The organism is Brevibacillus thermoruber 423 (assembly GCF_000454065.1).
Classification (GTDB): Bacteria; Bacillota; Bacilli; order Brevibacillales; family Brevibacillaceae; genus Brevibacillus; species Brevibacillus thermoruber.
This window is the reverse complement of record NZ_KE695649.1, coordinates 60624-521996: the sequence shown is the minus strand read 5'-3', so window position 1 is coordinate 521996 and position 461373 is coordinate 60624. Positions and strand designations below refer to the sequence as shown.

The window sequence follows — 461373 nt, the reverse complement described above, 5'->3', positions numbered from 1 at the left end:
CTCGTGGTCCAGTGCCTGCTCCAGCCGGGCGACGCCGTGGCGATCGAAGACCCGTCGTACTGCTACTCGCTGCCGCTGTTCCGGTCGGCGGGCGTGCGGCTTTTTCCGCTCCCTGTGGACAGCGAAGGCATCGATCCGGACGAACTGCTGGCGCTGCACGGCAAGCATCGGATCAAAATGGTCTTTCTCAACCCCAACTTTCAGAATCCGACGGGAACGTTCCTCTCCCTGCCCCGGCGGAAACGGCTGTTGGAGATTTCGGCTGAACACGGAATCCCCATCGTGGAGGACGACCCGTACAGCCTGACCGCCTTTTCGGGCGAACATGTTCCTACGTTGAAGTCCCTGGATCGACACGGCACCGTGCTGTACATCAGCTCGCTGACCAAGATTGTCGCCTCCGGGTTGAGGATCGGATGGGTTGTCGGGCCCCGAACGGTCATTGAGCGGCTGGCCGACGCCAAGCAGCAGATCGATTTTGGGCACAGCATTTTTCCCCAGTGGTTGGCGAACCGCTTTTTGTCCTCGGAGTGGTTTCCCGCCCATCTGGACATGCTGCGCAGGGAGCTGGCCGGCCGCAGCGAGCGGCTTGTTTGTTCGCTGCGCGAGTCGTTTGGCGGCAGCGCAGAGTTTGTGCCGCCCGCAGGAGGAATCCATTTATGGTGCCGGTTGACGGGCGAGTGGAGCGAGAACCGGATGCTGGCCGAATCGGTCAAGCGCGGCGTCATCTTTGTCCCGGGCATGGTCTTCGGATCAAAAAAAGGGTTCGTCCGCTTCACCTTCGGACGCCCCCCAAAAGAGCGGATTCAGGACGCGATCAGCCGCCTGGCGGAGGCGTATCACTCTGTTTGTCGCCAATGACCGCCCGCCGCTTTCTTCCCCCAGGGTCACGGCACCCGCGGAACGACGGTCGTTCAAGTGGATGGGCAAAAAAGTGGGCAAGTGGATGGTCCATTTCGGCGAACAACGGGATATGATCGTGTGGGACAAGCATGTGGCCCCATGTGTTCAGCTCCTCGCTGACGCATGGCAAAGACCGAAAGGAGTGTACCGATGTGAGCGTTTATCCCTTTATCATAGCCGTCTTCGTTCTATCCCTTGTCGGACTTGTCTGCACCATCCTGATCGGCCGCAACCCGGAAGAAAAGACGAACAGAAGTTTTGCGAAGCGGTCGAAAAACCTGCTCTCGATCTATCTGTTCCTCACGATTGTTTTGTTGATCGCCTTTTTCGTATTTTTGTCCCGTCAGTAAGACATGCGCAAAAAGACGCCGGCTGCTCCTGCGGGAGCAACGGCGTCTTGAACGTCTGCAGGACTGTTTGTCGAGGGGCATCCGGCTGGCGTCTGCTGCTCCGCCGGGCTGCCGGGCTGCCGGCTGGGTAAGCTGTCAGCCGTCGCTGTTCTTGCGGACCACGTTTGCCGCCTGCAGGCCGCGCTGGCCGTTGACGATGTCAAACGTGACCGGTTCTCCTTCCTCCAGATTGCGGTATCCCGTTCCGGTGATGGCCGAATAGTGGACAAACACGTCGGGGCCGCCCTCCCGTTCAATAAAGCCGTACCCTTTTTCCTTGCTGAACCATTTCACTTTCCCTTGAATCATTGCCCTTCCTCCCTGTCGTCAGTGCAGCTCGCTGGCTTATCACATCATATGCGGCTGCGGAGAAAGTGGAAACGCATCACAAAAGAATGTCGTACGCCGGCAGCGCGGCCGCGAACGCGTTTTGTCCGCTGCTGACGCAGTCGCCGTCCCCGCTCGTATGGTACAATACAGGGAGGCGTATTTCTCCATGCAGACAGAAGGGATAACCTGCGCCGAGAACCGTAACCGGGAGAAAGGAGAGAATCGATCATGCGCCAGGTACTTGTGATCGGCTGCGCGCTGCTCCTGGCTGCCTGCTCCGACGTGTCGGAAGGCGTGCAGACGGCGCAGCAGGCCGTGGAAGCGGGCAAGCAGGCGATCGAAACCGGAAAACAAGTGGTGGAAACGGGCAAACAGATCGCCGAATCGGAAATCGCCCAGCAGTTGAAAACCTACCTGCAGCAAAAATACGAGTCTTCGGAGCCGCTGCGCAAGGCGATGTTCAGCGGTGACGGCCAGTTGTTGACGGCGGAACTGCAGAAGACCGAGCTGGCCAACTTCAGCTTCTACAAATCCGACCTGTTGGGCGTCGAATTTACCGGCCAACTGACCGGGGACGGCACGTTCCGCGTGATGCGGCACAATCTGAACAACCCCGGGGAAGAGCCGACCGTCGTCAAGGAATTCAAGGTAACCCTCGACAGCAGCGGACAGATCCAGGTGCAGTAGGAGGCGCGGATGTACGGCCCGATCGCGCCCTCCGCACTGCAGCGGCATGTCCGTGCCAGCGTTTTTCCGGCCCTGTGGATCAACCGGAAAAAGTACCGCACGCAAGCCTGCACAGCCCGTGCAGGCTTTGAGTGTGTAGACAAAGTGACTGCTGGGGGGAGAAGCACGTTTCCGGCTTCCGCTCCATGCTCGCCCAGCAGGGAAGCACAGGCTGCACGCTCCGCACCGATTTGCGGGGGATCGCCAAAGCCGTATCGCTCCGCAGACCATTCAAAGGTGGCGCTCCTTTTTCCCGCAAATCGCTGCTCCGCTCGGTAGGGCTTCACAAGTCGCTCTGCCTGGAAACATGCTTCTCCTTCGATACAATTGGTTTGTCTTCAGTCTGAAGCCTGCACAGCCCGTGCAGGCTTTTTCGCTTGTTGTGCCGGACGTCTTTCCGGCATGCAACCCCTTACATGTTTTATTGTTCTGATTTTACCAGTAGATTTTAAAGCGCTTTCATGGTAGACTAGTTATCGTCACAATATGTTCAATATTGATAAAATTGTAAAGGAGAATAAAACGCTCATGGATATGCAACTGGCTGCTTCCATCACCGCCTATATGGTCGGCATGCTGCTGATCGGGTACTTCGCGTACAAGCGCACTTCCAATCTCTCTGACTACATGCTGGGCGGTCGGACGCTCGGGCCGGCTGTGACGGCGCTCAGCGCAGGGGCCTCCGACATGAGCGGCTGGCTCATGATGGGACTGCCCGGCGCGATGTTTGCCCAAGGGCTCAGCGCCTCGTGGATTGCCATCGGCCTGACGCTCGGGGCGTACGCCAACTGGTTGTACGTGGCGCCGCGTTTGCGCACCTATACGGAAGTGGCCGACAACTCCATCACCATTCCCGCGTTTCTGGAAAACCGCTTCGGCGACACCAGCCGCTTGCTGCGCCTGGTTTCCGGCCTTGTCATCATGATCTTTTTTACGTTCTACGTCTCCTCCGGGATGGTGTCCGGCGGCGTGCTGTTCGAAAACACGTTTGGCCTCGACTACCACACCGGGCTGTGGATCGTGGCCGGAGTCACCATCGCTTACACGCTGTTCGGCGGTTTTCTCGCCGTGAGCTGGACCGACTTTGTGCAGGGGCTGATCATGTTCATCGCGCTGGTGATGGTGCCGCTGGTCACCATCCTGACCGTCGGCGGAATCGGGCCGACCTTCACGGAAATCCGTGCCGTCGATCCCGCCCTGCTCGACATTTTCAAAGGCACCAGCCTGTTGGGCATCGTCTCGCTGTTTGCTTGGGGGCTCGGCTACTTCGGCCAGCCGCACATCATCGTTCGCTTCATGGCCATCTCCTCCGTCAAGGAGATGAAAAAGGCACGCCGCATCGGCATGGGCTGGATGATCTTCTCCGTCGTCGGCGCAATGCTGACCGGCCTGATCGGCATCGCCTTGTACTCCAAACAGGGCTGGTCGATTGCCGATCCGGAGACGATCTTTATCGAACTGGGCAAAATTCTGTTCCACCCGCTGATCACCGGTTTCCTCCTGGCAGCCATCCTGGCGGCGATCATGAGCACCATTTCTTCCCAACTGCTCGTCACTTCCAGCTCGCTGACCGAAGACGTCTACAAGACGTTCTTCCGCCGCTCGGCCACGGACAAGGAGCTGATCCTGATCGGCCGGCTGTCCGTCCTGCTGGTGTCGCTGATCGCCGTGGTGCTCGCCTACAGCAAGAACGACACGATCCTGAGTCTGGTCGGTTATGCCTGGGCCGGGTTTGGCGCATCGTTTGGCCCGGTGGTGCTGCTGAGCCTCTACTGGAAACGGATGAACAAATGGGGCGCCCTCGCCGGGATGGTCGCCGGCGCCGCCACCGTCATCATCTGGACCCAGTTCGACGTGCTCAAGAATTTCCTCTACGAAATGGTGCCGGGCTTTGCCGCCAGCCTGCTGGCCATCGTGATCGTCAGCCTGCTGACGCAAAAGCCGTCGCAGCAGCTGCAGGAGCAATTTGACCGATACGAGCGATTGAGCAAGCAGTAAGCATTTGTGCCGCTCTTCCTGCTCCACGCATACACCCTGGCGCCCAATCGCCAGCCTGCTTCTGCAGTTACAGGGCAGACCGCCAATGCATAGGCGTTGGCGGTCTGCCCTTTTCACGCATGAGGGATGCCCGAACCCCCGCAAAAATCACCGCACGGTTCCGTTCTCGCGGGGCCCTCCTCACGACGCGTTCTGCTCTCATCAATCGACAAAACGCCCCCTATCACCGGCAATCAGATGTCCGGCCGCCGTTACCAGCGCCCCCAGCCAAGAGATTCGACGAGGGATTTTGTGCGCCAGCACGTCCCCTTTCAAGCGGGTGACCTTCGTCCCTCTGCACGACAGAACCAGACAAAACGCTCAGCATCGCCCAAACCACGCGTCGGCCAGCAGGCGTATGCCCTCCGGAATGTCTTCTTCCCACACGCCGCCAAAGCCGACGATGATGCGCGGCCGCTCCTGTCCGCTGCGCGGCTCCAGGCAGTTGCGGCCGACCGGGTAGACACGCACCCCCGCCTCTGCGGCCGTACGGATCAGCTCTTCTTCGCTGCGGTCGGTATTCACTTCCAACAGGATGTGCAGTCCCACAGAATGGCCCAGCACGGTCACGCACGGCGGCATGTGGTCGGCGATCGCCTGCAGCAGGATCGCATGCTTTTTCTGGTAGATCGTCCGCATCTTGCGGACGTGCTTTTCCCAGTACCCTTTTTGCATAAAGAGCTGCATCGCCCGCTGCTCAAGGCGCGGAACGGGCGACGGATACGCCTGGAAGCCCTCCAGGTAGCGGCGCAATAGGACCGGCGGCAGCACCGTGTAATCCATCCGCAGCGCGGGGGAAAAGGCCTTGGAGAAATTGCCGATGTACACAACCGTTCCCGCCTGGTCCATGCCCTGCAGGGAGGGCGTCGGTTTGACGTTGTAGCGGAACTCGCCGTCGTAGTCGTTTTCGATGATGATCCCTCCGCACGCCTTGGCCCACTGCAGCAGGCGGAGCCGTTTGGCCACCGGCATGACCATGCCGTGCGGGTACTGGTGGGCGGGCGTCACGTAGACAACGGTGGCGCCGCTCTGCTCCAGCGCGTCCACGGACAGGCCGTCCTCCTCCAGCGGCACCGGCACGACGCGAAAGCCGTGATGTTCAAACACGACGCGGGCATCGGCGTAGCCCGGTTCCTCCATCGCCACGACCCGGTGATCGTCCCGCAGCATCAGGCAGAGAAAACTGAGCGCCTGCTGCAGCCCCGTGCCGATGACGATCTGCTCCGGCTCGCACACCAGCGTCCGCGCCCGTCTGAGGTAGCGGGCCAGCTCCACCCGCAGTTCCCACTCCCCCTGGTCGTCCCCGTAAAAGGCAAAATCGGCGGCGTACCGGTCCATCGCCTCCGTCAGACAGGCACGCCACAGCGCATACGGGAAGTGACGGGTGTCCACCACCGAGCCGTGAAAGTTGTACCGGCAGGAGAGATGCTCTCCCTTCCGCTTTTTCCATTCGGTGGGCAGCGGAGGCCGCTCGTCCGTGCGGCTGTCCGCCCAGGCCTCGATGTCGGCGGCAAAATACCCGCTGCGCTCCCGGCTGACGATGTAGCCTTCCGCCAGAAGCTGCTGATAGGCCGCTTCCACCGTGATCTTGCCCACCCCGGCGGACCGGGCGAGCTGGCGGATCGACGGAAGCCGGCTTCCCGCCGGTATGCGTCCGGCGGCAATCTCCCGGCTGATGGCGTGATACAGCTGAACGTACAGCGGTTCATCGCTGTCGGCGTGCAAGATCGGCGTCAGGTCCATTGGTCTCCCCTCTCTGTCCTTGTCAAATCTTTGCAAACTGTCACTGTCGACAGGTGCAGATGCCATGTAGACTAAGTGTAACAGAAAAGCTCGAACCGCGATACGCGCGTACAAAGCCGGCCGGCCGCCAGCGGGAGCTTTTCCTGTCACCTGCCATGATCACAACATATCGACGCATAACCGGGAGGAACACGCATGAACATCTGTCTCAAAGGGGAAAAAGTGGTACTGCGCGACATCCGTCCGGAGGATCTGGACACGCTCTACTATTGGCATTACGAGGCGGAGGACCGGGAGCATCTCAACTGGAACGGCCCCTACAAGCCGTTGGAGCCGATGATGCTGGAAGAGTACCGGCAGCTTCCCAAACACCGGGAGGCGCTGGCCCTCGCAGGCACGGACAAGCCCCGCACGGAGCTGATCATCGAAATCGACGGAGAGCTGAAAGGAAGTGTGGGGCGCTACTGGGTGTCGGAGGTGACCAACTGGTTTGAGATCGGCATCGTCATCTACGATTCGCGCTACTGGTCCAACGGTTACGGCAGCGAAGCGTTTCAGATGTGGATCGACTATCTGTTTACCCACATGGACACAGTCCGGCTGGGAATCGGTACCTGGTCCGGCAACGAGCGGATGATCCGGCTGGCCGCCCGCTGCGGCATGATCGAAGAAGCGCGGGTGCGCAAGGCGCGCATCGTGCGCGGCGAATACTACGACGCGATCAAGATGGGCATTCTGCGCGAAGAGTGGGAGGCGCGCCGGGCCGTCAAACAAGGGGGATGACTCCCCCTTGCGTTCCTTGCGGCCAGTGGCGCCGGCAAACGCAGAAAAGCGGCCCCGTGACGGGGCCGCTTTGTTCGTTTTGCTGCGCCGGTTCTCGTCTCGCCCGGTGTCGCTCAAGCCAGTTCGGCAGCCACGCGCTGCAGCTTGCCGGCCAGTTCGTCCAGATCCAGATTCATGTCCAGCGCGGCAAACACGCCGGTAAAGTACGATTCCACCTGCTCCGCCGCACGGTTCCGCTCATCCGCCGCCACGGCCGCAAACAGGGCGGAAAACTGCTCGCCCAACTGCTCGCTGCCTGCCGCGACGTAAGCGGCGACAGGTTCCTGCAGCAGCTTTTCCAGTTGGTCGCGCAGTTTTGCCTTGCCGTCCTGTTCAAAAAAGTCCTTCGTGTTTTTGAACAGGGAGAGCGCCGGCTGCAGGGCTGACGCTTCCACCGGAAGCTCTTCGGCAAACGGAAGCGTCTCCGTCTGGCGCGGCTGGTACGGAGCCAGCGTCAGCCCGGCGGCGTGCCGCTGCACGTCCCGCTGCCACTGCTCCACCAACGAGGCCCCCAGTTTGTTGACGAACTTTTCCAGCCGCAGCGTCGTGGCCCTCATCTCCTGCGCCAGGTCGTAGCTGATCGACCGCAGCAGGTCGGCCAGACAGCCCTGCAGCGCCTGCTTCATGTTCCGCCCGTCTTCTTTCAGCACGGCCGGGTTGAACGCGGCGTTGAACAGCTCGTTGAACCGGAAGAAGAGGCGCTGTTTCACATAGTACAGCAGTTCCTCCCGCTCCTTGGCCAGATCCCGTTCGGCCGATGCGGTCGACAGCTCGGCCACCGCCGCCAGCGCCGCCCGTTTCGCCTCTTCGGCGGCCTGGCGCCGCGCGAGCCGCTCGCTTTCGTCCGCCTGCGCCATCCGGATGAACTCGGCCAGCGTGTCGTGCGCCCGGCGGATTTCCCCCATCGCCGCATTGACGGCAATGGTCGTCAGCTCTTCCAGGGTAAAGCGGAGGAAATCCCGCTCAAACCCGGCCATGCCGGACAGTTGAAATGCCTGTTCCGCCGAAGGCAGCGGTTCGCCCTCCGCCGTGCCGGTGCGCTGGCGGTACACTTTTTCCGCCGAGGCGGTCAGCTTGCCCGCCTCGTGCATCCGGGCCAGCAGCGCCGTCTGGCTGGAGACGGGATAGATCCGCGGATGGCGGATGCCGCAAGCGAGCAGGTTTTTCTCCACGTGCGCCACCACGCCGTCCAGTTCTTCCCGGGAGGAGGCGAGGTCGGCGGCGTTGACGATGAAGAACATTTTGTCCATCTCGAAGGTGTCCTTCACGCGGCCCATCTGCAGCAAAAACTCCCGGTCCGCCTGGGAAAAGGCGTGGTTGTAGTAGGTGACGAACAGCACCGCGTCGGCGTTTTTCATGTATTCGAAGGCGACGCCCGTATGGCGGGCGTTGATCGAGTCCGCTCCCGGCGTATCGACCAGCACGATGCCCTGCTCGGTCAAGGGACACGCGTAAAAGAGCTCGATGTACTCGGCAAAGCAGGCTTTCTCCTCTTTGGCCACAAAGCCTTTGAACGCCTGCATGTCGACGATCAGCTCGCCCCCCAAATGGGGAGCCATGTCGCCCAGCCCCTTGGTCACCGCTTTCAAAAAGGTGAAATGCGGTTTGGCCGTCGGCGGAATGTGCGCCACATCGATCTTGTCCAGTTCGGCCAAGGCCTGCTCCAGCCCGTCGGCCGACAGGCCAAAGACGGCCAGCGAGCGCAGCACGTCCTGCTCCACCGCTTCCCGGCTCTTCAGGACCACCCGCACCGTCCCGTGCGGACGGCGGTCGGTCGGCGGCATGATTTTGTTGATCGCCGCCGTCGTCGGATTGGGGGACACCGGCAGAACCAGATCCCCCATCAGCGCGTTGGCAAACGACGACTTGCCGGCGCTGAACGCCCCGAACAAGGCGACCGTAAAGCGGTTGGCGGTCAGCCGGTCGGCACGCTCCCGCATTGCCTCGGCCTGCGCCTGCATCCCCGGCACCGCCGCAATTTCATGGCTTGCCCGCCGCAAGCGCTCCGCCGCGGCGAACAGTTTCTCCCTCAGTTGGTTCATTGTCTCCGTTACGCTCCTTCACGCAAAATCGCTCGCAGCCGCTCTTTGGCCGTCCGCTCGCTCTCTGCCAGCGCGGCCAGCCCGGCGTGGATCTCCACCAGTTCGCGCAGTGCACCCAGCCGCGCTTGCAGCGCTTCGGCCTCCGCCTCCGCCTGCTGCCGCAGCCGCGCCGTCACCTGCTCGATGAACGCCAGTCCTGCGCGGTGGTACTCCGCCTTGATCGCGTTGGAAATGTCGGAACAGTAGTTCATCACGTATTCGCGCGTGCCCGCTCCGTCCTTCACAAGGGCGGCGAGGAACTCGGCCGTCACCTCGATCCGCGTGGCGTGCACAGTGGCGTGGTAGTCTTCGTCGCGGATGCCGTACGCCTCCGGCAGCTTGCTCATCAGGTCCTTGAAGTGGAAGTCGAGATTGCCGGCCACCTTTTCGCGGACATCAGCCAAGAGGGCGTCCAGCCGCTTGGCCCGCTCCTCCTCCGTTTTTCTGGCGGCAAAGAACAGGCCCACCTTGAATCCCGGCTTGCGGCTTTCCAGATAGCGCTCCGCCGCTTCGTTGGTGCTGTAGTACGTCAGCCGCGCGTTGTCGAGCAGGGCGGTCAGCTCTTTTTCCATCTGCTTGCGCGCCTCCTCCGCCCGGCTGGCCAGCGCGGACTGTGCCGCTTCCGCCTCCCGGAGCGCCGCTTCCGCCTGGGCGGCGTCGCTCTTGTCCACGCCGTCCACCGCCAGTGCCTCCAGCCTATTTTCCAGCGCTTCGCGGGCCGCCGCGCTGCGCTGCGCGATCCCTTTCACGTGCTCTTCGATCAGGTGTTCCGCCGAGTGGACGACGCTCTCTCCGATCAGCCTCTCCCGCTCGCCGATCAGCGCCAGCAGCTTCTCCCGAAACGCCTCGTACTGGTTTTCCGGGTGGTCCGGCTCCGCCAGCGACGTGTAGAAAATGCCGTCCGGCCGGATGTTCCACGTGGCGAACGCCTCTTCCACGCTCTCCTTGTAGCTGTCGAAATCAAGCTCGAAGTCGATGTGCTTGTCGATCATGTTGACGACCAGGTAGACCGGTTTTCCGCGGTCTTTCAGCGCTTTGGTAAAATTGAAGTTTTCCTCCGCCTGCACGTGGTTGTAGTCCATCATGTAGACGACCACGTCCGCCAGGTGCAGCGCCGATTCGGTCGCGATCTTGTGGGCGGCGTCGGTGGAATCGATCCCCGGCGTATCCAGAAGACTGGAGCGCTCGTCCAGGAACGTCCCCGGATAGGAGACTTCCACCCATTCCACGGTGTCCCCGTCCACGGCAAACTGCTTCAGCTTTTCCATTTCGGTGTCAGGGTCAAAGGTCAGAACGCCGCTGCTGCGCGTATAGACGCGGGCCGCCTTTTCCCCGCCGCGGATTTTGACCACGTTGGCGCTGGTGGGAATCGGGTTGGACGGCAGCAGATTGACGCCCAATAGCGTGTTGATCATTGTCGATTTGCCGGCGGAAAAGTGGCCGCAAAACGCGATGTTCAGCTCTGCCCGCCGCGTCTTCTCGGCAAGCTGCGCCATTTTCCCCGGCGTCGTGCCGTCTCCCGTCTCTTCCATCATCGATCCGATCCGTTCCAATGTATCTGCAAGGCGGGCAAAATCCGTATCCCGCTCCATTACCTGTGTGTCAGGCACCCCTACCATCCTCTCGTCTTTCTTCCTCTCCATTCTCCTATTCTACCATGCCGAATGTACCACACCTCCTCCGGTTGTTCAATTCTTTTGCGCGAAAGCGGACATGGAACTTCCATGCAGGGGCGGACAGGCACCGCCGAATCCGCCGGGTTCGCATAATTCCGCTCGTTTCTGGAAAAAATCGCACTAACAGGCTTGCGCTTCCATGACGGGAGGGACCTCCAGGTGTTTCGCAAATACATGAGGCCGACGAAAACGATGGCTTCGCAGTTGAAGCGACGCCCGCAGCAGACGCCCGCCCTGTCCACCCCGCTCTTCGCCCGTCTTGAGGAAAACCTGTCGGCCATCAAGCAGACGTTGGGCAACCCGCAGGATCTGATCGTCAGGCCATTCACGATCGACAATGCCTCGCAGGCGTGCGCCGTGGTCTGCATTGACGGACTGGTGGACTCTGATCTCATCAATGACAAGGTCGTCAAGCACATCCAGTTGATGCTGCCGGCATCGGGAAAGACGCTCCCTCCCCCGGGGGAGGAGATGCTGACGTTCCTCTTGAACGAAGTGCTGTCCACCATCGAGGTAAAACGGGAAACGACGTTTGAAGCCATGTATGACCGGGTTCTCGCGGGAGACACCGCCCTGTTTGTCGACGGCGCGGCCCAAACCATCCTGATCGACAGCCGGGGCTGGGAGACCCGCAGCATCGACGAGCCGGTGTCGGAAGGACTGGTGCGGGGACCGCGGGAAGGGTTTACCGAGAACATCCGCGACAATACGATGCTCGTCCGGCGGCGGGTCAGGGACTGCCAGCTCCGCTTTGACACCATGACCGTGGGACGGCGCAGCAAGACCGATCTGATCATCGCCTACATGCAGGACATCGCCCATCCCGCGATCGTGCAGGAGGTGAAGCGGAGACTGGCCACCATCGACGTCGATGAAGTGGAAGAATCGGGCTTTATCGAGCAGTGGATCGAAGACGACTTTCTTTCGCCGTTTCCGCAGTGCCAGGTGACGGAGCGGCCGGACAAGGTGGCCTCCGCCCTGTTTCAGGGCAGGGTGGCCATTTTGCTGGACGGCAGCCCGATGGGCCTGATCGTGCCGGTTACCCTAAGCGTGATGCTTCATTCGCCGGAAGACTTTTACGAGCGCTGGATCGTCGGAACGCTGGCCCGGATGCTTCGCTACATCGCCGCGTTTCTGGCGGTCTTTTCTCCGGCGTTGTACGTCGCGCTCGTCACCTATCATCCCGGACTGATTCCGTCCGATCTGGCCTTTTCCATCGCGGCGACGAGAGAAGGCGTTCCGTTTCCGGCGTTTGTCGAAGCGCTGCTGATGGTGGCGACGATGGAACTGCTCCAGGAGGCGGGTCTGCGCCTGCCCAAACCGATCGGTCAGACGGTGGGGATCGTCGGCGGGTTGGTGATCGGCGAATCGGCCGTATCGGCCGGCCTCGTCAGCCCGGTCATGGTCATCGTCGTCGCCCTGACGGCGATCGCCTCGTTTGCCATCCCCGCGTACAACCTGGCGCTGACGTTTCGCATGATCCGCTTCGGCGTGATGTTCGCCGCCGCTGTCTTTGGCCTTTACGGGGTGGTGCTCACGTTTATCGCCATCTTTATTCACCTGGCCAATCTGACGAGCCTGGGTGTTCCGTACCTGACGCCGTTTGCGCCCCAACTGCTGCACGACTGGAAGGACCTGGTCCTGCGCGCTCCCGTGACGTTTATGCGAAAACGGCCGGAGACCGCGCAGCCAACGGACGACACTCGCATGAAGACAGGGGATGCGCCATGAACAACGTTTCCTATGCGGATCAAAAAATCGGCAGCAGGGAGATGGTGATCATCATCGCCAACGCCGTGATCGGTGTAGGCATCCTCACCTTTCCCCGCTCGATTGCAGATGAGACCGACGCGTTTGACGGATGGATTTCCGTCCTCATCGCCGGCGCCGCCGCCTGTCTCATCGGCTGGCTGTTGGGCAGGCTGGCCAGCCGGTTTCCTAACCACACCTTTTTCGAGTACGTGGCGCTGATCGCCGGACGGCCGTTCGCGTATCTGCTCACCCTGCTCTTCGGCGTGTACAGCACATTGCTGGCCTCCTTTGAAATCCGGGCGGTCGGCAATATCGCCAAGCAGTATCTGTTCACGACCACGCCGGTGGAGATGATCACGCTGGCCTTTTTGCTGATCGTCCAGTACGCCGCGGCAGGATCGCGCATTGCGCTTTTGCGCCTCAACCTGCTGTTTCTGCCGATCGTGCTGCTGGTCATTTTCATGGTCCAGGTGTACACGCTGCGCTTTTTGGAATGGGAAAACGTCCGGCCGTTCTTCTCTTCCGACTGGATGAGCCTGCTCAAAGGCGCGAAAGGAGTGGGCCTGTCCTTGTCCGGCTCGGAAATCGTGCTCTTTTACACGGTCCTGATGAGACGTCCGCAGGATGCCCCCAAATCGGTCATCGCGGGGCTGGCGATTCCCATCCTGCTGTACATGACGATTTACATGCTGGTCATCGGCGTCTTTTCACCGGCGGTTGCCAAAAACCTGACCTATCCCACCATCGAGCTGGCCAAAGGCGTCGAGGTGCCGGGTGGGTTTATCGAGCGGGTCGAATCCCTTTTTTTCACCATCTGGATCATGACCATCTTTAACACCTGCACCATCTGGTTTGATCTGGCCCTTTCCACGCTGCGGTCCATGTTTACCCGGCTTTCGAAATTTGCGTGGATCCTGATTCTCTCGCCGATCGTCTACCTGATTGCGATGACGCCGCAAAACCTGATCCAGTTTTTTGCCTTTGGCGACCGGCTCAGCTACTTCGGAGCGGTGATCGCCTATGTCATCCCGGTCCTGCTGCTCGCGATCGCCAAACTGCGGGGGGTGAAGGACAGTGGCTGACCGCCGCTTCGTTCGCACCGCTCTGATCGGGCTGTGCGCCTTCCTGACAGCCGGCTGCTGGGACCAGGTGCAGATCGAGGAACGCGGTTTTGTCATCGGCGTGGCCATCGACTTCCCCCGATCCACGGCGGCGGAGGAAAAGGCAGACAGGGAAGCGCCCGACAAGCCGGAAGGACGGCGGCGGTTTTTGGTCACCCACCAGTTCGTGGTTCCCGGCGGGCTGGTTTCCGGCGCGCAGGAAAGAGGCATCCAGAACAGCGCCAACCAGGCGTTTTTGAACCTCGCGTCGGAGGGGGATTCCCTGCTGGAAATCTCCAGTGAGCTGGCGACCCGGAGCAGCCGGATTCCGTTTTACCAGCACCTGAAAGTGGTGATCATCTCCGAAGCGGTGGCCAGGTCCAATTACGCCTTTGCCGACGCGCTCGACTTTTTCCTGCGCGATCCGGAACTGCGCCGGAGCAGCAAGGTGATGATCGCCAAGGGGGACGCCCGGCCTGTCCTGGAAATTTCCCCCCGCAACGAGAAACTGCCGGCCATGTACATCAACTCCGTGGCCGAAAACATCCGCAAAACCGCGCGGATGGTGCCGGAAGTACGGCTCGGCGAAGTCCACGAGAATCTGGTGAACGAGCTCAGCTTTGCGCTCCCCCGCATTACGTCGAACGAAAATGAAGTGAAAGTGGCCGGTGCGGCCGTGTTCCATGGACAATCCAACCGCTTGGTCGGTTTTTTGGGCGAAGAAGAAACGGAAGGCTTGAATTTCCTCACCGACCGCGTGAAGGGGGGCATGCTGAAAACAGCGGTCGGCCGCGACCTGGTGACGTTTAACGTCCAGACGGCCAGCCGGGACATCCGGGCGGATATCCGTCACAAGGAGCGGATGCGATTCGTCTACACCATCACGTGCGAAGGCGTGATCGACGAGTCGTTCAAGCGGTTGAATTACCTGAACGAGAACGCGACAAAAACGCTGCAGGACAACGTGGCCAAAGAAATCGAGCGGCTGGCCCGCGACACGATCAGGAAGGTGCACAAACAGATGAAAACGGACGTTCTCGGGTTGGGCAGCCACTTGAAACAGAAGCATCCCCACCTGTGGAAGCAGATCAAATACGACTGGGACCACGGCAGAAATTACTTTGCGTCGAGCGACATCGACGTCAAGGCAAACGTGTTCATCCGCAACGTGGGCGAAGTAAACATGACTGAAACCCGCGACAGGCTCGAGGTACGTTAGGACGGTGTCGCCATGTGGCAGAAGCTTTTCGGAATGCTCCCCCCGTTCATGACATTCGCCGGGGCGGTCCTGTCCGTACTGATTCCGTGGACCGTCCGCAGCATGTTTCGCAAGCTGCGCTTATACGGCAATCCGCCGTGGAAAAACGAAAAGCGGGAATGACCGCAAAAAAATAGACCATCCTCTGCAGCATCTGCAGCAGAGGACAGTCTCTGACGCCACTCTCTCCTCGGTGTCAGCGATTGGCCAACAGATCGGCAAACGCCTTGGCATAGGCGGGCAGATCGGGCGGACGGCGGGAACCGACGATGTGCCCGTCCACGACCACCTCTTCATCCACCCAGATCGCGCCGGCGTTCTCCAGGTCGTCCTTGATGCCGGGCGTGGAGGTGGTGGTGACGCCCTGCAAGATTTTCGCCGACGCCAGCACCCAGCCCGCGTGGCAGATGTGGCCGATCGGCTTTTTCGCCTCGTGCATCGCCCGGACAAAGGAGAGCACTTCCGGATAGCGGCGCAGCTTGTCGGGGGCCCAGCCTCCCGGCACCAGTACGCCGTCGTACTCGGCCGGATTCAGCTCGGACAGGGATTTGTCCGTCTGGCAGGGCACGCCGTATTTGCCCAGGTACGTCTGGTTCGCCTGCGGGCCGGCCAGGTGCACCACGGCCCCTTCCTCCCGCAAGCGCATCACCGGGTACCACAGTTCCAAATCCTCGAATTCCTGTTCCACAAAACACACGACCCGTTTTCCTCTCAGTCGCACGGCGATCAGCCTCCTTTTGCTCGTCTCCCCTTCATTCTACCAAGTTCCCGCGGAAAAAGGCAGCAGCGGGCTGCCGCCTAGCCCGCCGCCTGCCCGGCGCGGACCGGGAGCGGACGGGAGCGGTCGGCGGACCGCAGCAGCCGCATGCCGTTGGCGATCACGATCAGGGAGCTTCCCGTGTCGGCCAGCACGGCCATCCACAGCGTGGACCAGCCGAACACGATCATCAGCAGGAAGACCGCCTTCACCAGCAGCGAAAACGCGATGTTCTGCTTGATAATGCGCAGCGTCCGCCGGCTGAGGCTGACGGCGTAGGGCAGTTTGGACAGATCGTCCGCCATCAGGGTGATGTCGGCCGTTTCCAGCGCCGTATCCGATCCGGCACCGCCCATGGCGATGCCCACGGTCGCCGCAGCCAGCGCCGGCGCGTCATTGACGCCGTCTCCCACCATCGCCACGCCGGCGCCAGCGGCCTGCCACTCCCGGATGAGAGCGAGCTTATCTCCCGGCAGCAGTTCGGCATGGTAGTCGATCTCCCCCAACTCGTTGGAGACAGCGCAGGCCGTGCCCCGGTGATCCCCGGTCAGCATGACCACCCGCTCGATCCCCAGGGAGCGCAGTTCCCGGATTGCCGTCCTGCTGGCCGGACGGACCGCGTCGGCCAGCGTGATCAGCGCCACCACCTGCTGTTCCGTGCCCAGCACCATCAAGGTGTGGCCGGTCTCGTGAAGCTGCTCAATCCGCTGCTCGACCCGCTCCAGCGAGAGCCCCACATCGCTGGAGATCCACCGCGGGTTTCCGAGCACATACGTGACGCCGTCCACCCGGGCTTTCACCCCGCCGCCGGGGACGGAGACAAACTGATCGCTTTCGGGGATGGCCACGCCCTCCTGCTTCGCCTTGCGGACGATGGCGGCCGCCAAGGGGTGTTCCGACCGGGCTTCCACGGCGGCGGCGATGGCGAGAATCTCCGCCTCCGTCAGAGCGGACACGGGAATGATCCCGGTCACTTCGGGATGCCCCTGGGTGAGCGTCCCCGTCTTGTCAAAGGCCATCACCGACACGGCACCGAGCCGTTCCAGATGGACGCCCCCTTTGATCAAAATCCCGCTGCGGGCGGCATTGCCGATGGCGGAGACGATGGAGACGGGGGTGGAAATGACCAGCGCGCAGGGGCACGAGACGACAAGCATCATCAGCGCGCGGTAAAACCAGTCCGCAAACGGCTGCTGGAACAGAAGCGGCGGAACGACGGCAATCGCGACCGCTACGGCGATCACCGCCGGCGTGTAGTAGGCGGCGAAGGCGTCGACAAAGCGCTGCGACGGCGCTTTTTGCGCCTGCGCTTCTTCCACGAGATGAACGATCCGGGACAAGGTGTTGTCCTCGGCCCGTCTGGTCACCCTGACCGTCAGCGCCCCCTGCTGGTTGATCGTGCCGGCGAACACCTCGTCTCCGGCCCCCTTTTCCACCGGAACGGACTCGCCGGTGATGGGCGCCTGGTTGACGGACGACCGCCCGTCGGTCACGACGCCGTCCATCGCGATCTTTTCCCCCGGTTTGACCAGAATCGTATCGCCGACGCGGATCTGTTCCACCGGAAGCGTCAGCTCCCGACCGTCGCGCAGGACGAGCGCTTCAGCCGGCGCCAGTTCCATCAGGCTGCGCAGCGATCGTCTCGTCCGGTCCATGGTATAGGCTTCCAGCGTTTCCCCCAGCGAAAACAGGCAGACCACCGCCGCTCCCTCCGCCCACTCGCCAATCGCCACCGCCCCGATGACGGCGATCGTCATCAGGAAGTCGATGCCGACCGTGCGCGACTTGAGGCCGTACAGGCCGCTTTTGGCGATGCGAACGCCGCCGGCCAGGATGGACAGCGAGTAGAGCAGCGTGATTAGCGGCTCCGGTGCCGCCGGCGCGAATCCCAGGCCCCAGGCGGCGAGAAACAAGAGGGAGGCGGTCACGGTCGACCAAGCTTTTTTGTTCTGCCGCCAAAAGCCCCGCTCCTCCTCCCGCCTGTTCGCCTCCTGCTCCCGGACGGCTTCGTAGCCCGCCTGGCGGACGGTGTCGATCACGCGGTCAACCGCCGTCCCGTCGTGCTCGACGGTCATGATCGCCGCGCCGAAATTGACCTGGACGCGATGCACGGCGGGCAGGGCTCCCACCTTTTTCTCCAGCTTTTGCGCGCAATCGGCGCAGTCCATCCCGCGGATGCGGAAGCGAGCCGTGGCCGTCCCCCGCTGCTGCGGGACGACGTCGTAGCCCAGTTTCCGGATCGTGCCGACAATCTCCTCATGCGTCGTCCGATGCGGATCGTAGCTGACGCTTGCCTTGGCGACGGCGGCGTTCACTTCCGCCCGCGCCATCCCGGGCAGCCGGGCCAGGCTTTTCTCCAGACTTGCCGCGCAGTCGGCACAGTGCAGACCGGTCAGGGACAGCGTTTCGCTGACGGTCTCAACGGCTGTACCGTTCCCGCAGCATCCCGTTTCCGCGTGGGAGGCCGCTTTGCAGCACTCGTCCGTTTTGGCCATTCGTTCCACCCCACTCAAACATATGATTAATTGTTCATGTATTTCATCCTCAAGATCATCTTATTTTTTCCGGCTGCAAAACGTCAACACCATTTTCCCCGGGAGGCCAGCCGCGCATGCAGGCCGCAGCGCAAACAAAAAACCCGCCTGCCAAGCAAGCGGGCCTCGGACGATCAGCCGTGTTTCATGTGCTGAAGCGTCTGCACAAATATCTGTTCAATATGATCGTCGTCCAGCGAGTAGAAGACGGTTTTTCCCGCCTTTCGCCGTTTGACGATGCGCAGATTTCGCAGATAACGGAGCTGGTGCGACACCGCCGACTGCCCCATGTCCAGGGCCGTGGAGATGTCGTGGACGCACAGCTCCCTGTGCAGCAGGGCGTAAATGATCTTGACCCGGGTAGGATCGCTCAGCGCGCGAAACAGATCGGCGAGCGCCCCGGCCGTGTCGTCGTCCATCATGGCTTCCTTTATTTCAGCGGCCGTCGGTTCCGACCCCTGACACGTCTCGTCACAGGCATCCTGCATCTCGTTTGATACCATCCAGTCACCACCCCAAAAGAGAACCGTTACGATTTCCATTATAGCAGACAAATGAGCCAAAGTCGTGCCGGAGCCTTGCGCTCTCCCCCGGCAGACAGGACTGTTGCCCGAAGGACGAAATGTTGCACTGGAGAAACTTTTTGTTTCTAAGAAAAAATAATTGTACTATACTAACAGTAAGAACCTGATCCAACATTGGCACATATTTTGTAAGCAAAAATTTGCCCTCGGCAAACATTTTGTCCCATGCGAAAAGCACAGGGGGTGGCATCACATGGCTTCGACCACAATCCCGCTTTCCGAGGCAAAAACCGGAATGCGGCTTGTTTTAACCGGAATCAACGTGCAGGGGGTCCTGCGGCGAAGACTGCTCGACCTCGGGTTCGTCCCGGGAAACGTCATCGAGGTCCTGCAGAAAAGTCCGCTCGGCGATCCGGTCGCGTTTCGCGTGAACAATACGACGATCGCCCTGCGCAGGGAAGAGAGTTCGCAGATATTCGGAAACATCTTGGGAGGTGAATGAACGTGCGCATGTACACAATCGCCCTGGCCGGCAACCCCAACACCGGAAAGAGCACGCTGTTCAACACGCTGACCGGCCTCCGCCAGCACACCGGAAACTGGGCGGGAAAAACGGTGCTGACGGCCGCCGGCGAGTTTGTCCACCACGACGTCACCTACCGGGTGATCGACCTGCCCGGCACCTACTCGCTGTATTCCAATTCCGCCGATGAGGAAGTGGCGCGCGATTACATCATTTTTGAACAGCCCGACGTAACCGTCGTCGTCGTGGACGCCACGTCGCTGGAGCGCAACCTGAACCTGGCGCTGCAGGTGCTGGAGATGACCAACCGCGTCGTCCTCTGCGTCAACCTGATGGATGAGGCGAAGCGGTTGGGCGTTCATGTCGACGTAACCAGGATCAGACAAAAGCTGGGCGTGCCGACGGTCGCCATCTCGGCCCGCAACCGGACGGGGATCGACGAGCTTTTGGAACAGGTGGAAAAAGTGGCGTCCGGCAAAATCATCCCGCAGCCCGTGACGATTTCCTACAGCGCGGAAATCGAGCAGAAAATCAAGGAGCTGGAGCCGCATATCCTGCGCCTGTTGGGCACGCGTTTTCCGCCCAGATGGATTGCGCTTCGGCTGCTGGACGGCGACGAGAAGCTGCTCGCCTCCCTCAAGGCGCACCTCGACACCGTCGCAGCACCCGGCTTGAAGGAGGTTGTCCCCCATGAACAGATCTCTTGCCACTGAGAGACCGGACTCGCTCGATTCGCTGTTTGCCCTGGCCCAGAGCATGGCCGGCGGAGACGCGATCCGCGACGGAATCGTCCGCGACATCTACCAGACGTCCCGGAACATCTGCCGGGAGGCCGTCCGCTACGAAGACCCCAAGAAGCTGGAAAGCACGTATCGGCTGGATAAAATCGTCACCTCGCCCATCTGGGGCTTCCCGATCATGCTGGCGATTCTCGGCGTCGTGTTCTGGATCACCATCGCCGGCGCCAACGTCCCGTCCGGGATGCTGGCCGACATGTTCGGCGTTATCGAAGGGTACCTGACGGCCGCGTTTCAGGCCGTTCACGCGCCTGACTGGCTGCACGGCCTGCTCGTGCTCGGGCTGTTCCGCGGGACGGCCTGGGTCGTCAGCGTCATGCTGCCGCCGATGGCGATCTTCTTCCCGATCTTTGCGCTGCTGGAAAACTTCGGCTATCTGCCGCGGGTCGCGTTCAACATGGACCGGTTGTTTAAAAAGGCGGGCGGGCACGGGAAGCAGGCGTTGACCATGTCGATGGGCTTCGGCTGCAACGCGGCGGCGATCATCTCCACCCGGATCATTGAATCGCCGCGGGAGCGGATGATTGCGATCCTGACCAACAACTTCGTCCCCTGCAACGGGCGCTGGCCGACGCTGATCCTGCTGGCCTCGCTGTTCGTGGCTGCCGGTGTCGCCAGCCAGTACCACACGCTCGTCACGGCGCTCATCGTCATGGGCATGGTGCTGATCGGCATCGTCGTCACGCTGTCCGTCTCCTGGATTCTGTCCAAAACGGCGCTGCGCGGCGTCCCCACCCACTACACGCTGGAGCTGCCGCCGTACCGGAAGCCGCAGATGCTCAAAACCGTGCTGCTCGCTTCCAAGGACAAATCCCTGAGCGTGTTGACCCGGGCGGTCGTCGTCGCCGCTCCGGCCGGCGTGATTACCTGGATCCTGGGCAACGTGACCGTGGGCGGCGACAGCATTTTGAATCATCTGGCTTCCGTTTTCCAGCCGTTCGCCCACACGCTCGGACTTGACGGGTACATCCTCATGGCCTTTCTGCTCGGGCTGCCGGCCAACGAGATCGTCCTGCCGATTCTCCTGATGGGGTATCTGTCCTCCGGCGCGATGGTGGACACGGACGGCATGGACAATATCAAGGACATCTTTTTGGCACACGGCTGGACATGGCTGACCGCGCTGAACATGATGCTGTTCTCGCTCCTGCACTATCCCTGCGGCACGACCCTGATCAACATTTACAAAGAGACCAAAAGCGTCAAATGGACCGTGCTGTCCGCCCTGATCCCGCTGTCCATCGCGGTTGCCGTGACGTTTGTCATCGCGCAGACGGCGCGGGCATTGGGCTGGGTGGCTTGATTACAGACAGACCGCCGGAGATCACATCCTGGCGGTCTGTTTTGCTGCCTGAAAGCCACTTTCCCTTCACCATACCGGCGTTACGCTTGAATGCCGCATGGATATTCAGCTCAGCGTCTCGCTGCGACGACCGTAGCACAAACGTTTCCGTTTCAAAATGAAGCGTCTGTCCAGATAAAAGGCGACCAGAACCGATACGGCTAAGGTTAGCAGCAGTTCTCCATACGTTTCAAGAGGAAACGGTTTGCCTACAAGCTGGAAATCGTTAGCCCGAAATTCGAGTCGTTTCACCGCATGTTTCGCTGTAAGAAGGTCCTCTTGCTTGGCTAAATCTTCAAGCTGAACTTCGAATATAAACCGATCCGGGGAATCGGCATGAACGAACTGAAGCTCGATGGTATTCCCCTTTTCGTTCCAGCTTTTCAATTCCTCCGTTGCCAATGATCTTGCCTCGATGCCGGGAACGATCATTTTATCCAGTTTTGGGAGATTGGACATCGAATGTCTGGCAATCACATTCAGTCCGTGTTTTGTCACGATGGGCTGCTCCGAACTTGAGACGGATAGGACCCGTGTTGTTCCGGTGTCGGCATAGATATCAAATACGGAAGCCAGTGCCATTTCCTCCACACCGTCATACAGCAGTACACCCGCCTTATTTTTGCTCCACTGAAAAGCGTTGTTCAATACATAGGTTGCATAGCGCAGATCGACGTAAAATGGTTCTACCTTCGGATTTTGAACGAAGTGATAGGAAGGATACTTCAATTCATTCGCTATTTTTGCTGCCATCGGTTCGCCAAGTTGTTGCGAGATAACATAGAGGACGGCATCGATTCCTGACGATATACCTGCTGAGGATATGAGGTTCGGGCCATTAGACACAAAACGTTGATCATTTATCCAGTTCACTTCAGGATATTTCTTGGTAAGGACCGGCATCGTTTGCCAGTGCGTTGCTGCTGATTTGCCATCCAATAACCCGGTAGCGGCAAGATTGTCCGCGCCGGCGCAAATGCTTATTAAAGTGGTTTCCTTGTGCTGCAGTATCCATTTACGGACAGGTTCATAGCTCTTCGGGTCCCTCATCGTCATGTAGGGGATCGCGATAATGTCGGCACTTTTTCCCAACAGTTCATCCATTTCTTTAAAAGAGTAGTGCGGCACCACATCCAAACCGCCTGTCAGTGACCTCACCTGATTGTCCTCGGCAACGGCATATACATTGTATGCGCCGGTCATCGAAAACAATTGGTACGGAATCATGAAATCTAATCCTTCCGTATTTTCATTTCCCAACAAAACAACAACCGTAGGTTTATTGGGATCATGCTGGGGTTTCTGCACTCCTTGCAAAGAAGGAACGGGTTCTTGGCGAACCGAGCCCCAAAACGCTTTCTGAGAACTCAGATATCCGCTGGCTATGACTCCTCCCATCAACACAACGACAACACTTAGATAAACGGCGATTCGTAACAAAAACCTCAACATCCGGATCAATCTCCTTCATATCCAATATTAATTGGATGATTGACTCTTCGATGACTTCTCGTTCCCCCGCCTGGATCCGCTTCACTGCACAGTCGCTTCCGCCCGCCTTAGGGGACATTCACGACGTATGCGACTGTAAACACATGATTGTCTTTTTGAAACTGTCCCCAAATCTTATAGATACCGCTCTTCGGAAACTGCGTCATGAACACGGCATCCGGTCCCGTTCCCTGCCCTTTTACGGCGTGAACGTGCACATACTGTTCTCCATCCTCCGATAGAATGACCACATGGCCGATCGCTCCCAAATAAGGCTGGAGGTCCGTAGCGGGTTGGCCGGTTTTCTCATCCGTGACGGAAAAGGTAAGAGTCGTTTCTTCATTTGCCCCCATCCGGTCGATCGAAAGTCGTACCCGGTTGCCTTCAACGGTTTTGACCCAATTCGCATCGGGTACAATCGGGACCGGAGTTGCAGGTTCACCTCCGAGCTTCACCCATGCCATCTTCGTCATGAAGTCTCCGCCGGTCGGCTTGAAATCGGCAATGAGTCGATATTCACCGCCTGCGGGGAAGACGTTCACTGTCTCAAATACGCCGTTTCCTTTGTATTCGGGATGAATGTGGTTGAAATAGGATAAATCTTTGCTTATCACGATCAAGTGCAGCAGCTTTTCATGGATGGTATCGAACTCCTCGATCGGTTTTCCGTCGTCCCTTTGAATGTCCAGCCGGATGAGTGTCCCCCGCCCGGTTTCGGACGTCTGTCCGTCTTTAATCGTCCATCGCATTTCCACGTTGTCCGCCACAAGCCAATCGCTTGCCACTGCCACCTCCACGTTCTCCCTGGATGGCTGCGAACTGCATGCCGTCAGCAATAAGGACATGAACAGCATGAAGATCATCCGTTTATTCACAACGAAGCGCCTCCCTTTATTCATGATTGGTCTTGCCTCATAAAAGCTCATTCGTTTGTGGCCCTCCTCCTGTTTTGTTAGCGAAATCCTTGTTTGGTACGGAATCATCATAATTCAGGAAGAGACAGGTGAACGCGCAAACAATGCATATCCCCCCGCAAATATTTGCGTCCGCCGCGCAATTTATCATCACGTATTCGTTTCACAAAACGAAAGAGCCGGTATGTCCCGGCTCTTGTAAACAATCCCTAATATAAATCCTCTGTGGGGAGAATCCCCAAACGCTTGGCTTTTTTGATGGCCTCGACCCTCGAATTGACATGAAGCTTTTGGAAGAGCTCCGTCAGGCTATATTCCAGGGAACGTTGGCTAATCATTAACGTTTTTGATATGTCTTTATTGCTTTTTCCTTTCGCCAATTCACGTAGCAGCCTGTCTTCTTCTTGGGTGATCGTTGTTTCTTCGCGCCCCGGTTCCCCTTGCACAACAATTTCTTGACGCCTTAGCTGCTTGAGCAGATGCATGGGAACAATCGCCTCTTTCCTCGAAGCACAGCGTATGGCTTGAATGAGCTGCTCACGGGTGGAGGTTTTGGCAATAAAGCCGGAAACGCCCGATTCCATTAATAAATTGAAATGAGGCGCGATCTCGAACCCTGAATAGATCAGAATTACGGCATCGGGGACAACCTCGAGCACTTTGCGCGCCAAATCGGCGCCGTTTATTTTCGGCATGTATAAATCAAATAAAATGACGTCAAATTTTTTGAGGCGTACCAAGTCGCTGACACAATAAACATCCGTCTCAATCGTAACATTCATGTCCGGCTCGGATTCAATCAGCATTTTCGTTCCCTCAACGACCGAGCGATGATCGTCAACCAATAAGATTTCCATACCGTTCACCTTGCCATCATAGTTTTGGGAAATTGAATCATGACGTGAAACCCTTGCCCGGGAGCGGAATGGAATTGCACGTTTCCTTCGAGGCTGAGCACTCTTTTTTCGATTCCTGCAATCCCCATATGCTGAAATGAGCCTTCCAGTGCGGCTATATCCATTCCAATCCCGTCGTCAGAATAAGAAAAAGTAATGTGATCTTCCGTGCCGGTTAGTGCTATCGTCACTTTCGAGGCCTTGGAGTGTTTGGTCGCATTGTGTAACAGCTCCTGAACAATCCGATACACGCCCAGAATCTGCTCTTCGTTTAAAGACGCGCCCAACTGTTCGGCGAAAAATTCAATTTCATAATTGGAGAACATTCGCGTGTACGAAAAGAGACTTTTCAACGATTCCACCAAACCCATCTTGAGAAGAAACGGCGGACGCAGCTCGTTGCATGTGATTCGGATCTGATGAATGGCATCCAGCAGTCCTTCTTCGATCTGGAGTAATTCCCGCGCCGTATTGTCCTCGAAGACTTTCGAAGATCGTAGCGATTCCAACTTGCGATACCAGATAATCAGATCCTGCAGCACCGAATCGTGCAAGTCACTGGACAGCGCGGCCCTCTCTTTCTCGGACAGTCTAAACAGCAGCCTCAGCATCCATTTGGGCGTTTCATTGTTCGACACCAATTCTTCAAGCCGCTTCATCAGATCTTCGAGAAGGTGAAGGTTATCGTATAGAATCGTAACGTAATGAACAGCCGTTTCAAGCCACTCTTTCTCGATTTTACGAAATGATTGATCCGTTTCGATTCGGAGGTAGACCGGCTGCCGCTTTTCGCCGATTTTGACCCAGATATCCTGCTCGTTTCTCAGGGCATGCTCCTGCCCCCTCGGCACTTCCTCAATCGATACGTTTGTGACATGAAGTACGGACTTCACTTCGTCGATCAGCCGGTTCTCCAAATCCGATACCTTCATAACGTTTGCAAGGTCTGTAGAGAAACGATTTAAACTCTGCTGGAGCGCTTTGTACCTTTCTTCGCTTTTGATGAGCTCTCTTTCATCATGTTTCCTTTTCGTAATGTCTTTTACAATTCCATGGATGCCGTTTAACTTCCCCGAGAGGAAGATCGGCACGAACGTGATGCTTACAATTTTCTCACCCTGCCTCATGTTTGCAAGGCGGCATTCAATATCCCTCGGTTCACCCTGTTGCATCACTTGGAGAAGCGTTTCATATACGGAAGCATGCTCCTCATCGTAAATTAACCCCAGAAAGCAGCGATCCGATAGTTGATGTAATTGAATCCCGGTGATCGTTTCAAAGGAACGATTGGCATTTACGAAATAGAAACCGTTTAATTCGATCGAAAATACCCCGTCCAAGTTATTTTCAAATAAAGACTTATACCTTTGTTCGCTTTCTTCCAATGCCAGCTCTGAACGTTTTTTTTCCGTGATATCCAAAATAATGCCGTCAAGTCGTTCGATTACGCCGGCATGATCTACATACGGATGGACAATGAGTCTGCCCCACCTGGTTTCTCCCTCGACGTGGATAAAACGAAATTCCTGGCTGACCGGGATTCCCAAATCAAGCTTCGCCTTTACTTCTCCCATGAGAATCGCGTTGTCTTCAGGGTGAATATGATCGTGTAATCGAATCGGATTAAACAGGATTTCCTCCCTCGGTATTCCCGAAATCTTTTCCATACTCTCCGAACAAAACGTGTATTGGTTAAAATCTTTGTCCGTCGACCAAACCGCCGCGTTGACATTATCCAATATATTTTCCAACAGTTCCTCCGTCTTTTTCCGTTTCGTCACGTCTCTCGCTACCGCCACGACATACTTTACATTCCCATCGCAGTCCAGCACAGGTTTTACACGGGCTTCTATGTGAATCACATGGCCTTGGGCGTGATAGACACGATACTCGATGTCCACAGACTCCTTTGTTTGGACCGCCTGATCATGTGCGAAACGGACTCGTTCCCTGTCATCAGGATGGATGATGTCAAAGGCATCCATTCCTTCATACTCTTCGGTACGATAACCCGTGATGAGCTGCAGGGAGGGTGACACATAGCGAACAATTGCTTGATGATCAACCAAAACAATCGTATCAGAAGTATTTTCGGCGATTATTTTGTACCTTTCGTCATGCGCAACCGTAATGTTTTCCTCCGTCGTCTGTGACAAGCGATCTTTCACAATAACCGTGAAGGCAATGGTTTGGCCGTCATCGTTGCGGATGGGAATGGCATGATGATGCGAGCGACGGGCCTCTCTTTCGCGATTTCTGTGATCCACCGCTTGAAATCGCTTTCGAAACGCTTCATTCTCCCAAAGAATTTGTCCATGAAGGTCAATGATACACATGGGGTCTGGCATGTCTTGCAATAACTGCCTAGCGCTTCTGATCAAATCGCGACATGTTTGCATTCTTGTGTTCTCCTTGTTTACGTTCTATCTGGACTAGGTATCATACCAATCTCATGTAAGGTAATTATAGATGTATCTTCTGCCTTTCGCCGCGCAAAAATATAGGGGATGCCCGCAATTTATGTGAAGCTGCCAAACCAGGCTGCATGATTCAAGAGAATAAACAGTGAACCTGCTGTCATTCAGTTTGATAATTCAGTTAATTTTTGCGTTGCCACATCAGCTTCCCCTTTGTTCACACCTTGCGACCATTGCCTGAAGACAGCTTATAGGCCGAGTGTGCTGATTCTGTACCTTTTACCAGCCCCATGTGGGTTGGAAAAAATAAAAAAGCCCATTTGGGCTGGGGTATGCAAGAGATGTATTGGTGCCGGCAGAGGGACTTGAACCCCCACGGTTTCCCTCACGATTTTGAGTCGCGCGCGTCTGCCAATTCCGCCATACCGGCATCCGTCACGTCCGGAAAAATAAAAATGGTCGGGAAGACAGGATTTGAACCTGCGACCTCTTGGTCCCGAACCAAGCGCTCTACCAAGCTGAGCCACTTCCCGACTGGAGGCGAGATGGGCTCTCGCCTCTACCATATGGCGTGCCCTGAGAGATTCGAACTCCCGACCTTTTGATTCGTAGTCAAACGCTCTATCCGGCTGAGCTAAGGGCACGTATCTTTTATTTGTTTCGCACCGTGGCGACAATTCAATACTATACAGGGGAGACAAGAAAAAATCAACCAGAATTTTTTTCCATTCGCTAGTTTTTTTTCGCAAGCTCCCGGGAAAGGTACACGAGCAGCATCCCCGCCAGGTTGACGTACGTGCTGGGGACATCCGCTTCGTCCGCCAATCCGCCGTTTGGCTGCTGCACGGAAAACAAGTAACGCTCCCCGTCCCGCATTCGCTCGGGCCGAACCGGCACGGCCTGGCTGCCCAAGAGAAACGCGAGCGTGGACAGGGTAAACGTCCCTTCCCACTGGCGATACGCGCCGCTGTCATCCATGTGGTCAGCCATCACGGAGAGCGGTTGGGCAAACAGCGAGCGTTCCCGCAAAAGCCAGGCGGACCAGCCGGTGGCAAACCAGCGGGCGTAGGCGGGGCGCATGGCCGTCTCTCCGCGCTCGTCCAGCATGACGGCGATCACGCCTTTTTTCCGGTCGATAAAGCGGGAAAACTGCCGCTTCAGGAACTCCGCGATCGCATCCGCACGCGGATCTCCCAGCAGATCGGCGGCCGCCCGCAGCCCGAGATAGGTTTCGGCGTTGTCGGCGGCGTATTTCACCTTGTACAGCCGGTAGCCGGACAAGGGCGTGTCCGCGTTCCCCTCGCGAAGCTGATACGAGCTCCAAAACAGGCCGTCCGTTTCATCCAGATTGTGCCGGACGAGGAAACGGTACGCCCGCTCCGCCGACTGCCGCAGTTTTGCCTTCAGCTCGCGGTTCTTCGTCCGCTTGTCCGCTTCGCCGGCCACGTACAGAAACAGCGCCATGGTGGTGTCGACGCCCCGGATGGCCGCAAACCGGCGGTAGCTGCCCGGCAGCGCAGGCACATAGGCGTCCCCTTCGCGACGGTACGAGAGGTGCCAGTCCCCTTCGGCCGTCTGCACGCTCATCAGCCACCACAGACCGCGTTCCACCGCCCGCCAGTAGGCGGACTCCCGGGTCAGGTCGTAGGCCTGGATCAGGCCCATCAAGGCGTAGAGCATGTTGGAATCCGTATTGATGTAGCCCGATTCGTTCATCGCCCCGTGCTCGTCCTGCCGCTCCAGGATAAAGCGGGCGGCCCGCTCCAGGCGCTGAAGCCGCTCGGATCGGATCGCCCGGCGGTTCGCCTCCTCTGCGGCATCGGCTTTCCGTACCAACGCTTCCCCCGCCCTGCTCCATTCCCCGGCCAGCGCGGCCGTCCCTTGTCCTGACAGCAGCATTCCGCACAGCACCAGCGAAATCAGCCTGCGTGTCTTCACGTCCGTCCCTCCTTCGCACGCCTTAGCGTCCCCCAAAAGGCGCCGATCCAGCCGGACCGTGGGAAACAAATACAGGATCGTCCTCATCCGCTCGGGCAGCTGCCGCATGATCCTCTCCACGGTTTGCGCCGCTTCCTTTTGTTCGTACGCCGTTTCCGGATCGCCCCCGGCATACCCTCGCCCAACAAGTCGACAGATGCTGTCTACCATTTTCCTTTCCGCCGTCTGTCGGCGCAGCCAGTCAATGTAGAGGTGGCGCGCCACCTTGTACAGCCAGGCCCGGACTGCCTTGGGATCGCGCAGCGTGAAAGAGAGCATGGCCCGGTAGAACGTCTCCTGCAGCAGTTCTTCCGCCACCTCCCGCGAGCCGCACATGCGGTACAGGTACCGGTACAGGGGATTTTGGTACGCGGCGAACAGATCCGCCCATGTCTCCCGTTTCATCATCCACCTCCGCTCCATTCAAACGAAACAGACGGGAAAATGTTACAACAACCAGAAAAAAAGCCATTCTTTTCCCGCCGCATCCGCGGAAAAAGAACGGCTTCCCTGACAGCAGCGGCCCGCCAGCCGCCCGCCTATTTTTTCAGCCTGGGCAGATAGGTAAGCGTCAGCGCTCCCGCCAGCACCAGGCCCTTGACGATGTCCTGGGCGTAATACGGCACGTTCATCATCGTCAGCCCGTTCATCAATACCCCCATCAGGATGGCGCCGCAAAAGGTGCCGAACGCGTTGGGCTTGCCCTGCCCGAAGATGGAAAACCCGATAAACGCAGCGGCCACGGCGTCCATTAACAGCGGCGATCCCGCCATCACCTGGCCGGTGCCGATCCGCGCCGTCAGCACGATTCCCCCGATGGAGGCGAACAGCGCCGACAGCATGTAGGCCAGCGTGCGGTACTTGTTGACCGGGACGCCGGAGAGGCGGGCCGCTTCCAGATTGCCGCCGGTGACGTACAGCATCCGTCCGAAACGGGTGTAGTTGAGAAACACGTGCACGCCGGCGACGGCCAGCGCCATCAGGATGACAGGGACGGGGATGCCCCACATTTCCCCCTGGCCGATGAAGAGAAACGACGGGATGATGATGCCGGGAGCGGACGTGCCGTCGGCCATCGGCATGTTGTTGTAGATGGAAAAGCCCTGCGTGTAGCTGAGGTGAATGCCTTGAAAGACGTACAGCGACACGAGCGTCGCCAGAATGTCCGGAATCCGCACCTTGACCACCAAAAGCGCGTTGATCAGCCCGATCACCAGACCGGCCAGGAGCGGAACGGCCACCGCCACCAGCAGTTCCTGCCGGTACCACACCATGAGCGAGGCGGAGAGCACCGTCGCCACGCTGACCGTCGAACCGACGGACAGGTCAAAGCCGCCCACGATCAGGGAAAAGGTAACCCCGATCGCCACCAGCGTCACGATGGAAATGGAGCGCAGGATGTCCACCAGATTGGCGTAGCTGAGAAAGTTTTCGTTGACGATGCTGAAAAACGCGATCACGGCCAGAATGGCCAGGAGCGCACCGTACCGCTGTGCCAGCGACCCCCGCGTCTGTTTTGTTTTTTCACCCTGCAGCACTGCTTCCATGATGATTCCCTCCAATCATGTAAAACATCACCGTCTCGGCCGTGATCCGTCCTTCCGTCCATTCGCTCCGGCTCCACTCCGCGGCGGTCCGGCCGTTTTCCAGCACGATCAGGCGATCGGCCAGCGCCAGCGCTTCGTCAATCTCGCTGGAAAAGTACAAAATGCCCCTGCCCTCGTCCGCGAGTTCCCTGATCAAGCGGAAAATCTCCTGCTTGGCACCGATGTCCACGCCCTTGGTCGGCTCGTCGAAGAGGAAAACGCTGGCCGTGGTCAACAGCCACTTGCCGATCGCCACTTTCTGCTGGTTGCCGCCGGACAGGCTGCCCGTCCGCTGGTCCAGCCCGGCCGTCTTGATGCCCAACCGCTCCACGAGGGACTGGGCCGCCTCGCGCTCCGCCCTGTCCGAAAGAAAGCCTCCCCGCGCAAACGCCCGCAGGTGGGCCAGCGTCAGGTTGTGCTTCACCGGCTCCTCCACCAAAATGCCCTGCAGCCGCCGCTCTTCGGGAATCAGCGCGATGCCGTTCTGGATCGCTTCGCCCGGATGGCGGAGGCGCAGGGTCCGCCCTCGCAGCCGGATCTCGCCGCCGTCCAGCCGGTCGGCGCCGAACAGGGCGCGGGACACCTCCGTCTTGCCGGCGCCCACCAGTCCCACCACGGCGACGATCTCTCCCTGCCGCACCTGGACGTCAAACCGCTTCACCTTGTGGCCGATCCGCAGTTCTCTCACTTCCAGCAGCACCTCGCCCGCGCGTCCCGCCCGGTCGTCCGCCCGATTGGCTTCGCGCCGTCCCAGCATCGCCGACACCGCTTCTTCCGGACTGGTCTGGTCCGTCCGCTTTTCCCACACCCGACTGCCGTCCCGCAGCACGGTGATGCGGTCGGCGATGGCGAACACCTCCGGCAGCCGGTGGGAGATGTAGACGATCCCCAACCCGGCCGCCTTCAGGCTGGCGATCAGCTCGAACAGCGCCGCCGCTTCCGTCAGGCTGAGCGGCGCGGTCGGCTCGTCAAAGATGACGAAGCGGACGTCCTGGGCCACGGCGCGGGCCAGCAGCACCAACTGCTTTTCCGCCAGCGTCAGCTCCTCCGCCTTTGCCTTCAGCGGCAGGGAAAAACCGCACCGGTTGAGAATCTGTTGGGCCCGCTCCACCGTCCGTTTCGGCGAATGCCACCAGCCGCCGACGGAGACGGATTGGTCCAGGAGAATGTTTTCCGCGACGCTCAGGGAGGGAATCAGCCCCGTGTCCACTTCCTGCTGCACGAGGTGGATGCCGGCCCGCTTGGCATCCCGCGGTTCGGCGACCGCAAGCTCGCGGCCGTCGATCAGAATGCTGCCGGCAGTCGCCTGCTCCGCGCCGGAGAGAATTTTCACCAGCGTGCTTTTTCCTGCCCCGTTGGCCCCGAGGATGGCGTGCACCTCCCCGCCGCGCACGGTGAAATCCACCCCGCGCAGGGCGTACACCCCGCCGTACTGCTTGACGATCCCCTTCATTTCCAAAACAGAGGCCGTCATCTCGCATCCCTCCCTGATCTGTCCGTTCCTGTCACTTGTGCTTAGCCTCCAGCGCGGCCATCCACGGCGAAACGGCGGCGTCGCTACGTCCCCACCCGCTCACGTATTGAGCCAGTTCGGACATGTTGACCGGTTTGTCCGGCAGTTTGTCCTGGCTGACCAGATGCGGATCGAGCGAGAAGTACTTGGGCGTGTGTTCGCCGGCGATCTTTTGGTAGAGGAAGCGGCTCTGCACCCGTCCGATGTCGGCCGGATCGGTCGCCGCCGACGCTTTCCATGGACTGTCCTTCTCCTGGATGAGCTGCAGGTCTTCGTCGGACAAGTCGATGCCGAACACCTTGATCTCCGTCCGTCCCGCCGCCTTGATCGCCCGCGTAGCCCCTTTGGCGAATTCGTCCCACGGCGCCCACACGGCGGCGATGTCGCCTTTGTTCGGGTACTTTTTCAGGATCGCATCCATCTGCGCCTGGGTGTCCAGCGCCGTGTTCGGGGTGGCCGAACCGAAGCGGGCGATCTCCTTGATGTTGGGGTAGCGCTTGAGAAAAATCTCGTAGACGCGGTTGCGCTTTTCCATCGGCGCAAAACCGCCCACCCAGATGTAGACGATGCTGCCTTTCCCGTCGATGGATTGGGCCAGGTTTTTCAGCCCCTGCCAGGCCAGGCTGTAGTCGTCCTGGTCAATCACGGTGACGCCGTCCACCTGGTCCAGGTCGTTGTCGAACGCGACGACGGGAATCCCCGCCTTGACCGCCCGCTCCACGCCCGGCTGCAGCGCTTCCGCACGGCCGTGGTTGATCAGGATCCCGTCCACTTTTTGGTTGACCGCGGTGTCGAGGTGGGCCGCCATTTTGCCCAGGTCGCCGTCCGCGTTGTAGACGACCAGCTCGCCGCCGAATTTGCTCACCTGCTCTTTGACTCCCTGCAGGTACTGGGCGGAAAACGTCCCGATGGAGAACTCGCTGACCAGAGCGATTTTCAACGGTTTGTCCACTGCCGCCGGAATGGCCGCCGAGGCCGATGCCGTCGGTGATGCGGCTCCCGGTGCTGCGGCTGTCGGCTGCTGCGGCGCGGCCGCCGGCTGGGACGACTGTGACGTGGCGGACTGGGCAGAAGGCGCCGGCGGCTGTTCACTGGTGCAGCCCGCAAGCAAAAGGGCCGCGACGAGACTGGCTGTCATCCATTTTTTCATCGTTTTCATCTGGTACATCCCCCCGTATGAGTGCGTGAAAAATGATGGCATGGACGAAAAACCGGAAAAAACAAACGCCTCTTTCCCTGAGGAAAGAGGCGCGGTTCGCTCGCTCACCTCTCATCTCTCAGGAAACATTCCTGCAGGAGTTAGCACCGTGCCGCAAGAGCCGCATGCTCTTGACAGTCGGTTGCCGGGCGTCATCGGGCCAGTCCCTCAGCCTGCTCTGGATAAGAAGGCATGTGCAATTCCAAGTTTTCCACTATGCTTTTGATGATGAGGACATCATACATCGAAGCCGGCGGCTCCGTCAATCCCGTTTTTGGAAGTTTTTCAGAAATATTCGCGACTGTAAGCAACTTCCAAAAACGGATGGAACGGCATGTGCTCCTTTCATCGAGAATGAAAATCTTTATTGACGCGTACGAGATGCCCCTTTATTATCAGGAGAGGAGATCGTTTTGATAATGATTATCATTATATTAATGATAGAAAGGAGGAGGCTCCGTGCCGCTGCGCCTCTTGCTCGCCCTGTTTCTGGCGCTGCTTCTGCCCGCATCCGCCTTCGCCTATTCCTACGGCGACCCGAACAAGGAAGACCTCGCGGAGAGCTTCAAGGAGATCGCGGCCAAGCTGGAACAGACTCCGGAAGACTGGAACGGCGCCCACCAGGCGTTTCTCAGCCGCAAAAACGAGATCGCCCTGGAGTTTGGCCAACAGACCGCCCAGACACTGGAAGCGAACTTTTCTCAACAAAACAAGGATCTCGTCCTGCACAACTACAAAGCGCTGCTGGTGAAGAACATCGACCGCCGGTTGACAAACGCCGAGCAGCAGTTTGACGACTACGCCAAGGCAAAGCTGCTTTTGGCAAAAGGCAGAGGGACCCTCAACGTGCTCGCCCCGCACATCAGTGACAGCGCTTCCAAAACGGCGTTCGCCGCTTTCGACAAAGCGCTGGCCGCGCTGGGCAATCCCGGCCTGTTCGGCGTGGGGACCGTGCCTTCCGACAAGAACGAGTTCCTGAAGCAGACCAAACTGATTCGCTCCACGCTCCAGCCGCTGTTTCCGTGGAAAGGGGAAACGGCCTCTCCGGCCGGCACGAAAACGACGGCAGGCGGTTCGTCCCCTGCCGGCCAACAAACGCCGACGTCCGGCAGCCTTCCTGGGCAGTCGGCCGTTTCCCCCGCCGCACAGGCCCCGGAACAATCTCCCGGACAGGGAGAACCGGCCGCACAGTCGTCTGCCCATTCCGCCGGCGGACAGACAGACGGCCCGACCGCGAACCCGGCGCCCGCCGGAGAAGGCGCCAAACCGGCTCCGTCCAAGGTAAATCCGGTGGTCACCGCTTCTCTCATGGGCGGCCTGATCATCGTTTTCGGCAGCTTGTTCTGGCTCGCCAAACGAAAGAAATGGATCTAACCGTCCATATCGAAAAAACGGGAGCGACCTCTTCCGCGCGGGGAGGTCTCTCTCCGTCGTAGAAGGGGGAGGTACCCATGGACATACAGGCGTTTCTCATCACCCTGCGGGAAGCTTTCGAAGCCCTGCTGATCATCGGCATTATCGTCACCTATCTCACCCGCGTCGGCGCCCGCCAGTGGAACAAATGGGTGTGGGCCGGCGCCGGTTTGGCTCTTTTCGCCAGTTTTCTCGTCGCTCTCCTGTTTCAAATCGTGCTTACCGACTTCCGCATGATGGCGAGCGAAAACTACATGCGCATCGGCATGCTGTTCGCTTCCTCCCTGCTGTTGACGCACATGGCGGTGTGGATGTCCGGCCAGCAAAAAGACATGCGAAGCGACATGCACAGCAGGCTGGACAAGATTTTGACGGCGGGCAGCGTAGCCAACCTGATCGTCCACTCCTTTCTCGTGACGCTGAGGGAAGGCGTGGAGACCGTCTTCTTCTTTGCGGCAATCAGCGGCGGGGACATCCAAAAGGCGCTGACAAGCTGGGGAGCGCTGGCCGGATTGGGGCTGGCCTGTGTGCTGTCGTATCTCTTTTTCAACAGCAGCAAAAAATTGCCGCTGCGCACCTTTTTTACCGTCACCAAGGTGATCATCCTGATCATCGCCGCCGGCCTGTTCGCCCAGGGCGTCGGCGTCATGCAGGACCTGGGGCTGATCGGCAGCGTCTACCGCACGCCGGCCGGAGACATCGGGGAAGTGTACAACATCGTCTCCATCCTGCCGGAGCATCCGGTCGACGAACAGCACTACATCCGCGATTACGGAACCGCTCCGCTGCTGAGCGGACAGGTGGGCATTTTCCTCAAAGCGCTGCTCGGCTATACGCACAATCCGTCGGTGGAGGAGTTCGCCGCGTACTGGCTGTACTACCTCGTCATCGTTTTCCTCATCCGCTGGCGGTCGGTCCGGCAGCAGCGGCAAAAGGAGGACGCAGCCCATCAGCCGCCGGCGGCGTGAGTGGCGGCAGCGATCCGTCGGGACAGCACCCGGCAGCATGCCGCGGATCAAAGCCGCGGCATGTGGCGTTCCGCCACTGAGCAGTACCGAGACCCCAGGCAGAAGGAGGGGGTGTCCGACATGCCGTTTTTTCGAAATGCCATCATCCTGACTTTCTTGACAGCGGCCGTCTGGGCCCTCCGCCTCCCGTTTGCCGGGGTGTACGCGGAAAGCTGGGACGCCGTTGATTTTGCCCTCGCGCTCCAGCGGTACGACATCTTCAACATGCAGCCCCACTTTCCCGGCTATCCGCTGTACATCCTCGCCGGCCATCTGTTCCTGCCGTTCGCGGAAGAGCCGGTTCGCGCGCTGACGCTCTTGTCCGTCTGGTGCGGAGCGCTCTCCCTGATTCCGTTTTACCTGTTGGCCCAAAAGCTGCTGCCCGACGCCCGATCCAGATGGACAGCGGTGCTCCTGTTCGCGGCCAGTCCGCTGCTGGGGCTCACCGCCGTGCAGCCCATGTCGGACGCGTTTGGCCTGCTGGCGGTCCTGGTGCTGTTGGCCGTCATCGCCGCTACCCTGCACCTGAGCGGACGGCCGCTGTTTCTGCTCACCTGCCTGGCCGCCATCTGGTTTGCGCTGCTGTTGGGCATTCGCCTGTCTTCTTTTCCGTTCGGCTTTTTGCTCCTTCACCCGCTGTTCCGGCTGTTTCGGGAACGCCGCAGTCTCGGGGGCTTTATCGCCCGTACGGCCGTGGTCGTGCTGCTGTTCTTGGCTGCGCTGGCCGGCTGGCTGCTGCCCACCGCCGCGACCGAAGGCGGGCTTGTCCCGTTTTGGCAGTTGGGGCAGGCGTTTGCCGTCGGTCACTTCACCGATTGGGGCGGCACGTCCTTTTCCTCCGGCGCCTCCTGGGGGGAGCGCCTGTACGGTTTTCTCTGGGAACGCTTGACGCTGAACGGCCTGATTGGCACATCGGAGGAGGCATTTGCTCAAGGGCTGACGGGATGGCTCAACGTCCCGGTTCTCGCCGTCTTGATCGGCGGCGCGGCGGCAGGGGCCGCCAACCTGCTGCGCCGGCGCCCCCACCCCGCCGTGGTCTGGTTCCTGGCGCTGGCCGCCGGACCTTACGCGCTGTGGGCGTTTTTCGGCCAAAACAGCGAAAAGGCCCGGCACATCCTGCCGCTGCTGCCGCTGCTCCTGCTGCTCGTCGCGCACGGTTTTTCCGTGCTGGGAAACCGGCCCCGCCGGTTTGCGGGAAAAGCGGCGGTCTGTATGTTGTTTGCGGGCGTCCTGGCCGTCCTGACCGTCCGCCAGGCAGCCGTGCTTCAGCGTCATCTGGATCCTCCGCCCGCGCTGCAGTTGGTGCGGTTCGTGGAATCCCGGTATCCCCCGGAGGGCACCCTGCTGTACACCTGGGAGGAAGAGCGTCTGTTTGACTATTACGCCCCCGCCTACGAGACGGAACGCGTCAGACGGTTCGCCTATTTCGCCCAGTCCCTTACGCTTCACGCCTCCACCGTCTCCCGGGTGCTGGTCACCAACGCGGTCCTGGACGGATTTCCGCCGGAGCTGCGGCCGGCGGCGAAGGAAGTGGCGCGCTTTTCAGCCGATCCCTTCCTCTACCCCACGTACCATACGGTGATCCTCTACGAACTGCCGACGCAGGGCGCACAGCAGCCGACAGACGGTTCGCGCCGACGGCCGCCGGCCCTGCCGAACGGATAGTCCAGCGGGTGACGTCCAAAGACGATCCAGCGGCCGTCTGCCTTCCGCCGCAGTTGGTAGACGCGGAAAAACCGGTCGTCCCTGTCAAAGGCAAACCAGACGGCCACGGTCGCGGTCCGCCCGGCTGCCGCCAGCACCCGCGCCTTGACGATCGGCGGCGCGCCGATTCCGTCTCCGACCGGGATCGCCAGACGACCGCGGATTCGCCGCAAATCCAGGCTGCCGATTACCCGTTTGGCCAGACAGGGCGTCATGGTTTTCCGCAGGAACCGTTCGATTTTCGCTTTGCTGGCAAACCGCTTCGGCAGCAGGACGCCCCGCTCGCCCGCCTGTTTCCGTGCGGAGAACACGATTGTCCAGAACGCCTGCTCGACCCGTTCGACCGTCCGAGTCAGCCGTGTTTTCATCCGGCACACCTCCCTCCTGCATGGTATGCCGGTGATCCGGCGAGGGATGGGCTGCCCTGCATACATAATTGCCGCTGCTGCGAGAGATGCTACGAGGTGTGAACCCGATCTTGACGCAGAGGAGGAAGGCACATGCCGGCACAAGTCAACACCGACCAGTTAAAAAAGGCGGAAGCGTGCACAACTCTTGCGAAGAACATGATTACGCAGGCGATCGAACAGTCCGCAGCCAACCCGCAATTGGCGGAAGAAGCGCTGAAGCAGGCGTCCCAGGAGATCGCCCAGGCGCAAACCATGATCTCGCAAGTCCAATCGGCCCTGCAAATGCAGTCCCAACAGCAGCAGGGGCAGGCGTAATCGCCAAGGAAAAAGGCGGACCCCATGATTCGGGTCCGCCTTTTTGCGTGTCCATCAGCCGGCCCGGCAGCGCCGCCGGTTCCCGTCCCGCTCGACGACGGGGAAGCCGGTGAGGCAAGTGACGGCATGGACTGCGGAAAACGGCTCTGTCGCAAGCAACGCGAACAGAGCCGTTTTCGTTACTGTTGTTTACCCTCCGTGTTAATTTGGAAGGTCACGCCAAACTTGTCCGTTACAATCCCGTACGCCGGGCTGAAAAACGTCTCTTGCAGCGGCATGTTCACCTGACCGCCCTGCTTTAAGGCTTCATAGATTCGTTTCGATTTTTCCTTGTCGTTTGTTGAGATACAGATGGTGACCTGACTGCCGCTCTGATGGGGTTGGCCTGGAAACGTATCGGAAAACATGAGGTCCGATTCGCCGACCCTTACCATGGCGTGCGACACGCGGTCCTTTGCCTCTTCCGGCAGGGGAAATTCAGGGTTTTCCGGCATCTCGCCGAACGTTTGGTAAAACAGGATTTTGGCATCCAGTGCTTTTTCGTAAAATTGAATGGCTTCCTTTGCGTTTCCGTCCATGACCAGATAGGGGATCAATCGCAGTGTCATCACGAATCAACTCCTTGGGTCCTCGTTATTTTTTCGTTTTTCCAGTCTCAAAACTCGTACGGGCCACAGTTTGACACGTATCAAAACCAACCACACTCTCCATTATGACCCATCATCCGATTAGAAAACAATTCCGGTATGTAAATAATCGTGTGGTTCCCAGGAAGGAAAAATGAAGCATGGCTTGAAACAAGATGGATTCTGCTAGATCCCCCAGTCTTTTTTCAGCCACTGAATCAGTTCCGTTTCCCGCTCGTCGTTCATCTTTTGTGAAAATTCCGGTGTCCATTGATAAAAACCGTGGCCGTTTTTCTGGCCGTATTTGCCTTCGTCCACCAAACGCCGCATCGTTGTGAGCGAGGCCTGGTCGGTACTCAGGTCGGGAAACAAATAGGCAGAGATGGCATCAAACACATCCAAGCCGCCCATGTCCGCACTCATGAACGGGCCGGTTACCGTGAGACGGCGTCCGATGCTGTAGCGAACGGCATCGTCAATCTCCTTGATGCTCGCAACCCCCTGCTCCAACAGATACTGAGCTTCGCGAAACAGGGCGTACTGCAGGCGATTGCCGATAAACCCTAGCGTTTCCTTCTGCACCAGAATCGGCTTTTTTCTCAACGTCCGCAGCAATTCCAGGGAACGGCGCACCGTGTCGTCCGACGTTTTTTCTCCTCGCACCACTTCCACCAGGGGAATCAGGTGGGCGGGATTCCAGAAATGAGTCACGACCGTCCGTTCCGGATGCGTCGTGAGCGCCGCGATCGCCGTCGGCCTCAGCCCCGAGGTGTTGCTGGCAAACACAACGTCCGGCCCGCAGAGCGTTTCCAATTTTTGGAACATCTCCTGTTTCAGCACGAGGATTTCCGGAATCGCCTCGATGATGAACGTTGCTTCCGACACACATGTCTCCAACGAACCGTCAAACGAAATCCGGGACCGAATGTCGGCTGCCCCCTGCGTGTCAATCACTTCATGGCGTTGCAGCACACGCAGCTTTTCCTCGATGCCGGTTTGTCCGCGGCGGATATCCGCTTCATCGGTTCCCCACACGTTTACCGGACATCCCGCCAACGCCGCCGCCAGCGCGATGGAATGTCCCATGGTGCCTGTTCCCAGAACAGCCAATCGTTCTCTCGTTACGGTCATATCGCAGTCCAGCCTCCATCTACCCGAATGGTCTCCCCGGTGACAAATCGCGCCAAGTCAGACGCCAGGAAAAGTACCGCGCCCGTCACATCCCGTGGGGAAGCCAATCTGCCCAGCGGAATGCGCCGGATGACATCCTCATAAAACTGCCGGTCCTCGAACATTTTGGACGTGAGTTCGGTTTCGATAAACGTGGGAGCGACCGCGTTCACCTTGATATTGTATTCCGCCCACTCCACCGCCAATGCCTTGGTGAGCTGGACCATTCCCCCCTTGCTGGAGCAATAGGCCGCCCGTTTGTAATACCCGACGAACGCCATCTGGGAAGCGATATTGATGATTCTTCCTCCCTTCCCTTCCGCCATGTATTTCGCAGCCCGCTGCGAACAGAAAAACGCTCCTTTCAGATTGGTATCCAGCACCCGGTCCCAATCGTCTTCCGTTACATCCCATGCCGGTTTGGCAATGTTGGTTCCCGCATTGTTCACCAAAATGTCAATGCCTCCCATTTTATCCGCGGCGTCCTCCACCATGGCCAGAACCTCTTTGGTTTGCTGCATGTCCGCTTGGGCAATGAAACACTCGGGTTGATACGTTTGCAATGCCTGTAACGTCTCGCGGAGTGCCTCTTCTCCTCTTCCTGTAATCGTCACGACAGAACCGGCTTGTGCAAATGCCAGCACGATGTCTTTCCCGATGCCTTTGCTTCCGCCCGTGACCAACACTCGTTTTCCCTTGAGATCGGCAAACTCGTTCAAACGGTCCCCCTCCTCCCCTAATGAAGCCAGTATGGCTGGATGTTCGCAATTATTCCTGAAACAGTTTGCCGCCGAACGATTCACGGTAAATGGTTTCGATGTCAGCAACCGTCAACCAGCGTGGATTATTGTTCAGCAGTCTGTCGATTTTGCTTGCTTCCGCTGCCAAGGCCGGAATGTCTTCTTCTTTCACGCCAACGTCCCTGATGCTGGCGGGAATCCCCACGTCTTGAGACAGTTTGGCGATGGCGTGGACCGCCCGATATGCTGCATCGCGAAGCGACAACCCGTCTACGTTTTCTCCCATCGCCCTGGCCACTTCCGCAAATTTGGGAATATTCGCAACCACGTTGTACTTCATGACGTAGGGGAGCAGCAAGGAGTTTGCCACCCCGTGGGGCACTTTGAATTTGCCTCCCAGCGGATAGGCCAGCGCATGGACGGCTCCTACCCCGGCGTTGCCCAGCGAAATGCCGGCAAGCAGACTTCCCATCGCCATGTCTTCGCGCGCTTTGAGATGATGTCCCTGATACACGGCTTGGCGAAGGGAACGGGAAACCAGTTTGATCGCGTGCAGGGCAATGGCGTCCGTCAGTTCATTCGCCCGAATCGCCGTATAGGACTCCACCGCATGTACAAACGCGTCCATCCCCGTCGCAGCCGTGACGGATGGAGGCACCGTCACCGTTAGTTCCGGATCGACAATGGCCACATCCGGAAGCAGGAACGGCGAGACGATTCCCTTTTTTACCTGGTCGCGCGTGTCCGTAAAAATGGCGTTGCAGGTAACTTCCGACCCGGTTCCGGAAGTGGTCGGCACGAGGATGAAAGGCACGCCCTTGTTCGCCACCTTGTCAATGCCCACCAGGTCGCGCACATCGTCCGTGTTGGTCATCATGATGGACAAGGCCTTGGTCACATCCAGCACGCTCCCGCCACCGATCCCGACGAACACGTCATATCCCTGATCCCTGACCTGGGAGGCAAGATGCTCCAGATTTTCAAACGGAGGCTCCGGTATTACTTCATCAATCACGTGAACCGGCAGGCCTGCTTGCGCCAGCGGGGTTACGACCTTGTCGACCAGACCCGTTTGATTCAACACCTTGTCGGTCACCACCAAAACCTTTGTTGCCCCCAGCTTCCTGGCCTTCTCCCCAATGTGTGCAATCGAGCCGATTCCCGTCACGAGTTCATTCGGTGTTCGAAACACGCTAATGCTCATCTTTCATTCCTCTCCCATCCTGTACGTATTTTTCGTCTACAGCAGCTTCACACCGATAAATTTCACTTCGGTCATGTCCTCAACGGCATATTTCACGCCTTCTTTTCCGATCCCGCTACGTTTTACGCCACCGTAAGGATAGTTGTCCTGGCGAACGGTTGACACGTCGTTAATCCAGACCCCGCCTGTTTCCAGCTTGTCGGCCAGGCGAAACGCGCGATTGATATCCGACGTGAAAACGCCCGCCTGCAGGCCATAATCGGAATCGTTCGCGAGTGATACCGCTTCTTCTTCCGTGTCAAACGGGATGACGACAACGAGAGGGCCAAATACTTCCTGACAAACGACTTTCATGTCCGGCTTGACATCCACAAGAACGGTGGGATGGTAAATGGCTCCTTCCCGTTTGCCGCCCGTGAGCACTTTCGCGCCGTTTTCTACCGCTTCCTGCACCCATTGTTCCACGCGTACGGCCACCTCCTCCGTAATCAGCGGACCTACATCCGTTGTTTCCTCGGCTGGATTCCCTACCCGCAGGCTCGCCACCCGCGGCACAAACCGATCGAGGAACGTCTGGTACAGCGTCTTTTGCACATAGATGCGCTGCACCGAGATGCACGCTTGACCGGCATAGGCAAAACCGCCCGTCACGATGCTGGAAATCGCTGCGTCCAGGTTGGCATCCTCGAAGATAAGATTGGGCGCATTCGAGCCCAGCTCCAGGGTTACTTTTTTGCTGCCCGCCAGTTGCTTGATTTTGTAGCCGACCGGCCCGCTTCCCGTGAAGGTCACCTTCTTTACCAGCGGGTGGGTGACAAGCGGTTCCCCCAGATCCGGACCGGTGCCCATCACGACATGCAAAGCCCCTTTCGGCAGCCCCGCCTGAAGCAGCAGCTTGGCGAGTTTCAACGCGGACAGCGGCGTTTTTTCGGCCGGCTTTACGACCACTGTGCAGCCTGCCGCAATGGCCGAGGCCACCTTGTGCAAAACGAGATTCAGCGGGAAATTGAACGGCGTTATGGCGGCGACCACTCCAACCGGATACCGGCGGGCAAATCCGATTCGGTTTTCTCCGCCGACCGCACTGTCCATTTTGATGGTTCGCCGTCGTTTGCCTTCGCCACGTCGGCAGCGAAACGCAAAACCTGCACCGCACGTCCCACTTCTCCCCGCGCATCGCGGATCGGCTTGCCCGCTTCACGAGACAGGAGGTGAGCAAAGTCCTCCCTTTGAGCCTCGAGGGCATCGGCCGCTTTCCGCAAAATCTCGGACCGCTGGTATGCGGGCATTTTTTTCATGGTTTGCTGAAAGACCCGGTGGGCGGTTTGGATGGCATGTTCCAGATCTTCTTTCGTCGCAAAGTCCACAAGACCGACCAGTTCGCCATTGTACGGACTGCGAACCTCGTGTCGAATCCGGCCGCCCCCGGTAACCTCGTTTCCGTCGATGAGGGAGCCGACGTGCATGACGGTGATCTCACTTTGATTCATCTCCACCACTCCTCCTATGGGTCGTTACATCCATAAAAAACGCTTTTTTGACATGTGCGTTGGCAAGCAGTTCCTTCCCCGTTCCTTCCAGTGCGATTGCTCCATTCTCCAGAACTTCAAGCGCATGTAAAAACCTCTTGATCAGATGCTTATTCTTGAATGCGCTTCCAAATGAATACGTATTCAAAAAACATCCAAAAGCAGGTGTCCTGGCCATGTTTACTTGCGGCGGGCAGTCGTCTTTCGAACAATAAGCTCGGGCTGCAGCACAATCTGTCGTGGCTGTTTCGGGCGGCCCCCTTGCTGAATCATCTCCATCAGGTTTTCGGCTGCAATCTCCCCCATCTTGAACTTGTGATGACCGATACTTGTCAATTGGATGGCGCGATGGGAGGAAATCTTGATGTCATCAATCCCGACCAGACTTACGTCATCCGGGATGGACAGGCCCATCGACATGATGGTATCCATGCAGGCCAACGCCATGGTGTCAGTCGCGCAGATGATCGCCGTGGGCGGTTCATCCAGGTTCATCAGCTTCCAGGTGATTTTTTCCACCTCGGCCACCGTCGTTTTCGTAATAAACACCAGGTGCGGATCGATTTCGATGCCGGCTTCTCTCATCGCTTTTTCAAACCCCGTTTTCCGTTCAAGAAAGGTGGAGATAGTGGGGTCGCCCGTAATGTAGGCGATCCGTTCATGTCCCAGGTCCAACAGGTGTTTGGTAATCATTTCGCCTGCCATCGTGTTGTCCAGGACAACGTAATTCCCCCCGTTCCTCGGGCGGCGGTTGAAAAACATGTACGGGATGCCGGACTGCTCGATTTCGTGAAACAGGGGATCGTCCAGCAGGATGGATGACATCAGGATGCCGTCAACCTTGTTTCCCATCACGGTGTCAACAATGTCTTTCAGCTTTGCCTCGCCCTCAAAGTACACCATGGTTTTGTAGCCGTGTTTGGTAGCCAGGTTGATAATGGAGTCGGTGGTTTCCACGAAAAATCCGTTTTTGAGCGTACCGGAAATCAAGGCGATGGTTTTCGTACTGTTCGTCACTAGGCTCCTGGCAATGAGATTGGGCTGATAGCGCAGGATTTCCATCGCCTGCAGCACCTTTTTTCGCGTCTCGGGCTTCACGCTTTTCGCGTTGTTCAGTACGCGGGAAACGGTGGCTTGGGACACACCCGCCAATTTTGCAACATCTTTGGAGGAGATCATGGAACGTTACCTCGAATGTATACGTATTCATTGGCAGAAATTAGTATACTGGCTGTTTTGTGATTTGTCTATATTTTTTTATATTTAAGAATTTTGGTCTTGCTTTCTCGTCCACTTCCTGTGGAAACAACGAATCATAAAAGAACGGTTATACAGTGAAGGTAAATTCGCACCTAAGGCACATCAAAACGCGATCAGCCAAAAAATTAGAGACACTCTGGCAATCCTTTTATCATAACAAAAGCCGAAAGGGGACTGTTTGCACAGTCCCCTTTTAACATATGGACACCGGTAGCGCTGTCGATGCGCTACGAAACTGAGGTAATTCAGTATATGCGGTGTATCTGTAATATTTCCTGAAATCATCCAAAACATGACGGAAAAGACTGGAGACAGGCACAGATTTTAGTCCGTACCTGTCTCTAAAATAAGGTGTCCGACAGCATTTCTGCTGTTAAAGTAAGGTTACCTCTAACCTATACCAAGGCGTTGACTAGAGTCAACGGGTTATTGCAACTACGAATACGCTGGTAAAAGGTCCATGGACAGGCGGAGGAAGATTCCTTTTTTCCCTACGCCTCTGTAACGGTGCCCGTATGGACCGGCGTAGAGCGTTTTTGTGTTTGCCTGCCGTGCACGAGCAGCATGTTCAACACGACGGCGGTGATGGAACCGGTGACGATGCCGTTTTGCAGGATCATTTTCGCCATCGTCGGCAGTTGATCAAACATCTGCGGGACGGCAGCGGATCCAAGCCCGACGGCGATGCTGCAGGCGGCAATCAGCAGGTTCTCGTTCTGGCGCAAATCGACTTGCGACAAAATGTTGATCCCGGATGCCACCACCATGCCGAACATGGCGATCATCGCGCCTCCCAGCACCGGATTGGGAATGACGGTGGTCAGCGCGGCCAGCTTCGGGAGCAGGCCGAGCACCACGAGAATGCCGCCGGCGGCAACCATTACGTCACGGGTCTTGATTTGCGTCAGGGACACCAGGCCGACGTTCTGCGAAAAGGCGGTGTAGGGGAAGGCGTTGAAAATCCCGCCAAGCATGATCGCGATCCCTTCGCCGCGCAATCCTTTGACGACGTCCTGGCTGCTGACGTCCTTGTCCGTCACTCTGCCGAGAGCAAAATAGACGCCGGTCGACTCCACCATGCTGATGATGTTCACGAGAATCATGGTGAGAATCGCAACGATGTGAAACTCGGGCACCCCGAAATAGAACGGCTGTACGATGCTGACCCAGGATGCCTCTGTCACGGCGTCAAAATGGACCATGCCCATCGCGTACGCCGCTGCCGTTCCGATCACCAGGCCGAGCAGCACCGAGATGGCGCGAATAAAACCGGTAAAAAGGCGATTGATAAGCAAAATGATGACCAATGTTCCGAATGCCAGCAGCAGGTTGCGGGGTTGGCCGAAGTCCGGGCTGCCTGCACCGCCGGCGGCGTTGTTCATGGCGACGGGAATCAACGACAGCCCGATGATCGTAACCACGGAGCCCTGGACGACGGTCGGGAAAAAGCGCAGCAGTTTGCCGAAGAGCGGCGCGGCCAGCACGACAAACAGACCGGAGACGATGATCGCTCCGTAGGCGGTGGCCAGGTTGCTGCCGGAGGCGATGGCGATAATCGGCCCCACCGCGGTAAACGTACAGCCGAGCACGACCGGCAGTCTGATCCCGGTGTAGCGCGTGCCGATCACCTGCAGCAGGGTGGCCAGTCCGCAGGTGAACAGGTCGGCCGCGATCAGGTAGGCGATCTGGGTGGGCGCCAGGTTCAGCGCGCCGCCGATAATCAGCGGCACGATTACCGCCCCCGCGTACATGGCCAATACGTGCTGCATGCCCAGCGTCAGCAGTTTTTGTTTGGACAGCATGAGTGTTCTCCTCCCTGTGAATGGGATTCCCCGCGTACCCGACTAGACGCGAGCGGACACAGGCTCGATAAACTGGATGGCGCCCGGCTGCATCGATTTGATGCGGGCCAGCGACTCGACGCGGACGCCCATCTGCTCCAACAGACCGCGCCCTTCCTGGAAGCTTTTTTCGATCACCGTGCCGACGCCGACGAGGTGCGCCCCCGCTTCCTTTACGATTGTAGCCAACCCCACCAGCGCCGCCCCGGTGGCGAGAAAGTCGTCGACGATCAGGACCCGGTCATGGGACGACAGGTACGGTTTGGCGATGCTGATTTGGTACGTCTCCTGGCGGGTAAAGGAGTGGACGGGTACCGAATACACCTCATCGCTCAAGGTGACGGCTTTTTTCTTTTTCGCGTAGACAAACGGCACGCCCAGCGCGTACGCGGTCGCCATCGCGAAGTGAATGCCGCTCGCTTCCACCGTCAGCACCCTGCTGACCCGCTCTCCGCGGAAGATCTCGGCGAACGCTTGGCCGATCTTCATCGTCAACTGCGGGTCTACCTGATGATTCAAAAACGCGTCCACCTTCAACACCGTGTCGGACAGCACCTTGCCGTCCCGGACGATTCGCTCCTTCAACTCTTTCACGTTGTTCTCCTCCTCCTATCGGCTGCACGGCCACAAAACAAGAAAACCCAGAGCGGACAGTTCACCGGCTGGCAGGCAGACCAACTCCAAGTGAAACCTGTCCCTCTGGGCTTTTTTCCCTCAGGTGTAGCACGAATGACGTGCCAGCGCCGCTCGGACCGGACTTTTGTCGGACGGCCGCGACACGGACCGGCAGGCAAAACGGAACCCTAGGCGCTCTTTCACTCGTAGTCAGGCGATTTACGGTCACCTGGTAGAAACTTATGGGCCATATTCCCAAAATTATACGAGCTTGCGTCGATGTTCGGTTGATACTGACAAATCTACCACACTACCTGTCGGCGGGGCAAGCGTAATTTTGCGGCAGCCGGCCAAAAAAAGCGCGAACCCTCGCACTGCGCGAGGGTTCGTCAGGCTGGGATGACGGGCCGCCTACCGCTTGGGCTTGGCGTGGCGCATCGCCATCGTGATTTTCTTCCACTTTGTTTTTTCGGCCGCCTGCAGTCTGGCGTCATCCTTGCGGGCCAGATGGGCCAGTTCCCGCTGCAGCTTCCGATAGCTGTCAAAGCGGGCCCGCTCCAGCGAACCGTCGGCCAGCGCCGCCTGAACCGCACAGCCGGGCTCCCGTCCGTGGCGGCAGTCGCGAAAGCGGCAGGCTTCCGCCAGTGTTTCAATGTCGTCAAAGGCGTCGCGGAACCCGTCGTCCGCCTCCCACAACTGCAGTTCCCGCATGCCCGGCGTGTCGATCATCAGGCCGCCGGCGGGCAGCCGGAACAGCTCGCGGTGCGTCGTGGTGTGCCGGCCGCGGTCGTCTTTCCTGCGCACGTCGTTGACCCGCTGAAGGTCCATGCCGGCCAGCCGGTTGATCAGCGTGGATTTGCCCACCCCGGAGGAGCCCAGCAGCGCGACGGTCTGCCCCTCCCGCAGGTACGGGGCCAGGCTGTCCAGCCCCTCGCCCCGTTCGGCGCTGATCACGTGGATCGGCACCCCGACGGCGACCGACTCCACTTCGGCCACCTTGCGCTCCACATCCTCGCACAAATCGGCCTTGCTCAACACGATGACCGGGTTGGCCCCGCTTTCCCACGCCAAGATTAGATAGCGCTCCATCCGGCGCAGGTTAAAATCGTTGTTCAACGCGTTGACAAGAAACACGGTATCCACGTTGGAGGCGACGATCTGCTCCTCCACCGTCTCGCCCGCCGCCCTGCGGGAAAACTTGCTCATGCGCGGGAGCACGGCGTGGATGGACGCCCGTTTCTCCTCGACGCGGGGGCTGATGACCACCCAATCCCCCACCGCCGGATAGTCCTCCCGTCCGGTGGCCGCATAGCGGAACCTGCCTGTCACTTCCCCCAAGAGCTCGCCGTGTTCCGTTACCACGCGGTACAATCGTTTGTGTTCCAGGACAATGCGCCCCACACTTACATCCTGCTCCGCAAACGGAGCGAAGTGGGCTGCGAAATGGTCGTTCCAGCCCCATGCCTGCAAATCGTTGTTCACGTACGGATTCCTCCTGCAAAAGGTTTTGTCTGGTCCAAACAAACAGGCCCACAACCCGTCACAGGGAATCCTCTGGCAAGAAGAACGGTTACCTTCCGGCTGAAAGGAGGATTCCCGTGACCCCAACAGCTTGAACAATCTCAACAATCGGCGTTTTTACCATATGGACATCTCTCCTTTCAGACCGGCGAACCGGGTCTGGTGATGTGATTACCGCTTATTGTACCACGGTTGAATGGGGAGCAACAGTACGGGATGCCCGTTTTTTGAGCCGGGCTTTCCGCCGCACGCGACGGCGTCAATCGCCGCCACCGCCGCCTCCACCGTCGCTTCCTCCTCCGCTGTCTCCGTCTCCCCAGATGCCGTCGGAATCGCGGTCTTTGCCGTCGCTATCGACGTAGAACGGCCCGGGCGACGCACCGTCACCGCCGGACGCGGAGGATCGTCGGATGCCCGCCTTTTTGGCGGTCGACACGAGCACCAACAGCAGGAAGATCAACAATACGGCAACTATGATGATTGCTTCCATCTTTCTCCACCCCAGGATTTGCAATTTTTGTCTGCTGTTTCATTATACCATGCATCGGCGGCCGGACGGACAGGCCTGCGGCGTCATCTGCTCCTGGCGATGCACGACGAATCCCACTTGTTCCGTCCAGAACCGCAGGGCGGCCTGCTGGTCTTCCACGTAAACGGCTACAGTTGCAATGCGTGTGATCATCGGTATGTACCTCCTTCAGGGGCTGTCCCCGCTGTTTGCCGGGATGATTCTATGGTACGCTTACCTTACATGCTGTGCAGCGGGAGGGGTTTCTCATACATGGATACAGTCACACATGCGCTCATCGGCGCGGTTCTCTACAGGTCCATTCGCACCGAACACCTGTCCAAAGCGGAAAAACGGGCGCTCTTGTTTACCTCGCTGGCCGGCAGCGAACTGCCCGACATCGACGTCGTCTCCCAATTGTGGGACACAGGCGGCCAGTATCTGATGTGGCATCGCGGCATTACCCACTCCGTCTTTCTCGTGCCGGTGTGGGCGGCGCTCTTGACCGCCGCCGCCCGATTGTGGTGGCGGGTCGCAGACAAGCGCATCTTCCCGCTCGCCATGCTCGCCGTCTTTGTCCACATCACCACCGACATTTTCAACCCGTGGGGCACCGGCTACTGGGAGCCGTTTTCCCGGGAGCGCGTCGCCATCGGCACCGTCCCGATCATCGACCTGGTCATGTGGGCGATCATTCTCGCCGGCTATCTCTTCAGCCGGTTCGGCAGATGGCCGCGCCATCTCGTCTTCCGCGCCGCCGCCTGCCTGCTGGTGCTGGAAATCGCCAGCCAGACGGTGCAGGGACTGATCGTCAAGCATTCGTTCGCGGACCGGTACGATCAGGTCGTGCTGGCCGCCGACTTTTTGCCCGGTTCGTACAAGGTGATCGGCAAACAGGGAACCACCGTGGACATTCACCGCGCCTCCGTCTGGTCCCAGCCGGTGCTGCTTCATCGCCTCACCTCCGCCGAACAGGCCGACCTGACGCCGCTGTTTGCGCAAAATCCGGCCGCCCGCACGCTCTATCAGTGGGCGCCGATGGTGGTCGTCGTCGACACGCCCGAGCGGCTGGCCGTCTACGATCCGCGCTTTTGGGACCGGGGCGGGTCGTTTTTGTACGAGTCCATCGACAAGTAGCTGGGACACGATCACGGCTATCAGCCCGCCGCGTCAGCGAATCGGCGGCCAGAATGTTGGCTGTCCGAAACATCCGAAACGCGCGGCGGGCGAAGCAGTACGCCTGATCTGCATCCCTTTCCCCTATTCCCGTCCGGTATCGTGAAGAGGGATAAAGATCGACTTCTCTTCGTCATAGTGATAGACGTGGGTGAGCTGTTTGGTCGAACTTGTTCGAGAGATGTCCTCGTTATAGATGTAGGTAGTCTGCTGATAATAAAGCTTTCTCGTATTATCCTCGGTATAAATTGTGCCGATCGTCTGATGAAACGGAGGAGGGCCGTTCGCCAACAGATCATATGCCAAGCCGCTCCACACTTCCTTGTACCCCTGCTTCGTGTATGAGAGCAGCTGGTAATTGTTCTTCTGCACACCCGAACCGCCAACGCCGAAACGAAATCATTTGATCACCGGCACCGTGAACCTGTACCCCATACACAGGCTCTTGTTTGCCATACACTTCCTTGTACACACCGTTTTCTTCGGCGTACAGCACAAACCAGCCTTCCAAATGGCTCGTAGTCAGAAAGGCGGCGATTTCGGGGGACTTTCTCGTTCGATTCATGCGCAGCGTAACCAGCGTAACATCCTCTTTGTCGATAAGATGCGGTTGACTAAACTTCTGTTTAAATGAATCGAACGGCCATTCGGGGATGGCGGATGAACGCTCGACCGCTGCATCGGATGGCTGCTGTTCCGCCTGCTGGCCGGACGGTTGTACACAGCCCACCGCCATCACCGCAATCACGGCGATGATCAGCCATTTTCCTGCTCGCATCATTGCTTTTCGTTCCTTTCTCGCTTTGCAATGATTGGTGCACTCCATGTTGGACGGTCTGCCTTCCCCCGTGTCTTCGCAGCGGTTTCCCTTTACTTCCGCCCCAGGAAGTCGAGCACCAGCCGGTTGAACGCCTCCGGCTGATCCATCGGCGGAATGTGGGCCGACGCCTCCAGCACCGCTTTTTCCGCGCCGGGTATGCGTGCCGCCAGCTCGTCGGCAATCTGCAAAAAGTCCTCGTAGTCTCTGCCGCCGGCAATCACCAGCGTCGGCGCCTGGATCTCTTCCAGCCAGTCTTTCGGCAGCGGTGACAGCCACGCGGGCATTTGCGTCACCGGCGGCAGCGAGTACGCATGCGCGGTCATCTGCCGGAAGCCCTCCCTCGCTTCCCCCGCCTCCGAGTTGACCGGATGATCCGGCCCGTCAAACCACATCCGCGCCGTCAACTCCACCGCCTCTTCCCGGGTGCCTGATTCGAACAGCTCCGCCAAGCGGCCGGCGTCCCGCTGCCGCCGTTCCGATCGCGGATGGCCGAGCAGACCGGAAGAGACGAGTACGAGCCGCTTCACCATCTCCGGCCAGGCCAGGGCAAACTCCTGGGCCACCGTCCCGCCGAATGACAGGCCGACGACATGGGCCCGTTTCACGCCCAATCCCTCCAGCACGGCGCGGGCATCCCCGTACAGCGTATAGGGGCCCTCCCCGATGGGCGTCCGGCCCATGCCGCGCAGATCAAAGCGGATGACGCGATAGGTTTGGGCAAACACCGCCGCCTGTCTCTCCCACATGCGCGTGTCCAGATTAATTCCGTGAATCAGCAGCAGCGGCTCTCCCGTTCCCTGTGCTTCGTAGTAGAAGCGGGTGCCGTTGGCTTCGATCCATCCGGATTGCGTTACGAGATCGATTTCCATTTTTTATCACCCTGCCACCACTATTGCACACATCACTCGGATGTGTCCAGACAATTCACACAACACGCGCACCTCCCCGGAGATTCCGGATGTCACGAGCGGATTGCGATATGCGCCGAAAAAAAAAAAAAAAAACACCGGCCCGGCACACGGGAGATGTCCCCGCTGCCGGGCCGGATGCACGCGTCCTGCCGCCGCCATGCGTGCGGTGGAACGGGACTGCGCTTATTCGCGGCCGCTCTTCAGTTCGGTCCAGTATCGGTCGTACTCCTGCAGCGTGTCGCCCACGTCGACGAGCCATTCGGCCCGGTCGATGTCCGCTTTGTCCAGGAAGATCATCTTGTTGGAGCGGTACGCTTCGCTGTGCAGCGGGTACGCCTTTTCGTTCGGGTTGCTGTAGCCGATAAACTCGTAGTTTTTCACGCTGACTTCCGGGTCCATCAGGTAGTTGATGAACTTCTCCGCCAGTTCCTTGTGCTTGGCTCCTTTGGGAATGGCCAGCGTGTCCGCCCAGATCGTGGCGCCCTCTTTCGGGATGACGTACGCGACGTCCTTGTTTTGGGCGTTGATAAACGACGCGTCGCCGGACCAGACGGTGCCGATCCACGCTTCTTCGGCGATCATCTTCTGCTTGATGTTGTCCGTGTCAAACGCGATCACGCTGGGCAAAAGGCCCTTCAGATCCTTGAACGCCTTCTCCAGTTCCCCCTTGTCTTTGGTGCTGTTGGAGAAGCCGTTTTTGATCAGCGCCATGCCCAGGACTTCGCGCGGGTCGTTCAGCAGGATGACGCGCCCCTTGTACGCGGGGTTCCACAGGTCCTGCCAGCTCGTGATCGGCTCTTTCACGTACTTCTTGTTGTAGGCGATCCCCGTGATGCCCCAGGTGTACACGATGGAATACTTGCTGCCCGGGTCAAACGGCGGCGTCTGGAACGTGGAGACGATGTTCTTCAGGTTGGGAATGTTCTCCTTGTTCAGCTCTTCCAGCAGGCCGAGCTGGATCATCGTTCCCACCATGTAGTCGGACGGCTGGATCAGGTCGTAGCCGGAAGCGCCCGCCTGGATCTTGGCCAGCATCTCCTCGTTGCTGCCGTACACGTCGTAGTTTACCTTGACGTTGTACTTCTGCTCAAACTCTTTGATCACATCCGGGTTAAAATTGTCGGCCCAACTGTAGATGTTCAGCACCTGCTCCTCCTGCTGCGAAGAGGAGCAGCCGACGGCGGAAAAAGCGAGGATGGCGGACATCGCGCCGATCAACAGGGACTTCAGCACTTTCATGTGACGATTTCAACCTCCCGTAAACGGATGTTTGGGTCCTGGTTACAACGTAATGGATTTGGAGTCCTTGCGCCGAAGCAGCTCGGCGACGACCACCAGCAGCACCGTGCAGGCGATCAGCAGCGTGGAGAGCGCGTTTACCTCCGGCGACACGCCCCGTTTGACCAGGCCGTAGATGTACAGCGGCAGCGTCGTCGAGTTGGGGCCCGCGACAAAGAACGAAATGATGAAGTCGTCCAGCGAAAGCGTAAAGGACATGAGAAACCCGGCGAGAATGCTGGGCGAGATCAGCGGCAGGGTCACATGGCGCAGCGTCTCCCAGGGCGTGGCGCCCAAATCCTGCGCCGCCTCTTCCAGTTCGCTGCCCATGTCGGCCAGCCGCGCCGCGATGATCACCATCACAAACGGCATGCTGAAGGTGACATGCGCCATCACCAGCGTCGCTTTGCCCAGCTCGACGTGCAGTTGGCTGAACAGCACCAGCAGCGACAGCCCCATCATGATTTCCGGGATGACGATCGGCAGGTAGATCAGGGCATGGACGATGCTGCGCCAGCGGAGCGAGAAGTGCTTCATCGCCAGCGCCGCCGCCGTGCCCAGGAGCGTTGCCAGCACGCTGCTGATCAGCGCGATGGTCACGCTGTTGCCCAGCGCCTCCATCACCTGCCGGTTTTCAAACAAAGAGACGTACCACTTCCACGTGAACCCGCTCCAGACGGCGTTGATGCGCGACTGGTTGAACGAATACAGCATCAGGATGGCGATCGGCAGGTACAAAAATACCAGCATCGCCCAGGAATAACCGGAAAGCGCTCGGCGCCGCCAGGTGTTCATGCCGCTCCCTCCTTCGCCCCGGCCGCGTTGGCGGCCCGGTAGTAGAGGAAGATCAAAAGCATCGACAAAAGCATCAGGACGATCGAGAGCGCCGAGCCAAACGGCCAGTCGCGGGCGGAGAGGAACTGGTTCTGGATGACGTTGCCGATCAGGGCCGATTTCGCTCCGCCCATCACGTCAGGCACGACGAACATCCCGATGGACGACACGAAGACCAGAATGGAACCGGTGACCACGCCCGACTTGGTCATCGGCAGGGTGACGTGCCAAAAGGCTTTCCACGGCGTCGCGCCCAGGTCGTACGCCGCCTCCAGCTTGCGCCGGTCCATCTGCTCCAGCGAGACGTAGATCGGCAGCACCATGAACGGCAGCAGGGTGTAGACCATCCCCAGCAGCACCGAGCCGGAGTTGTACAAGAGCGGCAGCGGTTCGTCGATCAGGCCGAGCGACTGCAGCACAGTGTTGACCACGCCCTGCGAGCGCAGGATGATCACCCAGGCGTACGAGCGAACGAGAAAATTGATCCAAAACGGAATCATGACCAAGAGCAGCCAGACCTGCTGGGCCGACCGCCGCAAGCGCGAGATGTGGTACGCCAGCGGGTAGCCGCAGACGAGCGAGATGAACGTCGTCAGCACGGAAACGGCCAGCGTGTCCAGGAAGATGTCTCCGTACAGCGGATCGATGATGCGCGCGTAGTTGTCCAGCGTCCCCTGATACACGATCTGGCCGTAAGTGCCGCGCTTCAAAAAGGAAAGGGCGGCGATCATCAGCAGCGGCAGGACGAAGAGCGCCCCCAGCCACATGAGGGCCGGCAGCGCCAAGAGCTTGAGCCGTTTGGTGGTCAGCACCGGAGCGTCACCTCGTCCTCGGGCGCCCATCCGATCGCCACTTGATCGCCCGCTCGCCAGCCGCGGCTGTCGCCGGCGTATTCGTGGGCCAGCACGGTCATGTCCTCATCGTACAGCCGAATGTACAGCTTGCGCAGGTTGCCGAGAAACACCATGTCCGTGATCTGGCCGGTCATGCGGTGCTTATCCGGCTCCACTTCAAGCGGATACAGCCTGATTTTCTCCGGCCGGACGGCAATGCTGGCGTCGCCGCTGCGGAAGATGTTGTTTTCGCCGATAAACGTGGCGACAAACAGGGTGCGCGGATGGTTGTAAATCTCAGCCGGCGAGGCGATCTGCTCGATCCGCCCCTTGTTCATGACCGCGATCCGGTCGGACATGGCCATCGCCTCTTCCTGGTCGTGCGTCACGTAGACAAAGGTAATGCCTAAATTTTTCTGCAAATTTTTCAATTCCAACTGCAGGCTTTTGCGCAGTTGATAGTCCAGCGCCCCCAACGGCTCGTCCAAAAGCAGCACCTTCGGGTTGTTGACGATCGCCCGGGCGATGGCCACCCGCTGCTGCTGCCCGCCGGACAACTGCTTCGGCGTCCGCTTGCGCAGCTCGGCGAGATGCGTGTACTGCAGGACTTCTTCCAGCCGCCGCTGCTGTTCGGCCGCAGGCACTTTCTTCATTTTCAAGCCGAACAGGATGTTCTCTTCCACCGTCATGTGCGGAAACAGGGCGTACTGCTGGAACACCATGTTCATGTCGCGCCTGTAGGGGGGAACGTTGGTCAACGGCTTCCCGTCCAGAAAGATCTCCCCGGCCGTCGGCTCCTCAAAACCGGCGATCATGCGCAGCAGTGTTGTTTTGCCGCAGCCGCTCGGCCCCAGCAGCGTCAGAAATTCCCCTTCTGCGATGGAAAGGGACAGGGGAGGAATCACCACGGAACCGGAAAAGTGCTTTTCAATTGACTCCAGGGCAATGATCGTTTTCATCTGGTCATCTTCTCACCATATGTCAAAATACTCATAACCAATCTAGGTAAATATATCGTGGATGACACGTTTTGTAAACAGGTGGAGACTCCTGTCGATCAAATTTTTCCGAGCGGGTTATGCGGGTTTTGGCGCGATGGCGGCCGGGGCCGGGCGAGGAGCCGTGTGCCGCGCGTCCGGCCGCTTCTGCCGGCGCTGTCGACCAAACAGGCTTGGACAACCGTGCGGCGCTGCCTGTATGCTACAAGAAGAATCCAGACCAATGATCAGGGGGGCTTTTATACATGTTGGAAGCGTTCAAGCTGTTCGTCACCGTCTACGAACAAAAAAGCTTTTCCCGCGCAGCCGCGCTGCTTCACCTCTCACAGCCCGGCGTCAGCGTGCACGTGCAGCACATCGAAGCGGAGCTGGGCGCGAAGCTGTTTCACCGCACCCCCAAACAGGTAAAGCCCACCCAGGCGGGTGAGCTGTTTTACCGCAAGGCCAAGCAGATTCTCTCGCTCTACCAGGAGGCGCAGCAGGAGATCCAGCAGCTTCAGGGGACCGTCAGCGGCCTGTTGAAGATCGGCGCCAGCTTTACCATCGGCGAATACCTGCTGCCCAAGCTGCTGGCGGAATACGCCGCCCGCTATCCGTCGGTGGCGGCGGAAGTGACCATCGCCAACACGGAGCAGATCAACCAGGCGGTCCGCGCCAACGAACTGGACGTGGGGCTGGTGGAAGGGGACGTGCCGCCATCCGATCTGCACGTGGAGCCGTTTTACAAGGACGAACTGGTGCTGGTCGCCGCCGTCGATCACCCGCTGACCCGGCTGAGAAGCGTGTCCGTCGACCACCTGCACGATCAGGTGTGGATCTTCCGGGAGAGCGGTTCCGGGACGCGCGCCTACAGCGACAGGCTGATCCGGCAGTGGGAGCTGCGGGTCGCCCATTCGTACGTGTTCAGCAGCAGCCAGGGTGTAAAGGAGGCGGTGGCGGCCGGACTGGGGATCGCCCTGCTCTCCCGGCTGATCGTCGACAAGGAGCTGGCCAGCGGCGAACTGGCCGTGATTCCCATGGCCAAACAGCGTTTTTCTCGTGACTTCTGCGTGCTGAAGCCAGCCGGCGAACCGGCCAGCAGGGCGCTGCAGGTGTTTCTCGACAGGGTAAAAACGCTGTAGCCCGATTCTACTGAATGTATGCCAACAGCCGGACCAGCCCGTAACCGAACAGGGAGAGCAGCACGGAGCCGGCCAGTCCGGCGGTCAGGGCCCTGGTCCCGTGACGGCGGAAGGCGCCCGGATCCGCATTCAGTCCCAGTCCGGCCATGGCCATTGCCATCAACAGGTACGCCAGCCGCACGAGCCGATCCGCCCAGTCGGCGGGCACGATGCCCAGCGAATGGACGCCGCTTGCCGCCAGGAACCCAAAGAGAAACCAGGGCAGCGTCACCTTTTTCCACCCTTCGCCCTGTTCCTCCCGCTCCTGCCGGGCGGCCCACCAGCCGATCAACAGCGCGACGGGAACGAGCAGCGCCACCCGCGTCAGCTTGGCGACCACGGCCACATCGAGCGCAGCGCTGCCCGCCGGGGCTGCCGCCGCCAGCACGTGCGCGATTTCATGCAGCGTCGCACCGGAAAACAGCCCGTACAATTCGCTGCTCAAGCCCAAAAACGGGTAGACCAGCGTGTAGACGACCGTAAAGCCCGTTCCCAGCAGGGCGACAATCCCCGTACTGACGGCCACTTCTTCCTGCCTGGCGTTGATCTGCGAACCGACTGCCCCGACAGCGGCCGCCCCGCAGATGGCCGTGCCGCAGGCGGTCAGCATGCCGATCCGCGTCTCCACTCCCAACCAGCGGCACAAGCCGTAGACGACCAGCAGTCCGAAGACGATGTCGGCCAGCGCAATGGCCACACTGCCGGCGCCCGCCTGGACGACGTCCCCCAGGTGGAGGCGCATCCCCAAGAGCACAATCCCCGTCCGCAGCAGGATCCTGCCGGAAAAATCGATGCCCGGGACGGCGCCCGCTGTTACTCCCCGCGCCGCGCGCCACGCCATGCCCAACAGGATGGCGATCACCAGCGGGCCGACGATGGAGAGAACGGGCACGCGGGCCAGCACCTGCGCCGTCAGGGCAAGCCCCAGCGTGAGCAGCAGCCCGTGTACGTACTTCCTCATGATGATCGGTCCTCTCTCGGTATGATCTCCTTCTCTACTCTACCGTCGGATGCCGGAAAGGAAAAATACGAATGGTTGATGGCCGCGATTACGTTCGGTTATGGCGGCGGGCGACCGGGTCGAGTTGAAACCGCTTCCATCTCTACCTATAATAGTCTCAAGCTCAACGATGACAGGAGGCAACGACGTGAATACGCTTGCGTACGGACTGCTCGGGCTGGTGGCGCGCACGCCCAGCTCCGGTTATGACTTGATGCTGCAGCTTCAACCGTTTTGGCAGGCCAAGCACAGCCAGATCTACCCCCTGCTGGCCAAAATGGAGCAGGAGGGGTATGTGGAATTTACCCGCGTGCACCAGACGGACCGGCCGGACAAAAAAGTGTATTCGATTACCGAAAAGGGACGCACGGCTCTGCGGGAGTGGCTGGCGGAACCGACTTCGGAGCCGGTGTTTCGCGACGAGCTGTTTCTCAAGTCGTACTGCCTGTGGCTGACAGACGCGGAGTCGGCCCGGCACCTGTTTGCCGAGCGGGAAGCGCACTGCCGGGAGCAGCTGCAAATGTTTGAGACCTTTTTACGAGAGCTGGAGAAGGCCTGCGACGGCCTGCCGCAAGACCCCCGCACTCCCTCCTTTGGCGAATACATTTTGATCCGCCGCGGCATCAGCAGCATGCGCGAGGAAATGGAGTGGTGCCGCTGGGTGATGGACCTTTTGGACAAACCCCGGACCTAACCCACATATGCGCAAAAAACCTCCCGCCGCACAGGCAGGAGGCTCATTCTTGGGTGTTACTTTTTCGTCACCAGTTCCAGATCGACCGGGATGAAGCTGTCCACGTTTTCCCCTTTGGCCACTTTGATCGCCGTTTGCACGGCCGTCTCCCCGATGGCAGCCGGTTTTTGCGCCACGGTTGCCGCCATTTTGCCCTCGTTGACCGCTTTGACAGCATCGTCGGTAGCGTCAAAGCCGACCACCAGGATCTGTTTGCCCGCCGCTTCAATCGCCTGCAGCGCGCCCAGCGCCATTTCGTCGTTGTGGGCGAAGACGGCCTGGATGTTCTTGTTGCCCTGCAGGATGTTTTCCATGACGCTCAACCCTTTGGCGCGGTCGAAGTCAGCCGGCTGCTGGGCCACTACCTTTACGCCGTCCTTGTTGTCGACGGCTTCGTGGAACCCTTTGCCGCGGTCGCGGGCCGCGGAGGTGCCGGCGATGCCCTGCAGCTCGACGATGTTGCCCTTGCCGCCCAGCTTCTCCAGAATGAACTCGCCCGCCATTCTGCCCCCTTTTTCGTTGTCGGAGGCGATGTGGGACACGACCTTTCCGCCTTCCGCCGCGCGGTCGACGGTGATCACCGGAATGTTGGCCTTGTTGGCCGCTTCCACTGCTGTTGTGATGGCGGCGCTGTCCGTCGGGTTGATCAGGATGACGTCCACTTTTTTCTGGATCAGGTCTTCCACGCCGCTGATCTGCTTGGCGGTGTCATCCTGCGCGTCGACGACGATCAGTTGGGCGCCTGCCTCGTCTGCCGCCTTTTCCGCCCCTTCCTTGAGCGTGACAAAGAACGGGTTGTTCAGCGTGGACACGGCCAGACCGATGGTGACCTTGCCGTCTGCCGCAGCGCCGGAGCCGCCTTGGGACGACTGTTCCGGCGCCTTGTTTTCCAGACTGGACGACGTGGAGCAGCCGGCCAGCGCCGCCAGCACGAGGGACGAAGCCAACGCCATCTTCAGAAACGTTTTCATGGGTACCTTCCTCCTAAACGGTAGTTATTTATGGGATTTAGACCGGTCGAGCAATACCGCCACGAGAATGACCGCCCCTTTGACCACCGACTGGTAGAAAGAGGAGACATTGAGCAGATTGAGACCGTTGTCCAACACACCGATGATCATCGCCCCGATCAGGGTGCCGACGATCCAGCCGCGGCCGCCGGCCAGACTGGTTCCGCCCAGCACAACGGCGGCAATCGCATCCAGTTCGTACGCGGTCCCCGCCGTCGGCTGCGCCGAGTTGAGGCGGGAGGCCAGGATGATTCCGCTCAGGGCGGCAAACAGGCCGCTGATCGTGTAGACCCATACCTTCACCCGGGTCGTGCTGATGCCGGACAGCCTTGTCGCTTCCTCGTTGCTGCCGAGCGCGTAGACGTGACGCCCGAACGTCGTGTGGCGCAGGATGAAGTACAGCACGGCAAAGGAGATCAGCATCCAGATGACCGGCATCGGAATCTCCAGGAAAAAGCCTTTCCCCAGCATGGCAAAATCGGGATGCAGGCCGGTGATCGGCTTTCCTTCCGTATAGACCAGCGTCAGCCCGCGAAACACGGTCATCGTCGCCAGCGTGGCGATAAACGGGGCGACTCTTCCCTTGGCGATGATGAGGCCGTTGACGGCTCCCATCGCCATGCCGGCCAGCAGGCCGATCAGGACCGCCAGCGTCGTGTCCATCCCGCCGGCCATCAAGCCGGCCGTAATGGCGCTGGAGAGCGCCAGAATGGAGCCAACGGACAGGTCGATGCCGCCCGTCAGGATGACAAAGGTCATCCCGAACGCGATCAGGGCGTTGATGGAGATCTGCCGCAGCACGTTGAAGATGTTGCTGACGGTCAAAAAGTCGTCGCTGATCACGGACAGTACGATGACAATCAAGGCCAGCCCGAGGAGCGGGCCCATTCGCTGCAATAGGTTAAACCGCATGGGTGTTCGTCCCTCCCGTCGCCGCATGCATGATCAATTCCTGTGTCGCTTCCGCCCGCGAAAACGATCCGGTGATGCGCCCCTCGTGCATGACCAGCACCCGGTCGCTCATTCCCAGCACCTCCGGCAGTTCGGAGGAAATCATCAGGATGGCCACGCCTTCCTGGGCCAGGCGGTTCATGATGTCGTAAATCTCTTTTTTCGCCCCGATGTCGACGCCGCGGGTCGGTTCGTCCAGGATCAAAATCTTCGGCTGGGTGGCCAGCCATTTGCCGATCACCACTTTTTGCTGGTTGCCGCCGGAGAGCGAGCCGGCCGCCTGTTCCCCGCCGGCTGTCTTGATCAGCAGACGTCGAATCGTCTCGTCGCTCAACGCCTGCTCCGCCCGCCGGTTCATCACGCCCAGCGACGCGAGCTTCGCCAGATTGGGCAGCGCGATGTTTTCCCGCACCGAGAGCGGCAGTACCAGCCCCTCTTCTTTGCGGTCCTCCGTCACCAGCGCGATCCCCGCCCGGATGGCGTCGATCGGCTGGCTGATGCGGACCGGCTTGCCGTCGACGAAAATTGCGCCGCCGTCGATCCGTTCCGCGCCGAACAGCGCCTTGGCCATCTCGGTGCGCCCTGCGCCCATCAAGCCGGCCACGCCGACAATCTCGCCGCTTCGCACGGAAAAGGAGATGCCGGACAGCTTGCCGCGGACGGTGAGGTTCTCCACGCGGAGCCGTTCCTCGCCCGGCTTCACTTCCACCTTCGGGAAGCGATCCGTGATTTCCCGGCCGACCATCATTTTCACCAGCTCATCCAGGCTGGTCTCGGCCGTCCTCACCGTTCCCACGTACCTGCCGTCCCGCAGCACCGTGATCCGGTCGCTGATCTGGAAAATCTCCTCCATGCGGTGGGAAATGTAGATCATGCCCACACCTTTCCGTTTGAGGGCGGCAATCACGTCAAAGAGGGCGGCGATCTCCCGGTTGGTCAGCGCCGCCGTCGGTTCGTCCAGCACCAGGATGTCCGCCTGCATCGACAGCGCTTTGGCGATTTCGATCATCTGCTGCTGCCCGACGGACAGTTCGCCCACCGGCGTCGCCGGGTCCAGGTCGATCGCCAACTGCTCCAGCCAGCGCTTCGCTTCCGTCCGCATCCGGGACCAGTTGACGAACCCGCTTTTGCCGTAGGTAAACTCGCGGCCGAGAAAGATGTTTTCCATGATGGACAGGTGCGGGATCAGGTTCAGCTCCTGGTGGATGATGGCGATGCCCCGTTTGGCGGCGATGTCGGGGGTCATGTTCTCCTGCGTCTGCCCCTTGACGACAATCGTGCCGCCGTCCCGCTGGTAGATGCCGCCGAGAATTTTCATCAGGGTGGATTTGCCCGCCCCGTTTTCGCCCATCAGCGCCAGCACTTCGCCGCGTTTCAGGTTGAGCTGAACGCCGTCCAGCACCTTTACCCCGGGGAACGACTTGCTGATCTCCTTCATCTCCAACAAGTAGTCACTCATGCGCTCTCCCTCCCTTCGCCTCGCGCTTTAGAAGATGACGCCTGCCTGCAGGATCACGTTGGCGTACGGCGTGCACTCGCCCGTACGGATCACCGCCCTGGCTTCCCTGGTCAACTGCTTGAACGCTTCGTGGCTGACGATGTCCCGTTCGGCGCCGGGCAGTTCCGCTTCCAGCCGCTGGACGGCCTGCGGGTTGACCCGCTGCCATTCCTCCGCGTAGATCACCCGCTCCACCTGCATTTCGAGCAGGACCGCCTTCAGCACGTCAAAGAACGATGGCAGTCCCGGCACCACGGCCAGATCAATGCGCGGAACGAAGTCCGAGATCGGCAGGCCGGCGTCGCAGATGACGATCCGGTCCGTGTGTCCCAGCCTGCTGATCAGCGCCGATAGTTCACTGTTGAGAATCCCCTGTTTTTTCATCGCGTCCTCCTACTCTGCGGCAAATTCCCGCACCTGCGCGAGCGTCGGCATGCCTGCGTGCGCCCCCAGCCTGGTGACGGCCAACGCCCCCACCTTGACGGCAAACGCCACCGCCGCGGGCACCGTCTCTCCCGTTGCCAGCGCATAGGCAAAACCGGCGTTGAACGCGTCTCCCGCTCCTGTCGTATCGACCACGTCCACCTTGTGGCCGGCAACGAGGCCGAACGCCCCGTCTTCCGTCAGATACGCGGCACCCTGGGCGCCGAGCGTGGTGACGATGGTCCGCACCCCTTTGTCCTGCAGGCGGCGCATCGCATCGGCCAGCTCGGTGCGTTCGTCCGCTTCGGCCAAGAGGTACAGCTCCGTCTCGTTCGGAATCATCACGTCCACATGCCGGAGCAGGTCGTCGGGCAGCGGCCGGGCCGGAGCCGGGTTGAGCACGACCGCCTTGCCGAGCCGTTTGGCCGTCTGCGCCGCGTACTGGACCGTCTCCAGCGGAATTTCCAACTGCAGGAGAACCGCGTCCGCCTGCCCGATCCGTTCCAGGTGCCGGTCAATGTCGGCCGGAGTGCAGTGTCCGTTTGCCCCGGCGACGACGATGATCTGGTTGTCTCCCTGGGACAGCAGGATCGAGGCGACGCCGGTGTGGGTGCCGCTCACGGTTTTGACCGCGCTTGTCTCGATGCCTTCCCGCCGCAGGGATTGCAGCAGTTCCGCGCCAAACGGATCGCCGCCGACGGCCCCGATCATCGTCGTCCGCGCTCCCAGCCGGGCAGCGGCCACCGCCTGGTTGGATCCTTTGCCGCCGGGGATGAAATGCACCTGGCTGCCGGACACCGTTTCGCCCATCTGGGGCGGTCGGTCCGCTTCCACCACGATGTCGATGTTCAAACTGCCGATCACGACAATCGAAGGGGTCTTGTTCATGCTTCCGCTCTCCTTTTCGTGGATTCCCGCGCGACGAGGGTGACCTCCAGTTCGTACAGCTTTGCCTCCATCACGCCGGTCTCAATGGTTTCCATCAGGACTTTGGCCGCAAGCGATCCCATCTCGTAAATGGGCTGGGCCACCGTGGACAGCTCCGGCTGGGTCAGCTCGGTCAGGCCGATGCCGTCAAAGCCGATCAGCGCCACGTCCTCCGGCACTCGTACGCCCAGTTGGTACAGCGCTTTCAACGCGCCGACCGCCATCAGGTCGTTGCCGCAGAAAATGCCGTCCACGTCCGGATGCCGCTTCCACAGCTCCTTGACGGCGGCAAATCCGCCATCCACGCGGAAGTGGCCGGGCACCATCAGGCTGGGCGTGTACCAGGGAAAGTGCATCACCGTTTCTTCGTAGCCGAGCAGCCGTTTTTTCGCCGTGATCAGCTCCTGCGGGCCGTAGATGTGGGCGATTTTCCGGCACCCCACGTCCAGCAGGTGGCGGACCGCCAGTTTGGCCCCCTCGTAGTTTTGCGAGCGGATCACGCTGCACAACTGCCGGGTGGGCGCCCGGTCGAGAACGACCAGCGGAATGTTGCTGCTCCGCATCTGCTCCACGTCTTCCTGCCCCAGGGTGTTGGAGGCGAAAATGATGCCGTCGACGTACTTTTTGCGGAGCATCTCGATGTAAGACTTTTCCTTCTGCCCCTGGTCGTCGGAGTTGCACAGAATCACCGTGTACCCCTGCGCCTGTGCCGCGTCCTCCACGCCGCGGGCCATCTCGGGAAAAAACGGGTTGGTGATGTCGGGCAGAATCAGGGCGATCGTGCCCGTCTGTTTGCCGGCCAATCCCCGCGCCACCGCATTCGGCTCGTACCTGAGCTGCTCGATGGCTTTGCGCACTTTTTGTTCCGTTTCCTTGTTCACGTAGCCGTTTTGGTTGAGCACCCGGGACACCGTCGCCACGGAGACGCCCGCCAGTCTGGCTACATCGCGAATCGTCGCCATCCATGCTTCACCGTCGTCCTTCGGTATGTAACCGGTTACACATGTTTGAAAAAAAATGAATGATCGGAATCTCCAATCATATGTAACCGGTTTCATGTATTCGCTTACACTATACGCCCGTGCATCGGCGGATGTCAATACTTTTCTGCCGCGCCCGAAACGGACTGGACGACCCTGCCGTCGTTCAAGCAGGGCGACGACGCGGACCGCAGCTTGTCCGCTCCCTGCCGCGCGAAATAACGGTTCCGACACTTCGTCCAACCTGCTGTTCGGACATTTTCAGAAAGTGACCGCCACGCAGTTGGGAATCGATCCCGTTCTGGCGATCGCTGCCAACACCAGCGGCGGCGTCACCGGCAAGATGATCTCGCCGCAATCGATCGCGGTCGCCTGTGCCGCCGTCGGGTTGGCCGGAAAAGAGGCCGATCTCGTCCGCTTTACGCTGAAGCACAGCCTCATCCTGGTGGTGCTGGTCGGCGTGATCACTTTCCTGCAGTCCAATGTCCTGTCGTGGATGATTCCGTGACGCGATCCCGTCGCCGATGGGCTGGGCATTTGGCATGAAAAAAGAGCGAAGCAGACCGCGCTGCTTCGCTCTCTTGTGTTCCGATGACCGCTCGCGAAAGGCTGACGGCCGTCATCCGTACAGGAAAATGGCCGTCACCACAAAAGGGAGGCCGATCAGAAAAAAGCGTCCCGCCCATTTCAGCCGCTGCTTGCGATCCTCCGCCGTTTCCGTCGCGTGGTTGGCGCGGATCCGGTCGCCGCTCAGCAGCGCTCCCGAACAGACCGCACCGAACAGCCACGCCGCTCCGCCGACGACGGCAAAGGCGTTCCAATAGCCGAAATACAGTCCGGCCGCCAAACAGGCCAGCCAAAGCCCGGCACATACGACCGCGTACTTCACGAGACCACCCTCCCCCTTTTTGCGTACCATTCCCTTTCTTTCGCTCGTCGGGTCTGCTGCGACGATGCAGCAGCACATGCCGCTCATGCTGCGTCAGACGGCATCTTGTCCCCCGCTGACGGTGCCATGCCCCACGGGACAGTGCCATTGATCAAGCCTGTGCCCGGTACACCCGCCTGCCCGCCACATAGGTGGCCTCCACGCCGTACGACGGGTTCAGCACCGTAATGTCCGCGTCGTACCCCGCCTCCAGGCGCCCTTTTTGTCCGCCCAGGCCTACAATCTCCGCCGGCGTCTGCGACGCCATGGCGACCGCTTCTGGCAGCGGCACGCAGCACAGGGTCACCATGTTCTGCACCGCCCGGTTAAGCGTCAAAATGCTGCCGGCCAGCGTGCCGTTCGCCAGTTTGGCCTGCGTACCGCGCACGTGCACTTCCTGGCCGCCCAGGTCGTACACGCCGTCGCCGAGCGCCGCCGCCCGCATCGAATCGCTGATCAGGGCCAGGCGGCCGGCCGATTTCAGCCGATACAAAATGCGCATCACGGCCGGGTGCACATGCTCCCCGTCGGCGATCAGCTCCGTGCTCAACTGTTCGTGCACCATCGCCGCTCCGACCACCCCCGGCTCGCGGTGGTGCAGCCCCGTCATGGCGTTGAAGCAGTGGGTAAAGTGCTGCACGCCGCACTCCACCGCATGCTGCGCCTGGGCAAACGTGGCCCCGGTATGCCCGGCGGAGACGATGACCCCCTGCTCCTTCAGCCAGCGGATCGCCTCCAGCGCTTCCGGCTGCTCCGGCGCGATCGTCACCACTTTCAGCAGTCCTCCCGCCAGCTCGTACAGCCGGCGCACCTCCGCCAGTTTGGGCGCGACGATGTGGGCCTCGTTTTGCGCCCCTTTGTAGCGCGGATTAATCCACGGCCCTTCCAGGTGAATGCCCGCGACGGCCGCTCCTTCCGTTCCGGCGCGGCTGACCTCGGCGATGTTGCGGATCGCCTTTTCCAGCTCCGCGTAGGAGGCCGTCATGGTGGTCGCCAAAAACGAAGTGACGCCGAATCGGGCCAGCGCCCGGGAGATCGTCTGCAGCGACTCCGGCGTGCCGTCCATTGTGTCGCAGCCGGCGATGCCGTGCATGTGTATGTCGACAAACCCCGGACAAATCCAGCCGTCCTTCACCATCTCCACCCGTTCCGGCAGCGGTCCGGCGTACCCGGCTGCCGCTCCCGCGTAGGCGATTGTGCCGCCGTCCACGACGACCAGGCCGTCCGCCACGCACGTCCCGCCTGTGACCACCGTTCCCCGCAGGGCAAATGCTTGATTCATCCTCGATCCCTCCATCTGCTGCCTTTCCTGTGACAAGTCTCGTGCTGCCGCCCGGTCGGACGATGGCCGTGAGGATCTGCCGGCTGTCTCGGACGGACTGCCGCGCGGCTACGGCGAAAGCCGCTTCTCCAGCTCAATCTCGTCGCGCAGCGGAATGCCGTCGCTGCCAACGGCCGGGATTTGCGGCTTGATCCGGCGCGCCTGCTCCACGGCGTTGCGGTGGACGGCGACCAGTTCGTACCCCCGCTTTTGGTAAAATCGCAGGGCGTTCAGGTTGTCGTTGGTCGTCAACAGCCATACGCGATCCATTCCGCTGTCGCGCGCCACCCGTTCCACCGCCAGCATCAGGGAGGTACCGACGCCGATGCCTTCCCGCACGCTGTCCAGCGAGACCACCTGCAGCTGGCCGTCGGCGACAGAGTAGGTCACCAGCCCGACAGGCTCCTCGCCGCAGAAGGCGACAAATCCGGGCAGCTCGTCACAGCTAAACACCTGCAGACCGTGGCCGTACACCATGTGCGGGCTGCCCCAGTGTTCGCGGAGAAAGCCGCCCAGCCACAGCCGGTCCGACTCGACCAGGGCTCTGACACGAATCTCGTTCATGCTCGTTCCTCCTCTATTGTACCGCAATCACCCCGCCAGCCGAACACATATTGCGCCGACAGGGAAACGGGCAAGGTTCCCAACGGGGTCCCGTCAGCACGCGGGCGAACGGCATCGAAATCCTCTATTCTTCATCCACGGCCGACAGCTTGACAACCAAGGCCCACTTTGCCTGTTTCAGCCGCTCGGGGGAGAAATCCATCACGTACATGACGTTTTCATCCGTCGCCTGCATGCCCCAGACGGCCGCTTCTTCCTGTTCGGAGACCTGTACGCTTTTGTGGAGCTGAATGAGCCCACTGCCCATATGTTTTTGGTCGGCGGCCAGTTCCGTCCGGTAGCTGGAGTGCCCCTTGTCGTCGACAAAAGCGGCCGTGACCACGTACTGCGAGCTGCCCGCCCGGTTCCCGTCCGGCTCCGCTACGGAGATGAGAAACTGGCCGTCGTAATACCTGCTGCGGTTGGACGCGCGGGTCAATTCGCCAAACGTTTTCCCTGTCTTCGTGTTGACGCCGTTTTCCCACACCTCGAACACGGCCCGGATCGCCTCTTTCTTCCCTTCGTAGGACACCTTGACCGCCCCCGACATGACTCCCAGGAACGGTTTGAATTTTTTGTCTTCTCCGGCGAACAAATCGACGGGTTCGATGCGCAGCATGCCCGGCTGCGTCCGCACGGAAGTGGAGCATGCCAGGAGCATGAGCGACGACAACACAAACAGGACGATGCGCAGCGGAATGCCCACGGTTCGCCATCCCTCCCTTCGCCCGAATGCGAATGATCCCGTCCGACCGTATGCTGCTCGCCGCCGCGCGGGGGGACGCCCGGGAGACTCCGACAGCAGCGCCCCCGACCGTAATGCCGTTCTACGACCGGCCGGCAAAACGGGCCATCGCCTGTTCCGTTTCCTCAACCAGCCGGCGCATCAGCGCGGACGCGTCCATCTGGCGGGAGAGGCCGACCCCCTGGCCCGCCCAAATCGACAGATAGTCGCGCTCGCGCTGTTTCGCCGCCGCCTGCCGGATGTCGCGGGTCAAGGCGTTTTGCACCGGATAGGGCGGCACTTCGTCCCTGTACGGGGCCATCTCCCGCATGAATCGGTTGCAGACGCCCCGCGCCGGCTTGCCGGAAAAAGCGGTTGTCAGCGCCGTCTGGTCGTCGCCTGCCTCCAGGATCGCCTGCTTGTGCAGCGGATGGGCGCCGCTCTCCGTGCAGACCAGAAACGCCGTTCCCACCTGGACGGCCTCCGCTCCCAGCGCCAGCGCGGCGGCGATCCCCCGCCCGTCCATAATGCCGCCGGCGGCGATGACCGGGACGCTCAGCCTGTCCGCCAACTGCGGCACCAGGGCCATCAAGCCGACCAGGTTGTCGGGGGAATCGGGCAAAAACGAGCCGCGATGCCCGCCCGCTTCGCTGCCCTGGGCGACCACCATGTCCACGCCGCTCGCCTCCAGGGCCACGCCTTCGCGTACCGTGGTGGCGGTGCCGATCACCGTGACGCCCCGCCGTTTCAGCTCTGTCATCCAGCGCTCCTCCAGGATGCCGAACGTGAAGCTGAACACAGGCACTTCCTCCTCCAGCACCGCCGCCATCTGCTCTTCAAACGGTTCGGCAAACCGGCCGACGTCCGGGTCTTCGGGGATGCCCAGCCGCCGCCGCGCTTCGTTCATCAGCCGCCGGACGTTTTCGCCCGGACGCGTGTCACCGGTGATCTCCTCCGGGATGAACAGGTTGACCGCAAACGGTTTGTCGGTCAATTGACGGATGGCGCGAACCGCGCTGCGGATCTGCTCGCCGCTCATGTACCCCGCCCCGAGCGAGCCCAGCCCGCCCGCATTCGAAACGGCGGCGACCAGCTCGGGTGTCGTCACTCCGCCCGCCATCGGGGCCTGGACTATCGGCCACTGCACGTGCAGTCGTTTGGTTGCCTCGTTTGTTGGCCACATGAATGATACGCTCCTTTTCCAATCAGAATCAGCGTGTTCCGGATTGACCTTCGCCTTCCGGGCCCACGAGTTCCAGAAAATGTTCCAGAATCCGCGCGGTCAGTCCCCAGATCACGCGTCCCTCCACCCGGTAAAACAAGTGGTGGACGGTGCCGGTCCGCCACGGATACCGCTTGCCGCCCGGTATCAGATGATAGGGGTAATCCTCTCCCGGCTCCACCTTCATCTTCACCGGGTACACCTCGGGCCGGGTGGCGGCAAGCGTTTGCAGCGGCACGCAAAACACCTCTTCCACTTCGGCCGGATTGGGCGACATGCCCGCAAGCGAGTCGATCTGCCCGACGAACGGGTAGATGCAGGCAAACGGCGTCACCACCGTATCCAGCGTCCCGACCCGGCGGATGCGTTCGGCGGACAGCCCCAGTTCTTCGCTCGTCTCGCGCCGGGCCGTCTCCCACGGAGAGGCGTCTCCCTCTTCGGCCCGCCCTCCCGGAAAACAGATTTCGCCGGCCTGCCGCCGCATCGTGCGCGCCCGCTTTTCAAACAGCACGGCCAACGTTCCGTCCTCCCGCTCCACCAGCGGCACCAGCACGCTGAAGCGGCCCAGGCTGTTCTCTCCCATGATGCCGGGCTGGCGCTGCCGCAGCGCGTCGGCAATTTCGGCAACGGACAGAGAATGGTGATGCGTCGGTTCTTTCTGGTTCACTCGCCGCCCTCCTTTTCATGATGGCGCTTCCATGGGGAGAGAGCCGCTCCCCCCTGTACCGCCAGCCGGGAACGAACGGACGCCGAGGCGTTCTCCCCCTCGGCTCCGCCAGTTCCGCCGCATCGTTTCGGTCATGTCGTTCCTGACGTTCAACTCCCTATGTAGTTGGACACCTCCAGCAGATTTTGGCCGGGATCGCTGGGGCAGCACCGGATGATCCAGCCTGTCGCTTCCACCTCCCGACAGAGGCGCTCTCTTTAGGCGCAGCATGGGCATCGCTTACCAAAAAGACGCAGTCCCTTTTCATCAGGGTACCACGTCTTTTGACAGGCTGAAACTGGTATTTGATTTTCACTGGGGCCATTTTTATGTTACCGCAAGCTGTCCAGGGCATAGTCCCGCTCCACTTTGCAGATGCGGGTGACGTAGTGTTCGTACCAGACGGTTTTTCCTTTCTCTTGGGCGGCCCGATGCTCCTCATGACGCTTCCACTCGCGGATCGCCTCCAGAGACGACCAGTAGGAGACGGTCACGCCGAAGCCGGACGCGTCACGCACGCTCTCGACGCCGAGAAAGCCCGGCTGCCCGGACGCAAGCCGCACCATGCGCTCGGCCATTTCGCCGTAGCCGTTTTCTCCCTCCGTTCGCTGCGACGTGAAAATGACGGCGTAATAGGGCGGTTCCGGTGTCTGGGCAAAGCGGTCCATCATGGGGGTGTCCTCCTGTCCGATCAACAGCCCGATCCTCCGTACAGCCAAGAATGACTCTTTCCGCTCTCGACCAGCCGGTTACAGACCGCTGAACGTGTGATTTTTTGTTTAGGCTTTTGGTTTACTCTACTTTATCCAGCACGAACAAATTAGATGTTTTCTCTTCTCGATAACCGATAAGTTGTTCGCCGAAAGAGAACGGCAAAAACCATCGGAAAACGTTGTAACTGTTCTCCATCATCTCCTTCACATTGTCTGCATAGGTGATGGTTGTCTCAACGCCAACACCGCCCATCACAAAATCTTTGTGTTCTACCAGACTGCCAATTTCTCTGGAAAGTCTTTCATAAAACCGGCGATTTCTCTCCGACACATGATCTGCATCCAATTCCGGATATCGGTCCAGATCGAACCATGCAGAAAGCTCGTAGATGCCGTTGTTCTTTTGTACGTAGCACCCTCCATGTGACGATTGGTTTACCATGCAGCGAACAAGGCAAATCTTTCCCTGCTCGATATGTTCATGCAGCAGGGCAAGGTCGGTATCTGGAGACAAGAATTGTTGATGATGATAGTTCCAATCCTCGATGATTTCGATCTCGACAATGTCGCAGATAACATTGTTTTTGCGAAGCATCTTGTCGCATTCTGAAAATTCGATTCCTTTCCTTGTATAGAGGGTTACGTTAAGTTGGGCCCCCATTCGATCACCTCCGTCTGGTACGCGCAGCACCCTATCCGAAAAGGATGCGAAAAGGCACCACGCATCGTCTGCCAAATGGTTCGTCCTTCAACGCTTTTGCATGTCGAGACGGGTGACGGAGCAGACCTGTCATTCGCGGCCCCAAAGACCTCGTCCGTCCTCATCGGACTCCGATCACATCAAATTGATCGGATACGTTCCCTCCACCCTTCCCGAAAATGCTACCACTCCATCACCGGAATCCCGTTCTCCGGCGCGACCGGCTTCACGGGGCGGCCGCCGGAACGGACCAGCGTGTAATACTCGTAGCAGCCGATCACCCCGTAGTCTCCCTCCATGACGCCGGGGTAGGCGCGGTTGACGGAGTAGACCTGGCTTTGGTGGGCCCGGAGCGCCTCCCCTTTGCGGTCGCGGTAGCGGGTGATGTCCACCTTGCCGGTGATTGGCACGGCGGGCGCCGGTCCTTTGTCCGGGCAATGGTCGTAGTAGTGCGGGATGGAGACGAAGTACAGATCGGGCCAATCGTCCGGCGGCAGTACCTGCTCCGCCTGCTCCACCGCCATGCCGGTCGCGCGGCAGACGGCGATGTGGTCGGGATGGCCCGTCACTCCGTCGGGGGGAAACGTGACCACCACGTGCGGCTTCCACTCCACGATGGCGGACGCCAGCCGTCCGGCCAGTTCGCGGGGATCGACTTCGGCCAGACCGCCGTCGGGATAGCGGTACAGCTCCAGCCGCGTAATGCCGAGGATGTGCGCCGCTTTGGCCAGCTCCTGTTCGCGGTGGCGGGCCAGTGATTCCCGGCTGTCGAGCGCAAACGGGCCGGAACGCCCCCTGCAGCCGGACGTGACGCAGATGAGGTAGGTCTCCTGTCCGGCCTCGCTGCATTTGGCCAGCGTCCCGCCGCAGGCAAACGATTCGTCGTCGGGATGGGGAAAGACAAACATCAGTCGTTTCATGACTACACCTCCTCGCTCTCGCCGGCCCGTTTCTCCAGATAGGCCAACCCTTTGGCAATCACGCCGAAGATCGGATCGTTCTGCGCCTTGTCGATGGTCACCTGCGGCGTGTAGCGGCGGGCGTGCTCGATGACGATGCGGCGGACGCGCTCGTCGTTTTGCAGCACGCCTCCCTGCAGGATCATCTTGAACGGCTGCTCTTTCATCCGCAGCCGTTCGATGACGGCGCGGGCGGCGAGAAACAGCTCTTCGCCGGCGGCCTCCAGGATCGACGCGGCCACCCGATCCTGCGAGTCGGCCGCCTGGCTGACGAACGGCGACAGTTCGCCCACTTTTTCCACGGAATAGTCCGGACCGTACGTCCAGTTGAACAGTTGGTCCACCCGGTCGAGCCCCAGGTGCGGCAGCAGCAGGCTCTCCAGCAGCGTCGGCTCGCCGCGGCCGTCCGCCGCTTTCAGCACGGCCATGATCGCCTGTTTGCCGATCCAGTACCCGCTGCCCTCGTCCCCGACGCGGTGGCCCCATCCGCCCGCCCGCGCCGTCTCGCCCGCCCGGTTCACCCCGAAGGCGATCGAGCCGGTCCCGGCGATCACGAGAATGCCCGGCTCCCCGTTGGTCGCTCCCAGCAGGGCGGCAAAGCCGTCGTTCTCCACGATCAGGTGGCGAACGCGAATCCGCAGCAACTCCAGGACGTCGCGGACCATGCCCGTGATCACCTGCCGGTCGTGCTCCGTATCCAATCCGGCCAGGCCGAACACGGCGCACTCGACCTCCCACGCCGGGCCGCTTCCGCTGTCGTCGGGAACGGCTGCCGGCAGTCGCCCCGCCGCCTCCGCCAACGCCTGGCTGATCGCGGCCGCCAATTCCCGCGCGGCCGCTTCCCTGCCAATCCCCTGGTAGTTGCAGGAACCCGCCCGGCCCGCGCCGAGCGTCCGCTTTGACCGGTCGGTCAGGACGGCGAGGCATTTCGTGCCGCCGCCGTCCACGGCCAGCAGGGGGATGTGTACCGCCGTCATTTCTGTTCACTCCATTCGGCCATGACCTGATCCAAATGGCGCATCGCCTGGTCGCACGCCTCCCGGGCCTGCTTCAGCCAGGCCATTTCCGCCTGCAGCGACTGCCTCCGTTCGCCGATCATCCGCTTCATCTCCTCCGCGTTGGGCCCGCCGGGCAGCTTGCGAACGGCGACGAAATGAACCGGATCGAGCGCCTGGCGAAGCTGCTCGGCCGTGATCGCCAGCGTCCGTCCGATGACCTCCCGGGCCGCCCGATTGACCAGATCGAGGCTGATCTCGTCCGCCCGCAGCCCTTGGGCCGCCGCCTCCTTCACCACGCGGCTGACGATGTGGTGCGCCGTGCGGAAGGACAGCCGGTCGATGCGCACCAGCGTGTCGGCCAGCTCCGTCACCGTGGCGAAGCTGCCTTTGGCCCGCGCCAGCAGCCCCTCCTTGTTTACCTCCATCGTGCCGACCACGCAGGCCATCAGGCGGTACATCTGCTCCAGCACGGCCAGGCTGCGCCAGGCGTACGGCTGCATGTCGTCCTCCGTGTCGACGATGTCGCCGAACGGCGTGTTGTGCATCATCGTCAAGACGACGGCGGCGCTGCCCGCGCTGGACGAGAGCAGGGAGCGCATGTGCTCGAACGAGACGGGATTGCGCTTCTGCGGCATGATCGAGCTGATCTGTACGTACGGATCGGCCACTTTCAGCACGTCAAACTCCTGCGTGCACCACTGCAGCATGTCCTGCACCGTCCGCCCCAGGTTGATCGCCGCCACCTGCACGGCGGCCGCCGTTTCACCCAGGTAGTCTGCCCCGCCGATCGCGTCGTAGGAATTCTCCACCAATTCGTCAAAGGCGAGAAGCTGCCGCATCCGCTCACGGCTGATGGGAAAGCCTGAGGTGGTCAGCGCCGCCGCTCCCATCGGACTGCGGTTGCAGGTGCGGTAGGCGCTGATCAGGCGGCGGATGTCCCGCGACAGCGAGTCGGCCGCGGCCGTGACGTAGTGGGCCATCGTCGTCGGCTGCGCCTGCTGGGTGTGGGTGTAGCCGATCATCACCGTCTCTGTGTGTTCTTCCGCAAACAGGAGCAAATGCTCTTTCAGAGAGAGCGCCGAAGCCAGCGTGACCAGCAGCTTTTCGCGCAGCACCATGCGGTAGATGGTGACGCCCATGTCGTTGCGGCTGCGGGCCAGGTGCAGATTGCCGGCCACGTCCCCGGCCAGCTCCAGGAGACGGCTCTCTACCTGAAAGAACAAATCTTCAAACTGTCCCGTATAGGCTGAGCGGCGCAGCTCGTCCAAGTCGATGGCGGTGAGGGCGCGGGCAATCGCCTTCGCCTCGTCCTCCGCGATCAGCTCCTGCTCGCGCAGCATGATCAGGTGCGCCTTGTTGATCGCCATCATCGGCGTCAGCAGATGGGTTTTCGCTTCCGCAAAAGCCGGTTCCAGCACGGCCTCCGCGTACGTCTTTCCGGGGAACCGGGCTCCCTCCCGTTGAAAAATCCGCTCTCTGTAGTCCATTGTCGTATCTCCTTCCCTGCCGTTTCCTTGCTACTGCTTTTTCCGCGGTCCTCCAGCCTGCCAGGGAGCCGGGAAAAGCGGGGAAGACGGCCGGCTGCGGCCGTCTCTCCCGTCCCGTTTTCCTGCCTTATGGCTTCAAGCTGACCATGTTGACGAACAAGCGAATGGCTCCCGGCACCAGGGCGGGGATTTCACGGTACCAGACGAGCGAGCTGTAGGTGTACGTCCCTTTGCCGTATTTCGCGGTGAGGAACGTGCCGGTAAACTCCTTCTCGCCCGGATCGCCGTTTGCGATCAGCTCCACGTACTCCTTGCCCCACTGCGACGGGTTGTAGGCGGAACGGTCCTGAATCCAGCCGTTCCAGTCTTCCTCCGTGATCTTGTTGGGCGCGGTGAAAATGGGATGCTCCGGCGCAAGCATGGTGACTTTCGACTGTTCATCGGTGACGCGCCATTCAATCAGCGGCGTGCCGATCGTGATCGGGTACGGCGCCAGCTCCGGCTTCCACTTGTCTTCCGGCTTGTGGTACTGCAACACCAGGTTGCCGCCGTTTTCCACGTACTTCAACAGGCGGGCGTTGCTCGAAATCAGTTCGGGACGGAACCCGTACGCCCGGATGCCCAGCACGATCGTGTCGTACTGGCTGAGGTCGCCAGACTCGATGTCCTTGGCGCTGAGGAGGGTGACGTTGACGCCGACCTGTTTCAGGTACTGGTCGATGTTGTCAAAACCGCTGGAGACGTACCCCACTTTCAACCCTTCCGGCACTTTCAGGTCAAACGCCTGAATCATCAGCTCAGCCGGTTGGACGTAATACGTGGTGCCGATGTGCGGATAGTGGATCACCTGGGCGCCATGGCGGCTTTCCTTTGCCCCCGCGCGCGCCACGGCCGTCACCGTGTACGTGCCCGATTTGACGGCGGCGGACGGCTTTACCGTAAACGCGACCGACTTGGTCTCCCCTTTGGAGGCAAACGCCAGCGGACTGGCCTTCGGTTCTACCGACCAGCCTGCCGGGACGTCCAGCGAGATGTCCGCTTCCGCCGCACCCGGCTGGTAGTTCTTTACCGTCACCTTCACCGAAATCGGCTCTTGCGGCTTCAACGTGTTCAGAACAGCTGCGCCCGGATCGAGCGACAGCGAGAACGGCGGCAGGACGGCGACGGCATCAGACGGAACGACGCGGCTGACCGCGGTGGAGCCGAACGCCTTGTACGATACGTCCGCAGTGATGGACGGCGGCAGATACGGCTGGAACAGCGGCGCGTCTTTCGGCACCTCCACCTCGTACGCGGCTGTGACGGTCTGGTTGTACCCCACCTGGTCGAAGCTGGTCGCCCCCAACGGCTTGGCCCGCCATCCTTCCGGCACATTCAGCTTCAGGCTGACGTCTTTCAGCGGCACCTGTCCGCCGTTGTACGCCGTCACCTTCACGGTGGTGGTCTGACCGGCGACCAGTTCGCCTGTCTCCGGTCTTACTTTGGCCACCAGCGACAGCGCTTCCGCACTCGCCGTGTACAACTGCCGTTCCTTTACCTTCAGACGGTGGGTCAGGTCCGCCCTGGTCTCTTCGTCCAGTTTGGCTTCCTGCACGACGGTCAGCGCCCGCTGCACGTCCGACAGCATGTCGTGCACTTCCCTGGCCACGTCGGCAAAGCCCGGGTAGGCGGCGATCACGTCGTCAGCGTCTTTTTGCAGGGTGCGAAGCTCCCTGGCCAGCTTTTCTCCGCCCGGCTTGCCGGCCACTTCCCGAGCCAGGTCGTCAAAGGTGTAGGCGATGCCCTCGAAAAAGTCCGTTTCCCGGGCTTTAGACGGAACCGTTGACTGCTCCAGTTTGTAGTAGTTGAAGCTGGGCCCTTCGTCGTAGTGGCGCCCCATCCCCTGGCTCTTGTGCATGAAGCGGGATTCCTCGCCCAACTGCTGGTAAGACGCGCCGTACACCTCGTCGTACTCGCCGATCGGCACGCGAACCGTGTAGTCTTTTTCATCCGCCGGGACGTACAGCTTTTTGGGCTGCCAGGGGCGCAGCCCGTTTTTCAGATGCTCCGGAAACACGGACGGATCGGCGGCGTCCTTGAACGCTTTTACCGTGATTACGTTGATGGCGCGGTGATGTCCGTGCGTGGAGGGTTCGTTCAAAAACGCGGGGATGACCACGTCCGGCCGCAGTTCGCGAATCTTGCGGATCAGCCGTTCGTAGACGACCTGTTCTCCCCATTTGGCCAGTGTCTCGTCCGGGCTCTTGGAAAAGCCGAAGTCGTAGATGGGATCGTTGATCGCTTCGCTGAGGATGCCCAGCGTGACGTTGGTGACCTTGGACGCTTCCTGCAGTTCGCGCGTGCGGATGATCCCCAGCGCGTTGCCCAGCTCGCTGCCGATTTCGTTTTGGCCCCCTTCGCCGCGGTTGGCGATGATGCTGAACGTGTCCACGCCTTTGCCGAGCGACAGGTACGCGAGCATCGCGCTGTGCTCGTCATCCGGGTGAGCCCCCGTGTTCATGGCGCTGGCAATGGTGGTCAGCGGCTTGATCGCTTTCCACAAGTCGACCACGCCCCGGTCGGCATGGGCGGTTCGGGGCGCCAGCGGCCATACCAGAGTGCCGGCCAGGGCCACGGCTGATGCGACGGAAAACAGCTTGGCAAATGTCCCCTTTCTCAATGAACGCTCCTCCCTTTCCTGTTTGGGATTGATGTATGCATCAATCATGGCCTCCCAAGAAGCTGCATCCTGCTGTCGCCATGGATTGACCCGCGGAAGCTGAAACGGACATGCACGGACGCTGCCGTCTTTCGGGACGGGAAAGCGCACGGCACCCGCCTACACCGCCGTGCCCGCCTTGTCGCCGGCCAGTTTTCTGGAGATGAACAGGACGATGATGATGACCGTAATTTGCAGTACGCCGTATGCGCACGCGGTGCCGAATTCGAACGTGTACATGCGCTGGAAAATGGCGACCGACAGCGGCATTGTCCGCGGCGTGAAGATCAGGATCGAGGCGACGAACTCGCCGATGCACTGAACGAACGCCAACAGCGTGCCGGCCAAAATCCCGCCGAACGCCATCGGAAAGACGACGCGGCGGAAGCTGTACCACCACGACGCCCCAAGGTTGCGCGCTGCTTCCTCCACCGACGGGTCCATCTGCATCAGCGTGGCCGACGTGGAGCGGAACACCAGCGGCAGATGGCGGACGAAATAGGCGAGCGGGATGATCCAGAACGTGCCGATCAGTACCTGGCCAAAGCTGAAAACGGTCGGCTCGCTGAACGCGGCGATCAGGTTGACGGCGACGACAGTGCCGGGCAGAGCCCACGGCAGCATGATCAGCACGTCGAGCAGCGTTTTGCCGCGAAAGCGCAGCCGCACCATCGCGTACGCCGCCGCCACCCCGAACAGGACGATGCCGACGGTGGCGATCGCGCTCAGTTCCAGGCTGTTGGCAATCGGCCGCCAGGTCTTGCTGTCCGTAAACAGGTCGATGTAGTGGTCCAGCGTATACTGCGGCGGAAGAATCTGCACCGTCCAGGTGCCGTCCACCGAAAACGAGATCAACACCAGCACGAGGATCGGCAGCATCAGGATGACGATGCCGATGAAGGCCAGTACCATGCAGACATAGCGGCCCGCTTTGCTTTTCACCTCGGTCCGGTGCACGCTGATCCCCTTGCTCAGGTTCTGGTAGCTGCGCGCTCCCTGGTACCAGCGCATCAGCAGCAAAAAGGCGATGGAGACGACGGACAGGACCGTCGACTGGGCGGCCGCCATGTCCAGGTCGCCGTTGGTCCGGGACAGGTAGATCTGCATCGTCATCGTCCGGTCGATGCCGAAGATCAGCGGCGCCGTGTAGGATGCCATGGAGATCATGAACACCAGGAGCGACGACGCCACCATGGCCGGCGTCAGCATCGGCAGGATCACCCGCCGCCAGACGGTAAAGCGGTTGGCGCCCAGGCTTGCCGCCGCCTCTTCCAGCGACGGGTCAAGACCTTTGATCGCCGCCGACGCCGTCATGAAAAAATAGGTGTACATGGTAAAGGTGTGGACCACGACGACGCCCGGTATTCCTTTCAGCGCAAACGGCACCTGCTCCAGACCGAACAGTTCCTTGAACAATCGAGGGAATATGCCGCTTTCCCCGTACAAAAACGTAAACGACAGCACACCGATGAGCGGCGGCAGCGCCATCGGCACCAGGGCGAGCACGGAGAGGATTTTCCGCCCCGGAAACTCGTAGCGTTCCAGCAAAAAGGCCATCGTCACGCCGACGATGCCGCAGGTGATGACGCTCAACACGGATATGTAGACGCTGGTCCAGAGCGCTTCCAGGTTGGCCGTGTGCTCCAGGCTGAAGAAGCGGGCGTAGTTTTTCCACGTGAGCTGCCCGTCCACGCTGACGCTGGCGACGAACGTTTCAAACAGCGGATAGATGACGTAGGCCAAAAGGATCAGGAACAGCGGCGAAACCAGCACGTAGACAAAGGACGGCGAAGCGGTGAAGGACATCCGTTTGGACGGTGTCGCGGCTGGCTGCAGTTCTGCTTTCACAAGCTCCTCCTCCTTATCCCGCAAAGTAGATGCTTGCTTTCGGTATGTGCAGGGAGATGGTCTCTCCGCGCTGTTTCAGCGGCCGTCCCTGGCTGATGGACATGCTGCGGAGCTGATGAGGGCCGACGCTGGTCACGTAGTTGACGCACGCACCCGTAAACTCGGCAAGCACGACAGTGCCCGCCACCACGTTCTCACCGTCCGCTCCCGCGCTTTCCTGCACCGTTTCCGGCCGAATCGACAGGGCCACTTTTTCGCCCGGCGCCAGCCGTACCTGCGGCGACGCGTTGTGCGTATATCCGGTAAGCACGAGGTCAGGAGCCACCCGCACCCGCACTTCGCTGCCGTCGATGCCCGCCACGATCCCCTCCCACAGGTTGGTTTCGCCGATGAACGACGCGACGAAACGGTTCACCGGGCGGTGGTAAATCTCGTACGGCGTACCCACCTGCTGCACTTCGCCGCCCTGCATCACCATCACCCGGTCCGACATGGACATCGCCTCCGCCTGGTCGTGCGTGACGTAAATGGTGGTAATGCCCAGTTCCATCTGCAATCGTTTGATTTCGTACCGGGTTTCTTCGCGCAGCTTGGCGTCCAGGTTGGACAGCGGTTCATCCAGGAGCAGAATCTGCGGCTCGATGACGAGCGCGCGGGCCAGCGCCACCCGCTGCTGCTGCCCGCCGGAGAGCTGGTCGATCCGGCGTTCGCCGTATCCTTCCAGGCGGACGAGCTTCATCATCCGCTCCACCCGTTCCTTCACTTCCGCTTTCGGAATGTTGCGAACCTGCAGTCCGAAGGCGATGTTCTCAAATACGGTCATGTGCGGAAACAGGGCGTAGTTTTGGAACACCATGCCCGTGTTGCGCTTGTGGGGCGGCAGCGACGTGACGTCCCGGCTGCCGAAGCAGATCCGCCCCCTGGTGGGATAGTAAAAGCCGGCGATCATCCGCAGGGTGGTCGTCTTGCCGCAGCCGCTGGGCCCCAAAAACGTGAAGAATTCCCCTGATTCGATGTGAATGTGAACGTCTTCGACCCCTTTTGCGTTGCCAAACCGTTTGCTGACGTGATCAAGTGTTACGCTGCTCATCAGGTGTCCTCCCTCTCGAGATTGGCAGGGTGCCGCCCGGCGCACGCGACAGCCGGAGCCGGGCGGGAACCGAACACGGCCAGACGGAAAGGAGTCCCCTTCCCGCCTGGTCCGGCTGCCCTCAACCACTTACTTTTTGCTTTTTCCCTTGATGTTTTCGTCCCAGTACTGCATCCATTCCTTTTCTTTCGACGCCATCACGTTCCAGTCGAGCTCCAGCGGTTTCAGCTCCAGGTTTTTCATGAAGTCGGGCAGTTCGTCCTTGCTGATGTCGGTGCGGGACGGGAACTGGTAGCGCTCTTTCGCCAACTGCGCGGCGATTTCCGGGCTGAACAGGAACTCGTAGAACTTCTTGGCCGCATCGATGTTCTTGGCCCCTTTAACGATCCCGACACCGTCGACGAGGATCGGCGCGCCGCTCTTCGGATAGACGAAGTCGTACGGATGGTTGTTCTGCTTGCTTTGAATCATGATGTCCTGCAGGTTCCACAGGGAAATGACGCCCTCCTGGCGGTCCAGCTTCAGGTAGAGCTGGGTCGGGTCCTGGGTGTACTCCTTCGTGTTGGCGTCCAGTTTTTTCAGCCATTCATACCCTTTTTCCGGCGTGTCCGGCCCCTGGCGGTAGATCATCGCCGCGTAGATGGTCCGCATCGTGCCGGACGGCAGGACGTTGCGAATTACGATTTTGTCCTTGTACTTGGGATCGAGCAGGTCGTCCCAGTCCTGCGGCGCTTCTTCCTTCTTCAGCGCCTGCGAATTGAACATGATCACCTCGGGCAGCAGCATTTCGCCGTACCAGCGATCCTGCGGGTCCTTGTACAGATCGGGGATCTTGTCCGCGAACGTCGGTTTGTACGGCTCCAGGAGTCCCTCCTCCGCCGCCGTGCTCAGCGCGGACTGCGTGCCGCCCCACCAGAAATCCGCCTGCGGATTGGCCTTTTCGGCACGCACGCGCTCCAGGATTTGCTGCGCCCCCATCTCATACGTTTCCACTTCAATATCGGGATATTTTTCCTTAAACTTGGGCAGGACGATTTCAAAAATATTTTTGTCCCGGGCGGTGTAGATGACCAATTTTTGCGGTTCGCCGGATGCTGCCGGCTGCGCCTGTTCACCGGACTGGCCGCCTGTACCGCTGTCCGCCTGTCCTCCGCCGGAACAAGCGGCGACGGTCAGGGCCAGCGAGCCGGCAAACACGCCGCGAAGCCATTTTTTCCATGTGCTGTTGGACGTTTTCACAACCAAATCCCCCTTTTTTTCACCCTATTTGTCCAGCAATTTCCTGGACGGAAACGCTTCCAAGACACTGTGAACGGCCCCAATCAGCCCCGCCTCTTCGCCGAGACTCGCTTTTTCCAGACGGGGCACGACAGGCACCCATTCCGTCAGCCAATCGTGAATCTGCTTCACCCCTTTTTCGTCGATATGGACCATCTCTCCGCTCAGGATCAAAAGCTCCGGGTTCAACACGCTGACGATGTTGGCCATCGCGTACGCCCAGTGGCGGTACACGTCGTCCAGCAGCCGCGCGGCCTCCCGGTTGTCCTGCCGGGCATGACCGATCAGCGCCTCTATGATACTCGACCCTTCCTGAAGGTCGGAGAGAAAGGCCTTCGCCTGCTCTTCGATACCGGGGACGGAGTAATGCGTCTCAAACACGCCGTACGCTCCGTCCCGCCGGCTGTGTACGGGGCCGATCAGCATGTAGCCGATCTCGCCGGCCGCGTCCCGGCTTCCCCGGTAAAACTGGCCGTCCAGGATGATGCCGGAGCCGATCCCCGTGCCGACGTAGATGTAGACAACGTTGGAACAGCCAACGCCGACACCGCGGACGCACTCGCCCAGGGTCATCATGTTGACGTCGTTGTCGATGATGACCGGCACACCCAGCCGCTCCTCGATGGTCTGCCTGATCGGCGATCCCATCCAGCCCGTGCTGGGAGCGAAGCTGACCGTGCCACTGCCCCGCTGGGTGACCCCGGGCAGGCCGACGCCGATGCCCAGCAGCCTGTCACGCGGCAAACCGCTCTCGGCCAGCAGACGGTCCAGTCCCGCCGCCAGGTCCTCGATCACCCGCTCCCCGTCGGCCGGCTGAGCCAGCCGCTTGCGGTAACGAGCCAAAAACTCGCCTTTCAGGTCGGCCACCGCCATCTCCAGCGCGGAGCCTTCAAACACCGCTCCGGCGATGGCGTACGCCTGGTAGTTGTATTCCAGCAGGATCGGCTTTCGTCCGCCGCGCGAGTCGCCCATCCCCACCTCTTGGAGCAGCCCCTCCTGAATCATCTCCTCCACCAGGGCGGAGACGCAGGGGCGGCTGAGCTGCGTCTGTTTGGCGATGTCGGCGCGGGAGATCTGACCGTGCTGAATCACCTGCTGCAAGATCTCTTCCTTGTTCCACTTTTTCACCAGCTTGCTGCTGCCCGTCTTTCTGGAAGAACGCACGCCTCTTCACTCACCACCAAACAGTTAGTTAACCTTACTAACAAAGTTATCCAAATTATACCGCCCAATCGCAGAATAGTCAAACTATTTTGATACATATGGCTTGCGGCAAAAAAATAAACAGGATATTCTTTCCTGCCGACTGCCGGTGTGTACCATCATCCTTTTGGAACCGCGTCCCCTCATTTTTTCTTGCCGAACTTCCGCACCCGCTCAGCGTTCTTCGCCCCGCCGCTGAATACACATGAAGTACGTCTCGGACGTTTTCCCTTCTTGTATCACACCTATCCCATCGGCGAAGGAAGTGAACCATCGTGAAGCCAACCGGGAAATCCGGCATCTCCATCATCACCTGCACCAAGCGCCCCGGCATGATGCGCAACCTGTTTCACAATTATCTGCGGCAGCGCGGGGTCAACAAGGAATTGATCGTGGTGCTGAACAACGATGTGATGAGCGAAGCGCTCTACAAAAAATACGCCCGTTCGTTTCCCAACGTGTCCGTCTACAAACTGCCCGGACGGATGTCACTCGGCGCCTGCCTGAACTTTGCCGCAAACAGGGCCCGCTTTCCCTACCTCGCCAAATTTGACGACGACGACTACTACTCCCCCCGCTACGCGGCTGACACGCTGCGCGCGTTTGCCCGATCGAAGGCGGCAGTCGTCGGAAAACGATCTTTTTTTATGTACTTTCAGGGATTGCGGCTGCTGATTCTGCGCTTTCCGGGGAACGAACACCGGCGGACGCGGCTGCTCGCGGGCGGGACCCTCGCGTTTCGACGGAGCGTGTGGAACCGGGTCCGTTTTGCCAACCGCTCTCTGGGAGAGGATGTCACGTTCCTGCGGAGCTGCCGCCGACGGGGCTTTCGCATCTACTCCGGCAGCCGTTTTCACTACTGTGCGATTCGCCGGAAAAACGTCCGCAGCCACACCTGGAAAGCGGGCTACCGTTACCTGCTCTCCCAGCCGCACAAGCGGATTGCCCGCACGGCCAACTTTCGCAAGTTCGTCGGCGGATAAGGGCTGCCTTGACGTATATCCGAGGCCAGGGGCTCCGGGCTCATTGCCGCTGATTGCCGCGCAGGAATCCATCCCTGACACCGTCTTCGCCCGCGCCGGCCCCGACCGTTTTACTGGAACCGGTGGCGAAGCAAAAAAAGAGAAGCCTCCTAGCGAGGAGGCTTCTCTCTCATGGCGAACGGGCGCGCAGCGTTCAAAAGGGCCCGTATCCGATCAACTGCGCAACGACGACGGCGACCACGGCAATGGCGTATTGGGCGACAATCAGGGGAAGGATCCACTTCATCCAGCGCGACCAGGGAATGCCGGCCAAGGCCAGTCCGGCCATAAAGTACCCGGAGGTGGGAATGAAGATGTTGGATATCCCGTCGCCAAACTGGAACGCCAGCACGGCCGTCTGCCTGGTGACGCCGACGAGGTCCGCCAGCGGCGTCATGATCGGCATGGTCAGCGCCGCTTCACCGCTGCCGGAGGGGACGATGAAGCTCATCACCGTCTGCAGCACGAGCATGCCCACGGCGGTGAAAGCGGGCGGAATCGCCTGGATCGCGGCGGAGGCGTAGTACAGGATCGTGTCGAGGACGTGCCCCTCGTTGAGCACGACGACGACCGCGCGCGCCACGCCAATCACCAGCGCTCCGGCGATCAGCCCGGCCGCCCCCTTCATGAAGGAGTCGACGATCGTGTTGGCGGAGAGCCTGCCGATCAGTCCGATGACAATGCCCAAGAGCAGGAACAGGCCGGCAATCTCCGTGATGTACCAGCCGTATCGGATCACGCCGAACGCCAGCACGAGGAAATTGATCAGAAAGCAGATCAAAATCCACTTGTGCCGCGTGGTCAGCACGACGTCCGAACGCAGCAGCTCGTCCGCGTTTGTTCCCTCGAAGCCGCCGAAGAAGCCGAGCGAACGGTCTCGTTTTACCTTCATCGCATAGCGGTAGACAAACCCGACGGAGACCAGGTACATGACGGCAAACACCCCGATGCGGAAGCCCGCGCCGGAAAACGTGGGCAGCTCGGCAATGCCCTGGGCCACTCCGACCGTAAAGGGATTCATGATCGCCGACGTGAAGCCGACCGAAGCGCCCACCAGCACGATCGCCGCTCCCGTGATCACGTCAAAGCCCAAGGCGACCGCCAGCGGAATCATGACCGCGATGTAGGGAATCGTCTCCTCCGCCATCCCCATCAGCGATCCTCCCATGGCAAAGAAAAACATCATGATCGGGATCAGCCACTTCTCCTGGTTTTTCAGCTTGCGGGAAAGGGTGACGATCAGCGCTTCGATCGCTCCCGTGGTCGTCAAGATGCCGAACGTCCCTCCAATGATGAGGACAAAAAAGATAATGCCGGCCGCTTCCTCCATCCCGGTATGAATGCTGTTGACAAGTCCCAACGGCTTCACCGGCGAGGAGTCGACAAACTGAAAGGACTGCGGATCGACGACGCTTCTGCCGTTTACCTCCACTCGCGAATACTCACCCGCCGGCAGCACGTAGGTCAGCGCGACGGCGATCGCCAGCACGGCAAACAGCAAGACGAATACGTTGATTTCCTTCCCTTTGGAAACAGCGGGAGTGGAAACCGGTTGTGGTTGACTCATAAGCATCCCCCCTTTGTTTTCCTAGTTTTCATCGTAGCATCATTATATTTATGCAATCAACTGTATTTTTATAAAATTTTACCGGTAACCGCCTCCGCTCAGCCGCGGGACCGCAAAAACTCCGACACCTTGGCCAGTCCGGCGCGCAGCACTTCGGTATCGCAGGCGTACCCGATCCGCACATGCCCTTCCAGATCAAAACAGCTTCCGGGAGTCAGGAAGACGCCTGTCGCCTGAAACAGGTCGAGGCAGAAGGTCTCGGAGGGAACGGGCAGGTCGTATTGGAGCAATGCCGTGGTCCCCGCCTGCGGCTTCACGTACGAGACAAGCGGCTCGCGCTGCACCCACTCATCCAGGATGTGCAGGTTGCGCCGGACGATTTTCCCGTTCCGCTCCATGATCTTGTCGCAGTTTTTCAGCGCGTGGACGGCCAGCGCATCGTCCAGCAGGCCGCAGCTTATCGTGGTGTAATCCCGATGCTTGAGGCACTCCCGAATCACTTCCAGCGGAGCGGCGATCCAGCCCAGGCGCAGCCCGGCCAGCGAAAACGCCTTGGACATGCTGCCCGTGCTGATGCCTTTCTCGTACAGGTCGACGATGGACGGAACCTGGGCGTCCGGGTCCTGGTACAGGCCGCGATACACTTCGTCGCACAGGACGAAGGCGTTCACGGAGCGGGCGATGCCCACGATGTCCGCAAGCTCCGCTTCGCCCATCAGCGCTCCGGACGGGTTGTTCGGGTTGTTGATGACGATCAGTTTGGTCTGGCTGCTGACGAGGGAACGGAGCTCGTCCGGGTCGGGACGAAACCCGTTTTCCGGCCGCAGCCGCAGCAGTTTCACCTCCGCGCCGAATGATTCCGGCACCGAGTAGAGCTGCTGGTAGGTGGGATGGACCACGATCACAATGAAAAAATAAAAATGCGCACGGATGACAATGGCACAACCGCAGGGGCGCAAACAAAACGGCTGCCCGGGAGGGGGGTGATCCTTCCCCCTCCCGGGCAGCCTGAATACGCACGGACCGTGCCTGCACCCGCACGGTTACACGTTGAACCTGCCCACCATCTCCTGCAGGTCTTCTGCCATCTTCGCCAGCGCCGCGGCCGACGCGTTGATCTCTTCCATGGAAGCCAACTGCTGCTGAGCTGCGGCCGAAACGTTCTGCGTGCCCAATGCCGCTTCCTCCGCCACTTCCCGGATCGTGTACGTCGTCTCCACCACGCGCTTCGTGCCTTCGGTCAACTGCTGCACCGCGCCGGACACCTCCCGGATCCGGCCGGCCAGCTCTTCCACTGCCGAGCGAATCTCTTCGAAGGAAGCGCCTGCCGCATGCACCACGTCAATTCCTTCCGCCACCTCATGGGTAACGGTGTGCATGGAGCGAACCGCGTCGTTCGTCTCCTGGCGGATCATCGCGATCAGTTCGGCAATCTTTTGCGTGGATTGCGTCGTCTGCTCCGCCAGCTTCCGCACTTCGTCCGCCACCACGGCAAATCCCCGCCCGTGCTCACCGGCCCGCGCTGCTTCGATGGCGGCGTTGAGCGCCAGCAGGTTGGTTTGATCGGCAATCTCGGAGATGACGTCGACGATGCTGCCGATCTCCTGCGAGCGCTTGCCCAGTCCGTCCACGGTATGCGCCAATTCCTTGACGGTGGCGTTCATTTCCGTCATCTGGTTGATCGCCGTTTGCACGGTCTGGCTGCCGGAAGCCGCTTTGCCCGCTGCTTCGGAAGCCAGCCCGGCCACCTGCTGCGTGCTGCCGTTGATCTGTTCCGCGGCGCTTGCCATCATGTTGACCACCTGGTACGCCTCTTCCACGCTGGCTACCTGCTTGTCCGCCCCGACGGCCACTTCCTGAATCGCGGAAGAGATTTGTTCGCTCGCCTTGCTGCTCTGGTCCGCGCTCGCCATCAGCTCCTCCGCCGACGCCGCCACCTGGACGGCTCCCTGGTTCACCTCGGCCAGGACAGACTGCAGCGACAGGCGCATGCCCTCGAAGCTCTCCGCCAACCGGCCGATCTCGTCCCTGGCGTTTACCTTGACCGGTTCGGACAGGTCGCCCTCGCTGATTTTGGCGGCGGCAGCCATCAACACGCCGAGCGGACGCGTGATCGAGCGGACGATCCACAGCACAATCGCGGCGCCGCCTATCACAGAGCCGGCCACAATCGTCAGAATGGCGGGCAGCACGCGTGCGGCATCCGCATCCGCTTCGCTGACGTAATAGGTGCCCGCCAGCTTCCAGCCGGTCAGCCCGTTGGTGACATATGCCATTTTCTTGCTCAGTCCGTCCTGGTTGACGTACTCAAACGTGCCCGCTTCTGTCGTATAGAGGTGGTCTATGTAATCCGCCTTCTCCGCTTCCGTCCCCGGTTTCTGCTCGGGATGGACGATGAACTTCCGGTGTTGGTCCATCAGTACAACGTAACCTGATTTGCCGATTTTGACCCGGCTGGTGATCTTGGCCAGTTCCTCCAGGTTGAGGTCGAGCCCGACCACCCCGTGCCCGTCCTTGGTAGTCCGGGCAATGGTGATGACGACGCGGCCCGTGGACGCGGCGACGTACGGGTCGGTGATGACCGTTTTTCCCTTGTTCTCCATGGCCAGTTGGTACCAAGGTCTGGTACGCGGGTCATACCCGGCCTTGTTGACCGGCACCGTACTGACGAACGCGCCCGTCTCCGTTCCGATGAACAGATTTTCCCACTCCTTGTGGAGGGTGTAGGTTTCCTGCAAATACGCATGCGCTCCAGGGTCGTTTTTCTTGAGCCCCTGTCCAGCCAGATGGGAAGCGATCCGCTCCGCCTCCTTTACCTGCAGGCCCAGGTAGGAATCAATCGTTCCGTCCAGGGTCTTCACCTGCTCGTCAGCCCGCTGCAGCAGTTGGTTCTCAATTTCCTTCTTGGCGCTGTAGAAAGAGACCCAACCGATCAGCAGACTCGGCAATAGCAGAATCACGGCAAAGGTCAGCAGCAGTTTTCCTTTCATCTGCAGCGAAAGGATTCGTTTTCGCGCGGTACGCCCATTCATGTCGATTCCTCCTGTTGTTGATCGAGCTGAAAGAAAAATAAAAAAAACAGGCCATTCCGAAAAAAATGAACAGCCGTCCATCATTATACAAATGTTTCCCGAAAATTACAAGGCATGCATATCCTTTTTCTCCATATTTTTACTCGGACTATTTTTCCCCAGCTCATGCTTGATGAACAGATAGCGCTCGATCTCCCGCAGCAGGTAAAACAGGGCCGCGCGGGTTTCAAACTCCTCCCGCGTCTTGGGCAGGGCCGTCTGCTGGATCTCTTCCCGCATCACCCGCAGCTTGTCCAAAAAGCGGTACGCCGTGTTGCCGGGGTGGATGGCGCGGCTCAGCCGCTCGAGAAAATCGGCGATCTGATGCCCCTGCGGCACCTGCACGTCAAGCGTCGAGACGATCGGCAGCATCCGCTCCAGCAGTTCAAACTGCTTTTCCCGCATGACGAAATACTGGTAGTAGGTGTCGTCCCGGCGGCCGATGCGGTTTTCCACTTCGCGCCAGGCCAGCTCTTTCGCCTGCTGCAGCAGCCTCTCCGTCTCGATCATCTCCCGGCCGTCCCAGTCGCTCTGGCCGTGGCGCAGATAGTAGCAGAACTCCTGCAAAATGACGGCAAAGTTGTTCTCCACCGCCGCCTGCATCGCTTTCAGCTCTTTTTCCATGCTGGGCATGTACAGGTTGGCGAGCAGCGCCACCCCCACCCCGATGGTGAGCAGGGCGAGCTCGTTTGCAATCGTGGCCGCGTCCATCCGCTCGGCGGAGTAGAGATGCAGCAGCACGACCATGCTGCTCACGAATCCTTCCTGAATGCCGAAGCGGACAGCCAGCGGCAAAAAGACCAGAATCAATAGCGTCAGCGCGGCGGGATGATAGCCGAACAGCGCGAACACGCCGATCCCGACCACCAGCGCCAACAGGCAGGCGAGGATGCGGTTGACGGCCGCGCGTATCGACTGTCTTCGCGTCACCTGGATGCAGAGGATGGTAATGATGCCCGCCGATGCGTAAAACGCCAGACCCAACTGCTGCGCGATAAAAATAGCCAGGCCTGCGCCGATCGCGGTTTTGATCGTTCGGTATCCAATCTTCATGGCCATAACGTCCCCATCCTTCTCTTCCGGGGTTGTCTCGGGCCGTTTCGGGCCGTGCCGGCGAACAGCCGGCTTCGCCGAAGCGAAACGGCGGAGGCTCCTTTTACGATAGCAAAAACCGGCGGCAAAACAAAGAGAGCCTCTACGATCTCCTGCGCGAGAGCGAAAACAAAAAAGCGGAAGACGTCCTCCGCTCCAGACTGATGACAAACCGAATTGTATCGAAGGAGAAGCATGTTTCCAGCAGAGCGACTTGTGAGCCCTACCGAGCGGAGCAGCGATTTGCGGGAAAAAAGAGCGCCACCTTTGAATGGGCTGCGCAGCAATGCGGCTTTGGCGATCCCCCGCAAATCGCTGCGGAGCGTGCAGTCTGCGCTTCCTTGCTGGGCGTTAACTGGGCCCCGCCGAACGCGAGCGTTAGCTTGTGTTCGGTGGGTAAAGACGGAGCGGATGCCGGAAACGTGCTTCTCCCCCCAGCAGTCACGTTGTCTACACACTGAAGCGGAGGACGTCCTCCGCTCTGATCGCAGCAGCCCGCTGCCGGAAGCGGCGCGGAACCGCACGTCACTTCAGTTCTCTCGCATCCAGCAGCGTTTTCATCAGTTTCGCCGCCTCCGCCCGGGTCAGCGTCTTGTCCGGCTGGAACGCGTCGGCTGACGGGGAGGGAAGCAGTCCGTAGGCATGGACCAGGGCGACGGCGGGCACCAGCCGCTTCTCCACATCCCGATACGGCGACGCGAACAGCCCCGGTTTTTCCAGCAGTTCGCCATACCCCAGCAGGCGGGCGGCCATTTCCGCCGCTTCCCCGCGGGTCGCCGGGCGATCCGGCTCAAACCTTGTCCCCTCCTCGGGGATCAGTCCGTATTGAATGGCTTTTTGGATGACGCCGTACAGCGGGTGTTTCTCGTCGACGTCGGCAAACCGGTACGGCTTGCGGGCTTCGTCGTCTTCGAACGAGGTGCTCCGCCGATAAATCCCGATGCGGTTGACCATGCGCGACAGCATCTGCACCATGTCTCCGCGCGTCACCGCCTTGTCCGGTTCCACCTTGCCGTCGGTGACCGCCAGCAAGCCCTCCCGGATGGCGAACTGCAGCGCTTCCTTCTCCGGATGACCGTCAATGTCCTGCGGGATTTCTTTTTGGCGCAAGTCGGCAAAACTGAGCCACTCCCCGGTCACGGCGTCCACGACCCCCTGATCGCCGACGTAGCGGTAGACGAGCAGCGGCTTGGAAGTGCCGGCCGGCATCCCGTTACGCGGCAGCTCCGGCAGGAAATAGGTGAGCCTCAGCTTCTTCCGCTCCCGCTCCGCTTTGGCCGCCGCCTTTCGGTCGATCTTGGCCGCCGTCTCCTCCGCTCTGACAGGTCCTTCTTCGAACAGGAGCAGCTCTTCCGCTTCCCCGGTTTCGGGATTGACCGTCACGCGGAACTCCCTGTCCTCGATCGGGACGCCGTCCTTCAGCCAGCCGAACGTAATCGCGAAATTCCGCCCCCGCTCCAGCATTTCCTCCACGTTCACGCGGGACGGCTCGCGGTCAATGAGATAGATGTCCCCCAGCCGGTCGGACAGCAGCGTTTTTACCAGCTTGACCGCGCTCTCCTGCGCCGCTTTCCACGACACCGCCTTCTCGATTTTCCGTCCTCGTTCGCCGGGATATCCCGGTTCCCCGACGCGGTATTCGACCAATTCCCCGCGGTCGCTGACGCTGATCGCGACCGGCTCCACGTTTTTGCCCTGGACGTGCAGCGGGGTAAATTCAAAACGCCAGTGTCTCGTTTCCACGCCGTCCGGTCCCGAGCTGGAACCGCCGCCCCTGCTGCCCTCGGAACGATAGCTGCCGGGGAGCCGCTTGACCAGCTCTTCCGCGATCTTCTGCGCCTCTTCCTTGCCGATCAGCCTGTCCGCTTCGCGGCTGTTGACCGTGCTCCCCAACGGCTTGATCCCGCCTTCCTCGGCCGGCTCGCCGAGTGCGTTCAGCACCGTTCCGGTCGCCGCGTCCACAAACTGCGGATCGGACCGCCCGTAGCGGTAGACCAGGCGGTACCGGTTCCCGTCCGCCTGGTAACGTCCCGTCAGCTCGTTCGCCCGCATGTAGACCAGCGACGGCGCGGCTTTTTCCGCCAGGAGCCGCTCCGCCTCGTCGCCCCCGATCGCTGCTTTGGCTTCAGGCAGTTCTCCCTGGTACCACATCCGTAGAAACGAAACCACTTCGCCGTTTCGGCCGACGATCACCTGAAAGCCGTTTTCCAAAAAAGGCGTGTCGCCTTCCATGCGCGTAAAGGAAAAGACGCGCTCTCCCCACGGATCAAGCGAAATAGGGAGCAGGCCGGGGTATTCGTTGGGCTTGGACAGCTTCTCCCGCTCCGCTTTGGGGACGGCCCGCTCGAGAAACTGCTCCGCCGCCCGCAGCGCTTGTTCCTCGCTGACCGCCGGCGACGAATCGCTTTCCCGCTTTTCGCTGTAGTGTGAATACTGCATCAATTGTCCCGTCACCGCGTCGACGACGGCAGACACATATCCCTCCCTGTCTTTTCCCCAGGACAGGCTCCACAGCGGCCGATCGTATGGCGAATTCCGGCTTTCATTGAGGTACGACGTCCGTCCCAGCTTGTAATCCGCCGGTATGTTCAAAAGCTGCCGCACCTGTTGAACCGCTTGCTCCTGCGTCAAGCCGCCCGCCTGCTGCTCGGCGGCGTAGGCTTTCGGCAGGCTGTTCTCCCACACGCCGGCAAACGGGACGGGAACGGCGGTCAGCAGCACGGCTGCCGAAAGTCCCGCCGCCACCTGCAGCGTCTTTTTTTTGGTTGTCACGCAAACACCTCTCCCCTCTTCGCTTTGGATATCGATACCATTTTACCATTTGGTATGTACAAGAAACAAATTATTCCATTAAAGGAATGAAAACGAAATCAGCAAGCTCTTTTCATGATTTTCATGCAAAAAAAATCTACCCCGGCTGCACCGCGGGTAGATTGTGGTTGATGGGTTACACCTGCAGCATCTGCGTGAGCGACTCGGGCGTGACGATGTTGCCCACCAGGAAGTTGCCGAACTCCCCGTAGCGTGCGCTCACTTCGTCAAAACGCATTTCGTAGACGATGTGCTTGAACTCGAGCGGGTCGTTGGCAAACAGGGTCACGCCCCACTCCCAATCGTCGAAGCCGACGGAGCCGCCGATGATCTGCTTCACTTTGCCGGCGTACTTGCGGCCGATCATCCCGTGCGAGCGCATCATCTCGGCACGCTGCTCCATCGTCAGCATGTACCAGTTGTCCTGCAGGTTGCGTTTTTTGTTCATCGGGTAGAAGCAGATGTGCTCCCACTTCGGCAGAATCGGGTAGAGACGCTCCCGGATGTGCGGATTGGACTTCGGGTCTTCACCGGGATTATGTACGTAGTTGCTCAGCTCCACCACGGAGATGTAGGAGTACGGCGCTTGGGTGTATGCGGCGAAGCGGGTCTTGTTGAACGCCGTCTTGATCGCGTCCAGCTCCTGCATCGTCGGGCGCAGGAACAGGAAGACCAGATCCGCCTTGTGCCCCAGGATGCTGTAGATGGCGGTGCTGCCTTCCTTCTCCTGTTCGTTTGCCTCCCACTCGCGGATCAGGCCGAGCAGCTCGTCCAGCGCGGCCTGGCGCTCTTCGGCCGAAGCGGCTTTCCACTTCTCCCAATTGATCGTGCGGAAATTATGATAGGTATACCAGCCTTCCAGCGTAAGCAACGCCTCGTTCGTGCTCATCAGGATCAACTCCTTACGGTAATCTGGTGCATTCTCCTTGGACACTCCCAGTATAGCATAACGAACGAGGCGTTATTCGAAACGAATTGGTGAACAAGCGCAGCAAAACGGGCCGCTCACACCAGGCGGCCTCTGCCTCTCGTCTCGGCTGCCAGCAGCGCGGCCGCGTCCTTGTCCACGATGACGGTCACGTCCGGATGAAGCTGCAGCAGCGAGGCGGGCACGTCGGGCGTCCTTTCCCCTTCCAGCATGCGGCACACCGCTTCCGCCTTGGCCTCGCCGCTCGCGAGCAGGAGGATCCGCTTCGCCGCCAGAATCGTTTTGATCCCCATCGATACGGCTTTCGTCGGCACTTCGTCGATCGAGTCAAAAAAGCGCGCGTTCGCCTTGATCGTACTTTGCGCCAGCTTCACGACCCGCGTGGTCGTCTCCGCGTCGGACCCCGGCTCATTGAAGCCGATGTGGCCGTTTCTGCCGATGCCCAGCACCTGTATGTCGATGCCTCCCGCCGCCGCGATCGCCTCTTCATACCGCCGGCACTCCGCCTGCAGGTCGGGTGCATCCCCGCGCGGGATGTTGGTCTGTTCCAGCGGGATGTTCACGTGGCGGAAAAAGTGCTCCTGCATGAACGTGCGGTAGCTTTGCGGATGACGCGGCGGCAGACCGACGTATTCATCCAGGTTGAACGTCGTCACCCGGGAGAAGTCAACCCCCTCCTCGCGGTGCAGCCGCGCCAGTTCCCGGTACATGCCGATCGGCGTGCTGCCCGTAGCCAGTCCCAAAACGGCCGTGGGCTTGGCTGCCACCACCTGCGCCACGACGCGCGCCGCCTCTTTGCTCAACGCCTCGTAATTCTCCGCAATCAACAGCTTCATGCTCTCTCCCCCATCCAGCCGTTTCAGTATTTTTTGTCCAGCACCGCTTTTGCCGTTTTTTCCTTGTAGGTCAGCGCTTTCTCCTTGATGCGCATGGCGAGTGCCGTGCACAGGATGTCGATGACGTGAAGCTGGGCGATTTTGGCCGCGAGCGACCCGCCCTGCAGCGGCCCTTCCTTGGCTGCCGTCAGAAGCGTGATGTCAGCCACGTTCGTGATCGGCGAGCGGCGGTAGTGGGTGATGCACAGCACCGTCGCCCCCGCTTCCTTCGCCACTTTCAGCGAGTCAATCGTATCCTTGGTGCTGCCCGACACGGAGATGCCCACGGCCACGTCACCGGGGCCCAGCGTGGCGGCGGCCATGGCCTGCAGGTGCGCCTCGTAAAAGGCGTCCACTTTCAGGCCGAGGCGCAGGCACGTGTATTTGGCATCCTGGGCGGTCACCCCGGATGTCCCCACGCCGTAAAAGTGGATCGTGTTGGCGGCTTGCAGCAGGTCGACACACCGTTCCAGCTCGATCGGGTCGATGAGCGAGCTGGTGTCGCCGACTGCCTGCACGTTGGTGGCCGTCACCTTTTGCGCGATGGTCGCGAGCGAATCCTCCTCCGTTACCTCGCCGTGCAGGTTTTTGACCGGATGGACCAGCTCCTGGGCCAGCGCCAGCTTGAACTCCTGGTAGCTGCGAAAGCCGATCTTGCGGCAGAACCGCAGCACGGTGGTTTCGCCCACGTCCGCTTTTTCCGCCAGGTCGATGACGGAGGAGTAAATCACGCTCTCCGTCTGGCTCAATACGATCTCCGCCACTTTTTGCTCAGATTTGGTAAACGACGGCCGCAAACTCTGAATGCCCAGCAGGGTGGTATTGGTTTTGGCCGCGCCGCCGGACGCTCCGGCCGTCCGCTCTTCCTGATATGCCGTCATCGGTTTCCTCCCCCGTCCATCGCCAAAAGAAAACGGCTGTATTCCTACAGCCATTATACGCAAAAGTGGAGCGTTCCGCCATATTAGACGAGAAAAGTGGAGAAGTTCTCCGATTCATACCCGACCGCCCCGTTCGTTGGGCAATCCCGTTTCCACGAGCATCCGCCGGTCTTGGGGGCACTTGTCCGGCCGCAAAAAAAGTTCCCGTAAAAAAAGGCCTCCGCCCGGATCCTTTCGATCCGAACGAAAGCCTTCCGACTTGAACCCCGCGCCTGCCGCCTACATGATGACGCGGTACCCGATCAGGATGACGACCACCATCAGCGCGAGGGCACCGACGAAAAATCCGGTGCTGGCTTCCTGGCGGCGTGCCCGTCCCAGCGCCATTTCCATCAGCCCGAAGACGACAAGCCCCAGCACTCCCTTTACATAGTACAGGACATCTCCCGCGTGGAACTTAAATAACATCCAAGCGCCCGTCACGACGACGATCACCATCATCACGCGCAGAAACATGTGAACGATGTTGCCCACTTTCTCCTTGCCGATACGGAAGAGGATGTACCCGACGATCAGCAGGATGAATGCCACTTCCCAACTGCCCACGTGGGCTTCAAGAAACGCATTGCTCACCATTTGTTCACTCCTTGCCCAGTGCAATCTTCATACTCGTCTCATTATAACAGATCGGCAAGGGAAAAGCAGGGCACGCAATGCTTGGCGGTTTTGTGACAGCGAGTGACACTTCCGCGGACAAACAGTACTCCTTGTTTCACCACCCTGCGGTAGAAAAGGGCTGATCGAGCCGTTACGAAGATTGGCTCAGTCGAAAGGCTGGGATTCCTCCAGCTTTTCCACGATGGCCAACAAGTCCTGCTTGGTAATTTCCGGCGACGACGTCCATACATGATAAAGCAATTTCGCTTCGTCTTTGAAATATTCGATGGACTGTTCCATCGATTCTGTTTTTCCATCCGCTCCCTTTATTTTCCTCAGATGATACAGCGCCTCTCTTTTGTCCACCTTTACTTTTTCCACAGTGTCGTCCGGACCTGCTTCGGTGCTCACATACTTTACTTTCTCAAAATTCTCGATGCGTATCCGTACTTCACCCTTGTGATTCGCGTAGGTGGCGCCCAATTGCTCAATCGTCGGTTCTACTTTCAGCTCCTTCACGATCACGTCTTTCTTTGTCTCTTCCGCTTGCTTATAAAAATCTTCCTTCTTGTAATCGTGGATGATCATATGCTGGACAAACCCTTCTTTAAACGTGTACCCGCCAGTCAGTTCGGCCGGGAAGGCAAACATGTTTCCCGCTTCCGCCTGAATCACCCTACGGTCTGTAGACGTAATCGGCTTTTGGAAGAAAGCAACGATTTTCTGAGGATTATCCGGCACAATGTACACAGCGACAGCGGTGCCCGGTTTGACCGATTCGCGAACCTCCTTCAACATCTGGCCATACGTTTTGTGTTGGCTCGTAACCGGATCCTTGGCTGTCTGGTTGATCTGTACCACTACTTCTCCTTTTTCATTCTTCAGCTCATACACTTTCATGGCCGCGTATGCAGACGTTACCCCAAAAACCAGACACGCCGCTACAATCAATCCGATTTTCTTTTTCACTCGAACCGCCTCCCTTTGATTTTTCCGCTCCCGCAGTTTCTCGAGCACCCGATCCTTGACGTCAATTTTCGGAACGGGTGTATCCATGATCAGATGCTCCACATCACCGAATGGCTTTGTAGGCTTCATTCACTTCCCCTCCTTTCTGCAATTGCAAATAGTGTTTACATTTTCGTAAAGCCCGCTCATATTGTTTTCGCAGGGTTGCTGGTTTTTTGTTTAGCAGTACAGAGAGTTCTTCGTACCCTTTTTCTTCAATCACGCGCAGGATGATCAAATTTCGATCCTCCGCAGACAGACGGGACATCGCCTGATGGAGCGGATAGCTTACCTGCTCGTGATCCACCCGGATCTCTCCTTCGTTTTGACTGACGGCCGCCATTCCTCTTTTCAAGAATGGGACCATTCGGTATAGCTTTCTCCGATTGATGAGATTCAAGCAGTGATGATAGGCAATCTTGTACACCCACGCTGAAAAGGAAACGGACTTTGTGTACTTGTCGATATGTTCGTATGCTTTGATAAAAACCTCTTGCACGGCATCCTCTGCTTCCTGCCTGTGTCCGAGCATATGATAGCAGTAGGTAAAAATCGGCTGCTGCAAAGCTTCAATGATGTCTCCAAACATCTCCAATGAACCGGAAGACTTGATCTCCTCAATCACCCGCTCGATTTGATCTTTGTCCAAACCGTTCACCTCCTTTGCCAGATATAACAAATCATCCTCCCGTTTTGTGACATTTTGAGAAAGATATTTGCAGAAAAAAAGCGTTCGAGTACCGACGAGCAACGCTCCATTCATTGTGTTGTTCCTGGAGAATCGATTCCCATGACCGACTCACCTTTCGGGAAGACTTTACCTGAACGAGACAATCACAATACTTTGTTTAAAAAACAACCTAAATTTTCTAAACTCGATCAGATCTGGCAGGGAACATCACTGGCATGGAAAGAGCCAAAGTTGGGGACTGCCAAACGGAAGAAGGGGGAAAACGCCGCGCCTATTCGTCGCGAACGCGCTGCTTTGCTCCCGGAAGGACTGCGCGGCGCAAAGGATTTTCTCGATTCGTCCCGAACATATTAGGAAACGACGAACGTGAATCGAGTGATGCCGATGCCCAAGGAAGACCTGTCAACCGAACACTTCGAGCAGTGGCGCTCGTGGTACTTCACCCATGTGGGGCCGCGGGAGCTGCCGCAGGTATGCGCTCGCTACGACCTCTGCCCCCCGGGCTTTCGCAGCGTCAAACATGTTCCCTATCCCACGCTGAACGCGTTCTTTCGCAAACACCTGTTTTGCGGCGGAGAACCCGTGCTGCCGCGCTACCATGCCGCCGCACGCCTGTATGAAACGTACCCTGACCTGGAGAAAAAGATCGCCTCGCTGCCCATCCCCTGTACCCTGGCGGACGCGCTGGCGCTTGAAGCCAGAATCGATCTCGGCGATGTGGTCCTGGGCCTGATCCTCTCGGGTCGCGACGACCTGACGCAGTTGGCGCTGTCCTGCATGAACGAGATGCGTCCATTTGAACCGGCCACGGCCCGCCGCGCGCTGCCGGCCGCCGGCGAGACGCTAGAAAAGGAGAACCGCCGTTTGAAGCGTTTGCTCGACAACGTGAAAAAAACGACCGCCCGAAAACAGAAGAAATGGGACCGCGAAACGGCTGCACTTCGTGACGAAATCGCCGCGCTGCGGAAAGCGGCCAAGGAAATCGACAGGCTGCGGATGGAACAGGACGCCCGCCTGCAGGCGCAGCTTCAGGAAGAGCGGACCATGCGCCAGGCGGCGGAACGGCACTTGGCCCTCATGGAGCGAAACTGGCAGCGGGCGCTGGAGCAGAATCGAAAGCTGGAAGCGGAGGTCGCAGCATTGACGCAGCGGCTGAAGGAGCAGCAGGAGACCGTCTGTCGGCTGCAGGCGGAGTCAGCGAGCCTGCACGCATTGCTGGCTCCTCCGCCCGCGCCGCCCATCCGCCTTCCCGCCGCGAGCCCCGAACCGGAAGCACTGACCGCTATTGGGCCAGCCGTTTCCCCAAACAGTGACGAGGCCGGCGGCGACGATCCCGGCACCGCACAAGCGGCCCCTAATCCGGAGTTCGAAGCTCCCTCCTATCCGCCGGTGGTCCGGGGGATTCTGCGCATTCCCGTACGCGCTTCGTTCGGTCTCTTGTCCACGGAAGCGGGCACGGATGTGTACGTCTCGGAAAAGATCCTCCTCGCCATCAAGGCAGAAGACGGCGACGAACTGGAAGGGATGCTGGTCGGAGAGTATTCGCCCGGATTTCCGCAGTACCGGTACCGCGTGCTGCGAAAAGGGGCTGAGCCCTCCCATCACCGAGAACTGCTGGGGATTGTGGACGAGCGCGCCGGCTGGATCGGCGTCCGCGACCTGTACGATGACGATCTGTTTATCCCCCTTCACGCCTACGAACTGGAGAAGGTAGCCCCCGGCGATGTCGTCACGCTGTTGTTTGACGCGGCCCATCCGCACAACAACCGCATCCTGACCGTCCACGAGCATCTGCCGCCGGACGAATCCGGACCGGAGCGCCTCTCCCGCCGCAAAGGGGGACGGACCGAGCATTCCCAAGACGGCGAAGCGGCGGAAGCGGAAGCGAATCCGGCGCTCCAGGATGTTCATGTCTTGATCTGCGGAGCCCAGTCCAACATGGTGGCACACTACGAGGAAGCGATACGGGCCAGGGGAGGCTCCGTCATCGTTCTGGAAAGCCAGCCGCAGACGCTGCAGCCCTATGTGGCCAAAGCGGATCTCGTCATCTGCAACACGCATCAGATCAAGCATTCGTTCTACTGGGCGGTAAAAGAAGAAGCCTCGCGCCAGCAGAAGCCCGTCCGTTACCCGTTCTCGGGCGGCGTTTCCTCCATGCTGCGCGAGGTCACCATGTTTGTGGCGGAAAACGCGTTTCGCTCCGCGTAGTCCAAAGGCGGCCCCCAACGGGAGCCGCCTCCTTTTTGCCCGTCCTGGTCCGATTTACGCAGGACGGAAGCCTTCGCCCAGCACCTCCTGGGCGGGGCAGAGAATGATAAACGCGTCCGGATCGACGGAGCGCACGAGCATTTTCAGCTTGCTCACTTCGCTTTGGCTGACCACGGCCATCAGCACCTTGCGTTCGTCCCCGGTGTAACCGCCGGCGCCGTCCAGCAGCGTCAAGCCCCGGTCCAGATCAAACAGGATCGCTTCGCGCAGCCGTTCCGTCTGCTCGGAGATGATGTAGGCCACCTTGGAGGTGTTCCAGCCCATCTGCACGATGTCGATCGTTTTGCTGGTGACAAACAGCGCGAGCAGGGCGTACAGCGCCTTTTCCGGATGGAAGACGACGCCCGCCAGCAGGATGACCAGCCCGTCAAAGACGGCGACCGACGCGCCCAGGCTGATCCCCGTGTACTTGTGCAGGATTTGCGACGCGATGGAAAACCCGCCGGTCGACCCTCGGCCGCGAAAGACAATCCCGATGCCAAGCCCGACGCCCATGCCGCCGTAAATGGCAGCCAACAGCGGATTGTCGGTCAGCGGCGGCAGATGGCTGGTCAGCGCCACAAACAGCGGCAGAATGAGGGAGCCGACCGCCGCCTTTACACTGTACTGCCGGTCCAACAGCCACAGGCCGAGCAGAAACAGCGGGATGTTAAACGCCCACTGCACGACAGAGGGGGGAAAGCCAAACAGATGGTAACAGATCGTAGACAGGCCGGAAACGCCGCCCGACGCGAGCTGGTTGGGGTTGAGAAACAGGTTGAAGCTGGCGGCCAGCACCAGCGATCCCAGCGCCAGCATGCCGTATTCAACCGCTTTCCGCTGCGGGCTGTTCAAACTTACGGCCGCCCGTCGTTTTCGTGCCACAGCTCTCACTCCTGCCATGTTTTCACGGATACGAAACTGTTCCATACAGTACCATGTTTTTTTCCAAAAAGAAACCCCCCGCCAGCTTGGCCGTATCACGCCAGCTTGCCGCGTCACCAGCGGAACCAACCGCCGCGCAATACCGCTCAATACGCAATAACCGGCCCAAAGGCATACGCCCGGCATCCGCCAGACGGAAAGCCAACAGGAGGCACGTTTTGGACGTTATAATATAGAATATTCAGAAAAAAATATTGACAGCTGCTTCCATCCAATGACATAATAGAAACGGTTCACGGGCAGAGAGCCGACTTTTCGCCCCTCCCTGCCGCTCTGAACCGGTTTCCTTCCCTCCCCCGTTTGAATCGGTTCACCATTGGGATTCGCGCTCACAGCTTGATATGAAATTTCTGCCTTCATTCGTCCGATCTTCCTCGCCGGAAGACACACGCGAACGACAGCCAGGAAAATGGCAACGGAATCACCTGTTGCGGTTTGCCTGGCTGTTTTTATTTTCATGACGAAAAAGGAGGGATTTCCTTGGACGGCGCACTGCAGGGCATCACGGTTCTCGATTTGACGCGCGTGCTGGCGGGGCCGTTTTGCACGATGATTCTCGGCGATCTGGGCGCCGACGTGATCAAGGTGGAGGCAGTCGGATCGAAAGACGACACCCGCGCCTGGGGCCCCCCGTTTGCTGGCGGGGAAAGCGCCTACTACCTCTGCGCCAACCGCAACAAACGGGCCATCACCCTCAACCTGAAGTCGGCCAAGGGGCAGGACGCGTTCAAAAAGCTGGCCGCCGGGGCGGACGTGGTCGTGCAAAATTTCAAAACCGGCACGCTGGAGCGGCTGGGGCTGGGGTACGACACCCTCAAGCGGATCAACCCGCAGATCATCCTCGCCTCGATCACCGGCTTTGGACAGACCGGCCCATACAAAAACGAACCGGGGTACGACTACATCATCCAGGCGATGGCCGGTCTGATGAGCATCTCCGGTGACGAACGCTCCGGACCGCTGAAAGTGGGTGTCGCCATCGCCGATGTGCTCACCGGCTTGTACGCGGCGATCGGAATTCTCGCGGCGCTGCACGAGCGCAGCTATTCGGGCGAGGGGCAGCAGCTCGACGTCTCCCTGTTTGACGCGCAGCTCTCGGCACTGGTCAACGTCGCCAGCAGCTACCTGACCACCGGCGCCGTGCCCCGCCGGCTGGGCAATCAGCATCCCCACATTGTCCCCTATCAGGTCTTTCCCACACGGGACGGCGAAATGGTGGTCGCGGTCGGAAACGACGCCCAATTCCGCAAACTGGCGGAGGCCCTGGGCATGCCGGAACTGGCGGCCGACGAACGCTACCGAACCAACGCCGACCGGCTCCGGCACAGAGACGGGCTGGTCGCGGTCATCTCTGCGGTGATGAAAGCCAAACCCACCACTCACTGGAGAGCGCGGCTACAGGCGGCGGGCATCCCCCACGGACCAATCAACGACCTGCAGGCCGTCTTCGCCGATCCCCAGGTGCAGGCTCGAAACATGGTGGTGGAGATGGCGCATCCGACGGCGGGCAGCGTGAAGCTGGTGGGCAGCCCGCTGAAGCTGTCGCGCACCCCGGTGGAGATGAAACGGCACCCGCCGCTGTACGGCGAACACACCACGCAGGTGCTGTCCCGCCTCGGCTATTCGCCGGACGAGCTGGACGAGATGAGACGAAATGGCGACATTTAGGAGACATCTAACCCCAAAAAAAGGAGGCACCCGACGATGATGAACTTTGCCTTGACAGAAGAGCAGGAAGCGGTGCGCAGGATGGTGCGCAGTTTTGTGGACAAGGAAATTATCCCGCACATTCGCGAGTGGGACGCCAACGGCCATTTTGAACCGTCCATCATGAAGCGGCTGGCCGAACTGGAGCTGATGGGCGTCTGCATCCCCGAGCGCTACGGCGGCGCCGGTATGGACTACAACACGCTGGCCATCGTTTGCGAGGAATTGGAGCGGGGCGATACGGCGTTCCGCACCGCCGTCTCCGTGCACACCGGGCTGAACAGCATGACCCTGCTGCAGTGGGGCGACGACTTCCACAAGGAGCGCTACCTGATTCCCCAGGCGCGCGGGCAAAAAATCGGTGCCTTTGGCCTGACCGAGCCCAACGCCGGATCAGACGTGGCCGCCATGGTGACCACGGCGCGGCGCGACGGCGACGACTACATCCTGAACGGGGCGAAAACCTGGATCTCTCTCTGCGACATCGCCGACCACTTCCTGATCTTCGCCAAAACGGACAAGGACAAGGGGCACCACGGCATAAGCTGCTTCATCGTCGAACGCACCTTCCCCGGCGTCACCACCCGGGCGATCAAGGGCAAGCTGGGCATCCGCGCGGGCAACACCGGCGAAGTGATTCTGGACGAGGTGCGCGTGCCCAAGGAAAACCGGCTGGGCGAAGAAGGGGAAGGCTTCAAGATCGCCATGTCCGCCCTGGACAACGGCCGCTTCACCGTCGCCGCCGGGGCCTGCGGCCTGATCAACGCCAGCCTGGAAGCCAGCCTCGCTTACTGCCGCGAGCGGAAGACCTTCGGCAAGGAGATCGGCAGACACCAGTTGGTCCAGCAGATGATCGCCAGGATGGCGGCCAACCTGGAGATTTCCCGGCTGCTGGTCTACCGCGCCGGCTGGCTGAAAAACCTGGGCAAGCGCAATACTCGGGAAACCTCGCTCGCCAAGTGGTTCGCCTGCGACGCGGCGTTTGAGGCGGCCAACGACGCCGTGCAGATCCACGGCGCCTACGGCTACTCCAACGAATATCCGGTGGAGCGCTACCTCCGCAACGCCAAGGCGCCGGTCATCTACGAAGGGACGCGGGAAATCCACACGATCATGCAGGCCGAATACGCGCTGGGCTACCGGCGGGACAAACCGCTGCGCCGCATGCTGCCGGCCTGGCCGTTTGCCCAAGAGGGAGAGGCCGAGAGGTGAAGGAGACCTTTCTGGCCGTTTGAACGGAAAATGATTCGACAAAAAGAAAGAATCGACGCGGCAAAAAAGACCGTATCCCCCGGCAGGGATATGGTCTTTGCGCTGCGAACCAGTCATCAAAACGTAAAGTGGTTGATCATTAACAGAAAGGTGGCGCAGTCATGCCGTTGCCCAACACGTACTTTATTGCCGGCCACGCCAGGCTCCCGCAGGGGATGGCAGCCAAAAGCGTGTTTGACTCCCTGACGATTACCGCCGAGGTGGACAAGCGATACGGCGTGATCGTGGAGGCTTCCTGCACACTGGCGACCGAACACGGCCGCGATTTTGTCGGCCGGCTGCTCAGGGGGTTCAGCCTGAAAGACGGGGTGGACGAACCGATTCAGCACCTCCTGACCCACTACCGGGGAAAGGCGGCCAACGCCCTGGTGGCGGCGCTGAAGGACCTGCACGCGCAATACGAACTGCTGCACGCCGCCAAGGGAAAAGACTAGAGGGGAGCGTCTGCCCTTCCCTCTAGTCTCCCGTCTGTCGGATGGTCGCCAAAATCATACCGGCGATCACCCGGTCCCCCCGCTCCACTTCCAGCGAATCGGCATACCCCGTCACCGGCGACAAGATGTCAAACGACAAGCCGTCTTGGACCAGTGAGAAGAAGACCTCTCCTTCTTCCACCTTGTCGCCCTTACGGAACCGGATGCGTTCCACCGTGCCGGCAAAGGGGGAAATTACGTCATATGTTACGCCCAATCTGCTCACCCCGACTCATCTTCTCTTGGATTTCCTGAAACTTTCGGCTGACGGTGGATTGGCTCACTCCCAGCACCTTGGCCGCCATCGAGGTCGTTTTGTACTCGTCCATGGCCATTTTGATCAACTGCTCCTCCACCGCCCTGGTTGCTTTCTTGAGCGGAATGATCTTGTGAATACGCTGCTGCATGTACTGCCGTTTTCCTTTTTTCAGAAGGGGCGTGATGTGGCACGCCTCGATCAGGTCGTCGTCGGCCGTGACCACGATGCGCTCGATGATATTTTGCAGCTCCCGCACGTTGCCCGGCCAGGCGTACGATTCCAGCACGTCCAGGGCGTCCTGGGAGAGCTGGGTACTGCGCCCGTATTTTTCGTTAAAGGTGTGCAGAAAGTGCAGGGCGAGCAGCGGAATGTCCTCCGGCCGCTCCCGCAGCGGGGGAATCGCCACCGGAATGACGTTGAGCCGGTAGTAGAGGTCTTCGCGAAACGTCCCCTCCTCCACCATTTTCTCCAGGTTCTTGTTCGTCGCGGCGATGATCTGCACGTCCACCTCCACCACTTCCGATCCGCCGATCGGGATAATCTCCCGCTCCTGCAGGACGCGAAGCAGCTTCACCTGCAGGTTGAGCGGCAATTCGGCGATCTCGTCGAGGAAGATGATGCCCTTGTTGGCCATCCGGAAATACCCCGGCTTGCCGTTGGAATGGGCCCCAGTAAACGCCCCTCTTTCGTAGCCGAACAGCTCGCTCTCCAAAAGCGTCTCCGGGATGGCGCCGCAGTTTACCTTGACGAACGGCTTGCTGCTGCGCGGACCCAGCTCGTAGATGGTGCGGGCAAACACCTCCTTGCCCACGCCGGACTCGCCGGTGAGCAGCACCGTGGACGAGGTGTTGGCGATCTTCTGGATGTACTTCATCACCTTTTCGATCTTGTCGCTGGCGTAGATGAGCTGCCGGCTCTTGGCGTACCGCTTTTGGTCGCGCAGGTGCTCCAGCTCTTTTTTGTACTTTTCCGACATCTTCTTCGCCTGGAGCAGTTCCTCCTTCAGCATCACCGTCTCCGTGATGTCGCGCAGGGCGATGACGATCCGCTCCAGCCTGCCCGCCTCGTCAAAGATCGGGTTGCCGACCGCCAGCACGTTTTTTCCGGAGCGGCTTTCCTGGGTGACGGACACCTTTTTTCGCCGCTCGATGACCATTTTCACGATGGCGGAGAAAAAGGTCCCTTCATGCTCCAGCTCCATCAGGTTGAGCCCGATCAACTGCTCCTTGTCGATCTCCCAGAAATCCTTAATCAGATTGCCGCTGTAGCGCAGCAGGACGCCTTTGGCGTCGAGGACGAGAATCTCGTCGTAGATGGAAGAGAGGATCCCCTGCAGGTCCTTGTTGAGATTTTTCACATACTCCATCTCCATCGCCATCTTCTCGATGTAGGGCAGATCCTGCAGGACGATGATGGCGCCGGTCACGTTTCCATGCCGGTTGCGAATCGGCCCGAAGTCGGCAAGCACGCCGATCCGTTCATTGACGATGATGTGGTTGAGAATCGTTTCGCCGTTCTCCACGACCTTCTGAAACACCTCGGGGTCGAGCAGTTCCCCCACCCGCATTCATACCCACATGTGCTACTGCGAGTTCCAGGACTTCATGGGGGTCATCAGTGAACTGGACGCCGACGTGATCTCCGTGGAATCTTCCCGCAGCCACGGGGAACTGATCGCTTCGTTTGAACGCGAGTCGTACGACAAGCAAATCGGGCTGGGCGTCTACGATATTCACAGTCCGCGCATTCCTTCCGTGGAAGAAATGGCGACGACGATCGAACGCGCCATTCGGGTCATCGATCCGGCCCGGTTCTGGATCAACCCCGATTGCGGACTGAAGACCAGACAGCCGGCGGAAACGATCGCGCCGCTCAAACACATGGTGGAAGCAGCCCATCGCGTCAGAGCACGCCTGTCCCGTTTCCAGCAGGCGTCAAAGGAGTGAACCCTTCCCATGCCAGGCATACCCGTCTCACAATCCCGAACATCGCTGACCGATCTGGTGCTGCCTCCCGACACCAACCACCATCACACCATCTTTGGGGGCAGGGTCATGGCCTATGTGGATAAAATCGCGTGCATTGCCGCCATGCGCCACTGCCGGAAGCCCGTCGTTACCGTATCGAGCGACAGCTTTGATTTTCTCGCTCCCATCAAAACCGGGGAAGCGATCAACCTGGAAGCCTATGTCACGTCCACCTACCGCACCTCGATAGAGGTCTTTGTGAAGGTAGAGTCCGAGAACCTGCTGACCGGGGAACGAAAGGTGACCGCCCGGGCGTATTTGACGTTTATCGCCCTCGATGAACAGGGGCGGCCCACGTCCGTGCCGGAGGTGATCCCGGAGACGGACGAGGAATGCAAACAGTTTCAGCAGGCCCAGCATCGCTATCTGTTGAGGAAAAAACGAAGAGAAGAATCGTGAGAACTGGCGGGCGTTGACGCAAACGCCCCCGCTTTTTTGGAAGCTGCCAGCCAACATCACGCTTTCATTTCACAACATATTGTGTTATAGTACCATCATAAAACCATATATAGTGTACTTTGTGGTGCGCTTGCCCAGGATTCCGGCAAGCGCTTAAAAGGGAAGACCGGTGAAAGTCCGGCGCGGTCCCGCCACTGTGAATGGGGAGCGACTCTGTCAGATGCCACTGTCGATCGCATCGACGGGAAGGTTCAGAGAAGCGACGATCCATGAGCCAGGAGACCTGCCACAAAGAAAACACCGTTGGAACCACGAGGATGGGGAGGTGTGGAATCGGTCACCGGAGGCGTGCCGCTCTTTCTGGCGCACGTTCCGCTTTGGCACAGGCATGTCTTTTTCCACGTTGTCATCATCAGCATCCTCTACCTGACGGGAGAGGATGCTTTTTTCATGAACCGCAAAGGAGAGGGAGAGATTGCAAACGGTTGTTTCTGACATCGACAGACGGATTACGTCGCTGATTGGCGACATGTTGGCCGATTTTCCCCGGCTGCGCGCGGATGCCGTCATCCAGGGTGCGGCCACGAAAGCCAAACACAAGGAACTCACGGAACAGGAAGTGGCAAAAATCGTTTCCATGTCGGCCGCTGAACTGATTTCCAAAGAGGAACCGGAATGGACCTACGTCGCAGCCAGGGCGTACCTCGCTGCCCTGTATCACGAATCGGCCCGCAGCCGGGCATATTCCTTCAGTCCTTCGCGTCCCTACGGTTCGTTCCTGAACCTGTTGGAGCAGTTGGTTGAAAAGGGCATTTACAAACAGGAACTGCTGGCCGCCTACCATCCGGAAGACATTGCGGAGCTGGAACGGGAGATCGATCCCGAAAAGGACAAGCTGTTTACCTATCTGGGGATTGTGACTCTCGCCGAGCGGTATCTGGCCAGGGATTACACCGGCAGCCTGTTTGAACTGCCCCAGGAGCGGTTTATGGTCATCGCCATGCACCTCATGATGCAGGAACCCCGCGAAAAAAGACTGGCGCTGGTGAAAGAAGCCTACTGGGCGCTGAGCCATCAGTACATGACGGTGGCAACGCCCACCATGGCGAATGCGGGCAAAGCACGGGGCGGACAGCTCTCGAGCTGCTTCGTGGACACGGTCGACGACTCTCTGCAGGGCATCTACGATTCCAACACCGACATCGCCCGGCTGTCCAAAATGGGGGGCGGCATCGGCGTATACATGGGAAAAGTGCGGGCTCGCGGCTCTTCCATCCGCGGCTATGAAAACAAATCCAGCGGGGTCATTCCGTGGATTCGCCAACTGAACAACACGGCGGTCAGCGTCGACCAGCTCGGAACGCGAAACGGCAGCGTTGCCGTTTATCTCGACGTGTGGCACAAGGATATCCTGGCGTTTCTGGATCTGAAAATGAACAACGGTGACGAACGCCTGCGGGCGCATGACATCTTTACGGGTGTGTGCATCCCGGATCTTTTCATGGAAGCGGTGGAAAACCGGGCCGAGTTTCACTTGTTTGATCCGCATGAAGTGCGCACCGTCATGGGCTTTTCGCTGGAGGATTTCTATGATGAGGAGCCGGGGCGGGGCAGCTTCCGCGAACGGTACGAAGCGTGCGTGCAGCATCCCCGCTTGAGCCGCGTGACGGTACCGGCCATCGAGATCATGAAGCGGATCATGATCTCCCAGTTGGAGACGGGCACTCCGTTCATGTTCTACCGGGATACCGTCAACCGCGCGAACCCCAACAAACATGCGGGAATGATTTACTCCAGCAATTTGTGCACGGAAATTCTGCAGAACATGTCTCCCACAACGGTGCGCGAAGAAGTGCTGCAGGACGGAGAGATCGTGATTCGGAAAACGCCGGGTGATTTCGTCGTCTGCAATCTCTCCAGCATCAACCTGGGGCGTGCCGTACCTGCAAACGTGTTGGAGCGGCTGATTCCCATCCAGGTGCGCATGCTGGACAACGTGATCGATGTGAATCAGATCGACGTCCTGCAGGCCCACCAAACCAACAAAAGGTACCGGGGCATCGGGCTGGGGGCCTTTGGCCTGCATCATCTTCTGGCCCTCCATGAAATCAAATGGGAAAGCGAAGAGGCGGTCGCCTTCAACGACCGGTTGTTCGAACGGATCCATTACTTGACCATTCGCGCGTCCCTGGAACTGGCGAAGGAAAAAGGCGCCTATCCGCTCTTTTCGGGCAGCGAGTGGGAAAGCGGCAAATATTTTGTCCGCAGGGGCTACGATTCTCCCGAGTGGAAGGCGCTCGCGGAAGAAGTGGCTGCGTACGGCATTCGCAACGGTTATGTGATGGCCATCGCCCCCACCGGCTCCACGTCGCTGATCGCCGGCTCCACCGCTTCCGTCGATCCGGTGTTCGAACCGGTCGCCTACGAGGAGAAGACGACGTACAAAATCGCCAATCCCGCTCCCGATCTGTCTCCTCGCACGATGTGGTACTACAAGGGAGCATATCACCTGGATCAGCACTGGTCGATCAAACAGGCGGCCGCCCGCCAGCGCCACCTCGATCAGGGGCAGAGCATCAATTTGTATGTGCGCCCCGACATCCATGCCAGAGAGCTGCTGCAGCTCCATCTGGAGGCATGGAAGCAGGGACTGAAGACGACCTACTACGTCCGCAGCCGGGCGGTGGAGATCGATGAATGCGAAGCCTGCACCTGATAGCGGAAAGGAGAACGGACATGCTGCAGAAGCAGAAAGTGTTTCAGACAAACGCTCCCAACAAGTCAACCAAAATCATCAACGGCGAGTGTTCCGGGGTGTTGAACTGGGATGATATCCGCCACCCGGCGATGTACAAGCTGTACAAGGTGCTGATTGCCAATCACTGGATTCCGTCCGAGATTCCGATGAACAAGGACAGGCAGCAGTTTTCCGAACTGACGCCGACCGAACAGGACGCCTTCAAGAAGATTATCGGGCTGCTGGCTGTGCTGGACAGCATGCAGACCAACTTTGTGACCGATGTCGGCCAATACTTTACCGATTCCTCCCTGGTGGCCATTGCCGCCATTATCAACCAGCAGGAGGTGATTCACAACCAGTCGTACTCCTATGTGCTCTCCAGTCTGGTCGATTACCAGACCCAAAAGGACGTGTTTGAATACTGGAAACACGACCAAGTGCTCCTGGAGCGCAATCTGTTCATCGCGGACATGTACCAGCGCTTCCGAGACGAAAAAAGCCCCCAGACATTCCTGGAGGCGCTTGTCGCCGACATGATTCTGGAAGGGGTCTTCTTCTACACCGGGTTCGCGTTCTTCTACAATCTGGCCCGTCATCAAAAGATGCTGGGAACCAGCCAGATGATCAGCTACATTCAGCGGGACGAGGCGCAGCACACGTTCTTTTTCGGGGAAGTGTTCCAGCTCCTGCTGGCCGATTTTCCCGAACTGGATACGGAACGGAACCGCTCCTTTGTGTATGAAAAGATGAACCAGGCGGTTGAATTGGAGATGAAGTGGGCCCGCCATGTGCTGACAGGCGTCGACGGCATTGACTTTGACGAATTTGACCGCTACATCCGTTATATTGTCAACAAGCGGTTGACCATGATGGGACTGGAAAAAGCGTATGAGGGCGTGGATAACTGCATGCCGTGGATTCGGCCGTTTTCCGACGAAGCCCTGAATCAAACCAAAACGGACTTCTTTGAGGGCAAATCCCGCACCTATGCCAAGGTGACGAAAGAGAACGGATTTGACGAGCTGTAATGGCTGTAAGGGAAGAAGCGGCGGTGGACATCCATCGCTGCTTTTTTTCATCCCTGGCGCTCTGTGTGAGCAGGGATTGACCGAACGGCCGCCCGCCCGCAGACGAGGGGGCTCCCGATTTGCTCTTTGATTCGTTGGCTATTTCCTGTTGCCAGGTACTATTTCTTCTTGCAAATTCTCTTGCTTCTTCGTGCATACATCCCGAAGTGCCGAATCATTTTAGATTGTTCATCGGGAATATGACAAATGCACCGGGCAATGAATTGCTCCACCGTCAATGTTTCCTGTTTTCCTTGGCCACTCGTTTTACGTGATAGCAAAATGTTACGGTCTGTCCGTCGTACTCTTCTCTTCGACGCAAGGCAATCGCTGGTCAGGGTTTTACCGATTTGTTTTCAGATGTTCGAGATAACCTTTCGCTACGGAATCTGTGGTATGAAGCATCTTGATCTCCGATTGGAGAAAAAGGTCGAGATCAGGAATGCCTCGTGATTCATTTCCCGGAACGAACCCTTTAAAATTCTCTCCGAGGTAAGGCTGAATCTCTTGTATAAAACGTTGATCGTTATCGTAGATATAGATAATCTCTATATGTTTTACTGCATTCTCGGCTAGTTCCCTTATCTTGCCAAGATTCTTTCTATGGTAGATATATAAACTCTGCAGCCAGCGATAATGAGCGGGGTAACCCGGAAAATGGCGAATCGCCTGCAGCAGATACTGTTCACAAGTTGGGAAGTCCTTAGAGAAGTAGTACCAAGCAATAGCCAAGTTCAGCAATGAGCGTTTTTCAGGATTCTTCTCCTTGTCAATAAGGTTGACAAGGGAATCTTTTACGTCCTCGTGCAATTCCTCATGGGTTTCTTGTATATAGGCAAGAAGGATCCAGGCAATCGTATGGTTTGGATCATAACCGAGTATGTTTCTGATATACTCCAAGCTCCTTATGTAATCCACAACGGGAACTTCCAATGCCAACAAGGCCCGCAGGATCCAAAGCTGCGTGTTGGTAGGATCTTGTTTTAATGCTCCTGCCAATATGGAATCGCCCTTTTCTATCTTTTCACTATCATCCAGTTTGTCTGAGATAAAAATCTTTTGTATTTCCGCGATAACAGTGTCCATGCTGCCTCCCCCTTTTGTTGAAAACGATATAAATGGACGAGAAAGGCTTACTTTCTCGTCCTCTATCATTCTAGTCATCATAATCTGGTACAAGATACACGATATTACCGAAATTAGTATTCGGCCATTCACCTGTTACCAGAAAAGCGTTCAGGTTCTTTAATTCTCCGTCTTTCACATAAGCTCTTACTTCCACTTTATAGCCATTAATGATTGTTCGTATCTGGTTGTTTGTATTATCTTTCAGCACTCCATATTCATCGGCGTTTTCAATCATATCCCTGAACTTTTTAAGAATTGCTTTTTCATTTTTCCCCAATTTCATTATGCCTTTGTCTTTGTGATCTTTGGAAAAAATATGTTCAGTTTTTACTTTAAAGTCTGCCTTTTTGATTATACTACCTTTTTTACTAAGCTTAATAAAGTACTCTGTGCCTTCTTCAATCAATTTTAAAATGAGTCTTCGAATGAACCGAGGCTCTACTTGATCATCAGAGTGTGATTGATCAGTACCAATGGATTGACTCGTCGCATTACTCTGAACAATAGAGTTATCGTTATGTACGATATTCTTCTGTGCGAATGTCGGAACACAAAAAGAAAGCGTAAAGATTACAGATAGTAATAACGCTGTAATAACAGTCTTTTTCATGGTTCCCCCTCCAGAATTTTAGTTACTTATCCTTCCGAACTGTTGTACGCAAAAAACAACCTCCTTCTATGAATGTAATTTACAGTTTTTATAATATCGGATAACATTTTCCATATAAAGAGGGATATAATCGAATTTTTATGTCATTTTTCCGCATTTTTCGACAATGCTTGCAAAAATGTAATCCAGCAGCATTCCCACTCATACTTCCCAGCTCCCAGCGCTTGGAAACGCCATACCGTTTCCGCCCGCCGACTTTTTCGCTTGGCATCCTGTTTGCAGAGATAACAGGCCAGCAGCCCACATTTCATAACGCGAAGTAAGGAGCAGATGCCTATTGATTACCTGTACGACGAATCGGAGCAGCTGCTGTCCCGATACGGATCCTTTGCCACCACCCACAACCGGTACGATTTCGGCCTGAACAGACGCCCGCCCATTAGCAGTTCCGGGATTGGCAATGAATGAGCAATAAAACCAGCGGGCGGCCGTGCTCCCGCTGGTTTTGCATATGCGCCGGTTACCGGGTATCCGTTTGCGCCGTGAAATGATGCCGGAATTGTTCCCGCAAGGCCCGTTTCAGGAACTTTCCCACGGTTGTCTTGGGAATCTCGCTCATGAAGACGATGTCATCCGGCAGCCACCATTTGGGAAACTGGGGAGCCAGGTACGCGAGCAGCTCTTCTTTGGTCACCTTGTCCTTGCTGGCCTCCTTTGGCACCACGCAGGCCACGGGCCGCTCGTCCCACTGCGGATGGGGAACCCCGATGCAGGCCGCTTCCAGCACGGCCTCGTGTGCCATGAGAGCGTTTTCAAGATCGACGGAAGAAATCCATTCGCCGCCGCTCTTGATCAAATCCTTCGTCCGGTCGACCAGCTTGATGGTCCCTTCTTCGTCAATCGTCGCCACGTCCCCTGTATGCAGCCAACCATCCTGAAACGCCTCTCGGGTTCGTTCATCCCGGTAATATTCGTCGGCAATCCACGGTCCGCGGACGAGCAGTTCCCCCATTTCCTTTCCATCCCATTTCACTTCGCCATGGGGTCCGACCACCTTGACTTCCAGCCCGGGTACCACCATGCCCTGTTTGGCGTACAGATCCAGTTTGGTTTCGAACGGCAGCTCCTGCTGGTAGCTTTTCAAGCGGGAAACGGTAACAAGGGGGCTGGTTTCGGTCATGCCATACGCATGCAGAACGGGGATATTGAACTGCTCCGCAAACGCCTTGATCAACCCTCTAGGCGCAGCGGAACCGCCGCAGACGATGCCGCGCAGGCTGCTGGTGTTGTAGCGCCCCTTTTCAAGCTGCTGGTACAGCCCCAGCCAGATCGTCGGAACGCCTGCGGCAACGGTTACCCTTTCGGACTCGATCAATTCGGCCAGGATCTGCGGGGTGAATCTCGGGCCGGGCAACACTTGTGTCGTCCCAAACCACGCAGCGGCAAACGGAAGTCCCCAGGCGTTTACATGAAACATGGGAACGACCGGCATGCAGACATCGGACTCGGACAGCGCAAGGGAATCTGCCAGCCCAATTCCCATGCAGTGCAGGACAATGCCGCGGTGCGTGTACACAACTCCTTTCGGCTTCCCCGTTGTGGCTGACGTGTAGCACATACCAGCAGGATCGTTCTCCTGAATATCGGTGGGGTATTGATAGTGGGGATCGCCCTCCTGCAGCAACGCTTCATACGAATAAAGAGGCTCGAGGCTGGAGGCGGGCAGTTCGTCGTGATCCGTCATGAGGATGTAAGCCTTCACCGTATGGAGGTGATCCTTGCAGCGCTCGATGAGCGGCAGCAGGTCATCGTCGATCAGAAGCACCTGATCTTCTGCATGGTTGATGATGTACGTGATGTGTTCGGGGGAAAGACGAATGTTGATCGTATGCAGCACAGCTCCCATCCCCGGGATGGCGAAATACGCCTCGAGATGTCGATGGTGATTCCACGCCAGTGTCCCCACGCGATCGCCGCGTTTGACGCCCAGTTTTTCCAGGGCACTCGCCAGCCGGCGCGTTCGTTTGCCGATCTCTTCATACGTAAACCGATACATCCCGGTCGCCGTTCGGGAGATCACCTGTTTCCTGGAAAAGTATTGTTCCGCCCTCTCCATCAACGGCGCGATGGTCAACTGGACATTCATCATGCGCCAACACCCCCTGCACAAATATTCGTTTGTATGTTTTGAATATATATACTATTCTATACTCTTTCCCCAACCATAATCCTTCTGGAAACGGCGGAAATGGACAATCGAAAAAAATAGTGGAGATCATCATATGATTGGACGGAATAGTTTAACTAAAATGAAATTTCATCTACTTTTGTGAAATGATAAATGGTATAATTTGAATAGACGAAATGTTTCGAGTGTTGACGAGGCCCATACAAGTACGTCCAACACCGGCACTTTACGAGGAGGATGCAGCAATGTCTCAACCCATTGATCGCGCACAGAGACGACGTATCACGAGCAACATCTTCAAGGGGTCGGTCGGAAACCTGATCGAATGGTACGACTGGTACGTGTATTCCGCTTTCGCCGTGTATTTCTCGGCGGAGTTTTTTCCCAAGGGAGACCCGACCATCCAACTGCTCAACACGGCGGCCATCTTCGCCGTCGGCTTCCTGATGCGCCCGATCGGAAGCCTGCTGATGGGCCGCTACGCCGACCGCCATGGCCGCCGTGCCGCGCTGACGCTTTCCATCACCATCATGGCCAGCGGTTCGCTGATTATTGCCTGTACCCCCGGCTACAGTACCATTGGCGTGCTGGCTCCCATCATTCTGATTTTTGCACGTCTGCTCCAGGGATTGTCACTGGGCGGCGAGTACGGAACTTCGGCGACGTACCTGTCCGAGATGGCCAGCAGCGGCCGCCGCGGCTTCTACTCGAGCTTCCAGTACGTCACGCTTGTTGCCGGACAGTTGGTGGCACTGGGGGTTCAGATCATCCTCCAGCAGGTGCTCAGCGAACCCGATATGAAGTCCTGGGGCTGGCGCATTCCCTTTGTGATCGGCGCCATCGGAGCATTGGCCGTATTGTGGCTGCGCCGCACGATGGACGAATCGGAGCAGTTCTCCAAAATGGGCTCGGAAAGCCGGGCGAGCGCCGGGACCATTCGGGCTCTGATGAAACACCCCAAGGCGGTACTGACCGTGGTCGGACTGACGCTCGGCGGAACCGTCGCCTTCTACACCTACACGACGTATTTGCAGAAATTCATGGTGAATACCGTGGGCCTCGACAAAGAGGTCGTCAGTTGGATCAACTTTTTTGCCCTGCTGGTATTCGTCGTGCTTCAACCGATCGCCGGCCTGCTGTCTGACAAGATCGGACGTCGCCCGCTGCTGATTGGTTTCGGCATCCTGGGAACGCTGCTGACGGTGCCGCTGTTCCTGCTCATGGAGCAGACGACGAACCCGGTCGCCGCTTTCCTGCTGATGATGACAGGTCTCATCATTGTAACCGGTTACACATCCATCAATGCGATCGTGAAAGCCGAGCTCTTCCCGACAGAAGTCCGTGCTCTTGGCGTGGGCTTCCCCTACGGCGTCACCGTAGCGGTGTTCGGCGGGACGGCGGAGTTCCTCGCGTTGTGGCTGAAGAGCATCGGAACAGAGTCGCTCTTCTACTTCTACGTCTCCGCCTGCATCGCCGTGAGCTTTATCGTCTACTGGCGCATGGACGAGTCTTCGAAAATCTCCCGCATCGAAGCCGAACTGAATCATAACCGGAAAAAATAGCGGACAGGGAACCATCGGTACACGGCAGTTCACGCTGCTCCATCACGTCGTGCAATCAGCGTAGTGAGCCCTCGGTTTTGCCGGCAGGCAAGGCCAAGGGCTCACCTTCGTTTGGGGCGTGCGCGCCCGTCTCCCCTGTCACATCGGCGTTGCATAATCAGGTGCGAACAGTTTTTTCAGCACCAGCGTGACGGCGCCGATCGCCGTGGCGTGATCGCCCAGCCCGGAGAGCGTGATGGACGCGGCTTCCGCGGGCGTCTGCAGCGCCCGGGTGCGCACCGTCTCGTTGATCGCCTCCAGCAGAAAATCTCCCGCTTTGGCCACTCCTCCGCCGATGATCACCCGCGCCGGATTGAGGAAGTTGATCACGGCGGCGATCCCGATGCCCAGGTAACGGCCCGCAGCCTGCAGCACCTCGATGGCCAGCGCGTCCCCCTGCAGCGCGGCCGCATGGACGGTTTCGCCCGTGATCGCATCCGCGTCTCCGCCCGCCAGTTCGGCGATGATGCTTGTTCGGCCCCGCTGCATCTCCGCCTTGGCCCGGCTGGCGATCGCCGGACCGGAGACGAGGGCTTGCAGGCAGCCGTAGTTGCCGCAGCTGCACTTCGGCCCTTCGGGATCGACGGTGATGTGCCCCAGCTCGCCGGCCGTGTGGGTGGTTCCGTCAAACAGTTTCCGGTCGATAATAATCCCGGCCCCGACACCGCGCCCCACATTGACGCAGACGAAGTGATCGATTCCCCGGCCGCTGCCGAACCAGCTTTCGCCCAGCGCCATGGCCCGCACGTCATTTTCCACTTCGACGGGTAGCGCAAACGCTGTCTGCAGCCAATCGCGAATCGGAATGTTCCGCAGGTTCAGGTTGGGGGCGTAGATCGACACCCCTTCGGCCGGGTTGACCAACCCGTGCATCCCCACGCCAATGCCGATCACGGACGATTTGTTCAGCCGATTCCGGTCCATGATGCCGCGGACGGCCTCTGCCAACAGCGCAAGCAGCCGTTCGTTGGACAGGTCGGCGGGCATGCTGACCCGGAGCGAGTCGAGAATCTCCGCGTCCAAATTGGTCAGCACCAGCTTGATGTCGCGCGCTCCCACGTCGATGCCGATGACCTGAAACGCCTGGGAATGGATGCGCAGCAAAATGGGTTTGCGGCCGCCGCTTGAGGCGCCCAGATCGCTTTCGATCACCAGGCCGGATTCCAGCAGTTCGCCGACAATGTTCGTGACCGTCGGAGCGGTCAACTGCGTCCGTTTCGCAATGTCGGCGCGGGAAATGGGTCCTTCGGTGCGGATGACGTTCAAGATCAGCGACTTGTTCAGCGATTTCATCAACTGAAAGCTTCCTGCCATGCCTCGGACCATGCGTTTCCCTCCTTTCCGTCAGCGTGCCCGATGTGCGCAACCCACACACCAGTGATACCACATGCCGCTGTCCGGCGCCAGTCCGGTCGTTTGTTCCGCCGCTTCCCGGCCTAGCGGATCAGGATGTCCGGCCGCAGGTAGGTCCGGCCCTCGCTTGCCGCCTCCATGTACACCCATTCGCCCGTGTGCGTGATGAATTCAATGTCCGCTTCGTGAACGAGGAAGGTATCTTCCATCTTGATGCCGCGGATGGCCGGATTCCAGGCGAAGGCCTGCTGCGCCTGGACAACGCCTTCTCCTCCCGGCACCACGAGCAATTCACGGGAAGCGTAGCCGCTCGGCCCTCCCTGGTGCAGCAGCCGCCAGTCGTCCGGGTACCCTACCCGTTCGTACGCTTCGATCCCCCGCTGCAGGATGTCGGCCATCTTCGCTCCCGGCCTTGTCGCCGCAATCATCGCGATCTCGATCTCCGCCAGCTTCCGCTTGTTTTCTTCCAAGGCGGGCGGCAGGTCACCGAAATGGACAAAACGGGTGGCGTTCGCCACCAGTCCCCCCTTTTCCGCGCACAACACGAGCATGGCGTAGCGGTCCAGCCTCTTGTCCGTAGGAATCGGGTGCCGATAGCGGTAAATCCGCTCGTCCGTGGCGACCAACAGCACCTGCGGGTTGATTCCTTCTCTCATCACCTTGGCCGCGAGATGGGCGGCGATTTCGTGCTCCGTCCACCCCCGCTGCAGCTCCCGGCAGGCGGCCTCGAGCGCTTTTGCCGCCGTTCGCCCCAGCCGGCGGTAGCGCTCCATCTCCTCCTCCGTCAGCGTGTACCGGACCTGCGCCAGTTCGTTCGCCACATTGGGCAGGTGGTGGAACCACACGTCGGCACCCACCGCTTTTCCCGCGCACAACTGCAGGATGGCGGCATCGTTCCCCTCGTACCATTCAGGCGTGACGAACTCGCAGCCGAAATCGGCCATCTCCTCGTCACGGATGCGGGCGGCTTCCATCCGCGACGTGATGCAGTAGATGTTGTCGGCAAGGATCAGCAGGTCCGCCACGCCCAACGCCGTCGTGTTGACGATGTGGTTGTCCCCTCCCCCGGTCGCCCAGGCGAAATTGGACCGTGTGCGGAGCAGCACCCCGTCCAGCTTTCGCGCTTTCAGAAACGCCCGTATTTTCGCTACCGCCGCGTCAGAGGGCATGACATCGGTCACTTCCTTCCGCCTTTTGGATGAACTGCAGGACGTCCGTTTTCAAGCGGTTGAGCCGTTCGCTCGCGTCTGCCGGGTCCGTTCCCTTTACGCCGAAGTAAAACTTGATCTTCGGCTCCGTGCCGGAAGGACGGGCCGCAAACCACGAACCGTCCGCGAGCAGGATTTTGATCACGTCGGCCGGAGGAAGCCCCTCGATTCCGGTCAGGTAATCCTTGCGTACGGCTACCGGAACATCGCCCACCCGTTCCGGAGGCTGCTTGCGCAGACGCTCCATCAGCCGATGGATTCGTTCCGCCCCCTCCCTGCCGTTCCACGTGAACGAAACCAGATCTTCCTGATAGAACCCAACCTGTTCATACAGCTCCAGCAGCACCTGATGCAGGCTCCACCCCTGTTTGTCATAGTAGGCCGCCATCTCCGCCGTCAGCATGCACGCCTGGACCGCGTCCTTGTCTCGGCAGAAGTCGCCGATCAGATAGCCGCAGCTCTCCTCGTAGCCAAAGAGGAACGTCTTTTCCCCCGTCTCTTCCCACCGCCGGACGGCTTCCGCGATATGCTTGAAGCCGGTCAGCGTCTCCACCGTTTCCACGCCGTACCGGGCGGCAATCGCGGTCCCCATCTCCGACGTGACGATCGTTTTCACGATCACGCCGTTGTCGGGTAGCGCATTTCGACTCGCTCGCTGGGACAGGATGTAGGCGAGCAGCAGCGCTCCCAACTGGTTGCCGGTCAGGCAGACGAATGAGCCGCTGCCGTCCCGCACCGCGACGCCAACGCGGTCGGCATCGGGGTCGGTGGCCATGACCAGGTCGGCTCCCGCCTTTTCGGCCGTCTCGATCGCCAAGGCGAACACCGCCGGGTCTTCCGGATTGGGAGCGGCCACCGTCGGAAAATCGGCATCGGGCCATTCCTGCTGCAGCACGACGGTCACATGCCGGAAGCCGATGTCGCGCAGGACCCTTTGCACCGGCACGCTGCCCGTTCCATGCAGCGGCGTGTAGACGACGCGGTAGTCCGCGTTGTTCTCCCGGGATTGGAACGCCAACGTGCGCAGCCGGGCGGCATACGCCTCGTCCACCGCCGCGCCGACCTCTTCCATCAGCCCCTGTGACAGCGCCGCCTCCGCGTCCGCCAGCGGTACCGCCAGTTCGTCCACGTCCGCCATTTCGTTTGCGATGGCCTCCGCCACGCCGGCGGTGATCTGGGCACCGTCGGCTCCGTACAGCTTGCAGCCGTTGTATTCGGGGGGATTGTGGCTCGCCGTGATCATGATCCCGGCGGCCGCCCTCAGATGGCGGACGGCAAAAGACAGTTCGGGCGTGGGGCGCACTCCCTCAAACAGGTACGCCTTTACCCGGTTGGCCGCCAGAACCAGCGCCGCCTCCCGGGCAAATGCGGGAGACTGTCGGCGGGAGTCGTACGCGATGACGACTCCCCGCCGCATCGCGGTTTCCCCCTGCCTGACGAGGAAGCGGGCCAGTGCCTGCGTCACCTTGCGGACCGTGTAGCGGTTCATCCGATTGGTGCCGGCCCCCAGAACGCCGCGCAGCCCGCCGGTGCCGAATGTCAGCGACCGGTAAAACCGATCTTCGATTTCACGCTCGTCTCCTTCGATCAGGAGCAGTTCCCGTCTCAAGTCGGGATCCAGCTCTTCATGCCGGAGCCAGCGTCCGTATTCTGCCTTCGCGTTCATTTCACATCTGCCCCTCCTCTCCCCCGGATTTACCGGTCCACACCGGCGTAGCCGCGCGGATGGCGGCGATGCCAGTTCCACGCGCTCTCGATGATCGTCTCCAGCTCGGGGCAGCGCGGATGCCAGTTCAGCAGCCGTTTCGCCTTGTCGGCGGAAGCGACCAGCACGGCCGGGTCTCCCGCCCGCCGGGGGCTTACTTTGGCGGGAATCGGATGGCCGGTCACTTTCCGCGCGGTGTCGATCACCTGTTTCACGGAAAAGCCCGTGCCGTTCCCCAGGTTGAACACATCGCTCTGGTTGTACGTGCGGAGATAGTCCAGCGCGAGCCGGTGGGCGTTCGCCAGGTCCATGACGTGCACGTAATCGCGAATGCACGTCCCGTCTTCGGTCGGGTAGTCGTCGCCAAACATCTCGATCTGCTCCCGCTGTCCCAGCGCCACCTGCAGGACGAGCGGAATCAGGTGGCTCTCCGGCTCGTGGTCTTCCCCGATGATCGCGTCCGGGTGGGCGCCGGCCGCGTTGAAGTACCGCAGCGAGATCGACTTCAGTCCGTACGCCTGGTCGCACCAGCGGAACATCTTTTCCATGGCCAGTTTGGTTTCGCCGTACGGATTGGCGGGAACGGTCGGGTCTTCTTCCCGGATCGGGATGCGCTCGGGTTCGCCGTAGACGGCCGCCGTCGACGAAAAGACCGCCTTCCGGACGCCGTGCTCCACCATCGCCGACACCAGGGTATGGGTTCCGATCACGTTGTTGTCGTAATAGGCGAGCGGATCGCGGACGCTCTCCCCGACGAGCGATTTGGCCGCGAAGTGGATCACCGCTTCGATCTCATGGGCGCGGAACACCTCGTCCAGAAACTGCCGGTCCCGGATGTCTCCGCGGTACAACGTGCCGCCGAGCACGGCCCGCTCGTGTCCCGTGCGGAGGTTGTCCACCACGATCACCTCTTCGCCGTGGGCGAGAAGCTCCGCCACGGTGTGACTGCCGATGTACCCCGTTCCGCCCGTCACCAGAATCGCCATCACGCGCCTCCTCCCTCTGGCAGGCGCCCTTCTTTTTGCAAAAACCGCCGGTACGCTTCCCGCAGTCGGGGAGCCGTCTCTTCTACCGACTGGGGATTGGTCGCCGCCCACGCCCCCATCTCCGAGGACGCGTAGTACTTGATTTTGTCTCTTTCCCTCAGCGGTGTGTAAAACTCGATGTGGAAATGGTAGTAGTCCTCCACGTTTTCGCCGTTGACGGGGCGTTGGTGCATGACCATCATGTACGGGAACAGCTTCTCGAACAGTTGATCCATCGCCCCGGTGGTGTCGCGGAGGATCGCGGCCAGGCTTCGTTTCTCGTCCGCGGTGAAATCCGTAATCGCCGTCTTGTGCTGTTTGCTGACGACAAACACGCCGTACGGGTAATCCGTGAAGAAGGGCAGATAGGCGAGAAAGTGGTCGTTCTCGACGATGACCCGCTGTTCGAAGTTTTTCTCCTCGTCATTCATCTGGCAGAGCAGGCACTTGCCTGTCTCTTGACGGTGAAGCCTGCAGCTTTCCAGCTCCTGCTTGATTTTCAGCGGCATTTTCGAGTAGGCGTAAATCTGTCCGTGCGGATGGGGCATGGTGACCCCGCATTCTTCGCCCCGGTTTTCAAAAATCAACACGTACTGGTGGCGAGGGTCTTTTTCCAGTTCGGCAAAACGCTCCGCCCACAGGTCGACCAGCTTGACGATATGATCGACGGAAAGTTCCGGCAATGTTTTCGTGTGGTCGGGCGAGTACAGAATCACCTCGCACTTTCCGTACGACTTCGCCGTTCGGTACAGGGAGGTCTGCACCGGGTCCGGTTCCGGCGGATCGGGCGTCAACACGGGAAAATCGTTGTCGTACTTGTACACGTCGTAGTGGTCCGGAACCCTGCCCGAGCCCGGGCAAAACGGGCAGGTATCCTTGGGCATGTGCGGACGGTGCTGCCTGTTGGACGCCACCATCGTCCAGTCGCGCAAAAGGGGATTGTAGCGCAGTTCAGCCATTGACCAGATTCCTCCTTGCTCTCGTTTCTCTTCCGGCATGATGTGCTGACGTTACACGGAGGAGGGCAAAACGACTTCGCCCACTCCGTCTCCGAGCTCGCACACGTAAAAGTCGGGCACCAGCCCGGTCGCTCGCGTATAATGTTCGGCTGCCTGACGCTTGAACGCGTCTACGGCGTCCGCCTTCACCAGACTGACCGTGCAGCCGCCGAACCCCGCCCCCGTCATGCGGGTGCCGATGCAGCCGTCGGCCTGTGCCGCCGCTTCGAACAGTGCATCCAGTTCGAACCCGGTCACTTCGTACAGGTCGCGCAGCGATTCATGCGAGGCTTTCATCAGGCGGCCGAACGCGTGCAAATCGCCGGCCGCCAGGCATTGCGCCGCCTGGATGACCCGTTCGTTTTCAGCGACAACATGCTCCACCCGCCTGCGAATCACGCCGTTGGGGAGTGCCGTGCAAACCTGCCGCCACTCGTCGCCGGAAAGATCGCCCAGCGAGCGGAGATGCGGCAGACGCTTCTGCAGTTCGCGCAGTCCTTCCTCGCACTCCCGGCGGCGTTCGTTGTACGTGGAATCGGTCAAGGCCCGCCGCTTGTTGGAGTTGGCGATCACCAGCTTGTATCCGTCGATGCGAAAAGGCACGTATTCGTAAGCCAGCGTGTCGCATTTCAGCATGATGGCATGGTCCTTTTTCCCCATCCCGACCGCGAATTGATCCATGATCCCGCAGCGCACCCCGACGAAGCGGTTTTCCGCCCGCTGCGCCAGTTTGACCAGCTCCACCATCGGCACGTCGATCCCGGCCAGGGCGGTCACGGCCGCAGCGGACGCCAATTCGACGGAGGCCGAAGACGACAGTCCCGCGCCGTTGGGAATGTTCCCGAAAAACAGCAGATCCGCCCCCTTTAGCAGCGGGGAGCATTCCGGCAGCGCCGCCAGTTCATGCAGAACGCCCTTCGGATAATTGGCCCATCCGTCTTCCGCCCTGTAGACGATGCGGGCCGCTTCGCACGAGGTTTTCCCGGGAAAATTGACGGAGGCAAACCGGTACACGCCGTCCTGCCGGGGAGCGGCCAGCGCCCAGGTACCGTACGTGAGGGCGGCGGGAAACACATAGCCCCCGTTGTAATCGGTATGCTCCCCGATCAAATTGACCCGCCCCGGCGCAAAGAAGATGCGGACGTCTTCCCGTACGCCAAACTCCTCGCGAAATCTCGCCTGCAGCCGCTCGTAGATCTCCACGAACACCACCCTTTCCTTTCCCCTCTCGCCGGCAATATGCCGGCGGCAGCCCTTGCGTTTCCAGATGCGTGCCAACGTCAACCCTTGCTTTTCCGGCTGCCAACCGGCAGGGCCGTGGAGAGCGGAAAACATACTTTATTAAATTAATTAAATAATACTACGCACAAAGCTGATTCTCAATCATTGATTTTTCGGAATTTTTTTGTTAGTGACATGCCGTGAATCGGTCTTCAATCACGTTCAGATAACTGTCCTTTTCTGGGGGGGGCTTTCACACCTGAGGAATCACTCGTTTTCGGCGAGGGGGTTCATGCGCCTATCTCAGTACCTTTTGTCTTTTGTGTAGATAAGCTGCGGACTCATGAAAGACGTAATCATTACTTTTGATTTGTCATTCTTCACTTCATAAATCCGTTCGCCATGTTGTGTCTGCCCAATCAGTTTTCCAAACGTAAAGGCGGCTGGATCAGCGGATATCCGAGTAGTAAACATCACCATTGATCGTTACCTTACTGATGGAATATTCAGTGCCATGTAAAACTACCACTTTTACGTCGTGTTCTAACGAATACGTGGGGACGTTGACCACCTTGTAAACATAAAGGCTTACGTACAATAGGATGATGAACACTCCACAAAGGATAAAGACTCTTTTCTTCATATATCCTCATCAGCTCCTTGGCTGCCATAAACGTTTTGCCTGCGGGCAACTCCGGCTGATGGAGTCGCACCGCTTTCTTTTCGTGATCAATCATTACGCTTCTGCCGCTGCTGTCGTCATTCGCTCCCGGCTCAATGGCCGGGCCGTTCCATCACCAGCGTTTTCAGCGCCGCTTTCACCGCCGCCACCTTCGCCTCGTCCACAGGCTTCAGCGCCTGGCCGTCTTCGCGCACGCCGGTGCCGAAATGGACTTCGGCCACGCCGGTGGAGCGGATCACATCGGCCATCGTCGTCAGCGTCAGGCCGCTGCCCGCCATGATGGACAGATGCGTTCCCGCGGTCATCCGCACCAGTTCGGCGATCCGCTCCGCCCCGTCCAGCGCGCTTTGCTGCCCCCCGGATGTGAGAATCCGCCGCACCTGCGGATAGTGAAGCAGCACGCGGGCCGCTCCCAGTTGGTCGGCCGCCTCGTCAAAGGCGCGGTGGAACGTGACGTCCAGCCCTTCCGCTTCGGCCAGCAGCTCCTCCAGCGCTGCCGTATCCACCCTTCCCTGCGGCGTCAGGATGCCGAGGACGATGCCCGCCGCGCCGCTCTCGCGGATGACGCGGATGTCTTCGCGCATCACCCGCAGATCGTCGGCCGTGTAGCAAAACGACTGGCTGTGCGGTCTCACCATGACGTTGACCGGAATGGAGACGGCCTTGACCACCGCGTCGATCAGACCCCAACTGGGCGTCACGCCCCCTTCCAGGATGCCGCTGATCAGCTCGATCCGATCCGCTCCTCCCCGCTCCGCCCGTTTGGCGTCCTCCACCGTTGTCGCAATAATTTCCAACACCATCGCGCTTCCTCCGTTCTCTCGTGTTCTCCATGGTAAACCGGCCGCAGCTTGTCGGACTGATGTGGGCCACCAAATAACGGCAGTCCGCGCTGGCGGCAAAAATAGTGTATAATCAGAATAGCCATGCCCATACCGCCTGACAACTGCATACTGGAAAATCCATGCGTACGCATGGGAGAGGTTCGCGAACTCCCTCTATAAAAAACTAAGGTGAAAAACAGTACCCTTGGTATTGTTTTGTTTTTTTTGCAGGATTCAGTTCAAGAACTCTCTTTCTTCCACCACAACGTAAAGGAGATGGAGAGCATGAAACAGGAAAAAGCCGTCGTCGTCTTCAGCGGCGGCCAGGACAGCACGACCTGCCTGTTCTGGGCGCGCAAGCAGTTTGGCGACGTGGCCGCGATTACGTTTGACTATCAGCAACGGCACAACCTGGAGATCGATTGCGCCCGGCAAATCGCCGAGGAATTGGGTGTGGAACACACGGTATTGGACATGAGCTTGCTTAATCAACTGGCACCCAACGCGCTGACCCGAACCGACATTCCGATCGCCCAGGAAGACGGCCAGCTTCCCTCTACATTCGTGGACGGCCGCAATCTGCTGTTCTTGTCGTTTGCCGCCGTCTTCGCGAAACAGCGGGGAGCCCGCCACCTGGTCACCGGCGTGTGCGAAACGGACTTCAGCGGGTATCCCGACTGCCGCGACGCGTTTATCAAGTCGCTGAACGTCACGCTCAACCTGGCGATGGATTATCCCTTCGTCATCCACACGCCGCTCATGTGGCTGAATAAGGCGGAGACCTGGAAACTGGCCGACGAATTGGGCGCGTTTGACTTTATCCGCGAAAAAACGCTCACCTGCTACAACGGCATCAAAGGAGACGGCTGCGGCGAATGCCCCGCCTGCACCTTGCGGAAAGCCGGCCTGGAGGCCTACCTGCGGGAACGCGGGGAGGTGAAGGCCTGATGAGCGGTTTTTTTGACTTCCGCATTGTCGACCGCCTGCAAACGTTGGGCAAAGAGATTCAGAAAGAACAGCTTCGCTACCACCGCAAGCGGGTGCTGGTCAGCAAGGAGTTCACCTTTGACGCCGCTCACCACCTGCACGCCTACGAAGGAAAGTGCAAAAACCTGCACGGCCACACCTACAAGGTGGTCTTCGGCATCAGCGGCTATCCGAATGAGATCGGCATCGTCATCGATTTCGGCGACATCAAGGAGATCTGGAAGCGGCACATCGAGGTGTACCTGGACCACCGCTACCTGAACGAGATGCTTCCCCCGATGAACACCACGGCGGAAAACATGGTGGTCTGGCTGTTCGAGCAGATGGAGGCGCAGCTTTGCTCGGAAGCGTACCGCGACCGGTACGACGGCGCCCGCGTGGAGTTTGTCCGCCTGTACGAGACGCCGACCAGCTACGCCGAGGCGAGACGGGAGTGGATGTACGAGTGAACACCATTCCGGTGCTGGAAATTTTCGGCCCCACCATTCAGGGAGAAGGCATGGTGATCGGCCAGAAAACGATGTTTGTGCGCACCGCCGGCTGCGACTACCGCTGCCGCTGGTGCGACTCCGCCTTTACCTGGGACGGCTCGGCCGCAGGCGAAATCCGGCAGATGACGCCGGAGGAAATCTGGCAGGAGCTGCGCCGGATCGGGCAGGACCGCTTTGCCCACGTCACCATCTCGGGCGGCAATCCGGCGCTGATCGCCAACGTCGGGCAGCTCGTCCGGCTGCTGCGGGAGCAAAACATCCGGACGGCCGTCGAGACGCAGGGCAGCCGGTGGCAGGATTGGCTGCTGCTGGTCGACGACGTGACGATTTCGCCCAAACCGCCCAGTTCCGGGATGACCACCGACTTCGCCGCGCTGGATGCGATGGTGCACGCGCTGTCCGGCCGAACCGGCGATGTGCGCACCAGTCTGAAGGTCGTCGTGTTTGACGAAGCCGATTTTGACTACGCCCGCCAGGTGCATCAGCGGTACCCGCGCGTTCCCTTTTTTCTGCAGGCGGGGAACGACGACGTGGCGCAGGCCGATCTCGCCGGTCTGCGGGACCGCCTGCTGGCGGCCTACGAATGGCTGATCGAGCGGACGATGGCCGCAGACGACATGAACGACGTCAAAGTGCTGCCCCAGCTTCACGCGCTGGTGTGGGGCAACAAGCGGGGCGTCTGACTGATTGGCACGTTTTTGCATAAGAAACGGGGGAATGTTGCATGGATAACCGTCAGGAACGAGATCTTTCTTCGCTCACGCTGCTGGGCAACCAGCAGACGAAATACAGCTACACCTACGATCCCGGTGTGCTGGAGACGTTTGACAACAAGCATCCGTACCGCGACTACTTTGTCAAATTCAACTGTCCGGAGTTCACCAGCCTGTGTCCGATTACCGGACAGCCCGACTTTGCCACCATCTACATCAGCTACATCCCGGACAAGAAAATGGTGGAGAGCAAGTCGCTGAAGCTGTACCTGTTCAGCTTCCGCAACCACGGCGACTTCCACGAGGACTGCGTCAACATCATCATGAACGACCTGATCAAGCTGATGGACCCGAAATACATCGAGGTGTGGGGCAAGTTCACCCCGCGCGGCGGAATCTCCATCGATCCGTACTGCAACTACGGCAGACCGGGCACCAAGTACGAGAAGATGGCGGAGTACCGCCTGATGAACCACGACATGTATCCGGAAAAGGTGGACAACCGCTAACGGAGCGGACAGGCGAAGCCGGGGCGCATTCACGACGCCACCGGCACACCTCGTCCCGCCAAAAAAAGATGCCAGACGAGCCGATCGTCTGGCATTTTGTTTGTCGAAACGCGACCGTGCCTGCCGGGGACTGCTCCCGGGGTGGGCCGGTCCTGCTTCCATGTGCCGATACACCGCGTCGGCCCTCGCTTTGTCACACGGACGCCGCGAACTCCTTGTCAAACCATTTGATCAGCGCCTGGGTGCCGCTGTTCTCCTCGCCCTGCGCGGCCAGTTCCTCGTACAGCGATTTGGAAAGCTCCAAACCGGGGGTCATCAGCCCCATCTCCTTGGCCGCTTCCAGCGCGATGGTCATGTCTTTGATGAAGTGCTTCACGTAAAAGCCGGGGGCGAAATTGCCGGCGATCATCCGCGGCGCCAGGTTGCTGAGCGACCAGCTTCCCGCCGCTCCCGCCTCGATGCTCTGCAGCACGCGGGACGGGTCCAGTCCCGCTTTTTTCGCGTACGCGATCGCTTCGCAGACGCCGATCATGTTGGTGGCGATGGCGATCTGGTTGCACATTTTGGTGTGCTGGCCGGCGCCGGGTCCGCCCTGCCGGATCACGTTGGTGCCCATCACCCGCAAGATCGGCTCCACTGCTGCGTAGGCGTCCTCGTCGCCGCCCACCATGATGGTCAGACGCGCTTCCCGCGCCCCCACGTCACCGCCGGAGACCGGCGCGTCCAAGGCAAAGAGCGAGCGCTTTTTCGCCTCTTCGTAAATCGTCCGGGCGAGGGACGGCTTGGACGTGGTCATGTCAATCAGGTAGGCGCCGGGCTTGGCATGGTGAACGATGCCGTCCGTCCCCAGATAGATCTCTTCCACGTCTTTCGGATAGCCGACCATGGTGATGATCACCCGCGCCGCCGCAGCCAGATCGGACACCCGGTCCATCCACGTCGCCCCCTGCGCGATCAACTCCTCCGCCTTTGCTTTGGTCCGGTTGTACACGAGCACGCGGTAACCCGCCTTCATCAAATGGGACGCCATGCTTTTCCCCATGACGCCGGTGCCGACAAACCCGATCACCACGTCTTCCTTCTGCACTGTCATCGTTTCCGCTCCCTTCCACTGATGGCTGCTTGTTTCACACAGAGGGAACTTCTCCTGCCGCCATCCAAAATCCTGCACGCCGTTGATTCAAAACCGCAGCGCCCGGTGCGGGTATCCGTGCAACAGAAAAGGGCCCGCAAGCTGCCGGAGAGTGATCACGGCAGGAGGCCAATCCGATAAAAACGGGGCAGACTGGAAAGCCTAACGGGTATGGCAAGGTTGACCATGACAGGAGGAATCCATCCAATGAACCAGTTCATCGCCGGTTCCATGATTTCGGGCGAAGCGGACCCGGACGCTCACGAGTTTACCGTCACCGAAATAAAAAGCATCCCAACGCATTCCGTATGGGACACCCGGCAGGTGGAAGACGTGTACGAGCTGCTGACAAGGGTGATCAACAGCGGCCAGAATTCGCTGATCATCTCCACAGGCATGCTGCCACTCCTGTTGAACCGCACGGAGATTGAAAAGCTGCAGGCGGAGCTGTCTTCCATCCTGGCGCTCATCCGGTAAAAACAGCGTCCCTTCCGGCGAAAGGACGCTGTTTTTTCGCTATTCGCTCCTGCTTTCATCGTACGGCTTCCGCAGAGGTGTTGTGGTGGTCGTGGATGTCAAAGCCGGTCATGTGGCACGCACCTTATTGTGCAGCGGGTCACAGCCGGGCAGCCGATCATTGGCACCCGGTCAGCGCCCCAGGTAGTTCAGCGCCAGCGCCGACAGCATGGCAATGCCGACCGGCAGCGCGTCCTCGTCAATGTCAAACAGCGGGTGGTGCAGCGGATACGGCGTCAGTTTCTCCGGATTGCCCACGCCGAGGCGGAAAAAGACACCGGGCACGTGATGCGTGTAATACGAAAAGTCCTCTCCGCCCATCGACGGTTTCACCAGTCGGCACCGGCCCGGACCGAGTACCTGCTCCGCCGTCTCCAGCACCAGATCCACCATCCTGTCGTCGTTGATGATGGAGGGATAGCCGAACTCGTAGTCAAACGCGTACGCAGCTCCCATCGCCGAGGTCACGCCGCTCACCACCTGTTCGATTCGCGCCGGCATCTGTTCCCGCAAAGCGGGATTCAGGGTGCGCACCGTCCCCAGGAGTTCCACCTGGGGCGCAATCACGTTGCTGGCAGTGCCCCCCTGGATTTTGCCGATGGTGATGACGATCGGATCGAGCGGGTCCACCTGCCGGCTGGCGATCTGCTGCAGGGCGGAGATCACCTCCGCCGCGACTGCCACCGAGTCGACGGCCAGATGGGGATGGGCGGCGTGTCCGCCCCGGCCGATGATCGTGATGCGGATGGTGTCGGCAGCGGCACAGCCCACCCCGCGCACCGCCGTCACCTCCCCGACGGGCACGCCGGGAAAGACGTGCAGCCCGGCCATCGCCTCGATACCGTAGTCGCGCAGCAGCCCGTCCTCGATCATCACGTTGGCCCCACCGCCATCTTCTTCGGCCGGCTGGAAGACAAAAACGACCGTACCTCTCGGCGGCCGCTCCACCTGGGAAAGAAACTGGGCCGCCCCCATCAGCATGCTGGTGTGGGCATCGTGTCCGCAGGCGTGCATCTTGCCCGGCACCGTCGATCGATACGCCGCTTCCTTTTGGTCCTGGATCGGCAGGGCATCCATGTCGGCGCGCAGTCCGATGACCGGCCCGGGCTGTTCGACCCTGAGCACGCCCACCACGCCGGTGCGCCCCACTCCGCGCCTCACCTCCAATCCCAACTGCTGCAGGTGGCGGGCGACGATCTCCGACGTGCGCACTTCCTCGAAGCTCAGCTCCGGATGCCGATGGAAGTCGCGCCGCCAGGCAGCCGCCTGCTCTCTCAGCGCGCCGGCTTTGGCGAGAATGTCCGAACGTTGATACAAGACGGGAATCTGTTCCATGAAGTGGACGCCTCCTTTGTTACGCCTCGTGGGCGAATGCCTCCAGTATGGCGGCAATGTGCTTGATCCCCTGGACGTAGTCGTCGAGGATGATGTTTTCATTCGGCGCGTGGTTGTTGGACGCTACCCCAAGACTATAGAATATTATGAATATCGTGTCAATTTGGAAATGATTGATGATGGAGAAGGAACTGGCCGAAAAAAAGCGAACAGCAAATAATTATTGGCATAATTCTTACATTATTCCCAAAAGAAACGGATCATGACCCGGATTGAAGGAGAAGAATCATGGAGAAACGTGTGCACTCGATTGTGGAAGAACTGTCCCCCACGCTGCTGAAGTGGCGCCGCGATTTTCACCGCTACGCCGAATCGGGGTGGGTGGAGTTTCGCACCGCCAGCATCGTCGCCAGCACCCTGCAGGAATGGGGATTCGAGGTGAAGGCGGGACGCGAGGTCATCAAGCCGGAAGCGCGCATGGGCGTGCCTTCGGAGGCGTTTTTGCGGCAGCAGGAACAGCGGGCGCTGTCGCAAGGGGCCGTCGCCGAGTGGCTTCCCCGTTTGTCCGGGGGATTTACGGGCGTTGTCGGGATTCTCGATTCGGGCCGTCCCGGTCCCACCGTCGCGTTTCGCGTGGACATGGACGCGCTCGACCTGCAGGAGTCAGCCGATCCCGACCACCTGCCCGCGGCGGAAGGGTTTGCCTCCGTCAACGCAAACATGATGCACGCCTGCGGCCATGACGCCCACACGGCGATCGGGCTTGGCCTGGCCTATGTGCTGAGCCGGATGAAAGACGACCTGCGCGGCCGGGTGAAGCTGATCTTTCAACCCGCGGAGGAAGGCGTGCGCGGAGCCAGGTCCATGGTGGAAGCGGGCGTCGTCGATGACGTCGATCTCTTCTTCGCCTGCCACGTCGGCACCGGCGTTCCGCTGGGGGAAGTGGTCTGCGGCGCTGACGGCTACCTCGCCACGACCAAGATCGACGTCACCTACAGAGGCGTCGCCTCCCATGCGGGCGGGCATCCCGAAGACGGCAAAAACGCACTGTTGGCCGCCGCTTCCGCCGTGCTTAATCTCCATGCCATCTCCCGCCACAGCGGCGGCAACTCGCGGATCAACGTCGGTGTGCTGCATGCCGGCAGCGGGCGAAACATCATTCCCAACCACGCCGCGTTCAAACTGGAGACGCGCGGCGACACGAGCGAAGTAAACGAGTACATCCTGTCCAGGGCCATGGACGTGATTCACGGCGCCGCCGCGATGTACGGCGTACAGGCGGAGATCGACATCGTCGGAAAAGCGGACAGCAGTTCCCCCAGTCCGGAGCTGCTCCCCTACATCCGCGCCCAGGCTTCCAAGGTGGCCGGCGTCACCAGCATCGTCGACACCCGGAACGCGTCCGGCTCCGAGGACGCCACGTACATGATGGAGCGGGTCAAACAGCGCGGCGGTCTCGCTTCCTACCTGGTTTTCGGCACGACGCTGGCGGCCGGCCACCACAACGAAAAGTTCGACATCGACGAACGGGTGCTGGGCATCGGCGTACAAACGCTTGCCCTCTGCGCCCTGTGCGCCGGGGATCGGTGATTACGCGGAAGGGAGTGGTTGGGTCCGTATGACTCCGTCCGGATCATCTGCGACGTGGGCCTGGAGTTTCAGGACCGCATGACCATCCGGAACATGCTGCAACTGGCCTGCCGCAAAGAAGAAGCGCTCCATTTCAAAAGCCGCAGATTGCAGGTGATCGAAGTGGAGGGGCAGGCCCCCGTTTGCCCCAAAAAGCAAAAAACGGACGTCCCCCACCCCCAAGGAAGGGTTCGGCCAAGCGACAACCGCTGCCGAACCCTTTCTTTCAGGGGAGGGGAAGCCCGCCTTTTCACCGTTCTCTTTCCTGTCTGCCGTCAAGGGGCTTACCTGCTCTTCACCAGCAGCCGGACGGCCTCCTCCACGATCTGGTCCGTTTCCCTGCCCTCGGCCAGCTCGTGTTTGATGCATTCCGCCAGATTTTCCGCGACGATGACGGCGATCGCCTTGTCCACGGCGGAGCGGATGGCGGTGAGCTGCCCCACCACTTCCTTGCAGTCCTTGTCCGCTTCGATCATGCCGAGGACGCCCCTGACCTGACCCTCGACGCGCTTCAAGCGGTTTTTCACGTGATCTCCGTACTTCATGGCCATGCCTCCTCTTCCTCTGCCGATCGGCGGACGGACGGATCACCCCGTTCACGTACCCCGATGGGTATATAGTAGACAGGAAGGAAGGGGGCTGTCAAATCCGCGAGCGCCCTTTGTCCGCTTCCGTGCCCAGCCGGATGCCGTAGCCTTTGATCTTTCGGTACAGCGTGTTGCGGCCGATGTGCAGCAGCCGGGCCGCCTGGGAGATGTTGCCGCGGGTCGCCAGCAGCGCCTCCTCGATCGCTTTTCGCTCGTGCCGCCGCAGCGAAGACGGCGTGTCCTCCCTCTCGCCGGGATCGTCAAGCATCACGTGCTCCGGCCTGATGACGGCGCCCTCCGCCAGAAACGACGCCTGCTGCAGCACGGCCAACAGTTCCCGGATATTGCCGGGCCAGGTATGCCTGCACAGCTTGTCCAGCGCTTCCGGGGAGAGCTCCGCCGGAGTGTCCGCATGCTTGCGCAGAAGGTGGCCGGCCAGTTGTCGGAGATCGCTGCGCTCTCGCAGGGCGGGCAGATGCAGGGTAATGCCCTTTAGCCGGTAGTACAGATCGGCCCGAAAACGGCCGGCCTGCACCTCAGCCGGCAGGTTCCGGTGCGTGGCGGCGATGACGCGGACGTCCACCTGTTTGGCGACGGCACTGCCCACGGGCGTGACCGTTTTTTCCTGCAGCACCCGGAGCAGCGCCGCCTGTGCGCGGAGGGACATGTCCCCGATCTCGTCGAGAAAGATCGTTCCCCCGTTGGCCGCAAGAAACTTGCCCGGACTCCCTTCTTTCTGCGCCCCGGTAAACGCCCCTTTCTCGTATCCGAACAGTTCGCTCTCGATCAGGGTGTCGGGGATGGCGCTGCAGTTGACCGCCACAAACGGCCCCCGTCCGCTGGCCGCGTGGATCGCCTGGGCGAACAACTCCTTGCCGGTCCCGCTCTCTCCGGTGATCAGGACGGCCAGCGGGCTACCCGCCGCCTTTCGGGCAAGTTCCTTGGCCCGGAGGATGGCCGGACACTCCCCGTAGATGTCGGCAAAGGTATACAGGCCCTGCTCCTGCCGGACGGTCTTTTCCCTGGCCGGGCTTGTCCCGATCGCGACGGAGCGGTAGACCCGCTGTGTCTCGTCCTTGATCGGAATCACCTGGAAGTGGGGCGGGGGCGAAAACGCTTGGCCGAGGCAATCTTCTCCCAGGAGGCGGAGAGCCGCCCGGTTGGCTCCGGTCACGCGCCGGTCGGCGTCCAGCGTGAGCAGCGGCAGCGGATGGCGGTCAGAGACCGCCTCCAGATGCCGCAGCGTGATCAACTGCTCCTTTTCCATCTCCTCGATCATGAAGCGGTTTTGCAGCAGTTCGGCGGCAAGCGGCGCAAAGGTCGCAAACACCGGTTGAAACCGGTCGTGCAGACCGCTGATGTTGATGACGCCGAGAAAGTCCCCACTCTTGCCGTACAAGGGGGCCGAAGCGCAGGTGAGAAAGCGGTTTTCCACAAAATAATGCTCGCTTCCCCGGACGAGCGCCGGCCTCTTCTCCTCGATGGCCACCCCGATGGCGTTCGTTCCTTTTCTCGATTCGTGCCAGTTGGCGCCCACCTGAAGCTGCACTTGGGCGGCGCGGCTGGCAAAATCGGCATCGCCGCTGGCATACAGGATCGTCCCTTCCCGGTCGGTCAAAAAGACGACGCAGCCGAACTGCCGGATGACCGGATACAGCCTGGAAAAGACCGTTTCGGCATGGTTGACCAGGGAGCGGTGCCGGTCGATCAATTCCTTGATCAGCGTGCCGGTAATGATTTGGTCATCCGCTTTGTCATCCGGTTTGAGACCGCGTTCATGAGAGCGCTTCCACGAAAGGGCAACATCAGGCGGACAGTCTGACAGAGAAACCTGAAAGGACATGAAGAGGCCTCCTTTCCGATCGTTTCGTACCTCTATCGTACCACAACCGTCCGAATCTCATAAATGTTCCGTTTTGGAGCACCGCTGTTCCATCCCGGCACAGGCGGATGAAGCATGGTTCCGCATTTCACCCGAAAACGACGCCGGTTATGGGGTTGGCATCTTCCTTGCACATGGAAAGAGGCAGCAGCCATTAAAAAAATCAATGAGGAGGCGTTTTCCATGATCTATGCGCAACCCGGACAGGACGGCGCGAAGGTGACGTTCAAGAAACGCTATGGAAACTACATTGGCGGCCAATGGGTCCCGCCTGTAAAAGGGGAGTACTTTGACAACGTTTCCCCCGTCAACGGCCAGGTCTTTTGCGAAGTGCCCCGCTCCACCGCCGAGGACATCGAACTGGCGCTGGATGCCGCCCATGCCGCCAAGGAGGCGTGGGGCCGGACGTCAGCAGCGGAGCGCGCCCGCGTGCTCAACCGGATCGCCGACCGGATGGAGGCCAACCTGGAGATGCTGGCGGTGGCGGAGACCTGGGACAACGGCAAGCCCATCCGCGAAACCCTGGCCGCCGACATACCGCTGGCGATCGACCATTACCGCTACTTCGCCGGCTGCATCCGCGCGCAGGAGGGAACGCTGTCGGAGATCGACGCCCACACCGTCGCCTACCATTTCCACGAACCGCTCGGCGTCGTCGGCCAGATCATTCCGTGGAACTTCCCGCTGCTGATGGCCGCCTGGAAGCTGGCGCCGGCGCTGGCCGCGGGCAACTGCGTCGTGCTGAAGCCGGCCGAACAGACGCCCGCTTCCATCCTGGTCCTCCTGGAGCTGATCGGCGATCTCCTGCCCCCGGGCGTGCTGAACGTCGTCAACGGCTTCGGGCTGGAAGCCGGGAAGCCGCTCGCCTCCAACAGCCGGATCGCCAAGATCGCCTTTACCGGGGAGACGACGACAGGCCGCCTGATCATGCAGTACGCGTCCCAGAACATCATCCCCGTCACGCTGGAGCTGGGCGGCAAGTCGCCCAACATCTTCTTCCCCGACGTCTTTGCCAGGGACGACGCGTTTTTGAACAAGGCGATCGAAGGGTTCGTGCTGTTTGCGCTCAACCAGGGGGAAGTGTGCACGTGCCCGTCCCGCGCCCTGATCCATGAATCGATCTACGAGCCGTTCATGGAAAAAGCGCTGGCCCGCGTCAAGGCGATCAAACAGGGAAATCCGCTGGACACGGAGACGATGATCGGCGCGCAGGCCTCTACCGAACAGGTGGAGAAAATCCTCTCCTACATCGAAATCGGCAAGCAGGAAGGCGCGGAACTCCTGATCGGCGGAGAGCGGCAGACGCTCGGCGGCGGCCTGGAAAACGGCTACTACATCCAGCCGACCGTCTTCAAGGGGAACAACAAGATGCGCATTTTCCAGGAGGAAATCTTCGGCCCGGTGGTGGCCGTGACCACGTTTGCCAGCGAAGAAGAGGCGCTGTCCATCGCCAATGACACGCTGTACGGGCTCGGCGCCGGCGTCTGGTCGCGGGACATCAACACGGCTTTCCGCATGGGCCGGGGCATTCAGGCCGGGCGCGTCTGGACCAACTGCTACCACACCTACCCCGCCCACGCCGCGTTCGGCGGGTACAAGCTGTCCGGCATCGGCCGGGAAACGCACAAGATGATGCTGGATCACTACCAGCAGACGAAAAACCTGCTCGTCAGCTACAGTCCCGACGCGCTGGGCTTCTTTTGAAAAGGCAATGGCCGACGTGCAGAAGGTGCTGGCTACCGACGCCGCGCTGGCGCTGATCGAACGGCTCAAAGCCAAGTACGGCCCGCTGATGTTTCACCAATCGGGCGGCTGCTGCGACGGCAGTTCGCCGATGTGCTATCCGGCGGGGGAATTTCTGATTGGAGACAGCGACGTCCTGTTGGGCGAAATCGGCGGATGTCCGTTCTACATGAGCCGGGCCCAGTACGAATACTGGAAGCACACCCGGCTCGTCATCGACGTCGTGGAAGGGCGCGGCGGCATGTTTTCGCTGGAAGGGCCGGAAGGGGTGCGCTTTCTCACCCGCTCCAGCCTGTTTACCCCCGAGGAGTATCAGCAGCTTCAAGACGAATGGAACCGCTGAGCACGCAGCCCGGATCACCGCGATCCGGGCTGTTCGCCTTCCTCCGGGAGCAGGGAGCCGCCCCGGGCAGGAAAAAAGCCGATGTTCCGCTGAACATCGGCCGCTCTCCTTGTTACTCGATCTTGCCCAGGAAGGTCGTCTTGTCTTTCTCGTACTTGTAAATGAACACGTCGGCGTATTGGTTGTCCCCTTTGGCGTCAAACGAGACTTTGACGAACTGCCCTTGAAAATCCTTCGTCTTGTGGACCGCCTCCAGCACCTGCTCGCGGGTCGGCTTTTGCCCGCCGTTGGCCTTGATCGCCTGCTTGATGCCGTTGAGGATCACGTTCATGGAGTCAAAGGCGTAGACGGAGTAGGTTTCCGGCTTTTTCCCCATCGTCTTTTCGTACTCCTCCGCCCATTTCCGTCCCTCTTCCGTCTGCTTCACGTCCCCTGCCAGCGAGGTGAACACCACGCCCTCTGCCGCCTCGGGTCCCGCAATCTTGATCAGGTCGGGGGAGTCGATGCCGTCGCCGCCCATGAATACCCCCTTGAAGCCTTTTTCCCGCGCCTGCTTGACGAGAATCCCGGCCTCCGGGTAGATGCCGCCGAAATAGATCAGGTCAGGGTTTTTCGCCACCACCTGGTTGATCACGAAGTTGTAGTCCTTCTCCCCCTGATTGACGCCTTCATAGCCCAACACCTGCACGCCGTCCTTTTCGAACTGGGCTTTCACCTGGTCGACGAGCCCCTGCCCGTACGCCGTTTTGTCGTGAAGCAGGAAGACGGATTTGACCCCGAGCGTTTCCTTGGCGTACTTGGCTCCTTTGGGCCCCTGCGCGTCGTCGCGGGCACAGATCCGGTGCACGGTCTTTTTGCCTTCCTCCGTCAACTGCACGCCGCTGTTGGCCGGCGAGACCATCACCAGGCTGCCCGTCTCGTACTTCACGGAGGCGGGAATGGCCACGCCGGTGTTGAAATGGCCGACCACGCCGAGGACATCGGGGTTGGAGACCAGCATCTCTGCGTTGGTCACGCCGATTTTCGGATCGGCCTGGTCGTCCTGCGGAAACAACTGCAGGTCAAATCCCATCTGTTTGAACTCGTCCTGCTGCAATCGCAAGGCGTACTCCGCCCCTGTCTTGATCGAGTCGCCGATCGCCGACTGGGAGCCGGACAGGGGGCTTTGGGTCGCAATCAAAATCTTGGCGGTAGCGGACGAACCGCTCCCCGCGCTGGCGGCCTCCCCGGCTTGTCCGGCTTGTCCTGTTTGTCCGGACGGTGAGCCTTGCGAGTTACAGCCGGCGATGGAGACGGCAGCGAGAAGCAGCGGCATGAGGATGGACGCGCGTTTTTTGAGTCTCACGATTCTTGCCCCCTTGTTTTATATGTCGAATAATTCTATGAATTTAAATATATGAGAAAATATAAGGTTCATGTTCTGACAACATGTCCAATCATTTATGCGAAAAATCTGACAAAGTATCTCTTGAAATGAAAAAACGGCGTTGGGTAGACGCCGAAGGTTCCTGTTTATCTACGTGACGAGCACACGTGTCGGCAGCGCCGCACATGGCGGTTCTACCCGAGCAGCCCGATCACGCCTCCTCTTGGATCAGCCGCTTGATATCCGCCGCGATGCGTTCCGGCCTGGTCACGGGGGCGTAGCGCCTGACCACGCTGCCGTTTCGGTCGATCAAAAACTTGGTGAAGTTCCATTTGATTCCGTCCGTCAGCAATCCCGGAGCCTGCTTCGTCAGGTAGACGAACAGCGGATGGGCGTTCGGCCCCTTTACGTCCACTTTCGCAAACAGCGGAAACGTCACCCCGTAGTTCACCTGGCAAAAGTCCCGGATCTCTTCGTCCGAGCCGGGCTCCTGATTGTGAAACTGATTGCAGGGAAACGCCAGCACTTCAAACCCCGATGCGTGAAACTCATCGTACAGCTTCTGCAGCCCCTGGTACTGCGGGGTAAACCCGCACCGGCTGGCCGTGTTGACGATCAACAGCACCTTTCCCCTGTAATCGGCCAGCGGCTTCAGCTCGCCGCGGTTTGTTTTGGCCGAAAAATCGTAAACGCTCATGACGCCCACTCCCCATCGGTATCTGTTTTGCAAGGAGACTTCCTGCCGCTTCATGCACCGCTGCCTGGCTACACCAAACAGGTACGAAAGAACATGTGACTGGGAACCCCTGTAAAAAACGGATAGCCCTCTGCCGCCAACAACCCGATGGGCATTGCGGCACAAAACGCTGCAATCCATCCGTTTCCTCTGCCAAACCACGCCAGATAGGCTGCGATTGGCGACGCTGCCGCTATTATACCCCAACGGATAAAGACATGGGTGGGGAAAAAACCAAATACCCACGCCGAATAGACGTAATAACTCAGCAGCATGCCGGCGAAGAAGGCAAACACCTTGACGGCTCCCATTCCTGGATGACTGCTCCATGCAGCAATCATTGCAGCCAACAGAACCCATATCCCCAATCGGGAGGTGATGTCACTGACAATCCCCCACAGGTTCCCGACGAACCCGTTGGACGGCAAATGCTTTGGTCCCGGTACGGAACAGATGAACGCAAACCTGTCCGTCTCCCCCGTGATCCGCAGTCACGTTGTCAACACAATGAAGGCTGTCTCCCCCTGCAGGAGAAGGAGACAGCCCGGTTCGCGTTTCACAGACAGGAAAAGCGGCTTCCGGCACAAGCGCCGCCGTTTCAGCCGCGGGTGGCGATGTAGTCCGGGCGCGGCTTTTGTCCGGAGTACGGGGACGTCAATCGGTTTTCCGTGCTGTTGTAGACGAAAAACACGTTGCTTCGCGGCAGCGGGGTGATGTTGCTGTTGGACCCGTGCATGATGTTGCAGTCGAAGAAAACGACCGTCCCGGCGGGGCCAACCGCCGCTTCGATGCCGTGCCGTTCCGTCAGCAGGCGCAGGCTTTCCTGATCCGGCACGCCGTATTCCTGCCGGCGCAGCGACTGTTCGTAATGGGCTTCGGGCGTTCGCCCCACGCAGGAGACAAACGTCTTGTGCGAGCCGGGGATCAACAGCAGCGGACCGTTGCAGTGATGGTTGTCTTCCAGCGTGATCGAGCAGCTGAGCGCCCTCATGCGCGGCATGCCGTCTTCCACGTGCCAGGTTTCAAAGTCGGAGTGCCAGTAGAACTCTTTGCCGGTAAAGCCTTTTTTGTAGTTGATGCGGGATTGGTGGATGTACACGTCGCTGCCCAGGATCTGCCGGGCGATGCCGACGATCCGGGGATCGCGCGACAGCCGCCGGAACGCGTCGTGATCGCGGTGGACGGCAAAGATGGAGCGGATGTCCCGGCTGTCCGGTTCGCGGATCACCTCGTTTCTGTCCGCGTCCCGGCTTTGTTCCCACAGCCGCTTCAGTTCGCCGCGCAGTGTCTGCACGTCGCTCGCGGAAAAAAAGCCCGGCAGGCACAAATAGCCGTTTCGCTCATACCGGGCCAGGGCCTCGGCGTCCAGCGGCCCTGCGCCGGCAGCGACGTCTCCGTAGACGACGGGGTCTTTTCGCTCCAGCATGGCCGGTCGGTCGCTGACGCGGGACGGGTACACATCCTCGGCGGCAAGGTGCGGATGGGTCATGCGATCCTCTCCTCTCGTTCCGATACTTTCCGGGCTGCTGCGTCTACGCGTTCGCCAGGGGGTAGGTTCCTTCTTCGTCGTGCACTTCCCGGCCGGTCAGCGGCGGGTTGAAGACGCAGACCATGCGCATCGCCGTTTTGGCCCGCAGGTAGTGCTTTTCGTGACCGTTCAAGGCGTACATCATGCCCGGCTGGATCGGGTAGGTTTCCCCTCCGACCACCTCGATTTCTCCCTCGCCTTCGATGCAGTACACTGCCTCCAGATGGTTTCGGTACCAGATCAGCGTCTCCGTCCCCGCCTTGATGATCGTGTCGTGCAGGGAAAACCCCATGTTGTCCCTTTTCAAGAGAAACCGCCTGCTGTTCCACGTGGGGGTGTCAATGTCGTCGGCCGTGCCGACAATCTCTTCCAGGTGTTTGACGATCATGAAACGCTCTCTCCTTTCACCGGCAGTCTTTTACGCTTTCCTCCAGGATCGACAGCCCTTGTTCCAGTTCCTTCTCCCCGATGGTCAGCGGCGGCATCACCTTCACCACTTCGCTGTCGGGTCCGGACGTCTCCATGATCAGGCCCCGGGCAAAGGCGCGCGCGCAGATCCTCTCCGCCAGTCCGTCCGCTTTGACGGCGATCCCCTGCATCAGACCTTTGCCCCGCACCTCGCCCTGGAGAAACGGGTACGCGCCGACGAGATGCTCCAGAAAGGCGCGGACCGCGGCCGCTTTGGCTTCCACCGCGCGGCGCAGGCCATCGTCCTCCCAGTACCGCAGCGCTTCGGCGGCCGCCACAAATCCCAGGTTGTTGCCGCGGAAGGTGCCGTTGTGTTCGCCCGGCCCCCAGATGTCCAGTTCCGGCTTGAACAGGGTCAGGGCGAGCGGCAGCCCGTATCCGCCGATCGACTTGGACAAGCAGACGATGTCCGGGCGGATGCCGGCCGTCTCGAAGCTGAAGAACGGTCCGGTACGTCCGCATCCCGCCTGCACGTCGTCCACGATCAAGAGAATGTTGTGCGTGCGGCAGAGCGCTTCGATCCGGCGCAGCCAGGACTCGCTCGCCGCGTGCAGTCCGCCCTCTCCTTGAACGGTTTCGAGAATCATCGCCGCAGGGAGGGAAACGCCGCTGCCCTCGTCTTCGAGCAGCCGTTCGAGATAACGCGCCGTGTCGGTGTCCGGCCCCATGTATCCGTCGTACGGCATGGAAACGGCATGGGGCAGGGGCATCCCGGCGCCGTTCCGTTTCCGCCGGTTGCCGGTGACGGACAGCGATCCGATCGTCATCCCGTGAAAGCCGTTGGTAAAGCTCCACACGCTCGTCCGGCCGGTCACCTTGCGCGCCAGTTTCAAGGCGCTTTCCACCGCGTTGGTGCCGGTCGGACCGGGAAACATCACCTTGTAATCGATCCCCCTCGGCGCCAGGATGACGTCGCGGAAACGGGTCAGCAGGGTTTCCTTCGCGTCCGTCGCCATATCCAGGCTGTGCGTGATCCCGTCCTGCCGGAGATACTCGATCAGCTTTTCCTTGATTCCGGGGGGATTGTGTCCGTAGTTGAGCGCCCCCGCTCCCGCGAAAAAGTCGAGGTACGCCTTTCCCTGCCGGTCCCAGAGCGTATGGCCGCTCGCTTTGGTGAAGACGGCAGGGAAATGGCGGCAGTAACTGCGCACTTCCGATTCCAGTTGGTCAAAGACGGTCAAGGGTGTTCGCGACTTGGCAGCAGCTTTCATGCACAACCTCCTATCGTTTGGTTGGGATGGGCCCGATGCAAAACGTCCACTCCGGTTCGTGTACGCTCCCCGGAAACAGGCGGGCAGGGAAGCACTCCCGCACCTCGCAGCCCGTCTTCAGCTCCTCGGCCGCCTTGCGGAAAAGGGCGGCGGATGCCGCGTTTGACGGCGAGACGGTCGCTTCCAGATACCGCGTGTTCCGGCATGCGTCGCGCTTCAGCAGTTCCCGGATCATCCGGCTGCCGATCCCCTGTCCCCGCTGCGACTGGCTGACCGCGATCTGCCAGACAAACACGGTGTCGGGCCTGGCGGGGGGACGGAACGCCGTGACGAATCCGACCGCCTCCCCTTCCGCTTCCGCAATCACGCACGTGTCGGCGAAGAACTTGCCGCACATCAGATAGGCGTAGGCGGAGTTCAGCTCCAGCACGCCGGAGTCGCGCGCCAGCTTCCACATGGCGGCGCCGTCCGCTTCGCTCGGCTTTCGCATGGCGATGCGCCGGCCGGTTGTCGATTTCACCTCATCACCTCCTTTCCCGATCCGGCCCGAAAGCGGCTCAAAAAGGCCTGCAGCCGGGGGCTTTGCGGATCGTGGAAGATTTGTTCGGGAGACCCTTCCTCGACGATCGTGCCCCCGTCCGTGAAGATGACGCGGTCGGCCACGTCGCGGGCGAAGTCCATCTCATGCGTGATCAGCATCATCGCCATCTCCCCTTCCCGCGCAATCTCCTTGATCACCGCGAGCACTTCCCCGACCAGTTCGGGGTCGAGGGCGGACGTCACTTCGTCGAACAGCATCACGCTGGGCCGCATCACCAGCGCCCGGGCGATCGCCACCCGCTGCTTCTGCCCGCCGGACAGGTGGGAGGGATACGCCTCCAGCTTGTCGCCCAGTCCCACTTTTTCCAGCATCGTCACCGCCCGCTCCACCGCTTCCTCCCGGGGCAGCCCGAGGACGTGGATGGGGGCCTCCGTCACGTTGCGCAGGATGTTCATGTGCGGAAACAGGTTGAAGTGCTGAAACACCATCCCGATGTTTCCGCGCATCTTGTGCAGATGCCGCTCATCCGCCCGCACGAGCCGGCCGTTCACCCGCTTGTGCCACAAGAGCTCACCGTTCACCTCGATCGTCCCGGAAGTGGGTTCTTCCAGCGTCATCAGCAGGCGGGCCAGCGTCGTCTTGCCGGAACCGCTCGGACCGATCACGGCCACCTTTTCTGCGGGCGCGATGTCCAGGTCAATCTCGTGCAGAATCGTCAGGTCGCCAAACGTCTTGCTTATGCTGCGGTACCGGACGATGGGATCGGCGGTCTGCCGGGTGTTGTTCATGCCACTCCCCTCCTTTTACCGCTGTGTCAGTTTGCTCTCCAGCCTGCGAATCAGCAGGGAGGAGGCGTAGCTGAGCAGGAAAAACAGCATCCCTGCCAGCGTAAAGGCCTCCAGGTAGCGAAACGAGGCCGAACCGATCATCTTGGCGGTCATCAGCATTTCCACCAGAGTGATGGCCGACAGCACCGGCGTTTCCTTGAACATGACGATCAGGTAGTTGCCCAGCACCGGTATGATCGGGCGGATCGCCTGGGGAAGGATGATGCGCGTCCACGTCTGTCGTCTGGAAAAGTTCAGCGCTGTCGCCGCCTCCCACTGTCCCCGGGGAACGGACTCAATTCCCGAACGGTACACTTCAGCCAGGTAGGCGCTGTAGTGAATGCCCAATCCCAGGACGCCTGCCGCAAACGGCGGCAGGGAAATGCCTGCCGAGGGGAGACCGTAGAAGAGCACGTACAGTTGGACCAGGAGCGGCGTGCTGCGAACGAACTCGATGACGCCCGCCGCGGCGAGAGACACGCCCCTCGGCTTCGCCCGCCGCGCGAACGCCAGCAGCAGTCCGCCGACAAGCGCGAGGGCAAAGCCGGCCAGGGTAGCGGCAATGGTCGTCTGTACGGCTCTCAACAGCTCAGGCGCAATCTGCCACGCAAACGGCCAGCTCCACACGGCTTACACCCTCCCCGCCGTCAGACGCCGCTCCAGCCCGCGCATGCCCAGCGTCAGCGGGTACGCCAGGGCAAAGTAGACGACCAGAACGAGCGCGAATATTTCGAAGGTTCGGGACGCGTCAAACGTGCGCAGCACCATCCCCTGAAAGGTGAGATCGGCCAGTGTGATCAGCGAGATCAGGGAGGTTCCCTTCAACAGCTCGATCAGCAGATTGCCGAAGGACGGAATCATCATGACAAACGCCTGCGGCAGGATCACCCGCCGCATCCGCTGCCACGGCGTCATGTTCAGGGCGATGGCCGCTTCCGTCTGCCCTCTGGGGACGGCCAGGACGGCGCTTCTCACCACTTCCGAGCCGTAGGCGCCGTGGTTGAGTCCCAAGGCGATCACCCCCGCCGCCAGCGGAGGCAGCTCCACTCCCAACAGCGGCAGCGCGTAATACAGCCAGAACAACTGAACCAAGAGCGAGGTGCCGCGAAACACCTCCACGTAGACGGCGGTCAGCGCACGAACGCTTTTCCGCCTGGAGAGGCGCCCGAATCCGGCCAGAAACGATGCCGCGAAAGCGACGAGCGCGGACAGGACGGTGACTTCCACGGTCAGGGCGGCTCCTTTTGCAAGCGAGGGAAATAGATCAAACAGGGACACGTTCCATCACATCCTTTCGTTTGAACGAAATCGGCTCAGGGCCGCGACAGCTCCGCCGCCGTTTCCTCCCCCGGCAGCTCCTGCTCCGTGAAGCCAAACGGCTCCAGGATGTGCAGCAGCTCGCCCGACTCCTTCAGCTTTTGCAGCTCGCGGTTGTACGCGTCGACGAAATCCTGGTCCTCTTTGCGGAAGGCGGCCGCGCCGTACCCGCGGACGCTTTTGCCGTCGATGACCGGCTGCACGAAATCCATGACCCTCTCCAGTTCGGGGTCCTTGGCGCTGTCCAGCACGGCCTGCAGAGAGGGACCCGTCATCGTGATCGCGTCCGCCCGCCCCGCCTGCAGTGCCGCAACGGCGGACGGCTGATCGGGCACCACCACCATCTGCGAAGGCTTCACGCCCGACTGCTGCAGGTACTCCATCTCAATCGCTCCGCTCATCACGGCCACCCTCGCTTGCGGTTGGGCCGCGATGTCCGGGTAGCTGCGCAGGTTGAGCGGGTTCCCCTTCTTGACCGCCAGCGCCTCCCCGATGCCGTACTCCGGGTTGGCGAAGGCCACTTCCTGCGCCCGCTGCGGCGTGATGTACATGCCCGCGGTGATGACGTCAAAACGCTTTGCCTTCAGACCGGGAATCAGCGACCCGAACTCGGTAAGCACCCCGTTGATCTCAGGGATGCCCAGCCGCTTCAGGATCACCCGCGCCACTTCCACCGCTTCCCCGGTCAGTTTGCCGTCAGGCGTGGCGTAGGCGTACGGCTTCTCGTTGGCGAACCCGACCGTGACAAAACCTTGACGCTTCGCCTTTTCCAGCGTGGTTTCCGCCGCTTCCCCCGCGCGGGGCGAGGCGGCCTGCTGCTGGGCGCATCCCGCCGCCAGCAGTGCGGCAGACAACAGCGCCGTCCAAGCGGCTGCCCACGTTCTTCTCCTGTTCATTCGCACCTCTCCTTTCTTCGTCAACGGATAGAAAAAAATCGGCGCACTGCTTCCGCAACTGGAGGGCCGTTCCAGACGGAAAGCGAATGCGCCGACTGTTTTCCTGCAAACAAAACGGAAAACCTGACGTGGGTACAGGGGGACTGCCCGAACGGGTGCCGGACAGCCCTCTGCATGCAACACAAGCGGATGTCGTGTACGAGTAAAATCGATCTGCTTTAGCCGACGAGGTTAGCTGACGGGTAGGATGGCAGAAGCATCCCTTCTGTTTGGAACAGAATTAACCCCAGAAGATGGTTCCCCCGTTTCCGTCATCAACGGAACTAGGCCCGTATGTGGTTGGATGATGATACGGCACGCTCCTTTTGCCATTTTGGCGTTCTCGAACATGGGGTTCATGTTACCATACTCCCGCCCCTGCCTCATCCCCGGTAATCCCGGATATTCACGCATCAGGCCCGCTCAGCCGCCGTTACCTGGAATTACCAGTCTCATCCAAAAAGATCCTTCCATATCCTACTGTGTTCATTCCTGGTAAAAACGTTGACTCCTGTCCTCCCTGCTGCGCCGGGTGGGGCTTGGCTGGTCGCATCGACCGGGAACCCGCGTTGAAACCGCCGTCACGCAGCGGCGTATAAACTAGTGGAAATCAAACCAAAAGGTGGGAAAAGACAGTGGCCTGGACAAAACGATCGCTCAAGATTGGCCTGCCGCTCTCCCTGTTGGGCATCTTGCTGCTCCCCGTGTTCATGGCGGTGTTGAAATGGCTGTTCGTCTACCCGGAACAGACGTGGCTGATGTCCCACATGTCGCTGCTGCTCGCCTGTCTGGCGGGCCTCTTCATTCTGCCCGCCTTTGTCGTAAAAAAGGGCGTCAAACTGATCCTGGGCGGGGTGACGATCCTCTTTCTCTGGCTGACCATGAACACCTATGCGTATGTGGATCGCGAGGGTGTCCATCTGAACCCGTTCTTCGGCAGGGAAACGCTCTACGCCTGGAACCAGGTCCAAAAGACCGAAATCGGGGTCGGCCTCACGGGAAAAAAAGCGGATACGGCAGAAGTGTATATGCGGTTTACGTTCAAGGATGGCACACAAAAGCAGATCGGCTGCTGGTTCGTCTCCGATGCGGTGTTTGCCAAGGAAATGATGGAACAGTACGGCCTGCCGGTCACTCTGCTGCCGATCAGCGAGCAGGCGTACGAGCGCATCGGACAGTGGCCTGTTGCCGATCAGCTTGAGCTGCAGCAACTCTACACGGGAACCTCTACCTGACACGACAAAACGCATCAGGCGGACAGCGCGCCAGCCGTCCTGCCGGATGCGTTTTCTCGCAAAACCTCGTTTCCCCTCCCAAAGGACGGGAACGGTGCGGCTGCATAGGATGAAAACAACGCAGCACCACCGGCCGAGGAGGTGAAGATCATCCCGTACCACATCCGCATTTCCATCTCCAGGCTGCGGCTGAATCTGTACGACGGTCAGCGCCTGGTCCGCTCGTTTCCCGTCGGGTTGGGCAAAATCGCCACAGCCACGCCGCGCGGCGACTTTACCATCATCAACAAAGTCCCGTACCCGAACTCCTACCCGGGCGGCCCGCTCAGCGTGTTCGGCACCTACTGGCTGGGGCTGAGCAGGCCTCATTACGGCATACACGGCACCAACAATCCGGCCTCGATCGGCAAGTACGTCTCTCACGGCTGCATCCGCATGCACAACCGGGACGTGGAGTACCTGGCCAAACGGGTGCCCATCGGAACGCCGGTGAGGATTCGCCCGTAGCAGCACGCAGGACAGACAAAAGGCACAGCGTTCCCGCTGCTGGGACGCTGTGCCAGTCTGTTTTCCACCGGCTGTATCTGAATTCAAATGCTTTTGAGTCCGAAAAACAGCAATAGGTAAAAGCAGCGCATCATCGTTGGATGCGCTGCTTTTGCATTGACATGTCCGGTGCTCCTTCGCATGCAGCCGGGGTTGCAGCTAATGATCTCTCCTACGTTGTTGAGATCGGAACGTCGAATAGACAGCGGACGATCCCTCGACCGAACACAATGTAAATTGCTCGTGCGGCCATTCACATCTCCTGGTTCAACCTTTGTTGTTCCCGAAAAGCAGATGAACCAAAAGGATCGCTGACAGTAACGCCAATAGACCCGAAATCGGGTCATTCTTCACATATGACACGGTGTGTGCGAGAACGCAGATAATGATTGTGAACATCACCACTAAAAACAGATGGAGTATCTTCTTGGCCAATACAGCCCCTCCTTTCCCAAAACCGACTAGAAGGGAGAATACCTTCCTTCGCTCTCCAGTACAGTCATAAAGGCATTCGGAACATGACGAATGGTAGCTGCTTCGATTCCATCGAGCGTTTTTTTGAGAGCTGTACCCAGGGAGCAGTGGGACAAACGATCATTCTCCTTTGTCAACCGTTCTGCGATGGCTCCAAGAAAATCTTGGTGGGACCCCCGCAACATGGCATTGTCTACAAATTTCTCTATTAGGGTTTTGTTCTCCTTGTAAAAAGGAGATTAAGAAGGGGCAAAGACCTCTTCGTCTCATGCGGATTTTCCGTTTACGGTTCCCCGCTGACGAATTTTCCATTTTTTACATCCCTGAACATCGGCAGAAAAAAGCAGATCACCCTTGAGCCTGGCAGCTTGGTGATCTACTCTCTTCTGCAGTAGAGCCGCCCCCTTGTGGGGAACGTCTATTGTGCAGGGCCGGAGCGCGGCAACGCTCTTGGCCCTTTAGCCGTTTACGCAAATACATGTACCCTACATACACTTTTCTGGTATCACAAACGAAACCAGATTGACATGAAAAAACCGGCCTTCCTGGCGAAAGCCGGCTTTTCGCATCCGGTTCCGGCCATGCGTACAGGATCCATGCTCAGATCGAGTAGGAATGCGCTTGTTTTTTGGCGACAAACGGCTCCTCTTCCCGCGTGCCCAGGATTCTGTCCAGAATCACCCGCTCATAGTGGGCAAAACCGTTGTCCTTCACCCGGGGCCTGGCCAGGTTGATCTTGATGTCCATCGCCACTTTTCCCTCTTCCAGGAGAACCACGCGGTCGGCCAGGGCGACCGCTTCGCTCACGTCGTGCGTCACCAAAATGGCGGAGAATCCCTGTTCCAGCCACAGCTTTTCGATCAGCCGCTGCATCTCGATCCGGGTCAGCGCATCCAGCGCCCCCAACGGCTCATCCAGCAGGAGCAGCCGGGGCTCTCCCGCCAAGGCGCGGGCCAGCGCGACACGCTGCCGCTGTCCGCCCGACAGGACGCGGGGCCACTCACCGGCGCGTTCGGACAGACCGACGAGCCGCAGCGCTTCCTCCGCCGTCCGCCTCGCTCCCGCTCTGATCCCGACCGCCACGTTGTCGATGACCTTCTTCCAGGGGAGCAGCCTCGCGTCCTGAAACATGATGCGAACCTCTGCGTGAATGCCGTGGAGGGGCTGGCGATCCACGTAAATCTGCCCTTCCGTCGGCTGGTCCAGACCGGCAATCATCCGCAGCAGCGTGCTTTTCCCGCATCCGCTCCGCCCGACGACGGCGACAAATTCGCCGGGCTGCATCGCCAGCCGCACCTGCTGCAGCACCCGGGTGGCGCCAAAGGCTTTGCCCACCTCCTGCACATCGAGAGACATGCCGCAGCCCGCATTCATACCATCACCCCCACGCCGGATCACTGCTTGCTGTAGCTCGGATGCCACTGCAGCCACCTTCTTTCGATCGCCTTTGCGATGCCGTCGGACAATTTGCCCAACAGCGCGTACAAGAGTATGCTCAGCACGACGACGTCCATCTGCATGAACTCACGGGCATTGGTGGCCATATAGCCGATGCCGGAATCGGAAGCGATCGTCTCCGCCACGATGAGCGACATCCACATGACCCCGAGCGCGTAGCGGACCCCTACCAGGATGGAGGGAAGCGCCCCCGGAAGAATGATGTTCCAGAACAGCGCGAATCCTCTCAGCCCGTATACCCTGCCCATTTCGATCAGACCGTGATCCACCGTCCGGATGCCGTGAAAGGTGTTGACGTAAATGGGAAACAAGACACCCAGCGCGACGAGAAACAGTTTCGCTTCCTCTCCGATCCCGAACCACAGGATCACCAGCGGGATCAAGGCCAAATGAGGAATCGTGCGAACCATCTGCACCGATGTGTCCAGCAGCTTTTCGGCAGGGGGAAACACCCCGTTGATCAGCCCCAGGAAAAAGCCGAGGCTGCCGCCGATCAAAAAGCCGATCAAAGCCCGCTTGGCACTGGCCGCCGTATAGTCAAACAGTTCCCCGTCCTGAACCAGCTGCACCGCCGCCTCCAGCACATGGACGGGTGTCGGCAGAACGCGCGTGGAGATGATCCCCCAGTCGCCGAGCACCTGCCACACGAGAATGACCAGAATCGGAATGCTCCAGGGAATTGCGTGCGCCAGGCCGCGGCTCTTCAACGGAAATCGCATGGCGAGTCTCCTCCCGAACCAAAGACGATGTCAGCCATTGCCTATCCCGCTCTCGGACAAGGCTTTTTTCGCGGGAAAGCGGTAATTGCCGATGACTTCACCGGCGGGGGCGTTCGGCGCCTCCGTTCGGTTCGCCAGGGGCAGACGCGGGAATAGCAGTTCGGCCACCCGATATGCCTCTTCCAGGTGGGGATAGCCGGAAAAGATAAACGTCTCGATGCCGAGTTCGGCGTACTCCAGCATGCGGGCGGCGACGGTCTGCGGGTCGCCCACGAGCGCGGTCCCCGCCCCGCCTCTGACCAGACCGATGCCGGCCCACAGGTTGGGGCTGATCTCCAGATCGCTGCGGTTGCCGTTGTGCAGCCGAATCATCCGCTTTTGGCCTTCGGAGTCGTAGTTGGCGAGCGCTTGCTGCGCCGTGCGGATCGTCTCCTCATCCAGGTGCTTGATCAACTGCTCGGCGGCGTCCCACGCTTCCCGTTCCGTTTCCCGGACGATCACGTGCAGGCGGATGCCAAATCGGACGGTACGCCCGTGCGCTTCCGCCAGCGCGCGCACCTTCCTGATTTTTTCCGCCACCTGCTGCGGCGGTTCTCCCCATGTGAGATACACATCCACATGTTCGGCCGCCACTTTGATCGCCTTATCGGACGAACCGCCAAAGTAAAGCGGCGGATACGGTTTTTGGAACGGGGGAAACAGCAGTCGCCCCTCTTTCACATGCAGGTACTGGCCTTGAAAATTGACCTGTTCCCCTCTTACCAGCGAGCGCCAAATGGTGAGAAATTCATGCGTCAATGCGTAGCGGTCATCATGGGGCAGGTGGAGACCGTCCCCGGCCAGCTCGACCGGGTCGCCGCCCGTCACGACGTTGATTAACAGGCGGCCGTTGGAAAAGCGGTCAAAGGTGGCCGCCATGCGGGCTGCCGCCGCAGGAGAAACAATCCCGGGCCGAACCGCCACGAGAAACTTCATCTGCCGGGTGGCCGCGAGCAGGGAAGAAGCCACCACCCACGCGTCCTCGCATGACCGTCCCGTGGGCAGCAAGGCACCGCTGAACCCCAGTTCATCCACCGCCTGGGCGATTTGACGCAAATAGTTGTACGTGATGGGACGTCCTCCGACGGATGTTCCCAGATAACGGCCATCCCCGTGTGTCGGCAAAAACCACAAGACTTCCATAGTCCTCTCCCTTTCTCTTACCGTGATGGTCGATAGATCGCCTCTTGGACGGAAATGTTTTGCGGAATCAGCTTCAGGGCGTAAAACGTATCGGCGATTTCCTGCTGCCCTTTCACGATGGCGTCATCGATCGGCTGCAGCCCGTACTCTCTTCGTTCCGCCGCCTTCTCCAGCGCGGCCACGTCGATTTTCAAAAGCGGCGCAAGCAGTTGGGCCACTTCCTTGGGATGTTCGTTTGCCCACGCGCTCGCGTGCTCCACTTCTTCGAGCAGGACTTGGACAATGTCGTAATGCTCCTCGGCAAAGCGTTGGGAAGCGAGGTAGAAATCGCGGTCCTCCGCCAGACCTTCGCCGTTGACCAGCACCCGGACCCCGCCGGCGTTCTCGATGTCGGCGTAATAGGGGTCCCACACCACCCACGCGTCGATCTTCCCCTGCTCAAACGCGATGCGGGCATCAGCAGGGGACAAAAACGACAGGGTCACGTCGCCGTACTGCAGGTTTGCTTTTTCCAACGCCTTCACCAGCAGGTAATGAGCGCTGGAGCCCTTCGCCAGGCCGATGTTCTTCCCTTTCAAGTCGGCCAGCGTGCGTATGCTGGAGTCGTTTTTGACGAGGATCGCCGAGCCGGCGGACTTTGCCTTGCCCGCGGCCACGTACACCAGGGAAGAGCCTGCCGCCTGGGCAAACACGGGAGGGGAATCGCCTGTTCGGCCCACGTCAAGATTTCCCGAGCTCAGCGCTTCCAGCAGCGGAGGACCGGCCGGAAACACGTTCCAGGTCACGTCGTATCCCAGTTCCTTCAATCGTTTTTCCAGGGTGCCGCGCTCTTTTACGATGTTCAGCGGATCCCCCTTCTGGTAGCCAATGCGCAGGACCTTCGCCGTTTCTTCCTTTTTGGCGGCGGCCTGCCCCACGCTTCCGCCGCTGTCCCCGGAGCAGCCTGTCAAAAAGGCAGCCACCAGGAACAGGCCTGCGAGAAAAACGGCGGCAGCACGGGTTCCTGCCCGCAGGTTTTCCCGTGAATCTGTGTGTGTCAGCACGGTTTTCCTCCTCTCGCCGATGTGGGTATCAAAAAAAGCCCCCACATGCTTGCATCAGAGCAAACAGGCAGGAGCCTTCAGTTGACTGATCGGCTGCGCGATGTTCGGTTTTCTTGTGCCCGGCATCGGTTGCTTACGGTACAGTTTATTCCAATTATTCCTACCTGTCAAGTATGAATTTAGCTCATGACGTTTCCCTTCTGCGCCCGCATCACTTCCTCGAAAAAAGGCCCCAGTTCATCCAGGGGATGGCGAAACGCGGTCAATATCATGTCAATCCCCGCCCGGTGCAGCTCGTCGATTTTCTCCCGCACCTGCTGATACGAACCCACCAGTCCGGTGCGAAACCCTTCGTTGTTGGCGACAAAATCGCTGATTGCCGCGGCGCGGGACCACATTCCCGCAGCCCCCCGGGCATGGTTCTTGAATTTGTTGATCGCCGTCAGATCGGCGCGCTCCACGATGTATTGAAATTCCTCAAGCGCTTCCCGCTCCGTCTCGCGCGCGATCACAAAGGCGTTGACGGCAAACCGGACCTGCCGGTTGTGAAGAGCGGCGACCTCTCGTACCCGGTTCATTTGCCGCTGCAGTTCATCGAGCGGCGCGCCGTTCATAAAATACCAGTCAGACAGCTTCCCCGCCATGATCTGCGCCTCTTCCGAATTGCCGCCCTGGAAAATGGCCGGATACGGCTTTTGCACGGGAAACGGCCGGATTCTTCCCGCGTGAATCTGATAGTAGTCGCCGCGAAAGGAAAACTCTTCGTGCTGCCACAGCCCTTTTACCACCTGGAGGTATTCTTCCGACCGCCGATACCGCTCGCTGTGACTCATCCAGGGAACGCCGAACATCTCCTGCTCCCCCTGGAACCAGCCGCTGACGAGATTGACGTGCCAGCGGCCGGACGTGATCACATCCAGCGTCGCCCCCATTTTCGCCAGCGTCACGGGAGGAACGAAACCGGGCAGAACGGCGGAAATAAAGTGAATGCGTTCGGTATGGGCGGCCAGAGCCCCCACGATCGACAGCGAGTCCAACTGCCCATCCGACCCGTCTTCGCCACCCAGTCCTCCCAGATAGCGGGTCGGGAACAGGATCGCGTCCACTCCCAGCGCGTCGGCAAACTGCGTCAGCCGGAGATTGTATGCAAAGCTGCCGTCTTTTTCCTGCTCGGCCTCCGAGCGCAGAAACCCGCCGGAAATATTGGCTCCCCATATCGCCACCTGCACACTCATACGCTTCCTTCGCCCCTCCCGTTTGCTTTTGCCAATGCCCACACGGCATCCGTCAGCGCCTGTTTTTCGTACCCCAGATACTGGCTGGCATAGGTGCGGACGGGATCGCCGGAGTAAAAGCGCTCGTACAGCTCATGTCGGGAAGCAAGCGGACTGCCGATCAGGTCCCAGGCCAGCTTGAACAGTTTCACGCGGGTGTCGGCGTCCGCCTCCGCGCCGCGATAGTACTTTTCCAGAAACGGTCCGAGCGGCCCGTTTCGTTCCGCAAGCGATGACGGCACCTGCATAAAGCCGCCCGCTCCGATCTGCTGGAGGATTTCAATTGCGCGCGGGTAAAAGCGGGACCCGAGGTTTCTCGCGGTCGTCAACGGCTCGACGGCCGGGAGCCACACCCCGGACGGATTCGGCTTCGCCTGTTCGTGAGCGGCCAGCAGCAGCGCTCTCACGGTTTCCACCTGGACAATCAGCTCCCCCAGCTTTTCCTGCACGTGCAAATAGTGTTGGGCGCCGATGGTTGCGGCCATCTCGTGACCGATGGCGGCGACGAATTCGAGCTTGTGCAAAAGCCGCACCACCGTCGGCTGTTGGCTCAGCGCGACGGCGACCGGATCTTGTCGGACGGCCCAGATCGCGTCCGGATCGTCTTTGATAAAGACCCGCTCCCACGGAATCAGCGCATCGTCGAAGACCACCACCGCATCCATCTCGTCAAACCGGGAGCTGAGCGGATGATCCTCTCTTTCCGCGGACGCAAACGACTCCCGGCAGACAATATGCACCCCCGGCGTCGCTGCCGGGATCGCAAACATGGTCGCGTACCGCTCCTCCGACTGCGGGCGCCGGTGATACGGATACACCAGCAGTTCGTCCACGTAGGGAGCGCCGGTGGCGATCATCTTGGCCCCGCGCACGACGATGCCGTCTTCGGTCTCCCGCACAATGCGCAGATGGGTGTACGGATCGTCGAACTGGGAAGAGCGTTTCGACCGGTCTACCTGCGGATCGTGCAGCGCGGTGGTGGAGAACCACTCCTGATCGCGGCTCTCCCGGTAATACCGCTCGATTTTCTCGGCAAACTGCCCATCCCCTCCCCCCAACACATGCCGGCTGGCGTACCACCCGGTCAGCAGGGAGCGGGAATAGTCGGACAGCCTGCTCATCATGCCAAATGTCCGTTCCGACCAGATGTCGTACGCCGTCTGCTTTTGCAGCAGCTCCTCCCTGCTTCGCGGGACCAGATACGCCAGGTTGACCGGCTGCCCGGTGTCCGGAGACCGAAACGTCAGCGACGGCCCCACGTGCGGGTCATCCTGCAGATCCAACAGCTTCCCTATCGTGTCGATCGTTCCCGCAAACGCCGGGTGGCCTATATCAGATCGTGTACGACCTGGCCGTTCAGCCAGACGCTTCTCCCGTCGTTTCGCCTAGACAGATACCGTTGACGCGCTCCCATCCTGCTTCCCCTCCTCGGCCGCAATCAGATTCCAGAAATCCCGCAGATGGGATTGAAACCGTTCCTTGTCGTAACGCAGATACTGCGCGGCGTACGTCCTGACGGGATCGCCGAGGTAAAAGCGCTCGTACAGCTCGTGCCGCGATCCCAGCGGGCTTCCGATCAGGTCCCAGGCCAGCCGGAACAGCCGGATCCGGTCCTGGGCGTCGACGTTTGCGCCGCGGTAGTATTTTTGGATCAGGCCGCCCAGTTCCCCGGCGAGCCGCTCCGCCTGGGACGGCACCTGCATGAACCCTCCCGCTCCGATTTGCTGCAGAATTTCAATCGCCCGCGGATAGTACCGGGGCCCCAGGTTTCTCGCCGTTTCGATCGGCGTCAGGTCCGGCACGAACGTCCCGTACCGATCCGCCTTGCCCCGGGTTTCCGAAGCAGCCAGCAGCGCCTTGACCGTCTCCAGTTGAATCGTCAGTTCTCCCAGCTTTTCCTGCACGTGCAGATGGTGGTTGGCACCGATCGCTTCGGCAATCGCAAACGCGACGCCCGCCACAAATTCCAGCTTGACCAGAAGCCGCACCACGGTGGAGTGGTAGGCCAGCCCGTTTGCCGTCTCATCCAGTCTGAGCTCCCAGACCGCCTGGGGATTGTCGTGCAAAAAGACGCGCTCCCAGGGAACGAACGCATCGTCAAACAGCAGAACGGCGTCCATCTCGTCATAGCGGGCGCTGAGCGGCTGGGCGTCCCGCTGGCTGGAAGCAAACGACTCGCGGCAGACGATGTGCAGCCCCGGCGTGTTGGCCGGAACGATCATCATGTGCGCATGGGCGAGATCGCCGTCATGCAGGCGGTGGAACGGATAGACGAGAAAGTCGTGCGTATACGGAGCGGCGGTCGCAATCATTTTCGCCCCCCGCAAAAACACCCCGTCTTCCGTTTTTTTCACGATGCGCAGAACCGCATCCGGGTCTTTCTGTTCGGACGGTCCCTTGGAGCGGTCGATCTGCGGGTCCAACAGCGCCGTCGTCACAAACCGGTGATGGTCGCGGGCTTGTTCGTAATAGCGGGTGATTTTTTCGGAAAAATGCGCGTCAAACTTCTGATAGGTGTCCCGGGCCGCGTACCACCCGGTGACCAGGGAACGGGCGTATTCGGAAAGGCGGCTCATCACCCCGTGCGTTTGTCGGTCCCAGCGGGCAAACGCCGCCGTGCGCTTCTGCAGGTCGGCCAGCGTGTGCGGCACGAGAAAGGCGGCGTGAACGTACTCCCCCGTCCGCGGACTGCGAAATCCGACCTGCTCGCGAGTCCCGTCGTCTTCCAGCGTCTGAAAAAGGGATGTCAAGGTGTGCAGGGTGCCTTGAAAGGCGGGATGGGTCGAGACGTTCTCCACCTTTTCGCCGTCCAGCCAGACGGTCCGCCCGTCCTGCAGGCTGTCGAGAAACCGCTGCCCCAGCGTGCTCATTGGCCTACCTCCTTTGCGTACTCGGGCTTGATGAACCCTTGGAACTCTCTGTCGATCAATTCGTCAAACGATGGGGACCGATACGCCTCGACGAGGTCTTTTACAAACGGCTTGTCTTTGTCTGCCGTGCGAACGGTCAGCACGATGATGTACGGTTTCGGCGTTTGCTCCAGCTTGAGCGCATCGCTCAACTTCCACCCGGAGGCCAGGGCAAAGTTTCCGTTGACGACGGCGTAATCCACATCGTCCAGGGAACGGGGAAGCTGGGCGGCCTCCAGCGGCACGATCTGGATCTGCTTGGGGTTTTCCACGATGTCCTTTTCGGAGACGTGCAGCGCGTCCGCATCGGGCCGAAGTTTGAGCAGGCCCAGCGTTTGCAGCACGCCCAGCGCGCGCGCCTGGTTCGTCGGGTCGTTGGGCAGCGAGATGCGCGTGCCTTCCCGGATGTCATCCAGCGAGCGGTGCTTTTTGGAATACACCCCCATGGGCACCGTGGGAATGGGGATGATCCCGGTGAGATCGGCCTGCTGCTCCTTGATGTAATTGTCCAGATACGCCGTGTTTTGGAACACGTTGGCGTCGATCGAGCCGCTCAACAGCGCCGTGTTCGGTTGAACGTAATCCTGAAACTCGACGATCGTCACCCGATACCCCTTTTCCTCCAGCAGGGGCTTGATGCCTTTTCGCAGTTGATCGCTGTACGGACCGGCGGTGGCGCCGATTTTCAAATCCTTCTGACCGCCCGCGGATGAGCCGCAGCCCGCCAGCAGAGCGGAAAGCAGACTGGTGACAAGCGTCAGAAGCAGCGTGATTTTCTTCATGGAAGACCCCCTTATTTCTTATCCAGCCGCTGCGCGATCCGGTTGCCCGCAAACTGGATGAGCTGTACGAGCAGAATCAACAGGACGACGGTGGCCGCCATCACTTCCGTCTGAAAGCGGTAGTAGCCAAAGCGGATCGCCAAATCGCCGATCCCTCCGCCGCCAACGGTTCCGGCCATCGCGGAGTAGGACAGCAGGCTGATGGACGTGACGGTCAGCGCCGAGACGATGCTGCCGCGCGCTTCGTTGAGCAGCACCTTCCAGACGAGCTGCACCGGCGAAGCGCCCATCGCGACCGCCGCCTCGATCACGCCTTTGGGAAGCTCCCGCAGGGATTGTTCCACCAGGCGCGCAAAAAAGGGAATGGCCGCCAGGGAGAGGGGAACCGACGCGGCGATGGGGCCGATCGTCGTCCCGACGATCAGGCGCGTCAGCGGGATGATCGCGACGAGCAGGATGACAAACGGCAGGGAGCGGACGGTGTTGACCAGGTAGTTGATGGCACGGTGCAGCGTGATCCGCTCCAGGATTTGCCCCCGGTCCGTGAGAAACAGCAGGACGCCCAACGGCGTTCCGAACAGGAAGGCGGCCCCGACGGAGATGCCGACCATGGTAAACGTCTGTCCGAGCGCCAGCCAAAATTCCGGCGCCAGTTCGAGCAGATTGTCAGCCATTCAGCACCTCCGTTGGATACAGCCGTTCCGGTGCTTCCTGAAACAGCAGTTTGCCCAGCGCGGACGCTGGCGCCGTCCGGGCGTGCCGAATCGGCAGTTCTTCGACGAGGTGTCCGTTTTCCAGCACGGCTGCCTTATGGCACAGCTGCTTGACCACGTCCATCTCGTGGGTGACGATGACGACGGTCACCTTCCATGTCTGATTGATGTCCCTGATCAGGGAGAGAATCGACTGCGTCGTCCGGGGATCGAGGGCGGACGTGGGCTCGTCGCACAGCAGGATGCGGGGACGGTTGGCCAGGGCCCGGGCGATGGCGACGCGCTGTTTCTGGCCTCCGCTCAACTGGGACGGGTAGCTGTCCGCCTTGTCCTCAAGCCCCACCCATTCCAGCAGCTCGCGGACCCGCTTCTCGCGGTCCCCCTTTTCCGCCTTGGCGATTTCCAGGGCAAACTCCACGTTTTCGGCTACCGTTCGATTGCTGAACAGGTGAAAGTGCTGAAAAATCATTCCGATCGCGTGTCTGGCCTCCCGCAGCGCCCGGGGGGAAAGGGCGGTCAAATCCTTCCCTTCCACAAACACGCGCCCGGCTGTAGGCCTCTCCAGCAGATTCATGATCCTGAGCAGGGTCGACTTTCCGGCACCGCTGTAGCCGATAATGCCGTACACATCCCCCTCCCGCACTTCCAGGCTGACGGGTGCCAGCGCCTGGTACGGGCCGGCAGGGGTTTGATACGTCTTCGCGACATTCTCCAGACGAATCACCGTGCTTCCTCCTCTCCTTGTCTGATAAAAAAGAGGCCTCCTTCAACGTGCCGCAGAGGGCAGACGAGGAAGCCTCCGGTCGTCCGGTCGGACCTGATGGGATGGGAAATGCAAAAGGCTCCCGCCGCCTGCCGCCGGGCAAGCAGAAAGAGCCTTCAGTTGACTGATCAGCGATTTATTTGGTTTCACTCGGGTGGGGGATGTATGATAAAGATTAATCCAACAATTCATACCTGTCAAGTATGAATTGATTTTCGGGGAAAGGGACTGGGCAAATGGCTGATGCAGTATCTGCTCGAACACCCGGCCGTCCGCCATACCAACATGGCGCTGGGTACCCGGGATGCCCACGGCCTCTACGAGCGGTACGGTTTTGAACGAAGAGAACTAATGCGCAGGCCGGCCCGACAGCAAGGGGATTGAATCACCATGTCACGCATCTTCACAAACAAAGCCGCCGTTTCCTAGGAAACAGCAGCTTTTTCGTACATCGTCATTTTCGCATGCTGCGCTTTTCGGCCAGCTCGACGTAATACCCGGTTTCCTTCTGCACATCCTGCGTAAACCGGGCCGAGTCGGCATAGTCCGGCTCCACCTGCATGTCGTGCAGCTTTTTCACAAATGCGGGGTCGTTCACCATTTTCGCCACGGCTTCTTCCCACTTGTTGATCACGTAGACGGGCGTCCCTTTCGGAAAGGAGACGCCGGTCCACCAGAAAACGGTCAGCCCCTTCACTCCCTGCTCTTCCGCGGTGGGTACGTCGGGCAGAAACGGGCTTCGCTCGTCGCCGGACACCGCGAGGATTTTCACTTTCTTCGCCTGGAGCATGGGATTGATCTCTCCGACGGTGTGGACGGCGAGGATCGCGTGTCCTCCCGCCACCTTCGGGAGCGAGTCGGACGCGCCCTTCGTCACGATCATCCGGGTCTTGGAAAAATCGGCCCCGATGGCGTCCATCCATTCCGCCACGCCGAATGCGGAAAAGCCGGCAGGTCCGACGGAGGTCCAGGTCAACTGTTCCGGGTGCTGTTTTACCCATTGCGAGAACTCGGCGAAGTCCTTCCACGGCGCATCCGCCTTGACGGCGAACGCCAGCGTCCCTTTTCCGATCCGGGCGGCGTAAATCTGGTCCGCGTTGGTGATCAGGGGCTGTTTCATCCCCGCCGACAGCATGGACGTGTTGGAAACGTTGACGGCGAGCGCCGTGTAGCCGTCGTTTTTCGCCTGTTTCAAGGCGTACTGCGCCCCGACCGTGCCGCCGCCCCCCGGTTTGTTGACGACGACGACCGGCTGACCCCACTCTTTGCTCAAATAATCCGCCGCGGCCCGGGCAACCAGATCCACCCCGCCCCCGGCGGAATAGGGAACCACGTACTCGATCTGTCTGTCGGGATAGGCGGGAGCCGCCTGGCTGGCGGAGGCCTGCGTTTCAGAGCCCGCGGCCGGTTGGGCGACGCCCACCCCGCAGGCCGTCACCGCCGCGGCCGCCAGGCAGGAGACGATCCCGCCGATCCATTTCACATACGCTTTCAAAAACACTCCTCCTGTACATGCTGATCTCCGTGATGCTAGGCCACGTCCGCGCCGCGCTGCCGCTCTTCCCGCACCCGCTTTTGCGTCCGCCTGTTGAGCGCGAGGGACACCAGCATCAGGGCGGCCGCCGCCAACAGGATGACCAGCGAGATGGGTCGCTGCAGCACGATCGCCACATCGCCGGAAGACATGACCATCGTCTGGATGAACGACTCCTCCAGCAGCGGTCCGAGAATAAAACACAGAACCAGCGGCACGACCGGCCAGCGGTAGGTATAAAACAGGTAGCCCAGCCCGCCGAACGCGAAGGCCACCGCCACGTCAAACAGGCTGTTTCGCACGCTGTAAGCCCCGATGGTGCAAAACATCAGGATGACGGGCGCCATGATGCCGTACGGGACCTTCGTCAGTTTGACCCACACCCAGACCAGCGGCAGATTGAGCACCAGCAGCATCGCATTGCCGACGAACATGGACGCGATGACCGTCCAGACAAATGCCGGGTGCTGCTCAAACAGCACGGGACCGGGCGTCAAGCCGTAGATCATGAACCCGGCCAGCAGGATGGCCAGCGGCGGGGAAGAGGGAATGCCCAGGGAAAACAGGGGAATGAATCCGGCGCTGCTGGTGGCGTTGTTGGCCGCTTCCGGCGCGGCCACGCCCTCGATCGCTCCCTTGCCGAACTGTTCCGGATGCTTCGACACCTTTTTCTCCAGATCGTAGGCGAGAAACGAGGTGATCGCGGCGGAACAGCCCGGCAGCAGCCCGAGAAAAAACCCGACCAGCCCCCCTCTGATCGTGGGCGCGGCGCTCTTTTTCCAATCGCTTTTCGACGGGTAGACGTTTCCCGGTGCGCCGATGACGGTGGCGAGCCGCTTTTCCCCGATCCCCTTCAGCACTTCGGCAATGGCAAACAGGCCGATGATGATGCTGATCATGTCAAACCCGCCGTCCAGCAGGGGGATGCCGTAATCAAACCGGGGCATCCCGGAAGACGGCCCCAGTCCCACCAGCGACAGCGTATACCCGAAGGCCCCCATCAAAAACGCCTTGATCAGGGAACCGCCCGACAAGCTGACCATCAGCGTCAGCGCCAGGATCATCAGGGCAAAGTATTCGGGAGGACCAAACTTCAGCGCCTGGTCCGCCAGGATGGGCGCAAAACAGACCAATCCGACAACGCCCAGGATGCCGGCCGCAAAGGAGGCGATGGCCGATATGCCGAGGGCCGGCCCCCCTTTTCCTTTCTTCGCCAGCGGATAGCCGTCCAAACACGTGGGGACCGACGAAATCTCCCCGGGGATGTTCAGGAGGATCGCCGTGGTCGATCCGCCGTACATGGCGCCGTAGTAGATGCCGGCCAGCATGATGATCCCCTGCGTCGGTTCCAGCACGGCGGTGACGGGAAGCAGGATGGAGATGGCCGACGTGGGCCCCAACCCGGGCAGCACACCCACAAAGGTGCCGACCAGTGCGCCGAGTGCGGCCATCAGCAGGTTTTCCGGCGTGATGGCCTGCGCGAAGCCTGCCAACAGAAGGTGTAAGGTGTCCATGATACCGCGTCCCTTTCACAGAAAGAATCCGGTTGGAAACGAAATCTGCAGCCACATGATGAAAACCACGTACAGACATCCTGTCAGGACGGCGGCCAACACGATGGCCGTCCCCCATCCGTACCTTCCGACGACGCGGAAAAGAAACGCCGACACGATCAGCGTCGCCGTCAGGTAGCCGACGATGTCAATCAAGAGGCAGTACGCCCCCAATAGAGCCAGGCAGAGGAGCAGGCTCGTTCGGTGCGGCGACGGCGGTGCCTTGGCCCGCTCCTCATTCCGGAACGAGTGAACCAGCAGGGCCGCCCCCAACAGCACAAACACAAGCCCCAGAATGGCTGGCAGCGTATGATCGCCTACATATCGGGACAGGGAATAGGCCCGCAGCCGATACGCCTCCAGACTGACCAAAACGCCCGCCGCGATGGACAAAACGGCCCCCAGGAAGTCAGGTACGTTGTGCGGAAGTCTCACGTCATCACCTCGCCATGCGGAAGCCCTTCTTGCCGCGCGTCTCTGCACCGCGTGTCAGCGACGCCCGCAAGTCATACCACAGCCTATGGCACAGGTGCCCATTGTGTGCCGGAGCACAACAAAATCCGAGGTGGCCGTACCCCCCGGATTTCTTGCCATCCCGATTCGTTTCCACCAGCGGCATCACGCTGACACGCTCATTCGGCAGCCAGAAACGAGCGCAAATCTTCCAACGCCTCTTCGGCATCCGCTCCCGCCGCGCTGATCACGATGGTTTCCCCTTGTTTCGCCCCAAAAAAACCAAACGTGCTCAACCGGCTTTTCGCATTGATCTGCACATTTTGATGCTCAATCAAGATGTAACTCGCCACGATGTTTCTCATGCGCTCAGGCTCCAGAGCCCGCCGCAAGGTAATCGACAATCGCTTTTTCATATGCATCCCCCACTCTCCCCCAAACAGTCAGTCCAACACCCACAACAGCTCCGGCGCCAGGACAGCCATGAACACCGCGGAAAGCGTCATCCCCAACACGCCCATGGCTCCCTCCGGCTCTCCCCACTGGGCGGCCCGGGCTGCTCCCACCATCGAGGCGGCGGTTCCCATCGCCAACCCTTTCACCAGGTTGTTGGTAATGCCCGCCCAGCGAAGGATCACAGGGCCGATCAGTATCCCCGACAGCCCGGTCATGGTGACAAACAAGGCGGTCAGCTCCGGCAATCCGCCCAGCAGATGAGAAACGGAAACCGCCATCGGGGTGGTAATGGATTTGGGCGCCAGGGAAACGATGGTCGGGTGGCTTAGCTGAAAGAGATAGGCGATCCCGATGACAGAGGCCACGCCGGCACAGGAGCCGACAGAGACGCCTGTCAGGATCGGGCGGAGATGGCGGAGGAACACGTCGGCATGTTTGTAGAGCGGGATGACCATGGCCATCTGGGCCGGCCCCAGCAAAAAGGTGAGGAGATGCGTAGACGTTTGGTACGCGGCATAGTCCGTGCGGGTGGCCGACAAGACCGCGATGATCAGCAGCGGACTCATCAAAATGGGGCTGCTCCACACGCGGCCGACCTTCTGATTCACCCGACACCCGATGACATACGCGCCCACCGTCAGAATCAACAACCACACCATTCCGCTATCCGCCGTCATTTTGCTTCCCTCCCTGTTTGCACAGCATGGCGACCCATGCCGTCGTGATCAGAACGAAAATCGTACTGACGACAATGATCAAAAACAACGCCCACCCCTGCTGTCTCAAGATGCCCCAGTACTTCATGACGCCGACGATCGACGGAACCAGAAACAGCGCCATGTGGCGGTAAAACAAGCCGCTGGAATGTTCGAAGTGCGCCGGTTTCAGGACGCCGGTCACAAGCAGGAGAAAAAACAGCACCATTCCCGTCAGCACCGGAGGCACGGGAAGAGCGAAGAAATCGGTGACGAGGACGGCAATCCCGTACAGCATGCAGAGGACCAGGACTTCAAGCAGCAGTTTCAGGCTCCATCCCCCCCATCATTCCGGTGTTGTATCTCACTATAAAGAAAACAGCCGGAGAAACTCAACAACAATGTCAGTTTATCTAACACAAACTAAGCGGTTACATCTCGATTTTGCACGCATTCTCTCCGTTTATCCCCAAATATCTCCAGATACTCACGATCATACATTCTTTTCTGTTAGCTTTTATTACATGAATGTGACAAAACATTCATCCGGACCCTTTAATGGTAAGTTGACACATCGGATTTATCGGTCTTATAATGATAAAAAAATTTAACTTGCATCTTTGGAGAGGATGGACATGTTTGCAAAAATAGGCTTGGGGCTGCTCTGCGGAATCGTTCTCGGATTTGTCCTGCAGCGGGGACGATTTTGTGTGGTCAGCGCCTATCGCGATGTCATTCTGGTGAAAGACAACCGCATGTTCATCGCCGTCTTGATCGCCATTGCCGTGCAAAGCATCGGCGTTTACGCCCTTGCCGGTCTCGGGCTGATTCAACTGACCGACGTCCCGTTCACCTGGCTCGGCGCCATTGTCGGCGGATTTGTTTTCGGCTGGGGGATCGTGCTCGCCGGCGGGTGCGCGACAGGCACCTGGTACCGCGCGGGCGAAGGGCTGCTGGGTAGCTGGATCGCGCTGTTCGCGTACATGCTGGGAACCGTGGCGACGAAATCGGGCGTCCTGAAACCGGCCCACGATGCCCTGACCCGGCACAAGGGCGGCGATGCGTTCATCTATACGACCCTGGGGATCTCCCCCTGGGTGTTGATTCTCCTGTTTGCCGCTCTGGTCTCCCTGATCGTGTGGCGGCATTTGCGCCAGCCTGCGCTGGTCGTCCCGACGCTGAAGCCGCGAAAATCGGGGCTTGCCCACCTGTTGTTTGAAAAGCGCTGGCACCCGTTTGTCACCGCGCTGCTCGTCGGGATCATCGCGATCGCGGCTTGGCCCATGAGCGAGGCGACCGGACGGATGTTTGGCCTGGGCATCACGACGCCCAGCGGCAATCTGCTGCGCTACATCACGACCGGGGACGCCACCTACCTGGACTGGGCGGTCTTTCTCGTACTCGGCATCGCGCTGGGTTCTTACATCGCGGCCAAAGGGAGCGGCGAATTCCGCTGGCGCCTGCCTGATGTCAAGACGATTCGCCACAATTTCGTCGGCGGTCTGCTGATGGGATTCGGCGCCAGCATCGCCGGCGGCTGCACGATCGGCAACGGCCTGGTCAACACCTCGCTGTTCACCTGGCAGGGGTGGGTCGCCACCTTGTTCATCATCGCGGGCACCTGGTCCGCGACCTACGTCGTCATTATGCGGGGACGGCGAAAAGAAACCGCGGGGGCTGCCCCCGGCCAAACCGCACCCCTGTCCATGTAACCAACGCTGAAAGGAAGAATCCGGATGAAAAAACACTTGCAGGTCATCGGCATGGTTTGTCCCTTCCCGCTGGTGGAGGCGGAACAAGCGATGCGGGAGTTGTCGCCGGGACAAGAGCTGGTTATTGATTTCGACTGCACGCAGGCGACAGAAAGCCTGCCCCGGTGGGCAGTCAAGCATGGGCATCAGGTGGTTTCCTTTGAACAGACGGGCGATGCCCAATGGCAAATTACCATTCGCAAAGGGGCGGCAGGGTGAACCTGCCGCCCCTCTTCTTTTCTCCCTCGCTCCCCGGCCCGCCGGCCAACGCATACTTTTTCCACCGATTACCAAACTAAGGAAAATGACGTGAGAAGGAGGACCTGTACACGTGTCATCAATCCCCCAGAAACAGACGTTACCCCCGCAGCATCAGGATCAACAGCCTGGGATCGAGAGCGAAATGACGCCGCGTCCCGTAACCGTCGCCCCTCATTATAAAGCGAGCGGAAAATTGAAGGGGAAACCTTTCCGCCAACCTGGCCGAGCGGGGCATCCGTGTCAATGGTGTAGCGCCGGGGCCGATCTGGACACCGCTCATACCGTCCACGTTTCGCGCCGATCAGGTCGCTGTTTTCGGAGGCAACACGCCCATGAAGCGGCCCGGTCAGCCGGCGGAAGTGGGACCGGCCTACGTCTTTTTGGCTTCCGACGACGCCTCCTACATCACCGGCCAGTTCATCCATGTGAACGGGGGAGAAATGGTAAACGGCTGACCGGTTTCGGCAGCCGTTTTTTCTTGGTTCGCTCCCCCGGGACCGCCATGAAGCGGAATCAGCCCGCGTCCTTGCCCCGGGCGGGCAGCGTGACGGTAAAGCTGGACCCCACGCCCTCCTCGCTTTCCACGCGAATCCGGCCGCCGTGGGCATCCACAATCCACTTCGCGATGGACAGGCCCAAGCCGGTTCCTTCCATCTCCCGGGAACGCATTTTGTCCCCGCGGTAAAACCGGTCGAAGATGAAGGGCAGGTCCTCCTTGGAAATGCCGATGCCGGTATCGGCCACGACCATCGTAACCCAATGACTGTCCCGTCTGCACGTGACCTTGATCGTCCCTATTTCTTTCGTGTATTTCAAGGCGTTGTCCAGGAGAATCACCAGCAGTTGGTACAGCCGCTCCTCATCTCCCCAGATTTCCAGCGGCTGCTCGATGTCCGCCTGCACGTCAATCTCCTTCAGCTCCGCAAGCTGCTGAAAGGACTGCACCGCTTTCCCCGCCAGCTCATCCAGCCGTACGCGCCGCTTCATAATCTGCAGCTCGTTGGAATCGGAGCGGGCCAGGGTCAGCAAATCGGAGACCAGCTTGTTTAACCGCTTCGTCTCCTGAATGCTCACCCAAATGTTTTCGCTTTCCTGCTCGATCGTATGGTCGGGATTGCGGAACAGCCGTTCGAGGTGAAGGAGAATGACCGACAGCGGCGTGCGCAGCTCATGGGAGGCGTCCGCGATGAATCGCTGCTGCTTCTCCCAGGACAGTTGAATGGGAATCAGCGCCCTTTTCGCGAGGAACAGTCCCGCAAAGACAGCGATCACGATGCTGACCACACCGCCGATCCCCAACACGTACAGGAGGGTGTTCAGCATTTTTTCTTCCGGTTCCAGGTTGACCACCATCTGGATCTGTTTCACTTTCCACACCCGACCGTCCGCGAACACCCGCTTATCGATGGACAAGGTGTAGACGCGATAGGTCTGCCCGTCCACCGTCAAGGTTTCGATGCCGTCCGCCCCTCCTCTCGGCCGGAATGTGAGCAGTTCTTCCGCGTCGATGGAGTCGCCGTATTCCTTGCGAATGAGCTCTCCCCGATCGTCCCAGAGCAGGAAGACCATCCGCCTGTCCACGTCGAGCATCCGCTTTTTCTCGGGCCGAAAAAACGGGAACGGATCGAACAGCAGGCGTTTTCCGATCTGCCGCAATTCTGCATCCACCTGGGCATACAGCCGATACTGCATGGAGACGTACAGCGCGCTCCCCAGGCCGTTCAGCAGCAGGACGAACACGATCACGTTCAGCGTGACCAGGCGGATCCGCGTCTTTCTAAACATGTTCCTTGTTCCCCTTCAGGATGTAGCCGACGTTTCGAATCGTGCGGATATAGTGGTCGCACCCGTGATCGGCCAGTTTTTTGCGCAGGTAATGGACATACAGGTCCACAATGCCGTAGTTGACCTCGGATTCGATCCCCCAGACCCGGTCGAAAATCTGGTCGCGGGACAAAATCTGTTCCCGGTTGTAGAGAAAATACTTGAGCAGATCGTACTCCTTGCTGGTTAACCGCAGCGGATGGGGACCCACATACCCGTCGTGCTCGTACTCCTTCAGACAAATCGGGCCGTAGCTCAGTTCGCCTTCCTTGGCGAACTTGCCGTTTCGCCGCAGCAGCGCTCTCGTTCTCGCCAACAGTTCTTCCACCGCGAACGGTTTGACCAGGTAGTCGTCGGCTCCGGCGTCCAATCCTTCGACCCGGGCTTCCACGCTGTCTTTGGCGGTCAGGAACAAAACCGGCGTCAGATTACCTTTTGACCGCAGCTTTCTGACGATCGACAAGCCGTCCAATCCGGGCATCATGATATCCAGCACCAGCAGGTCGTAAATGCCTCGTTCCGCCAGCAGCAGACCTTCATCTCCCCTGTCGGCACAGTCAACCTGGTACCCTTCTTCCGTGAACACGGCGGAAATCGCCTGAAGCAAATGACGCTCATCCTCTACTGCGAGAATTCGCATACCCATCCCTCTTTCCTGCTCCAATCCCCCTCCCGTCTGCCTCCGGGAGACGCCGGGAGGGAGCGCATTTCCTTTTTCATCTATACTACACCAATTGTGCTTGTGACCGTACTCTCCCATTCTATTAGTAAACCATCCGTTTTTTTGAAACAGATTTGAAAAAGGCAGGTGATCGCTCACCTGCCCTCTTTTCTCCCGTTTCAGAAATTACGGTTCTACCACGGTCTTTTCGGCGTGACCGGCGGGAAAGGTCCGCTCGATCAGCTTTTTCACCACGTTCTCGATCTCTTCTTTTCGCTTGTCCGCCTGCTCCTGCGTCAGCTTGCCTTCTTTCACCGCCGCTGCCAGGCGTTCTTCCTGCTGCTTGGTCAAGAGGCTGACCAGCTCATCCGTGGAAACGCCCTGGGCCTTGGCGATTTCAGCCAGCGACTTGCCGGCTTTCAGCTCGCTTTGCAGCTTTTCTTCATCCAGCTTCAGCAGCGCCAGCAGTTCTTCATTGCTGCCGAAACCCGGGAACTTTACGATGAACTTCCCGAAGCCTTTTCCCGGATGGGTGTCTTCCACAAGATGCTGCACCCGCTCGGAAATGGTCTCCTTCAGCTTGTCAGCCTGCTCCTGCGTCAGCTTGCCTTCTTTCACCGCCGCTGCCAGGTGTTCTTCCTCCTGCTTGGTCAAGAGGCTGACCAGCTCATCCGTAGAAACGCCCTGCGCCTTGGCGATTTCAGCCAGCGACTTGCCGGCTTTCAGCTCGCTTTGCAGCTTTTCTTCATCCAGCTTCAGCAGCGCCAGCAGTTCTTCATTGCTGCCGAATCCCGGGAACTTTACGAAGAACTTCCCAAAGCCTTTTCCCGGATGGGTGTCTTCCACAATGTGCTGCACCCGCTCGGAAATGGTCTCCTTCAGCTTGTCCGCCTGCTCCTGCGTCAGCTTGCCTTCTTTCACCGCCGCTGCCAGGTGTTCTTCCTCCTGCTTGGTCAAGAGGCTGACCAGCTCATCCGTGGAAACGCCCTGGGCCTTGGCGATTTCAGCCAGCGACTTGCCGGCTTTCAGCTCGCTTTGCAGCTTTTCTTCATCCAGCTTCAGCAGCGCCAGCAGTTCTTCATTGCTGCCGAATCCCGGGAACTTTACGAAGAACTTCCCTAAGCCTTTTCCCAGATGGGTGTCTTCCACAATGTGCTGCACCCGCTCGGAAATGGTCTCCTTCAGCTTGTCCGCCTGCTCCTGCGTCAGCTTGCCTTCTTTCACCGCCGCTGCCAGGTGTTCTTCCTCCTGCTTGGTCAAGAGGCTGACCAGCTCATCCGTGGAAACGCCCTGGGCCTTGGCGATTTCAGCCAGCGACTTGCCGGCTTTCAGCTCGCTTTGCAGCTTTTCTTCATCCAGCTTCAGCAGCGCCAGCAGTTCTTCATTGCTGCCGAATCCCGGGAACTTTACGAAGAACTTCCCGAAGCCTTTTCCCAGATGGGTGTCTTCCACAATGTGCTGCACCCGCTCGGAAATGGTCTCCTTCAGCTTGTCAGCCTGCTCCTGCGTCAGCTTGCCTTCTTTCACCGCCGCTGCCAGGTGTTCTTCCTCCTGCTTGGTCAGGAGGCTGACCAGCTCATCCGTGGAAACGCCCTGCTCCTCGGCCACGTCGGCCAGGGACTTGCCGGCTTTCAGTTCGCTTTGCAGTTTCTCTTCATCCAGCTTCAGCAGCGCCAGCAGATCGGCGTTTTCCCAGAGGGACGGCCCTTTCACAATCACTTTTCCTTCTCCGGGTTTCCCCACTTTGAACCAGCCCTGCCGTTCGATCTTGACGCTTTGTTCCGCAGACGGCTGATTGTCGGCCGCGGCGTAGACGCTTCCGATACTGCCGACGCTCAACGCCGTAGCCATTGCTCCCAAGAGCATCCCGATTTTTGCTTTGCTGAACATGCTGCTTCACCCTTTCCATCATTTTGGACTTGTACCTAGGTACAGCTTTAGTGTAGAGTCTCAATTTTTGATTCGCCTTTGAGAACTGTGGAAAACTGTAGGAATGATCGTGGAAGAGTTGTGTGTCGGGGGAACGCATGCAAAAAGAGAACCCGCTGCTTTTCAGCGGGTTCCCTGTCGTAAGTGTCCTCCGGGGTTTCTCCCCCCGGGGTTGTTCATTCAGATCTCTTCTCCGTCCAATTCAATGTCGCCGCTGTCGGCATCGCCGAAGAAGTCGTGCAGTTCATAATCGTCGTCAGAGATGTCAATAATGACCCCATCGATGTCCGCATCCTCGAATTCATCCCAGATATCGCTGCAGATATTTTCCACCAGATCCTCGATGTCGCTGGTAGAGAGATCGTCGTATTCATCCTGGTACTCGTCGAGGTCGACTTCGATCTCCACGTCAATGTCGTCCTCGTCACCGCTCAGGTAAATCGACCATTCCAGATCCTCATAATCCCCGTAGTCGTCGTTCAAGTTATCCTCGAGCTCGTCGATCCGGTCATCGACGTCATCGTCATCGGCGCTCGCCAGTTCGTCCTCCGCATCCTGCAATTTCTTCTCCAGCTCGGCAATCCGGGCATCCTTTTGCGCAATTTCCGCCTGCAGGGAGGCAATCCGCGGGTCCTCCTTGTCCGTGACGCTCACGGTATACGTTTTCCCGTCCCACGCCACGTTCTTGTTAAACACACCGGCCATCATCCGCAGAGGAATGTAGGTCGTGCCGTTGATCAAAAACGGTTCGATGTCGGTGGGAACAAGCTGGCCGTTATACGTCACTTTCACATTGTTGTATTTGACCTGCACGTTCTTGGTCGCGACCGCGGCATCGGAACTGGACGCCAGGACGCCTGCCAGCAGCACGGAGGACAGGACAACGGCCGACGTTTTTTTCCACATGCCAGATCCCTCCCCCTTGGTTTTTTTCAACACCATGTCTCACCCCTTCAGCCATTCCTGATTTTGGTACCGTTCCGGTACAAGCCCAGTGTACCGTTTCTTTTTTTGAATTCTCTTTGAAATCGGACATTCTTTGCGCAGACCATCACCCGCTCAACTGGCGCATTTTTCGCGTCATGCTTTCCACGGTGTGCATGATCCGGGCCAGTCCCCACGACAGGAACACGGTGCCCGCGTAGATCACCAGCAGGTAGAGCAGCGTAAACCCGATGTTGGCGAAAATCCACGACAGGTCCCCCGTCAGCTTGATCAGCGCGAGGTTGCAGCAGATCATGACGGCCGAATGGGACAAATAGATGAACAGCGTGAGCCCTTTCCGGAACCGGACGGGAATGGAATCGGCCCAGCGCTCCAGGACCATCAGCAGCACGATCAGGGAAACAAACGCAACCAACACGAATCGCAGGTGAACCGCCACATAGATGGTGTCGGACAGGACAAACAGGACCGTGCTCACGACGGACAGCAGCGTACAGGCGAGCAGCAGCCCCCGATGCTTTCGCAGGAATTGCATCGTCTCATGCCGGTACCAATACAGCAGATTGCCCAGGTAAAAGGTGAAGATCCAGGCGGGAAAGAAATGGCGCGTCGTCAACCCCAGCCATCCGTGATGAAGGTAGTGAATGTACACGAATTGGAGCGCCATGAACAGCCAGATCAGGACCGTGATGTTTTGTTTGGTGATGATGTTTCGAAACAGGTAGGCAAAGACGTAGTACTGGCACAGCATGAACAGAAAGTAGAGCTGGTCGCCCGTCTTTCCCAGCAGAATATGGACAAACGCTTCTTTCGTATGCGGCCATTCGGCAAAGAGCAAATAGTGGTAAACCACTCCGGCGCACAGGAAGGGCACGACGATATACAGCAGCTTCCCGGAAAAGTACTGCCGCGCTGTGGGCTGTTTGGTCTCAAAGGTATGGGCCGTAAAAAACCCGCTGATCATGGCCAGCAGAACGGTGCCGTACCGACTCAACTGATTCAGGGCCGTGACCCAGAAAGCACTGTCGTACTGAAGCACCAAAGCCGTGTAATGCCCCGAAGACACGAGAAAGGACGACAACAACTGCGTAAGGAAAAGCGATTTGAACAATCGCGACTCTCTTCCCATCTCCACGCTCCTTTGTATAGGGATTGCCGGTCGTGTCCCAAGCTGCCCGAGCCCTCTGCTTTTGGAAAACGGTGTTAGTATAAACTAACAAATTTTGATTCAGATTTGAAAACGGCTATCGCTGCCCGGTCTGCTCTCTGGACCAGGCAGCGATAGCCGTTTTCCCTTGTTGTGACCTTTTCACGCGCCGTACAACAGACAGCCGGCACGGATACCAGGATACCGAAACGGAATGACCCGCGCCAGTCATCGACGCGGGTGGAGATGTGTGCCGGAAGCCAATTGGCTTACGCGGTTTTCTTCAGCTTTTTGGCCGCCCAGTTGCCGAGCGATTGGATTGCCTGCACCAGGCAGATCAGAATGATGACCGTCATGATCATCACTTCGATATCCCACTGCTGATAGCCGTAGCGCAGCGCCAAATCACCCAGACCGCCCGCGCCGACCGCTCCCGCCATCGCCGTCGCCCCGATCAGGCCGATGGTCGCGATGGTCAGACACAAGACAATGCCCGGTCTGGCTTCGCGAATCATGATGCGGAAAATGATTTGCGAGCGGGAAGCGCCCATTGCCTGATACGCCTCAATCACGCCCCGGTCCACTTCGAGCAGCGCCGTTTCCATCAGGCGGGCGATATACGGCGTGGTATACACGATAAGCGGCACGATCGCGCCCTCGACCCCGATGGAGGTGCCGACGACAAACTCTGTGAACGGGATGATCGCCACCATCAAAATGATGAAGGGAAGCGAGCGAATCACGTTGATGATGACGTTGAGACTGTGATAGACCCACTTGTTGGGGGCAAGGTGATCCGGACGGGTAATGACCAGCAGCACCCCCAGCGGAATGCCCAGCAGCGTGGAGATGAACAAGGAGATCCCGACCATGATCACCGTTTCTTCAAAAGATTGATAAAACAGCGGCAGCAGTTCCACCAGTCGATCCATTATCTCCCCACCTCCTCTTGCGATACGACATCCACCCGGTACACGGACTCGCGCAGATAAGCGATTCCCTCCTGCACCGCTTTTTCTTCACCGGAAATATGCAGCAGCAGGATGCCGAGCGCGGTTCCTTTTATCGAGCTGATCGACCCGTACAGCAGGTTTGTCCTGACCGGATAGCGGGAGGCAAGCGTTCCCAGAACGGGATCGAGGGCCGCATCCCCGCGGAACGCGACGCGCAGGATGTACGCGCTGGGACCGGCGTTCTTGATTTTGGCCAGCATCTCTTTCGGGACCTGGTCATCAAAGACCGTCTTGATAAAGTTGCGCGTCGTCGGCTGCTGCGGATTGCTGAAGACATCCAATACCGTTCCCTGCTCGATGATGACCCCGTTTTCCATAATGGCCACGCGGTCGCAGATTTTTTTGATCACCTGCATCTCGTGGGTGATCAGCACAATCGTCAGGTTAAACTTTTGGTTGATGTCCAAAAGCAGGTCAAGAATCGACTCCGTGGTTTGCGGGTCAAGCGCCGAGGTCGCCTCGTCGCACAGCAGGATTTCCGGATCCATGGCAAGCGCCCGGGCTATCCCCACCCGCTGTTTCTGCCCGCCCGACAATTGGGAGGGGTAGGCGCTCGCTTTGTCTTCCAACCCTACCAGGCGCAGCAGTTCCTCCACTTTTTTTCGAATCTGCTCTTTCGGCACCCGATTCATCCTGAGAATTTCGGCGACGTTGTCAAAAACGTTGTACGACGACAGCAGGTTAAAGTGCTGAAAAATGACGCCGATCTTTTTGCGGGCGTGGCGCAGTTCCTTCTCGGACAGCTTCAGCAAGTCCTGCCCGTTGACCACGACCGATCCGCTTGTCGGCTTTTCCAGCAGGTTGATTGTTCGGAGCAGGGTGCTTTTCCCTGCTCCGCTGAACCCGATCACGCCGAAAATTTCGCCTTTGTTGACGTGGAGCGTTACGCCTTTCAGTGCTTCCACCTGTTTGCTGCCAACCTTGTACGTCTTGTGAATATTCGTTAGCTGTATCATCTGCCCAAGCTCCTCCCTGTTGGGACGTTTCCCTCCTTACCAAGAAGGGAGCACCGATCCGGAAAACTCTTCCTCGATGAACTTCTTGACTTCCTCCGAGCGGTAGATCTTGACCAGTTTTTGATAGACAGGGTTGTCCTTGTCCTTCTCGTTTACGGCGAGAATGTTGACGTACGGGGAGTCCGGCCCTTCGGCAAAAATCGCGTCTTTTTTCGGGTTGTACCCCGCTTCCATCGCAAAGTTGGTGTTGATGCTTGCCGCGTCCAGGCTTTTCAGCGTCCGGGCGAGCAGTGCCGCCTCCAGTTCCTTAAAGACCAGCTTTTTCGGGTTTTCGATGATGTCCTGCGGCGTTGCTTTGTTGCCGACACCGTCTTTCAGCTTGATCAATCCCGCGGCCTGATAGAGCTGCAGGGCGCGCGCCCGGTTGGTCGGGTCGTTTTGGATGCCGACCGTGCCGCCTTCCGGGATGTCCTCCACCTTCTTGTACTTGGTGGAGTAAATCCCCATCGGGAAGGTGACGGTTTTGCCAATTTCGACAATATGAGTTTTGTGATCTTCGTTAAATTTCTCTAAAAACGGAATGGTTTGAAAGCTGTTTACGTCAATGTTTCCTTTATCCAGCGCCTGATTGGGAAGAACGTAGTCGTTGAACACGACGACTTCGATGTCCAATCCTTCTTTTTTGGCCACTTCCTTTACCTTGTTGAGGATTTGTTCGTGCGGGCCGGCGGTGACGCCCACTTTGATCGTGGTTTTCTCCCCAGCCGGTGCGGCCGAATTGTCCGACTTGTTTCCTCCGCAGGCGGAAAGCAGCGTGGCGATCACAAGCAGCATGATCAACAAGAAACGCGTTTTTTTCATGATGGTCTTCTCTCCTTTTCTCCGATGAAACGATGTATGAATGCATGATTGGGAAAACAACGGCGTCGATGTGAACGCATCCTCTCCTTTCAATAAAAAAACCTCTTACAAAGAAGAGGTAAGGGCAGCAAGCCCCTGCTGCGTAAATACCTCTCTTATCTTTCGGAATCGAACCTAGCGGAATCGATCCGTTGGATTTGGCACCACAAATGTTCGTTTAGGTTGCCGAGGCTTCACAGGGCCAGTCCCTCCACCTCTCTTCATAAGAGATCATCCTATCCAGTTGTAAGTGCAATTCCGATTTGATTAGTTGGATTATAACGTGTCCGCAGGTGTCTGTCAATGACTTTATCGTTTATTGTCGCTATGTATTGAAAATTGTCAAAACGGATCGAATCGGGTCGCAAAACGAACGAAAGAGGCGGAAAGCCGCCTCTCCTTGGTCTCCCGAGCGAGTCGCCGCAGCAATCCACGAACAGTCCTTGGCCGAATCGTTACGGTTGAAAGATCTTGTACTCCTGCATTTTGCGATAGAGCGTATTGCGGCTGATCTGAAGCATTCGGGCTGCCTTGCTGATATTCCAGCGGGCCAATCGAAGCGACTGCTCGATCGCCTCTTTTTCCAAAACCGGTAAGGAAGGAACCTTTTGTTGATGTTCCTCCTCCCGTTCTTCCGTTTCAAACTGAAGATGTTCGGGACCGATCGGATTCCCTTCCGCCAAGAAGACCGCCTGGTTTAACACGCTGTACAGCTCCCGTACGTTTCCGGGCCACGAATAGGCACGCAGCTTTGTCTGTGCTTCCGCGGAAAGTGTGATCGCAGCAGAGCCGCTCATCGTCCGGAGAAGATGTTCCGCCAGCTCAACCACATCGCTCCGCTTGCGAAGAGGCGGCAGGGTTATCTGAATTCCTTTCAATCGGTAGTAGAGGTCGGCCCGGAATCGATTCGCCTTGATCTCTTCCCGCAGGTCCTTGTTTGTTGCCGCGATGATGCGGACATCGACCGGTTTGCTTTTCACACTGCCCACCGGGGTAACCACTTTCTCCTGCAGGACGCGGAGCAGCGCCGCCTGGGCACGGAGGGACATGTCGCCGATCTCGTCCAAAAACAGCGTTCCCTGATGCGCCGCTTCGATTTTCCCGATATTCCCCTCGGCTTTCGCTCCCGTGAAGGCACCTCCCTCGTATCCGAACAGTTCGCTTTCGATGATCGTTTCCGGAATGGCGCTGCAGTTGACGGCAATAAACGGATGCCGCGCTCGCAAACTGGCGGAATGAATGGATTGGGCAAACAGTTCTTTGCCCGTTCCCGTTTCGCCCAAGAGAAGAACCGACAGATCCGTTTCCGCCACTTTTTGTGCCAACGCCTTGGCGCTCTGCAGACTGGGACAAGAGCCCGTAATCCGGTCGAATTTATGCAGCGGCTGTCTGGCCGCATCCTTCGTGAGCACCGCCACAGACCGCCAGATCTTGCGCGTATGGTCCACGATGGATTCGATTACGAACCCCTTTTTCTCTCGGAATTCCTTGCCCACGCAATCCTTTCCCAGTATGCGCCGTGCCGCTTGATTCGCACGAATGATGCGGTTGTCGCCGTCGAGGGTCAGAAGCGGGGTATGAAGCCGATTGGACGTGTGTTCCAGTTCCTTCAGGGTGATGAGGTGTTCGTGCTTGACCTCTTCCAGCAGAAGGCGGTTTTGCACGGATTCCGCAATGAACTGCACAAGGGAGGAAAGAAAGGGATGGAATTGGTCCCTCGTCGCACTGATGTTGATCGCCCCTGCCAGCTCACCGGCGGGCGTAAACAGGGGGGACGCGGCGCACGTGAGAAACCGGTTCTGAACAAAGAAGTGCTGTTCGCCGTGAATACGCACGGACATTTTCTCCTCCAGGGCGACTCCCATCGCGTTTGTCCCCTTCTTTTTCTCATGCCAATTCGCCCCTACGCGCAGGTGCAGATTTTTGGCCTGGCTGTCAAAGTCGGGATCGCTTCGTGTATGGAGCACGACTCCCTGGCGATCGACCAGCAGCGCGATTTGGCCGCTTTTCCTGAGAGAGGGGGTCAACTTCTCGAACACGGCGGCCACGTGGCAAAGCAAAGCGTGATTCTCCTGCAGCAATTCGTGTACCTGCCGGTCGGGAAGCAGTTCATCCTCGAGGGCATCCATCGGTGTGAATCCAAACGAATAGCATCGATTCCACGAACGCTGTATCATTTGCTGCTCTTCCAGAGGCGTAAGAGATGACAACAGGATCACCTCCAAACAAGCAATGGAATGGTGCACACCCAGTATATCACAAAATATTTGAATATTTGCTCAATATTTGCGCAGTTTGTTGTTTCAAAGTGGAGCAGTTCACCATCCCCCTCTGCGAAAGCGCTGTCACGATCGGCGATCTGGGTCTGGCATGCCTTTTGCTTTACATGTCCTGCGCAATCCCATTCATGATAAAAGGAGGAATTGGCATGGCAAGCAACCGGGGAGTCGTCTACATGGGACCAGGCAAGGTAGAGGTGCAGGACATTTCTTTTCCGGATTTGGTACTGCGGGACGGGCCGGGGGTGAATCCGCTGAACGTCGGCCGCAAATGTGACCACGGCGTGATCCTGAAGGTGGTGACGACAAACATTTGCGGAAGCGACCAACACATGGTGCGCGGCCGCACCACGGCGCCCCCCGGACTCGTCCTGGGCCACGAAATTACGGGAGAGGTGATCGAGGTCGGACGCGATGTGGAATTCATCAAAAAAGGCGACCTCGTTTCCGTGCCGTTCAACATTGCCTGCGGACGTTGCCGGAACTGCAAGGAACAAAACACCCATGTCTGCCTGAACGTGAACCCGGATCGTCCCGGATCTGCCTACGGGTATGTCGACATGGGCGGCTGGGTAGGCGGTCAATCGGAATACGTCATGGTTCCCTATGCAGACTTTCAACTGCTGGCATTCCCCGACAAGGATCAGGCGATGGAAAAAATCCTCGATCTGACCATGCTGTCGGATATTTTCCCGACAGGGTACCACGGTGCCGTCAGTGCCGGCGTGCGTCCCGGCTCTACCGTCTACGTCGCCGGAGCAGGGCCGGTTGGGCTTGCCGCTGCCCATTCCGCCCAACTGTTGGGCGCATCCGTCGTCATTGTCGGCGACTTGAATCCCGCCCGTCTGGAACAGGCGAGAAGCTTTGGATGCGAAACCATCAACCTGAGTGAACATGACAACCTGGGAGAACAAATTGAACACATTCTGGGCGTTCCCGAAGTGGATTGCGCGATCGACTGCGTGGGGTTTGAAGCCCACGGTCACGGTCGCGACCATTCCGAGGCACCCGCCACCGTGCTCAACTCCATTATGGAAATTACCAGGGCCGCAGGCCGACTCGGCATCCCGGGGCTGTACGTGACAGGTGATCCTGGCGCCGTGGACGAGGAGGCCAAGGTCGGGACATTGAAAATTCGCATCGGCCTGGGCTGGGCAAAAGCCCATACCTTTGTCACCGGACAGACGCCGGTCATGAGATACCACCGCGAGTTGATGATGGCCATCCTCCATGGCAAGGCGCAGATCGCCAAAGCGGTCAATGCCACCAAAATTTCGCTGGACGAAGCACCGAAAGCCTACAGCGACTTTGATAAAGGGGCGGCGAGAAAATACGTGATTGATCCCCATGGCTTGGTCAAGTAACGCCCTCCGCATGCGTGAGGCTGTACCCGGCGGGGATTCCATCGGTTGCAGGAATGGTGCGAAGGAAAGGTGGTGTGACCATGGAGCATCCACCTGCTTTATGGAGGCGGAGTCTCGCTGAGTTTGTCGGTACGGCCCTGCTGGTGCTCATCGGCCCGGGCAGTGCCGCCTTTCACGGAATCCTGTCGGCAAAGGCGAATCACCCCGCCACGTTGGCTGATATCGGCGTCATCAGCCTGGCTTTTGCCATCATCGTCACCGCGATGATCTACACCTTTGGAAACGTATCCGGGTGCCACATCAATCCGGCGGTGACCATCGGATTGGCGGCGGCGGGACGCTTTTCCTGGAGGGACGTCCCCGCCTACGTGACGGCACAGTGTGCGGGAGGAATCGCGGGCGCCCTATTGATCCTGGCCGTGCTGGGCACGGACGGAGCCGTCATCGGAAATCTCGGCGCCACCGTCCTTTCGCCGACCACCGGATACGTTCAGGGCATTGCCATCGAAGCGCTGGAAACCTTTATTCTGATGCTTGTCATTATGGGAGTGGCCATCGATTCGCGGGCGCCCCACGGATTCGCGGGACTGGTCATCGGCCTGACGGTTGGCGGCATCATCATGATGACGGCCGGACCGACGGGTTCCTCCTTCAATCCGGCCCGAACCTTCGGCCCCTACGTGGTGGACAGTTTGGCAGGCGGAACCGTGGACTGGAGCCATTTTCCCGTCTATGTGATCGGTCCCCTGCTCGGCGCCGTCCTGGCCGCCTTCACCTATGAGGCGATTTCTGCGCCTGCGCGTGTCTCCGCTACCGGGCGAACCACAGATACAGGCAGGTAACAGGTGAGCAGAAAAAGTCTCTGGCTTCCCCCATTGGTTATCAAAGAAGAAGGGCTGTCTCGTCGCAGACAGCCCTTTTTCCATGCCTCCATCCTACGCGAAGGGCTGCTTTTTCCGCGGGCCGCGCAGACGTAAGGGATTGACTTCCAGCACCCTATTTCGGAGCCCGGAACCGCAGGCGGAGGACAGCAGCAAGATCAACCTGCGTATGCCAACATCACTGCACCGGCCGTTTGCAGTTGAGGCGGAATGGAAAGGCCACAGAAAAGGGAGGCAGTCTGCGTCCTGCAGCACCAGAACCCATAAGCAATCAGACAATTTTTCCCCTTTACAACCAAAGCCAAACATAAGGATGATTGGTCTAATAAGTGTCAGGGAGTGGAAACAGAATGGGTGCTGTTACCTTAGTAAAAAACGTGCATGAAAGGAGGGAAACGGAATGGATGCTGTTACCTTAGTAAAAAAAGCGCAGCAGGGCGATGAAACGGCTTACCTTGCATTGTTTCAACAATACGAAGAAATGATGTACAGGATCGCTTTTGTCTATGTGAAAAATCAAGAAGATGCCCTCGATATTGTTCAAGAGGCGGCTTATCGCTCCTTCAAGTCAATCAAGACATTACGGGAACCAAGATACTTTAAAACATGGGTAACGAAAATTACCATGAGCTGTTCGATCAACTTGCTTCAGAAACGAAGGAAAGTCGTTCCATTGAAGCCGGAACAATTGGATTTTTTTCATTCAATGGATGAGGATCTTCCTCTTTCCATCACATTAAAAGATGTGCTTGAAAAATTAGATGTGAATGAAAAAAGTGTAGTCTTGCTGAGGTTTTATCAAGACTACACGTTGAAGGATATCGCTCAGATGTTAGAACTCCCCTTGGGTACAACCAAAACCATTTTGTATAGAGCCTTGGAAAAACTTCGTGGAATTTTAAGGGAGGAGGAGAGTTCATGAAAAGAAGCACCTTGAAAGAGGAAATGGAAAAAATCGAGATTCCGCCAGATCTTCATCACAGAAGTAAAATGGGTATCCAACAAGCGAAATTAGAAGAGCGACATAGCGAGAGGATCATTAGGAAGAAACGCGTATGGGGCGGAATCGTTTCGGCTGCCGTTTTGGTGTCTGCCATTATTGCTTTGAACGATTCCAGTCTGGCTTCATCTGTACGTGGATATTTCAGGGATATCGTCAACTGGAAGAACGAGGTGGTAGACACACAATATTCCCAAGCTACGGATGAAATTAAGGTCGAGGCGAATTCAGCCACTGTACAATCTGAAACGATTATTGTGCCAGTAACGGTTACCCTACAAGACATTACGAAACCGCCTTTCAGTACGATAGAGGTTCTTACTTTCGGCGATTTCGAGGTTGTGGGAAGTTCAGGAGAGTCTTTGACCAACAACCAAATTACCGTCCAGGCCGCATCAGACAACCGTTATGAATTTGATATAAAAGATCGTGACAAACTTCTTTCCGAAGTAAAAAGTCCGAAAGCGAATGAAAGAGTGTTTCAGGCAAACCTTCTCCTTGATGCTGGCTTCTTCAATAACAATGAGCGTTTTACGTTGAAGATCCGTTCATTCTTCGGACAGAAAAAAGCTGACTCGCCTTTAAAAATTGAAGGGGATTGGAAGGTTGCTGTTTCTGTGAAGCGTTCCTAACTGCTGCTTCTGTCCTATGTTTCAAAACAATTCATGTCCCATTGGGGTCTTACCCTCTCAAGTAAACAGACTCTGGGCTCGGGATTGAACCGGGCTCAGGTTGTCCTCATGGAAAATCCCCTCCAAGGTAACAGGAAGGGAGCTTGTCCTTTACTGTCTACATAGAAGGGGTTTATTGAGATGGGGATGTTTTTGACAATCCCTAAATGAAGCTAATCAAGGCCGTCGTTAGGCCGGGTGATAATGATCGTTCGGGTGTGATGTGTCCTAACGTCAGGCCCCGTCCAGGTGTCAAACAGGCCGGCAAAGGCAAACGGTTCTCCGTTCCGCATGGTAATTCTTATCAGCACCTATAGACTATGATATACCAATTTGGTCATTCGACTCTTTGGATACAAAATATCTTTTTGTGCATATTGGTCACCAACCTTTAATACTGTAAAAAAACAAAAAATTCTGCTATAATACCAAATGCCAAATTCTACTTTTTTTGATTGTAGTGGATAAAATGAGTAGAGTTAGCAGAGAAGATCATATTGAGAAAAGATACCAACAACGGTTAGAACGAGAACGATTAGAACGGGTACAAAACTTACCTCAAATCAATACTACTTCTACGAAGAACGCGAAACAAGAAACAGTAGGTAAAACCGGACAAGACACTGTACAAATAAGTAAGGAAGCTCAAGAAGCATACAAAAAATCTACATCCGCGACACCTTCTGTTCAAATACGAGCTGTAATAGAAGGTCCGGGTGCTGGAGGAAGCGTTTCATCGTCAAAAACCTCTCAAACATCTCAACAAACAGTTTCTGGTAAGAAAACTAAGGAAGATAATAATAGTAAGGACAAAATTACTGGCAGTGTGATAAGAGTAATCGCTTCTTCAGCAGGGGGTGCAATTACTGGAGCTTACGCTCAACACAAAGATTGTCAGAATAGAATGAAAGTTGCTGAAGCAGCAAGAAAAATAAACGGACCAACTGGTGCTCCACGAGTTAGTCCACCTGATTATGTTAAAGGAGCTATAACCGGAGCCGGTGCAGCAGCACTTGCTGGTATTGGAACTGAAATCGCTAAGTCAGTATATAATCATTATGATAACATTGCAAAGACAAAAGGAATCAATGAAGCAGTTGCAAAGGCAGTAGAGAATCGTGTAATTGCTCCGTTTGAACCCTATGCTTCGATGCCAACCCCTGAAGAGATTAGAAAGTCTAAGGGAGATTCAAAGGAGAGCATTAAGGACCGAGTTGAAAAAGGGATAAAAGAAAGTATTGAAAAAATCAAGGATTTCTTTAAGTGGTAATCTTATGTTTTTTACATGATTGAATACTTGAGGAGAAATTTTCCATGGACAACTTTGTACACAATTTTTATTTAGGGTTACAAGGAGTCTTTATTGTATATATTCTCTTTTCCCTATATTTCTCTATAATTAAAAAAGAGGGATTACGTGCCTTCTTTGACTGGAAGTTAATAAGTATTAACTTAGCGGTAGCCGTAATAATTGCTGCTATTTCAACTTTGGTTATATAAGACTACGGGGGGATGATCCCCCTTTTTCTTTTCCCATGCTTCCAGCAACTTGATGTCGTCCGGGTGTGATCGATCCCATTCGATGTACTCTTCCCGGGCCAATGCGGCCAGCACCTCCAACACGCCGCTGCGACTGCGGCCGGTTTTCACGCACAACTCATCCACAGTCGGCGTGCGCCGGCGCCCAACTGAGAAATTGGCAATGATGCGCAGAACTTTCCGTTCAATATCCTGCAGCATGACGTTTCACCACTGGAGCTACGGCAAGGATGTTGTCAACGGAGAATACACGGAACGCCCTACGTGCAAAGCAGTAGGCTTTCACCCGGCCGCTGCTGATCTCATGTATCCGGACTGTTCGCTTCGACGTTCGGCCGTGGCGATCCAAATAGATGATCTCGACAAGCTGACCGCTGCTCATTTAGCGTTTTAAGTTCCCGAGCATATTCGTTCCCCTCTGCAATACGAACACGAGGCGAACATGTAAAAATAAAGACACCTGGAGAGGGAGTTGACTCATAAAAAAACTCCGACCATCTAAAGATGATCGGAGAAGTAGTACGTGAATGATGTTATTATAATTACTGACAATAGGAATTTCCTTAGATTATTGATGGTAAGTGAGTAAAGAATATCCTCAATTGGTGCTTGAATGAAAAAAAAGGAGACAGTCTCCTGCAAAATTTGACTGCCTCAATTCATTACCCCAAGAACATTTCGTAGAGGACTTACCTCTTCACCCTGTTTATCGGATGGAGAGGATTATGCATTCATGCATAAATTATGGAAATTGGTCTGACCACCTGCCGCCACATGACGAAGTGCTCGCTACGGTCGCTCTTCTAGCCCATTATGGTGATGCCGGCGCGCCGCAGCTCCTTGGCGGCTTCTCTCTCCTTGGTGAACGCTGCTTTGCCGAGTAGACGAAGATACGCCCCATACACGATCAGAAAGGTATCTGACGACACCACAAAGGGAAGGTCGTCCTGCACGTACTTTACGGCCTGACGATCTCAAACAACGTATGCAAGAAGAAAACGAACGAGAAGAGACCATTCGTCAACAACTGCAGGTTGAGACCTTATTTGAGAAACAGCAACCAAAACTCTCCCCCAATGAGGTCATAGAAGTAGCCAAAAGTCTGAAAGAGAACTGGTCCTTTCTTGAGCCGGATCACAAAAAAATGATCATGCAAACCCTCTTCTCGCCATAGACGTCACTGGAGAGGCAGTTGGAGGTCCAGGTCGAAGAGCCCCAGCTGAGATTATTTCACTGAAAACGAACTGAAGAGGCGGATTTCCGCCTCTTCTTCATTCCAGTTAATCCCAAGCGAAACGTTGTTCGCGCCACGGGTCGCCGTACATGTGATACCCGTTCTTCTCCCAGAACCCCTGCTTGTCTTTTTCCAAAAACTCGACGCCGCGCACCCACTTGGCGCTCTTCCAGAAGTACAGGTGCGGGATGACGAAGCGGAGCGGCCAGCCGTGTTCCGGGGTGAGATCCTGTCCGTTGTGCTTGAAGGCAAACAGGTTGCCCGGCTTGAGGAAGTCGTCCAGCGGCATGTTGGCCGTCCAGCCGAATTCGGCGTGCAGCATCACGTATTTGGCCTCCGGCTTCACCTTGACCAGCTTCACGATTTCTTCCACGGGAATGCCTTCCCAGACGTTGTCCAGCTTGCTCCAGCCGGTGACGCAGTGAATGTCGTTGGTCACCTGCGCTTTGGGCAGGGCCATGATCTGCTCGTAGGTAAGCGTCACTTCCTGCTCCACCAGGCCGAAAATGCGAAAGCTCCACTGGGTCGCCAAATCGGTGTACTCCGGCACATCGCCGTAGTGCAGGACGGGAAAGCCGGTCGTCACTTTCTGATTGGGAGGCACGCGGTCATGCCTGGTTTCCAGGGTTTTGTTGGTAAACATGGGGCTTCACTCCTTTGTCCGACAGGCGTGATCGATTCCCGGGCGCAAACGCCGTCCCGCGTAGTATGTGCGGAGAGCGGCCAGCCATACGGGAACGACTCGTTGTGAGGTATACCACCTTCTTACCATATCCCGCAGGTCGCTGCAAGAAAAACACCCCCGCCAATGTGCGGGGGGGCGTCCCTCGCGAATGCGGGACAACAACCCGCACGAAGTCCGCTGCCGGACGGCGGCGTCCGCCGGTCTATTTTTTCCCTACGCGCAGGAGGGCGTGATCCACCTTGATGCACAGGTCCATGATGACCTCGATGCCGTGCTGTTTCGCCAGCGCGGCCGCCTCTTCGCTGACGATCCCCTGCTGCAGCCAGAGGGCCTTGGGTTTCAGTTTGACCGCTTCCTCGGCGACCGGCGGCACGTCCTCGCTGCGGCGAAACACGTTGACAATGTCAACCGGCTCGTCGATCTCGCTCAGGGAAGCGACCGCCCTTTCGCCCAGCACCGTCTCGCCGGCAATCGTCGGGTTGACCGGAATGATGCGGTAGCCCGCGTTTTGCATGGCGGCGGCGACCATGTAGCTGGTGCGCTCCGGCTTGTTGGAAAGGCCGACCACCGCGATGGTTTTCGCCTCCTCCAGCAGTTGGCGGCGGCGTTCGTCACTCGGATTGTGGAACATGGCTTGACAACTCCTTTACGCATTGGATTGGCTGCGGTTCAGCACAAACTGGGCGAGCGTGCGGACCATGACGCCGGTTCCGCCCGCCGGCTGCATGTCGCCCGCGCTGCCGGTGTACGCCGTGCCGGCAATGTCCAGGTGGACCCACGGGGTATCACCCGCGAACTCCCGCAAAAAGGCTCCGCCGATGATGCAGTGGCCGTAACGGCCGCCCGAGTTTTTCAGATCGGCATAGCGGCTTTTGTTCAACTCGCGATACTCCTCAAACATCGGCAGCTGCCAGAGGCGTTCCCCGGCCTGCTCGGCCGCGGACAGCAGTTCGCCGACGAGCGCCTCGTCGTTGGTCATCGCGCCGGAGCAGTAGTGGCCCAGGGCGACGACGATCCCGCCGGTCAGGGTGGCGGCGTCCACCAGGCAGGAGACGCCCTGTTCCTTGGCGTAGGTGATGCAGTCGGCCAGGACCATCCGTCCCTCGGCGTCGGTCGTGATGATTTCCACCGTCTTGCCGCTCATCGTGGTAATCACGTCCCCCGGCTTGTAGGCCGTTCCCGACGGCATGTTTTCCACGCAGCCGATGACCGCGAGCACGTTCGCCCGGGGCTTGAGCTGGCCCAGCGCTTCCAACGCCCCGATCACGGCCGCCGCTCCGCCCATGTCGGACTTCATGTCTTCCATGCCGGCAACCGACTTGATGGAAATGCCGCCGGTATCAAAGGTGACGCCTTTGCCGATCAGGCCGATCACGTCCTCCCAGGTCTCTGTTCCCTGGTATTTCACCGCGACGACGTACGGCTCTTCCGCGCTGCCCCTGGCGACGGCCAGCACGCCGCCCATGCCCATTTCCTCCAGTTTATCTTTTGTCAGCACCTCGTACGCCATACCGTAGCGTTCGGCCACGGCCACCGCCGCGTCTTTCAGGGCGCGCGGCGTCAGGTAATTGCCCGGTTCGTTGACCAGCGTCCGCGCCAGGTTGGTTCCCTGCGCCAGCGCTTCGCCGCGCATCACGCCCAGCATGGCGCTGGCCGCTTCCTCGTCGCTGCCGACGAGAAGCTGCACCGTCCCCAGCGGCTCCGTCTCCCGCTTCGGCTTTTGCCGATAGCCTTCGTAGTGATACGCCGCCAGGCAAAACGCCTCCGTCACCGCCTGCGCGAAGCGGCCGGTCGACAGCTTCCGCCCGCCGCGCAGATCCACGGCCACGGTTTTGCCGCTGCCTTTGCCTCCCACCGTCTTGGCGGCCCGCCCCCAGGCGGCGCGGATGGAGACGAAGTCGGCCTTCTCCCGGTCACCCATGCCGATGACGATCAGCTTTTTGGCCACAAGCCGGCCCATCGTGTGGACGACGGCCACCGCCTTGGCCTCCCCGCTGATTTCCTTGTCCCGCTGCAGCGCGGCCAGCCCGCCTGCAAACCGTTGATCCAGCTCCGGATACACCTGCGCCAGCTCCTCCTCTTTCCACAGCGGGATCACCAGCTCATCGCACGGAACGGTCCACCATTCGCTCCGTTTTTCTACCGTGACGTTCATATACCCTTCCTTCTTTCTCTGTGATAGGATAAAACTACGGGCACATGCATGCCTCAGCGTGTGCCCAGACTCAGATGCAGGGAAGGAAACGGGATGGCTTTCGCTTCCGTGTACGGAATGGCGTCCGCCTGTGGCAGCGCGGCCGTGCAGTCGTCGAGAAAACGGAGAATCACGTCGACATCGAGATCCCAGTGGCGCGGACCGTATCTGGCCAGATATTTGCGGGCGTTGGCAAACATCAGGCGCGCACCCTTGACGTTGCCGCCGGAGAAGTGATACAGCCCGACCGCCATCTGCAGCAGTCCCTGGAGAAACTTGTTCGATTTGTCTTCCATCCAGATTTCCTCAAGCAGGTCGTGGCACTCGTAGTACTCGCCGGCGTTGAACTTTTCGATAAACCGTATGTACTGCTCGGGGTATCGCATGGTCAACCGCCACCGTCCTTCCGCTTTCCATCGTAACACAGATTGCCCGGTCTCGAAATCCTGACGAAAACTTTACGGATGAGCGAAACGCCGTTCTGTTACAATAAACGCAGACGCAGCAGAAAGGAATGGATCTTTCTATGGCAGCAATACTCGACAACTTTCCGTTATGGGCGGCTCTGATTGCCATAGGAATTGCCCAGTTGATCAAAATCCCGCTTCACTACATCGCCACCCGGACCTGGCAGTGGTCGCTGATGTTCAGCACAGGCGGCATGCCCAGCTCCCATTCGTCCGCGGTGACCGCCCTCTCGACGGCCGTGGGCATCCGGGAAGGGTTCAGCAGCAGCATGTTCGCCATCTCCGCCATCATCGGGGTCATCGTCATGTTCGACGCGGCCGGTGTCCGCCGCCACGCCGGCATGCAGGCAGTCGTGCTGAACAAGCTGGTGGACGAATTCAACCACCTGCTGGAGGGGATGAAGACCTTCAAGGTGCGTCCCAACCAGGAAAAGGCCCAAAAGCTGAAAGAACTGCTCGGCCACCAGCCGATCGAGGTATTCATCGGCGGATGGCTGGGTGTCATGATCGCGCTGATCACACATAGGTTGATGTAGGGCGGCAGGAGACCGCCGGAGTTGTCCCGCACCGGAAACGGAGCCGGGCAGCGCCGTTTCGGGGAGGGAGAGCATGCGCATCGTTTCCATTTGTCCGAGCAATACGGAAATCCTCTATTATCTGGGACTGGGCGATCAGGTGGTCGGTCTGGACGACCACTCCGACTGGCCGGGCGAATGGCAGCACCTGCCGCGCGTCGGACCCGATCTGTCCATCGACATGGAGAAAGTGGAGGCGCTGCGGCCCGATCTGGTCGTCGCCTCGCTCAGCGTTCCGGGTATGGAAAAAAACGTAGAGGAACTCGCCGCCCGGCGGATTCCCCATCTCGTGCTGAATCCGTCGCGGATCGCCGACATCCCCCAGGACATCCGGCTGGTGGGCGAGGCCACCGGTACGGAACAGGCCGCCGAACGGCTGGCCCAGCAATTTGCCGAAAGAGTGGAAACCATCCGTCAGGCGGCAGCGCGACGGGGCACCCGGCCGAAGCTCTACTGGGAATGGTGGCCCAATCCGATCTACACCCCCGGACGAGACAACTGGCTTACGGACGTAAGCGAAATTGCCGGGGGCGTCAACGTGTTCGCCGACTTTCCCTGCGCCAATGTCAAAGCGACCCGCGACATGGTGCGGGAGCGGAATCCCGATCACATCTGCGTCGTCTGGTGCGGCATCGAGCTGCGCCGGATCAAACCGGCGATGATCACCGACCGGCCCGAGTGGCGGGAGATGGACGCCATCCGCCGCGGGCACGTCCATCTGCTGGAAGAAGGACTCTACTGCCGCCCGTCGCCCCGCATTCTGGACGGGTTGGAGCACCTGGTCAAGCTGCTGCACCCGGACGACGTCACCTGAAAGCGTGTTTCCCCTGTACACAAGCAAAGGATTTGCCGCCGGCATCAACACCGGGGCAAATCCTTTTGTGTGTTCCCATCCCGCTAAAGTCAGTGGATGGGGTCGGCCATCGCCGCGATTCCTTTTTCGTTCAGTCGGGTCATCATCGCTTCCGTCACCTTGCCGTCGCCGCGGCGGATGACGTACACGTCCAGGGCTTTTTTGCCCCACTGCTTGAACACATCCTGCTTGGTTTCAAAATAGAGGTCGATCTTGTGGCCGCGAATGGCCCCTCCTTTGTCCGCCACCACGCCGTAGCCGTAACCGGGTATGTACAGGACCGTTCCCAGCGGAAACACGCGCAGGTCGGCGGCAATGGTGGAGTATTCATCCCGGCGAACCCTCACGCCCGAGTATGTAATGCCGTAAGACGGATGGGACGGATGTTTGCCCGTCGATTCATACCCGGCGTAATACCCCGTCGCCACGACGCGAACCTTGGGATACTGCTCCAGCATCCGTTCGTTCTTGTCGGTCATCGGGAGGAAGGAGCTGGTGGAAACGGTCCGTTTCTTGACGACCTGCCTGCCATCCCTCGTCTCCGTGACGCCGAATGCGGTCTGGACGGAGCGATCCCCCATTACATTGTAGCCCAATCCGTCGGTCGCGAAGCCGGTCAGTACGGTAACGCCCAAGACGATCATACTCACCAATCGCTTACCATTCATTCTGTAAAAAACCTCCTCTCGGTTCTAGTCTTGTCCCGAAGAGAAGGAAACTATACACAAAATGACCTCATTACAAAAATATTCTGGATCTTGTGGCACAAAAAAGCCGCCCCGTGCCGGGAGGCGGAAGCTCCTGTCGCCGAGAAGGTTGTGCAGCCTGAACAGAAAAAGGCAGACCCCGCAAAAGGCCCGCCCGAACCGTCGTTAAAACATCCGATACCCTTTTTTCCGCAGCGTTTGGATCGTCCAACCGCTGACCACCGTGCCCGCCATGCCGCATCCCAGGATGATCGCGTCCCAGGGGCCGGGAACGATTTTTTTGTACAACAGCGCCCCGACCACCACGCCGATGACGAGCACCACCGGCAGCCAGGTCGTCCGCAAAATCATGTTTATGATAAAACCGATGCCAAAACCGAGCACGGCAAACAGCACAATGGACACCACAAATTGCAGCAAACTCATCGCCCGTTCAATCCTCCAGCCTTCTGGACGTATCGGCATTCGCGTCCAAACCACGTCCGTTTCCGCTTTTTAGTGTAGCCCAATCCCCGGGGGAGGTCAATCGGAAAAGCGGCGCCGCCCTGTGCAGGCCCAAACAAAAGAGCCGACGTTCGTCGGCTTTCGGCTACGCTTTGACGGGAGAAGCGGCCGTCATCGGTTCGGAATGAGTCCCGGTGCCTTCACAGCCCGGACAGTTCTCGGTGCCGCCCAGCAGCAGTTGGAAATACCCCTGCCCCTTGCAGTACGGGCATTGTTCTTGTTCGGTTCTCATGGTGACCTCTCCTTTCCCATCCACTCGGGAAATAAATTGTATTTTCTGATTTTTTAGATGTGTCTTACTATAACAGAGAATCCGCAGGCACGACAACGGGAAAATCACTCGGAAAACGGAAAAAAACCGGGATGTAAGCGGCTGCATCCCGGTTTTTCTGTCTATTTCTCACGAATGCGAGAAGATTTTATAGCGGGTGTACTGAAAGACGGGCTCGATACCGTACTCCCTCCCGGCGAGTCCCTGCTCCCTGGCGGTGAAACGGGACAGTATGATGGCCGCGAGCGGATCATCCAGCAGCCGGCGAATCGGCAGGAACGCGGCCTCAGCGATTCTCTCCCTCCTGCGGCCGTAGCTCCCCGCTGACATAGTCCATCCAGAAGACCACCACAAAAACCCCCGGCATTTCCCCGGGGGCATTCGTGCATGTCTGTCCTGCTTTCCCAAACCGCCTGCGTTTCGCCGGCCCTTTTCTTCGCGCTACTCGTCGTCTGCGTCGAGCAGGCCGTTGTCGATCATGTAGCGGAGGTTTTCCCGGTCCCGCTCCCGCCCTTTTTCTTTCAGGCGTTCGATCGCGGGCAGGATCAGGATGTCGACTTCGCGCTGCACGTGCTGGGCCAGGTCGTAGCGGCCCTGTTCCTCCAGGTAGGCGCCTACCTCCATCAGCGCGTTGTAGCGCTCCAGTTCATCCCTCGTCAGCAATCCTCTGACCTGAATACTGGCGTGACGCATGGCTGCCTCTTACAACCGCACTTTTTTCATGGCCAGGCCAACCCCGCCGATCTTCCACAGGTAGCGGAGGTCGCTCGCCTTTTTCATCAGGGCGGCGGTGCTGCCGAACAGCTTTTTCGAGCCGACCATGCCGATGCCTTCGCCTTTGCCGAGCGATGCCAGGGTACCCTGCAGCGCCGGAACGAACGGCTGCATCACTTCGCCGCGAATCAGGGCCACCAGGTTGTCGCCCAGGTTTTCCCCTTCCTGTACGGCGATCTGGGCGGTCGGCGGATACGGACGGCCCTCGGCGTTAAAGATCAGGGCGCAGTCGCCGACGACAAACACGTTTTCGTAGCCCGGCGCGCGCAGGTACTCGTCTACCTTCACGCGGCCGCGCATGACTTCGAAGCCGGATTTCTCCACGATGCTGTTGCCGCGCACACCCGCCGCCCAAACGACGGTTTTCGACTTGATCTCTTCGCCGGTAGCCAGCAGGACGCCATCTGCGGTGCACTCCTTGATCGGCGTGCCGATCTTGAACTCGACGCCTTTGCGGCCCAGGACGTCCATCGCGTAGCTGACCAGCTCCGGATCAAAGCCCGGCAGAGCGGTCGGCGCCGCTTCGATGCAGTAGATTTTCACCAGTTCCGGATCGACGTCAAACTCCCGGCACAGCTCCGGAACGCGGTCGGCCAGCTCGCCGCAGAACTCGATGCCGGTGAAGCCGGCTCCGCCCACCACGAAGGTGAGGTAATCGGTGCGCTCCGGCTCGTTTTTGTACTTGGCGAACATGTACTCGATGTGCTCGCGGATCTGGCGCACGGCGTTGATGCTGCGGATGCTGAACGCGTATTCTTTCAAGCCTTGGATGCCAAACGTTTCCGGCTCGCTGCCCAGACCGATCACCAGGTAGTCATAGCTGAGCACTTCGCCGTTTTCCAGCGTGACGGTTTGTTCGTCCGGCTGGATGGACTGAACGGTGCCTTTTACAAAGTTTACCTTGTTCATGTCGATGATCTGATCCAGGCTGACGCGGGCGTGGTCGGCGGAAGCGGTGCCGGCAGCCGGCTCGTGCAGCCAGGTGGTGATGTAGTGGTAGTTGTGCTTGTTGACCAGCGTGATTTCCGCTTCGTTGTAGTTCAGCTTTTTCTGCAGCTTCAGCGTGGTCAGCAGGCCTCCGTATCCGGCGCCGAGGATGAGGATTTTGGGTGTGCTCATGGTATCCCTTCCATTCGTGTTATGATAGGCATTCCCTGGAAGTTTGTGCGAAATTTCACGTGATTGGATACGCTTAAGATGCCCTGAACGACCGCTCCTGTATAAACGGAATAATTGCCCTGCCAGATCCGGTGCTCCAATCTGTGAAAAAAAGCACAATCCAGGAAACAAAAAATTTTGTCAAATTCGTTACATTCACACTCATATTAAAAGGAGTCGACAAGATTTTCAAGTCATTTTTGCCCATCTCCCCGTTTTTTCTCTTCTTTTTTTCGTTTACAGGTATGGGTATAATAGGAAAGGATGCTTTCAGAATATTTCGGAGGTGCTTGAGATTGAACCTTCTGCAAAAGGACGAGCAGGTGTATGACATTACCATTATCGGAGGCGGCCCTGCCGGCTTGTTCACCGCGTTTTACGGCGGGATGCGCCAGGTTAGCGTAAAGATTATCGAAAGCATGCCGCAGCTTGGCGGACAGCTTTCTGCCCTGTACCCGGAAAAATACATATACGATGTGGCCGGGTTTCCGAAAGTGCTGGCCCAGGACCTGATCAACAATTTGAAAGAGCAGGTCTCCCGGTTTCAACCGACCGTCTGCCTGGAGGAAAAGGTGGAAAACGTCGAGAAGAAACCGAATGACATCTTTGAAATCACCACCGACAAAGGCATTCACTACTCGCGCGCCGTCATCATCACCGCCGGCGTGGGCGCGTTTGAGCCCCGCAAACTGGAACATCCTGACGCCGCCAAGTACGAAAAAGCCAACCTGCACTATTTCGTCACCGATCTGAACTCCTTCAAGGGACAGCGCGTAGCCGTCATCGGCGGCGGGGATTCCGCCGTGGACTGGGCGCTGATGCTCGAACCGATTGCCAAGGAAGTCACTCTCATCCACCGCCGCGACAAGTTCCGCGCTCACGAACACAGTGTCGAAATGCTGATGGCCTCCAGCGTCAACGTCACCACGCCGTATGAAATCGCCGCCCTGCACGGCGACGAACGCATCGAACGGCTCACGATCGTCAACAACGTCACCAAAGAAGAGCGCGACCTGGAAGTGGACGCCGTCATCGTCAACTTTGGCTTCATCTCGTCTTTGGGACCGATCAAGAACTGGGGACTGGAACTGGAAAAAGGGGGCATCCTCGTCAACTCCCGCATGGAGACCAACATTCCGGGGATCTACGCGGCCGGCGACATCGCCACCTATCCGGGCAAGGTCAAACTGATCGCCGTCGGCTTCGGCGAAGCGCCTACCGCTGTCAACAACGCGGTCGCCTACATCAATCCGGATGCGAAACTGCAGCCCGGCCACTCCTCCAGCATGGACAATTTCAAGTCGTAACCGTTCGCAGCAGCGCCCTGCCAGCCGTTATCTTCGGCTGGACAGGGCTTTTTTGTCGGGCAAGCCCGAACAAGCGTTCCACCCGTCCTTCCGCGTGGGACGGCCCGTTTGCCTGCGCCAGCCGCTCTGCATAGGGGATGCCGCCCCGGCGCACAGTAGGGAGAGAACGACGCCACAAAAAAGGAGGGATCCATCCCGCCATGGACCATCTCTGCCCCGTCTGCAACGGCCTCATGCCCTACCAGGAAGCATGCCCCCGCTGCGGCCGCCCGTTGGACGACGCCGGACGGCTGTATGACTACTACGGCGATTACAGCCCGTACCTGGAGATCGACGACTCCAAGCTGAACAACGGCTTTCCCGACCGGCTCCACCACCACTGCCTGCACGTGGGCTGGTGTCCCGCCTGCAGGCAGGAGCATCTGTCGGTGATCGAGGAGTGGAGCAGCCAGGCGCTGCATGACCAGTCGCCGCCGCCCTTTACTCCGGATGCAGGGGAATCTCCACGGTAAAGCAGACGCCGTCGTCCGTGTTGGCCGCCCGCAAATGGGCACGGTGCAGCCGGGCAATCCGCTGCACAATCGCCAAGCCCAGGCCGAACTCCCCCTTCTCCCCTTTCACAAACTGCTTGAACAGCGCTTCCTCCTCCGGAATGGGCGGCCCGTCGTTGCCGATGCGCAGCACCGCCTTTCCGGCTTCCTGCCGCAGTGAGAGGAAAATCCGCTCCCGGGCATAGCGCGTCTGGTTGTCCAGCAGGTTTTCCAGCAGGACGCCCCACTGCTCCCTGTCGCCCGTGACGGTCACCGGCTCCAGCGACTCCTCCCAGCGGACGTCGGTCCGCCGCCAGCGCAGCCGCTCCCATACATCGCGGGCCAGCTCGTCCAGGCGAAACGGCCGGTGCTCCGGCCGGCGCGTCTCCAGATAATCCAGCTTGGTCATGTAGAGCAGGCCGCGAATCCGTTTTTCCAACCGCTCCGCCTCGCTGTCGATCACCTGCACCGACCCCTGCAGGTCGCCGCGCGGATAGATCCCGTCCAGGATCGACTGGGCGTAGCTGCGAATCACCATCACCGGCGTTTTCAGCTCGTGGGAGACGTCCTGCAAAAAGGCCTGCTGGGCTTCATCCTGCCGAACCAGCCGCTCCCTCATCCGCTCGATCGAACGGGACAGCCGGCCGATTTCGTCGCTGCGGTCCGTCACGAACGGTTCGTGCCAATCCCGGTCGGCGATCCGTTTCACCCGCTTTTCCATCTGCACCAGCGGACGGGTGAGGTAGCGGGCCAGCCAGATGCAGGGCAGCAGGCTGGCCACCAGTACGATCCCCAGGATCAGGAACAGCCGGCGAACCAGCGTGCGCACCAGGTCGTTCAAGTAGCTCTCCCAGACGTACGACACCAGGTACACCGTCCTGCCGTTCGCCTGTTCCCGGCGAATGACGTAGAAAATGGTGTCGTCGTCCACGCTGCGGATATACCGCTGGACGTCGGGCAGCTGCGTGCGAATATCCTCCCCGACCATCTCGACAAACGAGCGCGGCAGCATCCGTCCGACAATCGGCCTGCCGTTTTCGCGAAAGAAAACGTGGTTCACCGTGCGTATGTTTTTCCTCTCCAGTTCCCGCCTGAACAGCCTGTTTTCCTCCAGGGGAGGCCGGATGTAATCCAGCAGCGTATCCTGGGCCGTCTCGATGGTGACGAAGATTTCCCGGGTAAAAAAGCTGCGCAGCGTCCACGGAAACAAAAGGGCCAGGAGGATCGCGACGCCCAGCGTGATGCCGGCGAAGACCAGCCAGATCTGGACAGCCAACGGGTAGTTTTTCATGAGCCGATCATCCTGTAGCCAAATCCGTACAGGGTTTCCAGCCGCAGCTCCGGCATTTTCTTGCGCAGGCGGCGCACCAGATCGTCGACGACGCGGTCGGTCCCGGTAATCATCGCCCCAGATGCGGCGCAGGATGCTTTCCCGTTCAAACGCCTGGCCCGGGCCGCTTCCCCGTTGTGAAACGAACCCACCTGCCACCCTTCGTTTTGCAAGGAGGTGAGTACCCGGTTCAGATTGTCCTCATCTTCCACCAGATAAATGAGATAGCTCACGTTCATGCCTCCTCCGTCTTCCCCCTGCGAATGCCGGCATCCCGTCCGGCCGGCCCATTCCATGAAAAAAGGACGCGCACGGGGACACGTCCTTTTTTGGTTCCTATTGTACCGAAAACCGGCGGCTGCCCGCTAGTTTTTCTTCTGTTCCAGCTTTTTGGCGAGGTGCTGGTTGACCGTTTTCACCTCGTCCAGGAGCTTCGGCAGCACGTCCTTGATCTTCGCGGCGTCACCGGATTGGATCGCGGCGTCGAACGCCTCGTGGGTCTGTTTAAACTGTTCCATCACGGCGCGCATCGTTTCCGCGTCTTTTGGATTGCGCTCGCCGAAGTTTTTGACGCGCCATTCTTTCAACTGCTGCTTCATCTGCTCTCGGGTGATCTCGCCGTTTTTCACCTGCTCGTGCAGTTTTTCGCTCAGCGCTTTCCATTCCTCCCGCAGCTTTTGTTTTTGCTCGTCCTGGCCGTTTTGCTCCCGCACCGCCTTCAGTTCCGTCATCAGGCGTTCCCGTTCGGCAAAAGCGGCTTTCCATTCGTCCACGCTGTCCGGCGTGTACTTTTCGGCCAGCAGGGTCAGGTACATCTGACGGTGTGCATTCAGGTGCATCCCGCGGTGCCATTTGCCTTTTTGGTGTTCGCCTTGATGCTCGTGCTGCGCGCCGACCTGTCCGGCCTGGATGAGCTTCGCCGCCGGCCGTGCCTGGGTGTCCGCCGCGTGTACGCCGGCCGGAATCGCCAGACCCATCACGAGTGCTGTCGCCAAAACGCTTTTTTGCCAAAGTTTCATGTTCCGTCACTCCTTTTTGCGTACTGATCTGGTCATGATGCCGGTCGCTTCCCGGCTGCAGGTAACAGTCTACGCAAACAATGTGGCACGATTGTCAAGCGAATGTGGAAAATTGTGAAATGGCCTGGCTACAGCGGCCGCAGCCCGTCCCTGTCCAACCCCAGCCTCTCCACCAATCCCATCTGTTCGAGATCGTTCCGGGTTTTCGGCGTGCCCAGCCGGTAGATCGTGCGGTAAATCTCGCGCAGGTTGTCGTCGTACTCGTCGTTGTCCCGATCCGGCATGTCGCTCCACAAGGTATGCCCGTGCATCCACATCATGAAGTCCCCGTGCACGCAGTGGTTGAACAGGTCGCGCAGCATTCCCGCTTCCACCTCGGTCGCCTCGATCTCAAAGTCGTAGGTGGAATCGCCCTTGACGTCGCGGATCTCGGCCACGGTCGTCCCCGACTGCAGCGTGATGTAATACCGGTTTCTTTCCAGGGCCACCATCTCCTCTGCTTCAAACTCGGCCCTGCCGTAAGCGGAGCCTATGGAGGTTGCATGCAAGCATTCCCTTTCTATCATGCGCCGGGCAGAGGGAAAATATGTATCTCGCAATCTAAAAAAATTGTAATCATGTAGCATATTTTGCCTTGACGCCGCACATGAAGTCATCATATACTGGCCTCGTTAACGATAATGATAATCGTTATCATACATTTTTTATTCTTACAAGGAGGTTCATCCATGAAGTTCCATTTGCTCAAACCGCTTTACACCACGACCCTGATCGCCACGATTCTCTCAGGTGCAGCACCTGTCCTCGCCGCTCCTGCCGATGCGGGTGCATCCGAAGCTGCTGCTGCGGCCCCGGCAGAAATTTCCGACCTGACGCTTGAGCAGGCGATTGAAAAGGCAATCACCAGCAGCATCGACCTGAGGCTGCTCAAGCTCGACAGCGACTCCGCCTATTACACAACACGCCTGACTTTATTGGGCACGAAAGCGACGAAAGTAGATTCCATCAAGACCTTGAGCAGTGCCAAATCGAAATTCGAGACAGAAGCAGATGCGATCAGGGATTACAAGGTCGCCGAGTCCAACTGGAAAATACAAGAAAACAACGTCCGACTCAATGTACACAAAGCGTATTTTGATGTACTGGCAGCGAAAGAGAAGGCGGACTTGCAAAAGAAGTACGTCGAAATGATGAACGGGGACAACAACAACGACGCTCAAGAAACACTCCGCGAACTCGAAGCCAAGTATCGTGAGGCGCTTGCCAAACTGAATCAACTGATGAACGAAAAGAGCGACAAAGAGTGGAACCTGGCAGCCGTGAATTATTCCGCCTTCCAACTGCTCCCGGTCGACGAATACAAAAAAACCGCCTACGAAAGACGCCCCGATCTGGTGAAAGCCTCCGCCGAAAAAGCATTTTACCAAGCCAAAGTAAACTACATCAGCCAGTACGCCTCCCTCAGTACCTACCCTGGGCGTATCGCACAAATTGAGCTGACAAAAGCCGAGCTTTTGTTGCAAACAGCCCAACGAAAGGCTGACCAGGAAATCGCGGCCAATTACGAGAAAGTGATTCAGGCGAAACAAGCCATGGAGGAAAGCAGCGCAAGTCAAAAATCGGCGGAAGAACGTTACCGTCAAACCTACATCGACTACCTGAACGGAAAAGCATCCGCATCTGAGCTGGCCGACCGTAAAGAAAAATGGCTGGACAGCATTGCCGAAAGCATTGATTCTGCGTATCAATACAATGTTGCAGTAGCCACTTTGCAATATTCCATCGGATTTTAATCGCCCCATTACCTGCATGGCCCTCTATCCGCTGTGCTGACAAGCTGGCACATTACGGAATGGAGACGAAATCATAGTATCGCGCGTTTGTCACGAACCCTGGGATAAAGCAGGTGTTTGCACTACGTAACAAACGGGCTTCATCATAACAAAAGCGTGGCGGTCAAGAACCTGTTCACACGTTCTGTCCGCCACGCTTTTCCTGCTGCTGCTCCTCTACTTGTTTTCTTTGCGCAAATTGTGCCCTGTATTTTCCCCCGTATGGGGAGGTGTGCTGCGAGAGCCGGCCGCAGCCTCAGTCGGCCGTTTGGCCTTGTTGTTGTGCTTTGCCATCTGGAATCTCCTCCTGCGTGTAGGATACCCCTGTAGGATGTCCTGCGGCAGAATGGAAAAAACACTCTGACCCGCGCTGCAGGCCAAAGTGTTTTGAGAGGTCGTGCTCTTCTTTGTTCGTTTGCTTTATTTCACCACGAGTGTGGCGACCATTTTGCCGTGATCGGGACCGCAGACGACGTTGCAGAAGATTTTGTACTCGCCCGGCTTGTCGACGGTCAGCGTCTTGCTGCCCTCGTTCTGGATGTCCACGTCCAGCCCTTCAATGCCGATGCCGTGGAAGCCTTCGGTCGACTTGAAGTTGATCGTAAACGGCTCACCCGCTTTTACTTCAAATGTATCCTGGTTGAACTTCCAGTTGCTCGCCTCAATGTTGATCGCCGTGCCGGACGCCGCCGGAGCGGGTTGGCTGCTCCCTTGAGCCGCTTCCTGTTTGTCGCCGCCGCAGCCTGCCAGCATGACGGACAAGACTGCTGCCGACATCATGAGACCCCACATTTTTTTCATAAGACACCCTTCTTTCATGCAATGTCTTCACGTTCTACAATTTCATTGTAGCGAAAGAAATCGGTCCAGAATCTGCCAACCTGTGAACGAATCTTGACGAACCGGCGAACGATTGGTGAACGCCGCTGGCGGCCGCTTCCCTACCCGCGCTTCTCATCGATGCCGTACTTCTCGCTGTCCCTGCGGGCGTTCCACCATGCCAGCGCTCGCTGTTCCAGCGCCTTGACAAACGCGTCTTTGCCGGCGACGTACGCAGCAATGTCGGCGGGAAACCGCTCCGCCAAACGCCGCTTCAGGTCACGGTAGGCCGCCGCTTCCGCCGGATGGGCCATCAGATAGTCGCGAAACGCCAGAAGGCGGATCACCTCGTCGCTGCCCTGTTGAAAGACATGGACATGATGGGTCCGCTTGTCGCCTCCTTTGCAGAAGTAACGCCGCCCGGGGATGCCGTTTTCGCCGCGCGCTTCGTAGCCCAATGACTCCATGCGGCTGCAGCGGGCATCCACGCTCTCGATCCGGTCCACCTCCACCAGGATGTCGAGAATCGGTTTGGCGGCCATGCCTGGCACCGACGTACTGCCGATGTGATGAATGTCCCGTACGGCACCGCCCACGGCCTCCCTGATCTTCGCCGCTTCCTCCCGAAACATCTCCGGCCAGCGGTCGTCGTACGCTACAACCTCCACGGTTCGCATCGAATCGCCTCCCGCTTCTCTATTCCTCCTCCCCTGCTCCAACTCCTTCCAGCCCGTAAAAGGGGCGATATCCCCTATGCATGTCAACGGGGAGCGAGGTTCGCCTCCGTCGAGCGAGGATCATCTACGTCTTCGCCGGCAAAAAAGAAACCCTCGCCGGCATCGCATGACCGTCATGCAATGCCCACGAGGGTTGTGTCCTCTCGTTATGCGTCTTACTCGTCGCACTTCTCCGGCTTGCCCTCGGCCAGCGCCGTTCGAAACGACGCGCCGCAGCCGCAGGAGGCGACCGCATTGGGGTTGTCGATGGAGAAGCCGCCGCCCATCAGCGATTCCTTGTAGTCGATTCGCGTGCCTTCAATGTATAGATAGCTGTCCTTGTCGACAACAATCTTGATTCCGTCCTGTTCGAAGGTGTGGTCGCCTTCCTTCATTTCCTGATCCCAGCCCATCCCATAGGTAAAGCCGCTGCAGCCGCCCGGACGGACGCCTACGCGCAGGAACAGGTTGGGATTGTTTTCCGCAGCCAGCATCTCCTTTACCTTCCGGCTGGCTTGTTCCGTCAATGTGATCATCTCGTTTCCCTCCTTCACCGGCGGTTTCCATTCCATGAGGCACCACGCAAGCGCCGTGTTCCTTTTTACAGGGTGCCGCTTTCTGCTTTCAGTATACAAAAGGAAGACGCGTTTTCACAAGGCTGCCCTGCACTTCGGGCGCCTGCCCCCTTCCCCCACTGAACACGCCTGCCCAAACAAAAAAAGAGGGGTTGCCCTCCTCACGCAAAATGCGCCTTGTTTTCCAACATGTAAAAGCGATACGGTTTTGACTTTTTGCCTACCTTGGACAGACTATGATCCAATTGGTTCAGTTCGTTGTGAAGTTGATCAATCTGCTTACTGTATTCCAGGACATCCGGATGATCCAACCCAAACTCTAACCCCATTTTCACCATACGCTGTCGAAGGAGTTCGATTTTTTCGAGTACCATATCTCGCATTGCTGAAGCTCCTCCTAAAGATAGATAAGGCGTTCGTACCTTCATTTCATTTACATTTTACAGGAACTGCAGCCATAAGGCAATCAAAATTTCCTTATATAACCATGAAAATACCAGGTTTTTGGCGATATTTGCAAGATTTTTACAGGTCGGACGCTGCTAAACTTCTGATATTGTTCCACCTTCCCAAGAGGTTTATAATTATAGATGCTTTTGTGAACGATTGACGGATCAGCCCTGACCACCCGCATCAGGGCAACCGACCGGACGAAATCTGAGAAGGGAAGTGTTCGGATGGCGCTTGACACCTTAACCATCCAAGACCAATCGCTGGCCGGTGTGGCGGAAAAGGTCATTCACGGCGAGCGGCTTACACTGGAAGACGGCCTCACCCTGTTCAACTCGAACGATCTGTTGACCATCGGCCAACTGGCCAACCTGGTCAACCAGCGAAAAAACGGGAATAACGTCTATTTTATTCAAAACATGTACATCAACCCGACCAACGTCTGTGAGGCGCACTGCAGGTTCTGCGGTTTCCGTCGAGATCTCGGGGAAGACGGCGCTTACACGATGAGCATGGACGAACTGCTGCACTACGTCGGCTCGCGGTATCGCGAAGGCATCCGCGAGTTCCACATCGTCGGCGGCCACAATCCGCACGTGCCGTTTGACTATTACGTAGACACGATCCGCACCCTGAAAAAGGCGTATCCGCACGTAACGATCAAAGCGTACACCGGCGCGGAGATCGAATTCTTCACGCGCATCTCCGGCCTGTCCATCAAGGAAGTGCTGCAGGAGCTGATGAAAGCCGGGCTGGAAAGCCTGACCGGGGGCGGCGCGGAAATCCTGACGGAGCGGTACCGCATGAAGATGAGCCCGGAAAAGGCCAGCACGGACATGTACCTGCAGGTGCACCGCACGGCTCATCAGCTCGGCCTGAAGACCCACACCACGATGCTGTACGGCTCCATCGAGACGCTGGAGGAGCGCCTGATTCACATGATCCGCCTGCGCGAACTGCAGGACGAGACCAACGGCTTTTTGGTGTTCATCCCGCTGGCGGTGCAGCCGATCAAGGCGTCGGCCGGCATCAAGCGGCGCAACTCGGCGATCGACGACCTGAAGACGATGGCCATCAGCCGCCTGATGATGGACAATTTCCAGCATATCAAGGCGTACTTTATCAACATCGGCACGCAGTTGACGCAGGTGTCCCTGACCATGGGCATGTCCGACGTGCACGGCACGCTGATCGAAGAGCGCATCAGCCACTCCGCCGGCGCGCTGACCCAACAGGCCCTCACCGTCGACGAACTGGTCTGGCTGATCAAAGGAGCCGGCAAACGCGCGCTGGAACGGGATACGTTCTACAACGTCATCAAGGAACACTGAGAACCGGACCCGCGACACGACATGCCGCCATACCTTCATCGCAAGCTGGCGCCTCTCTTATGGGCGTCGGCTTGTTTTGTTTCGCCCCCGTGTCGGACTGCTTCCCCAGAGGGTTCAGCGGATGACATTCAGACATCGTCCGCATTCGGTTCCACCAAAAAAAGGCACGCCGAAGCATTCGGCCGTGCCTTTTTCATCCACCTGTCTTCAAAACGGGAATCCGTCATCCTCCTCGTCTTCCCGCAGCTTTTTCTTGATGTTCGCCAGAAGCTCCTCCGCGGTGGCCGCCTGGACCAGGTCGCCGTTCACCAGCGCAAACGGCTGCATGTAGCATTCGCCGCAATGGCCGAGACAGCCGTACTCCAGCACGTCCACATCCAGCTCGGGATCGTTTTCCAGCGCCTCCATCACGGATTTTGTATAGGAAGAGACGTTGCTCGCGCAAAATTCAACTAATGGCTTCATCCATTTTCACCTGCCGTCAACATGGACTGTTCTCCTCATCGTGTACCGCGTCATGGCAAACGCTGCGGTCCACAGGGGAATTTTCCGGCGAACCCGCACGCGGAATGCGTCGTCAGCGCCGGCATTCCCGGTTTCGTGCGAGCCCTCCAGACCCTCCCCCCTATCATAGCAAACTGAGGCCTGATCGCAACTGGTTTCCCCCCCTGGCAGGTGCAGTGATCCGCGAATGAACGGGAAAAAGATTCTGCTTGCAATTTGCGCAAAAGAGACTAACAATAGAATGGGTGCTGTAAAATAACGGACAGAAGAAAGGACTAGACCTTCTATGAAACGACTTGTGATCCTTGGCGGAGGGTACGGGGGTCTGCGGATTATCGAGCGGGTCCTGTCCCCGGATTTGCCTGACAACGTCTTTGTGACGCTTGTGGACCGGATGCCGTTTCACGGCTTGAAAACGGAGTATTACGCCCTCGCGGCGGGAACGGAACCGGAAAAAGCCGTGCGCGTCCCGTTTCCAAGCGATCCTCGTTTGACGACAAAATTCGGGGAGGTAACCGGCGTAAATATGGACGAGCGGATCGTCACGTTCGCAAACGGCGACACCCTCTCCTACGACTGGCTGGTTATCGCGCTCGGATGTGAAGACCGTTATCATGACATCCCGGGAGCGGAACAATATACCCACTCGATTCAAACCATGAACGCGACCCGCAACACCTACGCAGCCATCAACAACCTGGACCCGTACGGTACAGTGACGATCGTCGGCGGAGGTTTGAGCGGCGTGGAGCTGGCCTCCGAACTGCGGGAAAGCCGCCCGGACCTGAACATTCGCATTCTGGACCGCGGCCCGAGCATTCTCAGCCCGTTCCCGAAAAAACTGCAGCAGTACGCCTCCCAGTGGTTTATCGAACACGATGTGCAGTTGGTCTCCATGGCCAGCGTCAACCGCGTCGAGCCGGGCGTGGTCTACAACCACAACGAGCCGGTGGAAACCGACGTCACCGTCTGGACGGCCGGAATCCAGGCCAGCCGCATCGTGCGCGCTCTGCCGATCGAGAAGGACAACATCGGCCGGGCCAAGCTGAACCAGTATCACCAGATTCCCGAGTATCCCAACGTGTACGTGGTGGGCGACTGTGCCAGCCTGCCCATCGCCCCGAGTGCCCAATCGGCGGAGCTGCAGGGTGAACAGATCGCCCTGATGCTGAAGAAGGACATCAAGGGCGAAGAATACCCCGCTTCCCTGCCGGACATCAAGCACAAGGGATTCCTCGGCTCGCTGGGCAAAAAGGAAGGCTTTGGCGTGATGGGCAAAGTCTCCCTGGTCGGCCAAATGCCCCGCGTGATGAAGAGCGGCGTGCTGTGGATGTACAAAAAGCATCTCGGATAGTGCGGATCAAGATGAACAAAGCCTTTCGGTTCCTCGCCGAAAGGCTTTTTCGTTTCCAGTTGACACGGTTACTGCGAGACATACATGAAATTGTTGATGTAACTGCCATCTTTCTGCAGGAAAATCGTCTGCAGTGCTCCCGTTTGGAAATCGTAATAGTAAATGCCCCTTTCCTGTTTGTGGGAGGAGTCTTTGCTGCCGCCCAGGAAGTACAATCCCTTCCCGTCTTTGGTCAAAAAGACGCCGGTTCTGGCAGAGATAGGCAAGTCAAGTTTCCGTCTCGTCCCCGTATTAATGTCCACCAGATTGTATTCGACCGGTGGCCTGAGCACATGGGGCGACGTGACCAGAAACAGTTGCCCGCCTCTGGCCGAAATCCCCATAATTTGCTCATCTTTCAGCTCGATGATCTTCCGCTTCTGTTTGGTGACGTTGTCGATTTCGACTACGGTGTGGGTGGCGGGCACCATGAAGGTCTGTGTCTCGTTGGCGTGCATCAGTTTTGCATAATCCTCTTTGTCCGAATACTGCACAAGATATGTCTTGTTTGTCTCGGGATCGTAGCTGGCCGTCCACGTGTTCGTGTCCGTGTCCTGCTCGTCGATAAATTCGAGCCTCTTCGTCTTTTTCTCGTAAAAGGCCGTTTGCAGCACGCGCCTCCCTTTTTTCACCGCGATCACAATCACCGGGCCTTCCGCAGTCGTCGGAATGATGTGATTGATGGCAAATAGATCGGTGGATAACTGTTCGGTCTTTCCGTCGCGCAAATCGTACGCAAACAATTGGTCACCCTTGTCACCTACGTCGGCGGAGTAGTACAGCTTGTGTTCAGGCCAGGAAACAACCGTCAGGGGGTATTGGGACGTGTACGGGATGTCATTGACGTGAACAAGTTTTCCGTTGGCCAGATCGTAGGTGTACACTCCCATCGACATCCCGCCTTCGGGACTATACCCGTCCACGTACTCGGTTCTCGTTATTGACAAATAATCACCCGACGGCGGCACAGGAGAAGCACACCCTTGAAGCACCGCACAGAATAGCAGTGCGGCTGCAAAACATGCCCCTGCTTGGGATAATCGTCGCATCATGGTTACCTCATTTCACTGGTATAACTGCACCATAACCACCATCTTTAGCAAAAGCGGCCTTCTCCAAAGAACAGTTTTCGTTCCCTTACTTGTCCTGCGGATAAATGATCTCTTTGATCAGACCTTCCCCGTCATATATGACCCTCATACCGGGCTCGGGGGCGGGATTTTCCAAGTGGTATACGGGTAAATCCTTTGCTTCTTCCCGAATTTTTTGCACCATTCTCTCTTCTTCCTCAAGCAGTTTCTTTTGTTCGGGTGAGAGTGGCTTTTTCTCGATCGGCTTCTTTTCGGGAACCGGTTCCCCTTCCACAATGATTTTCATCCTGTTGTTTTCGTCAAATTCGATGATCGTCCCCGCTTTCATTTGGTCTGGGATCCGGGTTACTACCTGCCCGTTGTCGTCCTCACGCAATTGTGCTGCCGTAAAAACAGCAACCGTGCCCAATACGAGTACAACAAGCAAAAGAACGCTTCCGCCAGCTTTTCTTAACATAGCGCCCTCCTGGTAACAATTGTGTCCCTCGGCGAATTACAGGTATATTTTACCAACAATCGCAATCAAAAGTATTACAAATGATTTACGAAAAGGCAGTTTTGATTAAATGAGCCTTTCGGTTTGTCGCCGAAAGGCTTTTTACGTTGCCACTTGATACTGTACTGCGTGACATACATGAAATTGTTGAGATAACTGCCGTCAGGGGGGGATTGAGACGTATACGGGATGTCATTGAGGTTGAACCAATTTTCCATCGACATCCCGCCTTCAGAGACTATTGCCGTCCACGTACTCGGTACTTGTAGTCGTCAGGTATTCACCCGAAGTCTGCACAGGTGGAGAGGACGTTTGCGGGCTTGCGGTCGGTCGATTTGCATCAGCAGTGAAGCACCGCATAAAAAGCAGCGCGGCTGCAAAACATGCACCTGCTCTGGATAATCGTTGCATCGTGATTGCCTCATATAACTGTAACCAAGCTTAGCGTTACGAAAGATACTGGATGTACGTTTTATTTATCATCATTTTCATTAAACTCGTAGTAATATCTTCCTTTAAACGACAACGATGACGACCAGGTCAAACCGTATAACTCGACTCCTGTTTTCCAAATGTCAAGGACTGCATCAGGGAGAGCACCATTGTCTCTTTTATATACATATGCAAAAACGTCGTTTTCGAGGTTCCTTGAAGCAATCTTTGTCCCATAACTTGGATTGTCAATCTCGCCTTTTGTCGCACAATCGCCTTTTTTCAACGTATTGTCATTCTCTCCAACCGTATCTGAGTAGTTAGTAAAGCGACCTTCTCCAAGTACGGAACCCGATGTGGTTCCTTTAATCGTAATGCTGTTGTTACTTTTGCCGTATGTGTATGTCCCTGGGGGTTTCCTCGTACCTCTGGGAAGTGGCTTATACGCATTAGGAGAAATATTCTTCGGATAAATAATCTCTCTGATCAAACCTTCCCCGTCATAAATGACCCTCATACCGGGCTGGGGGGCGGGATTTTCCAAGTGGTATACTGGCAAATCTTTTGCTTCTTCCCGAATTTTTTGAACCATCTTTTCTTCTTCCTCAAGCAGTTTCTGCTGTTCTGGCGAAAGAACCTTTCTCATGATTGGCCTCTTTTTGGGAACTGGTTCCCCTTCAACGATGATTCTCATCTTGTTGTCTTCGTCAAATTCTATGATCGTCCCAGCTTTCATTTGATCTGGGATCCGGGTTACTTGTTCGCTGGCGGCAACTTGCGCACTTATTCCTGTGAAGAAAACAGCAGTCGCCAAGGTAATTGATAGCGGAATGATCCTCTTAGTCTTTTTTCGCATGGTTCTCCTTCCTTTCAATAGAATTTTGGATAAGACGTTAATCAGTTTATTTACAACTCTTTCCATTACTCATTTTACCAATTATTCCTATATTTTGAATAGGTACATTTTACTAAATGATATTAATTCCTCATAGTGAAATACGGACTTTTGTCATCTATACAATGAGAAAGATTATTCATCAGACTAAAATTCGCAAAATTTATTTTTAATATTTTGATTATTATGTATATGAATAAATTGATAAACAAAACCTTTCCTTACTCTTTGTCAGCAGAAACCTTTACAGTTGGAAATGCGAGCATACATAAAAAAAGCCTTTCGGATTCTCACCGAAAGGCTTTTCCCTCAAATGCGGCTATCGCTTTTGCACGCGCAGGACGGGAATGTGTTTTCGTTCGTATGTTCCCTCCAGGATGCCGTCGTGAATCACGTTCAGCTTGAGCAGACTGGCGATTTTTCCGGCGTCCGCCCGGGACATCAGCCGCCACAGCGATGGATCGGGCAGGGCATTGTAAACCCGCTCATCGTAGTACTCCCGCCGCTCCTGATAGTGGATGGTCAGCTTGTACGCCCCTGCCTCGGCACCTCCGCTATCCCCATATTCTGCCAACAGTTTCTGCCTCAGGTCGTTCAGCTCTTCCTCGATTTTCTTTTGTGTTTCTTTCAGCTCGTAATAGCGAGCCAACTGCTGTTCCATGCAGGGCGCCCTCCTCGATTCCAGTTTTTCCTCTGGATGTATATGAATCGGGTGGGACACGTAGAACTCTCTTCCCGGGGGAAAGTTAGATAGTTTTGAAAATTAAGATAATAATCCTGTTACTCTACGAATGAAGCAGACACCTGCAATAGGTGGCGACAAGGATTATGCCAAAATCTTGCTTCTTCCGTGCGTCACCCTGCATACAAACGAAAACGAGCGGGATTGCTCCCGCTCGCTCCTATTTCGCCGCGTCGAGCGGGGTTACCCCCAGCTCTTCCAGCTTGGCGTATATATCTTTCAGTTTCGGATTTCCCTCGCCGACAATTTCCCCGGAAATTACGACAAGCGGATACCACAAATCTTCTTCCACAATGCGTTTGGCCCAGCTTTTGTCATCTTCTGTCTCGGGCTGCTGAAAGTCCTTGTACACGATGCGGACGCTGTCGTTTCCGAATTTGCGGGAGACTGCCGCCTGCAGCCAGTCGGCCGTCTCCCTGGCCGACGGCAGGTTGACGCAGCTCGCGCACAACTGCTCGGTGCCGTAGACCTTGATTTCCACGCTCATCTGCTCCGCCCCCTGCTCCTCTTTCCTGTCTCTCAGGAAAGGGCTTGTTCCAGGTCGTCAATCAGATCCTGCACATCTTCAATCCCTACCGAGATGCGGATCAATCCGTCCGTGATGCCCAATTCCGCCCGCCGCTCGGCCGGAATGGAGGCGTGGGTCATGCGGGCCGGGACGCTGATCAGGCTTTCCACCGCACCCAGCGATTCCGCCAGCGTAAAGTACTTCACCTTGGCCAGCACTTCATCGGCCCGTTCGGCGCTGCCGACGTCAAAGGAGATCATGCCGCCGAAGCCGCGCGCCTGTTTTTTCGCCAGCTCGTGGTTGGGGTGGCTGGGCAGGCCGGGGTAGATGACGCGTTTGATGTCGTTCCGCTCCGCCAGCCAGTTGGCCAGTATCCGCGCGTTTTGCTCGTGCTCTTCCATGCGTACGCCCAGCGTCTTCATCCCGCGCAGCAGCAGCCAGGAATCCTGCGGCCCGAGGATGCCGCCGATCGCGTTTTGCAGGAAGTGCAGCTCTTCGCCCACCTTGGCGTCTTTGGCCACGACCAGGCCGGCCACCACGTCGCTGTGTCCGCCCAGGTACTTGGTCGCGCTGTGGTAGACGATGTCGGCGCCCAGTTCAAGCGGATTTTGCCAGTACGGGGTCATGAACGTGTTGTCCACCATCAGCATGATCCCTTTCGCTTTGGCGATCGCGGACAGGGCGGCAATGTCGCTTACTTTTAACAGCGGGTTGGTCGGTGTTTCCATGATGATCGCCTTGGTTTCCGGGCGAATGGCCGCTTCCACCGCAGCCGGATTGCTCGTGTCCACGTAGGTGGCATCCAGTCCCAGGCGGGAAAAGACGCGGGTAATCACACGGTACGTGCCGCCGTACACGTCGTCGCCCACCACGAGATGGTCTCCTTTGGAGAACAGGGAGAGAACCGTGGACAGTGCCGCCATACCGGAGCCGAACGCCAGGCCGCGCGCCCCGCCCTCCAGCTCGGCGATGTAGGTTTCCAGCGCGTGGCGGGTCGGGTTGCCCGTGCGGGAGTATTCATAGCCCTTGTGCTTGCCGACTGCTTCCTGCTTGTATGTGCTGACTTGATAAATCGGAACGGATACGGCTCCCGTATGGGGATCTCCCTCAATCCCTCCGTGGATCAGGCGTGTTTTGATCCGCATCTTATACTCCTCCTTGGTAGATTTTTTTGCTCAAATAACGCTCGCTGCTGTCGGCAAACAAGGTGACGATGTTGGTCCCCGGCTTTGCTGCCCGCGCTTCCCGCAGTGCCGCCGCCATCGCCGCGCCCGCCGAACTGCCCACCAGCAGTCCCTCTTTGGCGGCCAACTGTCTGACCATCTCAAAGGCGTCCACATCCAGGATGGTGTGGATGGCGTCAAAGTAGCTCGTGTCCATAAACGGCGGCAAAAACTCCATCCCGATTCCTTCCGTCTTGTGCGGACCGGGTTCGCCGCCGTTCAGAATGGAGCCCTCCGGTTCGACAATTACGGTTTTAATGGACGGCTTCTGTTCTTTCAGGTAGCGGGCTACCCCCATGAAGGTGCCGCCGGAACCGGCCCCCGCCACAAACACGTCCACGTTGCCCTCCATCTGCTTCCAGATTTCCGGTCCTGTCGTTTTGTAATGAGCCGCCGGGTTGGCCGGATTGGCAAACTGCTGGGGTACGTACGCGCCGGGAATGGACGCCGCCAGTTCCTGCGCCTTGGCGATCGCCCCTTTCATGCCCAGCTCGGTCGGCGTGTTCACCACTTCCGCTCCCAGTGCGCGCATCAGTTCCTGCTTTTCTTCGGAAAACTTGGCCGGCACGCAGAAGATCACGCGATAGCCGGTTCCGATCGCGGCCAGCGCCAGGCCGATTCCCGTGTTCCCCGCCGTCGGCTCGATAATCGTTCCGCCCGGCTTCAACTGCCCGCTCTCTTCGGCGGCGCGGATCAGCTCCAGTCCCAAGCGGTCCTTGACGCTGCCGCCCGGGTTGAAAAACTCCAGTTTTGCAAACAGTCGAACGCCTTCCGGCACATCAAACTGTGTCAGCTCGACAATCGGCGTGTTGCCGATCAATTCCTTCACGTTACGGTATACGTTCACGACACCGACCCCTTATCTTGTTGTTCCTTTTCGCCCCTCTATTATAACATGAGGCCGTGCGAAAAAGTCCATGCGGCACGCCAGCCGGGAACACGATCCGCGGCAAAGTGCCGCTTCGGGCGTATCGGTCATGGATTTATCGGCTCCGGGAGATTATAATAGAGGGAGGATGGAAAGGAGTGAAATTCCCATGGACATGTTCGATCAAGTACAGGAAGTACTCGATAAACTGCGTCCGTACCTGCAGCGCGACGGCGGCGACGTGCAGCTCGTCGATGTAGAGGACGGCGTCGTCAAACTGCGCCTGATGGGCGCCTGCGGAAGCTGCCCTTCTTCCACGATCACGCTGAAAGCAGGGATCGAGCGCGCGCTGCTGGAAGAAGTGCCGGGGATCAAAGAAGTACAGCAAGTATTCTAATGCAAGCGAAAGCCCTTACCGGTTTCTGGCCGGCAAGGGCTTTTCCGTTTTCAGCAGCGTCTTGTGGAAAAAAGCGGCCACCCTCTCTCCGTACTCGTCGGGCATCATGGCGTAGCTGCGCACATGGCCCGCCTGCGGCACCAGCCAGAGCGCGGAATCCGGGTGAGCGGAGAGCGCCCGAAGCTGTTCGCTGTTGCCGCACGGCACGGTTTCGTCGCCGGTGCCGTGGATGAACAGGATCGGCTTGTCGGCCCGCTTCACCGCCATGTACGGCCTGACCTCCGACGGATTGGCCCGCAGCATGACCGGGCTGAGCGTCAGAATCAACCAGTTGAACGGCACCCGCGGCAGGCCTGTCCACTGCGGCAGGTTTTCTTCCAAATACTCGCGCAGCGAATAAAACGGCGAGTCGGCCACCACGGCCTGCACACGCTCGTCTGTCCCGCCGACCAGAAGCGAGGTGGCGGCACCCATGGAAAACCCGATCAGACCGATCTTTTGCCCGGGACGGCTTTGTTCCACGTAATCGATCGCGCCCCGCAGGTCCTGCTGCTCCCGAAGACCGATCGTCGTCAGCGCGGGGGTTGACTCTCCCGCATTGCGAAAGTCAAACATCAGCACGTCGTAGCCGGCGGCCAGCATCCGTGCGGCCAGCGACAGGGCGGGCAGATGCGGTTCCAGCCGGTTTTGCCCGTAGCCGTGGGCAAAGATCAGCGTACAGCCGTTGCCGTCGTGTCCGTTGGCTTCCGCCGGTATGTACCAGCCGCTCAGGGTGATGCCGTCCTCCCGGCTGGGAAAGGTGACGGCTTCCACGTGACCGATGCCGAAGCGGGACGGCTCCATGTCCACCGGTCTGCGGCGCGGGTGCGTCAATTTCCAGGCCACGCGCAGCGCCACGGCCGCCATGCATGCCGCTGCCAGCACCAGACCGGCCACTGTCGCAATCATCCAGTTCATACGGGGGTTACAGGCTCCTTTCCGCTCAGCACGGCAGCGATGTTGGCCGCAGCCAGCCGGGCCATTTCCAGTCGCGTCTGATGTGTCGCGCTGCCGATGTGCGGCAGGGCCACGACGTTGGGCAGCGACAAGAGCGGGTTGTCGAGAGGCACGGGCTCCTGCTGGAACACGTCCAGACCGGCGGCCCAGATTCGTTTGTCGACCAGCGCCCGGTAGAGCGCCGCTTCGTCCACCGTTCCGCCGCGCGACACGTTGACGAACACGGCGGTCGGCTTCATCAGGGAAAACTCCCGCTCGCCCATCAGATGGCGCGTCTCCGCCGTCAGCGGCGTCAGCAGCACGACGTAGTCCGATTCCCGGAGCAGTTCGTCAAACGGCGCGTACTGCGCTCCTGTCGTTCGCTCCGCTTCCGGCCGACGGCTGCGGTTGTAATAGAGAATCCGCATGCCGAAGCCCGCTGCCCGCCGGGCTACCGCCTGTCCGATGCGGCCCATGCCGACGATGCCGAGCGTCGCTCCGTAGATGTTTTGGCCGACCATCAGGTGAGGGTTCCAGGATGTCCACCCGCCGGCCAACAAAAAGCGGTTGGCCTCCACCAGCCGCCGGCCCGCCGCCATCAGCAGGGCAAAGGCCAAATCGGCGGTCGCCTCCGTCAGCACGTCCGGCGTGTTGGTCACGATCACGCCATGCCGTTTGGCCGCCGCCACGTCGATATTGTCGTAGCCGACGGCCATGTTGGCGACGATGCGCAGCCGTTTCGCCCGCATCAGCAGTTCTTCGTCAATCCGTTCCGTCAGCATGGTCAAGAGGGCGCTGGCTTCTTCCGCCTTTTGCAGAAATACCTCTCGGGGGATGGGACGATCCTCCGCCCAAACTTCCACGTCCGCCACCGCCTCCAGCATGGCGATGGCTTCATCCGCCACTTGCCTCGTCACGTACACCATCGGTTTTGTCATCGGCAGGCCTCCACAACCAGTCAATATGCGGAACCGGCGCCCCGTATCGCTGCGCAATCGTCTGCGGATAGCGGCGAAGCGCCTCTTCCATGTTTATCAGTTCTTCCTCCAAGTGTTCTTTCCACGCCGCGACGTCCACTTCCTGCCGCTCTTCCCACGGCAATGCGCGGTACGTCTCCACCAGCTTGAGAAAGCGCCCGGGGTACAGCATCAGGCCGTAAACCACGGCGTATTCGCTTTCCAACAGCGGGCAGACGCTGTTGTACCCGTCCAGGAAACGGGTCACCACATCTTCCTGCCAGCCGTTCCGGCGCACTTCCGCCTTGATCCACTGGCCGATATCGCGCGCCCGCATGTCGAGCACCCAGTTCCATTCGCCGCAGACGTAGCGAACGGCCTCTTCATTCCATAAGATATACCCCTGATCAAAATTTTGGTAGGCAACTTTGCCGCAGTGGGCCGTTTCCTTCACCACGCTGTCGTAACCGGCATGGTACAGGTACTGCACCGCCGTCTCCCCCAACTGGTGAACATAGGTGTAGCTGGTCAGGAGATACTCGTCAAACGGGAATATCTCGCCGTCCGCTTCGTCCATGTCCTCCCGGTAGCCGTTGTACTCGCGCAGTTTTTTCCGCCACATGCCGGGCCAACGGCCGAGCGTGGAGTAAGGCAAAAACAGCTTGTCGCTCTTGAACGAACGGGTCGCCTGATGAAACTGGGCCAGCGCCTGCCCTGCGGCAAACGCCGGATCGTCCGGGACCCCTTCCCGCACGCCCCGGTACAGGTAGTAGATCTGGTCGTCGCTGACGACGTGCGGGTATCCCTCTTTCGTCTTGACCAGCGACAGCATGTTCACTTCCTGCTGCTGCGCCAGTTGTTTTTTCACCCGCTCGATGAACCTGCTTTTGTATTTGGATCCTGCCGGCGCGGTATACAGGTAAAACAGCCCCTGATCCGTCTCCAGCACGGTTCCCGCCCCGGCGGTTCGGCAGCCGTGCAGGGAAAATCCGTATGCTTCTTCCAGCAAGGCTTTGTACTCCATGAGAACAACCTCCCCACACACCTTCTCATGGAGCATGGTATGTAGCGCCGGCGGGATAGGTGCCTATCTCGCTGCAGATACTACCCACGTGCACATACAGCAGCACCTACCAGCCTGACCGGCAATCGCCGCAGGCGGGTACCCAGGAAAGCCGTGGCGAGAGGAGGACAGCGGTGAACCACAACAATCCGCTCAACAGCTACACGTGTTACGACGCCGTCGTCACGCTGATGGAGCAGCGCGGCGTCCACATCGACCACATTGCCGAGATTGTCATGTTTCTGCAAAAAGACTACATTTCCGACCTCTCCATGGACACGTGCCGCGAAAGCGTACGGGCCGTATTGAAGAAGCGGGAAGTGCAGAACGCCCTTTTCACCGGCATTCAGCTCGACATGCTGGCCGAAGAAAAGAAGCTGCTCCCCCCGCTTCAGGACATCATCGCGTCGGATGAACCGCTCTACGGAGTGGACGAAGTGCTGGCGCTGGCCGTCGTGAACCTGTACGGCAGCATCGGGTTCACCAACTACGGGTACGTGGACAAGGTCAAGTACGGCAAGCTGCGGGAGCTAAACGACAAGCGCTTTGGCGTCCACACGTTTCTGGACGATCTGGTCGGGGCCATAGCCGCCGCGGCGTCCAGCCGCATCGCCCACCGCCAGAAGCAGGCGGAGGAAGACTGCCTACCCTCCGATTCTTCGCAGCCAGTCCGCTAGATCGGATGCGATGTGCGTAGGCCGGCAGGGGTGCGTGTCCACGTCCTCCCTCGTGGAGTAACCGGTCAGGACCAGCAGGCTGTCCATACCCGAACGGTTTCCTGCGGCTATGTCGGTATCCAGGTTGTCCCCGACGATCAGCGTCTCCCCGGCGGACGTGCCCAGCCGCGCCAGCGCGTAGTCAACGATGATGCGCTCCGGCTTGCCGACGACCACCGGCTTGACCCCGGACGCCGTGGAGACGGCCGCCACCAGCGAACCGTTGCCGGGAAACAGTCCCTGTTCCGTCGGCAGGGCAGCATCGGCGTTGGTGGCGACCAGTGTGGCCCCCTGCCGGATCGCCCGGGCGGCCGCCGTCAATTTGTCGTAATGGAACGAACGGTCAATCCCCACCACCACGTACCGGGGGCTCTCCTCGCTCATTACAAAGCCGCTGGCCGTCAACTGCGCGATCAGTCCCTCCTCGCCGATGACGTACACCGGCGTGCCGGCCGGAGCCTGCTCCCTGAGAAACTGGGCGGTCGCCATTGCGGAGGTGTAGACCTCTTCCGGCTTCGCGTCGATGCCCAGCCCGGTCAAGCGCGCCGCCACCTGCTCCGGCGAAGCGGACGCATTGTTGGTCAGATACAGGTACGGAATACCCTGTTCGCGCAAATGCCGGACAAACCGGGCGGCTCCCGGAATTGCCTCCCTGCCGCGATAAATGGTTCCGTCCAGATCCAGCAAATACCCCTTGTACTTCTTCATGCTGCGTCATCCTTTCCCCGTTCACAACAAAATCCACCCGGCGACGAGTGGATTTACGCACGTTGTCATTCGTTTAGGCCTGCCGCGCTTCCTTGATTTCAAACACGCATTTGTCTCCGCCCTTGGCCATGCAGGAGGTCTGCACCACGTCGGCTTTCAGCACGCGGCGGAACAGGGAGAGCTCGCAGTTGCACGCCTGGTTGAATTCGCGCGCCACCTGGGAGATGGGACAGTTGTACTCGCGGATGCGGTAGCAGCCGCTCTCTTCGTCCTTTTCCCACTCCACCATGTAGCCCTTCTCGTTTTGCAGTTCGGCCAGCTTGGCGACCCGCTCTTCCAGGGCCTCCTGCTGTATCTGCTTGCGGTATGCTTCTTCCAACCGGTTCTCCCGGCGGCGGAACAGCATTTCCACTTTCCCGGTTCCGTCCATGGCTTCCAAATCGCGCAAAAAGTCGAGCGTCAGATGAGAGTAGTTGCGCGGAAACAGCTCATCTGCCTCCTCCGACAGCGAGTAGACATTGGTCGGGCGTCCCATCGCTTGGCGTACCAGCGTCGATTTGATCAGATTGTCCCGCTCCAGCGTATTCAGATGGCGCCGCACGGCCATCTCCGTGATCCCCAGCTCGACGGCCATGTCGCTGACGGACAGCGAGCCTTTTACCTTGAGCATGTTGAGGATCTGGTCGCGGGTGGAAGTTCCTTCGTTGGCCATCGTAATCACCGCCCTTTCTCTCTATTGTAGCGAATCGGGCCTCTTTAGTAAACAAAAGAAAACGTTTTGTATAAAAAATCCGCGATTCACGCGTCAAAACAGTTCGTTTTGCAGATACGTGCGGACAGCGGGCTCGAACTGGCGAAGCGTCGGCAGGCTGTTTTTCACCAGCTCCACCATCTCCGCCGCCGGTACGCGGGTATACTGGTTGACCAGATGACGGCGGAACTTCACCACGTCCGTCAGCACCCGCGCCTGCTCATCGCTGATCACCCGCTCGTCCCGCAAAATTTCCACGATGTCGGAATAGCTGCCGGGATCGCGCATGATAAAGCCGTCAATCAGCGCGTTGCCTACGTCGATCACCGCCTCGATGGACAGATGCAGCGCCCTCTCCATCGCCGCCTCGGCCACGTCGTCGGCGAGAACGTCCTCCGCTCCCCGGGCCGCCAGCTTGTCCAGCAGGTCGAGCATCCGGGACAGATGAGTCAACACTTCGTCGATCTTTTTCGTATTTACGTCGTACATCGAGAGATCTCCTTTATCATTTTCGCTTTTTCGCTGCCCATTTTGCGTAGAATACGGTAATGACAAACGTCAGCACCAGCACCAGAAGAACCAATTCCCCTTGCCGCAGATAGGAATCGTTCATCGCCTTCACCTCTTTTCATCCATCAGTATACCAAAATTGTCTGGACTGTCACGAATCCCCCTCTCATTTGTGTTACAATGAGGGGTGAGTTTTTGGCGGCACAAGGGGAGGATACGCAACTGTGGAACGCGAACTGGCACTGGAAGTGGTGCGTGTAACGGAAATGGCGGCGCTGGCCTCTTCCCACTGGTTGGGGCGGGGCAGGAAAAACGAGGCCGACGAAGCGGCGACGAGCGCGATGCGCGCCATGTTTGAGACGATCAACATGCGCGGAACGGTCGTGATCGGCGAAGGAGAGCTGGACGAGGCGCCGATGCTCTACATCGGCGAAAGGCTGGGCCATCCGGACGCGACCGGTCCGGAGGTGGACGTGGCCGTCGATCCGTTGGAAGGCACCACGATTGTCGCCAAGGGACACAACAACGCCATGTCGGTGGTGGCCATCGGCGACAAGGGGACGCTGCTGCACGCCCCCGACATGTACATGAGCAAAATGGCGGTGGGCAGGCGGGCCGCCGGCAAGATCGGGCTGGACGACCCGGTGGAAAAGATGATCGAAGTGGTGGCGGAAGCGAACAACAAGCGCATCCAGGACGTCACCGTGATCATCCAGGAACGGGAGCGCCATCAGGCAATCATCGATGCGGTCCGGGAAAAAGGGGCGCGCGTCAAGCTGTTTGGCGACGGCGACGTGGGCGCGGCCATCGCCGCCTGCATGCCGCATACGGGGATTGACCTGTTTCTCGGCACAGGCGGTGCGCCGGAAGGAGTGATCAGCGCGGCGGCGATCAAATGCCTCGGCGGCGACATGCAGGCCCGGCTCCGGCCGCAAAACGACGCGGAACGGCAGCGCTGCATCCGGATGGGGCTGGCCGATCCGGAGCAGCTGCTGACCCTGAACGATCTCGTCAAAGGAGACGACGCGATCTTCGCCGCCACCGGCGTCTCGGACGGCGAACTGCTGCAGGGCGTCCGCTACCTCGGCGACGACATGGTGGAGACCCACTCCATCGTGATGCGCGCCCAGACCAAGACCATCCGTTTTATCCGCGCGCTGCACAATCTCACCCACAAGCCCAATCTCGTATGGAAGTAAGGGGGAAGGAAATGGCCAACGACCTGTTTTTCCTGTACGACGAGACCGAGGAGACCAAGACCCGGTTCGTCAGCTTTATGGGCGAAGCGACGCGCTTTGATCTGGCGATAACGACAACCAACCGCTTTTACGGCAAAAAACTGGTGATCAACATCCAGAACGGCCGCTCCGCCATCATCGGCGACGACGATCTGAAAGAGGAAGGCTACCTGGAGTACGCCTTCAACCTGAACGAAAAAGAAGCGGAAGAACTGCGCTCGTTTTTGCACACCGTGATTTACTGATCCGGGACTGTACACGGTGCATCACTTGGGCAACTCGAACGCGAGGGAATCCGCCCGCCTGCTGCCGGATAGAAGCAGGCTGCTTGCATGGATACGGGCGGAGACGACCGGGGATTCAACGAACCTTTCTCACGCCAAATAAGGGACGGCCTGACATAAAGGCTCGTCCCTTTTTCACCGCACGATGACGGCTCGGCGTGTTAAAAACCGACGCCGTTGTACGACACGAATTCTCCAACCGGCTTGCGATACCCGCGCGGCCGTTGGCTGGAAACGTCTTCCCTGCCCATCGCGATCAAGAGCACGGGCACATAGCGCTCGGGAATATGCAGGACATCGCGGAGGGCCTGCGGATCGAACCCGATCATCGGGCACGTGTCCCATCCCTTTGCTTTGGCGGCCAGCATGAACTGCATGGCGGACAGGCTGGCATTCCGAATCGCCTCTTCGCGCATGAACGCCTCGCCCCGCTCCCGGTAAAACGCAACCGTACTTTCCACGATCATGTCGTATTCCTGTTTGCTGAACACCCCGAGATTGAGCAGCCCCTCGTTGATCTGACCGGCCTCTTCGTACGCCATGGTGTCCCCCAGCACCACGATCGCCGCCGACGCAGTTTTCACCTTATACTGCCGGTGCGCCGCTTCGTACACCTTGTCCTTGAGCGCCTGATCCGTGACCACCACGTACCGGGCGTGCTGCAGGTTAAACGCGGACGGAGCGTATTTGACCAGCGAAAAAATCTCTTCGAAGTCTTCTTTGGGAATCTCGATTCCCTGCACAAATTTGTTGGCCGAGCGCCGCTCTTTTACCACGGAAACGAAGTCTTTCATCCCGGTTCCCTCCCCTTTATTTCCCTACTTAATTACTTTTTATTAGTATATTACCTTTTTGTAGTTAAGTAAAGAAAGGATATCCCTGGTCAGAAACGTTTTCGTTTCCGGTACACCCGCCCATTTCCCTGCGGACAACGCTCCACCCGGGCAGATGTCTCGTATACTGCAACTACAAAGCAGACAACACGAGAGGAGTGCCACATCGCGCGATGCAACCGTATCCCTCCGAACAATCAGGCGATTTTCCGTACGAGTCGCGTAGCCATCAACACCACAGGGAAGATCTGGCCGCCCCGGTGTTTTGGCGGCGGCGGAGAAGGCATCCCCGGTTTGATGTCATCATTCCGTTTGTCTTCCCGTTCGGCGGTTTCTACCCGTATTATTCCTACTATCCACCGTTTCCCTACGCTCCCTACCCATTCTACCCGTTCTATCCGTATTGAGGCTGCCGTTTTGTACCGCCGGCGTGACGGCATGTCGAAGACCCAAGGCATCGATCCGCGCTCAGCGGACGGTGCCTTGTCGCGTTTTTACGCGGGTGTCTCCCGAGCTGGCGATCCTGCTTTTGGTCGGCATGGGCGGAGCGCTGTATGCCTTTTACCGGATATTCCTGATCCTGTTTTGATGTGCGGACCGCGACAAAAAACAACAGCCCGATCCATCGGATTCGGGCTGTTTTCAGGTCAACTGCCAGTGGGCTGGTTTACGATTCCCGTTTTGGTTGGTTGGGACCGGCCGGGATCTTGTCCCGTTCGCGGTTGGTTCGCGGCGCATTCTGACGGCGTTCTTTTCCGCCGTCGCGTCCGCTTTTTTCCCCCTTGGCAAACTTGCTCTTGTTGTCTCCCCGCTCCTGGCGGCCGCTGCGCTCTGCGGACGGGCCGTTCCGCTCGGTTCGTTCCTGTCTGCCGTGGCGCGGGTGGAAACGGCGGCGTTCCTTTCGTTCGATATACAGGGATTGTTCGTCCCTGTCCGATTCCTTGCGCTGGTCGGCGTCCGTCCCCTCGGCTCCGGCATCCGTTTCCTGCCCATGCTGACCCGAGACAGGCGAGGCCGGTTTTACCTTTTTCAGCACGAAATAGGGACAGCCGAAGTTGCAAAACTCGTGCAGGTATTCATCCAACGCGGCGATTCGCTGCTCGAACGGCACTTTGCGGTTGGTGTTCTCGTAAAACCCGCGCAGGCGAAGCTGGCCGTATCCCCAATCCCCCACGATGTAATCGTACTTGTCGAGAATGTCGCTGTAGCGTTCCTTGAACGCTTCCGGGTTCCACCCGTCGCGATTTTCCTCCATGACCTCGTAAGTACCGGCTGGCGTGCGAATCAAGTCCGCTTCCTCCTTACACTTGCATACTACGTCCATCTTATCACATTTTTCGCAGGGGGAGATAAAATTCCCACGAAAACAGCCCCCCCTCGGGGGACACCCTACCTGTAGGGGGTGGAACCATTGAAAAAAACATGGCTGTTTCCTGTAATCGCAGGTCTAGCTTTGGTCGCGTCCGCTTGTACGCCAAACGCCGCTCCGAATTACCGCCAACAAGGCACGACGGTTCAACAGGCCGTTCCCCGCACGCAGTTCGACGGCGTCGGCGTGCGGAACTACGACGGTATCGGCGCGCGTCCTTTCGACGGCCTCGGTACGCGTCCCTTTGACGGTTTGGGTGTGCGCAATTACGATCTGGGCGTGAGAAACACTCCCTACGGCACCGACTACCACAACTACAACGCGTACACCAGCGGCGCCCGTTCGTACAATGCCTTTACGGACGACGGCCGGCGCCCGCTTGACGGCATTGGCGCCCCGTCCATCTATCGCGCCCGCAACGGCGCGGGCGTGATGGCGACGACGATGCCGCGATTGGGCTATGCCCAAATCGACCGGAAGCACGTCCGTACGGCCGGAGCGAACAATGTCTTTGTCGACCGGGAAGCGCTGGCCCGCGCCGTGGGCAACGTGACCGCTACCTGTCCGGGCGTGGACCGCTCCACCGTTCTCGTCACGGACGAGGAGATTTTCGTCGGCCTCAACACGCTGGGCGGCAACGCCCGCACGGCCAAGGAACAGGCGCGCATGGGCGCCCAGTCGATTGCGCCGCGCTACTACAAGGTGTATGTGACCGACAACGCGAACGACATCGCCGAAATCTCCCGGATCGCGAGCCGCGCGAGCAATGTCTCGATGGGGCGCGCCGACGAAGAACGCAGCGTGGATGCCCTGATCAAGCGGATGGGCGGCTTGGTGGACGGCGAAGAAATGAGGACCAAAGGCTCCAGGATGACCACAACCACCCGCTAACGGCAACAAACCCCTATGTCTGACATAGGGGTTTGCGTTTTTCCTGCTTATTTCGCCTGGGCGATCGTTTCCTTGGCGGCGTTGGCCTGTTCGTGGGCGTGGTACGAGCTGCGCACCAGCGGTCCCGCCTCCACGTGGCTGAACCCGCGCTTCATGCCCTCTTCCTTGAGTCGGGCAAACTCGTCGGGGTGGTAGTACTTTTCTACGGGCAGGTGCTTTTTGGTCGGCTGCAGGTACTGGCCGATGGTCATGATGTTGACGTCGACCGCGCGCAGATCGTCCATGGTTTCCAGAATCTCCTCGAACGTCTCGCCTACCCCGATCATCAGGCTGGACTTGGTCGGGATGTCCGGCTGCAGTTCCTTGGACTTTTTCAAAAGCGCCAGCGTCCGGTCGTACTTGGCGCGTGCCCGCACCCGGTCGGAGAGGCGGCGCACCGCTTCGATGTTGTGGTTCAGCACGTCAGGCCGGGCATCCATGACGACTTTGAGCGCATCCCAGTTGCCCATGAAGTCAGGGATCAGCACCTCTACAGAGGCGAGCGGCAGGCGGCGGCGAATCGCCTTGATCGTCTCCGCGAAGATCATCGCCCCGCCGTCCGCCAGATCATCGCGGGCGACCGAGGTGACGACGACGTGTTTCAACCCCATCTGCTCTGCGGCTTCCGCCACGCGTTCCGGCTCGGCCAGGTCCAGCTCCGTCGGCAGGCCGGTCTTCACCGCGCAAAACCGACAGGCCCGGGTACATATATCACCCAAAATCATGAAGGTGGCCGTACGGTTGGCCCAGCATTCATGAATGTTGGGACACTTTGCTTCCTCGCATACGGTATGCAGCGTCTTGCTGCGCATGGTCTGCTTCAGTTCCTTGAAGTTGGCCAGTTCTTTTCCTGATACAAGGTTGATCTTGAGCCACTCCGGTTTGCGTTGCGTCATAGGGCTCACTCCTCATTGGACTTGGTCATCCTCCATTATAGAGGAACGCCTTTGGGGGGAGCAATATCCGCTCCCGTTTCGGGTGTACGGCCGCCCGCCCCGCCAGACGCCCGGACCGGTGAAGCCCGCCGGCCCTGTCCGTTTCGGCCGCGTTACAGCTGGTGAACCATGTGCCGGTCCGATCCCCGCAGGTACGGTTCCAACAGCGTCAGCTCCCGCTCCTGACAGGTGAACAGGAACACCTGATGCTCTTCGCTCAGTTCCGCCACAAAGGTCAGCGTCCGCTCCAGCCGCTCCTGATCGTAATGGGCGAAATGGTCGTCGAGAAACAGCGGCAGCGGCTCCGTCTGCCGGCTGACGAGGCGCAGCAGCGCCACCCGCTGCGCAAAGTAGAGCTGATCCTGCGTGCCCAGGGAGCACTGTTCCTGCTCCACGACCAGATGCCGGTCGGGTTCCAGCAGCCGGACCGCAAACCGTTCGCGCGGGTCCAGCCGCACATCCCGGTACCTGCCGCCCGTGATTCGCGCCATCACATCGGAAGCCAGTCCGTTCAGGACAGGAGAGACGTCCCGATTCCATTCCGCCAAAGCCTCCTGCAGCGTGTCGCGGGCGAGCTGCAGCGCTTCCCTCCGCATCTGCAGGCTGCGCAGGGCGGCCGCGGCGTCCTCGTACTCGCTGCGTGCCCGCGCAACCGATACCGCGTCATGGCTCCCCATCTCGCCCGATGCCCGGGCGATCTGCTCCCGCAGCTCCTGCAGCCGCTCTTCCGTCTCCCTCAGCGACTGCACGAGACCGTCCCGTTCCCTGTCCCGTTCCGCTTTTTCCGCTTCCAGCAAGGAGCGCAGCGCATCCCCCCAGCGGGCGAGCAGCCGCGCTTCCTCCTCGCGCCGCTTCCACTCCGCCGCCTGCCTGTCCGCTTCCCGCTGCCGGCTGCGGTTCATCTGTTCTTCCCGGAGCAGGAGGAACGCGTCCCAATCAGCCGCGTTCCATTCCCGATAGATGTCGCAAAGCTCCGCTTCCAGGCGGTCCGCCTCCTGCTGCAGGCGCCGCCACTCCTCGATGACGGCCGGCACGCGCTGGTTTCCGCGTGCGCGTCTGCGTCTCCACGCGCCCGCCGCGGCCAAGAAGACGGCCAGTACGCTGGCGATCCAGCCAAACGCGCCTCTCCCTGCCGCAAAGGCGCCCGCCGCCAGCGCCATCAGCAGGCCGCTGCCCATCCACAACAGCCGGTGTGCGGAAAGCCCCCCGGCGGCTTTTCGTCCCTGCCGCGGCCGCTCCGTTCCGGCGATGGCGGATGCGGCCAGGCGGTTCACCTGTTCCCGGCACGCTTCCCACGCCCTGCGCAGCTCCACGGCCCGCTGGTAGGCCGCCTCCAGCCGTTCCCGTTCCGCTCCCGGCTCCGTATCGGCATCGGGGACAGACCGGGCGGCCAGCGCAGCCAGCCGCTCCCGCGTCTCCCGGTGCAGGCGGCGCTCTTCCGCCGTGACGGCATTCCGCTCCCACTCCTCCCACTGTTCAGGGGAAGGAGGAACGTGGCTATGCCGCCAGCGCGCCTGCCACTCCGCTTCTTCCTGTTCCATCCTCTGCAGGCGCTGCTGCAGCTTCTCCCGCGCCCGCTCCCGTTCCTTTCGCTCCGCTTCCCAATCCGCGATGTGCCGGGCCAGACTGCTCGCAGCAGCCCACCCCGCTTCCGCTTCGGCCAGGGCACGCTCTTTTTCTGCGACGTGGGCGCCTGCTTTTCCCAGCAGCGTATTTTCCGCCCGCTCCTTTTTCCCGATGGCCGCCAGTTCCCGCTCCAGTTCCGCCAGGACCCGGTTGACAGCCGGGTCGGCTTCGTCCGTGCCCAGCGAGGGCAGCAGGTGCTCCGCCGCCGCAATCGGCTCCCGCCTGATCCAGGTGACATCGGTAAACAGGCTGCGCGTCAATCCGAGATGCAGCTCGAGAAAATTGCGCTCCTTTCGCCGGTCTTCCTGGTACAGGCCGGTTACCTCCGACCAGTCCGGATTGAGAAACAGCCGCGCCTGCTCCCGCTCCTTTTCCAGCCAGCGGTGCAGCCGGTAGGATTTTCCTGCCACTTCGTACTGGACAATGGTTTCGTACGCCCCGCCGTCCCAGGGCAGGTACTTCTCGTATTCCGGCAGGTAGCGGGCCGTCCGGACGTAGTCTTTTTTCATCCCGTACAGCGCGGCAAACAGCCCCTGCAGCAGGGTGGATTTGCCCGCTTCGTTGGGGGCGCAAAACAGGTTGATGCCCGGGGCGAAGCGGAATACCGCCTCACGCCATTTGCCGAATCCCCGGAGCTGCAGTTCGTCGATTCTCACCGCATGATCCCCCCGATTCGCGCCAGCGCTTCCCGGCGGGCCATCCGGACGACGTCACGGCGCCATTCGTCGGCCCCTTCCGCCTCCGCTTCCGCTTCTGCCAGCTTGGACAGCCACCTGCCCCAGACGCCGGACTGGGCTTGCAGTTGTTCCGCGTCCAGATCGGGCCAGGTGCGGTCCGTGCACTGCACGTAAAAGAAACGGGACAACCGCTGCTCCAGCACCTCCACCGGCGGCGTGAAGTGGGCGGGCCGCTCCCCCGTCAGCGTCAGGTACAGCAGGCGGCCGTCCCCCTCGTCGGCCAGCCCCCGCTCCAGCACATTGACGAGCTGTTCCGTCGTCTCCGCCCCCGCCACGTCCACCTCCCGCCTGGAGATGATGCGGCTTTGCACCGGCACGTGCTCCAGCCGGAGGCGTCCGTCTCCGTCCAGCTCACCCAAAATGACAAAACGCTCCCCCGCTTCTTTGGCGGAAAGCCCTTCCGGCGAACCTGGATAGGCGGCAAACGGCGTCTGGCTGATCGGGTGGAGAAACACGGCCGGCTTGTGGATATGGCCCAGCGCGATGTAGTCCATGCCCGCCGCAGCCAGTTCTTCCAGCGTTACCGGCGCGTACGGATGATGCCCGTCCGCCCCGCCGTTGACCACGCTGCCGTGCAGCACCATCAGGTGGTGACGGTACCCGTGCAGCCGGCCGGGAAAGGCGGGCAGCGGCGATTCGTACACGTGCGGCTGGGGAAAGCCCCATCCGTAGACGACGCAGGATTTGTCCGGGAATTCGTACGCCCCCCATTCCGGCGTAAACCAGAAGACATTGCCCGGCCACTCCAGCGTCCGGTAATAGGAGTCGGGATGCCACGGATCGTGGTTGCCCGGCGCGATGCAGACCGGCACCGGTGCCACGCTGGCAAACAAATCGCGCAAAAAGAGTGCGGTGGAGCGCCTCCCTCCGTGGTATTCCAGCAGGTCTCCGGCGATCAGCCAGAAATCGGCCTGCCTGTCCAGCACCAGGTCGCGGATGGTCCGCATCGTCCGGCGAAAGTCGTCCTGCCTGAGCTCGTACAGGGCGGACAGCGTCTGAAGCGGCGCATCCAAATGGACGTCCGCGGTATGGATAAACCTCAGCATGTGAACCTCCCCGACATGACAGCGCCCCGCTGCCGTGATACACTTTGGTCAACGGATGAATCGTCACGCGAACATATTTTCCCTTTCATGATACAGGAAAAAACAACCGATTGAAAAGGAGCGATTGCGATGCGCATAGCGTATCTGGACTGTTTTTCCGGGCTCAGCGGCGACATGCTGCTGGCCGCGCTGGTGGACGCGGGGGCGGACCGCGGCCGGATCGAACAGGAACTGCGCAAACTGCCGCTGGGGCCGTTTCGACTGGAGTGGAAAACCGTCGTCAAAAAAGGCGTCAGCGCACTAAAACTGGACGTCGTCGACGAGGAGCAGGAACGCGCCCGCGAGCTCAAGAAGCTGCCCGTTCTGGCCGGCCACCATCACGGTCATGGCGACCACGGACACGAGCATGACCACGGGCATCATCATCACGACCATGGGCATCACCACCACGATCACGGGCATCACCACGATCACGGCCATCATCACGACCACGGCCATCATCACGACCACGGCCATCACTACCGCCGCTACAAGGAGATCGCCGAGATGATCGATGCGGCCGAACTGGCTCCGCGAGTTGCGGCCCGGGCCCAGGCCGTGTTTGAAAAAATCGCGGTCGCCGAGGCAAAAATCCACAACGTCCCGGTGGAAACGGTCCACTTTCACGAAGTGGGGGCGCTGGACTCGATCGTGGACGTTGTCGGGATCGCCCTGGCCCTGGAAGAACTGGAGATCGACCAGTTGTACGCCGGTCCCGTCCCCACCGGCAACGGCTATGTCCGCTGCGACCACGGGCTCTATCCGGTCCCCGCTCCGGCGACGATGGAGATGCTCAAAGGCATTCCCCTGCGCCGCACCAACATCCAAAAGGAGCTGACCACGCCCACGGGGGCGGGCGTCGCGGCGGCCCTGGTTCGCGAGTTTGGGCCGCTGCCGGCGATGACCGTGGAAGCGATCGGCTACGGGGCCGGCACGCGCGATCTGCCCGACCAGCCCAACGTCCTGCGCGTGCTGATCGGCCGTCCCTGATGAGCAAAAAAACAGCCTTGCCCGCTTTTCCGGCGGACAAGGCTGTCGTTTTTTCGCTAGCGGAGCAGGCGAATAAACTCGCGCATGAATCCCGGCAGATCCGGCCAGGCGTGAGCCGACACCAGATTGCCGTGCACGTGCAGCGTGTCGGTTTTGTAAACGGCGCCGCACGCCTCCACATCGGGACGGCATGCCTGGTAGGCGGTCATTTCCCGGCCGCGCAGGTGTTCCTTGACCAGGGCCAGGACTTGCGAGCCGTGGCAGATCACCGCGATCGGCTTGTTCGTTTCAAAGAAGTGGGCGAGGATCGGCTTCAGGTGTTCGTTCAGCCTGATGTACTCCGGTGCCCGTCCCCCGGGAATGATCAGGCCGTCGTACTCTTCCGCCTTGACGTCGGCAAACGCGACGTGGGAAGACAACTGGTAGGCGGGCTTTTCCGTGTACGTCTCGCTGTGGGCTTCAAAATCGTGACATACCGTGTGCAGCGTCTTTTTGGCGGGGGAAGCGATCACCGCTTCGAATCCCTCTTCCAGGCAGCGGTAGTACGGATAAAAGACTTCCAGTGCCTCTACCGCGTCACCGGTGACAATCAACACCTTTTTACTCATCGCACAGCCTCCCTGCGTCTTTCTGAGGAATCTCTTCCTCTCTTTTCCATTTCTCCACGCCGCCTTCTTCCTCCTGCCTGGTTTGCGCCTCCGCGGATTCCGCCAGCAGCAGCGCCTGCTGGTACACCTGCTTCAACGGCACCCCGGCCTGCTTCGCCAAACGGGCGCAGACATCGTATTCCGGCGCCGTCTGCACCCGCTCTCCCCGGTGGTAGCCCAGCTTGACCGGCACGTCTCCCCACGGAGTGGCCGCGGTGACGACGCGGCGGGCCAGCCTGTGGCAGGAAACGGGAAAATATCGAACGCCAAAGGTGGTCGTCTCCCGAAACAGGATGGATTTCAGTTCGTCCAGCCGGCTGCCGTAGCACAATGCCTGCAGCAGCACACCGGGACGGCTCTTTTTCATCGTCGCGGGCAGAAAGTGGACGTCGTTGGCTCCTGCCGCCAACAGCCTGTCCAGCACATGGGCCAGCCACTCGGGACTGCTGTCGTCCAGATTGGCCTGGAGCAGGTACATTCCTTCGTCAATGTGCTCCTCTTCGTGCTGCCGCCGTTCCTTGACGACGGGCACGTCGGTCCCGTCACCCCGCGCTTCGCTCTCCAGCCGGATCACCGCCACGCCTTCCCCGTGCTCCACCTGCGCAAGCCGGCCTTCAAGCCGGGCGAGCGGCCGGGCGCCCACGGCCTGCAGCCACAGCATGGCAAGCGGGGAGAACAGCGCCGGGGGCCAGTCCTCTTCACGGATCATCCAGCCCTCGAGCAGCGTGAGCAGGGGAACGGGCAGACCGGCGGGGACGGGCAGGCACTGTACCCCAAGCGCGACACGCTGGCCGTTTTCCGGAAGAAGCGTCATCAGCGTCCGCAGCGCCTCCTCCTCCGCCGCCCAGTCGTCCTCGCGGCAAAACGGCCGGTACGCCGCTGCGCGATTCATGATGTCCACGACCCGTTCGTCCGCGGAGAAACGGTCCGTTTCCCCGGCGGGCAGCAGGCGCCTCAGCGGTTCGGCCAGTTCGCGCAAAAACAGCGGCCGTTCGCTGCGTATGACCAATCTCATCATCACCCATCCCTCCGGCACGGTTCCTTTTCTTGCATCATACACCAATTCGGCTTCCGGTGCCTGCCATTCCGTCTGCCATTTGGCAAAAAGTAATGCGGATAAAGCGGGGAAGCTGGCAGAAACTACAACGAGAAACTACCTGGCTGGAGGGAGACGGAATGTTTGTTTTCCGCCTAATCGTTCAGATCAGCTTGTGTTTGGCAGTTGCCGCCTGTCCGCTGTCTTCCGCTGTAACGGCTGCTTCGTCCGTCTCGTCCGGCACTCAGGCCGATCCCGTCCTCAAGGAGCGGCTGGAGCTGTTCCAGCGGATGGAACTGGTCTACGGTATCCCCTGGCCGTATGTGGCGGCCATTGATCAATACGAGCGAACCATGCAAAAGCGGTCCAAACAGGAGCCCCCTCAGAAGGAGCCGGAGCGCTTGACCGCGATCGACATTCCCCCCGCCCTGTGGTGCGGAGAACTCAATCCCGAGAACGACGACACGGATCCGGTTTCCATCCGCTTTTTTGGCGGAATCGGGGCAGACGGGGACGGAGACGGAAAAGCGGACCGCACCAACGACATGGACGTGCTTGCGGCGATGATCCGCTTCCTCGCCTCGTACGGCTTCCAGCATGACGACTGGCGCATCGGCTTGTGGGCCTACTACAAGTGGGATTGGGCGGTCAAGACCATCACCCAGTTTGCCGCCGTTTACGACAAGTACAAGCGGCTGGATCTGGACGGCCACCACTTCCCCATCCCCAAGCGGTACAACTACAGCTACCACAGCACGTGGGGCGACCCGCGCGGCTGGGGCGGGCGGCGCATCCACGAAGGGACGGACATCTTTGCCGGATACGGGACGCCCGTGCTCAGCACAGGGTACGGCGTGATCGAAGTGGTCGGCTGGAACCGGTACGGAGGGTGGCGCATCGGGATGCGGGACATGGGCAACGTCTACCACTACTTTGCCCACCTCTCCTCTTTCCGAAAGGGGCTGAAGCCGGGAGACATCGTCGAACCGGGGGAAGTGCTGGGCTACGTCGGCAGTTCCGGCTACGGCAAACCGGGGACATCCGGCAAGTTTCCCCCCCACCTGCACTACGGCATGTACCGGGACAGGGGCTACAGCGAATGGGCATTTGACCCGTATCCCTATCTGAAGCGCTGGGAACGGCAGATGTACAGCAAAAAGAAGCGGTGAAAAGCCGCTTCTTTTTTTGCGTCCGCCCCAACCGAACGGCATCGTTCCTCGACGGGAAAACGGCCGTTGGTTCGTTTGACACATTTGGCGCGTTTGACAGAAACACCCACCCCACATACAATGAAAACAGAAAAACTGGACAATCGTCCAAAAATGGTGGTGTGTAAAACCGTGACCCGTTCCGCCCGTTCACAAACAAAAGCAGACGCCAAACGGGCCTACCTGATCGAACAGGCGACCCGCTGCCTCGCCGAAAAAGGGTACGCCCGCGTCTCGCTGCGCGACATCGCCCGGGAGTCCGGCGTCTCGCTGGGCATCCTGCACTATTATTTTGCCAGCAAGGAAGACCTGCTGCTCGCCGTCATCTCGGGGTACAAGGAGCGGTTTCTGCGGGAGCTGGAGCAGGAACTCCTGAGCGCCCCCCTGGAAGGGTGGATGGACCGGCTGCTCGCGGTGCTGCGCCGGGCGTTGGTCGAGGATCAGGCGGTGCACCGCCTGTGGTACGACTTTCAGGTGCAGGCCATGTACCTGCCCGCATTTCGTGACGGCGTGCGGGAGATACGCGCCCGCCTCTTCGAGCTGATCGGCGAGATGCTGGACAGATTGCGCAGGGAAGCGGGGCTTTCTCCCCTGACGGAAGCGGACGAGGCGGTCCCGCTGCTCTACTCGCTGATCGACGGCCTGTTTTTTCAAGCGCTTCTCCACGAGGCGGACGATCCCGAGCAGACGGTGAATCGGCTGGAGCAGGCGCTCCCCCGCATGCTTGCGCTGTTATTGTCCCCATCATCCCAAACGGAGAGGTGATCCACCATGGGCGTTCTCACGATGCAAAATCCGGCCACCGGCGCCATCCTCGGCGAACTGGCGGAGGCGACGCCGGAGGAGGTACGCCTGGCAATGGAGCGAGCCAGGCAGGCGTTTGGCGGTTGGTCCGCCACGCCGCTTCCGGAGCGGCTCCACTACCTGACCCGGCTGCGCCATTACCTGGTGGAGCAGGCAGAAGCGCTGGCGGAGAAAATCAGCGCCGACACCGGCAAACTCACGCTGGAAGCGCTCATGACGGAAATCTTCGTCACCGCGGACACGATCCGCTTCTACGAGAAGCACGCGAAGCGGATGCTGTCCCCCAGACGGGTGCCCACGCCGCTGGTGCTGTGGCCGAAACGGTCGTCCATCCACTACAAACCGCTGGGCGTGGTCGCGGTCATTTCGCCGTGGAATTACCCGTTCCAGCTTTCCGTCATTCCCGCCCTTTCCGCGCTGGCGGCCGGCAACACGGTCCTGCTGAAGCCGTCGGAAGTCACGCCGTACACCGGCCTGGTCATGGACGAACTGTTCCGGGCCGTCGGCTTCCCCGAGGGGGTCATCCAGGTGCTTCACGGCGGCAGGGAGGTGGGGCAGGCGCTGGTGGCTGCCAAGCCGGACAAGATCTTTTTCACCGGCTCGGCGGCGACGGGCCGCGCCATCATGAAGCAGGCGGCGGAACACCTGATCCCGGTGGAACTGGAGCTGGGCGGCAAGGACCCGATGATCGTCTTTGCCGACGCCCATTTGGAGCGGGCCGCCAATGCCGCCGTCTGGGGCGCGTTCACCAACGCGGGACAGGTCTGCATGTCCGTCGAGCGTCTCTACGTCGAGCAAAGCGTGTACCCGCAGTTTGTGGAGCTGGTCAAGGCGAAGACGGCGGCGCTGCGCCAAGGCTTTCCCCGTCAGGCGGACATCGGGTCAATGACCTTTCCCCGACAGGTCGAGATCGTTCGTGACCACGTGGCCGACGCCATCGCCAAGGGAGCCGTGGTGGAGATCGGCGGCCGCTTTGAAGAAGACGGGATGTTTCTGCCCCCGACCGTCCTGACGGGCGTGACGCACGCGATGAAAATCATGCGCGAGGAGACGTTTGGCCCCGTCCTGCCGATCATGCCCTTTTCCTCCGAGGAAGAAGCGATCCGCCTGGCAAACGACTCGCCGTACGGGCTGAACGCTTCTGTCTGGTCGCAGGACGAGACAAAGGCCAGACGAGTCGCGCTGCAGTTGGAAACCGGCAATGTCTGCATCAACGACTGCCTGGTCAGCTACGCCAACCCCCATCTGCCGTTCGGCGGCGTAAAGCAGAGCGGCATCGGGCGCTACCGCGGTCCGGAAGGCTTGCGGGCGTTTACGCACGCCGTCTCCGTCATGCACGATCCCGGCAGGCGAAAACGGGAGGTCAACTGGTATCCCTACACCGAGGAGCAGGAGACGATGTTTGTCGGGCTGATCAAGGCCCTGTTCGGCAGGGAACGGAAATGGAACCGCCAGGCCCTGCGTGCGGCCTGGCGGGAGTGGAAGCGTCTGCGGGAATAGCGGCCGCCCTTTAGGCGAACTGCCGGTTCAGGTTCGCCATTTCGATGGCGGCTGCGGCCGCTTCCCATCCTTTGTTGCCTGCTTTGGTGCCGGCCCGCTCGATCGCCTGCTCAATCGAGTCCGTCGTCAGCACGCCAAAAATCACGGGAACGCCCGTAGCCAGGGAGATGGACGCCACCCCTTTGGCGCATTCGCTGCACACGTAGTCAAAGTGAGGCGTCGCTCCGCGAATGACCGCGCCCAGCGTGACGACGGCGTCGTAGCGGCCGGACTCCGCCATTCGCTTGGCGATCAGCGGGATTTCAAAGGCGCCGGGCACCCAGGCCACGTCGACGTTTGCTTCCTCCACGCCGTGCCGCTTCAGCGCGTCCAGCGCGCCGCCGAGCAGCTTGCTGACGATCAATTCGTTAAACCGGGCTGCCACGATGCCTACGCGCAGACCCGTTCCTACCAGATTTCCCTCGAACACTTTCATGGTTGTTCACTCCTTGTTCAAAGTTGAAGCAGGTGACCCAGCTTCTCGTGTTTGGCGGCCAGATACCGCCTGTTGTGCGGATGGGCCGGCATCTGAATCGGCACCCGCTCTGCCACTTCCAGTCCGTAGCCGCTGAGGCCGCGGATCTTCCGCGGGTTGTTGGTCAACAGCCGCATGCTTTTCACGCCCAGATCGCGCAGGATTTGCGCCCCGATCCCGTAGTCGCGCAGGTCGGCGGGGAAGCCCAGCTTTTCGTTCGCTTCCACGGTGTCGTAGCCGTCCTCCTGCAGCTTGTAGGCGCGCAGTTTGTTGATCAGGCCGATGCCGCGCCCCTCCTGCCGCATGTACAGGAGGACGCCCCGTCCTTCCGCTTCGATCTGCCGCAGGGCGGCGTGCAGTTGGGGGCCGCAGTCGCAGCGGTGCGAGCCGAAAATATCGCCGGTCAGGCACTCGGAGTGGACCCGCACCAGCACCGGTTCGTCGGGCGTGATCTCTCCCTTGATCACCGCCACGTGCTCTTTGCCGTCCAGTTCGTTGGTGTAGGCGGCGATGCGGAAGTCGCCGTATTCGGTAGGCAGGTTCACCTCGATTTCCCGCTTGACCAGCCGCTCCGTCCGCATCCGGTAGCGGATCAGGTCGGCAATGGTGATCAGCTTGAGATCAAAACGCTCGGCGATCTCGGCCAGTTGGGGCAGGCGGGCCATCGTCCCGTCCTCGTTCATGATTTCGCAGATCACCCCGGCGGGAAAAGCGCCCGCCAGCCGGGCCAGATCGACGGCCGCCTCGGTGTGTCCGGCCCGGCGCAGGACGCCGCCCGGTTTGGCGATCAGCGGAAAGATGTGGCCCGGACGGCGAAAATCGTCCGCCGTTTTTTGATCGTCCAGCATCGCCAGCACGGTGCGCGAGCGTTCGTGAGCGGAGATGCCCGTATGGGTTCCCGCTTCGTCGATGGAGACGGTAAACGCCGTACCCTGCCGGTCCGTGTTTGCCTCCACCATCGGCTTGAGCCGCAGCCGGGCGGCGTGCTCTTCCGTGATCGGCACACAGACGAGGCCGCGTCCGTGCGTCACCATGAAATTGATCATCTCCGGCGTGGCCGCTTCCGCCAGGCAGACGAAATCCCCTTCGTTTTCCCGGTCCTCGTCGTCCACGACGATCACCGCTTTTCCCCGTCTCAAGTCTTCCAGCGCTTCTTCTATGGCATGGAACATGGTCGGTTCCCTCCCCTCTGTTTTGGCAGCACCCGTCGATTCCATCAGACGAACCCGTGCTCCCGCAAAAACTCCGGCGTAAGCCCCGTCCGCCGCTCCGGCTGCGGCTGTTCGGAGCGCCACGCCAGCAGCCTCTCCACGTACTTGCCGATGACGTCCGCTTCGAGGTTGACCGGATCCCCGATCCGCTTGTCCCGCAAATTGGTGTGGGCCAAGGTGTGCGGGATGATGGAGACGGAAAAGCTTTCCGCGTCCACGTCGACGACCGTCAGGCTGATGCCGTCCAGGCAAATCGAGCCGCGCGGCACCACGTATTTGAGCACATCCGGCTCCGCTCCGATCCGAAACAGCACCGCGTTGGCATGCGGGTGGCGCGAGAGAATGGTTCCCGTCCCGTCCACGTGGCCGGAGACGATGTGGCCGCCGAAGCGGTCCCCCAGCCTCATCGCCCGCTCCAGGTTGACAATCTGCCCCCGTTTTGCCTGCCGCAAACTGGTTTTGTTCAAGGTCTCCGGCATCACGTCCACGCTGAATTGACGGTCGGTATGGGCCGTTACAGTCAGGCAGACGCCGTTGACGGCGATGCTGTCGCCGACGCGGACGCCCTCCAGCACCCGTTCGGCACGGATCACCATGCGGCATGCCTGGCCGTCTTCCGTCACGCTCTCCACTACGCCCACTTCTTCCACCAGTCCGGTAAACATGGCGTCGCTCTCCTCCTCGTTTCTCATGATTCCGAATCCCAGACGGGGTAGCCGGTGATCCGCAGGTCGTGCGGTCCCACCTGCTCCCACTCGACATCGGCCAGTGTCACCGCCTCGTCCATCCGTTCCAGCCCCGGACCGCCAAACGGCGTGGGGGCACCGGCGCCGCCGACCAGCTTCATGGAGAGGTAGGCGACGATCTTTTGGACCGCCCGCGCGCGGAGAAACGAACCGTTTACCTCCGCACCGCCTTCCACCAAAAGCGAGGTGATGCCCCGCGCTCCCAGTTCATCCAGCACCTGCTCCACCGTGACCGGTCCGTCCGGCACGAGTACCGTCACACCGCGCTCCTCCAGCGCCGCCCGCTTCTCTGCCGGCGCCTCCGCCGAGGTGACAATCCACGTCGGCGCCTTGCCGTCATTCACCACGCGGGCATCCAGCGGCGTGCGCAGCCGCCTGTCCAGGATGACCCGAACCGGCTGACGGCCCGTCGCCGTGCCCGCCGTCCGGGCCGTCAGCTCGGGGTCGTCGGCGATCACCGTCCCGACCCCCACGAGAATCGCGTCGTGCCGCCGGCGCAGTTCGTGCACCTGCCCGCGCGCCTCCTCGCCCGTGATCCAGCGGCTGTGCCCCGTCACCGTGGCGATTTTGCCGTCCAGGGTGCTGGCCGTCTTCACGGTGACGAACGGCCGCCGGGTGGTGATGTAGTGGAAAAAGACTTCGTTGAGCCGCCGCGCCTCCGTCTCCCCGATGCCGACGGTGACCTCCACGCCGGCGGCGATCAGCCGGGACACCCCCTGCCCCGCCACCAGCGGATTGGGATCCAGCACGGCCACCACCACACGGCTGATCCCCGCCTGGATGACCGCGTCGGCGCAGGGAGGCGTTCGTCCGTAATGGCTGCACGGCTCCAGCGTGACGTACAAGGTGGCCCCTTTTGCCCGTTCGCCGGCCATCCGCAGCGCGTGCACCTCCGCATGAGGCTGGCCTGCTTTCAGGTGGGCCCCCATGCCGACGACCTCGCCGTCTTTTACCACCACGGCCCCCACCAGCGGATTGGGGCTGGTCTGTCCCGCCGCGGAGCGCGCCAGCTCCAGCGCCAGCGCCATGTATCGTGCGTCGTGTTCCATCGTGCGCTCCTTTCCTGCTTCGTTTTCGCCCCAACAAAAAATGCCCTGACATCGAATCAGGGCATAGGGGAATAAGCCTGTTGCCGTCCGTTTTTTCCAAAAAACGGACGCACAGGCTCACCAAATACCTTCTCCCATCCGGACTGTACCGTCGGCCTTGGAATTTCACCAAGTCAGTCGCTGTCGGCCAAAGCCGTCAGCGAGTCGCGGGCTGAGACGTGCGTTCGTCATCACCGCCGGTCGGGAATTTCACCCTGCCCTGAAGGTTGGTATTCAGTTACGGGCATTATACCACAATTTCAGACGAGTCCTACACTTTTTTCCGGCGACGGCGGCGAAATCAGCAGGAAAGCCCGGAATTCTTCATCCGGGCTTTCCCCTTACGGCGTGTTGTCCGGCTGAGCATCCGGCCTTGGCACGTCCGGCTTTCCTTCCGGATTGTTGTACAGGTACTGCGGCACGTCGCCGATGACGAGCGAGTGGGTGATCGGGATTTTGGTGGTCACCGTCTTTTGGTCGGTGGCAAACGGGATGACGATCCGCAAATCCACGTCGACGTAGATGTACACCGTGACCAGCACCATGTTGATGCCCGCTTCCTTCATCTCCGTATCCAGGCGCGTCTTCACCGCCCCGATCGGCACAAAGGTGACGGGAAGTTCCGGCCCCATCTGCGCCAGGAAGCTGCTGCCCGTCGCCAATCCGAGCGGGATGTGGCGGTCCACTTTTTCGTCTTCCAATTCCTTCAACCGGTTCTGAACGCGGGAGGTGGTTTCTCCCACAATCCGCGAATACTCCTTGAAGTTGAACTGGTACGCCTGAATCCGCCCCTCGTTGTCCTTTTCAATCTTGACGATCTGGTTGAAGTCCACGCCCTGCTGCGTTATCCGTTTCGTCACCGCGTCGGTGATGGCCTGCTTGGCCAACTGCTCCGCCTTTTGCGACGCCAGGATCAGAAGCGTCGGCTTCAGGCGATTCTCGACAAAGACCAGAAACTGGATCAGCATCACGAAGAATATGACCAGCGCGATAAAAAACGCTTTCGTGCGCGAAAGCGGATTTCTCCATCGCCGACGGGGTCGAAACATCGCCACGCCCGTCACCTCCCAGTTGGTACATCCTATGCGGGAGTCAGCCAAAAGAGAAGCCGAACCTGCCTCGGGCGGTTCGGCTCCGCTTCTCGCCTTTGCGCTTCTCGCCGCTGCCGTTTGCACGTGACAGCCGCCCCCCTCCGCCTCAAGGACGGGGCAGAGGGGGTACAGGCGTTATTGCACGTGGCCGATCAGTCCTGTCGCAAGCCCCGGGAAAAACGCCAGCAGCGCGATGAACAGCAGCATGATCACGGCGTACGGGGCCGCGCCGCGCACGATCAGGGCGATCGGCGCGGACGGGTCGATGCCCTTGAGCACAAACAGGTTCAGTCCCACGGGCGGCGTGATCAGGGCCAGCTCCATGTTGACCACCATGATGATGGCGAACCAGATGGGGTCAAAGCCCAGGGTCGTGATGATCGGATACAAAATGGGCAGCGTGATGACCAGGATGGAGACCGTCTCCAGGAAGCATCCGAGCACGAGCAGGAGCAGGTTGATCAGGATGAACACGACCCACTTGGAGACCGGCAGGCTGGTGGCCATCTCCGTCATCGCCTGCGGAATCTGCAGGGAGGTGAGGATGAAGCTGAACAGCATCGCCCCGACGATGATGAACAGGATCATCGCGTTGGTGGCGACGGTCGACAGCAGGATGTTTTTGATGTTGGCCCAGGTGAGGCTGCGGTAGACGATCCCCGCCACCAGCAGGCTGAACACCACGCCGGCGGCGGCCGCCTCGGTGGGGGTGAACACCCCGGAGTAGATGCCGCCGATGATCAAAACGGGCATCAAGAGGCCCCAGACCGCTTTGCGCGTCCCCTGCCAGCGCTCCGGCCAACTGGCCGGCTCGTCTTTGATGTGGCGCATGCTCCACGACGCGTACGCCATATAAATCGCCAGCAGCAAAATCCCCGGCACGACTCCGGCGATAAACAGCTTGCCGACCGATTCGCCGGTGACCGAGCCGTAGATGATCATCGGCACGCTGGGCGGGATCAGGATGCCCAAGGTACCGCCCGCCGCCAACAGGCCCAGCACCGATTTTTTGTCATAGCCCCGGGCGGTCATCTCGGGAATCGCCACGGTGCCGATCGTCACCGCCGTTGCCACGCTGGAACCGGAGATGGCGGCAAAGATGCCGCAGCACACCAGCGTGGCCAGCCCGAGGCCGCCCGGCAGATGACGCAGCCAGCGGCTGGCCATTTCGTACAGCTCCCTGCCTACGCCGCTGTAGAGCAGAATCTGACTCATCAGCACGTACATCGGCAGGGAGCTGATGGTAAAGTCATCCAGCGCCTTGTACGCGATGATGGGAATCTGGTGCAGCCCCAGTACGCCGCCGTTAAACCAGTACAGGCCGATCGCGGCCAACAGCGAGAGGGCAAAGGCCACCGGCACGCCGATCAAGAGCAGCGCGGCCATGCCGCCCGCAAAGAACAGGCCCATTACGCCTCGCCCCCTTTCCCGCCGCGAATGCAGTCCACCACCTGCAGCAGAAAGGCGAGACACAGCAGCGTGCCGCCGATCGGCAGCAGCATCTCCGGAATGTACATGGGAATCTGCAAGAGCGAGGTGGAGGTAAAACCGAGCTCCATCGACCGCTTGACGTGTTCCCAGCCGAAGACGGCAAACAGCAGGCTGAACGCGAGCCCCAGCAGGGCGGAGACGATCAGCAGCCAGCGGCGCGCGGCGGCCGGCACGTTGTGCAGGAGCAAATCCACCTTGATGTGGGCGTCTGCCCGGACCGCGTAAGCCGCCCCGATGAAACAACTGCCGATGATCGCGTAAACGGACAGCTCGGTGGCCCAGGTCGTCGGGGCGTCAAAGAGCGAACGGGAGACGATCTCGTAAAAAATCATGCCCGTCGTCACCACGATCAGGATCCCCGCCGCGATTCCCCCCCACAGGATCAAGCGGTCCAGCCAGCGGTACAGGTATGAAAACCATTTCATTCAGCGTCCTCCCTTCCTCGCGTTCTGCCGCACGGTTACTTGATGTTCTGCACGTCGTCCAGCAGCTCTTTGCCCAAGTCCCCGGCGGTTTTCAGGTACTCGTCCCAGGCCGGCCTGGCCGCTTCCTTCCACTGCGGGAGGTCGCTCTCCGGCACCACGTACACGTCCATGCCTTTTTGTTTCAACTGCTCGGTCGTCTGTTTGTCCTCTTCTTCCGCCTGCTTGCGGATCCACTCTTCCGTCTCCCTGGCCGTCGCGGTCAACAGCTCCTGCGTTTTGGGCGGCAGCGCGTCCCAGTACTGCTTGTTGACGGCGAGCAGGAATTCCAGGTAGGCGTAGTTGACGACCGTCAAATAGCGGGACACCTCGTCGTACTTGCGCTGCACCATGGCCGTCGTGCCGGAGGTGGCGCCGTCGATCGTCTTGCGCTGCAGCGCCATGTACACCTCTCCCGCGCCCATGAAGACGGGGGCCGCGCCGTACGCCTGGATCATCACCGACGGGATGTGACCGATGCTGCGGATTTTCAGCCCGTGAAAATCGTCCGGCCTGGTCAGCGGACGGACGCTGTTGGCAAATTGGGCGTAGCCATAGTCGGCGTACATCAGCACTTTGGCCCCCTTTTTCTCCATCTCCGCATTCAGCTTCTGGCCGACAGGGCCGGACAGGGCCTTGCCCGCCAGCTCGTAGGTGGGAAACGCGAACGGCACGTCAAAAATCCCCATCGCCGGCACCACCGACGACCACAGCGTGGACGAGTTGACCCCCATCTCGACGCCGCCGGTCAGGATCGCCTGGTTCATTTCCTTGTCGCTCAGCAGTTGGCCGGCCGGATAAACCTGGATTTTCACCTTGCCGCCGGAGCGCTCCGTCACGTTTTTCGCAAATGCTTCCACCCCGCGCGCGATGTGGTGGTCCTGCGGCAGGTTGTAGGCGAGGCGGATGGTCGCCTCCTGGTAGCCGTCAGCGGATGCCGCCTGCCCGCCGGACGTGCCGACCGCCGCGGTGCCGCCCGGTTCCGCCGCTCCGCCGCAGCCGGCCAGCAGGCCGCCCAGCAGTCCGATCGTCGTCCATGCGGTGATCCAACTTTTTTTCATCGTGGTTTTCCCCCTTGGTCATCTGTGAATCGTTGGCTGTTCTTTCGATTCCACCAGCCGGATGCGGCCCAGCGGCATGCGCATGGAGAAGCTGACGGCGTATTCGGCAGCGTCCAGCATCTTGGAAAAATCCACTCCGGTGCGCACCTTCATCCGTTCAAACATGTACACGACATCCTCCGTCGCCGCGTTGCCGGCGGCGCCCGGCGCAAACGGACAGCCGCCCAGCCCGCCGACCGCGGTCTCGAAGCTGCGGATCCCCGCCGTGTAAGCGGCGTACGTGTTCGCCAGCGCCAAGCCGCGGGTGTCGTGCAGATGCAGCGCGATTCGCTCCGTCCCCACGGCGTCGATCAGCCGTCTGGACAGCGCGTACACTTCGTCCGGAACGGCGATGCCGATCGTGTCGGCGACGCCGATCTCATCCGCACCGGCGGCAATCGCCTGCTCGGCCAGCCGGAGCACGACGTCCGGTTCTACCCTGCCGGAGAACGGACAGCCGAAACTGGTGGCGATGGAAAAGCGGATCCGCTGCCCCGCCTGCCGGACCAGCGGAACAAGCTCGCGGAAGGCCTCCAGATTTTCCTCGATTGTCTGGTTGATGTTGCGCCGGTTGAACGCCGGACTGGCGGAGGTGACCCAGTTGATTTCGTCCAGCCGGTACGCGGCCGCCCGCTCCAATCCCCTCCGGTTGGGAATGAGCGCGGCAAACGAGACCCCGGACACCCGGGGCAGTCCGCCCATCACCGCTTCGGCATCGGCCATCTGGGGCACGCGCTGCGGATGGACGAACGACGCCGCCTCGATCCGGCGCAGGCCCGCATCGGCGAGCATGCCGATCAGGCGCAGCTTTTTCTCCGTCGGGATGAAGCCCGGTTCGTTTTGCAGGCCGTCACGCGGCCCCACTTCGATAATCGTCACGTCTGTCGTCATATGGCTTTCTTCTCCTTCAACCGGGCCAGCGCGGCGTCATCCAGCCTGAGCAGACCCTTGAGGATTTCCTCGTTGTGCTCCCCCAACCGCGGCCCCACCCACTCGTGGCCGCCGGGCGTCTCCGACAGCTTGGGGACCACGCCGGGAAACAACACCGTCTCGCCGTCCGGCAGACGGATTTCCTCCAGCATGTTACGCGCCCGGTAATGTTCGTCTCCGACAATCTCCTCAATGCTGTAGATCGGCCCTACGGGAACGGCCGCCTCGTCCAGGCGGCGCTGCACCTCCTGGAGCGGATGCCGCTTCGTCCACTCCTCGATCACCTGATCGATGAACGCCGCGTCTTCCACCCGTCCCTGGTTGGTGGCGTAACGGGGGTCTTCCGCCAGGTCACTGCGGCCGATGGCGTGCATCAGCCGCTTGAAGATGCTGTCCCCGTTGGCGCCGATCACGACGTACTTGCCGTCGTCGCACAGGTAGGTATTGGACGGCGCGATGCCCGGCAGCGCACTGCCCGTCCGCTCCCGTACCACCCCCTTCAGGTCGTATTCCGGCAGCACGCCTTCCAGCAGGCTGAACACGGCTTCGTACAAGGCCACGTCCACCAGTTGGCCCTTTCCTTCCGGCGAGCGGCTGCGGGCGTGGAGCGCCATCAGCGCCCCGATCACCGCGTACAAGCCCGCCGTCAGGTCGCCGATGGCGATGCCCACCCGCACCGGCGGGCGATCGGGAAACCCGGTCAAGTAGCGCAGGCCGCCGATCGCTTCCGCCACGCTGCCGAATCCCGGCTTGCCGCGGTAGGGACCGGTCTGCCCGTAACCGGAGATGCGGACCATGATCAGGCCGGGGTTGATCCCGCTCAGCACCTCGTAGCCGAGCCCCCATTTCTCCAGCGTCCCGGGCCGGAAATTTTCGATGACGATGTCCACTTCACGGGCCAGCGAGCGGATGATCCCCTGCCCCTCTTCCATGCGCATGTCAACGGTAATCGATTTTTTGTTGCGGGCCTGGACGTACCACCAGACGGACGTGTCGTGATGCATGGCCCGCCAGTTGCGCAGCGGGTCGCCCGTTTCCGGGGGCTCCACCTTGATCACCTCCGCTCCGAACTCGGCAAAAATCTTGCCGGCGAACGGCGCGGCCACCAGCGTGCCCAGTTCCAGCACGCGCACGCCCTGCAGCGGTTTTCGTGCGTTCATCGGTCCCCTCCTTGTCGTGTTGGTGTGCGGTTGGCTTCCATGCACAGGCGGAAATCGCGGGTAATGTGCTCGGCCATGCTCGCTGCGGCCGCGTCTCCGTCGCGCCTGCGAATGGCGTCGAGGATCGCCGCGTGTTCGGCAATGACGGTTTCCGGCCGCTGCGGATGCACCTGCAGGATGGCGTTGCGGTAGAACGAAATCAGCACCTTCAGATCGTTCATGATCTTGGCCATATACGGGTTTTTGCTCGCTTCCGCGACGCGCTGGTGAAAGGCGAAATGGAGCTCGTGGGTTCGGCGGGCATCGCTCTCGCGGGCAATGTCCGCCATCCGGGCCAACAGTTCCTGCAGATCGGCCAATTCCTCCTCCGTCCGGCGCTCGGCGGCAAAACGGGCCGCCGCCGGTTCCAGATGGAGACGGCACTCGAACAGCGAGGTAAAATCATCGAGCGTCGGCTGGTGGACCGTGACCCCTCCCTGTGCCTGCACCACCACCAGGCCGTCCTTTTCCAGCCGGCGGATCGCTTCGCGGATCGGGCTGCGGCTCACGCCCGTCTCTTCGCACAGGCGCTCCTCGATCAGCCGCTGCCCCGGGGCGAGCCCGCCGAACAGAATCTGTTCCCGCAAATATTCGTACACTTGTTCCTGGAGCGTCTCGCTTCGCTTGATCATCCTGGGCATGACCCTCAAACCCTTCCCCTGTCATGAATACGGTATGCTGTATACGAAATCGTTTTCTAAATAGTAATTCAATTCCGAAAAGAGTGTCAATTATTCCCGTTTGAAATATGGCCGGCAAGAAGAAAGAGAGCCCGCGTCCTCCGCCGGAATCCGCGTACAGACTTTTTGGGAAAAATCGTCTACAATGAGGGAAACGCCTGGAAAAGGAGAGATGAAGATGGCAGTGAAAAAGATCGAACACGTCGGCCTGATGGTCAAGGATCTGGAGCGGTCGATCGCCTTTTACCGGGATGTCGTGGGGCTGGAATGCCGCGGCACGCTGGTCCACACCAATCCGGCGATCACGCTGGCGTTTCTGGGGTTCCCCGGCACCACGGAAACGGAACTGGAACTGATCCACGGCTACAACGACGATCTGCCGGTGGAAGGCAAGGTGCACCACCTCGCGTTTACGGTGGACAACCTGGACGAGGAAATCGAGCGGCTGAAGCGGCTGGGCGTCACCTTTGTGGACGATGCGGCGACGACGCTGCCCAACGGTTCACGCTACATCTTTTTCGAGGGGCCGGACGGGGAACGGCTGGAGTTCTTTGAGACCACCCGCTGACGGCATGCGCCTGTCACGCGAGACGGAGGGATGCCGATGAGGCTGAACAAAGGGGACGTCCTGTTTCGCCAGGGAGAGCGGGGACCGCTTTTTCGCATCCGATCGGGCCTGCTGAAGGTGGTCAGGCTGCAGCAGGACGGCTCGCCGTTTCTGTTCAACATCCTGCTGCCCGGGGAGATCGTTCCCCACCATTCGCTCCTGTCGGTCAAGGAATACCACGGAACGGCGATCGCCCTGATGACCAGCGACGTGGACGTCATCCCTCCGGACGAGTGGTACCGCTCGCTGGAGGAAAACCCGCTGATGTACCGGGACATCGCGCTGCAGCTCCAGATGAAGCTGCGCCTCACGCAGCAGCGCATGGACCAGTTGACCGCTTCCTCCCCGGCGGACAAGCTGGCGCTGTTGAACGAATGGTTTCGCACGTACGTGGGCGATTACGCCTTGACCGAGCTGCTCACCCAGGAAGAGATCGGCCAGTTGGTCGGGCTGCGGCGGGAGACGGTGAACCGGCTGCTGCGCAAAAACACGTAGGCACACCATGGAACAGTTCCGTGGTGTGCCTGTTTGCCGTTACAGGCCTTCGTTACATGTCTTCCGTGATCGCGGACAGCTCGTCGGCGGAGACGGCCACCTGCGAAACCGCCTGATTGATGTCTTCCATCACCTTGAAGAAGCGTTCCAGCTCCCGCTGGATGTGCGTGCTCTGCTCCTTGCTCTCGGTCACCGCCTGCAAGATTTCCGCGAAAAAGGCGGTGGTCTCGGCGGTCATCGCGGTGCTGGACGCCACCATCCGCTCCACTTCCCTGACCACGGCGGACAGGCTGGCCGTCTGGGCGCTGGTCTTTTCGATTAGTTCGGTCACGCCGGAGACGGACTGTTTCGTCTGCTCCGCCAATTTGCGCACTTCGTCGGCCACGACGGCAAAACCGCGCCCTTGTTCTCCCGCGCGGGCCGCTTCGATCGCGGCGTTGAGGGCCAGCAGGTTGGTCTGCTCGGCGATGGCCGTCACCACGTCGACGATGCCGCGAATTTTCGCCGCAATCTCCTCCAGCGTCCCCATTTCCGCGGCGATCTGCTGCGCACTCCGCTGGATCAACCCCATCTGCTCCTGCTGCGTCTCCAGCTTTTCCCTGCCTTCCTGGGACAACTGCTGGGCGCGCAGGGAGTGGCCCGTGCCGCTCTCCGCAAAACGGAGCACGTCCCGCGATTGTTCCGTCAACTGCTGCACCGACGCGCTGGTCTGCTGCGAGACGGCCGCCAGCTCGTGGGCGGACTGGGCCAGGACCTGGCGAAGCTGCTCGTTTTTCCGCCGCGCTTCCTGCCGGATCCGCTCGTGCTCGTTCTCGTACTCTTCCAGCACGAGCTGCTGCTCGATGTTGAGAAGTTTCGTCACCACCGTCACGGCCCGGACAAATTCCCGCTTGTCTGCAATCGCGTCGTCCATAATCTCAATCAGCGAGACCAGCAGGTTCTGAAACGAGCTCATGTACCATTTCGGCTCCAGCCCGATTTTCACGTGGACGATGGCGATCCGTCTGCGCTGCTCGATGAAGGCGGCGTCGATCCGGCCGCTGAACATCTCCTGAATGTGCCGTTTCAGCGTCTGTTTGAGCCGTTCGATCGAGCTGTTTTTCTCGATGATGGACATCAATAGCGGCTCTCGTTCTATCTTTTCATAAAAGAAATGGACGATGTTGTCGATGTGTTGGACAATCAAGGGCTGCAGCGCTTTAACCACTGCCAGATCCTCTTCGCTCAAGTGAATCATCGACAATTGTCTGGCCAGCTCGGACTGCGGCTCAATGCGCACTTCTCCCTTTTCCCGCATGTCCCGGAAAAAAGACTCGCCGCTTCGGCCGCTCTTCCGGCCAAAGAAATTCGAAAATGGGCTCTTGCTCATTGCTTGCTCTCCTTTTGTTCCATCGATTTTCACCATGGCTACCCATTCGGTATCACCCTATTCTTATACCCCCATTGTTCCGCTTCCCAAACCCGACGCCTGGCCCCGCGACCAAAAAAAAGGCGCGGCCTTGATTCAGCCGCGCCCTTCGCGTCAGACGGTCCGCACCGGCAGCATCTCCAGCGCCCCCGGATTCATCAGGCTGGACGTGTCGCCGAGCGTTTCGCCGAGAAATTTCTGCTTGATCAGCCGTCGCATGATCTTGTGCGTCCGGGTTTTCGGCAGGTCGTGGACGAGATGCACTTCGCCCGGTTCGTACGGCCTGCCGAGCGCCGCGGCCACGTGCCGCTTCAGCGCCGCCGGGTCGGGCGCTGCTCCCGGTTTGGCGACAATGAACAGGATCAGCTCTTCCCCCTTGAGCGGGTGGGGCACGCCGATCGCGGCCGATTCCAGTACAGACGGATGCCGGTTGACCACGTCCTCGATTTCGCCCGGTCCGGTGCGGCGTCCCGACACCTTGATCACGTCGTCGGCCCGCCCCAGGTGGAACCAGTACCCGTCTTCGTCCACCATGACGATGTCTCCCTGCCACCACATGTCTGTCCCCAGGGAAAAATAGGTGTCCAGATACCGCTGCGGATTTTTCCAAAACCCTCGGGTTTGCGCGGGCTGCGGCAGGGTAAACACGAGATAGCCCGGTTTTCCGGCCGGCACCGGCGCTCCCGACTCGTCCACCACGCGCGGGCCGACTGCCGGCGTCACGCCCAGGCAGGTGGCTTTATGCGGCTCGACGCAGGTGGAGGAGATGATCTCGGCAAACACCTCCGTCCCGCCGCTGCCGTTGATGATCGGGGCCCTGCCGTTCGTCCACGACGCGTACCAGGTCCAGGTCTCTTCGTCGATCGGCTCGCCCGTGTGGCCGAGGATTCGCAGCGAGGAGAGGTCCGCCCTGGCGCGAAACGGTTCGGCGTACGTTTTCAGCAAGCGGAGCGCGGTCGCCGGCGCGCCGAACACGGTGACGCGGTGTTTTTCCACCAGGTCGTACAGCCTGCCGGGATGGGGATGCATCGGACTGCCTTCGTACATCAGATAGGGAGCGGCCACCGCATGGGCGGAAAACAGCGGGAGCTGCCCCATCATCCAGCCGAAGTCGGTCACCATGAAAAAGCGGTCGTCCGGGCGGGTGTCGTAGACGAACATGCCCACTTCCGCCGTTTTCACCGCGATTCCGCCGTGCACGTGGACGATTCCTTTGGGACTGCCGGTCGTGCCGGACGAATAGCTGACCATGCAGACCTCTTCCGCGTCCGTTTCCACGGTCGCAAAGACGTCCGGCGCATCCCGCAGCGCCTCGCTCCAGCGCCAGTCGCGGCCGGGCGTGTACAGCGCCTTTTCGCCGAGCCGTTCCGCCACCACCACCGCCTGCACCGCAGGAGCCGAGTCCAGCGCTCTGTCCAGCACGTGCTTCAGCAGGACCGGCTGCCCGCCGCGGTAAAACCCGTCGGCCGTCACCACCGCTTTGGCCTCCACGTCCCGCAGGCGAACCGCCACCGCCTCGGGGCCAAACCCGGAAAAGAGCGGTACGGCCACAGCCCCTGCCTTGTAAATGCCGTACAGGGCGATCACCGTTTCGGGGATCATCGGCATGTAAATGGCGACGCGGTCTCCCCTGCCCACGCCCAGGCGGTTCAGCGCGTGGGCGAAGCGGTTGGCTTGACGATGCAGTTCGGCAAACGTGTAGCGCCGCTCCTCGCCGTCCTCCCCTTCCCAGAGCAGGGCCAGCCGCTCCGCCGTCTCCGCCTGAAGCGCCCATTTGTCCAAAAAGTTGTGAACGAGGTTGATTTTCCCGCCGACGAACCACTTCGGCCACGGCAGGCCGCGGGACAGGTCGACGACGGTATGGTACGGGCGGGTGAACCGGATGTCGGCAAAGCGGAGAAACGCCTCCCAAAACCAGCCCACGTCCTCCTCCGATCGCCTCAGCAGTTCCCGGTAGTCGGCGATGTTCTCCTGCTCCATGAAACGCCACAGGTTGCTGCTCCTGAGCTGTTCTTCCGACGGCACCCACGCGACGGGACGGCTCCTGGTCATGTGCTCCCCTCCAAATTTAGTCCGAATAGTTTGAAAACACTTTCTTTTCATCATTTTCGTATGGGGGACCAGCCCCTGTCAATACGCGGCGGAAATACGACCCAGCGAGGAAACAAATGGCGGAAAGTGAGGCACACTACGGGAAGGAATCCGGGCTGTCCGTCAAAACGAAAACGGCAAGCGGACGGGCGTGCCGTCATACCCTTGATGGTGAGACCGATCGGGAAAGAGGAGGCGGTATCCCATGAAGACGTCCGACCCGGACGAGGTCGTCCGCGGCGCTCCCAGCAGACAGGCGCTGCGGACGGCGTACGAGCTGATCCTGACGCGCATCTGGCCGCGCATGGCGGCCCGGCAGACTCCGAGCGGCGGCCCGTCCCCGCACGCGCCCCCTCCCCCATCATCCACCGGCAGGAGCATGGTTCATGAAGATTCGACTGATACAGAACGGACTGATCACCCAGATTGACGACCTCGACGAGACGCGCACGCCGCCCGACAACGGCTTTTACTGGATCGACGCCACCCTGTTTGACCTCGATGTGCTGCAGCCGCTGTTCGGCCTGCACGACCTGGCGATCGACGACTGCCTGGACGAGGAGGAGCAGCGGCCCAAGCTGGAGGTGTACCACGATCACTACTTCATCGTCATCAACCACGCGGAATTCCGCGACCAGGACATCTTTTTGCGAGAGGTCAACATTTTTTTGGGCGGCCACTACATCATCACCGTCACCAAGCATCCCCACGGACTCTACCCCCGCTTGCTGCAAATCGTCAGGGAGGAAGAACTGAACCGGCCGGACGCGTTTCTCTACCATCTGGTGGACCAGATCGTGGACCAGTATTTTCAGGTGATGGAACACATCGAGGAACTGATCGAAAAACTGGAGGAAGACATCCTGCTCAACGTGCGCAAAACGCAGTTGAACCAGATCATCGGCCTGCGCAGCGAAGTGCTGTACGCGCGCAAGATGCTCCTGCCGCAGCGCGATCTGATCGATGCGCTGCACACAAAAGAACTTCCGCTGATCGAGCCCCGTCTGCGGAAGTACTTCGGCGACATATTGGAAAACGCGGTCAAGATCGTGGAAAGCTTCGAGACGTTTCGCGACCTGATCGGCAACCTGCGCGAAGCGTACCACTCCGCCGTGGCCGGTCGGACGAACGACATCATGCGCATCTTTACCGCCCTGACCACGATTTTCATGCCGCTGACCATCGTGACCGGCATCTACGGGATGAACTTCGAATACATGCCGGAGCTGAAATCCCGGTACGGCTACTACATCGTCCTCGCGTTCATGGCCGTGCTCGGCTTGACGATGTTCTGGATTTTCAAGCGGAAAAAGTGGCTCTGAGGAGACTCGCCGCGTGATTTCATACCAGCCCGTCGCAGGCGACGATCATCAGTTGAAGCCGCTTCGACAGGTCGTACTCGTACGGCGACGCCACCGGCTCCCCGTTCTCGTCGTAGAGAATGCGAACGATGGGCCTGCTGGGCATGCCCTTGTTGGAATCGACGACCACGCCCGACTCGCCCGTGTTGAGCGTCACCGACAAGCCCAGCGGATAGAGGGAGATGGTGTCCCGCATGCTCTCCACGAATGTCTTGGCAAACAGTGTATCCGTCCCGGCAAACAGCTTCTCCATCGCTTCGTGAGGCAGAAGCGGCGGGCGGTAGATGCGGTGCGTGGTCAGCGCGTCAAACACGTCGCAAACGGTCACCAACTGGGCGTACGGATGGATTTCCCCGCCCTTCAACCCGCGCGGGTAGCCTGTCCCATCCAGCCGTTCGTGGTGCTGGTACGCGCAGTGGGCGGCCAACAGCGGAATGTCTTCCTGCCGGCGCAGCAGTTCAAACCCGTACTCGGCGTGCTTTTTCATCACTTCATACTCGTCCGGGGTGAGGCGGTCCGGCTTTTTCAGGATGTCGTCGGGAATGGCCATCTTGCCGATGTCGTGCATCATGGCGCCGATGCCGATCTCCAGCACCTCTCGTTCCGAAAAACCGGATTTGATCGCCAGCGCGGTGCCGTACAGCGTCACGTTGAAGGAGTGGGAGAAAATGTAGTGATCGGAGGCGCAGGCATCCGCCAGCAGGTTCATCGCCGAGCGGCAGCCTCTCAACTCGTCCGCCATCCGGGACAACACCTGCCGCAGTTGGCGGCCCAACTGCCTGTCCGTAAACACCTGCTGCCATTTGTGCGGAAACTCGTGCACCGAGCGGAACGCGGTTTGAATGACGCTCATCGCTTCCCGCCGGGTTTGCTCCGACACGGGCGTTTCCAGCACGATGTCTTCCGTGCGCTTGTCCTGTATGTAAAGCGTGGCAATGTTCATCTGTTTCAGCCTGTCCAGCATGCGCTGCGTCAATTCGACGCCGGCGCCTACCAGGACGGTTCCGTTCTCCGCGTAAATGGCCCGGGCCAGCGTGTCGCCCGGCCGGCATTTGTGGATCGAGGTCAATCTCATGTCCATTCTTCGCCTTTCGTCATAGTACCCCTATTATAACGCGATTCGATCGGCTTCTACATTCTTTTTCTCGACAAGGCCGCCCCTGTCGAAACGAGGAACCGGTTCGACACGCGTTGGACTGCGGGGCGCAGCAGCCGATCCCCGTGATTCCATGAAAAAAATCGCCTCCGTCTGTGCCGACCAAGGCGATTTTTTTACGCAGTCCGTATGGCTTCGCGTCCGTCGCGTCCGGACAGGCTAAAACATTTTGCGGACGGCGTCGCGGCCGATCGTGCCGGGGGTGATCCCCAGGCGCTCCGCCGTGACCGTCACCGATTCCAACGGAGCGTCCAGCAGCTCCTCGATCGTTTTGACCCCCACCGCGCGGCCGGCGATAATCTCCCGGCTGGCCAGGCGTTCGTTCAACAGGCCGACGTCCAGCGCGCCGCACATGATGTACCCTTTGTCCGTGGTGACGGCCAGCAGTGTGGTCTTGGGCAGGCGCACGGTCACGGCGATGGCGGTTCCCTCTTCAAAATGGACGGGTGCGATCTCGATCATCGCGGATTCCTCCTTTGTCTCCAACTATCCGTGGCGCTACCATCCTATGACATCCGGCCAGAAAGGGTGTAATCGCGGAAGGTCAATGCACCAGCGGGGAGGGGGACTGCTCGTCTTCCATCGCCACCTTGCGCTTCATCACCTCGATCATGTAGGTGGCCAGCATCTGAAACAGCTCTTCCTCCTCCATGTCCGACACCAGGCGGAGCAAATCCTCCCGGGACTGTTCCGCCAGGATGCCGACGACGATGGCAACGATGTCCTCCTCGCTGCCGTTGAAGTGGCCTTTGTACATGTTGTACACTTCGTCGATAAACCGCATGATTCGCTCCTCCTTTCCCCTGTAGCATGCCCCATTCGCCGGGCGGGTGTGCAGGATCGCCGTCAAATGGACACGGGCAGCCAGCGCGGTTGAAAGCCGGCGCGAACCAGTTCGTCATCCCCCAGCGTCACGGCGAGGATTTCCCGCAGCAGCTCCGGGAGGTAAAACCGAATCTCGCCGCCGTCCGCCAGTTCCGGGAACAGGCGGCTGAACATGAACATATCCACGGTGCCGACCCGATACGTCCGCCCGGGATCAAGCGGCTGGCCGTTCACTTCGACCCGCTCGATGTCCGGCCGCTCGCCCGGGCGGTACCACACCCGCAGGCCGTCGATGCCCATCCAGCCGATCTGGATGCCCCGGAAGCCGAAGCCGCGCAGTTCCCGCTGCACCATCTCCGGCTGGACGGCCCGCTTCAGCACGCCCAGCAGTTGTTCCCCCGTCAGCGTGACGGCGCAGGGATTGATGGGATGCGGCACGCAGGTCAGCAGGTCTTTGTACGACACCGGGCCCCGCTTCAGCGGCGCAAGCAGCAGCCCGCCGTTGGCCAGCCCCACCTCTGCCCCGGTCCATTTGCGCAGGCTGGCGGCCAGCACCGAACCAAACGGCGTTTCGTTCGACCACCCGATGTCCAGATCCGCCGAGAGAGAAACCGCCGGACGCGCCAGCAGGGTTTCGGCCGCCTGCTTTTCCCGCCGCAAAAAGTCGTCCAGCTCCGGTTCGGGCAGATAATCCTTCGTGCGAAACAGTTCGGCGCACAGACCGCTCACCTGTTTCGCCGCCGCATCCCAGGTCAGACGCACGTGTCCGACATGCTCGCCATAACGGCCTGCCTGGGCGATCAGCGTACGGCCGATGCGCTCGCCGTGCTCCAGCAGATGATGGGTGTGGCCGCCGAGGATCACGTCCAGGCCGTCCACCTCCCGGGCCAGCCGGCAGTCCGCCTGATAGCCCAAATGGGACAGGAGCACGATCACGTCCACCTGCGGACGAAGCATGGCCACCTGTTCGCGGATCAGCGGCAGCGGCTCGCGCAGATCCCACCCCATCATCCGGTAAAACGGGACAAACGGGATCGTCACCCCCAGGATCGCCACCCGCAGATCGGGCCATTGATGCACCGCGTACGGCACCGCCCACTGCGGCGTCCGCCCGCTCGCCGGCTCGATCAGGTTGCCGGCCACCACCGTAAAGTCGGCGTGTTCGTACAAGGCGTCCAGTTTCTCTTTGGGAAAGGTAATCCCCTCGTTGTTGCCGATCGTTACGTACTGGTACCCGCTCCGGTTCATCACCCCGACGTTGGCCCGCCCCCAGGTCGCTTCCGTTTTGAGGCTCATGCGGTCCACGTGGTCGCCGATGTCGACGGTCAGCACCCGCTCGCCCCGCGCTTCCCACCCCTGCCGGTTCTGGCGCAGGCAGGAGGCGATCTGCGGCATGTTGGCAAAGTTGCTGTGCACGTCGTTGGTGTGCAGAATGTGCAAGGTACAAGTGTCCGCCACAGCTCTCCCCTCCCTCTCGCAACTACTTCCAGATCGCTTCGCCGATCATCTGGATCCCCACTCCCAGGATCAGAACCCGCAGCAGCAGCACAATCGTTTTGCCTTTCAAGCGGGCGGCCAGGGCCGCCCCCAGATTGCCGCCGATCCAGGCGCCCGGCGCCAGCATGGCGGCGAACAGCCAGTGCACGTGATCATGCAGGATGTTGGTCGCGGAACCGACAGCGGCGGAGAACAGAATGACCAGCATCGACGTAGCGGTCGCGATATGCGGCGGGAAGCGGAACAGCACGATCAGTGCCGGCACCATCAGCAGGCCCCCGCCCACGCCAAACAGCGACGAGACGACGCCCACCAAAAAGGCGACCGCCACGGCTGCCCACCGCTTGTACCCGTACTCGTACTCGACGCCGTCGGGATCGACGAAGCGGCGCTTCACATCCCAAGACAGGTTTCGCGGCTTGATTTTGTCCTTGACCATCATCAGGGCAAACATGCCCAACTGAAACAGCCCGAACAACAGCGAAAACGTCTTCACTGGCAGTAGTGTATTCAGGTAGACGCCCGCGACAGCACCGGGGGCGCTGCCCAAAAAAAAGAGCAGGGCGGTCTGCACGTCCGCCTTTTTCTGCCTGATGTAGGAAATCGACGACGAGAGCGCCGTCACCCCGATGACCAACAGGGACGTGCCGGCCGCCACCTGCGGGCTGACGGAGCCCGGCTCGTAGGCGTTGGCAAAGTAAAGCAGCGCCGGCACAAAAAACATCCCGCCGCCCAGGCCGGCGATGCTGCCGATCACGCCGGCCACCAGTCCCACGACGAGAAACAAAGCCGCCATAGCGTAAACCATCTGCAAACCTTCTTTCGTACTGTTAGAACAGCTCCAGTTGACGCGGATTCAGACCCGTCGGCCGGACGTCCAGCATGTCCATGAACTGCTTGGCGTTGCCGGCGGCGTGCCCACCCGAGTTGTTGTTGAACAGGATGCACACTTCCGCCGCCTCTCGGGCCACTTCCCGAACGCGCGGCACCCACTCCGCCAGTTCCGCTTCGCTGTACTGGTAGAGATAGCGGACATCCCGCCAGTTTTGCCCTTCGCCCGGATCGCGCCAGCCGGAGACGTTCCGCCCGTGAAAGCGGATCAGGGCCAGCTTGGGGTCGGTCACGGCGACGACGACGGGGACGCAGCCGCTGCCTGCCTGCGGCTCGTCGCAGAGGACGTGTGCCGCCCCGATGGTTCTGAGAAACTCCAGCGTCTTCTCACGGTAGCGCGGCTCAAACCAACTGCGGTGGCGAAATTCCACGGCAAACGGATACGCGGCCAGCGCCTGCCGGCAGGCCTGGACGTACTGCACGTGCTCCCGCGTGCAGTCAAACCAGGGGGGATATTGAAACAGCAGCGCTTTCAGCTTGCCCGCCTCCACCAGCGGCTGGATGCTCTCCTCAAACTGGCGGAACAGTTCCCGCCGATCCAGGGGCGCTTCACTGCGCTGGTGGCCGGTCATCGCCTGATGCGGCTTGACGATGAAGCCAAAGCAGTCCGGTGTTTCACGCGCCCACGTCTCGTAATGGCGCTGCGGCAAAATGGCGTAAAAGGAACTGTCCAGTTCCACGATGGGGAAGTGGCCGGCGTAGACGGACAGCTTGTCCCGGCTGCGCGTCCCCGGGGGATACAGGTCGTAGTGATCTCCCCAGCCGCACACTCCCACATGGATCGTATTCATCTCAGCGCATACCTCCAACACCAACGGGGGAAGAAATGACCAATCGTTCAGGAACCGGCCCCTGCCCGTTCGTTCATGGCGGGACCCCTTTGCGATTAAGCATACCAAACTATGCCGGGAGGGAAAAGTGGCGAATGCCTCCCGGTTGCGCACCGGACGGCCCATGGTACAATCGACTGTAACGAGTCATGTTTGCTTGTGCCGTTGATGCACGCCACATTCCTGACGGAGGAGAAGCCGCATGTACGACAATCTGATGGGCCATCCCTTTGCCAGTCGAAACGCCGTTTTGTCTCTGGACCGGCACACGGCCAAACGCCTCCTGGCCGAAGCGCAGGAGGCGTTACCGTACGAGTATTCCGCGCTGCTGACAGGGCGCGGCTCTATGGTGACCGGCCATCTGCCGATACGCTCGGCCGGCCACGGCAGGCACGCGTTTTCGTGGGACGCCCCCTCCTTTTTTCAGGCGCTTGCCAGCGTGAGGAAGGCTGGCGTCCAGTGGGTCGGCGTCCTGCACAGCCATCCGACGACCCCGCCCGTTCCCTCCGAAGCGGACCAAAGCGGCTGGCACTATCCCCAGCTCGCCTACTGGATTCTCGGCCTCGCAGGCAGTCTCCCCGACCTGCGGCTGTACCAGTGGTCGGACGGCCGCTTTGTCGAGCGCCCCTACGCGCTTGCGGACATCACCTGAAGCGCGTCTCCACGGCAAGCGCCGCGCTGCCGCGCAGCGTTTGAACAACCATCCACGCCTGACGGGAGGAAGGGGATCACGGGTTTGAGACTCGATCCGGGGTTTTGAGAGAACTGCCGATCGTCCGGATCTTCAGCTCGACGTTTACGTCGACAACCATCTGTTCCATAAAGGTTTTGGGGTCGCGCTTCAACGCATGGTACAGGTCCGGGTGGTTTTTCAACCGGGTGGTCAGCCGGAACACATCCGCTTTGAACTCGTCTTTCAGCTTGTTCGCCGTCGCGGTCAGCCGTTTTTTCAGCATGGCCCCGTACCACCGCTCAGCCTTTCGGATCTGTTCCGGTTCGGAAAAGGAGGCGCCCATGCATTGGTATTCGATCAGCTCCGTCTCGAGGAAGACTTTAAACGTGAGATGCGGCCGGCCATTTTGCATGGCAGGCTCGATTCTGCTTCTCCCCGCCAAGAGCTGAAGCCCCGTTTTTTTGCCTCCGGAACACGGGAAGGACAGAAGCCCCCGTTCAATTTCATTCTGCAACAGGGACAGGTCCTGCATTTGATCCGTTGACAGGGTGCCCACCATTTTTTGGCGGTCAAATACGGCCGCTTGTTTCATGTTTATCTTTTTGTTTTTGTCCAACGACGCTTTTACCAGGATGAACGGTATGTGTCCCCGAACGCTTTTGGAGACCACCCCCAGGTTGGACTCGGGCATCACCAGCGTCCGCTGTACATTTGCCGCCATCTCCGCCATGTGCAGTGCCGGGGTGGGTTGGGAGATGCTCGGCGTGGTAAAGAACCGGGAAACCGGTCCATCCAGCACGATGATTTCCGTGTGGCGTCGCATCTGGGGCAGACGGGTCAAAAAGTCGTACAGCTCGTTGATGCCGTTTTTCGCCAATTTTTCCCCCACCCCGATGAGCTGCAGGTGAGCCAAATTGGGAATGCGATCGCTAAGGGATACGGTCCGCTCGATTCCTTCCGCGAACGACGGCGTCGTGATGACGATGTTCGTGTAGGCTTTACGACCGTTTGCCTGCGTACTGCCCCCCGCTCCCATATTCCCTCCTGCGCCTGCCGGTTCGACCACCTGTACGAGAACCTGGTACATCCGCATCTTTTTGCCTTTGTACGTGGCCGGAGGAAGCTCGTCAACACCGATGCCGACAATGACCGCCCGCTTCTCCAGCTCCCGGTAATCCCAGCATCCGGCAAGCAGGACGCCGATAAAAAGGATAACCGTGACGGCCGCGAGCCAGTTCCGCCGCCGTTTTGTCATGTCACATCACCGTCCTTGCGGGGAGAAGAGAGATGTCCCAGCTTGCGCCGCACAACAATGCACACCAGCATGATCAAGGGGTACGGAACGGTAAAAAACAATCCAACAAGCCCGACCTTGTCGGACCACTTCAGCATGGCGATCAAATTGTCGGGAATCAGCGACAAGACGAAGACCAGCGGCAGCAGCAGCACCATCCACCACCGCAACGCCAGGCGCGGAAACGTGCGATGGAACGAAAACGCACTGCTGAAAAAGAAGCCAAGGTGGGTGGTGTACGCGAGCGGAAGCCACAGGATGATCAGCAGCAGTTCGGCCCGCTCCACAAACTGGCGCACCAGCTCGATCGTCTTTGCCATGGTCACGACGGGAAAGGTCTGGGTGATGGTCACATCCGGACCAAGGGTCACCAGCGTGCCCAACACGAGAAAGGCGTAAAACATTCCCCCCGCGGCAATCGCGATCGACGTGCTGACGAAAGCCTTCTCCTTGCGGGTGACGAACGGATAGTACAGAAACAGCACTTCAAAGCCGAGGAACGAATAAATCGTTTGGGGAAGGGCCGAAATGACGGGACGGATGCCGTCCTGAAACGGAATTCGCAGTTCGGTCCAGTCGGCGCGCAGATAGGCCAGCAGAAAAAACATGACCATCAATAACAGCGTGACGGGCAGTCCCGATTCGAACATGCGGATGATCGGCATCAGCCCGTTCCATGCGGGGTACACGAGCACCAGCAGCATCGCGGCGATAATGACTTCCACAGGCGTAAACGGCAGCATTTCCTCTCTCACCACTTCGGCCATGACGCGAATGCCGGTAACGGTAAAGAACAGGTAGTACAAGCCCCATGCGACGTTCAACAGGCTGCCGATGATGGTTCCAAACAGCTTGGGATTGTAGTCAAACACGGTCTCATGCGGAAACGTGCGAGCCACCCGGTTGATCACCCACAGCGACGCGATCGCGCACAATCCCGCCAGGATGACGGTCAGCCACGCATCTTCCCGGGCTTTCTCCATCGCGCCTCTGGGCATGATGAGGAACCCTACTCCCACAAAAACGCCGAATTCAAACATGACAAGCTGGGTCGGACTAATCGCGGGACGCTGTTCCAGTCCTTGCACGAGTGATCATTCCTTTCGCGGAAAATGCAGCCTTTACTTGTTCCGCCGGTCGCGGTGCATCATCGGGGAGTCCCCCGCTTTCTTTGGCTTGCGCGTTTTCAGAAACGCGGGGCGCGTTTGCAGCTTTTTCACCGGAATTCGAACCAGCATATCCGTCCAATCCCGCAAACGCAGCGGAGAAAGCGGAGCCAGATAGGGAACGCCGAATGAAACAAGCCGGGCTACATGGGCGTGGATGAGGAACAGGCCCAGGATGAATCCGTAGGTCCCCAATAAACTGCTGCATAACAGCAGAAAGAACCGCAGAATCCGGTACGTGATGCCGAGATAATACACAGGCGCCGTGAAGGAGGAGATCGCGGTCAACGCGACGATGACGACCGTCACGGGACTTACCAGATTAGCGTTCACAGCCGCTTCGCCAATCACAAGCCCTCCGATGATGCTTACCGCCTGCCCGACCGGTTTGGGCAGCTTGATGCCGGCTTCGCGCAAAATCTCGATCATCAGTTCCATGATGAAAATTTCCACCAGAAAGGGAAACGCGACCTTGACCCGAGCGGCGTCCATGGAGATGAGGAGCCGAGTGGGAATCAGCTCCGGGTTGTACGCGACCAGCGACAAATACAGCCCGGGCGTCGTGATGCTGAGAAACAGGGCGATCATCCGCACGAAGCGGATCAGCGTGGCGTACTGCCAACTGGTGTAGTAATCGTCGACGGTTTCCAGCAGTTGAAAGAACGTGATCGGCAGAAGCAGCGCGTGCGACGCCCCCTCGACCATGACCGCCACGTTTCCCTCGATCAGATAGGAACAGGTGACGTCGGGCCGTTCGGTGGGGCGCAGTTGGGGAAACAGGGAGAACGAATTGTTCTCCAGGTATTCCTGAAGCTGCATCTGGCCGATCAGGCTGTCTGTTTCGATGCAGGAAAGACGCCGCCTCACTTCTTCCACGATGCGCGGATTGGCCACGTCCGCGAGGTACAATACGGCGGTTTCCTGCTTCGTCCGTCTTCCCACCACGACGGACTCCACCCGCAGATACGGGTCGCGCAGGCGCTGGCGAACCAGTCCGATATTGGTGTTGAGGGTTTCCACAAAACTTTCTTTCGGTCCAATGACGCTTTGTTCCGTGTCCGGCGGCTCGATGCTCCGGCCGTTTTCCTTCTTGACTCCGACAGCCAAACCGACTGACTCGCCGTCCACCAAGAGCAGCGCTTTGCCGTACAGGATCTGCTCGATCGCGGTCTGCCAGTCCTCCACCCGCTGTGTGTCACTTGCGGACACGATGCCCTCCTGGATGAACGGGAGCAGGCTTCTCTCCTCCTTGTCCCCGGTCACGGGGGACGCCTGAGCGGTCGGGAACAAGCCCGCTCTCTGCTGCAGGGACACGATCACCTGCCGGTTCAAGCGGTCGGGATCTGCCAGACTGCGCAGGAAGAACAGGCTGACTTTCCTGTCCAGACACGTGAGATGGCAGGCGGCAAAATCGCTGCTGCCGCCCAGCCGCTCCGTCAGCTCCTCCGCGTTTTTGACCAGCGACGCGTGAAGGGGCGTTTTCCCGATCGTGTTCACCGCTTGTTTTTCGCGTAACAGAAACCGCTTTGATTTATCCACCGATTTGCGCCAAAACAGGTTGAACTGCATAGGGGGTTCAAACCTTTCCTTCCATTCATTCCCTTCAAGCCTCTATAGTGTTGGCGAATCGCGGTCCAATTATGAATAAATTCCCCGCGGTTCCCGCCTGCTGCTCCGATCGACCTCACGTTTTAGGCGAAGGGATGGGCGCATGACAAAAAGCAGGCTTCCCCCCGGCGAGGGAAACCTGCTTGTGATGAACATGGAATGGCCCCAGCGGCCCCCTCCACAAAGGGGGGCGTCAGGTCTGCTGTTCCGCTGCGGACCTTGCCGGACGATGGGCAGTGTCCTGAGCCGGAAGCGGCTCAGCCGCGGCCGCCGCCTGCTGCGCCGCGGGCTGCGGAACGGCCGGGGCCTCCGGTTTGGTCGGCTGCATGAAGTCGGCGATCATTTTGTTCATGTCCAGACCGGAGACGTCCTTCAGCATTTCCGGAAGCTGGGCCATCAGCCTGGTCACGCTGCCGCTCAGCCGGTTGACGCCGTCGCCCTGCCCGCCGCCGGTGTCGATGATGGTCACCTTGTCGATCGCCTTCATCGGCTCGGCCACCTTCTCGGCCAGCTCAGGCAGCATCTTGGCGATGATGTCCAGCACGGCCGCCTGCCCGAACTTTTCGAACGCTTCGGCCAGCTTCTCCTTCCCTTCCGCCTCCGCTTCCAGCTTCAGGCGGGTAACCTCGGCCTCGGCGCTTCCTCGCGCCTTTTCCGCCTCGGCGATGGCCAGCCCTTCCAGCCGCTTCTGTTCGGCCAGCGCTTTCGCTTCCGCCTCGATGCGGTACTTCAGCGCGTCGGCTTCGCGGATTTTCTTCGCCTTTTCCGCTTCCGCCGCCTGTTCCACGGCATAGCGGTCGGCGTCCGCCTTTTTCTTCACTTCGGCGTCGTACTGCCGCTCGCGGCGCAGGATTTCCTTTTCCTCCAGCTCGATTTCCTTCTGCTTGCGGACGAGGTCGATTTTCATCTCCTCTTCCGTCACCTTTTGCTTCGCGACGGCTTCCTGCAGCTTGTAGGCCTGGTCGGCGACGGCTTTCGCCTTGTCCTGCTCCTGCTTGAAGGAGGCGATTTTCAGTTCCTTGTCCTTCTCCGCCTCGGCGATGTTGGTCTCTTTCAGCAGTTCCGCCTTGCGCGCCTCTTCTTCCGCCTGGGCCTGGCGGATGCGCGCTTCCTTGTCCGCTTCCGCCTGGGAAATCGTGGCGTCCCGCTTGACGGCCGCAATCTGCGGAATCCCCAGCGCCGCCAGGTAGCCGTTTTTGTCGCGCACGTCCTTGATCGTGAAGCTGACCACGGAGAGCCCCATCTTTTTCAGGTCCTTGGCGGCGACGGCCTGCACCTCCTGGGCAAAGCGCTCCCGGTTTTTGTAGATCTCCTCCACGGTCATGCTGCCGAGGATGGCGCGCAGGTAGCCTTCCAGCACTTCCTGGGCCTCCGCTTTCAGCGCGTCGTCCGACTTGCCCATGAACTGCTCCGCGGCTGTGGCGATGTCCTCGATCGACCCGCCCACCTTGATGATGGCGACACCGTCCGCCATCACCGGAACGCCCTGCTCCGTGTACACTTCCGGCGTGGAGACGTCCAGCTTGTGGGACAGCAGGCTGAGGAAGTTGGCCTGTTGGAAAATCGGCAGGATGAAGGCGCCGCCGCCCCGGACGATTTTCATCTTGCGGCCGGACTCGTCGCTGAGCACGTTTTTGGTGCCCAAAAAGCTGCCGGTCACGATCATCGCCTCATCGGCGCCCACCGTCTTGTACCGGGCCCAAAAAGCGATGCCCAGCACCACGAAGACGCTGACGACGACGGCGACGGTGACGAGAATGGTCGGTTCGTTCATAGCATGCTCTCCTTTTCTTCATAATGGGGGAACGGTGTGACATGCAGAACGTGGTCGCGCACCTCTACCACCACGACCCGCGTCCCTTCCCGGATCGGTTCGCCATCGACGCTGGCGGCCATGTGGTGGGTGGTGCCGGCCACCATGGCAATCAGCACTTCCCCCAGACCGCCCGAGGGGATCGACGTCCACACTTCGCCGATCTGGCCGACAAGCTGCTGCATCGAGTACCCGGTCGAGTTTTCCGCCTTCGCCATCGGCTCCACCCAGATAAAGTACGCCAGAACCGCCAGCGCCGCTCCGCCCGCAGCGGCCAAGCCCAGCACCGTCCACGCGGAAAAGGAAGTCAGACGGGACAGGAGCAAACCCGCGGCGCCAAAAGCGGTGATCCCGCTGACCAGGAGGACGGGCTGCAGCACCGGCAGATGGGCCTGTTCCAGCCAGTCGGAGACGGCCCCGCCCCAAAAAAGCGTCATCAACGTATAGACAAGGCCAAACGCCATGCAGATGAGGTAGACGGTATCCATCACGCCCATGTTTGTCACCCCTTTCCATTCCTGTCATCCTTTTCATACGTATGGGTAGGCCAAATGTTTCGATTTTTCGGCAATATTTTCATCGAAAGTGGGACTTGCGTTTCATGCTGGTCAGACAAAAAAAGCAGACGTCCCCGCCGCTTCGGACGGCAGGAACGTCTGTCAGGTTCCGGTCTCGGCGCTTTGATCACCCATCACGGACAGGGGACCGCCATACGGACCCCGTCCTCTTCCGGCCGGGCTCCGCCATTTTGATCGCCTCCGCCAGCCTGCGAATCCCCTCCTCCAGCGCCTCGCTGCTCTCCCACGAATACGTCAGCCGCATCCAGCCCGGCTCCGCTCCAAACACCTCTCCCGGCGTCATCACCACCCCCGCCCGGATCGCCGCCTCCAGCAGGTCCCGCCCGTCAACGGGCGTGTTCAGCCTGCACCAGATGTGGCAGCTTCCCGCCGGCACATTCCACGATGCCTCCTTCCGCAGGTGCGTGTCCAGTGCCGCCAGCATCCGGTCCCGCTGGGCGGTGAGAAACGGGCGCAGCCGCTCCATCTGTCTCTCCCACAGCCCTCCTTCCAGGGCCAGCCGGGCCAGCTGCTGCGAAACCGAGCTGGTGCCGTAGTCCATCTGCTGTTTGGCGTCGGCCAGCCGTTCGATGACCGCACGCGGCCCTGCCAGCCAGCCGATCCGCAGACCGGACGCGATCGTCTTGGACAAGCTGCCGACGTACAGGACGGAATCGCCGGTGTCCAGCGCCTTCAGCGGCAGCGGCGGACGCTTGGCCTCGTCCAGGGCGAGCGCTCCGTACGCGTCGTCCTCCACCACCGGAATCCGCAGTTCCCGGCAGACGGCCAGAAGCTGATGGCGGCGCGATTCGCTCAGCACGGTGCCGGTGGGATTGTGAAACGTCGGGTTGAGAAACACCATGCGAATCCGGTGTTTTTTGTACAGCGTCCGCATCTCGTCGGGGATCACTCCATCCTCGTCCATCGGGAGCCGGTAGAGGCGCAGCCCCGCCGACGCGAACAAGGGCAGCGAGTACGTGTACGAGGGTCCCTCCATGGCGATGGCATCGCCCGGGGCGAGCAGGCAGAGCGAAATGAGATGGAGGGCCTGCTGCGCGCCCGAGGTGATCAGGATCTCTTCGGGCGAGACGGCAATCCCGTAATGGGTGCGCAGGTGGGCGGACACGGCTTCGCGCAGATGCGGTTCCCCTTTGGGATGGACGTACCCCAACTCGATGGCATCCAGCTTTCCGCCGGGCAAACGCTCGAACCCCAGTGTTGGGAGCATCGCCGTCGCCAGGTCCGCCTTGGCCAGATTGATGATGGCCGGATTCCACCCGGCTTCGCGGATTCGCCTGACGATCGGCAGCGCCGGCAAAAACGCCCCGCCGGTGGTGTACTGGTGCCAGTTGGGCACTTTTTGCACGCCCCACAGGTGTCTGCTGACCCATGTGCCGCTCCCCTGCAGGGACTGGATCAGTCCGGCGGCGCGCAGCTCCTCGTAGGCAGCCGAAACGGTGCCCCGGTTGACGCCGTACTGGCGGGCCAGCGTCCGCTCTGGCGGCAGCGGGGCCCCCGGCGGCAGCGCACCGCTGACAATCTCATGTTCCAGATGCGCAGCGATCTGTTTGTAGACCGGCTGCTCCGCATGCTTGTCCGGCTTCCATTCCACGTCGCTTTCCCTCCCGATCCATCGTTTCCTCCCTTGTTCGACAAATTGGCTGATCCCCCCTGCTGCCAATTGGCTCAAGACTTTTCGCACAGCCTGCCCTACCATGGAGGATGCAACCACATGCTGTGAAAAAAGGATGGGATCATCATGGGAGTTCAAGCCCGAAGCCGGATCAGCCAGCCATCGGGAGCGTCGCAGGAAACCGCAGACCGGCGGGAAGAACGGCTCGGCCTCGTCTGGGGTCTGCTCGGCGTCTTCAGCTTCAGCCTGACGCTTCCGGCCACCAAGGCGGCCCTGACCGCCCTGTCTCCGCTCACGGTCGGGCTGGGGCGGGCGCTAGTCGCCGCCGTGCTGGCCGGTTTGGTGCTGCTGCTGAAACGGGAGCGGGTGCCGACCTGGCGGCAAACCAGGCAGCTCGTGATCGTCGCCGCGGGAGTGGTCGGCGGCTTTCCGTTTTTAACCGCCCGGGCGATGGAACGAGTGCCGGCCAGCCACGGCGCGATCGTGCTGGCCCTGCTGCCGCTGGCGACAGCGGGAGCGGCCGCGTTTTTCGCCGGGGAGCGTCCTTCCCGGCGGTACTGGATCTCCAGCGCCGCCGCCTGTCTGGCGATCCTGGCGTACGCAGCCGGCACCGGACTGGGCGGCCTGCAGCAGGCCGATCTGGCGCTGCTCGGCGCCGTGCTGGCCGCCGCCGTTGGATACGCCGTGGGCGGACAGCTGGCCCGCACGATGGGCGGCTGGCAGGTGATCAGTTGGGCGCTGGTCTTTTCCTTTCCACTCCTCGTCGTCCCCATGGCCGGCCCGCTCGTCTCCGAGCTGCGGAACGCTTCCTGGAGCGCGTGGCTGGGTTTTGGCTACGTCAGCGTGGTCAGCCAGTATCTCGGCTTCTTCGCCTGGTATCACGGCCTGGCCGTAGGGGGCGTGGCCCGTGTCGGCCAGACGCAGTACCTGCAGCCGTTTTTCACTCTCGCCGCTTCTGCCCTGCTTTTAGGCGAATCCATCACGCCGGGGGCGGTCGCCGCTGCCGTCATCGTCGTGGCCGCCGTAGCCCAAGGACGCCGTGCCGCCGTCATTCGCATCGAGCGGTCGTGACGGAAACAATCCGGCTGTGCCCTGTCCCTGGCTAAACGGAGCCGGACTGCTTTCCCGAGTGATGTCTTAAGCGGCAACACACAACGCTGACAGCGGATACCAACGCGCTGATCAGAAGCAGTTGACAACCCCGGTTCTGGCAGTGCATCTTTCCAAAGCAAAAAATCCGGATCTGCCCGCTTCCCTCGGCAGATCCGGATTGCGTTACCGGCTGTCTGAACTTTTTTGTCCCAATCCCTTTATGGACTGGACCGCCGCTGCATCCAGCTTCTTCAGAAGGGCGACGAGGAGTTTTACCGCATGGTCCAAATCATCCCGGTGGACGACAGAAACGTGGCTGTGAATGTAGCGGGCCGGCACGCCAATCACCATGGAGGGGATGCCGTTGTAAGCGGTGTGGATCTTTCCGGCATCGGTGCCGCCGCCCGGCATCACGTCGATCTGAAAGGGGATGCCGTGTTCCCGCGCCGTCTCTATGACGAAGTTTCTGAGTTTGATGTGAGGAATCATGGTTCGATCCAAAAATCCCAGCAGCGGCCCTTTGCCCAATCTGGTTTGCCCATCCTTTTGGGTCATGCCCGGCGTATCCCCGGCCACTCCGACATCCAGCGCAAACGCGATGTCCGGCGAAATCTTGTGCGCCAGCGTCTCGGCGCCGCGAAGTCCCACTTCCTCCTGAACGGTGGCGCCGGCGTAGACGGTATTGGACAGGTCCTCCCGTTGAATCTGCTCCATTACTTTCAGCGCAAGATAACAGCCTGCCCGGTTGTCCCACGCTTTCGCCAGCAAAAACTTGGGGTTGGGGAGGACTTCAAACGGACACACGGGAACCGCCGGGTCGCCCACCTGGACGCCGAACCGCTCCGCTTCCTCCCGGCTGGACGCTCCGATGTCGATAAACATGTTGTCGATCTCCAGCACGTTTTTTCGCTCTTCCAGCGAAAGAACATGAGGCGCTTTGGATCCAATCACCCCGGTCAGGTCTCCTGCGCCGGTCAGCACTTTCACCCGTTGGGCCAGCATCACGTGTCCCCACCAGCCGCCGAGCGGCAGAAACCGCAAAAATCCGTCTTCGGTGATGTGGGTAATCAGAAACGCCACTTCGTCAAGATGCGCCGCCAACAGGATTTTCGGTCCCGATTCCCCTTTTTTCCCGACGATGCTGCCCAGGTTGTCGGCGATCAGCTCCGTTTGCAGATCGGCCAGGTGTTTTCGCATCACCTCGTGGATGCGCACCTCAAATCCGGGCGGCCCGGCCGTCTCCGTCAGTTCCTTCATCAGCAGCAAATCCTTCTCCAGAACCCATCCCTCCTTTTGGTAACCCGATCGTTAGCCTTCCCCAATTGGTCAGCCGCCATGATCCCCGGCACGTGGTTCCCCCCTATTTTCACCCGGTCGTGCGGAAGTTCATTCGGGTCCAGCCGCTTTTTCCGACAAAAAAACCCTTCCCGGTTCCGGAAGGGCTCAGGCCAAGCGGCAGTAATAGGATTGGTTCAGGCGGATCGCAAGCGCCTGGACGGCATCGCGATCCACTTCATCCGGCAGGGGGGAACGCTCGTAAGCGGCGGTCATTTCCGCAAACAGCGTTTCGGCGCAGGCGAGCACGTCCGCAAGCGGCCACTCACCCCGCTTGATCGCCGCCAGCTCGCTGGCCCGGGGGCGGTGCACCTGCAGCGCTCCCGTTTCCAACAGCTCCCGTCCCATCTGCAAGAGCCTGATCAGATGGTGGGCGTCTTTGGCGTCGTAGGGCTCCCCTTTTCTCGCCAGCTTGCGGATGCTGCCGATGGCGTACCCGCCGTAGGAGCGGTAGAGGCGTTTGGACAAAAACAGGTCCCGGTGGGCCCGCAGCTCTTCGCCCCGCTCATCGGCGTACAGGACGTGGGCAGGCTCCACATGGAGCATTTCCAGGATCGTGGGGTTTCCCTTCACCGCCAGTTTGAGGTACTTGGTCAGGGCGTACACGACCGTGTCCGGTACATCCAGGATCGTCTGCTCGTACGTCTCCAGGCCGAATACGGCTTCCACCGGGGCGAAGGCGATCCCGCGCAGGTCCACGTCGCTCTCGTTCGTCTCCGTTCCGTAGCTGCGGCTGCCCCCGTACGCCAGGTAGCAAAGCCGGTCCCGCAGGTCGGGCGCCTGCCGCAAAACGGCCGCCAGCATCGATTCGTTCATTGTCTGTCACCGCCCCTCTGCCGCCATGTTCGCCACCGGCTCATTCCTGTTGGGAACGGCTGCCGATGTAGCCGGGGATGTACCCCGTTTCCGTCAGCGCTTGGATCACCTGCTCGCGCCGCAGCGGGTTGTACAGCGGACACGTGCAAAACTCCTCCACCGGCACCCACCCGGCCCAGTCAATCTCTTCGTCGTCCAGTCCGCCGGGGATGGGCGCCGTCTCCTCCCCGACCAACCGGGCCAGGACGCCGATGCCGATCGTGTGCTTGCCGTCACCGGCGGTGTCGATCCGTTCATCCACCCAGAGCATCCGCTCAAACTCCACCAAAAGGCCGGTCTCTTCCCATACCTCGCGCCTCACCGCCTCCGGAATGGTCTCCAGAAACTCCACGCTGCCGCCGGGCAGGCTGTAACAGGGCTGTCCGCCGCTTTTTTCCCTGATCAACAAAATCGCGCCCTGGTGTTCCACCACTACGGTGACCCTCATACGAATCGCTTTCATTCCGCTCGCTCCCTTTTCATATGACAGGGGGACGCGTCACATCCAGAGAATTGACTCCGGTCTCCGCAAAGCGTTTCTCCAGTGCGTCGAGTCCTTCGTTCTTTACAAAAGCGGCCTCCGATTCGGAGATGGCGTGCAGCATCATCATCCGAACCACGTCGCTTCCGTCGGTAAAGAGGTCGAAGCCGTCCGCTTCAAAATAGGGGGAAGTGGCCAGCGCCCAACGCAGGCAGGAGCCCTCGGCAATGGGTTCCCGGAGCAAAAAGACATCCCCGTCCCCAAGCCGCCTTCCCTGTTCGCGCCACAGCCGGGCCACCTGTCCGGCCACGTGCCCGAGGTGGGTGACCATCGCGGGGTTGAACCGGTACGAATAGAAGACGCACTCCGTTCCTCCCGTATGATGCAGCTCCAGCGTCACGTAGGTCCACCAGCCCCGTTTGCGCGTGGCCGGATAGACGGCGATCAGCACGTCCGCCTCCTCGGATTGATACAGTTCTCCCCGGCTGCCAAACGCATGGTTGAAATGGTGAAGCAGTTGGGTTACTACATTCATATGTATGTCTCCATTCACAGTTATGTCTGCATCCCCGCGGTCCGGGTTTTTTCCCTATCTGTAGTATATAGAAAGAAAAGCGGCTTTTGCCATGCCGTGCGGGGAGAAAATCGCCCATTCGCCCCTCCCATTGTCGATTCCAACCATCAGGCGGCAACCCTCCATCAAACAAGAACCCCCATACCAGCAACTTGTCTGCTCGTTGGGGGCAATCTGTCTGTATCGGATTGTTTCAGGAGGCATCCAGGCGGATGATCCGGCTGCATGCTTCCGCCACTACATCATCATGCGTCACGATGATGATGGTCTTTCCTTCCTGGTGGAGTCCCTGCAGGATAGCCAGGATTTCGTTTCGGTTGTCCGCATCCAGCGAGCCGGTCGGTTCATCTGCCAGGATGAGCTCGCAAGGTTTCAAGAGGATTCTCGCAATGGCAACCCGCTGCTGCTCTCCCCCGGAGAGCTCATGGATGTTCTGCTTGAGCGAAATGTTCAACCCGACCCGTTCCAAGGCAGATTGTTTCATCTCCTGCTTTTCTTTTCGATTGAGTTTCGCATAGATCAGCGGAATCTCCAGATTGTCGTCCACCGTGGCGTGATCGATGAGCGCAAAGTTTTGGAACAGATAGGAAATGGCATTCCGGCGAAGCCGGTTGGCTCTGCCTGATCCGACCGGCGGGTTTTTCTCGCTGCACACCTGGACGATGCCGCTGTCCGGCTTTTCCAGCAGTCCCAGCATGTTGAGGATTGTGGATTTGCCCGAACCGCTTTTCCCTGTAATGGCCACCATCTCTCCCTTTTGAATCGCCAGGCTTAGATTGTCGATCACGAGGCGGCGGCCATAGCTTTTGCTGACATTGATCAATTCACAGATATTCGGCATCCGATTTAACTCCCTCCCTTGAGAACCCGCACCTTGTTCTTCTGCTCCACCATCATCAAGGCGATTACAGAAAGAACCCCCTCCACGACAAACAAAAACCAGGTACACAATGAGAACTTGTCCTTCGTACAAGCAAACGGGGAGAAGATCGAACCATAATTTCCCTTTATATCGTACATGCGCAAATGACAATGATGGACACACGCAAGCCGGAGGAAGTGAACCCGCTGCGTAATGCCGGTGCGGACGGCATGATCACCGACTTCCCCGATTATTTGCCCCGCAAAAAGAAGGAACCCGCACGCACCGTCCAATGCCGATGAGGCTGTCCCTGCCGACAGCCTCATTTCCTGTTTGCGAATAAAAAAACAGACAACCGTTGCATCATGGTTGTCCGTGCACAAATCATTCCCCCATGATCACTTGCCCAGCATTCGGCTGGAAACCGGTTCCCATCTGCATGCTCCCAAACAGATGGAAAACGATGCTTTCTCCCTGCAGGTGAGGTACGTTCACATGGAAGGGGACAAAAAAAGGGGGCAAAGCCCACTGTCTGGGCTCCACCCCCTTGCTACATCTAGGATTATCCGATGGAACCTTCCATCTCGAACTTGATCAGGCGGTTCATTTCTACCGCGTACTCCATCGGCAGTTCCTTGGTGAACGGCTCGATGAAGCCCATGACGATCATCTCGGTCGCTTCCGCTTCGGACAGACCGCGGCTCATCAGGTAGAAGAGCTGGTCCTCGGACACCTTGGAGACCGTCGCCTCGTGCTCCAGCGTGATGTTGTCGTTCATGATCTCGTTGTACGGGATCGTGTCGGACGTGGACAGTTTATCCAGAATCAGCGTGTCGCACTTGATGTTGGACTTGGAGCCTTCCGACTTGCGGCCAAACTGGGCCAGACCGCGGTAGGTCACTTTGCCGCCGTCGCGGGAGATGGACTTGGAAATGATCGTGGACGTGCAGTCCGGCGCCAGGTGAACCATTTTCGCCCCCGCGTCCTGATGCTGTCCTTTGCCCGCCACCGCGATGGAGAGAACGGTCCCTTTGGCGCGCGGTCCTTTCATGATCACGGCCGGGTATTTCATCGTCAGCTTGGAGCCGATGTTGCCGTCGATCCACTCCATCGTCGCGTCCGCGTATGCGACGGCGCGCTTGGTCACGAGGTTGTAGACGTTGTTGGACCAGTTCTGGATGGTTGTGTAACGACAGCGTCCGCGCTCTTTCACGATGATTTCCACCACGGCGGAGTGCAGCGAGTCGGTGCTGTAAATCGGGGCGGTACAGCCTTCGACGTAGTGCACGAAGGCGTCCTCATCCACGATGATCAGCGTGCGCTCAAACTGCCCCATGTTCTCCGAGTTGATGCGGAAATACGCCTGCAGCGGGGTTTCCACCTTCACGCCCTTCGGCACGTAGATGAAGGAGCCGCCGGACCATACCGCCGAGTTGAGCGCCGCGAACTTGTTGTCCGCCGGCGGAATGACGGTGGCAAAGTACTCCTTCACGATGTCCGGGTAGAGCTTCACCGCGGAGTCCATGTCGCAGAAGAGCACGCCCAGCTTTTCCAGGTCTTCCTGCATGTTGTGGTAGACGACCTCGGATTCGTACTGGGCGGAAACGCCGGCGAGGAACTTCTGCTCCGCTTCCGGAATGCCCAGCTTGTCAAAGGTCGCCTTGATTTCCTCCGGCACTTCGTCCCAGCTGCGTCCGGTCTTTTCGGACGGCTTGACGTAGTACGTGATGTCGTCGAAGTTGAGGTCGTCCAGGTTGCCGCCCCACTTCGGCATCGGCATTTTCAAAAAGATGTCCAGCGCTTTCAGACGGAATTCGAGCATCCACTCCGGTTCGCCCTTGATGCGGGAGATTTCCTCCACGATCTCGCGGGTCAAGCCCTTTTTCGTACGGAAGACGGAGACGTCCTTGTCGTGAAAGCCGTACTGGTATTCCTGCAATTCAGGGGCTTTCTTAGCCATCCTTACTCACTCCTTTTTGTTGACATGGCGGCTTGACAGCCTGACGAACTTACGACTCCCCGGCCTGTCTGATCCCCTGCTCCAGCGCCTTCCAGGCCAGCGTGGCGCACTTGATCCGCGCCGGAAACTTGGCGACCCCGGACAGCGCCTCGATGTCGCCCAGGTCGATCGAATCGTCGATCTCCTTGCCCTGCATCATGTCGGAGAAGATGTGCGCCAGCTTGAGCGCTTCTTCCGCCGACTTGCCCTTGACCGCCTCCGTCATCATCGAGGCGGACGACATGCTGATCGAGCAGCCTTCGCCGAGAAATTTGGCGTCCACCACCTTGCCCTCCTCCACCTTCAGGGAGAGCGAGATGCTGTCGCCACAGGTCGGGTTGTTCAGGTTGACAACAAGTCCTTCCGATTCATCCAGCTTGCCGCGGTTGCGCGGCTTCTGGTAGTGGTCCATGATCACGCGGCGGTACAGATCATCAAGAGAAGACATTGCCAAAGTACTCCTTCGCCTTTTTCAACCCCGCCACCAGCGCATCCACTTCTTCTTCCGTGTTGTACAGGTAGAAGCTCGCCCGGGCGGTAGCCGTGACGTTCAGCCAGCGCATCAGCGGCTGGGCGCAGTGATGGCCCGCGCGAATGGCGATGCCGTGGCTGTCCAGCACCGTCGCCAGATCGTGTGGATGGACCTCGGCCAGGTTGAATGTGATTAAGCTGCTGCGGTTTTCCGCCGGGCCGTAAATGGTCAGCCCTTCGATTTCCCGCATCTGCTCCATAGCATATGCCACCAGTTTTTTCTCATGCCGTTCAATGTTGTCGAGTCCGATTTCCTGCAAAAAGTCGATGGCCGCTCCCAATCCGATGGCGCCGGCAATGATCGGCGTTCCGCCCTCGAACTTCCAGGGAAGCTCTTTCCAGGTGGAATCGAAGTGCTCCACGAAGTCGATCATCTCGCCGCCGAATTCGACCGGCTCCATCCGCTCCAGGACCTCGCGCTTGCCGTACAGCACGCCGACGCCGGTCGGGCCGCACATCTTGTGGCTGGAAAACGCGTAGAAGTCGCAGTCCAGCTCCTGCACGTCGATCTTTTTGTGGGGAGCCCCCTGGGCGCCGTCGACGAACAGCAGCGCGCCGTGGCGGTGGGCAATCTCGGCGATCTCCTTCACCGGCGTGGTGTCGCCGAGCACGTTGGAGACGTGGTGGATGGCGACCAGTTTGGTGTTGGCCGTAATCGCCTGCTTCACCGCCTCCAGCGTCACCGTGCCGTCTTCCGCCAGCGGAATGAACTTGAAGGTGGCGCCGGTCGCCTTGGCCGCCTGCTGCCAGGGGATGAAGTTGCTGTGGTGCTCCACCAGGGTGGTCACGATCTCGTCGCCCGGCTTGAGAAACGCACGGGCGAATCCGTAGGCCACCATGTTGACGGCCGTGGTCGTGCCCCGGGTAAAGACGACTTCCGCCGCCTCGCGGGCGTTGATGAAGGCGCGGACCTTCTCACGCGCGCCTTCGTATCCGTCTGTCGCCCTGCTGCCCAGGGTGTGCACGCCGCGGTGCACGTTGGAGTTGTACTCCTTGTAGTACTTGTCGACCGCTTCGATCACCTGGATCGGCTTTTGCGAGGTAGCCGCGTTGTCCAGGTAGACGAGCGGGTGGCCGTTTACCTCTTGGTGCAGGATGGGAAAGTATTGACGAAGCTCTTTGGCGTTCATCAGCCCAACTTCCTTTCGAGCGCCTGGCGCAGCCGGTTCTTCACTTCATCGATCGGAATCTCAGCGACAACCGGTTCCAGGAAGCCGAGGATAATCAAACGCTCCGCTTCCTGGCGGTCGATCCCGCGAGACATCAGGTAATAGATGCTCTCCTCGCTCACCCGTCCCACCGACGCGGCGTGACCCGCTTTCACGTCGTCCTCGTCGATCAGGAGAATCGGGTTGGCGTCGCCGCGCGCTTTTTCGCTGAGCATGAGGATGTTTTCCGCCTGCTCGCCGTTTGCCTTTTCGGCGCCTTTTTCAATTTTGGTGATACCGTTCAAAATGGTCGTCGCTTCGCCCGTCATTACCGCCTTGCTGACCATGTCGGACTCGGAATGCGTGCCGATGTGCTGCACCTGGGAGGTCAGGTTTTGGCGCTGATCGCCGGTTCCCACGGAGACGGTCTTGGTCTCGGCGGAGGAAGCGGTGCCCTTGAGGATCGTCGTGTTGTTGGCCACGGTGTTGCCGTCGTTCATCTCGCCCAGGATCCACTCCATCTTGCCGTCGCGGTCAACGGTGGCGCGGCGGAACGTGTAGTCGTGGACGTCCTTGGAGAGGGAACGAACGGATGCCACCTGCACGGACGCGCCCGGGCCGACATACACTTCCACGATGCTGTTGGCCACCATGTTGCGGCCTTCGCCGGAGACGTAGGTATCCACGTAGGTCACCTTGCTGTTCGCTTCCGCCACGATCAGCACGTGCGGGCAGAGCAGCGCGTTGTCGCCCGCCACTTCAAATACGGCCTGCAGCGGCACGTCCAGCTCCACGTTTTTCGGGACGTAGAGGAAGACCCCGCCGTTGACCACGGCCGTGTGCAGCGCGGTCAGCTTGTGCTCGTCGTACGCCACGACGTTCAGCAGGTATTTTTGCACCAGATCGCCGTGCTCGCGCAGCGCGGTCGCCAGGTCGGTAAAGATGACACCCTTGCTCTTCAGCTCGTCCGCTGCCGCGTGAAACACCGCGGAAGCGTTTTTCTGCACGATCAGGCTTTTTACCGCATTCGCATCGATCTGCGCTTTCACCACGTCGTCCAGTTCGGTTGCGGCGGATACGCTGGCGCTGGTCTGAAACGGCTCAAACTGATCGATGTTCCATTTGTCGATTTTGGTTTTCTCCAAAGCGGGCAGTGGCAGTTCGCCCGCCGCCTTCAAGCCGGCCAGACGCTTTTCCAAGAACCAGGCAGGCTCTCGGTTGGCCTTGGAGAACTCGGTGATCGCTTCACGGTCGAAGCGGAGCTGTACATCCACACTCATCTCACTGCTGCCTCCTTCTTCCTACACGTTCGCGTTTACGGTTTCATCCACGATGCCGAGCTCTTCTTTGATCCAATCGTAGCCTTCCGCCTCGAGGCGCTCCGCCAGCTCCGGACCGCCGGATTTCACGATGCGGCCCTGCATCATCACGTGTACGAAGTCAGGCTTGATGTAGTTCAGCAGGCGCTGATAGTGGGTGATGATCAAAAAGCCGCGTTCGGGGGAACGCATTTCGTTGACGCCGTTCGCCACCACTTTCAGCGCGTCGATGTCGAGACCGGAGTCGATCTCGTCGAGAATACAGATCTTCGGTTCCAGCATCATCATCTGCAGGATTTCGTTGCGCTTCTTCTCACCGCCGGAGAAGCCTTCGTTCAGGTAGCGGTGAGCAAAGGATTCGTCCATTTCCAGGGTTTTCATCTTCTTGTCGAGCTCGCGGATGAACTTCATCAGCGAAATTTCGTTGCCTTCGCCGCGGCGCGCGTTGATCGCGGAGCGCAGGAAGTCGGAGTTGGTCACCCCGCTGATTTCGGACGGATACTGCATCGCCAGGAACAGACCGGCGCGGGCGCGCTCGTCCACTTCCATCTCGAGCAGGTTTTCTCCGTTGAGGATCACTTCGCCTTCGGTCACTTCGTATTTCGGGTGACCCATCAGCGTGGACGCCAGCGTGGATTTCCCAGTACCGTTCGGCCCCATGATCGCGTGCACTTCGCCGCCTTTGATTTCCAGGGTGAGACCCTTGAGGATTTCCTTGTCCTCAATTTTGGCGCGAAGGTTTTTTATTTGCAAATGCGGTACTGCTGTCATGTGCTTTCCCTCCATCAGTATCGTGAAATGAATGGGTTATTCTCAATTCATTCTCAATGACTATCTTATAATAAGAATAATTTTAAATCAAGGAATGGAACATATCTGTAATTTTTAAATAATTATGTTTAGTATATTTAGCAAGTTGTTTCCGCGTACTGGGCATTCATATCATTTTTACTTCCTTTAAAAAGAAAAATCAATTCCATGTGACTGGAAAAAAGACCCTCGATTGACTTGGGCTTGTACGGGCAGCAAACGGACGTCCCCTGTGGTGAACGTTCCCGAAACACGGTCCGCTGAAAATGGTGAGCGAAGAAACACGGCAGCCCAAACGTTTGAATAAAGCGGGCAGCAGTCTGTATGGCCAGCCTGTCATGCGGACATGCGGGCCGTTGCCATACTCGCGAAAAAAAGGCGCCCGGCGGCCATTCCGGCCGGGGCGCCTTTTGCGTATCCTGGTTATTGAACGCGCGGACCCGCCTTGGCGATGTCTGTCGCGTTGGGGAATTTCTTCTGGAAGTTCTCGACGAAGCGGGCCGCCAATTCGCGCGCCTGCTTGTCGTACGCTTCCTTGTCCGCCCAGGTGTTGCGCGGCTGCAGCACGTCCGCCGGCACGTTCGGGCAGGACGTCGGCACCTGCACGCCAAAGACGGGATCGGTCACGTAGTCCACGTGTTCCAGTTCGCCGTTCAGCGCAGCGGTTACCATCGCGCGGGTGTAGGCCAGCTTCATGCGCGAGCCCACGCCGACCGGTCCGCCGGTCCAACCGGTGTTGACCAGGTAGACCCGCACGTCGCGCTCGTCGATCTTTTTGCCCAGCATCTCGGCGTAGACGACCGGATGCAGCGGCAGGAACGGAGAGCCAAAGCAGGTGGAGAACTCCGTCTGCGGAGTGGTCACGCCGCGCTCGGTGCCGGCCATTTTGCTGGTGTAGCCGGACAGGAAGTGGTACATCGCCTGTTCCTTCGACAGTTTGGAGATCGGCGGAAGCACTCCGAAGGAATCGGCGGTCAGGAAGATGATCACGTTCGGATGGCCGCCGACGCCCGGAATGACGGCGCCCGGAATCGCTTCAACCGGATAGGCGGCGCGGGTGTTTTCCGTGTAGGCATCGCTGTCGTAATCGGCGACGCGGCTCACCGGGTCGACCACCACGTTTTCCAGCACGGTGCCGAACTGGATCGCCTTCCAGATTTGCGGCTCGCCTTCTTCGGACAAGCGGATGCACTTGGCGTAGCAGCCGCCCTCGATGTTGAAGACGCCGTCGTCCGACCAGCCGTGCTCGTCATCGCCGATCAGGAAGCGGTTCGGGTCGGCGGACAGCGTTGTCTTGCCCGTGCCGGAGAGGCCGAAGAACAGCGCCACATCGCCGTCTTTGCCCACGTTGGCGGAGCAGTGCATGGACAGCACGTTGCGCTCGGGCAGCAGCAGATTCATCACGCTGAAAATCGATTTTTTCATTTCGCCGGCGTATTCGGTCCCACCGATCAGCACGGTTTTCTGTTCAAAGCTGATGATGATGAACGTCTCCGAATTGGTGCCATGAACAGCCGGGTCGGCCTTGAATGTCGGCGCGTAAATGACGGTGAACTCCGGCTTGTGCTCGGCCAGTTCTTCCGCGGTCGGGCGGATGAAGAGCTGGCGGGCAAACAGGTTGTGCCACGCGTATTCGTTTACCACGCGGATCGGCAGACGGTAGGTTTTGTCCGCGCCGGCAAAGCCGTCAAAGACGAACAGCTCTTTCGTCTGCAGGTACTCCAACACGTCCTGGTAGAGGGCCTGAAACTTCTCCGGAGAGATCGGCTGGTTGACCGGTCCCCAGTTGACTTTATCATGCACGGAGGCTTCGTCCACCACAAATTTGTCTTTGGGCGAGCGGCCGGTAAACTTACCCGTTAACGCGTTGAGCGCTCCCTTGTCGGTCAGAATGCCTTCGCCGCGTTTTACCGCCATCTCAACGAGTTGGGCGACAGGCAGGTTTGCGTGAACGGTTGCCGTCGCCAGTACGTCAGCAAGCTTGTAAACCGTCTTGGTTTCCATGTGTGAACGATCTCCTTCCCATGTAAATCCGAGTCATGCCTTTCTCATGTCACTTGATTTGTAATTAGTATATCACATTTCGTTAAATAAGCTACAAGATTTTAATTTTTGGGTGTGAACAAAATGTGAATGACTGTCTGCCAACACATTCGGCCGGGGTTTCCTGTTTCTAGGGTTCCCCGGCGCGTCCGCTTCCTCCGCCTCCGCATCGCTTTTGTCCGTTCCAGATCATGGCAGCACTGCCTGCATGGCGCCGAACGACAAAAGCCTCCGCCGGATGGCGGAGGCACCGTTCCCCGTATTTACGCTGATTGCTCCCCGTGGAGGTGGGCAAATGTCCGGACCACAACGCGCGCGAGGATTTCCGCGCCGGCAAGCAGGGCGGTGCGATCGAAGCGCATGTGCGGATGGTGCAGCCCGGGCGTCAGATCGCAGCCAAGCGCGAGCATCGTCGCCTTGATGTGCGGCCGCTCCACGGTGTAAAAATGAAAGTCTTCCGCGCCGGGACTTACCGGAGCGGGCCGCAGGTGTTCCGCTCCCAAGACGTCCACGATCGCCTGTTCCATCAGCCGCCTGGCCTCTTCGTCCACTTCCGCCGCCACCATCCGCGAACCGGTCGTCACGCTGATGTCGGCCCCAAACATCGCGGCCGCGCCGTCGATCACCTGCCGGACGCGGGCGGCCAGCTCCTCCATCGCCTGGTTGGTCTGCGCCCGCAGGTCAAGCGCGAAGCGGGCCTTGTCGGGGATGATGTTGTAGCTGTCCCCGCCCGCCTGCAGCATGGTCATTTTCACGGTCGCCGGCACCATCGGATTGGTGCGCACCTGCCCCAACCCGTTGAGGATGGCCCCCGCTACCTCGATGGCGTTCACGCCCAGGTGCGGCCGGGCCCCGTGCGCCGACACGCCGGTGATCTCTCCCGTCATGAACATCGCCGCGCCGTTGTAGATCGCCGGCCCTGCGTCGCCCGCCGCCATTTCTTGAATCGGCCGCAGATGGACGCCGTAGAGGAAGTCGATGTCGTCCACCACCCCTTTTTCCACCAGCTTGAGCGCGCCCTCTCCCTTTTCCTCGGCGGGCTGGAACAGGATTTTCACGGTCCCTTTCGGCCGGTACCCGGAAGCGATCAGCGCCTCCACCGCCTCCAGCACGATCGTCATGTGGGCGTCGTGACCGCACGAGTGATTGGCCCGCCACACACCGTCCACTTCCTGCCAAAGCGCGTCGATGTCGGTCCTGAGGCCCACGACCGGCTTGCCTTCCCCCCACTCCGCCACCAGCCCGGTGCAGTCGTCAAACGCCGTCACGCGCAGCCCCAGGGCACGCATCCGGTCTGCCAGATAGCGGGTCGTCTCCACTTCTTTCCAACTGATCTCCGGATGGGCGTGCAGATGGTCAAACGTGCGGTATACGTGGGCTTGCCGCGCGGCCAGCGTCTCTTTCAACGGCAGCGCTGTCGTCATGTTCCCCTCTCCTTTTTTCACCGTATTGCGAATGTTCCGTCATCATCGAGCATGGCTGTTCCCTGTTGTCTCGTCTTCCGACCGGAACGTTCTCCCGGGACCATTATAGCACAGGACCGGCTCAGCACCGCAGGGGACAGTCACGGCGCCGCGACGGCGCACCTGGCCCCTTCCGGCCGCCATCCGTATCCGGCCGTTCAGCCCGACAAGCGGAGCAGCGCCTCCAGCTTCAGCCGGTCGCCGATCCGTCCCTTTGTGGACACCTGCTGCTTGGCGTACTGGTAGGCCAGCTCATCGCCGCCGAACAGCATCGCCAGATCACGCGCGCGCCCCCGCACTTCCAGATGGACCGGTTCCTGCCATGCCGTACACGCCACGCCGCCGCCGGAAAACGTCAGGCAGTAGCGCGCCGGCACATCTTCCGCGACAATCCCCACGACCCGGTCCCATCCGGCCGTCAAGGGTTTCAAATGGGCTTTCCGCCCCACCCGTTCCGCCTTCTCCGCCAACAGCCGCTCCAGACACACCGCCACCGCCATCTCCTCCTTTTTCTTCTCCCTTACGTTCGGGGAGGGGCGGGTCGAATCCTTTGACGAGCAGTCGGAGCCGATGTCGGCTGGTGTCATCCGCCACCCTTTTTCTCGACACACACCCGCAGGGCGGGACGCCGGCAGATGGCCCTCGGGACAGCAAAACGGCACCTGCCGTCTGCAGATGCCGTTCTCCATCTATCTCAAAGCCGCTGCTTGGTTACTCGTCAAACTCGTCCTTGTCCAGGCGGACCTCCAGATGGTGGCCGTCCGGCGTTTCAAAATAGAGGTTGTAGCTGGTCGGCCGGGCAATGGGGCCGCGGTAGCAGATGTTGCATGCCTCCAGCTTGTCGACCAGGTAATCCAGCTCCGCCCGGCTGGTCACGGAAAAGGCGATGTGATCCACCTGTCCGATGCCGCCTTTGCCTTCGTCACCGGTGCAGGGATGGAGACCAATCCGTGTGTAAGTGCCGATTTGAAAGTAGATAGGTGCTCCTTCTGTCATGTGTTCATCCGGGATGGGAACTTCCAATATGTCTTTGAAAAAACGAGCTACCTTCACGACATCGCGGCAATTCAGGGCGATGTGGTGTACACCTTTCAAATGAAACATTTACACTGCCTCCCACGTCAACTCGATCACACGCTGCGCTTTGACATTTCCTTCCGCTTGTTGTACTGCTTCAGCCGCTCGCTCAACCGCTTGAGGCGAAGCATCAGCGCTTCCCGCCAGTCGTCGTCGTTCAGCTCTTTCGCCACGCCCAGCAAGTCGAGGGAAATGTCAATCTGCTGTTTCAGCACGTCGGCGAAGCTGGCTGCTTCGTCCGTCATGCTACAATTCTCAAACAACTCGGATGTATTGTCAACACTCACAAAGTCGGCAAAGTCGACTTCCGGTGCATTATCGCCCTGCGCATACTCTACCAAGATCTCGTACTCTCCCTCAATGGCCGGATGGACTTCGATCCGGTCGCAAACCGGGCAAAACAGGATGGGCACGTTGTGCACAAGCGTCTTGTAATGACGCACGGTCCCGATCGAACCGACCATTCCGGCTCCGCAGCAAAAGCTCATACCTCTCCCTCCTTTTCGCCAAACGCTTGCACGTTTGCACGAATTCTGTCTGTATAGGCATTGTAGCCTACAAACGGACGTCAACTCCAGACGCAAATGATACCAGTACCCTGCGCGGAAGGGGTGAAATCGTACTCCTATTGTATCGGAAAACAACAGCACTGACCACTTTTTTCTGACTAGTCCGAACATTTCCGGCGCATTTTCCGCTCCTGCCTGGACGCCGCCGCCCGCAGCCCGGCGCGTTTTCTCCCCCTCATCGGGCAGCAGTTTCGTGGTGTCCCGCCGCTTGGCCCGTCCCGGAGCCCCGGCCGCCCCATGCACAAAAGGCCGGAGCATACCGCTTCCGGCCTTTTCGTCCACGTGCCTATTCTTTTACCATCGCTTCGTATTTGTCCGCGTCCAGCAGCTTATCCAGCTCGCTCGGATCGGACATTTCCACGACGATCATCCACGCCTGTTCGTACGGCGACGTGTTGACCAGCTCCGGCGCGTTTTCCAGCTCGCCGTTTACCTCCACCACTTTTCCGCTGACAGGAGCATACAGCTCGGATACGGTCTTGACCGACTCCACGCTGCCAAACGGTTCATCCTGCTTGATCTCGGCCCCTACTTCCGGCAGTTCGACGAACACGATGTCGCCCAGCTCGGATTGGGCAAAAGCCGTAATGCCGATATACGCCTTGTTTCCTTCTACGCGCACCCACTCGTGCTCTTCACTGTAACGAAGGTGTTTCGGGAATTCCATCGCTCACGTATCCTCCTATCGGGTACAGTCAATTACCCCTTACTTATTGGACAAACGCTCTAGGATTCCTCTTCAATCCCCAAAATTCGATGAAGGCGTTTCTTCACCAGGTTGAGCCCCTTCTCGCCCGCCTGGAAGTGGCGGAGCTGCAGGTTTTCGTCAAACAGGTAGAAAGCCGGGACGTATTCGTTTTGGAACGCGTCGGTGGTCTTCATCTGGTTGTCGATGGCAATCGGGTGCGTCAGCTTGTACTCGGCGATGGTTTCCTTGATCGCCTCCACGTTGGTATCCGCTTCGGAGCGCGGCATGTGGATGCCCACCACCTGCAGGCCGTTGGCGGCGTATTTATCGCGCCACTCGTTGACCTGCGGCAGCGACTCCTTGCACATGTAACAGCTAATCGACCAGAAGTGAACCAGGACCGGTTTGCCGGCCAGTTCGGACTTGCTCGCCTGTCCGTTGACCCATTCCGTCACACCGGGGAAATCAGGCAGTTCTTCGCGCAAACGCATGGAAAGCACATCTCCTTTCGAGTTCCTACAGAAAAGCATATGCCGAAAGCGGCCCTACTATTGATAGGAGTCGCCGCACTTCGATCCTGCAAAAAAAGGGTCTAACAGCAGGTTGTTAGACCCTTTTTCATCCTGTTGTCGCGATTCTTACTTCGCAGTCAGGTGAGCTTCACCCGGACGCCAGTTGGCCGGGCACAGACCGCCGGATTGCAGTGCTTGCAGCACGCGCAGCGTTTCGTCTACGGAGCGGCCGATGTTCAGATCGGTTACCACTTGGTAGCGCAGAATGCCTTCCGGGTCAATGATGAACAGACCGCGGAATGCTACGCCGGCTTCTTCATCCAGAACGCCGTAAGCGCGAGCGGTGGTTTTGTTGAAGTCGGAAGCGAGCGGGTAGTTCAGGCCGCCCAGACCGTTTTGGTCGCGCGGAGTGTTGATCCATGCGCGGTGGGAGTGCTTGGAGTCAACGGATACGCCGAGCACTTCCGCATCCAGATCCTTGAAGTCTTCGATCGCATCGCTCAGCGCGATGATTTCCGTCGGGCACACGAAAGTAAAGTCGAGCGGATAGAAGAACAGCACCAGCCATTTGCCGCGGTAGTCGGAGAGGGAAACCTTACCGAAATCCTTGCCGTTGCCGAGAGCGGTTTCCAGAGTAAAGTCAGGGGCCGGAAGACCAACAAGACGTTGTGCCATATGTAACAACCTCCTTGGAATTGTTGTATTGCCTACAGTTCTCATCATATCAACGGAACTCTTTATAGTCAATATAATATAGGAATCATTTCAACCTGTAATTCCATCTCAATGGCCCAACAGCTAGGTTTTCCACTCGCGGGGGAGTCTATACGCCGGTCGGCCTTCTTTGCAAAATGCCGGATGCCGCGATCCTGTCGGCCGCTTCCCGCAGCACGTCCGGCGGCTGCACCAGAGCAATGCGCACGTAGCCTTCTCCTTCCGCGCCGAATGCGCTGCCGGGGACGACCACCACGCCCGCTTCTTCCAGCAGGGCAAAGGCAAACGCCCGGGAACTCCATCCGGCCGGCACCGGCGCCCAGACAAACATGGTCGCCTTGGGCGGCTCGATCGACCAGCCCGCTTCCCGCAGCGCAGCGAGCAACACGTCACGCCGTTCCTGGTAGAGGGGGCCCACCGCGTTTGGCGAACCCGACTCCCTGTCCAGCCGCAGCGCCGCCACCGCCATCTGCTGCACAGGGAGAAAGACGCCGTAATCCACGTTGGATTTGACCGCGGCCAGCGGCTTGATGATCTCTTCATTGCCTACCACGTAGGCGATCCGGCAGCCGGCCATGTTGAAGCTTTTGGAAAACGAGTTGAACTCGATGCCCACGTCTTTGGCTCCGGGCGCCTGCAGAAAACTGGGCGGCCGATAACCGTCAAACGCCATTTCCGAGTAGGCCAGGTCGTGCACCACGATGATGTCGTGCTGTTTGGCAAAGGACACCACCTGTTCAAAAAAGGAGAGCGGGGCCACGGCAGACACCGGGTTGTTCGGATAGTTGAGAATCATGAAGCGGGCGCGCCGGGCCACCTCTTCCGGAATTTTCGCCAGATCGGGCAGGAAGTCGTTTTCCGCCCGCAGCGGCATCGGGTACAGGTCGGCCCCCGCCAAACGGACGCTGCCGGCGTAGATGGGATACCCCGGGTCCGGCACCAGCACCACGTCGCCGGGGTCGGCCCAGGCCAGGGCAAAGTGGGCCAGACCGTCCTGGGAGCCCATCAGCGAGTGTACCTCCCTGTCGGGATCGAGCGCGACGCCGAACCGGTACCGGTACCAGTGGGCCACTTCGGCGCGAAATTCGTCCGTCCCGTCGGTCATCGGATAGCCGAACGCTCCCGGCTGCCGCACGGCTTCGACCAGCACGTCCACCAGCTCAGGCGCGGGCGGCTGGTCCGGACTGCCGATGCTCAGGTCGATGACGGGACGGCGCTGCGCCGCGCTCCGCTTGCGCCTCGCGAGTTCGGAAAATATCGCCGACGACAGGTGCTCCAAACGCCGCGACGGGGTCCGCATCGTCAGCGCGCCCCCCACGCTTTTTCGTACTCGTCTTCCTTGAAGCCAACTGTTACCGTCCTGCCGTCCGTCACCAGCGGACGCTTGATCAGCTTGCCGTTGGACGAAAGCAGTTCCAGCATCTCGTCCTCGCTCATCGCGGGCAGCTTGTCCTTCAGCCCCAGTTCACGGTAGTGCTGGCCGCTGGTGTTGAAAAACTTGCGCAGGTCGAGCCCGCTCGCCTGCCACATCCGGCGCAGCTCCTCCTTGGACGGCGGCGCCTCGACGATGGGAATCTCCTCAATGGCGACACCGTGCCGGTTGAGCCACTGCTTCGCTTTGCGGCAGGTGCCGCATTTGTCGTAGAGGTATGCTTTGATCGTCATACTGGTTCACCTCGAACACTCGTTATAAAAAGCAGGTGGAAAGAATGGTTCCTGCTTCTAGCATACCATGATGGCCCTGGCAGCAAAAAAGGTATCTGTCTGAAGGCAGCAAGAAAACGTTCATGACAAGTGACGATTCCATTGGACCCTCTCTTGTTCAGCCGGGGGCGGCCGTGAGCAGGTTAGAAAACTTGGCTTTGCCAAGCCTTGGCGCGGGCAAAGCCTTAGTTCGACTGTTTCCGATGGACGACGTGTACAGGTTTCTGGTGAAATGTAACGAAATTGGTAATAAAAACGTCAGACTATCGATGACTTGATTTACTGGATAAACATGCTTGGAGGGACATTGATGAAGTTCAAAAAATCGATCATGCTTTTTGCATCGCTCAGCCTGTTTACCACCATCTCAGCATCAGCTGCGTCGCCGATTGTCGAAAAAATGAAAAAAGCAGACCAGCAGCGGTTGGAAGCGGAAAAAAATAAGGAATGCGGCATGGGCTGTCGTGCAGGAAGAGATCTCTACATGGGGATTGGCCCGGTTTTTTATGAAATGCAGTTGAAAAACGATACGTTGACCCCGGAGCAGGTATACATCTTAGATAAGGTTAAGGACATTCTTCAGAAAGAATCGGAGATCATCGATCTGTACAAGGCAAACGAGCGAGCGCCGTACAACAAAGTTCGTGAAGACGTACAAGCGACGATACTGGATATGCTGACCTATACGTCCAAGATGAAAGAAGTCTCCGCGAACGATGTGAAAGTTTTAACCTACGCTGTATCCAAAGCGCGCGAACTCTATGTGGATGCATCTTGGCAGGAGAGCTGGGTAGCCGATCGCGACACCGAGTATCTTTATGCATACATGAATGGTGTCGTCGCCGTGCTTGATCGTTTTCAGCACGATTTGCCCCAATTCGCCGACTATATCCCAGGTGGCAGCTTCTCCGAATACAGCTGGGCGCATTCGGTTGCCATGAGATCGATTGCGGAATTCACCAAGTCGCTGGAGTCGAACTACCATGATACTGTGCAAGAGCTGTACGATACGTACACCAGAAATTATCTGAATCTGGTTCAGGCCGATCAAAGTTTGAATCTCGAGTACAAAATTAGAAACGCGACGGACATTTACAGCGCATACAAAACCCAACTTGGAACTGCATTCAAAAACAATATGATTGCCACTACACAGGAAGTGATCATCAATGTCCTCAAGCAAAACAATGCTGAGATCAAAGAGAATGAACGATACTACCAGGATTACTCCCAGGCGATCGAAATGATCGATGCATTTGTCGGGCAGAAGGAAATAGCAGTAGCAACCAAAAAACAGCTCCGCCTGCAATGGTACCAATCGTTCATGGCAGGACTGGATAAGCTGGACGTCAGTATATATAATGGAGAATTTTATTGGTATGTCGACTATCTGGTCAACAATAAGCTCAAGCAATTTGCGCAAGCTCATCCTGCGGAAATGAAGAAGCTGGCAGCAAAGCTGCTGACAAAAGTGAAAGCCGAAAAAAATCCGAAAGATGCAGCGGCGTATAAAAAAGCAATCGCGACATTGACCAAGCTGAGCCGTTAACAGGCGCAGCATGCTTGGCAGAGTCACTCGGTTTTGCTAAGGGATAAAGCGCGATTACACCACCTTGCCAAGCAGCGGTAAACATGAGGGACGTATCTTCAACTGCGAAAAACCCCCAAAATTTTATACTTTCCGATATTACAAAAGAACGGCAGCCGCGCGTACCGCCGACTGCCGCTCCCTGTCGTGCAGTCGCTTATTCCGTTGTCCGTGCCGGTTCACCGGGCGCGCCGCCCGGCTCGGCCGCTTCCGCCCCCGGATTGACCTGCCACGTCTGCGCCAGCGGCGAAAAGGGCACCCCCAGCGGGTCCGCCTCTGCCGCTTCCGCGAGCGTGCCGGTCAACGGTTCCGTGTATTGAATCCGCTCTTGGGTCACGTGCGTTCGCCTCCTCCACTCCGATGTCTTACAGTGTGGAGATCAGGCGGCCGCTTTATGCACGTCAGGCGGAGACAGTCACCTGCACCTGATAACCGGCGTGTTTTTTCGCCTGGAAGACGCCGTTTTCAAAAATCAGGTACTGGGCCTTGACGCCGATCAGCTTGCCGCCGACGCTCTCCTGCTTGTCCAGCGTCAGCGAATGGATCTTGTCCAGCGACTCCAGAATCGGATAGGTGATGTCCACCCATTCGTCCTCCCGGTACTGAAACGGCTTGAACTCCTCGGGGAAGTGGGCGTACACCTCTTCGCGCAGGGCCAGGAGATCCACTTCCTTGACGTCCCCTTTCAGCATTTTTCGCCAGTTGGTCTTGTCCGGCAAAAACTGGCTCAGGTGTACCTCCAGTTCTCCCGCCATGCGCCGAGTCGGCACCTCCGCGATCGGAATGGCGCGGATGGCCCCCTGGTCCACCCAGCGCTTGAGCTCGTTGTTTTTTCGCGTCAGCCCCACCTTCACGTCGCTGGATACGGCCAGGTAGACGTAGTGCGGAATCATGCAATGCGCCTCCCCGAAGCTGGCGTCCCGACAGGTCCCCTGATCGTAGTGGCATTCGTGCGGCTTGACGATGCACAAGTCGTTTTCCGGCAGCTTGGTAAAACAGGGGTAGCAGTACCCGTTGTTAAAGGTCTTGTTGGTCTTGCGTCCGCAGGCGATGCAGTTTTTCTCGCCGAGAAAGGCGATGGTCAGTTCCCGGCCCAGCCATTCGTTCAACGGCAGCCGGTCTTCTCCCACCTGCAGATAGTAGTCGACAGGCTGATCCTTGCCGTGGTACTGGTGGGCCAGCCCATGTAGAACACCGCGGAGTTCCACCATACTCTCTCCTCCCCTATGTACGGTCCCTTCATTCTACCACATCCCGTTTCCCCGCTGGCCGCTGTTTTCTTTTGGCAGCATGTTTTCCCGGGGCCCGGTGAAGCTAGGAGATGACAACAATGCAAAGGAGGCGGTAGTCTTGCACCGCAGGATGCTGTTTGCCTGTCTGCTCCTCTGCCTCTTGGGGTGGACGCCCCGAACCGCCGCGTCTGTTCCGCCTGTCCCCGCCTACGAGCCCATCCATCGCATCGACACCCCGAAAAAGGTGGTGGCGCTCACCTTTGACGACGGACCGGACGCCGTCTACACGCCGAAGATCCTGGAAGTGCTGCACCGCAACAACGTGTCGGCCACCTTTTTCGTGCTCGGCTCCAAAGCGGACCAATATCCCAAGGTGATGCAGTGGATCAAGAAAGCCGGGCACGAGATCGGCAATCACGGGTACCATCACTACGACCTGCACAAGCTGACCGAACAGGAGATTTACGACGAGATCAAGCGCGCGGAGCAGTCCATCCTGCGCACGACCGGCGTGCTGGCCCAGTACTACCGGCCGCCCGGCGGCGTGATGACCCACGACGTGATGAACGCCGTCCAGTCATGCGGGTACGACATCATCCACTGGTCGGTCGATCCGCGCGACTGGTCGTTGGCCCGCACCGCCTCGGTGATCGCCAAAAGCGTCAAAAGCAACGTCTCGGCCGGAGACATCATCCTGTTTCACGACGGCGGGCTGAACCAGCGGCAGACCGTAGCGGCGCTGCAGGAGCTGATTGCCGATCTACGCTCCCAGGGCTACCGCTTTGTCACCGTGAGCCAGCTTCTGGACGCCGCCCAATAAGTGCTGCGTTTGTCAGCATCCTTCGCTTCGGCGAGCCAACCGGGCCCCGTTTGCGTCCAGTGGATGGACATGGCCCCGCCGGCTCCCGCGATCCGAATCCGGGGGTGGACAAACAGCAAAACGCCCTCACGCGGAGGGCGTTTTTCGCATATGGCCGCACGCTTACGCCGACGTCCTGCCCAAAAAGGCGCGCAGCCGGTCGTTTCGCGGACTGGAAAAAATCTGTTCGGGCGCTCCTTCTTCGACGATGACGCCCTGGTCCATGAAAATCACCCGGTCGCTCACCTCGCGAGCAAAGCCCATCTCGTGCGTGACGACGATCATGGTCATGCCTTCCCTGGCCAGGTTTTTCATCACGCCCAGCACTTCGCCGACCAGTTCCGGGTCGAGTGCGGAGGTCGGCTCGTCAAACAGCATCACTTTGGGGTTCATGGCCAGCGCGCGGGCAATCGCCACCCGCTGCATCTGTCCGCCCGAGAGGCGGTCCGGGTAGACGTCCGCCTTGTCTTCCAGCCCCACCTTTTTCAGCAGGGCCAGGCCGTGCTTTCGCGCTTCCTCCGGCGGCATCTTCTTCACCTTGATCGGGGCGAGGGTGACGTTTTCCAGCACGGTCTTGTGCGGGAACAGGTTGAACCGCTGGAACACCATGCCCACTTCCTCCCGCACCTTGTTGATGTCCACCTTGGGATCGCTCAGGTCGCGGCCGGCGATGACGATCCGTCCGCCCGACATCTCCTCCAACTGGTTGAGACAGCGCAAAAAGGTGCTTTTCCCCGAGCCGGACGGCCCGATCACGCACACCACTTCCCGTTCCGCCACCTGGGTGGTGATGCCTTTCAGCACCTCCAGCTTTCCGTAACTCTTTCGCAGGTCCGTCACTTGGATGATCACGCAAAGTACCCCCTGGTTCCGTATGTCTGTATCCCTGTCTCCCTATTGTAGCGCAATGTTTCGAAAATTACAGCAGTTTGTGCAAGCTTAGCCGTACGGACCCGGCCGATTCTTCGCGCCGACTCCCGGAATACCGGTCTGCGCGTCGCCGGGAGCGCCCGTCCCATTTTTTCCAGCGACGCGCCGATGCGTAGCCGTCAGCGGTGCGGCACATGCTATGTCGTGAGGTGGTTTGTCATGAATCGCAGAAAATGGACGGCGCTGGTCATCGTGCTGGCCGTGTTCGCCCTCGGCCTGACAGTGGAAAGCCTGTTCGGCGGCTATGCGCAGATGGCGAACCATCCGGCGTACGCCATCGACGAAACGGTCGTCTCCGGTGCGGGGACGAGCAAAATCGTGCAGTTGTTTGTCAGCGGGGTCATCTCCAGCGAGCGGACCAACGTCTCCCTCGCCCCGATGACCGAACGGCTCGCCGAACAATTGCGCCGCGTGGAGGAAGACGAGCTGGTGAAAGCGGTCGTCTTGCGGATCGACAGCCCCGGCGGCGAGGTCGTCGCCACCGACGAAATTCACCGGCGGCTGCTGCGCCTCAAACAGACGCGCCGCATTCCGATTGTCGTCAGCATGGGCTCCACCGCGGCGTCGGGAGGGTATTACCTGGCCACGGCCGGCGACACGATCTTCGCCAACCCCAACACGCTGACAGGCAGCCTGGGGGTGATTTTTTCGCTGACCAACTACAGCGAAGCCATCGACAAACTGGGCATTCGGACGTACGCCATCAAAAGCGGTCGCTTCAAGGACATCGGCAGTCCCGCCCGCCCGCTGACCGAACCGGAACGGCACATCTTTCAAACACTGGTGAACGAGAGCTATCAGCGCTTTGTCAACGTGATCGTCCAGGGGCGCAAACTGCCCCGCACACGCGTTTTGCAGATCGCGGACGGACGGATTTACTCGGGCGAACAGGCGAAGCGGTTGGGGCTGGTCGACCGGTTTGGCGACCTGGACGACGCCACCGGATACGCCCTCTCCCTGTCCGGGGAACGGGAGGCGCTGGTCGTGCGCTACACGGACAGCCTCTCCCTGGGCAGCCTGCTGTTCAGCCTGCAGAGCCGCTGGGCCAATCCCGATCCGCTCGGACTGGATCGGATCGTCACCCGCCACGGCTCCCCCCGTCTGCTGTATCAATACATGCCGTAACGGCAAGGAGGTTTTGATCCATGGACGACAAGATCACCCGCCCGTCTGCAGCCGATGACGGGCCGGACAGGCCCCTCCGGCGCACCGGCGACGAGCCCCCCGAATCGCTGCTTGACGCCGATGCAGCGGCGGCAACCGGCACAGTCTCGGGCTTTGCCGGCCCCGACCAGCACGTCGGCAGTCCCTCTTACGCCTTCGCCGGTTTCTGGATTCGCGCGCTGGCCACGCTGCTCGACGGCCTGCTTCTCACCGGCCTCACCCTGCTCGTGTTCAATCCGCTCCGCAGGGCGCTGGGCGTGGAAGCTGCGCTCTTTTCCCTCGTCGACGGGCTGGAAATGCTGGTTGACTTCTTGTACATGATCCTCTTGACCTGGTGGAGCGGCCAAACGCTGGGGAAGGTGATCACCGGCATCCGCGTGATCAGCGCCCGGCAGCCCCGGGGCAACCTGACGATCGGCCAGGTGCTCCTGCGGGAGGTCGTCGGCAAGCTGCTGTCCGGCCTGCCGCTCGGGCTGGGCTACATGTGGGCCGGCTGGCATCCCAAGAAACAGGCCTGGCACGATCTGATCGCCAAGACCTACGTGGTGCGCGAGCGCAGATAGCGCCGGATGCGCCGCGGCAGCGGTTTTGCCGCGCTTCGCGTCTCGCCGTGCCGTGTTTTCGGTTCGGACGGGCTGCCGGTCTGCACGGGAAACGCGCGTGTGTCCGCGGGTTCGCGGGGACATCCGCCCGGACACCGGCGCTGTACGGCAGCCGGCGCGCGGCAGACAGCCCCTCCAGGACAGCCCCCCAAACGTAAACATCCCGTACCACGTGGATCGTGATACGGGATGCCGGGTGCAAGCCATGCAATCTCATCGGCCGGACCGGCCGCGAGCGCGGGTATGTGTGCCGTCGCCCTATCGGACGGTCGCCTGAGGAGCGGCGGGAGCGGGCGCCGGTTTGCTGTCATCCGTAAAGAACGGAACGACGACCAGGCTCAGCAGAAAAAACAGAATCCAGATAATCCCCCGTTTGAACACGGATGGCGTAAGCATCGGGTCGACCCCTTTCGGCAAAAAGTGGGACTATCCTTACGTTTCCCCTGCTGTTCTCTTTTTATGCCGGGAGCTCCGCTCATTCTCTGGGTCCACGCCCAATTTGGGGGACTTTCAGCAAAAACGGCCCTTGAGTCCAGCCGCATGACAGCCGCCCCTCCGGCCGCAGAAGGGCGCTGTACCTAGCCTTTTTGCGTATGAAGGCGCATTTTTTCCGGCTGGGGCCGCTGCAGCAGGCAGGCGGCGGCAAAGGCGAGAAGCTGCCCTCCCATCAGCCAGAAGATGGTCCACGGCTCCCACAACTGCATCATGAGACCGTTCACGTTGGGTGCGAGAATGCTGGCCACGCCGAAGTTCACGCCGGCGATGATGCCCGCCGTCGGCACCATGGAAGCCGGCAGGATGTCGGCCGCAAAGGCGAGGCCCAGCGAGTAAAACGACCCGACCACCGCTCCCGCCAGGGCCAACAGCAGCATCATCCCCCAGACGCTGCTGCCGCTCAACGGGAACAGCAGAAAGGCAGCCGCCCCCACCAATGCGCAGGCACCCATCACCTGCCTGCGGCCGATCCGGTCGCTCAGCGCTCCCAGCGGCATTTGCAGAATGATGCTGCCTACGACAAACGACGGCAGGATCAGCGACACCCACTCCACCGAGATGCCCGTCCGCAGCGCGTAGACGGGGAAACTGCCGTTGAGCGACGTCTCCATGTATCCGTACAAAAACGACGGAATAAGCGCCAGCCACCCCAGCCGGAAGACGGCAGCGTAGCGGTTTTCCCGCCCTCCATCCGCAGCCGGCGGAACCGGATCCGGAAACGCGTTGCGGATGCGGGCCAGCAGGCAAAACGCCAGCACGTACAGGACAGTGACCGCCGCAAACGGCGCCCAGATCCCGAACGGCAGCAGATTGATCCCCAGCGGTCCGATGCTGAAGCCGATCCCGTACGCCAGCCCGTACAGCGACAAATCCCGTCCCCGCCGCTCTGGCGGCGCGATTTTCGTCACCCACATCTGGCTGGCGTAGTGCAGCGAAGAATCGCCCACGCCCATCAGCAGCCGCAGGACAAACCAGACGGCCAGATGGGAAAAGAACGGGAGCAGCACAGTGGCGGCGGTAACCAGCAGCAGTCCCCACAAAATGGTGGAACGGTAGCCGATCCGTCTGAGCGGGATCTCCAGCCACGGGGAAACCAGTACCATCCCGATGTACAGGGCGGCCGCGTTCAGCCCGTTGGCCAGGGACGACACCCCCTGCTTTTCCAACAGCACGGCCAGAAGCGGGATGGTCAGGCCCTGGCTGACGCCGGCGATCACCACCACCAGGATCAGTACCCAAAAGGTATAACGCGATGACGACATGATGTCTGGTAACTCCTCTCGAACTCTCTTCCTTTTCGCATACGCGCATACGCAGCCTTCCCGCCGCGTCAGGGTCACCCCCCTACTGCTCCATCGTCGCAGAGAGACGCCCCTGCTGCAACTGGTACATTTTTTGATACAGCCCGTTTTGGGCCATCAGTTCGTCGTGCGTTCCGCGCTCCACCACTTCGCCGCGCGACAGGACCAGAATCAGATCGGCATGCTGGATGGTGGACAGCCGATGCGCGATGACAAAGGTCGTCCGGCCGCGCGACAGCACATGCAGCGCTTCCTGGATGGCCGACTCCGTTTCGCTGTCGATGCTGGCGGTCGCTTCGTCCAGAATCAGAATGGCCGGATCGGCGGCCAGCGCCCGGGCAAACGAAATCAACTGGCGCTGCCCCGCGGACAGCGTCATGCCCCGCTCCACGACCGGCTCGTCGTACCCCTCCGGCAGGCGGCGGATAAATTCGTCCGCCCTCACCGCTTCGGCCGCCCGCTTCACGTCCTCGTCGGAAATGGCCTCGTTGTACAGCCGGACATTGAAGGCGACGCTGCCCGCAAACAGGAACGGGTCCTGCAGCACCAGACCCACATGGCGGCGCAGCGCCCGGGTGTCCAGTTCGTTCATGTGGATCCCGTCGATGGTGATCCGTCCCCGCGTGACCGGATAAAAGCCGAGCAGCAGGTTCATCAGCGAGCTTTTCCCCGAACCGGTGTGGCCGACCAGGGCCACGGTCTGCCCGGGGCGGGCGGTGAACGAGACGTTTTTCAGCACGTACTCGTCTCCCTGATAGGCAAACGAGACGTTTTCAAACACCACTTCGCCGCGCGGCCGGCCGATCTGGCGGCCGCCCCGCTCCGCCTCGGACGGCGTATCCAGCACGTCAAACACCCGCTGCGCCGATATGGCCGCCTGCTGAAGCTGCGACAGGCGGTTCATGATCATGTTGATCGGTTCGAAAAACCGTCCCATGTAATCGACGAACGCAAACAGCGCACCAAACGAGATGGCGCCGTGAAACGAACGCGACCCGAAGTACCAGACGATGACCGTCAGCGCAATTTTCCAGATCAGGTCAACGGCCGGCCTAAGCAGCAGCGCCTCCAGGTTGTTCTCTTTCAGGCGGACGCGGAAATACTCGTCGTTTACCCGGGCGAACTCCTGCTGCACGCCCGTCTCCCGGCGAAACGCCTGCACCACCGGCATGTTGTGGATCATCTCGTTGATCGTCGTGTTCATGTCGCTCAACCGGCTGCGGATCGCCGCGTAGTAACGGGAACTGTAGCGCTGGTAGACGACGATCAGAACGACCAGGAGCGGCACCGTCAGACAGCAGAACAGGGCCAGCTCTGGCTGCAGCAGAAACAGCGCGATCAGGATGCCGAGGAGGTAGATTCCGTTTTGCACAAACGTGGCCAGCACGCTGACGTACAGTTCGCGAATCGCCTCCGTGTCGTTCGTCACCCGGGAGACGAGCTGCCCCACCGGCGTCCGGTCAAAAAAGGAGACCGGCAGCTTTTGCAGATGGGCGAAGAGCTGCATCCGCATCCGCTGGATGATGCGCTGCGCCGTCGTCTGCAGCGACAAAATCTGAATGTAATTGAACAGGGCGCTGACCAGGATCAGCACCGCATACCCGCCGGCCAGGAGCAGAATGGGGAAGATGTCCCGGCTGTACAGGTCCCGGACCTCCGCCGCGAGCAGGCGGACGCCTTCCGTCCGGTCCAGCGTGCGCCCCGCCTGCCGAAGCGTCGCTTCCACCCGTTCCCGTCCGTCTGCGCCGGCGATCGGCCGAATCTGCGTGTCGCCTTCTCCCCTGAGCGGACGGTCCAACAAGTAGTAGGTCGTCCCCTCGGTGACCACCTGCGCCAACGTCCCTTGGGCGGCCGCATCCGGCGACAGGTCGTCCAGCCAGTCTTCCCGGACGTAATAGCGTCCCGCGATGGGAATGCCGACGCGGTTGCCCTCCCGATCGACCGGCTCGCGTTCGAACCGGTACCAGTTTTTCTGAATGGCCAGGATGTGGTTGTCGATCATCACTTTGGCCACAAAGGGACCGGCCAGCTCCGCGCCGGTGCCGAGCAACAGCAGCAGCAGGGCTCCCGCAATCTGTTTGCGAAACGGCATGGCGAATTCCGCCAGCCGCCGCCATACGCTTGTCTCGTTCATCGAAAGCCCCCCTCCCTATCCCTGTCCGGCGACGTACCGTTCCATCTGCTGCCGGCGGTACTGCTCCGCGTACCAGCCGTCCAGCGCCATCAGTTCGTCGTGCGTTCCCCGCTCCACGACCCTTCCTTCGTCCAGCACCAGAATCAGGTGGGCGTGCTGCACGGCGGAGAGGCGGTGGGCGGCGATAATCGTCGTCTTGCCGGCCCGCTCCTCCCGCAAATGGCGCAGGATGCTCTCCTCCGTCCGCGCGTCGACGGCCGACAGGCAATCGTCCAGCACCAGAATATCGGCATTCATCAACAGCGCGCGGGCGATGGAGATCCGCTGTTTCTGTCCGCCGGAAAGGGTGACGCCCTTTTCGCCCACCATCGTTTCCAGGCCTGCCGGGAACTGCGACAGATCGCGCCCCATTTCCGCCAGTTCCAGCGCGTGCGCCACCTCGTCCCGGGTCGCGTCCGGCCGGCCAAACGCCGCATTGGCCGCGATCGTGCGGGAGAAGAGCAGATGCTCCTGCGGCACGTAGGCGATTTTTTCCCGCAAGGCGGACAAGGAAATCCGTTCAACCGGCACGCCGCCGACAAACAGCGACTCCCTCTCCACCGGGTACTGGTGCAGCAGCGCGCGGCAGAGCGTCGACTTGCCGCTGCCGGTGCGGCCGACGATGCCAAGCGTCTCCCCTTCCTTCAAAACAAAGCTGACGTCGCGCAGCGCCGGCGTCTCCGCTCCGGGATAGCGGAAGGTAAACGAGCGGGCCTCCACCGTGCTGGACGTCAGGCGGGTGACGGGCTGCGGCGGATCGGCGACGTCCGGCTGTTCGTCAAACAGCTCCAGCAAACGCTTGTGGGAAGCGCTCCCCCGCTGCAGAATGTTCATCAGCCAGCCAAACGCAAACATCGGCCAGATCAGCAGGCCGAGGTACAAATTGAACGCGACCAGGTCCCCGAGCGAGATCGCGCTGGTAAAGACGAGATAGGTGCCGTAGCCGAGCCCGATCAAAAAGCTGAAGCCGATGATGACGGCAATCGTCGGTTCAAACAGTGCGTCGATGCGGGAGACGCTGACGTTTCGCTCCAGCGTCTTTTCGCTTACCCGGCGAAACGCCTCCACGTCCTCCTCTTCCTGGACAAAGGCGCGCAGCACCCGTACGCCGGAGACGGACTGCTGCACGTGGTCGTTCATCTCCCCGAACGCCTCCTGGGCGAGGTAAAACCGCTCGTGCAGCAATCGTCCGTAGTAGGCGGTCGCCCAGGCCAACAGCGGCATCGGCACCAGCGCCGCCAGCGTCAGCTTCCAGTCGATCGCCACGATCATCACGCTCAGCGTCAGCAGCGTGGCAAACAGCGAGTCGACCAGCGTGAGCACGCCATCGCCCGCCGTCATCTGAATGGCGGGAATGTCGTTGGTGGCCACCGCCATCAGGTCGCCGCTGCGGCGCCGCTGGTAAAACGACGGCGTCATCCGCGTCAGATGGGCAAACAGCCGGTCCCTGAGCGTCCGCTCCAGGATCAGCGCACCGCCATACAGCAGGTAGCGCCAGAGGAAGCGAATGGCGTACATCACCAGCCCGAGGCCGAGCAGGATCGCCACGGTCCGGGCCAGGCCGGACGGCGTCAGCGAGCCGTTGCGGATCAGATCCACCGTCTGCCCGATCAGGTGGGGCGGCCACAGCATCAGCAGATCGATGACAAACAGAAAGAAAATGCCAATCGCGTATCTTTTCCAATATTTCCGAAAAAACCAGGACAACTGAAGCAAGGTGCGCACGCTGCTCCCCCTTTCGCCGGCTCTCGTTTCAACAAAGAACTCGTTTCAACAAAGAAAGGGATGCGCGGCACGCAACCCTTTTTCGCTGTTATGATCGTATTTTACCCAAAATTTCTTGTCAATCCAACTTTTTCTTTCACGTCCCGCTCCCGCTCTCGTCCGCGGACGTCCGGCTTCGCCACTCCGCAGCGAGCATGCCGTAGACGGCGTGGTCGACGTAATGGTCGTACAAAAATTCGTTGCTGCGCAGCACGCCCTCCAGCCGGAAGCCGAGTCTCTCGGGAATGGCCCGGCTTTTGTGATTGCCCGTCGCCGCCTGGATGGCGACGCGCTCCAGGTCCCACTCGCCAAACACGAGATGGTCCAGGTAAGCGGCCACCGCCTGGGTCATCAGCCCTTTTCCCTGAAACTGCGCCCCCAGCCAATACCCGATGGACGTCTTCCGGTTGGCCCAGTCGATGCTGTGGACGCCCAGCGTCCCGGCCAGCCTGCCGTTGTACCAGATTCCGTAATGGGTGCCCTGGCGGCGGTGATGCTGGTCAATCGTCAAGGCGATGAACCGGGCCGTGTCTTTCACCTCGCGCACCATGTCGAGCCACGGCAGCCACTGACGCAAATAGGGCCGGTTGACATCCGTCAGCCAGAACATCTCCTCCGCGTCGGCCGGCTCCAGCCGCTTCAGGCAGGCCTCCGCCGTCATGGGAATGATTTTCATGCCGCTCCTCCTCCAGGAAACGCAAACAGCGCCCGGGGGCGCTTTACCAACGTGGAAAACGGGACCGCCGGGAAAGACGCACCTTCCCAGAGGCGGCCCGGGGGCTGTTTGCCGTTATCGTTTGCAATTGCGGATCTCGTCCGGTTTGTAGATGCCGTTTTCGGTGACGATGGCCGTGATGTAGCGGGCCGGAGTGACGTCAAACGCGGGATTGTACACCTTGATGCCGTCCGGGGCCACCTGTTTGCCCAATCCGTGCGTAATCTCCTCCGCCGGCCGCTCCTCGATCGGAATGTCCGCACCCGTCGGCGTGTCGAGATCGACCGAAGACAGCGGGGCCGCCACGTAAAACGGAATGCCGTGCGCGTGTGCCAGAACCGCCACGCCGTAGGTCCCGATCTTGTTGGCGACGTCGCCGTTGGCCGCCACGCGGTCCGTGCCGACGATGACCGCCTGCACCTTGCCCTGGGCCATCACCATCGCCGCCATGTTGTCGCAGATCAGCGTGACGTCGATGCCCGCCTGCTGCAGCTCGTAGGCGGTGAGGCGCGCCCCCTGCAGCACCGGCCGGGTCTCGTCGGCGTACACTTTCAGGTTCCAGCCGCGCTCCTTGGCGAGGTAGAGCGGGGCCGTCGCCGTACCGTAGGCCGCGGTCGCGAGCGCACCCGGATTGCAGTGCGTCAGGATGCCCATGCCGTCTTTCAACAGGGTGAGCAGGTGCTCTCCGATTCGGCGGCACACTTCCGCGTCTTCCCGCTGGATGGACAGGGCTTCGTCCAGAACCGCCGCCTTCAGCTCTGCCACCGGTTTGCCGGCTTCGCGCTGCACGCGGGCCTTGATCCTGTCCAGGGCCCAGAACAGGTTGACCGCCGTCGGGCGGGAGGTGCCGAGGTAGTCGGCCTGCTCGCTCAAATGATGCCAAAACGCCTCAAAATCGTTGGCGTCGCTGCTGCGGACGCCGAGATACAAGCCGTAGGCGGCCGCCATGCCGATGGCGGGCGCCCCGCGCACCTGCAGATGGCGGATGGCTGCCCACACTTCCTCCGAAGTGGTCAGCGTCAGGTAGATCGTTTCAACGGGCAGCCGGGTCTGGTCCAGCAGGACGAGCGCGTCATCCTGCCACTTGACCGGCGCAAATGGCGTGCTGGTCGTTGTCATACTGCAGCCTCCTGGTAGTATCGTGCGGTAACCGTCCGAACGATGTCTGTGATGTCTGTCGATACCTCCACGCCGTTCCGCTCCAGAATCAGCGCCTGGCCGATCGCCAGCGCCAGCCGCTCCGCTTCCGCTCGGGTCTGATCGTCGGCGATGCTGTTCAGGTCGGCGACGCCCGCCAGCCCGATGACGCGGCGCAGGATTTTGCAGCCGGCGAAGCCCGCCGCGTCCCGGATCAGCCGCTGCACGTAGCTCTGCCAGAAGCCTTCGGTGTGGGCGCTGCGCTCTTTCGCCTGTTTGTGCCAGAGCTGGACGAACTGGGAGACAAACTCGTTCCAGACGTCTTCCACCGTCGCCAACAGATATTCGCGATAGGCCTCCCGCTTTCCTGTATCCGGCTGCAGGCCGTGCTGGCCCGCGTAGTTCAGCAGCAGGTTGGCGATCACCGCGCCGATGTCGAAGCCGATCGGGCCGTAGTAGGCGAATTCGGGGTCGATCACCTTGATCGACGTCGGCGAAATGAAGATGCTGCCGGTGTGCAGGTCGCCGTGCACCAGCGCCTCCGCCCGGGTGAGGAACTCGTACTTGAGCTTGGCGATTTCCAGCTTCAGCGGCTTGTTGTTCCAGATCGCCTCCACCTCCCGCCGGATCAGCGGGTTGAAGCTGTTGGTCGGCGCGTCTTCGTAGGGATCGGTGAAGACGAGGTCTTCCGTAATTTTGCATAATTCCGGATTTATGAATCTTCCGACGAGCGCTTTTTTGTCGTAGGGATGCGCCCCCAAATCGGACGTGTAAAACAGCGTATGGGCGAGAAAGCGGCCGATCTGTTTGGCGAACAGCGGGTAGCGGTTGCCCGCGATCAAGCCTTTTCGCATGATCACGTGGTCGCTGACGTCTTCCATCACCGTCAGGGCCAGCTCCTCGTCAAAGTGATACACCTCCGGCACGAGATCCGGCACGTATTTGTGCTGGATGCGCAGCGCCTCGCTTTCGATCCGGGCGCGGTCCAGCGTGAGCGGCCAGGATTCGCCCACCACGCGGGCGTAGGGCAGCGCCTGCTTGACGACGACGCTTTTGCCCGTCGCTTCCTCCCGGATGTGGAAAACCAGGTTGAGATTGCCGTCGCCGATCTCCCGGCTGGTCAGCTCTGCTTCCGCCGCAAACAGGTCCGGCAGTTGTTTTACGTACTGCACTGCTTCTTGTTCGCTCAATGCGCGATACGCCATGGTTCAATTCCCCTCTCCTTCGGCAGATGCCGCTTGTCTTCACATTTCCGGTGTGTCTATTCGGTGGCCGCCGGGCGGCGCGTGAACCGCTGCCGCCTCCAGCCAGAGCATTCCGCACATGCAAAAAGACCTCTTTTCCCGAAGAAAAGAGGTCTGTCCGTACGCGTCTGCGTGTCGTCTCCCCCTTATCTTCCAGAATACTTTTGTTTCTGCAGGAATTAGCACCGTGCACGCGCTGCACGTCCGTCGCCGGAAGCGCTCGGACAGCGTCATGTCGGTTGCCGGGTTTCATCGGGCCAGTCCCTCCACCTTCTCTGGATAAGGTATCCAACGTATGCGGTTTTGACGTTTGTTTGAATCATACAACCCCGGTTTCGCGCTGTCAACACCCTTTTTTGGGTGAAATGTCCAGTCTTCACGGACTGGTCCGCTGGCCCGAGGCACTCGGCCGGTCCCAGTTCCACCAGTCGATCCGGCCCACGAAGGCAGCCGTGATCGACGGCTCCTGCCGAAGCTTGAGCAGTTCCTTGACAGGGCCCGTCACGACCGCCCCGTAGAGGCGCACACCGTTCTGCTGCAGGTAGCGGCAGCGTTCCTCGATGCGCAGCCGGTTTCCGGCGGTCACAAGCCGCTCGCCAATGGCGTTCGTCAGCCGTTCCTGTCCCGCGAGATACTCCATTTCCGCCAGGTACGCCCGGGCGCGCCGCTCACCTTCGCCATGTGCCTGAATCGGCGCTTCGCCGTAATCGAGTTCTCTTTCCGCGTATCCCCACACGTCACCGGCCGACAGCAGCAGACTGCCTTCCGCCGCGTCCGGATGGTTTCGCTCCTGTCCCGTGTCCACGGCGAACCAGGTGGTATCCAAGTCGTAGCCGGAAAGCAGGGCGTAGTACTCATCATGGGTCAGTAGCCGGTCAAACGAGACGGCGAGCTGCGCCACCGTTCCCTCTGGCAGCTTTTCCAGCGTGTTCCAGGCGGGATTTCTGCGGAAGGCGCTTTCTTCCCGATCGGCCGCTGACGACGGAAAGAGAAAAAAGAGCCGCTCTTTCCGCAAACCGTCGGTCCATGCCGGCTTCGCGGAAATGATCGAGAAGACGTTGCTGATCGAAAAGGTTCCGGCGTTCTGATCGTCTCCCCCCACCTGTTCACGCAGTTCCATGTTTATCTCCCCGTACAGAAATCCGATTTGCGAACCGCTGCTGCCCACCGTGAGCCCCGGCTGGGTAAAGTGCACCATGTCCCGGGCCACCCGGTAGGCGTCCTCGTGCAAATACCAGCCGATCCACCCGTTGGCGAACATCAGGACCGCCCCGACGAGAAGCGAGATGCCCACCGTGTAAGCCGCGTTGCCCAGCCTGTGGCGCCATTTGCTGCGGCGGAGGATGGCGCGCTGCGTCTCTTCGGACAGCACGTCCGCTTCTCTCTCCTCCTGTCCGCCGCTGCCCAGCAGCAGCTCCTCCAAGCGTTCCGCATACAGCTCGTCCGCTGCAATCCTCGCACGGAAAGAGGCGGCTTCTTCCTCCGTCATTTCACCGCGCAGATATGCCAGCAGTTCCCGTTCCCGCTCCTCATTTGCCTTGTCCGTCGTCATGTTCATCCCTCCACATTCTGCGTAGTTTTTGCCGCCCGCGAAACAATGAGCGCTTTACGTCCCCCGTGTCGATGCCCAGCACCTCGGCGATTTCCGCGTAGCTGAGCTGTCCGCAATGCAGCAGGATCACCTGTTTTTGCTTCTCCGGCAGCCGGTCCAGGCACGTCCGCAGCGATGACCACGCCTCTTGGCTCAGCAGCGCCCGCACCGGGTCCGCCGCCGCCCCGTCCGGCTGTTCCGGGATCGTCTCCACCAATCGCCACGGACGCTTCTTCCGCCTCCGATGCCAGTCCACAAACGTGTGGTAGGCCGCCTTGAACAGCCAGGGGCGCACCTTTTCCCCCCGGTAGGCATCCAGGTATTGATACGCCCGGAAAAAGGTCTCCTGCGTCAGGTCTTCCGCCTGCACCCGATCACCGGTCAATCGGCAGAGGTAGCGGTATATGTCGTTGACGTACAAGCGGTACACGTCTTCCAGTCCGACCTTTTCCACGGATTCACACCCTTTCACTCCTATCCACGCACATGGCGGGAAAAAGTTCCACCGCGCCGCAGCAATTTTTCAAAAGATTGAGGTTTATGGTAAAATAAGGGATATTATAACACGGTGTCTAAGGAGCGATTTGATGGGTTATGGCATTGACCTGCTGGAGAACGTGCGGGTATTGGAGCAGGAACTGACCCGGGAAGGATTGGACAGTCCGCTGGAGCATATCCATTTCCGTTTTGCGGACAATGACTTTCGCTACTGGATCACGCCGCCCGACCTGCACGTCTTTGCCGACACCGGCTGCGACGGCATTCATTACGGCTTTCTGACCGATTTCGGCCGCATCACAGACCTGACAGAGGCGCCCATTGTCTGCGTCAGCCCGACGGACGATCCGCCCCTGCGCATCATCGCGCGCAGCCTGGAAGACTTTTTCCGCCTGGTGGTGACGATCGGATCCGCCGGCGAGCTTGGCAATCTTGTTTCCGTCCGTACTCCCCGCCAATGGAAGCGGTATTGGGCCAACCTGGCACGAGACCGGCACGACGAGGAAACGGATCCGAAGCATCGAACCTTCTTTCAGCATCGCCGCACCGTTCTGCATCGGCTGCGGACCTCTCTGGGCCTCGAACCGATTCCGGATGTCATGCGGTATCTGAGCGACCTGGAGAGCGAGCGCCAGGCAGCCGGCTGCATCCCGACCATCGACGGGTTGGGGGTCGTGCCGATTGAGGGAAAAGACGAGAGGCCCGCGTTCGACTACGTGTTTCCCTTTGCCGGCAGCAGCAGGGATCACGCACCGCTGGACGACATTCGCGCCTATCTGGCCGCCGCTCCGCCTGCACACCGATGCGCGTTTGTACGCGATGCCATCTTCTGGTGGGTGGTGGACGAAACGTCCGAACTGTGGCTGCTTCTCCAAAACGTGCACGTACATCGCTGAACCGGCGCAAAGGCCGCGCTCAATACGGCCGGACGAACCCAGGCCGCGCACCCTGCCGCCTTTTCAACAGCGCCGCACATTTCCCCCAATCAAGGGTTGACTCCCTGAAAGGAACGTCATATCATGGGGGTATCTACCAAGCAAAACCGCATAGCGAACGATTCACACTCTTATCGCGAGCTGGCTGAGGGACTGGCCCTATGATGCCCGGCAACCGGCGCTTTCCCGGCAGGGAGGCGTAACGGTGCTAAATCCTGCGGAAATGTTTTTCCGAGAGATGAGAGGAGACGCTGACGTATGAACGACAACCGCCTCCCCTCCTCCATGGGGAGGTTTTTTGTTGGAACACAGCGGCCCCGTCCGGCTCGTCCGCGGCACCTCCCCGGCACAGCGCGGGCAATCGCCGGGACAGCGTGAAGGACCCGGCGGCCGGGAGGGCACAGCAAAGGAGGATCATCCCATCCATGAACGAACAACGCATCCTCGTCACCTATCTGACACAAGCGAAAGACCTGCGAAAAAAAGCGGAGGGGATCGCCGTCGGGATGACCGTCGGCACCTGGACCGACCTGCCTGCCGCCAAACAGGCGGAACTGAAACCGTACCTGGGCGAAGCGGTGGACACCCAACCGTTGGAGACGCTGAAAAACGGGGAAACGCGCGGCCTGATCACCGTAAGTTATCCGGTGCGCAACTTTACCGCCGACATCCCGTCGCTGTTGACCGGCATCTTCGGCAAGCTCTCCATGGACGGCAAGATCAAGCTGATCGACGTGCAGTTCCCGGAAGCGTTCCTCAACGGCTTTCCCGGCCCCCGCTTCGGCATCGACGGCCTGCGCGAACGGCTCGGCGTGCATGACCGTCCGCTCCTGATGAGCATTTTCAAGTCCTGCCTGGGAATGCCGTTTGACGATCTGAAAGCCCAGTTCCGCGCCCAGGCGCTGGGCGGCGTGGACCTGGTCAAGGACGACGAAATCTTCTTCGCCGATGACCGCGCTCCGTTCCTGGAGCGGATCAAGGCGTTCAAGCAGATTGCCGCGGAAACGGAAGTACAGACAGGCAAACCCGTCCTCTATGCGGCCAATCTGACCGGTCCGGTGCACGAACTGAACGAGCGGGCCAAGCGGGCGGTGGAGGCCGGTGCCGACTGCCTGCTGTTCAACGTGCTGGCGTTCGGCTTCGACGCTCTGCACCGCCTGGCAGCCGATCCGGACGTCAACGTGCCGATCATGGCCCATCCGGCGCTGGCGGGCGCGTTCTACCCGTCGCCCGACTACGGCATCGCCACGCCGCTGCTCTTGGGCAAGCTAATGCGGATCGCCGGCGCAGACCTGGTGCTCTTCCCGTCGCCGTACGGCAGCGTGGCCCTGGACAAAGCGGAAGCCCTGCGCCTGGCGGAGCATCTGACCGCTCCCCTGCACGGCATGCGCCGCTCGTTCCCGGTCCCGTCCGCGGGCATTCACCCCGGCCTGGTGCCGCAACTGTACGAAGATTTTGGACAGGATCAGGTGGTCAACGCCGGCGGCGGCATTCACGGCCATCCCGGCGGGGCGACGGCGGGCGGACGCGCGTTTGTCGCCGCCATCGAAGCGGTCGTCGCCGGACGCTCGCTCGCCGACGCGGCGGCTGAGTCGCCGGAACTGGCGGCAGCCCTGGAGAAATGGGGGGGCGGACGATGAGCAAACCGCTCGTGCTGTTCTGCGACTTTGACGGGACCATTACGGAAAAGGACAACATTGTCGCCATCATGCGCCGCTTTGCTCCCCCGGAGTGGGAGGCGCTGACGGAAAAGATCCTCTCCCAGCAGGTGAGCGTCCGCGAAGGCGTGGGCAGGCTGTTTCAGCTCCTCCCCTCCTCGCTCAAGCAGGAGATTGTCGACTTCATCGTGGGCGAAGCGGCGATCCGCCCCGGCTTTGCCGAATTCGTCCGCTTTTGCCGGGACGAAGGCATCGAGCTTTTGATCACCAGCGGCGGCATCGACTTTTTCGTGGAGCCGATCCTCGCCCCGTTTGAGCTGAACGTGCCAATCTACTGCAACGGCAGCGATTTCAGCGGCGAGCGCATCACCATCACCTGGCCGCACCGCTGCGACGAACACTGCGACAACGACTGCGGCATGTGCAAGACGACGATCATCCGGCGATACGATCCGGACCGCCACTTCCGCGTGGTCATCGGCGATTCCGTCACCGATCTGGCGGGCGCCAAGATTGCCGATTTCGTCATCGCCCGTTCGCTGCTCGCGCAAAAATGCGCCGAACTGGGCCTGCCGCATCGGACGTTTGCCACCTTCCACGACGTCATCGCCATTTTGCAGGATTTACGAACCCAACAGGAGGTCGGCTCACCATGACAGTCACTCTGGAACAACGCGCAGACGCGTTTCGCCGGCTGGACGAGGCGAAGCTGGCGTTTGCCCGCCGCGACTGGTTTCCCGGTACCAGCGGCAATCTCTCGATCAAGCTCTCCGACGATCCGCTGCAGTTTGCCGTGACGGCCAGCGGAAAAGACAAGACCAAGCTCTCCCCGGAAGACTACCTGGTGGTCGACGGGGAGTCCCGCCCGGTCGAACCGACAGCGCTCAAGCCCTCGGCGGAAACGCTGATCCACGCCGTGGTCTACAAGCGCATTCCGCAGGCGGGCGCCTGCTTCCACGTGCATACGGTGTGGAACAACCTCGTGTCCGAACTCTACTTCGGGCAGCGCGCCTTTTCCATTCAGGGGCAGGAACTGATCAAGGGACTGGGCATATGGGAGGAAAACGCCCGCATTACCATTCCGATTGTCGAGAATTTTGCCCACATTCCGACACTGGCGGCCGCGATCGACAAAGTGATCACGCCCGATGTCCCCGGCGTGCTGATCCGCAACCACGGCATCTACGCCTGGGGCGCCAACGACTTCGAGGCGAAGCGCCACCTGGAGTCGTTCGAATTCCTGTTTGAGTACCACGTGCGCTGGCTGCAGCTTCGCCAGAACGCCGTGTCCCTCACACATACCAGCTAAAATCATTGGAGGAGGTATTGTATCATGGCAAAAGTTCGTTTTCACGACAACAACGAGTACATTACGGCACCGGAGGAGGTTTCTGCTTTCCTGCAAACCCAAGAAATCATCTATGAACACTGGGGAGTGGACCGCCTGGATGCCAACCTGCGCGACAACTACAACCTGACCGACGAGGAAAAGCAGCAGATTCTCGACGCGTTCCGCCCGGAAATCGACGACATCAGCAAGCGGCGCGGCTATCTCACTGCCGACATCATCGTCCTGTCCGACCAGACGCCCAACCTGGATGAGCTGCTGGTCAAATTTAAAGCGGAGCACCACCACACCGACGACGAGTGCCGCTTCTGCGTGGACGGCCACGGCATCTTCGCGATCAAGGGCAAGGACGGCCGCTACTTTGACGTGGAAATGGAGCCGGGCGACCTGATCTCCGTTCCGTCCTACTACCGCCATTACTTCACGCTGATGGACGACCGCAAGATCAAGGCGATCCGCCTGTTCGTCACACCGGCCGGCTGGGAAGCGATCTACTAAACCGGAAACGATGAAACGATGAAGCCGAGGGGCGCACCCCTCGGCTTCTTTCCATTTCGCGAGTTACAGCACGTACCCGTCCGCTTCGATGACGCGGTCGGCGATGACCCGTTTCAGGTGGACGGTGTTGATCGGCGTCCGGCGGGTCAGCTTTTTCAGGATGGACAGGCGCATGCGGAGATCGTCGCCTTCCTCCATCGCCGCCAGCGCCTCTTTTGCCCAGGCCTCGACCCTGTCAAACGCTTCGTGCACGTACACGGTGGCGAGATCCAGCTTTTGCCGCTCTTTCTCCACGCCGTTTTTCGCGATCGCTTTTTCCGTCCGCTTCACGACGCTGTCCATCGCGTACAGCTCGATCAGCATGTCGGCGGCCAGCGCCAAGAGCTCCTGCTCCTTGGCAATCGCCTGCTGGTACTTCATCAGCGCGGAACCGGCCACCATCAGGATGATCTTGCGGGTCATCCCGATCAGGTGTTTTTCCACCGCCAGCGGCGCTTCCTCGATTTCTTCCGGATAGTAGCTCATCAGCTCTTCCTGCAGGCCGGCGGCCGCTTGCAGCAGGGGCAGTTCCCCTTTCATCGCCTTTTTCACCAGCATGTCGGGGATCAGCAGGCGGTTGATTTCGTTCGTTCCTTCGAAAATGCGGTTGATGCGGGAATCGCGGTACATGCCCTCGATCTCGTATTCCTGGATAAAGCCGTATCCGCCGTGGATCTGTACGCCCTCGTCCACGCAGTAGTCCAGCACTTCCGAAGCAAATACCTTGTTGATGGAGCATTCGATCGCATACTCGGCAATGGCCTTGGCCACTTCACGGCCGTCCTCCGCCTTCTCGCCAAGAGCGGAGAGGGCGGCATCAAACAGTCCGACCGTGCGGTACACCGAGGATTCCGCAGCGTAGATCTTTGCCGCCATGGTGCCCAATTTGTTCTTGATGATGGTGAAGTTGGCGATTGGCGTTTTGAACTGCCTGCGTTCCTTGGCGTAGGTGGTCGCGAGATGGAGGGCGTGTTTCGCGGAGCCAACCGTTCCGACGGCCAGTTTGTACCGCCCGACGTTCAGGATGTTGAACGCGATCACGTGCCCTTTCCCCGGCTCTCCCAGCAGGTTCTCCACCGGGACGCGAGCGTCTTCGAGAATGAGCGGACGGGTCGAGGAGCACTTGATGCCCATTTTCTTCTCTTCCGCGCCGACCGATACCCCCGGGAAGTCGCGCTCCACGATGAACGCGGAGAAATGTTCCCCGTCAATTTTCGCATAGACGATGAAGACATCGGCAAAACCGGCGTTTGTGATGAACTGCTTGGTCCCGTTCAAAATGTAATGCGTGCCGTCTTCGGACAATTTTGCCGTGGTTTTGGCGCCGAGCGCGTCGGAACCGGAGCCCGGCTCCGTCAGGCAGTACGCGGCGATCCGCTTTCCGGTGGCGAGATCGGGCAAATAGCGCTGCTTTTGATCTTCATTGCCGAAGTACACGATGGGCAGGGAACCAATGCCGACGTGCGCCCCAAACGTAATCGCAAACCCGCGCCCCAGCGCAAATTTTTCTCCCAGCAGAGCGGAACTGATCTTATCCAGGCTGAGACCTCCGTACTTCTCCGGCACATCCGCTGCCAGAAGGCCCAGTTCCCCCGCTTTCTTCAACAGCGATACGGACAGCTCGAAGTTTTGGTGCTCCAGCTCTTCCATGTGCGGGCGCACTTCGTTACGGATGAAGTCCTCCGTCGTCTGCGCGATCAGTTTCTGCTCGTCGGTGATTTCCTCCAGCGCGAACACGTCGTCCGGCGAACCGGCATTGATCAGGAAGCTGCCGCCGCGGATCAGATCTTTCGTTTCAGCCATCGTATCCCTCTCCCTTTTTCAAAATTGGGGTGTTCCACCGTGCTTACAGCATTTCGAACACGCCGGCGGCCCCCATGCCGCCGCCGATGCACATCGTCACGACGCCGTACCTGCCGCCGCGCCGCTTCAGCTCGTTCAACAGGGAAACGGTCAGCTTCGCCCCGGTGCAGCCCAGCGGATGGCCCAGGGCAATGGCGCCGCCGTTGACGTTTACCTTTGCCGGGTCGAGGCCCAGTTCGCGGATCACGGCGAGCGACTGGGAGGCAAACGCCTCGTTCAGCTCGAACAGATCCACGTCGGCCACGCTCAATCCAGCCATGTTCAGCGCTTTCGGAACGGCGACGACAGGACCGATCCCCATCACGTCGGGATCGACGCCGCCAACCGTGAACGAGCGGAACCTGGCGATCGGACGAACGCCCAGACGGTCCGCCTTTTCCGCCGACATCACCAGCACGGCGGCCGCGCCGTCGCTCGTCTGCGAAGAGTTTCCGGCCGTGACCGTGCCCTGCACGTGAAACACCGGCTTCAGCTTGGCCAGCGCTTCCAGCGAGGTGTCGGCACGCACGCCCTCGTCCGTGTCAAAGACGCGCTCCGTGACGTGCAGCCTGCCGTCCTCGTCCACGCGGTGCTGCTTTACCGTCAGCGGCACGATCTCGTCCTGGAACTTGCCGGCGGCGATGGCGGCCGCGGCCCGCTGATGGCTTTGCAGCGCGAACGCGTCCTGGTCCTCGCGGCTGACGCCGTAGCGCTTTGCCACTTCCTCCGCCGTGTGCCCCATGCCCATGTACGCTTCCGGCATCGTCTCCATCAGCGTCGGATTGAGCGCCACCTTGTGGCCGGCCATCGGCAGCAGGCTCATGCTCTCCACCCCGCCGGCCACGATCACGTCGGCCCCGCCGGCAATAATCTGATGGGCGGCGTAGGCGATGGTCTGCAGGCCGGACGAGCAGAAACGGTTGACGGTAATGCCGGCGACGTTGGTCGGCAGCCCGGCGCGCAGGCCGATCAGGCGGGCCATGTTCATCCCCTGCTCTGCTTCCGGCACGGCCGTCCCGATGATCACGTCCTCGATCTCGGCCGGGTCGAGCTCGGGGACGCGGCGCAACAGATCGCTCACGACCGCGGCGCCCATGTCGACGGGATGCACGTCCTTCAGGCTGCCCCGCTTCGCTTTTCCGACCGCGGTGCGGGCGCCGGCGACGATCACTGCTTCTCTCATGTCTTTCCCCTCCCTAGTTACGCAATGGCTTGTTCTTCGTCAGCATGTGCTGCATGCGCTGCTGCGTCTTGGGCGTCTTGATCAGCTCGAGGAACGCCTGGCGCTCCAGCTCCAGGATGTACTGCTCTGTCACCTCGGTGCCGGCCGGCACGCTGCCGCCGGACATGACGTAGGCGATCTTGCTGGCGATCAGTTCGTCGTGATCGCTGATGTAGCCGCTCTTTTTCATCGTGTAGATGCTTTGCCGAAGGGTGGCGTACCCCGACTCGCCGATGACGCGGATCTTGCGCGGGCGCTGCGGCGTGTACCCCTCTTTGACCATCGCCAAAACGAGCTGCTTGGCGTCGTAGAGGAGGTGATCCGGATTGATGCTGATCCGGTCGCTCGGGCGCAGGTAGCCCAGGTTGATCGCTTCCCTGCCGCTGGTGGAGACTTTGGCCATGGCGATCGTCTCGAACGCGCGGGCCACGAACGGGAACGGGTCAACCGGCACGGTGCCGCCTTCCGGCACATTTTCCATCGCCCGAAACAGCATCTCCTTGGTGCCGCCGCCGCCGGGCAAGAGGCCCACGCCCACTTCCACCAGCCCCATGTAGGTCTCGGCGGACGCCTGCACGCGGTCGGCCAGGAAGCAGATTTCCACGCCGCCGCCGAGCGTCATGCCGAACGGCGCCGCCACGACCGGACGGTGCATGGTACGCAGCGCGTGCCCCACCTTGTGAAACTGTTTGACCAACATGTCCAGCTCGAACCAGTTTTCGTCCTGCGCCTCCATCAAGGCCAGGCCCAGGTTCATGCCGACGCAGAAGTTTTTGCCCTGGTTGCCGATCACGAGTCCGAGGAAGTTGCGCTGCACCTCTTCCGCCGCGAAGGCTGCCATCTGCAGCACGTCCATGCCCAGCGCGTTGTGCGGAGAGGTAAACTCCAGGCAGGCTACACCGTCGCCCAGGTCCACCAGCGCGGCGCCCGCGTTTTTCCTGATCAGCCGGCCCTGCTCCTTGAGCGCCGCCAGGTTGATCCGCTCTTTGTTCTCCTCGACGTCCTTGTATCGGCCGCCGACGGCAAACGCAGCCACGCGCCCGTCCTGTTTCTGATAGAACGAGGTCTTGCCGCTCGCCAGCAGTTCCTCCACCAGCGGCGGGATCGTCTCGCCCTCTTCGCGCATGCGGGCCACCGACTTCTCCACACCGATCGCGTCCCAGGTCTCAAATGGTCCCAGTTCCCAGCCGAAGCCCCATTTCATCGCCCGGTCGACGGACACGATGTCGTCGGCGATTTCGTACGCCTTGGCCGCCGAGTAGAGCAGCACCTTCTTGAAGACGCTCCAGAGAAACTCGCTCCCCTTGTCCTTTCCGTACACAAGCGCTTTCAGTTTTTCCGGCAGCGTCTTCGCCGTCTTGGCCGCCTCCAGCGACGGAAACTTCGCCTTGACGCGCGGACGGTATTCCATCGTGTGGTAGTCGAGCGCGAGAATGTCCTTGCCTTCTGCCGTTTTTACCTGCTTGAAAAAGCCCTGCCCCGCCTTTTGGCCGATCCAGCGCTTTTCCACCATCTCCAGTACGAAGGACGGCACTTCGAAGACCGCTTTTTCCGCGTCATCCGCGCTCTTGTTTTTCACGTTGTTGGCCACGTGCACGTACGTGTCCAGCCCGACCACGTCCAGCGTGCGGAAGGTGGCGCTCTTCGGACGGCCGATGACCGGACCTGTCAGCGCATCCACCTCGTCGACGCCCAGTCCGAGCCGCACCATCTCCTGGATCGAGATCTGCAGGCCGTAAGTCCCGATGCGGTTGGCGATGAAGTTGGGCGTGTCCTTGCAGAGCACCGTACCTTTGCCCAGCACGAACTCGCCGAAGCGCATCATGTAGTCCACGATCGCCGGGTCCGTGTCGTTCCCGGGAATAATCTCAAGAAGTTTCAGATAACGAGGCGGATTAAAAAAGTGCGTGCCCAGAAAATGCTTGCGGAACTCGTCGGAACGTCCCTCGCTCATCTCGTTGATGGAGACGCCCGACGTATTGGAGGAGACGATGGTGCCCGGCCTGCGGTGCGCCTCGACCAGTTCGAACACCTTTTTCTTCACGTCGAGGTTTTCCACGACCGCCTCGATGATCCAGTCAGCGTCGCCGAGGTACGACAGGTGGTCTTCCATGTTGCCGACGGTGATCAGGTCGAGGTTCGCCTTGTCGTAGAGCGGAGCCGGTTTTTCCTTCAGCAGCCGGTCCTTGCCGGCCTGCGCTATGCGGTTGCGGACGACGGGATCAGCCAGCGTCAGCCCTTTTTTGCTCTCTTCCTCTGTCAGCTCACGCGGCACGATGTCCAGCAGGTAGACGGGGATGCCGACGTTGGCCAGATGCGCGGCGATGCCTGCTCCCATCACGCCGGAACCGAGCACGGCCGCTTTGCGAATGTTGCGTTCCATCCATTACCCTCCTCACTAAAAAATGGGGTCCCTGCGAAAAAGACGAAACAGTCCGAACTCGCAGAGTTTTTTGTGAATGAATTCTACTTGTTCAAAAGGTATTCCTGTTTTTCGCCGCACATGTCACCCCTTGAATGAATGCTCATTCATTTTGCTGGTGTAAAAAAACACCCCACCGTAAAAGCCCTCGGTCAACGTGAGATGTTTGGCGATTCAGACGAAACTGAATGATCGCTCAGTTTCATTGTAATCGAAAAGGAGAGCGGTTGCAATCTTCATTTGCCGATTTTTCCCGCTCTCCTCATCCTGGACGCTTCTCAACCCGCCGCAGCGGACAATGACAGGGCAGGCGGCAAAAGAAGCGGCCGCCCCTGCCTTTCTGCCGCGCCGCTACTTCTGGATGAATTTGATCGATGTCACCTTGCGGCCAAACGGGTTTCCTTCATCCGGTTCCAGCAGGTACTCCAACTCGTAGTTGCCCACTTTGGGATCTGCGTAGGCAGCCGCGACCCACAGCTTGTTCTTGTCGGTGTCATCCTTCCGGAGGGTGAGCGCCACGCGATAGTCATGCAGCGGCAGCGCGATTTTGGCGATGCTCTCCTGCGCCGGCTTGCTCAGATACGCGTCCAGCCATTTCCCATTCTTCGTGCGGTACGCATGGTTGGCGGCCGTCAGCAGCAGGTTGACCGCCTTTTGCTGCCGCTGCTGCGATTCCCGGAACTGTTTGGCGGCGTCGTCCGCGTAAAAATCGTACAGGCGCTTCAGCACGGCGGCGAACTCTGCACGCGTCATGTTTTTGTAGGGATTAAACAGCCGCGTCTCGCTGAACAGGTGGAATTCACGAATCGCTCCCGCATAAGGCGAGGCGGTGTCGGGATAACCGCTCGGCTGTTTCCATCCGTGGTACCCGGCAAAGAAGGGGGCTACATCCTGCGGCTTCACATTCATGCTTCTCATCTTGTACGGAGCGAGCACGTGAAACAAGATCATGCTGGCTTCTTCCCGCGAGAGCGGATACTGCAGGTACTGGGTCGGCACCCACCAGTCGACCAGTTCTTTCTGCGGCGTTTTCATCAACTGGCCCTGCGAAGCCAGATGGAGATAGTAGAGAATTTTGTCACCCGGCCGGTATTCGTTGACAAAGCCTGTCTGGACGTCCAGCAGCACCTGCAGGTTGGCCGTCAGCGCTTCGATTTCCTTTCGGAGCGGATACCTGTGATCGAGGTAGGCCTTCTCCTCGGGAGCAGCCAACGGGCCGTAGACGGCTTCAAAGACGCGGTTCACCAGCGCCAGCGCCTCGCCGCGGGTAATCGGCTTGTCCGGGTAAAAATGGCGCGTGCCGTTCCCCTTGTATACGCCCTGTTCGGTCAGGAACTGAATCTGCTCGCTGGCCCAGTGCCCCTTGACGTCGTCGTACGCGGTTTCGGCGTTCGCGCGCGGAACGAAGACGCCCTGGATCAACAAGCAAACCATGAGAACCCACAACAGACTTCTCTTGAACATGATGGTCTCCTTTCCTCTCCATTTGAAATTGCGTCGAATGGAATGATCGCACAAATGATTTCCGGGACAAAACAGCATGTTTTACCGCCCAACCGCTGCGCAGTATGAGACAAAAATACCAACTGTTCCCACCTTTGTAAAGATAGCTTGAAAAATTTAGGATGGGACGCACAAGGCCCCCGCCCGAACGAATAGTCCTTTCCTCCTGCCAATAGGAAACGGTATCCATTTTTAGGCTCCGCGTCGTGCGTCTTTCCGCTCCCTTTGCCGCGCTGGCCGTTCGCCCCATGCAAAAAAACCGGAGGAATGGCTCCTCCGGTTGGTGGACTGCGGCACAAGCAGATTCGGTTACGACTGGATCTTATCCATCCATTCGGGTCCTTTGGTCACCAGCGCCCGGCAGAGCACCAGGTCCAGGACGGCGAACAAGACAAACAGCGTCAGGCTGATGCCGTACAGCGACGGCTTCCCCTGGAACGCCAGGAACAGCGTCGGCGCTGCGGTGACCACCACGGCCGCCATCGAGAACAGCGTGTTCCAGTTCTGCTTGACCGCCTTCTGCTCCGAATCCCAATCCAGTTTGGGCATCCGCAGGTCAATGATGATCCCGATCAGATTGATGAACACGATGCCCGGCAGGCTGGCGAGCAACGCGAGCAGGAGAAATTGCACCGGCGGATGCAGCACCAGCCCGGCGGCGGCGCACATCAGCAGCATGCTGAGGATGCCCAGCACCGTTCCCGGCACCACTTTGGCCGCGATGATCTGCGCATAGGGAACAGGCAGGTACTTGTTGACGAAAAAGGTCTGCCCGTCCCGCGAGATGGCCGTTGTTGACACGCTGTTCGCGGACGTCATGAAAAGGGCGAGCGCAAACGCGACCGCCACGCCGATTCCGGCTGCGGCGTCTTCCTGAAGAAACTGACCCCACTCGCGCACTGTCGCAAACCCGTCCGGGCGGCTGAGCACGGGAATGAACATCAGCAAGGGCCACAAGAAGCAGGACAGGACGCAGTTCAGAAAGTAGGCGGGGGTGCGCAGCAGCACCTTCCATTCCTTGGCGGCGAACGCCAGCACAGGCGACCGGCGTCCGGTCAGCTTGTCGAACTCTTCTCCGCTGACGCACCTGCGCTTGGCCGCTGTCTCGGCGATCCCCATGACGCCCTTCAGGTACAAGCGGTCTCCCAGCAAGACGAAGGCCGCGGCAAACGCCGCCGACACCAGCAGAAAGGCGAGCAGATAGCCGAGACCGGCGAGAACTCCCGACTCGGCAAGCGCCATCGCCCCCAGCTTGGTGCTGGGGAACAGTCGGGTGACGAGCGAAAGCAGGGCGTTGTTTTCCGAGAGAATCATCTGTGTCAACTGCTCGACGCTGTCCCTCCCTGCGCTGTTCCGATGGATGACAATTTGAAAACCCAGCACGGCCGCGATCCCGATCACGCCGCCGATCAGGCGGAACCGGTCCCTGCTTTTTCCCACGCTGGTCACACGCATGAACAGCATGGCCAAGAGTGAGGCGATTACCAGCGGGATGACCGGCAGCGCCAAAAAGACGACGGCCGCGTACAGGTAGTAGAGCGGCCCGGCTCCGCTTTTCACCCCGTACGTAATCAGCAGCGGCAGCAGCAGAAACGCGGTCGGCACGTACTCGTACGCCAGCGTGACGAGGAACTTCGCCCCGAGAATGTCGGACGGCTTGAGCGGCAGGGGCAGCAGGTGCTCCACGTCCTGCGAGTAGTAGTACACGGTCAAGACGTAAAAAATCCCGAAAAACAGGATGCCCAGACAGGCAATCGCCATGCCCATCCCCAAAAGCGCGCTCTCCTGCCCGCTTGCCGCCAGCCCGTCGTACAGGCCGATGACTCCCATCACGTAACCGGACATCAGCGGAAAAAAGGCGACGGCCATCAGCAGGATCATCAGCAGCTTTTTCCACCCGCTCCCCCGTTTCCCGCTCCAGAGGCCGCTGCCGTTTTTCATCAGCATCTTGGTCAAGAGCCAGGTCCTATTCATGCTTCGTCAGCTCCAGGAACAGCCGCTCCAGCGATTCGCTCGAGCGGAAGTGCTCTTGCATCTCCTTGAACGTGCCGCAAAACAGGATGACGCCCTTGTTGATGATGGCGACGCGGTCACACAGCTTTTCCGCCACTTCCAGCACGTGCGTGGAGAAAAACACGGTCCGGCCGCTGTCAGCGTGTTCCCGCATCATTTCCTTCAGCGTGAACGCCGATTTCGGGTCCAGCCCGGTCAGCGGTTCGTCGAGAATCCAGACTTCCGGATGGTGGACCAGCACCCCCATGATCACGATTTTTTGCCTCATGCCGTGCGAGTAGCTCTGAATCGGATCGGAGAGGGCGTCCGTCATGTCAAACCGTTCCGCCAGCCGGGCGATCCGCTCCTTGCGCACGTCCTGCGGCACCCCGTACATGTCGGCCATGAAGGTGACGTACTCCAGCCCCTTCAGCCGCAAAAACAGGTCGGGACTGTCCGGCACATAGCCAAACTGCCGCTTGGCCTCCAGCGGTTCGGTCCCGATGTCCTTGCCGTTCACCCGGATGGTTCCCTGGTCCGGCCGGACAATGCCGGTGATCATCTTGATCGTCGTTGTCTTGCCCGCCCCGTTTGGCCCGAGAAAACCGAAGATTTCCCCGCGGGGAACGGTCAGGGTGAGGCGGTCAACCGCCTTGACGGTACCGTTGTAGCTTTTGGTTACGTCCACGAGTTCGATCATGGTCGTCCTCCTTTTGCCCGGGAAGTGCGTCGTACTATCACGTATTACGAAACAGCCGGAAATCGGTTGCGGCCTCCCCTGCCGCCAACGGTTCGCCTGAGCCTGACAAAAGAGCCGGCTCGCATGCCGGCTCACGTGTTAGTTTTGCGGTATAAAACTGCCGTCGCGGAGCATGGTCAGCTCGCCCATGAAGAACGCCACGTCTTCCGAATCGGGCAGCTCGCCGTTCGCCTCCAGCGTCTCCAGACGGCGCAGCAGAATGTTGGCGAAGTCGCTGATTTGCAGCGGATGCGCCTCCATGTCCGCATCGTCCAGCACCGAAAAACCGGTCATGGCTTCCAGGTGGATCATGATGCGGAATCCGCCCAGTTCACCCAGGTATTCCCGCTTGTTCAGCGGCGACTTTTCCAGCTTTTGCAGCATGCTGACAATGTCATCGGCATACATGCTGCGAAACGCGACCATGTAAATGTCGCGAAGTTGCGATTCTTCCGTCTTGATCAGCAATACGTCGATGCCGTCCATCTTTTTTGCCTTTTTTCCAAAACCGAACATGCCTATTCCACCTCAACTGTTTTTCAACCTCATTCCATGATAGCCATAATCGCGTCCGGGAAACAACCCCTATCTCTCAACCTGCTCACTTCGTTCCTGCCGCACCCGTTTTTGGGGCGCTGTTTTTCGTGCGGAACACGGCGGCGGAAACGAGGCGGGCGGTGCCGGGGCCCGCAGCGGCGATCCGGACAAGCGGCAAAAATAAGTGCGGAACCCCCTTGACATTTACACTGGCCGGCGCGAATAATTATGAATTAACAAACGCGAATGAACAAACGTGCATAGCCAATGGCGATGACGGGGATCAGTAAAACCGCCCTTCAGGTACAGAGAGCGAAATTCAGCGGCTGAGAGATTTCGCCCGTGAACCGGTTTGAACCCACCCCCGAGCGGCCAGGGATGACCTGGACAGGTTTCTTTCACCTGTTATCAAAGAAAGAGAGCCGGACGGTTTGGCGGCTGAACACGGGAGCGGAACGCCTCGTTCTTCCCCTGGTTTGGGACGCCTGAATACCGTCAAATAAGGTGGTACCGCGGAAGAGAGATACCCTTTCGTCCTTATGTGTGGGATGAAAGGGTTTTTTGCTTGTTCTTGCTGGAAAGAGGAGGGTTACACGATGAAGAAGGGAAAAATGCGGCTGGTCGTAAAGGTGGGCAGCAGTTCGCTGGCGGCGCCGGGCGGCGGGTGCGACCCGGCGAAGATGTCGCTGCTCGTATCCGCCGTCAGCCGTCTGCGGGACGCCGGCCATCAGGTCGTGCTCGTCTCCTCGGGAGCGGTGGCGAGCGGCTTTCGGAGGCTGGGGTACCAGCAGCGGCCCCGGACGCTGGCGGCCAAACAGGCGGCGGCGGCCATCGGGCAAAGCCTCCTGATGCAAACCTACACCGAGCTGTTCGCCGCGTACGGCTGCACCGTGGCGCAAATCCTTCTGACCCGGGGCGACTTTTCCGACCGTGAACGCTATCACCACGCCTTTCAGACCCTGTCTCTCCTGCTGGAGAAAAACGTCCTGCCGATCATCAACGAAAACGACACCGTCTCCGTGGCGGAGCTGACCTTTGGCGACAACGACATGCTGGGCGCGCTGGTCGCCGGTCTGGTACACGCCGACCTGTACCTGATCCTGACGGACACCAACGGACTGTACGACAAGGACCCGCGGACCCACGCGGACGCGGTCCGCATCCCCTATCTGCCCGCCGTCACGGACGAGGTGGAGGCGCTGGCCGGCGGGGCCTCCCGATTGGGCACGGGCGGGATGCGCTCCAAGCTGATTGCCGCCAAAACGGCCCAGCAGTTGGGCGTTCCCAGCTTTATCGGCCACCTGGCGCAGCCGTCCGACCTGCTCGACGTGCTGGACGGCAGCGGCAGCGGCACCTACGTCGGCTTCCGGCCCGAATCGCCCGCGGGCCACGCGCTGCCGACCCGCAAGCAGTGGATCGCGCTTCACTCCCCCGTCCGCGGGCGGATCAGCGTGGACCGCGGCGCCGCCGAAGCCGTGCTGCGGCACCGGCGCAGCCTGCTTTTGGCCGGCGTGCGGGACGTGGATGGCGCGTTTGCCCCCGGCGAGGTGATCGAGGTGTACTGCGACGGCCAATTGATCGGCCGCGGCGTCAGCCGCTGCAGCGCCGCCGACCTGCGGGCGAAGCTCTCCCCCGCCGGTCCGGCCCGGCCGAAAGGCATCGTCATCCACCGCGACCAATGGACGGAAGCGGCTTGTTTTGCGGCAATCGGCGGCAGCGACAGAACGTGAAGCAGGGGATGATCCCCTTGCGATAAAGGAGATGAGGAATGTGGAGAAGAGCCAAACTACGGAGAAAAGACAGAACATGGAGAAGAGCCTGAAAGATCGCGTGTACGAACAGATCCGCCTGGCCAAACAGGCGGCGCGGAGCCTGGCCTTGCTGTCCCGCCCGGAAAAGGACCGCGCCCTGCATGCGGTCGGCGAACGTCTGCTGGCTGACGAAGCGGCCATCCTCACCGCCAACGGGCGGGATGTGGCCCGCGCGGAGGCGGACGGTCAACCGGCCGCCTATCTGGACCGGCTGCGCCTGACGCCGGAACGGCTGCGCGATCTGGTCGAGGGGCTGCGCCAACTGGTCGAACTGAACGATCCGGTGGGCGAAGTGACAGCCCGCTGGACCCGGCCAAACGGTCTGGTGATCGAGCAGGTGCGGGTCCCGCTGGGCGTGATCGGCATGGTCTACGAGGCCCGGCCGAACGTCACCGTGGACGCGGCCGCGATTGCGCTCAAGACCGGCAATGCGATCGTCCTGCGCGGCAGCCGCAGCGCACGGGAAAGCAACCTCGCCCTGACGCACAGCATCCGCGCCGCTCTGGCGGACGCCGGGCTGCCGGCGGAGGCGGTGCAGTACCTGCCCTATGCCGAACACGAATCCGTCGATCTGCTGTGCACGGCCAACGGCTTGATCGACGTCGTCATCCCGCGCGGCGGCGCCTCGCTGATCAGCCGCGTGCTGCGCACCTCCACCGTCCCGGTGCTGGAGACGGGCGTGGGCAACTGTCACATCTACATCGATCAATCCGCCGAGTACGCCATGGCCGAAGCCATCACCCTCAACGCCAAAACGAGCCGTCCCGCCGTCTGCAACGCGGCCGAAACCCTGCTCCTGCACCGCGGCTGGCCTGAACGGCACCGGCGCGACCTGTTGGCCCGTCTGCTGGCCGCCGGCATCGAACTGCGCGCCTGCGAGGAGACGCGGCGGCTCCATCCGGAGCTGGCCGACCGGCTCGTTCCCGCCGCGCCGGAGGACTGGGACGCGGAATACCTCGGCTTGATCCTGGCCGTGCGCACGGTAGACAGCCTGGATGACGCGCTGGACCATATCGCCCGCCACGGCACCGGCCACTCCGAAGCGATCGTGACGCAGGACGCCGCGCGAGCGGAACGGTTCCTCGCCGCCGTCGATGCAGCCGCCGTCTACCACAACGCGTCCACCCGCTTTACGGACGGCGGGGAATTCGGCTTCGGCGCGGAGATCGGCATCAGCACGCAGAAGCTGCACGCCCGCGGTCCGATGGGCCTGCCCGCGCTCACGTCCAGCAAGTACGTCGTACGCGGAACCGGACAGATACGCTAACGGAAGGAGGATGCAGCATGAGTGACCATTCGACGCTCTCTTTCGACACGCGGATCGGCTTTCTTGGAGCCGGTTCGATCGTCGAGGCCATGCTGGCCGGCATTTTGAAAAACGAACTCATTGCGCCGGAGCGGATTTTTGTCGCCAACCGCAGCGACCGGACGCGGCTCAGGCGGCTGGCGGAAACGTTCGGGGTGAACGCCTGCGAGGACAAAGCCGCTCTGGTGGAGCAATCCGACATTCTCATCCTGGCGATGAAGCCCAAGGACGCCCCGGATGCGTGCCGCAGCCTGCGCGGACTGGTCCGTCCGGAACAACTGGTGATTTCCGTCGTCGCCGGCGTTTCCACGGCCTGCATCAGCGACTGGCTGGGCACGAATGGCCCGATCGTCAGAACCATGCCGAACACGTCGTCCGCCGTCGGGCTGTCCGTCACGGGCCTCTCCGCCAACCGCTCCGTGAGCGAGGAGCAGCTTCGCGCGGCCACCGCTCTTTTCGAAGCGATCGGTTCCGTCCACATCGTGCCCGAGGACGAGCTGGACATCATCACCGGCCTCTCCGGCAGCGGCCCGGCCTACATTTACTACCTGGCGGAAGCGATGGAAGGCGCGGGCGCGGAAGCCGGGCTGTCCCGCGAGATGGCCCGGCAGCTCACCGTCCAGACCCTGCTGGGGGCGGCGCAGATGCTGCTTCATTCCAGCGATGAGCCCGCCCTCCTGCGGAAAAAAGTAACCAGTCCGGGCGGAACCACCCAGGCCGGTCTGGAAGTGTTGGATTCGTACCGGTTTCAACAGGCCGTCGCCTCCGCGGTACTGCGCGCCGCCGAACGGGCTCGCGAGCTTGGCGCGCAGTACCGGTGATCCGTTTTGCCTCTCCGCCCGATCGTGTATACTAAAGAAAAACGACGGACAAGGAGGAGCCGATGGAGATTTACGCCCTCTACGGAACGAGCGGGACGGGAAAAAGCACGAGCGCGCTGCAGTTGGCTCACCAGATGGACATTGACGCCATCATCGACGACGGCATCCTGATTTACCAGGGCCGCAAGGTGGCCGGCACCTCCGCCAAGTACGAAAAAACGAAAATCCAGGCGGTCAAGCGGGCGATTTTCCACTATCGCGACCACGCGGAGGAAGTACGCCGCGCCCTCGCCGCCATCCGCCCCCGGCGCCTGTTGGTGATCGGCACCTCGAAGCGGATGATCGAGCGGATTCGGGAAGCGCTGGACCTGCCCGCCCCCGTCCGCCACATTCCGATCGAATCGATCAAACCGGCGCATGAAATCGAAGCGGCCCGGTACATTCGGGAGACCCAGGGAAAGCACGTGATTCCGATCCCCCGCGTCGAAGTGGAAAAAGACTTTTGGCAGCGGATGATCGCCTCCGCCCAACAGATCTTTTCCGCCAAAAAGGAAGTCATCGGGGAAACGACCGTGGTTCACCCGCCGTTTACCGGCGGCCGCATCCTGATTCACCCGCAGGTGCTGCGCAAGATCGTCCAGGTGACGTGCAGCCGCTTTCCGTTCGTCAGCCAGGTGAAGAACATGACGTACACGTTTGAAGACGTGCCCCGCCTGCAGGTCTCCCTGGATGTCCGGCTCCCGTTTGGCGCGTCCATTCCCCCGCTGGCCCGGGAGATTCAAGAGGCGCTTCTACGGGAAACGAGCCACTGTCTCAATTTTGCCCCGGCCAGCATTGACATACGGATTATGACCTTGCAGTTGGTGTGAATCATTCCCAACCAGATACGCAACTGGTTCTCCGGTTTGCCGCGCTGTCATCCGACACGAGGCAAACCGGCTTTCGTTTTGCCTGCAAATACAAGTCATGACCCGCCTTCCCGCTGCCCATGCTAAGAGGTGTATCCCATTCCACCGTGAAAGGAGATCGCCTCATGCCAACGACGATGTTCTCTCCTCAGCAAACGCAGGCGCCGATTCCCCAACCGCCCCGGGTGATTTCGACCAAAGACGCCAGCTATCTGAAGGACGCCCTTTCCTGGGAGCTGCTGGCGTTTAAAAAGCTGCACTTCTTCGCCCAGCAGGCGACGGACCCGCAGGTGAAGCAGGCGCTGGAAAAAGCCGGCCAGATGCACCAGCGCCACTACCAGAAGCTGCTTACCCACCTGCAGGTAAACAACGCACAGGCGATGGCCGCCATTCCCCAGACACAGGCGCAGCAGCAGCAACAGCAAACGCAGATGCAGTAACAAGGGAGGGAAACCAGATGCCGAACCAAAACCAGATTGCCAATCCGCAGACGGGTGTCCCGCAGGTAAAAGGACCGCAGATGAATGACCGGGACTTTTTGAACGACGGCCTGGCGACATGCAAGTACCTGACGGACAGCCTGAACGTGGCCGTACGGGAAGCCAGCCACCAGCAGCTTTACGCCGACATGCTGCAAATCCTGACGGAGACGCACCAGAGCGCCCGCGAGATGTACAACCTGATGTTCCAAAAGGGATGGTACAAGCTGGAGGCGGAAGACCAGCAAAAGCTGCAGCAGGCGTATCAACAGTACAGCGGGTATTCCACCCAGTTTCCGTACCACTGATGGAAGACCGCCGCAGGCAGGGAAAAAGGGACATCCGACAGGGGATGTCCCTTTTGTCTACACCGTAAAGGCGTCGGTCTTTCCGCGCAGTTCCCTGATCTGTCCGGCCACGTCCCGTACTTCCTCGGCGACGGCGTGGATGTACTCCCTGACATCGTGAATCGTCGCGGTCACTTCCTCCGCCGAGGCGGCCGTCTGCTCCGAGATGGCGGTCACCGACAGGACGTCCTGCTGAATCGTCTGCTGGAAGCGGGCCATGTCCGCCATCGTCTCCACGATTTGCTCCAGCGACCGGTTCAGCTCGCCGGTGATCACGGACAGACGGGAAACCCCTTGCGACACCTCGTCGATTTTGTGCGCCTCCTCTTCGTACTGCCGTTTCGTCACGCCCACTTCATGTTTGGTCTGTTCCACTTCCTGCTGCACGTCGCGAATGCTGGCCTGAATCTCTTTGGTTGCTTCCGCCGTCTGCTCAGCCAGCTTGCGCACCTCCGCGGCCACCACCGCAAAGCCTTTGCCCGCCTCCCCGGCGCGGGAACTTTCGATCGCGGCGTTCAAGGCCAGCAGGTTGGTCTGGGCGGCAATCGACTGAATCGCCGACACCACCTGATCGATGGCGACGGATTTTTCCACCAGCCGTTCCATGCTCGCTTCCACCCGCTTGAAGTGCTGCGCCGTTTCCGCGCTGTGGGTCACAAAAGACTGCAGCGATTCCCGGCTTTCCCGCTCCGTTTGCGACACGTCCTGTCCCAGCCGGTTCATTCCCTCCACCAGCCGGTTGACGTGGTCGATCTTGCCGGTCAGGTCGCCGTTCAGCCTGGAAATGGCTTCGACCGAAGCGGCCGTCTGCTCGTTTCCCTGGGCGATTTCCGTGCTGGCCGTGACAATCGCGTCCGCCTGCTCCCGCATCTCGCCGACACGGCGGGCCATCCCTTCCGCCATGCGGTCGATCCGGTGCGCCGCCGTCTTCATGTCGGTGATCAGCCCGCGCAGATAGTCCACCATTTGCGAAAACGAATCCATGATCTGGCCGATTTCGTCGCGGCGCTTGTAGCTGAACGAACATTCCGTCAACACACCCGCCGATACTTCCAGCGCCTTGTCGCTGATCATGCGCAGCGGCTGCAGCCGCCTGCGGATCAGCCAGGCGAGAACGACGGCTGCCGCGAGGGCAATCAGCAGATTGAGCGTAAGCGCCACGGGCAGGCTCTCCCACTGGACGCGTGTGGTGACCGAACCGACCGTGGACGCGTCAATGTCCACCCCGAGAATGCCGATCACCGTGCCGTCCGGCTTGGCAACGGGGGCAAATGCGGACAGGTAGTCTCCGTATCGGGGGTCGTGCACGATCGGCGTGCTGCTCGTCTCCCCGCGCAGGACGGGAGCCACATCCCGAAACGCCGTGGCACTCGCCGGATCGCCGATATCCGAGGCGTTTTCCGCATCCCGGGGCTGACCGTCGATCATCACCCGCAGCTGCTCTCCATCCGCCTGGAGAATGTAGACGTACAGCGCCCCCGTCTTTTCCCGAAAGTCGTTGAGCTGCTGGCGCAGGTTCCAGTAGTCTTCCCCCTTTTGCGGCTGCTGCAAAAAGCGCTCGTACGCCTGCACATCCACCTGTCTGGCTATCGTGGCGGCCCATTCCGTGCCGAACGTGCCGACCGTCCTCTCCACCGTGTTGGCGTTGTTGACATACAGGCTGACCGCGTTGACGGCCGTCAGCGCCGCCATCCCCAGCACGATCAGCAGCAGGACATGAGTGACAATGCTTTTGGTTTTCATCACGTTCCCTCCTGTGGCCGAGTCGTGGTTGTTACCCTATACATACCCGTTGGCGCACAGGCGTAAACGTCGGCCGGCCTCCCCGGATCGGCACTGGCGCAGCCCCCGCTCCACCGTCGGTCACGCCATCTCTCTGATCAATCGGGACAGGCGGTGAAGCGCCCGCTCCATCTGCTGCTCATCGGCGTACGCGTAAGAGAGGCGCAGGTGGCAGTGGTCCGTGCCGTCGTAAATGTAGCCGGGATTGAGCAGAATCCCCTCGGCCAGCGCCCGCCAAAAGAGCGTCCGCATCGACACCGACCGGCGCAGCCGCAGCCAGATGTAAAAGCCGCCCCGCGGCTCCCGCCACTCCGCCAGATCGGCAAACCAGCGCCTGAGCGACTCACACGCGCACGCCCTGCGCGCTCTGAGCGCTTCCCTCACCGCTTGCAGATGGCGTTGGTACAGGCCGCTGCTCAGCCATTCCGCCGCCACCTGCTGGGAAAGGGCGCTGGCCCCGTAATCGGTCTGCATTTTCACGTCGGCCAGCCGCTCGACAACCGGTTCCGGCCCGACGATCCAGCCGATCCGCAGACCGGGGCTGAGCGATTTGGACAGGCTGCCCACGTACAGGACCAGCCCGTTGGGGTCGAGCGCCTTCAAGGGAGGCGGCCCCGGTTCGTCCAGCCACAGCTCGCCGTAGACGTCATCCTCCAGGATGGGCAGCCGCTCCCGTTCGCAGACGGCCATCACCTGCTGCCGCCGTTTCTCCGACATCAGGATGCCGGTCGGATTGTGAAAGGACGGAATGGTGTAGAGCAGAGCCGCCTGGTGGGCCTGTTTCAGCCGCGCCAGCGCATCCGGCCGGATCCCTTCGCCGTCCAGCGGGACGCCGGTCAGCCGCATGCGCGACGACTGAAAGACCGGCAGCGAGTACAGGTATGAAGGGCGCTCCAGCAAAATGGCCGAGCCCTGGCGCAAAATGCCCAGCGAGATGAGCTGCAGCGCCTGCAGCGCGCCGGACACGACGAGGATGGACGCCGGCGGCGCGTCGATGCCGCGCGTCCGCAGATGGGCGCTGATCGCCTGCCGCAGCGACTTTAGCCCCTTGGGTTCCGAATAGCCGAGCTGGGCAACCTGTCCGCCCAATCGTCCCATGATCTCCGCCATGCCGGCGGACGGCAGCAGTTCGGGCGACAGCTCCCCCGTGCCCAGCCGAATGATCTGCGGATCGTGTTCATGGCGGTTGATGGCCTGGATGGTCGGCTGATTGGGCGGATGGTCGCCCGCCTGGACGTAGCTCAGCCAATCGGGAGGCGGGGCGGAAGCCAGCAGCGACCAGGTGTTGTTGCTGACCACGGTGCCGCTGCCCACGACGGCTTCGATCAGCCCTTCCGCCTTCAGTTCGTCCAGCGCCGTCACCACCGTGCTCCGGTTGACGCCAAACGCCTCGGCCAAAGCCCGCTGCGTCGGCAGCCTGCTTTTGACCGGCCAGTCGCCGGTGGCGATTTTTTCCCGGATGTAGGCGACAATCTGGACGTAGACGGGCACATCCGACGCCTTGTCCGGCTTCCAGTCAATGGTCGGCACCATCGATTCCCCCTCCAGTCTTCATGCTGCCCTTATTGTAGCCAATTGGTTGGGTCGCTGCCAAACCAATTGGCTGGAGACAGACGGCCCGATTTGTCTTACTGTGGAAGCCATGGGATACACCGCAAAAGGAGGAGCTTTACGCATGTGGGAAGCCGCCCTGCACGGATTTGTGCTCGCATTCGGATTAATCCTGCCGCTCGGCGTGCAAAACGTCTTCGTCTTCAATCAGGGAGCCGCCCAGCCGACGCTGTGGCGCGCGCTGCCGGTCGTCCTGACTGCGGCCGTCTGCGACACGCTCCTGATCCTGTTGGCCGTCCTGGGCGTGTCGCTGGCGGTGCTCACCTTTGCCTGGCTGAAAACCATCCTCTACGCCGGCGGAGTTTTCTTTCTGGTCTACATGGGCATCCTCACCTGGCGCAGCCGCCCTTCCGCCGAGGCGCAGGAGGCGGAACGGTACCCGCCGAAACGCCAGGTGATGTTCGCCGCGTCGGTATCGCTGTTAAACCCGCACGCGATCCTGGACACCATCGGCGTCATCGGCACCAGCTCGCTGGGGTACGCCGGGGCGGCGAAGTGGGGGTTCGCCGCCGCCTGCATCCTCGTCTCCTGGCTGTGGTTTTTCGGACTGGCGCTGGCCGGACGGACGGCGGGCAGGCTGGACCGCTCCGGACGGCTGCTGCGCGCCCTCAACCTCGCCTCCGCCTTTCTCATCTGGGGCGTCGCCGCGTACATGGCGGTTTCGCTGGTGCGGGAGCTTGCCGCGTAGGAATCGGGCGGGAACCAACAAAGGGGAGCGAATGGCTCCCCTTTGTTAAACCCATTTCAACTGATTCGTAGAAAACCGGCGACATTCACTACATTTTTATTGAAACGAATCACGATCTGATGAAGTCTATATTATTAGAACGATTCCCAAATGCTGTAAAAAGGAACTTCATTGCCAGGTTCCTTTTTACATACAAAAGAGCCGTTCCAATCTAGCTTTGGCGGGCGCAATTGGAAACGACTCTTCGTGGCTCTTTCCTTTGCTATGATATGCAAAGAAAGCACCTCTGATTAGATTGAAATTATCACAACTTTGTTACACTTTGTAAATAGCAAAGTGAACGGGCCAACAACCGCTTGGAAAGAAGTTGTGGCCTTATGATGTTTACCAGTGGATTTCTGTAATCCTCCAAAATTTAACGGCTTAATCAGGCGCAAAATCATTTGAAAAAAGGGAGGGTATACAGGATGAAAATCACAAGATGCAAGTGGTTTTCCGGACTGGCGACATTGATTTGTTCACTCGCTATTTCAACTTCTATCTCCCATCAGGCAGACGCGGCCACAGGTTTTTATTTCAATGGTGGAATGAAGTTCGTAAGTAACAAGGGCGCCGCCGTAACAATTGAAACTCAAAATCCATATGTAGCAAAAGATTCTTGGGTATCCATTTGGGCTATGACAGCCGGTCCTGGCTCGGCTGATTATGCTCAAGTTGGATACTGGAAGGTATATGGTTGGTCTGGCCCCAAATACTTTTATGAATATAGTAATACAGATGATGACCTCTGGTACCAAAAAACGTTAGGTAACGCTTCAAGTGGAAGCCACAACAATTTTAGTGTTGGAAGCGACAACTCAAACATGTATTTCAAAATCAATGATATTTCATATGGTGATGTGCCCCTAAGCACCCTTGGATGGACACCTGACCAAATTCAACTTCTTGCAGAAACACACGATGAAAACGACCAAAATCCCGGTTCCATATCGAATCCGGTATCGATAGGGTCCGCCCAATACAAAACGACTTCGGATCGTTGGGTATCAGTGAAAGTAGACGAATTTCACGACCTGCCGCACATGAAAAATAATATTCCGAGTACCGGTTCAAGTAGCTGGGAAGTTTGGGACAGTCGATACAAATAAAAGGAGTTGATGATTCATGAAGAAACCTTTCGGATTTTTAGCAAGTGCAGTAATTGTCGCTGCAATTGGAATGACATCGGTTGCCGCAGCACAGTTGAACACTTCTTCCCCCGATCCGGGACAGGGGAAATCGGCTGTGTATGCCGCCGAAGTTCAAAGACTGGCAGAAAGCCGCACGTTTGTTGACAACGGATTGGAAGTCCAGGTATTGGATGAAGCGGTGAAAGTGGATGAAAACACAGCGCTTGAAGCTGCAAAACATTTCATTGGTTCCTCACGAGGGGATACCGCCAAGAAAGTGACGATGACCTTGGCAAGATTCACGGATACGCAAGTTGAACAGGGAATCTTGTCCGATTCCAACCTGTCCGTACAAGACGTTCCCGTATGGATTGTTACCTTCCACGGCGTGGATATGCCGAGAAACGGGAAGGCTGGCAGCGGGAAACAATATGTGAACGCTGATGTTCATGTGATAATCGATGCCAATACCGGCGAAGAAATCGAAATGATCGCCGGCAAGCACGGAAAATAAAAGGGTAATCACGGAACATAAAAGCAAAAGCCCTGATCGCCGACATCTTCCGGGATCAGGGCTTTTTTCATATCGGATCGGCCACCCCTCCCGCGCTTTCGTTGTTTATCCCCGACCAGGCCAGGACAGGATAATAGTAACAGCACAGATCATGCACACGCGAAGGAGCTGAAGTGTAATGACTCGTCACCGTTTCAGGCAGCTTCGCTATCCGTTCATCGCGCTGGCGCTGATATCGGGTCTGTTGGCCTTGCATGACCACTACCGTTTGAACGCCTCCCCGGTCGCGGCCCAACGCGTTCAAACCGTCACCATTGCCAGCGCCGGCTTTTTGCCCAACCGGCTCGTCTTTCACCAAGGAGAGACGGTCTCCCTGACGATCGTCAACGCGGACACCCGTCCCCACAACCTGGTGATTCGCGAGCTGAACGTCTCTTCCGCCGATCTGAAACCGAGTCAGTCGGCGACGCTCCAGTTTGCGGCCAGCAAAAAAGGGCGCTATCCGTTTGTCTCGGATACGCCCGGTTATCCGGAAACAGGGTATCAGGGGCTGCTGATTATCGACTAGGCTGTCCTGACGCGAGCTGTTCCTGCTGCTTCTCTTCCGGAGCGGAGTGTTTCCACGGCCCGAAGCGGATGATCAGCAGCGGAATCAGTCCGGCCGCGGTGGCCAGGCCGAAAAACAGGTACGTGTCCAGGATGGAAAACGCGTCCTTGATCCAGCCGCCCACCAGGTTGCAGGTCATTGAGCCCAGCCCGTTGCCGACGGAAGCGTAGAGGGCCAGCGCGGTCACCTGCAGGGAAGCGGGTGTATTTTCCCGCACGAACTGCGCCGCCGTGGCCAGGTAACACCCGACGGAGAGGCCCTGGATGAAAAAGAGGGCGATCACCGCGGTCGTGCCGGGAGCCGTGCTGTACCAGAGCCAGCGCAGGGCGGAGACCGTGCCCGCCAGCAGAATGGTCAGCTCCAGACCCCAGCGGCGCACAAAGAAACCGGCGATTTTCATAAACGGCGCCTCGCTGCCGGCGAAGAGCAGAAAGGCCAGACCCACGCCGGCCACCGTTCCCCCGATGTGCTGGTAGTACAGGGAAAACCAGATGTTATGGGCGTTGATCGCCCCAAAGATAAAGAAGGACGCCGCGAGAAACAGGACAAACCGGGGCAGGCGGATCAGTTCGGTCAGTCCCTTGAAGACGCTCACGGTGAACGGCGCCGCTTCCGCGTGTTCCGGAATCCGGCGCAGACACAGGCCGGCGATCAGGTAAGCGCCGCAGTACGAGTAAAAAATGGCGGCAGGCCCCCATTGTTCCACCGCCAGCCCGGTCAGAAACGCGGCGAGGGCAAAACCGACCGCGCCCCACATGCGAATGTCGCCGAACTGGATGTTGTGCCGTTTGGCGTACCCCAGCGCCAGACTGTCCGACACGGGCACGACCGCGCTTTGAAACACGGACATGGCGATGTAGAGCAAAAACACCCAGGCAAACGTGGAAACGGCGGGAAACAGCAGCCCGACCGCCCCCGCCGCGGCCAGGGTCAGCATCAGGACCTGCTTGCGGATGTGAAAGCGGTCACAGATCATGCCCCACAACGGCTGCGTCACAATGGAGATCACCGGCGTCACGGCGCTGATTATGCCGATCTGCGTTCCGGTCAGGCGGATCGATTCGTAGTACTGGGTAATCAGCGGAAAAAACGAGCCGAACCCGTAGTAGGCAAACAGGTAGAATGCGTTCAGGCTGACGCGCTGTGCCGCGCGTTCTTCGCTCGCTTGGCTGGACCGTGCTTCGGACATACGCTCTCCTTTGGGTCAGGCTGAAGAGACGAGCAGGCACCGCTCGTCTCCTCGGCCGAATGCGCTGGCTTTCAGATGTCGGGAACGCGGGAGTTCCCGGTGGTGACGGTGTCCCGCCTTGGTCGGCAGCGGACCCCTTACTGCTTCACTGCCGGCAGGATTTTCTCCATGTTGACCGTCCGCTTTTTCTCCCACGTCTCCGGCTTTGTCTCATCGTACTGCTCCAGGAACTGGATGACCTCTTTGGTCAGCGGCGTCGGCGTGGACGCGCCGGACGTGACCGCCACCTTTTTCTTTCCTTTCAGCCATTCCAGTTTCAGTTCGGACAAATCGGCGATGCGGTAGGCCGGCACGCCGGCGATCTCCTCCGCCACCTGCGCCAACCGGTTGGAGTTGTTGCTGCGCGGGTCGCCGACGACAATGCAGAGATCGGCCTCTCCGGCCTGCTCCGCGACCGCCTCCTGGCGCACCTGGGTGGCCAGGCAGATTTCGTTGTGCACCTCCACCTGCGGGAAGCGTTTGACGATCGCGTCCATCAGGTGTTTGACGTCCCACTGGCTCATCGTCGTCTGGTTGGTAACGATCAGCTTGTCGGCGGGCAGATTCAGCGCCTCGATCTCGTCCACGGTCTGCACCAGATGCACCTTGTCGGGGGCGATGCCGACTGCTCCCTCCGGCTCCGGATGCCCTTTTTTGCCGATGTAGATGACGTGATACCCGTCCGCCACTTTTTCGCGGATCAGGTCATGGGTCTTGGTGACGTCCGGGCAGGTGGCATCCACCACGGTCAATCCCTTTTCGCGCGCTTTTTTCCGCACTTCGGGGGAAACGCCGTGCGCGGTGAAAATCACCGTTCCCTTGTCGATCTTGTCGAGCAGCGCCAGCCGGTCTTCGCCGTCCAGCGTCTTCACGCCCAGTTTTTCAAACGCCTCGACGACGTGGGCGTTGTGTACAATCATCCCCAAAATGTGAATGGGGCGGGGCAGGTCAAAATTTTGCGCCGTTTTCAGCGCCAGCACCATGGCGTCCACGACGCCGTAACAGTAACCGCGGGGGGAAATCTTGATCACTTCCATGTATACCCCTCCTCTCGAGATCAGCAAATCGTTACTATTATACCTTATTTGCCTGCTTCCCGCTTCCGTTCGTAAACCTTCAGATTATTGTAGACAACTTTGAGCAGCGGCGCGGCAACACCCAGCTCCTCCGCCCGCTTCAGCAGGTAGCCCTGCAGGTGATCCGCTTCCACCGGCAGCCCTTTTTCCATGTCGCGCAGCATCGACGACTTCATCCCGTAGCCCAGGTTCAGAAACGTCTTCATCTGCTTCTCGACAATGTCTTCGTCGATCGGGGCATGTAGAGCGCGCATCACGGAGGCCACCTCTTCGGCCAGTTGGCGCGTCAGCTCCACCCCGTAGGCAGCGTCACGGATCGGCCCCACCGCCGCGTTCATCAGCGTGGTCATGCCCGACAGGGTGGTGATGAACAGGTACTTGTGCCACATGTCGCGCTGGATGTTGGCGCTCGCCCTGAACGAGGCCGCCGTCCCGGCAAAGGCTCGTTCCATCGCGTCCACCCGCTCACTTCGCCCGCCGCCCCACTCGCCGAACACCGCTTCGTGCGTCGGGCTGGTCTGCACCACATCGCCATCCTCGTTCAGCGTCGTCTCGATAAAACAGAGACCGCCCAAGACCCGCTCACGTCCAAAACGCTCCCATAACAGCTCCATGTGGGCGATCCCGTTCAACAGCGGCACCACCGCCGTCTGTTCACCCACGTACGGAGCGATCGCCTCCAGGCTGTCGTGCAGGTGATACGCCTTGTTAGACAGGATCACAACGTCAAACGGCCCTGCCGCTTCGCCTGCGACGATCAACTGCGGCTGTTCGAGATGGATGTCGCCGTGCACGCTCTGCACGCGCAGGCCCCGTTCCAGAAGCTGGCGCCGCCGGCGTTCCCGCACGAGGAAGGTAACATCTCCCCCGTTTTCCGCCAATCGGGCACCAAAATAGCCGCCAACCGCACCTGCCCCCAACACCAACACTTTCATCCGCTTTCCTCCCACTCTTGTTCGAAATAGTCTGTCTCCATTCTACAAAAACAGACCCTTTTGCAACACCCCGCAATATTACGTCAGAAAATCTGACATAAAACGTGATAAAACCTCTTGACAGTCCCAAAATCCAACCACTATAATCGCTAGTATAGAAACGGACGAAAATCGAACGTTAATAAGAAAATCTGGATGAATATTCGTAAATGGAGTGATCGCCATGGATATGAAAGCAGTTCTTTCCCTGATCGAATCAGAAAACATCGAATATGTCGACTTCCGCATCGTCGACCTGCCCGGCCGCCAGCATCATGTCACCATCCCCGCCTACGCGGTTGACGAAGGGACCTTCCTCAACGGCGTCGCCTTTGACGGCTCCAGTCTGACCGGGTACAAAGGCATCGAAGAAAGCGACATGGTGGCGATGCCCGACCCGGCCAGCGCGTTTATCGACCCGTTTGTCGAAGCGAAAACGCTGAACATCGTCTGCAACATCTGCAATCCGGACGGCACTCCCTACGAACGCGACCCGCGCGGCATCGCCCTGAAGGCGGAGGCCTACCTGAAGCAGACCGGCCTGGCCACCGACGCCTACTTCGGCCCGGAATCGGAGTTCTTCCTGTTTGACAGCGTCCGCTACGCTTCCGGACCGTCCGGCTCCTTTTTCCACATCGACTCCGAGGAAGCGTTCTGGAACACCGGCAAGGAAGGGCAGAACCTGGGCTACAAGGTGCGCAACAAGGGCGGCTACTTCCCCGTGCAGCCGACCGACACGCAGATGGACATCCGCAATGAGATGTGCACGCTGATGACCCAAGCCGGCCTGAAAGTGGAGCGCCATCACCACGAGGTGGCCACCGCCGGCCAAGGGGAAATCAACTTCCGCTTTGACACCCTGACGCGCACGGCCGACAACCTGCTGCTGTTCAAGTACATCGTCCGCAACGTGGCGGCCAAGCACGGCAAAACGGCCACCTTCATGCCGAAGCCGATCGTCGGCGACAACGGCAGCGGCATGCACGTGCACCAAAGCCTGTTTGACGGCGAACGACCGCTCTTCTACGAAAAAGGCGGCTACGCCAATCTGAGCCAAATGGCGCTCTACTACATCGGCGGCATCCTGTATCACGCGCCGGCCCTGATCGCGCTGACCAATCCGAGCACCAACTCGTTCAAACGGCTGGTGCCCGGCTACGAAGCGCCGGTCAACCTGGTCTTCTCCAAAGGGAACCGCTCCGCCGCCATCCGCATTCCGGTGGCTGCCGTGACGCCGAAAGCGGCTCGCATCGAGTTCCGCACCCCGGACTCCACGGCGAATCCGTACCTGGCCTTCGCCGCCATGCTGATGGCCGGCCTGGACGGCATCAAGCGCAGGCTGGACCCGCGCGAACTGGGCTACGGACCGGTTGACCGCAACATCTACGATCTCTCCGATGCGGAGAAACAGGAGATCAAGAGCGCACCCGGCTCGCTGGAAGAAGCGCTGAACGCGCTGGAACGCGACCACGACTTCCTGCTGGAAGGCGGCGTCTTCACCCGCGACGTGATCGAAAGCTGGATCGCCCTCAAGCGCGGCGAAATCCAACAAGTGGAACGCACCGTCAATCCGAAGGAATACGAGCTGTACTATGATCTGTAAGCCGGGGCCCGCACGGCGAACCGGTTCCTCTCCGATCCGGAACCGCGAAAAACCGAATCTGCCGCGAGAAACGAAAAGACCGAGGCACAGTCCCTCGGTCTTTTCGCGTCAAAAAAGCGTCATGCGAACGGCCAACGGTTTCAGCCGCTTCGTTACAGCGAACGCAGCCGCTCCGCCAGTTCGCCCGGCGTCCGGGGCAGGCCGCGGCGGAGCCGTTCTTTCACATGGCCGGGGATGGCTTCCCACAGCTCCAGTACGGCGGGCGGTTTCATCCGCAAGTCGGCCAGGATGTCCCGGCGGGCAAAGACCCGCTCCGGCTCCCCGGCCAGCACAAGCCGCCCCGCGTCCATCACAAACACCCAGTCCGCCCAGGCAAACGCGAAATCCAGATCATGCGTCGCCATCACAATCGTGGTGCCTGCCGCATGGATGCGCTCCAGCTCGCGGACAAAGGCCTCCGTCTGCCACGGGTCCAGGTAGGACGTCGGCTCATCCAGCAAAAGCAGTTCCGGCTCCATCACCATCACGCCAGCCAGGGCCACCCGCCGCTTCTGGCCGAGACTCAGATGGTGCACCGGAGTGTCGGCCCACTCGCTCATCCCGAACGCCTCCAGTGTCCGCCGCACTTTTTCCTTGATCTCCTCTTCCGGCAGATGGAGGTTGCACAGTCCGTACGACAGATCCTCGGCGACGGTGGCGGCGATCAACTGCTGTTCCGGGTCCTGAAACACAAGGCCCACGTTTCGTTTGAGCGCCTGCAGTTCCGCCCGGCGCGCACTGATCGGCACGCCTTTCCACAGGACCTGTCCCTTTTGCGGGCGAAAAATGCCGTTCGCATGCAGAAACAGCGTCGACTTGCCGCAGCCGTTGCGGCCGAGCAGCGCGCATCTCCGGCCGGCGGGCACGGCCAGCGTCACGCCGTTCAGCGCCGGCTGGCGGGCGCCCGGGTAGGTGTAATGCACGTCGGCAAACTCAAGCACATGCGTTGTCACGTCTCATCCTCCGATCCACCATTCCCATGCCGCCAGCAGCACGCATCCTGCCAGCGCCTCCCGCTCGTGCCGCTTGGAGCGGACATGTGCCGACAGGCCGACGACGCGAAAGTCCTCCGTGAAGCCTCTCGCCATCATGCCCAGGTACACCTGCCGATACCGGAGCATCGCTCTTCCGAACAACCGGGTAACCAACCTGCCGGTGTCGCGGAGCGCCGCGCGAACTCCCTGATAACCGCCCCTCGCGATTTGCGCGGTCCGCAGCCAGGCTGCCGTTTCCAGAAACACAAACACGAAGCGGTACATGATCATCACGAGATCGGTCAGGACCGCCGGCAGGCCGATGCGGCGCAGCACCTGGAGCAGCTCGGCAAACGGCACGGTAAAGAGCACGAAATAAAAGCACGACAGTGCCGCGAGGGAGCGGCACAAGAGGGTCGCCGCCCGCGCGACGCCGTCCGTTGTCACATAGGCCACCCAGCCTCCCCACTGCCAGGCGGCCAGGACATTCGCGCCGCTGCCCCACCCCGTTACAGGCGCCACTTCCACCAACAGGGCCGGCATTCCCGCCGCCAAAAACGACAGCGCGAGAACGAGGCCGACCAGGTAGACGCGACAGGGGATGCGGGCGTAACCGACGATCCAGACGCTGATCCAGACAAAGGCGGCGAGCTGCACGGGCGGATGGCTGGCCAGGACGATCAGCATCAGCGCCAGGGCAAACAGCAGCTTGCGCCCGGGTGACAGGCGGCGCAGCCGGTTGGCGTAGGCGAGCGCATCCAACTGCCCGATCATTGTTCCTTGCTGTTGTTCAACCGGCCCCGGTACAGGCCGATTGCGTATCCGATAAATCCGGCGCCCAGCGCGGCCTGCACGGCGAACAGCAGGCTCTCCGTCTCGCCGCCCGGCGGCTCCAGCAGCGGCTGGAACCACGGCTCATAGCCGGGAGCCACTTCTTTGATCGCTTCTTCCGCCGCGCCGTCCGCCCCGCCAAACTCCGAATCTTTCACCAATACCAGCGGCAGCGCGGCCAGCACCGCCACCAGCAGCAAAAGCACCCAGTTGGACCAGCGTTTCATTTACATCCCCTCCCGTTTGAGCAGCGGCAGCTGCGTCAGCTCTTTTGCGTTGTACGACTGCAGCCAGTTCCAGACGAGCACCGTCAGCAGCCCCTCGCTTACGGCCAGCGGAACCTGCGTCAGCGCGAAAATGCCGGCAAATTTGGCGAACGAGGCGGCGACACCGCCGGAAGCGGCCGGAAACGCCAGCGCCAACTGCAGCGACGTCACCACGTACGTGCTCAGGTCGGCCAGGGCCGCCGACAGGAAGACAGCCAGCCGCTGGCCGCCATTGGCCCGAAGCACCAGCCGATACACCCCGTAGGCGACAAACGGTCCGACCACCGCCATGGAAAACGCGTTGGCGCCCAGCGTGGTCAAGCCTCCGTGGGCGAGCAGCAGGGCCTGGAACAGCAGCACCAGGGTGCCCAGCACCGACATGACCAGCGGGCCGAACAGGATGGCTCCCAGGCCCGTCCCGGTCGGGTGGGAACTGCTCCCGGTCACGGACGGAATTTTCAGCGCAGACAGGACAAAGGTAAACGCCCCCGCCACGCCCAACAACAGCTTCAATTCGGGGTTATCCTGGACCAGCCGCTTGATGGAGCGCAGGCCCAGCAGGAAAAAGGGTAGAAACACGGCCCACCAGAACAGCGACCAGCCCACCGGCAAAAAGCCTTCCATGATGTGCATGGCGTATCCGGTCTCAGGCTCATTCAGTACAAAGTACAGGACAAATCCGGTCACAAGCAATCCGCTCATCAGCGAACGCGAACGGCTCATTCAGCATCCTCTCCCTATCTGGTTCGACATCGAACGTCCAAGAAAAAAAAACTCATCCGGTCGGATGAGCTTTGCGCAATGTCAATAGACGACTACTCCCTGAAACGAAACAGTCGTGCTGCCTGGGCTCACCTCTCCTTTCCTCGAAGGCTTTTGGGTGCGGCAGCTAGGTAGGTCTCCTGGCTTCCAGATCATCACGCTCTTTTGCCTTCCCCGTCCGGCGACCGGCGAGTGGCCTGTCAAAAGAGAATTCCCTGGTTACAGTGGCGGGACCGCTCGGGATTTTCACCCGATTCCCTGTTACCCCTTATATGCATAAGGGCACCTAGCTCCGTTGTATTCCGTTTTCCATCATTTTCTTGGACGTTTGCGTCCATTATATACGAACCCCCGCGAAAGCAAAAGGGGAGAATCGCTTTTGCCCCGAGGTGCGCTATCGCGCGTCCACGCCCACCGCGTCGCTGATGCGGGCAAACCCGTCCTGCTTCAATAGCTGCACCAGCCGTTTGTTGATCTGGCGGGCGATGCCCGGCCCGCGGTAGATCATCCCCGTGTACACCTGCACCAGGCTGGCGCCGGCGCGAATCTTGCGGTAGGCGTCGTCGCCGGTGAAAATGCCGCCCACTCCGACGATCGGCACCTTGTCCCCCACTTCCTGGTAAATTTCTCTTACCCAGGCGGTGGACCGCTCCTCCAGCGGCTTTCCGCTCAAGCCGCCCGCCTCCTCGGCGTAGGGATGGCTCTCCACCCCATCGCGGGACAGCGTCGTGTTGGTGGCGATGATGCCGGCCGCCCCCTCGGCCACCGCGGTCCTGACCACGTCACTCATCTGCTCGTCCGCCATGTCAGGCGACACCTTCACCAGGATCGGCTTCGCCTTGACGCCGCGCATCTCCAGTTCGGACGCCTTGGCCTTCACTTCGCGGATGATGGCCCGCAGGCTTTCCGACTCCTGCAAATCGCGCAGGTTGGGTGTGTTGGGCGAACTGACGTTGATCACAAAGTAGTGGCCGTACGGATAGAGCAGGTCCAGGCACTTGCTGTAATCGGCCGCCGCTTCCTCATTGGGCGTCAGCTTGTTCTTGCCGATGTTGATGCCGATCGGGATGTCGGCATAGGCGTAGTCCACCAGGTTTTGCGAGGCGGTGTAGGCGCCGTAGTTGTTGAAACCCATGCGGTTGATCACCGCCTGCTGCTCCGGCAGGCGGAACAGCCGCGGCTGCGGATTGCCCGGCTGTCCCTGCGGCGTGATCGTGCCCACTTCCACGAACCCGAAGCCCAGCGAAGCCAGCGCGTGGTAGACTTCGGCGTTTTTGTCAAATCCGGCGGCCAGTCCGACCGGATTGGGAAAGCGGATGCCCCAGAGCTTTGTCTCCAAACGTTCGTCGCGGAACTGGTACACCATCTTCAGGATGCTTTTGCCCGGTGCGGAGTTTTCCACTGACCGGAGCACGTGTATGGTCTTCTCGTGCGCCTCTTCCGCGTCCATCTGAAACAGGAACTTTTTGACCAGTTGATACATCGCTGCACTCCTCACTCGTTCTACTGCCTAGTAGCATACCATATTTGCAAAAGGGTACGCACTACGAGAGAAGTACCCTTTCCCTCCGGTTACGGAAAACCTTCTGCCAATATCTAGGGAAGACACTGGTCCATCCGCAGCAGGCGGCTATTCCGTCACAACTCCTCCTGCCTGCCGGCAGCCGGCGCCTTTAGCAACTATTATCCTCATTCCCTATGCCTGTATTCTCTCAAACCCGATCTCCCGGCAAAAAAAACTGCCCGCCCCGATCGGCAGGGCAGGCAGTTGGTCACGGTTGTGCTGTGTCGGCTGGGATCGTCCCGGCCCGGTCAGTTTTTCACCAGCAGCACGTCGTCGATGGAGACGTACGGCAGGTTGTGCGCTTCGGCGACGGCCTTGTAGGTCACTTTACCGTCGATCACGTTGACCCCTTTGGCCAGCGCGCGGTTCTCCAGGATCGCTTGGCGGTAGCCCTTGTTGGCCAACTGAACGGCGTACGGCACGGTCACGTTGGTCAGGGCCAGCGTGGAAGTGCGCGCCACCGCGCCCGGCATGTTGGCGACCGCGTAGTGGATCACGCCGTGTTTTTCGTAGGTCGGGTTGTCGTGGGTGGTGATGCGGTCGATCGTTTCGATGGATCCGCCCTGGTCGATGGCCACGTCGACGATCACGGAGCCCGGCGCCATCGTTTTGACCATCTCTTCCGTCACCAGGCGAGGCGCACGGGCGCCCGGGATGAGCACGGCGCCGACGAGCAGGTCCGCCTTTTTCACCGCGTTGGCGATGTTGAACGAGTTGGACATCAGGGTTTGCACGCGGCCTTGGAACAGGTCTTCCAGTTGGCGCAGGCGATCGGCGTTCACGTCGATGATGGTGACGTTGGCGCCCAGGCCGACCGCCATTTTGGCCGCGTTGGTGCCGACGATGCCGCCGCCGATGATGACCACTTCACCCTTCTGCACGCCAGGCACGCCGCCGAGCAGCACGCCCTTGCCGCCGTACGGCTTCTCCAGGAACTGCGCGCCGATTTGCACGGCCATGCGGCCGGCCACTTCGGACATCGGCATCAGGAGAGGCAGTGCGCCGTTGTCCAATTGGATGGTTTCGTACGCGATCGCCACCACTTTTTTCTCCATCAGGGCGCGGGTCAGTTCCGGTTCCGGCGCCAGGTGCAGGTAGGTAAACAGGATCAGGCCTTCGCGGAAGTAGCCGTATTCGGACGGAAGCGGTTCTTTTACTTTCATCACCATATCGGCTGCCCAGGCTTCCGCCGCGGTCGCGACGATCTCCGCCCCAACCGCCGTGTAATCGTCATTGGTAAAACCGCTGCCCAGGCCGGCACCGTTTTCGATGCGAACCGTGTGGCCGTTTTGCACCAGCGCAGCCACGCCGGCAGGCGTAATGGCTACGCGATTTTCGTTGTTCTTGATCTCTTTGGGAATCCCTACAATCATGGTAGTACGTCCTCCTTCGCAACGCCGATTAACAAGTGTACTACCATTGTACAGCGTTTTCAGGACGCGTTTCCTTGGGGATTCCCTTAATCTTTTCGCCTTTCTGTTTGTGTGTTTTCACAAACGAACTAGCGTTCCCTGTCCAACTTGTCCATTTTCAGTTCCAGATACAACGCGGCTCGCTGGTTCATGTCCTCCAGGTCGACCCGCAGAATCTCCTCGATGCGGCGCAGGCGGTACCCCAGGGTGTTGATGTGGATGTGCAGCCGCTGGGCGGTGACGTTCGCCCGGCCGGCAGCGTCCAGGTACGTCTCCAGCGTCTCCATCAGCGCGGTCTGGTTTTCCCGGTCATACGCCTTGAGCCGGGCCAGCCGGTCGTTTTCGTAGCCCTGCTCCTCGTCCCACTCCTTCAGCTTCAGCAGGTAGCGGTAGATGCCCAGTTCGTGGTACCCGTGGATCCCTTCCGTTTCGCGCGGAAACAGCCGCTTTACCCGGACCGCGTGGAGCGCTTCCCGGTAGCTTTTCACGATGTCGGGGTAGGCCTTGTAGACGCAGCCGTAGCCGGCCGTCACCTGGCCTTCGCGGACGTGGGCCACCAGCTTGCCGAGCGAGTCGGCCAGAAACTGCTCCGTTTTGCGCAGCAGCTCGTCTTTTCCCTCCTTGCCCGAACCGAAGAGGCCGATCAGCAGCACGATCTGTCCGCCATCCACCACCCACAGCAGCTTGTCGCGCATCAGCAGCGGGTAGAGGTACTGCTCCAGCCCCGTTCCGGCCGCCTCGATGACGCAGATGAGGTAGGAGGAAGGCAGCCTCATCTGCAGACTTTCCGCTTTTTGCCGAATCAGCGTGTCGCTGGTGTGATTGCCCAGCAACAGCTCCCAGAGAAACTCCTTGCGCCGCCGCTCCTCCGCCTTCCGCTTTCCCTGCCGCTGCACCAGCCGGGTCACCGCAGCCCGCGCCGCCTGTCGCAAAATTTCGTCGTCTTCCTCGGTCAAGGGACGGTTTACTTCCTGGGCCCAGATGTATCCCAGCACGTCGCTGCCGCGGCGAATCGCGATCGCCACCCGCTTGCCAAGCCCCACCTCGTCTTTTGCCGGAATGTGCACGGGGTCGTCCTTTGTCAACAGCTCCTGAAACACCCCGTCCTTCCACAACCGGGTCAGCACATGTTCCGGCACCCGCCGGCCCATGATCGTCGACCAGCGGGCCTGGTCGGTGCTTTCCCCGTGGGAGCTGTAGGCGATCAGCCTGTGGTCGGCATCTTCGATCGTGATCGGATTTTGCAGGAGATCCCCGATGATGTCCGCCAGTTCTTCGATATCCGCATGTTGGTACTGCTGAAAGTAATCAGGTTGAACAGACACGGTTCCACCTCTTTGCCGGCCATGTGTACGTGGTTCTATTATACCGGAAAGGCGGAAGGGGGCGGAACAAAAGAAAGCGGGTCACCGCTTTGCCTGTCTGGCCGCGATGACCTGCTTGACGTCATCCGTGAACAGCCTGGCCGATCCCGCCCCGAACCGCCTCCCAGAGCGTTTCGGACAGCGTCGGATGAGGCGCGATCACGTTCTCCGCCGCCTCGGCTGTCATTTCCGTGTGCAGCAGCAGCGCGGCCTGGCCGATCAATTCGGTTGCCCGCGGCCCTACCAGGGAAATCCCCACGATTTCATGATAGCGGGGTTCGATCATGACCTTTGCCTTGCCGGCTGTCTCCTGCAAAATCTGCGCCCTGCCGTTGGCCGCAAAGGGAAACTCGCCGATCCGGATCTCGCCGTAGGCTTCCCGCGCCTGCCGCTCTGTCAGTCCGACAGAGGCCACTTCCGGCGAGGTGTAGATGCAGCGCGGCACCGCGCGGTAATGGACGGTGCGGTCCCCTCCGCAGATGTTGACGGCGCTCACCTCACCTTCATGAAACGCCACGTGGGCGAGCTGGATCCCCCCGATCGCATCGCCCGCCGCGAAAATGTGCGGCAGGTTGGTCTGCATCCGCTCGTTCACCTCGATCCCGCGCGAAGTGACGCGCACCCCGATCCGTTCCAATCCCAGACCGGCCACCCGGGGCCTGCGTCCGATGGCCACGAGAACGGCATCTGCGGCGACCTCGATCAGGCCCGCCGGTGTGCGTACCCGCGCAGTTCTCGTCGTGTGATCCAGCGCTTCCACACGGCTGCCCAGATGGACGGTGACCCCCGATTGCTTCAATCCCCGCTCCAGGACGGCGGCAATGTCTGCGTCTTCGCCGGGCAGCAGTTGGTCTGCCATCTCGACGACGATCACTTTGCTCCCCATCCGCCCGTACAGCGAAGCGAATTCACAGCCGATCACGCCGCCGCCCACGATCAGAAGCACGGGCGGGGCCGCGTCAAGCGACATGGCGTGACCGCTGTGCAGGATCCACTCGCCATCGAACGGCGCAAACGGCAGGGCGACGGGCTCCGCGCCGCTGGCGATGAGAAAGCGGTCCGCTTCCAGCCGCTGTTCGCCGTCCGTCCGCTCAATGCGCAGCCGGTGCTCGTCGATGAATGCCGCCTTCCCGCGTATGACCTGCACCTGGTTTTTCTTCATCAAGTGATGAACCCCGCTGGTCAGCCTGCGCACTATGCCCTGCTTGTACGCCTGCATGTTTTTCCAGTTGACGCGGGCCGCTTCCGCCGGCACGTCGATGCCGAAGCGGCCGGCGCGCTGAACATGCTGGTACATCTCTGCCGACTCCAGCAGCGCTTTGGTCGGCATGCAGCCTTCGTTCAGACAGGTGCCGCCCAGTTCCTTTTCCTCGATCAGGAACACCCGTTTCCCCAGGCGTGCGGCGGTGATGGCCGCCACGTACCCTGCCGGGCCTCCGCCAATAATCGCAACGTTTTGCATGTGGGTGTCCTCCCTAGAGCAGCAGGCTGTACGGCTCTTCGAGATAGCGCTTCACCGCCGCCAGGAATGCCGCTGCCGGAGCGCCGTCCAGCACCCGATGATCAAAGGTCAGCGAAAGCGGCAGCATGCTTCGCCGCACAAGTTCGTCGCCGACGAAGACAGGCGTATCCCTCACGGCCCCGACACCGAGAATACCCGTCTCCGGAGGGTTGAGGATCGGGGTAAAGGTTTCCACGCCGTATCCGCCCAGATTGGTGATGGTGAAGGTGGAGCCTTTCATCTCATCCGGCGCGAGCTGGTTTTGGCGGGCGCGAACCCCCAGCGACTTGATCTCCCTGGACAGTTCGGCAATCGACAGCTTCCCGGCCCGCCTGATGACCGGCACCACCAGTCCTTTTTCCAGAGCGACGGCGATGCCCAGATGAACCTCCTCGTACCGCTCGATGCGATCGCCGAGAAACGCGCTGTTCATCTCCTTGTGGCGTGACAGGGCCAGCACCGCCGCCCTGGCGATCAAATCGGTGACGGTCAGCTTCACACCGTAGCGGTCCTGCAGTTCGCCCGACACCTGTTCCTTCATCCGCAGCAAGTCCGTCACATCGGCATGCGCCGTCATGGTGAGCTGGGCGCTCTGCATCAGGCTGTTTTGCATCCGCTCGGCAATCACCCTGCGCATTCCCGTCACCGGAATGTGTTCGGCACCCGTTTCACCAATTGGCCCCTCGTCCGCCGCTGCCTGCCCGGCCGGCGCGTTTCCTTCGTTCTCCCTCGCCGCCAGCGCCGCCTCGATATCTTCCTTGGTAATGCGTCCCTGCGGACCCGATCCGGCGATGTTCGTGTAGTCCAGCCCGGCCTCTTCCGCCATTTTGCGGGCCACGGGCGAAATCTTGACGCCCTCCCGCGACCGGGCCGGTGCTCCTCCTGCAGCCGGTGCTCCTGTCACGGCTGTCGCAGACGTCGTCGGCTCCGCAGCCGCCAGCGACGCGGCCGATTCCACCTGCGCAGCGGCCGACACCGCCGCGGGCACTGCCGCTGCCGTCTCGTTCGGTTGGCCTACCACGCCCAGCACCGTGCCGTAGGGAACGACGCCTCCCTCGGCAACGTCAATGCGCAGCAGGACGCCATCGGCCGGTGCTTCCACTTCCATTTCGATTTTTTCCGAGCTGATCTCGACGATGCCCTCTCCCTTTTTCACGGCATCGCCCGCCCGTTTTTTCCAGGCGATGACGGTTCCCTCCACCATCGCCATGCCCAGTTTGGGCATGATCACTTCATGAGCCAAGCCGATCTCTCCTCTCCCTGCTTCAAAGTCACCCAGAAACGAGCCGGGAGCCCCCGGCGCGGCTGCCGCGCCGAACCGGACGCTCCCGGGCGTACAGTTCCTTGCCGGTCCCGCTCTCTCCGGTGATCAGGACGGCCAGCGGGCTCCGCCACCATTCCGCAGCGATTACGACACTGCCGCGATGGAAGCGTCTCCGATCAGTTCCGAGACGGCCTCCACCACTTTTTGGGGCGAAGGCAGATACAATTCCTCCAGGACCGGCGAGAACGGCACCGGGGTATGCGGCGCGGTGATCCGCTTGATCGGCGCATCCAGTGTATCGAACCCCTTGTCCGCCACCAAGGCCGCGATATCGGTTGCAATGCTGCATCGCGGATTGGCTTCGTCGATCACGATCAGGCGATTGGTCTTGGCGACCGACGCGAGGATGGTGTCTTCGTCCAGCGGCGAGAGCGTGCGCGGGTCCACCACCTCTGCCTCGACGCCTTTTTTGGCCAGTCGCTCGGCCGCCTGCAGCGCCGTCTGGACCTGCTTGCCGATGGCCACGATCGTCACGTCGCTGCCGGCCCGTTTGATGTCCGCCTTGCCGAGCGGGAGGGTGTAATACTCTTCCGGCACATCACCGGTGGTGTTGTACAGCGTCTTGTCTTCAAAGAAAATCACCGGGTCGTTGTCCGCGATGGAAGCGAGCAGCAGCCCTTTGGCGTCGTACGGGGTGGACGGGACGACCACCTTGATGCCCGGAATGTGGGTAAACATCGCGTACAGGCTTTGGGAGTGCTGGGCGGCGGCGCCAAAGCCCGCGCCGTGCATGGTCCGAATCGTGACGGGCACCTGCGCCTTGCCGCCGAACATGTAGCGGAACTTGGCCCCCTGGTTCATCACCATGTCGAGACAGCTGCCGATAAAGTCGTTGAACATCAGTTCCGCGATCGGTCGCAGGCCGGTCGCCGCGGCTCCCATGGCCGCTCCGATAAAGCCCGCTTCCGTAATCGGCGTGTCCAGCACCCGCTCACGGCCAAACTCCTGCACCAGTCCCTTGGTCACGCCGAGCACGCCTCCCCAGGCTTCGTCATCCTGCAGATGGTCCACCTGCGCGCCTCCGGCCACGTCTTCACCGAGCAGGATGACGTTTTCGTCAGCCCGCATGGCCAGCTTCATCGCTTCGTTGATGGCGGCAGAAAAGCTGATTTTTCTCGTCATGATTTCATCCTCCTTCCTTAGTAGGACACATACACGTCGGTCAGGAGTTCGCTCGCATCCGGATACGGGCTTTCCTCCGCGAACCGGATCGCCTCCTGCACGGCCGCTTCCACGTCGCGCTCGATGCCGCTGATCTCGTCGGCGGTCAGCGTCTGCGTGGCGAGGAGATGTCTGCGGAACAGGGCGATGGCATCCCGTTCGTTGAGATGTTCGGCCTTCTCTTCCTCCGTTTTGTACTTTTGGGCGTCTCCTTCGAAATGGCCGTAATTGCGGTAGGTGATGCACTCGATCAGCGTGGGACCTTCGCCTCTGCGGGCGCGGGCAATCGCTTCTCCCGCCGCGCGGTAAACGGCCAGCACGTCCTTGCCGTCGACGACCACGCCGGGCATGTTGTAACCGCTTGCACGATCGGCAATACGGGTACAGCTCGAGGCGTACGTGAACGGGGTTGCCTCCGCATACCCGTTGTTTTCCGCCACGAAGACGACCGGCAGCTTCCAGATGGCGGCCAGGTTCAGGCCTTCATGGAAGGTTCCCTGATTGTTGGCTCCGTCGCCGAAGAAACACACGCTGACCGCGCCGCTCTTTTTCACCTTGGCCGTCAGCGCCGCGCCGCAGGCGAGCGGGAATCCTCCTCCCACGATTCCGTTCGCGCCGAGCATGCCTTTGTCCAGATCGGCGATGTGCATCGACCCGCCTTTCCCTTTGCACAGACCGGTGGCTTTGCCGTACAGCTCCGCCATCATGCCGTTCAGGTCGCATTCCTTGGCGATGCAGTGACCGTGGCCGCGGTGCGTGCTGGTGATGCTGTCCTGCTGGTTCAAGTGGGCGCCAACCCCTACCGCGATCGCTTCCTCTCCCGCGTACAGATGAACGAAGCCCGGCAGTTTGCCCTGCCCGAACAGCAGGTGAACCGCATCTTCGAACTGCCGGATCTCCACCATCTTCCGGTACATCCATCTCGCCTGTTCGCTGGACAATACCTGTTCTTCCGCTTGTGTCGCTTTCATCGCTTACGCCTCCCATCGTGATTTCCTGGCAGCGAAACCGCTCGTGCCTCCTGACTGATTGCAACCCCCGTGCCAGCCGGAAGGTCGCGCAAAAAGCGAGCGGCGGCGCGGATTTTCCTCTGCGCCGCCGATACCCTCTTCCGCACCGAGCGGCACCGGATGGGACACGTTCCCAAATCGTCCCGTTTTGTCTCATGCGCGGTGTGCGTGCGGACACAAAAAAACGCCGGTTCATGTCAAACCGACGCTGCCGTTTCGCGCCCTCAGCGCGGCAAGCGACCGCTTCGCGTCTGCTTCCAGCGAGGCGGGGCAGGCGTTCATCTCCTCCACCGTCCCCAGCCCGGCCAGCACGTCCCGCACCCGACCGGCAAATGCGCCCGCTCCCCCGCTCATGCCCAGCTCGCTCAGGCTGGCCATCCGCTCCGGCACCACGCGGGGAAAGGCACCTGCCGGCGCGCCTTCCCCGGCCATCCGGTAAAAGTCTCGCGCCGCCTCGCCGTATGTGCGGCCGCTCCCTTCCGTCAGGACAAACGCCTGCACGACGACCGCGCGCGTGAGACGCCGCTGGGCAATCCCGCAGAATTTGAAGCCGTCGATGCTGAGATCGTAGGAACCGGGACAGTAGGCTCCCTCTACTTCTCCTGTTTGCACCCGCTTTCCCGTCGTGCCAAGGGCCTCTCGAATCAAGGCCGCCATGCGCTCGAAATGCGGTTCGGGGGTTAAATCATGGGCGGGAGCGGGCATGACCAACGACAGGTTCACGACCCCGCCGTCGAGCGGAACCGCCGCTCCGCCCGAGTGCCTGACGGCCGTCTGGCACCCCCGCTCCCGCAGCAGCCGGACTGCCAGAGCCGCATTCGGCAGCTTCGCGTCCCGCGCTCCCAGCACCATCGCCCGCCGATGCCTCCAGAGATGGACGAGTGGCGGCACCGGTTCTGTTTCCCGCGCCGCCAGCCGGGCGTAGGCTTCGTCTATGCTGAACGGAACCAGAACGTCCCCGGATTGGATGGATGCGGCCGTATTGAGCATGCGGATGACCGGCATTGGATTCATTGGGTTCCTCCTTGCAGCTACAACTGATACTTTTTCAGCTTCCGGTAAAACGTGCTGCGGGGGATGCCCAGCATCTCCGCCGCCAGTGAAGCGCTCCCGTTGCTCTTTTCCAGCGCCCGGACGATCGCGTTCTTCTCCAACTGCTCCCGAAACGTGAGCGGGGGGCGCGGGGAAGGGGGCGTCGCTGCGGATTGCGGGGGCAGACCCGGTGAACATTCCGGCTGAACCGCCTCCGACAGAAAGCGCTTCCATTCTTCGCGTGGCGAAACCCTCATCCGTTCCAGCACGTTGAACAGTTCCCGGATATTCCCCGGCCAGTCATAGGCAAGCAGCTCCTCCATCACGTCTACCGGCAGTTCAAGCGCAAAGCCGTTCTGGCCGCAATAGTGACGGATGAGAAACGGGATATCCTCTTTTCGTTCCCGCAGCGGCGGAACCGTGACCGGCAGCACGTGCAGCCGGTAATACAAATCCTCCCGAAACGTTCCTTCCTTCACCAGTTGACGCAGATTGCGGTGGGTGGCGGCGATGACGCGGACGTTCACCGTGATCTCCTCCGCGCTCCCGATCGGGGTGACCTTCCGTTCCTGCAGCACCCGCAACAGCGCCACCTGCATCGCGTGCGGAATCTCGCCGATCTCATCCAAAAACAGCGTGCCGCCGTCCGCCTGAGCCAGCTTCCCTCTGTAGCCGCGGCGCCGGGCTCCGGTAAAAGCGCCCTCTTCGTACCCGAACAATTCGCTTTCCATCAGCTCGCGCGGCACCGCTCCGCAGTTCACCGCCACAAACGGCCCCTCCGCCCGCGGACTGCTGTCGTGAATCGCCCGGGCGATCAATTCCTTCCCCGTACCGCTCTCTCCATAGATCACGACATTGCCGTCCGATGGGGCAATCCGTTCGACTTCGCGCAGGGTGAACTGAAAGGCGCGGCTCGTGCCTGCCTCTCCGCGAAACCGGACCCGGGAGACGGCACGGCCGGTCGCATGCGGACGGACCCGGGTCTCGCTGCGGATCAGTTCGATCCGGTATCCGATCAGCCCTCCGTGCCGCAGCGAGAACACGGGGATCTGAAAGCCTTCCCGAAAGCCGGCTTCCCGCACATGTTCGCGGGGCGCTTCCGCCCAGCCGCGCATCGCCTGCCGGACGCCGCGGCTGGCGTACACCACCCGCTGATCCTGATTGCAGACGACCCAGAGGCGCTCCCCTTCGTCCGGCTCTTCCACCGCCAACCGCATCAGTTCCAGTTCATCCCGCTGCCTCTCTTTCATCCACTCCTGCTCGATCAAGCAGGCCAGCGAGGAGACCGTGGCCATCATCTGGGGATGGCTGCGGGCCAACGGAGCGGAGACATCCACCACCCCGATCAAGGTTCCGTTTCCGTCCCGGATCGGTGCCGCCGAACAGCTCCAGGAGTGAGACGCGACCGAATAGTGCTCCGTACCGTTGATCATGATCGGCTCGCCCGCCATGAGCGCCGTGCCGATCGCATTGGTGCCCACCTCGTCCTCCGTCCAGCGAACGCCTTCCCGAAAATTGATCGCGTGCGCCTCCCGAAGCGTTCGCTGTTCTCCCTGCATACTGAGCACGTAGCCTTCCGGATCGATCACCAGGGCAATCATGCCCACATCGCGAATAAACGGAGACAGCCGGCTGATCTGCGGCAAGGTCAGCTCCAGGAGGCGGCGGCCTTTTTCCTTTTGCAGCTCCCAGGCTTCTCCCTCCAGGATCATCCTCCCTTTTCCCTCGTACGGATTGACTTTCCCGTTCTTGCAGCGATGCCACGATTCCGAGATTCGTTTGTTGAGTCGCGCCGAGTCCAATACACCTTCTTGAACAAAACGTTTCCACATGCGCAGCGAAACGCTTTCCTCAATCATGCATCCTCCACCCTCCGCTCCCCGAATCAATCCCGCTGTCCTTAACATTATATTGAATTTTCAGTTTTTTTCAAGAAGATATAAAACCAGACATGGGGTGAGAACCGATCACGGACGTCTCAAAAACGGCCGTCCTTCCCTGCGGAAAAGGCGGCCGTGTCCCCTTACAGCAATCGCGAAATCGCATCCAGCACCTGTTCTTTTTGAAACGGCTTGACGAGAAAGTCCCGCGCGCCCGACTTCATCGCTTCCAGCACTTTTTGACGGTGGCCGATCGCGGAGCAGATCAGCACCCGTGCCTCCCTGTCGTACGCCAGAATCTCGCGCATCGCGTCTATGCCCTGCATCTCGGGCATGCTGATGTCCATGGTGACGATGTCCGGTTTCAGCTCCTTGTACTTGGCGATCGCTTCCATCCCGTTGGCGGCTTCCCCGCACACCTCATGCTCGCCGGCCACCATGTCGGCCAGCATCCGCCTCATAAACGCCGCATCGTCCACAATCAACAAACGGGCCACGCACCTTTTCCCCCTTGAACGGTCTCGCACTTTCTCTTTTAACTTTTACAGAAAACGCAGGACTTGTCCACGAAAGAAATTGGCTGTTTTTGTCGAACGGCCCGTCATGTCCCTTATCGGCCGGCGGTAAAGCCGATCGGCCGCTCCGCATCTCCCGCAGAGGCGAGCGGGCTGCCCGGTTTCGGATGGGGCGTGGTCTCGCCGATCTCCGGCAGCTCCACCTGCGTGAACTCGTCCGGGATGTCCACCTGGGGAATTTCCACAATGTCCTTTTCCATGAGGATCCTCCTTTACCCAACGTATTGCCGGTGTCATCGGCGTTCCCCGTTATCGTTCCCCGAGCGGACGCGGCCCATTCCCCGCCGCATGTTCCGCGGACGGTTGGACATACTTTGAAAGGCAGGCAGCCTCTTCTTGCCTCGATGCGACGAATCTTACACGAATCTTATCGGAGGAGATGCAACGATGCAGCACAATCAATACTCGCCCTACGCCCGCCCCGAGCAGGCGCCGTTTTTCCCCCTGCCGCAGCCTTCCCCCGAAGGGACACGGCAGGCGTACATCAGCCATCCCGCCTACTCTGAACAGATGACGGCCTACCACAATCAGGTTTCTCCCGCCGCTCTTGCCTTCCACGGGCAAATTCCCCCGCAGGCGATCCAGTCGCTCGGCTCATACCCGAGTCCCGCTCCCGCCCAAGGGGGGCAGGCGTACGTCAACGTCAACCCGCTTCCCTACAACGAAAAGACGACGGCCTTCAACAACCAGGTATCCCCTGCCGCTCTCGTCTTCCAGGGGCACATCTCCCCCGCAGCGCTGCAGTCGCTGAACCAGTACCACAACCCTTACGCCGCTCCGTACTCGCCCGTTCCGCTGGCTCCTCACGCCGCACATGCGACGGAAAACCAGAACGCGCTGCACCGGGGCCATCGCTTCTAGTTAATAGGTCAAACGTATCGCCAAGCCCGCGCCATTTTGCGCCGGGCTTTCTTCTTTTTTCCAAAGGAAGGATTTTTGGCCTGTACTGTAGAAGTGTGTTCAATTACGTTTGTTTTTTCGGGAGGAACGAGTCATGCCCAAACTGCAGCCGTTTTCCGCCCTGTTCGTGGGCCTGGTCATCGCCCTGCTCCTCTTGATCACCAGCCAGTTTATGACCAGCATGACACACCTGCAGCAGTTCAACGAAACCGGCAGTTCCAAGAACAAGCTGCGGGTGGCGCTCCTTTTGGAAGGGCCCACGTACGATCAGGGCTGGAACAGCAGCGCGCTGGAGAGCCTGACGGAATTGAAGAAAACGTACGGGTTTTCCCTGGAAGTCGCCAGCAATCTGAAGCCGGACCAGCTTACAGCCGTGACGCAGCAGTACGCCTCCAACGGCTTCGATCTGATCTTCGGTCACGGCGTCATTTTTTCCGAGCCGTTTACCAAGGTCGCTCCCTTCTACCCGGAGACGCGTTTTGTCTCCTTCAACGGGGAAGCGGTCCATCCCAACCAGACGACGATTCGCTACGATATGAAACCGGCCGGCTTTCTCGTCGGGAAACTGGCCGCCACCATGACCAAGACCCGCAAGGTCGGCTATATCATGACGGACAAACCGACCGAGTACGATCAATGGGAAGGCTTCCAGGAGGGGGTCAAGAAAACAAGCCCGCGCACGCAGGTGATCGTCGAGAAAGTGCCTGATTTCAACGACGTGGCGGGTGCCACCCGGGCCGCACGGAGCATGATTGCCAAAGGCGTGGACGTGATCTACACGACCGGCGACAGCTACAATCTGGCGGTCATCACGGAAGCGCAGCGGGCCGACATCTACGCCATCGGCTACATCGCCGACCAGCGCTACATCGCACCCAACCACGTGCTCGCCTCGCTGATTCAGGACGTCCGGCAGTGCTACCGAACCATCATGGCCCAGTACACCGCCGGCAAACTTCCCGCCGGAAAGGTCACCTACGGTCTCGCCGAGGGCGTAAACCGTTTCAGCCCGTTTGGCCCGATGGTGCCGCCGGAGATACGCGACGAGATGCAGCAGGAATTTGAACGCCTTACTCATCATCGCCAGCAATAGGTGGAGGATAGTCTACATGTCTCCGTTTCGAAACTTGGGGTTTCAGAAAAAAATGATGCTCAGTTACCTTGTCATGATGCTTCTGATCGGCTGTGTCACCACGCTGTTCAGCTACCAGATGACCAAAGTCACCACGGACGAGACACACCTGACGCAGAACGTGCTGCCGCAGGCGAGCGGCCTGCTTGACGTCAAAAACCAGTTGTACATGAAAACGTACGCGCTGAAAATGTACACCATCACCCGGGAGCCGTCCTATCTGGACGAGTACTACACCAACCTGATCGACACGTCCCGCTTCGAATCCATCCCCAAGACGGACGCCAACAGCGACCTGTTTGCCATCATCGAATCGATCAGCGAACTGGATTTTCTGTTCTTGAACAAAATCAACCCGCTGCTGAAAGCCAACAACGTGGAGGCGGTCAGCTACGTCCTCTCCCAGGAAGTGCAGCCGCGTATCGACAAGCTGGAAAAGCAGCTCACCTTTTCGCTCAACCGGCTGGAGTTCCAGACGAACAAGGAGTTTCAGCGGACCAACGAGAGCCTGAAAGTCTCCCTGATCCTCACCTATTCAGTCTCCGTGGCCGCCATCCTGTTCGGACTGTTCTGCACGTTCTACTTCCGCAAAGAGCTGCTCCGGCCGATCCAATCGCTGATCCGGCAGGTGCGCGAAGTGTCCAAAGGCACGTTCGGGCAGCAGATCATCTACAGCACCCGGGATGAGTTTTACGAGCTGGCGCAGGAGTTCAACCGGATGTCGAGCAACATCGCCCGCCTGTTTCAGCAGGATGAAGCCCGCCGCCTGGTCCTGGAAGAGGAGAAAAACGTGCGCGAGCAGATCCTGAACTCGCTGCCGGTCGGGGTGATCACCCGCCACTATCACTCCGCCTGGGTGCACATCAATCAAAAGGCGAACGAGCTGGTTCAACTGGACAAGAACTACTTCCCGCAGACCGACGATCCCACCGTCTGGGAACAATCGCCGGACACGGACGAGGCGCCGTGGTTCGAAAACCGGAAGATCACCCTGTACAAGCAGGACGGCAGTTCGTTCACTGCGCTGGTCTCCTACGTACCGCTTCGGAACCAGTACAACCGGGAAGCGGGGTGGATGGTCACCTTTACCGACATCACGGAACAGGAAAAGGTGCAGGCGTACCTGCACCAGTCGGAAAAGCTGGCCATGGTCGGCCAGTTGGCGGCCGGCGCCGCCCACGAAATCCGCAACCCGTTGACCGTCATCTACGGCTTTATTCAACTGCTCCAGCAGCGCCTCCCCGACGAGGAGCGCGACCGCCACTACCTGCCGCTCATCCTGCAGGAGATCGAGCGGGTCAACCGGATCGTGACGGAACTGCTGATGCTCTCCAAGCCGTCACAGCCCAACTACCGGGAAGTGGCGCTGGCCCAGGTACTGGATTCGATTCTCCCGCTGATGAAGGCGGAAGCGACGCTGCACGGCATCGAAATTGTCGACCTCTGCGACAAGGAGACCCGCATGCCGGTGGACGTGGAGCAGTTGAAACAGATCTTGCTCAACCTGATGAAAAACAGCATCGAAGCGATGCGGCAGGGCGGCGTCCTCACCGTGGAAAGCAGGGTGGACGAGACCCATGTGAACATCCACATCCGCGACACCGGCGAAGGCATCCCGCCGGAGCATCTGGGCCGGATTTTCGATCCGTTCTTCTCGCTCAAGGAGGACGGCACCGGCCTGGGGCTGCCGATTACCCGGCGCATGGTGGAAAACCACGGAGGCGACATGCGCATTTTCAGCAAAGTGGGAGAAGGGACGGAAATCGTCATCTCCCTCCCGATACGGCCGCGCGCCCTGCAGGGCAGCGCTTAATCCCGGGCGACGCCGTCCAGCCAGGCAAACATCCGCCGGGTGTACGTCTCCATCCGCTCTCCCTGGAACAGGTGGCTTGCTCCTTCCACCAGCCACAGCTCGCAGGGTTTGCCGTATCGCCGCAGCGCGTCCGCCAGGCGAAGGGCGTGCTCCACCCCCACGTTTTGGTCCTCTGTCCCGTGAATGATCAGCACCGGGCAGGCGATCTCCGCCGCCCGGTAGACGGGCGACCGCCAGCGGTACGCCTCCGGCTGCTTGCGCGGGTGGCCAACGACGCGGCGGAGCATGCGCCGCAGGTCGACCCGCTCCTCGTAGGTGAGAAACAGGTCGCTGACCCCTCCCCACACCACCGCCGAGCGGAGCCCGGGACACTCGATCGCCGCCAGCAGCGCCATGATCCCGCCGCGGGAAAACCCGTAGACGCTGATCCGCTCCCGGTCCACGCCCGGCATCGCGTGCAGCAGCTCGTAGGCGGCGAACACATCGTGCCGGTCCTCCCCGCCGAACTCGTCCCGTCCCTCGCCTCCTTCGCTTCCGCGGTAGTGCGGAGCCAGCACCACGTAGCCGAACGACGCCATCTGGCTGATCCGCTCCGGCCTCACCCTCCCGACGCCCTTGATGCCGCCGCGGCAGTACAGCAGCGCCGGAAGTTCCGCCGCTTCTGCATCGGGAACAGCCAGAAGCGCTTTGACGCGCAATCCCTGGCTGAGATAGGTGACGGTGTACAGCCGGACGCCCGGCTGGACGGACGGTTCGGGCTGCACCTCCAAAAACGGCGCGCACGCCATTTTGTCTCCTGTTTCCACACTGACTCCTCCTCGTCCTGATGACGTTCGTTTTGCATAAGATGCCCCGCTTTGCCTCCCTCGCCTGCCGGGCATGGCGAAAATGCAAAAAGGGAAGAAGGAACGGTGTCCGGTCCTTCTTCCCGATATGTCAAACCCGTATCAACAAGGCTTTAATAGCCGCGTTTGGCGTTCTTTTTGTTGATGGTAGCAAGGTTCTCTTCGCTGTGCTTCAGCCAACGCTTCAGTTTGTCCTCGAAGGAAGCAGAACTGTCCCGTCTTGCGTTTCCTCCGCGGTCTCCTCCGCGATGGCCACCGCCGCGGCGCTCGTCGCGTTCGCTGCGCTCCGGCGCAGGCAGTGCAGCGCGAACCGAAAGCGAGATTTTGCCTGCATCATCAATGGAGAGTACTTTTACCTTCACCTGATCTCCCACGGAAAAGTGATCGTTAATGTCCTTTACAAAACCGTTTGCTACTTGGGAAATGTGGACCAGCCCCTGCTCGGTTTCGCTGACTGCTACGAACATCCCAAACGGTTTAATCGCTGTCACTTTTCCCTCGATGATGCTTCCCACTTGTACTGCCATTCAGTTTGCACTCCTTTTATCATTTCCCAAAAGTGTAAGAGAACCTCTACCAGAAGCCTCATTTCATAAGTATAGCAGAGAAAATCAAATACTGAAAAGCCTATTCTTTGCCGCAGCACACCGGCCGGCAGAGGTGAAAAACGATAGAGTGAAGGGCGCTTGGGCCCGTGTCCGGCTCGCTGTTTCCCCTGTAATAGGATGGATGAGCCGCTCATCTTTTATCACGCCGTTTTTGTCCGGGCCGCACCCTCGCGAGAACGATCAGCAGCAGCATCATGCACGCGCCGCTGGCATCCAGCACCACGTCGGCCACCTGCCCCGTCCTGTCCGGCGTAAAGGTTTGATGCCACTCGTCCAGCACCGCAACCGCCAGCGTCAAAAACGCGCTCCACGGCAGGGCGACCGCAAACGGAGCGAAGCGGCGCAGCACGCGGTACCCGATCAGGGCGAGCAGGGCAAAGGTGGCAAAATGCGTTCCTTTGCGGAGGAAAAATTCGATAAACCCGTCGGTGCCGCTCTCCTCCACGCTGATCTCCTGTTTCCCGTAGCGGAACGACACGTCCTTCAGACGTTCGCCCACCGCTTGTTCGTCGATGAAGCGGGAGATGGTTCCGCGCATGTCCTGTTGGTAGTAAGGCTGGGACGACGAAACGTACAAGCCGGCCAATATGGCGACCAGCAGCAGCACGTCCAGCAGCCGTACGAATGTCTTCACGCTCTTCTTCCTTTCGCGGGGAATGTTCCGCTTCCATTGTACCAGAAACCCGCGCGGCGCACGCCGCGGAATGTCACGGATGGGCGTCGCGCGCCGTCACCGGCAGCGGCTGAAAATCCTCCTCGGTCAGCTCGTGCCTGTCCCGTACGGGGACGGCCTCCTCCGCACGCTTTGCCAATCGTTCTTTTTCCTGCCGTTTTTGCTCCCGCGCATCCCGGCGGCGGACCTGTTCATTTTCCCACCAGGCATGCAGCCGGCGGCGCAGTTCCGCAAGCGACACCCCGGCGCGGCCGGCCAGCCTCTGCTCGGCGGCGTGCTGCATCGCCGGCACGAGGACGAGAACGGCGTAGGCGGCCAGGAGCAGGCCCGCCAAGAGAGCGGCGGCAAACGAGGCGTGAAGGCCGGCCCCTTCCGTCCACCCAGCCGCCAGCGGCAGACAGGCGGCGGCCGTCGCCGCCAGAACGCACACCAGCGGACGGAGCGCCCGGCCTGTCCCAGCCCGAATCCCGTCGAGGACGGACGGAGCGCCGCCGCCCGCGCGGAACAGTTCGTCCAGATGGATCAGCGCCTGCTGCGTCATCACGGCGCAGGCGGCAGCGATGCCGTACACGCCCATCAGGTTGAGCGACCGATCCAGCCAGAGCAGCCCGATCGTCACCCCTCCGGCCAAAACGGGCAGCAGGGCGAGCGCCACCACCCCGTCCCGCAGCCGCCGGTGCAAAAGCAGGCTGAACAGGAGCACCGCGGCCGCCGCCCCGGCGACCGCCAGCACCCGTCCGGCCGTGTCCTTTTCGTCGGCTTCCGCTTCTTCCAGCTTGCGCCATTCATTTGCATTGAGGATGGCGTAGCCCTCCGGAATGGTGATCTTCTCCTCCATGCTGCGCGGAATCCCGAACGACAAGCCCTCGATCCACTCCGGCATGGAGACGGCGCTGCTCAGCTTGAACACGTACATGCCGTCGACGCGGCGGTAGACGGGCGGTTCTTCGGCAATCGTCCACTCCGTCAGGTCGCCCAGACGGACGGCTCCCTGCGGCGTGCGGATCAAGATGTGTTTCACCTGGTCGGGGTGCTCCATCCACTTGTCGGGAAAGCGGGCGGTTACCGGCACCGCCCCGGTGTTTCCATGCAGGGTCCCGGCCTGCTGCTTTCCGAGATAGGCGGCCAACTGCCGCTTGATCTCCTCTTCCGTCACGCGGTAGCGGACGAGCATCTCCGGTTTGGGGCGGATGGCGATATACGTCCCCGTGCCGCCTTCGCCGAGGCGCTCGTCGGTGATGAGCTCCCGCCCGTCATCATCCGTCCACCGCAGCTCCTGCAAGTAGGCGACCATCTGCCCGGCGATCTCCCGGGCGGTGTGCAGGGACGGCCCTTTTACGGTAAACTCCAGTCTCGTCTTCTGGTCCTCCGAGAGCACCAGGGCAAACGGATCGGTGCCGGGGATCTCCCGCAGCCGTTTGTCCAGCTCTTTTTCCAGTTCCGTCCGCGTCCGGGTCCAGCGGCTCTTGTCGGCCAGTTTCAGATGAAAGGTAAGCCGCTCTCGACTGGCTGTCGTGTACAGGTCGCGCACCTCCTCCAGTCCGCGAAGACGCTCTTCCGCCGTCCGGGCGGCCCGAATCGCCTCATCCAGCGTGCTGCCCCTGACCATCTCCAGCGACAGCGTCTTCTCCTGCCCTTCGATTTTCCCGTACGGTTCCGTCAGGACAAACGCATGCAGCAGCACGACGGCCGACAGCGAGAGCGCCACGGTGATCCCGTACGGCAGAAAGCCCTGGTCGACGGAGCGCTCCCAACGGTTCTTCAGGAAGCGGCCCACTCTGCCGCCCATCAGGCTGCCCGCCGAAAGCCGCCCCTCTGCGGTCCGTCCGCCCGCCGCGCCGTCCGGCAGCCATCGAGCGGCCTGCACCGGCACGATAAACCCGTACACCAGCAGCATGGACAGCGTCCCCAGCAGGAGAACCGGCAGCGCGTCATACAGGAGAGGCAGGTCGGCCGCTTTGAGAAAGTCGGTCACCATCAGCGCGCTCCAGCCGGCGGCACAGACGACGACGGCCAACAGCAGCGGCTTCATCAGGGACCGGGCCTCGCGCAGGCAGAGCAGCGGCGACAGTCGCCCCGCTCCGGCCAGCCGATGGATCAGTGCCGCTCCCGCCCCGATGTACAGCAGGGCGAAGACGGCTGCCGGGCCGAGCGAGGTCAACGTCAGCGGCATACCGCTCAGCCACATGCCGCCCAACAGCGCTCCCACCGCCAGACACGCCGCGTACAGCGTCAGCAGGGCGGCCGTCGCGCTGCGGAGCGAAACGCCGAGCATCAGTGCCGCGCCCAACGCGGCCATGGCCACAAGCCAGCCGATGTCGCGCAGCGCAGCCGTCAGCGCCTGTGACCGGTCTTCCACCGGATCCAGCGTGTACCTGCCCGCTGCCTGTTCGTTCCACTCGGCCACGGCCTGCTCCACTTCGGCCCTGACGGCGGGAACCTGCGCCGCTTCCGTCGCGAACACGCTGATCCCCACCGCCGGTTCGCCGCGATAGACCGTGACCTCCTCCCCTTTGCTCCCCCGCAAATCGCGCACCTCGGCCAGTTCTTTCAGCGGCACGTATCCCTTCTCCGTGGCGATCAGCTTTTGGCCCAGCTCCTGGGGGCCCGACAGTTGGCCCGTCCACTGGAAAGAGGTCCGCTCACCGCCTGTTCCGACGGCGCCCACCTGCTCGTCCGCGCCGACGCCGCGCAGCTGCCCCAGCACATCCCCCGGCGTCAGGCCGTAGGTCAGCAGCATGGAGGGGCGAAACACCAGCTCCACCTCTTCCCGGACGCTTTGGTCCTCCACCTCCACGCGGGCCACGCCCGGGATGGCGGCCAGCTTGTCGTACACCGCGTAGCGGGCCGCGTCGGCCAGCGTCTGCACGTCCGCACCGTGCAGCAGGTAACGGCCGATCTGTCTGTCGGCCAGGTTGGCCTGGCTGAGACGCCAGCCGTTTACCGGCAGCCGTGCTGCCGCCTCCTGCAGTTTGCGCTCCAGCCGCTCTTTGTAGCCGTTGTCCGGCAGCCCCGGCGTCTTCACCGTGAGCGTCGCCCCTCCCATCCGGGATTCGGAGCTGATGTGCACCCCGGCGTCCAGTTCGCGGACGGCATCCTCCACGGGCCGGGTCACGGACTCGTCCACCGCTTCCGCCGACAGACCGGGCGCCTCCAGGGTGATGACGTACTCCGGCAGGGGGCGGTCGGGAAGCAGCGCGACGTCCATCCTGGCAAGGGCGCCGACGGCCAGCAGGCAGCAGACGAGCGCCAGCAGCCGGGCCAGCGCCGGCCACGTCGAAGCGAATGTGCGGTTACTCATCGGCCACCTTCACCACCTCACCGTCCGCCACGTAGGAGATCCCGGAGCTGACAATCTGGTCGCCCGGCTCCAGCCCTTCCAGGACTTCGTAATAGGGACCGTACACATTGCCCACCTTGACGGGCGTTTTCTTGACGGTGTTGTCCTTGATCGCCATGACGTAATAGGACTCTTCGGAGATGCCGACACTGCTCGCGGGCACCAGCACTCCCCCGTTCGGCTTCACCTGGTAGCGGCAGGTGACGGTCATGCCTCCTTTCCAGACGCGCTCCTGGCCGCTGATCGTCACCTCCACCGGATAGGTCCCTGTCCCGGAATCGATCACCGGCGCCACGAAGCTGACCGTCCCCTCCGTCTCCGTGCCGTCCGGCGCCTGCACCGTCACCGTTTTGCCCACGGCAAAGCTGCCGATCTGCTCGCCGGTCACCTGCAGCTTGACCAGCCAGCGGGAGGTGTCCACCAGGCGCATCACCTCGCTGCCCGGCCCCGTCTGCTCCGACTCTGCCTGCGATATCGACGCCACCACGCCGGCAAACGGCGCTTTCAACACGGCATCCGCCGCCTCCTGCCGGGCCCGCATCAACTGTACACTGGCCTGCTGCACTTCGGCGTTGGCCTCTTCCACGTCCAGCTTGTCCGCTCCCTTCAGCAGATTGTCGTAGCGGATCTGCTGCTCCTCCAGGTCCAGCTTCGCCTGTCGTTCGCGGAGAGCCAGGCTGTCCAGCTCGTCTTTGGAAATGGCGCCGTTGGCGTAGAGCAGCTTTCCGCGCGCGTGCTCCTCCGCCGCCTGGGCAGCCGTCTGCCTGGCCTTTTCGAGCTGTATCTTCTGCGCCTCCACCTCGTGCTGCGCCGGTCCCTGCAAGGCCTTCGCCCGGCGAATGGCGGCGCTGGCCACCTGCCCCTGGGCCGCGTTCACCTCCTGCTGCCACACGGACGTGTCGAGCGCGGCCAGCGTCCCGCCCTGCTTGACCACGCTGCCCTTTTTCACAAAAATGGTGGCAATCCGGCCCGATCGGCCAAACGAAAGCGGCAGTTCCTTGAGCGGCGCCACCACTCCGGCGATCTCCTGGGTCAGGCCGTCCTGCTGTTCGACCGTGTAGGCTTTGACCGTCTTCACCTTGATCACGCCCTCTTCTTCCAGGCGCTTCAGGCTTTCCACGCTTTCCTCCAGTTTTTCGCACCCGGCAATCAGCAGGGCAGCGAGGGAAAGCCCTATCCATTTTTTCATTCCATCAACCCCCACCCCGGACTCGATATGCCGAAACATGAACAGAAAATGGCACATTATATTTTACAGAAAGGCTCTTACTTGCGCCACTTTTCTGTCGATTTTTACGATTTTTATCTCGTCCGCCGCCGCGCTCTGGTATCATGGTGGAAAAGGCGGAATTCCCCCTGCTTTTCAGCCGATCGCCGCTTCTGGTAAGATGGAGGTAGTCCGCTTTTGTCAGCGCTTTCATGCGTCGCTTTTTCTCAATATTTCGAATGGTGGGAGTGAGCTTCATGGCAAAGATCTACTCGTCCTATGCGGAAATCGTGGAAGACATCCACGACGGCGCCACCCTGCTGGTCGGCGGTTTCGGTCTGGTGGGCATCCCGGAGAACCTGATCATCGCGCTTCGCGACAAGGGCGTGAAGAACCTGACGGTCGTCTCCAACAACTGCGGCGTCGACGACTGGGGGCTTGGTCTTCTGCTCAAGGAGAAGCAGATCAAGAAAATGGTCTCGTCCTACGTGGGGGAAAACAAGGAGTTTGAGCGGCAGTTCCTCTCGGGAGAACTGGAAGTGGAACTGACGCCGCAGGGGACGCTGGCCGAACGCATCCGGGCCGGCGGGGCCGGCATTCCCGCATTCTACACGCCTGCCGGCGTCGGCACCCCGATCGCCGAAGGGAGGGAAACCCGCGTGTTTAACGGCAAGGAGTACCTGCTGGAACACGCCATCACCGGCGACTTCGCCCTGATCAAGGCATGGAAAGCGGATAAGATGGGCAACCTCGTCTACCGCAAAACGGCCCGCAACTTCAATCCGATGATGGCCGCGGCCGGAAAAATCACCATCGCCGAAGTGGAAGAGATCGTCGAAACAGGTGAGCTGGACCCCGATCAGATTCACACCCCCAGCATCTACGTGCAGCGTTTGATCCAGGCCCCGTCGTTTGAAAAACGGATCGAACGGCGCACGGTGCGGCAGTAATTCCACCAAAAGGAGGATGCAGTGATGGCTCTTACGCGTGAACAGATTGCGATGCGCGCCGCCCAGGAAATCCAGGACGGCTTTTATGTAAACCTGGGGATCGGCATGCCCACCCTCGTCGCCAACTACATTCCGGAAGGGAAAACGGTCGTGCTCCAGTCGGAAAACGGCCTGCTCGGCATCGGTCCCTACCCGACGGAAGACGAAATCGACCCCGACCTGATCAACGCCGGCAAGGAAACGGTCACCGCCATCCCCGGCGCCGCCTACTTCTCCAGCGCGGAGTCGTTCGCCATGATCCGCGGCGGCCACATCGACCTGGCCATCCTCGGCGCGATGGAAGTCTCCGCCGCAGGCGACCTGGCCAACTGGATGATCCCCGGCAAAATGGTCAAGGGCATGGGCGGCGCAATGGACCTGGTCCACGGGGCGAAGCGGATCGTCGTCATCATGGAGCACGTCAACAAGCACGGCGAACCGAAAATTTTGAACGAGTGCTCCCTGCCGCTGACCGGCAAACGGGTGGTCAACCGGATCATCACCGACCGCGCCGTGCTGGATGTCACCCCGGAAGGGCTGGTGCTGACAGAGGTGGCGGAAGGCTACACCGCCGACGACATCCAGGCCTGCACGCAGCCGAAGCTGATTGTCTCCCCCGACTTGAAAACGATCACGCCGTGAAGAACACCCATGTGAGAACCAACCGGACCCGTCCCTTCCCGCGGACGGGTCCGATTTTCTGTTCGGAGCGGGTTCGCTGCCCGTCCGGGAAACCGTATATAATACGAGGTGTGAACAATCTTGACGGAGAGGTGATGCGTTATGTCCAATACGCTCGGCTGCCTCGTCCTGCACGGCTTTGCCGGCGACATCCGGGACGTGCTGCCGCTGGCGCAGGCGCTGCGGGAAGCGGGCTACCATGTGGAGTGCCCCACCCTGGAAGGACACGGCGCGGATCGGCGGCGGCTGGCCCAAAGCACCCGGCACGACTGGCTGCGCTCCGCCGAAGAAGCGTACAAACGGCTGGCCATGCGGGCCGACCCGATCGTCGTCATCGGCTTTTCCATGGGCGGCCTGCTCGCCTTTCACGTCGCCAGCCGCCATCCCGTCCGCCTGTTGGTTACGATCAACACCCCGTACCATTACTGGGAGGTGCGGCAGGCCCTTCGCAATCTGCGCGAGGATTTTGCCACCCACTCCCGCCGCTACGTCAACAGCCTGGTGAAAATCCCGCTGCGCAGCATGCTGCAGTTTCGCCGCCTGCTGGCGGAGACCAAGCCGCTTTTGCCGAACATCCGCGTCCCGTACGTGCTGCTGCAGTCCAGGCGGGACGATACCGTGCGGCCGTCAAGCGCGGAGCATCTGGCCAAAAGCGTCGCCGCCGAAGCCGGCGCCCGCATCACCTGGTACGACAACTCCGGCCACATGCTGCTGCACAGTCCGGACCGGGACGACGCGATCGCCCGCATCCTGGACGCCATTCGCGAACACAGTCCGGCGTCAAGGAACAGCGCGGGCGGCGAATCCGAGTAAGCGCCCCTGCTCGAAGGCCGGAAGAAACGTGACGAACAGAATGGCAGTCCAACCGGTTGCGATTCAGTCCAACACCTTGTTATCTCTGGCCGCATGCGCCTGCCCCGCCCGCCCGGACCAGGCGGCCGCCATCGCCAGCAGGAAGCCGGCGGTTCCCGCGTACAGCCCGTTCAGGCCGAACCAGCCGTCTGCCCAAAACGCGAGCAGCGGTCCCGCGGCGGCGCCGAGATCGGTCACCACCGAGTAACACGTCAGCAGCGAAGCGCCGTTGGCCTGTCGGGACGCTTCGTCTGCCGCCAGCGTGTCCATCACCGTGGTCAGAACCGTGCCGGTAAGCTGTATCCCCATGAGCACGCCCAACCAGAGCGCAAAGGGCAGCGGCGCGGCTGTGAGGCCGAACAGCACCGCAGCGGCCAGCACCGCCCCGACCAGCATCCGCCGCCGCCCGCAGCGGTCCGACCACCTGCCGAACCACGGCGCCGCCCACGGTTCCCAGACCCAGCGGGCTCCCTGCACCACTCCGGCCACGACGGCCGAGCCCACCACCATCCCTCCGATCACCGTGAACGGCTGCCGAAGGTCGATCAAGCGGCTCAGCGTGGAAGCCAGCATGCCTTGGTAGCACATGGCGACAAACATCCCCGAGGCCATGGTCAGCGCCACGCTCCCCGTCCATCGGAGCGACGGCCGCACGGCTGCGGGGGACGCATCGCCGCTCCGTCTGGTAAAGGATGAGGGGATGAAGACGTAGACGAGGACGAACGCCACCAGCGACACCCCCGCCAGCAAAAAGGACGTCGTCCGCAAGCCCAACCAGGCGACCAGCAGGGGGCCGGCCAGCATGCCGCCCAGGCTGCCCAGCCGGTACAGCCCGTTGTACAGCCCCATGAAATGGCCGCGATTCCCTTCGTCGGAGACGCTGACGATCAACGAATAGGCGCCCAACCGCAAGAAGGTCCAGGCCGCTCCCCAGAGGCAGCGCATCAAAAGCCACAGCCAAAACCCCTGCAGCCCGTACGAGGCCGTCGTCACGAACGCCAGGAGCACGGCGATCGTCAACCCCGACCGGCCGCCGGTGCGCTCATACCATTTGCCGATAAACGGTCCCAGCGGCACCCGCACCAGCCGGTTGACCGAGAGCAGCACCCCCACTTCCCAGAGCGCGTCCAGTCCCGCCTCCCGCCAATAGAGCGGCAGCGCCACGTACAGCATGGAATCGCCGAGCAGGCACATGGCCGTCACGAGAGCCAGTGTGATAACCTGTGTCTTGCCGTTTTTGCCTCTCATCGCAATCTCCTTTGCCGGATCGAATCTATATGCTTTACACTACAAAGGAGATTCCCAAAAATCCAATACATGTTAGCATCAAACTCATAAGCAATGGTTATGAATGGAGGGAGATGATGAACCTTCACTCGCTGCGGATCTTCGTGGAAGTGGCGGCGCGGGGCAGCGTGACCGCCGCGGCCGATGCGCTGTCCATCAGCCAGCCGGCCGTGACCGCGCACATCCGCAAACTGGAACGGGACCTGGACATCAAGCTGCTCGCGCCGCAGGGGCGGGGCATTGCGCTCACCCCCGAAGGACGTTTTCTGTATGAGAAAGCCCGGCGGATTTTTGACTGGGAACGGGAGATCGAGTCGCAGTTGGAGGAGATCAAACAGGGCAAGCGGGGAAAGCTGCGGGTGGCGTCCACCTTTCTCCCCTCCCATTACCTCCTGCCCAAATGGCTGGCCGCCTACAAACAGCAGTACCCGCAGGCGGACGTGGAAATCCGCGCCGGAAACTCGCAGCAGTCGCTGGAACGTCTGCTCCGCTGTCAGGCCGACCTGGCCGTGGTCACCAACGAGTCGTGGGACGAACACCTGCCCATCCGGCGGCGGCACATAACGGATGTGGCATTCTGGTTTATCGTCCCGGCCGGTCATCCGTTTGCCGGCCGGACGGTTTCGTTGGAGGCGCTGATGCGGGAGCCGTTTTTGCTGCGGGAAAAGGGCAGTTCCACGCGGGAACGGCTGTTTTCCCTCTGCCGGGAGCACGGCGTCTCCCCGCCGAAAGTGGGCCTTGAGTACCACGGCCTGATCGAATCGATCCAATCCGTCAAGGCGGGGTACGGCACGATGCTGGCACCGGAACCGGCCGTCCGCGAACTGGTGGAAAGAGGCGAAGTGGGGCGGGTGTTCGTCGACGGCGTGGCGATCAAACGGCCGGTCTACGTCTGCACCCGCGAGGAGGATGGCGGCCTGCGCCCCTCCGCCGCCCGGTTTCTGGAGATGATCCTGCCGCCCTGCATGCAGGCGTGGGGATGAGAGGCGGGGGCCGCCGCCGTTCCAATCGGCAGACAGGGTTGATGGATTTCCTGTCATTGTTACAATGGAAATAGCAGGAAATGACTCGTCACGACAAACATACCTGCTTGATTGGGGGGTTCCGATGGAACATTACGCGTTGTTTGTGCTCATGTCCGTCCTGCTGATCATCCTGCCCGGTCCCGATACCGGCGTGGTGACGCAAAATACCGTTTTCCACGGACGAGCAGGCGGGATGAAAACGGTTCTGGGCAGCACGTCGGGGCTGCTGATCCACACCCTGGCCGTGGTCTGCGGCATATCCGCGATCCTGGTGAAGTCCGCTTTTCTCTTTTCCGTCATCAAGTACGTCGGGGCCGTCTACCTTCTCTACCTGGGGCTTGTGTCGCTGTGGTCGCTGCGGAATCAGGAAACCGCGGCTGTTGACCGGCCATATGCCAAGCATCAAAGCAAATCCCCCTTTCTGCAGGGGTTTTTGACCAATGTGCTCAATCCGAAAGTGGCCGTCTTCTTCCTGACGTTCCTTCCGCAGTTTGTAAAGCCCGGCAGCTACGCGTTTCTGCAATTCTTCGCCTTGGGCTTGACCTACACGCTGCTCACGGTCGCGTGGTTTTTCCTGTATGTCCAGTTCATTGACCGGATTCGCGCCTGGATGAAAAAAGCGTCCACGCAGCGGGCGATTCAAGGGATCACCGGCCTTGCGCTGGTGGCGTTCGGCATCACGCTGGCCCTGGAAAAGCGCCCGTAAGACCGCGGGCCGCTCCGCCTTCCTCCATTTCCGGAAATGACCCTGCAAAAGCGAAGAGCCCTTCCCGAACGGAAGGGCTCCACCTTACGGAAACACGATTGTCTTGTTGCCGTAGACCAGCACCCGGTCCTCCAGGTGCCAGTTGACGGCGCGCGCCAGCACGGTCCGCTCCACCTGACGCCCCAACTGTTTCAGCGCCTCCACGTCTTCCTCGTGCGTCACCCGCTGCACATCCTGCTCGATGATCGGGCCGGCGTCCAGCTCCTCGGTGACGTAGTGGGCGGTGGCGCCGATCAGCTTGACGCCGCGGCGGTAGGCCTGCTCGTACGGCTTGGCCCCGACGAAGGCAGGCAGGAACGAGTGGTGGATATTGATGATCCGCATCGGATACTCCTGCAAAAAGCGGGGCGACAGAATCTGCATGTAGCGGGCCAGGACGATCACGTCCACGCCGCCGCCCAGCGCGGCCAACTGCTCCTCTTCCGCCTCCGCCTTGCGCTCCTTCGTCACCGGGATATGGCGGTACGGAAGCCCGAACGACTCCACGGTCTCCCGCATGTCGGGATGGTTGCTCACCACGATCTCGATATCGGCGTGCAGAGCGCCCGACTTCCAGAGCCACAGCAGTTCCAACAGGCAGTGGTCCTCTTTGGAGACGAAGATGGCCATTTTCTTCCGCTTCTTCGCCTCCACCAGCGACCAATCCATGCCGAAGCTCTCCGCCACCGGCCGGAACGCATCCTTGATCGCCTCGTAGCGCTCCTCCAGATTGACCACGTCAAATTCAATCCGCATGAAAAAGCGGCCCGTTTCCGGATCGGTCGTGTACTGGTCGGACTGAACGATGTTGGCCCCCTGTTCAAACAGGAAGCTGGACACGGCCGCCACAATCCCGGCCTGGTCCGGACACGATATCAGCATGCGCGCCCGGTCCTTGTTCTTCTGCCGGTACGCCTGCCATTCTCTCTCTGACAAACGATGCATGGATGTCTCTCCTCCAAAAATGGACGTCAAAATAATCTTGCCATTATATCATCATATCATCCATTTTTGTCGTTTCCATCCCCATCTTTCGCCTGGAGAGGGCGGCCGTGCAATAAAGTTTTTTTGTCCGATCAAACCCGTCGTTTCCGGTTCCGGAAATGAACCGGCTCCGGGGAAAGTACCGGCTCCGGCGCGTGGTTCCTCCCGACCGGGACGAGAGCATCCTTACAGGGTCAGCACGACACGGCCGTTGATCTGTCCCTTTTCCATCCGTTCAAAGACTTCGTTGATCTTTTCCAGCGGCTGCGTCTCGATGATAGCGCTTACTTTTCCGCGAGCAGCGAAGTCAAGCGCCTCCTGCATGTCCTTGCGGGTCCCGACAATGGAGCCTTTCACCGAAACGCCGTTCAGCACGGTGTCAAAAATCGGGACAGGCAGCTCGTCGTTGGGCAGTCCCACCACGACCAGCGATCCGCCGCGCCGCACCGAACGGTACGCCTGTTCAAACGCCTTGCGGGTGACAGCGACACTGATGGCCGCGTGGGCTCCTCCGATTTTTTCGGTAATCTCCGCGACCGGATCGGTCTTGGCCCCGTTTACCGTCAGATCGGCCCCCAGTTCTTTGGCCAGCGTCAGCTTCTCATCGTTGATGTCGACGGCCGCCACGTTGTACCCCATCGCTTTTGCATACTGGAGCGCCAGATGCCCCAAACCGCCGATGCCGTAAATGGCCACCCATTCCCCCGGCTTGATGTCGGCCACTTTCAGCGCCTTGTACGTCGTCACGCCGGCGCACAGGATCGGGGCGGCCTCCACGTCGCTCAGGCCGTCGGGGATCCGGGCCACATACGCGGCAGGCGCCTTGCAGTATTCCGCATCCCCGCCGTCGACGGAGTATCCGCCGTTCAACTGCTTCTTGCACAGCGTCTCCCATCCCGTCAGACAGTACTCGCATTCGCCGCACGCGGAATACAGCCAGGGAATCCCGACGCGGTCTCCCGGCTTCAGCGAGGTTACCCCTTCCCCTACCTTCTCCACGACCCCGACTCCTTCGTGGCCGGGGATCAGCGGCAGCTTCGGTTTGACCGGCCAGTCTCCGTGCGCCGCATGCAGGTCGGTGTGGCACACCCCGCACGCCTTGATCCGGACCAGCACCTCGCCGAACCCGATCTCGGGAATCGGCACTTCCTTTACCTCCAGCTTTTCGTGAAAGTGATTGACAACGGCTGCTTTCATCTGTTCTCCTCCTTTGAAACATGGGTATGTGACTGCACCGATCCATTTCAGCAAAAAGCGTACCAAGCAAAAAAATGATCAAATGTTCCAATAATTCCATCACCTCCATCACCGCCGGGACAATTTTTCGGCCCATCTGCCGAAAAAACGGCCCCCGGGCCGATAATTTGTCCTTGGGAAGCGGGCCGCCCCCGTTTACAATAGAACCTAACAGGAGGTGTTCCCATGCAAATCTCCAAATTCATGACGCCGGAAATTATCTTTGGCAACCAGTCGATCAGTCAAATCGGCGAAAGTCTGATCCGGCTGGGGGCAAAAAACGTGTTTCTCGTCAGCGACCCGGGCGTGGTGAACGCCGGGTGGGCGGAGCAGGCGATCCGCTACCTGAAGCAGAGCAGGCTGGAGTACCACCTCTGGACGAACGTCACCTCCAACCCGAAAGACGAAGAGGTGCACGCCGGCGTGGCCGAATACCTTCGCCACGAGTGCAACTCGATTGCCGGCATCGGCGGCGGAAGCGCCATGGACGCAGCCAAGGCGATTGCCCTGCTCGCGGCGAACGGAGGCAGCATCCTTGAGTACGAAGGCGTAGACAAAATCACGCGTCCCCTGCCGCCGATGGTCATGGTTCCGACGACGGCCGGTTCCGGCTCGGAAGTGTCGCAATTTTCGATCATCGTAGATTCCAAGCGCAAGGTCAAGATGACCATCATCTCCAAATCGCTGATTCCCGACATCGCCATTATCGACCCGCAGACGCTGATGACCATGGACAAGCGGCTGACGGCCAACACGGGAATGGACGCGCTGACGCACGCGATCGAGTCGTACGTCTCGCTGGCCGCCACTCCGCTGACGGAAGTCCTGTCGCTGCAGGCGATGCGGCTGATCGCCCGGTACCTGCGCCCGTCCGCGGCCAGCCAGTGCAATGCCGAGGCGAAGCAGGGCATGGCGATGGCCAGTCTGCAGGCGGGTCTCGCCTTTTCCAACGCGATCCTGGGAGCCGTCCACGCGATGTCCCACCAGTTGGGCGGGCTGCTGGATCTGCCGCACGGGGAGGTCAACGCCGTTTTGCTGCCCTACGTGCTGGAATACAACTTCCTCGCCGCCCCGGAGAAGTACAAAAAGATGGCGGAAGCCCTGGGAGAAAACGTCTCCGGATTAAGCCTGTCCGACGCCTCCCGCCTGGCGATGAAAGCGGTCAAAGAGCTGGCGAGCGATCTCGACATCCCGGACCACCTGTCCACGCTGGGGCTGCAGCCGGAGCACATCCCGGTGTTGAGCCGCAACGCCGTCCGCGACGTCTGCATGGCCACCAACCCCCGCGACATGACGGAAGAAGACGTCCACATGCTGTTTTGCAATGCACTGTAGGAGGACGACATGCATCACAAACAAGAAATCCTGGAGAAATTGACCGGCATCCAATCCTCGCGAAAAAGCTACTACCACGAACTGAACCTCGTCGTGGACGAAATGAAGAAAAAGAACAGTCAGTTGGAAGTCATCAACCGCTTGACGAAAATCAAGATCGATGCGGACTGGAGCGAAGTCAGCGCCTATCTCGCGGAGCAGTTGTCCCGGCTGATCCCGTTTGACCTGTTCGCGCTCACGCTTGTCGAGGGAACGGCCCTCTCCGCCTATCTCGCGGAACGAAACGGGGCGGATTGGCGGTTTCGCACCCTGACCCAACCGTTGAAACGGGGAGAGTCCGTCTCCACGAGCGAGCTGGACCGCCTGTTTCAGACCGAACACCCCGGCTGTCACGTCACCTCCGTCGCGCTGCAAAGCCGGCTGAACAAAACATTCGGCTTTATCACTCTGCTCCATCGGGAACAGCCGCTGGACGACGGAGAGCACCTCCTCCTCTTTCAGCAAATTGCCGAACACGTCGGGGTGTCCGTGGAAAACATCCTCCTGTTTAAAGACGTGAGCGAGAAAGTACAGATCGAAGCCCGGCTGATCCAATCAGCCAAGCTGGCCGCCATCGGCGAAATGGCCGCCGGGGTGGCGCACGAACTGAACAGTCCGCTTACCGCCATTTTGGGGAACGTCCAGCTTTTGCTGAGGGAGACGCACACCGAGCCGCAGCGGCAGATGCTGCAGGACGTGTTCCAGTGCAGCGTCCGCTGCAAGAAGATCATTCAAAACCTGCTGACCTTTTCCCGGCAGGAGGAGTACCAGTTTGAGCGTCTTTTCATCAACGACCTGGTCGACGTCGTGCTCGGCCTGATCGGCTACCAGCTCACCGTGTCGGGCATCTCCATCACGAAGCGGCTGGCGGAGGAGCCGCTGGCGGTCCGGGGAAGCCGGCACCAGATCGAGCAGATCATCATCAATTTGCTGTTGAACGCCCGCGACGCGCTGCACGGCGTATCCACCCCCGAGATCGTCATCGAAACCTTTCGCCAGGAAACGGACGACGGCGTCTACGTCGGCATGTCCGTCCGCGACAACGGCGCCGGCATTGAAGCGGAGCATCTGCCGCAGATCTTCCATCCCTTCTTTACGACCAAGGAACAAACAAAGGGAACCGGACTGGGCCTGTCCGTCAGTCTGGGGATCGCCGAGTCGCACGGCGGAACGCTGACCGCGGAGAGCGTGCGGGGGGAGTACAGCACGTTTACGCTCTTGCTGCCCATTTACACAAGCGAGGAGAGTGCCGATGAATCCCAAACAGGTGCTTGTCGTTGACGACGAAGTGGAGGTTACGTCCTTTTTCTCCTATTTTCTCAAAGCCAAGCAGTGCGACGTGACTGTCGCCCACTCGGGAAAAGCGGTCCGGCATCTGCTGGCCGGTGATTCCTTCCCGTTTCACCTGGCGCTGATCGATTTGAAGCTGCCGGACACCAACGGATTGGAGCTGCTCTCCGCCATCAAGGCGCGACAGCCCGCCTGCGAGGTCATCATCATGACCGGCTACAGCACGATCAAGTCGGCGGTGACCGCCATCCAATTGGGAGCGCGGGACTATTTGGAAAAGCCGTTTGACGATCTGGACAGCCTGGAACAGGTGATCTTCTCCGTCTGGGACGAGCCCGGCGGCCTTTCCGACGAACTGGCCGAGACGGCTGCCCGCTTCGGCATCATCTATGCGGCCGGCAGCCCGATGGCCAAAGTCCTGTCCGTCGCGGACAAGCTGGCGAAAAAGGCGATCAACGTGCTGATCGAGGGCGAAACGGGCACCGGCAAGGAGCTGATGGCCCGCTTTCTGCACGGAGTCAGCGCCCGTTCGCAGCATCCGTTCGTCGGGATCAACTGCGGCGCAATCCCGGAGTCCCTGCTGGAAAGTGAACTGTTTGGCCATGAAAAAGGAGCGTTCACCGGTGCGGTCAAAGAGCGCAAAGGCATCTTCGAACTGGCCAATAACGGAACGCTGTTTCTCGACGAGATCGGGGAAGCGCCCCCGCTCATCCAGGTGAAGCTGCTGCGGGTCATCGAGACAGGCGAGTACATGCGGGTGGGCGGCGAGCAGACGCTGAAGTGCAACGTCCGGTTTATCGCCGCCACCAACCGGAACCTGGAACGGGAGGCGGCATCGTCCCGGTTTCGCGCCGACCTGCTGTACCGCCTGGAAGGAGTGAAGCTGACCATTCCCCCCCTGCGCGAGAGGCCGAACGACATTCCGGCGATTGTGCACGCCTTCCTGGAAAAGAAGTTTGGCGGCGCCTGCCGGGTCGATCCGGAGGCGATGACGCTCCTGCAGCACTATGAATGGCCGGGCAACGTCCGCCAGCTCATCAACGTGGTCAACCAGGCGGTCGCCATCCACGACTGCGCCGTCCTGAAGCCGGAACACCTGCCGCAGCCGATCGTGTACGGCGCGGGCGGCCCCCGGGAAAAAACGGCCGGACCGCCTGCCGTTCAACATGCCATCGAACAGGAAGCGGTCCGTTTTGTACAGAATGTCGTCGGGCGAATCGGTTCGGTGGACGACATTGACTTTGCCCAATTGCTGGGCAGAATCAGGAGGCTGGAGACGGAAGTAGGCCGCCAGGTGATTGCAAAAGGGCTGGCCGAAACCAACGGAGACCGGGAGCTGTTGAGCAGGAAGCTGGGCATCTCCAAACGAACGCTTCGCTACATCCTGAACGAAAAGGACTAGCGCTGCGCTTCGCCGCCTCCCGCAAAGAGAGGCCTCCCCCGAGGACATCGTCCTCCCGCGTGCCGGTCCGTCTAGCGGTTGGCGATGCCGTATAGGAGCATGTCCACGGTGAGGGCGATCTGTTCCTCGTCGGAGCGCTTGGCGTATTCCTCCGGTTCCGTCACGTGCTTGAACAGGATCAGCCCGACCAGCGAAGAGAGCACCATGCGAAACACCGCCTCCGTCGGCAGCGGGCGCAGTTCGCCTGCTTCCTTGCGCTCCTCGATCAGTTTCGCCGCCAGCCGCTTCACCTCCTGATATACCGTGGAGAGCATCGCTTCGCGGATTTCCTCGTGGAAAAACGCCTCCTGCAGGAGAATCCGGACGTGCTTTTCATTGGCCCCAATCAATTCCAGCCGGTTCCGGTACAGCTCGGTGAGCACCTCGGCCAGCGGCTTTTTCGCCTGCTCCTGAAAAATGACCCGCACGTCCTTCAAAATGAACGGGGCGGCAAACTTGACCAGCACCGGGGCCACCACGGCCAGCAGGAGGTCTTTTTTGGACTTGTAGTGGCGGAAGATCGTTCCCTCCGCCACTCCCGCCTCCCTGGCGATTTCGGCCGTCGAGCTGGCGTGAAACCCTTTGGCGGCAAACAGCTTGAGCGACGCCTGCAGGATGCGGCGCTGCTTCTCCGTCATTTCGCTCTCGTCTTTCAATTCCTCAACAAACTGCATCAGGCTTTCTTCAAACGATGATCGGCTCATATCCTCGCAAACGCTCCTTCATCCGAGCTTCACATGCGCCGTGTCACTCGATCTTCTTGCGGAACCGCAGCATGGCGACCGTCAGGATCAGCAGGAAAAACGCTGCCATTCCCAGCGCGTCCCGCCACAGGGCGGACAGGTCCACCCCTTTTAAAAAGATGCCCCTCAGGATTTCCAAAAAATACGTCAAGGGGACAATCCCGCCTAACCATTGTATCACGAGCGGCATCGTTTCGCGCGGGAACATGAACCCGGACAGCAGCACGCTGGGCAGTATGAAGGCAAACGCGATCTGCATCGCCTGCAGTTGGGTACGGGCCACCGTGGAGATGAAAATGCCGAGCGTCAGCGTGGTGACCAAAAACAGCACCGACAGGGCGATCAGGAGAGGCACGCTGCCTTTCACCGGAACGCCGAACCACCAGCTTCCCAAAAGCAGGACGAGACAGAAGGAGAAGAAGCCGATGCAGACGTAGGGCGTGATTTTGCCGAGCAAAAGCTCCAGCGGCCGGATCGGGGTGACGATCAACTGCTCCATCGTTCCCCGCTCTTTTTCCCGCACCAGCGAAAACGCGGTCAGGATCATCGTCACGTTCTGCATGATCAGGCCGATCAGGCCGGGAATGTTGAACACGATGCTCTCCATGTTGGGATTGAACAGCACGCGCGTGTCCAGCTCCACGCTCGGTTCAAAGCGGCCCATCCCCTCTTTTTCCATCCGCTCCTGCACCAGGGTGATGGCCCGGTTCTGCACGATCAACTGCGCGTTGGACAAGGCGGTCCGGGCGATGTTGGGATCGGAGCCGTCGATCAGCATCTGCACTGCTGCCGGTTCGCCGCGGTCGCGCTTGCGGGCGTAGTCGGGCGGGATGACCAAGGCCACGTCCGCGCTGCCGTCGTCCAGCATCGCTTCGATCTGCGCATACCCGCCGACGTGGGCGACCACCTGAAACACCCGCGTGTTTTCAAAGTTGGCCGCCAGTTCCCGGCTGTAGGGCGAGGGGCTTTGATCCCACACGACCGTCTTGATGTCGTTGACGTCCGTGTTGACGGCATAGCCGAACAAAAACAGCATCATCAGCGGCATCGCCAGCGCGATGGCGAGGCTGGGCCGATCCCGCTTGATCTGGATCACTTCCTTTTTCACCACCGACCAATACCGTGCCCAGGAAAACCGGTTCATCGCCGTCCCTCCCCTTCGCCCGCGGCCTGCCGGGCTTCCTCCTCCTTGACCAGGGTGACGAAGACGTCCTCCAGGTTGTTTGCTCCCATCCGTTCGATCAGCTCCTGCGGGGTTCCCTGGGCCAGCAGGTTGCCGAAGAAAATGAAGCCGATCCAGTCGCAGGTCTGCGCTTCGTCCATGTAGTGGGTGGTGACCAGCACGGTCATCCCCTGCTTCGCCAGGTCGTGGATCACCTCCCAGAAGATGCGGCGGGAGACCGGATCGACACCCGCGGTCGGTTCGTCCAGAATCAGCAGCTCCGGCTGGTGCAGCAGGGCGCAGGACAGGGCCAGCCGCTGTTTCCAGCCTCCGGAGAGGGAGCCGGCCAACTGCCTTTCCCTCCCGGTCAGTCCGGCCATTTCAATCAGCTCCGCTTTGCGCCGCTTGCGCTCCTCTCTGCCCAGACGGTACACCCCGGCGTAGAAGTCGAGGTTTTCCTCCACCGTGAGATCTTCGTACAGGCTGAACTTTTGCGACATGTAGCCGATGCGCTGCTTGATCTCCTCGCTCTGCGTCATCACGTCGTAGCCGAGCACCGTTCCCCGTCCGGACGTGGGGCTCAACAGGCCGCAGAGCATCCGGATCGTGGTCGATTTGCCCGAGCCGTTGGGGCCGAGAAAGCCGTAGATGGAGCCGGTGGGAACGGACAGCGTCAGGCTGTTGACGGCGACGCGGTCCTGAAAGCGCTTGGTCAACTGCTCGCATTGGATGGCGTAGTTCATTGCGCCCCCTCCTTGCCGGGCAGCAGCACATCGGCGGGCATGCCCGGTTTCAGCTTGTCGAGCCCTTCGCTGATGCGGATCGTCACGGCAAACACCAGCTTGGTCCGCTCATCCGGGGTCTGCACGTTTTTCGGGGTAAACTCCGCCTTGTCGGCAACTGCGCTGATCACGCCGCGAAACGTCTCGCCCGGATAGGCGTCCACCTGTATGCCCACCGTTTCGCCCGGACGCACGCGGCCCAGCTCCGCTTCCGGGATGTACACCTTGAGCTCCAGATGGTCGGCCTTCCTCATCGTAAACAGCGTCGCTCCCGGTTTTGCCACTTCCCCTTGGGTCACGGAGGAACGCAGCACGACGCCGTCCTCCGGCGCGGTGATCACCGCCTTCTCCAACTGCAGCCGGGCCAGCTCCAGCCGCGCCTGGGCCTGCTCCTTGGCCGCCAGCAGGGCGCGAATCGCGTAATCGGTGCTCCCCTCTTTCAATTGGTCAAGCTCGGCCTGCGCACCCGCCCGCTGCGCCTGCGCCGTGCCGGTCTGGGCGAGGGCGGCGGCGACGTCTTCCCGGGCGGCGGCGTACTGGGACCGGGCCGCCTCCAGTTGAGCGGCCAACTGGTTTACCTGTGTCCGGGCCTGATTGACCGCCTCCTGCTTCGCTTCGTACTCCTGTTTCGCAATGGCTCCCCGCTCGTACAACTGGGCCGCTTCCCGCAAGCGGTTCTCCTGGTAGGCGAGCGTCCGCTTCGCCCCTTCCAGCTGCGAGGCGACTTGGTCCATCTGTTCTTTGGCCCGGTCCAGTCCGGCTTCTGCCTGCTTTCGGCGCGCCTCCGCCAGCCGGATGGCGGCGTCCGCCTGGTCTACGGCGGCGATGCCTCTGCGGATGGTCGAGTCGCGGCTGCCCGCCTGGGCTTCTTCCAGCCGCGCCTGGGCCTGGGCCAGCACCGCCTCCGCTTCGCGTACGCCTGCCTGATAGCTGCGCTTGTCGATCTCCGCCAGCACCTGCCCCTTTTTCACGACGGCGCCGTCGTCCACCTTGACGGCCGTCACCAATCCCCCCACTTCGGCGACGACGGGCAGTTCCACCGCTTCAATCGTGCCGGAGAGCGGCCATTCGCGCGGCTGAAACCAGGTGCACCCCGGCAGCGCCGCGAGCGATCCGGCCAGACAGATCAACAGGAAACGACGATACATAAGACCACCTCGACTAAATGGTTGATGTGAGTACTCACTCATTATTGCTGCCAAAAATACTATCCGGTGCCTGGTGGATGCGTAATCCACTCTGATGATGCGAATGAGTGAGTGATTACTCACTTTCACTTTCTTCGTTCACATTATATGCCTGCTCCCGGCCCCATGTAAAGACGCTCGAAAAAAAATCCCCCCGTTCGGAGGAGAGCCGCGCACCGCCTGTTCAGCCGTCCTCCAGCCGGCACTCGACCTCCCGCCCCACGTACGTCCCTACCTGTTCGCCCTGACAGATCCGCGTCATCGCGCCGGGGGTGTCGAAGTTGAAGACGTGCAGGGGCAGCCGGTGATCGCGGGCCAAAATCATCGCCGATTGGTCCATGACCCGCAGATTCCGTCTGACGACCTCATCGAAGGAAATCGAGGCGAAGCGGCGGGCGGAGGGGTCATGGCGCGGATCGCCCGTATACACGCCGTCCACGCCGTGTTTTGCCACCAGCAGGGCATCGGCGCCCACTTCCAGCGCCCGCTGTACCGCCGGGTAGTCGGTTGTGACGTAGGGCTGTCCGTTGCCTGCGGCGAAGATCACCAGATACCCTTTTTCCAAATGGTGAACGGCGCGCAGGCGAATGTACGGTTCGGCCACCGTGTTGATCGGCACGGCGGTCATGACCCGGATCTCCCGGTCTGTCTTGGCTTTGAGCACACCCCGCAGCATCAGGCTGTTGATCACCGTCGCCAGCGTGCCGATGCTGTCCGCCTCGGCCCGGTCGATGCCCCAGACGTCCGCCATGCTGCCGCGAAAAATATTGCCGCCCCCGATGACGACCGCCACTTCCACGCCCAGCTTCGTCAACGCGAGCAGTTCGTCCGCCATGTACTCCAACTGCCCGTGGCTGAATCCGAATCCGCTTTCTCCTGAGATGGCACCGCCGCTCAGTTTGACCAGCACCCGCTTGTACCGCATGGTTTTCTCCTCCTTTTCCCGTCCCCGTTGGCGCGGACAGATCTTCTTTGCCAGAGCAACCGTCAAAACCGTCAAAAAAGGACGAAAGCGGCAGCGGCTTTCGTCCTTTTGGCAAAAAAGAGGCGGACACGCAACGAGACGCATGTGTTCCCATTACCTGTATCCCCCTCTTCTTACAGGTTGCTCCAAAACCCTTCCATATTTTATGCAAAAACATCGGGATAGTCAAACACATTACGCTGGCCGGCGGCGATTTTCGCCAGCAGGTCGTCCGCCGTCTCGCAGGCGAAGCGGTGGTCCTCCGCGCTGATCGCTCCTTCGGCCAGCGCCTCGTCCAGTTCGTCCTGGTCCAGCAGGAAGACCGCTCCATCCGGCAGCACAACAATGTCGAGATAGAGATCGTCGTAGTACAAAAACCCCCGCTCGTCCCTGCCGTGTTCCCTGCAGATGTCGATGTACCACTGCACCGTGTGTCCCCGTTCGTCCAGCATTCTGGTGACGGCGTAGGCTTCGCCGTCGGGAAAGTACTGCAGGTAGCAGTAGCCGTTGTCGCCGACCCGCAGCTCGCGTCCGTCAACGGTCATGAACGCCGGTTCCGTCACTTCATCCAGCGTCAGCCGTACCGCGTAGCCCGTAAAGGCCTCCGACTCCACCCGTTTCTCCGTATACCCCATCTTCTTCACACGCCGCCAGCCGGGGCGGTCCGCCCGTTTTCGCTTCATGGGACATCCTCCTGTTCCACGTCTCCTCCCACTTACTGTAGCACGATTTCCCGTTTTTGTAACCGAAGCGGCACCCCCGATCGCGCAAGAAAACGAGCAGGCCGCCCGCTCCGGCATGCCTGCTCGTCAACGTTTGTTCCCGTATTAACACTCGCTTGCGTCTCGGGCCAGCTTGCTGTGACGTCTGCCGTACGCCAGGTAGACCACGGATCCGGCAACCAGCCAGATCAGGAAACCGATCTTGGTCCCGCCAGGCAGACTGTAGATCAGGTAGCTGCAAAACAGGATCGCCAGGATCGGCACCAGCGGCACCAACGGCACGCGGAACGCGCGCCGCAGGCCGGGATTGGTCCTGCGCAGCACCAGCACGCCGGCAGAGACGACGATAAAGGCAAACAGCGTACCGATGTTGGTCAGTTCGGCCAGCTTGTGCAGCGGCAACAGACCGCTGAACAGGGCGACGAGGCCGCCCACGATAAACGTGCTTTGACGTGGAACCTGCCGCTTTTCATTGACGCGGGAAAAGATGGCAGGCAGCAAACCGTCGCGGCTCATGGCAAAAAACAGCCGGGTTTGCCCGTACATCATCACCAGCAGCACGGTGGTAATTCCCGTAATCGCGCCCAGGGAGATGAAGCCGGCCACCCAATCCTGATGCACGAACTCCAAAGCAAAGGAAACCGGGTTCTTCACGTTCAACAGCTCGAACGGCACGATGCCGGTCAGCACCAGCGAGACCGCAATGTACAGAACCGTGCAGATCAGCAGGGAGGCGATGATGCCGATCGGCATGTTGCGCTGGGGATTCCGCACCTCCTCTGCTGCGGTGGAGACGGCATCGAAGCCGATGAAGGCAAAAAAGACCGTCGCCGCTCCCGTGGCCACTCCCGCGAAGCCGTACGGCATGAACGGCGTCCAATTGTCCGGCTTCACGTAACCGATCCCCACGGCCAAAAACAGCAGGATGACCACCACTTTGATAAACACCATCACGTTGTTGAATTTCGCCGACTCGCGTGTGCCCATCATGAGCAGGGCGGTGATGACGGCGGTGATCAGTACGGCGGGCAGGTCGATGATCGTGCCCTTTGCCGGATCGTACGCGCTTGTCAGTGCGGTGGGCAAATGAATGCCGAAACCGGCCAGCAATCCCTGCGCGTATCCGGACCAGCCGCTCGCGACGGCGGCGGACGCTACGCCGTACTCCAATATCAGATCCCATCCGAGAATCCAGGCGACCAGTTCGCCAAAAGCGGCATAGCTGTACGTGTATGCGCTTCCCGAAACGGGCACGGTGGAGGCAAACTCAGCATAACAAAGCGCGGCAAACACGCAGGCCAGTCCAGCCAGGACAAAGGAGAGCACCAACGCGGGACCGGCGTATTTTGCGGCGGCCACACCCGTCAGTACAAAGACGCCGGTGCCGATAATGGCCCCGATGCCCAGCATGGTGAGATCAAATGCCCCCAGTGCCTTGCGCAGCGAGCCGTGCTTGCTTTCCGTCTGCTCCAGCATCTGGGAGATCGATTTTTTGCGAAAGAATTGACGCAAGATGTCCATTTCGTATAACCCCCGATGTTTGTGTTCTCATTCACGTATGGTGTGCCTGCCGCCAAAGAACCGGTGAGCCGTACCGGGAACGCCTCTCATTATACATTGTCATATTTATCAGAACAATATTGTAATTAGGATTATATTTTTGTTATCGTTAAAAGATATTTTAACCAAAAACAAAAAACGGCCGCTGACAGACCGATTTTTTCCTTATTATCCAGTTTATTGCGCAACCGATGTTCTCGTCTGCCCGCAGCGCTGCCCCCTCTTGAATCGGCAACGTTCCGGACGCCTATTCATAGATTGCAGACGATGCTGCACGTATATACAGGAAATAGTTTCTAGGCAAACAAAACAATCCGGCTTCCCTCTGGAAACCGGATTGTTCTCTTTTCTTACGATTCTATTGATGTCGGCCGTCGGTTTCGACAGGCACCGCAACCCCGCCCGCCAGCAGATACAGGTAGCTCTCCGCCACCTTGCGCGTCTTGAGAATCTGCTCCACGGCGCGGACGTAGAGGCGGATTTGCTCTTCATACCGCCGTTTCATCTCGTCGATAACCGCAGGGGACGGCTCTGCGGCGATCCGGTCCGTCTTGAAATCGATCAGGACCAACCGGCCGTCCGCTTCCTCCAGCAGGCAGTCGATCACCCCTTGGACGATGACGTGCTCGTCGCCCGCCTCGCCGATCTCCGGGTCCACCTCATGGGCGGGCAGCGCCATCGTAAAGGGCAGTTCGCGATGGACCTTGGCCGCCTGTTTCATGCGCGCTCCCAACGGGGAAGCGAAAAAGCGGGCAAGGTCGCGGGCGTTTACCGCCTCCGCCTGCTCCTCGGTCAGAAAGCGGCGCAGCACCAGCGACGCGATCTGCTGCCGGATGTCCTGCTCGTCCAGCGGCCGGCCCAGGTCGAGCTGCTGCAGGACCAGGTGGGTTACCGTCCCCAGTTCGGCGCTGGTCAGGCGATGGCGTGCGTCCTCGGCGAGAAAGCGCGGTTTCTCCGCAATCGCTGGCAGCAGATAGGGGAAGCCGCCGCCCGTCTTGGCCCGCCGCTTCAGTTCGCTGACCGTCCACTTGGCGGCCACCCGGGACGCGGCCGAATGGGGATCGCTCCATCCCAGCCGGCGTTCGATGAGCGTGCGCAGCGTTTCGTCGGCCGGGCGCTCGGCGATCGGTTCGCGCCGGGTCAGCCGCTCCCAGACGAACTGGCCCTCCGCCTGACCGTCCGATTCCGCCTGCAGCCGATCCGCCAGGTAAAAATGAAACGACCAGCAGGAATCGTCCGGCACCGTGCGGACCGACACCGGTTCGCCGCCGCGCTCGCGCGGGTAGTCCCTGAGCGGCGAAGCCTGCGGGTGCCTGAGCAGCGCGCGGCCCACCCAGTCGAGGTAGCCCTTGGCCTGAATCAGGTCTTCGTCGTGCAGCCGTTCGCCGTCTCCCTGTCGTCCCCAGGCGGTTACGCTTTTCCCCAAATCCTTGGCGGTGCCCACCAGCACCAGCTTTTCCCGCGCCCGGGTCAGGGCGACGTACAGCACCCGCATCTCTTCGGCCAGCATTTCCCGCCGCATCTGCTGCCGGATGCCCAGCGCCGCCAGGCTGGGATAGCGGACCTGCAGTTCCGGCTCCACCGCCATCGGGCCAAAGCCGAGGTCCTTGTGCAGGAGAAACGGGCTTTTCACATCCATGGTGTTAAACATCTTGCCCATCCCGGCGACAAAGACGACGGGAAACTCCAGTCCCTTGCTCTTGTGGATCGTCATGATTCGCACGACGTCCTCGCTCTCGCCGATGGTTCGGGCCTCGCCCATGTCGCTGCCCGCCTCCCGCAGCCTGTCGACAAAGCGCAGAAAGCGGAACAGTCCCCGGTACGAGCCCGCTTCGTACTGCCGGGCGCGGTCGTACAGCGCGCGCAGGTTGGCCTGCCGCTGCTGGCCGTTTTCCAGGGCGGCGACGTAGTCCAGGTAGCCGGTCTCCCTGTAGAGCGCGGCGATCAGTTCGGCCAGCGGTTCCCGCCGCGCCTGCGTCCGCCACCGCTTCAGGCGGCGAAAAAAGCGGTGCAGTTTTTCTTCCCACCCGCACGTCGCCGGCTGTTCTTCGACGTAGCGGTGCACCGCCTGATAAAACGGCCCCGCCGGATAGCGGATGCGGATGTGGGCCAGCTCCTCCTCGCGCAGCCCGACGAGCGGAGAGCGCAGCACGGCGGCCAGCGGAATATCCTGCAGCGGGTTGTCGATCACGCGCAGAAGCGAGAGCATCACTTCCACTTCGGTCGCGTCAAAGTACCCCTCGCTCTGCTCCGCGTAGACGGGAATGCCGGCGGCCCGCAGCTCTTCCATCATCGCCTCGCCCCAGCCGGAGACAGCCCGCAGCAGGATCACGATGTCCCGGTACGCCAGGGGGCGCAGCCCGCCCTCTTTTTTGTCGTAGACCAACAGCGGTGCCTCCCCCTCGCCCGGCTCCATCCAGCGGCGAATCCGCCTGGCGATCAGCCTCGCTTCCAACTGGGCCGTGCTGGCCTCTTCAGCCGCCTCTCCCGCAGGGGGCAGGCCCGTCTCCTCTGCTTCGGCCTGATCCCCCGGCTCTTCGGGGGCGGCCCGGTCGATCAGATGAACCTCCGGCCGCAGCCGCTCCGGTTCCGATTCCGGGTAGGCGGCGCGGCAGATGAGTTCGGCGGAACGGTCGTAGTCGATCTCTCCCACCCCCGGCGACATGATCTGCCGGAACAGGAAGTTGACCGCGTCCACCACCTCCCGCCGGCTGCGGAAGTTGGCGGCCAGGTCGATCCGTTCGCCGGGACTTTCGCCGACCGATCCGGCTTCGTCCGCTTCCGTCACATACGTCAGGTACTTGTCGAGAAACAGCTTCGGCTCGGCAAGCCGGAAGCGGTAAATGCTCTGCTTCACGTCGCCCACCATAAACCGGTTGGCCGCCCCGTGTGTCTCGGCGTCGCGGGAGACCATCCGCAGGATCGTCTCCTGCACCAGATTGATGTCCTGGTACTCGTCCACCAGCACCTCGGCAAACTGGTCGCGCAGTTGGCGGGAGACCGCGGAAGGAACCGTCCGGCCGTCCTCCGTCCGCTCCGTCAGCACCTGCAGCGCGAGATGTTCCAGGTCGCTGAAATCGACCAGCGAACGGGCCCGCTTTTCCCTCTGAAACGCCGCTTCAAACTCGCAGACGAGCCGGGCGAGCGTCCGCATGTGCGGAGCGAGCCGGCGCACATCCTCCAGATACCGCTCGGCCGGCATGGCAAAATACTGTTCCGTCAGCTCGCCCAGCGCCTTTTTCACCTCGTTGCGCAGATCCTGCACCTGCTCTTTGACCTCGGGAGCCGCCTCCTTGACCGACGGCAGCCTCCCGAACGATACGGCGCGCACCGCCGACTCCGCCGCTTCCCATCCCTGACGGCAGGCGGCGCCGGCCCGGGCGAGCGCGTCCGCCTCCGCCTCCAGCAGCGGCACGTAGGCCTGGGGGCCGTCCGGTGCGGCGGCGAGGACGGCCGCCCTCCGGATTTTGCCCTCCAACGCCCGCAGTTCCAACGCCAGTGACTGCAGGACGCTTTTGGTCCAGGCCAAGCTGTCCAATCCGCCGGGATCGGCCGCTTCAAACATCCCGGCCGCCTCGTCGAGCCAGCGCTCGGGCTCGGGATGGCTGCGGGAAAACTCGTACAGCCTGACCAGGAGCGTCGCGAGCGGCGTGTCGTCCTGGCCGTCCAGGATCAGATCGGCCAGCGCCTGAAACTCCGCGTCCCGCTCGTACCACGCCTCCATCTGCTCGTCCAGCACGTCCTGGCGCAGCAGTTCGGCTTCCATCTGGTCAGCGATGCGGAAATCCGGGTCCAGCTCCACCAGGTAGTAATACTGGCGCAGGAGCGAAAGACAGAAGGAGTGAAGCGTGGTGATCGTCGCCCGCTGCAGCAGCGCCAGTTGACGCCGCAGGTGGGCGGAGTGGGGCTGCGCCTTCAGCGCCTTGCGCAGGGCGTCGCCGATGCGGTGCCGCATCTCTGCGGCGGCCGCGTTGGTAAAGGTAACCACCAGCAGTTGGTCCACCCCGACCGGGTCGCTTTCATCCATGATCCGCCGGATGATCCGCTCCACCAGGACAGACGTCTTCCCGGAACCGGCCGCCGCCGCCACCAGCAGATTGCGGCCGCGCCGCGTAATCGCCCGCCACTGCTCCTCCGTCCACTGCTCAGGCTTGGCCTCTTGCTGCTGTGACATCGTCGTTTCCTCCTTCTTCCGTTTGCTGTTGGCCGGCCAGCATGCTCCACACCTGTTTGTTGTTCCATTTGGGCAGTTGGCGCATCTCCCCGTCCGATTCCGCGTCAAACTGGCAGACTGGTTTGTACGCGCAGAACTGGCATGCGGTCACGGTCCCCTGGACATACGGGGCGATCTGGATTTCGCCGTCGGTCATGCGCTGCCCGATCGCTTCCACCGTCTCCCGCACGTACTGCTGAAGCGCCTGAAACTGCTCCGGGGTGGCGACGGACGAACGGGCCGACAGGCTGCCGTCCTTTTTCAGCTCAAACGGCAGCAGTTCGGACGGCCCCTGCTCCACGTAGGCGTCCATCATCCGCGCCAGTTCCGGGTCGGCCAGCATCAGCCCCTTCATGCGCAGCTTTTTCGCCCGCTCCCTGGCGGCCTCGTCCGGTGTCAGCAGCCGCTTGGCGGTGACGAACGGATCGGCCACCTGGTAGTAAAAGACCCCCGCCGGTTCCGCCTTTTTCCCCAGCCAGGCCTCCGCGTTGGTCACCACCACGTCCAGGTAGACCAAGAGCTGCAGATTGAGCCCGTTCCACACGTCGGAGAGCTGGAGCTGCTTGGGGCCGGATTTGTAGTCGATGACGCGGAGATACGGCACTTCTTCGTCCAGCGACTGGTCCACGCGGTCGATGCGTCCGACGAGCAGCATTTCCGCCCCGTTCGCCAGTTTCAGCGCCAGCCCCGGCAGGTCACCGCCCGGGCCGAACGCCACCTCCAGCCCCACCGGAGCAAACCGGCTGCGCTTGGCGTGTTCCCCCAGCACGTAGATCGCCCGGCCCACGGCCCGCTTCAGTTTGCCGGACAGGTAGCGGTACCGGGCCGTCCGGGTCAGGATGCTGCTCCGCGTGGCCGGCACCAGCTCGTCCACCACCGCGCTGGCGAGCTGCATGCTGTCGGCCTCGGTCAGCCGTCCCCACTCCAGGTGTTCTTCGTTCATCTTTTCCACGGCCCGCTTCAGCGAGGCGTGGAACAGCTCGCCCACGTCAAACCGCTCCAGCTTGTACAGCCGCCGCTCGCCCAGGCGCAGCCCGTGCGAGGAAAAGTGGGAAAACGGACAGGCCTGGAAGCGTTCCAGGCGGGAGACGCTCATTCTCAGCCGCTCGCCGTACAGCGCCCGGCTGGTCTTTCTGTCGAGCGGCGCCGCCCGGTTGGTGTAGCGCAGGCCGGAAAGCAGCCAGCCTTCCCGTGCCGCATCGGGAGAGCAGCGGACAAACCAGTCGTACACTTCCCACCAAAAGACCGGCAGGGTGCCGCTCTTTTTCATTCCCCGCAAAAGCGTCAGCAGATGGCGAAACAATCGGCGCGGGCTGCCGAGCAGAAAGGCGTCCGCCTCCGCCTCTCCGGTCGGCTCGTTGTGGAAAAAGCGGTGAGGCGCGTCGGGAAGCACCTCTTTCACGCGCGAAAAGACGGACGACGGCAGAAGCGCCTTGCCCTCCTCGTCAGCCAGGGCGCAGCTCAGCGCCAGGCGCCGGGAGGGGCGCGTCATCGCCTGATACAGCAGGAACGGCTCGGCCATCAGCCGCTGTCTCGCGCTGGGCGCCAGTTCCACCCCCATCTCGGCCAGCCGCTCCCGCTCCGCTTCGTCCAGGATGCCTTCTTCCTTCGGCTTGAGCGGGATGACGCCCTCGTTGACGCCGAGCAGAAACAGCGCCTTGACGTCCGGCTGGCGGGAGCGCTCCATCGACCCGACCAGCACCTGATCCAGCGCCGGCGGCACCAGCCCCAGCTCGATGCTCTCCAGGCCGCTGTCGAGGACGCGGGCATACGTGGCGATTTCCATCTGCTCGTCGCCCATCACCTCCACCACCTGGTCCAAGAGGTTCATCAAGCCGTTCCAGACCTGGCCGTGCACCTGGGCATCCTCCAGGTCGCCCGCCGCTTCCGCCATCCGCTGCCAGCGCTCCAGCTTCTGCGGGACGTCCAGCGCAGCGAGAAAGCGGTACAACGCCGCCGTCATCTCCCGCACGTTCTCTTTTTCCGCCCGCTTCAGCTCCGCCTCAAACCGCAGCAGCGGAGCGGCGTAGCGGCGCCGCAGGCCGTCCGCCTCGGCGTCTTCATCCGCCCCCGCCGGTCCGCCGAAGCGCCAGGGGGCCTCCTGCGCCCAGTGGGAGCCGTAAACGCCGTGCGCCAGCACGTAGTTTTCCAAAACGTCAACCTGGCGCCGCACCGCTTCTTCCGCTTCCGCCCCCTCCGCCGCTTCCGGCTCCGGACTGATCAGGTCGGTCTTGAAGCAGCGAAATACTGCCTCGTACCGCCACCTCCCGGCGATCACCTCCAAGGCGGAGCGGACCAGTTCCACCAGCGGGTGGTGCATGACGGTCCGCTTCTGGTCCAGGAAGAACGGGATGCCGTAATCGGTAAAGACGGTCGCCACCTCATCCGCGTACGTCCCGATCTCCCGGAGCAGGATGGCCATGTCCCGCCAGCGGTATCCTTCGTCGCGGGCCAGCGCGAGGATTTGCAGCGCCACCGCTTCCACCTCGGCACGCCGGTTGGCGGCCGAGAGCAGCGCCACTTCGTCCGCGCGGGCAGGGGCGGGCGGCGCTCCCGGATCGCCCCACTCAAAGTAGCGGGCTTCGAGCTGCTTGAGCCACGGACTGTGTGCAAAGCGGACAGGTTCCGTCAGCAGGACGGGCTTCTCCACGGCGACACCCGCTTCTCGCGCCATCGTCTCCAGCGCCCGGTACGTCCGCAGCGTGGGATGAAACAGGCCCAGTTCATCCAGGGACGCGTCCCGCTCGGCCGGATCGAGACAGAGAGCGATTGTCACCCGCTTGGCATGGATCATCAACTGTTCGATCAGCCGCAGCTCCTGATTGGTAAACCCGCTGAAGCCGTCGATGAACACCTCCGCCTGGCGGATGTAGGCCGATTCGCCCACCTTCGCCGCCACGCGGTTGAGAATGTCGTCGGCGTCGCAGTACCCGTCTGCCAGGTAGGCCTCGTACGCGCCCATGATCAGGCGCAGGTCGCGTATCTTCTGATTGAGCGTGGCGCTCCCCCACTCCAGGTTTTCCGTATGTTCAAAGGTTACCCCGTACGATTTGCACTCGCTGATCAGCCGTCCCAACTGCGCCGCAAATCCGGGCTGCAGGGCGGAGCGGCCAAACACCTGAAGCTGATCCTTGTACCGCTCCAGCAGCAGGCGCAGCACCATGTGCTTGCCCAGGTCGTCCACCTGCATCAGCGTCAGATCGCCCAGCTCCTGCTGCAGGCGGTGGGCCAGCCGGCCAAAGCTGAGAACCTGCGTGCCGATCACGCCGCCCAGCCCGGACAGGGTGGCCAGCGTCTGCTCCGCCTGGAAACTGGCCTGCTCCGGCACCAGCAAAATCATCGGCGAGCCCAGCGGATCCTCCTGCAGGCGCCGGCCGATTCGCTCCAGAATCGTCCGCGTCTTTCCGGTTCCCGCCCGGCCCAGGACAAATTGGACCGCCATCCGTTTCCCTCCTCTTCGCTCTTCCTCGCAACGTGCCATGGCGGACGTACCGGCCTCGCTCCGCTCCCACGGCCGCACCGGTACACGTCCGCCGCCCTTACTCCACTTCCATGCTGATTTTGCTGCCTTCTCCCAGCGGTTCCGCCGGCGTCACGATCAAACGGCGCGGCATGCGCACGCGAATCTCCGGAACGTGGCTGATCACGCCGATCGTAAAGTCGTCCATGCGCAGCCGTTCCAGCGCGTCCATCACCACTTCCAGCAGCTCGGGGTCCAGCGTCCCGAACCCTTCGTCCAGGAAAAAGAACTCCAGGCGGCCGCCGCGCATCTGTATCTCCATGGAAAGCGCCAGCGCCAGCGCGAGCGACGTCAGGAACGTCTCCCCGCCGGACAGCGTGCTGACGGGACGTCGCAGACCCCCGGCCCCTTCGTCCCGCAGGACGAATTCGCCTTCGTCGCCGATCTCCAGCGCGTAGCGGTTCTTGGTCATCCGCTTCAGGTGATGGGAGGCGTCGCGTGCGATCGAGGCCAGCTTTTCTTCCGCAATGAACTGGACGAACGCCTTTCCTTCCAACAGCTTTTTCAATTCCTCCAGCCTGCTCAGTTCGTCCGTCTCCGCCTCCAGCAGCTTTTGCAGTTCCTGCCACTTGCCGTGGTTCTCCTCGACGGAGGCGTACGCCTGCCGGGCGACGGCCACCTGTTCCTTGGCCGCGTGATACGCCTGTTCCCACTCGTCCCAGGCCCGCTTCGCCGCCAGCCACTCCTCGCTGCCGACCGTCCGGCCGTCCAGCGCCTGCACCAGCCGCTCTTCGTCGTAGCGGAGGCGGGCCCATTCGCTTTCAAAGGCGGCCAGCCGCTCCTGGTACTGGGGCAGCAGTTCCTTTTCCCCGTACAGTTCCCTGACGCGTTCGGGCGTGCCGAGACCGCTCTCCATGAGCGCGCGCTGCAGCGCTTCCGCGGCCTCTGCCCGCTGCCGGGTCAGCACGGCGTACGTCTCCGAGTGCTTGACCAGGTCGTTCTGCACCCGTTCCCTCGCCTCGGCCGTCTGCCTGCGCCGCTCTTCCGCCGACGTGAGCGCCTCGCGCAGCGCCGACAGGGACCGCTCCACGAGAGTGAGGCGCTCGCGGGCCGGCGTGCCGCCGGTTCGCTCCAGCCACTGCGCCTGTTTTTGCTCCCACAGCCGTTTCCGGTCGTCATGCCGTTCACGCAGGGACGCTTCCCGGGCCAGCAGTTCCGCGCGGGCCGCTTTGGCAGCTTCTCGGCGGCTGCGCAGGCGCTGCATCTGCGCTTCCTGTTCGGAGCGAACCTGCTGCAGCCGGGCCGCTTCCCGGTCTTTTCGGCCGATCTCCTCAAACCGCCGCTCGATCTCCTCCACCGGCAGGTCGCCCCGCTTCGCATCGAGCGCCGCTTCCGCCTGGGCGACCCGGAGGGCGGCCGCTTCCAGACGCTCCCGCATCTCCGCCTGCTTTCGGTGAAGCTGCTCCATCAGCACGGCGATCCGTTCGTAGCGGCGGCGCTCTTCCGCCTCCTGTTCACGCAGCGCATCCGCCTGCTGCTGCAGCCGTTCCCGCTCGGCCGCGAGCCGTTCCCGGCGAGCGGCCTGCTCCCGCAGCGAGGCCTCTTCCCGCTGATAGGCGTCCAGCAGTTCCTCGATGCTGCCCGCTTTCCACTTGTCGCCGTGGCTCGCGCACTCCTGGCGGACGGCGGCGATCCGCTGTTCCAGCGCTTCCCGCTCTTCCCGCAGCACGACCTGGCGCTGTTCCCGGGCGCTCCGCTCCGCCTTGGCCGCCTGCAGCGCTTCAAAGGCGGTCCTGAGCTGCCGTTCCGCTTCCCGGAGCGCTTCCTCCGCCGCTTTTACCCGTTCCCGCAGTTCGCGGCCGTCCCGTTCGCCGTCCGCTTTGCCGGCGCCGCCGGGCACCGCCTGGGGATGGTGCGTCGAGCCGCAGACCGGGCAGGGTTCGCCGTCCGTCAGACGCTCGCGGAGGAGGCGGGCCATGTTTGCTTCCTGCCACCGCTCCCATTCCGCGCGAAGCCGGTCGCGCTCCGCCTGCAGTCGGGCGAGACGCGCGTCCTCCGCCTGCCACGCCGCCTCGAGATCGCGGCAGCGGGCTTCAGCCTGTTCGCCTTCCCGCACGGCGGCCTGCCACTTTTCCTGCCAGACGGCCATCTGCTGAAGCAGGTCCCGCCATTGGCGTCCCACCTGCTTGATCTGCGCCAGCGTATCCCGGGCGTGCTCCCATTCCGCGTCCGACATCAGCGGCTGTGCGAGCTGTTCTTCCAGCCGTTTGCGCGCCTCTGCCAGCCGGGCCGCGCTCGCTTCCCAACTGGCGCGCAGCTTCTCCGCCTCGGCGGATGCCGCCTGCTGCTCCCGTTCCACGGACGCCAGCTCGGCCTCCAGCTCGCGACGCGCGTTCACTTCCCGTTCCCAGTGCTGTTTGGCCTCCCGCGCCGCCGTCAAGAGGTCGCGCCACTCCGGCGTCACGGCGGCCGCGGCCAACTGTTCGGCCAGCCGCTGCCACTCGCGTTCCCCGTTCTCGAGCGCCGCTTCGTCCGCAGCCAACTGCCGTTCCGTCTCGGCCAACTGCTCGCTCACCGCCTGCCGCTCCCGCTCCAGGACGGTCCACTCGTCTCTTAGCGCCGCCAGCTCTGTCTCCCACTCCGCGGCCTGGATCAGCCTGCTCTTCTGTTCGATCAAGAGCGGTTCTTCCCGCATGAGCGCGCTCTGGCAGCGCTGGTACTCGCTCTCGGCGGCTTCGTGCGCCTGCCGGGCCGCTTCCTGTTCGCGCCGGCTCTGCTCCAGCTTCCGCGCCGCTTCCGTCCACTCCGCCTCCAGCCGCTCCCACTGCTGCACCAGCGGCCAGAGGCGCACGCTGGCCTCCCATTCGGCGATCCGGGCCTTCCACTCGTCCGCTTCCGCCTGCCGGGCCATCTGCTTGTCCAGCCGTTCCCGCACGCGCTCAAGCTCCTGCTGCCACTGGTAGAGCTGTTCCATCTCCTTGATTTTCCCGGCCAGCTCCTGCTTTTGTTCCGCGTAGACCTGCTCCTGGCGGGCCGCTTCCTCCAGCGCTTCCCTTGCCGCCTGCAGCGCTTCGGGGCCGGCATCGCCCAAGGCCGCCGCCTCCAACTGCAGCTCGTGCAGCCTTGCCCGCGTCTTCTCCAGCGCGGCGCGCACACGTTCATTCAGCTTTTCGCCGTAGATATGTAAATGAAACATCCGCTGCAGCATCTCGTTTCGCTCGCTGCCCTTCAACGTCAAAAAGCGGGAGAACTGCCCCTGCGGCAGCACCACGGCGCGGGTAAAGTCCTGCAGCGTCAGGCCGATCAGCTCCTCTACGGCCGCCGTGGCCGCGTTCGCTTTGGACTCCAGCACCACGTCCGGTTCGCCCGGCGCTCGGCCGCATTGGATGAGCCTCACCTCCGGGGGACGCCGGTTGCCCTTCTTGTCCAGGCCAAATTCCCGCTCGATCGTGTACCGGCGCCGTTCGCCCGCTTTGCCCAGCTCAAAGGTAAACGAGACGAACACCCGCTGCTCCAGTTGGTTCAGCACATCCTTGGGATGGCTTCCCCCGCCCTGCCGGACGACCTGTCCGAACAGGGCCAGCGTGATGGCATCGAGAATCGTCGATTTGCCGCTCCCGGTCGGGCCGAAAATCCCGAACAGCCCGGCCTCGCAGAGCGTCTCAAAATCCACTTCCTGCATCTCCCGATAGCTGTGCAGCCCGGCCAGCTTCAAGCGTATCGGCTTCATCCCGTCTCCTCCTCTCCGGATTCTTCCGCCAGCAGGCGGAGGAACAGATCGACCAGCCGCTCGTCGGGCTGCGCGCCCCGCCTGCGCTCGAAAAAGCGGCGAAACAACTGGTCAGGCTGCAGTTCCGCCAGCTCGGTCCGCGCTTCTTCCCGCTCTTGCTCCCGCTCGCCCTGCACCACCACGCGCCGAATGCTGACAAAATCGTCGCTCAGTTTGCGCAGCCGCTGAAATTCGGCGGGATCGATCACGTCGGACACGTGCAGCTCCAGATCGATCCACGCGCCCGCGTCCCGTCCTTCTTCCAGCCAGCGCTCCACCTGGGCGATGCCCTCCGTCGCCTTCCAGCGGGCCAGCGGCTTGCCGCTTTGCAGGTAGACGATCTCTTCCTGCACCTCCCCGCCGGGAACGATCTCCACCAGCACGACAGCCTTGCTTTGGCCCGCTTCGGAAAAGCTGTACGCGAGCGGCGAACCGCTGTAGCGGATCAGGGGGCGCTCCCCCAGCTTCTGCAGGCGGTGCAGGTGGCCAAGCGCCACGTAGTGCGCCTGCGGCGGGAAGGCATCCGGTGAAACCGTCAGCGCCCCGCCGATCTGAATCGGCCGCTCCGACTCGGTTTCCTTGCCGCCCATGACAAAGAGATGGCTCATCACCAGGTTGACGGTATCCCCGCGAAACCGGCCGGCCAAATCGGCAAACAGCGTCTGGATCCGCTCGGAAAAGGCGAGCTGCATCTGCTCCGGCGTGAACGTCTCGCTCAACAGCTCTTTCAGGCGGGATTCCGACGGATACGGCAGGGCCAGCACGACCGCGTGATGGTCGACGTCCGGCACGGCCAGCTCCAGCCACGACGGCCCCCCGTCCACGATGCGCACGCGCTCCGGCGATGCCTCGGGACCGGACAAGAGCGGCGCTTCCTTGGGCAGGCCGAGCAGGACGATCCCGTGCTTGGAGGCGAGCGGCGCGGCCGCGCGAACGCGCTCCGGCTGGTCGTGGTTCCCGGCAATCACGACCACGCCGCGCCGCCCTCCCGCCGACAACCGCTCCAGCGCTTCGTAAAACAGCTCTTCCGCCCAGGCAGGCGGATTGACCGAATCGTACACGTCGCCGGCGACCAGCACCAGGTGGACCTCCCGCTCGTCCGCGATCCGGCACAGCTCGTCCACAAACGCGGCCTGCTCCGCGCGCCGATCGCGCCCTTCCAACTGCCGCCCGAAATGCCAGTCGGCCGTATGTAAAATGCGCATGCTTTCACCCTTTCCCGATCATGTGTTTGCTTTTATTGTAACAAAAGCGAAGCCAGGCGCGGCAAGAAAAAAGCTGCAGCGCCCGTTTACCGGACATTTCCGCCGGCCGGTCCGCGCGGCAAGGAGCGGATACGTCCGGCAGGCGCCCGAACGAAAGCCCCCCAAGCAAAAAGCCGCACACCCGGCACACGGCCGGATGGCGGCTTCACTCGTTTTCGCTTGTCAGTGGCGAACAGTGGACTTGTGCGGCTGCTTGAGCGACTGCACGCACATGTAACAGATGACGGCAAACAGACAGGTAATGACCAGCGAGTGGAACAGGGTCGCGTACAGATGCAGCCGGAACAGCACGACCAACCCGCCGCTCAGGATCTGCACCGCCGTCAGCACGAAGGCCAGGATGCTCGCCCCGTACAGGTCGCGCCGCTTCTCCTTGAAATGGCGGACGGCGTAGATCATGGCGCCCAGGACCAGCACGAACAGCAGGGCGGCAGCCGCCCGGTGCGCGAAGTGAATGCCGGTCTGTCCCGCCAGCTCGGGAATCAGTCTGCCCTGGCAGAGCGGCCAGTCGCTGCATCCCATGCTGGAACCGGTATGGCGGACATAGGCGCCCAGGTAGACGACGCCATAGGCGTACGCGGCCACGCCCCAGATGTAATTGCGGAATCCCTTGGAGACGGGCATCTGCACCCATTTCTCCCGCTTGTCTCTCTGCAGCACGAACAGGCTTAACAGAAAGACGCCGGTAAAGGCCAGCAGGGAAAATCCAAAGTGCAGCGCCAGCACCCCGGACGACTGCGGCCAGATCACCGCGGATGCGCCCAGAATGGACTCCACGACGATAAAGAACAAGCCAAAGATGGCCAGGTTGCGCACTTCCCGGTTGCCCCGGTAGCGGCGCCAGGCCATCACGGAAAACACACCGACCACGATGCCGGCGATCCCCGTGACGAACCGGTGCATGTATTCAATCAGCGATTCCAACGTGTATTCCGGGACCCATCTGCCGTTGCAGAGCGGCCAGTCGTTCCCGCATCCCAATGCCGATTCGGTCTTCGTTACCAGCGAGCCGCCAATCATCACGCCCAACATGACGAGCGTGGCAACGACAGCCAGCGGTTTCAGCCATTTTTCCATCTGCGAACACCTAGCTCGAATAAATTATTGTTGCCCCTTTTTACAATAGTAAAACATCCCCCGCCATGCAAGGGATGTTCCGTTGCCATTTGTGAGCGTTGCGTGTCAAAAGTTCGCGATCATCGTGCTGACGACGATGGCCGCGCAGAACACGGTCAGGTACAGAATGGAATACCCGAACAGCTTGCGCGCCCACGCCAGGTCATCCTTGGCATGGAAGCCCTGGTACAGGAACACGATGTACAGCAGGCCCATGACCGCCATGACCGCCAGATAGAGATAGCCGACGTTGCCGTGCAGGAACAGGAGCAGCGAGGCCGGCAGCAGCACGGAGCCCCACAGGAACATCTGCCGCTTCGTCTCGGCAAACCCTTTGACCACCGGCAGCATCGGAATGCCGCCTGCACGGTAATCTTCCGTTTTCAGCATGGCCAGCGCCAGGAAATGGGGCGGCTGCCACAGGAACAGGATCAAAAACAGCAGCCACGCGCTCGGGTCCATGTTGTTGGTGACCGCCACCCAGCCGATTACCGGGGGAGCCGCACCGGAAACGCCGCCGATCACCGTATTCAGGCTGGTGACGCGCTTCAGCGGTGTGTAGATCAACACGTAGAAAATATGGCCGATCAAGCCCCAGACCGCCGCCAACGGGTTGGCAAAGACAGCCAGCACGACCAGACCAGCAAGCAGGAGCGCGATTCCGAGCAGAAGCGCATGACGGGGCTGAATGCGCCCGGACGCCAGACCGCGGTCCCTGGTGCGTTTCATTTTTTGATCGAGTTCACGGTCGTAGTAGTTGTTCAGCACCGCACCGGACATGATCACCAAGGCGGTGCCAAGCATGGTGAACAGCGCCAGTTTCCAATCGGGAAAACCGTGGGAAGCCAGCCACAGACCGGTAAATGTTGTCATCAGGTTGGACATGGTGATGCCCGGTTTGGTGAGCTGCACGTAATCGCGCCAAGTGGCCTGCTGCACCGGTTGGGCCTGCATGGCGGAATCGGTATTGAGCGATTCCTGCATCGTCACTTGCTGGTCCACGTTTCGTACCTCCTGTCTCATTCGTGCAAACATCCCTTTACAAGGGCATACCGCTTCAAGCGAGGAAGCGGCGGCCCGAATCTCTCACACGTATTCGTTTCGGCGAATAAATCAGCTTACATTGTAGCGAATCAGGTCGAAACTAGTCAACGTGCGGGGTGCCCGAGTGTGCCCGCTCCCCCGCGCTTCGCTGCGGCTACCGTTACTGTATCAGAAGAAGCCGGTCCAAAACGACGTCATTCTTGACAAAATTTCAACATGCGCTTACCAGCCGAAGATGACGTCCAGCACGCCGGCCGTCTCTCCGCCCGGATAAATCAGGTACAGCAGGGTGTATACGGTTACGCCCGTGATCGCCGAGCCAAACCAGACTACCGAAGTCCAGGGGCCGATTTTTTTGTGCTTGGCATACTGCTTTTTGTACCCGTAGTAGAGGGTAACCAGCCCCATCACGCCCCCCACCGTAGCCAACACGATGTGAAAGAGCAGGAAAATTTGATAGAAGATGCGGATATCGTCCGGACCGCCAAAATGGGTATTGCCCACGAAGGCAGTGCGAGACACGTAGGTGATAAAGAAGAGGGTGGCGAAAATGGCCGCCCATGTCATCAGCTTGATGTGCGTTTCCGTCCGGCGGCAGCGGATGTTATACCAGCCGAACGCGACGAGAATGCCGCTGATGGCAATAAACGACGTGCTGATGGTCGGCAGAATGATCGACATGTCCTACACCTCAAATCGTCCGTTTCTCTCTGTTTGTTACGCGTTTCCCTTGTCGGCGCCGGACGCAGCCAGATCACCCAATTGTGGTCCGGGCGTCTGCTGGTCCATTGGCAAATCGTTCTGTTTCTCCTGTTTATACCATCGGAAGAAGATGTACGCCAGCACCGAGCTGTATACCCCTTCCTGCACCAGCTTCATGATGATGCCGCCCAGGCGCTGGTCCTCGAAGGCGGTATGGCCCGGAAACAGTAGCGGCGCATTCATGTAGCTGTGATAAAGCGGTTCGCCCGCGAAAATGATCAGGGCACAGGACGGCGTAATCAAGACGCCATTGAGGAACAGATACGCCACTTTCCGCAGCCCTTCCAACGGTTTCTCCTGCACGGGAAGCGGGCTCACGATCGGCCACCACATGCAGAAGGCGGCGAGAAAGATTACCGCGTGAATGGCGTTCATCCAATTGTGGTTCTGGGCCGCATAGTCCAGAATCGCCGGAAAGTGATAAAAGGAAAGCAGGCTGTTGAAGAGAAGCGCCGCTACCACCGGTCGGGTACAGAAACGAAGGACGGCACGCACCCCCCGGTTGCGGAAAATGACGGCCCACAGCCAGCCCGGAATGCCCAGCATGATCATCGGCGGCAGCGCAATGAACAGCAGAGCCATCTGCAGCATGTGCATGCTGAACAGGTAATGGTGCCCCAGGTAGTTGATCGGACTTCCCGCTGCCGCGTACAGGATCACCATCGCCAGGACAAAGATGGTCTGTTGTTTCCCGGTCGCCGGCTCTGCGCCGGCAAAGCGGCTGCGCAGCGGTCCGGTCACCAGGAAGTACAGGACGACCAAGAGCAGCGTGATCAGCAGGACTTCCGGATTCCACAGATCGGAAAAAGGGCCGATTCCCGTATCGGACGCGTTGTGATGCTGATGGTGGTTATGCATGAATCCCGTCTCCTTTCCTACTAGAAAGGGTGCCCTTCATTCAAACTCCATTATACCGCTGATTTGCGCTTTCTTCCTCTTGTAAAAATGAACAAACTCGGACAAATATTCGGCTGTTAGCAGCGCGTCAGCCTGTTTGCCACCGCTTGCGCTCCCTTGGTGAACTCGTCATCCCCTTGCGGATGCGCAAAAAAAGGGCAGACCAAGAAGTCTGCCCTTCTTTCTGTTTCTGTTTTTACACCCACACCCAGAACACGAACACGATCACGGCTGCCAGCACGAAGAACAGGCCGGCAAAGATCGAGATGCGGGCAAACTCATGCCCCTTTTGGTCCATGTGCATCCAGAAGAACAACTGGAAGAGCGCCTGGACAAACGCCAGTCCGACGATAAAGGGTACGGTAAATCCGCTCGGCACCACCTCATAAGCGACTGCGACGAAAGCCAGGGCGGTGAGCACGAGGGAAGCGATAAAGGCCACAATGTGGTTCTTCGCGCTTTCCTTTTTCACTTTGGGCTTGCGTACTTCTTCATTGTGCGTATGTGCTCCCATCGCTTATCCCACCTTTCCACCGATCATGCCCATGAGATAGACCACGGTAAAAATGAACACCCACACGACGTCGATGAAGTGCCAGTACAGGCTGGCGACGTAAAACTTCGGAGCGGTCACCACGGTCAGGCCTTTTTTGACGGCCGCCAACTGCAGGGTGACGATCCAGAGAATCCCGAACAGCACGTGGCCTCCGTGGAAGCCAACCAACGTGTAGAACGCCGAACCAAACGCGCTGGACGAAATCTTGTGTCCTTCATGGTAGTAGTGCATGAACTCGTAAATCTCCAGGCCGAGGAAGCCGAGACCGAGCAGGACCGTCACGGTCAGCCAGGCCTGCACCTGTTTCAGGTTTTTCTTGTGCATCGCCAGCACCGCAAACACGCTGGTGAGCGAACTGGTCAAGAGCAGCAGCGTCGCAATCGCCACGAGCGGCATGTCAAAGAGCTGCTGCGAAGAAGGTCCGCCGTTGGTCTGGTCGCGCAGAGCGATAAACGTCGCGAACAGCGAACCGAAGAGAACGGTTTCCCCGCCGAGGAAGAGCCAGAAGCCGAGGATCTTGTTCTTCCCTTCCAGGGTGGCTTTTTCCGGTTCGTCAGGCAGAACCGCGTGTACGTGATGTGTAGCCATTACGCCTTAACCCCCTTCTCTTCGATCTCGTCCGGTTCAATGTGATAGCCGGGGTCGTCTGTCAGCGAACGCAGCAGCATGCACGCAAAGTTGATCGCCAAGCCGATGACGACGACCACGTAGTTGTGATACATGAACCCGAAACCGGCGATAAACAGCCCCACAGACATGACGAACGGCAGGAAGGAACCGGACGGCATGTGGATGGAGCCCAGCGGTTCGGCCGGGGTCATGCCTTTGTTCCCCGCCATTTTTTCTACCCACAGCGCGTCCAGACCGCGTACCAGCGGCGTTTGCGCAAAGTTGTACTCCGGCGGCGGAGACGGAATCGACCATTCCAGCGTGCGGCCATCCCACGGGTCGGCCGGAGCGCGTTTGCCGCTCTTCGCGGTAACGGCGACGTTCACCAGGAACAGAATCGTACCGATGCTCATGCCAAACACGCCGATCGTACTGATGAAGTTGCCCAGTTCCAGACCTTGGCCGGCCAGGTAGGTGAAGACGCGGCGCGGCATCCCCATCAGACCCAGGAAGTGCTGCGGGAAGAAGGTCAGGTGGAACCCGACGAAGAACGTCCAGAAGTTCCATTTCCCGAGCGTTTCGTTCAGCATCTTGCCGAACATTTTCGGCCACCAGTAGTAGAGGCCGGCAAACAGACCGAATACGAGACCGCCTACGATTACGTAGTGGAAGTGCGCCACGACGAAATAGCTGTCGTGGTATTGGTAGTCAGCCGGCGGAATCGCCAGCATCACACCGGTCATACCGCCGATGGTGAAGGTCGGAATGAACCCGACGGCGAACAGGTTTGCCGTGGTGAAGCGGATTTGACCGCCCCACATGGTGAACAGCCAGTTGAAGATTTTGATACCGGTCGGCACCGCGATCAACATGGTCGCCAGACCGAACAGCGTGTTGGCAATCGGCCCCATGCCGGTGGTGAACATGTGGTGCGCCCACACCATGAAGCCGAGGAAACCGATCAGCGCGGTCGCGAATACCATGGAGCTGTAACCAAACAGACGCTTTTTCGAGAATGTACTAACGACTTCAGAGATGATACCAAACGCAGGCAGAATCAGGATGTACACTTCGGGGTGACCGAAGATCCAGAACAGGTGCTGCCAGATCAGAATGTTACCGCCGGCATCCGGGTTAAAGAAGTTGCCCCCGAACAGGCGGTCGAACATCAACAGCACCAGACCGACGGTGATCGCCGGGAACGCGAACAGAATCAAGCCGGAAGTCACGAAGGACGTCCAGGTGAACAGCGGCATGCGCATGAAGGTCATGCCCGGCGCGCGCATGTTGATGATCGTCACCAGGAAGTTGATCCCACCGATCAGGGTACCCAGACCGGCGATCTGCAGGCCGAGCACGTAGAAGTCAATGCCGCGGCCGCTGAATTGGTTGAGGGCCAGGGTCGTGTAGGACGTCCAGCCGGCGTCAGGCGCACCGCCCAAAAACCAACTGGTGTTCAGAAGCACGCCCCCGAAGAAAAAGAGCCAGAAACCGAGTGCGTTGACGAACGGGAACGCAACGTCGCGCGCACCGATTTGCAGCGGAACAACCGCGTTCATCAGGGCAAAAATCACTGGCATGACCGCCAGGAAGATCATCGTGGTACCGTGCATGGTAATCAGTTCGTTAAACGTCTTGGCCCCGACGACGGAAAGCTCCGGATACATCAATTGCAAACGAATCAGCAGGGCCTCAATTCCGCCGGCCAGGAAAAAAAGGCCGCCGGCAATCAGGTACAGGATCGCGATTTTCTTGTGGTCCACTGTCGTGAGCCAATCCCACAGCCCTGACCGCTTTGGTGCATGAGAAGCATGTGCAGACACGGTTTTACCTCCTTTTTAGCGTCACTGCCTCATGACGGTCGCTTACTGTTTGTTTTCGTCCTTCACTTCGTCCTTCACACTGAGGGTGTACAGGTAATCAACCAGTGCGTTCACTTGGTCGTCGCTCAGGTTCAGGTTTGGCATGTTGTTGCCCGGCTTCATTTTTTGCGGGTCTTTCAGCCATTCCTCAAGGTATTTACGCTCGTTCGGCTTGATGCCCGCCACGCGCATGCGGTCAGCAAAGTTGGTCAGGTTCGGACCCAGTTTTCCGCCTTTGCCCGCTACAGCGTGGCAGCCCAAACAGCTCTTTTCGAAAATGGCTTGGCCTTCTGCGGCACTGGCGGTAGCCTTCTTCGGATCGGCAGACTGCACGGTTTTCATCTTCTGTGCCCACTTGTCGAAGTCGGCCTGCTCCATTACTTCCACTTTGAAGTCCATCAGAGCATGGGACGCCCCGCACAGTTCGGCGCATTTGCCGTAGAAGGTGCCGGTTCTGTCGGCCTGCAGCCACATTTTGTTTTCCAGGCCCGGGTTGGTGTCGATTTTACCGCCCAGCGCCGGAATCCAGAACGCGTGGATCACGTCGGCGGAGTTCAGGGTGAATTGAACCTTTTTGCCCACCGGCAGCACCAGGTCTTGCGCGGTAGCTACACCGAGATCCGGATACTCGAACTCCCACCAGAACTGGTGAGCGGTTACGTTCACTTGAAGCGCTTCCTTATTATCGTATTCTTTGGAAAGAGCAAAGCCGGTGGTGACCGTCGGGATAGCCATGATGATCAGAAGCAGGAACGGAATGGCCGTCCATAGGATCTCCAGCGTGTGGCTGCCTTCCACCTGTTTCGGAATGCCCTCTTGTCCCGGACGTTTGCGATAACGGATAAGGACATAGGTCAAGATCAGAATAACAACGATAAAGACGCCGATCATGATGGAGAAGGACAACTTCATCAGATCGAACTGCATTGCTGCAACCGGCCCCTGCGGCTTGAGCGCGGAGAGCTCTTGTATGCCGCAACCGGTTAGTGTCAGCGCCAGCAACCCAAACAGGAAAAGCTGACGCCAAAACTGTTGCCAACTCTTCATACCATTGAACCCCTCTTTCTTTCGTGTTGGTAACATTCCGCCCGCAACCTGCCGTGCAGCCGAATGTTTATTCGTACTCTTTTGTCTGTCAACGATCACTCCGCCTGCTGCTATCCTCCACTATGATACCCAAAGCTGAAAAGTATTAGCAACCGGAGAGCGCGACAAACAAATAGAGTAAGGGCCATTCCCTACACCTACCTCGACTGGTAACCTCTTAAGTATACATAATTTTCTTGGAAGCTCCCATGCCATTTGGAATAAATCTGTTAACAAATTTATGAACAATTTTGTGAAACTATTTTTCAATGGGTTGACAAGCCGATTCTTTTTTGTGAGAGACCCGGCTGTGCAGCGCCATGCCGCCGACGACCAGCAGCATTCCGGCCCACGACCATGCCCCCGGCAGCGGCGCGGACAGCAGGAGCACTTCCAGCAGCACGGCAAACACCACTTCGCCCGCCTGCGTGGCTTCCACCGCGGCCATACGCCCGGGACTGCCCTTGGACAAGTCGGTGGCCTGAAAAAACAGCACCGTCGCCACGATCCCGGACGTCACCGCCACGATCAGGGACTGCACCGTCTGGCTGACGCTGGGCAGTCCCTCCGCCGCCGCTCCCCAGACTGCCAGCAGCAGCCATAGCGGGATGCTGGCCAGCGTCATGCCCAGCACCCGCTGGTAGGCGTCAAGTCGCCCCCGGGTAATTTCCATCATCTTGCGGTTGCCGAGCGGATAGGCAAACGCGGCGACGACAACCGGCACGATCCCGTACAGCGCCTCCTTGACCCCGAGCGCCTTCGCGTGCTCCATCTGCATCAGGGCCACCCCGGCCAGGATGATCAGGGATACGGCCAGTCCCTTGTACGGAATTTTCTGACCCAAAAACGGAACAAGCAGCGAACCGGCGACGATGGTCACCTGCCACGTGCCGGCGATCAGCCAGCCCGGACCGTACGCGGCGGCAAAACTGAGCGGACCGTAAAACAGCCCGAATCCGACGAAGCTCCAGACCAGCCACGCCCACGGTCTGGCCCTCATCTCCCGCCACAGCGGGCGCAGATTGCCGCGCAGCCAGACGATCGCCAGCAGAAACGGGACCATGAACAAATAGCGAAGCGAGGAACTCCAGATCCAACTGCCTCCTGCCAGATCCATCGCCCGGTTGAGCACAAACGTAAAGGCAAAAAAGAAGGAAGCCACAACGCCCAGCACAATAGCCCGCACCACCATCCCCCATTTCTCCCGCCATTTCCCTTTTGCCTCTCCAACTTGTAGCATATCCCGACCGCCGTCTCCTGTCAAAGCGCCGCGTCCCCTTTTGGCACCTTCTCCATCTCCCGGGGCGGGATGGATCATATAGGCGGCGGTTCACAACGGCTGCCGCGAGCGGCGGCGCTTCCCGTCCGACAGGAGGTTTCGGGGCCGACCGGCAAAAAAGCCCCTCGGAAAGCCATCGCGGCATTTCCGGGGGCATCGCATGTCACGCCTTTTCCGCGCGTCCGCTCCTGATCAGCCAGAGGTGCTGCAGGTATTCGGCCACGCCGAGCAGGATGGCGGCAAAACCGGCGCCGATGGGGACGATCCGCGCCCCGGGCAGGACAAAGGCGCTCAGGTTGACGATGAGGAAGGCGGCGATAAAATCGACCGCCGTACTCAGCCACAAGGTGCCGGGCCTCAGCAGAAACAATTCCAGCACGTGTCCGGCGATGGCGAAAAACAGTCCCACGCCGATCGACTGATAGAGGGAGGCGTAATTCAACTCCGGGAACAGGGCATCGGCGAGGACGACCACCGCCGGGCAGACGAACAGCTTTACGAGCAAACCGGCCACCAGCATCCTTCCTCCTTCTGTTGGACTACCTTCAGTATGTCCGCCGCCGCTGCCGCTTAACCCGCCGGCCCGAGCATCCGACCCGTCCTGCCGCCAACGGCCGCCGGGCGGTACGCGCCGCTTCCCGATCGGCACAGCTCGCCTCGCGCGCCGCAGGCTACGCCGCTTCCTGCCGCTCCTGCCGCGGATACGCCAGCGTCACCACCAGGCTGACGACGGTCAGCAGCGCCAACACGACAAAGATCTGATGCAGCCCGCCGGCCAGCGCTTCCCGCGCCGCCTGCAGCACGTCCGGCGGGAAGTGCCGGGCCGTCTCCGGGTTGAGGATCTTGTTGACGTCGACGCTCTCCGTCCCCTGGATGCCCTGTATGGACCGATTGAGCATCAGACCGAACAGGGCGATGCCAATCGTCTGCCCCAGCGTCCGGATCAAGGTGTTGGTCGCCATCGCGGCTCCGCGCAGGTTCCAGCCGACGGACAGGACGGCGCCGGTAAACGAGGTAAAGGCAAAGCCGAACCCGAAACCGACGACAAAGGTGATCACAAACAGCATCCAATGCGGCGTTTCCGCCGAAATCAGCGCCAGCCAGAGCGTCGCCCCGATCAGGGCGATCAGCCCGATCAGCGAGGTGGTGCGAATCCCGATCCGGGCCAGCAGCCGGCCGCTCCACGCCGCTCCCAGCGGCCATCCGATCGACATCGGAATCAGCGTCAGGCCGGAGCCGGTCGCTCCTTGACCGTAGACCCCCTGAATCCACATCGGCAGATAAAAGGAGACGGCCACCAGAACGGCCGCCAGCAGAAAGCCCGCCAGATTGGCTACGCTGATGGCGCGGATGGAGAACAACTGCAGCGGCAGCATCGGTTCGGGCGACTTTTTCTCGATGTAGAGAAACAGCGCCAGGCCGCACGCGGCAGCGACCAGCAGCCCGATGATCAGCGGCGAATCCCAGGGGTGTTCCGTCCCGCCGCTCAACAGCGCGTACAGCAGCGCGGACATGCTGGCGGTAAACGTCGCGACCCCGGCGTAATCAATATGCTTCCGCTTCTTTTCGATCTGCTCGTGCAAATACATCCCGATCAGGGCGATGGACACGATCCCGAACGGCAGATTCATGTAAAAGATCCAGTGCCAGGAGACGTAGTCCACCAAAAGGCCGCCGGTCAGCGGACCCAGGATGCCGGAGATGCCCCAGATCCCGCTCATCCACCCCTGCACTTTTCCCCGCTCTTCAAACGGGTAGATGTCCCCGATAATCGTATAGGTAATGGTAATGATGGCGCCAGCGCCCATCCCTTGAAAGGCGCGAAACCAGATGAGCTGTTCCATCGTCTGGGACAGCCCCGACAGCACCGACCCGATCAGAAACAGGCTGGCCCCGACGTTGAACACGATTTTCCGTCCGTACAAGTCGGCCAGTTTTCCGTAAATCGGGGTGGTGACCGCCGACGTCAGCAGGTAGATGGACACCACCCAACTGATCAGATGGAGTCCTCCCAGATCGCTGACGATGGTGGGCATTGCCGTGCTGACAATCGTCCCTTCAATGGCGGCCAAAAAGGTGGCGATCATCACGGCAATGGTCACATTGCGCTTGTTTGTAACGGGTTTCATCGACACATCCTCCACTCCTGCCGTTACCGGCGTTCTTTTCCGCTGGCGCCGTCCGGTTCCGGCCGCTGCAGCGCATCCGCCGGGCAGAACATCAGCCCGGAAAGCTGGCGCCGCTCCCCTTCCGCGAATCCGGCAAACGTTTCCCGACTGCTTGCCGCGGCCATTCACCTGCCCGCCGGACAGCGGTGCCGGGCAACGCAATGACGCGGCCACCGACACAAGACGAACGACCTGTGCCGCCGGTAATCATGCGGCCCAGGTCGCCACGTGCACACGCCCTCGCTATTCCTCTTCGCTCGCTTTCTGCTTCGCCAGTACGGGGTCGAGCAGGGTTGGGCCGTACTTTTTCTCCAATCCTTTTATCCACTCGTCTTGGTATTTGGCACGGTTCTTGCCCGCCAGTTTTTCCTTGATTTTCTCCCGCGCCTGTTCCAGGGTGGGCACGGGATTGCCCAGTTTCTCCTTGTTCTTGTCGTAGTACTCCTTGATTTGCTCTTCCGTCACCGGATACGCCTTTTCAAACAGCTTGTCTTTCAGCATTACGATTTTCAGCGCTTCCCGGAACGTCTGCTCGTTGAATCCCTTCTTTTCCAGCGAGCGGCGGAATGCTTCATCCGAGCCCAGCGACTTTTTCAGCGCGTCAACCTGCTTTTCGAGTTCCGCTTCGTCAATCGTGACCCCCTGCTGCTTCGCTTCCTGGGTGATCAGCGCATCCGCGATCAACTGGTCCATGACCCGTATCCCGTACTTGTGTTTCAACGCGTCGCTGAATTGCGACTCGGTGATCGTCACGTCTCCCACCTTGGCGACAGCCGGATCTTCCTTCTCTCCCTCCGAAAGCCCCACCACTGCCAGCGCCAGCAGCAGCACGGCGGCAGCCAGGATGGATACATCAAACTTTTTCATCAGGTCGTCCTCTCTTTCTTCGCACTTCTACGCCATTATGCCATTATAATAGAGAGCGGTTGCGGAAGAAAGATGGAATCACTGTTCCACAACCTTTCCACAATGGTGACAAATTTGTGACAACCCTATAATAAGTACTTGGTAAACAAAGCGGAAATCACGGAGGCAATAACCGGCCCCAAAACCGCCCAAATCTGCAAAAACCGCTCATGCTTTCTTCCCTTGTCCCCTTCGATCATTTTGGTGAATTGTTCCATGTCGCTTTTGTCGTGGTCCAACAATTGCAGGATCAAGTCCTTCTCCGTCGTGCCCCGTTTCAGCTCCAGTTCCGTCTGCAATTTGGTGATCGCCTGCAGCAGTTCGGCGCGAACCTCCTCCATCCTCTCCAGGCGGTGTTCGATGCGCTCCAGCCATTTGGTCGCCACGGACATTTTTCCTTCCAGTTGGTCGATCCGTTCCTCGAACTTGTCCAGGCGTTGATAGATACGCTGCACGCTGTCCTGTGTCATCTCGTTTTTCCCCGGTGTCATGGCTCCCACCTCCTCCAGTCTTTCTCTTTACTCCTTATTTATGAGAAGCGGCCGTGCTTTGCTTGTACCACCGCCCCTTGGGGCACCGGCAGCAGCAAAACAGGCCCCCGACCAATCAGGAGCCTGTTGACGGGAGCCGCAGGGGAAAAAGGCCCGCACATGGCTGCGGGCTTTCCTCACGATTCGATCCAGCGGCAGAGCGGACCCAGCGCCCTGCTCGCATCCTGGTAGCCCAGGGTATACAAGTCCAGCAGCCGGGCCGGATTGCGTTCCACCCGGCGGATGCGGACCGGTTTGCTCGGCGTAATGACGAAGGCCCGCTTCTCCTCACGCAGCGACCTGATCCGCGCCAGTGTCTCATTGAACCGGCGGTGATGATCGAACAAGACGCGCACCAGATGCTTGTACCGGGGAAACAGCCGCTCTCCCAGCCAGGACAGGTTGACCGGCTGCCGGACGTACTCTTCCGTCCCTGTGCGCACGACAACAATCCGTTCGTTACCGTCCCGAAGCGACTTTTCGATCGGGATCGGGTCAGCCAGCCCGCCGTCCAACAGCGTCACCCCCTGGTACTGCACCACCCCCGACAGCAGCGGAATGCTGCAGGAGGCGCGCACCGCCAGCAGGAATTCCTTGTGCTCGTCTTTGGAAAAGTAGACGCTTTCTCCCGTTTCGAAGTTGGTGGCCGCGACCACCAACTGTTCCGTGGCCTGGGAAAAGACGTCAAACGCCAAAGGACGAATCTGCCTGCGGATCTCGTCAAAGAGACAGTCCAAGCCCAGCATGCAGCCGTGGCGGAACAGGTTGCGCCACGAAAAAAAGCGCATGTCGCACAGGTGTTCAATGTAGATCGACTTGCCCAGTCCTTTTTCCCGCGCCAGATAGGTGAGCGCGTTGCAGGCGCCGGCCGAGACGGCCGCCACGTACGGGGCGATCAGGCCGTGCTCCAGAAAGCAATCCAGTACACCGGCCGTGTAGATGCCTCTCATCCCGCCTCCCTGAAGCACCAGGCCAAACCTGCTCATGCCGTGTCCTCCCTTCCGTCGAGACGGTATCCTTTCGTTAGTATTTCTGGGATGAACACAGACATGCACGGACAAGCGGAGAGCCGGCCCCCTGCCGCGGGACGGCGCCTCGCGCCTTCTTCGCCGTCAGCAGGCGGGGCAGCGCGTTCTCGAAGGATGCTCCACGAACTTGTCAAAGAAATCGCGGAAAACGTTCCCCACACCCCCGCCCGTTCCAGTATGATAGGGGTAATGAAGACAAAGGGGGCATTTTTGGTTGAAACAGCGAATTGCTTGGATTACGGACAGCACGGCCTACGTGCCTGATGAACTGCGGGAGAGGCATGACATCCACATCGTGCCGCTGGACGTGATTTTTGAAGACGGAACGTATGAGGATGGGTTCGGGTTGTCCCCCGAGCAGCTCTACGAAAAAATCGACCGCGCCCAAACGGTACCCACAACCTCGCAGCCATCAGTCGGAAAATTCTTGAGACTTTACGAAACATTGGCGGAAACGTACGACTGCGCCATTGCCGTCCACCTCTCCAGCCGGTTGAGCGGCACCTGCAACGCCAGTCTCAACGCCGCCGGCATGGTGGACTTCCCGATCGAAGTCGTGGATTCGCAAATCGTTTCCTATCCGATCACGGCGCTGATCCTCAAAGGGATCGCACTGGCCGAGCGGGGCGTGGACTTCCGCGCCATCGCCGCCGCGCTGCGCGAAGAAGCGGCCAAAAACGAAAACTACATCGTCATCGGCAGCCTGTCCCAGCTTCACAAGGGCGGCCGGTTGAGCAGCGCCCAGTTCTTCCTCGGCAACCTGCTGCAGATCAAACCGATCTTTCGCATCCGCGGCGGCGTGGTGGAACTTTTTGAAAAGGTGCGAACGGAAAGCAAGGCCGTCAAGCGCATCCTGGAGCAGTTGGAGGCCGCCCGCAAGAAGCACCGGATCACGGAAGTGCAGATTCTGCACGGCAACGTCCTGGAAAAAGCGCTGGAACTGAAGGAATCGATCACAGCCAGATACCAGGACATCCACGTCCTGATCGGCCCGCTCAGCTCGGTCCTGGGCGTCCACGGAGGGCGCGGCACGCTGGCCCTCACCTGGACCAACGAACCGCGCGAACAGGAGTAACCGGCCAAAACAAAAGCACCGTCCGCATCGACGGTGCTTGTCGTTTTCTCCATGCGTTTCGGCCCGGCTGCTCCGGACTCCTGCCCCCAATCAGCGTCCGCAAGACGACGTCGTTACTTCACCGCGACCAGCAGAAACCGGTGTGCGGGGATGTCCACGTATCCGTCCCGCTCGATGACCCGGTGAATCCGCAGCAAACCGTCCGCGCAGCGCTCCACGGAAAAGTCGGGCACCTGCCAGGGGATCGCCTGCAGGTAGTACACGATCGCCCCCACGTCGTAAAACCGTGTAAAGGAGAATACTTCCCTCCGCTCCACCACCGTGAGGCCCGCCGATTCCAATTGGGCGGCCGCGTATGCCAGATTCCAGTGCAGGTACTCCTCCGGCACCGGCGCTTCCAGCATCCGGTTCAATTCCAGGTCGTTGTGGCCGCCCACCTGTTGGGTGATGAAGCAGGCGCCCGGCTTCATGATCCGGCAGACCTCTTCCGGCCGGTACGACTCGTGCCGGTTGATCACCAGCTCAAACACTTCGTCCGCAAACAGAACCGCGGTTTCCGCGTGCAGCCAATCGATCCAGGCTTGTTGATCCATCGGTAAAACTCCTCCCGTCTCATGTGTGTGGGCATGTCTGGTCCGCTCCGTTACACAGGGCGGGCGGAGCTCGAATGGTCAGGCAGCGTTGTTACCTTTCACGGAACAGATGATACACCATCGTCACCTCCTAGTGGGAGAATTGAAAGAGAACGAAGCCGACGCAGGCGGCATTCAACAAAAAGGTAATGCCCATACCGAGCATCATGCCCTGAAGAATGCCGGTTCTGCTGCGAACCGCGATCGCGGTCACGACGATCACCGGCAGCATGTAGATGAGCTGGGCTACCCCGATAAACAGAAAGCCTTGCGGATAAAAGAACAACAGCAAATGAAGCAGGGCGGTGATACCGATCCCAATCCCCACATCGGCGGCGTGATTCCCCGGTTTGTCAGACATGGCTTCCCTCCGTTTGCCGTTCGTCTCGTATCGCCTTCAGCACCTCTTCCCTGCCGTCCCGATAGAAGAGGTTGTAGGTGTCAAACGGGATGATCCGCCCGTCGGGATGGACGATGTGGACACACGACTTCTTGACCGAACGGACGTCAAAATTGTACGGGTCCAAAAACTGCATGATGATGACGCGAAACACGTTTTCGTACCCGATCGCGTCGGGCAGGGCCACCTGCGGCAGACAGCAGAGCAGGCTTTTCAGCGACAGCGCCGACGACTGCGGCGAATGGCTGGTGGAAAACAGGTGAAAGATCCGCTCCTTGAGCGACTGGTCCTGCTCAAACACGATCGTATTGCGGCCCCCTTCCAGCAAAATCTGCGGATCGATCAGTCCCGCCAGCGGGGTGACGCTGCCGTTCAGCTTGAGCGCGTACCCCATCGCCAGACAGTCGGGATGACAGGGAACAGGGATGATGTCCTCCGCCGCAAACACGCCGGATTGTTCGACGATCCTCTGCCGCACCTCGCTCAGCGTCAGCCGGTCGCGGGAGGGGTCAAACGCCTCCGTCCGTCCGGCCGCCTGAATCGGCTGAAAGGTGACTCCGCGCACGGCGGGCTGCTCCAGCCCGTACTGGATCACCCGGCCGATTTCCCCGTCGTTCACTCCTTTTTTCAGCGTCACTACCAGCGTGGTGGAGATGTTGAACTCATTCAGATGCTCGACCGCTTTACGGCGAATCTCCCGCAGGTCGGCGCCGCGCAGCTCCATCAGCGCCTCCTTTTCCAGACTGTCAAACTGCAGGTAGATTTCAAACCCCGGCATGTATTCCGCCAGCCGCCGGACGAACTCCCGATCCTGCGCAATCCGTATGCCGTTGGTGTTGACCATCAGGTGGCGGATCGGCCGCGCCTTGGCCATGTCCAGAATCTCGAAAAACTGCGGGTGAAGCGTCGGCTCGCCGCCGCTGATCTGGACGATGTCGGGCTCCCCTTCGTTGCGGACGACCGCATCCAGCATCCGACCGATCTCCGTGAGCGAGCGCCACGAGGTCCGCTTGGGCGACGATTCCGCGTAGCAGATGGGGCATTGCAGGTTGCAGTGGTCGGTCACCTCCACCAGCGTCAAGCAGCTGTGCTGTTCGTGATCCGGGCAGAGCCCGCAGTCGTACGGACAGCCGTAGCGGATCGGCGTGTTCCACACCTGCGGCATCTCCGCCGGTTTGAGAAACTCCCGGCAGCGCTTGTAGTAGTCGACGTCGGTGGAGATCAGCACCTTTTCCCGCCCGTGGCGCGGGCAGTGTTTCCAGAGATAGACCCGCCCTTCCTCGATGATCACCTTGGCTTCCGTCTTGCGCAGGCATTGGGAACAAATGCTGTTGGTCAGTTCGTAGAAGAGATACGGCCTGTTTTTCGGCATGGTTTACTCCTTTCCGTGCAGCGGCACGCCCTTCCGGCGCGGCCACTGCCGCATGAGCGACACGTAATAAGCCATTCCCGCCAGACACGCCAGTTGAATGTTGTTCAGTCCCAGGTAGACGTGCGGCGTCGGTTTGATGAAATCAACGAGAAACCGGAAACTCAGATAGCCGAACATGAAGCACTGAAACAGCGCCCCCTCGGGCAGTTCCCATCGGCAAAGCATTCGCCCCCGTTTGACTACGAGAAGAAAGACAGCCAACAGCCCGAGAAAAGCCATTTCGTACAATTGGGTCGGATGTCTGGGCACACCGTCGCCGAAGTCCACGCCGGTGATCCAGCCGGTCGGCGTACCGTGGGTGTGATCGTCCAGGCCCGTCAAAAAGCAGCCGATCCGGCCGATCGCCATGCCGGTGATGAGGGGAAACACCATGTCGTCTCCGGTGGATTGGCGCAGACCGATCCAATTTTTTGTCAACTCCACGCCGATCAAACCGCCCAACAGGCCCCCCACAATCGTCTTGCCTCCCATGACGTACGCCCATTCGTTCCAATGGGCCAGCGTCCTCGCCGGGTCTTCCAGCAAAAACAGCAGTTTGGAACCGATAGCCGCTCCCAGCGTAGCCCCGACCAGCACCCAAAACGCCTGGTTGACGGGAATCCGCCCTTTGCGCCGGGTCAGCAGATAGAGCCGAAAGCCGATGAAATACGCCAGCGCCTCAAAGACAAAGTGCGGATGCAGCCGCAGCGGACCGATGTCGATAAAGACTGGAAAGGTCATGAAAATCATCCTAAAATTTCGTAATTATCTGCATTATATCAAAGGAAAGCGATCGACGTATAAAAACTTCCGTCCGCTGTCACTCGCTGGAGCCGGTTCTACTTACGGCAGAAAAAAGCCCGCCGTCACCTGAAGAATGCGTGACGACGGGGCAGTGGATGTTCTATGCGGACGTGGTAACGCCTCTCCCCACAGCGGCCTTCTCTTTTGGCCTGCCCGAGAACGAAACGTTGGTCCACATGCGAAGCAGCTTTTCAACCGGCCCGCAGCGGAAGCGGCTCATATACCAGTGGCTGCCGGCCGCCTGCAAGGCAAAAATCGCGACGGCCAGGAGGATTCCGGCGAGAACGCCGATGTTCCCGAACAAGCCGAGCCCGTACCCGTAAAAAATGGTCGTGCAGATGACCGTTTGCATGAGATAGTTGGTCATGGACAGCTTTCCGACGCTCGCAAACCGGTGGAGCCACGTGGACCATGCCGCCTGCGAAAATACGTATGCCAGAGCGAACAGGTAGCCGAACGCCAACAAGCTGTTCCCCAAGACGTCCGCAGTCCCGCTCCACGCCTCGTCTCGCCAGACGTAGCCGGCGCAAGCCAGCACCACGCCCGGGAGCAGACAAAGAATGGCCCCGTTCCGGTAAAAGGGCCTCTCCCTGTCAGGTTCGTGGAACCAGCGCGCCTTGGCCGCATAGATGCCAAACAGGGCGTACGCCCCAACATCCACGGCGGACGGGGCATAGAGATGAAGTTCGTCCTTTCCCCATATCCCGTATTGAAAAATCAGCATGTTGGCCAAGAGAATGCCGAGCAGGCTGCATCCGCGAATGCCGTCCACGACAGCCAGCCGCTGCCTGTTTTCCTTCATGCTTTTCACCTCGCTGTCATGATACCAGCGCAGGATTATCCTCACGTAAACGCCTGCTTACCGTTTCCTTAATCGCAAATCGCAGCCGAAAAGGGGAACTGCCCGGAACAGGAGAAAACCGCCCGGACGGCGGTTTCCCCCTCATTTCTGTCTTCGCTTTTTCGCGGCCAGCAGGCGGTTGACGGTCTCGCCTGTCTTGTCCGCCTGCGCTTTCCCGCCGTCCGTCTGCTCGGCAGCGGCGCTGTCCGTTGCAAAAGCCCCTGCCGCCGGTCGGCTGCCCGCGCCGGAACGGCTCTGCGCTTCCCCTTGCAGACTGCTGCCGGGTACCTGCGCGGAAAGCGGCATCCCGGCGGGCGAAGCGGCTGCAGCCGACGCGCTTTTCCCCGCAGCGGTCCCCGCCTGCCCTGCCCCGTCGGCCGCTTCCGCCTCTCGCCTTGCCGCCCGGCCTCGCCTCCGCTCTTCCTGCTTTTCTCCCAAGCGGGCAAACACCGACGGATGGCCGGCATTCCCGGCAGACCCGCGCCTGCGGAAGCGGGCCGCAAGCCGTGTCCACCATGCTTCCGGGAGCTGCAGACGGCGGCAGGCGACATCCAGGGGCCAGAGCAGGGCGGCCAGCATCAGCAGCCATTCTCCGATCGGCTGCGTATCCCACTTGGCGGGCAGCCTGCCGGCAAACACCTCGTCCGGCCTGGTGATCAGTGCCCCTTCGCCTGCCGCCAGCCATTGGCGCAGTTCGCTGTCCCCGTCCCGGGGCAGACCGTACTCCGGCGAGTACGAGACGGTCAACCCGGCCGTTTCGCTTGCCGTTACATGTCCGCCTGTTTTTTCCGTGATCTGCACCAGGTAGCTGCCCGGTTCGGCGGCGGAAAAACGGCCCTCCAGCGTGCCGGGAGCCACCGGTTTCAGCCGGACAGCCTCCCGCTTCATCTCCTGGTTGACCACCACCGCTTCCAGTTCCTGCGGCAGCTTCTCCCCTTTGGGGACGGTGACCGTCACTACGCCGGTTGTCCCGTCCAGCCGGGTCTCTGCCTTCCAGCGGCCCGTTGTGACCTGGGGCAGCGTCCAGGCCACCGCCTCGTTCCACATCCGGCTGTTGCCCGGCCACGCCACCCAGTCCGGGGCCCATTTGCCCTCCAGATCGCTGGTCCAGGCGACCGACCGGCCCAGTCCGTACTGCCAGCGGATCAGGATCGGATCCTCGTCCCGGCTGGTCAAAAGCTGTTCCGCCGTCTGCTTTGGCGTCGTCGCCACATAGGCGTGCAGCGGCGGCAGGGGCTGGCGGAGCGCGGACCAGTCGGCGCCGCCGGTGCGCGTCGGCACCTGCGGCTGTTCCACGATATACGTGCGGCTGGCCAGCGCCGTCTCCTTGCTGAAGATTTTCGGCACCGACGTCGCGTCTTTGGCGAAGTAGTAGCGCCCTTTGCCCCATTGGGCGATTTCCTCCAGCAGCGCGGTGTCGGCGTCGTCACCGACGGCCACCGTGGACACGGTGATGTTTTCGCCCGTCATCTGCTGCAGGAGCCCCTGGTAGTCGTCGTTCCGGCCCGACTGTCCATCTGTCAGCAGGATGACGTGTTTCCGCTGTGTCTGCATCGTCTTGATCCGTTCGTACGCCATCTGCAGCGCCGGGAAAATATCCGTGCCGCCGTCGGCGAAAATGCCGCCGATCTGCCGGTGGATGTCGTCCAGGTCGGTGACGGACCGGGGCGGAACCACCTCCCAGGGCGTCCCGTCAAACGCGATCACGCCGACCTGATCCTGCCGGTTCAGCATCGAGGTGGCCCGGATCGCCGCCTCTTTGGCCAGCTCCATCTTGTCCACGCCGTGCGCGTCCGCCGCCATGCTCCCCGACTTGTCGATCACCAGCATCAGTCCCAGCGAAGGAAGGTCTTCCTTGCCGCGCAGATCCATATGGACCGGCAGCGCTTCCTCGATCGGGGTCTGCAGCCATCCGCCCATCCCGAAGCTGTCGGAACCGCCGGTCATGATCAATCCCACGCCGAGGTCGCGGACCGCCGTCCGCATCCGCTCCATGTCGGCGTCACTCAACTGGGTGGCCGCCACGTCGGCGAGAATGATCGACGCGTACCGCTTGTATCCGTCCAGCGCCTTGGGCAAAAGCGACGGGTCCTTCACGTCCGCCTTGATGCTGCCGGCAGAAAGCGCGCTGACCAGGTTTTTCGCCGCGCCGGGATGTCCCTCCAGGACCAGCACGGTCGGGGCGCCTGCCACCTGCGTGTACGCGTGTGCCTGGTTGTTGGTCTGTACCGTGTCCCGCTCCGGTTCGATCTCGACCCGGTAGCGCTGAAAGCCCTCCTGCAGCGCTTTTTGCGTAAACAGGAAGCGGTTTTTTCCCTTTTCCACCTGAATGGTCTGCCGGCCCGCTTCCCGGTTCCCCTCGTACAGGCGGAGCGTGGCCCGGGTGGCCGTGGTGCTTTCGACGTCCACCTTGATCGCATACTCCTCGCCCGCGTACAGCCGCTCCGGTACCTGCACGGCCGTGAGAACCACTTCTTCTCCCTGCGGCTGCTGCAGGGAGACCGCTTCGACGGCAATGCCCCGCTCCGCCGCCAGCTTCGCTTCCCGCGCGGCGTCGCCGTGCGTGGCCAATCCGTCCGTCAGGAGCACGATTTTGCCTCGCGCATGGCTGGGGATCATCGCGGCGGCCAGGCGGATGCCTTCGGCCAGATTGGTGGCATGCCGGTTCACTTCCACCCCGACCGGCTGCACCTCCCGCCGCGTCGTCAGCGGCTGGTCCACCGCCGCGTCCGCGCCGACGGCCACCACGCCGAACTGATCCTCGGCCCGCTTCCGCTCCACCGCGTCGCGCATGAACGCGTAGACCCTCGGATCGTCTTTCATCGACGCCGACCGGTCGACGACGAACACCACTGTCTCCGCCCGCACCGGATGGAGAAGCTGCGTCCCGGCGAGCGCCAAAATCAGCAGGAGAAAGACAGAGCCGCGCACGGCGGCGATCACCGTCTTGCGGCTGTTCGGCATCCGGCGCTGGCCGCGCCACCAGGCGGCAATCACCCAGGCGGCGGGAATCAGCAGGAGCAGGAACCACGGCTGCTGCACGTCAATACCCACGTTGATACACCCTCCATTCCGCAAACACCGCCAACAGCGCCAGCGCCGCCAGCCACCCGGTCAGCTCCCGGCTGCCGGCAGCCTGGCCGTCCTGCGGCTTGCTTTCTCCCCCGCCGGCCCCGCCGCTTCCGACCGCCAGCGAACGCGGCGCGATGTCCGACTCCGCCTCGTCCATGTGAACGGCAAAGTAACGAACCTGTGCCGTCCCTTCCGCTTCTTCCGTCAACCGGTACAACCCCGTCTGCTCCGGAACCCGGAACAGCCAGGTCGTTCCCTGCGCCTCGACGGCCTGCTCCCGTCCGTCCGGGTAGGTCAGCGTCCGTTTTCCCGCTCCCGGCGTCAGCGGAATCGCCAGCGTCTCTCCCGGAACGGCGGGACCGATCGGAACGGTCTGGGCGGACGACAGCCAGGAGGCCGCATTTTGCATGAAAATCGGGAACGCCTGCCGCAGCGGAAAGTCGGAGTCGTGCAGGTCGAAGCCGACGATGACGGCCCGCCGTCCCGCCATTGACCCGGCCAGGACGAGGTTTGTGTCTCCCGCCTTCACCAGCGGCCGCATGCCCGGCATCTCGTGCACCACGGACGTCCTGGCCACGTGCACGTCCTGCCAATCCACGTACTTCACGAGCGGATCGTCCGGCCGGAGCGCTTCCGGCCTGGCCTGCACGTCAGCCGCGCCGGCGTACGGCAGCCAGTCCGTTTTTCGGTCGGGAGCGATCACCAGGATGTTTCCCTCCGGCAGCCGGTCGGGCACCACGCCGTCAAACACCCACAAGTCGGCCGCCCCCTCCGTGCCGTCCGGCAGCTCGGAGCGCGTCTCCACTTCCAGACGGCCGACCGTCTGCAGCGCCTGGTGCAAAAACCGGTTTCCCTGCGGACTGACCAGCACCGCCCGCCCCTTTCCGGCGGCAAACGGCACGCTCCACCGCTCGTTGTCCTCCGCCAGCCCGTCCTTTTCCGGTTCGATCACCGCCCGGTAGACGGGGGCGACGGGCAGGCGTTCAAAGGTAACAGTGCGGGACGACCCGGCCTCCACCGCAAACTCGCTTACGTCCAGCACCTGTTGATCGGGGCCGTAGATCGTCGCCCTGCCCCGCACGGGCTGGCTGCCGTAGTTGTCGATCCTCAGCAGCCCTTCCGTCCCCGCTTGGCCCGGCTGCGTGACGAAGGCGCCGATCGCCGCGTTTTCCTTTGCCCGCCCCGCTTGCACGAAGCGAAACGGGCCGGATACGGCCAAGCCGCTCTCCTGTTCGGCCGTGCGGGCGGACCCGCCGTCGCCGAACCACATCACCTCGCTGCCCGGCTCCGTCGCTGTGATCGCCGCGGCCAGCGAGAGGGCCGCCCGCTGATCGCTCGTCCCCGGACGGGGCGCCAGCGATTGCAGCGCCTGCAGCAGCACCTGCCTGTCCGTGCCTTTGGACACCAGGACCCGCGGCTCCCGTCCCGCCTCGATCAAGGTAATCGCCTGCCCGCCGCTCAGCCGTTCCACGACGCCGCGAGCGGCGTCGACGGCCTGCTGAAACCGGGTGTGCTCCCCTTCCCTGGCCAGCATGCTGCCGGACGTGTCGACGACGAGCACGGTATGGTCGGCAATCGCTCCCGCCGCGGGCACGGCCGGACGGACCAATGCCAGCACCAGCAGGACGGCGGCCAAAAGTTGGAGCAAAAGCAGCAGGTTGCGCTGCAGCTTTTCCCACGGGCGCACCGCTTCCCAGCTCTGCAGCGTCCGCTGCCACAAAAGCGTGCTGGGCACCTCCAGGTCCTCCACGTTTCGCTTGAGCAGGTAGAGGGCGACAATGGCCGGCACGATCAGCAAAAATCCCAGGTTGCCCAACGCCATCCACTGCATGACTGCCTTCTCCTCCTCTCTACCGAATCATCCCCGCCTGCCGGAACACCCGAAAGACGATTTGCTCCAGCGGCGCTTCCGCCTCCACCGCTGTGCAGGCGATGCCCCGTCGGTAGGCGAAACCGGCCAGCTCCGCCTGATAGTCCCGCACGGTCTGTCTGTACTGGTCGACGAGCGGCCGGGTAAGCGACACCTCTTTGAACTGCCGCGTCTCGCTGTCGATCAGCCGCCGCTCTCCCTCGTACGATGGCTCCAGCTCGTCCCGCGCCAATACCTGGACCAGCGCGACCTCCTGCCGGGCAGCCTGCAGATAGGCGATGCCCGCTTCATAACCCGTTTCAAACAGAAAATCGGACAAGACGATGGAGATGCCCGGTTTGCCCCGCACCGCGCCCGGTGAGCGGAGCGCCCGGTTGATGTCACCGGTCCCGCCCGCCTGCAGCCCGGACAAAAAGGAGAGCAGGTGGGCCGCCTTGTGTTTCCCCTGCAGATTGCACAGCGACGCCGTCACGTCCCGGTCAAAGGCGTACACCGACACGTAGTCGAGGTGGCAGAGCGAGATGTAGCCCAGCGCGGCTGCCAACTGCGCCGCCCGCTCCAGCTTCCGGGTCTCCCCGTAGGCCATCGACCGGCTGCAGTCGATGTACAGCGTCACGTGCAGCTCCTGCTCATCGAGAAATTTTTTCAAGAACAGCTTTCCCGATCGGGCGTAGGCGTTCCAGTCCAACTGCCGCAGATCGTCTCCTGGGGCGTACGGCCGGTAATCGGCAAATTCCAGCGAGCTGCCCGACTGTTTGGAACGCCGTTTGCCCGCGTGGGTGCCGCTCGCCATCCGCCTGCTCAACACCTGCATCCGCTCCAGCCGGCTTAGCCACGCCGGGTCCAACAACTGCCCGCTCATGCCTTTTCCTTCTCCAGCGCGGCCAGGATGTCGCCGATAATCCGGTCGGGGCGGATGCCGTTTGCCTCTCCTTCAAAGTTGAGAAACACGCGGTGCCTGAGCGCCGGCAGCGCGACCGCGTCGATGTCCTCGTAGGCCAGGTTGTAGCGGCCGGCCAGCAGGGCACGCACCTTGGCCAGCGCCACCATCGCCTGCACGCCGCGCGGTCCCGCCCCGGAACGGACGTACCGGTTGACCGACTCCACCGCCCGCTCGCCGGGATGGGTGGCCAGCAGCAGTTTGACCGCGTAGCGCAGCACCGGATCAGCCACCAGGATGTCCCGCGCCGCCTGCTGGATGTCGGCGATCTCCCGGGCGGACGCCACCTTTTCCACCGCCGCCGGCTGTCCCGCCGTCGTCCGCAAGACGATCTCCCTCAGTTCGTCCTCGCTGGGAAACGGCACGTCGATCTTGATCAGGAACCGGTCCATCTGCGCTTCCGGCAGCGGGTAGGTCCCTTCCTGCTCCAGCGGGTTTTGCGTCGCCAGCACGAAAAACGGCTCCGGAAGCGGCCGGGTGGTACCGCCCGCCGAGACGGTCCGCTCCTGCATCGCCTCCAGAAGCGCGCTCTGCGTCTTCGGCGTCGCGCGGTTGATCTCGTCAGCCAGCACGACGTGGGCGAAGACGGGGCCTGGTTGAAACTGGAACGACTGCCGCCCCGTTTCGTCCACGCGCAGGATGTTGGTCCCCGTGATGTCGGTGGGCATCAGGTCGGGGGTGAACTGAATCCGCTGAAACGACAGTTCGAACGCCTGCGCCAGCGTCTTCACCAAAAGCGTCTTGCCCAGCCCGGGCACGCCCTCCAGCAGCGCGTGGCCGCCGGCAAAAACCGCCCAGAGCAGCTGCTCCACCACGTCTTTTTGCCCCACCAGCACTTTTCCGATCTCCTGCCTCACCCGTTCCACCCGGCTGAGGCACTCTTCCACTGCATGTTGTGTCATCGCCACGTCTCCTTGCTTCACGTTATCCGTTACGGTTCGATACTGCTGAAATACGCTTTGACCGCGTCCTGGTAATCGCCCGGAATTTTCCCTTTTTCCAGGCTCTCGCGGGCAAACGCCGCGTACTGGCCGTATACCTCTTCATACGGCCGGGCTCCCCCCGACGACACCTGTGTCGTGGTGCTTGCCCGGGATTGGGAGGGACCGGCTCCGAGCGGCCCGCCCACGGTATCGGTCGGCCCTTCTGCGCCGATGCGGGGCGATGGGACGGTCACCAGTTCATGGCTGCCTGCGCCTAGACCCGCACCCGGGCCCTGGACGCCGCCCTGGCCGGAACCTGCCCCCGCTCCGGCACCGCTGCCGGAGCCCGCCCCGTTCCCGGAGCCATTGCCCGCTCCAGAACCGTTTCCCGCCCCTGCTTGGCTGTTTCCGCCTGCGCTGCCTGCTCCTCCGTCTGCGGGTGTCCCTTGGCCCTGCCGGGAGCCTGCTCCCGAGGAAGCTGTCCCCGCGGCCCCGGAGGCGGGAACTGCCGGTCCCGCGCCTGCCATTCCCCCTGTTCCCGTGCCGGAGCCCATCCCCGCCTGGCCGCCGCTGCCTGACGAGGAACCGGCCGCCGCCACCATCATCTGCGACTGCTGCAGCGCGGCCATCGCCTGCGCCGCCAGCAGCGCTCCCTGCTGGGCCTGTGCCCCCTGCTGCATGGCCTGCAGCAGGCCGGATTGCAGCAATGCCATGGCCGGCTGCACGCTGCCCTGGGCCAACTGCTCAGCCACCTGCTTCAACTGCTCCGCCGTCCGGGCCGCGTCTTCCGCCCCGGCAGCATCGGCGGCCTGGGCCAACTGTTCCGCCGCTTTCTGCAGCTGCCCGGCGAGAGCTTCCCGCTCTTTGGCGGACAGCGCCTCCACGGCTTTGGCCGACTGGCGCAGCGCTTCCACCAGCGCCTGCCGGTCCCCGCTGCTCAGAGACGCCGCCGCCTGCCGCAGCCCCGGATGCTGCTCCAGCGACTGCCGCAGACGCTGCAGCGCCGCCTGTTTCGCCTGTTCGGCCTGTTTCCATCGATCCAACCGCTTTTCCGCCGTCTTCAGCGCCTGGAGCCGTTCGGTCTGACTGTCCGCCTCCGCCAGCGCCTTTTTGGCCTGCGCCAGTATCTCTTCCAGCTGCTTTTTCTGCGCGTCGCTCAAGCCCTCGGCGGCTTTGGCCTCCTGTTCCAGCTTCGCCACCGCCTCCTGTGCCGCTGCCTGCGCCTCCCGCTCCTGGGCCAGCCGAGCCAGCCTTTCATCCTGCGGGTTGGGCCAGAAGAGCAGCAGGAGACAAAGAGAAAGCAGGCATCCTGCCGCGTACGCAGGCCGTTTTGCATCAGGCAGGACGGGGATGCTCTCCAGCACCCGCGGCAGCGCCTCGCGCAGGCGGCGAACGGCGTCCTCCCGCTGCGCGGCGGCAAGCGGCGACGTGTTTTCGCGGTGTTCCAGCGCCGTCACGACCCGCTCCGCCAGCCCCTGACGGTCGGCCAGCAGCGCGCACTCTCTCTCGTCCGGACGGCGAACGAAGGCGACGGCCGCTCCCGCCGCCACTGCGAGCAGGCAGACGGCGGCCGCGATCGCCTTGTAGGACGGGATGGGCACAAGGCGGGCGATGAGGAGAACCAGCAGGCTTCCCCCCAGCCCCCACAGGACGCCCGCCGCGAGCCTTAGCACCAGCTCCCGGACGGTCAGCCGCCTGCGGATCGGCCGGAGCAGCGCGAGCAGCTCATCTTTCTGTTGCCGGGTGGACACGACCCATCACTCCTCACCAGCCGCTTTTCGCAAACGGGGTCGCACCGGCTTGATCAGGTAAACGGCCAGCGCCAGGCAGACCACGGTGACGAACGCCAGAAAGAGGACGTACAGCCAGAACGGGTCCACGCTCACGAGCGAGAACCGGTTGCTGATCACCCTGCGCAGATCCTGAACCGGCCCCTCGTTAAAGATGCCCAGCATCCCGAACAGCGGATTGATGCTGTGCAGCAGGTCAGGCCACAGCGGCATCGGCGCACCGGTCGAATAGTACACCCGCCGCTGGTAGCGGATGAACTCGCGGATCACCTCGGCCAGGATGCTGGTGCCCGCGGCGTACCCGAAGACGACCGCGTAGCTCAGCACCGTGGCGATTCCCGTCCGTTTGATCAGCGTCGAGATCAGCACCCCGACGCTGCCCAATCCCAGCATGGTGATCAGGTAAAAGCCGAACACCTTCAGCAGTTGGGCGGGAGAGATGCCGCCGTACAAAAAGACGATCGCGTACAGCGGGATGGTGGCGAACACGAGAAACGTCATGAAGCTGAGCGACGCCAGCCATTTGCCCACAATCAGCTTGGTCGCGCTGATGTTGGTCGTCAGCAAAATGCTCAGCGTCTGCCGCTCCCGCTCGCCGGAAATCACCCCTGCCGTCAGCCCCGGCACGACAAAACAAATCATCGCCAGCTGCAGGATCGAGAGCACCATGAACAGTTCCCGCGAGCGGTTCGGGTTGTAGTGGCCGCCGCCCCCCGTCATCAGGTAGATAAACGTCAGCGTCACCCCGCCCAGCACCAGCAGGTAAAATGTGATGATCCACGGGGAACGGCGCGTCCGCATCCGCAGTTTCCACTCGTTTACAAGCACGGGGTTGCGCAGTCGCTGCAAGAGGTTCATGATCCCACCCCCTTCGTGATTTCCAAAAAGATCTCTTCCAGATTGCCCTGCGCCTCGTTGAACGCGGCCACCGGCAGACCCGCCACGGCCAATTCGCGCAGCAGCTCCACCTGCTGTTCGTCGTTTCCCGTAAAACCGGCGACCACCCAGTTGCCTTCCCGGGTGACGCCCGACACGGTCGGCACTTCACGCAGCCGGGTCATCGCTTCCTCCACGCGGTCCAGCAGGCGGATGCGCAGCACCCGCTTTTCCTGCATCTTCGCGTAAATCTCGTCCACTCTGCCAAACGCGACCAGGCTGCCTTCCTCGATGATGCCGATCACGTCGCACATCTCCGCCAGCTCCGGCAGGATGTGCGAGCTGATAATGATCGTCTTGCCCATGTCGCGCAGCTCTTTCAAAATTTCGCGCAGCTCGATCCGGGCCCTGGGGTCCAGGCCGGAAGCCGGTTCGTCGAGGATCAGCACTTCCGGGTTGTGCACGAGGCAGCGGGCCAATCCCAAGCGCTGCTTCATCCCCCGCGACAGCGAGTCGACGTACGCGTCCCGCTTGTGGCTCAGATTGACCAGCTCCAGCAATTGCGGAATGATCTGCCGGCGCTCCTGGGCGGGGATGTCGTAGTTGGCTCCGTAGAAGTCCAGGTACTCCTCCGCCGTCAAATTGTCGTACACCCCGAAAAAATCGGGCATGTAGCCGATCAGCCTGCGCACTTCACGCGGCTGCTTCGTCACTTCGTATCCGCCGACGTACGCCTGGCCGCTGGTCGGCTCCAGCAGGGTGGCCAGGATGGCCATCGTCGTCGACTTGCCGGCTCCGTTCGGGCCGACGAAGCCGAACACGGTGCCCTTCTCAATCTCCAGCGTCAGTCCTTTCAACGCCTCCGTTTTGCCGTATCGCTTGACCAGCCGATTGATCTGGATCATGGACGCATCACCTTTCCTTCCACGCTGATCACCGGGATGCCGAGGTGGCGGTAATCGTTATACCCGTGCGAAAACCTGATCCGGAGCGTGCCATCGGGCGAGAGGTACACCGGCGTCTTGTCCCCGGTCATCGTGTTGTTGGCAAACGCCTTGTCGAACGGGTCAAACGAATGGGTCTTCCAGTTGTACACCTGCTTGTCAAACCGCGTATTGTCGTTCGACCAGGTGTAGAGGTAAATGTTCGTGATCTTCAGCCGTTTTTCCCCGGGTTCGATCGGGAAGTCAAGCGTGATGTCGCCCGCCTGCATCATGTACCCGTCGCCCTGGTCTTCCACCTTCACCGAACTGCCCGTTTTTACCGGCACAATCGTTCCGGCCGGGTAAACGACATAGCCGTCCGGGGAGGGCTTCAGCGACAGCGGCTGCGTCACCAGCGTCAGGCTGTCCGCCTGAAACCGCCTGTTCTTCACGTCCGTCTCCACCGCGGGGGTCCGCGTCCAGCCGACGAGCATGAGCGATGCGGGCTGGAAGCCTTTGCCCTGCTCCAGCTCGTTGATCATCACGCCCTCCCGGCTGGTTTCATACGGGTTGTGCGCATCCACATGCGGAGGGAGAAACACGCGGTTGTTTCTGTACGGAAGGACGGTACTGCCTGTTTGTGCCGGATTGAACGGCAGGTTGACCTGAACGCTCGATCCGGGCGCCAGTTCGGGAACCTTTTGCACCTGGCTGCCCGAGACGATGGCGACGTCCCGCAGCGCATACTTTGTCTTGTTGGTCACCGTCCCTTTCAGAGCGCCGTCGGCGTAGACGAGATCGGACACAAACGAACCGGCATCGGTGACGACCTGCTCCGTCCCCACTTTGCGCATGGACCAAAACTCGACGTCGCGGAACTGCACGAGCGTCCGGTCCGACTGCATCGAGACCCACGCCTGGGGCGACGCTTCATCGCCGTAGCGGTACAGAATCGGCCACACCTTGCCGCCGCCCTTCACTTCCAGCTCATAGTCGCCGCTTGTCGGCACAAACAGCGCCGTGACCGCCTTGATCCGCGCCTGTCCGTCCCCCTGCATCTGGATGATTCCGGTTTGATGCACGAGCGCGCCTGTCCCCCGCTGCAGCGCGCCGTACGAAAAAATGCCGGCGCCGGTGATGACGGCAAACACCGGAACGGCCACCCACATGTAGCCCTGCTTTCGCTTGCGGCGCAGCAGGTAAAAGAAGACCGGCCCCGCCAGCAGCGCGTAGCAGCCAAAAAACAGCGCCATCCACTTCACGTCCGGCAGTTGCAGGGCGGGAATCCGGTCGGCGGCTTCGCTCAACCCCCACATGTCGTTCATGGGATCGAGGTCTGTCCGCTGCAGCGCTGCGCCAAACGCCCTGGTCAGCGCTTCCGCCCAGAAACGGCCGTTGCCGCTCCAGCTTGCCACCGGCTCTTCTGCCAGGTCGTAGGCTACGTACAGCACTTTGCCCTCACCCAGCGAGCGGACCGCCATCAGCGGAACGCCGCCCTCCGCATAGATTACGCTGCCTGTTTTCAGATTTGCCGTGCTGACCGTAAACGGCTTCTCCAGCACAAGCGGCTTGTTTTTCTCCACGGCCAGGCTGGACAAGGTCGCAAGGCTGGTAACGCCGGTTACCTCCACCGGCGAAAGATCGGCGAGCGCCCCCGCCGTCTTGTTGTAGTGGGCACCGCCGGCCAGCACGAGCATGCCGCCCGACGCCGTCCAGTCGCGTATGGCCTGCACCTGCTGGCCGTTTAACCCGTCCAGGGCGAAATTGTTCAGTACCAGGATGTCGATCATCTCCAACTGCACCTTTGCCGCCGGGAACTGCTCCGCCTTCATCGGCACGACCCGCACCGGATTGGGAAAGGCCGTTTGGGGCATCGCCCCGAGGAAGTTGGCCGTGTCCGGGTCGGCCGCCAGCACGCCCACGAACAGCGTGTCCGGACTGTGCCGTCTCCCGCCGATCGACGTTTTGGCCACGATGTCATCGCCTTGCATCAGGGCCACGTATGTGTGGGGGCCGATCTCGTCTCCCCGTACGGTGATCGTTACCTGCTTGGTCGCTCCTTTGGCCACGGAGACGGGCTGGTAGTACCCCACGGAAAAATCGTCGCCGTTTCCGCCGTTGGCGGCTACGACCAGATTGCCTTCCACATCCGCTCCGCCGTTGCTGACCGTCACCTGAACCGGGACCATGCCCGCTTCCTTGTAGTCACCGCCGATGCCGGCCGTGACGCTCAGTTGGACAGCCGCCTCCGCCTGCGCCGTTGCCGCCCGGCTGTCGGGCAGTCCGGCCAACAGCAGCAGGCAGACGCACATGTGCAGCAGCCAGTGCTTGGACTTCGCCGTATTCATTCCTGCATAACCTCCACGAACAAATTCTTGTCGTTTACCTGTAATGACGTATGAAATCGACAAAAGGCTACAAGTTCTTTTGCAATTGTCGGTTGTCAAAACATTCAAACTTTATTCGCCTGCCAACGCGCAAAAGGCCACCCCGGGGGGTGACCCACACAAGCGCATGGCTGATCGACGCTGCCGCAGCGTCCCCTGGCACGGTCAGTTTTCGTACGGATCGCGCTGCAGCCGGGCTGGATCTGCCATGTCGGCCAAAGCGGTATACAGGTTGGGCAGATGTTCGGCCAGACGGTGGCACAGATACAGGTACCATTCCCTGCCGTACGTGACATACAGGCGTGTGGCGGCTCCCCACTGTCTGGCCGCTTTCGCCAATTCGGGGCGAATGCCGTAGAGCATCTCCGCCTCCACATGCGGCAGGGCGAAATAGCCCCTCTCCTGCGCGATGCGGATGATCGCTTCATCGTGAGTGGCAATGGAGCATGGATGACCTGCCCCGACGCACGCCTCTATCATCCGCACGTACCGCTCGTTCAGTTCGCGGCCGCGGGGCAGAGCGATCGACTGCGGTTCCTTGAACGCCCCTTTGACGAGCCGGATCTTTCCCGTCAGCTCCAGCAGCCGGGGCAAATCGGCGAGGGAGCGGTGCAGGTGGGCCTGCACGGTAATGCCGACGTTTCCGTGCCGGACGGCCAGCCGTTCGTACAGCTTCCAAATCGCTTCCGTCTTGTCCGATTCCTCCATGCTCACCATCAGGGATTGACCGCTTTGGCCCGCCAGAAAGGCCAGCTCGTCGGCGTGGGCAAACGCCATCTCCTCGTCGGCCGTCAAGCCGATGTGCGACAGATCGAAGCAGATGTCCGCCGTCAGTCCCTGCCGGCCCGCCTCGCCAATCAGCGCAGCAAACTCTTCTTTGGCCCGTATGCATTCCTCCCGTTCCCGGGTGTTTTCGCCGATGTATTCGAGCGAAATCCGGTACCCCCGGCCGCTCAGCCTACGAGCCACGGCCACCGCCTCATCCCTCGTTTCTCCCACCACGTAGCGCTTCGCCGCAGCCGACAGCATCCGGTAAAACAGGGGAGAATCGAGCACATGCGCCTTCAGCCGTTCATCGCGGGCAAACGTCCGAAGCGCGTCCGCCGCCAATTGCTGCTCTGCAGTCATGATGGACCACTCCTTTTGCCGTACTTTCCACTGCCACCATAACATGCTATGCTGACTTCGGTTAGGTCCACTTCCCCGCGATGCGGACAGGACCACTTTCGATATGGCAAAGCTGATTGTTCTATCGCGGAACGCAATCCCGCTGGATCAGGAGGTCAGCGGGCGTTTTGCGTTCGGATCCCGTCGAAAAAAGGAGGTGTCTTCTCTTGCTGTGGATTTCTCTCAACCGTTCCAAACCGGTCCCGTTGATTCGGCAGGTGTACACGGACATCCGGGCCAAAATCCTGCGGGGAGAACTTTCTGCCGGCGACAAGCTGCCGTCCACCCGCAAGCTGTCAGAAGAGTTGCGCATTTCCCGCAACGTCGTCCTGGAGGCGTACGACCTGCTGTTGGCGGAAGGCTATCTGGAAAGCAGGCGCGGCTCCGGCCATTTTGTGGCCCCCGGCATCCGCCTCGACGCCCCCGCCGCGGATGCCGCGGGGAGCGAACGTGCATGGACGGCGATTGACCGCGACAGCGATGATGGCGTGATCGACTTTCGTTCCGGCGTCCCGGCGCTGGACCACTTTCCGCGCGACGTTTGGGCCAAAGTCGTCCAGCGCGCCTGTCGGGAAGCGCCGCTCTCCGCCCTCGGTTACGGCCGCCCCGAGGGACGGGCGGAACTGCGCCGCATTCTCAGCCGTTACCTGTACCGCACACGCGGTGTCCAGTGCCGGCCGGAACAGATCGTCATCACGTCGGGAGCGACCCAGGCGCTGTCCCTGATTGCCAAGGTGCTTCTCTCTCCCGGCTGCTCCGTCCTGCTGGAGGACCCGATCACCCTCGACATCCAGACGATTTTTTCCTCGGCGGGGGCTGTCCTGCACCCGATCCCCGTGGACGAACAGGGCATGATGACCGACTGCCTTCCCTCCGGCAAATTTCCCCGCTTCGTGCTGGTGACGCCCTCCCATCAGTTTCCGCTGGGCGGCACCCTGCCGATTCAGAGGCGGATTCAGTTGATCCGTTACGCGCGGGACAACGACTGCTACATCGTGGAGGACGATTACGACAGCGAGTTCCGCTACGACAGCCCGCCGATCAACGCCCTGCAGGGGCTGGCCGAGGAGCGGGTGATCTACGTCGGTTCGTTCAGCAAAATCCTCTCGCCCGCCCTGCGGATGGGCTACCTGGTGCTTCCTCCCGCACTGGTGGAGCGGTATCAGGAGGCCAAATGGTACACCGATCTGCACACGCCGTCGCTCGATCAGTTGGCGCTCGGACTGTTTGTGGAAGAAGGCCACCTGGAGAAAACGATCAACCGCGTCAAAAAGGTGTACAAAAAACGCCGCCAGGCCCTGTGCGACGCCCTTTATGCCCACTTTCCCGAACAGGTGAGCACCCTGGGCTCGTCCACCGGCCTGCACATCGTGGCCGCCTTTCGAGGCACATCGTTTACGCCTGAACTGCTGACCTCCCTCCAAACCGCCGGGGTCCGGGTCTACCCGGTGGAAGCGCACGCCATCGTCAAGGGCAGGCACCACGACAAGATCATTCTGGGATACGGCAATCTGACGGAAGCGGACATCGCGGAAGGCGTCCGGCGGATGAAGAAGGTGCTGGGCTAGCGAGCCGGCAGCAAAAAAGACACCGCCATAAAGCGGTGCCGGAGGGTCGAAAAGACCGTATGGGGAAAAACCGGAGCAACCGACTGCTCACGCTGCCTTTACGGGGTGTGATCAGACTTGCCCGCAGCCGATACGACTGGCTGTTCCCGAAGAAAACGGGGCTGAAAGAACAGCGGATAGATCAGCAGGTACAGGTTGGGAATCCACCAGACTGGATCGAAATCCCCTTTCAACAGCCAAAAGGTGATCGCCTGCAGGCCGGAACAGGACGTCAGCACCAGCGAGATCAGCGCCAACGGCCGCCAGCAGCCGTTTTTCCTGTGATACGCGTACAGACTGGCAAATCCGGTGATCGAGATGAGCAGATCCAGCGGGAAAAACGAGAGATTCCACGCCACCAGATTGGCGTTGGTGTAGTCCTGGTACATGTACTCTTTCGGAATGAGTCCGAGAAAGCTGACGATCCAGTAGAGAAGAAAGCTGAGATCAGTCGCCCAAAAAAACCCTTTCAGCCGCTTCATCTGGCCTCGTTCTCCACCGCGACGCCGCTTTCCGGCCCGGCCGAAGCGCTTCCCCCGTGCGCATCGCCGCTCAGGTTCAGCATCACGCAGCCGACGATGATGAGCACGATGGCGATGATTTTTTGCACGGTGAGCACGTCCTTGAAAAACAGAAAGCCGATGACGGCAATCGCCGCCGTCCCCACTCCCGACCAGATCGCGTATGCCGTGCCCACCTCGAGCTGTTTGAGCGCCATGCTTAAAGACGAAAAGCTGATGACGTAAAACACGAACATCAACACGGTGAAAACAGGCCGGCTGAGCCCGTTCGACAGCTTCATGAACGTGGTTCCCGCCACCTCGAAACAGATGGCCAAACTTAGATACAGCCAGCTCATACGCTCTCCTCCTGACGTTTCCGGGCGCTGACCACTCCGCCCAGCAAAATGTCGATCACCGCGTCCAGCGCCTCGTGAATGGTCATCCTGTCTCGGGACGAGGCCTGCCGGTTGATCATCTGCTCCCAGGCGCCCACATACATCTGAATCAGGATGTCTGCGTTCACCCTGCGAAACACGCCTTGGCGCATCCCTTCTTCCAACACGGCCCGGACCTGGTCCCACTCTTCCTGAAAGCACTTGTCGACGAGTGCCCACTGGGCGGGATAATACCGCTTCAACTCGTACCACAACCGCAGGTCGGTGCCGCCAAACCCGCTCGGCACGTAGGCCAGCAGCCGGCGCAGCTTCTCCGTCACATCCAGATCCTGCCGGTTCACGATGGCCTCCATGCCGTCCCGCACTTCCTGGCTTCCCCGTTCGATAATGTGATGGATCAGCTCTTCCTTGGACGGAAAATGGCCGTACAGCGTCTTCGTGCTGATACCCGCACGGCGCGCAAGATCCGCCATCGTAAATTTGAGGCCTTTGGACTGAATTTCCTCGATCGCCGCCTGAACAATGCGTTCCTGCATGGACCATCAAGCTCCTTTTGGATAGAAACGAAGGAAAATCATTTGTTTTTTATATTTTCCTCACACCATGAAATGTAGAGGAATGCGAGCTGTATGTCAATCCTTTCCAAAACCGCACATTTTCAACTATGCACAATTTTGCTATTGTTAGGAGAAAAAACAGGAGGATTCCCATGCACATTCAGGACACCCCCGCTGCGCCTGTACGGTTTCTCGAGGGAGAACGGGTGTACTTGCGCCCCATCGGACTAGACGACACCGACCTCTATTTCCGGACGCTGTTTCACCCGGAGGTGCGGAGACTGACCGGCACACAGAAAAGCTTTACCCGTGAACAAATATACCGATACATCGAAGGAAAAACGCAGGACCCGTCGTCGCTCTTGCTGTTGATCGCCTTGCGGGAAACGGACGAGGTGATCGGCGACATCGCCCTGCAGAACATCGACGGCATGAACCGCAATGCCAATATCCGCATCGCCATCTCCTCCCAGGAACACCAGGGCAGGGGGCTGGGCACGGAAGCCATGCGTCTTCTGCTCGACTACGGATTCGGGATTTTGAACCTGCACCGGATTGAACTGAACGTCTTCTCCTACAACGCGCGGGCCATTCGCGCCTATGAAAAGCTCGGCTTTCAGCGGGAGGGCGTGCAGCGCGAAGCCTTGTACTACAACCACCAGTATCACGACTCGATCATCATGAGCATCCTGGAACACGAGTACCGGGCGAAGCACCTGAAGAAAAACGTTTAGTCGCCGCAAAAAGAGGTTGGGCATCCCCCAACCTCATTTCCGTCAATTCGTTTGCAAGCGGTCGCAGTAGAGATGAATCGCTTCCCGCAAAAACGCGGCCAGCCCTTCTCGGTACTTGTCGATATTGGCCGTAAAGCGTTCGTCAGCCACGTACAGCTCACCCAGCCCCCTGAAAATCTCCGGCGTGCACTCGTAGAAGTAGCGGGTGATATGCTGCCTTAGCTCCGCGACGCCTTCCTGAACGTGCGGATCGGCCGGTCCGTTTCCCATGGCGCCGACGATCTTGCGGGTAATGGCTTCCCATTCCCCCATGATGCGTGCCCAGTCGCTCTCCGTGTAGGCGTTCGTCCGTTTTTCCGTCTCGTCGACGATCGCTTTGCCGTACTTCTCTCTGGCCTCTGCCGCGTATTTCTCCTGGTGCTCCTTGATCTTTGTCATGTCAAAACCGCCAAACATGTCCTGTTTGTCCATTTCGATTCCTTCTTCAATGGAAGAGAGGGTTTTGTCCACGGTGCGGATGATCTCTTCCAGCCGTTTCTTTTTTTCCAGCAGCAATTGTTTGTGGGCCCTCAGCGCCTGCGTGCGGTCAAATCCGGGACTGTCCAAAATCTGTTTGATTTCCTGCAGGGGAAAGCCTATCTCTTTAAAAAACAAAATCTGCTGCAATCTCTCCAGGTTCTTGTCCGTGTACAGTCGATATCCGGCCGGGGTTATCGACTCCGGTTTCAGCAGCCCGATCTGGTCGTAGTGATGGAGTGTACGTACGCTCACGCCCACCAGTTCGGCTACTTCCTTCACCTTGTACGGCACGTCATCACCTCCACCTCGATCATAATTTATGACGCAACGTGAGGGTCAACAAAAAAGGGAACAGGAATTGTCTGGTCCTGTCCCCTCATTGTTTCCGTTACGCATGCTGTTCCAACCGCTGCTCCAGCCGTGCGATCCGCTTGCGGTAGGCCGCTTCCTCCGCCTTGGACTTGCGGCGCAGCAGGCTGCCCTTTTTCTTCCACAGTTCAAACGCCCGCAGCGTACAGTGGAGCGCTTTTTCATAGTCTTTGGTGTGATGTTCGTAGATTTTGGCCAGCTCGACGTACACCTCTTCCGGCACGTAGGTTTCCGAGCGGACGACTTCTTCCCACAGCCGCAGCGCCTGTTTCCAGTCTTTCTGCCGCTTGTAGCAGTGGCCCATCGCGATTGCGGCCTTCACGCCCAGCGGATGCCCGCTCTCCGCGACCGATCGGTAGGCGCGCAGGGCGCTCTCGCCGTCGCCCAACGCTTCATACCAGCGGGCGATGTTGAACCGCTCCTCGGCGGAGACGTCCTCCCTGTCCCACGCGAGCAGCAGGGAGGAGAGGCGGATGTACAGCGTGATCAGGGAGAGCACGTCCGTCTCGTTGTGGGCGAGGACGCCCTTGATCGTATCCGGGTTCTTGTCCGTGAGGTAGTCAAAGTACCGGATCGGCGCCAGATAGCCGGGGACGTCGTTCTCCCGCTGGACGCCCAGCTTCTCCCGCTCGATCAGCGACAGCCGGCAGGACTCCAGGTCCTCCCGCCACAGCCTCCTCGCCCCGTGCAGCAGGTCGTAATGGCCAAACGACGGCAGCCGGGGAACCAGGTCGCGCAGCAGCGTATGCCGCGTCTTGACCTGCGGCCAGTCAAACGACTTGCCGTTGTACGTGACCAGATCGGTCGCCGTCCGCGCCTCTTCCAGAAACGAGTGGTAGAGGGCCGCCTCCGCGTGAGGGGCGGTCAAAAAGTGCTGGCGGACGACGACGCAGTCTCCCTCGAAGCGGCTGTGCCCCAGCAAAAAGACGGCATTGCCCGCCCCGCCGTGCAGACCGGTTGTCTCCGTGTCAAAAAACAGCAGGTCCTCCGCCGTTTTGCCCGCCGCCGACAGCGGATGGCGGATGCCCGCCTGCTCCCAGGCGTCGATCGTCTCGTACAGTTGGGCAAACGTGTAGGCCCCATGCCGCGCGGTGACCGGGTAGCGGACCTCCCGCACCATCACGTACTCGCCGTCGAGCACGTACGGTTTGGCCTGCAGGCCTGCCCACTTTTCCCGGTACGGGATGTCCGGAAGCGGCGCCGTGTCGAAGGCCGCCGGCGAACCCGCAGCCCCGCCGGGTGCCCCGTCCCCCTCCGGCTGCTTGGGCGCTTCCCGGGTGAGATGCGGTTTGAGGCGGTTCAGCTTCGCTTTAAGAGACATGCAGGCTTCCCCCCTGGGCGACCCGCAGCAAGGAGAGCGCCAGTTCCTTGCCGCCTCCTTCTTCCGCCGCGCCGACGCAGGACGGGCAGCCAGACTCGCACGGGCAGGAGCAGATCAGCTCCTCCGCCCGGGCCAGGATCGTCTCCATCTGCTCGTACACCTGCTCGCTCAATCCGATGCCGCCCGGATAGCGGTCGTACAGGAAGATGGTGGGCTGGCCGGAGTGTACGGCCTTGCGCTGCGGAATCACGTGCAGATCGAGCGGATCGCACATCACGAACAGAGGCGCGACGTGCTGCAGCACGTGAGCCACCCCCACCAATCCGCGCTCCACCTCGCTTGTCCCCACCTCCTCCAGCAGCGCTTCCGAAAATCCGATCCAGGCCGCGTTGGTGTGCAGTTCTTCCTCGGGCAGGTGGATCGGACCGGAGCCGATGTTTTCATGGGTCTCAAACTTGATTTTCTTGAAAATGGTCGCCATGGCGTGGACCGACACTTCCCCGTAGGCGTATTCGATCCGCGGCCCGCGGCGGGACTGGTCCTGCTCCAGCACCTTGAGCTGGACGGCCAGGTTGGCGTCCGTGTAGTAATCCACCTGCACTTCCCGCACGTACGCTTTCTTCTCTTCGTAGTCCAGCTTCTCCACCTGATACTGAACTCCCTGGTGCAGGTAAATCGCTTCGTCGTGCAGGAGTGTCAGCGAGCTGAAGCGGTCCATCTCCCCGATCACCTTTTCGTTGCCCCGCTCGCTGATGTCGATGATCACCACGTTTTCCTGGGAAGCCGAACGCAGGCTGATGTTGTGCGCCGGAAACGAGTCGTTCATCCAGAACCACTTGCCTTTGGCGTGGTGCAGAATCTGCTCTTCCGTCAGAAACTCCAGGATTTCCGTGATCTCCGCCCGGCCGAAGCGGTCCCCTTCGGAAAAGGGCAGCTCGTAGGCGGCGCATTTGATGTGGTCGACGAGGATGATCAGGTTGTCCGGGTTGATGCGGGCCGACTCCGGGCTGCGTTCAAAAAAGTACTCGGGATGCTGAATCACGTACTGGTCCAGCGGCGTGGAGCTGCCGACCAGGACGACGACCGACTCCCCCTGCCGCCTCCCGGCCCGGCCCGCCTGCTGCCAGGTGCTGGCGACCGAACCGGGATAGCCGGTGATCACGCACGCCTGGAGCTGGCCGATGTCGACGCCCAACTCCAACGCGTTGGTGCTGACCACGCCCATGATCTCTCCCTGGCGCAGCCCCTTTTCGATCGCCCGCCGCTGGCTGGGCAGATAGCCGCCGCGATAGCCCTGGATCGTCTTGGGCCCCAGCTTCCGTTTGACCAGCTCCTGCAGATACTTGAGCAGAATCTCCACCCGCACCCGGCTGCGCGCGAACAAAATCGTCTGAATCCCGTTGGACAGAAACAGTTCCGTGATGTCCCGGGCTTCCAGCGTGGCGCTGCGCCGGATGTTCAACTGCCGGTTGACGACGGGCGGATTGTAGAACAGAAAATGTTTTTTTCCGGTGGGCGCGCCGTTGTTGTCCACCAGCACCATCGGCTCTTCCGTCAACTGCTCCGCCAGTTCCCGCGGGTTGGCGATGGTGGCCGACGTGCAGATGAACTGCGGACGGCTGCCGTAAAACGCGCAGATCCGCTTCAGCCGGCGGATGACGTTGGCCACGTGGCTGCCGAACACGCCCCTGTATGTATGCAGTTCGTCGATGACGACGTATCGCAGGTGTTCAAAAAAGGAGACCCATTTGGTGTGATGGGGCAGGATGGCCGCATGCAGCATGTCCGGGTTGGTGATCACGATGTTGCCGGCCTTGCGGATCGTCTGTCGGATTTGGGCGGGCGTATCCCCGTCGTAGGTTTCCGACTTGATCGGCAGGCCCGATTCGTTGATCAGCTCGTGCAGCTCGCTTTTCTGGTCCTGGGCCAGCGCCTTCGTGGGAAACAGGTACAGCGCCCGCGCCTCTGGGTCTTCCGCAAGCGCCTGCATCACCGGCAGGTGGTAGCACATGCTCTTGCCGGAAGCGGTGGGCGTCACCGCCACGATGTGCTTCCCGTCCCGTACGTGGCGAAAAGCCGTCTCCTGATGGGTGTACAGCGAGGAAATCCCCCGTTTGGCCAGCGTTTCCCGAATCCGCCCGTCCAGGTCAGGGGGAAAGGGAACCGTTTGCGCCTCGCGGGGTTCGATGGTTTTCCAATGCACGATGTTTCGCGCAAAGCGCTCGTCCTGGCGTAACCGTTCCAGCACGTGCGCCATGTCCAGCTTGATTTTCACGTCGAACACCACCTTCTTCCCCTATTCTACGAATGTACGTTCGACAAGTAAATGGCTCGCGGGAAATTCACTCCACGCGGAATACGCAGGACAGGAATTCCTGCCAAATCTGGATTGGCTCCTGTGTAACATTCCTTTTTTTGCCATGTCGAATGAGGAAAGGGGGTAGATAGAGATGAACAGACACGTGATCACCCATGCGCTAGTGCTCATTGCCGTCACCGTCGTCGGCTGCAGCGCAGGGGAGCAAAAGGAGGGCGAGACCGCCCAATCCAGCAGTCAACTGCCTGCCGGAGGGGCTCCTCCGGCCAGCAGAGGGGACGCCGTACCGGGTGGGCATTGTCGTGTACGGTTCCGAAGGGCGCAAGCTGTTGGAGCCGACTTCCGCCGAAAACAAGGAGCGCATTCTCGCGGCGATCGATCAGCTCGTCCCGGAGGGCTCCACCAATGCCGAAGAAGGGCTAAAGCTGGGGTATGAAATGGCCGCCGAGCACTTCCTTCGCGATGGCGTCAACCGCGTCATCCTCTGCTCGGACGGCGTCGCCAATGTGGGGAACACCAGCGCCGAGGGCATCCTGCCGACGATCGAGCGGTACGCCGGCGAAGGCATCGCGTTCAGCACCTTCGGCTTCGGCATGGGCAACTACAACGACGTGCTGATGGAACAGCTCGCCGACAAGGGGAACGGCAGCTATTCGTACATCGATACCTTTTCCGAGGCGCGGCAGGTGTTTGCCGAGGCGCTGACCGGCACGCTGCAGACGATTGCCACGGACGTCAAGATCCAGGTGGAGTTTGATCCCGGGAAAGTGGACCGCTACCGCCTGCTCGGGTACGAAAACCGCGATGTCCGCGACGAGGATTTTCGCAACGACCGGACGGACGGCGGCGAGATCGGCGCCGGCCATACCGTGACGGCCCTCTACGAGATCAAGCGAAAAGGGGAGGCACGCGACGGACTGGGCACGGTTCGCGTGCGCTACCGCGACCCGGACACCGGCAAAACGTCCGAGACGGCACAGCCGATCGCAATCGGTGAGCACCTGTCCACCGAACTGAAATTTCTTGCCGCCGTCGCCGAATGTGCGGAAATTCTGCGCGGCAGCTACTGGGCCAAGGACAGCTCGCTCGCCGCTGTCCGGGAACTGGCCGAAGCCACCGCAGCGGGCGAGGAGCAGCTCGAATTCGTCCGGCTGCTCAAAGATGCCGCCGCGATCCGGGGCAACTAATCCCCTTCCCCACGTCAAAGGCACCGCTTTTCCCAGCGGTGCCTCTGTTTCAGCCATCGTGAACCGGTGCCGTTACAATGCCGGCGGCGCTTGCCCCGGCGGGGTCTGTTCCTTGGGCGCTTCTTCCGCGTCCGGCTGTTCCGCGGCCGGTTGATCAACCGGCCCGCTCTCTGGCGGTGCCGGTTTCCGTCCAAACCGCTTTTTGAAAAACGCGGCAATCGCGCCGAACAGAACCAGAATCAGCACCCATCCTTTTTTCAGGAGTCCCGCCAGCAGGAGCAGGAAGCCCGTTTTTTTCGCCACGGCGAGACCCAGACCGCCCAGGATCAGGCCGGTCAAACCGTATTCCGCCACGTTGTCCGTCGCCTCGTTGAAGTCCTCGTAACGGTTGCCTTCTTTTATTTTGAAGTTGGCGAGAATTTTTTCATGCAGGATGTTCTTGTCCTGCGGCAGGTTGGCCTGGTCCGTGATCAGGACGAACGAGACGTAGCCCTTTCTCGTCAGAAGCTGCACGTTGTAGTTGATCAGCGGATGTTTTTGCGCGTCTTCCCCGAGCATGGACCATTCCAGCTTGTGGGTCTTTTCGTCGTAAAACGGCTTCACGTCCCAGCCGACAACGTGAATCTGCTCTTCCGGTTTCCGGTCCTTGTTGGCCTCTTCCGTTCCCTCCTTGTAGCTGTTCAGGATTTCGTCCGCGTCGATGTCGTTCTTTTCTTCGTCCTTGATGTACCCCACTTCCTCGTATTCCACGATGACCATCCAGTCCTCGTTTTCGTTCGTCGGAAAAATGCTGCCGATCTCCCGGGGGGACGGGGCGGCACCGGCTTGCTCCTTCAGTTTGGCCGTGTCTTCCTTGTTCAGGTACACGTGATCTTCGGCCAGATCCAGCGTTGCCAATCCGTCGCCGATCTCGACGGACCTGCCGCCTTCAATCCAGTTGACCTGCGGCTGCTGCTCTTCCGCTCCTGCCGTCGGGATGACGCCAAACATCATGATCAGGACGAGAAACAAATGAAGTCCACTACCCGTTTTCATACAATTCTCCCTTTTCTATTCTGTAAAACGAACCACACTATTCTACCACAACGAACCATAATATGTAATAAAATTCCATGAAACAAGACTTTTTGACCAGAAAAAAATTACTATCCCCCAAAAAACGGTTCTTTTTGCCCGGTTGTTTTGCACAAAAAAACGCCCGCAGGGGGCGTCGGCTTGTGTGAACAGGCGGCGGCCGGGAGAGCGGCATGTCCCTCCGTTTCTTCCTAGAACGATACGCCTCCGGGCTGCCTCTACACAGCCCGATGTGACCGCCGCTGCCGCGGTCAAAGACCTCGTCCGCTCCAGCGGTCCGGCTGGAGGCTGCCTCCGCTCACCGATGGAGCGCCCACAACACGATCCGCTCGTACCATTTCCAGGGCAGCAGGCTCCTGAGCAGGCTCATCGCCGCCGTTCCCCGTCCCAGGGGATAACGCAGACGGGGCGCGGGAGCGAGCGCCGCTTTCACCACCGCCGCCGCCACTTCCTGCGGAGGCGGGGCCGTTTCCGCCGTCCTTCTGGACATGCGCAGAACGGCTTCCAGCATGGGCTGATAGGGGGAGTTCTCCCGCATGCGGATGGTCGCAAACCCTTTGCGCCAAATCTCCGTCTTGTACGCCCCCGGTTCGATCAGGACGGCGTGGATGCCAAACGGCAGGACCTCAAGCCGCAGCGCTTCGGTAAACCCCTCGACGGCAAACTTGGAGGCGGCGTAGGGGGCGTACCCCGGGAACGCTGTCCTCCCGCTGACGCTGCTCATGTTGATGATTTTTCCCCGCCGCTGTCTCCTCATGTGCGGCAGGACGGCCCGGGTGACGGCGACTGTCCCGAAGAAGTTGGTCTCCATCTGCGCACGCCACGTGTCTCCGTCCACTTCCTCGACGACTCCCCCGGCGGCAAATCCGGCATTGTTGACCAGCACGTCGATCCGGCCGTACGCCGCGGCGATCTCCTCGACGGTTTGGACAATGCCCGCATGGTCGGTGACATCCATCCGCCGCACGTCGATTCTCTCCCGCACTCCGGCGGTCTCGGCCGTCTGCAGCAGGTCATGCCGCTTCTCAGGGCTGCGCATCGTGGCGACGACACGAAACCCCGCCTGCGCCAAGGCCACACTCGTGTGCAGGCCAAACCCGCTGGAGGCTCCCGTGACCAGGGCGACCGCTCGTGTTTCCCGCTCTACCGTCATGATCGTTCCTCCTTTGCGGCGAGTACCGTCCGACTGGCCAGCCAAGCAATCGAACGGTTTCTCTCATCATATCCCACTCGCCGAGCGCAAACCAGGGCAAAAACAAGGACGCCGCGCAATCGCGGCGTCCCGACTCTTTCTTACTTCTTCAGGTCTTCGATCGATGTGATGTCCATGTAGCTCGGCACCACCAGACCGATCTTCGTGCCGTTCAGATTGGGGCCGAGGTCTTCGATGTCCTTGCCCAGTTTCTCGTAGTAATCCGCATGCGTCGTCGGCAGCCAGGCTGCCACCATGCCGTCCACGTCGCCGTTGGCCACGCCGGCCCACATCGGCCCCGCCTCCACCTGGTTCAGCTCTACCTTGTAGTTCAGCTTCTCTTCCAGCACCTTTTTCACCACGTGGGTGCTGGCGATCTCGGAATCCCAGGCGACGTAGGCCAGGGTGATGGTTTCGCCGCTGCCCGGCTTGATGCCCTGCACCCATTTATTGACGATCTCCTGGTTGTTGTTCACCCATTCTGCCGCTGCTTCCTCCGGCTTTTTGCCGTCGGCGATGGCCAGCATCACTTTTTCCATATCGCTCGGCGTCCAGGTGAAGTTGTCCAGGAACGCATACGCGCTCGGGTGCTCTTCCTTCAGTCCCTTGCGGACGATCGTGTGAATCTGCTCCTCTTTCCCGTACACCCCTTTGGGGTCTTCCAGATACTTCAGGTCAAATTTGGAAAACATCCAGTGCGGCGTCCAGCCGGTCACGATAATCGGCTTTTTGTTTTTGACCGCCTCGCTGAGCGCCGCCGTCATCGCGGCGCTGGAGCCTTCCACCAGCTCCCAGTCCTTCAGCTCGTACTCCTCGATTGCCTTTTCCGTCGCTTTCATCAGGCCGGCGCCGGGGTCGATCCCGATGATCTTGTAATCCACCTGCTTGCCGACACTCTCGCCGCCGGCGTTCTGCGACGGCTGCTCCGTCGACGGCGAGACGCCGGAACAACCGGCCATCAGCATGCTGATTCCGAGGAGAACCGCCCATCCTTTGCCCCATCGTTTTTTCATGATTACCCCTCCTGCACGTTCTTCTTTTTCCCCATGTTTTGGGTGATGCGATCCAGCAAAATGGCCATGATCACGATTGCCAGCCCCGCTTCGAAACCGGTGCCGATATTGATCTGCGTGACCGCCCGGTAGACGTCGGCTCCCAGCCCTTTGGCACCGATCATGGACGCGATCACGACCATGGACAGCGCCAGCATGATGCTCTGGTTGACGCCCGCCATGATCGTCGTCTTGGCGAGCGGAAGCTGCACTTTGAACAGCTTTTGCCAGGAGGTGGAGCCAAACGCGTCCGAGGCTTCGATCAATTCCTTCGGCACCTGGCGAATGCCCAGATTGGTCAGACGAATCGTCGGCGGCATCGCGAAGATAACGGACGCGATCACGCCCGGCACCTTGCCCAGTCCGAAGAAAAAGATTGCCGGAATCAAGTAGACAAAGGCCGGCATGGTCTGCATGAAGTCGAGCAGCGGCGTGACCACGTTGCGCACCGAATCGTTGCGGGCGCACCAGATGCCGGCGGGCACGCCGATCACGATTGAAATCAACCCGGCGGTAAGCACCAGCGCCAGCGTTTCCATCGAATGTTCCCAATACCCCAGATTGGCGATCAGCAGCAGGCCGACCAGCGTAAACAGGGCGACGCGCAGCCGTCCGACCTTGTAGGCCAGAAGCGTGAAGCCGATGATCAAAAGCCAGTCGGGCAGACTGGTAAAGATCAGCGAAAACAGATCCACCGTGCTGCCGATGCCGGCCGAAATCACGTCAAACACCAGGCCGAAATGCTCATCCAGATACTGGACCAGCCGCTCCACCCAGCGGTCGAGCGGCAGTTTCGGAAACAGCTCACTCACCCGCCATCACCTGCCTTTCTTCTTCAGCATCGGACGGCGTTTTCCGGTTGACCTTGCCGGCCAGTCCGCCCAATACCGCCCCTTTCACGACGACACCCAGCAGGCGGTTCTGCTCGCCGGTGACGGCCACGGGGATGTCGGAAAACGCCACCAGGTCGAACATTTCGTTCAACAGCGTATTGGCCGAGACGGTCGGCACCTCGCGATCCATCACGTCTTCCAGCGTCTTCGCTTCCCGCGAGGCGGCATTGACCGCGTCCGCCTTGACCACGCCGATCAGCCGTTTCTTTTTGTCCACCACGTACAGGCTGGAGACGCCTCTGTCTTTCATCAACTGCAGGGCGACCCGCGGCCCCTTGTCGAGGGTGATCGTTTCCGCCCGCTTCATCACGTGTTCCGCCGCCAGCACTTTGGAGCGGTCCACGTCTTCCACGAACTTCTCCACGTACTCGTTGGCCGGATTGGTCAGAATCTCTTCCGGCGTGCCGATCTGGACGATCGCCCCGTCTTTCATCAACGCGATCCGATCCCCGATTTTCAAGGCTTCGTCCAGATCGTGGGTAATAAACAGGATCGTTTTCTGCATGGTCGTCTGCAGTTCCAGCAGTTCATCCTGCATGTCTTTGCGGATCAGCGGGTCCAGGGCGCTGAAGGCTTCGTCCATCAGGAGGACGTCCGGATCGTTGGCCAGCGCTCTCGCCAGCCCGACCCGCTGCTGCATCCCGCCGCTCAACTGATCGGGCATGCTGTTCTCCCAGCCGCTGAGGCCGACCAGCGCCAAGGCGTTTTTGGCCTTCTCTTCCCGCTCTTTTTTTGGAATATTCTGCACTTCCAGTCCAAACTCCACGTTCTCCAGCACCGTTCGGTGGGGAAACAGGGCGAATTTCTGAAAAACCATGCCCAGCTTTTTCCGCCGGACCTGCTGAAGCTGTTCGGCGTTCATCCCGACGATGTCTTCCCCGTCGATCAGGATGCGGCCGGCCGTCGGTTCGATCAGCCGGTTGATCAGGCGCACCAGGGTCGACTTGCCGCTGCCGGACAGACCCATGATGACAAAAATCTCTCCCGCCTCCACCTCAAAGCTGACCTGATTGACCCCCACGGTCAGGCCCGTTTCCTTGAAGATGTCCTGCTTGGACCGTCCCTGCTTCAGGTAGTCAAACGCGCGATGAGGCTGACGTCCAAAGATTTTCGTGAGATTTTCCACCTTGATTTTCGGCATAACGTCACCTCCAACGTTTTGTACGGACGCAATCGCTCCCTCTCATTGTATCGAAGGAGGATGGTTCCCACAAATTTGGTAATCAGCGATATTTACGAATATTTGGCGTTCAGAAAAAACTTTACGTACTTTTTTAACTTCATGCTAAGAATATCTCGTATATACTGTATGATATGATCATTTACTTCTGATGGTTTCCTTAGTACAATTCGAATCAGGTAAAACGAATAGAGGAGCTGCTTGGTTTGCTATGGATGCCAAACATGAAGAAATCCTTCAACGGGCTCAGGAACGGGTGATCGAAGCTCTCGCCAAGAACATGGATCTGTACGGAATCACCATGTCCACGGGGTTGCTGTACGGAACCCTGCTGTTTCAAGACAAGCCGATGACCCTCGATGAAATGGGCGAAGCGCTGGGCATGAGCAAGACGAGCATGAGCACCGGCGTGCGAACCCTGATGGAATTGAAAATGGTGGAAAAAATCTGGAAAAAAGGAGCGCGAAAGGACCACTACGAGGTAAACCTCGACTGGTACCAGAATTTCATTGACTTGTTCTCGCTCCGTTGGAGAAGCGCCGCCGAGTACAACGTGCACGCGATGAAAAAATCGCTGCAGGAGCTGCGCGCCCTTCTCCAAAGCGAAGAGCTGTCGGATGAGCTGAGAGAACGCGTGCAAACAAGCATTCACCGCATCGAAAACGGCTTGGAATACTACGACTGGCTCTCCCGCTTGATCGACTCGTTCGAAACACACGAAATCTTTCAATTTGTGCCGAAGAAGCCGATGAGCTAGGCACGTCCCCATCCGCTTTTCGCACAAAAGCACCCGTGATGCTGCGATACGGCAGAACCGCGGGTGCTTTTTTCGTGCCCATCCGGCCGCTTTCCATGCTCACCGCCGTTTCCCCCGCCTCGCCGCCCCATTCTTTTCGCGTGCCCCTCAAGGACATGTGGACAGCCTGGTGAACATAGTAAAAAGAAGAAAAAAAAACGAAACGGGATGGAGGCATCCGGCCATGAAACTGATCACCGACGCAGCCAGACAGGCGGGCATTGCGGAAGAAGATCTGGAGCTGTACGGAAAATACAAGGCAAAGCTGTCCCGCGACCTGTGGGAAAAGGTTGCGGACCGTCCGGACGGCAAACTGGTGCTGGTCACCGCCATGAATCCCAATCCGGCGGGGGCAGGCAAACCTTGACGACCATCGGGCTGTCCCAGGCGCTGAACCGCATCGGGAAAAAGACGTTGCCGCGCTGCGGGAACCTTCCCTGGGACCGTGCCTGGGCATGAAGGGAGGCGCGACCGGCAGCGGAAAAGCGGAAATCCTCCCGTCCGATGAGATCAACCTGCACTTTACGGGCGATCTGCATGCGATTACGGCGGCCCACAACCTGCTGGCCGCAATGATTGACAATCACCTCTACCACGGCAATGCCCGGCGGATCGATCCGAAGAAAATCGTGTGGAAACGGGCGATGGACATGAACGACCGGGCGCTCCGCCAGATCGTGGTCGGCCTGGGCGACGGAAACGGACCGCTGCGGGAAGACGGCTTCCTGATCACGCCCGCGTCGGAAATCATGGCCATCCTGTGCCTGAGCGAACAGATGGACGACCTGCGGGAGCGGCTGGGGCGGATCATCATCGGCTACGACCAGGACGGCCAGCCGGTCACGCCGCGCGACATCCACGCGGTGGACGCGATGTGCGTGCTGCTGAAGGACGCCCTCAAGCCCAACCTGGTGCAGACGACGGAAGGCACGCCGGTCATTGTCCACGGCGGTCCCTTCGCCAACATCGCCCACGGCTGCAGCAGCGTGATCGGCACCAAGCTCGCGCTGAAGCTGGCCGATTACGTGGTGACGGAGGCGGGCTTCGGCGCCGATCTGGGAGCCGAAAAGTTCTTTGACATCAAATGCAGATCAGCCGGACTGACGCCGTCCGCAGCCGTCCTGGTGATAACGGTGAAAGCCCTGAAGTACAACGGGGGCATCGGCGCCGCCGACCTGCATCGGGAGAATCTGGCGGCGCTGAAAAACGGATTTGCCAACGTGCAGCGGCACGTGGAAAACCTGCGCAACTTCGGCGTTCCGACGGTTGTCGCCGTCAACCGCTTCGCCACCGACACGCCCGCCGAGCTGGACGCCGTTTTGGCGATGTGCCGGGAACTCGGGGTGGACGCGGCCCTTTCCACCGTCTGGAAAGAGGGAGGCAAAGGCGGAATCGAACTGGCCGAAGCGGTCGTTCGCGCGGCGGAACAGCCCTCCTCCTTTGCCTTCCTGTACGAGGATCGCCTCTCCCCGCGGGAGAAAATCGAGACCATCGTCATAAAGCTGTACCGCGGCTCCGCCGTCACCTTTTCCGGAGCAGCGCTCAAGACGCTGGAGAAGGCGGACGGGATGGGACTCTCCCGCCTGCCCGTCTGCATGGCCAAAACGCCGTACTCCTTCACCGACCAGCCGGACCGGTTGGGCGCTCCGACTGATTTTACCATCCATGTGAGCGACATCCGCATTTCCGCCGGTGCCGGGTTTCTCGTCGTGCTGACCGGCAGCCTGCTGACCATGCCCGGCCTGCCGAAAAAGCCGGCCGCGGAGGCTCTGCGCGTCGATGAGCACGGGCGGGTGACCGGCCTCGCGTGAACGCGCACCCAACCATCGGCCCCATGGACAAAAACGAACACCGCCAGCAAACGGTGTTCGTTTTTGCCCGGTTTGTTCCTTGGTGGGTATCTTCTGTCCCCTGCCCTCCTGTCCCGTCCGTCAGGCGAACCTGAATGCCATGCGTGCGGCAGCGTGACAGGCTGGGACTCCTTTACGAAACGGCCTGTTCATAGGCATGCCCGATCTGATACAGCCGTGCCTCGTCACCGTGTTTGCCGATCAGTTGAAAGCCGATCGGCAGGCCGCTGTCGGAGAAGCCGCAGGGGACGGACAAACACGGATTTCCGGTAAAGTTGGTCGGCGCGGTCAGCCGGAGCAGCGCCTGCCGTACGCCTTCCGTGTACGCGCCGATCGCCACTTCCCGCTGATTGATATCCGTCGGCAAAATGGGAAGGGTCGGCGTCAGCAGGGCATCCACGTCGTCAAACACCTCGTTGAATTGGCGGGTAAGCTGCTTTCTGCGGTGCTGCACCTGCACATACCGGTATCCGGGAACCTCCCTGCTCGCCAGCAGGCGCTCAAGGACTTCCGGGTCCAGGTCAGCCCCGTGCTCGGCCACGGTCCGTTCATGCACCGCGTACGCTTCCGCCTGGATGGTAATGCGCTGCGCTTCGGACAGCGCTGCGAATCCGCGGACCTCCACCTCCCGCACTTCCGCGCCCAGGCTGCGGTAGACGTCGATCGCCCGCCGGACTGCCGCCTCCACCTCTTTGTCCACATGCCGGAAATACACCTCGGGAACCCCGATCACGATGCCGCGCACGCCCTCCCCGATAAAGCGCGTGTAGTCTTCCCGGACCTGCGGGAGGGAATGCGGGTCGGCTTCATCGTATCCCGCCAGCACGTTCAACAGCACCGCGTTGTCCTTGACCGTCTTCGTCATCGGCCCAACGTGATCCAGCGTATAGGCCAGGTCAAACACCCCCGCCTTGCTGACCAGGCCAAAGGTCGGTTTCATCCCGACAATTCCGCAGGCAGCCGAGGGAATCCGGATGGAGCCGCCCGTGTCGGTTCCCAGTGCGGCAGCAGCCAGGTGGGCGGCGACGGCCGCCGCGGAACCGCCGCTGGAGCCCCCCGTGATCTTCTCCGGGTTGTAGGGATTGCGCGTAGGGCCGAAGTGGGAGCGGTCGCCGATCGGCCCGTAGGCAAACTCATGGGTATTGGTCTTGCCGAGGACGATCGCGCCGGCCTGCTTCAATTTCCGCACGACGGTCGCGTCCCTGTCGGGGACGAAACGTTCGTATACCTTGGAGCCCATGGTGGTGCGGATGCCTTTGGTAAAGATGAGATCCTTGACGGCAACCGGCACGCCGTGCAGAGGGCCGCGATTGTTCCCCGCCATGATTTCCTGTTCCGCCTGGACGGCCGCGGCCATCGCCTCCTCGGCGCAGACGGTGATATACGCATTGCAGACCGGATTCTCCTTCTCGATCCTTTGCAAGGTCTGCTGCACCGCTTCCACGGGAGACATCTTCTTTTCCCGGATGGAACGGGATAACGTGAGCAGATTCATTTCCTATACCTCCACAGATTTTTTCACCCGGCGTCCCGGTTTGCCAGCGACCATCGCCGGGATGCCGCCGAACGCCGCCACCGTCGGCGCCACGAACATGGCGGAATACCCGTATCCGTTCACGAAGACGCCGGTCAGGGTCGGCGCCACAAGCGTCGCGATGGTGGCGAAGAAATGGGGGACGCCGCCAAACGTGCCCGCTTCGGACGGTTCGGTGTCAGATGACAGAGCGGTCTCCGCTCCCCCTCCGTTACTCATGCTTCATCAACTGCTTCACTCTCTCCAGATGCTCGATCACAGCCGCTTCCGCTGTGCCGTTTCGGAGTCCGTCGAGAATCTTCCGGTGTTCGCGAATGATTTCCTCCCGGCGGGCAATCGGCCGCCTGAGGACCCTCATGCCGATGCGGCGCATCACGTCGTAAATCTGTTCCGTCATCGCCAGCAGGCGCCTGTTGTCGGCCATGTTGTTCAAGGTCCGGTGAAAGGCAAAATCCAGCGAGGTGAAGTCGTAATCGTTTTGCGCGGCGGAATCGGTCTGCATCGACTCGACCATCCTTTCCAACACAGCGAAGCCGGTCTCGTCCAGCCGGCTCGCCACCTTTCGCACGATGGCGGTCTCCAGAATGAGGCGCAGTTCGAACACTTCCTCGAAATCCTTCAGGTTGACAGGACTGACATAGATGCCTTTGTACGGCAGGGAATAGACCCAGCCTTCCGCTTCCAGGATTTGAACCGCCTCGCGAAAAGGGGTGCGGCTGATGCCGAACAGCTCCATCGCTGTGCGTTCCGTCAGCATCTGATGGTCCGTCAGGGTTCCGCTGATGATCGCCTCCTTCAAAACGTGGTACGCCTGCATTTTTAACGACTTGTACGAAATGAACGAGGATCGCACGCCATGCACCTCAATCGCTGCGACATTGCATATATGATATATGATACAGAATATTTTGTCTATTACAACGAATCGAATGATCTTACGGCTTCACACCGCGGCTTTATGCGCCTGCCGACAAACCTCCGGCCGGACGCCGGCGCTGGTGCAGAGCGGAATGCGCCGCCACCTTTTCCCCAAAAAACACGCGCGCCCCGCTGCTCCCGCATGGAACCTGGACCATCGGGCGTGCCGCATGCTCATGGGACGCGCGTGAAACGGGCCGCCTCGCGACCGTCCGTTTCCCTGTTTGATTCATTGGGCGTCTACCGGCCCGACAAGCCGAATGCCTCCGCCAGCAGCCGGAACGACTTCCGCTTCGCTTCGAAATCGTGCGTAATGGTGACCACCATAAACTCCGTCGTGTTGTACCGCTCGCTCATCTGCAGGATTCGCTCCTTCACCTGTTCCTTGGTGCCCACAATCATTCGCTTGCGGTTTTCCTGAATCCGGTAGCGGTCATAATCGGTATAGGGATACCGCAGCGCCGCTTCGACGGAGGGGGTACCCTGACTGCCGCCCCCTTTTTCCAGCAGCAAGAGGGACAGGTCGAGACTGGAAGCGATTCGGTTCGCTTCTTCCTCGGTCTCGGCACAGACGACAAAGATCGCCACCATCGACTGCGGCCGATCGCTTACGAGGGACGGCTGAAAATGTTCCTGGTACCACCGCATGGCCTCTTCGCCGCCTTCCCCGTTGATAAAATGGGCAAAGGCGAACGATGCTCCTCGCTGGGCGGCCAGTCTGGCGCTCTCCCCACTGGAGCCGAGCAGCCACAACTGGGGCGCGGTGGGCACGATGGGCGTTGCCCGCAGCCCTGGAAACTTGTGGTTCTCGTCAATCGTGTCGTACAAATAGCCGATCAGATCATCCAACTGCTCGGGATACCGGTCGATGCCCGTTACTTTTCCCTCCTGCAGCGCTCTCGTGGCGAGCGGCATGCCGCCGGGTGCCCGGCCTACCCCCAGGTCGATCCGGTTGGGGTGCAGTCCTTCCAGCACGCGAAACGTTTCCGCCACCTTGTACGCGCTGTAGTGGGGCAGCATGACACCGCCCGTCCCTATTCGCATGTTCGTGGTGACCGCGGCCAGATGGGCCACCAGAATTTCCGGGCTGGACCCGGCCAACCCCAACGTATGGTGATGTTCCGATACCCAAAAACGATGATACCCCAGTTGGTCCAGTTCACGGGCCAGGCGGACGGTCTGGGACAGCGCCTCCGGGGCCGTGCTGCCCTGGGCAATCGGGGATTGGTCCAGTACGCTCAAGCGAATCATCTTGCTTCTCACCTCCCCCTTATGATTTCACGTTTTCCCTCCAAAAAGCAATGAACCAACTGCACCCGCTTGCAGTTTCAGGGCGCAAAGCAGAAGGCAGGCGCCACCCCCCGCCCGCTGCGGCAGGGCTTGAAAAAAACAGCCCTGCCCGTCTCCGCGCATACCGCGAAAACAAGCAGGGTATCGGTCAGCACAAACGGCGAACGCTAGGCGTGCAGGCTCCCCTCCAGACGGGAGGCGGGGCGGTAGGGACCTACCGGGAGCTGGATCAGGCAGGTTTGGCCGCGTGAGGCAATCCCATAGATCTCGTCGCACATATTCGCGTCGTATCCCAGAAGCGGATGCCCCGCCATCCCGAGGGCCGATGCCGCCAGCAGCACATGCTGCACGAGCATGCCGGCCTCCATTTGTTGAATGCGGTATCCCCTGTACCCCAGTGCCGTTTGGAGGTGATCCCGTCCCCCCGCCGGATGCAGGCAGAGCGGGGGTTGGAACAGATTGACATTGTCGAGCGTCATGGCCTGCTGGAGCGACAGCCGATGATCTCCGGGACGTTCCATCTGCAGGGCATGCGCGCCGCTGTCATAGCGGTAGGCGCCGTCCGGGATGCCTTCCACATGATGCAGACAGAGATACAGCGAGACGCGAGGTTCGGAATTCGCTCGCACCCCGTCCAAATCATTCCGGTAGGCGAAGGAAGCGGTCGCTTCCCGCAGCAGCGCGGCGAGCTGCTCCTGGCTTACCCGGCCCAACACGAAGTCGATCCCCGGCGAATGCCGCTTCTTGCAGGCCGCTGCCAGGTCATACGACAACCGGTTCACCGGGGGCAGGGGCACCGTCCGACCCTTTACGTTTTCGTGCGTCTCTCCCTCCACCTGCCGAAACGACCGGGTCGATTCCAGCAGGGAGGCTTCGTTCATCCTGACCAGCATCGGGTACGGCCGGACCCGCCGCGACCGGACGTAGTGCTCATGCGCAATCGGCCTCAACTCCCGGCACAGTTCGCTGGCCGTGATCGCCTCGTCCCTCCCCCTGTCGGCAAACCAGGTCATCCCCGGTTCCACTGACAGCGGAATGACCGCATACACGCTCTCGTCCTGTTCGGACAGGCCGAGCAGATGGTTGACGGCCCTGTCAAGAAACTGGAAGTACACCCCCGACGAAAAGCCAAACCGTTTCGCCACCTCCAGCAGATGCCCGATCAGTACCCCGGCATCCAACCCCTGCAGCCGGTAGGAAAAGTTATGGTATTTAAAAAAATTTTTCCAAAACATCGTCGAGACAAACACCGTGCCGAAACAAGCCGACACGTCGCAGCGATTGCCGAGAGCCCTGGCGACATAGGAATCGAAATCGCCTTCCCGCAGCAGCACCAGGCGGTGGTGTGCGGTATCGTAATGGTAGATCCCTGCGGGCAAATCCTTTACTCGCAAATACAGGTACAATTCGCTGGGATACAGCGCCCCGCCGGAAGGAAGAAAGCGCCGGAACGAATGCGTTACGCCGCCTTCTTGTTCCGCTCCATCCCCGACAAGCTCCCATTGGCAGACTTTCGCAAGCCCGAACGCATACCAGAGAAAATGGCCGATGTCGGAAAGAGCGGGAATTCCGGGCACTTCCCGTCCTTCCAGCGTCAGCGGCACTTCCGCAGAAAGCGGGACGACAGGCAGGCCGCGGTAAAGCTTATACGCGAGGGGGGCGTCGTTCCAATCCACCTCCCAGTCCGGCGGATCAAGCCTGTCAATGTCAAAGTGCAGATTGTGCAAAAATGAATCCAGACGCATACTTCTTCCTCCCGTCCGGGATTATGGAAACGGATGCGGATGGGGATTGAGCTGTTCACGTGTCAACGGCTGCCTGGCATATCCCAGTTCCATGGGGACCCGCAGCACCCGTTCCAACCCCTCCAGGCGGGTCAGGTGATACCCGAACGTCATCGGCAGCATCCCCGGAATCAGCACTTTCACGCAGTACAGGCTGTTTCGCCTCATCTCCGGTGTCGTTTGGTCCACCACGATCACGTCGAGGTTCACACGGCGAAAAGCCTGAAGAATGTCTTTCAAATCATCAGTCAGGTCGGCCGACCTCTCCTTCCGCTTGAATGCCTCGTCAAACGTTCGCAGCGGACGGTCCTCATCCAGCAAAAAATCCAGGCGCTTCTCCGCTTGCGGCAAGCCGTACAGCATGGAGTGGTCTTCCATCTCCTGCACCAGGAACGGATCATCCAGCATTCGCTCATACTTCTCCCGGTACGCGTCGAATTTGTCGTCAATCGTCAGCATCATGTCAGCCAACTCGTGAACGGCGCCTTTCACCGCCCGTACCGGGTCCGGATGAGCCCCGGCCGCACAGATGAGATTCACTCCGGTTTCCTTTCTGTTCTTGGCCAACACCCACACGCTTGGAATTCCGTTCTCCATCGTCGCGTTGTAGAAATACAGGTCGTATCCCCCCACCGCCTTCGCACGCTCGATCATCAATCGCAGTTCCGTATCGTCGACGGAACCAGGGTCAAGACGCGGGAGAGGCAGTTGGGCGTACCACGTCATCAGGAACGAATCGCGCTCCACCACTTCCAAAATGCCGTAGAAGATAGCTTCCTCCAAACTTCCGCCCAAGGCGCATCCGTTGGACGTTTCATAGACGAAGCCGTCCCCGTAATCCAGACTGTAATAGGCCAGCAGTTCCGGAACCAGAATCGGACGCTCCTGCATAAAGGAATAGCCCCATACCCAATGGATCGGGCGGTCAGGATCAAACGGTTTGAACGGAAAATCGGGCCGCGCATACTGTTCCTTGGCGTGCACCCCTACCGTGAGAGGGTTGAGTGCCTGATCGGCAAGGTTGCGATAGCTGTCGTGTACGACCGTCCGTTTGCCGCGCGGTTCCAAACCGCAGTACCGCTCCAATCCCTCCAAAATCGCCAACAACTCGCTTTCCGCGAAGGAATGAGTCCGACCCGCCGTCGATTCGTCCCCCGTAAACAGCGGCAGATTGACGCTGACAACGGCAAACGGCGACTCGAAGTTATTCCGTTTCCCATTGACCAATCCCGTCCGGTAATCCAGATAGTCCTTGCCCAGAACGTTCTTCAGCTCATCCATCGGACGGCAGCGGTAACTGTCGGCACTGATCTTCGGACTGGGCGCGAGCGAAATCCGCGCCGCCATCGGCGAATCGTCGGGCAATCGACCGCATACCGGACACAGCGGGTCGGGGAGAAAGAAGTGACGCGAGTTCTCCAGCGTTTTCAGGTTGATCAGGCAGACGCTTTCTTCCAGGTGGGCCTGCCTGCCCTGCAGCACCCTTTCGGCCTCGGCGACGAGCAGGTGAGCTGTCTGCAGCATCCCGGTCCGCGACGCCCACGGGTCACGCGGCATCCCCCCGTTTTCCGCCAGCGTCCGTTTCCATTCCCACATCTCGCTGCGGTCCCTTCTCGCCACGACGCGCCGCAGGTCCGCACACTGGGAGCACCCCGGCGTACCCGGGCGCACCAGCGGTCCGACCACACCCTCGCCACATGCGGCAAAGCCCCGCAGCCAGGGAATGCCGGCCGGTGGAAACAGCGCTTCCGCCTCGTAATGAACGGAAGGCTCCCAGGTATCATGCAAAACCAGAGCCAGGTCCGCCGATTCCGGTATTCCGGTTTTTCCATCGGCATGACGAACGATCCGGTATCGGGAGGACAATTCCCTGCTCACGAAGTCGGCCAACAGCCCTTCTCCAACAACAACCACACCAGCACTCACCGGGACTCCTCCTCTCGCACCAGCACGCCAAACACCCCTGCCAACTCCTCTTGCAAGAACGGCTCCCGCGCCAGATCGCAGACCAGAAGCCGCTTGCGGTTTCGTTGTAACACCTGCAGAGCGGACTGCACAACCTCGACATGATCGTCCGCTTCACACGCGGGGATCGCAAGACTTTGCGGTGCCTTGTCTGCCAGCAGCACGGCTGAAACCTCCACCGCCTGCATCCCGGGACGCGCCGCTTGGTTTTGCGCCTTCAGCAGCGCCTGCTGCAGCGACTGCCGCAGCGCTGAAGTCACTTGGAATCCCACGCTGCCATACCACCGGCCGTTCATACCGGCCCACACCACAGGGAACCCATAGACGTCCTCTCCCAAGCCGATCAGCGGAGCTCCCTGCATCGTGGTCAACGCCTGCAAATAATACCGGCAGCGCTCATCTTCGACCGTCTCCACCCGCACCAAAGAGATGCGCGGCTTCTCATCCGCGTGTCTCTTCCTCAATGCTTCGGTCAAACACTTCTGCAGTCCCCGGCTTACGCCTTCTGCAGCCGTTTCCCCCGCTCCGACGCCGACCCATTCATCCGGTTGGATCATGCTCCTTCCGGCCTCCTGCTCGGCGGGAAGCGTCGACGCGAGCAGATCGACCATTCGCGACACGTACGTTTCGATCCCGGCCAGTCCCGCTTCCCGCCGCGCCTCCTCATGCGTCAACCCTGTACAGACAACCGCCGGCAGCAGCCGAGCCGGTCCTTCCGACAGCGGATCGACAGCCTGAACCACACACTGTGCCAACGGAATCTGCCGGGTGTCCAACGGATCCCACACATGCAAAATGCCGGTTTCCGGTGATGCAAGCCGGCTGAGGTACGGAATCAATCCGTCCGATTCCCGCCTCGTGGAATCCCGTTCGAGCCGCAGATCTGAAACGTGGACCCAGTGCACCGGTTCGTATCCGGTCACCAGCGGATGGGGCAGGAACGAATGCCAGCTTCCTTCCAACGTCTCCAGGTTCAAGAGAAAGAATTGCGGTTCCCGTTGGAATACGCCCGTTGCCGTTTTGAACCATTCGAACACCATGACATTCGCCAGCATGGCTCCCGCGGTGGAGGAGAAGGCGTGCTGCTTCGGGTCTTTGTGCACCGCCGACAGGTGCAGGCGGCGCCACGCCGACTCCCAACATCCCGCACTGTCCGGATGCACCAGCGGACCGGCCATCCCTGTCTCATGGATGCACAGGGCCGGGAGGAACACCTTTTTTTCCTGCCTGCAGACGTCATGCAGAACCCGCAGTTCCTCGACATCCCCCTTCTCTGACACGTACAGGATCGCATCGAACGGCTGCACAAACTCCCGCCAGGAAATGACGCCCCCTTTTTGCAGCGAAATGTCCTCCAGCGATACCTCAGGGTCCTCTTTTCGGGCATGTTCCGCCAGTTCCGCCAACCGCTGCCGGTTCGTGACTGCCTCATCCGTGACCAGTACGTGCAGCCTTGGCAGTCCCGATTCCAACAACGCCGCTACCAGCGAGAGCAGTAACGGGCCGGCGCCCACCGCTGCCACCCTGGACTGACGATACGTCTGAAAGCGGTAGGCACCCGAATCCCCGAAACTGTTCAAAAATTCGATTTGCTCCGCATATCGTTTGCGTATCTCTTCCGGCAGTTGATGCGGCCGATCCCGGCTTACATCCCGGACAAAGCCGTTTTGGTACAGCACCTCTGCAATTTCATACACCCGGTCCCGGTATGGGGCCGGCAATCCGTCCGTCAACTCCTCCAGCGTGTGCTCGCCGTTTAACACCGGCATCAGTTTTTCAATCCACTGCAGGATCGTCCTGCCTTCCATGTGAAACGAGCCGATGTTGTTCCGAAAATACACACCGCCGGATGGATCGGGGAGAAAAAACGTGTCTCCCTTCACTTTCAGACGCATCGATGGCTTCAAACTTGTCATACCATGCTTCCTCCCGTCAGCTGTTCTGAAATCCGCAACCATCCCTCAACACACTCCGTGTTAATCATATGTACCGCTATTTGTCCCTCTTGCCTACTTTGTTGAGAAGTCCCCTCCACGCCGACAACTTCCGTGCCACGAGACAAACAGACCGGTCACATGCAGCCGAAAAAAAGCCGAAACCCTTGCAATTGAAGGGTTTCGGCTCTCCTGTCAAACGATCACAAACCTCTGTCTTCACCAGGTTAAAAGCATCGTCCGCACCGGGGGCCAAAGCAATTGTGGCAGCGTGGGAAAAAGCAATTGTGGCAGCGCGGGAAAAAGCAGTTGTGGCAGCGCGGGAAAAAGCAATTTCGGCAGCGTTGAAAACAATTTCTACAGTTTCTGCAGCGTCCCCCACATTGCCCGCAATTGAATTGGGCGTAATCGTAGTCCGGATTCTCATAGGGAACCATCTCGCTCGCATGAAACTCATCCGCTTCTACCTTTTTGATTTCTTTTTTAAAATCGTCCAATTTGATACCCTCCATTCATGAATTGATCTGGATGTTTCATCACCGAAAACGTGTCCGTCAGCGCACCGGACGCTATGCGGCCGCTGCGGACGTGCAGCGCTCGCGCTCCCTGCCGCAACCGTCAGGAACTGACGTAATCAAAGCTGTCCTCGTAGGAGTCGTACACGTCGTAGTAGCCTCCGTACGGGTCAACATAATCAACGTAGTCCAAATAATAGTCATAGAATGGCTCCTGGTAGACAACCGGCACGTAGGACAGATAGGGCGGATACGGGACATGATATGGGTGGGGCCATTGATACCATTGCGGAGAAAACGCGGCTGTGCCGTAAGACTTATGGCCATGGTGGCTTTCAACGGGTGTGCTGCTCAATGAAACCTTTCCCCTTTCACCATCATTCTGTTTTTCGCTACAGTGCACATTATTCCGGTTCCCCGAATTGGTTGCTTGCCCATACCAAAATGGGCGGTTCCCTATTGGAAGAGGAAACCGCCTTGTCCATAAGCAAAAAAGCCACTCCAACACAAAGGAGTGGCTTTGAATGGCAATCAATTGTGCAGGAACACCGAACGGCGCACCCGCTGCGCACTACTCGTAACGCAGTGCGTCAATCGGTTTCAGCCGTGCGGCTTTTCGGGCCGGGTACACCCCGAATATCACGCCGACAAGCACGGAGGAAAGGAACGCGTACAGCATCGGAGACACACTGACCGACGTCGCTATGCCGGCGAATTGGCGCAGGGCGAAAGCCGCCCCGATCCCCAGGAGAATGCCGATGATTCCCCCCAGCAAGCTGATGGTCACGGATTCGATCAAAAACTGCCGTTGAATGTCCCAACGGGTTGCCCCGAGCGCTTTGCGGATGCCGATCTCACGCGTTCGTTCCGTCACCGAAACCAGCATGATGTTCATGATCCCGATGCCCCCGACCACCAGCGAAATCGCCGCAATGCCGGACAACAGGGCGGTCATCACACCGGTAACCCCTTGGGCCGTACTGAGGATTTCCGATTGGGACCGGATTTGAAAGTCGTTTTCCTTGTTCGGCCGCAGGTTGTGCTGGGCCCTCAGCGTCAACTGAACGTCAAACTGCGCCTGGGGCAACGCCTCCGCGGAGACGGCCGACACGTAAATGCTGCCCACGTGCCTGCCTCCGGTCAGCCGGTTCATCGCTGTCGTAATCGGGACAATCACTTTGTCGTCATTGTTGGTCATTCCCGTGCTGCCCTGACTTTTCAAGATGCCGATGATTTGAAACGGAATCCGGTTGATCTGGATGGTTTGCCCGATGGGGCTGGCATTGCTGTCACCGAACAAATTGGCGATCACGTCCGGGCCCACAACCGCCACGTTTGATTGTCTCTGCACTTCCAGCCGGTTAAAGAACCGGCCCTGCTGCACCTGAACGTTCCGCACCTGGGGATACGATTCATTGGTGCCTTCGATCGAGGTCGCGTAGTTTTTGTTCCGCCAGACTACCTGAGCCCGCCCCGTCACACTGGGCGCAACCGCCGCGATGGAGCTGTTTTGGGCGAGCGCTTCACTATCCGCCAGCGTCAAGGTGTTTAACGAACCGGCGCCCAGATTGATTTGCCCCTGGGCAGTCTGGCCGGGTGTCACAATGAGCAGGTTGCTCCCCAAGGCGTTGATTTGCGACGCCACGTTGGCGGAAGCGCCCTCCCCGATGGCCACCATCGCAATGACGGCGGCCACCCCGATCACGATGCCGAGCATGGTCAGAAACGAGCGCAATCGGTTTGTTTTGATACTGCGTAAAGAGACGCGCAGGCTTTCCGCGAAATTCATACCTTCACATCCTCAAGGTTGGCCCGTCTTCGATGGTCAACCGCTTCATTTGAGATGATCTGCCCGTCACGAAAGCGAATGATTCGCTTGGCATGTTCCGCAATGTCGGGTTCGTGCGTAACCAGCACGATGGTCTTGCCTTCCTCGTGCAGCTGCTGAAAGATGCTCATGATCTCGATGCTCTTTTTCGTGTCCAGCGCGCCTGTCGGTTCATCGGCCAGGAGTATCACGGGATTGTTGACCAACGCCCGGGCGATCGACACCCGCTGCTGCTGCCCGCCTGACAGTTCATTCGGCTTGTTGTACAGCCGATTGCCCAACCCCACGCTTTCCAGCGCCTGCACGGCTCGTTCGCGCCGTTCCTTCGCGGGAACGCCCGCATACAGCAGAGGCAGCTCCACATTTTCGACCGCGCTGGTTCGGGGGAGCAAATGAAACTGTTGAAACACAAAGCCGATCTTCTGATTCCGAATGATGGCCAGCTCGTCGTCATCCGCTTGCGACACGGGGTAACCATCCAGGTACAGCTCGCCCGAAGTCGGTTTGTCCAGACAGCCGATCAGATTCATCATCGTCGATTTGCCGGAACCGGAGGGACCCATGATCGCCGCAAAGTCCCCCTCCTGGATCACCAGGTTTACCCCGCGAAGCGCTTGAATCTCCTGATCGCCGATAACGTAGGTCTTCGTTACCTCTTCCATTTGAATGACCGGTTTCATCTTATCGATTCCCTCTCATGCCGCCGCCGAATCCTCCGCCGGGGCCTCCCATCCCGCCAAAGCCCGGGAATCCCCCCATGCCGTTTGGCCTGCTGCTGGAGCCGGAGGAGGCGGTGTTCTCAAAGGTCAGAACCACTTGATCCCCTTCCTGCAGACCGGACGTGATTTCCACCCGATCGGAGCTAAAGTAACCGATGGTGACCGGCTGGAAGCGGAAACGGGGAGCGGACCTGCCCGATTCTGCGCTTCCCGTTCGGGTCGCGCCGGCCTCTCCCTTCGCCGATGCGAGGTACACGCCATCTTTCCCGTTCTGGGTTTTCAAGGCCGCCGCCGGGACGTACAGCACATTTTCGTGCGTGCCCACTTCGATGCGCGCGTTCACGGTCATGCCGGTTTTCAGCAGGCCGTCCTTGTTGTCGACGGACAGGAGAACCTGATAGGTGGTGACCCCTGAGTCGGTCGTCGCTTCCGGATAAACCAGCTTCACCTTTCCGGCAAAGGTTTGATCGGCGTAAGAAGTGGTGGTGAAGGTGGCCGGCAGCCCCGCCTTCACTTTGCCGATATCGCTTTCGCTGATTTGCGCCAGGACCTCCAGATTGCCGGAGTCCGAATTATCCATGACGATAAACGGATTGGACGGACTTTCCCCCACATTTCCGTTTATCTGCACAATCACCCCGTCCATGGGCGCTTTCAGGGTTACGTCCTGCAGGGCTTTTACCTGCTGCTGCAACTGCGCCTCCGCCTGTGCCACCGCGGCTTGTGCGGACTGCACGGCCGAGGGGTCCGGCCCCGCTTTGGCTTCCTGCAGGTCGGCTACCGCCGTTTCGTACGAGGCCCGCGCCTGTTCCAGGTCGCTCCTGGATTTCGCTTGTGTCTGGCTGCGGGCCAGCACGGCGCTGTTGTACTCGAGCTGCGCCTGGTCCAAACTGCTCTTGGCTTGATCGAATTCGCTCTTCGAAATGATCCCCTGATTGTACAGGGCGCTTTGCGTGTTGTAGGTCTTTTGCGCATTTTGCAGGTTGGCTTTGGCCTTTTCCACGTCGTAATCGGCCTTTTTTGTGTCGAAACCGCTTTGGGCCGCGTCCAATGCGGCCTTCGCCTGGTTTACCTTCGCCTGCAGCGCGTTGATTTCCGCCGCGGTCCTGGGCTTTGTCAATTCGGCCAAATGGGCCTTTGCGGACAGGAGGTTGGCTTCCGCATTCTTCACCTGTACGCGGGCTTCGGAATCGTCCAGCTCGGCCAGCACTTGTCCGGCCTTGACACGGTCGCCAACTTTCACGTGGATCGATTTGATGACCGCGCTGCTGCTCGCAGCGGATAGCGAAACGCGCTTGGAGGCCTGCACGGTTCCCGATGCGGAGACCGTTTCCGTTACGTTCCCCCGCTTGACGGTTTCCACTCGCATCACGGAGGCGGCGCTTTGCGGAGACGTCCATTTCTGGTAGGCAAAGATTCCCGCCCCGCCCAACAGGACAGCGATCAAGCCGATCAGCACGATGTGTCTTTTGTTTTTTCTGGGCAAGAACAGCGCCAGATTTCTCTTGGCATACTCACTCACGCGGCATTCCCCCTACACGTATCTGACAAGTCCTACCCGCTCATTATAGGCAGCAACGGTGAAAAAACGGTGAAAAGGGAGACGCCGTCCTGATCCGAAGCGGCCGGAAGCATTTTTCACCCATTTTTCATTGAAACCGTGTAGCATGGAGAGAATAATGAAAACAGACACCATTTCATGTTTTGGGCAAGGAGTGTCTCCTTTGAATATTTTGCTGGCCGAAGACGACATTCGACTGGGTGAACTGATCGTGTACATGCTGAAGAAAAAAGGAGGCTATCAGGTTGAATGGGTGACACAGGGAGACGATGCCTTCGACTATGCCCTGCACGCCCACTTTGACATCCTGATTCTGGACTGGATGCTGCCCGGGGAAGAAGGGGTGCGTGTAGCCAGCCGGCTGCGCCAGCAGGGATACGCCGGCGCCATCCTGATGCTGACGGCAAAAGACGCGCTCCAGGATCGCATCGAGGGGCTGGACTCCGGAGCCGACGACTACCTGGTAAAACCGTTTGAAATCGAGGAACTGCTCGCCCGCTTGCGCGCATTGGCACGCCGCAATTTTGCCCCGATTCAGGAGCAGATCGTGCACATCCACACGATCACCGTCAATCTGACCAACCGCACGGTCCATGATGGCGAAAAGGAAATTCACTTGACGCCGCGGGAATATCAGCTGCTGGAACTGCTGATCCGCAACAAGGGACAGGTATTGTCACGAGAGGTGATCTTCGAGCGCATCTGGGGATTGAATTCCGACGTGTCCATGAAAACGATTGACGCCACCGTCAAATTGCTGCGGAAGAAGCTCAACGGCGACGGCGAGACGGAGATTATCCAATCCATTCGCGGGGTGGGATACAAACTTGATGATTGACTGGTTCTCGCGTCGTCGTTTTTGGAAAAAGGATCTGTTTGTGCATACGCAAAACCGGCTGACCGTCCAATACAGCATTTTGCTCATGGTCTTCCTCACCCTGTTTATCGGCATCGTTTACGTTCTCGTCGACATCGGCATTTCGTATGAACAAAAGAGACAACTGCGGATGATCACCGAACAGGAAGTCAAGCTGATGGAAGAGGCGCTGCGAGACGGCGTCCTGAGTCAGGAAGAGTACGACAACCTCAACCGGATTCGGGAAAGCCGGAATCAATTCTTTTACTATGTGGTGGACGCAAACGGACAGCTCCTGTTTGGCGACGAATTCATCCCCCGGGCCAAGCCGCAGATCCTGGAGCTTGTCCGGGGATGGATTCCCGCCGCCAACGAAGTCCGGTACGGGACCGTGACCGTTCCGCCTCCAACCCGGCGCGGAAAGCCGCTGCCGCCGATGGACGGGCGGCTCGAGCTCATGATGACGGGCCGCCCCGTTTTTCAGGGCGTGCAGATGAAGGGGATCTTCTACACGGGAATCGATATCTCGTTTACCAACCATCTCCTCAAACGGCTGCTCACCATATTGACGGCCTTGGGCATTTTGTTTCTGGGGATCGCGCTTTTGCTCAGCTATTTCATGTCCAAGCGAGCCATGATCCCGATTCGTCGGTCCTTTCAGCGTCAGCGAGAGTTTGTCGCCGACGCTTCGCACGAGCTGAGGACCCCGCTCAGCATTTTGCAGTCTTCTCTGGATGTGTTCGAAATGGAAGAAGGCGAGCAGCTTTCCGCTTTTGGGCGAAACGTCCTGTTCAACATGAAAGATGAGGTCAGACGGATGACCAAACTGGTGAGTGATTTGCTGACGCTGGCGCGTTCCGATTCCGGCCACCCCGATCTGCAATGCGAATACGCCGACGTGATCCCTTCCGTCGAACAGATGATGCGGTCCACGCAAACCGTGGCCGCCTCGAAGAAGATCGCCCTGAAGCTGGATGCGCCGCCGGCGGTGATGGTGTACGGCGATCATGAACGGATCAAACAACTGCTGTATATCCTGCTGGATAACGCCATCAAGTACACGCCCGGCGGCGGGGAAATCCAGGTCACCCTCTCCGTTGACGAAACGGAGAATCCCCCCGTCTTGTGCCTCTCCGTCCGTGACACCGGCATCGGCATCCCGCCTGAGGAGCAGAACCGCATCTTTGATCGGTTTTACCGGGTCGACAAAAACCGGTCGAAACAAATGGGAGGAACAGGCCTGGGGCTGGCCATCGCCAAATGGATTGTGGAAGCCCATCACGGCACGATCACCGTGGCGAGCAGCCCCGGAAACGGAAGCACCTTCACCGCCAAAATCCCGCTGCATACCCCCAAAGCGTAACGGCTGCGTTGCGCTTTTTCTTTTCATACGGCATCACAGCCGGCGGAAAAACGATTCACGCCTCAAACAGCGGCCCCGACGACGAAAAAAGTTCACGCCCTTGTTCCCCCGGAAACAAGAGCGTGAGCGTGGGCATGTTATTGACGCTGCGCCGGAGCGTCTTGCGATGCCATTACCCCGACAACCGGTTGACAATCACCACATCCAGATTTTCCTGCAGGTCAACCTTGTACGGGAAGGGGACGACCGAACCGTCCGCTTCCTGAATAACGGTGACCACGGGCCTGTGGGCCAACCCCGAATGCACGGAAGAGACGACGCCGATCTGGCCATTGCTCAGCATGACCTTGCTTGCTACCGGATAAATCGAGATATGGGTGAGGAATAGTTTGACCAGTTCCAGGTCAAAGAAATAGTTCCCCGCGGCAGCCAAATATTCGCTCGCTTCGGCGGGCGTGTACGGCTTCCGATGGTACCGCGGCGAGATCATCGCATGGTAGACGTCGGCAATGGCCACAATCTGGGCGTATTCGTGAATCTCCCCTTTTTTCAGTTTGTGGGGATACCCGCTGCCGTTGTATCGTTCGTGGTGCTGGAGCGCGCACAGCGCCGAACGCTTGGGAACATCCTCCCGCTTCACCAGCTTGTTGTACCCCGCCGCTGTATGGTACTCCAGCACTTTCTTTTCCTCCGGCGTGAGCGGACGGTTCCTTTTGATCAGTTCGGCGGGAACGTCCAGCATCCCGCAATCAAACAGGAACGCTCCAAAAACGAGTTCATACAGTTTGTGGCGATCATATTGCTTTACCGTCCCCAGCATCCCTGAGAGCACCGCCACATTGATGGAATGGTCAAACAAGAATGGGTCCTTTACGTACACGTCTGCCAACTGCCCGAGCAAAAATTCATGTCGGACCAGCTCCTCCAGGATGCTTTCGAATACGTGCACAAAACGCGCTTCGATCACGGGAACGGACATCCGTCCTCTGACTTTGTCGGAATTCGCCAAATGGCTCAAGGTATGATACACCTTTTGAACCGGTTCCGAACGGTCGTGAACCTGCACCGCCGGGCGTGGACGTTGGGGCTTTTCTTCCTGCTCGTCGATGACGACCACCGTTTTGATCCCCATCTTCCTGATCTTTTTGATGTACCCCTCTGTCAACTCCGTTCCTGCCTCAAGCAGTTTCACCCCATTCGGCAGCGTGACGGGTTGAGCAAGAACACTGCCGATCATCAGTTGCGAAACCGGAATTTCCTTCAATGGCCGCATCATCCATCCCCCCTTGCTCCTAACGCAACCGCGAAATTCGACAAAAAATCACAAATACCAACAGTACATGTTAAAATTTGTCGTACAATGTAGATAGTCTGAAGGAGGAAATTTCCATGTCTGTCAATTCGCTTTCGTTCTCGGCAAGAAACCGGTCGGCCAGAAGGGCGCACGGTTATTCGGACAACCAGCTCATTCAGTTGTTTTTGTCGGTCAATGACCGTTCCAAACACACCATCAAGAATTACGCCTTGTCCTTGAGGCGTTTCCAGGCCTTCATTGCCCCGAAACAGTTGGGGGAAGCGACATGGAGGGACATCGAGGAATTTAAGCAGCACCTCATGGTGGGAACCTTTTCAAAAAACGGGCGGCCTCTTTCTCCTGCAACCGTCGCCACCCAGTTGTCCTCCATTCGTTCGTTCTACAAATGGGCAAGCGACCCGAACATTCGCTTTATGAGCCATAATCCTTCCACATGCATCCGCATTCCCCGCGTCAAGGTAACCAGCATGAATCATTACCTGACAAAGACAGACCTCTCGAAACTGCTGGCGGCACTGAGAGAGCAGGGCATACGGGATTACCTGATCGGCCTCATGCTGGTTCTTCTGGGGCTGCGGGTGTCAGAGCTGACCGCTGTCAAATGGGAGGATTTTTATACGGATCCGTCGGAGTCGTCGGTCTGGCTGACGATCCCCAACGGGAAAGGGGGAAAATCGCGGGAGGTCAAGGTTCCGGCTTTGTTGTGGCGCATGATCTGCGCCAACCGAAACAGCCTGTCCACGGGCAGCAGACTGTTTCCCATCACAAGCCGTCAAGTGGAGCGGATTATCGAAAAGGCACGCGTAAAATGCCGGCTGCACAAACGCGTTACGCCCCATTGGCTCCGGCATACCAATGCGACGCTTGCTTTGCTGAACGGGGCCACCCTCCAACAGGTGCAGGAAAACCTGGGCCACTCCCAGCTCAACACAACGCAGCGGTATTTGCATACGATCAAGCTGTTGGAGAAGGCCGCCCCGGATTTTGTCGAAAAAGGGATTGCCGATATTATTCAAGGCACGGATTGCGAACAATGGGGATGTTAGGGGAAACTGTGTTTGACATATAGCCAAATGTCATGGGTCTATGGTACTATAAAAGTGTCGTATAATCTACATTGTACGACATCGCCTAGTATGTCCTTATTGTATTGGAAAATAGACCGGAGTGCCTTTCCAGGTCAGTCCATCCATCCTTTTCCTCCCCCCGGTCCCATGCGGGGGGCGCATCGGTACATGCACGAGTCCCATGTTTCCCGCCTTTTTTCGACAAACACCATGCTTCATTCGCCTCCTGCTCCCTGCCCTCTTCCTTTCTCCCTCGTGCGTTATCTCGTGCGTCATGCCGACGATGTTGTTTAATCCATTCCCCTCTTCTCGGTTGATTCCAATAAAAAAACCCTGCTTGCAAAGCAAGGCGCTGTTTCTGTTGGTGCGAATCCCGCCGGTATCCGCGTGCAAACGCAAACGACAAGGGTCCATCACCTTGCTGTAAAGCTTGTGTGATGTTCACCAACCTGCAGAATATTTCGCATATAAAAAACCAGAGTCGAAAGCACAATCCCCATGCCCAAATTGCACAAGATACTTACCCAGGCGATCATCCGCAGTGTTTGGCTTCCCCATAAATACCGTACTCTTTTGCATCTTGAATCAAAGACTGTAGTTGCACTTGCTGCTTGTTTTCCTGAATGTTGATAAAGAGTACACAAAAAGCCATGACTAAAAAAGCAAAGGCATTCAAAGCAAGTGTCATATACGTGCCGTACGCACCTAATAGGAAAGCTGCCAATAAAGGGCCTGCCAACGTTGAGATGTTTTCAATCATCTGTATGTGACTGTTTGCCCGTGTCAGATGATCAAAGGGGACCATGGTTGGAACGATCGCCATCAAAGATACTTCCACCATAAAAGAAAGGACGGACATAGAGAAACTAAGCAGATAGATATAGCCAACTTCAAGAAGACCTACCCCAAATAATACGGGAACACTGAGAAGAACGATACATCGCAAAACATCCGAAACAATCATGATTTTTTTGCGGCTCATTTTATCGATCAGAACTCCGCCAAAAGGCATAAGGAGTATGAATGGCAACATCTCCACTGCAAATACACTCCCTAGAATCAGGGAAGATCCCGTTAAATCATACGCCAACCAGGGAAGCGAAAGCATGTATATGCTCGTTCCTAATTTGGATAATAATAACCCGAACAACAGCAATGAAAACTGGGGTTTCCAATGGCTCTCAGCCTTAACGGTCTCTGCCGGACTTACCACTACTATCCCTCCTGCGGAAACTGTTCACGAGTATTTTAAATACAAAAAAACAGCCATCCTTTAAGAAACTAAGATGACTGTTTACTAAGTCTTGATTTATGCATTTGTATGCTGGAGGCGGGGGATTATCGATATCTTCGATTACATGGCTCAGTCGCTTCGCTCCTTCGCTGTTATGGACGATATCGATGCGTTCACTCGCTTCGCTCCTTCGCGGACGAACCTCCCGTCCGATCGGACTTGTGAGGTCTAATCCGGCTCGCCACGGACATAAAATAAAAAGCCGCCCTTTAGGCGGCATTTTCTTTTATGTATGGTGGAGGCGGGGGGATTCGAACCCCCGTCCGATGTCACCGCCGGGATATAATTGACCCAGGTTCGCCGGAATGAAAATGACCCACCCTTAGCGAATATATCCCCTTCGAAAATAGTCCGCCAAGACAACTTCGGAGGGAGACACATGCTAAGGAGTGGGATAGTGATATCGTTACATACCATGAGGGCAGAAGGCAAGAGTATTCGTGAAATTGCCCGTCTAACGGGGAATTCTCGAAATACAGTTCGCCGATATCTCCGGGGTGAATTTATCCCCGAAAAGGGAACCCGTAGATCTCGTGGTTCCAAGCTTGATCCATTCAAACCGTTCCTGCAGGAACGGCTCCAAGAGGGTATCTATAACTGTGAGGTTTTATTCGAGCTTCTACAAGAAAAGGGATACACCGGAGGGCGCACCATCCTGAAAGACTATGTGAAGGACTTCCGTCCTCCCAAACAAGTTCCCGCTGTTCTTCGTTACGAGACGAAACCTGGTGAATACGCCCAGGTTGATTGGGGACTGTGTGATTATGTAGATCTGGACGGTACGGTCCGAAAAGTGCCGGTATTTGTCATGGTATTGGGGTACTCTCGTGCCACCTATATTGAATTTACCAAGCGTTGTGACATCTACAGCTTTCTGCGCTGTTTGATTCATGCATTTGAATACTTTGGGGGTATCCCTAAAGTGATGCTGACCGATCAGATGAAAACAGTCGTACTTGGTATGGGAGACGATCGAAAACCCCGCTGGCATCCGCTTTTTGCCGACTTTGCTGCGGCGATTGGGCTTGTTCCAAAAGTATGTAAAGTCCGCCGCCCTGAAACAAAGGGAAAAGTGGAACGAGGCGTTCATTACGTAAAAAACAACTTTCTTCCTGGCAAGCGCTTCGTTGATTTACAGGATCTCAATCAACAAGCCCTTCACTGGTGCGAACGAATTAACCGCCGTATTCATGGAACAACCGGTGAACGTCCCACCGACAGACTCCGTGAGGAAAATCTGTCGCCCATCCCTTCCGTTGATCGGTGGGAAAAATATCTGCATGAACCCAGACAGGTCAGCCGAGACGGATTTGTTAGCTACGATGGTGTGCGATATGGGGTTCCATGGAGGTACAGTGGACGTGAGGTAACCGTGCGAGAAGTGAATGGGTGGGTGGAAATCTGGGCCGACGGCACATGTATTTCCCGACACCAAAAGGTCTATCGATCCCGTGCAACTGTTTTTTGCGAAAACCAGTATGCAGGTCTTACGATCGCTCAAGGATATGCTTATCCACGTCCGCAAGCCCGACAGATTTCATCGCAGCAAGTGGAAGTGCGTTCGCTGGATGTCTATGAGCAGCTGACAGGGGTGGGAACATGATCGAACTGGAACAGGCACGGCTACGTCTCGAGGAACTTGGACTTCAGCAAGCGGCTCTACTCTTAGATGCCCATTTGGAAGCGGCAAGCCATGGACAGCCCACCTATCTGTCCTTTCTCAACATGCTTCTAGATGCAGAGATAGCGGAACGTCAGAAACGGAATATGGAGGTACGCACCAAACTCGCACACTTGCCTTACCGAAAAACACTGGAGGAGTTCGATTTTACTTTCCAACCCAACATTGACGAACGGATGATTCGAGAGTTGGCCACGATGACTTTCGTAACCCGACACGAGAATGTCTTGTTC

At 60.1% G+C, this 461373-nt stretch carries 433 protein-coding genes, 3 tRNA genes, 7 pseudogenes and 10 riboswitches (1 of these 453 cut by a window edge); of the genes and pseudogenes, 119 read left to right on the top strand and 324 right to left on the bottom strand.

What is annotated here, in order from left to right:
• Together pdxR (M516_RS0107510) and M516_RS0107505 are read left to right on the top strand one after the other, a co-directional pair.
• Positions 1-861: the 3' portion of a MocR-like pyridoxine biosynthesis transcription factor PdxR gene (pdxR, locus tag M516_RS0107510; protein ID WP_029098574.1), read on the top strand. 579 nt of this gene lie to the left of the window's left edge; the window shows 861 of its 1440 coding nt (coding positions 580-1440); its start codon lies beyond the left edge, outside the window; the stop codon is at positions 859-861.
• A gap of 194 nt (positions 862-1055) precedes the next feature.
• Positions 1056-1253: a hypothetical protein gene (locus tag M516_RS0107505; protein WP_029098573.1), complete on the top strand. Its 198-nt coding sequence runs from the start codon at positions 1056-1058 to the stop codon at positions 1251-1253.
• Positions 1254-1388: 135 nt separating this feature from the next.
• Here M516_RS0107505 and M516_RS0107500 read toward each other — a convergent pair whose 3' ends face one another.
• On the bottom strand, positions 1389-1601 hold the full coding sequence (locus M516_RS0107500) for a cold-shock protein (RefSeq protein WP_029098572.1): 213 nt from the start codon (positions 1599-1601) through the stop codon (positions 1389-1391).
• Between the two features lie 249 nt (positions 1602-1850).
• Between M516_RS0107500 and M516_RS0107490 the strand changes: the two genes are divergently transcribed.
• Positions 1851-2309, top strand: coding sequence for a hypothetical protein (locus M516_RS0107490; protein ID WP_029098571.1), 459 nt, complete (start codon positions 1851-1853; stop codon positions 2307-2309).
• Positions 2310-2876: 567 nt separating this feature from the next.
• The gene (putP, locus tag M516_RS0107485) at positions 2877-4346 is read left to right on the top strand and encodes a sodium/proline symporter PutP (RefSeq protein ID WP_029098570.1); all 1470 of its coding nucleotides are present in this window, start codon (positions 2877-2879) and stop codon (positions 4344-4346) included.
• A 360-nt stretch (positions 4347-4706) separates the two neighbouring features.
• Here the strand turns inward: putP and pdxR (M516_RS0107480) are convergent, their stop codons facing one another.
• A complete protein-coding gene (pdxR, locus tag M516_RS0107480) occupies positions 4707-6128 on the bottom strand; it encodes a MocR-like pyridoxine biosynthesis transcription factor PdxR (protein ID WP_029098569.1) in 1422 nt (473 codons plus the stop codon).
• Positions 6129-6323: 195 nt separating this feature from the next.
• Here pdxR (M516_RS0107480) and M516_RS0107475 point away from each other — a divergent pair, with 195 nt between their 5' ends.
• Positions 6324-6911, top strand: coding sequence for a GNAT family N-acetyltransferase (locus M516_RS0107475; protein ID WP_029098568.1), 588 nt, complete (start codon positions 6324-6326; stop codon positions 6909-6911).
• A gap of 113 nt (positions 6912-7024) precedes the next feature.
• Here the strand turns inward: M516_RS0107475 and M516_RS0107470 are convergent, their stop codons facing one another.
• Together M516_RS0107470 and M516_RS0107465 are read right to left on the bottom strand one after the other, a co-directional pair.
• Positions 7025-8992 (bottom strand): dynamin family protein, encoded by a 1968-nt coding sequence (locus M516_RS0107470; RefSeq protein WP_029098567.1) that lies wholly within the window; start codon positions 8990-8992, stop codon positions 7025-7027.
• 8 nt (positions 8993-9000) lie between these two features.
• A complete protein-coding gene (locus M516_RS0107465; RefSeq protein WP_238550930.1) occupies positions 9001-10674 on the bottom strand; it encodes a dynamin family protein in 1674 nt (557 codons plus the stop codon).
• A 192-nt stretch (positions 10675-10866) separates the two neighbouring features.
• On the opposite strand from M516_RS0107465, the gene M516_RS0107460 reads away from it, so the two are divergent.
• Genes M516_RS0107460 through M516_RS25490 form a run of 4 tightly spaced genes read left to right on the top strand, consistent with a single transcriptional unit; the run spans position 10867 to position 14940 of the window.
• A complete protein-coding gene (locus M516_RS0107460; RefSeq protein WP_029098565.1) occupies positions 10867-12438 on the top strand; it encodes a spore germination protein in 1572 nt (523 codons plus the stop codon).
• Positions 12435-13541 carry a GerAB/ArcD/ProY family transporter gene (locus M516_RS0107455; protein WP_029098564.1) on the top strand — a complete coding sequence of 369 codons (1107 nt, stop codon included), beginning with the start codon at positions 12435-12437 and terminating at the stop codon, positions 13539-13541. Before M516_RS0107460 ends, M516_RS0107455 begins: the two co-directional genes overlap by 4 nt.
• On the top strand, positions 13534-14778 hold the full coding sequence (locus M516_RS0107450) for a Ger(x)C family spore germination protein (RefSeq protein ID WP_238550929.1): 1245 nt from the start codon (positions 13534-13536) through the stop codon (positions 14776-14778). Before M516_RS0107455 ends, M516_RS0107450 begins: the two co-directional genes overlap by 8 nt.
• Before the next feature lie 12 nt (positions 14779-14790).
• Entirely contained in the window at positions 14791-14940 is a 150-nt protein-coding gene (locus M516_RS25490; protein WP_193746949.1) for a hypothetical protein, read from the top strand.
• Positions 14941-15013: 73 nt separating this feature from the next.
• On the opposite strand, the gene M516_RS0107440 is transcribed toward M516_RS25490, so the two are convergent.
• The 3 genes from M516_RS0107440 to M516_RS0107430 all read right to left on the bottom strand — a co-directional run bounded on the left by M516_RS0107440 (position 15014) and on the right by M516_RS0107430 (position 18611).
• Positions 15014-15538: a type 1 glutamine amidotransferase domain-containing protein gene (locus tag M516_RS0107440; RefSeq protein ID WP_029098562.1), complete on the bottom strand. Its 525-nt coding sequence runs from the start codon at positions 15536-15538 to the stop codon at positions 15014-15016.
• A 77-nt stretch (positions 15539-15615) separates the two neighbouring features.
• Positions 15616-18069: a heavy metal translocating P-type ATPase gene (locus tag M516_RS22985; RefSeq protein WP_081656466.1), complete on the bottom strand. Its 2454-nt coding sequence runs from the start codon at positions 18067-18069 to the stop codon at positions 15616-15618.
• Between the two features lie 173 nt (positions 18070-18242).
• Complete coding sequence (locus tag M516_RS0107430) at positions 18243-18611, bottom strand: ArsR/SmtB family transcription factor (RefSeq protein WP_029098561.1); 369 nt, start codon at positions 18609-18611, stop codon at positions 18243-18245.
• Positions 18612-18885: 274 nt separating this feature from the next.
• Between M516_RS0107430 and M516_RS0107425 the strand changes: the two genes are divergently transcribed.
• From M516_RS0107425 to M516_RS0107415, 3 genes are read left to right on the top strand one after another with little or no spacing between them, the layout of a single operon-like run.
• Complete coding sequence (locus M516_RS0107425; protein ID WP_029098560.1) at positions 18886-19134, top strand: FeoA family protein; 249 nt, start codon at positions 18886-18888, stop codon at positions 19132-19134.
• A gap of 2 nt (positions 19135-19136) precedes the next feature.
• On the top strand, positions 19137-19868 hold the full coding sequence (locus tag M516_RS0107420; protein ID WP_029098559.1) for a FeoB small GTPase domain-containing protein: 732 nt from the start codon (positions 19137-19139) through the stop codon (positions 19866-19868).
• Entirely contained in the window at positions 19846-21255 is a 1410-nt protein-coding gene (locus M516_RS0107415) for a nucleoside recognition domain-containing protein (protein WP_029098558.1), read from the top strand. Before M516_RS0107420 ends, M516_RS0107415 begins: the two co-directional genes overlap by 23 nt.
• Before the next feature lie 105 nt (positions 21256-21360).
• Here the strand turns inward: M516_RS0107415 and M516_RS0107410 are convergent, their stop codons facing one another.
• The 11 genes from M516_RS0107410 to M516_RS0107360 all read right to left on the bottom strand — a co-directional run bounded on the left by M516_RS0107410 (position 21361) and on the right by M516_RS0107360 (position 33238).
• Positions 21361-22746 carry a DJ-1/PfpI family protein gene (locus M516_RS0107410; RefSeq protein WP_035289068.1) on the bottom strand — a complete coding sequence of 462 codons (1386 nt, stop codon included), beginning with the start codon at positions 22744-22746 and terminating at the stop codon, positions 21361-21363.
• Between the two features lie 107 nt (positions 22747-22853).
• Positions 22854-23660, bottom strand: a complete 807-nt coding sequence (locus M516_RS0107405; protein ID WP_029098556.1) for a hypothetical protein — start codon at positions 23658-23660, stop codon at positions 22854-22856.
• 248 nt (positions 23661-23908) lie between these two features.
• Positions 23909-24556 carry a response regulator transcription factor gene (locus M516_RS0107400; RefSeq protein ID WP_029098555.1) on the bottom strand — a complete coding sequence of 216 codons (648 nt, stop codon included), beginning with the start codon at positions 24554-24556 and terminating at the stop codon, positions 23909-23911.
• Positions 24557-24561: 5 nt separating this feature from the next.
• Positions 24562-26994 carry a sensor histidine kinase gene (locus M516_RS0107395; RefSeq protein ID WP_029098554.1) on the bottom strand — a complete coding sequence of 811 codons (2433 nt, stop codon included), beginning with the start codon at positions 26992-26994 and terminating at the stop codon, positions 24562-24564.
• 365 nt (positions 26995-27359) lie between these two features.
• Positions 27360-27442 (bottom strand) — tRNA-Leu (locus tag M516_RS0107390).
• Positions 27443-27468: 26 nt separating this feature from the next.
• A tRNA-Pro gene (locus M516_RS0107385) sits at positions 27469-27545 on the bottom strand.
• Between the two features lie 34 nt (positions 27546-27579).
• Positions 27580-27656 (bottom strand) — tRNA-Arg (locus M516_RS0107380).
• Between the two features lie 88 nt (positions 27657-27744).
• Entirely contained in the window at positions 27745-29397 is a 1653-nt protein-coding gene (locus M516_RS24295; protein ID WP_238550928.1) for a sigma-70 family RNA polymerase sigma factor, read from the bottom strand.
• A 131-nt stretch (positions 29398-29528) separates the two neighbouring features.
• On the bottom strand, positions 29529-30536 hold the full coding sequence (locus M516_RS0107370) for an ABC transporter permease (RefSeq protein WP_051188132.1): 1008 nt from the start codon (positions 30534-30536) through the stop codon (positions 29529-29531).
• Entirely contained in the window at positions 30514-32049 is a 1536-nt protein-coding gene (locus M516_RS0107365; RefSeq protein ID WP_029098552.1) for a sugar ABC transporter ATP-binding protein, read from the bottom strand. Before M516_RS0107365 ends, M516_RS0107370 begins: the two co-directional genes overlap by 23 nt.
• 31 nt (positions 32050-32080) lie before the next feature.
• Positions 32081-33238 carry a sugar ABC transporter substrate-binding protein gene (locus M516_RS0107360; RefSeq protein WP_029098551.1) on the bottom strand — a complete coding sequence of 386 codons (1158 nt, stop codon included), beginning with the start codon at positions 33236-33238 and terminating at the stop codon, positions 32081-32083.
• 117 nt (positions 33239-33355) lie between these two features.
• Positions 33356-33475: riboswitch (SAM riboswitch) on the bottom strand.
• Between the two features lie 270 nt (positions 33476-33745).
• Between M516_RS0107360 and M516_RS24290 the strand changes: the two genes are divergently transcribed.
• The 3 genes from M516_RS24290 (at position 33746) to M516_RS0107340 (ending at position 37371) form a co-directional block, all read left to right on the top strand.
• On the top strand, positions 33746-34660 hold the full coding sequence (locus M516_RS24290) for a hypothetical protein (RefSeq protein ID WP_051188131.1): 915 nt from the start codon (positions 33746-33748) through the stop codon (positions 34658-34660).
• 77 nt (positions 34661-34737) lie between these two features.
• The gene (locus M516_RS0107345; protein ID WP_029098549.1) at positions 34738-35667 is read left to right on the top strand and encodes an FTR1 family iron permease; all 930 of its coding nucleotides are present in this window, start codon (positions 34738-34740) and stop codon (positions 35665-35667) included.
• A gap of 120 nt (positions 35668-35787) precedes the next feature.
• A complete protein-coding gene (locus M516_RS0107340) occupies positions 35788-37371 on the top strand; it encodes a DUF2723 domain-containing protein (protein WP_193746948.1) in 1584 nt (527 codons plus the stop codon).
• Here M516_RS0107340 and M516_RS0107335 read toward each other — a convergent pair.
• The gene (locus M516_RS0107335; RefSeq protein WP_029098547.1) at positions 37293-37778 is read right to left on the bottom strand and encodes a hypothetical protein; all 486 of its coding nucleotides are present in this window, start codon (positions 37776-37778) and stop codon (positions 37293-37295) included. The two genes, M516_RS0107340 and M516_RS0107335, sit on opposite strands and share 79 nt — an antisense overlap.
• 132 nt (positions 37779-37910) lie before the next feature.
• Between M516_RS0107335 and M516_RS0107330 the strand changes: the two genes are divergently transcribed.
• Positions 37911-38135, top strand: coding sequence for a hypothetical protein (locus M516_RS0107330; RefSeq protein ID WP_029098546.1), 225 nt, complete (start codon positions 37911-37913; stop codon positions 38133-38135).
• A gap of 179 nt (positions 38136-38314) precedes the next feature.
• On the opposite strand, the gene M516_RS0107325 is transcribed toward M516_RS0107330, so the two are convergent.
• From M516_RS0107325 to M516_RS25155, 12 genes and pseudogenes are all read right to left on the bottom strand, one after another.
• Complete coding sequence (locus M516_RS0107325; protein WP_029098545.1) at positions 38315-38743, bottom strand: VOC family protein; 429 nt, start codon at positions 38741-38743, stop codon at positions 38315-38317.
• A 204-nt stretch (positions 38744-38947) separates the two neighbouring features.
• Complete coding sequence (locus tag M516_RS0107320) at positions 38948-39892, bottom strand: 3-hydroxyacyl-CoA dehydrogenase family protein (protein WP_029098544.1); 945 nt, start codon at positions 39890-39892, stop codon at positions 38948-38950.
• Positions 39889-40650 (bottom strand): SDR family NAD(P)-dependent oxidoreductase, encoded by a 762-nt coding sequence (locus M516_RS0107315; protein ID WP_029098543.1) that lies wholly within the window; start codon positions 40648-40650, stop codon positions 39889-39891. Before M516_RS0107315 ends, M516_RS0107320 begins: the two co-directional genes overlap by 4 nt.
• A 49-nt stretch (positions 40651-40699) precedes the next feature.
• Positions 40700-41875, bottom strand: coding sequence for an iron-containing alcohol dehydrogenase (locus M516_RS0107310; RefSeq protein ID WP_029098542.1), 1176 nt, complete (start codon positions 41873-41875; stop codon positions 40700-40702).
• Between the two features lie 36 nt (positions 41876-41911).
• Complete coding sequence (locus tag M516_RS22970; RefSeq protein WP_338010429.1) at positions 41912-42967, bottom strand: aldehyde dehydrogenase family protein; 1056 nt, start codon at positions 42965-42967, stop codon at positions 41912-41914.
• A complete protein-coding gene (locus tag M516_RS26240; RefSeq protein WP_338010428.1) occupies positions 42892-43365 on the bottom strand; it encodes an aldehyde dehydrogenase family protein in 474 nt (157 codons plus the stop codon). The genes M516_RS22970 and M516_RS26240 overlap by 76 nt, the downstream gene beginning before the upstream one ends.
• Before the next feature lie 219 nt (positions 43366-43584).
• Entirely contained in the window at positions 43585-44583 is a 999-nt protein-coding gene (locus M516_RS0107300; protein ID WP_029098541.1) for a LacI family DNA-binding transcriptional regulator, read from the bottom strand.
• Between the two features lie 572 nt (positions 44584-45155).
• Positions 45156-46466 carry a nucleobase:cation symporter-2 family protein gene (locus M516_RS0107295; RefSeq protein ID WP_029098540.1) on the bottom strand — a complete coding sequence of 437 codons (1311 nt, stop codon included), beginning with the start codon at positions 46464-46466 and terminating at the stop codon, positions 45156-45158.
• 42 nt (positions 46467-46508) lie between these two features.
• Positions 46509-47099, bottom strand: a complete 591-nt coding sequence (locus M516_RS0107290; RefSeq protein WP_029098539.1) for a xanthine phosphoribosyltransferase — start codon at positions 47097-47099, stop codon at positions 46509-46511.
• A 208-nt stretch (positions 47100-47307) separates the two neighbouring features.
• Positions 47308-47409: riboswitch (purine riboswitch) on the bottom strand.
• A gap of 122 nt (positions 47410-47531) precedes the next feature.
• A complete protein-coding gene (gene rsgA, locus M516_RS0107285; RefSeq protein WP_029098538.1) occupies positions 47532-48602 on the bottom strand; it encodes a ribosome small subunit-dependent GTPase A in 1071 nt (356 codons plus the stop codon).
• 298 nt (positions 48603-48900) lie between these two features.
• Complete coding sequence (locus tag M516_RS22965; protein ID WP_035289064.1) at positions 48901-49131, bottom strand: hypothetical protein; 231 nt, start codon at positions 49129-49131, stop codon at positions 48901-48903.
• 72 nt (positions 49132-49203) lie between these two features.
• A pseudogene (locus M516_RS25155) lies at positions 49204-49323 on the bottom strand (VOC family protein); the annotation flags it as partial.
• Positions 49324-49422: 99 nt separating this feature from the next.
• Here M516_RS25155 and M516_RS0107265 point away from each other — a divergent pair.
• Positions 49423-50286, top strand: coding sequence for a metal-dependent hydrolase (locus M516_RS0107265; protein ID WP_029098537.1), 864 nt, complete (start codon positions 49423-49425; stop codon positions 50284-50286).
• Between the two features lie 334 nt (positions 50287-50620).
• On the opposite strand, the gene M516_RS0107255 is transcribed toward M516_RS0107265, so the two are convergent.
• The 6 genes from M516_RS0107255 to M516_RS0107230 form a co-directional block, all read right to left on the bottom strand.
• Positions 50621-51106, bottom strand: a complete 486-nt coding sequence (locus M516_RS0107255) for a hypothetical protein (RefSeq protein ID WP_029098535.1) — start codon at positions 51104-51106, stop codon at positions 50621-50623.
• Between the two features lie 89 nt (positions 51107-51195).
• The gene (locus M516_RS0107250) at positions 51196-52014 is read right to left on the bottom strand and encodes an alpha/beta fold hydrolase (RefSeq protein WP_029098534.1); all 819 of its coding nucleotides are present in this window, start codon (positions 52012-52014) and stop codon (positions 51196-51198) included.
• Between the two features lie 225 nt (positions 52015-52239).
• A complete protein-coding gene (locus tag M516_RS0107245) occupies positions 52240-53295 on the bottom strand; it encodes an ABC transporter substrate-binding protein (protein WP_029098533.1) in 1056 nt (351 codons plus the stop codon).
• Between the two features lie 42 nt (positions 53296-53337).
• Complete coding sequence (locus M516_RS0107240) at positions 53338-54129, bottom strand: ABC transporter permease (protein WP_029098532.1); 792 nt, start codon at positions 54127-54129, stop codon at positions 53338-53340.
• Positions 54126-54935, bottom strand: coding sequence for an ABC transporter permease (locus M516_RS0107235; protein WP_255309675.1), 810 nt, complete (start codon positions 54933-54935; stop codon positions 54126-54128). The genes M516_RS0107240 and M516_RS0107235 overlap by 4 nt, the downstream gene beginning before the upstream one ends.
• Positions 54936-54973: 38 nt before the next feature.
• Positions 54974-55960 carry an ABC transporter ATP-binding protein gene (locus tag M516_RS0107230; protein ID WP_029098530.1) on the bottom strand — a complete coding sequence of 329 codons (987 nt, stop codon included), beginning with the start codon at positions 55958-55960 and terminating at the stop codon, positions 54974-54976.
• A 284-nt stretch (positions 55961-56244) separates the two neighbouring features.
• Here M516_RS0107230 and M516_RS0107225 point away from each other — a divergent pair, with 284 nt between their 5' ends.
• Positions 56245-57120 (top strand): LysR family transcriptional regulator, encoded by an 876-nt coding sequence (locus tag M516_RS0107225; RefSeq protein WP_029098529.1) that lies wholly within the window; start codon positions 56245-56247, stop codon positions 57118-57120.
• Positions 57121-57127: 7 nt separating this feature from the next.
• On the opposite strand, the gene M516_RS0107220 is transcribed toward M516_RS0107225, so the two are convergent.
• The gene (locus M516_RS0107220) at positions 57128-58120 is read right to left on the bottom strand and encodes a YeiH family protein (RefSeq protein ID WP_035289061.1); all 993 of its coding nucleotides are present in this window, start codon (positions 58118-58120) and stop codon (positions 57128-57130) included.
• A 187-nt stretch (positions 58121-58307) separates the two neighbouring features.
• Here M516_RS0107220 and M516_RS0107215 point away from each other — a divergent pair, with 187 nt between their 5' ends.
• Entirely contained in the window at positions 58308-58853 is a 546-nt protein-coding gene (locus M516_RS0107215; RefSeq protein WP_029098527.1) for a PadR family transcriptional regulator, read from the top strand.
• 56 nt (positions 58854-58909) lie between these two features.
• On the opposite strand, the gene rbsB is transcribed toward M516_RS0107215, so the two are convergent.
• From rbsB to M516_RS0107185, 6 genes are read right to left on the bottom strand one after another with little or no spacing between them, the layout of a single operon-like run.
• Positions 58910-59863, bottom strand: coding sequence for a ribose ABC transporter substrate-binding protein RbsB (rbsB, locus tag M516_RS0107210; RefSeq protein WP_029098526.1), 954 nt, complete (start codon positions 59861-59863; stop codon positions 58910-58912).
• A 24-nt stretch (positions 59864-59887) separates the two neighbouring features.
• A complete protein-coding gene (locus M516_RS0107205) occupies positions 59888-60814 on the bottom strand; it encodes an ABC transporter permease (RefSeq protein WP_029098525.1) in 927 nt (308 codons plus the stop codon).
• Positions 60804-62312, bottom strand: a complete 1509-nt coding sequence (locus M516_RS0107200; RefSeq protein WP_029098524.1) for a sugar ABC transporter ATP-binding protein — start codon at positions 62310-62312, stop codon at positions 60804-60806. Before M516_RS0107200 ends, M516_RS0107205 begins: the two co-directional genes overlap by 11 nt.
• 27 nt (positions 62313-62339) lie before the next feature.
• Complete coding sequence (rbsD, locus tag M516_RS0107195; protein WP_029098523.1) at positions 62340-62735, bottom strand: D-ribose pyranase; 396 nt, start codon at positions 62733-62735, stop codon at positions 62340-62342.
• A gap of 9 nt (positions 62736-62744) precedes the next feature.
• On the bottom strand, positions 62745-63662 hold the full coding sequence (rbsK, locus tag M516_RS0107190; RefSeq protein WP_029098522.1) for a ribokinase: 918 nt from the start codon (positions 63660-63662) through the stop codon (positions 62745-62747).
• A complete protein-coding gene (locus tag M516_RS0107185; RefSeq protein WP_029098521.1) occupies positions 63659-64663 on the bottom strand; it encodes a LacI family DNA-binding transcriptional regulator in 1005 nt (334 codons plus the stop codon). The genes rbsK and M516_RS0107185 overlap by 4 nt, the downstream gene beginning before the upstream one ends.
• Positions 64664-64904: 241 nt before the next feature.
• Here M516_RS0107185 and M516_RS0107180 point away from each other — a divergent pair.
• Positions 64905-65189, top strand: a pseudogene (locus tag M516_RS0107180) (L-lactate permease); the annotation flags it as partial.
• Between the two features lie 111 nt (positions 65190-65300).
• Here M516_RS0107180 and M516_RS0107175 read toward each other — a convergent pair.
• The 16 genes from M516_RS0107175 to M516_RS0107100 all read right to left on the bottom strand — a co-directional run bounded on the left by M516_RS0107175 (position 65301) and on the right by M516_RS0107100 (position 83120).
• Positions 65301-65570: a DUF5316 domain-containing protein gene (locus M516_RS0107175; protein WP_029098519.1), complete on the bottom strand. Its 270-nt coding sequence runs from the start codon at positions 65568-65570 to the stop codon at positions 65301-65303.
• A gap of 151 nt (positions 65571-65721) precedes the next feature.
• Positions 65722-66891: an N-acetylglucosamine-6-phosphate deacetylase gene (nagA, locus tag M516_RS0107170; RefSeq protein ID WP_029098518.1), complete on the bottom strand. Its 1170-nt coding sequence runs from the start codon at positions 66889-66891 to the stop codon at positions 65722-65724.
• A gap of 108 nt (positions 66892-66999) precedes the next feature.
• Positions 67000-67494 (bottom strand): GNAT family N-acetyltransferase, encoded by a 495-nt coding sequence (locus M516_RS0107165; RefSeq protein WP_051188129.1) that lies wholly within the window; start codon positions 67492-67494, stop codon positions 67000-67002.
• A 124-nt stretch (positions 67495-67618) separates the two neighbouring features.
• The gene (locus M516_RS0107160) at positions 67619-68239 is read right to left on the bottom strand and encodes a hypothetical protein (RefSeq protein ID WP_029098516.1); all 621 of its coding nucleotides are present in this window, start codon (positions 68237-68239) and stop codon (positions 67619-67621) included.
• 121 nt (positions 68240-68360) lie between these two features.
• Positions 68361-69440 (bottom strand): NAD(P)H-dependent flavin oxidoreductase, encoded by a 1080-nt coding sequence (locus M516_RS0107155; RefSeq protein WP_029098515.1) that lies wholly within the window; start codon positions 69438-69440, stop codon positions 68361-68363.
• A gap of 28 nt (positions 69441-69468) precedes the next feature.
• Positions 69469-70146 carry an NUDIX hydrolase gene (locus M516_RS22960; RefSeq protein WP_238550927.1) on the bottom strand — a complete coding sequence of 226 codons (678 nt, stop codon included), beginning with the start codon at positions 70144-70146 and terminating at the stop codon, positions 69469-69471.
• 371 nt (positions 70147-70517) lie between these two features.
• A complete protein-coding gene (locus M516_RS0107145) occupies positions 70518-70853 on the bottom strand; it encodes an antibiotic biosynthesis monooxygenase family protein (RefSeq protein ID WP_029098514.1) in 336 nt (111 codons plus the stop codon).
• A 124-nt stretch (positions 70854-70977) separates the two neighbouring features.
• On the bottom strand, positions 70978-71559 hold the full coding sequence (locus M516_RS0107140; protein WP_029098513.1) for a hypothetical protein: 582 nt from the start codon (positions 71557-71559) through the stop codon (positions 70978-70980).
• A 221-nt stretch (positions 71560-71780) separates the two neighbouring features.
• On the bottom strand, positions 71781-72518 hold the full coding sequence (locus M516_RS0107135) for a PIG-L deacetylase family protein (protein ID WP_029098512.1): 738 nt from the start codon (positions 72516-72518) through the stop codon (positions 71781-71783).
• Positions 72519-72520: 2 nt separating this feature from the next.
• Positions 72521-73534 carry an N-acetylglucosamine kinase gene (locus M516_RS0107130; RefSeq protein WP_029098511.1) on the bottom strand — a complete coding sequence of 338 codons (1014 nt, stop codon included), beginning with the start codon at positions 73532-73534 and terminating at the stop codon, positions 72521-72523.
• A complete protein-coding gene (gene argH, locus M516_RS0107125; protein WP_029098510.1) occupies positions 73531-75042 on the bottom strand; it encodes an argininosuccinate lyase in 1512 nt (503 codons plus the stop codon). Before argH ends, M516_RS0107130 begins: the two co-directional genes overlap by 4 nt.
• Positions 75043-75169: 127 nt before the next feature.
• Positions 75170-77701, bottom strand: a complete 2532-nt coding sequence (locus M516_RS0107120) for an NEW3 domain-containing protein (protein WP_029098509.1) — start codon at positions 77699-77701, stop codon at positions 75170-75172.
• Positions 77702-77860: 159 nt separating this feature from the next.
• Entirely contained in the window at positions 77861-79588 is a 1728-nt protein-coding gene (locus M516_RS0107115) for an ABC transporter permease (RefSeq protein WP_029098508.1), read from the bottom strand.
• Positions 79589-79601: 13 nt separating this feature from the next.
• Complete coding sequence (locus tag M516_RS0107110) at positions 79602-80678, bottom strand: ABC transporter ATP-binding protein (RefSeq protein ID WP_029098507.1); 1077 nt, start codon at positions 80676-80678, stop codon at positions 79602-79604.
• A 129-nt stretch (positions 80679-80807) separates the two neighbouring features.
• Positions 80808-81917 carry an extracellular solute-binding protein gene (locus M516_RS0107105; protein ID WP_029098506.1) on the bottom strand — a complete coding sequence of 370 codons (1110 nt, stop codon included), beginning with the start codon at positions 81915-81917 and terminating at the stop codon, positions 80808-80810.
• Positions 81918-81941: 24 nt separating this feature from the next.
• Positions 81942-83120 (bottom strand): ROK family transcriptional regulator, encoded by a 1179-nt coding sequence (locus M516_RS0107100; protein ID WP_029098505.1) that lies wholly within the window; start codon positions 83118-83120, stop codon positions 81942-81944.
• 314 nt (positions 83121-83434) lie between these two features.
• On the opposite strand from M516_RS0107100, the gene M516_RS0107095 reads away from it, so the two are divergent.
• The gene (locus M516_RS0107095) at positions 83435-84142 is read left to right on the top strand and encodes a glycosyltransferase family 2 protein (protein WP_051188128.1); all 708 of its coding nucleotides are present in this window, start codon (positions 83435-83437) and stop codon (positions 84140-84142) included.
• Between the two features lie 193 nt (positions 84143-84335).
• Here the strand turns inward: M516_RS0107095 and M516_RS0107090 are convergent, their stop codons facing one another.
• The 11 genes from M516_RS0107090 to M516_RS0107040 all read right to left on the bottom strand — a co-directional run bounded on the left by M516_RS0107090 (position 84336) and on the right by M516_RS0107040 (position 97720).
• Positions 84336-85748 (bottom strand): YfcC family protein, encoded by a 1413-nt coding sequence (locus M516_RS0107090; RefSeq protein ID WP_029098503.1) that lies wholly within the window; start codon positions 85746-85748, stop codon positions 84336-84338.
• 98 nt (positions 85749-85846) lie between these two features.
• Positions 85847-86647: an aminotransferase class I/II-fold pyridoxal phosphate-dependent enzyme gene (locus M516_RS22955; protein WP_264622503.1), complete on the bottom strand. Its 801-nt coding sequence runs from the start codon at positions 86645-86647 to the stop codon at positions 85847-85849.
• 144 nt (positions 86648-86791) lie between these two features.
• The gene (locus tag M516_RS0107080; RefSeq protein WP_029098502.1) at positions 86792-88780 is read right to left on the bottom strand and encodes a methyl-accepting chemotaxis protein; all 1989 of its coding nucleotides are present in this window, start codon (positions 88778-88780) and stop codon (positions 86792-86794) included.
• 105 nt (positions 88781-88885) lie between these two features.
• Entirely contained in the window at positions 88886-89878 is a 993-nt protein-coding gene (locus M516_RS0107075) for an aromatic acid exporter family protein (protein WP_029098501.1), read from the bottom strand.
• A 558-nt stretch (positions 89879-90436) separates the two neighbouring features.
• Positions 90437-92683: an S-layer homology domain-containing protein gene (locus M516_RS0107070; protein WP_051188127.1), complete on the bottom strand. Its 2247-nt coding sequence runs from the start codon at positions 92681-92683 to the stop codon at positions 90437-90439.
• A 175-nt stretch (positions 92684-92858) separates the two neighbouring features.
• Entirely contained in the window at positions 92859-93611 is a 753-nt protein-coding gene (gene hemQ, locus M516_RS0107065; protein ID WP_029098499.1) for a hydrogen peroxide-dependent heme synthase, read from the bottom strand.
• A 116-nt stretch (positions 93612-93727) separates the two neighbouring features.
• Entirely contained in the window at positions 93728-94486 is a 759-nt protein-coding gene (gene nagB, locus M516_RS0107060) for a glucosamine-6-phosphate deaminase (protein ID WP_029098498.1), read from the bottom strand.
• Positions 94487-94509: 23 nt separating this feature from the next.
• On the bottom strand, positions 94510-95406 hold the full coding sequence (locus tag M516_RS0107055; RefSeq protein ID WP_029098497.1) for a MurR/RpiR family transcriptional regulator: 897 nt from the start codon (positions 95404-95406) through the stop codon (positions 94510-94512).
• A 279-nt stretch (positions 95407-95685) separates the two neighbouring features.
• Entirely contained in the window at positions 95686-96042 is a 357-nt protein-coding gene (locus M516_RS0107050) for a YisL family protein (protein ID WP_029098496.1), read from the bottom strand.
• Positions 96043-96228: 186 nt separating this feature from the next.
• Entirely contained in the window at positions 96229-97161 is a 933-nt protein-coding gene (locus tag M516_RS0107045; RefSeq protein WP_051188126.1) for a hypothetical protein, read from the bottom strand.
• Positions 97136-97720 (bottom strand): RNA polymerase sigma factor, encoded by a 585-nt coding sequence (locus M516_RS0107040; RefSeq protein WP_029098494.1) that lies wholly within the window; start codon positions 97718-97720, stop codon positions 97136-97138. The genes M516_RS0107045 and M516_RS0107040 overlap by 26 nt, the downstream gene beginning before the upstream one ends.
• A 141-nt stretch (positions 97721-97861) precedes the next feature.
• Between M516_RS0107040 and M516_RS0107035 the strand changes: the two genes are divergently transcribed.
• Together M516_RS0107035 and M516_RS0107030 are read left to right on the top strand one after the other, a co-directional pair.
• Complete coding sequence (locus M516_RS0107035; RefSeq protein ID WP_029098493.1) at positions 97862-98116, top strand: hypothetical protein; 255 nt, start codon at positions 97862-97864, stop codon at positions 98114-98116.
• A 12-nt stretch (positions 98117-98128) separates the two neighbouring features.
• A complete protein-coding gene (locus tag M516_RS0107030) occupies positions 98129-99970 on the top strand; it encodes a DUF2325 domain-containing protein (RefSeq protein ID WP_029098492.1) in 1842 nt (613 codons plus the stop codon).
• A gap of 54 nt (positions 99971-100024) precedes the next feature.
• Here the strand turns inward: M516_RS0107030 and M516_RS0107025 are convergent, their stop codons facing one another.
• Positions 100025-100894: a YitT family protein gene (locus tag M516_RS0107025; protein WP_029098491.1), complete on the bottom strand. Its 870-nt coding sequence runs from the start codon at positions 100892-100894 to the stop codon at positions 100025-100027.
• 540 nt (positions 100895-101434) lie between these two features.
• Here M516_RS0107025 and M516_RS0107015 point away from each other — a divergent pair.
• The 3 genes from M516_RS0107015 (at position 101435) to M516_RS0107005 (ending at position 104367) form a co-directional block, all read left to right on the top strand.
• Positions 101435-102622, top strand: coding sequence for a CaiB/BaiF CoA transferase family protein (locus tag M516_RS0107015; protein WP_029098489.1), 1188 nt, complete (start codon positions 101435-101437; stop codon positions 102620-102622).
• A gap of 39 nt (positions 102623-102661) precedes the next feature.
• Positions 102662-103873: an acyl-CoA dehydrogenase family protein gene (locus M516_RS0107010; protein WP_029098488.1), complete on the top strand. Its 1212-nt coding sequence runs from the start codon at positions 102662-102664 to the stop codon at positions 103871-103873.
• A 161-nt stretch (positions 103874-104034) separates the two neighbouring features.
• The gene (locus tag M516_RS0107005; RefSeq protein ID WP_029098487.1) at positions 104035-104367 is read left to right on the top strand and encodes a DUF3870 domain-containing protein; all 333 of its coding nucleotides are present in this window, start codon (positions 104035-104037) and stop codon (positions 104365-104367) included.
• A 22-nt stretch (positions 104368-104389) separates the two neighbouring features.
• Here M516_RS0107005 and M516_RS0107000 read toward each other — a convergent pair whose 3' ends face one another.
• The gene (locus M516_RS0107000) at positions 104390-104623 is read right to left on the bottom strand and encodes a biotin/lipoyl-containing protein (protein ID WP_029098486.1); all 234 of its coding nucleotides are present in this window, start codon (positions 104621-104623) and stop codon (positions 104390-104392) included.
• Positions 104607-106031 carry a sigma-54 interaction domain-containing protein gene (locus tag M516_RS26235; protein ID WP_420796316.1) on the bottom strand — a complete coding sequence of 475 codons (1425 nt, stop codon included), beginning with the start codon at positions 106029-106031 and terminating at the stop codon, positions 104607-104609. The genes M516_RS0107000 and M516_RS26235 overlap by 17 nt, the downstream gene beginning before the upstream one ends.
• Before the next feature lie 193 nt (positions 106032-106224).
• On the opposite strand from M516_RS26235, the pseudogene M516_RS0106990 reads away from it, so the two are divergent.
• The 5 genes and pseudogenes from M516_RS0106990 to M516_RS0106970 all read left to right on the top strand — a co-directional run.
• Positions 106225-106611 (top strand): annotated as a pseudogene (locus tag M516_RS0106990) (5-methyltetrahydropteroyltriglutamate--homocysteine S-methyltransferase); the annotation flags it as partial.
• A 9-nt stretch (positions 106612-106620) separates the two neighbouring features.
• Positions 106621-107091 carry an acyl-CoA thioesterase gene (locus M516_RS0106985; protein WP_029098484.1) on the top strand — a complete coding sequence of 157 codons (471 nt, stop codon included), beginning with the start codon at positions 106621-106623 and terminating at the stop codon, positions 107089-107091.
• 105 nt (positions 107092-107196) lie between these two features.
• A riboswitch (cobalamin riboswitch) is annotated at positions 107197-107396 on the top strand.
• A gap of 22 nt (positions 107397-107418) precedes the next feature.
• On the top strand, positions 107419-107586 hold the full coding sequence (locus M516_RS25485) for a hypothetical protein (RefSeq protein WP_156110508.1): 168 nt from the start codon (positions 107419-107421) through the stop codon (positions 107584-107586).
• A 1-nt stretch (position 107587) separates the two neighbouring features.
• Complete coding sequence (locus tag M516_RS22945) at positions 107588-109807, top strand: ribonucleoside-diphosphate reductase subunit alpha (protein WP_420796315.1); 2220 nt, start codon at positions 107588-107590, stop codon at positions 109805-109807.
• Between the two features lie 23 nt (positions 109808-109830).
• Positions 109831-110859, top strand: coding sequence for a ribonucleotide-diphosphate reductase subunit beta (locus M516_RS0106970; protein WP_029098483.1), 1029 nt, complete (start codon positions 109831-109833; stop codon positions 110857-110859).
• Positions 110860-111020: 161 nt separating this feature from the next.
• Here the strand turns inward: M516_RS0106970 and M516_RS26300 are convergent.
• The 3 genes and pseudogenes from M516_RS26300 to M516_RS24285 all read right to left on the bottom strand — a co-directional run.
• Positions 111021-111232: pseudogene (locus M516_RS26300) on the bottom strand (transposase); the annotation flags it as partial.
• 8 nt (positions 111233-111240) lie between these two features.
• Positions 111241-111984: a tetratricopeptide repeat protein gene (locus M516_RS0106965; protein ID WP_029098482.1), complete on the bottom strand. Its 744-nt coding sequence runs from the start codon at positions 111982-111984 to the stop codon at positions 111241-111243.
• Between the two features lie 70 nt (positions 111985-112054).
• Positions 112055-112636, bottom strand: a complete 582-nt coding sequence (locus M516_RS24285; RefSeq protein WP_051188124.1) for a polymorphic toxin type 35 domain-containing protein — start codon at positions 112634-112636, stop codon at positions 112055-112057.
• Positions 112637-112966: 330 nt separating this feature from the next.
• Between M516_RS24285 and M516_RS25480 the strand changes: the two genes are divergently transcribed.
• Positions 112967-113104 carry a hypothetical protein gene (locus M516_RS25480; protein WP_185973871.1) on the top strand — a complete coding sequence of 46 codons (138 nt, stop codon included), beginning with the start codon at positions 112967-112969 and terminating at the stop codon, positions 113102-113104.
• A 52-nt stretch (positions 113105-113156) separates the two neighbouring features.
• On the opposite strand, the gene M516_RS0106950 is transcribed toward M516_RS25480, so the two are convergent.
• Positions 113157-114785, bottom strand: coding sequence for a long-chain fatty acid--CoA ligase (locus M516_RS0106950; RefSeq protein WP_029098481.1), 1629 nt, complete (start codon positions 114783-114785; stop codon positions 113157-113159).
• Between the two features lie 284 nt (positions 114786-115069).
• On the opposite strand from M516_RS0106950, the gene M516_RS0106945 reads away from it, so the two are divergent.
• Entirely contained in the window at positions 115070-116386 is a 1317-nt protein-coding gene (locus M516_RS0106945; RefSeq protein WP_029098480.1) for an MFS transporter, read from the top strand.
• A gap of 138 nt (positions 116387-116524) precedes the next feature.
• Here M516_RS0106945 and M516_RS0106940 read toward each other — a convergent pair whose 3' ends face one another.
• From M516_RS0106940 to M516_RS0106905, 7 genes are all read right to left on the bottom strand, one after another.
• Positions 116525-117751 (bottom strand): ROK family transcriptional regulator, encoded by a 1227-nt coding sequence (locus M516_RS0106940; RefSeq protein WP_029098479.1) that lies wholly within the window; start codon positions 117749-117751, stop codon positions 116525-116527.
• A 110-nt stretch (positions 117752-117861) separates the two neighbouring features.
• Positions 117862-118959 carry a M24 family metallopeptidase gene (locus M516_RS0106935; protein ID WP_202960931.1) on the bottom strand — a complete coding sequence of 366 codons (1098 nt, stop codon included), beginning with the start codon at positions 118957-118959 and terminating at the stop codon, positions 117862-117864.
• Positions 118937-120652 carry a phospho-sugar mutase gene (locus tag M516_RS22935; RefSeq protein WP_035289047.1) on the bottom strand — a complete coding sequence of 572 codons (1716 nt, stop codon included), beginning with the start codon at positions 120650-120652 and terminating at the stop codon, positions 118937-118939. The genes M516_RS0106935 and M516_RS22935 overlap by 23 nt, the downstream gene beginning before the upstream one ends.
• Positions 120653-120681: 29 nt before the next feature.
• A complete protein-coding gene (gene galE, locus M516_RS0106925; protein WP_029098477.1) occupies positions 120682-121677 on the bottom strand; it encodes a UDP-glucose 4-epimerase GalE in 996 nt (331 codons plus the stop codon).
• Positions 121677-122675 carry a galactose-1-phosphate uridylyltransferase gene (galT, locus tag M516_RS0106920; protein ID WP_029098476.1) on the bottom strand — a complete coding sequence of 333 codons (999 nt, stop codon included), beginning with the start codon at positions 122673-122675 and terminating at the stop codon, positions 121677-121679. Before galT ends, galE begins: the two co-directional genes overlap by 1 nt.
• A gap of 51 nt (positions 122676-122726) precedes the next feature.
• Positions 122727-123992 (bottom strand): galactokinase, encoded by a 1266-nt coding sequence (locus tag M516_RS0106915; protein ID WP_238550925.1) that lies wholly within the window; start codon positions 123990-123992, stop codon positions 122727-122729.
• Between the two features lie 717 nt (positions 123993-124709).
• Positions 124710-125420, bottom strand: a complete 711-nt coding sequence (locus M516_RS0106905) for a copper homeostasis protein CutC (protein WP_029098473.1) — start codon at positions 125418-125420, stop codon at positions 124710-124712.
• Positions 125421-125591: 171 nt separating this feature from the next.
• A riboswitch (PreQ1 riboswitch) is annotated at positions 125592-125635 on the top strand.
• Between the two features lie 91 nt (positions 125636-125726).
• Between M516_RS0106905 and queC the strand changes: the two genes are divergently transcribed.
• The 4 genes from queC to queF are packed head-to-tail and all read left to right on the top strand — an operon-like array spanning position 125727 to position 128141.
• Complete coding sequence (gene queC, locus M516_RS0106900) at positions 125727-126389, top strand: 7-cyano-7-deazaguanine synthase QueC (protein WP_029098472.1); 663 nt, start codon at positions 125727-125729, stop codon at positions 126387-126389.
• Positions 126389-126877: a 6-carboxytetrahydropterin synthase QueD gene (gene queD / locus M516_RS0106895; protein ID WP_029098471.1), complete on the top strand. Its 489-nt coding sequence runs from the start codon at positions 126389-126391 to the stop codon at positions 126875-126877. Before queC ends, queD begins: the two co-directional genes overlap by 1 nt.
• Positions 126874-127602 carry a 7-carboxy-7-deazaguanine synthase QueE gene (gene queE, locus M516_RS0106890; RefSeq protein WP_035289044.1) on the top strand — a complete coding sequence of 243 codons (729 nt, stop codon included), beginning with the start codon at positions 126874-126876 and terminating at the stop codon, positions 127600-127602. The genes queD and queE overlap by 4 nt, the downstream gene beginning before the upstream one ends.
• 41 nt (positions 127603-127643) lie before the next feature.
• Positions 127644-128141 (top strand): preQ(1) synthase, encoded by a 498-nt coding sequence (queF, locus tag M516_RS0106885; protein ID WP_029098469.1) that lies wholly within the window; start codon positions 127644-127646, stop codon positions 128139-128141.
• A 193-nt stretch (positions 128142-128334) separates the two neighbouring features.
• On the opposite strand, the gene M516_RS0106880 is transcribed toward queF, so the two are convergent.
• The gene (locus M516_RS0106880) at positions 128335-129276 is read right to left on the bottom strand and encodes an NAD(P)-dependent oxidoreductase (RefSeq protein ID WP_255309682.1); all 942 of its coding nucleotides are present in this window, start codon (positions 129274-129276) and stop codon (positions 128335-128337) included.
• Between the two features lie 204 nt (positions 129277-129480).
• On the opposite strand from M516_RS0106880, the gene M516_RS0106875 reads away from it, so the two are divergent.
• Complete coding sequence (locus tag M516_RS0106875) at positions 129481-129750, top strand: hypothetical protein (RefSeq protein WP_029098467.1); 270 nt, start codon at positions 129481-129483, stop codon at positions 129748-129750.
• 171 nt (positions 129751-129921) lie between these two features.
• On the opposite strand, the gene M516_RS0106870 is transcribed toward M516_RS0106875, so the two are convergent.
• Positions 129922-131124: a M20 metallopeptidase family protein gene (locus M516_RS0106870; protein WP_029098466.1), complete on the bottom strand. Its 1203-nt coding sequence runs from the start codon at positions 131122-131124 to the stop codon at positions 129922-129924.
• On the opposite strand from M516_RS0106870, the gene M516_RS0106865 reads away from it, so the two are divergent.
• The gene (locus M516_RS0106865; RefSeq protein ID WP_029098465.1) at positions 131123-131344 is read left to right on the top strand and encodes a hypothetical protein; all 222 of its coding nucleotides are present in this window, start codon (positions 131123-131125) and stop codon (positions 131342-131344) included. The genes M516_RS0106870 and M516_RS0106865 overlap by 2 nt on opposite strands.
• Positions 131345-131412: 68 nt before the next feature.
• Positions 131413-132714, top strand: a complete 1302-nt coding sequence (locus M516_RS0106860) for an amidohydrolase (protein ID WP_029098464.1) — start codon at positions 131413-131415, stop codon at positions 132712-132714.
• Positions 132715-133037: 323 nt separating this feature from the next.
• On the opposite strand, the gene M516_RS0106850 is transcribed toward M516_RS0106860, so the two are convergent.
• Complete coding sequence (locus M516_RS0106850) at positions 133038-133298, bottom strand: metal-sensitive transcriptional regulator (protein WP_029098462.1); 261 nt, start codon at positions 133296-133298, stop codon at positions 133038-133040.
• A gap of 97 nt (positions 133299-133395) precedes the next feature.
• Complete coding sequence (locus tag M516_RS22930) at positions 133396-135183, bottom strand: sigma-54-dependent Fis family transcriptional regulator (protein ID WP_051188123.1); 1788 nt, start codon at positions 135181-135183, stop codon at positions 133396-133398.
• Between the two features lie 222 nt (positions 135184-135405).
• Between M516_RS22930 and adh the strand changes: the two genes are divergently transcribed.
• Together adh and M516_RS0106835 are read left to right on the top strand one after the other, a co-directional pair.
• Positions 135406-136926, top strand: a complete 1521-nt coding sequence (gene adh / locus M516_RS0106840; protein WP_029098461.1) for an aldehyde dehydrogenase — start codon at positions 135406-135408, stop codon at positions 136924-136926.
• Between the two features lie 7 nt (positions 136927-136933).
• The gene (locus M516_RS0106835; protein ID WP_029098460.1) at positions 136934-137308 is read left to right on the top strand and encodes a DUF779 domain-containing protein; all 375 of its coding nucleotides are present in this window, start codon (positions 136934-136936) and stop codon (positions 137306-137308) included.
• Between the two features lie 112 nt (positions 137309-137420).
• Here the strand turns inward: M516_RS0106835 and M516_RS0106830 are convergent, their stop codons facing one another.
• The 11 genes from M516_RS0106830 to ehuB form a co-directional block, all read right to left on the bottom strand.
• Positions 137421-138623 (bottom strand): branched-chain amino acid ABC transporter substrate-binding protein, encoded by a 1203-nt coding sequence (locus M516_RS0106830; RefSeq protein WP_035289192.1) that lies wholly within the window; start codon positions 138621-138623, stop codon positions 137421-137423.
• Positions 138624-138885: 262 nt separating this feature from the next.
• Positions 138886-139371, bottom strand: a complete 486-nt coding sequence (locus M516_RS0106825) for a glutathione peroxidase (protein ID WP_029098458.1) — start codon at positions 139369-139371, stop codon at positions 138886-138888.
• Between the two features lie 68 nt (positions 139372-139439).
• Positions 139440-139760 (bottom strand): hypothetical protein, encoded by a 321-nt coding sequence (locus M516_RS22925; protein ID WP_152523357.1) that lies wholly within the window; start codon positions 139758-139760, stop codon positions 139440-139442.
• 248 nt (positions 139761-140008) lie between these two features.
• Positions 140009-140899 (bottom strand): ectoine hydroxylase, encoded by an 891-nt coding sequence (gene thpD / locus M516_RS0106815; RefSeq protein ID WP_029098457.1) that lies wholly within the window; start codon positions 140897-140899, stop codon positions 140009-140011.
• Positions 140900-140942: 43 nt separating this feature from the next.
• Positions 140943-141326 (bottom strand): ectoine synthase, encoded by a 384-nt coding sequence (locus tag M516_RS0106810; RefSeq protein WP_029098456.1) that lies wholly within the window; start codon positions 141324-141326, stop codon positions 140943-140945.
• Between the two features lie 16 nt (positions 141327-141342).
• Positions 141343-142617 carry a diaminobutyrate--2-oxoglutarate transaminase gene (ectB, locus tag M516_RS0106805; protein WP_029098455.1) on the bottom strand — a complete coding sequence of 425 codons (1275 nt, stop codon included), beginning with the start codon at positions 142615-142617 and terminating at the stop codon, positions 141343-141345.
• 10 nt (positions 142618-142627) lie between these two features.
• The gene (ectA, locus tag M516_RS0106800; protein WP_029098454.1) at positions 142628-143137 is read right to left on the bottom strand and encodes a diaminobutyrate acetyltransferase; all 510 of its coding nucleotides are present in this window, start codon (positions 143135-143137) and stop codon (positions 142628-142630) included.
• Positions 143134-143946: an ectoine/hydroxyectoine ABC transporter ATP-binding protein EhuA gene (gene ehuA / locus M516_RS22920; protein WP_051188121.1), complete on the bottom strand. Its 813-nt coding sequence runs from the start codon at positions 143944-143946 to the stop codon at positions 143134-143136. The genes ectA and ehuA overlap by 4 nt, the downstream gene beginning before the upstream one ends.
• Positions 143947-143961: 15 nt before the next feature.
• Positions 143962-144612: an ectoine/hydroxyectoine ABC transporter permease subunit EhuD gene (ehuD, locus tag M516_RS0106790; protein WP_029098453.1), complete on the bottom strand. Its 651-nt coding sequence runs from the start codon at positions 144610-144612 to the stop codon at positions 143962-143964.
• A gap of 3 nt (positions 144613-144615) precedes the next feature.
• Positions 144616-145263, bottom strand: a complete 648-nt coding sequence (gene ehuC, locus M516_RS0106785; protein ID WP_029098452.1) for an ectoine/hydroxyectoine ABC transporter permease subunit EhuC — start codon at positions 145261-145263, stop codon at positions 144616-144618.
• Positions 145264-145298: 35 nt separating this feature from the next.
• Positions 145299-146198: an ectoine/hydroxyectoine ABC transporter substrate-binding protein EhuB gene (gene ehuB, locus M516_RS0106780; protein ID WP_029098451.1), complete on the bottom strand. Its 900-nt coding sequence runs from the start codon at positions 146196-146198 to the stop codon at positions 145299-145301.
• A gap of 204 nt (positions 146199-146402) precedes the next feature.
• Positions 146403-146538: riboswitch (cyclic di-AMP (ydaO/yuaA leader) on the bottom strand.
• A gap of 334 nt (positions 146539-146872) precedes the next feature.
• On the opposite strand from ehuB, the gene M516_RS0106775 reads away from it, so the two are divergent.
• Positions 146873-147472 (top strand): hypothetical protein, encoded by a 600-nt coding sequence (locus M516_RS0106775; RefSeq protein WP_029098450.1) that lies wholly within the window; start codon positions 146873-146875, stop codon positions 147470-147472.
• A gap of 150 nt (positions 147473-147622) precedes the next feature.
• Entirely contained in the window at positions 147623-147979 is a 357-nt protein-coding gene (locus M516_RS0106770) for a L,D-transpeptidase (RefSeq protein WP_029098449.1), read from the top strand.
• A 1113-nt stretch (positions 147980-149092) separates the two neighbouring features.
• Here M516_RS0106770 and M516_RS0106760 read toward each other — a convergent pair.
• From M516_RS0106760 to M516_RS22905, 10 genes are all read right to left on the bottom strand, one after another.
• Positions 149093-149866, bottom strand: coding sequence for an ATP-binding cassette domain-containing protein (locus tag M516_RS0106760; protein ID WP_029098448.1), 774 nt, complete (start codon positions 149864-149866; stop codon positions 149093-149095).
• A gap of 20 nt (positions 149867-149886) precedes the next feature.
• Positions 149887-150669 (bottom strand): aliphatic sulfonate ABC transporter permease SsuC, encoded by a 783-nt coding sequence (gene ssuC / locus M516_RS0106755; protein ID WP_035289038.1) that lies wholly within the window; start codon positions 150667-150669, stop codon positions 149887-149889.
• A gap of 30 nt (positions 150670-150699) precedes the next feature.
• Positions 150700-151851: an FMNH2-dependent alkanesulfonate monooxygenase gene (gene ssuD, locus M516_RS0106750; RefSeq protein WP_029098446.1), complete on the bottom strand. Its 1152-nt coding sequence runs from the start codon at positions 151849-151851 to the stop codon at positions 150700-150702.
• Between the two features lie 17 nt (positions 151852-151868).
• Positions 151869-152894, bottom strand: coding sequence for a sulfonate ABC transporter substrate-binding protein (locus tag M516_RS0106745; protein ID WP_238550924.1), 1026 nt, complete (start codon positions 152892-152894; stop codon positions 151869-151871).
• Between the two features lie 179 nt (positions 152895-153073).
• Positions 153074-154129, bottom strand: a complete 1056-nt coding sequence (locus M516_RS0106740) for an LLM class flavin-dependent oxidoreductase (protein WP_029098444.1) — start codon at positions 154127-154129, stop codon at positions 153074-153076.
• Positions 154126-155451, bottom strand: coding sequence for a 4-hydroxyphenylacetate 3-hydroxylase family protein (locus tag M516_RS22915; RefSeq protein ID WP_238550923.1), 1326 nt, complete (start codon positions 155449-155451; stop codon positions 154126-154128). Before M516_RS22915 ends, M516_RS0106740 begins: the two co-directional genes overlap by 4 nt.
• 102 nt (positions 155452-155553) lie before the next feature.
• Positions 155554-157038: a 4-hydroxyphenylacetate 3-hydroxylase family protein gene (locus tag M516_RS22910; RefSeq protein WP_035289035.1), complete on the bottom strand. Its 1485-nt coding sequence runs from the start codon at positions 157036-157038 to the stop codon at positions 155554-155556.
• Positions 157035-157859, bottom strand: a complete 825-nt coding sequence (locus M516_RS0106725; RefSeq protein ID WP_029098443.1) for a MetQ/NlpA family ABC transporter substrate-binding protein — start codon at positions 157857-157859, stop codon at positions 157035-157037. Before M516_RS0106725 ends, M516_RS22910 begins: the two co-directional genes overlap by 4 nt.
• 11 nt (positions 157860-157870) lie before the next feature.
• A complete protein-coding gene (locus tag M516_RS0106720) occupies positions 157871-158533 on the bottom strand; it encodes a methionine ABC transporter permease (protein ID WP_029098442.1) in 663 nt (220 codons plus the stop codon).
• Complete coding sequence (locus M516_RS22905) at positions 158526-159296, bottom strand: methionine ABC transporter ATP-binding protein (RefSeq protein WP_051188120.1); 771 nt, start codon at positions 159294-159296, stop codon at positions 158526-158528. Before M516_RS22905 ends, M516_RS0106720 begins: the two co-directional genes overlap by 8 nt.
• 246 nt (positions 159297-159542) lie before the next feature.
• On the opposite strand from M516_RS22905, the gene M516_RS25150 reads away from it, so the two are divergent.
• Positions 159543-159719, top strand: a complete 177-nt coding sequence (locus M516_RS25150) for a GNAT family N-acetyltransferase (RefSeq protein ID WP_255309684.1) — start codon at positions 159543-159545, stop codon at positions 159717-159719.
• Positions 159720-159789: 70 nt separating this feature from the next.
• Here M516_RS25150 and M516_RS0106710 read toward each other — a convergent pair whose 3' ends face one another.
• The 6 genes from M516_RS0106710 to M516_RS0106685 form a co-directional block, all read right to left on the bottom strand.
• Positions 159790-160830, bottom strand: a complete 1041-nt coding sequence (locus M516_RS0106710) for a tripartite tricarboxylate transporter substrate binding protein (RefSeq protein ID WP_029098441.1) — start codon at positions 160828-160830, stop codon at positions 159790-159792.
• A gap of 35 nt (positions 160831-160865) precedes the next feature.
• Positions 160866-162383 (bottom strand): tripartite tricarboxylate transporter permease, encoded by a 1518-nt coding sequence (locus tag M516_RS0106705; protein WP_029098440.1) that lies wholly within the window; start codon positions 162381-162383, stop codon positions 160866-160868.
• Between the two features lie 15 nt (positions 162384-162398).
• Positions 162399-162857: a tripartite tricarboxylate transporter TctB family protein gene (locus M516_RS0106700; protein ID WP_029098439.1), complete on the bottom strand. Its 459-nt coding sequence runs from the start codon at positions 162855-162857 to the stop codon at positions 162399-162401.
• A 197-nt stretch (positions 162858-163054) separates the two neighbouring features.
• On the bottom strand, positions 163055-163291 hold the full coding sequence (locus M516_RS0106695; protein ID WP_193746947.1) for an HPr family phosphocarrier protein: 237 nt from the start codon (positions 163289-163291) through the stop codon (positions 163055-163057).
• 27 nt (positions 163292-163318) lie between these two features.
• Entirely contained in the window at positions 163319-164008 is a 690-nt protein-coding gene (locus M516_RS0106690; protein ID WP_029098437.1) for an LrgB family protein, read from the bottom strand.
• Positions 163995-164324, bottom strand: coding sequence for a CidA/LrgA family protein (locus M516_RS0106685; protein ID WP_029098436.1), 330 nt, complete (start codon positions 164322-164324; stop codon positions 163995-163997). Before M516_RS0106685 ends, M516_RS0106690 begins: the two co-directional genes overlap by 14 nt.
• A gap of 337 nt (positions 164325-164661) precedes the next feature.
• Between M516_RS0106685 and M516_RS0106680 the strand changes: the two genes are divergently transcribed.
• The 3 genes and pseudogenes from M516_RS0106680 to M516_RS24630 form a co-directional block, all read left to right on the top strand.
• Complete coding sequence (locus tag M516_RS0106680; protein WP_029098435.1) at positions 164662-165738, top strand: YeeE/YedE family protein; 1077 nt, start codon at positions 164662-164664, stop codon at positions 165736-165738.
• Positions 165739-165762: 24 nt separating this feature from the next.
• On the top strand, positions 165763-165996 hold the full coding sequence (locus M516_RS0106675; RefSeq protein ID WP_029098434.1) for a sulfurtransferase TusA family protein: 234 nt from the start codon (positions 165763-165765) through the stop codon (positions 165994-165996).
• Positions 165997-166241: 245 nt separating this feature from the next.
• Positions 166242-166493: pseudogene (locus M516_RS24630) on the top strand (SDR family oxidoreductase); the annotation flags it as partial.
• A 58-nt stretch (positions 166494-166551) separates the two neighbouring features.
• Here M516_RS24630 and M516_RS0106665 read toward each other — a convergent pair.
• The 9 genes from M516_RS0106665 to M516_RS0106625 all read right to left on the bottom strand — a co-directional run bounded on the left by M516_RS0106665 (position 166552) and on the right by M516_RS0106625 (position 177542).
• Positions 166552-167823 (bottom strand): sensor histidine kinase, encoded by a 1272-nt coding sequence (locus tag M516_RS0106665; RefSeq protein ID WP_029098433.1) that lies wholly within the window; start codon positions 167821-167823, stop codon positions 166552-166554.
• On the bottom strand, positions 167816-168502 hold the full coding sequence (locus M516_RS0106660; RefSeq protein ID WP_029098432.1) for a response regulator transcription factor: 687 nt from the start codon (positions 168500-168502) through the stop codon (positions 167816-167818). Before M516_RS0106660 ends, M516_RS0106665 begins: the two co-directional genes overlap by 8 nt.
• A gap of 207 nt (positions 168503-168709) precedes the next feature.
• Complete coding sequence (locus M516_RS25475) at positions 168710-170413, bottom strand: hypothetical protein (protein WP_051188119.1); 1704 nt, start codon at positions 170411-170413, stop codon at positions 168710-168712.
• Between the two features lie 219 nt (positions 170414-170632).
• Complete coding sequence (locus tag M516_RS0106650) at positions 170633-171358, bottom strand: stalk domain-containing protein (RefSeq protein ID WP_029098431.1); 726 nt, start codon at positions 171356-171358, stop codon at positions 170633-170635.
• 145 nt (positions 171359-171503) lie between these two features.
• A complete protein-coding gene (locus tag M516_RS0106645) occupies positions 171504-172526 on the bottom strand; it encodes an acyltransferase family protein (RefSeq protein WP_029098430.1) in 1023 nt (340 codons plus the stop codon).
• 287 nt (positions 172527-172813) lie between these two features.
• Positions 172814-173476 (bottom strand): methionine ABC transporter permease, encoded by a 663-nt coding sequence (locus M516_RS0106640; protein ID WP_029098429.1) that lies wholly within the window; start codon positions 173474-173476, stop codon positions 172814-172816.
• Positions 173476-174513 carry a methionine ABC transporter ATP-binding protein gene (locus M516_RS0106635; protein ID WP_029098428.1) on the bottom strand — a complete coding sequence of 346 codons (1038 nt, stop codon included), beginning with the start codon at positions 174511-174513 and terminating at the stop codon, positions 173476-173478. The genes M516_RS0106640 and M516_RS0106635 overlap by 1 nt, the downstream gene beginning before the upstream one ends.
• A 36-nt stretch (positions 174514-174549) precedes the next feature.
• Positions 174550-175374: a MetQ/NlpA family ABC transporter substrate-binding protein gene (locus tag M516_RS0106630; RefSeq protein ID WP_029098427.1), complete on the bottom strand. Its 825-nt coding sequence runs from the start codon at positions 175372-175374 to the stop codon at positions 174550-174552.
• A gap of 152 nt (positions 175375-175526) precedes the next feature.
• Positions 175527-175643: riboswitch (SAM riboswitch) on the bottom strand.
• Between the two features lie 225 nt (positions 175644-175868).
• Positions 175869-177542 carry a sigma-54-dependent Fis family transcriptional regulator gene (locus M516_RS0106625; protein WP_238550922.1) on the bottom strand — a complete coding sequence of 558 codons (1674 nt, stop codon included), beginning with the start codon at positions 177540-177542 and terminating at the stop codon, positions 175869-175871.
• A 299-nt stretch (positions 177543-177841) separates the two neighbouring features.
• Between M516_RS0106625 and fdhA the strand changes: the two genes are divergently transcribed.
• From fdhA to M516_RS0106600, 6 genes are all read left to right on the top strand, one after another.
• The gene (gene fdhA, locus M516_RS0106620) at positions 177842-179056 is read left to right on the top strand and encodes a formaldehyde dehydrogenase, glutathione-independent (protein WP_029098425.1); all 1215 of its coding nucleotides are present in this window, start codon (positions 177842-177844) and stop codon (positions 179054-179056) included.
• 80 nt (positions 179057-179136) lie between these two features.
• The gene (locus tag M516_RS0106615; protein WP_029098424.1) at positions 179137-179898 is read left to right on the top strand and encodes an MIP/aquaporin family protein; all 762 of its coding nucleotides are present in this window, start codon (positions 179137-179139) and stop codon (positions 179896-179898) included.
• 439 nt (positions 179899-180337) lie between these two features.
• A complete protein-coding gene (locus M516_RS0106610; RefSeq protein ID WP_029098423.1) occupies positions 180338-180859 on the top strand; it encodes a sigma-70 family RNA polymerase sigma factor in 522 nt (173 codons plus the stop codon).
• Positions 180856-181569, top strand: a complete 714-nt coding sequence (locus tag M516_RS0106605; protein ID WP_029098422.1) for a hypothetical protein — start codon at positions 180856-180858, stop codon at positions 181567-181569. Before M516_RS0106610 ends, M516_RS0106605 begins: the two co-directional genes overlap by 4 nt.
• 508 nt (positions 181570-182077) lie before the next feature.
• On the top strand, positions 182078-182878 hold the full coding sequence (locus M516_RS25140; protein ID WP_193746946.1) for a hypothetical protein: 801 nt from the start codon (positions 182078-182080) through the stop codon (positions 182876-182878).
• Positions 182879-182922: 44 nt separating this feature from the next.
• Positions 182923-183108 carry a hypothetical protein gene (locus tag M516_RS0106600; RefSeq protein WP_029098421.1) on the top strand — a complete coding sequence of 62 codons (186 nt, stop codon included), beginning with the start codon at positions 182923-182925 and terminating at the stop codon, positions 183106-183108.
• Here the strand turns inward: M516_RS0106600 and M516_RS22890 are convergent.
• The 7 genes from M516_RS22890 to M516_RS0106565 form a co-directional block, all read right to left on the bottom strand.
• Complete coding sequence (locus tag M516_RS22890) at positions 183091-183348, bottom strand: LexA family transcriptional regulator (RefSeq protein WP_035289028.1); 258 nt, start codon at positions 183346-183348, stop codon at positions 183091-183093. The genes M516_RS0106600 and M516_RS22890 overlap by 18 nt on opposite strands.
• Complete coding sequence (locus M516_RS26385; protein WP_143863887.1) at positions 183332-183529, bottom strand: WYL domain-containing protein; 198 nt, start codon at positions 183527-183529, stop codon at positions 183332-183334. The genes M516_RS22890 and M516_RS26385 overlap by 17 nt, the downstream gene beginning before the upstream one ends.
• A 421-nt stretch (positions 183530-183950) precedes the next feature.
• Positions 183951-184079, bottom strand: coding sequence for a hypothetical protein (locus M516_RS26125; protein ID WP_274518665.1), 129 nt, complete (start codon positions 184077-184079; stop codon positions 183951-183953).
• Between the two features lie 348 nt (positions 184080-184427).
• Complete coding sequence (locus M516_RS0106580; protein ID WP_029098419.1) at positions 184428-185024, bottom strand: sulfite oxidase-like oxidoreductase; 597 nt, start codon at positions 185022-185024, stop codon at positions 184428-184430.
• A 244-nt stretch (positions 185025-185268) separates the two neighbouring features.
• A complete protein-coding gene (locus M516_RS0106575) occupies positions 185269-185697 on the bottom strand; it encodes a CoA-binding protein (RefSeq protein ID WP_029098418.1) in 429 nt (142 codons plus the stop codon).
• Positions 185698-185712: 15 nt separating this feature from the next.
• The gene (locus M516_RS0106570; protein ID WP_029098417.1) at positions 185713-187221 is read right to left on the bottom strand and encodes a leucyl aminopeptidase; all 1509 of its coding nucleotides are present in this window, start codon (positions 187219-187221) and stop codon (positions 185713-185715) included.
• A gap of 53 nt (positions 187222-187274) precedes the next feature.
• Positions 187275-187646: a DUF309 domain-containing protein gene (locus tag M516_RS0106565; RefSeq protein ID WP_029098416.1), complete on the bottom strand. Its 372-nt coding sequence runs from the start codon at positions 187644-187646 to the stop codon at positions 187275-187277.
• Positions 187647-187786: 140 nt separating this feature from the next.
• Here M516_RS0106565 and M516_RS0106560 point away from each other — a divergent pair, with 140 nt between their 5' ends.
• Together M516_RS0106560 and M516_RS0106555 are read left to right on the top strand one after the other, a co-directional pair.
• On the top strand, positions 187787-188263 hold the full coding sequence (locus M516_RS0106560) for a divergent PAP2 family protein (RefSeq protein ID WP_029098415.1): 477 nt from the start codon (positions 187787-187789) through the stop codon (positions 188261-188263).
• Between the two features lie 73 nt (positions 188264-188336).
• On the top strand, positions 188337-189116 hold the full coding sequence (locus M516_RS0106555; RefSeq protein ID WP_029098414.1) for a cobalamin-binding protein: 780 nt from the start codon (positions 188337-188339) through the stop codon (positions 189114-189116).
• Between the two features lie 89 nt (positions 189117-189205).
• Here the strand turns inward: M516_RS0106555 and M516_RS0106550 are convergent, their stop codons facing one another.
• From M516_RS0106550 to M516_RS0106525, 6 genes are all read right to left on the bottom strand, one after another.
• Entirely contained in the window at positions 189206-189823 is a 618-nt protein-coding gene (locus M516_RS0106550; RefSeq protein ID WP_029098413.1) for a 3D domain-containing protein, read from the bottom strand.
• 204 nt (positions 189824-190027) lie between these two features.
• Positions 190028-190288, bottom strand: coding sequence for a YuiB family protein (locus tag M516_RS0106545; RefSeq protein ID WP_029098412.1), 261 nt, complete (start codon positions 190286-190288; stop codon positions 190028-190030).
• 163 nt (positions 190289-190451) lie between these two features.
• The gene (locus M516_RS25470; protein WP_193746945.1) at positions 190452-190598 is read right to left on the bottom strand and encodes a YuiA family protein; all 147 of its coding nucleotides are present in this window, start codon (positions 190596-190598) and stop codon (positions 190452-190454) included.
• A gap of 168 nt (positions 190599-190766) precedes the next feature.
• Positions 190767-190967 carry a hypothetical protein gene (locus M516_RS0106535; protein WP_029098411.1) on the bottom strand — a complete coding sequence of 67 codons (201 nt, stop codon included), beginning with the start codon at positions 190965-190967 and terminating at the stop codon, positions 190767-190769.
• A 111-nt stretch (positions 190968-191078) separates the two neighbouring features.
• Positions 191079-191330, bottom strand: a complete 252-nt coding sequence (locus tag M516_RS0106530; protein WP_029098410.1) for a hypothetical protein — start codon at positions 191328-191330, stop codon at positions 191079-191081.
• Between the two features lie 9 nt (positions 191331-191339).
• Positions 191340-192530 carry an NAD(P)/FAD-dependent oxidoreductase gene (locus M516_RS0106525; RefSeq protein WP_029098409.1) on the bottom strand — a complete coding sequence of 397 codons (1191 nt, stop codon included), beginning with the start codon at positions 192528-192530 and terminating at the stop codon, positions 191340-191342.
• A 335-nt stretch (positions 192531-192865) separates the two neighbouring features.
• Here M516_RS0106525 and M516_RS0106520 point away from each other — a divergent pair, with 335 nt between their 5' ends.
• On the top strand, positions 192866-193876 hold the full coding sequence (locus tag M516_RS0106520) for an NAD(P)/FAD-dependent oxidoreductase (protein ID WP_029098408.1): 1011 nt from the start codon (positions 192866-192868) through the stop codon (positions 193874-193876).
• Positions 193877-194076: 200 nt separating this feature from the next.
• Positions 194077-194388, top strand: a complete 312-nt coding sequence (locus M516_RS22885) for a hypothetical protein (protein ID WP_238550921.1) — start codon at positions 194077-194079, stop codon at positions 194386-194388.
• On the opposite strand, the gene M516_RS0106510 is transcribed toward M516_RS22885, so the two are convergent.
• From M516_RS0106510 to M516_RS0106495, 4 genes and pseudogenes are all read right to left on the bottom strand, one after another.
• Entirely contained in the window at positions 194357-195697 is a 1341-nt protein-coding gene (locus tag M516_RS0106510; protein ID WP_029098407.1) for a sensor histidine kinase, read from the bottom strand. The genes M516_RS22885 and M516_RS0106510 overlap by 32 nt on opposite strands.
• Positions 195694-195856 (bottom strand): annotated as a pseudogene (locus M516_RS25895) (winged helix-turn-helix domain-containing protein); the annotation flags it as partial. The pseudogene M516_RS25895 and the gene M516_RS0106510, both read right to left, overlap by 4 nt.
• 245 nt (positions 195857-196101) lie before the next feature.
• Entirely contained in the window at positions 196102-196755 is a 654-nt protein-coding gene (locus M516_RS0106500) for a hypothetical protein (RefSeq protein ID WP_029098405.1), read from the bottom strand.
• 128 nt (positions 196756-196883) lie between these two features.
• Positions 196884-197303: a hypothetical protein gene (locus M516_RS0106495; protein ID WP_238550920.1), complete on the bottom strand. Its 420-nt coding sequence runs from the start codon at positions 197301-197303 to the stop codon at positions 196884-196886.
• A 180-nt stretch (positions 197304-197483) separates the two neighbouring features.
• Here M516_RS0106495 and M516_RS0106490 point away from each other — a divergent pair, with 180 nt between their 5' ends.
• On the top strand, positions 197484-198548 hold the full coding sequence (locus tag M516_RS0106490) for a TolC family protein (protein WP_029098403.1): 1065 nt from the start codon (positions 197484-197486) through the stop codon (positions 198546-198548).
• A 459-nt stretch (positions 198549-199007) separates the two neighbouring features.
• Here M516_RS0106490 and M516_RS0106480 read toward each other — a convergent pair whose 3' ends face one another.
• The 4 genes from M516_RS0106480 to M516_RS0106465 form a co-directional block, all read right to left on the bottom strand.
• A complete protein-coding gene (locus tag M516_RS0106480) occupies positions 199008-199388 on the bottom strand; it encodes a cupredoxin domain-containing protein (protein ID WP_029098402.1) in 381 nt (126 codons plus the stop codon).
• Between the two features lie 140 nt (positions 199389-199528).
• On the bottom strand, positions 199529-200083 hold the full coding sequence (locus M516_RS22880; protein ID WP_051188118.1) for a GrpB family protein: 555 nt from the start codon (positions 200081-200083) through the stop codon (positions 199529-199531).
• A gap of 215 nt (positions 200084-200298) precedes the next feature.
• Entirely contained in the window at positions 200299-200658 is a 360-nt protein-coding gene (erpA, locus tag M516_RS0106470; RefSeq protein WP_029098401.1) for an iron-sulfur cluster insertion protein ErpA, read from the bottom strand.
• Between the two features lie 200 nt (positions 200659-200858).
• A complete protein-coding gene (locus M516_RS0106465) occupies positions 200859-201080 on the bottom strand; it encodes an aspartyl-phosphate phosphatase Spo0E family protein (RefSeq protein WP_029098400.1) in 222 nt (73 codons plus the stop codon).
• Between the two features lie 294 nt (positions 201081-201374).
• Between M516_RS0106465 and mqnE the strand changes: the two genes are divergently transcribed.
• On the top strand, positions 201375-202478 hold the full coding sequence (mqnE, locus tag M516_RS0106455; protein ID WP_029098398.1) for an aminofutalosine synthase MqnE: 1104 nt from the start codon (positions 201375-201377) through the stop codon (positions 202476-202478).
• A 207-nt stretch (positions 202479-202685) separates the two neighbouring features.
• On the opposite strand, the gene M516_RS0106450 is transcribed toward mqnE, so the two are convergent.
• Entirely contained in the window at positions 202686-202943 is a 258-nt protein-coding gene (locus M516_RS0106450; protein ID WP_029098397.1) for a DUF1450 domain-containing protein, read from the bottom strand.
• A 325-nt stretch (positions 202944-203268) separates the two neighbouring features.
• Here M516_RS0106450 and M516_RS0106445 point away from each other — a divergent pair, with 325 nt between their 5' ends.
• A complete protein-coding gene (locus tag M516_RS0106445; RefSeq protein ID WP_029098396.1) occupies positions 203269-204336 on the top strand; it encodes an NAD(P)/FAD-dependent oxidoreductase in 1068 nt (355 codons plus the stop codon).
• A gap of 68 nt (positions 204337-204404) precedes the next feature.
• Here M516_RS0106445 and M516_RS25890 read toward each other — a convergent pair whose 3' ends face one another.
• From M516_RS25890 to cysK, 7 genes are all read right to left on the bottom strand, one after another.
• Positions 204405-205265: a hypothetical protein gene (locus M516_RS25890; RefSeq protein ID WP_051188117.1), complete on the bottom strand. Its 861-nt coding sequence runs from the start codon at positions 205263-205265 to the stop codon at positions 204405-204407.
• Between the two features lie 247 nt (positions 205266-205512).
• A complete protein-coding gene (locus M516_RS22875) occupies positions 205513-205923 on the bottom strand; it encodes a hypothetical protein (protein WP_051188116.1) in 411 nt (136 codons plus the stop codon).
• Positions 205924-206434: 511 nt separating this feature from the next.
• Entirely contained in the window at positions 206435-207250 is an 816-nt protein-coding gene (locus tag M516_RS24275; protein WP_051188115.1) for a hypothetical protein, read from the bottom strand.
• Positions 207251-207608: 358 nt separating this feature from the next.
• A complete protein-coding gene (locus M516_RS0106415; protein WP_029098393.1) occupies positions 207609-207950 on the bottom strand; it encodes a hypothetical protein in 342 nt (113 codons plus the stop codon).
• Between the two features lie 241 nt (positions 207951-208191).
• Positions 208192-208518 carry a YuzD family protein gene (locus M516_RS0106410; RefSeq protein WP_029098392.1) on the bottom strand — a complete coding sequence of 109 codons (327 nt, stop codon included), beginning with the start codon at positions 208516-208518 and terminating at the stop codon, positions 208192-208194.
• 32 nt (positions 208519-208550) lie between these two features.
• Positions 208551-209684: a bifunctional cystathionine gamma-lyase/homocysteine desulfhydrase gene (locus M516_RS0106405; protein ID WP_029098391.1), complete on the bottom strand. Its 1134-nt coding sequence runs from the start codon at positions 209682-209684 to the stop codon at positions 208551-208553.
• 1 nt (position 209685) lies between these two features.
• Positions 209686-210609, bottom strand: a complete 924-nt coding sequence (gene cysK, locus M516_RS0106400) for a cysteine synthase A (RefSeq protein ID WP_029098390.1) — start codon at positions 210607-210609, stop codon at positions 209686-209688.
• 190 nt (positions 210610-210799) lie between these two features.
• Between cysK and M516_RS0106395 the strand changes: the two genes are divergently transcribed.
• The gene (locus M516_RS0106395; RefSeq protein ID WP_029098389.1) at positions 210800-211027 is read left to right on the top strand and encodes a NifU family protein; all 228 of its coding nucleotides are present in this window, start codon (positions 210800-210802) and stop codon (positions 211025-211027) included.
• Between the two features lie 15 nt (positions 211028-211042).
• On the opposite strand, the gene M516_RS0106390 is transcribed toward M516_RS0106395, so the two are convergent.
• Genes M516_RS0106390 through M516_RS0106380 form a run of 3 tightly spaced genes read right to left on the bottom strand, consistent with a single transcriptional unit; the run spans position 211043 to position 213982 of the window.
• On the bottom strand, positions 211043-211984 hold the full coding sequence (locus M516_RS0106390) for an alpha/beta hydrolase (RefSeq protein WP_029098388.1): 942 nt from the start codon (positions 211982-211984) through the stop codon (positions 211043-211045).
• Positions 211981-212940, bottom strand: a complete 960-nt coding sequence (locus M516_RS0106385; protein ID WP_029098387.1) for a 2-hydroxyacid dehydrogenase — start codon at positions 212938-212940, stop codon at positions 211981-211983. The genes M516_RS0106390 and M516_RS0106385 overlap by 4 nt, the downstream gene beginning before the upstream one ends.
• Positions 212897-213982 carry a hypothetical protein gene (locus M516_RS0106380; protein WP_029098386.1) on the bottom strand — a complete coding sequence of 362 codons (1086 nt, stop codon included), beginning with the start codon at positions 213980-213982 and terminating at the stop codon, positions 212897-212899. The genes M516_RS0106385 and M516_RS0106380 overlap by 44 nt, the downstream gene beginning before the upstream one ends.
• 230 nt (positions 213983-214212) lie before the next feature.
• Here M516_RS0106380 and M516_RS0106375 point away from each other — a divergent pair, with 230 nt between their 5' ends.
• Entirely contained in the window at positions 214213-214698 is a 486-nt protein-coding gene (locus tag M516_RS0106375; RefSeq protein ID WP_044900443.1) for a phosphatidylglycerophosphatase A family protein, read from the top strand.
• On the opposite strand, the gene M516_RS0106370 is transcribed toward M516_RS0106375, so the two are convergent.
• From M516_RS0106370 to M516_RS0106355, 4 genes are all read right to left on the bottom strand, one after another.
• On the bottom strand, positions 214666-215445 hold the full coding sequence (locus M516_RS0106370; protein WP_029098384.1) for a TIGR01457 family HAD-type hydrolase: 780 nt from the start codon (positions 215443-215445) through the stop codon (positions 214666-214668). The two genes, M516_RS0106375 and M516_RS0106370, sit on opposite strands and share 33 nt — an antisense overlap.
• 73 nt (positions 215446-215518) lie before the next feature.
• Positions 215519-216157 carry a helix-turn-helix transcriptional regulator gene (locus M516_RS0106365; RefSeq protein WP_029098383.1) on the bottom strand — a complete coding sequence of 213 codons (639 nt, stop codon included), beginning with the start codon at positions 216155-216157 and terminating at the stop codon, positions 215519-215521.
• A 93-nt stretch (positions 216158-216250) separates the two neighbouring features.
• Positions 216251-216685: a type VII toxin-antitoxin system HepT family RNase toxin gene (hepT, locus tag M516_RS0106360; RefSeq protein WP_029098382.1), complete on the bottom strand. Its 435-nt coding sequence runs from the start codon at positions 216683-216685 to the stop codon at positions 216251-216253.
• Positions 216686-216701: 16 nt separating this feature from the next.
• Positions 216702-216809, bottom strand: a complete 108-nt coding sequence (locus M516_RS0106355) for a hypothetical protein (RefSeq protein ID WP_029098381.1) — start codon at positions 216807-216809, stop codon at positions 216702-216704.
• A 121-nt stretch (positions 216810-216930) separates the two neighbouring features.
• Here M516_RS0106355 and glpX point away from each other — a divergent pair, with 121 nt between their 5' ends.
• Both glpX and M516_RS0106345 read left to right on the top strand, forming a co-directional pair.
• On the top strand, positions 216931-217905 hold the full coding sequence (gene glpX, locus M516_RS0106350; RefSeq protein ID WP_029098380.1) for a class II fructose-bisphosphatase: 975 nt from the start codon (positions 216931-216933) through the stop codon (positions 217903-217905).
• Positions 217906-217916: 11 nt separating this feature from the next.
• The gene (locus M516_RS0106345) at positions 217917-218189 is read left to right on the top strand and encodes a DUF3055 domain-containing protein (RefSeq protein WP_029098379.1); all 273 of its coding nucleotides are present in this window, start codon (positions 217917-217919) and stop codon (positions 218187-218189) included.
• A 200-nt stretch (positions 218190-218389) separates the two neighbouring features.
• Here the strand turns inward: M516_RS0106345 and M516_RS0106340 are convergent, their stop codons facing one another.
• Positions 218390-219022, bottom strand: a complete 633-nt coding sequence (locus M516_RS0106340; RefSeq protein ID WP_029098378.1) for a nitroreductase family protein — start codon at positions 219020-219022, stop codon at positions 218390-218392.
• Between the two features lie 706 nt (positions 219023-219728).
• A complete protein-coding gene (locus M516_RS0106330) occupies positions 219729-220349 on the bottom strand; it encodes a YutD family protein (protein WP_416358647.1) in 621 nt (206 codons plus the stop codon).
• 114 nt (positions 220350-220463) lie between these two features.
• Here M516_RS0106330 and M516_RS0106325 point away from each other — a divergent pair, with 114 nt between their 5' ends.
• Positions 220464-221321, top strand: coding sequence for a YhcN/YlaJ family sporulation lipoprotein (locus M516_RS0106325; RefSeq protein ID WP_238550919.1), 858 nt, complete (start codon positions 220464-220466; stop codon positions 221319-221321).
• 47 nt (positions 221322-221368) lie between these two features.
• Here the strand turns inward: M516_RS0106325 and lipA are convergent, their stop codons facing one another.
• From lipA to M516_RS0106310, 3 genes are all read right to left on the bottom strand, one after another.
• The gene (gene lipA, locus M516_RS0106320; protein ID WP_029098374.1) at positions 221369-222256 is read right to left on the bottom strand and encodes a lipoyl synthase; all 888 of its coding nucleotides are present in this window, start codon (positions 222254-222256) and stop codon (positions 221369-221371) included.
• Positions 222257-222408: 152 nt separating this feature from the next.
• Positions 222409-224577: an ATP-binding protein gene (locus M516_RS0106315; protein WP_029098373.1), complete on the bottom strand. Its 2169-nt coding sequence runs from the start codon at positions 224575-224577 to the stop codon at positions 222409-222411.
• Positions 224574-225704, bottom strand: coding sequence for a metallophosphoesterase family protein (locus tag M516_RS0106310; protein ID WP_029098372.1), 1131 nt, complete (start codon positions 225702-225704; stop codon positions 224574-224576). Before M516_RS0106310 ends, M516_RS0106315 begins: the two co-directional genes overlap by 4 nt.
• Before the next feature lie 129 nt (positions 225705-225833).
• On the opposite strand from M516_RS0106310, the gene larC reads away from it, so the two are divergent.
• Positions 225834-226733: a nickel pincer cofactor biosynthesis protein LarC gene (larC, locus tag M516_RS0106305; RefSeq protein ID WP_029098371.1), complete on the top strand. Its 900-nt coding sequence runs from the start codon at positions 225834-225836 to the stop codon at positions 226731-226733.
• Positions 226734-226789: 56 nt separating this feature from the next.
• On the opposite strand, the gene M516_RS0106300 is transcribed toward larC, so the two are convergent.
• Together M516_RS0106300 and larC2 are read right to left on the bottom strand one after the other, a co-directional pair.
• Positions 226790-227341, bottom strand: coding sequence for a DJ-1/PfpI family protein (locus M516_RS0106300; RefSeq protein ID WP_029098370.1), 552 nt, complete (start codon positions 227339-227341; stop codon positions 226790-226792).
• Positions 227334-228398, bottom strand: a complete 1065-nt coding sequence (larC2, locus tag M516_RS0106295; RefSeq protein WP_238550918.1) for a nickel pincer cofactor biosynthesis protein LarC2 — start codon at positions 228396-228398, stop codon at positions 227334-227336. Before larC2 ends, M516_RS0106300 begins: the two co-directional genes overlap by 8 nt.
• Before the next feature lie 158 nt (positions 228399-228556).
• On the opposite strand from larC2, the gene M516_RS0106290 reads away from it, so the two are divergent.
• The 3 genes from M516_RS0106290 (at position 228557) to M516_RS0106280 (ending at position 231928) form a co-directional block, all read left to right on the top strand.
• Positions 228557-229585, top strand: a complete 1029-nt coding sequence (locus tag M516_RS0106290; RefSeq protein ID WP_029098368.1) for a M23 family metallopeptidase — start codon at positions 228557-228559, stop codon at positions 229583-229585.
• 171 nt (positions 229586-229756) lie between these two features.
• Positions 229757-230389, top strand: coding sequence for a TetR/AcrR family transcriptional regulator (locus M516_RS0106285; protein ID WP_029098367.1), 633 nt, complete (start codon positions 229757-229759; stop codon positions 230387-230389).
• A 6-nt stretch (positions 230390-230395) separates the two neighbouring features.
• Positions 230396-231928 (top strand): aldehyde dehydrogenase family protein, encoded by a 1533-nt coding sequence (locus M516_RS0106280; RefSeq protein WP_029098366.1) that lies wholly within the window; start codon positions 230396-230398, stop codon positions 231926-231928.
• Between the two features lie 10 nt (positions 231929-231938).
• On the opposite strand, the gene ribH is transcribed toward M516_RS0106280, so the two are convergent.
• The 11 genes from ribH to M516_RS0106225 all read right to left on the bottom strand — a co-directional run bounded on the left by ribH (position 231939) and on the right by M516_RS0106225 (position 242400).
• Positions 231939-232403, bottom strand: coding sequence for a 6,7-dimethyl-8-ribityllumazine synthase (gene ribH / locus M516_RS0106275; RefSeq protein ID WP_029098365.1), 465 nt, complete (start codon positions 232401-232403; stop codon positions 231939-231941).
• Positions 232404-232420: 17 nt separating this feature from the next.
• Complete coding sequence (locus M516_RS0106270; RefSeq protein WP_029098364.1) at positions 232421-233614, bottom strand: bifunctional 3,4-dihydroxy-2-butanone-4-phosphate synthase/GTP cyclohydrolase II; 1194 nt, start codon at positions 233612-233614, stop codon at positions 232421-232423.
• Between the two features lie 44 nt (positions 233615-233658).
• A complete protein-coding gene (locus tag M516_RS0106265) occupies positions 233659-234318 on the bottom strand; it encodes a riboflavin synthase (RefSeq protein ID WP_029098363.1) in 660 nt (219 codons plus the stop codon).
• Between the two features lie 23 nt (positions 234319-234341).
• Positions 234342-235448: a bifunctional diaminohydroxyphosphoribosylaminopyrimidine deaminase/5-amino-6-(5-phosphoribosylamino)uracil reductase RibD gene (gene ribD / locus M516_RS0106260; RefSeq protein ID WP_029098362.1), complete on the bottom strand. Its 1107-nt coding sequence runs from the start codon at positions 235446-235448 to the stop codon at positions 234342-234344.
• A 122-nt stretch (positions 235449-235570) separates the two neighbouring features.
• Positions 235571-235719: riboswitch (FMN riboswitch) on the bottom strand.
• 109 nt (positions 235720-235828) lie between these two features.
• Positions 235829-236536: a sporulation protein YunB gene (yunB, locus tag M516_RS0106255; protein WP_035289152.1), complete on the bottom strand. Its 708-nt coding sequence runs from the start codon at positions 236534-236536 to the stop codon at positions 235829-235831.
• Between the two features lie 177 nt (positions 236537-236713).
• On the bottom strand, positions 236714-237988 hold the full coding sequence (locus M516_RS0106250; protein WP_029098360.1) for a TRAP transporter large permease: 1275 nt from the start codon (positions 237986-237988) through the stop codon (positions 236714-236716).
• Positions 237988-238494: a TRAP transporter small permease gene (locus tag M516_RS0106245; protein ID WP_029098359.1), complete on the bottom strand. Its 507-nt coding sequence runs from the start codon at positions 238492-238494 to the stop codon at positions 237988-237990. Before M516_RS0106245 ends, M516_RS0106250 begins: the two co-directional genes overlap by 1 nt.
• Positions 238495-238529: 35 nt before the next feature.
• A complete protein-coding gene (locus M516_RS0106240; RefSeq protein ID WP_029098358.1) occupies positions 238530-239591 on the bottom strand; it encodes a TRAP transporter substrate-binding protein in 1062 nt (353 codons plus the stop codon).
• An 18-nt stretch (positions 239592-239609) separates the two neighbouring features.
• On the bottom strand, positions 239610-240521 hold the full coding sequence (locus M516_RS0106235) for a hydroxymethylglutaryl-CoA lyase (protein WP_029098357.1): 912 nt from the start codon (positions 240519-240521) through the stop codon (positions 239610-239612).
• Positions 240518-241720 carry a CaiB/BaiF CoA transferase family protein gene (locus M516_RS0106230; protein WP_029098356.1) on the bottom strand — a complete coding sequence of 401 codons (1203 nt, stop codon included), beginning with the start codon at positions 241718-241720 and terminating at the stop codon, positions 240518-240520. The genes M516_RS0106235 and M516_RS0106230 overlap by 4 nt, the downstream gene beginning before the upstream one ends.
• A complete protein-coding gene (locus M516_RS0106225; protein WP_029098355.1) occupies positions 241717-242400 on the bottom strand; it encodes a GntR family transcriptional regulator in 684 nt (227 codons plus the stop codon). The genes M516_RS0106230 and M516_RS0106225 overlap by 4 nt, the downstream gene beginning before the upstream one ends.
• Positions 242401-242617: 217 nt before the next feature.
• On the opposite strand from M516_RS0106225, the gene M516_RS0106220 reads away from it, so the two are divergent.
• Together M516_RS0106220 and M516_RS0106215 are read left to right on the top strand one after the other, a co-directional pair.
• Positions 242618-243007: a VOC family protein gene (locus M516_RS0106220; protein WP_029098354.1), complete on the top strand. Its 390-nt coding sequence runs from the start codon at positions 242618-242620 to the stop codon at positions 243005-243007.
• Positions 243008-243043: 36 nt separating this feature from the next.
• Entirely contained in the window at positions 243044-243541 is a 498-nt protein-coding gene (locus M516_RS0106215; RefSeq protein ID WP_029098353.1) for a Crp/Fnr family transcriptional regulator, read from the top strand.
• 52 nt (positions 243542-243593) lie between these two features.
• On the opposite strand, the gene M516_RS0106210 is transcribed toward M516_RS0106215, so the two are convergent.
• On the bottom strand, positions 243594-244910 hold the full coding sequence (locus tag M516_RS0106210; RefSeq protein ID WP_029098352.1) for a globin-coupled sensor protein: 1317 nt from the start codon (positions 244908-244910) through the stop codon (positions 243594-243596).
• Between the two features lie 153 nt (positions 244911-245063).
• Positions 245064-247001, bottom strand: coding sequence for an AMP-binding protein (locus M516_RS22860; protein WP_035289022.1), 1938 nt, complete (start codon positions 246999-247001; stop codon positions 245064-245066).
• A 244-nt stretch (positions 247002-247245) separates the two neighbouring features.
• Between M516_RS22860 and M516_RS25465 the strand changes: the two genes are divergently transcribed.
• Together M516_RS25465 and corA are read left to right on the top strand one after the other, a co-directional pair.
• A complete protein-coding gene (locus tag M516_RS25465; RefSeq protein WP_193746943.1) occupies positions 247246-247470 on the top strand; it encodes a hypothetical protein in 225 nt (74 codons plus the stop codon).
• Positions 247427-248362 carry a magnesium/cobalt transporter CorA gene (gene corA, locus M516_RS0106195; RefSeq protein WP_029098350.1) on the top strand — a complete coding sequence of 312 codons (936 nt, stop codon included), beginning with the start codon at positions 247427-247429 and terminating at the stop codon, positions 248360-248362. Before M516_RS25465 ends, corA begins: the two co-directional genes overlap by 44 nt.
• A 19-nt stretch (positions 248363-248381) precedes the next feature.
• On the opposite strand, the gene M516_RS0106190 is transcribed toward corA, so the two are convergent.
• The 6 genes from M516_RS0106190 to M516_RS0106165 all read right to left on the bottom strand — a co-directional run bounded on the left by M516_RS0106190 (position 248382) and on the right by M516_RS0106165 (position 253561).
• Positions 248382-249476, bottom strand: coding sequence for an HD-GYP domain-containing protein (locus tag M516_RS0106190; RefSeq protein WP_029098349.1), 1095 nt, complete (start codon positions 249474-249476; stop codon positions 248382-248384).
• A 240-nt stretch (positions 249477-249716) separates the two neighbouring features.
• Entirely contained in the window at positions 249717-250019 is a 303-nt protein-coding gene (locus tag M516_RS0106185) for a YunC family protein (protein ID WP_029098348.1), read from the bottom strand.
• Positions 250020-250101: 82 nt separating this feature from the next.
• Positions 250102-250341, bottom strand: coding sequence for a DUF6154 family protein (locus M516_RS0106180; protein WP_029098347.1), 240 nt, complete (start codon positions 250339-250341; stop codon positions 250102-250104).
• A 62-nt stretch (positions 250342-250403) separates the two neighbouring features.
• The gene (locus tag M516_RS0106175) at positions 250404-251840 is read right to left on the bottom strand and encodes a bifunctional metallophosphatase/5'-nucleotidase (RefSeq protein WP_029098346.1); all 1437 of its coding nucleotides are present in this window, start codon (positions 251838-251840) and stop codon (positions 250404-250406) included.
• Between the two features lie 22 nt (positions 251841-251862).
• A complete protein-coding gene (locus M516_RS0106170) occupies positions 251863-252687 on the bottom strand; it encodes a sulfite exporter TauE/SafE family protein (protein ID WP_029098345.1) in 825 nt (274 codons plus the stop codon).
• 22 nt (positions 252688-252709) lie between these two features.
• Positions 252710-253561 carry a DUF72 domain-containing protein gene (locus M516_RS0106165; protein ID WP_029098344.1) on the bottom strand — a complete coding sequence of 284 codons (852 nt, stop codon included), beginning with the start codon at positions 253559-253561 and terminating at the stop codon, positions 252710-252712.
• A gap of 241 nt (positions 253562-253802) precedes the next feature.
• On the opposite strand from M516_RS0106165, the gene M516_RS22855 reads away from it, so the two are divergent.
• On the top strand, positions 253803-254252 hold the full coding sequence (locus M516_RS22855) for a M67 family metallopeptidase (RefSeq protein ID WP_035289019.1): 450 nt from the start codon (positions 253803-253805) through the stop codon (positions 254250-254252).
• Positions 254253-254328: 76 nt separating this feature from the next.
• On the opposite strand, the gene M516_RS0106155 is transcribed toward M516_RS22855, so the two are convergent.
• The 6 genes from M516_RS0106155 to M516_RS22840 all read right to left on the bottom strand — a co-directional run bounded on the left by M516_RS0106155 (position 254329) and on the right by M516_RS22840 (position 262323).
• Positions 254329-255528 carry a Ger(x)C family spore germination protein gene (locus M516_RS0106155; protein WP_029098343.1) on the bottom strand — a complete coding sequence of 400 codons (1200 nt, stop codon included), beginning with the start codon at positions 255526-255528 and terminating at the stop codon, positions 254329-254331.
• Positions 255525-256655 (bottom strand): GerAB/ArcD/ProY family transporter, encoded by a 1131-nt coding sequence (locus tag M516_RS0106150; RefSeq protein WP_029098342.1) that lies wholly within the window; start codon positions 256653-256655, stop codon positions 255525-255527. Before M516_RS0106150 ends, M516_RS0106155 begins: the two co-directional genes overlap by 4 nt.
• 33 nt (positions 256656-256688) lie before the next feature.
• Positions 256689-258302 (bottom strand): spore germination protein, encoded by a 1614-nt coding sequence (locus M516_RS22850; RefSeq protein WP_051188114.1) that lies wholly within the window; start codon positions 258300-258302, stop codon positions 256689-256691.
• Positions 258303-258534: 232 nt separating this feature from the next.
• A complete protein-coding gene (locus tag M516_RS22845) occupies positions 258535-260115 on the bottom strand; it encodes a flotillin family protein (protein WP_051188113.1) in 1581 nt (526 codons plus the stop codon).
• Positions 260112-260651 carry an NfeD family membrane protein gene (locus tag M516_RS0106135; protein WP_029098341.1) on the bottom strand — a complete coding sequence of 180 codons (540 nt, stop codon included), beginning with the start codon at positions 260649-260651 and terminating at the stop codon, positions 260112-260114. The genes M516_RS22845 and M516_RS0106135 overlap by 4 nt, the downstream gene beginning before the upstream one ends.
• A gap of 187 nt (positions 260652-260838) precedes the next feature.
• On the bottom strand, positions 260839-262323 hold the full coding sequence (locus M516_RS22840) for an aminotransferase-like domain-containing protein (protein WP_051188112.1): 1485 nt from the start codon (positions 262321-262323) through the stop codon (positions 260839-260841).
• Positions 262324-262470: 147 nt separating this feature from the next.
• On the opposite strand from M516_RS22840, the gene M516_RS0106125 reads away from it, so the two are divergent.
• Positions 262471-263415, top strand: coding sequence for a DMT family transporter (locus M516_RS0106125; RefSeq protein WP_081656460.1), 945 nt, complete (start codon positions 262471-262473; stop codon positions 263413-263415).
• Positions 263416-263619: 204 nt separating this feature from the next.
• Here M516_RS0106125 and M516_RS0106120 read toward each other — a convergent pair whose 3' ends face one another.
• From M516_RS0106120 to M516_RS0106020, 21 genes are all read right to left on the bottom strand, one after another.
• On the bottom strand, positions 263620-264693 hold the full coding sequence (locus tag M516_RS0106120) for a M42 family metallopeptidase (protein ID WP_035289143.1): 1074 nt from the start codon (positions 264691-264693) through the stop codon (positions 263620-263622).
• A gap of 186 nt (positions 264694-264879) precedes the next feature.
• Positions 264880-265587, bottom strand: coding sequence for a nucleotidyltransferase domain-containing protein (locus tag M516_RS22835; protein WP_051188111.1), 708 nt, complete (start codon positions 265585-265587; stop codon positions 264880-264882).
• A gap of 40 nt (positions 265588-265627) precedes the next feature.
• Positions 265628-266089, bottom strand: a complete 462-nt coding sequence (locus M516_RS0106110) for an NUDIX domain-containing protein (protein ID WP_029098338.1) — start codon at positions 266087-266089, stop codon at positions 265628-265630.
• 16 nt (positions 266090-266105) lie between these two features.
• Positions 266106-266642 carry a suppressor of fused domain protein gene (locus tag M516_RS0106105; protein ID WP_029098337.1) on the bottom strand — a complete coding sequence of 179 codons (537 nt, stop codon included), beginning with the start codon at positions 266640-266642 and terminating at the stop codon, positions 266106-266108.
• 232 nt (positions 266643-266874) lie between these two features.
• On the bottom strand, positions 266875-267522 hold the full coding sequence (locus M516_RS0106100; protein WP_029098336.1) for an ABC transporter ATP-binding protein: 648 nt from the start codon (positions 267520-267522) through the stop codon (positions 266875-266877).
• A gap of 5 nt (positions 267523-267527) precedes the next feature.
• Positions 267528-267926 carry a hypothetical protein gene (locus M516_RS0106095; protein WP_029098335.1) on the bottom strand — a complete coding sequence of 133 codons (399 nt, stop codon included), beginning with the start codon at positions 267924-267926 and terminating at the stop codon, positions 267528-267530.
• A gap of 179 nt (positions 267927-268105) precedes the next feature.
• A complete protein-coding gene (sufB, locus tag M516_RS0106090; RefSeq protein WP_029098334.1) occupies positions 268106-269503 on the bottom strand; it encodes a Fe-S cluster assembly protein SufB in 1398 nt (465 codons plus the stop codon).
• A gap of 49 nt (positions 269504-269552) precedes the next feature.
• Positions 269553-269990: a Fe-S cluster assembly sulfur transfer protein SufU gene (gene sufU / locus M516_RS0106085; RefSeq protein WP_029098333.1), complete on the bottom strand. Its 438-nt coding sequence runs from the start codon at positions 269988-269990 to the stop codon at positions 269553-269555.
• Positions 269977-271203 (bottom strand): cysteine desulfurase, encoded by a 1227-nt coding sequence (locus M516_RS0106080; RefSeq protein WP_029098332.1) that lies wholly within the window; start codon positions 271201-271203, stop codon positions 269977-269979. Before M516_RS0106080 ends, sufU begins: the two co-directional genes overlap by 14 nt.
• Complete coding sequence (gene sufD, locus M516_RS0106075; protein WP_029098331.1) at positions 271203-272501, bottom strand: Fe-S cluster assembly protein SufD; 1299 nt, start codon at positions 272499-272501, stop codon at positions 271203-271205. Before sufD ends, M516_RS0106080 begins: the two co-directional genes overlap by 1 nt.
• A 21-nt stretch (positions 272502-272522) precedes the next feature.
• Positions 272523-273311, bottom strand: a complete 789-nt coding sequence (gene sufC / locus M516_RS0106070; RefSeq protein WP_029098330.1) for a Fe-S cluster assembly ATPase SufC — start codon at positions 273309-273311, stop codon at positions 272523-272525.
• Positions 273312-273773: 462 nt separating this feature from the next.
• A complete protein-coding gene (pckA, locus tag M516_RS0106065) occupies positions 273774-275354 on the bottom strand; it encodes a phosphoenolpyruvate carboxykinase (ATP) (RefSeq protein WP_029098329.1) in 1581 nt (526 codons plus the stop codon).
• 302 nt (positions 275355-275656) lie between these two features.
• Complete coding sequence (locus M516_RS0106060; protein WP_035289016.1) at positions 275657-276817, bottom strand: M20 peptidase aminoacylase family protein; 1161 nt, start codon at positions 276815-276817, stop codon at positions 275657-275659.
• Between the two features lie 197 nt (positions 276818-277014).
• Positions 277015-277443 (bottom strand): SCP-2 sterol transfer family protein, encoded by a 429-nt coding sequence (locus M516_RS24605; protein WP_152523353.1) that lies wholly within the window; start codon positions 277441-277443, stop codon positions 277015-277017.
• Between the two features lie 124 nt (positions 277444-277567).
• Complete coding sequence (locus M516_RS0106050) at positions 277568-277960, bottom strand: VOC family protein (protein ID WP_029098326.1); 393 nt, start codon at positions 277958-277960, stop codon at positions 277568-277570.
• A gap of 26 nt (positions 277961-277986) precedes the next feature.
• Complete coding sequence (locus M516_RS0106045; RefSeq protein WP_029098325.1) at positions 277987-278421, bottom strand: hypothetical protein; 435 nt, start codon at positions 278419-278421, stop codon at positions 277987-277989.
• Between the two features lie 367 nt (positions 278422-278788).
• Entirely contained in the window at positions 278789-279169 is a 381-nt protein-coding gene (gcvH, locus tag M516_RS0106040; RefSeq protein WP_029098324.1) for a glycine cleavage system protein GcvH, read from the bottom strand.
• Positions 279170-279228: 59 nt separating this feature from the next.
• A complete protein-coding gene (locus M516_RS0106035; RefSeq protein WP_029098323.1) occupies positions 279229-279681 on the bottom strand; it encodes a redoxin domain-containing protein in 453 nt (150 codons plus the stop codon).
• Positions 279682-279828: 147 nt separating this feature from the next.
• Positions 279829-280377: a peroxiredoxin gene (locus tag M516_RS0106030; protein WP_029098322.1), complete on the bottom strand. Its 549-nt coding sequence runs from the start codon at positions 280375-280377 to the stop codon at positions 279829-279831.
• Positions 280378-280525: 148 nt separating this feature from the next.
• Complete coding sequence (locus M516_RS0106025; protein WP_029098321.1) at positions 280526-281716, bottom strand: aminotransferase class I/II-fold pyridoxal phosphate-dependent enzyme; 1191 nt, start codon at positions 281714-281716, stop codon at positions 280526-280528.
• A gap of 2 nt (positions 281717-281718) precedes the next feature.
• Entirely contained in the window at positions 281719-282081 is a 363-nt protein-coding gene (locus M516_RS0106020; protein ID WP_029098320.1) for an arsenate reductase family protein, read from the bottom strand.
• A 349-nt stretch (positions 282082-282430) separates the two neighbouring features.
• Here M516_RS0106020 and M516_RS0106015 point away from each other — a divergent pair, with 349 nt between their 5' ends.
• Positions 282431-283669, top strand: coding sequence for a hypothetical protein (locus M516_RS0106015; RefSeq protein ID WP_029098319.1), 1239 nt, complete (start codon positions 282431-282433; stop codon positions 283667-283669).
• A 196-nt stretch (positions 283670-283865) separates the two neighbouring features.
• Here M516_RS0106015 and M516_RS0106010 read toward each other — a convergent pair whose 3' ends face one another.
• A complete protein-coding gene (locus M516_RS0106010; protein WP_029098318.1) occupies positions 283866-284045 on the bottom strand; it encodes a hypothetical protein in 180 nt (59 codons plus the stop codon).
• Positions 284046-284109: 64 nt separating this feature from the next.
• Positions 284110-284916 (bottom strand): DUF2797 domain-containing protein, encoded by an 807-nt coding sequence (locus M516_RS0106005; RefSeq protein ID WP_029098317.1) that lies wholly within the window; start codon positions 284914-284916, stop codon positions 284110-284112.
• 154 nt (positions 284917-285070) lie between these two features.
• On the opposite strand from M516_RS0106005, the gene M516_RS0106000 reads away from it, so the two are divergent.
• Positions 285071-285760: a polysaccharide deacetylase family protein gene (locus tag M516_RS0106000; RefSeq protein ID WP_416358649.1), complete on the top strand. Its 690-nt coding sequence runs from the start codon at positions 285071-285073 to the stop codon at positions 285758-285760.
• 162 nt (positions 285761-285922) lie between these two features.
• Here M516_RS0106000 and M516_RS0105995 read toward each other — a convergent pair whose 3' ends face one another.
• On the bottom strand, positions 285923-286651 hold the full coding sequence (locus M516_RS0105995) for an amino acid ABC transporter ATP-binding protein (RefSeq protein ID WP_029098315.1): 729 nt from the start codon (positions 286649-286651) through the stop codon (positions 285923-285925).
• Positions 286652-286888: 237 nt separating this feature from the next.
• On the opposite strand from M516_RS0105995, the gene sppA reads away from it, so the two are divergent.
• Positions 286889-287854, top strand: coding sequence for a signal peptide peptidase SppA (gene sppA / locus M516_RS0105990; RefSeq protein ID WP_029098314.1), 966 nt, complete (start codon positions 286889-286891; stop codon positions 287852-287854).
• Positions 287855-287874: 20 nt separating this feature from the next.
• Positions 287875-288456 carry an RDD family protein gene (locus M516_RS0105985; protein WP_081656458.1) on the top strand — a complete coding sequence of 194 codons (582 nt, stop codon included), beginning with the start codon at positions 287875-287877 and terminating at the stop codon, positions 288454-288456.
• Between the two features lie 297 nt (positions 288457-288753).
• On the opposite strand, the gene M516_RS25460 is transcribed toward M516_RS0105985, so the two are convergent.
• From M516_RS25460 to M516_RS0105940, 9 genes are all read right to left on the bottom strand, one after another.
• On the bottom strand, positions 288754-288891 hold the full coding sequence (locus tag M516_RS25460; RefSeq protein ID WP_162836707.1) for a hypothetical protein: 138 nt from the start codon (positions 288889-288891) through the stop codon (positions 288754-288756).
• A gap of 182 nt (positions 288892-289073) precedes the next feature.
• Positions 289074-290252 carry an MFS transporter gene (locus M516_RS22830; RefSeq protein ID WP_035289011.1) on the bottom strand — a complete coding sequence of 393 codons (1179 nt, stop codon included), beginning with the start codon at positions 290250-290252 and terminating at the stop codon, positions 289074-289076.
• Between the two features lie 82 nt (positions 290253-290334).
• Positions 290335-292425, bottom strand: coding sequence for an ABC transporter ATP-binding protein (locus M516_RS0105970; RefSeq protein ID WP_029098312.1), 2091 nt, complete (start codon positions 292423-292425; stop codon positions 290335-290337).
• A 15-nt stretch (positions 292426-292440) separates the two neighbouring features.
• Positions 292441-294189 carry an ABC transporter ATP-binding protein gene (locus M516_RS0105965; RefSeq protein ID WP_029098311.1) on the bottom strand — a complete coding sequence of 583 codons (1749 nt, stop codon included), beginning with the start codon at positions 294187-294189 and terminating at the stop codon, positions 292441-292443.
• A gap of 136 nt (positions 294190-294325) precedes the next feature.
• Positions 294326-294904: a GNAT family N-acetyltransferase gene (locus M516_RS0105960; protein WP_029098310.1), complete on the bottom strand. Its 579-nt coding sequence runs from the start codon at positions 294902-294904 to the stop codon at positions 294326-294328.
• 114 nt (positions 294905-295018) lie between these two features.
• Positions 295019-296062 (bottom strand): S-methyl-5-thioribose-1-phosphate isomerase, encoded by a 1044-nt coding sequence (gene mtnA / locus M516_RS0105955; RefSeq protein WP_029098309.1) that lies wholly within the window; start codon positions 296060-296062, stop codon positions 295019-295021.
• On the bottom strand, positions 296059-297285 hold the full coding sequence (gene mtnK, locus M516_RS0105950) for an S-methyl-5-thioribose kinase (protein WP_029098308.1): 1227 nt from the start codon (positions 297283-297285) through the stop codon (positions 296059-296061). Before mtnK ends, mtnA begins: the two co-directional genes overlap by 4 nt.
• A gap of 182 nt (positions 297286-297467) precedes the next feature.
• A riboswitch (SAM riboswitch) is annotated at positions 297468-297610 on the bottom strand.
• A 90-nt stretch (positions 297611-297700) separates the two neighbouring features.
• Positions 297701-298876 (bottom strand): anti-sigma factor, encoded by a 1176-nt coding sequence (locus tag M516_RS0105945; RefSeq protein WP_029098307.1) that lies wholly within the window; start codon positions 298874-298876, stop codon positions 297701-297703.
• Positions 298854-299369: an RNA polymerase sigma factor gene (locus M516_RS0105940; protein WP_029098306.1), complete on the bottom strand. Its 516-nt coding sequence runs from the start codon at positions 299367-299369 to the stop codon at positions 298854-298856. The genes M516_RS0105945 and M516_RS0105940 overlap by 23 nt, the downstream gene beginning before the upstream one ends.
• 133 nt (positions 299370-299502) lie before the next feature.
• On the opposite strand from M516_RS0105940, the gene M516_RS24270 reads away from it, so the two are divergent.
• The 5 genes from M516_RS24270 to M516_RS0105915 all read left to right on the top strand — a co-directional run bounded on the left by M516_RS24270 (position 299503) and on the right by M516_RS0105915 (position 303852).
• Positions 299503-300309 (top strand): hypothetical protein, encoded by an 807-nt coding sequence (locus M516_RS24270; protein WP_051188110.1) that lies wholly within the window; start codon positions 299503-299505, stop codon positions 300307-300309.
• 167 nt (positions 300310-300476) lie between these two features.
• A riboswitch (SAM riboswitch) is annotated at positions 300477-300593 on the top strand.
• A 180-nt stretch (positions 300594-300773) separates the two neighbouring features.
• Complete coding sequence (locus M516_RS0105930; RefSeq protein ID WP_029098305.1) at positions 300774-301988, top strand: 2,3-diketo-5-methylthiopentyl-1-phosphate enolase; 1215 nt, start codon at positions 300774-300776, stop codon at positions 301986-301988.
• Complete coding sequence (locus tag M516_RS0105925; RefSeq protein ID WP_029098304.1) at positions 301985-302662, top strand: 2-hydroxy-3-keto-5-methylthiopentenyl-1-phosphate phosphatase; 678 nt, start codon at positions 301985-301987, stop codon at positions 302660-302662. Before M516_RS0105930 ends, M516_RS0105925 begins: the two co-directional genes overlap by 4 nt.
• The gene (locus M516_RS0105920) at positions 302659-303315 is read left to right on the top strand and encodes a methylthioribulose 1-phosphate dehydratase (RefSeq protein WP_029098303.1); all 657 of its coding nucleotides are present in this window, start codon (positions 302659-302661) and stop codon (positions 303313-303315) included. Before M516_RS0105925 ends, M516_RS0105920 begins: the two co-directional genes overlap by 4 nt.
• A gap of 24 nt (positions 303316-303339) precedes the next feature.
• Positions 303340-303852 (top strand): 1,2-dihydroxy-3-keto-5-methylthiopentene dioxygenase, encoded by a 513-nt coding sequence (locus M516_RS0105915; RefSeq protein WP_029098302.1) that lies wholly within the window; start codon positions 303340-303342, stop codon positions 303850-303852.
• Between the two features lie 63 nt (positions 303853-303915).
• On the opposite strand, the gene M516_RS0105910 is transcribed toward M516_RS0105915, so the two are convergent.
• The 7 genes from M516_RS0105910 to M516_RS0105880 form a co-directional block, all read right to left on the bottom strand.
• Entirely contained in the window at positions 303916-305694 is a 1779-nt protein-coding gene (locus M516_RS0105910; RefSeq protein ID WP_029098301.1) for an acyl-CoA dehydrogenase family protein, read from the bottom strand.
• Between the two features lie 43 nt (positions 305695-305737).
• Positions 305738-306916: an acetyl-CoA C-acetyltransferase gene (locus M516_RS0105905; RefSeq protein WP_029098300.1), complete on the bottom strand. Its 1179-nt coding sequence runs from the start codon at positions 306914-306916 to the stop codon at positions 305738-305740.
• A gap of 13 nt (positions 306917-306929) precedes the next feature.
• Positions 306930-309338 carry a 3-hydroxyacyl-CoA dehydrogenase/enoyl-CoA hydratase family protein gene (locus M516_RS0105900; protein WP_029098299.1) on the bottom strand — a complete coding sequence of 803 codons (2409 nt, stop codon included), beginning with the start codon at positions 309336-309338 and terminating at the stop codon, positions 306930-306932.
• A gap of 390 nt (positions 309339-309728) precedes the next feature.
• Positions 309729-310841, bottom strand: a complete 1113-nt coding sequence (locus M516_RS0105895; protein ID WP_029098298.1) for an S-layer homology domain-containing protein — start codon at positions 310839-310841, stop codon at positions 309729-309731.
• Between the two features lie 348 nt (positions 310842-311189).
• Entirely contained in the window at positions 311190-312854 is a 1665-nt protein-coding gene (locus M516_RS0105890; protein WP_029098297.1) for a putative ABC transporter permease subunit, read from the bottom strand.
• Positions 312847-313572, bottom strand: a complete 726-nt coding sequence (locus M516_RS0105885; protein WP_029098296.1) for an ABC transporter ATP-binding protein — start codon at positions 313570-313572, stop codon at positions 312847-312849. The genes M516_RS0105890 and M516_RS0105885 overlap by 8 nt, the downstream gene beginning before the upstream one ends.
• 138 nt (positions 313573-313710) lie before the next feature.
• Positions 313711-314127, bottom strand: a complete 417-nt coding sequence (locus M516_RS0105880) for a hypothetical protein (RefSeq protein ID WP_029098295.1) — start codon at positions 314125-314127, stop codon at positions 313711-313713.
• Between the two features lie 617 nt (positions 314128-314744).
• On the opposite strand from M516_RS0105880, the gene proB reads away from it, so the two are divergent.
• The 6 genes from proB (at position 314745) to M516_RS0105850 (ending at position 319781) form a co-directional block, all read left to right on the top strand.
• Entirely contained in the window at positions 314745-315878 is a 1134-nt protein-coding gene (proB, locus tag M516_RS22820) for a glutamate 5-kinase (protein WP_044897183.1), read from the top strand.
• A gap of 31 nt (positions 315879-315909) precedes the next feature.
• A complete protein-coding gene (locus M516_RS0105870; protein ID WP_081656456.1) occupies positions 315910-317226 on the top strand; it encodes a glutamate-5-semialdehyde dehydrogenase in 1317 nt (438 codons plus the stop codon).
• Between the two features lie 17 nt (positions 317227-317243).
• Positions 317244-318086: a pyrroline-5-carboxylate reductase gene (gene proC / locus M516_RS0105865; RefSeq protein ID WP_029098293.1), complete on the top strand. Its 843-nt coding sequence runs from the start codon at positions 317244-317246 to the stop codon at positions 318084-318086.
• Positions 318087-318148: 62 nt separating this feature from the next.
• Positions 318149-318955 (top strand): hypothetical protein, encoded by an 807-nt coding sequence (locus tag M516_RS0105860; RefSeq protein WP_029098292.1) that lies wholly within the window; start codon positions 318149-318151, stop codon positions 318953-318955.
• 164 nt (positions 318956-319119) lie between these two features.
• Positions 319120-319434 (top strand): ferritin-like domain-containing protein, encoded by a 315-nt coding sequence (locus tag M516_RS0105855; RefSeq protein WP_029098291.1) that lies wholly within the window; start codon positions 319120-319122, stop codon positions 319432-319434.
• Between the two features lie 17 nt (positions 319435-319451).
• On the top strand, positions 319452-319781 hold the full coding sequence (locus tag M516_RS0105850) for a spore coat protein (RefSeq protein WP_029098290.1): 330 nt from the start codon (positions 319452-319454) through the stop codon (positions 319779-319781).
• A gap of 57 nt (positions 319782-319838) precedes the next feature.
• Here M516_RS0105850 and M516_RS0105845 read toward each other — a convergent pair whose 3' ends face one another.
• Positions 319839-321563: a methyl-accepting chemotaxis protein gene (locus tag M516_RS0105845; RefSeq protein WP_035289007.1), complete on the bottom strand. Its 1725-nt coding sequence runs from the start codon at positions 321561-321563 to the stop codon at positions 319839-319841.
• A 120-nt stretch (positions 321564-321683) separates the two neighbouring features.
• Positions 321684-323135, bottom strand: a complete 1452-nt coding sequence (gene pdxR, locus M516_RS0105840; protein ID WP_416358648.1) for a MocR-like pyridoxine biosynthesis transcription factor PdxR — start codon at positions 323133-323135, stop codon at positions 321684-321686.
• 142 nt (positions 323136-323277) lie between these two features.
• On the opposite strand from pdxR (M516_RS0105840), the gene M516_RS0105835 reads away from it, so the two are divergent.
• The 4 genes from M516_RS0105835 (at position 323278) to M516_RS0105825 (ending at position 326152) form a co-directional block, all read left to right on the top strand.
• Positions 323278-323901: a LysE/ArgO family amino acid transporter gene (locus M516_RS0105835; RefSeq protein ID WP_029098287.1), complete on the top strand. Its 624-nt coding sequence runs from the start codon at positions 323278-323280 to the stop codon at positions 323899-323901.
• Between the two features lie 467 nt (positions 323902-324368).
• Entirely contained in the window at positions 324369-325049 is a 681-nt protein-coding gene (locus M516_RS25135) for a hypothetical protein (RefSeq protein WP_152523352.1), read from the top strand.
• A gap of 16 nt (positions 325050-325065) precedes the next feature.
• Positions 325066-325584: a hypothetical protein gene (locus tag M516_RS0105830; RefSeq protein WP_029098286.1), complete on the top strand. Its 519-nt coding sequence runs from the start codon at positions 325066-325068 to the stop codon at positions 325582-325584.
• A gap of 178 nt (positions 325585-325762) precedes the next feature.
• Positions 325763-326152 (top strand): cupredoxin domain-containing protein, encoded by a 390-nt coding sequence (locus M516_RS0105825; protein ID WP_029098285.1) that lies wholly within the window; start codon positions 325763-325765, stop codon positions 326150-326152.
• On the opposite strand, the gene M516_RS22815 is transcribed toward M516_RS0105825, so the two are convergent.
• The 3 genes from M516_RS22815 to panE form a co-directional block, all read right to left on the bottom strand.
• Complete coding sequence (locus M516_RS22815; RefSeq protein ID WP_051188109.1) at positions 326142-327380, bottom strand: MFS transporter; 1239 nt, start codon at positions 327378-327380, stop codon at positions 326142-326144. The two genes, M516_RS0105825 and M516_RS22815, sit on opposite strands and share 11 nt — an antisense overlap.
• Positions 327381-327517: 137 nt before the next feature.
• Positions 327518-328456, bottom strand: a complete 939-nt coding sequence (locus M516_RS0105815; RefSeq protein ID WP_029098284.1) for a 4-hydroxy-3-methylbut-2-enyl diphosphate reductase — start codon at positions 328454-328456, stop codon at positions 327518-327520.
• 44 nt (positions 328457-328500) lie between these two features.
• Entirely contained in the window at positions 328501-329430 is a 930-nt protein-coding gene (panE, locus tag M516_RS0105810) for a 2-dehydropantoate 2-reductase (protein ID WP_029098283.1), read from the bottom strand.
• Positions 329431-329653: 223 nt separating this feature from the next.
• Between panE and glnA the strand changes: the two genes are divergently transcribed.
• Complete coding sequence (glnA, locus tag M516_RS0105805) at positions 329654-331072, top strand: type I glutamate--ammonia ligase (protein ID WP_029098282.1); 1419 nt, start codon at positions 329654-329656, stop codon at positions 331070-331072.
• A 152-nt stretch (positions 331073-331224) separates the two neighbouring features.
• Here glnA and M516_RS0105800 read toward each other — a convergent pair whose 3' ends face one another.
• The 15 genes from M516_RS0105800 to M516_RS25455 form a co-directional block, all read right to left on the bottom strand.
• Entirely contained in the window at positions 331225-332064 is an 840-nt protein-coding gene (locus M516_RS0105800) for an energy-coupling factor ABC transporter ATP-binding protein (protein ID WP_029098281.1), read from the bottom strand.
• A 3-nt stretch (positions 332065-332067) separates the two neighbouring features.
• A complete protein-coding gene (gene cbiQ, locus M516_RS0105795; protein ID WP_029098280.1) occupies positions 332068-332859 on the bottom strand; it encodes a cobalt ECF transporter T component CbiQ in 792 nt (263 codons plus the stop codon).
• A complete protein-coding gene (locus M516_RS0105790; protein ID WP_029098279.1) occupies positions 332856-333143 on the bottom strand; it encodes an energy-coupling factor ABC transporter substrate-binding protein in 288 nt (95 codons plus the stop codon). The genes cbiQ and M516_RS0105790 overlap by 4 nt, the downstream gene beginning before the upstream one ends.
• A complete protein-coding gene (locus M516_RS0105785; RefSeq protein ID WP_029098278.1) occupies positions 333144-333905 on the bottom strand; it encodes an energy-coupling factor ABC transporter permease in 762 nt (253 codons plus the stop codon).
• Between the two features lie 152 nt (positions 333906-334057).
• Positions 334058-334249: riboswitch (cobalamin riboswitch) on the bottom strand.
• 89 nt (positions 334250-334338) lie between these two features.
• Positions 334339-335427, bottom strand: coding sequence for a quinone-dependent dihydroorotate dehydrogenase (locus M516_RS0105780; RefSeq protein WP_029098277.1), 1089 nt, complete (start codon positions 335425-335427; stop codon positions 334339-334341).
• A 329-nt stretch (positions 335428-335756) separates the two neighbouring features.
• The gene (gene ald / locus M516_RS0105775) at positions 335757-336881 is read right to left on the bottom strand and encodes an alanine dehydrogenase (RefSeq protein WP_029098276.1); all 1125 of its coding nucleotides are present in this window, start codon (positions 336879-336881) and stop codon (positions 335757-335759) included.
• A gap of 128 nt (positions 336882-337009) precedes the next feature.
• Positions 337010-338245, bottom strand: coding sequence for a PucR family transcriptional regulator (locus M516_RS0105770; protein WP_029098275.1), 1236 nt, complete (start codon positions 338243-338245; stop codon positions 337010-337012).
• 121 nt (positions 338246-338366) lie between these two features.
• Entirely contained in the window at positions 338367-339746 is a 1380-nt protein-coding gene (gene lpdA, locus M516_RS0105765) for a dihydrolipoyl dehydrogenase (RefSeq protein ID WP_029098274.1), read from the bottom strand.
• 13 nt (positions 339747-339759) lie between these two features.
• Positions 339760-341028, bottom strand: coding sequence for a dihydrolipoamide acetyltransferase family protein (locus tag M516_RS0105760; protein ID WP_029098273.1), 1269 nt, complete (start codon positions 341026-341028; stop codon positions 339760-339762).
• 165 nt (positions 341029-341193) lie between these two features.
• The gene (locus M516_RS0105755; RefSeq protein WP_029098272.1) at positions 341194-342231 is read right to left on the bottom strand and encodes an alpha-ketoacid dehydrogenase subunit beta; all 1038 of its coding nucleotides are present in this window, start codon (positions 342229-342231) and stop codon (positions 341194-341196) included.
• Between the two features lie 17 nt (positions 342232-342248).
• On the bottom strand, positions 342249-343241 hold the full coding sequence (locus M516_RS0105750; protein WP_029098271.1) for a thiamine pyrophosphate-dependent dehydrogenase E1 component subunit alpha: 993 nt from the start codon (positions 343239-343241) through the stop codon (positions 342249-342251).
• 231 nt (positions 343242-343472) lie between these two features.
• Positions 343473-344294: a lipoate--protein ligase family protein gene (locus tag M516_RS0105745; protein ID WP_029098270.1), complete on the bottom strand. Its 822-nt coding sequence runs from the start codon at positions 344292-344294 to the stop codon at positions 343473-343475.
• Positions 344295-344311: 17 nt separating this feature from the next.
• Positions 344312-346171 carry a sigma-54-dependent Fis family transcriptional regulator gene (locus M516_RS0105740; protein WP_029098269.1) on the bottom strand — a complete coding sequence of 620 codons (1860 nt, stop codon included), beginning with the start codon at positions 346169-346171 and terminating at the stop codon, positions 344312-344314.
• Between the two features lie 164 nt (positions 346172-346335).
• Entirely contained in the window at positions 346336-346689 is a 354-nt protein-coding gene (locus M516_RS0105735) for a response regulator (protein WP_029098268.1), read from the bottom strand.
• 113 nt (positions 346690-346802) lie between these two features.
• Positions 346803-346967, bottom strand: coding sequence for a hypothetical protein (locus M516_RS25455; protein ID WP_193746942.1), 165 nt, complete (start codon positions 346965-346967; stop codon positions 346803-346805).
• A 187-nt stretch (positions 346968-347154) separates the two neighbouring features.
• Between M516_RS25455 and M516_RS0105725 the strand changes: the two genes are divergently transcribed.
• From M516_RS0105725 to M516_RS0105715, 3 genes are all read left to right on the top strand, one after another.
• Positions 347155-347628 carry a hypothetical protein gene (locus tag M516_RS0105725; RefSeq protein WP_029098267.1) on the top strand — a complete coding sequence of 158 codons (474 nt, stop codon included), beginning with the start codon at positions 347155-347157 and terminating at the stop codon, positions 347626-347628.
• 133 nt (positions 347629-347761) lie between these two features.
• The gene (locus M516_RS0105720; RefSeq protein WP_029098266.1) at positions 347762-348760 is read left to right on the top strand and encodes a BMP family ABC transporter substrate-binding protein; all 999 of its coding nucleotides are present in this window, start codon (positions 347762-347764) and stop codon (positions 348758-348760) included.
• A 16-nt stretch (positions 348761-348776) separates the two neighbouring features.
• Complete coding sequence (locus M516_RS0105715) at positions 348777-350612, top strand: sensor histidine kinase (protein ID WP_029098265.1); 1836 nt, start codon at positions 348777-348779, stop codon at positions 350610-350612.
• Here the strand turns inward: M516_RS0105715 and M516_RS0105710 are convergent.
• From M516_RS0105710 to M516_RS0105690, 5 genes are all read right to left on the bottom strand, one after another.
• Positions 350609-351400 (bottom strand): alpha/beta hydrolase family protein, encoded by a 792-nt coding sequence (locus M516_RS0105710; RefSeq protein ID WP_029098264.1) that lies wholly within the window; start codon positions 351398-351400, stop codon positions 350609-350611. The two genes, M516_RS0105715 and M516_RS0105710, sit on opposite strands and share 4 nt — an antisense overlap.
• 170 nt (positions 351401-351570) lie before the next feature.
• Complete coding sequence (locus tag M516_RS0105705) at positions 351571-351984, bottom strand: S1 RNA-binding domain-containing protein (RefSeq protein WP_029098263.1); 414 nt, start codon at positions 351982-351984, stop codon at positions 351571-351573.
• A 211-nt stretch (positions 351985-352195) separates the two neighbouring features.
• Positions 352196-352699: a VanZ family protein gene (locus tag M516_RS22810; RefSeq protein WP_035288999.1), complete on the bottom strand. Its 504-nt coding sequence runs from the start codon at positions 352697-352699 to the stop codon at positions 352196-352198.
• Positions 352700-352772: 73 nt separating this feature from the next.
• Positions 352773-356039 carry an efflux RND transporter permease subunit gene (locus M516_RS0105695; protein ID WP_029098262.1) on the bottom strand — a complete coding sequence of 1089 codons (3267 nt, stop codon included), beginning with the start codon at positions 356037-356039 and terminating at the stop codon, positions 352773-352775.
• Positions 356032-357267, bottom strand: coding sequence for an efflux RND transporter periplasmic adaptor subunit (locus M516_RS0105690; RefSeq protein WP_029098261.1), 1236 nt, complete (start codon positions 357265-357267; stop codon positions 356032-356034). The genes M516_RS0105695 and M516_RS0105690 overlap by 8 nt, the downstream gene beginning before the upstream one ends.
• 275 nt (positions 357268-357542) lie before the next feature.
• Here M516_RS0105690 and M516_RS0105685 point away from each other — a divergent pair, with 275 nt between their 5' ends.
• The 3 genes from M516_RS0105685 to M516_RS0105675 all read left to right on the top strand — a co-directional run bounded on the left by M516_RS0105685 (position 357543) and on the right by M516_RS0105675 (position 359768).
• A complete protein-coding gene (locus M516_RS0105685; protein WP_029098260.1) occupies positions 357543-358235 on the top strand; it encodes a CoA transferase subunit A in 693 nt (230 codons plus the stop codon).
• 24 nt (positions 358236-358259) lie between these two features.
• The gene (locus M516_RS0105680) at positions 358260-358916 is read left to right on the top strand and encodes a CoA transferase subunit B (protein ID WP_029098259.1); all 657 of its coding nucleotides are present in this window, start codon (positions 358260-358262) and stop codon (positions 358914-358916) included.
• Between the two features lie 141 nt (positions 358917-359057).
• On the top strand, positions 359058-359768 hold the full coding sequence (locus M516_RS0105675; RefSeq protein WP_029098258.1) for an alpha/beta hydrolase: 711 nt from the start codon (positions 359058-359060) through the stop codon (positions 359766-359768).
• Between the two features lie 63 nt (positions 359769-359831).
• Here M516_RS0105675 and M516_RS0105670 read toward each other — a convergent pair whose 3' ends face one another.
• The gene (locus tag M516_RS0105670) at positions 359832-361055 is read right to left on the bottom strand and encodes an MFS transporter (RefSeq protein ID WP_029098257.1); all 1224 of its coding nucleotides are present in this window, start codon (positions 361053-361055) and stop codon (positions 359832-359834) included.
• A 116-nt stretch (positions 361056-361171) separates the two neighbouring features.
• Here M516_RS0105670 and M516_RS0105665 point away from each other — a divergent pair, with 116 nt between their 5' ends.
• Both M516_RS0105665 and M516_RS0105660 read left to right on the top strand, forming a co-directional pair.
• Positions 361172-362077, top strand: a complete 906-nt coding sequence (locus M516_RS0105665; protein ID WP_029098256.1) for a LysR family transcriptional regulator — start codon at positions 361172-361174, stop codon at positions 362075-362077.
• 124 nt (positions 362078-362201) lie between these two features.
• Entirely contained in the window at positions 362202-362825 is a 624-nt protein-coding gene (locus tag M516_RS0105660) for a LysE family translocator (protein ID WP_029098255.1), read from the top strand.
• 84 nt (positions 362826-362909) lie between these two features.
• On the opposite strand, the gene purU is transcribed toward M516_RS0105660, so the two are convergent.
• A complete protein-coding gene (gene purU, locus M516_RS0105655; protein ID WP_029098254.1) occupies positions 362910-363809 on the bottom strand; it encodes a formyltetrahydrofolate deformylase in 900 nt (299 codons plus the stop codon).
• 225 nt (positions 363810-364034) lie between these two features.
• Entirely contained in the window at positions 364035-365045 is a 1011-nt protein-coding gene (gene adhP, locus M516_RS0105650; protein WP_029098253.1) for an alcohol dehydrogenase AdhP, read from the bottom strand.
• Between the two features lie 225 nt (positions 365046-365270).
• Between adhP and M516_RS0105645 the strand changes: the two genes are divergently transcribed.
• Genes M516_RS0105645 through M516_RS0105635 form a run of 3 tightly spaced genes read left to right on the top strand, consistent with a single transcriptional unit; the run spans position 365271 to position 369150 of the window.
• Entirely contained in the window at positions 365271-366419 is a 1149-nt protein-coding gene (locus M516_RS0105645; protein ID WP_029098252.1) for an iron-containing alcohol dehydrogenase, read from the top strand.
• 9 nt (positions 366420-366428) lie between these two features.
• A complete protein-coding gene (locus tag M516_RS0105640) occupies positions 366429-367739 on the top strand; it encodes a sensor histidine kinase (RefSeq protein WP_029098251.1) in 1311 nt (436 codons plus the stop codon).
• Entirely contained in the window at positions 367711-369150 is a 1440-nt protein-coding gene (locus tag M516_RS0105635) for a sigma-54-dependent transcriptional regulator (protein ID WP_029098250.1), read from the top strand. The genes M516_RS0105640 and M516_RS0105635 overlap by 29 nt, the downstream gene beginning before the upstream one ends.
• Positions 369151-369221: 71 nt before the next feature.
• On the opposite strand, the gene M516_RS0105630 is transcribed toward M516_RS0105635, so the two are convergent.
• The 26 genes from M516_RS0105630 to M516_RS22805 all read right to left on the bottom strand — a co-directional run bounded on the left by M516_RS0105630 (position 369222) and on the right by M516_RS22805 (position 402817).
• Entirely contained in the window at positions 369222-369893 is a 672-nt protein-coding gene (locus M516_RS0105630) for a TetR/AcrR family transcriptional regulator (RefSeq protein ID WP_029098249.1), read from the bottom strand.
• 43 nt (positions 369894-369936) lie between these two features.
• Positions 369937-371076, bottom strand: coding sequence for an ABC transporter permease (locus tag M516_RS0105625; RefSeq protein ID WP_029098248.1), 1140 nt, complete (start codon positions 371074-371076; stop codon positions 369937-369939).
• The gene (locus M516_RS0105620; protein ID WP_029098247.1) at positions 371073-371837 is read right to left on the bottom strand and encodes an ABC transporter ATP-binding protein; all 765 of its coding nucleotides are present in this window, start codon (positions 371835-371837) and stop codon (positions 371073-371075) included. Before M516_RS0105620 ends, M516_RS0105625 begins: the two co-directional genes overlap by 4 nt.
• Complete coding sequence (locus tag M516_RS0105615; protein WP_029098246.1) at positions 371834-373024, bottom strand: HlyD family secretion protein; 1191 nt, start codon at positions 373022-373024, stop codon at positions 371834-371836. The genes M516_RS0105620 and M516_RS0105615 overlap by 4 nt, the downstream gene beginning before the upstream one ends.
• 223 nt (positions 373025-373247) lie before the next feature.
• Positions 373248-373988, bottom strand: coding sequence for a UMP kinase (pyrH, locus tag M516_RS0105610; protein ID WP_029098245.1), 741 nt, complete (start codon positions 373986-373988; stop codon positions 373248-373250).
• Between the two features lie 203 nt (positions 373989-374191).
• Positions 374192-374710, bottom strand: coding sequence for a ribonuclease FAU-1 family protein (locus M516_RS0105605; protein WP_029098244.1), 519 nt, complete (start codon positions 374708-374710; stop codon positions 374192-374194).
• 144 nt (positions 374711-374854) lie between these two features.
• Positions 374855-376270: a branched-chain amino acid transporter BcaP gene (locus M516_RS0105600; protein WP_029098243.1), complete on the bottom strand. Its 1416-nt coding sequence runs from the start codon at positions 376268-376270 to the stop codon at positions 374855-374857.
• A gap of 397 nt (positions 376271-376667) precedes the next feature.
• Positions 376668-380483 carry a helicase-exonuclease AddAB subunit AddA gene (addA, locus tag M516_RS0105595; RefSeq protein WP_029098242.1) on the bottom strand — a complete coding sequence of 1272 codons (3816 nt, stop codon included), beginning with the start codon at positions 380481-380483 and terminating at the stop codon, positions 376668-376670.
• Positions 380455-383964: a helicase-exonuclease AddAB subunit AddB gene (gene addB, locus M516_RS0105590; protein WP_029098241.1), complete on the bottom strand. Its 3510-nt coding sequence runs from the start codon at positions 383962-383964 to the stop codon at positions 380455-380457. Before addB ends, addA begins: the two co-directional genes overlap by 29 nt.
• 97 nt (positions 383965-384061) lie before the next feature.
• A complete protein-coding gene (locus M516_RS0105585; protein ID WP_029098240.1) occupies positions 384062-387712 on the bottom strand; it encodes an AAA family ATPase in 3651 nt (1216 codons plus the stop codon).
• Positions 387709-388956, bottom strand: coding sequence for a metallophosphoesterase family protein (locus M516_RS0105580; RefSeq protein ID WP_029098239.1), 1248 nt, complete (start codon positions 388954-388956; stop codon positions 387709-387711). Before M516_RS0105580 ends, M516_RS0105585 begins: the two co-directional genes overlap by 4 nt.
• 222 nt (positions 388957-389178) lie before the next feature.
• Complete coding sequence (locus tag M516_RS0105575; RefSeq protein WP_029098238.1) at positions 389179-390093, bottom strand: COX15/CtaA family protein; 915 nt, start codon at positions 390091-390093, stop codon at positions 389179-389181.
• 105 nt (positions 390094-390198) lie between these two features.
• Positions 390199-391134, bottom strand: a complete 936-nt coding sequence (gene cyoE / locus M516_RS0105570; protein WP_029098237.1) for a heme o synthase — start codon at positions 391132-391134, stop codon at positions 390199-390201.
• A gap of 264 nt (positions 391135-391398) precedes the next feature.
• Entirely contained in the window at positions 391399-391857 is a 459-nt protein-coding gene (locus M516_RS0105565) for a DUF420 domain-containing protein (RefSeq protein ID WP_029098236.1), read from the bottom strand.
• 36 nt (positions 391858-391893) lie between these two features.
• The gene (locus M516_RS0105560) at positions 391894-392796 is read right to left on the bottom strand and encodes a cytochrome c oxidase assembly protein (protein ID WP_029098235.1); all 903 of its coding nucleotides are present in this window, start codon (positions 392794-392796) and stop codon (positions 391894-391896) included.
• 235 nt (positions 392797-393031) lie between these two features.
• Positions 393032-393349, bottom strand: a complete 318-nt coding sequence (locus tag M516_RS0105555) for a cytochrome C oxidase subunit IV family protein (protein ID WP_029098234.1) — start codon at positions 393347-393349, stop codon at positions 393032-393034.
• A gap of 3 nt (positions 393350-393352) precedes the next feature.
• Positions 393353-393979, bottom strand: coding sequence for a cytochrome c oxidase subunit 3 (locus tag M516_RS0105550; protein ID WP_029098233.1), 627 nt, complete (start codon positions 393977-393979; stop codon positions 393353-393355).
• Positions 393979-395823, bottom strand: coding sequence for a cytochrome c oxidase subunit I (ctaD, locus tag M516_RS0105545; protein WP_029098232.1), 1845 nt, complete (start codon positions 395821-395823; stop codon positions 393979-393981). The genes M516_RS0105550 and ctaD overlap by 1 nt, the downstream gene beginning before the upstream one ends.
• 42 nt (positions 395824-395865) lie before the next feature.
• Positions 395866-396909, bottom strand: a complete 1044-nt coding sequence (gene coxB / locus M516_RS0105540; RefSeq protein ID WP_029098231.1) for a cytochrome c oxidase subunit II — start codon at positions 396907-396909, stop codon at positions 395866-395868.
• A 298-nt stretch (positions 396910-397207) separates the two neighbouring features.
• Complete coding sequence (locus tag M516_RS0105535) at positions 397208-398134, bottom strand: DMT family transporter (protein WP_029098230.1); 927 nt, start codon at positions 398132-398134, stop codon at positions 397208-397210.
• Between the two features lie 256 nt (positions 398135-398390).
• On the bottom strand, positions 398391-398747 hold the full coding sequence (locus M516_RS0105530) for a hypothetical protein (RefSeq protein WP_413541968.1): 357 nt from the start codon (positions 398745-398747) through the stop codon (positions 398391-398393).
• A 151-nt stretch (positions 398748-398898) separates the two neighbouring features.
• Positions 398899-400356 carry an MDR family MFS transporter gene (locus M516_RS0105525; RefSeq protein ID WP_029098228.1) on the bottom strand — a complete coding sequence of 486 codons (1458 nt, stop codon included), beginning with the start codon at positions 400354-400356 and terminating at the stop codon, positions 398899-398901.
• A gap of 23 nt (positions 400357-400379) precedes the next feature.
• Complete coding sequence (locus M516_RS25450) at positions 400380-400520, bottom strand: hypothetical protein (RefSeq protein WP_160297151.1); 141 nt, start codon at positions 400518-400520, stop codon at positions 400380-400382.
• 118 nt (positions 400521-400638) lie between these two features.
• Complete coding sequence (locus tag M516_RS0105515) at positions 400639-401262, bottom strand: SurA N-terminal domain-containing protein (protein ID WP_029098227.1); 624 nt, start codon at positions 401260-401262, stop codon at positions 400639-400641.
• 125 nt (positions 401263-401387) lie between these two features.
• Positions 401388-401792 carry a hypothetical protein gene (locus tag M516_RS0105510; RefSeq protein ID WP_029098226.1) on the bottom strand — a complete coding sequence of 135 codons (405 nt, stop codon included), beginning with the start codon at positions 401790-401792 and terminating at the stop codon, positions 401388-401390.
• 176 nt (positions 401793-401968) lie between these two features.
• Entirely contained in the window at positions 401969-402817 is an 849-nt protein-coding gene (locus M516_RS22805; protein ID WP_035288992.1) for a patatin-like phospholipase family protein, read from the bottom strand.
• 256 nt (positions 402818-403073) lie between these two features.
• Here M516_RS22805 and M516_RS0105500 point away from each other — a divergent pair, with 256 nt between their 5' ends.
• Positions 403074-403934: a DegV family protein gene (locus M516_RS0105500; RefSeq protein WP_029098225.1), complete on the top strand. Its 861-nt coding sequence runs from the start codon at positions 403074-403076 to the stop codon at positions 403932-403934.
• A 113-nt stretch (positions 403935-404047) separates the two neighbouring features.
• Here M516_RS0105500 and M516_RS22800 read toward each other — a convergent pair whose 3' ends face one another.
• From M516_RS22800 to M516_RS0105430, 14 genes are all read right to left on the bottom strand, one after another.
• Positions 404048-404527, bottom strand: coding sequence for a hypothetical protein (locus M516_RS22800; protein ID WP_051188108.1), 480 nt, complete (start codon positions 404525-404527; stop codon positions 404048-404050).
• A gap of 130 nt (positions 404528-404657) precedes the next feature.
• Positions 404658-404927, bottom strand: coding sequence for a hypothetical protein (locus tag M516_RS22795; RefSeq protein WP_051188107.1), 270 nt, complete (start codon positions 404925-404927; stop codon positions 404658-404660).
• On the bottom strand, positions 404920-406338 hold the full coding sequence (locus M516_RS0105485; RefSeq protein WP_029098224.1) for a radical SAM protein: 1419 nt from the start codon (positions 406336-406338) through the stop codon (positions 404920-404922). The genes M516_RS22795 and M516_RS0105485 overlap by 8 nt, the downstream gene beginning before the upstream one ends.
• Before the next feature lie 3 nt (positions 406339-406341).
• A complete protein-coding gene (locus M516_RS0105480) occupies positions 406342-407118 on the bottom strand; it encodes a prolipoprotein diacylglyceryl transferase (RefSeq protein ID WP_029098223.1) in 777 nt (258 codons plus the stop codon).
• A gap of 163 nt (positions 407119-407281) precedes the next feature.
• Positions 407282-408028: a DUF418 domain-containing protein gene (locus tag M516_RS22790; protein WP_029098222.1), complete on the bottom strand. Its 747-nt coding sequence runs from the start codon at positions 408026-408028 to the stop codon at positions 407282-407284.
• 96 nt (positions 408029-408124) lie between these two features.
• Complete coding sequence (locus tag M516_RS0105470; RefSeq protein ID WP_029098221.1) at positions 408125-411076, bottom strand: VWA domain-containing protein; 2952 nt, start codon at positions 411074-411076, stop codon at positions 408125-408127.
• Positions 411066-412925: a vWA domain-containing protein gene (locus M516_RS0105465; protein ID WP_029098220.1), complete on the bottom strand. Its 1860-nt coding sequence runs from the start codon at positions 412923-412925 to the stop codon at positions 411066-411068. Before M516_RS0105465 ends, M516_RS0105470 begins: the two co-directional genes overlap by 11 nt.
• Before the next feature lie 19 nt (positions 412926-412944).
• The gene (locus tag M516_RS0105460) at positions 412945-413826 is read right to left on the bottom strand and encodes a DUF58 domain-containing protein (RefSeq protein WP_029098219.1); all 882 of its coding nucleotides are present in this window, start codon (positions 413824-413826) and stop codon (positions 412945-412947) included.
• Positions 413823-414806 carry an AAA family ATPase gene (locus M516_RS0105455; RefSeq protein ID WP_029098218.1) on the bottom strand — a complete coding sequence of 328 codons (984 nt, stop codon included), beginning with the start codon at positions 414804-414806 and terminating at the stop codon, positions 413823-413825. Before M516_RS0105455 ends, M516_RS0105460 begins: the two co-directional genes overlap by 4 nt.
• A gap of 29 nt (positions 414807-414835) precedes the next feature.
• Entirely contained in the window at positions 414836-416578 is a 1743-nt protein-coding gene (locus tag M516_RS0105450; RefSeq protein WP_029098217.1) for a hypothetical protein, read from the bottom strand.
• Between the two features lie 6 nt (positions 416579-416584).
• Positions 416585-417475, bottom strand: coding sequence for an ABC transporter permease (locus M516_RS0105445; protein WP_029098216.1), 891 nt, complete (start codon positions 417473-417475; stop codon positions 416585-416587).
• Positions 417472-418398, bottom strand: coding sequence for an ABC transporter ATP-binding protein (locus M516_RS0105440; RefSeq protein WP_029098215.1), 927 nt, complete (start codon positions 418396-418398; stop codon positions 417472-417474). The genes M516_RS0105445 and M516_RS0105440 overlap by 4 nt, the downstream gene beginning before the upstream one ends.
• The gene (locus tag M516_RS0105435) at positions 418395-420764 is read right to left on the bottom strand and encodes a DUF7408 domain-containing protein (protein WP_029098214.1); all 2370 of its coding nucleotides are present in this window, start codon (positions 420762-420764) and stop codon (positions 418395-418397) included. The genes M516_RS0105440 and M516_RS0105435 overlap by 4 nt, the downstream gene beginning before the upstream one ends.
• A 204-nt stretch (positions 420765-420968) precedes the next feature.
• Complete coding sequence (locus tag M516_RS0105430) at positions 420969-421931, bottom strand: proline dehydrogenase family protein (RefSeq protein WP_029098213.1); 963 nt, start codon at positions 421929-421931, stop codon at positions 420969-420971.
• 206 nt (positions 421932-422137) lie between these two features.
• On the opposite strand from M516_RS0105430, the gene pdxR (M516_RS0105425) reads away from it, so the two are divergent.
• On the top strand, positions 422138-423538 hold the full coding sequence (gene pdxR, locus M516_RS0105425; protein ID WP_029098212.1) for a MocR-like pyridoxine biosynthesis transcription factor PdxR: 1401 nt from the start codon (positions 422138-422140) through the stop codon (positions 423536-423538).
• A gap of 98 nt (positions 423539-423636) precedes the next feature.
• Here pdxR (M516_RS0105425) and M516_RS22785 read toward each other — a convergent pair whose 3' ends face one another.
• From M516_RS22785 to M516_RS0105410, 3 genes are read right to left on the bottom strand one after another with little or no spacing between them, the layout of a single operon-like run.
• Positions 423637-424059: a YvaD family protein gene (locus M516_RS22785; protein WP_035288989.1), complete on the bottom strand. Its 423-nt coding sequence runs from the start codon at positions 424057-424059 to the stop codon at positions 423637-423639.
• Positions 424056-424436 (bottom strand): DMT family transporter, encoded by a 381-nt coding sequence (locus M516_RS0105415; protein ID WP_029098211.1) that lies wholly within the window; start codon positions 424434-424436, stop codon positions 424056-424058. The genes M516_RS22785 and M516_RS0105415 overlap by 4 nt, the downstream gene beginning before the upstream one ends.
• Positions 424433-425011 (bottom strand): TetR/AcrR family transcriptional regulator, encoded by a 579-nt coding sequence (locus M516_RS0105410; RefSeq protein WP_029098210.1) that lies wholly within the window; start codon positions 425009-425011, stop codon positions 424433-424435. The genes M516_RS0105415 and M516_RS0105410 overlap by 4 nt, the downstream gene beginning before the upstream one ends.
• Positions 425012-425184: 173 nt before the next feature.
• Between M516_RS0105410 and M516_RS0105405 the strand changes: the two genes are divergently transcribed.
• Positions 425185-425766, top strand: a complete 582-nt coding sequence (locus tag M516_RS0105405; protein WP_029098209.1) for a GNAT family N-acetyltransferase — start codon at positions 425185-425187, stop codon at positions 425764-425766.
• A gap of 42 nt (positions 425767-425808) precedes the next feature.
• Here the strand turns inward: M516_RS0105405 and M516_RS0105400 are convergent, their stop codons facing one another.
• From M516_RS0105400 to M516_RS0105390, 3 genes are all read right to left on the bottom strand, one after another.
• On the bottom strand, positions 425809-426576 hold the full coding sequence (locus tag M516_RS0105400; RefSeq protein WP_029098208.1) for a MerR family transcriptional regulator: 768 nt from the start codon (positions 426574-426576) through the stop codon (positions 425809-425811).
• A gap of 97 nt (positions 426577-426673) precedes the next feature.
• Positions 426674-427975, bottom strand: a complete 1302-nt coding sequence (locus M516_RS0105395) for a ribonuclease H-like domain-containing protein (RefSeq protein ID WP_029098207.1) — start codon at positions 427973-427975, stop codon at positions 426674-426676.
• The gene (locus tag M516_RS0105390; RefSeq protein WP_193746954.1) at positions 427965-430232 is read right to left on the bottom strand and encodes a DEAD/DEAH box helicase; all 2268 of its coding nucleotides are present in this window, start codon (positions 430230-430232) and stop codon (positions 427965-427967) included. The genes M516_RS0105395 and M516_RS0105390 overlap by 11 nt, the downstream gene beginning before the upstream one ends.
• A 350-nt stretch (positions 430233-430582) precedes the next feature.
• Here M516_RS0105390 and M516_RS22780 point away from each other — a divergent pair, with 350 nt between their 5' ends.
• Complete coding sequence (locus M516_RS22780) at positions 430583-431479, top strand: vWA domain-containing protein (protein ID WP_238550917.1); 897 nt, start codon at positions 430583-430585, stop codon at positions 431477-431479.
• A 72-nt stretch (positions 431480-431551) separates the two neighbouring features.
• Here the strand turns inward: M516_RS22780 and M516_RS22775 are convergent, their stop codons facing one another.
• From M516_RS22775 to M516_RS0105360, 5 genes are all read right to left on the bottom strand, one after another.
• The gene (locus M516_RS22775) at positions 431552-432514 is read right to left on the bottom strand and encodes a DUF2167 domain-containing protein (RefSeq protein WP_081656454.1); all 963 of its coding nucleotides are present in this window, start codon (positions 432512-432514) and stop codon (positions 431552-431554) included.
• A gap of 337 nt (positions 432515-432851) precedes the next feature.
• Complete coding sequence (locus M516_RS0105375) at positions 432852-433706, bottom strand: SDR family oxidoreductase (RefSeq protein ID WP_029098205.1); 855 nt, start codon at positions 433704-433706, stop codon at positions 432852-432854.
• Positions 433707-433846: 140 nt separating this feature from the next.
• Positions 433847-434758 (bottom strand): glycine betaine ABC transporter substrate-binding protein, encoded by a 912-nt coding sequence (locus M516_RS0105370; RefSeq protein ID WP_029098204.1) that lies wholly within the window; start codon positions 434756-434758, stop codon positions 433847-433849.
• 2 nt (positions 434759-434760) lie between these two features.
• On the bottom strand, positions 434761-435609 hold the full coding sequence (locus M516_RS0105365) for an ABC transporter permease (protein ID WP_029098203.1): 849 nt from the start codon (positions 435607-435609) through the stop codon (positions 434761-434763).
• Positions 435602-436831: a quaternary amine ABC transporter ATP-binding protein gene (locus M516_RS0105360; RefSeq protein ID WP_029098202.1), complete on the bottom strand. Its 1230-nt coding sequence runs from the start codon at positions 436829-436831 to the stop codon at positions 435602-435604. The genes M516_RS0105365 and M516_RS0105360 overlap by 8 nt, the downstream gene beginning before the upstream one ends.
• A 250-nt stretch (positions 436832-437081) precedes the next feature.
• Between M516_RS0105360 and M516_RS0105355 the strand changes: the two genes are divergently transcribed.
• The gene (locus M516_RS0105355) at positions 437082-437627 is read left to right on the top strand and encodes a GbsR/MarR family transcriptional regulator (protein ID WP_029098201.1); all 546 of its coding nucleotides are present in this window, start codon (positions 437082-437084) and stop codon (positions 437625-437627) included.
• A gap of 223 nt (positions 437628-437850) precedes the next feature.
• Positions 437851-439477, top strand: a pseudogene (locus M516_RS22770) (formate--tetrahydrofolate ligase).
• A 172-nt stretch (positions 439478-439649) separates the two neighbouring features.
• On the opposite strand, the gene M516_RS22765 reads toward M516_RS22770, so the two are convergent.
• The 7 genes from M516_RS22765 to M516_RS0105310 all read right to left on the bottom strand — a co-directional run bounded on the left by M516_RS22765 (position 439650) and on the right by M516_RS0105310 (position 448923).
• Positions 439650-441011, bottom strand: a complete 1362-nt coding sequence (locus M516_RS22765; protein ID WP_035288986.1) for an Asp-tRNA(Asn)/Glu-tRNA(Gln) amidotransferase GatCAB subunit A — start codon at positions 441009-441011, stop codon at positions 439650-439652.
• A gap of 3 nt (positions 441012-441014) precedes the next feature.
• Positions 441015-441269 (bottom strand): hypothetical protein, encoded by a 255-nt coding sequence (locus tag M516_RS0105340; protein WP_029098200.1) that lies wholly within the window; start codon positions 441267-441269, stop codon positions 441015-441017.
• Complete coding sequence (locus M516_RS24265) at positions 441262-441903, bottom strand: GntR family transcriptional regulator (protein ID WP_029098199.1); 642 nt, start codon at positions 441901-441903, stop codon at positions 441262-441264. Before M516_RS24265 ends, M516_RS0105340 begins: the two co-directional genes overlap by 8 nt.
• Before the next feature lie 305 nt (positions 441904-442208).
• Positions 442209-443219: an LLM class flavin-dependent oxidoreductase gene (locus M516_RS0105325; RefSeq protein WP_029098198.1), complete on the bottom strand. Its 1011-nt coding sequence runs from the start codon at positions 443217-443219 to the stop codon at positions 442209-442211.
• Positions 443220-443425: 206 nt separating this feature from the next.
• The gene (locus M516_RS0105320) at positions 443426-445003 is read right to left on the bottom strand and encodes a SagB family peptide dehydrogenase (RefSeq protein WP_029098197.1); all 1578 of its coding nucleotides are present in this window, start codon (positions 445001-445003) and stop codon (positions 443426-443428) included.
• Between the two features lie 21 nt (positions 445004-445024).
• The gene (locus tag M516_RS0105315) at positions 445025-446968 is read right to left on the bottom strand and encodes a TOMM precursor leader peptide-binding protein (protein WP_029098196.1); all 1944 of its coding nucleotides are present in this window, start codon (positions 446966-446968) and stop codon (positions 445025-445027) included.
• The gene (locus M516_RS0105310; RefSeq protein ID WP_029098195.1) at positions 446965-448923 is read right to left on the bottom strand and encodes a putative thiazole-containing bacteriocin maturation protein; all 1959 of its coding nucleotides are present in this window, start codon (positions 448921-448923) and stop codon (positions 446965-446967) included. Before M516_RS0105310 ends, M516_RS0105315 begins: the two co-directional genes overlap by 4 nt.
• A 281-nt stretch (positions 448924-449204) precedes the next feature.
• Between M516_RS0105310 and M516_RS25445 the strand changes: the two genes are divergently transcribed.
• On the top strand, positions 449205-449459 hold the full coding sequence (locus M516_RS25445; RefSeq protein WP_152642820.1) for a hypothetical protein: 255 nt from the start codon (positions 449205-449207) through the stop codon (positions 449457-449459).
• 568 nt (positions 449460-450027) lie between these two features.
• On the opposite strand, the gene M516_RS0105295 is transcribed toward M516_RS25445, so the two are convergent.
• Genes M516_RS0105295 through M516_RS0105285 form a run of 3 tightly spaced genes read right to left on the bottom strand, consistent with a single transcriptional unit; the run spans position 450028 to position 453525 of the window.
• The gene (locus M516_RS0105295; protein ID WP_029098193.1) at positions 450028-451245 is read right to left on the bottom strand and encodes an ABC transporter permease; all 1218 of its coding nucleotides are present in this window, start codon (positions 451243-451245) and stop codon (positions 450028-450030) included.
• Positions 451242-451964: an ABC transporter ATP-binding protein gene (locus M516_RS0105290; protein ID WP_029098192.1), complete on the bottom strand. Its 723-nt coding sequence runs from the start codon at positions 451962-451964 to the stop codon at positions 451242-451244. The genes M516_RS0105295 and M516_RS0105290 overlap by 4 nt, the downstream gene beginning before the upstream one ends.
• A gap of 1 nt (position 451965) precedes the next feature.
• A complete protein-coding gene (locus M516_RS0105285; protein WP_051188105.1) occupies positions 451966-453525 on the bottom strand; it encodes an efflux RND transporter periplasmic adaptor subunit in 1560 nt (519 codons plus the stop codon).
• A 202-nt stretch (positions 453526-453727) separates the two neighbouring features.
• Here M516_RS0105285 and M516_RS0105280 point away from each other — a divergent pair, with 202 nt between their 5' ends.
• The gene (locus M516_RS0105280; RefSeq protein WP_029098190.1) at positions 453728-454402 is read left to right on the top strand and encodes a response regulator transcription factor; all 675 of its coding nucleotides are present in this window, start codon (positions 453728-453730) and stop codon (positions 454400-454402) included.
• Complete coding sequence (locus M516_RS0105275) at positions 454395-455783, top strand: sensor histidine kinase (RefSeq protein WP_029098189.1); 1389 nt, start codon at positions 454395-454397, stop codon at positions 455781-455783. The genes M516_RS0105280 and M516_RS0105275 overlap by 8 nt, the downstream gene beginning before the upstream one ends.
• A gap of 172 nt (positions 455784-455955) precedes the next feature.
• Here the strand turns inward: M516_RS0105275 and M516_RS0105270 are convergent, their stop codons facing one another.
• Positions 455956-457059, bottom strand: coding sequence for an HD-GYP domain-containing protein (locus M516_RS0105270; RefSeq protein WP_081656453.1), 1104 nt, complete (start codon positions 457057-457059; stop codon positions 455956-455958).
• 113 nt (positions 457060-457172) lie between these two features.
• On the opposite strand from M516_RS0105270, the gene M516_RS22755 reads away from it, so the two are divergent.
• Complete coding sequence (locus M516_RS22755; protein ID WP_051188103.1) at positions 457173-458144, top strand: tyrosine-type recombinase/integrase; 972 nt, start codon at positions 457173-457175, stop codon at positions 458142-458144.
• Between the two features lie 553 nt (positions 458145-458697).
• On the opposite strand, the gene M516_RS0105255 is transcribed toward M516_RS22755, so the two are convergent.
• Complete coding sequence (locus M516_RS0105255) at positions 458698-459378, bottom strand: MFS transporter (protein ID WP_029098187.1); 681 nt, start codon at positions 459376-459378, stop codon at positions 458698-458700.
• A gap of 460 nt (positions 459379-459838) precedes the next feature.
• Here M516_RS0105255 and istA point away from each other — a divergent pair, with 460 nt between their 5' ends.
• Together istA and M516_RS25885 are read left to right on the top strand one after the other, a co-directional pair.
• Entirely contained in the window at positions 459839-461062 is a 1224-nt protein-coding gene (istA, locus tag M516_RS24600) for an IS21 family transposase (RefSeq protein WP_081656422.1), read from the top strand.
• Positions 461059-461373, top strand: a 315-nt coding sequence (locus tag M516_RS25885) for an ATP-binding protein (protein ID WP_238550916.1), incomplete at its 3' end; no start/stop codon positions are given. The genes istA and M516_RS25885, both read left to right, overlap by 4 nt.

Excerpts from the sequence above, each read along its gene's own strand:
- M516_RS0107500 (WP_029098572.1), bottom strand. The coding sequence starts at position 1,601 with ATGATTCAAGGGAAAGTGAAATGGTTCAGCAAGGAAAAAGGGTACGGC.
- M516_RS0107490 (WP_029098571.1), top strand. The coding sequence starts at position 1,851 with ATGCGCCAGGTACTTGTGATCGGCTGCGCGCTGCTCCTGGCTGCCTGC.
- putP (WP_029098570.1), top strand. The coding sequence starts at position 2,877 with ATGGATATGCAACTGGCTGCTTCCATCACCGCCTATATGGTCGGCATG.
- pdxR (WP_029098569.1), bottom strand. The coding sequence starts at position 6,128 with ATGGACCTGACGCCGATCTTGCACGCCGACAGCGATGAACCGCTGTAC.
- M516_RS0107475 (WP_029098568.1), top strand. The coding sequence starts at position 6,324 with ATGAACATCTGTCTCAAAGGGGAAAAAGTGGTACTGCGCGACATCCGT.
- M516_RS0107470 (WP_029098567.1), bottom strand. The coding sequence starts at position 8,992 with ATGAACCAACTGAGGGAGAAACTGTTCGCCGCGGCGGAGCGCTTGCGG.
- M516_RS0107465 (WP_238550930.1), bottom strand. The coding sequence starts at position 10,674 with ATGGAGAGGAAGAAAGACGAGAGGATGGTAGGGGTGCCTGACACACAG.
- M516_RS0107455 (WP_029098564.1), top strand. The coding sequence starts at position 12,435 with ATGAACAACGTTTCCTATGCGGATCAAAAAATCGGCAGCAGGGAGATG.
- M516_RS25490 (WP_193746949.1), top strand. The coding sequence starts at position 14,791 with ATGTGGCAGAAGCTTTTCGGAATGCTCCCCCCGTTCATGACATTCGCC.
- M516_RS22985 (WP_081656466.1), bottom strand. The coding sequence starts at position 18,069 with ATGGCCAAAACGGACGAGTGCTGCAAAGCGGCCTCCCACGCGGAAACG.
- M516_RS0107430 (WP_029098561.1), bottom strand. The coding sequence starts at position 18,611 with ATGGTATCAAACGAGATGCAGGATGCCTGTGACGAGACGTGTCAGGGG.
- M516_RS0107425 (WP_029098560.1), top strand. The coding sequence starts at position 18,886 with ATGGCTTCGACCACAATCCCGCTTTCCGAGGCAAAAACCGGAATGCGG.
- M516_RS0107415 (WP_029098558.1), top strand. The coding sequence starts at position 19,846 with ATGAACAGATCTCTTGCCACTGAGAGACCGGACTCGCTCGATTCGCTG.
- M516_RS0107410 (WP_035289068.1), bottom strand. The coding sequence starts at position 22,746 with ATGTTGAGGTTTTTGTTACGAATCGCCGTTTATCTAAGTGTTGTCGTT.
- M516_RS0107400 (WP_029098555.1), bottom strand. The coding sequence starts at position 24,556 with ATGGAAATCTTATTGGTTGACGATCATCGCTCGGTCGTTGAGGGAACG.
- M516_RS0107395 (WP_029098554.1), bottom strand. The coding sequence starts at position 26,994 with ATGCAAACATGTCGCGATTTGATCAGAAGCGCTAGGCAGTTATTGCAA.
- M516_RS24295 (WP_238550928.1), bottom strand. The coding sequence starts at position 29,397 with ATGATGAAACGGGAGACATGGGCGGATCTGTTCGCCGCGTACCAAAAT.
- M516_RS0107370 (WP_051188132.1), bottom strand. The coding sequence starts at position 30,536 with ATGGAAGCAGTGCTGCAGGGTGAAAAAACAAAACAGACGCGGGGGTCG.
- M516_RS0107365 (WP_029098552.1), bottom strand. The coding sequence starts at position 32,049 with ATGACGGCCTCTGTTTTGGAAATGAAGGGGATCGTCAAGCAGTACGGC.
- M516_RS0107360 (WP_029098551.1), bottom strand. The coding sequence starts at position 33,238 with ATGAAAAAATGGATGACAGCCAGTCTCGTCGCGGCCCTTTTGCTTGCG.
- M516_RS0107345 (WP_029098549.1), top strand. The coding sequence starts at position 34,738 with ATGGACATACAGGCGTTTCTCATCACCCTGCGGGAAGCTTTCGAAGCC.
- M516_RS0107340 (WP_193746948.1), top strand. The coding sequence starts at position 35,788 with ATGCCGTTTTTTCGAAATGCCATCATCCTGACTTTCTTGACAGCGGCC.
- M516_RS0107335 (WP_029098547.1), bottom strand. The coding sequence starts at position 37,778 with ATGAAAACACGGCTGACTCGGACGGTCGAACGGGTCGAGCAGGCGTTC.
- M516_RS0107330 (WP_029098546.1), top strand. The coding sequence starts at position 37,911 with ATGCCGGCACAAGTCAACACCGACCAGTTAAAAAAGGCGGAAGCGTGC.
- M516_RS0107325 (WP_029098545.1), bottom strand. The coding sequence starts at position 38,743 with ATGACACTGCGATTGATCCCCTATCTGGTCATGGACGGAAACGCAAAG.
- M516_RS0107320 (WP_029098544.1), bottom strand. The coding sequence starts at position 39,892 with ATGACCGTAACGAGAGAACGATTGGCTGTTCTGGGAACAGGCACCATG.
- M516_RS0107310 (WP_029098542.1), bottom strand. The coding sequence starts at position 41,875 with ATGAGCATTAGCGTGTTTCGAACACCGAATGAACTCGTGACGGGAATC.
- M516_RS22970 (WP_338010429.1), bottom strand. The coding sequence starts at position 42,967 with ATGGACAGTGCGGTCGGCGGAGAAAACCGAATCGGATTTGCCCGCCGG.
- M516_RS26240 (WP_338010428.1), bottom strand. The coding sequence starts at position 43,365 with ATGAATCAAAGTGAGATCACCGTCATGCACGTCGGCTCCCTCATCGAC.
- M516_RS0107300 (WP_029098541.1), bottom strand. The coding sequence starts at position 44,583 with ATGATCTCCTCCAAAGATGTTGCAAAATTGGCGGGTGTGTCCCAAGCC.
- M516_RS0107295 (WP_029098540.1), bottom strand. The coding sequence starts at position 46,466 with ATGCTGTCCAAACAAAAACTGCTGACGCTGGGCATGCAGCACGTATTG.
- M516_RS22965 (WP_035289064.1), bottom strand. The coding sequence starts at position 49,131 with ATGGAAGCAATCATCATAGTTGCCGTATTGTTGATCTTCCTGCTGTTG.
- M516_RS0107265 (WP_029098537.1), top strand. The coding sequence starts at position 49,423 with ATGGATACAGTCACACATGCGCTCATCGGCGCGGTTCTCTACAGGTCC.
- M516_RS0107255 (WP_029098535.1), bottom strand. The coding sequence starts at position 51,106 with ATGATGCGAGCAGGAAAATGGCTGATCATCGCCGTGATTGCGGTGATG.
- M516_RS0107250 (WP_029098534.1), bottom strand. The coding sequence starts at position 52,014 with ATGGAAATCGATCTCGTAACGCAATCCGGATGGATCGAAGCCAACGGC.
- M516_RS0107245 (WP_029098533.1), bottom strand. The coding sequence starts at position 53,295 with ATGAAAGTGCTGAAGTCCCTGTTGATCGGCGCGATGTCCGCCATCCTC.
- M516_RS0107240 (WP_029098532.1), bottom strand. The coding sequence starts at position 54,129 with ATGAACACCTGGCGGCGCCGAGCGCTTTCCGGTTATTCCTGGGCGATG.
- M516_RS0107235 (WP_255309675.1), bottom strand. The coding sequence starts at position 54,935 with ATGTGGCTGGGGGCGCTCTTCGTCCTGCCGCTGCTGATGATCGCCGCC.
- M516_RS0107230 (WP_029098530.1), bottom strand. The coding sequence starts at position 55,960 with ATGAAAACGATCATTGCCCTGGAGTCAATTGAAAAGCACTTTTCCGGT.
- M516_RS0107225 (WP_029098529.1), top strand. The coding sequence starts at position 56,245 with ATGTTGGAAGCGTTCAAGCTGTTCGTCACCGTCTACGAACAAAAAAGC.
- M516_RS0107220 (WP_035289061.1), bottom strand. The coding sequence starts at position 58,120 with ATGAGGAAGTACGTACACGGGCTGCTGCTCACGCTGGGGCTTGCCCTG.
- rbsB (WP_029098526.1), bottom strand. The coding sequence starts at position 59,863 with ATGAAAACGTTTCTGAAGATGGCGTTGGCTTCGTCCCTCGTGCTGGCG.
- M516_RS0107205 (WP_029098525.1), bottom strand. The coding sequence starts at position 60,814 with ATGCGGTTTAACCTATTGCAGCGAATGGGCCCGCTCCTCGGGCTGGCC.
- M516_RS0107200 (WP_029098524.1), bottom strand. The coding sequence starts at position 62,312 with ATGAGTGACTACTTGTTGGAGATGAAGGAGATCAGCAAGTCGTTCCCC.
- rbsD (WP_029098523.1), bottom strand. The coding sequence starts at position 62,735 with ATGAAAAAACAGGGGATTCTCAACAGTGAACTATCGGCGCTGATCAGC.
- rbsK (WP_029098522.1), bottom strand. The coding sequence starts at position 63,662 with ATGAACAAGACCCCTTCGATTGTCGTGATCGGCAGTTTGAACATCGAC.
- M516_RS0107185 (WP_029098521.1), bottom strand. The coding sequence starts at position 64,663 with ATGGCGACGATTCGCGATGTAGCCAGACTGGCGGGCGTCTCCGTGGCG.
- nagA (WP_029098518.1), bottom strand. The coding sequence starts at position 66,891 with ATGAATCAAGCATTTGCCCTGCGGGGAACGGTGGTCACAGGCGGGACG.
- M516_RS0107165 (WP_051188129.1), bottom strand. The coding sequence starts at position 67,494 with ATGAACGAGATTCGTGTCAGAGCCCTGGTCGAGTCGGACCGGCTGTGG.
- M516_RS0107155 (WP_029098515.1), bottom strand. The coding sequence starts at position 69,440 with ATGTGGCCAACAAACGAGGCAACCAAACGACTGCACGTGCAGTGGCCG.
- M516_RS0107145 (WP_029098514.1), bottom strand. The coding sequence starts at position 70,853 with ATGGACCGCTTTGCCCAGACACCGGAACCGCCCTATTACGCCGTCATT.
- M516_RS0107140 (WP_029098513.1), bottom strand. The coding sequence starts at position 71,559 with ATGGGGGCCCAACTTAACGTAACCCTCTATACAAGGAAAGGAATCGAA.
- M516_RS0107135 (WP_029098512.1), bottom strand. The coding sequence starts at position 72,518 with ATGAAACGACTGATGTTTGTCTTTCCCCATCCCGACGACGAATCGTTT.
- M516_RS0107130 (WP_029098511.1), bottom strand. The coding sequence starts at position 73,534 with ATGACGGCGGTACACATCCCCCTGCTGGCCGTGGACGGCGGCGGCACG.
- argH (WP_029098510.1), bottom strand. The coding sequence starts at position 75,042 with ATGGACTACAGAGAGCGGATTTTTCAACGGGAGGGAGCCCGGTTCCCC.
- M516_RS0107110 (WP_029098507.1), bottom strand. The coding sequence starts at position 80,678 with ATGAGCAGCGTAACACTTGATCACGTCAGCAAACGGTTTGGCAACGCA.
- M516_RS0107090 (WP_029098503.1), bottom strand. The coding sequence starts at position 85,748 with ATGAGTCAACCACAACCGGTTTCCACTCCCGCTGTTTCCAAAGGGAAG.
- M516_RS0107080 (WP_029098502.1), bottom strand. The coding sequence starts at position 88,780 with ATGAATGGGCGTACCGCGCGAAAACGAATCCTTTCGCTGCAGATGAAA.
- M516_RS0107075 (WP_029098501.1), bottom strand. The coding sequence starts at position 89,878 with ATGGCCATGAAGATTGGATACCGAACGATCAAAACCGCGATCGGCGCA.
- hemQ (WP_029098499.1), bottom strand. The coding sequence starts at position 93,611 with ATGAGCACGAACGAGGCGTTGCTTACGCTGGAAGGCTGGTATACCTAT.
- nagB (WP_029098498.1), bottom strand. The coding sequence starts at position 94,486 with ATGAAGCTGTTGATTGCGGAGAATTACGAGGCGTTGAGCAAAGAGGCG.
- M516_RS0107055 (WP_029098497.1), bottom strand. The coding sequence starts at position 95,406 with ATGACGGCATATCAGGAAGAGCGGACGGCCGGAGCGTCCGGCGGCGCG.
- M516_RS0107050 (WP_029098496.1), bottom strand. The coding sequence starts at position 96,042 with ATGGTGAGCAATGCGTTTCTTGAAGCCCACGTGGGCAGTTGGGAAGTG.
- M516_RS0107045 (WP_051188126.1), bottom strand. The coding sequence starts at position 97,161 with ATGAAGCCTACAAAGCCATTCGGTGATGTGGAGCATCTGATCATGGAT.
- M516_RS0107035 (WP_029098493.1), top strand. The coding sequence starts at position 97,862 with ATGACCGACTCACCTTTCGGGAAGACTTTACCTGAACGAGACAATCAC.
- M516_RS0107010 (WP_029098488.1), top strand. The coding sequence starts at position 102,662 with ATGAACTTTGCCTTGACAGAAGAGCAGGAAGCGGTGCGCAGGATGGTG.
- M516_RS0107005 (WP_029098487.1), top strand. The coding sequence starts at position 104,035 with ATGCCGTTGCCCAACACGTACTTTATTGCCGGCCACGCCAGGCTCCCG.
- M516_RS26235 (WP_420796316.1), bottom strand. The coding sequence starts at position 106,031 with ATGGAGTATGTGAAAAATCTCAACAAGGACCTGCAGGGGATCCTCTCT.
- M516_RS0106985 (WP_029098484.1), top strand. The coding sequence starts at position 106,621 with ATGCCAGGCATACCCGTCTCACAATCCCGAACATCGCTGACCGATCTG.
- M516_RS0106965 (WP_029098482.1), bottom strand. The coding sequence starts at position 111,984 with ATGGACACTGTTATCGCGGAAATACAAAAGATTTTTATCTCAGACAAA.
- M516_RS24285 (WP_051188124.1), bottom strand. The coding sequence starts at position 112,636 with ATGAAAAAGACTGTTATTACAGCGTTATTACTATCTGTAATCTTTACG.
- M516_RS25480 (WP_185973871.1), top strand. The coding sequence starts at position 112,967 with ATGCCTATTGATTACCTGTACGACGAATCGGAGCAGCTGCTGTCCCGA.
- M516_RS0106950 (WP_029098481.1), bottom strand. The coding sequence starts at position 114,785 with ATGATGAATGTCCAGTTGACCATCGCGCCGTTGATGGAGAGGGCGGAA.
- M516_RS0106945 (WP_029098480.1), top strand. The coding sequence starts at position 115,070 with ATGTCTCAACCCATTGATCGCGCACAGAGACGACGTATCACGAGCAAC.
- M516_RS0106940 (WP_029098479.1), bottom strand. The coding sequence starts at position 117,751 with ATGGTCCGAGGCATGGCAGGAAGCTTTCAGTTGATGAAATCGCTGAAC.
- M516_RS22935 (WP_035289047.1), bottom strand. The coding sequence starts at position 120,652 with ATGAACGCGAAGGCAGAATACGGACGCTGGCTCCGGCATGAAGAGCTG.
- galE (WP_029098477.1), bottom strand. The coding sequence starts at position 121,677 with ATGGCGATTCTGGTGACGGGCGGAACGGGGTACATCGGCAGTCACACC.
- galT (WP_029098476.1), bottom strand. The coding sequence starts at position 122,675 with ATGGCTGAACTGCGCTACAATCCCCTTTTGCGCGACTGGACGATGGTG.
- M516_RS0106905 (WP_029098473.1), bottom strand. The coding sequence starts at position 125,420 with ATGGTGTTGGAAATTATTGCGACAACGGTGGAGGACGCCAAACGGGCG.
- queC (WP_029098472.1), top strand. The coding sequence starts at position 125,727 with ATGAAACAGGAAAAAGCCGTCGTCGTCTTCAGCGGCGGCCAGGACAGC.
- queD (WP_029098471.1), top strand. The coding sequence starts at position 126,389 with ATGAGCGGTTTTTTTGACTTCCGCATTGTCGACCGCCTGCAAACGTTG.
- queF (WP_029098469.1), top strand. The coding sequence starts at position 127,644 with ATGGATAACCGTCAGGAACGAGATCTTTCTTCGCTCACGCTGCTGGGC.
- M516_RS0106875 (WP_029098467.1), top strand. The coding sequence starts at position 129,481 with ATGAACCAGTTCATCGCCGGTTCCATGATTTCGGGCGAAGCGGACCCG.
- M516_RS0106865 (WP_029098465.1), top strand. The coding sequence starts at position 131,123 with ATGAAGTGGACGCCTCCTTTGTTACGCCTCGTGGGCGAATGCCTCCAG.
- M516_RS0106870 (WP_029098466.1), bottom strand. The coding sequence starts at position 131,124 with ATGGAACAGATTCCCGTCTTGTATCAACGTTCGGACATTCTCGCCAAA.
- M516_RS0106860 (WP_029098464.1), top strand. The coding sequence starts at position 131,413 with ATGGAGAAACGTGTGCACTCGATTGTGGAAGAACTGTCCCCCACGCTG.
- M516_RS0106850 (WP_029098462.1), bottom strand. The coding sequence starts at position 133,298 with ATGAAGTACGGAGATCACGTGAAAAACCGCTTGAAGCGCGTCGAGGGT.
- M516_RS22930 (WP_051188123.1), bottom strand. The coding sequence starts at position 135,183 with ATGTCCTTTCAGGTTTCTCTGTCAGACTGTCCGCCTGATGTTGCCCTT.
- adh (WP_029098461.1), top strand. The coding sequence starts at position 135,406 with ATGATCTATGCGCAACCCGGACAGGACGGCGCGAAGGTGACGTTCAAG.
- M516_RS0106835 (WP_029098460.1), top strand. The coding sequence starts at position 136,934 with ATGGCCGACGTGCAGAAGGTGCTGGCTACCGACGCCGCGCTGGCGCTG.
- M516_RS0106830 (WP_035289192.1), bottom strand. The coding sequence starts at position 138,623 with ATGCCGCTGCTTCTCGCTGCCGTCTCCATCGCCGGCTGTAACTCGCAA.
- M516_RS0106825 (WP_029098458.1), bottom strand. The coding sequence starts at position 139,371 with ATGAGCGTTTACGATTTTTCGGCCAAAACAAACCGCGGCGAGCTGAAG.
- thpD (WP_029098457.1), bottom strand. The coding sequence starts at position 140,899 with ATGACCCATCCGCACCTTGCCGCCGAGGATGTGTACCCGTCCCGCGTC.
- M516_RS0106810 (WP_029098456.1), bottom strand. The coding sequence starts at position 141,326 with ATGATCGTCAAACACCTGGAAGAGATTGTCGGCACGGCCGACGACATT.
- ectB (WP_029098455.1), bottom strand. The coding sequence starts at position 142,617 with ATGAAAGCTGCTGCCAAGTCGCGAACACCCTTGACCGTCTTTGACCAA.
- ehuA (WP_051188121.1), bottom strand. The coding sequence starts at position 143,946 with ATGAACAACACCCGGCAGACCGCCGATCCCATCGTCCGGTACCGCAGC.
- ehuB (WP_029098451.1), bottom strand. The coding sequence starts at position 146,198 with ATGAACAGGAGAAGAACGTGGGCAGCCGCTTGGACGGCGCTGTTGTCT.
- M516_RS0106760 (WP_029098448.1), bottom strand. The coding sequence starts at position 149,866 with ATGAATGCGGGCTGCGGCATGTCTCTCGATGTGCAGGAGGTGGGCAAA.
- ssuC (WP_035289038.1), bottom strand. The coding sequence starts at position 150,669 with ATGCGATTTCCGTTGAAGAGCCGCGGCCTGGCGCACGCAATTCCCTGG.
- ssuD (WP_029098446.1), bottom strand. The coding sequence starts at position 151,851 with ATGGAAGTCTTGTGGTTTTTGCCGACACACGGGGATGGCCGTTATCTG.
- M516_RS0106740 (WP_029098444.1), bottom strand. The coding sequence starts at position 154,129 with ATGAGTGTGCAGGTGGCGATATGGGGAGCCAATATTTCCGGCGGGTTT.
- M516_RS22910 (WP_035289035.1), bottom strand. The coding sequence starts at position 157,038 with ATGAGCACGCTGGGGCAGCGGTTTCTCGACAGCCTGCAGGACGGGCGG.
- M516_RS0106725 (WP_029098443.1), bottom strand. The coding sequence starts at position 157,859 with ATGAAGAAAATCACGCTGCTTCTGACGCTTGTCACCAGTCTGCTTTCC.
- M516_RS0106720 (WP_029098442.1), bottom strand. The coding sequence starts at position 158,533 with ATGGCTGACAATCTGCTCGAACTGGCGCCGGAATTTTGGCTGGCGCTC.
- M516_RS0106705 (WP_029098440.1), bottom strand. The coding sequence starts at position 162,383 with ATGGACACCTTACACCTTCTGTTGGCAGGCTTCGCGCAGGCCATCACG.
- M516_RS0106695 (WP_193746947.1), bottom strand. The coding sequence starts at position 163,291 with ATGAAAAAGCGATTGTCGATTACCTTGCGGCGGGCTCTGGAGCCTGAG.
- M516_RS0106690 (WP_029098437.1), bottom strand. The coding sequence starts at position 164,008 with ATGACGGCGGATAGCGGAATGGTGTGGTTGTTGATTCTGACGGTGGGC.
- M516_RS0106685 (WP_029098436.1), bottom strand. The coding sequence starts at position 164,324 with ATGCTGTACGGGATTGCCGTCCTCGTCACCGATTTCTTCGCTCTTCCC.
- M516_RS0106680 (WP_029098435.1), top strand. The coding sequence starts at position 164,662 with ATGTTTGCAAAAATAGGCTTGGGGCTGCTCTGCGGAATCGTTCTCGGA.
- M516_RS0106675 (WP_029098434.1), top strand. The coding sequence starts at position 165,763 with ATGAAAAAACACTTGCAGGTCATCGGCATGGTTTGTCCCTTCCCGCTG.
- M516_RS0106665 (WP_029098433.1), bottom strand. The coding sequence starts at position 167,823 with ATGTTTAGAAAGACGCGGATCCGCCTGGTCACGCTGAACGTGATCGTG.
- M516_RS0106660 (WP_029098432.1), bottom strand. The coding sequence starts at position 168,502 with ATGCGAATTCTCGCAGTAGAGGATGAGCGTCATTTGCTTCAGGCGATT.
- M516_RS25475 (WP_051188119.1), bottom strand. The coding sequence starts at position 170,413 with ATGTTCAGCAAAGCAAAAATCGGGATGCTCTTGGGAGCAATGGCTACG.
- M516_RS0106650 (WP_029098431.1), bottom strand. The coding sequence starts at position 171,358 with ATGTGGAAAAAAACGTCGGCCGTTGTCCTGTCCTCCGTGCTGCTGGCA.
- M516_RS0106645 (WP_029098430.1), bottom strand. The coding sequence starts at position 172,526 with ATGGGAAGAGAGTCGCGATTGTTCAAATCGCTTTTCCTTACGCAGTTG.
- M516_RS0106640 (WP_029098429.1), bottom strand. The coding sequence starts at position 173,476 with ATGGATCGACTGGTGGAACTGCTGCCGCTGTTTTATCAATCTTTTGAA.
- M516_RS0106635 (WP_029098428.1), bottom strand. The coding sequence starts at position 174,513 with ATGATACAGCTAACGAATATTCACAAGACGTACAAGGTTGGCAGCAAA.
- M516_RS0106630 (WP_029098427.1), bottom strand. The coding sequence starts at position 175,374 with ATGAAAAAAACGCGTTTCTTGTTGATCATGCTGCTTGTGATCGCCACG.
- M516_RS0106625 (WP_238550922.1), bottom strand. The coding sequence starts at position 177,542 with ATGGATGCCCTCGAGGATGAACTGCTTCCCGACCGGCAGGTACACGAA.
- fdhA (WP_029098425.1), top strand. The coding sequence starts at position 177,842 with ATGGCAAGCAACCGGGGAGTCGTCTACATGGGACCAGGCAAGGTAGAG.
- M516_RS0106615 (WP_029098424.1), top strand. The coding sequence starts at position 179,137 with ATGGAGCATCCACCTGCTTTATGGAGGCGGAGTCTCGCTGAGTTTGTC.
- M516_RS0106610 (WP_029098423.1), top strand. The coding sequence starts at position 180,338 with ATGGATGCTGTTACCTTAGTAAAAAAAGCGCAGCAGGGCGATGAAACG.
- M516_RS0106605 (WP_029098422.1), top strand. The coding sequence starts at position 180,856 with ATGAAAAGAAGCACCTTGAAAGAGGAAATGGAAAAAATCGAGATTCCG.
- M516_RS25140 (WP_193746946.1), top strand. The coding sequence starts at position 182,078 with ATGAGTAGAGTTAGCAGAGAAGATCATATTGAGAAAAGATACCAACAA.
- M516_RS0106600 (WP_029098421.1), top strand. The coding sequence starts at position 182,923 with ATGGACAACTTTGTACACAATTTTTATTTAGGGTTACAAGGAGTCTTT.
- M516_RS22890 (WP_035289028.1), bottom strand. The coding sequence starts at position 183,348 with ATGCTGCAGGATATTGAACGGAAAGTTCTGCGCATCATTGCCAATTTC.
- M516_RS26385 (WP_143863887.1), bottom strand. The coding sequence starts at position 183,529 with ATGAGCAGCGGTCAGCTTGTCGAGATCATCTATTTGGATCGCCACGGC.
- M516_RS0106580 (WP_029098419.1), bottom strand. The coding sequence starts at position 185,024 with ATGTTTACCAACAAAACCCTGGAAACCAGGCATGACCGCGTGCCTCCC.
- M516_RS0106575 (WP_029098418.1), bottom strand. The coding sequence starts at position 185,697 with ATGTTCCACAATCCGAGTGACGAACGCCGCCGCCAACTGCTGGAGGAG.
- M516_RS0106570 (WP_029098417.1), bottom strand. The coding sequence starts at position 187,221 with ATGAACGTCACGGTAGAAAAACGGAGCGAATGGTGGACCGTTCCGTGC.
- M516_RS0106565 (WP_029098416.1), bottom strand. The coding sequence starts at position 187,646 with ATGCGATACCCCGAGCAGTACATACGGTTTATCGAAAAGTTCAACGCC.
- M516_RS0106560 (WP_029098415.1), top strand. The coding sequence starts at position 187,787 with ATGGCAGCAATACTCGACAACTTTCCGTTATGGGCGGCTCTGATTGCC.
- M516_RS0106555 (WP_029098414.1), top strand. The coding sequence starts at position 188,337 with ATGCGCATCGTTTCCATTTGTCCGAGCAATACGGAAATCCTCTATTAT.
- M516_RS0106550 (WP_029098413.1), bottom strand. The coding sequence starts at position 189,823 with ATGAATGGTAAGCGATTGGTGAGTATGATCGTCTTGGGCGTTACCGTA.
- M516_RS0106545 (WP_029098412.1), bottom strand. The coding sequence starts at position 190,288 with ATGAGTTTGCTGCAATTTGTGGTGTCCATTGTGCTGTTTGCCGTGCTC.
- M516_RS25470 (WP_193746945.1), bottom strand. The coding sequence starts at position 190,598 with ATGAGAACCGAACAAGAACAATGCCCGTACTGCAAGGGGCAGGGGTAT.
- M516_RS0106535 (WP_029098411.1), bottom strand. The coding sequence starts at position 190,967 with ATGTCAGCGGGGAGCTACGGCCGCAGGAGGGAGAGAATCGCTGAGGCC.
- M516_RS0106530 (WP_029098410.1), bottom strand. The coding sequence starts at position 191,330 with ATGCGTCACGCCAGTATTCAGGTCAGAGGATTGCTGACGAGGGATGAA.
- M516_RS0106525 (WP_029098409.1), bottom strand. The coding sequence starts at position 192,530 with ATGAGCACACCCAAAATCCTCATCCTCGGCGCCGGATACGGAGGCCTG.
- M516_RS22885 (WP_238550921.1), top strand. The coding sequence starts at position 194,077 with ATGGACCATCTCTGCCCCGTCTGCAACGGCCTCATGCCCTACCAGGAA.
- M516_RS0106510 (WP_029098407.1), bottom strand. The coding sequence starts at position 195,697 with ATGAAAAACTACCCGTTGGCTGTCCAGATCTGGCTGGTCTTCGCCGGC.
- M516_RS0106500 (WP_029098405.1), bottom strand. The coding sequence starts at position 196,755 with ATGAAACTTTGGCAAAAAAGCGTTTTGGCGACAGCACTCGTGATGGGT.
- M516_RS0106490 (WP_029098403.1), top strand. The coding sequence starts at position 197,484 with ATGAAGTTCCATTTGCTCAAACCGCTTTACACCACGACCCTGATCGCC.
- M516_RS0106480 (WP_029098402.1), bottom strand. The coding sequence starts at position 199,388 with ATGAAAAAAATGTGGGGTCTCATGATGTCGGCAGCAGTCTTGTCCGTC.
- M516_RS22880 (WP_051188118.1), bottom strand. The coding sequence starts at position 200,083 with ATGCGAACCGTGGAGGTTGTAGCGTACGACGACCGCTGGCCGGAGATG.
- erpA (WP_029098401.1), bottom strand. The coding sequence starts at position 200,658 with ATGATCACATTGACGGAACAAGCCAGCCGGAAGGTAAAGGAGATGCTG.
- M516_RS0106465 (WP_029098400.1), bottom strand. The coding sequence starts at position 201,080 with ATGCGAGATATGGTACTCGAAAAAATCGAACTCCTTCGACAGCGTATG.
- mqnE (WP_029098398.1), top strand. The coding sequence starts at position 201,375 with ATGGCGCTTGACACCTTAACCATCCAAGACCAATCGCTGGCCGGTGTG.
- M516_RS0106450 (WP_029098397.1), bottom strand. The coding sequence starts at position 202,943 with ATGAAGCCATTAGTTGAATTTTGCGCGAGCAACGTCTCTTCCTATACA.
- M516_RS0106445 (WP_029098396.1), top strand. The coding sequence starts at position 203,269 with ATGAAACGACTTGTGATCCTTGGCGGAGGGTACGGGGGTCTGCGGATT.
- M516_RS25890 (WP_051188117.1), bottom strand. The coding sequence starts at position 205,265 with ATGGGAGTGTACACCTACGATCTGGCCAACGGAAAACTTGTTCACGTC.
- M516_RS22875 (WP_051188116.1), bottom strand. The coding sequence starts at position 205,923 with ATGTTAAGAAAAGCTGGCGGAAGCGTTCTTTTGCTTGTTGTACTCGTA.
- M516_RS24275 (WP_051188115.1), bottom strand. The coding sequence starts at position 207,250 with ATGCGAAAAAAGACTAAGAGGATCATTCCGCTATCAATTACCTTGGCG.
- M516_RS0106415 (WP_029098393.1), bottom strand. The coding sequence starts at position 207,950 with ATGGAACAGCAGTTGGCTCGCTATTACGAGCTGAAAGAAACACAAAAG.
- M516_RS0106410 (WP_029098392.1), bottom strand. The coding sequence starts at position 208,518 with ATGAGCGTGGAAATCAAGGTCTACGGCACCGAGCAGTTGTGCGCGAGC.
- M516_RS0106405 (WP_029098391.1), bottom strand. The coding sequence starts at position 209,684 with ATGCGGATCAAAACACGCCTGATCCACGGAGGGATTGAGGGAGATCCC.
- M516_RS0106395 (WP_029098389.1), top strand. The coding sequence starts at position 210,800 with ATGGACATGTTCGATCAAGTACAGGAAGTACTCGATAAACTGCGTCCG.
- M516_RS0106390 (WP_029098388.1), bottom strand. The coding sequence starts at position 211,984 with ATGAACTGGATGATTGCGACAGTGGCCGGTCTGGTGCTGGCAGCGGCA.
- M516_RS0106385 (WP_029098387.1), bottom strand. The coding sequence starts at position 212,940 with ATGACAAAACCGATGGTGTACGTGACGAGGCAAGTGGCGGATGAAGCC.
- M516_RS0106380 (WP_029098386.1), bottom strand. The coding sequence starts at position 213,982 with ATGGAGTACAAAGCCTTGCTGGAAGAAGCATACGGATTTTCCCTGCAC.
- M516_RS0106375 (WP_044900443.1), top strand. The coding sequence starts at position 214,213 with ATGGAGCAGCGCGGCGTCCACATCGACCACATTGCCGAGATTGTCATG.
- M516_RS0106370 (WP_029098384.1), bottom strand. The coding sequence starts at position 215,445 with ATGAAGAAGTACAAGGGGTATTTGCTGGATCTGGACGGAACCATTTAT.
- M516_RS0106365 (WP_029098383.1), bottom strand. The coding sequence starts at position 216,157 with ATGGCCAACGAAGGAACTTCCACCCGCGACCAGATCCTCAACATGCTC.
- hepT (WP_029098382.1), bottom strand. The coding sequence starts at position 216,685 with ATGTACGACGTAAATACGAAAAAGATCGACGAAGTGTTGACTCATCTG.
- M516_RS0106355 (WP_029098381.1), bottom strand. The coding sequence starts at position 216,809 with ATGAACGATTCCTATCTGCGGCAAGGGGAATTGGTTCTTCTGGTGCTG.
- M516_RS0106345 (WP_029098379.1), top strand. The coding sequence starts at position 217,917 with ATGGCCAACGACCTGTTTTTCCTGTACGACGAGACCGAGGAGACCAAG.
- M516_RS0106340 (WP_029098378.1), bottom strand. The coding sequence starts at position 219,022 with ATGAAAGACTTCGTTTCCGTGGTAAAAGAGCGGCGCTCGGCCAACAAA.
- lipA (WP_029098374.1), bottom strand. The coding sequence starts at position 222,256 with ATGACGCAACGCAAACCGGAGTGGCTCAAGATCAACCTTGTATCAGGA.
- M516_RS0106310 (WP_029098372.1), bottom strand. The coding sequence starts at position 225,704 with ATGCTGAGGTTTATCCATACCGCGGACGTCCATTTGGATGCGCCGCTT.
- larC (WP_029098371.1), top strand. The coding sequence starts at position 225,834 with ATGCGCATAGCGTATCTGGACTGTTTTTCCGGGCTCAGCGGCGACATG.
- M516_RS0106300 (WP_029098370.1), bottom strand. The coding sequence starts at position 227,341 with ATGAGTAAAAAGGTGTTGATTGTCACCGGTGACGCGGTAGAGGCACTG.
- larC2 (WP_238550918.1), bottom strand. The coding sequence starts at position 228,398 with ATGATGAGATTGGTCATACGCAGCGAACGGCCGCTGTTTTTGCGCGAA.
- M516_RS0106290 (WP_029098368.1), top strand. The coding sequence starts at position 228,557 with ATGTTTGTTTTCCGCCTAATCGTTCAGATCAGCTTGTGTTTGGCAGTT.
- M516_RS0106280 (WP_029098366.1), top strand. The coding sequence starts at position 230,396 with ATGGGCGTTCTCACGATGCAAAATCCGGCCACCGGCGCCATCCTCGGC.
- ribH (WP_029098365.1), bottom strand. The coding sequence starts at position 232,403 with ATGAAAGTGTTCGAGGGAAATCTGGTAGGAACGGGTCTGCGCGTAGGC.
- M516_RS0106270 (WP_029098364.1), bottom strand. The coding sequence starts at position 233,614 with ATGTTCCATGCCATAGAAGAAGCGCTGGAAGACTTGAGACGGGGAAAA.
- M516_RS0106265 (WP_029098363.1), bottom strand. The coding sequence starts at position 234,318 with ATGTTTACCGGACTGGTGGAAGAAGTGGGCGTAGTGGAGAGCGTGACG.
- ribD (WP_029098362.1), bottom strand. The coding sequence starts at position 235,448 with ATGGAACACGACGCACGATACATGGCGCTGGCGCTGGAGCTGGCGCGC.
- yunB (WP_035289152.1), bottom strand. The coding sequence starts at position 236,536 with ATGTTTCGACCCCGTCGGCGATGGAGAAATCCGCTTTCGCGCACGAAA.
- M516_RS0106250 (WP_029098360.1), bottom strand. The coding sequence starts at position 237,988 with ATGGGCCTGTTCTTTGCGGGCGGCATGGCCGCGCTGCTCTTGATCGGC.
- M516_RS0106245 (WP_029098359.1), bottom strand. The coding sequence starts at position 238,494 with ATGAAATGGTTTTCATACCTGTACCGCTGGCTGGACCGCTTGATCCTG.
- M516_RS0106240 (WP_029098358.1), bottom strand. The coding sequence starts at position 239,591 with ATGAAAAAAAGTTGGATCACCGCATGGACGACGATCGGACTGCTGGGC.
- M516_RS0106235 (WP_029098357.1), bottom strand. The coding sequence starts at position 240,521 with ATGACGACAGACGTGACGATTATCGAAGTGGGGCCGCGTGACGGCCTG.
- M516_RS0106230 (WP_029098356.1), bottom strand. The coding sequence starts at position 241,720 with ATGAACGCACGAAAACCGCTGCAGGGCGTGCGCGTGCTGGAACTGGGC.
- M516_RS0106225 (WP_029098355.1), bottom strand. The coding sequence starts at position 242,400 with ATGCCCAGGATGATCAAGCGAAGCGAGACGCTCCAGGAACAAGTGTAC.
- M516_RS0106220 (WP_029098354.1), top strand. The coding sequence starts at position 242,618 with ATGGCAGTGAAAAAGATCGAACACGTCGGCCTGATGGTCAAGGATCTG.
- M516_RS0106215 (WP_029098353.1), top strand. The coding sequence starts at position 243,044 with ATGAGGCTGAACAAAGGGGACGTCCTGTTTCGCCAGGGAGAGCGGGGA.
- M516_RS0106210 (WP_029098352.1), bottom strand. The coding sequence starts at position 244,910 with ATGAGCAAGAGCCCATTTTCGAATTTCTTTGGCCGGAAGAGCGGCCGA.
- M516_RS22860 (WP_035289022.1), bottom strand. The coding sequence starts at position 247,001 with ATGACCAGGAGCCGTCCCGTCGCGTGGGTGCCGTCGGAAGAACAGCTC.
- M516_RS25465 (WP_193746943.1), top strand. The coding sequence starts at position 247,246 with ATGAAGACGTCCGACCCGGACGAGGTCGTCCGCGGCGCTCCCAGCAGA.
- corA (WP_029098350.1), top strand. The coding sequence starts at position 247,427 with ATGAAGATTCGACTGATACAGAACGGACTGATCACCCAGATTGACGAC.
- M516_RS0106190 (WP_029098349.1), bottom strand. The coding sequence starts at position 249,476 with ATGAGATTGACCTCGATCCACAAATGCCGGCCGGGCGACACGCTGGCC.
- M516_RS0106185 (WP_029098348.1), bottom strand. The coding sequence starts at position 250,019 with ATGATCGAGATCGCACCCGTCCATTTTGAAGAGGGAACCGCCATCGCC.
- M516_RS0106180 (WP_029098347.1), bottom strand. The coding sequence starts at position 250,341 with ATGCGGTTTATCGACGAAGTGTACAACATGTACAAAGGCCACTTCAAC.
- M516_RS0106170 (WP_029098345.1), bottom strand. The coding sequence starts at position 252,687 with ATGGTTTACGCTATGGCGGCTTTGTTTCTCGTCGTGGGACTGGTGGCC.
- M516_RS0106165 (WP_029098344.1), bottom strand. The coding sequence starts at position 253,561 with ATGAATACGATCCATGTGGGAGTGTGCGGCTGGGGAGATCACTACGAC.
- M516_RS22855 (WP_035289019.1), top strand. The coding sequence starts at position 253,803 with ATGTACGACAATCTGATGGGCCATCCCTTTGCCAGTCGAAACGCCGTT.
- M516_RS0106155 (WP_029098343.1), bottom strand. The coding sequence starts at position 255,528 with ATGACAAAACGGCGGCGGAACTGGCTCGCGGCCGTCACGGTTATCCTT.
- M516_RS22850 (WP_051188114.1), bottom strand. The coding sequence starts at position 258,302 with ATGCAGTTCAACCTGTTTTGGCGCAAATCGGTGGATAAATCAAAGCGG.
- M516_RS22845 (WP_051188113.1), bottom strand. The coding sequence starts at position 260,115 with ATGAACGAACCGACCATTCTCGTCACCGTCGCCGTCGTCGTCAGCGTC.
- M516_RS0106135 (WP_029098341.1), bottom strand. The coding sequence starts at position 260,651 with ATGGGCGTGATGGATACCGTCTACCTCATCTGCATGGCGTTTGGCCTT.
- M516_RS0106125 (WP_081656460.1), top strand. The coding sequence starts at position 262,471 with ATGGGAGTTCAAGCCCGAAGCCGGATCAGCCAGCCATCGGGAGCGTCG.
- M516_RS0106120 (WP_035289143.1), bottom strand. The coding sequence starts at position 264,693 with ATGAAGGAACTGACGGAGACGGCCGGGCCGCCCGGATTTGAGGTGCGC.
- M516_RS22835 (WP_051188111.1), bottom strand. The coding sequence starts at position 265,587 with ATGAACGAATCGATGCTGGCGGCCGTTTTGCGGCAGGCGCCCGACCTG.
- M516_RS0106110 (WP_029098338.1), bottom strand. The coding sequence starts at position 266,089 with ATGAAAGCGATTCGTATGAGGGTCACCGTAGTGGTGGAACACCAGGGC.
- M516_RS0106105 (WP_029098337.1), bottom strand. The coding sequence starts at position 266,642 with ATGAATGTAGTAACCCAACTGCTTCACCATTTCAACCATGCGTTTGGC.
- M516_RS0106100 (WP_029098336.1), bottom strand. The coding sequence starts at position 267,522 with ATGCCGAATATCTGTGAATTGATCAATGTCAGCAAAAGCTATGGCCGC.
- sufB (WP_029098334.1), bottom strand. The coding sequence starts at position 269,503 with ATGGCTAAGAAAGCCCCTGAATTGCAGGAATACCAGTACGGCTTTCAC.
- sufU (WP_029098333.1), bottom strand. The coding sequence starts at position 269,990 with ATGTCTTCTCTTGATGATCTGTACCGCCGCGTGATCATGGACCACTAC.
- M516_RS0106080 (WP_029098332.1), bottom strand. The coding sequence starts at position 271,203 with ATGAACGCCAAAGAGCTTCGTCAATACTTTCCCATCCTGCACCAAGAG.
- sufD (WP_029098331.1), bottom strand. The coding sequence starts at position 272,501 with ATGAGTGTGGATGTACAGCTCCGCTTCGACCGTGAAGCGATCACCGAG.
- sufC (WP_029098330.1), bottom strand. The coding sequence starts at position 273,311 with ATGACAGCAGTACCGCATTTGCAAATAAAAAACCTTCGCGCCAAAATT.
- pckA (WP_029098329.1), bottom strand. The coding sequence starts at position 275,354 with ATGGAAACCAAGACGGTTTACAAGCTTGCTGACGTACTGGCGACGGCA.
- M516_RS0106060 (WP_035289016.1), bottom strand. The coding sequence starts at position 276,817 with ATGACGACAGCGCTGCCGTTGAAAGAGACGCTGGCCGCGCGGCAAGCC.
- M516_RS24605 (WP_152523353.1), bottom strand. The coding sequence starts at position 277,443 with ATGACACCAGCCGACATCGGCTCCGACTGCTCGTCAAAGGATTCGACC.
- M516_RS0106050 (WP_029098326.1), bottom strand. The coding sequence starts at position 277,960 with ATGTTTCATTTGAAAGGTGTACACCACATCGCCCTGAATTGCCGCGAT.
- M516_RS0106045 (WP_029098325.1), bottom strand. The coding sequence starts at position 278,421 with ATGAGCTTTTGCTGCGGAGCCGGAATGGTCGGTTCGATCGGGACCGTG.
- gcvH (WP_029098324.1), bottom strand. The coding sequence starts at position 279,169 with ATGGAATTCCCGAAACACCTTCGTTACAGTGAAGAGCACGAGTGGGTG.
- M516_RS0106035 (WP_029098323.1), bottom strand. The coding sequence starts at position 279,681 with ATGCGTTTGCGCGAAGAACTGCCTGATTTCCCCGGTGTGACGGAATGG.
- M516_RS0106030 (WP_029098322.1), bottom strand. The coding sequence starts at position 280,377 with ATGGCACAACGTCTTGTTGGTCTTCCGGCCCCTGACTTTACTCTGGAA.
- M516_RS0106025 (WP_029098321.1), bottom strand. The coding sequence starts at position 281,716 with ATGCGGACCCCGTCGCGGCGTTTGGAGCACCTGTCGTCGGCGATATTT.
- M516_RS0106020 (WP_029098320.1), bottom strand. The coding sequence starts at position 282,081 with ATGACGATCAAAGCATACCTCTACGACAAATGCGGCACCTGCCGCAAA.
- M516_RS0106015 (WP_029098319.1), top strand. The coding sequence starts at position 282,431 with ATGAAGTTCAAAAAATCGATCATGCTTTTTGCATCGCTCAGCCTGTTT.
- M516_RS0106000 (WP_416358649.1), top strand. The coding sequence starts at position 285,071 with ATGCTGTTTGCCTGTCTGCTCCTCTGCCTCTTGGGGTGGACGCCCCGA.
- sppA (WP_029098314.1), top strand. The coding sequence starts at position 286,889 with ATGAATCGCAGAAAATGGACGGCGCTGGTCATCGTGCTGGCCGTGTTC.
- M516_RS0105985 (WP_081656458.1), top strand. The coding sequence starts at position 287,875 with ATGGACGACAAGATCACCCGCCCGTCTGCAGCCGATGACGGGCCGGAC.
- M516_RS25460 (WP_162836707.1), bottom strand. The coding sequence starts at position 288,891 with ATGCTTACGCCATCCGTGTTCAAACGGGGGATTATCTGGATTCTGTTT.
- M516_RS22830 (WP_035289011.1), bottom strand. The coding sequence starts at position 290,252 with ATGTCGTCATCGCGTTATACCTTTTGGGTACTGATCCTGGTGGTGGTG.
- M516_RS0105970 (WP_029098312.1), bottom strand. The coding sequence starts at position 292,425 with ATGAACGAGACAAGCGTATGGCGGCGGCTGGCGGAATTCGCCATGCCG.
- M516_RS0105960 (WP_029098310.1), bottom strand. The coding sequence starts at position 294,904 with ATGAAAATCATTCCCATGACGGCGGAGGCCTGCCTGAAGCGGCTGGAG.
- mtnA (WP_029098309.1), bottom strand. The coding sequence starts at position 296,062 with ATGACAACGACCAGCACGCCATTTGCGCCGGTCAAGTGGCAGGATGAC.
- mtnK (WP_029098308.1), bottom strand. The coding sequence starts at position 297,285 with ATGGCGTATCGCGCATTGAGCGAACAAGAAGCAGTGCAGTACGTAAAA.
- M516_RS0105945 (WP_029098307.1), bottom strand. The coding sequence starts at position 298,876 with ATGACGACGGACAAGGCAAATGAGGAGCGGGAACGGGAACTGCTGGCA.
- M516_RS24270 (WP_051188110.1), top strand. The coding sequence starts at position 299,503 with ATGGGTTATGGCATTGACCTGCTGGAGAACGTGCGGGTATTGGAGCAG.
- M516_RS0105930 (WP_029098305.1), top strand. The coding sequence starts at position 300,774 with ATGAACGAACAACGCATCCTCGTCACCTATCTGACACAAGCGAAAGAC.
- M516_RS0105925 (WP_029098304.1), top strand. The coding sequence starts at position 301,985 with ATGAGCAAACCGCTCGTGCTGTTCTGCGACTTTGACGGGACCATTACG.
- M516_RS0105920 (WP_029098303.1), top strand. The coding sequence starts at position 302,659 with ATGACAGTCACTCTGGAACAACGCGCAGACGCGTTTCGCCGGCTGGAC.
- M516_RS0105915 (WP_029098302.1), top strand. The coding sequence starts at position 303,340 with ATGGCAAAAGTTCGTTTTCACGACAACAACGAGTACATTACGGCACCG.
- M516_RS0105910 (WP_029098301.1), bottom strand. The coding sequence starts at position 305,694 with ATGGCTGAAACGAAAGATCTGATCCGCGGCGGCAGCTTCCTGATCAAT.
- M516_RS0105905 (WP_029098300.1), bottom strand. The coding sequence starts at position 306,916 with ATGAGAGAAGCAGTGATCGTCGCCGGCGCCCGCACCGCGGTCGGAAAA.
- M516_RS0105900 (WP_029098299.1), bottom strand. The coding sequence starts at position 309,338 with ATGGAACGCAACATTCGCAAAGCGGCCGTGCTCGGTTCCGGCGTGATG.
- M516_RS0105895 (WP_029098298.1), bottom strand. The coding sequence starts at position 310,841 with ATGTTCAAGAGAAGTCTGTTGTGGGTTCTCATGGTTTGCTTGTTGATC.
- M516_RS0105890 (WP_029098297.1), bottom strand. The coding sequence starts at position 312,854 with ATGAATAGGACCTGGCTCTTGACCAAGATGCTGATGAAAAACGGCAGC.
- M516_RS0105885 (WP_029098296.1), bottom strand. The coding sequence starts at position 313,572 with ATGATCGAACTCGTGGACGTAACCAAAAGCTACAACGGTACCGTCAAG.
- M516_RS0105880 (WP_029098295.1), bottom strand. The coding sequence starts at position 314,127 with ATGTTCGGTTTTGGAAAAAAGGCAAAAAAGATGGACGGCATCGACGTA.
- proB (WP_044897183.1), top strand. The coding sequence starts at position 314,745 with ATGAAGAAGGGAAAAATGCGGCTGGTCGTAAAGGTGGGCAGCAGTTCG.
- M516_RS0105870 (WP_081656456.1), top strand. The coding sequence starts at position 315,910 with ATGAGGAATGTGGAGAAGAGCCAAACTACGGAGAAAAGACAGAACATG.
- proC (WP_029098293.1), top strand. The coding sequence starts at position 317,244 with ATGAGTGACCATTCGACGCTCTCTTTCGACACGCGGATCGGCTTTCTT.
- M516_RS0105860 (WP_029098292.1), top strand. The coding sequence starts at position 318,149 with ATGGAGATTTACGCCCTCTACGGAACGAGCGGGACGGGAAAAAGCACG.
- M516_RS0105855 (WP_029098291.1), top strand. The coding sequence starts at position 319,120 with ATGCCAACGACGATGTTCTCTCCTCAGCAAACGCAGGCGCCGATTCCC.
- M516_RS0105850 (WP_029098290.1), top strand. The coding sequence starts at position 319,452 with ATGCCGAACCAAAACCAGATTGCCAATCCGCAGACGGGTGTCCCGCAG.
- M516_RS0105845 (WP_035289007.1), bottom strand. The coding sequence starts at position 321,563 with ATGAAAACCAAAAGCATTGTCACTCATGTCCTGCTGCTGATCGTGCTG.
- pdxR (WP_416358648.1), bottom strand. The coding sequence starts at position 323,135 with ATGGTGCCGACCATTGACTGGAAGCCGGACAAGGCGTCGGATGTGCCC.
- M516_RS0105835 (WP_029098287.1), top strand. The coding sequence starts at position 323,278 with ATGTGGGAAGCCGCCCTGCACGGATTTGTGCTCGCATTCGGATTAATC.
- M516_RS25135 (WP_152523352.1), top strand. The coding sequence starts at position 324,369 with ATGAAAATCACAAGATGCAAGTGGTTTTCCGGACTGGCGACATTGATT.
- M516_RS0105830 (WP_029098286.1), top strand. The coding sequence starts at position 325,066 with ATGAAGAAACCTTTCGGATTTTTAGCAAGTGCAGTAATTGTCGCTGCA.
- M516_RS0105825 (WP_029098285.1), top strand. The coding sequence starts at position 325,763 with ATGACTCGTCACCGTTTCAGGCAGCTTCGCTATCCGTTCATCGCGCTG.
- M516_RS22815 (WP_051188109.1), bottom strand. The coding sequence starts at position 327,380 with ATGTCCGAAGCACGGTCCAGCCAAGCGAGCGAAGAACGCGCGGCACAG.
- M516_RS0105815 (WP_029098284.1), bottom strand. The coding sequence starts at position 328,456 with ATGGAAGTGATCAAGATTTCCCCCCGCGGTTACTGTTACGGCGTCGTG.
- panE (WP_029098283.1), bottom strand. The coding sequence starts at position 329,430 with ATGAAAGTGTTGGTGTTGGGGGCAGGTGCGGTTGGCGGCTATTTTGGT.
- glnA (WP_029098282.1), top strand. The coding sequence starts at position 329,654 with ATGGATATGAAAGCAGTTCTTTCCCTGATCGAATCAGAAAACATCGAA.
- cbiQ (WP_029098280.1), bottom strand. The coding sequence starts at position 332,859 with ATGATCGGGCAGTTGGATGCGCTCGCCTACGCCAACCGGCTGCGCCGC.
- M516_RS0105790 (WP_029098279.1), bottom strand. The coding sequence starts at position 333,143 with ATGAAACGCTGGTCCAACTGGGTGCTTTTGCTGCTGGTGGCGGTGCTG.
- M516_RS0105785 (WP_029098278.1), bottom strand. The coding sequence starts at position 333,905 with ATGAGCCGTTCGCGTTCGCTGATGAGCGGATTGCTTGTGACCGGATTT.
- M516_RS0105780 (WP_029098277.1), bottom strand. The coding sequence starts at position 335,427 with ATGTATCAACTGGTCAAAAAGTTCCTGTTTCAGATGGACGCGGAAGAG.
- ald (WP_029098276.1), bottom strand. The coding sequence starts at position 336,881 with ATGATTGTAGGGATTCCCAAAGAGATCAAGAACAACGAAAATCGCGTA.
- lpdA (WP_029098274.1), bottom strand. The coding sequence starts at position 339,746 with ATGCAAAACGTTGCGATTATTGGCGGAGGCCCGGCAGGGTACGTGGCG.
- M516_RS0105755 (WP_029098272.1), bottom strand. The coding sequence starts at position 342,231 with ATGACGAGAAAAATCAGCTTTTCTGCCGCCATCAACGAAGCGATGAAG.
- M516_RS0105750 (WP_029098271.1), bottom strand. The coding sequence starts at position 343,241 with ATGAAAGCGACACAAGCGGAAGAACAGGTATTGTCCAGCGAACAGGCG.
- M516_RS0105745 (WP_029098270.1), bottom strand. The coding sequence starts at position 344,294 with ATGAATCCAATGCCGGTCATCCGCATGCTCAATACGGCCGCATCCATC.
- M516_RS0105740 (WP_029098269.1), bottom strand. The coding sequence starts at position 346,171 with ATGATTGAGGAAAGCGTTTCGCTGCGCATGTGGAAACGTTTTGTTCAA.
- M516_RS25455 (WP_193746942.1), bottom strand. The coding sequence starts at position 346,967 with ATGGAAAAGGACATTGTGGAAATTCCCCAGGTGGACATCCCGGACGAG.
- M516_RS0105725 (WP_029098267.1), top strand. The coding sequence starts at position 347,155 with ATGCAGCACAATCAATACTCGCCCTACGCCCGCCCCGAGCAGGCGCCG.
- M516_RS0105720 (WP_029098266.1), top strand. The coding sequence starts at position 347,762 with ATGCCCAAACTGCAGCCGTTTTCCGCCCTGTTCGTGGGCCTGGTCATC.
- M516_RS0105715 (WP_029098265.1), top strand. The coding sequence starts at position 348,777 with ATGTCTCCGTTTCGAAACTTGGGGTTTCAGAAAAAAATGATGCTCAGT.
- M516_RS0105710 (WP_029098264.1), bottom strand. The coding sequence starts at position 351,400 with ATGGCGTGCGCGCCGTTTTTGGAGGTGCAGCCCGAACCGTCCGTCCAG.
- M516_RS0105705 (WP_029098263.1), bottom strand. The coding sequence starts at position 351,984 with ATGGCAGTACAAGTGGGAAGCATCATCGAGGGAAAAGTGACAGCGATT.
- M516_RS0105695 (WP_029098262.1), bottom strand. The coding sequence starts at position 356,039 with ATGAGTAACCGCACATTCGCTTCGACGTGGCCGGCGCTGGCCCGGCTG.
- M516_RS0105690 (WP_029098261.1), bottom strand. The coding sequence starts at position 357,267 with ATGAAAAAATGGATAGGGCTTTCCCTCGCTGCCCTGCTGATTGCCGGG.
- M516_RS0105685 (WP_029098260.1), top strand. The coding sequence starts at position 357,543 with ATGGCAAAGATCTACTCGTCCTATGCGGAAATCGTGGAAGACATCCAC.
- M516_RS0105680 (WP_029098259.1), top strand. The coding sequence starts at position 358,260 with ATGGCTCTTACGCGTGAACAGATTGCGATGCGCGCCGCCCAGGAAATC.
- M516_RS0105675 (WP_029098258.1), top strand. The coding sequence starts at position 359,058 with ATGTCCAATACGCTCGGCTGCCTCGTCCTGCACGGCTTTGCCGGCGAC.
- M516_RS0105670 (WP_029098257.1), bottom strand. The coding sequence starts at position 361,055 with ATGAGAGGCAAAAACGGCAAGACACAGGTTATCACACTGGCTCTCGTG.
- M516_RS0105665 (WP_029098256.1), top strand. The coding sequence starts at position 361,172 with ATGAACCTTCACTCGCTGCGGATCTTCGTGGAAGTGGCGGCGCGGGGC.
- M516_RS0105660 (WP_029098255.1), top strand. The coding sequence starts at position 362,202 with ATGGAACATTACGCGTTGTTTGTGCTCATGTCCGTCCTGCTGATCATC.
- purU (WP_029098254.1), bottom strand. The coding sequence starts at position 363,809 with ATGCATCGTTTGTCAGAGAGAGAATGGCAGGCGTACCGGCAGAAGAAC.
- adhP (WP_029098253.1), bottom strand. The coding sequence starts at position 365,045 with ATGAAAGCAGCCGTTGTCAATCACTTTCACGAAAAGCTGGAGGTAAAG.
- M516_RS0105645 (WP_029098252.1), top strand. The coding sequence starts at position 365,271 with ATGCAAATCTCCAAATTCATGACGCCGGAAATTATCTTTGGCAACCAG.
- M516_RS0105640 (WP_029098251.1), top strand. The coding sequence starts at position 366,429 with ATGCATCACAAACAAGAAATCCTGGAGAAATTGACCGGCATCCAATCC.
- M516_RS0105635 (WP_029098250.1), top strand. The coding sequence starts at position 367,711 with ATGAATCCCAAACAGGTGCTTGTCGTTGACGACGAAGTGGAGGTTACG.
- M516_RS0105630 (WP_029098249.1), bottom strand. The coding sequence starts at position 369,893 with ATGAGCCGATCATCGTTTGAAGAAAGCCTGATGCAGTTTGTTGAGGAA.
- M516_RS0105625 (WP_029098248.1), bottom strand. The coding sequence starts at position 371,076 with ATGAACCGGTTTTCCTGGGCACGGTATTGGTCGGTGGTGAAAAAGGAA.
- M516_RS0105620 (WP_029098247.1), bottom strand. The coding sequence starts at position 371,837 with ATGAACTACGCCATCCAATGCGAGCAGTTGACCAAGCGCTTTCAGGAC.
- M516_RS0105615 (WP_029098246.1), bottom strand. The coding sequence starts at position 373,024 with ATGTATCGTCGTTTCCTGTTGATCTGTCTGGCCGGATCGCTCGCGGCG.
- pyrH (WP_029098245.1), bottom strand. The coding sequence starts at position 373,988 with ATGCGGTACAAGCGGGTGCTGGTCAAACTGAGCGGCGGTGCCATCTCA.
- M516_RS0105605 (WP_029098244.1), bottom strand. The coding sequence starts at position 374,710 with ATGAAGCGAAAACGGGCGGACCGCCCCGGCTGGCGGCGTGTGAAGAAG.
- M516_RS0105600 (WP_029098243.1), bottom strand. The coding sequence starts at position 376,270 with ATGGACATCTTGCGTCAATTCTTTCGCAAAAAATCGATCTCCCAGATG.
- addA (WP_029098242.1), bottom strand. The coding sequence starts at position 380,483 with ATGTCACAGCAGCAAGAGGCCAAGCCTGAGCAGTGGACGGAGGAGCAG.
- addB (WP_029098241.1), bottom strand. The coding sequence starts at position 383,964 with ATGGCGGTCCAATTTGTCCTGGGCCGGGCGGGAACCGGAAAGACGCGG.
- M516_RS0105585 (WP_029098240.1), bottom strand. The coding sequence starts at position 387,712 with ATGAAGCCGATACGCTTGAAGCTGGCCGGGCTGCACAGCTATCGGGAG.
- M516_RS0105580 (WP_029098239.1), bottom strand. The coding sequence starts at position 388,956 with ATGCGCATTTTACATACGGCCGACTGGCATTTCGGGCGGCAGTTGGAA.
- M516_RS0105575 (WP_029098238.1), bottom strand. The coding sequence starts at position 390,093 with ATGGAAAAATGGCTGAAACCGCTGGCTGTCGTTGCCACGCTCGTCATG.
- M516_RS0105565 (WP_029098236.1), bottom strand. The coding sequence starts at position 391,857 with ATGTCGATCATTCTGCCGACCATCAGCACGTCGTTTATTGCCATCAGC.
- M516_RS0105560 (WP_029098235.1), bottom strand. The coding sequence starts at position 392,796 with ATGCATAACCACCATCAGCATCACAACGCGTCCGATACGGGAATCGGC.
- M516_RS0105555 (WP_029098234.1), bottom strand. The coding sequence starts at position 393,349 with ATGGGAGCACATACGCACAATGAAGAAGTACGCAAGCCCAAAGTGAAA.
- M516_RS0105550 (WP_029098233.1), bottom strand. The coding sequence starts at position 393,979 with ATGGCTACACATCACGTACACGCGGTTCTGCCTGACGAACCGGAAAAA.
- coxB (WP_029098231.1), bottom strand. The coding sequence starts at position 396,909 with ATGAAGAGTTGGCAACAGTTTTGGCGTCAGCTTTTCCTGTTTGGGTTG.
- M516_RS0105530 (WP_413541968.1), bottom strand. The coding sequence starts at position 398,747 with ATGCTGGTGGCCGGTTTGCTCGTAAAGCTGTTCGTCTGCCCGGCGGTG.
- M516_RS0105525 (WP_029098228.1), bottom strand. The coding sequence starts at position 400,356 with ATGAAACCCGTTACAAACAAGCGCAATGTGACCATTGCCGTGATGATC.
- M516_RS25450 (WP_160297151.1), bottom strand. The coding sequence starts at position 400,520 with ATGGCCGCGGCAAGCAGTCGGGAAACGTTTGCCGGATTCGCGGAAGGG.
- M516_RS0105515 (WP_029098227.1), bottom strand. The coding sequence starts at position 401,262 with ATGAAAAAGTTTGATGTATCCATCCTGGCTGCCGCCGTGCTGCTGCTG.
- M516_RS0105510 (WP_029098226.1), bottom strand. The coding sequence starts at position 401,792 with ATGACACCGGGGAAAAACGAGATGACACAGGACAGCGTGCAGCGTATC.
- M516_RS22805 (WP_035288992.1), bottom strand. The coding sequence starts at position 402,817 with ATGAGCAGGTTTGGCCTGGTGCTTCAGGGAGGCGGGATGAGAGGCATC.
- M516_RS22800 (WP_051188108.1), bottom strand. The coding sequence starts at position 404,527 with ATGGATCAACAAGCCTGGATCGATTGGCTGCACGCGGAAACCGCGGTT.
- M516_RS22795 (WP_051188107.1), bottom strand. The coding sequence starts at position 404,927 with ATGTCTGACAAACCGGGGAATCACGCCGCCGATGTGGGGATTGGGATC.
- M516_RS0105485 (WP_029098224.1), bottom strand. The coding sequence starts at position 406,338 with ATGCCGAAAAACAGGCCGTATCTCTTCTACGAACTGACCAACAGCATT.
- M516_RS0105480 (WP_029098223.1), bottom strand. The coding sequence starts at position 407,118 with ATGACCTTTCCAGTCTTTATCGACATCGGTCCGCTGCGGCTGCATCCG.
- M516_RS0105465 (WP_029098220.1), bottom strand. The coding sequence starts at position 412,925 with ATGCAGTGGATGGCGTTGGGCAACCTGGGATTTTTGCTGATCGTGCCG.
- M516_RS0105460 (WP_029098219.1), bottom strand. The coding sequence starts at position 413,826 with ATGAGCGGGCAGTTGTTGGACCCGGCGTGGCTAAGCCGGCTGGAGCGG.
- M516_RS0105455 (WP_029098218.1), bottom strand. The coding sequence starts at position 414,806 with ATGACACAACATGCAGTGGAAGAGTGCCTCAGCCGGGTGGAACGGGTG.
- M516_RS0105445 (WP_029098216.1), bottom strand. The coding sequence starts at position 417,475 with ATGAACCTCTTGCAGCGACTGCGCAACCCCGTGCTTGTAAACGAGTGG.
- M516_RS0105440 (WP_029098215.1), bottom strand. The coding sequence starts at position 418,398 with ATGATCCAGATCAATCGGCTGGTCAAGCGATACGGCAAAACGGAGGCG.
- M516_RS0105435 (WP_029098214.1), bottom strand. The coding sequence starts at position 420,764 with ATGAATACGGCGAAGTCCAAGCACTGGCTGCTGCACATGTGCGTCTGC.
- M516_RS0105430 (WP_029098213.1), bottom strand. The coding sequence starts at position 421,931 with ATGACTGCAGAGCAGCAATTGGCGGCGGACGCGCTTCGGACGTTTGCC.
- M516_RS22785 (WP_035288989.1), bottom strand. The coding sequence starts at position 424,059 with ATGAAGCGGCTGAAAGGGTTTTTTTGGGCGACTGATCTCAGCTTTCTT.
- M516_RS0105415 (WP_029098211.1), bottom strand. The coding sequence starts at position 424,436 with ATGAGCTGGCTGTATCTAAGTTTGGCCATCTGTTTCGAGGTGGCGGGA.
- M516_RS0105410 (WP_029098210.1), bottom strand. The coding sequence starts at position 425,011 with ATGCAGGAACGCATTGTTCAGGCGGCGATCGAGGAAATTCAGTCCAAA.
- M516_RS0105405 (WP_029098209.1), top strand. The coding sequence starts at position 425,185 with ATGCACATTCAGGACACCCCCGCTGCGCCTGTACGGTTTCTCGAGGGA.
- M516_RS0105395 (WP_029098207.1), bottom strand. The coding sequence starts at position 427,975 with ATGTCTCTTAAAGCGAAGCTGAACCGCCTCAAACCGCATCTCACCCGG.
- M516_RS0105390 (WP_193746954.1), bottom strand. The coding sequence starts at position 430,232 with ATGGCGCACGTGCTGGAACGGTTACGCCAGGACGAGCGCTTTGCGCGA.
- M516_RS22775 (WP_081656454.1), bottom strand. The coding sequence starts at position 432,514 with ATGAAAACGGGTAGTGGACTTCATTTGTTTCTCGTCCTGATCATGATG.
- M516_RS0105375 (WP_029098205.1), bottom strand. The coding sequence starts at position 433,706 with ATGACGGTAGAGCGGGAAACACGAGCGGTCGCCCTGGTCACGGGAGCC.
- M516_RS0105370 (WP_029098204.1), bottom strand. The coding sequence starts at position 434,758 with ATGAAAAAACGATGGGGCAAAGGATGGGCGGTTCTCCTCGGAATCAGC.
- M516_RS0105360 (WP_029098202.1), bottom strand. The coding sequence starts at position 436,831 with ATGCCGAAAATCAAGGTGGAAAATCTCACGAAAATCTTTGGACGTCAG.
- M516_RS0105355 (WP_029098201.1), top strand. The coding sequence starts at position 437,082 with ATGGATGCCAAACATGAAGAAATCCTTCAACGGGCTCAGGAACGGGTG.
- M516_RS22765 (WP_035288986.1), bottom strand. The coding sequence starts at position 441,011 with ATGAATCTGCTCACGTTATCCCGTTCCATCCGGGAAAAGAAGATGTCT.
- M516_RS0105340 (WP_029098200.1), bottom strand. The coding sequence starts at position 441,269 with ATGAGTAACGGAGGGGGAGCGGAGACCGCTCTGTCATCTGACACCGAA.
- M516_RS0105325 (WP_029098198.1), bottom strand. The coding sequence starts at position 443,219 with ATGATTCGCTTGAGCGTACTGGACCAATCCCCGATTGCCCAGGGCAGC.
- M516_RS0105320 (WP_029098197.1), bottom strand. The coding sequence starts at position 445,003 with ATGCGTCTGGATTCATTTTTGCACAATCTGCACTTTGACATTGACAGG.
- M516_RS0105310 (WP_029098195.1), bottom strand. The coding sequence starts at position 448,923 with ATGACAAGTTTGAAGCCATCGATGCGTCTGAAAGTGAAGGGAGACACG.
- M516_RS0105295 (WP_029098193.1), bottom strand. The coding sequence starts at position 451,245 with ATGAATTTCGCGGAAAGCCTGCGCGTCTCTTTACGCAGTATCAAAACA.
- M516_RS0105290 (WP_029098192.1), bottom strand. The coding sequence starts at position 451,964 with ATGAAACCGGTCATTCAAATGGAAGAGGTAACGAAGACCTACGTTATC.
- M516_RS0105275 (WP_029098189.1), top strand. The coding sequence starts at position 454,395 with ATGATTGACTGGTTCTCGCGTCGTCGTTTTTGGAAAAAGGATCTGTTT.
- M516_RS0105270 (WP_081656453.1), bottom strand. The coding sequence starts at position 457,059 with ATGATGCGGCCATTGAAGGAAATTCCGGTTTCGCAACTGATGATCGGC.
- M516_RS22755 (WP_051188103.1), top strand. The coding sequence starts at position 457,173 with ATGTCTGTCAATTCGCTTTCGTTCTCGGCAAGAAACCGGTCGGCCAGA.
- istA (WP_081656422.1), top strand. The coding sequence starts at position 459,839 with ATGCTAAGGAGTGGGATAGTGATATCGTTACATACCATGAGGGCAGAA.